The organism is Chryseobacterium camelliae (assembly GCF_002770595.1).
In the GTDB taxonomy this organism is placed as follows: Bacteria; Bacteroidota; Bacteroidia; order Flavobacteriales; family Weeksellaceae; genus Chryseobacterium; species Chryseobacterium camelliae.
The window spans coordinates 3114259-3575631 of the sequence record NZ_CP022986.1; the positions used below are offsets into that span (position 1 = coordinate 3114259).

The 461373-nt window shown below is 41.8% G+C and carries 411 protein-coding genes, 15 tRNA genes, 6 rRNA genes, 3 pseudogenes and 1 riboswitch (2 of these 436 cut by a window edge); of the genes and pseudogenes, 277 read left to right on the forward strand and 158 right to left on the reverse strand.

Annotation, left to right across the window (positions count from 1 at the left end; genetic code table 11):
- Both rfbB and CGB83_RS14415 read right to left on the reverse strand, forming a co-directional pair.
- On the reverse strand, positions 1-732 hold the 5' portion of the coding sequence (gene rfbB / locus CGB83_RS14410) for a dTDP-glucose 4,6-dehydratase (RefSeq protein ID WP_100076434.1). Its footprint begins 348 nt before the window's first position; the window shows 732 of its 1080 coding nt (coding positions 1-732); the start codon lies at positions 730-732; its stop codon lies beyond the left edge, outside the window.
- Positions 733-736: 4 nt separating this feature from the next.
- The gene (locus CGB83_RS14415; protein WP_100076435.1) at positions 737-2050 is read right to left on the reverse strand and encodes a UDP-glucose dehydrogenase family protein; all 1314 of its coding nucleotides are present in this window, start codon (positions 2048-2050) and stop codon (positions 737-739) included.
- Positions 2051-2268: 218 nt separating this feature from the next.
- Between CGB83_RS14415 and rimP the strand changes: the two genes are divergently transcribed.
- The 11 genes from rimP to pckA all read left to right on the forward strand — a co-directional run bounded on the left by rimP (position 2269) and on the right by pckA (position 21017).
- Entirely contained in the window at positions 2269-2736 is a 468-nt protein-coding gene (gene rimP / locus CGB83_RS14420; protein ID WP_100076436.1) for a ribosome assembly cofactor RimP, read from the forward strand.
- A 15-nt stretch (positions 2737-2751) separates the two neighbouring features.
- Positions 2752-3987, forward strand: coding sequence for a transcription termination factor NusA (nusA, locus tag CGB83_RS14425; RefSeq protein WP_100076437.1), 1236 nt, complete (start codon positions 2752-2754; stop codon positions 3985-3987).
- A gap of 76 nt (positions 3988-4063) precedes the next feature.
- The gene (infB, locus tag CGB83_RS14430) at positions 4064-7000 is read left to right on the forward strand and encodes a translation initiation factor IF-2 (RefSeq protein ID WP_100076438.1); all 2937 of its coding nucleotides are present in this window, start codon (positions 4064-4066) and stop codon (positions 6998-7000) included.
- 312 nt (positions 7001-7312) lie between these two features.
- Positions 7313-10168 carry a SusC/RagA family TonB-linked outer membrane protein gene (locus CGB83_RS14435; protein WP_100076439.1) on the forward strand — a complete coding sequence of 952 codons (2856 nt, stop codon included), beginning with the start codon at positions 7313-7315 and terminating at the stop codon, positions 10166-10168.
- A gap of 12 nt (positions 10169-10180) precedes the next feature.
- Entirely contained in the window at positions 10181-11830 is a 1650-nt protein-coding gene (locus CGB83_RS14440) for a RagB/SusD family nutrient uptake outer membrane protein (protein ID WP_100076440.1), read from the forward strand.
- Between the two features lie 88 nt (positions 11831-11918).
- A complete protein-coding gene (locus tag CGB83_RS14445; RefSeq protein ID WP_100077607.1) occupies positions 11919-13859 on the forward strand; it encodes a putative porin in 1941 nt (646 codons plus the stop codon).
- 12 nt (positions 13860-13871) lie between these two features.
- On the forward strand, positions 13872-15458 hold the full coding sequence (gene bshC / locus CGB83_RS14450; RefSeq protein WP_100076441.1) for a bacillithiol biosynthesis cysteine-adding enzyme BshC: 1587 nt from the start codon (positions 13872-13874) through the stop codon (positions 15456-15458).
- A gap of 38 nt (positions 15459-15496) precedes the next feature.
- On the forward strand, positions 15497-17404 hold the full coding sequence (locus CGB83_RS14455; RefSeq protein ID WP_100076442.1) for an amino acid ABC transporter substrate-binding protein: 1908 nt from the start codon (positions 15497-15499) through the stop codon (positions 17402-17404).
- A 69-nt stretch (positions 17405-17473) separates the two neighbouring features.
- Positions 17474-18349, forward strand: coding sequence for an ACP S-malonyltransferase (gene fabD / locus CGB83_RS14460; RefSeq protein WP_100076443.1), 876 nt, complete (start codon positions 17474-17476; stop codon positions 18347-18349).
- A 15-nt stretch (positions 18350-18364) separates the two neighbouring features.
- The gene (locus CGB83_RS14465; protein WP_100076444.1) at positions 18365-19267 is read left to right on the forward strand and encodes a GYDIA family GHMP kinase; all 903 of its coding nucleotides are present in this window, start codon (positions 18365-18367) and stop codon (positions 19265-19267) included.
- 130 nt (positions 19268-19397) lie between these two features.
- Positions 19398-21017 (forward strand): phosphoenolpyruvate carboxykinase (ATP), encoded by a 1620-nt coding sequence (gene pckA / locus CGB83_RS14470; RefSeq protein ID WP_100076445.1) that lies wholly within the window; start codon positions 19398-19400, stop codon positions 21015-21017.
- A 76-nt stretch (positions 21018-21093) separates the two neighbouring features.
- On the opposite strand, the gene CGB83_RS14475 is transcribed toward pckA, so the two are convergent.
- Positions 21094-21501: a type II 3-dehydroquinate dehydratase gene (locus tag CGB83_RS14475; protein ID WP_100077608.1), complete on the reverse strand. Its 408-nt coding sequence runs from the start codon at positions 21499-21501 to the stop codon at positions 21094-21096.
- A 149-nt stretch (positions 21502-21650) separates the two neighbouring features.
- On the opposite strand from CGB83_RS14475, the gene CGB83_RS14480 reads away from it, so the two are divergent.
- The 10 genes from CGB83_RS14480 to CGB83_RS14525 all read left to right on the forward strand — a co-directional run bounded on the left by CGB83_RS14480 (position 21651) and on the right by CGB83_RS14525 (position 29727).
- Positions 21651-22070, forward strand: a complete 420-nt coding sequence (locus CGB83_RS14480) for a Fur family transcriptional regulator (protein ID WP_100076446.1) — start codon at positions 21651-21653, stop codon at positions 22068-22070.
- 45 nt (positions 22071-22115) lie between these two features.
- The gene (locus tag CGB83_RS14485) at positions 22116-24086 is read left to right on the forward strand and encodes a heavy metal translocating P-type ATPase (protein ID WP_100076447.1); all 1971 of its coding nucleotides are present in this window, start codon (positions 22116-22118) and stop codon (positions 24084-24086) included.
- 189 nt (positions 24087-24275) lie between these two features.
- Positions 24276-24602, forward strand: a complete 327-nt coding sequence (locus CGB83_RS14490; RefSeq protein WP_228419950.1) for a hypothetical protein — start codon at positions 24276-24278, stop codon at positions 24600-24602.
- Positions 24603-24738: 136 nt separating this feature from the next.
- Positions 24739-25014 carry a YHS domain-containing protein gene (locus CGB83_RS14495; RefSeq protein WP_100076449.1) on the forward strand — a complete coding sequence of 92 codons (276 nt, stop codon included), beginning with the start codon at positions 24739-24741 and terminating at the stop codon, positions 25012-25014.
- Positions 25001-25684, forward strand: coding sequence for an SCO family protein (locus CGB83_RS14500; protein ID WP_100076450.1), 684 nt, complete (start codon positions 25001-25003; stop codon positions 25682-25684). Before CGB83_RS14495 ends, CGB83_RS14500 begins: the two co-directional genes overlap by 14 nt.
- A gap of 27 nt (positions 25685-25711) precedes the next feature.
- The gene (locus CGB83_RS14505) at positions 25712-26386 is read left to right on the forward strand and encodes a superoxide dismutase (RefSeq protein ID WP_100076451.1); all 675 of its coding nucleotides are present in this window, start codon (positions 25712-25714) and stop codon (positions 26384-26386) included.
- A 3-nt stretch (positions 26387-26389) separates the two neighbouring features.
- Positions 26390-26755, forward strand: coding sequence for a hypothetical protein (locus CGB83_RS14510; RefSeq protein ID WP_100076452.1), 366 nt, complete (start codon positions 26390-26392; stop codon positions 26753-26755).
- A 120-nt stretch (positions 26756-26875) separates the two neighbouring features.
- Positions 26876-27703: an MbnP family protein gene (locus tag CGB83_RS14515; protein ID WP_100076453.1), complete on the forward strand. Its 828-nt coding sequence runs from the start codon at positions 26876-26878 to the stop codon at positions 27701-27703.
- The gene (locus CGB83_RS14520) at positions 27687-28772 is read left to right on the forward strand and encodes a cytochrome-c peroxidase (protein WP_100076454.1); all 1086 of its coding nucleotides are present in this window, start codon (positions 27687-27689) and stop codon (positions 28770-28772) included. Before CGB83_RS14515 ends, CGB83_RS14520 begins: the two co-directional genes overlap by 17 nt.
- A 10-nt stretch (positions 28773-28782) precedes the next feature.
- Positions 28783-29727, forward strand: a complete 945-nt coding sequence (locus CGB83_RS14525; protein ID WP_100076455.1) for a transporter — start codon at positions 28783-28785, stop codon at positions 29725-29727.
- 188 nt (positions 29728-29915) lie between these two features.
- On the opposite strand, the gene CGB83_RS14530 is transcribed toward CGB83_RS14525, so the two are convergent.
- From CGB83_RS14530 to CGB83_RS14555, 6 genes are all read right to left on the reverse strand, one after another.
- The gene (locus CGB83_RS14530) at positions 29916-30629 is read right to left on the reverse strand and encodes an IS1 family transposase (RefSeq protein ID WP_100076456.1); all 714 of its coding nucleotides are present in this window, start codon (positions 30627-30629) and stop codon (positions 29916-29918) included.
- Between the two features lie 204 nt (positions 30630-30833).
- A tRNA-Glu gene (locus CGB83_RS14535) sits at positions 30834-30905 on the reverse strand.
- Between the two features lie 95 nt (positions 30906-31000).
- Positions 31001-31072, reverse strand: a tRNA-Glu gene (locus CGB83_RS14540).
- An 11-nt stretch (positions 31073-31083) separates the two neighbouring features.
- Complete coding sequence (gene rpsT, locus CGB83_RS14545; RefSeq protein ID WP_100076457.1) at positions 31084-31338, reverse strand: 30S ribosomal protein S20; 255 nt, start codon at positions 31336-31338, stop codon at positions 31084-31086.
- 346 nt (positions 31339-31684) lie between these two features.
- A tRNA-Glu gene (locus tag CGB83_RS14550) sits at positions 31685-31759 on the reverse strand.
- Between the two features lie 57 nt (positions 31760-31816).
- Positions 31817-33103: an N-acetylmuramoyl-L-alanine amidase family protein gene (locus CGB83_RS14555; protein WP_100076458.1), complete on the reverse strand. Its 1287-nt coding sequence runs from the start codon at positions 33101-33103 to the stop codon at positions 31817-31819.
- A 53-nt stretch (positions 33104-33156) separates the two neighbouring features.
- Between CGB83_RS14555 and CGB83_RS14560 the strand changes: the two genes are divergently transcribed.
- The 3 genes from CGB83_RS14560 to CGB83_RS14570 are packed head-to-tail and all read left to right on the forward strand — an operon-like array spanning position 33157 to position 36639.
- Positions 33157-35745: a putative LPS assembly protein LptD gene (locus tag CGB83_RS14560; RefSeq protein ID WP_100076459.1), complete on the forward strand. Its 2589-nt coding sequence runs from the start codon at positions 33157-33159 to the stop codon at positions 35743-35745.
- 54 nt (positions 35746-35799) lie between these two features.
- Positions 35800-36180 carry a RidA family protein gene (locus CGB83_RS14565; RefSeq protein ID WP_100076460.1) on the forward strand — a complete coding sequence of 127 codons (381 nt, stop codon included), beginning with the start codon at positions 35800-35802 and terminating at the stop codon, positions 36178-36180.
- Between the two features lie 3 nt (positions 36181-36183).
- Complete coding sequence (locus CGB83_RS14570) at positions 36184-36639, forward strand: hypothetical protein (protein WP_100076461.1); 456 nt, start codon at positions 36184-36186, stop codon at positions 36637-36639.
- Positions 36640-36700: 61 nt separating this feature from the next.
- Here the strand turns inward: CGB83_RS14570 and CGB83_RS14575 are convergent, their stop codons facing one another.
- Positions 36701-38236, reverse strand: coding sequence for a trypsin-like peptidase domain-containing protein (locus tag CGB83_RS14575; RefSeq protein WP_100076462.1), 1536 nt, complete (start codon positions 38234-38236; stop codon positions 36701-36703).
- A 378-nt stretch (positions 38237-38614) separates the two neighbouring features.
- On the opposite strand from CGB83_RS14575, the gene trhO reads away from it, so the two are divergent.
- Together trhO and CGB83_RS14585 are read left to right on the forward strand one after the other, a co-directional pair.
- Positions 38615-39991, forward strand: a complete 1377-nt coding sequence (trhO, locus tag CGB83_RS14580) for an oxygen-dependent tRNA uridine(34) hydroxylase TrhO (RefSeq protein ID WP_100076463.1) — start codon at positions 38615-38617, stop codon at positions 39989-39991.
- A gap of 5 nt (positions 39992-39996) precedes the next feature.
- Complete coding sequence (locus CGB83_RS14585) at positions 39997-40572, forward strand: 5-formyltetrahydrofolate cyclo-ligase (RefSeq protein WP_100076464.1); 576 nt, start codon at positions 39997-39999, stop codon at positions 40570-40572.
- Here the strand turns inward: CGB83_RS14585 and CGB83_RS14590 are convergent.
- Positions 40521-41105: a hypothetical protein gene (locus tag CGB83_RS14590; RefSeq protein ID WP_100076465.1), complete on the reverse strand. Its 585-nt coding sequence runs from the start codon at positions 41103-41105 to the stop codon at positions 40521-40523. The two genes, CGB83_RS14585 and CGB83_RS14590, sit on opposite strands and share 52 nt — an antisense overlap.
- Complete coding sequence (locus CGB83_RS14595) at positions 41089-42252, reverse strand: hypothetical protein (RefSeq protein ID WP_100076466.1); 1164 nt, start codon at positions 42250-42252, stop codon at positions 41089-41091. Before CGB83_RS14595 ends, CGB83_RS14590 begins: the two co-directional genes overlap by 17 nt.
- 183 nt (positions 42253-42435) lie before the next feature.
- Here CGB83_RS14595 and CGB83_RS14600 point away from each other — a divergent pair, with 183 nt between their 5' ends.
- The gene (locus CGB83_RS14600; protein WP_100076467.1) at positions 42436-42774 is read left to right on the forward strand and encodes a hypothetical protein; all 339 of its coding nucleotides are present in this window, start codon (positions 42436-42438) and stop codon (positions 42772-42774) included.
- A gap of 221 nt (positions 42775-42995) precedes the next feature.
- On the opposite strand, the gene CGB83_RS14605 is transcribed toward CGB83_RS14600, so the two are convergent.
- Both CGB83_RS14605 and CGB83_RS14610 read right to left on the reverse strand, forming a co-directional pair.
- Positions 42996-43766, reverse strand: coding sequence for a TrmH family RNA methyltransferase (locus CGB83_RS14605; RefSeq protein WP_100076468.1), 771 nt, complete (start codon positions 43764-43766; stop codon positions 42996-42998).
- A gap of 93 nt (positions 43767-43859) precedes the next feature.
- Positions 43860-45368 (reverse strand): DNA recombination protein RmuC, encoded by a 1509-nt coding sequence (locus CGB83_RS14610; RefSeq protein WP_418219564.1) that lies wholly within the window; start codon positions 45366-45368, stop codon positions 43860-43862.
- Positions 45369-45600: 232 nt separating this feature from the next.
- On the opposite strand from CGB83_RS14610, the gene CGB83_RS14615 reads away from it, so the two are divergent.
- Positions 45601-46254 carry an SGNH/GDSL hydrolase family protein gene (locus CGB83_RS14615; protein ID WP_100076470.1) on the forward strand — a complete coding sequence of 218 codons (654 nt, stop codon included), beginning with the start codon at positions 45601-45603 and terminating at the stop codon, positions 46252-46254.
- An 81-nt stretch (positions 46255-46335) separates the two neighbouring features.
- Here CGB83_RS14615 and CGB83_RS20195 read toward each other — a convergent pair whose 3' ends face one another.
- The 3 genes from CGB83_RS20195 to CGB83_RS14625 all read right to left on the reverse strand — a co-directional run bounded on the left by CGB83_RS20195 (position 46336) and on the right by CGB83_RS14625 (position 48466).
- A complete protein-coding gene (locus tag CGB83_RS20195) occupies positions 46336-46581 on the reverse strand; it encodes a hypothetical protein (protein ID WP_157761432.1) in 246 nt (81 codons plus the stop codon).
- 137 nt (positions 46582-46718) lie between these two features.
- On the reverse strand, positions 46719-47897 hold the full coding sequence (gene pncB / locus CGB83_RS14620) for a nicotinate phosphoribosyltransferase (protein ID WP_100076471.1): 1179 nt from the start codon (positions 47895-47897) through the stop codon (positions 46719-46721).
- A 92-nt stretch (positions 47898-47989) separates the two neighbouring features.
- Positions 47990-48466 carry a Dps family protein gene (locus CGB83_RS14625; protein ID WP_100076472.1) on the reverse strand — a complete coding sequence of 159 codons (477 nt, stop codon included), beginning with the start codon at positions 48464-48466 and terminating at the stop codon, positions 47990-47992.
- Positions 48467-48962: 496 nt separating this feature from the next.
- Between CGB83_RS14625 and rpsL the strand changes: the two genes are divergently transcribed.
- The 6 genes from rpsL (at position 48963) to CGB83_RS14655 (ending at position 53868) form a co-directional block, all read left to right on the forward strand.
- Positions 48963-49376: a 30S ribosomal protein S12 gene (rpsL, locus tag CGB83_RS14630; RefSeq protein ID WP_002983146.1), complete on the forward strand. Its 414-nt coding sequence runs from the start codon at positions 48963-48965 to the stop codon at positions 49374-49376.
- Positions 49377-49399: 23 nt separating this feature from the next.
- On the forward strand, positions 49400-49876 hold the full coding sequence (rpsG, locus tag CGB83_RS14635; protein ID WP_100076473.1) for a 30S ribosomal protein S7: 477 nt from the start codon (positions 49400-49402) through the stop codon (positions 49874-49876).
- 6 nt (positions 49877-49882) lie between these two features.
- On the forward strand, positions 49883-52000 hold the full coding sequence (fusA, locus tag CGB83_RS14640) for an elongation factor G (protein WP_100076474.1): 2118 nt from the start codon (positions 49883-49885) through the stop codon (positions 51998-52000).
- Between the two features lie 18 nt (positions 52001-52018).
- Entirely contained in the window at positions 52019-52324 is a 306-nt protein-coding gene (rpsJ, locus tag CGB83_RS14645) for a 30S ribosomal protein S10 (RefSeq protein ID WP_002661363.1), read from the forward strand.
- Positions 52325-52462: 138 nt separating this feature from the next.
- On the forward strand, positions 52463-53299 hold the full coding sequence (locus tag CGB83_RS14650; RefSeq protein WP_100076475.1) for a GLPGLI family protein: 837 nt from the start codon (positions 52463-52465) through the stop codon (positions 53297-53299).
- A gap of 62 nt (positions 53300-53361) precedes the next feature.
- Entirely contained in the window at positions 53362-53868 is a 507-nt protein-coding gene (locus CGB83_RS14655) for a low affinity iron permease family protein (protein WP_100076476.1), read from the forward strand.
- Between the two features lie 16 nt (positions 53869-53884).
- Here the strand turns inward: CGB83_RS14655 and CGB83_RS14660 are convergent, their stop codons facing one another.
- The 3 genes from CGB83_RS14660 to CGB83_RS14670 all read right to left on the reverse strand — a co-directional run bounded on the left by CGB83_RS14660 (position 53885) and on the right by CGB83_RS14670 (position 58036).
- Positions 53885-56575, reverse strand: coding sequence for a hypothetical protein (locus tag CGB83_RS14660; RefSeq protein ID WP_100076477.1), 2691 nt, complete (start codon positions 56573-56575; stop codon positions 53885-53887).
- Between the two features lie 66 nt (positions 56576-56641).
- Positions 56642-57622, reverse strand: coding sequence for a hypothetical protein (locus CGB83_RS14665; RefSeq protein ID WP_100076478.1), 981 nt, complete (start codon positions 57620-57622; stop codon positions 56642-56644).
- Positions 57623-58036, reverse strand: coding sequence for a hypothetical protein (locus CGB83_RS14670; protein WP_100076479.1), 414 nt, complete (start codon positions 58034-58036; stop codon positions 57623-57625). It lies immediately after the preceding gene.
- Between the two features lie 384 nt (positions 58037-58420).
- Here CGB83_RS14670 and rplC point away from each other — a divergent pair, with 384 nt between their 5' ends.
- The 28 genes from rplC (at position 58421) to rplQ (ending at position 72293) form a co-directional block, all read left to right on the forward strand.
- Entirely contained in the window at positions 58421-59047 is a 627-nt protein-coding gene (gene rplC, locus CGB83_RS14675) for a 50S ribosomal protein L3 (protein WP_100076480.1), read from the forward strand.
- Positions 59038-59667, forward strand: coding sequence for a 50S ribosomal protein L4 (gene rplD, locus CGB83_RS14680; RefSeq protein WP_100076481.1), 630 nt, complete (start codon positions 59038-59040; stop codon positions 59665-59667). The genes rplC and rplD overlap by 10 nt, the downstream gene beginning before the upstream one ends.
- A 3-nt stretch (positions 59668-59670) precedes the next feature.
- Complete coding sequence (gene rplW, locus CGB83_RS14685; protein WP_100076482.1) at positions 59671-59961, forward strand: 50S ribosomal protein L23; 291 nt, start codon at positions 59671-59673, stop codon at positions 59959-59961.
- 22 nt (positions 59962-59983) lie between these two features.
- Positions 59984-60805: a 50S ribosomal protein L2 gene (gene rplB, locus CGB83_RS14690; protein ID WP_034678013.1), complete on the forward strand. Its 822-nt coding sequence runs from the start codon at positions 59984-59986 to the stop codon at positions 60803-60805.
- A 2-nt stretch (positions 60806-60807) separates the two neighbouring features.
- On the forward strand, positions 60808-61086 hold the full coding sequence (gene rpsS, locus CGB83_RS14695; protein WP_002983209.1) for a 30S ribosomal protein S19: 279 nt from the start codon (positions 60808-60810) through the stop codon (positions 61084-61086).
- A gap of 2 nt (positions 61087-61088) precedes the next feature.
- Complete coding sequence (gene rplV, locus CGB83_RS14700) at positions 61089-61487, forward strand: 50S ribosomal protein L22 (RefSeq protein ID WP_100076483.1); 399 nt, start codon at positions 61089-61091, stop codon at positions 61485-61487.
- Between the two features lie 7 nt (positions 61488-61494).
- Positions 61495-62244 (forward strand): 30S ribosomal protein S3, encoded by a 750-nt coding sequence (rpsC, locus tag CGB83_RS14705; RefSeq protein WP_100076484.1) that lies wholly within the window; start codon positions 61495-61497, stop codon positions 62242-62244.
- Between the two features lie 98 nt (positions 62245-62342).
- A complete protein-coding gene (rplP, locus tag CGB83_RS14710) occupies positions 62343-62768 on the forward strand; it encodes a 50S ribosomal protein L16 (RefSeq protein ID WP_100076485.1) in 426 nt (141 codons plus the stop codon).
- Between the two features lie 12 nt (positions 62769-62780).
- The gene (rpmC, locus tag CGB83_RS14715) at positions 62781-62966 is read left to right on the forward strand and encodes a 50S ribosomal protein L29 (RefSeq protein ID WP_089793291.1); all 186 of its coding nucleotides are present in this window, start codon (positions 62781-62783) and stop codon (positions 62964-62966) included.
- 12 nt (positions 62967-62978) lie between these two features.
- Positions 62979-63233 carry a 30S ribosomal protein S17 gene (gene rpsQ / locus CGB83_RS14720; protein WP_027381310.1) on the forward strand — a complete coding sequence of 85 codons (255 nt, stop codon included), beginning with the start codon at positions 62979-62981 and terminating at the stop codon, positions 63231-63233.
- Positions 63233-63601 carry a 50S ribosomal protein L14 gene (gene rplN / locus CGB83_RS14725; RefSeq protein ID WP_002983226.1) on the forward strand — a complete coding sequence of 123 codons (369 nt, stop codon included), beginning with the start codon at positions 63233-63235 and terminating at the stop codon, positions 63599-63601. The genes rpsQ and rplN overlap by 1 nt, the downstream gene beginning before the upstream one ends.
- Before the next feature lie 20 nt (positions 63602-63621).
- Positions 63622-63948 (forward strand): 50S ribosomal protein L24, encoded by a 327-nt coding sequence (rplX, locus tag CGB83_RS14730; protein ID WP_100076486.1) that lies wholly within the window; start codon positions 63622-63624, stop codon positions 63946-63948.
- A 13-nt stretch (positions 63949-63961) separates the two neighbouring features.
- Complete coding sequence (gene rplE / locus CGB83_RS14735) at positions 63962-64513, forward strand: 50S ribosomal protein L5 (RefSeq protein ID WP_100076487.1); 552 nt, start codon at positions 63962-63964, stop codon at positions 64511-64513.
- A gap of 3 nt (positions 64514-64516) precedes the next feature.
- Positions 64517-64786: a 30S ribosomal protein S14 gene (gene rpsN / locus CGB83_RS14740; RefSeq protein WP_100076488.1), complete on the forward strand. Its 270-nt coding sequence runs from the start codon at positions 64517-64519 to the stop codon at positions 64784-64786.
- Between the two features lie 139 nt (positions 64787-64925).
- Positions 64926-65324, forward strand: coding sequence for a 30S ribosomal protein S8 (rpsH, locus tag CGB83_RS14745; RefSeq protein ID WP_100076489.1), 399 nt, complete (start codon positions 64926-64928; stop codon positions 65322-65324).
- A 17-nt stretch (positions 65325-65341) separates the two neighbouring features.
- Positions 65342-65887: a 50S ribosomal protein L6 gene (gene rplF / locus CGB83_RS14750; RefSeq protein WP_100076490.1), complete on the forward strand. Its 546-nt coding sequence runs from the start codon at positions 65342-65344 to the stop codon at positions 65885-65887.
- A 15-nt stretch (positions 65888-65902) separates the two neighbouring features.
- The gene (rplR, locus tag CGB83_RS14755) at positions 65903-66256 is read left to right on the forward strand and encodes a 50S ribosomal protein L18 (RefSeq protein ID WP_100076491.1); all 354 of its coding nucleotides are present in this window, start codon (positions 65903-65905) and stop codon (positions 66254-66256) included.
- A 19-nt stretch (positions 66257-66275) separates the two neighbouring features.
- Complete coding sequence (gene rpsE / locus CGB83_RS14760; RefSeq protein WP_027387203.1) at positions 66276-66797, forward strand: 30S ribosomal protein S5; 522 nt, start codon at positions 66276-66278, stop codon at positions 66795-66797.
- Positions 66798-66808: 11 nt separating this feature from the next.
- On the forward strand, positions 66809-66985 hold the full coding sequence (gene rpmD, locus CGB83_RS14765) for a 50S ribosomal protein L30 (RefSeq protein WP_100076492.1): 177 nt from the start codon (positions 66809-66811) through the stop codon (positions 66983-66985).
- Positions 66986-67082: 97 nt separating this feature from the next.
- Positions 67083-67532: a 50S ribosomal protein L15 gene (gene rplO, locus CGB83_RS14770; RefSeq protein WP_100076493.1), complete on the forward strand. Its 450-nt coding sequence runs from the start codon at positions 67083-67085 to the stop codon at positions 67530-67532.
- A gap of 9 nt (positions 67533-67541) precedes the next feature.
- Positions 67542-68921, forward strand: a complete 1380-nt coding sequence (gene secY, locus CGB83_RS14775) for a preprotein translocase subunit SecY (RefSeq protein ID WP_100076494.1) — start codon at positions 67542-67544, stop codon at positions 68919-68921.
- A 3-nt stretch (positions 68922-68924) separates the two neighbouring features.
- Positions 68925-69140 (forward strand): translation initiation factor IF-1, encoded by a 216-nt coding sequence (infA, locus tag CGB83_RS14780; protein WP_029297754.1) that lies wholly within the window; start codon positions 68925-68927, stop codon positions 69138-69140.
- A gap of 59 nt (positions 69141-69199) precedes the next feature.
- Positions 69200-69316, forward strand: coding sequence for a 50S ribosomal protein L36 (rpmJ, locus tag CGB83_RS14785; protein WP_007839480.1), 117 nt, complete (start codon positions 69200-69202; stop codon positions 69314-69316).
- A 9-nt stretch (positions 69317-69325) separates the two neighbouring features.
- The gene (rpsM, locus tag CGB83_RS14790) at positions 69326-69703 is read left to right on the forward strand and encodes a 30S ribosomal protein S13 (RefSeq protein WP_040993540.1); all 378 of its coding nucleotides are present in this window, start codon (positions 69326-69328) and stop codon (positions 69701-69703) included.
- 12 nt (positions 69704-69715) lie between these two features.
- The gene (rpsK, locus tag CGB83_RS14795; RefSeq protein ID WP_100076495.1) at positions 69716-70105 is read left to right on the forward strand and encodes a 30S ribosomal protein S11; all 390 of its coding nucleotides are present in this window, start codon (positions 69716-69718) and stop codon (positions 70103-70105) included.
- 19 nt (positions 70106-70124) lie between these two features.
- Positions 70125-70733: a 30S ribosomal protein S4 gene (rpsD, locus tag CGB83_RS14800; RefSeq protein ID WP_100076496.1), complete on the forward strand. Its 609-nt coding sequence runs from the start codon at positions 70125-70127 to the stop codon at positions 70731-70733.
- Positions 70734-70766: 33 nt separating this feature from the next.
- Positions 70767-71762: a DNA-directed RNA polymerase subunit alpha gene (locus tag CGB83_RS14805; RefSeq protein WP_100076497.1), complete on the forward strand. Its 996-nt coding sequence runs from the start codon at positions 70767-70769 to the stop codon at positions 71760-71762.
- A gap of 6 nt (positions 71763-71768) precedes the next feature.
- Positions 71769-72293 (forward strand): 50S ribosomal protein L17, encoded by a 525-nt coding sequence (rplQ, locus tag CGB83_RS14810; protein WP_100076498.1) that lies wholly within the window; start codon positions 71769-71771, stop codon positions 72291-72293.
- An 83-nt stretch (positions 72294-72376) separates the two neighbouring features.
- Here rplQ and CGB83_RS14815 read toward each other — a convergent pair whose 3' ends face one another.
- Positions 72377-72811 (reverse strand): hypothetical protein, encoded by a 435-nt coding sequence (locus tag CGB83_RS14815; protein WP_100076499.1) that lies wholly within the window; start codon positions 72809-72811, stop codon positions 72377-72379.
- A gap of 183 nt (positions 72812-72994) precedes the next feature.
- On the opposite strand from CGB83_RS14815, the gene CGB83_RS14820 reads away from it, so the two are divergent.
- From CGB83_RS14820 to CGB83_RS14835, 4 genes are read left to right on the forward strand one after another with little or no spacing between them, the layout of a single operon-like run.
- Positions 72995-73186 (forward strand): hypothetical protein, encoded by a 192-nt coding sequence (locus CGB83_RS14820; RefSeq protein ID WP_100076500.1) that lies wholly within the window; start codon positions 72995-72997, stop codon positions 73184-73186.
- 5 nt (positions 73187-73191) lie between these two features.
- The gene (locus tag CGB83_RS14825) at positions 73192-73767 is read left to right on the forward strand and encodes a CHAP domain-containing protein (protein ID WP_100076501.1); all 576 of its coding nucleotides are present in this window, start codon (positions 73192-73194) and stop codon (positions 73765-73767) included.
- A gap of 54 nt (positions 73768-73821) precedes the next feature.
- Positions 73822-74454 carry a response regulator transcription factor gene (locus CGB83_RS14830; RefSeq protein WP_100076502.1) on the forward strand — a complete coding sequence of 211 codons (633 nt, stop codon included), beginning with the start codon at positions 73822-73824 and terminating at the stop codon, positions 74452-74454.
- Positions 74455-74460: 6 nt separating this feature from the next.
- Complete coding sequence (locus CGB83_RS14835; protein ID WP_100076503.1) at positions 74461-75219, forward strand: hypothetical protein; 759 nt, start codon at positions 74461-74463, stop codon at positions 75217-75219.
- On the opposite strand, the gene CGB83_RS20200 is transcribed toward CGB83_RS14835, so the two are convergent.
- On the reverse strand, positions 75216-75431 hold the full coding sequence (locus CGB83_RS20200) for a hypothetical protein (protein ID WP_157761433.1): 216 nt from the start codon (positions 75429-75431) through the stop codon (positions 75216-75218). The two genes, CGB83_RS14835 and CGB83_RS20200, sit on opposite strands and share 4 nt — an antisense overlap.
- A 476-nt stretch (positions 75432-75907) precedes the next feature.
- Between CGB83_RS20200 and CGB83_RS14845 the strand changes: the two genes are divergently transcribed.
- The 8 genes from CGB83_RS14845 (at position 75908) to CGB83_RS14880 (ending at position 84766) form a co-directional block, all read left to right on the forward strand.
- On the forward strand, positions 75908-76600 hold the full coding sequence (locus CGB83_RS14845; protein ID WP_228419952.1) for a sensor histidine kinase: 693 nt from the start codon (positions 75908-75910) through the stop codon (positions 76598-76600).
- Positions 76601-76737: 137 nt separating this feature from the next.
- Positions 76738-77061, forward strand: coding sequence for a hypothetical protein (locus CGB83_RS14850; protein WP_100076506.1), 324 nt, complete (start codon positions 76738-76740; stop codon positions 77059-77061).
- Between the two features lie 98 nt (positions 77062-77159).
- Positions 77160-77678 carry a hypothetical protein gene (locus CGB83_RS14855; RefSeq protein WP_100076507.1) on the forward strand — a complete coding sequence of 173 codons (519 nt, stop codon included), beginning with the start codon at positions 77160-77162 and terminating at the stop codon, positions 77676-77678.
- Between the two features lie 135 nt (positions 77679-77813).
- Positions 77814-79106, forward strand: coding sequence for a phosphopyruvate hydratase (eno, locus tag CGB83_RS14860; RefSeq protein WP_100076508.1), 1293 nt, complete (start codon positions 77814-77816; stop codon positions 79104-79106).
- Between the two features lie 83 nt (positions 79107-79189).
- Positions 79190-80476, forward strand: coding sequence for a citrate synthase (locus CGB83_RS14865; protein WP_100076509.1), 1287 nt, complete (start codon positions 79190-79192; stop codon positions 80474-80476).
- 519 nt (positions 80477-80995) lie between these two features.
- On the forward strand, positions 80996-81910 hold the full coding sequence (locus CGB83_RS14870; RefSeq protein ID WP_100076510.1) for a dimethylarginine dimethylaminohydrolase family protein: 915 nt from the start codon (positions 80996-80998) through the stop codon (positions 81908-81910).
- Positions 81911-81967: 57 nt separating this feature from the next.
- Complete coding sequence (gene ctlX / locus CGB83_RS14875; protein WP_100076511.1) at positions 81968-82891, forward strand: citrulline utilization hydrolase CtlX; 924 nt, start codon at positions 81968-81970, stop codon at positions 82889-82891.
- 117 nt (positions 82892-83008) lie between these two features.
- The gene (locus CGB83_RS14880) at positions 83009-84766 is read left to right on the forward strand and encodes a discoidin domain-containing protein (protein ID WP_100076512.1); all 1758 of its coding nucleotides are present in this window, start codon (positions 83009-83011) and stop codon (positions 84764-84766) included.
- An 82-nt stretch (positions 84767-84848) separates the two neighbouring features.
- Here CGB83_RS14880 and CGB83_RS14885 read toward each other — a convergent pair whose 3' ends face one another.
- Both CGB83_RS14885 and CGB83_RS14890 read right to left on the reverse strand, forming a co-directional pair.
- Complete coding sequence (locus CGB83_RS14885; RefSeq protein ID WP_100076513.1) at positions 84849-85697, reverse strand: alpha/beta hydrolase; 849 nt, start codon at positions 85695-85697, stop codon at positions 84849-84851.
- A gap of 77 nt (positions 85698-85774) precedes the next feature.
- The gene (locus CGB83_RS14890) at positions 85775-88033 is read right to left on the reverse strand and encodes a TonB-dependent receptor domain-containing protein (RefSeq protein ID WP_100076514.1); all 2259 of its coding nucleotides are present in this window, start codon (positions 88031-88033) and stop codon (positions 85775-85777) included.
- A 287-nt stretch (positions 88034-88320) separates the two neighbouring features.
- Here CGB83_RS14890 and CGB83_RS14895 point away from each other — a divergent pair, with 287 nt between their 5' ends.
- Positions 88321-90102 carry a carboxypeptidase-like regulatory domain-containing protein gene (locus CGB83_RS14895; protein WP_100076515.1) on the forward strand — a complete coding sequence of 594 codons (1782 nt, stop codon included), beginning with the start codon at positions 88321-88323 and terminating at the stop codon, positions 90100-90102.
- Between the two features lie 39 nt (positions 90103-90141).
- Here CGB83_RS14895 and CGB83_RS14900 read toward each other — a convergent pair whose 3' ends face one another.
- From CGB83_RS14900 to CGB83_RS14920, 5 genes are all read right to left on the reverse strand, one after another.
- Positions 90142-90480, reverse strand: a complete 339-nt coding sequence (locus CGB83_RS14900; protein ID WP_100076516.1) for a DUF3817 domain-containing protein — start codon at positions 90478-90480, stop codon at positions 90142-90144.
- A gap of 65 nt (positions 90481-90545) precedes the next feature.
- Entirely contained in the window at positions 90546-91130 is a 585-nt protein-coding gene (gene nadD, locus CGB83_RS14905; protein ID WP_100077609.1) for a nicotinate (nicotinamide) nucleotide adenylyltransferase, read from the reverse strand.
- Between the two features lie 107 nt (positions 91131-91237).
- The gene (gene recJ, locus CGB83_RS14910) at positions 91238-92950 is read right to left on the reverse strand and encodes a single-stranded-DNA-specific exonuclease RecJ (protein ID WP_100076517.1); all 1713 of its coding nucleotides are present in this window, start codon (positions 92948-92950) and stop codon (positions 91238-91240) included.
- Positions 92951-93172: 222 nt separating this feature from the next.
- A complete protein-coding gene (locus tag CGB83_RS14915; RefSeq protein ID WP_228419954.1) occupies positions 93173-94549 on the reverse strand; it encodes an alpha-amylase family glycosyl hydrolase in 1377 nt (458 codons plus the stop codon).
- Positions 94550-94661: 112 nt separating this feature from the next.
- On the reverse strand, positions 94662-96284 hold the full coding sequence (locus CGB83_RS14920; RefSeq protein ID WP_100076518.1) for an ABC-F family ATP-binding cassette domain-containing protein: 1623 nt from the start codon (positions 96282-96284) through the stop codon (positions 94662-94664).
- A gap of 123 nt (positions 96285-96407) precedes the next feature.
- Here CGB83_RS14920 and smpB point away from each other — a divergent pair, with 123 nt between their 5' ends.
- The 5 genes from smpB (at position 96408) to CGB83_RS14945 (ending at position 101114) form a co-directional block, all read left to right on the forward strand.
- On the forward strand, positions 96408-96866 hold the full coding sequence (gene smpB / locus CGB83_RS14925; protein ID WP_100076519.1) for an SsrA-binding protein SmpB: 459 nt from the start codon (positions 96408-96410) through the stop codon (positions 96864-96866).
- A gap of 77 nt (positions 96867-96943) precedes the next feature.
- The gene (locus CGB83_RS14930) at positions 96944-98428 is read left to right on the forward strand and encodes an OmpA family protein (protein WP_100076520.1); all 1485 of its coding nucleotides are present in this window, start codon (positions 96944-96946) and stop codon (positions 98426-98428) included.
- A gap of 93 nt (positions 98429-98521) precedes the next feature.
- Complete coding sequence (locus CGB83_RS14935; protein ID WP_100076521.1) at positions 98522-99262, forward strand: YebC/PmpR family DNA-binding transcriptional regulator; 741 nt, start codon at positions 98522-98524, stop codon at positions 99260-99262.
- Between the two features lie 56 nt (positions 99263-99318).
- The gene (locus tag CGB83_RS14940) at positions 99319-100146 is read left to right on the forward strand and encodes a UDP-2,3-diacylglucosamine diphosphatase (RefSeq protein ID WP_100076522.1); all 828 of its coding nucleotides are present in this window, start codon (positions 99319-99321) and stop codon (positions 100144-100146) included.
- Positions 100143-101114, forward strand: a complete 972-nt coding sequence (locus CGB83_RS14945) for a glycosyltransferase family protein (protein WP_100076523.1) — start codon at positions 100143-100145, stop codon at positions 101112-101114. Before CGB83_RS14940 ends, CGB83_RS14945 begins: the two co-directional genes overlap by 4 nt.
- Here the strand turns inward: CGB83_RS14945 and CGB83_RS14950 are convergent.
- Positions 101103-101393: a GNAT family N-acetyltransferase gene (locus CGB83_RS14950; RefSeq protein ID WP_100076524.1), complete on the reverse strand. Its 291-nt coding sequence runs from the start codon at positions 101391-101393 to the stop codon at positions 101103-101105. The two genes, CGB83_RS14945 and CGB83_RS14950, sit on opposite strands and share 12 nt — an antisense overlap.
- A 344-nt stretch (positions 101394-101737) precedes the next feature.
- Positions 101738-102487 carry an RDD family protein gene (locus tag CGB83_RS14955; protein WP_100076525.1) on the reverse strand — a complete coding sequence of 250 codons (750 nt, stop codon included), beginning with the start codon at positions 102485-102487 and terminating at the stop codon, positions 101738-101740.
- A gap of 27 nt (positions 102488-102514) precedes the next feature.
- Here CGB83_RS14955 and CGB83_RS14960 point away from each other — a divergent pair, with 27 nt between their 5' ends.
- The 7 genes from CGB83_RS14960 to CGB83_RS14990 all read left to right on the forward strand — a co-directional run bounded on the left by CGB83_RS14960 (position 102515) and on the right by CGB83_RS14990 (position 109446).
- On the forward strand, positions 102515-103498 hold the full coding sequence (locus CGB83_RS14960) for a stage II sporulation protein M (RefSeq protein WP_100076526.1): 984 nt from the start codon (positions 102515-102517) through the stop codon (positions 103496-103498).
- Positions 103482-104444, forward strand: a complete 963-nt coding sequence (locus CGB83_RS14965; RefSeq protein ID WP_100076527.1) for a DUF4013 domain-containing protein — start codon at positions 103482-103484, stop codon at positions 104442-104444. The genes CGB83_RS14960 and CGB83_RS14965 overlap by 17 nt, the downstream gene beginning before the upstream one ends.
- On the forward strand, positions 104437-105234 hold the full coding sequence (locus CGB83_RS14970) for a DUF4129 domain-containing protein (protein WP_100076528.1): 798 nt from the start codon (positions 104437-104439) through the stop codon (positions 105232-105234). The genes CGB83_RS14965 and CGB83_RS14970 overlap by 8 nt, the downstream gene beginning before the upstream one ends.
- A gap of 16 nt (positions 105235-105250) precedes the next feature.
- On the forward strand, positions 105251-106411 hold the full coding sequence (locus CGB83_RS14975) for a DUF4350 domain-containing protein (RefSeq protein ID WP_100076529.1): 1161 nt from the start codon (positions 105251-105253) through the stop codon (positions 106409-106411).
- An 80-nt stretch (positions 106412-106491) separates the two neighbouring features.
- Positions 106492-107523 (forward strand): AAA family ATPase, encoded by a 1032-nt coding sequence (locus CGB83_RS14980; RefSeq protein WP_100076530.1) that lies wholly within the window; start codon positions 106492-106494, stop codon positions 107521-107523.
- Positions 107524-107644: 121 nt separating this feature from the next.
- Complete coding sequence (locus CGB83_RS14985; protein WP_100076531.1) at positions 107645-108967, forward strand: DUF58 domain-containing protein; 1323 nt, start codon at positions 107645-107647, stop codon at positions 108965-108967.
- Between the two features lie 59 nt (positions 108968-109026).
- Entirely contained in the window at positions 109027-109446 is a 420-nt protein-coding gene (locus CGB83_RS14990; RefSeq protein ID WP_100076532.1) for an OsmC family protein, read from the forward strand.
- A 74-nt stretch (positions 109447-109520) separates the two neighbouring features.
- Here CGB83_RS14990 and CGB83_RS14995 read toward each other — a convergent pair whose 3' ends face one another.
- Together CGB83_RS14995 and CGB83_RS15000 are read right to left on the reverse strand one after the other, a co-directional pair.
- On the reverse strand, positions 109521-111218 hold the full coding sequence (locus CGB83_RS14995) for a T9SS type A sorting domain-containing protein (protein ID WP_100076533.1): 1698 nt from the start codon (positions 111216-111218) through the stop codon (positions 109521-109523).
- A gap of 202 nt (positions 111219-111420) precedes the next feature.
- Positions 111421-114036 (reverse strand): MGH1-like glycoside hydrolase domain-containing protein, encoded by a 2616-nt coding sequence (locus CGB83_RS15000; protein WP_100076534.1) that lies wholly within the window; start codon positions 114034-114036, stop codon positions 111421-111423.
- Between the two features lie 184 nt (positions 114037-114220).
- A riboswitch (SAM riboswitch) is annotated at positions 114221-114328 on the forward strand.
- Between the two features lie 59 nt (positions 114329-114387).
- On the opposite strand from CGB83_RS15000, the gene CGB83_RS15005 reads away from it, so the two are divergent.
- From CGB83_RS15005 to metF, 7 genes are all read left to right on the forward strand, one after another.
- Entirely contained in the window at positions 114388-115332 is a 945-nt protein-coding gene (locus CGB83_RS15005; RefSeq protein ID WP_100076535.1) for an alpha/beta fold hydrolase, read from the forward strand.
- Positions 115329-116873, forward strand: coding sequence for an ACT domain-containing protein (locus CGB83_RS15010; RefSeq protein WP_100076536.1), 1545 nt, complete (start codon positions 115329-115331; stop codon positions 116871-116873). The genes CGB83_RS15005 and CGB83_RS15010 overlap by 4 nt, the downstream gene beginning before the upstream one ends.
- A gap of 125 nt (positions 116874-116998) precedes the next feature.
- Positions 116999-118183 carry an O-succinylhomoserine sulfhydrylase gene (locus CGB83_RS15015; protein ID WP_100076537.1) on the forward strand — a complete coding sequence of 395 codons (1185 nt, stop codon included), beginning with the start codon at positions 116999-117001 and terminating at the stop codon, positions 118181-118183.
- A gap of 47 nt (positions 118184-118230) precedes the next feature.
- Entirely contained in the window at positions 118231-119241 is a 1011-nt protein-coding gene (locus CGB83_RS15020) for a homocysteine S-methyltransferase family protein (protein ID WP_100076538.1), read from the forward strand.
- 62 nt (positions 119242-119303) lie between these two features.
- Positions 119304-120395 (forward strand): fatty acid desaturase family protein, encoded by a 1092-nt coding sequence (locus CGB83_RS15025; protein WP_100076539.1) that lies wholly within the window; start codon positions 119304-119306, stop codon positions 120393-120395.
- A 7-nt stretch (positions 120396-120402) separates the two neighbouring features.
- Entirely contained in the window at positions 120403-123063 is a 2661-nt protein-coding gene (metH, locus tag CGB83_RS15030; RefSeq protein ID WP_100076540.1) for a methionine synthase, read from the forward strand.
- A gap of 103 nt (positions 123064-123166) precedes the next feature.
- Positions 123167-124123 (forward strand): methylenetetrahydrofolate reductase [NAD(P)H], encoded by a 957-nt coding sequence (gene metF / locus CGB83_RS15035; RefSeq protein ID WP_100076541.1) that lies wholly within the window; start codon positions 123167-123169, stop codon positions 124121-124123.
- Positions 124124-124179: 56 nt separating this feature from the next.
- Here metF and CGB83_RS15040 read toward each other — a convergent pair whose 3' ends face one another.
- Positions 124180-124683, reverse strand: a complete 504-nt coding sequence (locus tag CGB83_RS15040; RefSeq protein ID WP_100076542.1) for a hypothetical protein — start codon at positions 124681-124683, stop codon at positions 124180-124182.
- A 10-nt stretch (positions 124684-124693) separates the two neighbouring features.
- The gene (locus tag CGB83_RS15045) at positions 124694-125851 is read right to left on the reverse strand and encodes a hypothetical protein (protein WP_100076543.1); all 1158 of its coding nucleotides are present in this window, start codon (positions 125849-125851) and stop codon (positions 124694-124696) included.
- A gap of 101 nt (positions 125852-125952) precedes the next feature.
- Here CGB83_RS15045 and folE point away from each other — a divergent pair, with 101 nt between their 5' ends.
- From folE to CGB83_RS15080, 7 genes are all read left to right on the forward strand, one after another.
- Positions 125953-126618 carry a GTP cyclohydrolase I FolE gene (gene folE, locus CGB83_RS15050; RefSeq protein WP_100076544.1) on the forward strand — a complete coding sequence of 222 codons (666 nt, stop codon included), beginning with the start codon at positions 125953-125955 and terminating at the stop codon, positions 126616-126618.
- 127 nt (positions 126619-126745) lie between these two features.
- Entirely contained in the window at positions 126746-128224 is a 1479-nt protein-coding gene (gene cysS / locus CGB83_RS15055; protein ID WP_100076545.1) for a cysteine--tRNA ligase, read from the forward strand.
- A gap of 206 nt (positions 128225-128430) precedes the next feature.
- Positions 128431-129600, forward strand: coding sequence for a T9SS type A sorting domain-containing protein (locus CGB83_RS15060; protein ID WP_100076546.1), 1170 nt, complete (start codon positions 128431-128433; stop codon positions 129598-129600).
- A gap of 162 nt (positions 129601-129762) precedes the next feature.
- Positions 129763-132414 (forward strand): 4-alpha-glucanotransferase, encoded by a 2652-nt coding sequence (locus CGB83_RS15065; RefSeq protein ID WP_100076547.1) that lies wholly within the window; start codon positions 129763-129765, stop codon positions 132412-132414.
- Positions 132415-132551: 137 nt separating this feature from the next.
- Positions 132552-133571 carry a hypothetical protein gene (locus tag CGB83_RS15070; protein WP_100076548.1) on the forward strand — a complete coding sequence of 340 codons (1020 nt, stop codon included), beginning with the start codon at positions 132552-132554 and terminating at the stop codon, positions 133569-133571.
- 178 nt (positions 133572-133749) lie between these two features.
- On the forward strand, positions 133750-134196 hold the full coding sequence (locus CGB83_RS15075; protein WP_100076549.1) for a hypothetical protein: 447 nt from the start codon (positions 133750-133752) through the stop codon (positions 134194-134196).
- 131 nt (positions 134197-134327) lie between these two features.
- A complete protein-coding gene (locus CGB83_RS15080; protein ID WP_100076550.1) occupies positions 134328-134837 on the forward strand; it encodes a ferritin in 510 nt (169 codons plus the stop codon).
- A 124-nt stretch (positions 134838-134961) separates the two neighbouring features.
- Here CGB83_RS15080 and CGB83_RS15085 read toward each other — a convergent pair whose 3' ends face one another.
- The gene (locus tag CGB83_RS15085; RefSeq protein WP_100076551.1) at positions 134962-138102 is read right to left on the reverse strand and encodes a UvrD-helicase domain-containing protein; all 3141 of its coding nucleotides are present in this window, start codon (positions 138100-138102) and stop codon (positions 134962-134964) included.
- Positions 138103-138287: 185 nt separating this feature from the next.
- Here CGB83_RS15085 and CGB83_RS15090 point away from each other — a divergent pair, with 185 nt between their 5' ends.
- From CGB83_RS15090 to rrf (CGB83_RS15125), 8 genes and pseudogenes are all read left to right on the forward strand, one after another.
- A complete protein-coding gene (locus CGB83_RS15090) occupies positions 138288-139037 on the forward strand; it encodes a carboxypeptidase-like regulatory domain-containing protein (protein ID WP_100076552.1) in 750 nt (249 codons plus the stop codon).
- Positions 139038-139040: 3 nt separating this feature from the next.
- Entirely contained in the window at positions 139041-139826 is a 786-nt protein-coding gene (locus CGB83_RS15095; protein ID WP_228419956.1) for a carboxypeptidase-like regulatory domain-containing protein, read from the forward strand.
- A 67-nt stretch (positions 139827-139893) separates the two neighbouring features.
- A pseudogene (locus CGB83_RS15100) lies at positions 139894-140627 on the forward strand (SIMPL domain-containing protein).
- Between the two features lie 1148 nt (positions 140628-141775).
- A 16S ribosomal RNA gene (locus tag CGB83_RS15105) occupies positions 141776-143292 on the forward strand.
- Positions 143293-143508: 216 nt separating this feature from the next.
- Positions 143509-143582: transfer RNA gene (locus tag CGB83_RS15110), tRNA-Ile, on the forward strand.
- 103 nt (positions 143583-143685) lie between these two features.
- Positions 143686-143759: transfer RNA gene (locus CGB83_RS15115), tRNA-Ala, on the forward strand.
- A 206-nt stretch (positions 143760-143965) separates the two neighbouring features.
- Positions 143966-146721: ribosomal RNA gene (locus CGB83_RS15120) — 23S ribosomal RNA — on the forward strand.
- A gap of 188 nt (positions 146722-146909) precedes the next feature.
- Positions 146910-147018 (forward strand): 5S ribosomal RNA (gene rrf / locus CGB83_RS15125).
- Together the 16S, 23S and 5S rRNA genes with 2 tRNA genes alongside form the textbook arrangement of a ribosomal RNA operon.
- Before the next feature lie 570 nt (positions 147019-147588).
- Here the strand turns inward: rrf (CGB83_RS15125) and CGB83_RS15130 are convergent.
- Genes CGB83_RS15130 through CGB83_RS15150 form a run of 5 tightly spaced genes read right to left on the reverse strand, consistent with a single transcriptional unit; the run spans position 147589 to position 152506 of the window.
- Positions 147589-148101, reverse strand: coding sequence for a GNAT family N-acetyltransferase (locus CGB83_RS15130; RefSeq protein WP_100076553.1), 513 nt, complete (start codon positions 148099-148101; stop codon positions 147589-147591).
- A 2-nt stretch (positions 148102-148103) separates the two neighbouring features.
- Positions 148104-148325 carry a PspC family transcriptional regulator gene (locus CGB83_RS15135; protein WP_100076554.1) on the reverse strand — a complete coding sequence of 74 codons (222 nt, stop codon included), beginning with the start codon at positions 148323-148325 and terminating at the stop codon, positions 148104-148106.
- A 2-nt stretch (positions 148326-148327) separates the two neighbouring features.
- Positions 148328-149590, reverse strand: coding sequence for a DUF2851 family protein (locus CGB83_RS15140; RefSeq protein WP_100076555.1), 1263 nt, complete (start codon positions 149588-149590; stop codon positions 148328-148330).
- A gap of 26 nt (positions 149591-149616) precedes the next feature.
- On the reverse strand, positions 149617-150765 hold the full coding sequence (gene bshA, locus CGB83_RS15145) for an N-acetyl-alpha-D-glucosaminyl L-malate synthase BshA (protein ID WP_100076556.1): 1149 nt from the start codon (positions 150763-150765) through the stop codon (positions 149617-149619).
- 4 nt (positions 150766-150769) lie between these two features.
- On the reverse strand, positions 150770-152506 hold the full coding sequence (locus CGB83_RS15150; protein ID WP_100076557.1) for a glycoside hydrolase family 3 protein: 1737 nt from the start codon (positions 152504-152506) through the stop codon (positions 150770-150772).
- Positions 152507-152619: 113 nt separating this feature from the next.
- Between CGB83_RS15150 and CGB83_RS15155 the strand changes: the two genes are divergently transcribed.
- Complete coding sequence (locus CGB83_RS15155) at positions 152620-153150, forward strand: hypothetical protein (protein ID WP_100076558.1); 531 nt, start codon at positions 152620-152622, stop codon at positions 153148-153150.
- 80 nt (positions 153151-153230) lie between these two features.
- On the opposite strand, the gene ribA is transcribed toward CGB83_RS15155, so the two are convergent.
- From ribA to CGB83_RS15195, 8 genes are all read right to left on the reverse strand, one after another.
- Positions 153231-153827, reverse strand: a complete 597-nt coding sequence (gene ribA / locus CGB83_RS15160) for a GTP cyclohydrolase II (protein WP_100077612.1) — start codon at positions 153825-153827, stop codon at positions 153231-153233.
- Positions 153828-153845: 18 nt separating this feature from the next.
- Positions 153846-154304, reverse strand: a complete 459-nt coding sequence (locus tag CGB83_RS15165) for a hypothetical protein (RefSeq protein ID WP_100076559.1) — start codon at positions 154302-154304, stop codon at positions 153846-153848.
- Positions 154301-154915, reverse strand: a complete 615-nt coding sequence (locus CGB83_RS15170; RefSeq protein ID WP_100076560.1) for a DUF4254 domain-containing protein — start codon at positions 154913-154915, stop codon at positions 154301-154303. Before CGB83_RS15170 ends, CGB83_RS15165 begins: the two co-directional genes overlap by 4 nt.
- A gap of 12 nt (positions 154916-154927) precedes the next feature.
- A complete protein-coding gene (locus CGB83_RS15175) occupies positions 154928-155146 on the reverse strand; it encodes a twin-arginine translocase TatA/TatE family subunit (RefSeq protein ID WP_100076561.1) in 219 nt (72 codons plus the stop codon).
- Between the two features lie 30 nt (positions 155147-155176).
- Positions 155177-156736: a peptidoglycan DD-metalloendopeptidase family protein gene (locus CGB83_RS15180; protein WP_100076562.1), complete on the reverse strand. Its 1560-nt coding sequence runs from the start codon at positions 156734-156736 to the stop codon at positions 155177-155179.
- Positions 156733-157575, reverse strand: a complete 843-nt coding sequence (lolB1, locus tag CGB83_RS15185; RefSeq protein WP_100076563.1) for a lipoprotein insertase outer membrane protein LolB1 — start codon at positions 157573-157575, stop codon at positions 156733-156735. The genes CGB83_RS15180 and lolB1 overlap by 4 nt, the downstream gene beginning before the upstream one ends.
- A 108-nt stretch (positions 157576-157683) precedes the next feature.
- The gene (locus CGB83_RS15190; RefSeq protein ID WP_100076564.1) at positions 157684-158700 is read right to left on the reverse strand and encodes a sugar phosphate nucleotidyltransferase; all 1017 of its coding nucleotides are present in this window, start codon (positions 158698-158700) and stop codon (positions 157684-157686) included.
- A gap of 124 nt (positions 158701-158824) precedes the next feature.
- Complete coding sequence (locus CGB83_RS15195; RefSeq protein ID WP_100076565.1) at positions 158825-160246, reverse strand: lipopolysaccharide biosynthesis protein; 1422 nt, start codon at positions 160244-160246, stop codon at positions 158825-158827.
- A 221-nt stretch (positions 160247-160467) separates the two neighbouring features.
- Here CGB83_RS15195 and CGB83_RS15200 point away from each other — a divergent pair, with 221 nt between their 5' ends.
- On the forward strand, positions 160468-161805 hold the full coding sequence (locus CGB83_RS15200) for a dihydroorotase (protein ID WP_100076566.1): 1338 nt from the start codon (positions 160468-160470) through the stop codon (positions 161803-161805).
- Positions 161806-161906: 101 nt separating this feature from the next.
- On the opposite strand, the gene CGB83_RS15205 is transcribed toward CGB83_RS15200, so the two are convergent.
- A complete protein-coding gene (locus CGB83_RS15205) occupies positions 161907-162509 on the reverse strand; it encodes an FMN-dependent NADH-azoreductase (RefSeq protein ID WP_100076567.1) in 603 nt (200 codons plus the stop codon).
- A gap of 110 nt (positions 162510-162619) precedes the next feature.
- On the opposite strand from CGB83_RS15205, the gene CGB83_RS15210 reads away from it, so the two are divergent.
- Positions 162620-162985 carry a winged helix-turn-helix transcriptional regulator gene (locus CGB83_RS15210; protein ID WP_100076568.1) on the forward strand — a complete coding sequence of 122 codons (366 nt, stop codon included), beginning with the start codon at positions 162620-162622 and terminating at the stop codon, positions 162983-162985.
- 82 nt (positions 162986-163067) lie between these two features.
- On the opposite strand, the gene CGB83_RS15215 is transcribed toward CGB83_RS15210, so the two are convergent.
- The 3 genes from CGB83_RS15215 to CGB83_RS15225 form a co-directional block, all read right to left on the reverse strand.
- On the reverse strand, positions 163068-165362 hold the full coding sequence (locus CGB83_RS15215) for a GH92 family glycosyl hydrolase (protein WP_100076569.1): 2295 nt from the start codon (positions 165360-165362) through the stop codon (positions 163068-163070).
- A gap of 110 nt (positions 165363-165472) precedes the next feature.
- A complete protein-coding gene (locus CGB83_RS15220; protein ID WP_100076570.1) occupies positions 165473-167089 on the reverse strand; it encodes a DUF1501 domain-containing protein in 1617 nt (538 codons plus the stop codon).
- A 4-nt stretch (positions 167090-167093) separates the two neighbouring features.
- On the reverse strand, positions 167094-168728 hold the full coding sequence (locus CGB83_RS15225) for a DUF1800 family protein (protein WP_100076571.1): 1635 nt from the start codon (positions 168726-168728) through the stop codon (positions 167094-167096).
- Between the two features lie 250 nt (positions 168729-168978).
- Here CGB83_RS15225 and CGB83_RS15230 point away from each other — a divergent pair, with 250 nt between their 5' ends.
- From CGB83_RS15230 to CGB83_RS15240, 3 genes are all read left to right on the forward strand, one after another.
- Positions 168979-169860 (forward strand): SDR family oxidoreductase, encoded by an 882-nt coding sequence (locus CGB83_RS15230; RefSeq protein ID WP_100076572.1) that lies wholly within the window; start codon positions 168979-168981, stop codon positions 169858-169860.
- A gap of 83 nt (positions 169861-169943) precedes the next feature.
- On the forward strand, positions 169944-172145 hold the full coding sequence (locus CGB83_RS15235; protein ID WP_100076573.1) for a M1 family metallopeptidase: 2202 nt from the start codon (positions 169944-169946) through the stop codon (positions 172143-172145).
- Between the two features lie 144 nt (positions 172146-172289).
- The gene (locus CGB83_RS15240; RefSeq protein WP_100076574.1) at positions 172290-173117 is read left to right on the forward strand and encodes an endonuclease/exonuclease/phosphatase family protein; all 828 of its coding nucleotides are present in this window, start codon (positions 172290-172292) and stop codon (positions 173115-173117) included.
- Positions 173118-173125: 8 nt separating this feature from the next.
- Here the strand turns inward: CGB83_RS15240 and CGB83_RS15245 are convergent, their stop codons facing one another.
- Both CGB83_RS15245 and CGB83_RS15250 read right to left on the reverse strand, forming a co-directional pair.
- Entirely contained in the window at positions 173126-173806 is a 681-nt protein-coding gene (locus tag CGB83_RS15245; protein ID WP_100076575.1) for a response regulator transcription factor, read from the reverse strand.
- Positions 173796-175106: a sensor histidine kinase gene (locus CGB83_RS15250; protein WP_100076576.1), complete on the reverse strand. Its 1311-nt coding sequence runs from the start codon at positions 175104-175106 to the stop codon at positions 173796-173798. Before CGB83_RS15250 ends, CGB83_RS15245 begins: the two co-directional genes overlap by 11 nt.
- A gap of 135 nt (positions 175107-175241) precedes the next feature.
- Here CGB83_RS15250 and CGB83_RS15255 point away from each other — a divergent pair, with 135 nt between their 5' ends.
- Both CGB83_RS15255 and CGB83_RS15260 read left to right on the forward strand, forming a co-directional pair.
- Entirely contained in the window at positions 175242-177614 is a 2373-nt protein-coding gene (locus CGB83_RS15255; RefSeq protein WP_100076577.1) for an outer membrane beta-barrel family protein, read from the forward strand.
- Between the two features lie 96 nt (positions 177615-177710).
- The gene (locus tag CGB83_RS15260) at positions 177711-179576 is read left to right on the forward strand and encodes a M1 family metallopeptidase (protein WP_100076578.1); all 1866 of its coding nucleotides are present in this window, start codon (positions 177711-177713) and stop codon (positions 179574-179576) included.
- Between the two features lie 54 nt (positions 179577-179630).
- On the opposite strand, the gene CGB83_RS15265 is transcribed toward CGB83_RS15260, so the two are convergent.
- The 6 genes from CGB83_RS15265 to clpB form a co-directional block, all read right to left on the reverse strand.
- Complete coding sequence (locus CGB83_RS15265; protein WP_100076579.1) at positions 179631-180626, reverse strand: zinc metalloprotease; 996 nt, start codon at positions 180624-180626, stop codon at positions 179631-179633.
- Positions 180627-180807: 181 nt separating this feature from the next.
- Positions 180808-181449, reverse strand: a complete 642-nt coding sequence (locus tag CGB83_RS15270) for a response regulator transcription factor (RefSeq protein ID WP_100076580.1) — start codon at positions 181447-181449, stop codon at positions 180808-180810.
- A 2-nt stretch (positions 181450-181451) separates the two neighbouring features.
- Positions 181452-182231 (reverse strand): sensor histidine kinase, encoded by a 780-nt coding sequence (locus CGB83_RS15275; protein ID WP_100076581.1) that lies wholly within the window; start codon positions 182229-182231, stop codon positions 181452-181454.
- Positions 182210-182857, reverse strand: coding sequence for a hypothetical protein (locus tag CGB83_RS15280; protein WP_100076582.1), 648 nt, complete (start codon positions 182855-182857; stop codon positions 182210-182212). The genes CGB83_RS15275 and CGB83_RS15280 overlap by 22 nt, the downstream gene beginning before the upstream one ends.
- Positions 182858-182891: 34 nt before the next feature.
- The gene (locus CGB83_RS15285; RefSeq protein WP_100076583.1) at positions 182892-183437 is read right to left on the reverse strand and encodes a hypothetical protein; all 546 of its coding nucleotides are present in this window, start codon (positions 183435-183437) and stop codon (positions 182892-182894) included.
- A 252-nt stretch (positions 183438-183689) separates the two neighbouring features.
- A complete protein-coding gene (gene clpB, locus CGB83_RS15290; protein WP_100076584.1) occupies positions 183690-186284 on the reverse strand; it encodes an ATP-dependent chaperone ClpB in 2595 nt (864 codons plus the stop codon).
- A 486-nt stretch (positions 186285-186770) separates the two neighbouring features.
- Between clpB and CGB83_RS15295 the strand changes: the two genes are divergently transcribed.
- From CGB83_RS15295 to CGB83_RS15450, 32 genes and pseudogenes are all read left to right on the forward strand, one after another.
- Positions 186771-187349, forward strand: coding sequence for a TetR/AcrR family transcriptional regulator (locus CGB83_RS15295; protein ID WP_100076585.1), 579 nt, complete (start codon positions 186771-186773; stop codon positions 187347-187349).
- Positions 187350-187863: 514 nt separating this feature from the next.
- Positions 187864-189180, forward strand: coding sequence for a phenylacetate--CoA ligase family protein (locus CGB83_RS15300; protein WP_100076586.1), 1317 nt, complete (start codon positions 187864-187866; stop codon positions 189178-189180).
- On the forward strand, positions 189180-190265 hold the full coding sequence (locus CGB83_RS15305) for a 2Fe-2S iron-sulfur cluster-binding protein (RefSeq protein WP_100076587.1): 1086 nt from the start codon (positions 189180-189182) through the stop codon (positions 190263-190265). The genes CGB83_RS15300 and CGB83_RS15305 overlap by 1 nt, the downstream gene beginning before the upstream one ends.
- Positions 190266-190353: 88 nt before the next feature.
- Positions 190354-191292: a 1,2-phenylacetyl-CoA epoxidase subunit PaaA gene (paaA, locus tag CGB83_RS15310; RefSeq protein WP_100076588.1), complete on the forward strand. Its 939-nt coding sequence runs from the start codon at positions 190354-190356 to the stop codon at positions 191290-191292.
- A gap of 123 nt (positions 191293-191415) precedes the next feature.
- The gene (paaB, locus tag CGB83_RS15315) at positions 191416-191697 is read left to right on the forward strand and encodes a 1,2-phenylacetyl-CoA epoxidase subunit PaaB (RefSeq protein WP_100076589.1); all 282 of its coding nucleotides are present in this window, start codon (positions 191416-191418) and stop codon (positions 191695-191697) included.
- A gap of 134 nt (positions 191698-191831) precedes the next feature.
- A complete protein-coding gene (gene paaC / locus CGB83_RS15320; RefSeq protein WP_100076590.1) occupies positions 191832-192581 on the forward strand; it encodes a 1,2-phenylacetyl-CoA epoxidase subunit PaaC in 750 nt (249 codons plus the stop codon).
- Positions 192582-192679: 98 nt separating this feature from the next.
- Positions 192680-193144 (forward strand): 1,2-phenylacetyl-CoA epoxidase subunit PaaD, encoded by a 465-nt coding sequence (paaD, locus tag CGB83_RS15325; RefSeq protein WP_100076591.1) that lies wholly within the window; start codon positions 192680-192682, stop codon positions 193142-193144.
- A gap of 173 nt (positions 193145-193317) precedes the next feature.
- The gene (locus tag CGB83_RS15330; RefSeq protein WP_100077613.1) at positions 193318-194118 is read left to right on the forward strand and encodes an enoyl-CoA hydratase/isomerase family protein; all 801 of its coding nucleotides are present in this window, start codon (positions 193318-193320) and stop codon (positions 194116-194118) included.
- Between the two features lie 28 nt (positions 194119-194146).
- Positions 194147-194501: pseudogene (locus CGB83_RS15335) on the forward strand (four helix bundle protein).
- Positions 194502-194541: 40 nt separating this feature from the next.
- Complete coding sequence (locus tag CGB83_RS15340; RefSeq protein ID WP_100076592.1) at positions 194542-195675, forward strand: 3-hydroxyacyl-CoA dehydrogenase NAD-binding domain-containing protein; 1134 nt, start codon at positions 194542-194544, stop codon at positions 195673-195675.
- Positions 195676-195753: 78 nt separating this feature from the next.
- Positions 195754-196068: a hypothetical protein gene (locus CGB83_RS15345; RefSeq protein ID WP_100076593.1), complete on the forward strand. Its 315-nt coding sequence runs from the start codon at positions 195754-195756 to the stop codon at positions 196066-196068.
- Positions 196069-196482: a PaaI family thioesterase gene (locus CGB83_RS15350; protein WP_100076594.1), complete on the forward strand. Its 414-nt coding sequence runs from the start codon at positions 196069-196071 to the stop codon at positions 196480-196482.
- 89 nt (positions 196483-196571) lie between these two features.
- Positions 196572-197780: a 3-oxoadipyl-CoA thiolase gene (gene pcaF / locus CGB83_RS15355; protein WP_100076595.1), complete on the forward strand. Its 1209-nt coding sequence runs from the start codon at positions 196572-196574 to the stop codon at positions 197778-197780.
- A 116-nt stretch (positions 197781-197896) separates the two neighbouring features.
- Positions 197897-198490, forward strand: coding sequence for an acyltransferase (locus CGB83_RS15360; protein WP_100076596.1), 594 nt, complete (start codon positions 197897-197899; stop codon positions 198488-198490).
- A gap of 76 nt (positions 198491-198566) precedes the next feature.
- Positions 198567-199394, forward strand: coding sequence for an alpha/beta hydrolase (locus CGB83_RS15365; RefSeq protein WP_100076597.1), 828 nt, complete (start codon positions 198567-198569; stop codon positions 199392-199394).
- Between the two features lie 64 nt (positions 199395-199458).
- On the forward strand, positions 199459-199710 hold the full coding sequence (locus tag CGB83_RS15370; RefSeq protein ID WP_100076598.1) for a hypothetical protein: 252 nt from the start codon (positions 199459-199461) through the stop codon (positions 199708-199710).
- Positions 199707-199988 carry a hypothetical protein gene (locus CGB83_RS15375; RefSeq protein ID WP_100076599.1) on the forward strand — a complete coding sequence of 94 codons (282 nt, stop codon included), beginning with the start codon at positions 199707-199709 and terminating at the stop codon, positions 199986-199988. The genes CGB83_RS15370 and CGB83_RS15375 overlap by 4 nt, the downstream gene beginning before the upstream one ends.
- Before the next feature lie 6 nt (positions 199989-199994).
- Complete coding sequence (paaZ, locus tag CGB83_RS15380) at positions 199995-202490, forward strand: phenylacetic acid degradation bifunctional protein PaaZ (RefSeq protein WP_100076600.1); 2496 nt, start codon at positions 199995-199997, stop codon at positions 202488-202490.
- A 181-nt stretch (positions 202491-202671) separates the two neighbouring features.
- Positions 202672-203409 carry a DUF4241 domain-containing protein gene (locus tag CGB83_RS15385; protein WP_100077614.1) on the forward strand — a complete coding sequence of 246 codons (738 nt, stop codon included), beginning with the start codon at positions 202672-202674 and terminating at the stop codon, positions 203407-203409.
- Between the two features lie 15 nt (positions 203410-203424).
- Positions 203425-204123, forward strand: a complete 699-nt coding sequence (locus CGB83_RS15390; RefSeq protein WP_100076601.1) for an SMUG2 DNA glycosylase family protein — start codon at positions 203425-203427, stop codon at positions 204121-204123.
- Positions 204124-204702: 579 nt separating this feature from the next.
- Positions 204703-205467 (forward strand): enoyl-CoA hydratase/isomerase family protein, encoded by a 765-nt coding sequence (locus CGB83_RS15395; protein WP_100076602.1) that lies wholly within the window; start codon positions 204703-204705, stop codon positions 205465-205467.
- A 280-nt stretch (positions 205468-205747) separates the two neighbouring features.
- A complete protein-coding gene (locus CGB83_RS15400) occupies positions 205748-208699 on the forward strand; it encodes a SusC/RagA family TonB-linked outer membrane protein (RefSeq protein WP_100076603.1) in 2952 nt (983 codons plus the stop codon).
- Positions 208700-208755: 56 nt separating this feature from the next.
- Entirely contained in the window at positions 208756-210219 is a 1464-nt protein-coding gene (locus CGB83_RS15405) for a RagB/SusD family nutrient uptake outer membrane protein (protein WP_100077615.1), read from the forward strand.
- Between the two features lie 120 nt (positions 210220-210339).
- A complete protein-coding gene (locus tag CGB83_RS15410; protein WP_100076604.1) occupies positions 210340-210957 on the forward strand; it encodes a hypothetical protein in 618 nt (205 codons plus the stop codon).
- Positions 210958-211308: 351 nt separating this feature from the next.
- Positions 211309-211602 carry a winged helix-turn-helix domain-containing protein gene (locus tag CGB83_RS15415; RefSeq protein ID WP_100076605.1) on the forward strand — a complete coding sequence of 98 codons (294 nt, stop codon included), beginning with the start codon at positions 211309-211311 and terminating at the stop codon, positions 211600-211602.
- Positions 211603-211653: 51 nt separating this feature from the next.
- Complete coding sequence (locus CGB83_RS15420; protein ID WP_100076606.1) at positions 211654-211941, forward strand: hypothetical protein; 288 nt, start codon at positions 211654-211656, stop codon at positions 211939-211941.
- A 12-nt stretch (positions 211942-211953) separates the two neighbouring features.
- Entirely contained in the window at positions 211954-212793 is an 840-nt protein-coding gene (locus CGB83_RS15425) for a metallophosphoesterase (protein WP_100076607.1), read from the forward strand.
- Between the two features lies 1 nt (position 212794).
- Positions 212795-213097 (forward strand): hypothetical protein, encoded by a 303-nt coding sequence (locus CGB83_RS15430; protein WP_100076608.1) that lies wholly within the window; start codon positions 212795-212797, stop codon positions 213095-213097.
- 2 nt (positions 213098-213099) lie between these two features.
- A complete protein-coding gene (locus CGB83_RS15435; RefSeq protein ID WP_100076609.1) occupies positions 213100-213585 on the forward strand; it encodes a Coq4 family protein in 486 nt (161 codons plus the stop codon).
- Positions 213586-213639: 54 nt separating this feature from the next.
- A complete protein-coding gene (locus CGB83_RS15440; protein ID WP_100076610.1) occupies positions 213640-215010 on the forward strand; it encodes a DUF4153 domain-containing protein in 1371 nt (456 codons plus the stop codon).
- 99 nt (positions 215011-215109) lie between these two features.
- Positions 215110-215649 carry a hypothetical protein gene (locus CGB83_RS15445; RefSeq protein WP_100076611.1) on the forward strand — a complete coding sequence of 180 codons (540 nt, stop codon included), beginning with the start codon at positions 215110-215112 and terminating at the stop codon, positions 215647-215649.
- 41 nt (positions 215650-215690) lie between these two features.
- Positions 215691-216203 (forward strand): hypothetical protein, encoded by a 513-nt coding sequence (locus CGB83_RS15450; RefSeq protein WP_100076612.1) that lies wholly within the window; start codon positions 215691-215693, stop codon positions 216201-216203.
- Between the two features lie 72 nt (positions 216204-216275).
- Here CGB83_RS15450 and dtd read toward each other — a convergent pair whose 3' ends face one another.
- Both dtd and CGB83_RS15460 read right to left on the reverse strand, forming a co-directional pair.
- Complete coding sequence (gene dtd / locus CGB83_RS15455; RefSeq protein WP_100076613.1) at positions 216276-216725, reverse strand: D-aminoacyl-tRNA deacylase; 450 nt, start codon at positions 216723-216725, stop codon at positions 216276-216278.
- The gene (locus CGB83_RS15460; RefSeq protein WP_100076614.1) at positions 216725-217177 is read right to left on the reverse strand and encodes a hypothetical protein; all 453 of its coding nucleotides are present in this window, start codon (positions 217175-217177) and stop codon (positions 216725-216727) included. Before CGB83_RS15460 ends, dtd begins: the two co-directional genes overlap by 1 nt.
- A gap of 107 nt (positions 217178-217284) precedes the next feature.
- Here CGB83_RS15460 and greA point away from each other — a divergent pair, with 107 nt between their 5' ends.
- The 7 genes from greA to CGB83_RS15495 all read left to right on the forward strand — a co-directional run bounded on the left by greA (position 217285) and on the right by CGB83_RS15495 (position 223230).
- On the forward strand, positions 217285-217755 hold the full coding sequence (greA, locus tag CGB83_RS15465) for a transcription elongation factor GreA (protein WP_100076615.1): 471 nt from the start codon (positions 217285-217287) through the stop codon (positions 217753-217755).
- A gap of 26 nt (positions 217756-217781) precedes the next feature.
- The gene (locus CGB83_RS15470; RefSeq protein WP_100076616.1) at positions 217782-218171 is read left to right on the forward strand and encodes an HIT family protein; all 390 of its coding nucleotides are present in this window, start codon (positions 217782-217784) and stop codon (positions 218169-218171) included.
- Between the two features lie 57 nt (positions 218172-218228).
- Complete coding sequence (clpX, locus tag CGB83_RS15475; RefSeq protein WP_100076617.1) at positions 218229-219416, forward strand: ATP-dependent Clp protease ATP-binding subunit ClpX; 1188 nt, start codon at positions 218229-218231, stop codon at positions 219414-219416.
- Positions 219417-219495: 79 nt separating this feature from the next.
- The gene (locus tag CGB83_RS15480) at positions 219496-221517 is read left to right on the forward strand and encodes a T9SS type A sorting domain-containing protein (RefSeq protein ID WP_100076618.1); all 2022 of its coding nucleotides are present in this window, start codon (positions 219496-219498) and stop codon (positions 221515-221517) included.
- On the forward strand, positions 221518-221763 hold the full coding sequence (locus tag CGB83_RS15485) for a signal peptidase (RefSeq protein ID WP_100076619.1): 246 nt from the start codon (positions 221518-221520) through the stop codon (positions 221761-221763).
- 62 nt (positions 221764-221825) lie between these two features.
- On the forward strand, positions 221826-223112 hold the full coding sequence (locus tag CGB83_RS15490; RefSeq protein WP_100076620.1) for a peroxiredoxin family protein: 1287 nt from the start codon (positions 221826-221828) through the stop codon (positions 223110-223112).
- A 44-nt stretch (positions 223113-223156) separates the two neighbouring features.
- Positions 223157-223230 (forward strand) — tRNA-Met (locus CGB83_RS15495).
- 39 nt (positions 223231-223269) lie between these two features.
- Here CGB83_RS15495 and CGB83_RS15500 read toward each other — a convergent pair.
- The 8 genes from CGB83_RS15500 to CGB83_RS15535 all read right to left on the reverse strand — a co-directional run bounded on the left by CGB83_RS15500 (position 223270) and on the right by CGB83_RS15535 (position 233192).
- Complete coding sequence (locus tag CGB83_RS15500; RefSeq protein WP_100076621.1) at positions 223270-224568, reverse strand: HlyD family secretion protein; 1299 nt, start codon at positions 224566-224568, stop codon at positions 223270-223272.
- 305 nt (positions 224569-224873) lie between these two features.
- Positions 224874-227066, reverse strand: a complete 2193-nt coding sequence (locus CGB83_RS15510) for a peptidase domain-containing ABC transporter (protein WP_100076623.1) — start codon at positions 227064-227066, stop codon at positions 224874-224876.
- Positions 227067-227171: 105 nt separating this feature from the next.
- The gene (locus tag CGB83_RS20205) at positions 227172-227348 is read right to left on the reverse strand and encodes a bacteriocin-like protein (RefSeq protein ID WP_157761434.1); all 177 of its coding nucleotides are present in this window, start codon (positions 227346-227348) and stop codon (positions 227172-227174) included.
- A gap of 93 nt (positions 227349-227441) precedes the next feature.
- On the reverse strand, positions 227442-228950 hold the full coding sequence (locus tag CGB83_RS15515; RefSeq protein WP_100077616.1) for a vitamin K epoxide reductase family protein: 1509 nt from the start codon (positions 228948-228950) through the stop codon (positions 227442-227444).
- 513 nt (positions 228951-229463) lie between these two features.
- The gene (locus tag CGB83_RS15520; protein ID WP_418219572.1) at positions 229464-230516 is read right to left on the reverse strand and encodes a DUF3810 domain-containing protein; all 1053 of its coding nucleotides are present in this window, start codon (positions 230514-230516) and stop codon (positions 229464-229466) included.
- The gene (locus CGB83_RS15525) at positions 230512-231957 is read right to left on the reverse strand and encodes a sugar MFS transporter (RefSeq protein WP_100076625.1); all 1446 of its coding nucleotides are present in this window, start codon (positions 231955-231957) and stop codon (positions 230512-230514) included. Before CGB83_RS15525 ends, CGB83_RS15520 begins: the two co-directional genes overlap by 5 nt.
- 34 nt (positions 231958-231991) lie before the next feature.
- Complete coding sequence (locus CGB83_RS15530) at positions 231992-232741, reverse strand: lysophospholipid acyltransferase family protein (protein WP_100076626.1); 750 nt, start codon at positions 232739-232741, stop codon at positions 231992-231994.
- A complete protein-coding gene (locus CGB83_RS15535) occupies positions 232734-233192 on the reverse strand; it encodes a GtrA family protein (protein WP_100076627.1) in 459 nt (152 codons plus the stop codon). The genes CGB83_RS15530 and CGB83_RS15535 overlap by 8 nt, the downstream gene beginning before the upstream one ends.
- Before the next feature lie 231 nt (positions 233193-233423).
- Between CGB83_RS15535 and CGB83_RS15540 the strand changes: the two genes are divergently transcribed.
- The 12 genes from CGB83_RS15540 (at position 233424) to rrf (CGB83_RS15595) (ending at position 252067) form a co-directional block, all read left to right on the forward strand.
- Positions 233424-233687 carry a hypothetical protein gene (locus CGB83_RS15540; protein ID WP_100076628.1) on the forward strand — a complete coding sequence of 88 codons (264 nt, stop codon included), beginning with the start codon at positions 233424-233426 and terminating at the stop codon, positions 233685-233687.
- Positions 233688-233771: 84 nt separating this feature from the next.
- On the forward strand, positions 233772-234623 hold the full coding sequence (locus CGB83_RS15545; protein WP_100076629.1) for a BadF/BadG/BcrA/BcrD ATPase family protein: 852 nt from the start codon (positions 233772-233774) through the stop codon (positions 234621-234623).
- A gap of 16 nt (positions 234624-234639) precedes the next feature.
- The gene (locus CGB83_RS15550; RefSeq protein WP_100076630.1) at positions 234640-236937 is read left to right on the forward strand and encodes an NADP-dependent malic enzyme; all 2298 of its coding nucleotides are present in this window, start codon (positions 234640-234642) and stop codon (positions 236935-236937) included.
- 167 nt (positions 236938-237104) lie between these two features.
- Entirely contained in the window at positions 237105-237689 is a 585-nt protein-coding gene (gene ruvA / locus CGB83_RS15555; RefSeq protein ID WP_100076631.1) for a Holliday junction branch migration protein RuvA, read from the forward strand.
- Between the two features lie 6 nt (positions 237690-237695).
- Positions 237696-244772: a T9SS outer membrane translocon Sov/SprA gene (sov, locus tag CGB83_RS15560; RefSeq protein ID WP_100076632.1), complete on the forward strand. Its 7077-nt coding sequence runs from the start codon at positions 237696-237698 to the stop codon at positions 244770-244772.
- Between the two features lie 105 nt (positions 244773-244877).
- On the forward strand, positions 244878-245255 hold the full coding sequence (gcvH, locus tag CGB83_RS15565; RefSeq protein ID WP_100076633.1) for a glycine cleavage system protein GcvH: 378 nt from the start codon (positions 244878-244880) through the stop codon (positions 245253-245255).
- A gap of 55 nt (positions 245256-245310) precedes the next feature.
- A complete protein-coding gene (locus tag CGB83_RS15570; RefSeq protein ID WP_335621863.1) occupies positions 245311-245607 on the forward strand; it encodes a VanZ family protein in 297 nt (98 codons plus the stop codon).
- A 1217-nt stretch (positions 245608-246824) separates the two neighbouring features.
- A 16S ribosomal RNA gene (locus CGB83_RS15575) occupies positions 246825-248341 on the forward strand.
- Positions 248342-248557: 216 nt separating this feature from the next.
- Positions 248558-248631 (forward strand) — tRNA-Ile (locus CGB83_RS15580).
- 103 nt (positions 248632-248734) lie between these two features.
- Positions 248735-248808, forward strand: a tRNA-Ala gene (locus tag CGB83_RS15585).
- 206 nt (positions 248809-249014) lie between these two features.
- Positions 249015-251770, forward strand: a 23S ribosomal RNA gene (locus CGB83_RS15590).
- A 188-nt stretch (positions 251771-251958) separates the two neighbouring features.
- Positions 251959-252067, forward strand: a 5S ribosomal RNA gene (gene rrf, locus CGB83_RS15595).
- Between the two features lie 565 nt (positions 252068-252632).
- Here rrf (CGB83_RS15595) and CGB83_RS15600 read toward each other — a convergent pair.
- Both CGB83_RS15600 and CGB83_RS15605 read right to left on the reverse strand, forming a co-directional pair.
- The gene (locus CGB83_RS15600; protein ID WP_100076635.1) at positions 252633-254261 is read right to left on the reverse strand and encodes an acyl-CoA carboxylase subunit beta; all 1629 of its coding nucleotides are present in this window, start codon (positions 254259-254261) and stop codon (positions 252633-252635) included.
- 256 nt (positions 254262-254517) lie between these two features.
- Positions 254518-255318 carry a TerC family protein gene (locus tag CGB83_RS15605; protein WP_100076636.1) on the reverse strand — a complete coding sequence of 267 codons (801 nt, stop codon included), beginning with the start codon at positions 255316-255318 and terminating at the stop codon, positions 254518-254520.
- A gap of 92 nt (positions 255319-255410) precedes the next feature.
- Between CGB83_RS15605 and CGB83_RS15610 the strand changes: the two genes are divergently transcribed.
- The 4 genes from CGB83_RS15610 (at position 255411) to CGB83_RS15625 (ending at position 261115) form a co-directional block, all read left to right on the forward strand.
- Positions 255411-256307, forward strand: coding sequence for a DMT family transporter (locus CGB83_RS15610; protein ID WP_100076637.1), 897 nt, complete (start codon positions 255411-255413; stop codon positions 256305-256307).
- Position 256308: 1 nt separating this feature from the next.
- Positions 256309-257388 (forward strand): putative type IX sorting system protein PorV2, encoded by a 1080-nt coding sequence (locus tag CGB83_RS15615; RefSeq protein WP_100076638.1) that lies wholly within the window; start codon positions 256309-256311, stop codon positions 257386-257388.
- Positions 257389-257402: 14 nt separating this feature from the next.
- Positions 257403-258155: a hypothetical protein gene (locus CGB83_RS15620; RefSeq protein WP_100076639.1), complete on the forward strand. Its 753-nt coding sequence runs from the start codon at positions 257403-257405 to the stop codon at positions 258153-258155.
- 80 nt (positions 258156-258235) lie between these two features.
- On the forward strand, positions 258236-261115 hold the full coding sequence (locus tag CGB83_RS15625; RefSeq protein WP_100076640.1) for a T9SS type A sorting domain-containing protein: 2880 nt from the start codon (positions 258236-258238) through the stop codon (positions 261113-261115).
- 136 nt (positions 261116-261251) lie between these two features.
- On the opposite strand, the gene uvrC is transcribed toward CGB83_RS15625, so the two are convergent.
- The 3 genes from uvrC to CGB83_RS20465 all read right to left on the reverse strand — a co-directional run bounded on the left by uvrC (position 261252) and on the right by CGB83_RS20465 (position 263884).
- On the reverse strand, positions 261252-263042 hold the full coding sequence (uvrC, locus tag CGB83_RS15630; RefSeq protein WP_100076641.1) for an excinuclease ABC subunit UvrC: 1791 nt from the start codon (positions 263040-263042) through the stop codon (positions 261252-261254).
- A 96-nt stretch (positions 263043-263138) separates the two neighbouring features.
- The gene (locus CGB83_RS20460) at positions 263139-263423 is read right to left on the reverse strand and encodes a hypothetical protein (RefSeq protein ID WP_228419960.1); all 285 of its coding nucleotides are present in this window, start codon (positions 263421-263423) and stop codon (positions 263139-263141) included.
- 29 nt (positions 263424-263452) lie between these two features.
- Entirely contained in the window at positions 263453-263884 is a 432-nt protein-coding gene (locus tag CGB83_RS20465; RefSeq protein WP_228419962.1) for a hypothetical protein, read from the reverse strand.
- Positions 263885-264018: 134 nt separating this feature from the next.
- On the opposite strand from CGB83_RS20465, the gene hutH reads away from it, so the two are divergent.
- Complete coding sequence (gene hutH / locus CGB83_RS15640) at positions 264019-265506, forward strand: histidine ammonia-lyase (RefSeq protein WP_100076642.1); 1488 nt, start codon at positions 264019-264021, stop codon at positions 265504-265506.
- 193 nt (positions 265507-265699) lie between these two features.
- On the opposite strand, the gene CGB83_RS20340 is transcribed toward hutH, so the two are convergent.
- Positions 265700-265933 carry a hypothetical protein gene (locus CGB83_RS20340; protein ID WP_100076643.1) on the reverse strand — a complete coding sequence of 78 codons (234 nt, stop codon included), beginning with the start codon at positions 265931-265933 and terminating at the stop codon, positions 265700-265702.
- Positions 265934-266171: 238 nt separating this feature from the next.
- Between CGB83_RS20340 and CGB83_RS15650 the strand changes: the two genes are divergently transcribed.
- Both CGB83_RS15650 and CGB83_RS15655 read left to right on the forward strand, forming a co-directional pair.
- Entirely contained in the window at positions 266172-267671 is a 1500-nt protein-coding gene (locus CGB83_RS15650; RefSeq protein ID WP_100076644.1) for a S8 family peptidase, read from the forward strand.
- A 381-nt stretch (positions 267672-268052) separates the two neighbouring features.
- Positions 268053-268322 (forward strand): hypothetical protein, encoded by a 270-nt coding sequence (locus CGB83_RS15655; RefSeq protein ID WP_100076645.1) that lies wholly within the window; start codon positions 268053-268055, stop codon positions 268320-268322.
- A gap of 60 nt (positions 268323-268382) precedes the next feature.
- Here the strand turns inward: CGB83_RS15655 and ygiD are convergent, their stop codons facing one another.
- The gene (gene ygiD / locus CGB83_RS15660) at positions 268383-269210 is read right to left on the reverse strand and encodes a 4,5-DOPA-extradiol-dioxygenase (protein WP_100076646.1); all 828 of its coding nucleotides are present in this window, start codon (positions 269208-269210) and stop codon (positions 268383-268385) included.
- 62 nt (positions 269211-269272) lie between these two features.
- Positions 269273-269785: a YceI family protein gene (locus CGB83_RS15665; RefSeq protein WP_100076647.1), complete on the reverse strand. Its 513-nt coding sequence runs from the start codon at positions 269783-269785 to the stop codon at positions 269273-269275.
- A gap of 288 nt (positions 269786-270073) precedes the next feature.
- Here CGB83_RS15665 and CGB83_RS15670 point away from each other — a divergent pair, with 288 nt between their 5' ends.
- From CGB83_RS15670 to CGB83_RS15685, 4 genes are all read left to right on the forward strand, one after another.
- On the forward strand, positions 270074-272212 hold the full coding sequence (locus CGB83_RS15670; RefSeq protein WP_228419964.1) for a S9 family peptidase: 2139 nt from the start codon (positions 270074-270076) through the stop codon (positions 272210-272212).
- Positions 272213-272387: 175 nt separating this feature from the next.
- Positions 272388-273413 (forward strand): LLM class flavin-dependent oxidoreductase, encoded by a 1026-nt coding sequence (locus tag CGB83_RS15675; protein WP_100076648.1) that lies wholly within the window; start codon positions 272388-272390, stop codon positions 273411-273413.
- Positions 273414-274119: 706 nt separating this feature from the next.
- On the forward strand, positions 274120-274371 hold the full coding sequence (locus CGB83_RS15680) for a VF530 family protein (RefSeq protein WP_100076649.1): 252 nt from the start codon (positions 274120-274122) through the stop codon (positions 274369-274371).
- Between the two features lie 107 nt (positions 274372-274478).
- Positions 274479-274979, forward strand: coding sequence for an FKBP-type peptidyl-prolyl cis-trans isomerase (locus tag CGB83_RS15685; protein ID WP_100077618.1), 501 nt, complete (start codon positions 274479-274481; stop codon positions 274977-274979).
- Between the two features lie 258 nt (positions 274980-275237).
- Here the strand turns inward: CGB83_RS15685 and CGB83_RS15690 are convergent, their stop codons facing one another.
- The 4 genes from CGB83_RS15690 to CGB83_RS15705 form a co-directional block, all read right to left on the reverse strand.
- Positions 275238-275615, reverse strand: coding sequence for a YchJ family protein (locus tag CGB83_RS15690; protein WP_100076650.1), 378 nt, complete (start codon positions 275613-275615; stop codon positions 275238-275240).
- A 71-nt stretch (positions 275616-275686) separates the two neighbouring features.
- On the reverse strand, positions 275687-276022 hold the full coding sequence (locus CGB83_RS15695; protein WP_100077619.1) for a superinfection immunity protein: 336 nt from the start codon (positions 276020-276022) through the stop codon (positions 275687-275689).
- A gap of 84 nt (positions 276023-276106) precedes the next feature.
- On the reverse strand, positions 276107-278245 hold the full coding sequence (locus tag CGB83_RS15700) for a M3 family metallopeptidase (RefSeq protein WP_100076651.1): 2139 nt from the start codon (positions 278243-278245) through the stop codon (positions 276107-276109).
- A 150-nt stretch (positions 278246-278395) separates the two neighbouring features.
- Complete coding sequence (locus tag CGB83_RS15705; RefSeq protein WP_100076652.1) at positions 278396-278755, reverse strand: SPW repeat protein; 360 nt, start codon at positions 278753-278755, stop codon at positions 278396-278398.
- Positions 278756-278982: 227 nt separating this feature from the next.
- On the opposite strand from CGB83_RS15705, the gene CGB83_RS15710 reads away from it, so the two are divergent.
- A complete protein-coding gene (locus CGB83_RS15710) occupies positions 278983-279792 on the forward strand; it encodes a GIN domain-containing protein (RefSeq protein ID WP_100076653.1) in 810 nt (269 codons plus the stop codon).
- Positions 279793-279803: 11 nt separating this feature from the next.
- On the opposite strand, the gene CGB83_RS15715 is transcribed toward CGB83_RS15710, so the two are convergent.
- The 5 genes from CGB83_RS15715 to CGB83_RS15735 all read right to left on the reverse strand — a co-directional run bounded on the left by CGB83_RS15715 (position 279804) and on the right by CGB83_RS15735 (position 284379).
- Positions 279804-281678 (reverse strand): monovalent cation:proton antiporter-2 (CPA2) family protein, encoded by a 1875-nt coding sequence (locus CGB83_RS15715; RefSeq protein ID WP_100076654.1) that lies wholly within the window; start codon positions 281676-281678, stop codon positions 279804-279806.
- 6 nt (positions 281679-281684) lie between these two features.
- On the reverse strand, positions 281685-282206 hold the full coding sequence (locus CGB83_RS15720) for an NAD(P)H-dependent oxidoreductase (protein WP_100076655.1): 522 nt from the start codon (positions 282204-282206) through the stop codon (positions 281685-281687).
- A 349-nt stretch (positions 282207-282555) separates the two neighbouring features.
- A complete protein-coding gene (locus tag CGB83_RS15725) occupies positions 282556-283362 on the reverse strand; it encodes a TPM domain-containing protein (RefSeq protein ID WP_100076656.1) in 807 nt (268 codons plus the stop codon).
- Positions 283343-283771, reverse strand: coding sequence for a TPM domain-containing protein (locus CGB83_RS15730; RefSeq protein ID WP_172954713.1), 429 nt, complete (start codon positions 283769-283771; stop codon positions 283343-283345). The genes CGB83_RS15725 and CGB83_RS15730 overlap by 20 nt, the downstream gene beginning before the upstream one ends.
- The gene (locus CGB83_RS15735; protein WP_100076658.1) at positions 283771-284379 is read right to left on the reverse strand and encodes a LemA family protein; all 609 of its coding nucleotides are present in this window, start codon (positions 284377-284379) and stop codon (positions 283771-283773) included. The genes CGB83_RS15730 and CGB83_RS15735 overlap by 1 nt, the downstream gene beginning before the upstream one ends.
- Positions 284380-284453: 74 nt before the next feature.
- Here CGB83_RS15735 and CGB83_RS15740 point away from each other — a divergent pair, with 74 nt between their 5' ends.
- Both CGB83_RS15740 and CGB83_RS15745 read left to right on the forward strand, forming a co-directional pair.
- Positions 284454-284954, forward strand: a complete 501-nt coding sequence (locus CGB83_RS15740) for a dihydrofolate reductase (protein WP_100076659.1) — start codon at positions 284454-284456, stop codon at positions 284952-284954.
- A 68-nt stretch (positions 284955-285022) separates the two neighbouring features.
- Positions 285023-285589 (forward strand): hypothetical protein, encoded by a 567-nt coding sequence (locus CGB83_RS15745; RefSeq protein WP_100076660.1) that lies wholly within the window; start codon positions 285023-285025, stop codon positions 285587-285589.
- 66 nt (positions 285590-285655) lie between these two features.
- Here CGB83_RS15745 and CGB83_RS15750 read toward each other — a convergent pair whose 3' ends face one another.
- From CGB83_RS15750 to CGB83_RS15760, 3 genes are all read right to left on the reverse strand, one after another.
- Complete coding sequence (locus CGB83_RS15750) at positions 285656-286288, reverse strand: trimeric intracellular cation channel family protein (protein WP_100076661.1); 633 nt, start codon at positions 286286-286288, stop codon at positions 285656-285658.
- 84 nt (positions 286289-286372) lie between these two features.
- Positions 286373-286840: a pantetheine-phosphate adenylyltransferase gene (gene coaD, locus CGB83_RS15755; RefSeq protein ID WP_100076662.1), complete on the reverse strand. Its 468-nt coding sequence runs from the start codon at positions 286838-286840 to the stop codon at positions 286373-286375.
- Between the two features lie 100 nt (positions 286841-286940).
- On the reverse strand, positions 286941-287933 hold the full coding sequence (locus CGB83_RS15760) for a D-alanine--D-alanine ligase (protein WP_100076663.1): 993 nt from the start codon (positions 287931-287933) through the stop codon (positions 286941-286943).
- Positions 287934-288086: 153 nt separating this feature from the next.
- Between CGB83_RS15760 and CGB83_RS15765 the strand changes: the two genes are divergently transcribed.
- From CGB83_RS15765 to murI, 5 genes are all read left to right on the forward strand, one after another.
- Positions 288087-289190: a PASTA domain-containing protein gene (locus tag CGB83_RS15765; RefSeq protein ID WP_100076664.1), complete on the forward strand. Its 1104-nt coding sequence runs from the start codon at positions 288087-288089 to the stop codon at positions 289188-289190.
- A gap of 73 nt (positions 289191-289263) precedes the next feature.
- Entirely contained in the window at positions 289264-290328 is a 1065-nt protein-coding gene (locus CGB83_RS15770) for an RluA family pseudouridine synthase (protein WP_100076665.1), read from the forward strand.
- A 51-nt stretch (positions 290329-290379) separates the two neighbouring features.
- Positions 290380-291330: a PorP/SprF family type IX secretion system membrane protein gene (locus CGB83_RS15775; RefSeq protein ID WP_100076666.1), complete on the forward strand. Its 951-nt coding sequence runs from the start codon at positions 290380-290382 to the stop codon at positions 291328-291330.
- A 49-nt stretch (positions 291331-291379) separates the two neighbouring features.
- Complete coding sequence (gene hemW / locus CGB83_RS15780; RefSeq protein ID WP_100076667.1) at positions 291380-292504, forward strand: radical SAM family heme chaperone HemW; 1125 nt, start codon at positions 291380-291382, stop codon at positions 292502-292504.
- 62 nt (positions 292505-292566) lie between these two features.
- Positions 292567-293397, forward strand: coding sequence for a glutamate racemase (gene murI, locus CGB83_RS15785; protein WP_100076668.1), 831 nt, complete (start codon positions 292567-292569; stop codon positions 293395-293397).
- Positions 293398-293455: 58 nt separating this feature from the next.
- Here murI and CGB83_RS15790 read toward each other — a convergent pair whose 3' ends face one another.
- Positions 293456-294055 carry a nitroreductase family protein gene (locus CGB83_RS15790; protein ID WP_100076669.1) on the reverse strand — a complete coding sequence of 200 codons (600 nt, stop codon included), beginning with the start codon at positions 294053-294055 and terminating at the stop codon, positions 293456-293458.
- An 82-nt stretch (positions 294056-294137) separates the two neighbouring features.
- Here CGB83_RS15790 and CGB83_RS15795 point away from each other — a divergent pair, with 82 nt between their 5' ends.
- Positions 294138-294491 carry a winged helix-turn-helix transcriptional regulator gene (locus CGB83_RS15795; protein ID WP_100076670.1) on the forward strand — a complete coding sequence of 118 codons (354 nt, stop codon included), beginning with the start codon at positions 294138-294140 and terminating at the stop codon, positions 294489-294491.
- On the opposite strand, the gene CGB83_RS15800 is transcribed toward CGB83_RS15795, so the two are convergent.
- The 4 genes from CGB83_RS15800 to CGB83_RS15815 are packed head-to-tail and all read right to left on the reverse strand — an operon-like array spanning position 294492 to position 296882.
- Positions 294492-295076, reverse strand: coding sequence for an RsmD family RNA methyltransferase (locus CGB83_RS15800; RefSeq protein ID WP_100076671.1), 585 nt, complete (start codon positions 295074-295076; stop codon positions 294492-294494).
- Between the two features lie 55 nt (positions 295077-295131).
- Positions 295132-295848, reverse strand: a complete 717-nt coding sequence (locus CGB83_RS15805) for a DUF3822 family protein (RefSeq protein ID WP_100076672.1) — start codon at positions 295846-295848, stop codon at positions 295132-295134.
- An 18-nt stretch (positions 295849-295866) separates the two neighbouring features.
- Positions 295867-296361 (reverse strand): Smr/MutS family protein, encoded by a 495-nt coding sequence (locus CGB83_RS15810; protein WP_100076673.1) that lies wholly within the window; start codon positions 296359-296361, stop codon positions 295867-295869.
- A 26-nt stretch (positions 296362-296387) separates the two neighbouring features.
- Positions 296388-296882, reverse strand: coding sequence for a metallophosphoesterase family protein (locus CGB83_RS15815; protein WP_100076674.1), 495 nt, complete (start codon positions 296880-296882; stop codon positions 296388-296390).
- Between the two features lie 79 nt (positions 296883-296961).
- Here CGB83_RS15815 and CGB83_RS15820 point away from each other — a divergent pair, with 79 nt between their 5' ends.
- Positions 296962-298503 (forward strand): serine hydrolase, encoded by a 1542-nt coding sequence (locus CGB83_RS15820; protein ID WP_100076675.1) that lies wholly within the window; start codon positions 296962-296964, stop codon positions 298501-298503.
- Positions 298504-298585: 82 nt separating this feature from the next.
- On the opposite strand, the gene CGB83_RS15825 is transcribed toward CGB83_RS15820, so the two are convergent.
- A complete protein-coding gene (locus CGB83_RS15825) occupies positions 298586-299062 on the reverse strand; it encodes a SixA phosphatase family protein (RefSeq protein WP_100077620.1) in 477 nt (158 codons plus the stop codon).
- A 112-nt stretch (positions 299063-299174) separates the two neighbouring features.
- On the opposite strand from CGB83_RS15825, the gene ruvX reads away from it, so the two are divergent.
- The 10 genes from ruvX to CGB83_RS15875 all read left to right on the forward strand — a co-directional run bounded on the left by ruvX (position 299175) and on the right by CGB83_RS15875 (position 312599).
- Complete coding sequence (gene ruvX / locus CGB83_RS15830) at positions 299175-299591, forward strand: Holliday junction resolvase RuvX (protein WP_100076676.1); 417 nt, start codon at positions 299175-299177, stop codon at positions 299589-299591.
- Positions 299588-300160, forward strand: coding sequence for a peptide deformylase (gene def / locus CGB83_RS15835; RefSeq protein ID WP_100076677.1), 573 nt, complete (start codon positions 299588-299590; stop codon positions 300158-300160). Before ruvX ends, def begins: the two co-directional genes overlap by 4 nt.
- A 75-nt stretch (positions 300161-300235) precedes the next feature.
- Positions 300236-300796 carry a DUF5606 family protein gene (locus CGB83_RS15840; protein WP_100076678.1) on the forward strand — a complete coding sequence of 187 codons (561 nt, stop codon included), beginning with the start codon at positions 300236-300238 and terminating at the stop codon, positions 300794-300796.
- A 191-nt stretch (positions 300797-300987) separates the two neighbouring features.
- Entirely contained in the window at positions 300988-301755 is a 768-nt protein-coding gene (gene mazG, locus CGB83_RS15845) for a nucleoside triphosphate pyrophosphohydrolase (RefSeq protein WP_100076679.1), read from the forward strand.
- Between the two features lies 1 nt (position 301756).
- A complete protein-coding gene (locus CGB83_RS15850; RefSeq protein WP_157761437.1) occupies positions 301757-302836 on the forward strand; it encodes an FUSC family protein in 1080 nt (359 codons plus the stop codon).
- A gap of 2 nt (positions 302837-302838) precedes the next feature.
- A complete protein-coding gene (locus CGB83_RS15855; RefSeq protein ID WP_100076681.1) occupies positions 302839-303711 on the forward strand; it encodes a hypothetical protein in 873 nt (290 codons plus the stop codon).
- 364 nt (positions 303712-304075) lie between these two features.
- Positions 304076-305758 carry a T9SS type A sorting domain-containing protein gene (locus CGB83_RS15860; protein ID WP_100077621.1) on the forward strand — a complete coding sequence of 561 codons (1683 nt, stop codon included), beginning with the start codon at positions 304076-304078 and terminating at the stop codon, positions 305756-305758.
- Positions 305759-305762: 4 nt separating this feature from the next.
- A complete protein-coding gene (locus tag CGB83_RS15865) occupies positions 305763-308771 on the forward strand; it encodes a hypothetical protein (protein WP_157761438.1) in 3009 nt (1002 codons plus the stop codon).
- Between the two features lie 10 nt (positions 308772-308781).
- Positions 308782-312138 (forward strand): DUF6443 domain-containing protein, encoded by a 3357-nt coding sequence (locus CGB83_RS15870; protein WP_100076683.1) that lies wholly within the window; start codon positions 308782-308784, stop codon positions 312136-312138.
- A 2-nt stretch (positions 312139-312140) separates the two neighbouring features.
- Positions 312141-312599, forward strand: a complete 459-nt coding sequence (locus tag CGB83_RS15875) for a hypothetical protein (RefSeq protein WP_100076684.1) — start codon at positions 312141-312143, stop codon at positions 312597-312599.
- A 621-nt stretch (positions 312600-313220) separates the two neighbouring features.
- Here the strand turns inward: CGB83_RS15875 and CGB83_RS15880 are convergent.
- Positions 313221-316937, reverse strand: a complete 3717-nt coding sequence (locus CGB83_RS15880; protein WP_100076685.1) for a metallophosphoesterase — start codon at positions 316935-316937, stop codon at positions 313221-313223.
- Positions 316938-316963: 26 nt separating this feature from the next.
- Here CGB83_RS15880 and CGB83_RS15885 point away from each other — a divergent pair, with 26 nt between their 5' ends.
- Positions 316964-318133, forward strand: a complete 1170-nt coding sequence (locus tag CGB83_RS15885) for a Pycsar system effector family protein (protein WP_100076686.1) — start codon at positions 316964-316966, stop codon at positions 318131-318133.
- Between the two features lie 18 nt (positions 318134-318151).
- Positions 318152-319075 carry a bestrophin family protein gene (locus CGB83_RS15890; RefSeq protein WP_100076687.1) on the forward strand — a complete coding sequence of 308 codons (924 nt, stop codon included), beginning with the start codon at positions 318152-318154 and terminating at the stop codon, positions 319073-319075.
- Between the two features lies 1 nt (position 319076).
- Here the strand turns inward: CGB83_RS15890 and CGB83_RS15895 are convergent, their stop codons facing one another.
- The 18 genes from CGB83_RS15895 to CGB83_RS15975 all read right to left on the reverse strand — a co-directional run bounded on the left by CGB83_RS15895 (position 319077) and on the right by CGB83_RS15975 (position 337350).
- Positions 319077-321377, reverse strand: a complete 2301-nt coding sequence (locus CGB83_RS15895; RefSeq protein ID WP_100076688.1) for a GAF domain-containing protein — start codon at positions 321375-321377, stop codon at positions 319077-319079.
- Positions 321378-321449: 72 nt separating this feature from the next.
- On the reverse strand, positions 321450-322829 hold the full coding sequence (locus tag CGB83_RS15900) for an NADH-quinone oxidoreductase subunit N (protein WP_100076689.1): 1380 nt from the start codon (positions 322827-322829) through the stop codon (positions 321450-321452).
- A 97-nt stretch (positions 322830-322926) separates the two neighbouring features.
- Positions 322927-324420 carry a complex I subunit 4 family protein gene (locus CGB83_RS15905; protein ID WP_100076690.1) on the reverse strand — a complete coding sequence of 498 codons (1494 nt, stop codon included), beginning with the start codon at positions 324418-324420 and terminating at the stop codon, positions 322927-322929.
- 2 nt (positions 324421-324422) lie between these two features.
- Entirely contained in the window at positions 324423-326336 is a 1914-nt protein-coding gene (gene nuoL, locus CGB83_RS15910; RefSeq protein WP_100076691.1) for an NADH-quinone oxidoreductase subunit L, read from the reverse strand.
- A gap of 3 nt (positions 326337-326339) precedes the next feature.
- Positions 326340-326669 (reverse strand): NADH-quinone oxidoreductase subunit NuoK, encoded by a 330-nt coding sequence (gene nuoK, locus CGB83_RS15915; protein WP_100076692.1) that lies wholly within the window; start codon positions 326667-326669, stop codon positions 326340-326342.
- A 3-nt stretch (positions 326670-326672) separates the two neighbouring features.
- Positions 326673-327170: an NADH-quinone oxidoreductase subunit J family protein gene (locus CGB83_RS15920; protein ID WP_100076693.1), complete on the reverse strand. Its 498-nt coding sequence runs from the start codon at positions 327168-327170 to the stop codon at positions 326673-326675.
- Positions 327170-327724 (reverse strand): NuoI/complex I 23 kDa subunit family protein, encoded by a 555-nt coding sequence (locus CGB83_RS15925; RefSeq protein WP_100076694.1) that lies wholly within the window; start codon positions 327722-327724, stop codon positions 327170-327172. Before CGB83_RS15925 ends, CGB83_RS15920 begins: the two co-directional genes overlap by 1 nt.
- A gap of 144 nt (positions 327725-327868) precedes the next feature.
- Entirely contained in the window at positions 327869-328930 is a 1062-nt protein-coding gene (gene nuoH, locus CGB83_RS15930) for an NADH-quinone oxidoreductase subunit NuoH (RefSeq protein WP_100076695.1), read from the reverse strand.
- 99 nt (positions 328931-329029) lie between these two features.
- Positions 329030-330028 (reverse strand): NADH-quinone oxidoreductase subunit G, encoded by a 999-nt coding sequence (locus CGB83_RS15935; protein WP_100076696.1) that lies wholly within the window; start codon positions 330026-330028, stop codon positions 329030-329032.
- Positions 330029-330073: 45 nt separating this feature from the next.
- On the reverse strand, positions 330074-330853 hold the full coding sequence (locus CGB83_RS15940) for a hypothetical protein (RefSeq protein WP_228419967.1): 780 nt from the start codon (positions 330851-330853) through the stop codon (positions 330074-330076).
- Positions 330854-330923: 70 nt separating this feature from the next.
- The gene (gene nuoF / locus CGB83_RS15945) at positions 330924-332276 is read right to left on the reverse strand and encodes an NADH-quinone oxidoreductase subunit NuoF (RefSeq protein ID WP_100076698.1); all 1353 of its coding nucleotides are present in this window, start codon (positions 332274-332276) and stop codon (positions 330924-330926) included.
- An 11-nt stretch (positions 332277-332287) separates the two neighbouring features.
- Positions 332288-332797 (reverse strand): NADH-quinone oxidoreductase subunit NuoE family protein, encoded by a 510-nt coding sequence (locus tag CGB83_RS15950; protein ID WP_100076699.1) that lies wholly within the window; start codon positions 332795-332797, stop codon positions 332288-332290.
- Positions 332798-332904: 107 nt separating this feature from the next.
- The gene (nuoD, locus tag CGB83_RS15955) at positions 332905-334128 is read right to left on the reverse strand and encodes an NADH dehydrogenase (quinone) subunit D (RefSeq protein WP_100076700.1); all 1224 of its coding nucleotides are present in this window, start codon (positions 334126-334128) and stop codon (positions 332905-332907) included.
- 75 nt (positions 334129-334203) lie between these two features.
- Positions 334204-334698, reverse strand: coding sequence for an NADH-quinone oxidoreductase subunit C (locus CGB83_RS15960; RefSeq protein ID WP_100076701.1), 495 nt, complete (start codon positions 334696-334698; stop codon positions 334204-334206).
- A gap of 5 nt (positions 334699-334703) precedes the next feature.
- Positions 334704-335264, reverse strand: coding sequence for an NADH-quinone oxidoreductase subunit B (locus CGB83_RS15965; RefSeq protein ID WP_100076702.1), 561 nt, complete (start codon positions 335262-335264; stop codon positions 334704-334706).
- Positions 335265-335365: 101 nt separating this feature from the next.
- Entirely contained in the window at positions 335366-335737 is a 372-nt protein-coding gene (locus CGB83_RS15970) for an NADH-quinone oxidoreductase subunit A (protein WP_100076703.1), read from the reverse strand.
- Between the two features lie 234 nt (positions 335738-335971).
- On the reverse strand, positions 335972-336148 hold the full coding sequence (locus CGB83_RS20345; protein WP_172954714.1) for a hypothetical protein: 177 nt from the start codon (positions 336146-336148) through the stop codon (positions 335972-335974).
- A gap of 74 nt (positions 336149-336222) precedes the next feature.
- A complete protein-coding gene (locus CGB83_RS15975) occupies positions 336223-337350 on the reverse strand; it encodes a GNAT family N-acetyltransferase (RefSeq protein ID WP_100076704.1) in 1128 nt (375 codons plus the stop codon).
- Between the two features lie 94 nt (positions 337351-337444).
- Here CGB83_RS15975 and CGB83_RS15980 point away from each other — a divergent pair, with 94 nt between their 5' ends.
- Positions 337445-338155, forward strand: coding sequence for a zinc metallopeptidase (locus CGB83_RS15980; protein ID WP_100076705.1), 711 nt, complete (start codon positions 337445-337447; stop codon positions 338153-338155).
- A gap of 160 nt (positions 338156-338315) precedes the next feature.
- On the opposite strand, the gene CGB83_RS15985 is transcribed toward CGB83_RS15980, so the two are convergent.
- The 7 genes from CGB83_RS15985 to rbfA all read right to left on the reverse strand — a co-directional run bounded on the left by CGB83_RS15985 (position 338316) and on the right by rbfA (position 346192).
- Complete coding sequence (locus tag CGB83_RS15985; protein WP_100076706.1) at positions 338316-338915, reverse strand: IMPACT family protein; 600 nt, start codon at positions 338913-338915, stop codon at positions 338316-338318.
- A 61-nt stretch (positions 338916-338976) separates the two neighbouring features.
- On the reverse strand, positions 338977-340002 hold the full coding sequence (ribD, locus tag CGB83_RS15990) for a bifunctional diaminohydroxyphosphoribosylaminopyrimidine deaminase/5-amino-6-(5-phosphoribosylamino)uracil reductase RibD (RefSeq protein ID WP_100076707.1): 1026 nt from the start codon (positions 340000-340002) through the stop codon (positions 338977-338979).
- A gap of 64 nt (positions 340003-340066) precedes the next feature.
- On the reverse strand, positions 340067-341920 hold the full coding sequence (locus tag CGB83_RS15995; RefSeq protein WP_172954715.1) for a DUF349 domain-containing protein: 1854 nt from the start codon (positions 341918-341920) through the stop codon (positions 340067-340069).
- A gap of 74 nt (positions 341921-341994) precedes the next feature.
- Positions 341995-342732: a shikimate dehydrogenase family protein gene (locus CGB83_RS16000; RefSeq protein WP_100076708.1), complete on the reverse strand. Its 738-nt coding sequence runs from the start codon at positions 342730-342732 to the stop codon at positions 341995-341997.
- Positions 342733-342792: 60 nt separating this feature from the next.
- Entirely contained in the window at positions 342793-344571 is a 1779-nt protein-coding gene (locus tag CGB83_RS16005) for an endonuclease (RefSeq protein WP_100076709.1), read from the reverse strand.
- A 51-nt stretch (positions 344572-344622) separates the two neighbouring features.
- Complete coding sequence (locus tag CGB83_RS16010; RefSeq protein WP_100076710.1) at positions 344623-345828, reverse strand: ABC transporter permease; 1206 nt, start codon at positions 345826-345828, stop codon at positions 344623-344625.
- Positions 345829-345832: 4 nt separating this feature from the next.
- A complete protein-coding gene (rbfA, locus tag CGB83_RS16015; protein ID WP_100076711.1) occupies positions 345833-346192 on the reverse strand; it encodes a 30S ribosome-binding factor RbfA in 360 nt (119 codons plus the stop codon).
- An 89-nt stretch (positions 346193-346281) separates the two neighbouring features.
- Between rbfA and mce the strand changes: the two genes are divergently transcribed.
- The gene (gene mce, locus CGB83_RS16020; protein ID WP_100076712.1) at positions 346282-346680 is read left to right on the forward strand and encodes a methylmalonyl-CoA epimerase; all 399 of its coding nucleotides are present in this window, start codon (positions 346282-346284) and stop codon (positions 346678-346680) included.
- 61 nt (positions 346681-346741) lie between these two features.
- Positions 346742-346815, forward strand: a tRNA-Ile gene (locus tag CGB83_RS16025).
- Positions 346816-346892: 77 nt separating this feature from the next.
- Here the strand turns inward: CGB83_RS16025 and CGB83_RS16030 are convergent.
- Together CGB83_RS16030 and CGB83_RS16035 are read right to left on the reverse strand one after the other, a co-directional pair.
- On the reverse strand, positions 346893-347180 hold the full coding sequence (locus CGB83_RS16030) for a hypothetical protein (protein WP_100076713.1): 288 nt from the start codon (positions 347178-347180) through the stop codon (positions 346893-346895).
- Positions 347181-347212: 32 nt separating this feature from the next.
- On the reverse strand, positions 347213-347986 hold the full coding sequence (locus CGB83_RS16035) for a GLPGLI family protein (RefSeq protein WP_100076714.1): 774 nt from the start codon (positions 347984-347986) through the stop codon (positions 347213-347215).
- A gap of 333 nt (positions 347987-348319) precedes the next feature.
- Between CGB83_RS16035 and CGB83_RS16040 the strand changes: the two genes are divergently transcribed.
- Positions 348320-349195 (forward strand): GLPGLI family protein, encoded by an 876-nt coding sequence (locus tag CGB83_RS16040; protein WP_100076715.1) that lies wholly within the window; start codon positions 348320-348322, stop codon positions 349193-349195.
- A 49-nt stretch (positions 349196-349244) separates the two neighbouring features.
- On the opposite strand, the gene CGB83_RS16045 is transcribed toward CGB83_RS16040, so the two are convergent.
- Positions 349245-349949 carry a CPBP family glutamic-type intramembrane protease gene (locus tag CGB83_RS16045; protein ID WP_100076716.1) on the reverse strand — a complete coding sequence of 235 codons (705 nt, stop codon included), beginning with the start codon at positions 349947-349949 and terminating at the stop codon, positions 349245-349247.
- A gap of 320 nt (positions 349950-350269) precedes the next feature.
- On the opposite strand from CGB83_RS16045, the gene CGB83_RS16050 reads away from it, so the two are divergent.
- The 3 genes from CGB83_RS16050 to CGB83_RS16060 all read left to right on the forward strand — a co-directional run bounded on the left by CGB83_RS16050 (position 350270) and on the right by CGB83_RS16060 (position 352710).
- The gene (locus CGB83_RS16050; RefSeq protein WP_100076717.1) at positions 350270-350755 is read left to right on the forward strand and encodes a hypothetical protein; all 486 of its coding nucleotides are present in this window, start codon (positions 350270-350272) and stop codon (positions 350753-350755) included.
- Between the two features lie 370 nt (positions 350756-351125).
- Complete coding sequence (gene map / locus CGB83_RS16055) at positions 351126-351890, forward strand: type I methionyl aminopeptidase (protein WP_100076718.1); 765 nt, start codon at positions 351126-351128, stop codon at positions 351888-351890.
- Positions 351891-352260: 370 nt separating this feature from the next.
- Positions 352261-352710, forward strand: a complete 450-nt coding sequence (locus CGB83_RS16060) for a PA2169 family four-helix-bundle protein (protein ID WP_100076719.1) — start codon at positions 352261-352263, stop codon at positions 352708-352710.
- A gap of 160 nt (positions 352711-352870) precedes the next feature.
- On the opposite strand, the gene CGB83_RS16065 is transcribed toward CGB83_RS16060, so the two are convergent.
- The 8 genes from CGB83_RS16065 to CGB83_RS16100 form a co-directional block, all read right to left on the reverse strand.
- Positions 352871-353236: a response regulator gene (locus CGB83_RS16065; RefSeq protein WP_100076720.1), complete on the reverse strand. Its 366-nt coding sequence runs from the start codon at positions 353234-353236 to the stop codon at positions 352871-352873.
- A 25-nt stretch (positions 353237-353261) separates the two neighbouring features.
- A complete protein-coding gene (locus CGB83_RS16070) occupies positions 353262-353846 on the reverse strand; it encodes a chemotaxis protein CheB (protein WP_100076721.1) in 585 nt (194 codons plus the stop codon).
- Between the two features lie 11 nt (positions 353847-353857).
- Entirely contained in the window at positions 353858-354688 is an 831-nt protein-coding gene (locus CGB83_RS16075) for a CheR family methyltransferase (protein WP_100076722.1), read from the reverse strand.
- Entirely contained in the window at positions 354688-355053 is a 366-nt protein-coding gene (locus CGB83_RS16080; RefSeq protein WP_100076723.1) for a response regulator, read from the reverse strand. Before CGB83_RS16080 ends, CGB83_RS16075 begins: the two co-directional genes overlap by 1 nt.
- Positions 355054-355068: 15 nt before the next feature.
- On the reverse strand, positions 355069-358680 hold the full coding sequence (locus CGB83_RS16085; RefSeq protein ID WP_100076724.1) for a response regulator: 3612 nt from the start codon (positions 358678-358680) through the stop codon (positions 355069-355071).
- Positions 358681-358686: 6 nt separating this feature from the next.
- Positions 358687-360156: a sensor histidine kinase gene (locus CGB83_RS16090; protein WP_100076725.1), complete on the reverse strand. Its 1470-nt coding sequence runs from the start codon at positions 360154-360156 to the stop codon at positions 358687-358689.
- A 316-nt stretch (positions 360157-360472) separates the two neighbouring features.
- Complete coding sequence (locus CGB83_RS16095; protein WP_100077623.1) at positions 360473-360919, reverse strand: recombinase family protein; 447 nt, start codon at positions 360917-360919, stop codon at positions 360473-360475.
- 336 nt (positions 360920-361255) lie between these two features.
- Entirely contained in the window at positions 361256-362218 is a 963-nt protein-coding gene (locus tag CGB83_RS16100; RefSeq protein WP_100076726.1) for a LacI family DNA-binding transcriptional regulator, read from the reverse strand.
- A gap of 244 nt (positions 362219-362462) precedes the next feature.
- On the opposite strand from CGB83_RS16100, the gene CGB83_RS16105 reads away from it, so the two are divergent.
- The 6 genes from CGB83_RS16105 to CGB83_RS16130 all read left to right on the forward strand — a co-directional run bounded on the left by CGB83_RS16105 (position 362463) and on the right by CGB83_RS16130 (position 369653).
- Complete coding sequence (locus tag CGB83_RS16105; protein ID WP_100076727.1) at positions 362463-364880, forward strand: TonB-dependent siderophore receptor; 2418 nt, start codon at positions 362463-362465, stop codon at positions 364878-364880.
- Between the two features lie 58 nt (positions 364881-364938).
- Positions 364939-366084 carry a glycoside hydrolase 100 family protein gene (locus CGB83_RS16110; protein ID WP_100076728.1) on the forward strand — a complete coding sequence of 382 codons (1146 nt, stop codon included), beginning with the start codon at positions 364939-364941 and terminating at the stop codon, positions 366082-366084.
- Positions 366085-366092: 8 nt separating this feature from the next.
- On the forward strand, positions 366093-366740 hold the full coding sequence (locus tag CGB83_RS16115; protein ID WP_100076729.1) for a uridine kinase family protein: 648 nt from the start codon (positions 366093-366095) through the stop codon (positions 366738-366740).
- A gap of 2 nt (positions 366741-366742) precedes the next feature.
- Entirely contained in the window at positions 366743-368149 is a 1407-nt protein-coding gene (locus CGB83_RS16120) for an MFS transporter (RefSeq protein WP_100076730.1), read from the forward strand.
- A gap of 138 nt (positions 368150-368287) precedes the next feature.
- Positions 368288-369016 (forward strand): DUF434 domain-containing protein, encoded by a 729-nt coding sequence (locus CGB83_RS16125; RefSeq protein ID WP_100076731.1) that lies wholly within the window; start codon positions 368288-368290, stop codon positions 369014-369016.
- Entirely contained in the window at positions 369000-369653 is a 654-nt protein-coding gene (locus CGB83_RS16130) for a hypothetical protein (protein WP_228419969.1), read from the forward strand. The genes CGB83_RS16125 and CGB83_RS16130 overlap by 17 nt, the downstream gene beginning before the upstream one ends.
- 147 nt (positions 369654-369800) lie before the next feature.
- On the opposite strand, the gene deoD is transcribed toward CGB83_RS16130, so the two are convergent.
- A complete protein-coding gene (deoD, locus tag CGB83_RS16135) occupies positions 369801-370511 on the reverse strand; it encodes a purine-nucleoside phosphorylase (protein WP_100076732.1) in 711 nt (236 codons plus the stop codon).
- A gap of 153 nt (positions 370512-370664) precedes the next feature.
- Between deoD and CGB83_RS16140 the strand changes: the two genes are divergently transcribed.
- The 13 genes from CGB83_RS16140 to CGB83_RS16200 all read left to right on the forward strand — a co-directional run bounded on the left by CGB83_RS16140 (position 370665) and on the right by CGB83_RS16200 (position 382853).
- Entirely contained in the window at positions 370665-371306 is a 642-nt protein-coding gene (locus CGB83_RS16140) for a hypothetical protein (RefSeq protein ID WP_100076733.1), read from the forward strand.
- Between the two features lie 94 nt (positions 371307-371400).
- Positions 371401-372534: an AAA family ATPase gene (locus tag CGB83_RS16145; protein ID WP_100076734.1), complete on the forward strand. Its 1134-nt coding sequence runs from the start codon at positions 371401-371403 to the stop codon at positions 372532-372534.
- Positions 372507-373250: a hypothetical protein gene (locus tag CGB83_RS16150; RefSeq protein ID WP_100076735.1), complete on the forward strand. Its 744-nt coding sequence runs from the start codon at positions 372507-372509 to the stop codon at positions 373248-373250. Before CGB83_RS16145 ends, CGB83_RS16150 begins: the two co-directional genes overlap by 28 nt.
- Positions 373241-375631, forward strand: coding sequence for a hypothetical protein (locus CGB83_RS16155; RefSeq protein ID WP_100076736.1), 2391 nt, complete (start codon positions 373241-373243; stop codon positions 375629-375631). Before CGB83_RS16150 ends, CGB83_RS16155 begins: the two co-directional genes overlap by 10 nt.
- The gene (locus CGB83_RS16160) at positions 375621-377324 is read left to right on the forward strand and encodes a hypothetical protein (protein WP_100076737.1); all 1704 of its coding nucleotides are present in this window, start codon (positions 375621-375623) and stop codon (positions 377322-377324) included. Before CGB83_RS16155 ends, CGB83_RS16160 begins: the two co-directional genes overlap by 11 nt.
- Entirely contained in the window at positions 377317-378342 is a 1026-nt protein-coding gene (locus CGB83_RS16165; protein ID WP_100076738.1) for a tetratricopeptide repeat protein, read from the forward strand. Before CGB83_RS16160 ends, CGB83_RS16165 begins: the two co-directional genes overlap by 8 nt.
- A 1105-nt stretch (positions 378343-379447) precedes the next feature.
- Positions 379448-379518: transfer RNA gene (locus tag CGB83_RS20215), tRNA-Asp, on the forward strand.
- A gap of 64 nt (positions 379519-379582) precedes the next feature.
- Positions 379583-379657: transfer RNA gene (locus CGB83_RS16175), tRNA-Pro, on the forward strand.
- A 580-nt stretch (positions 379658-380237) separates the two neighbouring features.
- Positions 380238-380321, forward strand: a tRNA-Tyr gene (locus CGB83_RS20220).
- Positions 380322-380548: 227 nt separating this feature from the next.
- A complete protein-coding gene (locus tag CGB83_RS16185) occupies positions 380549-381034 on the forward strand; it encodes a ribonuclease H-like YkuK family protein (protein ID WP_100076740.1) in 486 nt (161 codons plus the stop codon).
- Between the two features lie 91 nt (positions 381035-381125).
- Positions 381126-381497 (forward strand): cyclic-phosphate processing receiver domain-containing protein, encoded by a 372-nt coding sequence (locus CGB83_RS16190; RefSeq protein ID WP_100076741.1) that lies wholly within the window; start codon positions 381126-381128, stop codon positions 381495-381497.
- 247 nt (positions 381498-381744) lie between these two features.
- Positions 381745-382281, forward strand: coding sequence for a 3'-5' exonuclease (locus tag CGB83_RS16195; protein ID WP_100076742.1), 537 nt, complete (start codon positions 381745-381747; stop codon positions 382279-382281).
- A 2-nt stretch (positions 382282-382283) separates the two neighbouring features.
- Positions 382284-382853, forward strand: coding sequence for a 3'-5' exonuclease (locus CGB83_RS16200; protein WP_100076743.1), 570 nt, complete (start codon positions 382284-382286; stop codon positions 382851-382853).
- 98 nt (positions 382854-382951) lie between these two features.
- Here CGB83_RS16200 and CGB83_RS16205 read toward each other — a convergent pair whose 3' ends face one another.
- Positions 382952-383278 carry a hypothetical protein gene (locus CGB83_RS16205; RefSeq protein ID WP_100076744.1) on the reverse strand — a complete coding sequence of 109 codons (327 nt, stop codon included), beginning with the start codon at positions 383276-383278 and terminating at the stop codon, positions 382952-382954.
- A gap of 12 nt (positions 383279-383290) precedes the next feature.
- Positions 383291-383719: a transposase gene (locus tag CGB83_RS16210; protein ID WP_100076745.1), complete on the reverse strand. Its 429-nt coding sequence runs from the start codon at positions 383717-383719 to the stop codon at positions 383291-383293.
- 439 nt (positions 383720-384158) lie between these two features.
- On the opposite strand from CGB83_RS16210, the pseudogene CGB83_RS16215 reads away from it, so the two are divergent.
- Positions 384159-385696 (forward strand): annotated as a pseudogene (locus tag CGB83_RS16215) (SulP family inorganic anion transporter).
- A 118-nt stretch (positions 385697-385814) separates the two neighbouring features.
- Here the strand turns inward: CGB83_RS16215 and CGB83_RS16220 are convergent.
- Positions 385815-386744 carry a LamG-like jellyroll fold domain-containing protein gene (locus CGB83_RS16220; protein WP_100076747.1) on the reverse strand — a complete coding sequence of 310 codons (930 nt, stop codon included), beginning with the start codon at positions 386742-386744 and terminating at the stop codon, positions 385815-385817.
- 496 nt (positions 386745-387240) lie between these two features.
- On the opposite strand from CGB83_RS16220, the gene CGB83_RS16225 reads away from it, so the two are divergent.
- From CGB83_RS16225 to CGB83_RS16235, 3 genes are all read left to right on the forward strand, one after another.
- Positions 387241-388275: a TerC family protein gene (locus CGB83_RS16225; RefSeq protein WP_100077626.1), complete on the forward strand. Its 1035-nt coding sequence runs from the start codon at positions 387241-387243 to the stop codon at positions 388273-388275.
- A gap of 140 nt (positions 388276-388415) precedes the next feature.
- Positions 388416-388943: a TetR/AcrR family transcriptional regulator gene (locus CGB83_RS16230; protein WP_100076748.1), complete on the forward strand. Its 528-nt coding sequence runs from the start codon at positions 388416-388418 to the stop codon at positions 388941-388943.
- A gap of 3 nt (positions 388944-388946) precedes the next feature.
- Complete coding sequence (locus CGB83_RS16235) at positions 388947-389360, forward strand: nuclear transport factor 2 family protein (protein ID WP_100076749.1); 414 nt, start codon at positions 388947-388949, stop codon at positions 389358-389360.
- 77 nt (positions 389361-389437) lie between these two features.
- Here CGB83_RS16235 and CGB83_RS16240 read toward each other — a convergent pair whose 3' ends face one another.
- Positions 389438-390436, reverse strand: coding sequence for a catalase family protein (locus CGB83_RS16240; RefSeq protein ID WP_100076750.1), 999 nt, complete (start codon positions 390434-390436; stop codon positions 389438-389440).
- A gap of 213 nt (positions 390437-390649) precedes the next feature.
- On the opposite strand from CGB83_RS16240, the gene CGB83_RS16245 reads away from it, so the two are divergent.
- The 6 genes from CGB83_RS16245 (at position 390650) to CGB83_RS16270 (ending at position 395618) form a co-directional block, all read left to right on the forward strand.
- Positions 390650-391084: an FKBP-type peptidyl-prolyl cis-trans isomerase gene (locus CGB83_RS16245; protein WP_100076751.1), complete on the forward strand. Its 435-nt coding sequence runs from the start codon at positions 390650-390652 to the stop codon at positions 391082-391084.
- A gap of 170 nt (positions 391085-391254) precedes the next feature.
- Complete coding sequence (locus CGB83_RS16250) at positions 391255-392205, forward strand: hypothetical protein (RefSeq protein ID WP_100076752.1); 951 nt, start codon at positions 391255-391257, stop codon at positions 392203-392205.
- Positions 392206-392290: 85 nt separating this feature from the next.
- A complete protein-coding gene (locus tag CGB83_RS16255; protein WP_100076753.1) occupies positions 392291-392860 on the forward strand; it encodes a helix-turn-helix domain-containing protein in 570 nt (189 codons plus the stop codon).
- 86 nt (positions 392861-392946) lie between these two features.
- Complete coding sequence (locus tag CGB83_RS16260) at positions 392947-394413, forward strand: serine hydrolase (RefSeq protein ID WP_100076754.1); 1467 nt, start codon at positions 392947-392949, stop codon at positions 394411-394413.
- Between the two features lie 87 nt (positions 394414-394500).
- Positions 394501-394911 (forward strand): Rrf2 family transcriptional regulator, encoded by a 411-nt coding sequence (locus tag CGB83_RS16265; RefSeq protein WP_100076755.1) that lies wholly within the window; start codon positions 394501-394503, stop codon positions 394909-394911.
- 56 nt (positions 394912-394967) lie between these two features.
- Complete coding sequence (locus tag CGB83_RS16270) at positions 394968-395618, forward strand: NAD(P)-dependent oxidoreductase (RefSeq protein ID WP_100076756.1); 651 nt, start codon at positions 394968-394970, stop codon at positions 395616-395618.
- A gap of 60 nt (positions 395619-395678) precedes the next feature.
- Here CGB83_RS16270 and CGB83_RS16275 read toward each other — a convergent pair whose 3' ends face one another.
- On the reverse strand, positions 395679-396665 hold the full coding sequence (locus CGB83_RS16275) for a M23 family metallopeptidase (protein ID WP_100076757.1): 987 nt from the start codon (positions 396663-396665) through the stop codon (positions 395679-395681).
- Between the two features lie 222 nt (positions 396666-396887).
- On the opposite strand from CGB83_RS16275, the gene CGB83_RS16280 reads away from it, so the two are divergent.
- The 8 genes from CGB83_RS16280 to CGB83_RS16315 all read left to right on the forward strand — a co-directional run bounded on the left by CGB83_RS16280 (position 396888) and on the right by CGB83_RS16315 (position 405916).
- Positions 396888-397928 carry an NAD(P)H-dependent glycerol-3-phosphate dehydrogenase gene (locus CGB83_RS16280; protein WP_100076758.1) on the forward strand — a complete coding sequence of 347 codons (1041 nt, stop codon included), beginning with the start codon at positions 396888-396890 and terminating at the stop codon, positions 397926-397928.
- A 146-nt stretch (positions 397929-398074) separates the two neighbouring features.
- Positions 398075-399580, forward strand: coding sequence for a malate dehydrogenase (quinone) (mqo, locus tag CGB83_RS16285; RefSeq protein ID WP_100076759.1), 1506 nt, complete (start codon positions 398075-398077; stop codon positions 399578-399580).
- Between the two features lie 80 nt (positions 399581-399660).
- Positions 399661-400062, forward strand: a complete 402-nt coding sequence (locus CGB83_RS16290; protein ID WP_100076760.1) for a hypothetical protein — start codon at positions 399661-399663, stop codon at positions 400060-400062.
- 3 nt (positions 400063-400065) lie between these two features.
- Positions 400066-400941 carry an AadS family aminoglycoside 6-adenylyltransferase gene (locus tag CGB83_RS16295; RefSeq protein WP_100076761.1) on the forward strand — a complete coding sequence of 292 codons (876 nt, stop codon included), beginning with the start codon at positions 400066-400068 and terminating at the stop codon, positions 400939-400941.
- Between the two features lie 27 nt (positions 400942-400968).
- Positions 400969-401586, forward strand: a complete 618-nt coding sequence (locus tag CGB83_RS16300; RefSeq protein WP_100076762.1) for a DUF1684 domain-containing protein — start codon at positions 400969-400971, stop codon at positions 401584-401586.
- Between the two features lie 68 nt (positions 401587-401654).
- Positions 401655-402128, forward strand: a complete 474-nt coding sequence (locus CGB83_RS16305) for a GNAT family N-acetyltransferase (RefSeq protein ID WP_100076763.1) — start codon at positions 401655-401657, stop codon at positions 402126-402128.
- 72 nt (positions 402129-402200) lie between these two features.
- Positions 402201-403010 carry a glucose 1-dehydrogenase gene (locus CGB83_RS16310; protein ID WP_100076764.1) on the forward strand — a complete coding sequence of 270 codons (810 nt, stop codon included), beginning with the start codon at positions 402201-402203 and terminating at the stop codon, positions 403008-403010.
- Positions 403011-403258: 248 nt separating this feature from the next.
- Entirely contained in the window at positions 403259-405916 is a 2658-nt protein-coding gene (locus CGB83_RS16315) for an MGH1-like glycoside hydrolase domain-containing protein (RefSeq protein WP_100076765.1), read from the forward strand.
- A 21-nt stretch (positions 405917-405937) separates the two neighbouring features.
- Here the strand turns inward: CGB83_RS16315 and recO are convergent, their stop codons facing one another.
- The 4 genes from recO to CGB83_RS16335 are packed head-to-tail and all read right to left on the reverse strand — an operon-like array spanning position 405938 to position 410602.
- On the reverse strand, positions 405938-406624 hold the full coding sequence (recO, locus tag CGB83_RS16320) for a DNA repair protein RecO (protein ID WP_100076766.1): 687 nt from the start codon (positions 406622-406624) through the stop codon (positions 405938-405940).
- A 3-nt stretch (positions 406625-406627) separates the two neighbouring features.
- The gene (porZ, locus tag CGB83_RS16325) at positions 406628-408895 is read right to left on the reverse strand and encodes a type IX secretion system anionic LPS delivery protein PorZ (RefSeq protein WP_100076767.1); all 2268 of its coding nucleotides are present in this window, start codon (positions 408893-408895) and stop codon (positions 406628-406630) included.
- A 1-nt stretch (position 408896) separates the two neighbouring features.
- Positions 408897-409847: a bifunctional metallophosphatase/5'-nucleotidase gene (locus tag CGB83_RS16330; RefSeq protein WP_100076768.1), complete on the reverse strand. Its 951-nt coding sequence runs from the start codon at positions 409845-409847 to the stop codon at positions 408897-408899.
- The gene (locus CGB83_RS16335; protein ID WP_100076769.1) at positions 409847-410602 is read right to left on the reverse strand and encodes a 5'-nucleotidase C-terminal domain-containing protein; all 756 of its coding nucleotides are present in this window, start codon (positions 410600-410602) and stop codon (positions 409847-409849) included. Before CGB83_RS16335 ends, CGB83_RS16330 begins: the two co-directional genes overlap by 1 nt.
- Before the next feature lie 107 nt (positions 410603-410709).
- Between CGB83_RS16335 and dapA the strand changes: the two genes are divergently transcribed.
- The 4 genes from dapA (at position 410710) to CGB83_RS16355 (ending at position 413462) form a co-directional block, all read left to right on the forward strand.
- Positions 410710-411582 carry a 4-hydroxy-tetrahydrodipicolinate synthase gene (gene dapA, locus CGB83_RS16340; RefSeq protein ID WP_100076770.1) on the forward strand — a complete coding sequence of 291 codons (873 nt, stop codon included), beginning with the start codon at positions 410710-410712 and terminating at the stop codon, positions 411580-411582.
- Positions 411583-411649: 67 nt separating this feature from the next.
- A complete protein-coding gene (locus tag CGB83_RS16345; RefSeq protein ID WP_100077627.1) occupies positions 411650-412156 on the forward strand; it encodes a GNAT family N-acetyltransferase in 507 nt (168 codons plus the stop codon).
- 284 nt (positions 412157-412440) lie between these two features.
- Positions 412441-413016 (forward strand): helix-turn-helix domain-containing protein, encoded by a 576-nt coding sequence (locus CGB83_RS16350; RefSeq protein WP_100076771.1) that lies wholly within the window; start codon positions 412441-412443, stop codon positions 413014-413016.
- On the forward strand, positions 413013-413462 hold the full coding sequence (locus tag CGB83_RS16355) for a response regulator (RefSeq protein WP_100076772.1): 450 nt from the start codon (positions 413013-413015) through the stop codon (positions 413460-413462). The genes CGB83_RS16350 and CGB83_RS16355 overlap by 4 nt, the downstream gene beginning before the upstream one ends.
- A gap of 506 nt (positions 413463-413968) precedes the next feature.
- On the opposite strand, the gene recG is transcribed toward CGB83_RS16355, so the two are convergent.
- From recG to CGB83_RS16400, 9 genes are all read right to left on the reverse strand, one after another.
- Entirely contained in the window at positions 413969-416053 is a 2085-nt protein-coding gene (gene recG, locus CGB83_RS16360; RefSeq protein WP_100076773.1) for an ATP-dependent DNA helicase RecG, read from the reverse strand.
- Positions 416054-416125: 72 nt separating this feature from the next.
- Positions 416126-416659: a thioredoxin family protein gene (locus tag CGB83_RS16365; RefSeq protein WP_100076774.1), complete on the reverse strand. Its 534-nt coding sequence runs from the start codon at positions 416657-416659 to the stop codon at positions 416126-416128.
- A gap of 42 nt (positions 416660-416701) precedes the next feature.
- Entirely contained in the window at positions 416702-418213 is a 1512-nt protein-coding gene (locus tag CGB83_RS16370; RefSeq protein ID WP_100076775.1) for a peptide MFS transporter, read from the reverse strand.
- Between the two features lie 20 nt (positions 418214-418233).
- Positions 418234-419226, reverse strand: coding sequence for a PDDEXK nuclease domain-containing protein (locus CGB83_RS16375; RefSeq protein WP_100076776.1), 993 nt, complete (start codon positions 419224-419226; stop codon positions 418234-418236).
- A 57-nt stretch (positions 419227-419283) separates the two neighbouring features.
- Positions 419284-421038, reverse strand: a complete 1755-nt coding sequence (locus CGB83_RS16380; protein ID WP_100076777.1) for a peptide MFS transporter — start codon at positions 421036-421038, stop codon at positions 419284-419286.
- A 131-nt stretch (positions 421039-421169) separates the two neighbouring features.
- Positions 421170-422825: a peptide MFS transporter gene (locus CGB83_RS16385; RefSeq protein ID WP_100076778.1), complete on the reverse strand. Its 1656-nt coding sequence runs from the start codon at positions 422823-422825 to the stop codon at positions 421170-421172.
- 236 nt (positions 422826-423061) lie between these two features.
- On the reverse strand, positions 423062-425191 hold the full coding sequence (locus tag CGB83_RS16390; protein WP_100076779.1) for a S9 family peptidase: 2130 nt from the start codon (positions 425189-425191) through the stop codon (positions 423062-423064).
- 87 nt (positions 425192-425278) lie between these two features.
- Entirely contained in the window at positions 425279-426667 is a 1389-nt protein-coding gene (locus CGB83_RS16395) for a hypothetical protein (protein ID WP_100076780.1), read from the reverse strand.
- Between the two features lie 8 nt (positions 426668-426675).
- Positions 426676-427857: a hypothetical protein gene (locus CGB83_RS16400; RefSeq protein WP_100076781.1), complete on the reverse strand. Its 1182-nt coding sequence runs from the start codon at positions 427855-427857 to the stop codon at positions 426676-426678.
- A 194-nt stretch (positions 427858-428051) separates the two neighbouring features.
- Between CGB83_RS16400 and CGB83_RS16405 the strand changes: the two genes are divergently transcribed.
- The 8 genes from CGB83_RS16405 to CGB83_RS16435 all read left to right on the forward strand — a co-directional run bounded on the left by CGB83_RS16405 (position 428052) and on the right by CGB83_RS16435 (position 436135).
- A complete protein-coding gene (locus CGB83_RS16405) occupies positions 428052-428525 on the forward strand; it encodes a hypothetical protein (protein ID WP_100076782.1) in 474 nt (157 codons plus the stop codon).
- Positions 428526-428535: 10 nt separating this feature from the next.
- Complete coding sequence (locus CGB83_RS16410) at positions 428536-428733, forward strand: DUF6496 domain-containing protein (protein WP_100076783.1); 198 nt, start codon at positions 428536-428538, stop codon at positions 428731-428733.
- Between the two features lie 164 nt (positions 428734-428897).
- Entirely contained in the window at positions 428898-429386 is a 489-nt protein-coding gene (locus CGB83_RS16415; protein WP_157761439.1) for an RNA polymerase sigma factor, read from the forward strand.
- A gap of 94 nt (positions 429387-429480) precedes the next feature.
- Entirely contained in the window at positions 429481-430299 is an 819-nt protein-coding gene (locus CGB83_RS16420; protein WP_100076785.1) for a FecR family protein, read from the forward strand.
- A 72-nt stretch (positions 430300-430371) separates the two neighbouring features.
- Entirely contained in the window at positions 430372-433584 is a 3213-nt protein-coding gene (locus CGB83_RS16425) for a SusC/RagA family TonB-linked outer membrane protein (protein WP_100076786.1), read from the forward strand.
- 16 nt (positions 433585-433600) lie between these two features.
- Positions 433601-435004 (forward strand): RagB/SusD family nutrient uptake outer membrane protein, encoded by a 1404-nt coding sequence (locus tag CGB83_RS16430; RefSeq protein ID WP_100076787.1) that lies wholly within the window; start codon positions 433601-433603, stop codon positions 435002-435004.
- A gap of 20 nt (positions 435005-435024) precedes the next feature.
- Positions 435025-435276, forward strand: a complete 252-nt coding sequence (locus CGB83_RS20225) for a hypothetical protein (protein ID WP_157761440.1) — start codon at positions 435025-435027, stop codon at positions 435274-435276.
- Complete coding sequence (locus CGB83_RS16435) at positions 435266-436135, forward strand: glycerophosphodiester phosphodiesterase family protein (protein ID WP_100076788.1); 870 nt, start codon at positions 435266-435268, stop codon at positions 436133-436135. The genes CGB83_RS20225 and CGB83_RS16435 overlap by 11 nt, the downstream gene beginning before the upstream one ends.
- A gap of 83 nt (positions 436136-436218) precedes the next feature.
- Here CGB83_RS16435 and glgP read toward each other — a convergent pair whose 3' ends face one another.
- A complete protein-coding gene (gene glgP, locus CGB83_RS16440) occupies positions 436219-437883 on the reverse strand; it encodes an alpha-glucan family phosphorylase (protein ID WP_100076789.1) in 1665 nt (554 codons plus the stop codon).
- Between the two features lie 198 nt (positions 437884-438081).
- On the opposite strand from glgP, the gene CGB83_RS16445 reads away from it, so the two are divergent.
- The 4 genes from CGB83_RS16445 to CGB83_RS16460 all read left to right on the forward strand — a co-directional run bounded on the left by CGB83_RS16445 (position 438082) and on the right by CGB83_RS16460 (position 443054).
- Positions 438082-438879, forward strand: coding sequence for a hypothetical protein (locus CGB83_RS16445; protein ID WP_100077628.1), 798 nt, complete (start codon positions 438082-438084; stop codon positions 438877-438879).
- A 220-nt stretch (positions 438880-439099) separates the two neighbouring features.
- Positions 439100-439702, forward strand: coding sequence for a DUF1572 family protein (locus CGB83_RS16450; protein ID WP_100077629.1), 603 nt, complete (start codon positions 439100-439102; stop codon positions 439700-439702).
- A 127-nt stretch (positions 439703-439829) separates the two neighbouring features.
- Entirely contained in the window at positions 439830-441176 is a 1347-nt protein-coding gene (gene mtaB / locus CGB83_RS16455) for a tRNA (N(6)-L-threonylcarbamoyladenosine(37)-C(2))-methylthiotransferase MtaB (RefSeq protein ID WP_100076790.1), read from the forward strand.
- 360 nt (positions 441177-441536) lie between these two features.
- A complete protein-coding gene (locus CGB83_RS16460; RefSeq protein WP_100076791.1) occupies positions 441537-443054 on the forward strand; it encodes an FMN-binding glutamate synthase family protein in 1518 nt (505 codons plus the stop codon).
- A gap of 48 nt (positions 443055-443102) precedes the next feature.
- Here CGB83_RS16460 and CGB83_RS16465 read toward each other — a convergent pair whose 3' ends face one another.
- Positions 443103-443852 (reverse strand): hypothetical protein, encoded by a 750-nt coding sequence (locus CGB83_RS16465; protein WP_100076792.1) that lies wholly within the window; start codon positions 443850-443852, stop codon positions 443103-443105.
- Between the two features lie 54 nt (positions 443853-443906).
- On the opposite strand from CGB83_RS16465, the gene CGB83_RS16470 reads away from it, so the two are divergent.
- On the forward strand, positions 443907-444344 hold the full coding sequence (locus tag CGB83_RS16470; protein WP_100076793.1) for an RNA-binding S4 domain-containing protein: 438 nt from the start codon (positions 443907-443909) through the stop codon (positions 444342-444344).
- Positions 444345-444348: 4 nt separating this feature from the next.
- Here the strand turns inward: CGB83_RS16470 and CGB83_RS16475 are convergent, their stop codons facing one another.
- On the reverse strand, positions 444349-444864 hold the full coding sequence (locus CGB83_RS16475) for a shikimate kinase (RefSeq protein ID WP_100076794.1): 516 nt from the start codon (positions 444862-444864) through the stop codon (positions 444349-444351).
- A gap of 116 nt (positions 444865-444980) precedes the next feature.
- Here CGB83_RS16475 and CGB83_RS16480 point away from each other — a divergent pair.
- From CGB83_RS16480 to CGB83_RS16490, 3 genes are all read left to right on the forward strand, one after another.
- Positions 444981-445053 (forward strand) — tRNA-Lys (locus CGB83_RS16480).
- Between the two features lie 35 nt (positions 445054-445088).
- Positions 445089-445171, forward strand: a tRNA-Leu gene (locus CGB83_RS16485).
- Between the two features lie 72 nt (positions 445172-445243).
- A tRNA-Lys gene (locus tag CGB83_RS16490) sits at positions 445244-445316 on the forward strand.
- 90 nt (positions 445317-445406) lie between these two features.
- Here the strand turns inward: CGB83_RS16490 and panC are convergent.
- On the reverse strand, positions 445407-446255 hold the full coding sequence (gene panC, locus CGB83_RS16495; RefSeq protein ID WP_100077630.1) for a pantoate--beta-alanine ligase: 849 nt from the start codon (positions 446253-446255) through the stop codon (positions 445407-445409).
- 169 nt (positions 446256-446424) lie between these two features.
- On the opposite strand from panC, the gene CGB83_RS16500 reads away from it, so the two are divergent.
- The 9 genes from CGB83_RS16500 to CGB83_RS16540 all read left to right on the forward strand — a co-directional run bounded on the left by CGB83_RS16500 (position 446425) and on the right by CGB83_RS16540 (position 456947).
- Positions 446425-447195 (forward strand): glycogen/starch synthase, encoded by a 771-nt coding sequence (locus CGB83_RS16500; protein WP_100076795.1) that lies wholly within the window; start codon positions 446425-446427, stop codon positions 447193-447195.
- A gap of 12 nt (positions 447196-447207) precedes the next feature.
- On the forward strand, positions 447208-448755 hold the full coding sequence (locus CGB83_RS16505) for a DUF4270 family protein (RefSeq protein WP_100076796.1): 1548 nt from the start codon (positions 447208-447210) through the stop codon (positions 448753-448755).
- A gap of 33 nt (positions 448756-448788) precedes the next feature.
- Positions 448789-450642, forward strand: coding sequence for a glutamine--fructose-6-phosphate transaminase (isomerizing) (gene glmS / locus CGB83_RS16510; RefSeq protein ID WP_100076797.1), 1854 nt, complete (start codon positions 448789-448791; stop codon positions 450640-450642).
- Positions 450643-450750: 108 nt separating this feature from the next.
- Positions 450751-452166, forward strand: a complete 1416-nt coding sequence (porK, locus tag CGB83_RS16515; protein ID WP_100076798.1) for a T9SS ring complex lipoprotein PorK/GldK — start codon at positions 450751-450753, stop codon at positions 452164-452166.
- Between the two features lie 66 nt (positions 452167-452232).
- Positions 452233-452925 carry a type IX secretion system motor protein PorL/GldL gene (gene porL, locus CGB83_RS16520; RefSeq protein ID WP_100076799.1) on the forward strand — a complete coding sequence of 231 codons (693 nt, stop codon included), beginning with the start codon at positions 452233-452235 and terminating at the stop codon, positions 452923-452925.
- A gap of 51 nt (positions 452926-452976) precedes the next feature.
- Positions 452977-454566, forward strand: a complete 1590-nt coding sequence (gene porM / locus CGB83_RS16525) for a type IX secretion system motor protein PorM/GldM (protein WP_100076800.1) — start codon at positions 452977-452979, stop codon at positions 454564-454566.
- 18 nt (positions 454567-454584) lie between these two features.
- Entirely contained in the window at positions 454585-455523 is a 939-nt protein-coding gene (gene porN, locus CGB83_RS16530; RefSeq protein WP_100076801.1) for a type IX secretion system ring subunit PorN/GldN, read from the forward strand.
- A gap of 55 nt (positions 455524-455578) precedes the next feature.
- Entirely contained in the window at positions 455579-456616 is a 1038-nt protein-coding gene (locus CGB83_RS16535; protein ID WP_100076802.1) for an NAD(P)/FAD-dependent oxidoreductase, read from the forward strand.
- A 76-nt stretch (positions 456617-456692) separates the two neighbouring features.
- Positions 456693-456947, forward strand: a complete 255-nt coding sequence (locus CGB83_RS16540; RefSeq protein ID WP_100076803.1) for a SemiSWEET transporter — start codon at positions 456693-456695, stop codon at positions 456945-456947.
- Positions 456948-457003: 56 nt separating this feature from the next.
- On the opposite strand, the gene CGB83_RS16545 is transcribed toward CGB83_RS16540, so the two are convergent.
- Complete coding sequence (locus tag CGB83_RS16545; protein ID WP_100076804.1) at positions 457004-457408, reverse strand: hypothetical protein; 405 nt, start codon at positions 457406-457408, stop codon at positions 457004-457006.
- A gap of 474 nt (positions 457409-457882) precedes the next feature.
- Between CGB83_RS16545 and CGB83_RS16550 the strand changes: the two genes are divergently transcribed.
- The 3 genes from CGB83_RS16550 to CGB83_RS16560 form a co-directional block, all read left to right on the forward strand.
- Entirely contained in the window at positions 457883-458266 is a 384-nt protein-coding gene (locus CGB83_RS16550; RefSeq protein WP_100076805.1) for a hypothetical protein, read from the forward strand.
- A 129-nt stretch (positions 458267-458395) separates the two neighbouring features.
- Complete coding sequence (locus tag CGB83_RS16555; protein WP_172954716.1) at positions 458396-459478, forward strand: efflux RND transporter periplasmic adaptor subunit; 1083 nt, start codon at positions 458396-458398, stop codon at positions 459476-459478.
- A 24-nt stretch (positions 459479-459502) separates the two neighbouring features.
- On the forward strand, positions 459503-461373 hold the 5' portion of the coding sequence (locus CGB83_RS16560; protein ID WP_100076806.1) for an efflux RND transporter permease subunit. 1324 nt of this gene lie beyond the right edge of the window; only the first 1871 of its 3195 coding nucleotides appear in the window; its start codon is at positions 459503-459505; its stop codon lies beyond the right edge, outside the window.

Sequence of the window (461373 nt, forward strand, 5' to 3'; positions counted from 1 at the left end):
CTGGATCGCTCTGGCATGATCAATAACGAACAGCCAGTCTCTCGTATATTTGCCGTCACCATAAATAGGTAAGGGCCTTTCATTGATGATATTGGAGATGCAGAGCGGGATCAGCTTTTCAGGAAAGTGGTTGGGCCCGTAATTATTGGAACAGTTGGAAACGATAAAAGGCATTCCGTAGGTATTGCCATAGGCTCTTACCAAATGATCCGAGGCTGCTTTTGACGCAGAATAAGGGGATTGTGGGTCATATGCCGTCGTTTCCAAAAAGAAACCGGTTTCTCCCAGGCTTCCGTAAACTTCATCCGTGGAAATGTGATAAAAAAGATTGTCCCTTTTTTCATCAGGAAATCTTCCGTGGGTATGATCGGGGTTCAGCGTCCAGAACTCTTTGCAGAGATTCAGAAGGTTTGCTGTTCCGTTTACATTGGTATTGATAAATGCCATGGGATCCGTTATGCTCCGGTCGACATGGCTTTCTGCAGCCAGGTGAACCACTGCGTCAGGATTATATTTTTCAAATACAGCTCTTAATTCTTCAGGCTTTGTAATATCCGCCTTTTCAAAAACATAATTAGGTTCATTTTCGATATCCTTCAGGTTCTCCAGATTGCCCGCATAAGTAAGGGCATCAAGATTAATAATTTTGATATCAGGATTCCTCTTTACAAACTCTCTTACGACATGGGATCCAATAAATCCCGCACCTCCGGTTATAATAATATTTTTCATCTGATTAATTTACAATCGTTTTTCTGCCTATACTTTTATAATAAAATCCATTCTGCGCAGGAATATCCAGAGGGTACATATTCCTTCCGTCGAATATTGCTTTGTTGTTCATTCTTTTAGCCATCAGTTCAAAGTTAGGGTTTTTAAATTCAGGCCATTCCGTAGCGATCAAAAGGGCATCTGCACCGTCCAGTGCTTCATACATGTTTTTAGCATACTGAATTTTGTCACCCAGGATTTTACGGACATTATTTTCAGCGATGGCATCATAAGCTATAATGTTCGCGCCTTTTTCCAGTAATAATCTGATGTTGTCTAATGAAGATGCTTCACGGATGTCATCCGTATTCGCTTTGAAGGCCAGTCCCCATACAGCGATGGTTTTCCCTTCAATATTTCCTCCGAAATAGTTTTCAATTTCAGAAACAAGGATTACTTTCTGATGAGAATTGACCTGTTCGGTCGCTTTCAGGATCTGGAATTCGAAATGATCCTGTTTCCCTGAATTGATCAGTGCTTTGACATCTTTAGGGAAGCAGCTTCCTCCGTATCCGATTCCCGGGAACAGAAAACGGTGCCCGATCCGGTCATCACTTCCCATTCCCAACCTTACTTTATCTACATCAGCGCCAACTTTTTCACAGTAATTGGCAATTTCATTCATGAAAGTGATTTTCACGGCCAGAAATGAATTTGCTGCATATTTGGTGAGTTCGGAAGATTTTTCATCCATAAAGATAATCGGAATTCCGGTATTGGTAAAGGGCTGGTATATTGTTGCCATAATATTCTTGGCCTTCTCTGAACTGGCACCTACCACAACCCGTGATGGGTTCATGGAATCCTCTACAGCAAATCCTTCCCTTAAAAACTCAGGATTGGAAACCACATCGAAAGGAATGTCGGTTTTTGAGGCAATAACTTCTCTTACCCGGTCAGCTGTTCCTACCGGAACGGTGCTTTTATTCACAATGACTTTATAATCCGTCATCATTTCACCGATGTTATGGGCCACTTGAATGACATAGGAGAGATCTGCAGAACCGTCTTCCCCGGGAGGAGTCGGCAATGCCAGATATACTACTTCACTTTTATCAAGGGCTTCCTTTAAATCTGTTGTAAAGAATAACCTTTCGGCCTGAATATTTCTCAGGAACATTTCTTCGAGGTTCGGCTCATAAATAGGAACAATGCCGTTTTTCATATCCTCTACTTTCTTTTCATCAATATCAACACAGTATACTGAATTGCCAAGCTCGGCAAGGGTAGTCCCGGTGACTAACCCTACATAACCTGTTCCTACAATCGTTATATTCAAAATGTATTGGTTTTTAAAAATTCAGTGACAAAAGTAATAAAAATACTTTCATGCGCCTTGACATTGAATAAACAAAACCCAACTTATTGATCTGATAATAAGATATTTTGCTTTTTTATAAAAAATACGTATATTTGCATTGGATTTACGGAAAAACATGGGAAGGCCTTCGGAAGAAAGCCTTTTTTCGTACAGTAAATTTATGATTATAATACCATATGGAGTTTAGACAAAGAATTGAAGAATTATTAAACGAATTCCTGGAAAACAGAAAAGATCTATTTCTTATTGATCTTAAAATTTCTGCCGGGGACGATATTACCGTGATTCTGGATGGTGACAATGGCGTTTCCCTTCAGGATTGTCTTGATGCGAGCAGGGCTATAGAATTTAATATGGATCGTGAGGAGCATGATTTCAGCCTGCAGGTAATGTCGGCGGGGTTAAGCGAGCCTTTGGCAACGCCACGACAGTTTCAGAAGAACATAGGAAGGGAAATTGAGGTTATACTGAATGACTCTTCTAAAGTTGAAGGAGAATTGGCCAGGGTGGATGATGAAAAGATTACCCTTATCCTGCGGTACAGGAAACCTAAAGAGATCGGTAAGGGAAAAGTGGATGTGGAGGAAGAACAAGAAATTCCTTACACTGAAATAAAAAAGTCATTAGTAATAATTAAATTTTAAAAAGAAAAAAAATAAATGGATAATATAGCGTTGATTGAATCCTTTGGTGATTTCAAAGACGAAAAGGGGATCAGTAAGATTGATCTTATGGCGATTATTGAAGATTCACTGAAAACTCTTTTAAGAAAAAGATTTGACTCAGATGATCACTTTGATGTTATTGTAAATCCTGATAAAGGAGATTTCCAGATTTTCCTTAATAAAACTATTGTGGAAGATGAAATGTCTGAAGATGATGACCTTGAAATCGAAATCTCCGAAGCTAAGAAAATAGACCCTACATTTGAAGTTGGGGAAGATTTTACCATGGAGATTCCTGTTGCCCAGCTGGGGAGAAGGAATATCCTTACACTAAAGCAGATTCTGGCTACAAAACTCCAGGAGCATAATAATGCCATGCTTTATGAACAGTTTAAGGACAGGATTGGCGAGATTGTTGTTGGTGAAATCCATCATATCCGTCATAAGCATGTCATCCTGCTTGATGACGAAGGAAATGAGTTCATCCTGCCTAAAGAAAATCAGATTCCTTCCGATTTCTTTAAGAAAGGAGAGAACATCAGAGCTATTGTAGAAACTGTAGACTTCAAAGGCTCCAAGCCACAGATTATTATTTCAAGGACGGCACCTAAGTTCCTGGAAAAACTTCTGGAGCTTGAAATCCCGGAAATCCAGGACGGGACCATCATGCTTAAAAAAGTGGTAAGGATTCCGGGCGAAAAAGCAAAAATTGCCGTGGATGCTTATGATGACAGGATTGATCCTGTAGGAGCCTGTGTGGGAGTGAAGGGGTCAAGAATCCATGGTGTAGTAAGAGAGTTGAGAAATGAAAATATTGATGTCATCCAGTGGTCTAAAAATCCTGAAATCCTTGTAAAAAGAGCTTTAGGGAATGTGACCATCAATAAAATTGACATCAGCGATAACGGAAATTATGCCCTGGTTTATACGCCAGTGGAGGAAATTTCTAAAGTGATTGGAAAACAGGGACAGAATATCAGACTTGCTTCTTGGTTGACAGGTTATGAGATTGATGTGCACAGGGAGTCCAGTGAAGATGATGATGTTGAATTGAAAGAATTCAATGATGACATTGAAGAATGGGTATTGGAAGAGTTCAGAAAAGTAGGTCTTACTACTGCTAAGTCTGTATTGGATAAAGATACCGAAAGCCTGCTGAATATGGTAGATCTTGAAGAGGAAACGATTGAAGATGTGAAACGCATTCTTAGGGAAGAATTTGAAGATTAAGATTTTAAATAAATTTTAATAATTAGTAAAAAGGAAATACTTTAATTTTAAGGATTAAAAAACAGTAAAATAATAGATGCCAAAAATTAGATTAAATAAAGCGGTTAAGGAATTCAATATTTCGATGTCCAGATTAGTAGAATTTTTACAGTCCAGGGGCTTCGTGGTTGAAAGCAATCCTAACGCTCAATTAGAAGAAGCGGCATATTCTGCATTGGAGGCTGAGTTTGCCAAGGATGGCGAGCAACGTAAAGCATCCCATGAGGTGGTTATTACCAAAGTTCCGGAAGAGAAGCTGGAAATTGAGGAAAAGAAGACCCCTGAAGTAATAAGAGCTAAAGCTAATATAAAACCGGAAACAAAGGTTCTCGGAAAGATAGACCTTGATCCTAAAAAGCCTGAGGCTGAAGAGGCTCCGGCACCATCACCAGCTCCCGCTTCTGAAGCGGAAGAGAAAAAAGAAGCTGAACCTGTTTCTGAAAACAAACCGGCTCCTGAAAAGCAGGAGTTTAAAGTCTTGGATAAAATAGATCTTTCCCAGATCGAATCCAGAAACAGACCCGTTAAAAAAGATAAGCCGAAAGTGGAAGAAAAGAAAGCTGAGGAAAAACCGGCTGAACAACCTGTAAAGGAAACCCCGAAGCCGGAACCTGTTCAGGCTCCTGTAGAAATTAAACCGGAACAACCTGCTGCGACAGAGCCTGAATCTCAGGAGCCTCAGAAGATTGAGACGGTATATCAGAAGCTTGATGGTCCAAAGATCGTAGGAGAAAAAATCGATTTAAGTCAGTTTGCTGATAAGTCGAAAGGGGCAGGAGCTAAAAAGAAAAGAAAAAGAATTGAAAAGCCAGGCTCTAACCAGCCCAATACAGGCAATAACCAGGGTGGTAATAACAACCAGGGCAACCGTCCACAAGGTCAGGGAGGAAACAACAGGCCTCAGGGACAGAATAGCGGGCCTGGTAACCGTCCTCAGGGACAGGGAGGCCCAGGCGGAGGAAACCGTTTCGGGAACAACCAGGGTAACCGTCCGCCAGGTCAGGGGGGAGGCTTCAAGAAAGGAGGCCAGAACAACCGTCCGGGCCAAAGGGTAATGCCTGTTGAGCTTACAGATGAGCAGGTTAAAAACCAGATCAAAGAAACCCTTGAAAAACTGACTAATAAAGGAGGTAAATCCAAATCTTCCAAACACAGAAAAGACAAAAGGACTTTCCGTAGGGAGCAGGATGAGCGTCAGCAGGAGCTGGAGGCTCAGGACAGGACATTGAAGGTTACGGAATTCATTACCGTAGGCGAATTGGCCAGTCTGATGAATGTTTCCCCTACTGAGGTGATTTCTGCATGCTTCTCATTAGGAGTAATGGTTACCATGAACCAAAGGCTTGAAGCAGATACTTTACTGCTTGTCGCTGACGAATTCGGATATAAAATTGAATTCTCTGATGCGGACCTTGAAGATGCTGAAACAGAAGAAATCATAGACAGTGAAGAAGACCTTGTATCAAGAGCACCGATCGTAACGGTAATGGGACACGTTGACCACGGTAAAACCTCTTTATTGGATTACATCAGGAAAACCAATGTAATTGCGGGTGAGTCCGGAGGAATTACCCAGCACATCGGAGCGTACAACGTAAAGCTTGAAAACGGACAAAGAATTACATTCCTTGATACACCGGGTCACGAAGCGTTTACCGCGATGAGGGCAAGGGGAGCACAGATCACCGATATTGCGATTATCGTAATTGCAGCGGATGATGATGTGATGCCTCAGACTAAAGAGGCTATTTCGCACGCTCAGGCAGCGGGTGTACCGATGATCATTGCATTGAATAAGGTTGATAAGCCAGGTGCTAATCCGGATAATGTCCGTCAGCAGCTTTCTGGAATGAATATTTTAGTGGAAGAATGGGGAGGAAATGTACAGTCCCAGGAAATTTCTGCTAAATTCGGGAACAATATCGACATGCTGTTAGAAAAAGTTTTGCTTCAGGCGGAATTACTGGAGCTGAAAGCCAATCCGGACAGAAATGCTCAGGGTGTGGTGATTGAAGCTTCATTAGATAAAGGAAGAGGGTATGTTTCGACTATGTTGGTGCAATCAGGTACTTTAAGGGTAGGTGATTATGTATTGGCAGGGAAGAACCATGGTAAAGTTAAAGCGATGCTGGATGAAAGAGGCAAAAATCTTTCAGAGGCCGGCCCATCTATTCCGGTTACTATCTTAGGTCTTGACGGAGCTCCGACTGCCGGTGACAAGTTCAAGGTATATGAAGATGAAAGTGAAGCCAAATCGATTGCCAATAAAAGGGAACAGCTTCAGCGTGAACTTTCGATCAGGACTAAAAAGCATACCACCCTTGAGGAATTGGGTAGAAGGATTGCTCTCGGTGACTTCAAAGAACTTAATATCATCCTTAAAGGTGACGTTGACGGTTCCGTAGAAGCGTTATCTGACCAGTTGCAGAGACTTTCCACTGCTGAAATCAATGTTAATATCCTGCATAAAGGTGTTGGTCCTATCACGGAATCGGATGTCAATCTTGCGGCTGCTTCAGATGCTATTATCATCGGGTTCAACGTAAGAGCCGGAGGTAACGCCAGAGAACTTGCAGACAGGGAAGAAATTGAGATCAGAACGTATTCTGTCATCTATGCTGCTATTGAGGAAGTGAAAGAAGCCATGGAAGGAATGCTTTCCCCTGAAATTAAAGAACAGGTAATCGGTAATGTAGAGATCAGAGAAGTATTTAAAATCTCTAAGGTAGGAACCATTGCCGGATGTATGGTTCTTTCAGGAAAAGTAGCCAGAAACTCTAAGGTTAGGGTCCTACGTGACGGTATTGTGAAATTTGACGGAGAATTGGAAAGCCTGAAGCGTTTCAAAGATGATGTTAAAGAAGTAACAAAAGGTTATGAATGTGGTCTGAACCTGAAAGGTTATAATGACATTGAAGTAGGAGATATCCTGGAAGTGTATGAAGAGGTTGCTGTTAAGAAGAAATTAAAATAGTAATATCGTAATAAATACATAAAAAAACTGCCTAGAATAAGGCAGTTTTTTTTATTTCTTAAAGTCAAAATAATTTGTAATGGTTCTAAATAGTAATTTTTATAATTATTTTTTTTTCTTAAATAAAATTTAGCATGTGTTTTTTTGATAAAAAAAGAGATAATAATGAATTTTTTTTTGATTATTCTATTATTTCAGTCAGTGCTGATTTTGAGTAAAATAGATATTTTTTTAATTCTTAACATTCTAAAACTTGTTAGTGTTAAAATTTATTAACATATTTGCCCATTAAATATATTAAAATTTGTTAATATGAATGTTAAACTAAGTGTATTGAGTGCTGGAGTATTGTTCTTTGTAGGACAGGCGGCTTTTGCACAAACAACTAAGAGAAATAGAGATACTGCTACTACAGAAAAGCAGATCGAAGAGGTTGTAGTTCTCGGATATAGCAAAAAAAGTACTAAAGCTAAATCTACTGCAGCATCAGTTACTGTAGATTCTAAAGCTCTTGAAAATCGTCCTAACATTTCTTTTATAAATTCTTTACAAGGAAATGCTCCGGGGATAAGCATCAATTCAACTTCAGGATCTCCAGGATCTGGAAAGATTAATGTAATGGTTCGAGGTATGTCTTCCATTAACGCATCTACGGATCCTTTATATGTTATTGACGGATTAATTACTTCTGCTACACAGTTTAGAAACTTAAATACTGAAGATATTGAAAGTATAAGTGTCTTAAAAGATGCACAAGCTACATCAATCTATGGAAACAGAGGGGCTAATGGTGTTGTGGTAATCAATACAAAGAATGCTAGATTTAATAGTGGATTAAAGGTAACATATGATGTGCTTACCTCTTTCTCTGTATTGCCTAAGACAAAATATAATGTATTAGGTTCTACGGATCTCTTAAACTTACAAAATGAGTATGGAGTAGGTGAAGGAGCTGGATTAACACCTGAACAAATAGCAGCATATCCCAACACAGACTGGAATAAACAATTCTTCCGTACAGGAATGCTGCAGCAGCATACCTTAGGAATCACTTCAGGAGGTAAGAATATTAACAATTATACCTCTATTGGTTATTTAGATAGTGAAGGTACATTCAGATCGACAGATTTTAAACGATTTACACTTAGAAACAATTTAAGTGGCAAATCAGACGATGGTAAATTGACATTTGGAATGCAATTGGCTGTGGGCTATTCAAAACGTAATCAGTTAGATCAGGAGACTAATTCAAATATTCAAAATAACACTGTTCAAAATCCACTCTTTGGTTCTCTATTGACACCAAGTTATTTAGAACCGTATCCATTTGTGAACGGACAAGATATGTTCAACCAACTTGGAGGAAGTGGGGTGAATTATCCGGGATGGATATTGGCCGACATTATCAGAGGAGGTGTTAGAAACCAATTTACTGAAACTTCAATTCTTGCTAACGCCAATGTAAATTATAAAATTACAGATTGGTTATCAGTAGGTAACAGGACAGGTATGGATTACAGAGAATCTGATAGGGATATTGCGCGTGATCCTACCGGATACTTAGCTCTTGTGGCCAGAGCTTCTGGTGCACAGTATGGTGGTTTTGAGCAAATGACCAATACTAAGGATTTAACGGTTAACTCTGTAACGAATATTACATTAGATAAAAAATTTGGTGATCACTCACTTACTGTTGCAGGATATTTAGACTATGTTAAAGCACACTACTTATTCAAAAGTAATACCCAGAACGGACTAGATCCATTTAACTGGGCATTCGGAGCAGGAACAGGTTATATCCCATTTAACCCTTCAACACCTTCATTATATTTGCCAAGTGTTTCGGCTGGTAAGATCAACGCAGGTACTTTAGCTTATGTAGGTACAGTTGATTATGATTATGCCGGAAAATACGGGATCAGTGGAACGGTAAGAAGAGATGGATCATATAGATTCCCTAAAGAAAATCGTTGGGAAACGTTTTGGTCAGTTGGAGGTCGCTGGAATATTGATAAAGAAGATTTCCTTGCAGGATCAAGTGTAAAACTTCTGAAGCTTAGAGGTTCTTACGGTACTACAGGAAACCAGAACTTAATTCAGCCGGCCAATAATGGAAACCCATTATTTACCGGGACTAATGTATATACTGACTTAATATCAAGTGGTACAGGATATATGAACACGGTAGGTTATGCTGCAGTAATCGGTAATCCAAATGTTAAATGGGAAAAAGTTACACAAGCAAATATTGGACTTGACTTTGGTTTATTCAATAATTTTGTAGAAGGTACATTTGACGTTTACAAAAAAACTACTGATCGACTGTTCAACTCTATTACACTATCTGCTGCAACTGGACAGTATAGCATTAACGGTAATAATGGAGAGCTTGAAAATAAAGGTGTGGAAGGATCATTACGTTTTAATATTCTGAAGAATAAAGATTATAACGTTTCTATTTTTGCTAACGGTGCTTACAATAAAAACAAAATTTTATCCTTTGAAGGAGCTGATCTTTCAGGAGACAATGTAGAGGCTCCAGGTGGCCCAATTGGACAATGGAACCTGTATCATTATGTAGGAGTAAATGCCCAGACCGGTGAGCAGCAGTTCTTAGATGCTAACGGGAATATTACTGAAGCACCTACAGCAAATGATAAGGTATTAACCGGTAAATCATATGTTCCGAAATTCACTGGAGGATTTGGTGTAAATGCTGATTATAAAGGATGGTTTGCAGATGTATTATTCAGTTATCAGGCAGGAGGATATCAATATGATAACATCTATTCATATCTGATGGATCCTAGTGCTTTAGGTCAAGGGATGAATTTCGCAGGAGATATTCTTAACTCATGGACACCGAATAATACAAATACAAATATTCCTTCTATACAAGCTAATAATATTGGCTTAGAAGGATCATCTGACAGATTCCTTTTCAAAACAGATTATATCCGTTTAAAAAATGTAACTTTTGGATATAACTTTAACAAAGATTTATTAAGAGGTTTACCTATTACTTCGCTTAAAGTATTTGTTCAGGGTGAAAACTTAGCTACATGGACAGAATGGAAAGGCTACGATCCGGAGCCAATTATACCATATTCTCAAGGTGTATATCCAAACCCAAGAGTTGTTTCAGTAGGACTTAACGTACAATTTTAATAATCAATAGAAATGAAAAAAATAGTTTTAAATATATCATTAATCGGCTCGTTATTATTATCTCTGGGTACTTTGCAGAGTTGTAATGATGCACTTGATATTAATCCACAGCCAGGACAGGTTGAAGATGACGGTACTCCGTTTTCGACTACGGACGCATTATACAACTACTTAATGGGGAACGTTTATGGAAGCATGGAACCAGGAACAGCAATTTATCTTTCTGCTGTAATTACAGACGAGGTAAAACCGGGCTCTGGAAGTGGGGGACAGGAGTTTGACCTACACCGTTTCTTTCTGAACTCTCAAAATACACAGGCCACAGATATTTGGCAAAATAATTATGCGGTAATCAATCATGTTAACCGTCTTATCAGAGGTGCTGCAGGAGTTGTTCCAACCAGTGCTGCAGATGCAACAAGATTATCCAATATTATTGCCCAGGCTAGAGCATTAAGAGCTTTCTCATACATTCAGTTGGAGTCTTTATATTCTGAAGATATGGCAGATCCAAATGCTTTAGGTGTTATTTTGCTTAAGGATGTACCGGATCTTAATGCTAAGCTTCCAAGGGTCAAAAATTCAGATGTTTACAGTTTTATTGAAGAAGATTTAACTTTTGCTAGAAATACCTTAACTACGGAAGGTACAAACCAGTATTTTGTTGGTAAAAGTGCTGTTAATGCAATGGCCGCCAGATACTTCTTATATAAAAGAGATTATGCTCAGGCTAAAACGTATGCAGAAGCTGTTGTAAATGCTTCCGCAGCCGGAGGTTTTGGTTTAACTGCTGCAACTCCTATTACCAGCAGCCAAAGTGGTACTACAATTGGTGGTAGCACGTGGAACAGTTTCTTTTATGGGCAAACAACAGCAACAGTAGGTACTTCGTTTAATCCATACCGTCAAATGTGGGTAGATCAGAACAGAGGAGAATCTATTTTTTCTTTAGGCCGTATTGCAGCTACTGGAAATGGTGTCGCTGTAGGAACTTACTGGAATACGAATAGTTCCAGCCTTACAGGTTCACCAATGTGGTTCTGGGGACGTAATTTATATAACTTGTTTGTAGATAATTTCGGAAGTACTACACCAGGTGTAAATATGGGAGAAAAAGGTGACATCAGATACCTGACCAATAGGGACCCTACCACTGCTCCTAATGCAAATTATGCTAGTTTATATCCGAATAATTTACAACAGACCAGAACATCGGACAGGCTTGTTATTGATAAATATCCTGGAAAAGCAGGTACAAATACAAGAAATGATTTAAAGTTATTCAGGCTTTCTGAAATGTATTTCATATTAGCTGAATGTGCGATTAATAATAGCCAGCTCACTACTGCAGCAGGATATATTAAGAGTGTAAGAGATGCTAGAAACTTCAGAGCACCTGTGGCATTACCTGTATATACTAATGCACAAGCTGCTTGGGCTGATGTTTTAAAAGAAAGACGTATTGAATTAGCTTTAGAAGGGCACAGATACATTGATTTAAAGCGTTTAGCTAACAAGGCAGGTGTTACAATGGATAGAAATAATACTGATGATATTGTAATGACTTCCAATCTACCTAACGGGGATTACAGATATACATTACCTATTCCATTATCGGAAATTTCTGCTAACCCTAATGTTAAGCAAAATACAGGTTATTAATCAAAAAATAACACACAATAAAACCCTGCTCCTGGCAGGGTTTTTTATTCCCCATTATTTCTTACTTTTGCTCTACAAAAAGCAATCAATGAAGTATATACTTTTCATCATACTATTTTTCAGTTTTTCAGCTCAGGCACAGATTGTTAATAAGACAGACAGCAATACGCTGGAAAAGAAACTGGAAGATACTTTGGTGATTGATTCAGGGACAAAAGATTCCCTGAAGATCTTTAAACCTACCATCAATGACTACCTGTACCAGAAACAGTTCGCAGAAAAGAAAGTTTTTGATACGGTAATGACGTTTGATAAAACCTATATTTTTTCACAGTATAATAACAGGGACAATTTCGGCAGGGTGCAGGTTGCCAATATCGGTGCCGGCTTTAATCCCCTGTCTTATGAATTGAATCCGGAACAGAACCTGGCTTTGATGCCCACCAATAAATCATACGGTATTTTAGGAGTGGATGACATCAAGTATTACGATGTAAAAACGCCTACCGCTACCTTTGTGTATCACAATGCCATGAAGAACGGGGCTGCCCTTAAGTCCACATACACCCAGAATATAGGAAAGCGCTTTAATTTCGCCATCGAATACATGGGATTACGTTCGCAGGGAATGTACAGGAACAGCCTTGCAGCCAATAACAATACTTTATTTTCCGGACATTATACTTCAAAGAACGGTAAATATGAATTGTTTGCCCATTATCTCCATCAGAATGTAAACAATCAGGAAAGCGGAGGGATTGCAGTCGACAGCCTGTTCCAGAACGGGAACAGTGATTCCAGGAACAGACAGAATATGCAGGTTAACCTTGCTTCAACAAGCTCACAGTTTTCTTACCGCAGGTATTACCTTACCCATCAGTTTGCACCATTCAATTCAGACAAGATACCATTTAAAATCAGGCATACCATTTCTCATCAGGGAAATAAGTACCATTATACGGAAAATGCTCTCGAACCTTACTGGTTCAATAACGTTTCACAATTAGTAAACCCCGGAGGAGCGTTGCCGGTTAAAAAATATTCGGATAACCTGAGCAATACGGTTAGCCTGGTCTGGGATAATGAGAAATTTAAACTGGATGCAGGACTGCGTTACCAGATGCTGAAGTTCGGCGTTACGGAAATTGCTTTGCCCAACCTTGCCATTCCATCTGAACTTAAAGAAAGCCGTTTGGGAGCTGTTGGAAATCTGCAGATCCGGCTTTTGGATAAGATACAGCTCAATTCTTTCCTCGAAATTTCCAAAGGAAGCCAGTTCGGGAGTTATATCAGGACCACAAACAATTTGTCTTTTGAACCTATCAAAGACTATTTTGTCAATGCAAAGGTGAACTTCCAAAGCGCTTACCCATCCTTCAATTATATCATGAATACATCCAATTACAGGAAATTCAACTATTACCTTCAGGATGCAAAAAACCAGGCGGTTACAGAAATTGGGGGAAGCATAAACCTGAAATGGTTTAAAACCGAATTATTTGCCAATTATTTCAGGATAGATAATTACACCTACTTTGATCAGAATGCCCTTCCGCGTCAAAGTGATAATTCGCTCAACATTTCGCAGATTGGAGGCGATGCAACGGTAAGCTATGGGAAATTCCACCTGAACACAAGATTGCAGTTCCAGAATGTGCTTACCAATAAAAACCTGATGCCTTTACCAGGCTTCATAGGAAGAGCCAATATATTCTACCAGACTAAAGCGTTTAAAAACGCCGCAGAAATCCAGACTGGTATTAAGGTCTATTATTTTTCTAAATTTGCTTCCAGGGAATATTTTCCGATCCTTAACGAATATATTCTTCCTGCTGCAAACTCCTTCTCTATCGGTGGGCAGCCGATTACGGATATCTATTTTAACATGAAGGTCAAGAAAATGTTCTTCTTTATCGAAGGACAGCAGGTAGCCACATTCATTTCGCACAACAAAGCATACGCATTCCCGCATTATCCGGTATATGATTTCAGATTGAACCTCGGAATCGTATGGTATTTGTTCAACTAAAATTTGCAGACGTTGAAAACAATCGATAAAATATCATTTACTGATATAGAAAGCATCCCTCAGCTCGTTAAAGATTTTCTGAACCGGGATATTAAAGGTTTTGAAGACCATACCTTTACGCCGGATGCTGTTAAGAAGCAGATTCGTAAGAAACAGGAATCATTTACTCAGGAACAGAGAGAGGTGCTCTATCAGGCTTTGAAACAACAGCTTTCCGGTACTCATCTGTCTTCTCAACAGGAAGAAAATCTGGATCATTTAAGATCAGCTAATACCTTTACCATTACTACCGGACATCAGCTGAACCTCTTTTCAGGACCTGTATTTTTTGTTTATAAAATTCTTCAGACCATTAAAACCTGTTCTTATCTGAAGTCCTGTTTTCCGGAATTCAATTTTGTTCCGGTATACTGGATGGCTTCTGAAGACCATGATTTTGCTGAAATCAACCATTTCAGGACGGAGAACCATTATTACGAAATCAACGAAAAATCCGGAGGCCCGGTAGGCAGGATTCATGTTAATGATTCTTTTTTTATTTCTGAATTTGAAAAAGAGTTCAGGGATTCCGTTTTCGGCACCGAACTGATTTTGATGCTTAAAGAAGCCTATAAGAACGGGAATACTTTAACGGAGGCAATCAGGATGTTTGTTAACAGGATGTTTGCCGGTTACGGACTAATCAGTATTGACGGAGATTGCAGTATACTCAAGCAACAGGTAAAAGATGTTTTTCAGGACGAGCTCATCAACTTCAGCCTTCAGAAAGCTTCCCGGGATCAAGTTGATCTGCTTTCCGGCCGGTACGGTAAAGTGCAGGTCAATCCGCGTGAAATTAACCTGTTTTATCTTTCCGAAACCAGGGACAGGATAGATTTTGATGGCAATGCCTATTTCGTTGTTGATAAAAACATCAGGTTTACCAGAGAAGAACTGCTGCAGGAGCTTGAGGAGTTTCCGGAGAGATTCAGTCCTAATGCTCTGATGCGTCCCGTTTATCAGGAAAAGGTACTGCCTAACCTGGCGTACATTGGTGGTAATGCAGAAATCATGTACTGGCTGGAGCTCAAAGATTATTTTTCATTGGTAAACCTTCCTTTTCCCATACTCATTCCGAGGAACTCCATGCTTTTTATTAAAGAAAAGACCGTCAGTAAAATAGAAAGGCTCAGCCTGAAACCCGAAAGCTTCTTCCTGAACTTTGCCAAAGTCGTTGAGGATAAAATCCTGGAAAACCAGGACATCCTGAAGATGCTGGAAGATAATGAAACTACGCTAAGAAAACAGTTCTCTGAATTAAAGGCTGTTGCGGAAACTACCGAGAAATCCTTCGGGAATATGGTGCGTGCAGAAGAGGTCCGGCAGCTGAAATCTTTTAGGAGACTGAAAAAACGGCTCCTGCATGCAGAAAAGATAAAGCAGAACGAACTTGTGGAACGATTGGAGAACCTTTTCCTGGAAGTGCATCCTTCAGGTACCTGGCAGGAAAGAGTTTACAACTTCAGTGTGTTCTTTGCCGATTACGGCTATGACTGGCTGCAAAGCTGCCTGGAAGAAATGGTGGTGGAGGAATCAAAACTAATAATTGTTGCCATTTAATTTTAAAGGAGTATTTTTGTACATTATAATTGTCGACTATGATTAAAAGGTTTTTTATTCTGTCCGGTCTTTGTATGGCTTTGGGCCTGTCTGCCCAGAAATCCCATACGGTGGTGAAAGGAGATACTCCTTACAGCATTGCCAGGAGATACGGCATAAGTGTAGATGAATTATTGAAACTGAATCCTAAGCATAAAGATGGCAAACTGGCTATCGGAGATATTTTAACCGTTAAAACGGATACCCATGCAGCGGCGGATAAGAATAAACCGGCCCGCGGAGCGGAGCTGGGAAAGATTACCCTGCAACCTAAACAGACCATCTACGGCATTACAAAACAGTACAGGATTTCCGAGACAGATCTCAGAAAACTGAATCCTGATCTTGATTCCCATATGAAGATTGGAGACGAACTTACCCTGCCTATAGAAAGCATCAGGAAGTATGGTAATATCCAACAGCAGTCAACTCCGGTACAAAAAGCGGAACCAGCTATAGAACCGGCAGCAGCTTCTGCTGACGGAGAAAACTATACCATCCAGGCCAAAGATAATTACTACAGGATATCCAAGCAGTTCAATACTACGAAGCAGGAATTGTTTGCTCTGAATCCCGGACTGGAAGAAAAAGGTCTGAAGCCGGGTGAAACCATAAAAGTAAGGAAAAATACAGCTGCAGAATCCTCTGAGGTTGCCGCCAAGGTAAAAATAGATCAGGACGACAGCAAGTCTTCTGTGGTGGAATCATCATCAGAAACTGCTGCTGCAGACGATTACGTTACTTATACAGTTCAGCATGGAGATACGGTGTTTTCCATTGTGAATAAATTCGGGATTACAATTGATGAGCTGATTGCATTAAATCCGGAATTATCCGGCGGCCTTAAATCCGGCATGGTTTTGAAAATCCGGAAAATGGATCCCGCTTATGTCAAGAAAAATGGTGATGCCCTGAGTGTAGTCCTCATGCTTCCTTTCGGATACAGCACCAATGAAACCCAATACAGGGGGATGGCGACAGATTTCCTGACTGGTGCTAAGCTGGCGATTGAAAGAAATGCGGCCAGCGGCCAGAAACTGGATATCAAAATAGTGGATTCCGGAAACGAAGCATCATTTAAAAGTTCGATGACCCAGATCAACCCTAATAATACAGACCTTATTGTAGGGCCATTCTTCAAATCCAATGTCATTGATGTCCTGGACTTTATTAAAAATCAGAAAATTCCTGTAGTAGCTCCGTTTGCAAACTCTCCGGAACTGTACAATTACAGCAATCTGATCATTGTGGAAACCAATGACAAGACGTATGCCGATAAGATTGTTGATGAAGTAAAGACAGCATATGCCAACCAGAAAATCTATATAGTGGCTGATGCTAAGAAAGAGAATGCCAGTTATATTAAAGCAGGTATTGAAAAAGCAGTGAAAAGCGCTAATGTCATTATTGTGAATTCTCCGGCAGATATCCAGCTGGACCAGAATATGATGACAGGACAATCTGCGCCGGTAATTGCCATATTAGCCAATGATAGTGATGCTGCAGGAGAAGCATTTTCTAACAGGGTCATTGCCCTTTCAAAAGACGTTCAGGGCGTAAAAGCATTCAGCATGTATTACCATCCGAGCTTCGAAAGAAAAGTGGACGACCTCAGCCAGGCTCACCTGGTGTATCTGATGGACAGGAAAATCAATACGGAAGGAAGCTTTGAAAAAGAAATTCTCGCAGCCTATAAAGCCAAATACTGCAAGACACCTCCTAAATATGCCATCATCGGGTTTGATGTGATGAATGATATGCTGACCAGGGAAAACCGTAAAGGGGAGATTTTCCGTCAGATGAATAAAGTTCAGACCCAACTGGCCACAAAATTTGAATTTGTAAAATCCAAAGCGAATGGGGCTTATGTCAATACCGGTTACAGGGTAATCAGGCTTATGCCATAACCCTGATAATAGCATTGGAGAATATTGTTAACATTATAATTATATTTGCATAATATTTTAAATCAATACATGAAAGCACTTGTATTTCCTGGGCAGGGTTCTCAATTCGTGGGAATGGGAAAAGAATTATATGATTCTCGAAAAGACATAAAGGATTTGATGGAATCTGCCAATGAAATTTTAGGTTTCGACATCCTTTCCATTATGTTTAACGGGACGGATGAAGATCTTAAAAGAACAGAGGTTACACAGCCTTCTATTTTTATCCATTCAGTTGCTGCGCTTAAGGCAGTTAACGGCTTGGGAGCTGAAATGGTAGCAGGACACTCTTTAGGGGAGTTCTCCGCACTGGTAGCCAACGGTGTTTTATCTTTTGATGACGGATTGAGGCTGGTATCGGAAAGGGCAAAAGCAATGCAGGATGCCTGCAATGCCAATCCGAGTTCCATGGCCGCTATCCTCGGGCTGGAAGATGCCAAAGTAGAAGAAATTTGCAGCCAGATCGAAGGGATCGTGGTACCGGCAAACTATAACTGCCCCGGACAGCTGGTTATCTCCGGCGAAACATCAGCAGTAGAAGAGGCTTGTGAGAAACTTAAGGAAGCAGGAGCCAAAAGAGCTTTGCTGTTACCGGTAAACGGGGCATTCCATTCGCCGCTTATGCAGCCTGCACAGGAGAAACTGTCTGCAGCGATCGAGAAAACAAAATTCAGAAAGCCTACTATTCCTGTGTATCAGAATATCACTACTACAGCGGTAACCAATCCTGAAGAAATCAAACAAAACCTTATTGCACAGCTTACAGGACCTGTAAAATGGACCCAATCTGTTCAGAACATGATCAAAGACGGAGCCTCTCAGTTTGTGGAAGTAGGTCCTGGAAAAACCCTTCAGGGTCTTATAAAAAAAATTGACAGTTCTGTGAATATGGCTTCTGCAATTTAATCTTATACCCATACCATGAGCAGGATATTTTCACCGGGAAAGCTGATGCTGACTTCAGAATATTTTGCCCTTGATGGAGCTCTTGTCCTGGCCGTACCTACGAAGCTTGGACAAGAGTTTTTTTTTGAAGTAATAGGAGATTGTGAAAGCATGGTTTTCTGGGAAGCACTTCATCAGGGCAATACATGGCTGAAAGCAGTTATTGATTACAAAAACTGGGATATTGCGGAAACCAATATTCCTTCCGCTGCAGAATTCGTCCTGAACACATTAAAGAATGTACAGCAGCTTTCCTCTACCCGATTGAGCGGGGATTCTTCCTATCATATAAAGACCAACCTTCAGTTTCCTTCAGATTATGGCCTCGGCAGCAGTTCAACGTTAATGAATAACCTTGCCGAATGGGCTGCCATCGATCCTTTCCGGTTGAATACCCTAAGCCTGGGTGGAAGCGGTTATGATATTGCCGTGGCAAAAGAGAAATCTGCCGTTCTGTATCAAAGTGTGCCTGAGATAAAATATGATAAGGTGATATTTAATCCGGTATTCAAAGATGATCTCATTTTTATCCACCTGAACCAGAAGCAGGACAGCCGCGAAGCGATCCGCCTGTACCGTTCAAAAATAAAGTCTCCTGAACTTGTCAATGAATTTTCAGATTTGACAAAGAAAATTTTGTTATGCAGAGAATTGGAAAATTTTTCCAGCTTAATGTTGATTCATGAACAAAAAATATCAGATTTCCTTGAAATTCCCACAGTTAAAGAGCGCTTTTTCTCTGATTGTCCGGTATTTGTAAAAAGTCTGGGAGCCTGGGGAGGCGATTTTGTCATGAGCGCAAAATTTGACGGCTTTGAGGACTATTTTTGGGGAAAAGGTTTCACATCCGTTTTTAATTGGAGTGACTTAATTGGCTGAAATTCATAATTTTATAAACCTGTTTTTTTATTTGCCATTCTGACATATATCATTATATTTAAACCATCTTTAACAATTAGTTAATATTAATTTTGTCAGTACCCAAAAAGAAACAGAAAATATAAGTACAATGAAAAACGCTAAAATCATCCGCGATTTAGAAAAATTAGGGATCAGGGGAGACTATGAACTGGTATATAATCCTTCTTATGAAGAGTTGTATCAGGCTGAAGTTTCTTCCGACAATCAGGGCTTTGAGAAGGCTGAACTTACGGAATCTGGTGCAGTATCAGTAAAAACAGGAATTTTCACAGGTCGTTCACCTAAAGACAGATACATTGTTCAGGATGATGTTACAAGAGATACCATTTTCTGGGACGGTAAGGTCAACCTGCCGACAACACCGGAAATTTTCAGCTCCTGTAAAGAACTGGTGTTGAATCAGCTTTCTGATGCAAAGAAAATTTACGTGGTGGATGCATTTTGCGGAACCAATGCAGATACCAGGCTCAAAGTAAGGTTCATCGTAGAGGTTGCCTGGCAGGCCCACTTCGTAACGAATATGTTCATCAGGCCTTCCCATTATGAGCTGGAGCATTTCGGAGAACCGGATTTCACGGTGATCAACGGTTCAAAAGTAACCAATCCTCACTGGGAAGAGCAGGAACTGAATTCTGAAAACTTTATCATGTTCAACCTGACCGAAAAACTTCAGATCATCGGTGGAACGTGGTATGGCGGGGAAATGAAGAAAGGGATGTTTGCCATGATGAACTATTATCTGCCATTGAAAGGCATGGCTTCCATGCACTGTTCTGCCAATGTAGGTGAGGACGGGGATGTAGCGCTTTTCTTCGGCCTTTCGGGAACAGGGAAAACTACCTTGTCTGCAGATCCGAAAAGATACCTGATCGGTGATGACGAACATGGCTGGGACAACAACGGCGTTTTCAATTATGAAGGCGGGTGTTATGCTAAAGTCATTGACTTATCAGCGGAAAAAGAACCGGATATTTTCAGGGCTATTAAGAGGGATGCATTACTGGAAAATGTGGTTGTGAATGACGGTGTTTCAGATTATACCGATGGATCTATTACGGAAAACACCAGGGTTTCCTATCCTATTTACCATATCAATAAAATTGTTCTGCCATCCAAAGCAGGACACGCTAAAAAAATTGTTTACCTTTCTGCGGATGCTTTCGGGGTGTTGCCTCCGGTTTCCATTCTGGATGAAGACCAGGCACAGTATCACTTCCTTTGCGGGTATACGTCCAAACTGGCCGGAACAGAAAGGGGAATAACAGCACCGGAACCGTCTTTCTCACCGGCTTTCGGAGAAGCTTTTCTTACCCTGCACCCTACCATGTATTCCAAGACTTTAATTGGGAAGATGAAAGAGCACGGAGCAAAAGCTTATCTGGTGAATACAGGATGGAACGGTACCGGGAAAAGAATTTCACTGAAGGATACACGGGCGATTATTGATGCTATTATTGACGGTTCTATCGAAGATGCTCCTAAGACAAGAATTCCGATCATGAATCTGGAAATCCCTACTGAGCTCCCTAATGTATCTGAAGGTATTTTAGATCCAAGGCAAACCTATACTGAGGTTGCCGAATGGGAAGAAAAAGCAAAAGACCTTGCTGCGAAATACATTAAGAATTTCGATCAGTACTGCAATACGGAAGAAGGAAAAAGACTGGTGTCTTCAGGTCCTCAGTTACAGAAACAAGCGATCAATTAATATACTAAGCCTCATCACTGATGAGGCTTTTTTTATGGGATCTATTGATCTTTTTTTAAATGATGCTCAGGAATTATCATTTTAACCCCAGGACAGCCAGCCGGTATCCCTCCATTCCGAAACCGGACAAAACCGCATCAGACTGTGCTGCTGTCACAGATTTCTGACGGAACTCCTCTCTTGTATAGATATTGCTGATATGCACTTCGATCTTTTGCTGCCGGATGTTTTTTAAACAGTCCGCAATAGCATATGAATAATGCGTAAATGCCCCCGGATTGATGATAAGGGCATCAAAATCATCCTCCTGAAGCCGATTGATGATCTCCCCCTCAATATTGGACTGGTAATACAGGATATCATAAGAGGTAAATTCACCTCTCAGCCGCTCCAGGTAGTCTTCCATGGATACTGTCCCGTAGATTTCAGGTTCCCGGGTGCCTAAAAGATTGAGATTGGGTCCGTTGACGATAAGGATTTTCATTCCGATGCTTTTTTCAAATATAATCATTTAAATCATGTCAGAAAATGCCAATCCGTTTAATTATGGAATGATATTCTCTAGTTGAATTTTCAGGCTTTTGGTCAGGATTGTAAAACATAAGCCTTACCTTTATATGCATTTCTTCTGCTATGAAACAAGACATCGAAAATAAGCTGATCGGTAAAAATACCAGGCCTACCAGCATGAGGATCCTGATCTACGACTTTCTGAGTTCCCAGCAAGCTGCCTTATCATTGTCTGAAATTGAAAATCACTTTGACCACGCAGACAGGACAACCATTTACAGGACACTAAAGACTTTTGAAGAAAAAGGCATTGTACACGGCATTCAGGAAAATGCCACGACCAAATATAAGCTTTGCCACGACGGCTGCGATGAAAATACCCATAAAGACTGGCACCTTCATTTTTACTGTAAAATCTGCCAGCAGACTACCTGTAAAGAAGATATCTCCTTTCCTGAAAATATGCGCACCGATTTCCGGATTGACGAAATCAGGCTGTTTGCCAAAGGCATCTGTGAAAATTGCCTGGAAAGTTTGCAATAGTATTGCATCTTTTTTCCCTGTAGCTTTGTTTTAAAATTATGCAATATGGAACAATGCTGCAGCACAAAACCAAAAGAGACACACAACCATTCCGAACATACAGGCCATGATCATGATCATGACCATTCTCATGATACTGTCGGGAAATCACCACTTCAGATGTTTATGCCTGCCCTGATTTCCTTCGCGATTCTGCTGTCGGGAATAGCGTTAGATCATTTTTTACATCCTCAATGGTTCTCGGGATGGGTACGGCTGGTCTGGTATCTCATAGCCTATATTCCTGTAGGATTTCCGGTATTGAAAGAAGCTTGGCAAAGCATCAGACACGGTGATGTTTTTTCAGAGTTTTTCCTGATGGGTGTAGCTACCGTAGGCGCCTTTGCCATTGGGGAATACCCGGAAGGCGTTGCTGTAATGTTATTTTATTCTGTAGGGGAAGTCTTCCAGGCCATGGCTGTGACGCGTGCAACCACCAATATAAAATCCCTTTTGGACCAGCGTCCTGATGAAGTGGTGGTCATCAGGGATTCGCGTACACAAATTGTGAAAGCAGAAACGGTACAGGTAGGAGAGATTATCCAGCTGAAATCCGGAGAAAAACTGGGGCTGGATGGGGAGCTCCTTTCGGAAAAAGCATCCTTCAATACCTCTGCCCTGACCGGGGAAAGCAAGCCCGACACCAAAACAAAAGGAGAGGCAGTTCTGGCAGGAATGATTAATCTTAACACGGTCAGCCAGGTTAGGGTTACTGCTGCTTATCAAGACAGTAAATTAAGCAAGATCCTGGAACTCGTACAGAACGCTACCGCTCAGAAAGCACCTACAGAACTTTTTATCAGGAAGTTTGCTAAAATATACACGCCGATTGTCGTCTTCCTGGCTGTAGCCATTACTTTTCTGCCCTATTTCTTTGTGACGGAGTACATATTCAGGGACTGGCTGTACAGGGCATTGGTATTCCTTGTTATTTCATGTCCGTGTGCGCTGGTGATTTCGATTCCGTTAGGATATTTCGGTGGAATAGGAGCCGGGAGCCGGAACGGTATCCTGATCAAGGGAAGCAGCTTCCTGGACAGGCTTGCCACCATTCAGGATGTGGTCATGGATAAAACAGGAACGCTGACGGAAGGGGTTTTCAAAGTACAGTCTGCCAATTTTACGGAAGGAACCGATGCTGCCGAAATAGTGAAGATGGTGAATATCCTCGAGAGTAAGAGTACACATCCTGTGGCTACGGCAATCCATCAGTATGCGGGAGAAACAGACCACTCCATTGTTCCGGAGGAGGTGGAAGAAATAGCAGGATACGGTATGAAAGCTAAGATTAACGGAAAAGATCTGTTGGTAGGGAACTTCAGGCTGATGGATAAGTTCGGGATCCCTTATCATATCGATGGGCAGAATGAAGCCTATACGCTGATTGCAGTAGCTTATGATCATCATTTTGCCGGCTATTTTACGATTGCAGATACGGTTAAACCTGATGCCAAAACAGCCATTGATCAGCTGAAGGCTCTAAAGATCAGGCCCACAATGCTCAGCGGAGATAAATCTTCAGTCGTCAGGCATGTCGCCACCGAACTGGGTATCACCAATGCATTTGGAGACCTTCTACCGGAGGATAAAGTGAATAAAGTAAAAGAAATCAAATCTGGTAACAGAAGTGTTGCTTTCGTTGGAGATGGGGTAAATGATGCTCCGGTAGTCGCCTTGAGCGATGTGGGGATTGCTATGGGCGGATTAGGGAGTGATGCGACCATAGAAACGGCAGATATCGTTATCCAGGATGATAAACCCGGGAAAATTCCTATGGCCATTGCCATTGGGAAGCAGACAAAAAAAATTGTCTGGCAGAATATTACCCTGGCATTTGTTGTGAAAGCCGTTGTGCTGATCCTGGGAGCCGGGGGAATCGCCAATATGTGGGAAGCCGTATTTGCAGATGTAGGTGTGGCATTGCTGGCAATTGTGAATGCCGTACGCATCCAGAGGATGGATTTTAAAGCATCATAAGTACATACTTAACATACTACGGGAATAACAGGATAGCCCTTATATATTAAAGCCATCCTGTTATTGCTTTTTAGATGTAACCAGCTATACTGACTTTCATCATAACAGGACTTCAGAGTGTTTCAAATGTGTATCTTTGTCAGAGATAAGACCGGTTTGAAATATATCATTTCCATATTCATTATTTTTATGATCGCAGTACGTCCTGTACTGCCGCTGGTGAATTATGCCGTGAATTATGATTATATTGCCAAGAACCTTTGTGAAAACAGAGCGGTTCCGCAATCTACCTGCAAAGGGAAATGCTATCTGGAAAAAGAACTGTCCAAAACGGAAAAACAGTCCGGGAACATTCAGGTACTGAAAATCTCCGTTCCGGATCATTTCCTTGCCCATGATATCCTTTCTGTGGTCAATCTTGGATTTTGTGCAGACAGACACCATCAGAATTTTCCTTATTCTGATTCATATGCCCGCGAACACAGTTCCGGTATTTTCCGTCCTCCTTTAAGCTGAATCTTATATTCCGGACTTTGAATGATTAGCTTTTAACCTTGCTTTTACATCTTGAGCACTGTTAAATATTCTTTAAGATCCGGGTTAAATACAAGTATACCTGTTCGGAATCAGTATTATTTAATTACCTTTAACAATGAAAAAACATATTTTTCTGACGCTTCTGACGTCAGTATCATTATATGCCTGTGCTCAGGAGGCGCCCAAAGTAAAACATAAAAAAACCGTGACCCTGTCTGCGCAGGAGCTTAAGAATATAAAAGTTGTCAATGCCGAAGATCCGGTATGCCATATGAAAACGGCCGAATTCCTTAAAGATACAGCCGTTTATAAACATAAAACGTACGGTTTTTGCAGTGCTTCGTGCAAAGAAGAATTTAAAAAAAGCCCCGCTAAATATGTCAGCAAGTAAAAAGAAAGCCAGTAATGCCAAAAATAAGATCATCATTCCTCTGGTGGTTTTTGCACTGCTGTTTGTCGGAATCGGGGTTGGCATGAGTTATTTCAGGAACAGCTTATATACCGTGATGAAAGTGCCGGATTTTGAACTGACGGACCAGAACAGTAAAAAGGTCACTCCGAAAGATATGTTGGGGAAAGTATACCTTGTTGAGTTTTTTTACAGCCGCTGTCCTACCATCTGCCCGGTCATGAACAGCAATATGAAGTTCATTAACAATGAGATTAAAAATCCGGATTTCGGGATTCTTTCCATAAGCATAGATCCGGATCATGATACTCCGGAAACCCTGCGCCAGCACGCCGCGGGCCTGGGAGTTCATTCCCCGGACTGGCGTTTCCTTACCGGCGACAGGGCGTATATCGGAAAACTGGCAGATCAGTTCAATATTTATGTCGGTGACCAGGAAGATCAGGCGGAAAGCCTAAATCACAGCGGAATGATTGCGCTGGTCGACCGTGAAGGCAACATCCGCTGCCGGTATAATAAAGATCATATGCCGATCCTCTATTACTCTGGCCTGAATTATGCCGATGCCGATGGGAAAACACCCGATTTGCGTGGGAAATACCATCCTGACCGTGAAAAGCTGATCGAGGATATTAGAAAATTACTTCAGTAACAATATGAACCATTAAAAAAGAATAGTATGAAAATTTTAAAAGTAGCCGCTTTAAGTGCGGTTTTTGCAGCCCAGTTTGCGATGGCGCAATTCAAGCAGACTCCATTGCCGTATGCTTATGATGCTTTGGAAGGATCCGTAGATGCCAAGACGATGGAAATTCACTACACCAAGCATGCAGCAGGGTATGTTACCAACCTGAACAAAGCGATTGCAGGGACCCCTCAGGAAAAACAGACGTTGGTGCAGATCCTCTCAGGAGTATCTAAGCTGAGCCCTGCGGTACGGAATAATGCAGGCGGACACTATAACCACGAATTGTTCTGGACGATTCTTACCCCTGAGAAAAATACCCAGCCATCTGCTCAGCTGATGAAGGCCATTACGGCTACATTCGGAAGCATGGATGTATTAAAGGAGAAAATGAGCAAAGCGGGAGCAGACCGTTTCGGTTCAGGATGGGCATGGCTTTCGGTGGATAAAGGCGGTAAGCTGTTCGTGTCTTCCACACCTAATCAGGATAATCCTCTGATGGATGTCGTGGAAGAGAAGGGGACACCGATCTTAGGAATTGACGTTTGGGAGCATGCGTACTACCTGAAATATCAGAATAAAAGAGCGGATTACCTTACAGCCATCTGGAACATCATCAACTGGAAGGAAGTGAGCAAAAGGTATGAAGATGCCCTGATGAAAAAATAATTCATGAAAATATTTTGCAGCATATTCCTCATTTTCTACATGGTGTTCAGGCCTCTGATCCCCCTGGCGGAATATGCTGTAAATTATACCTATATTGCTGAGGTTCTCTGCATCAACAAAGCCAAACCGGAACTTCGCTGTAACGGAAAATGCTACCTGAGTAAGGAACTGGCGAAAAACAGTGATGCTCCTTCACCTCTTGATAAAGTCAAAAGTTCAGGACAGAAAATCCTGGATACCTATCTTCTTCCCAATATTGCTGTAGTCCAGCAGATATCAGCGTTTTCTTCTGAATTTATCATGTACCCCTACCGGAAAGCATACGCCTTCCTTTTTCTTTATTCTATCTTCAGACCTCCGGTTTTTTAGTTGTATTTTAAAATTATAAGATTGCCGGCAAAAGATTTCCGCGCAGTCAGATTTGTCATTTTACATCTAAAGTGACCCTACATTCTTGTACCTATTTAAAATCCAACTTAAAAATCAACAATGAAAATTTATAAATTTTTATCGCTATTCTTCATGGCTTTGAGCCTAATCACGATCAGTTCATGCAGCACCCATGATGAAGACGACCCTGCCGATGCAACGCCGGGAAAACTGCAGCTTAAATTTGAGAACGGTTTCAGCAACCTCGGAGGTATTGTGATCAATCAGACTACCCAGATATCTTCTTCCGGCCAGAAACATCAGTTTTCGACCCTCAAATATATCATCAGCAATATTGTATTGATCGATGAGAACGGAGCGGAATTTAAATACCATAACAACGATCCGGATCATGGAGCTTTTATTATTGACCAGGCAGAAGCCATCGCCGGTATCAACTATATCAACCTTAATGAAATTCCTAAAAATAATTATAAGAAGATCAGGTTCGGGCTTGGAATAAGCCAGTCGGCATACCTTTTAGGCCAGGGCGGGCAGGGAGAATTCTGGGCCAAAGCAAAAACGGCCGGGATGACCTGGTCATGGGCGGCAGGGTATATCTTCACGAAACTGGAAGGGAAGTACGGAAGTGCATCCGCTGATACGGCTTTTATGAACCATTGCGGAAATATGGGCAATGTGACGGCGAACAATACACCTGATCTGTACCGTGAAATTACTTTGGACCTTCCGGTAAAAGCGAGAGTGACGGCTTCCATTACCCCATCTATCCATATGCTGGCGGATTTCAATCAGTACCTAAGCGGAGCAACTCCTCTTACACTGAACAGCTCCAATGATATGGCGATGGGCTCCAGTCAGCACCTGGTGAATATCACCAATAACCTGACGGCCATGTTCAAAGTAGATCATGTACACAATGATTAAAGTGATCCAACCGTTCCGGAGCAGGAGACAACCCCTGCTCCGGATATTATTTGCCGTTCTGATGATGGTTATGAATTCCTGTTCCGATGAGTTTGAAGGAGAACCCGTCAACCGGAATGAAGCCTATCCCCTGGAAATACCGGGAAATTTTCCGGAGATGACATTTGACCTCACCGGTAATCCGGTAACCGTGAATGGAGTGGCATTGGGTAAAAAGCTGTTCTACGACGGAAGGCTGTCGGGGAACAATACCATTTCCTGCGGATTCTGCCATATTCAGGAATATGCGTTTACCCATCACGGACATACGGTCAGCCATGGCATCAACGACAGGCTGGGAATACGCAATGCTCCCCCGATACAGAATATGGCCTTCCTGAAGAACTATACCTGGGACGGTGTCAGCCACAATCTGGATGAGCGTTCGCTGGTTCCCATAACCACAGATTTCGAAATGGACAGCAATATGCCGGAAGTAGTTTCAAAACTGAATGCAGACTCGCAGTACAAAAGATTGTTCAAAGAAGCATTCGGAGAAGAACAGATTACAGGAAAAAAAATATTGCAGGCTTTATCACAGTTTATGGTGACCATGATTTCTGCGGACTCAAAATATGACCGCTACAAGAAAGGCCTGACTGATTTTACTGCTGATGAAAAGCAGGGAATGGCATTGTTTAACAATAAATGTGCTTCATGTCATTCGGGGGAACTGTTTACGGACCAGACCTTCAGGAACACGGGAATGTACTATAATCCCCAGCTGGATGACCGGGGAAGGTACAGGGTTACGCTGGACTGGAATGACAACATGAAATTCAGGGTGCCCAGCCTCAGGAATGTTGAATACACCGCGCCGTATATGCATGACGGCCGGCTGTATACACTGGATGCGGTCTTAAACTTTTATTCCGATCATGTGGAAAACCAGCCCAACCTCGATCCGCAGCTGAAACAGAACGGAACAGTCGGAATTCCGATGACCGGCCAGGAAAAGCAATTGATTATTGCATTCCTGAAAACCCTTTCAGACCAGAATTTTATTTCCAATCCTAAATTTTCAGAATAAAGCGATCATCATGAAAAAGTTCATCATCGCAATGAGCTGTTTGTGGGGAAGCTTCGCCTTTGCCGGAGAGATCCATGACAGCATTGCCATATACAAAAATAGTTTTAACGATATTGCCCTTGACGACTGTGATGCCTGCGGCTGTGCTGCGGGAAACGGATCATCGGGATTCGAATCACTGCTCAATCCGCAGTTTATCGGAGTCAAGTATTTCGCACAGCATTATAAAGCCAAAGAGAATCTTTTTGTAAAGGATCTTACCCAGGATCAGTATTTCAATACCCTTCAACTGTGGGGCAGGATACCCGTCACTGAAAAGCTGAGCCTATATGCCAGCGTGCCGTTTCACTTCCATGATAAGAAAACCTTGCAGGGAGACATCAGGATCAGTGGGATAGGCGATATGAACCTGATGGGGATTTACAGCATCCTGAAATCTGAAGCCCAAGTGCACCAGCTGAATGCCGGAGCTGGTATAAAAATACCTTTGGGCAGGTTTGATGAAAAGGGAATTTCAGGGGTGAATCCGAGTTTCCAACTGGGGACGGGCAGTTGGGATTATCAGGTGGTGCTGAATTACCAGTACCGCAAAGGGAATGCTGCTGTCATCCTCAATACGGATTATACGGTGAAAACCGAAAATAAAAAGCACTACCGGTTCGGAAACCAATGGAATTATGCCGCGACGGGATTTTATCAGCTCCTGAACAGGAAAGACATGATCTTTTCTTTGAAAACAGGCCTGCAGGGTGAAATCTATGACGGCAACCGTCAGTTTTCAGAATCATTGCCCAATACCGCCGGAAGTGCACTCTATGGAAAGCTGGGATTTGAAGCGGCTTATAAAAGATTCAGCCTGGGCAGTGAAGTCATGCTTCCGGCTTATTCCCATCTTGCGGGAGGTGATATTGAAGCCAAATCAAGGTTCAGTATTTTCCTGAACATCGGAATTTAATCCGGACTGCCGGTAAGTGTTCCCATTGCCGGGCCTATATAATTTTTGAACCTGACAGTGGTAAAGCTGTCAGGGTTTTTTTATGTTCATAGAAGCCGGAGTAATTATCTGAATCCGGGAATTAAAAGCGGGTCAGAGTAAGAGAAAGCAAAAAATCTCATGTAACTTATGAAGTTGTAGAATTATTTTTACCTGATATAGGTGGTATCCCAAAAATAAATTTTCAATACTGCATTTAGGATCTGTATACTTTTAGTAAAGCAGATGCTTCGCCTGTTAAACCTCTTAAGATGGGTCCGGGTTGTAAGATTGGATCTTTCAATAGAATTGGTACCAAATCTCCGGGTTGAATGAATGGCTTTAGGAATCAAAAACTGATAGTTCCTCAATTGATTGGTATATATTTTTTCCGGCCTGGAATGGATTAAAGTCTTAATGACATGGCTTAAAGTTTTGTTGGTCCTTTTTCCAACATGAAAACGGACGATTTGCTTTGTCGTTTTTTGAAAGGCATAGGCAAGCCACATCGGATTTCTTTTACTGCCTATGAAAAATCTTAGTTCATCCAATTCATAAGATTGTCCAAAAGAAATCTTAGGAGGCACCATATGATCTGCAATAGCAGTAATCCTCTTAAGCAGCGTAGTGGTTGATATGGATAATAATCTTGCAGTGCTCCTTATTCCTAAACCTTCTTTTGTAAATCGAATGATCAGGGCATTTATATTGTCCCTGTAAGCTTGGTAGGTGTAAAAGGCTATGAATCTTTTACGGCAGTTTTTACAGAAGTACTGCTGCTTTCCGGTTTTTGTAGTCCCGTTTTTTATGATGCTGCAGCAATAGCAGTACCTGCAAATCCGTGCATCACTAAATCTGATACACGAGGAATGATTCTCAGTCATTTGGCTATGTTTTTAAGGCTAAAATAAACAAGAGCAGGTGAATATCCTACTCTTATTTTGATTATTATTGCTTAATAGTATTTGAAAATCAAGCATTTAAATATAAATAATTTTATATCACTAATTTTGATACATGACCTATTTACACAATATGGCATTTTTGATTAAACCAAAAAAGAGACTCATACAATGAATCTCTTTAAGTAGCCCGTAGGGGAATCGAACCCCTCTTACCAGAATGAAAATCTGAGGTCCTAACCGATAGACGAACGGGCCAGCTATCTTCCACCTGTTACGGTGTGTTAGTTTTTTTGTTTTTATAAGTGTCAACTCTTACAACAATCACCCGGTTAGTGAAGTGATGTGTTTAGTAGCCCGTAGGGGAATCGAACCCCTCTTACCAGAATGAAAATCTGAGGTCCTAACCGATAGACGAACGGGCCAACTATGCTTATTAAGCCAGTTTATTAACGTGCTTAGTCAATTTGCTTTTTAAGTTAGCTGCTTTGTTTTTGTGGATGATATTTTTCTTCGCTAATCGATCCAACAAAGAGATTACTTTTGGCAATTGTTCTGCAGCAACAGCTTTATCTTCTTCATTTCTTAACGCCTTCAGGGCTGTTCTAGCAGTCTTGTGGTAGTATCTGTTACGAAGTCTTCTTACTTCGTTTTGTCTGATTCTTTTTAATGCTGATTTATGATTTGCCATATCGTTCAAATGTGAGTGCAAAAGTATAAACTATTTTTTTAACTACCAAATTTATCTTTAAAAAATTTTATTTTTTTTTCTGATAAATAGCGCCTGAGTTTATCTGTTGCGTGTTCTATTTTTAATTATCTTATTTCTTGTTACTCTTGATCGTGCTTTCCAGCCTGACCATTATTTCATTTCCTGTTGTAGTCGTGAAGGTAAACCATCCGTTTAACTTCATAAGCGACCGTTTCTGAGTCCTGTAAATCAGGAAACTTATTTTATCATTTCTGCCATTAAGCTATAATATCGGGTTAGGATATAATTCCAACTCTTAACTTCTCATCCGGCAGGATATAAAATTTGGTAGCCTATAGGGGAATCGAACCCCTGTTGCAAGAATGAAAATCTTGAGTCCTGACCACTAGACGAATAGGCCAAATTTTGAGGCGCAAAAATAAGTATTAACTTTTGAACTTCAAAATTTATCCGTCGCTTATTTATAAACTTTTTGGATTACCGTATTCCTGATGCCCTTGGCCTCAATTTCTTTCTGCAGTTTTACAGCATCTTCCAGGGTATAGACCTTTCCGTACGTATAATAGAATACCCCGTTTTCTTTATTTCGTTCGGCATTTTTATAGGCCAGCAGGATAGGGGAGTTACCGTTCAGTTTTTCGCCTGCATGCAGCTCAATGGTATAGTATCCGCTGCTCAGCTTTTGGTTCGGCATAAATCCTACGGCAAACGCATTCCTGAATCCTGCATCCTTTGCGGTTTTCAGATTGATATCCCTTACGGAAGCCATGTTGGTGACACCATAATAGTATTTGTACTGTCCGTTTTCCTTGATTTCAAGAATATAGTTCAGGCCTTTCAGAGCCGGATCGCCATCATTGAACTTTGTCGGGGAGCTCATCAGTAAGATCCTGAAATCATTCTTTAACGGAACTTCTGCAGGTTTCTCAGGTTCAGGCTTTCTTACAGCTATTGGTCCGCCGGATTTTCGGTCTACCGCTTTTTTATAACTGATGATCGCATCGTAGATACTGGATGCGATCTCTTCCTGACCTCTGTCTGAGGCCAGGTAATGGCTCTCTTCCGGGTGGTTGATGAATCCCGTTTCAATAAGCACGGAAGGCATGGCATTCATCCGGAGCACGTGTAAGTTTTTCTGGAATACTCCTCTCGAAAACCTTTTGTCTTTATTGACGAAATTATTTTCCACAAACCCTCCCAGCAGTAAGCTGGATTCAAGGTATTTGCTTTGCTGGAGCTTTAGCGCAATCAGGGATTCCGGAGATCCCGGATCGTAAGAGCCAAAAGTCTGCTTATCTTTTTCATCCAGATAGATCACGTCGTTCTCTCTTTTTGCCACTTCCAGATTGGTGTCGTTCTGGTCCGGCCCCTGTACATAGGTTTCTGTCCCATAAGGTCCGGATCTGCCGGAAGCATTACAATGGACCGATACAAATAAGTCTGCTTTGCTCCTGTTGGCAAGGTTAGTCCTGTCTGATAAAGAGGGGTATTCATCGATTTTCCGCGTATAGATTACTTTGAAATCCTTGTTTTTTTCAAGCATGCTTCCCAGCTTCAGGACAATGGCAAGGGTAATGTCTTTTTCAGCGACCCGTCCAATATCATTATACGATCTGTTCGCTCCGTGATCGCTTCCTCCGTGTCCTGCATCAAGAACAATAGTGAATTTTTTTTGGGAAAAAATAAAGTTGCTAAGGAGTATAAGGAGAAATGATAAAATTATTTTAAAATTTTGTTTGTACATCTTACAGTTTTAAAAATTATAGTAATTTTGGGCCTGAAATATAAAGAATACAATTGGCCAAAACCGTTTTCAAAAATATACTACAAATTTTAATTATCCTAATTTTTAACAATTTTTTAGCACAGGAAAACCCCGGAAAATTGTCTGAAAATGCGGCTAATGATACTATTCCGAAGAGAGATACGATCGCTGTGAAAAAGGAGGCTCTGGAAGATGTGCTCAGAACGAAGGCAGACGATCAGCGAAGGGATGTTCCCAAGAAAATGACCTTCCTGAATAAGAATGCGCAGGTTAAATATCAGGATATGCAGATTGATGCGGACTACATCTCCATTGATGATAATAAGAACCTGATTTATGCACGGGGTAAACAGGACTCTCTGGGCAAGATTATCGAGCCTGTGATTACCACCCAGGCAGGGAAAAAATACGAAACCGATCAGTTCAGCTATAACACCAAAACCAGGCAGGCCATTGCCTACAATGCCAGGACGGAGGAAAGCCAGGGGGTGATTATTGCTAATAAAACAAAGAAATACAACGATTCTGTATTTGCCATGCGGCATGCATTATATACTACAGACGAATATTTCCTGAAGAAAAAAGATACTGCTGCGGATTACCACCTTTTGGCATCCAATATTAAGCTCGTCAAGACCAAACAAAAATCACAGATCATCACCGGTCCTATACAGATGTATATAGAGCAGGTTCCTACGCCGCTTATCATGCCTTTCGCTATTCTTCCGTTTTCAGACAAAAGGTCTGCCGGGATCCTGATTCCGAGTTTCGGGGAACGGCAGGATGTAGGATTCTTTTTGAATGGATTGGGATATTACCAGCCTATCGGAGAACATTTTGACCTGAAAGTGCTTGCAGATATTTACACAAAAGGAAGCTGGAACCTGAGGCCCGAAATGAACTATGTTAAAAAGTACAGGTACTCAGGGAACTTCACTGCTGATATCGGAAATACGGTGCGGGGGATTAAAGGACTGGATAATTACAGCAAAAGCAGTACTTACCGGATCGCCTGGAGGCATACCCAGGATACCAAAGCGAACCCGTTTCTCACCTTCTCCGCATCGGTGGATATCGTGAGCAATAAGTTTTACAACAATACCGTCAATAACAACTATATATTCAACCAGAATGTACTGAATACCCAGCAGAACTCTACGGTAACCGTTACCAAAAGGTTTCTGACGCTTCCGGTAACTATCACCGGAACAGCTTCGTATTCTCAGAATTTCGCCACCGGTAATTCAGATCTCCGCCTTCCGCAGATGAACGTGGCCATCAATCAGTTTTACCTTTTCAAATCCAGGACCGGAGTAAGGAGGGGGCTTATTGAAAACATTACGGTAAATACGGGTTTCAACCTCACCAATTATGTACAGACCAATGAAGGGGAACTGTTCACCCAGGCTATGTGGGACAAGTTGCAGACCGGCCTTAAAAATAATATAGCATTAGGGACGAATACCAGCTTTGCCAAGTATTTTACATTCAGCCTCGCAGCTAATATCGATAACGCTTTAACGACAAAGACGACAAGAAAGTATTATGATCCATTAAAGAATGTCACGGTTAATGAAGTGGAAAAAGGCATTTCCGGATATTCTACATTCTCTACTACAGCCAGTGTGCAGACTACATTATACGGGATGCTTAAGTTCAAAAAGGGGTCTGCTATTGAAGCCATCAGGCATATGATGACACCGAGCATCGGGTTTACCTATTCACCGGATTTCGGAGGGTCCAATTTCGGTTATTACAGGAATTATTATGATGCCAACGGGGCACAGACACCATATTCTATTTTTGACGGAGGAATTGTAGGAAGCCCTACCAGCGGAATGGTAGGCGCTCTAGGATTCAATATCGGAAATAATATTGAAATGAAAGTCAGGTCCAAGAAGGATTCTACCGGGATTAAGAAAATGAAGCTTTTTGAATCCCTTAACCTCGCCGGAAACTACAACTTTGCTGCAAAGACGCATCCGTGGTCTGTGCTTACTGTCAACGGACAGTCGTCTTTCTTCAATAATAAACTGAGCGTAAATACGTCCTTATCCATAGATCCGTACCGCATTATTTATATCCCGGGCCAGGACGCCGGAATCAGGACTGAAAACTTCGGGCATTTCAGCATCCAGGGGTTCAATGTGCAGATGTCGTATCCGTTAAGTAATGAGATTTTCGGAGAGAAGACGGATTATTCCAAGAAGTACAAGACCAAAGGCGAGATCCGGAATGAAAACTATTATTTCGATGACGACAATTATGCGCACTTCGAGCAGGCATGGACGTTGAACATCAATGCCAATTACGCGTTCACCAGGACGCTGGCTTCCCGTACGCCTAACAGGATCGCATCCGTGGGTCTGGACGGAAGCATTAAGCTTACCCCATATTGGAATATCAACGGCAGCACGCATTACGATATGATTACCCAGCAGCTTGCCTATACGAGGATCGGTTTTGCCAGGGACCAGCGGAGTTTCACGATTAATTTCAACTGGGTGCCTTTCGGGCAGTACAAAGTGTATGATTTCTTTATCGGGATCAAAGCCAACATCCTGAGCGATGCACTGAAGTACAAAGACAGGAGCTTTACCCAGCCGAACGCTCCTTTCTAATTGGATTGATATTTGTAAATATAAATTTTATATTTGCACCCAAAATAAACTCTAATGAAACAAGTAATCAATACAGTGAATGCGCCTGCAGCGATCGGGCCTTATTCCCAGGCGAACATGGCCAACGGTGTTTTATATATTTCAGGGCAGATCCCTGTAGATCCGTCTACGGGTAAACTGGTGGAAGGAATCGAAAAAGAGACTCATCAGGTGATGAAAAACCTGGAAGCCATCCTTACAGAAGCCGGAATGACTTTTAAAAATGTGGTGAAAGCTACTATTTTCCTTAAAAGTATGGATGATTTCGCTGTAATGAATGATATCTACGCTTCTTACCTGGATGCAGACAGCTATCCGGCAAGGGAAACCGTACAGGTTTCATGCCTTCCTAAAAATGTGGATATTGAAATCTCTATGATTGCCCATCAGGATTAATCCATGAGCTTTATAAGAAATACATTTGCGATCCTGGTAGGCCTTGGCATAGCAGCGCTTACCATTACCCTTGGAATAAGGGTGTTTCCGCAATGGGTTACTTTTGATGCATTTGCACCCTTTGAGCACTGGCAGCATTTTCTTGAAAGCATGCAGGGCGAAGATGCCTTTTTCGGTTTTCTGCTGTTTATTTCAGGATTAGGCACTACCATCGGGGGAGTGGCAACGGCTATCATCGTTAAATATGCAAAAGTGGCTTACGCTATTCTTATCGGTTTCATCATGCTGTTCATCGCTATGCTGGATGTGATTGTTTTTCCTTATCATCCTACATTCTATAAGATTTCTATTTTCCTTACGTTCTTTCCGTTTTCATGGATCGGCGGAAAGATCGTGGAGGTCATTTATGAGAAGAAAAAACGGAGAATGCTTGCTGAAAAGATCATTAAAAGACAATAAAAGACGCTGCTCAATGAGCAGCGTCTTTTGCTATAAAAGTGAATCGTCTGAAATTCTTATGCTACGGCATCCTGAATCCTTTCGTATAGATCCTTCCGTATTCATCAACAAATTTCACCTGGACGTTCCCCTGGTACCTGTCGAGGATTTTTTCAACGTCTTTCTGTGAATTGACCGGTTTGCCGTTGATTTCTACAATAATGTAATTGTCTACAATCCCGATCTTGGCCATTTCTCCTCCTTCCATAACGTTTTTGGCAATCACACCGCTGTTCAGTCCGTAATCTGTTTTGAAACGGTCGCTAAGGATGTCAAATTCTGCCCCGATTTTTTCGGTTACGCTAAGGTCTGCCTTGGTTCTTGTAGAAGTACCGCCTTTCTGGTCTTTCAGTGTTACGGTAGTGGTATATTCTTTACCGTTTCTCATATAAGTGACCATCACTTTGTCTCCGGGACGTTTGCTTCCGATGGATACGGAAAGGTCAGAGAAATCCGTGATAGGGTAGTTATCCACCTTCGTAATGATATCCCCTGTTTTAAGTCCTGCATCTTCAGCCCCGCTGCTTTCTCCGAAACCGGTTACATATACTCCGGAACCTGCTTTAATGTTGGCTTTTTTCTGCTTGTTATAAGCCGCAACCTGCATCTCATCGGAAAGGTCTAAAGAAGTTACCCCAAGGAATCCTCTCTGTACGATACCGAATTTCTTGATGTCCTCAATAATTTTCCTTGCCAGGTTAGACGGAACGGCAAATCCGTACCCCTGGTAATATCCCGTTGTCGACTGGATGGCTGAGTTAATCCCGATCAGGTCTCCGTTGGTATTTACCAAAGCACCTCCTGAGTTACCCGGATTAATGGCAGCATCTGTCTGGATGAAACTTTCAATAGGGTTGGCTGCTTTGCCCTGTGAGCCCAAAATTCCAATTCCTCTTCCTTTGGCGGAAATGATTCCGGCAGTAACCGTTGAATTCAGTCCGAGCGGGTTTCCTACGGCAAGTACCCACTGGCCAACCTCAATATTGTCAGAATTGGCAAAGTTCAGGTAAGGAAGTCCCTTTTCTTCGATTTTAAGAAGGGAAATGTCCGTATTAGGGTCTGTGCCCACCAAAGTGGCGATATATGATTTTTTATTGCTTAATACAACTTCCAGTTTATTGGCTCCGGCTACAACGTGGTTATTGGAAATGATATATCCATCCGGAGAGATGATAACTCCCGATCCCATCCCCGATGGCATATTGTCCGGTACCTGTTGTTGCTGTCGCTGCCTCTGCTGCCCTCTTCCGTTTCCACCGAAAGGATCCCCGAAGAAGAAATCAAAAAGATCCTGTTCGGATGCCCTGCTTGTAGACCTGCTCTGGTAATTTTTAATCGTTACCACAGCCGGAACGGTTGTCTTGGCCGCTTTTACGAAATCATCGCCTACCGCTGCGGTATTCATGCCAGCAAATGATGTATTCGCAGACTTGGTAAAATAGGACTGGTCCTCCGTATTGGAATGGTGATCCAGAAATTGTAATGCTCCCACTGTAGTGGCTCCTGATAAAACTCCTACTACAGCAAATGGTAATAGTTTTTTCAAAGTACTCTTCATTTGTATATCTTTCTTGTTATTTTATGATACTGATTTTTCATTTAATCTAAAACAAATTTAATGCTAAATAAGTAAGCACTTGGCATGCAATGTTTCAATTTTAACTAAAATTTAACGGGAATAGGAAAGCTTTATGCATTTTGTCATAATTTAAGAAACAGGATTAACACATCTTAAAATATTATTAAGGACAAAATGTCATAGTACGACAGTTGGATGCTGAAAAGATGTTGAAAGTTAAATCCGGAAAGGTGATTTAAGTGAACAGCCCATATAAATGTGAATGGGTATCTCCGGGTATAGGATTTGTGAAATAGGAAAATCCATTAAAATCCTTATCTTTGCAAAAATTTTTTTCTCACTTAAACCGTTTATAGCATGCAACTGTATAACACCTTAAGCGCAGAAGAAAGAGCTCAGCTTATTGATGAAGCCGGTAAGGAACGCCTTACATTGTCTTTCTATGCGTATGCCAAAATTCAAGATCCCAAAAAATTTCGCGACGAATTATTTATAGCCTGGAATGCCCTGGATGCATTGGGCCGTATTTACGTTGCCCATGAAGGAATCAACGCTCAGATGAGCGTTCCTGCAGATCAGTTTGAAGCATTCCGCACTACGCTCGAAGCCTATGATTTCATGAAAGGCATCCGCCTGAATGTGGCAGTTGAGCAGGATAATCACTCGTTCCTGAAACTGACCATAAAAGTCAGGAATAAAATTGTTGCCGACGGGCTGAATGATGAAACCTTTGATGTAACCAACAAAGGGATTCACTTAAAGGCTAAAGAATTCAATGAATTGCTGGAAGACCCCAATACCATTGTGGTAGATTTCAGAAACCATTACGAAAGCGAAGTCGGCCATTTTGAAGGAGCAATTACACCGGATGTGGAAAACTTCAGGGAAAGTCTGCCGATCATCAATGATCAGTTGCAGGATTTTAAAGAAGATAAAAACCTGCTGATGTACTGTACCGGGGGAATCCGTTGCGAAAAAGCCAGCGCCTATTTTAAACATCAGGGTTTTAAAAACGTCTACCAGCTGGAAGGGGGTATCATTGAATACACACGCCAGATCAAAGAAGAAAATATACCCAGCAAATTCATCGGGAAGAACTTTGTATTTGATCACCGTCTGGGGGAAAGGATTACGGATGATATTATTGCACAGTGCCACCAGTGCGGCAAACCGTGTGACAACCATACCAACTGTGCGAATGATGCCTGCCACCTGTTGTTTATCCAGTGTGACGAGTGCAAAGCGGCAATGGAAAACTGCTGTTCCACAGAATGCCTGGAAACGATCCACCTGCCCTGGGAACAACAGGTTGCTTTGAGGAAGGGACTGCAGGTTGGCAATAAAGTCTTCAGGAAAGGGAAATCCGAAGCTTTGAAATTCAAGCATTCCGGAGATCTGAAGACCCAAACCCTGGCAAAAGCGACAAAAGCCGAGACAAAGGACATCCGCCAGAAGTTAAAAGTTAAAAAGACACTGATCGGAAAAGCCGAGCATTACTATTCCAGATCTAAGATTGCCCAGTTTTTAATTGAGAACAGCACACTGTCAGTAGGAGATAAAGTGTTGATTTCAGGTCCGACTACAGGGGATCAGGAGATCACCGTTACACAGATTTTTGTGAACGGAAACTTCAGCGATATGGCTGCAGCAGGGGATCAGATTACCTTTGAGCTTCCGTTCAGAGTCCGCTTATCGGATAAACTATATAAAATCACAGGTACTGAAAACGCATAACAGAGATGTTAAAAGCTGAACTCAGGAAAAAATACATGCAGAAAAGACAAGCCTTATCCATGGATGAGGCTTTCCTGTTATCCGAAGCTGTGTTCAGGAATTTCATCGATTATTTTAATCCAGTTCCCGGGCAGACCATGCATGTTTATATCCCGATCGGAAAATTCAGGGAAATGGATACCCGGCCATTGATTGATTATTGCCTGAGCCGGAATGTCCGTGTCTTTGTGCCGAAGGTTGAAGGCATCGGGATGATCTCTGTGGAAATAACAAAGGATACGGTATTTGCTGTTAACCACTGGGGTATTTCTGAACCTGTTTCTGATCAGGATGCCGGGCTTTCAGATTTTGATTACATTATTACCCCGTTGCTGTACTGTGATAACAAGGGAAACAGGGTAGGATATGGAAAGGGATTCTATGACGGCCTTTTCAGCAGCCTTTCCGGGAAATCAAAAAAAATCGGGATCAATTACTTTAATCCCGATGAGCCGATAGAGGATGTGTGGGAATATGACATCCCTCTGGATTATCTGGTGACGCCTACCGAAGTAGTGTCTTTCTTCAACGGTGGTGCATAAAAGTTCAGGAAATAGAATTTAAATTCCTTTTTAAACTGGATGGGTTTGGACACCAGAATATACTGGGCATTTTTTTCATAATTTCCCAACGACCTGTTTTTATCGTCGAAATACTCAACATCGAACCGGGCAAAATCCAGTGTATCCTCTTTATAATAATCTTTGTAGACTTCCAGGCTCTTCACCTTTGCCGTTTTTACCTTCAGGCTGTCCAGCTCGCGGAAAAGCCTGTTGAATGTGAGGCTGTCCGGTTTGTGGAAATAGCTTTCCATCTGGGAATAGATCACACTGTCAATCTCAGTCTTCCTGTTTCCTGATAAGTACAACGTAGAAAGGTCAAGCAGTTCCTGTACTTTCTGTCGGGTAATGAAGTTTATAGCCTGTGCGCTGTCCATCTGTACGGCAGGGTAGCTGGCTTTGTTGTTGCTGTTCCGGAGCTTATCAAGGTCGCTTACCTCGGTAGTTTTCTTAGTACATGCAAGCAGGGAGCATACTAATATTGCAAAAAGTAAAAAGTTATTGTTTATTTTCATTTGTACTTGCAATTTTAAATTTAATGGATACTATTTTTCCTTTGTCTTTTTTCATCTCGATCACGCTCAGGTTCTTCAGTGAAGTGGTTGGAGTCGTGACCAGGGTTATGTATTTTTGTTTGTCAAGGGTTTCGATGCCATAGGTGGCGTTATCATATACCTGATAAATAATGGCACGGTCACTGATGAGGTTTTCCAGCTGCTTCCGCTTCTGTTTCAGGAGTTCAGGGTTTCCGTTGGCATCTTTCACGGAAAAGTAATTGACGGCCATTTTATAATCATCAGGTTTCAGTTCAATCATTTCTTTGTCAGGAGCTGTCTCCAGGTTCCTATTGACATCAAGAGTCTCATAAAAAGGAGCGCTGATCTGCATTTTCAGGATTTTATCTTTAGTCGAGTATTCAAAACATTCCCCGGGTTTTATCTTATAAAGCAGGGGAGACTCATTTTCTTTGATGACTTTAATCTCCAACGTATTGATGACATTCACTCCCCGGTCTGCATCCGTAAAACAGAAGGTGTAATTTTTAGAAAAAAGTTCATCTTTAAAACCCAATACCCCGGAAATGGTAACCAAAACAGCCGTAAGCATGATCCAGGCATTCTTCCTGAAGAAATTTTTCGGTTCTGAAACCGCATTGGGTAGCTGAGTGGTCGATACATTAATTGGGGTGTTAACTGGTTGGTTTTCAGTATCCGATTTTTGTAAATTAGGAATTTCAGGCTGTTTCTGAACTGTTTTTTCAGGGTTTTGCTCCGTTTTGGGAAGGTCAGGAGCAATCTCGGTTAAATGTTCCAGTTCTTTTATTTCCTCTTCACTCAGTTCTTCATCCTGCTGCAACAGCTCACCGGCAAAAAGATGCTGTTTCTTAAACTCGTACCAGGAGTCGTAACCCGCATAAATACTCAATAAATTAAGCATATCAATCCTGGGCAGTTTGGTCACCGGCGAGTTTTTGAAATAGGTATAAAAAGACTTTTCGCTGATGTTCCCTTTGGCTTTTTTGCGCAAGTCTTCCTGAAAATATATAATATCAATCCCTTTCCACTTTGAAATATCATCATGAGAAGGGGTATATTCTTCCAGATATTGAGCCTGAACCTCTTTTTTCAGCTGCTCAAAATGTAGTAGGTCTAAATCAGTCAATCCTTTAAATATAATTAATTAATTGATTATCAGTTGTATTTATTTGTAAAACTGTTTTACAAAGGTATTACAATTATTTTTCCTAAACAAGTTTGATAACTGCTCTACCTTTGTCTTGTTCAAATAACCGAACAGAGAAATAGTTTTTAAAAACAATATTAACAAAATTAAATTTAATTTATTATGAAAAAGTCATTATTCGTAGCTGCTATCGCTGCAATCTCTTTAGTTGCTTGTAAAAAAACTGAATCTACTGAAACTGGAAACACTGCTGATTCTGCTGCTGTTGCTACTGCTGACTCTGCTGCTGTTGTAGCTGATTCTGCTGCTACTGTTGTTGATTCTGCTGCTTCTGCAACTGTAGACGCTACTAAAGATGCTGCTTCTGCTACTACTGCTGCTGGTGCTGACGCTGCTAAAGATGCTGCTAAGAACGCTGGTGAAGCTGCTAAAGGAGCTGCTGACGCTGCTAAAGATGCTGCAAAAGACGCTAAAAGCGCTGTAGATGCTGCTAAAAAATAATTAGTACCATACTAAAATAAGAACCGCTTCACCCTGTGAAGCGGTTTTTTTTATGTCTCCTAGATAAAAATTTATGTTAAATATTCTTTGAAGTCTTGTCATTGATACTTCAAATAGAGGCTTCTGGCTATGGAATCCCAAAAGAAGGTCAGGCATCTGTCGTCATGAATTTCATACCTGCGATGAGGTATATACTGAATGAGATTTGCCTTCTTATCTGGTTATTGCTTCTTTTGCCTTAATGCCTCATAACAAGTAATGGCAACTGCATTGCTGAGATTCAGCGAATCGATGCTCCCCGCCATCGGGATCAGTGTGTTTTTTCCTTTACCGATCCAGAAATCGCTTAACCCGGAATGTTCCGTACCGAAGAGGACCGCAGATCTCTTCCTGAAATCGCGGGTGCAGATATCTTCGGCCGTTTCATCCATTAGGGTGGTATATAGATTAAAGCCGTTATTCTGTAAAAATTCCAGGACTTCAGCATTTCCGGCCTGAAAAACCTTCATCCCGAACAAACATCCCACGCTGGAGCGGATGACATTAGGATTGTAAAAATCCGTTTTCCCATCGGTGATAATCAATGCATCAATCCCGAATGCTTCGCAGCTTCTCAGGATAGCGCCCAGGTTGCCCGGTTTTTCAATACCTTCAACAACGATTACGGTAGACTGCTCAGCAGGCATCAATGAAGAAATTGGCAACTCTTTGGTCTCATAGACGCCAATGATGCCTTCCGATGTTCCGCGGTATGCAATTTTCTCATAGACTTTGTCGCTTACATAGTGGATTTTTCCAGCCTGGGGAATATCCCCATTAAAAATGGATTCACAAATGAAATATTCTGTAGGTTCATAAGCGTATCGGATCGCACGTTCATTTTCCTGCTGGCCTTCCACTGTGAAAAGCCCGGATTTCTTGCGGAATCTGTTGTCCGTTAGCAATCGGGTAACATTCTTTATCTTGTCGTTCTGGAAACTTTCTATGAGCATGGTGCAAAATTATATAAAAAATATGAGTATCCGTAAAGGTATTCCTGAACAAAAATGTCCTGACCGGCCGGAGATTTTAGTATATAATTGTTGTTATTCTTCGGGCAGTATCCCTGAAATATAAGCACTGTCAATAAGGCTTTGCGGTAATTCCTTCTTATTTTTAATGCCCAGTGATTTTAGCTTCTGCGTCTGGATCACCAGGTTGTCGTTCCCGGTAGAAAGCTGTTTGTAAGCATCATTGTAAAAATTCTTGGCCAGATCCAGGTTTTTACCTACTTTTTCGAGGTTCTCAATAAACCCGACAAATTTGTCATACAGCTTGGCACCGCGTTCTGCGATCTCCATAGAATTCCGGTTCTGGTATTCGCGCTTCCAGAGGTCAGCGATCAGCTTCAGGGAAGTGATCAGGTTGCTTGGATTGAGCAGCAGGATCCTTCTGTCATAAGCATAGTTCCACAGGTTCTGGTCTGCCTGCATCGCAGCAATATAGGCCGGTTCACTCGGGATGAACATCATCACGAAGTCCAGCGATTTCCCATAGTCATCATAGGCTTTCTGGCTCAGCTGCTGAATATGGTTCTTGATGGATGACAGGTGCTGGTTCAGCTTGATGATATACACCTCCTGATCCGTCTCATCTACCAGTTCCGTAAATGCCGTCAGGGAAACTTTGGAATCGATGATGACATTTCTTTCATCCGGATATTTTACCACGGCGTCCGGCCTCATTTTTTTTCCGGAAAATTCCGAGAACAGGGCTTTGTTGTCCTCGTCCCGAAGTTCATGCTCAAGGAAATATTCCTGTCCTTTCGTCAGTCCCGATTTCTCAAGGATGCTCTCCAGGATCATTTCGCCCCAGTTTCCCTGAGTTTTGCTTTCACCCTTGAGCGCGCGGGTCAGCTTTTTAGCATCTTCGGAAATCTGCTGGTTTAGCTCCGCCAGTTCCTTTACTTTTTCTGCCAGTGAAAAACGCTCTTTATTTTCTTTCTCATACGCTTCATTGACGCGGTTCTTAAGGTCGTTGATCTTTTCCTGGAAAGGCTCAAGGATGGTTTTCAGGTTGTTTTGGTTAAGAAGCGTAAATTTTTCCGTTTTTTCTTCCAGGATCTTACTGGCCAGATTTTCAAACTGAAGTTTCGCTTCGTCCTGTATTTTTGCAATTTCTTTTTTCTGGGTTTCCAGGGATTGCTGCAGGCTTTCGTTGATGGCGGAAAGCTCAGCATTTCTGGCAAAGATCGCCTGCTTTTCTGTCAGCAGGTTGTCAATCTGGGAAACCTGCTTTATCATTGCCTGCTTTTGTTCCTGAAACTGGATGTGCAGCGAGGCATGTTCAGCAGAAATTTTGGCCAGTTCATTTTTAAGGTCACTCATCAGGTCAGACTGCTGCTGGATCAGTTCTTTTTCCCTGTTGGTATTCTGAATGAGTTCCTGTATTTTCAGCTGAGAGTTTTCCAGGTCAGACTGGCTTTTGATATATACGCTGTTCAGATCATCATATGAGTTTCGTGAAACCATAGACGATTTCAGCGCAAAATAGGCCACGATAGCGCCTGTAATTCCTCCTGCAATACATCCGATAATCAAATAGGTCATCTCCATGGCCCAAAAATACAAAAAGAATAGTGGATTCTTTTTACGGGAAACCGTAATTTTACATCATCAACCAGCCTATATCATAATAAGGATCTCAGCAATCAATGTAAGACTGACGAAATGAGACAAACTGAATTTCCCTGGAAATGACCGGTTGTTTCAGTTTCTTTTTACTTATTATTTGCATGATCGATTAATTTTTCGTTATTTCATTTCATCAAAATATAAATAAAGTCCAATGAAATTCTTAACCTTTACTGCTATTGTATTTTCGGCATTATTTTCCGCGCAGGACTTTGCCAATTATGCAAAATACGAAAAACAAAACCAGGAGATCATATCCAAAAATATAACGCCCAATTCTGTCCTGATGGGAGACTCCATTACAGAAGGATGGTTTTCCACTGATCCGGACTTTTTTAAAAAGAATAACTTTGTAGGAAGAGGGATTGGCGGACAGGTGACATCCCAGATGCTTTTACGATTCAGGGAAGATGTCATTAAATTAAAGCCGAAGCGCGTCATTATTCTTGCCGGAACCAATGATATTGCAGAAAACCAGGGCCCGATTTCTCTGGATAAGGTTTTCGGAAACATTGTCTCCATGGCAGAACTGGCAAAAGCCAATCATATCAAAGTTGTTCTGTGCTCCGTGCTTCCTGCGTATAATTTCGGATGGCGGAAAGATATGCATCCGGCAGAAAAGGTAATCACTCTTAATGCAATGATCAAAAGCTATGCAGGAAAAAACCAGATTCCTTATGTCGACTATCATTCCCAGATGAAAGATTCGCGTAACGGACTGGATAAAATGTACACCGAAGATGAAATCCACCCAACGGCAAAAGGGTATGAAAAGATGGAAGCGATCCTGATGCAGAAAATAAAGTAAAATCTGAATTTAACGGGAATATTATTATAATATAAAGTAAAAGTGAGCTGTTGGGCTCACTTTTACTATATAGGGCAATTTTTACGGTATCGGTACGGGAGAAGGAATCTCCGGAGCACAGGATCCGGTATTCAGCATGCAGTGTCCGCCCATACAGCTGTAATTGGTCATCGATGTTGTTCCGTCCGGACACATGATCAAAGCTTCACCATAGTGGCTACAATCCCTGCTCGAATAGCATTCCAATGCAGGATACAAATCTCCTCCGCCTCCAAAAACGTCTTTCAGCGCTAGTCTTGAAAGCTTTGTTAACTTAAGTTTTTTCATAAAATATTATTTTGATGGTTATTGGTCATTCGTATCACATTCTACATTAAGCTATGCTGACGAATTACAGCTAATGTATGAAAAAAGAAACAGCATTGCTTATAATTTCTGTTTTGTAGAAGCTTAAATTATGGGATCTAATCTTTTATTCTCAGAAATTCCTTGGCCAGTTCGATCATTTTAGGATCGCCGGTATATTTTCCGTGTTCATCGGAAAGCTTTACAGTTGGGATCCATTCCAGGTTCGGTGCCTGTACGCCGATCAGTTTCATCACGATATTCATGGGTTTTAATCCGACGTCATTCGTCAGGTTGGTTCCTATCCCGAACGAAATCCCGATTTTTCCTCTGCAGTAGTTGGTTATTTCTTCTACTTTCTCCAGGTTAAGGGCATCAGAAAAAATAATGTACTTGAATAAAGGGTTGATCCCATGCTTTTGATAGTGGGCAATGGTCTTATCGGCAAATTCCAGAGGATCCCCGCTGTCGTGGCGTACTCCATCGAACAGCTTAGCGAACTTTTTATCAAACTGCTGGAAGAACACATCCGTTGTATAGGTATCTGAGAGTGCTACTCCCAGATCTCCCCGGTATACATCTACCCAGTGTTCAAGGGCAAGATCGTTAGCTGTTTTGAATCCGTACTCAGCCGCATGGAACATGAACCATTCATGGGCATGGGTGCCGATAGGTTTTACCCCGTACTTCATGGCGAAATGAACATTGGAGCTTCCGATGAAGGTAGATTCCTTTTTCTGCGTTAAAGCCTCCATCACGAGGTTCTGCACTTTGTAGGAATGCCTTCTTCGCGTACCGAATTCTGCAAAAGTAACGCCCAGTCTCGCCAGGGAATCAGCTTTCTCAATCGTTTTATGCATTACTACCTCATTGGAATCGCGTTCCATATGGTTCATTTCATAATGCAGTTCGCTGATGAGTGCGAGAAGAGGAACCTCCCAAAGAATGGTCCTGTACCAGAGTCCTTCCACAACCACGGAAAGTTCACTTCCTTCCTGATGGATTTTTACTTCAGACGGGTCATAATGATAACCTTCAAGGAAATCCAGGTAAGGAAGGTCGATATAAGGGCAGGTTCTTGCCATGTATTTCTTTTCCTCTTTCGTCAGTTTGAGTTCGGCCATTTTATTAACCGCCTCCCTTAAAGCATGATCGAAACCTTCAGGAAACTGGTGTTTGCCACGGTTGATAAATTCATATTTTACGATGGAGCCGGGAAATAATTTTACCACGGCATTCTGCATGGTTATTTTATAGAAATCGTTATCCAGTATGGAATTCAATCGTACTTCATTCATGATTGTGTAATTTATACGCAAATATAGGGTTTAAAAATAAAACCACCTTAAATGTAAGGTGATTTTTTTAACTTTTGTTGATGCAACAGGGATTATTTACCAAGATAGGAATTATACATCCATACTTCTTTTTCCTGCTCTGTGATATAATCGCTCATCTGGGAATTGGTTCCTTCATCACCTGCTTTTTCAGTGATATCAAGGAGCTCTCTCTGCAGGTCAATGACTACTTTAAATGAATTCAGGATATTCTGTACACTTACAGTGGCATCGCTAACGTCGGTACTTTCCTGAATCGTGGATACTTTTAAGTAATCCGAATAATTATGTGCAGGTACAGCACCGAGGGTAAGGATCCTCTCTGCTATCTCATCTATCTTAAGAACGAGGCTGTTATATAATTCTTCGAATTTAGGATGAAGGGTAAAAAACTGATCCCCTTTAATGTTCCAGTGTGAACCTCTGGTATTCTGATAAAATACGGAATAGTTGGCCAGAAGTACATTTAATTTTTCTGCGATTTGCTGACAGTCGGCTTCATTCAGGCCGATAATGCTTGCGTTTTTCATAGTGTTATATTTAGCAGTTTATTATAGGATACAAATGTAAACAACAGATTTCAATATCTGTGCTCAGAGCAATTGATGATGCTTATCTTTACTATTACCATATTCATTCAAAAAATGTTCCTATCCTTTTCATAAAGGATAAAAAGTTTTCTGACCTCTTAAGTATCAGGCACTGTCATATATAAGGCTACCATATTATGATGCCTTCGGGAATAGACCTCCGAAAACCGCAAGAATGCAGCCACAATGAATTAATCATCATCATAGCCTTTACGATAGGTAAAGTTTAAGTTTATCGTACGAGTACGTATGTTTTCTTTCTTTTACAGGAGTACATCAGGCAGTTGCCATAGAACAAAAATACACGGGTGATCGTTATGGATGAGCGGGTTATACAGATTAAATAATTTTTAATTATTCAGGTAAATTTATATATAACTGCTTGTAGGTTAAAAAATTATTCATATTTTTGCACCCTAAAATAAAAAGCAATTAAATGCCTACTATTCAACAATTAGTAAGAAAAGGAAGAGCCACGCTTGCCAAGAAGAGCAAATCGGCTGCCCTAGATTCTTGTCCACAAAGACGTGGCGTATGTACGAGAGTATATACTACCACACCTAAGAAACCTAACTCTGCACTTAGAAAAGTAGCTAGGGTAAGACTTTCTAACGGTAAAGAAGTAAACGCCTACATCCCGGGCGAAGGACATAATCTTCAGGAGCACTCGATAGTATTGGTGAGAGGCGGAAGGGTGAAAGACCTACCGGGAGTACGTTACCACATCGTAAGAGGTGCATTAGACACTGCAGGTGTAAATGGAAGAACACAGAGAAGATCTAAGTACGGAGCTAAGAGACCAAAACCAGGTCAGGCAGCTGCAGCACCAGCTAAAGGAAAGAAAAAATAATCATTAAATAAGGTACAGAAACAATGAGAAAGACAAAAGCGAAAAAAAGACCGTTGTTACCAGATCCTCAGTTTAATGATCAATTGGTGACTAGATTCGTAAACAATTTGATGCTTGACGGTAAGAAGTCAATCGCATTCAAAATATTCTATGATGCATTGGAAATCGTAGAAAACAAAAAAGGAGAGAATGAGAAATCCTCTCTGGAAATCTGGAAAGATGCCCTTACCAATGTAATGCCTCACGTAGAAGTGCGTTCAAGAAGGGTAGGTGGTGCTAACTTCCAGATCCCTATGCCAATCAGAGCTGACAGAAAAATTTCTATGGCGATGAAATGGTTAATTAAGTATGCAAGAGCAAGAAACGATAAGTCTATGGCACTTAAACTTTCTAACGAAATCCTGGCTGCTTCAAGAGAAGAAGGTGCTGCATACAAAAAGAAATCTGATACTCACAAGATGGCGGAGGCTAACAAAGCTTTCTCACACTTCAAATTCTAATCTGAAATGGGAAGAGATCTTAAATATACTAGAAATATTGGTATTGCCGCTCACATTGATGCCGGTAAGACCACCACTACAGAAAGGATTTTATTCTATACAGGGGTAAACCACAAAATTGGAGAAGTTCACGATGGTGCTTCTACAATGGACTGGATGGAGCAGGAAGCAGAAAGAGGTATTACCATTACTTCCGCTGCTACCACTTGTTCTTGGAACTTTCCAACAGATCAAGGAAAACCTGTTGCCGAAACCAAGCCTTACCACTTCAACATCATCGATACACCGGGACACGTTGACTTCACCGTAGAAGTAAACAGATCTTTAAGGGTATTGGATGGTCTTGTATTCTTATTCTCTGCCGTAGACGGTGTAGAGCCTCAGTCTGAAACCAACTGGAGACTTGCTGACAACTACAAAGTAGCAAGAATGGGATTCGTAAACAAAATGGACCGTCAGGGTGCCGACTTCTTGAACGTTGTAAAGCAGGTAAAAGAAATGTTGGGATCCAATGCAGTTCCAATCGTTTTACCAATCGGTGCTGAAGAAGACTTCAAAGGTGTTGTAGACTTAATTAAAAACAGAGCGATCATCTGGGATGAAGCAGGACAAGGAGCTACTTTCGAGGTAGTGCCGATCCCTGAAGACATGAAAGCTGAAGTTCTGGAATACAGAGAGAAATTAGTAGAAGCTGTGGCTGACTACGATGAGACTTTGATGGAGAAATTCTTCGAAGATCCGGATTCAATCTCTGAAGAAGAAATCAACGAAGCGTTGAGAAAGGCTACCATCGATTTATCTATTATCCCAATGACTTGTGGTTCTTCATTCAAGAATAAAGGAGTACAGTTTATGCTGGATGCAGTATGTAAATACCTTCCTTCTCCATTGGATAAAGATGATATCAAAGGTACTGACCCTAGAACTGACGCTGAAATTACAAGAAAGCCATCGGTAGATGAACCTTTCTCTGCATTGGCATTTAAGATTGCTACTGACCCGTTCGTGGGAAGACTGGCATTCTTCAGAGCATATTCAGGAAGACTGGATGCAGGTTCTTATATCCTGAACACCCGTTCAGGTGATAAAGAAAGAATCTCCAGAATCTATCAGATGCACGCTAACAAGCAAAATCCTGTAGAATATATTGAAGCAGGAGATATTGGTGCAGCGGTAGGATTCAAGTCTATCAAAACCGGTGATACGATGTGTGACGAGAAAAACCCTATTGTTCTTGAATCAATGGTTTTCCCTGATCCGGTAATCGGTATCGCTGTTGAGCCTAAAACTAAAGCTGACCAGGATAAAATGGGTAACGCTTTAGCTAAACTGGCTGAAGAGGATCCAACGTTTACGGTGAGAACTGACGAAGCTTCCGGACAAACGATTATCTCTGGTATGGGTGAGCTTCACTTAGATATCATTGTTGACCGTATGAAGAGAGAGTTCAAAGTTGAAGTAAACCAAGGACAGCCTCAGGTAGAGTACAAAGAAAACTTAACAAAAGTTGCCCAGCACAGGGAGGTTTACAAAAAACAATCCGGTGGTAAAGGTAAATTTGCTGATATCGTATTTGAACTTGGACCTGCAGAAGAAGGTAAAGTTGGTCTTGAATTCATCAACGAGATCAAAGGGGGTAACGTTCCTAGGGAATTTGTTCCTGCTATTGAGAAAGGATTTAAAGCTGCAATGAAAAACGGTCCTTTGGCTGGTTTCGAAGTTGAAGGTATTAAAGTTGTTCTTAAAGACGGATCTTTCCACGCGGTGGATTCTGATGCCCTTTCCTTCGAAATGGCTGCTAAATTAGGATTCAAAGAAGCGGGACGTGCTGCTAAGCCGGTAATCATGGAGCCTATTATGAAACTGGAGGTTGTTACTCCGGAAGAATATATGGGTAACATTATCGGTGACCTTAACAAGAGAAGAGGTACCATCAGCGGTCAGGAAGAAAAGAACGGTGCTGTAGTAATCAAAGGTTCAGTTCCACTTTCTGAAATGTTTGGATATGTTACAACTCTAAGAACCCTTTCATCAGGAAGAGCTACTTCTTCTATGGAATTAGAGAAGTACCAGGCTACCCCTCAAAACGTTGCTGAAGATATCATTGCTAAAGCAAAAGGTTAATTTTTTAAAGTACAAGAAATGTCACAAAGAATCAGAATAAAACTTAAGTCTTACGATTACAATTTGGTAGATAAATCTGCTGAGAAAATCGTAAAAACGGTAAAGGCTACCGGTGCTGTGGTAAACGGCCCGATTCCATTGCCAACCAACAAGAGAATCTTCACTGTATTGAGGTCTCCGCACGTAAACAAAAAAGCAAGAGAACAGTTCCAGCTTTCTGCTCACAAGAGATTGATGGATATCTATTCTTCTTCTTCTAAAACGGTGGATGCTCTGATGAAATTAGAGTTGCCAAGCGGTGTAGATGTTGAAATTAAAGTGTGATAACGTGCACTTAAGCCGTGATTATATAAAATCCGTTCCTGAAAAGGAGCGGATTTTTATTTTGTAAAATTTATTTCTTTTAATACTATGTATTGCAAGGTTCTTTTTAATGTTTATCTTTGCGGAAATAATTACGTCATGAAAAATATTTTCCTTTTTGTCTTTGTGCTGCTGACTTTCTCCGTAAGAGCACAAACCCACCGTTTCGTCTATGAATACCATTTTAAAACCGACTCCACGGCAGCAGAAAAAAGAAAGGCCAGTATGGTACTGGACGTCAATCCTGAAGAGGTCAAATTTTACAATTATGACTTTGTCGTTACGGATTCAATCAATAAGACCAAAGGCGAAAACAATATCACCTGGGATGATACGCCTGCGGTGATCAGAAAGAAGAATTCCACCATCAACCAGAACTATCTTATGGTACAGAATATCTTTGTTACAGAGACCGATGACAAAATTACCTGGAAGCTGCTCAACGAAACAAAGCAAATGGGCGGGTACCATTTGCAGAAGGCCACTGCGACATTTGGAGGACGAAACTGGACGGCTTGGTTTACCAAAGATATCGGACTGAATGAAGGGCCGTACAAATTCACAGGATTACCGGGAATGGTATTCGAAGTTTATGATGATCAGGATAATTTCAGATTTACATTGGCCAAGAGTTACCGGCTGGCCAGGACTTACGACACACAAAGTATCCTTGAGAATTTTGCAGGGCAGAAACCGGTAAAGATACCGGAGGCCAAACTGAGGAAGTTGATGCTGGACAGTTACCGGGACCCGCTTCGGGAATTTAAGGAGCACCTTAAAAACAATACCAATCCCAATGCCCATTTTATGGTGATGGGGATAGAAGTAAAAAGCCCGGAACAACTGAAAGAACTGTCTGAAAAGATGCAGCAGCACATACGGAAGAACAATAACCCAATTGAGCTGGATAAAGCAATGCACTATCCATTAAAATAACCTTAAAGCGGGTTCTTCGGCGGAGTTTTTGATGCTGTGATTACTATATTAAATCAATAGAAATGAATGGTTCAGATAAAAATATTTTTGAAAGATTTTCAAATTGGGCAACAAAATTTACCGGCAGCTCCTCTGCATTTATCGCAGCTACTTTAATCGTTGTCATCTGGGCTGCTTCCGGGCCTGTTTTCAAGTATTCTGAAACCTGGCAGTTGGTCATCAATACTGGAACAACCATCATTACCTTTCTCATGGTGTTTTTAATTCAGAAAGCCCAGAACAAAGATTCCAAAGCGATCCAGATCAAACTGAACGAACTAATTGCCGCCAATGAAAAGGCCAGCAACAGGATTGTGGATATTGAAGACCTGACAGAAAAAGAACTTGATCAGCTGCACTGCTACTATGAGAAACTCGCTGATTTTGCTGAAGAAGATGAAGATATCCATGCCTCGCACTCTATTGATGCCGCACAGCGGAATCAGGACCATAAGGATGAACTGTTCAGGAAAAAACATGAAGAATGGCTGAAACAGCAGGAGCAACAAGAAAAAAAGGAATCGAAATGATTCCTTTTTTTTGTTTTTATTTCATAAAATAGTCAAAATAGGAACAGCTTCCCATCAGCTTCTGTGCCGTTTGCGTATCTGAGTACTGATTTTTCAGGACAGTAAAATAGGTTCTGTATTCCTGATTTTTGATTTCGTTCAGCTGCTTTTGGCGGGCGTCTTCCTTTTCAGACCATTTAGGATCTGAATAATCTGTATTGATCGTATTATTGGTTTCATACTGGTAATATTTACCCTGCTCTGCGCTGGCCATCTGGAAAAGGATTCTGGTTTTCTGCTCGCGGTCGGCTGACTGCTTCAGTGCTTTATTGTAATACCCGATGGCTAGATCGAAATGGTCAGGCTCAAGATAAGACAGGTCCGGGAAGTTTTTGTAGTAATACTGGTAGTTTATTTTCTTTTTTAGATTCTGAAAATCATATTTTCCTCCGTTGGTATTGTCAAGGTCCATCACAAATATCTGCCTGTAATATCCCAGGATGGACGTATTGTAAAGAAGGTTCCCGATGAGCTGGTTAGCCTTTGCTGCCTGGGTTCCTTTTCCGTTTCCGATCTCTTTAAGCCGGAGGAGGGCATCAGCAAGTTCAAGTTTATTCATGGAAGGTTTGATAAAAGGAAAAGCTGAATGGTCTTCTTCTTCCATGCTTTCCTGCGGACTGCTGGTATAGCTTACCCATACATTATGCCCGAACACCAGATCCGGAATATTGCTGAATCCATTATAAGCAGTAGCCGCATATTTCATCGGAACTACGGTATTGGCCTGTTCGCTCCATTCCATCCTCGGGATACCTGAAAAATTCTGTGCTTTGGCATAATAGGCTTTGGCACTTGCAAAATCTCCCGATTTCATCGCATGGTCACCATAAATTACAGAAAAGAAAGCATCGATGTTACCCACATCATCCAGGTTTTTAGCAATAATCTGTTTTTCAAATTCGGTTTTGTCAGGCTTACGGTAAAAGGCTTCCACTTTCTTTACCAGGTTCAGGTCCGGACCATACTGCAGATCAGAAAGCTTATTGCTCATCAGGAAAGATTTGCCGTCTTCACCCTGAAGGAAATACCGGTTCGCCAGTACATCTTTCAGAAAATCTTTTGTTGAAGGCGTAACGCCGTAATAGTCTGTATTGGCAGTACTGTCCTTTTTCTGGTCATGCTGTTCCTTAAAATAAGACGCATAATTGTTCATCAGGGTATCTTCGTAATCAGCATCGATCCTGGGTTGTGAAACAATATCATTCAGCAGTTTCATCCTCCGGATCTGTTCCTGGTATTCCGGGTTGGAGGTTTTGATAGATTGCAGGATTTCGGTACTTTCCTGATAATCTTTCTTAAGGAACTTCAGGTAGGCGTCAGCAATCTGCCAGTATTCATCACCGGATTTTCCTTTTGCCTTATCGGTGAATTTTTCCAGGTCATCCAGGAAATCCTTTTGTTGCTGGTCGTAATAATAATTGTTCTTTGTGAAAACCGGGATCCTGTCAGGATTATTCAGCAGCTCGTCATCATCCTTTCCTGATCCGGAAGCTGAACCCCTTTTTTCTTTGCTGCTGAAAAGATTTTTAAAAAACCTTACAACCTTCTGCCAGAACGAAAGCTCGTTCTTTTCAGGCGCTGCTACAGGGACAGTACGGTCTTTTACCGTTGCATCCGAAGGGCTTGTCTCGGTGATTGAATTATTGGTAGTGTAATAGTAAATCGGAAGGTAACTTCTCTCCAGTTCATTGATGCTTCTTACAGCCATCACTTTCAGGATCTCTGAATCAGGATTGATTTCATACATCTTTTCCATCACCGGGATCGGATTCGTGAAATCATCGTATCCCAGGAGGAAATACGCCATATTTTTATCCTCGCCGGTCTGTGCTCTTTTTAATATATTGTTGAAGGAAGCCGTATCCGACAGCTTCATAGAAACGAAAGCTGATTCCTTGCGGCTCCTGCTGTCTCTGAATACCTGGAAGAAATTCCAGTTGGCTTCGCTGTCCAGTCCCAATCCACGCTGTGCTCCCGCCAGCTGGTCCAGGGCCATGATATAGGGTGCTCCTTTCAGCCTGACAGGTTGTACATAGGTTTTGAAAGCATTCACAGCAGCATCATAATTCCGGGTATAATGATTGAAGCGGACCAGCTGATAGCCGTACCGCTGTTTGATTTCAGGATTATGCGCAGCATGGTACAGGGAAGTGAGCGCAGAAATGGTTTTCTGGTAATCCAGGTCAGTTGCATTCTGAGTATTTTGATTCTCATTGTAATAGAATGCATCCGGATTTGCCACATACTTAACCCGCATATAAGGTTCCAGATATTTGGCTTCAATCAAATAATCAATCGCTTCACTGTATTTTTGGTAAAAATCAGGTCCTGCTTTTACCAGCAGCGGATTTGCCGGATTTCCTTTTTTCAGCGCATTAAGATCATTGATGCTCACTTTGCTAACCAGGTAATCGGTTTCTGCATAAGAAAACTGATTGTTGAAAAGCCTTTTCCAGGCATCAATATTTTCATCCGGGATTTCGGAGGGTTTGAAATCCGTATAGAACCTGGTTGAATAGCTGTGCAGAAAGGGGAGGTAAGACTTATCCTTGATAATGCTTTGCGTAAATAAGTTGAAATACTCATAGTCCGGATCAGACCATGCACAGGCTTGAGAACCCGTGTAGAAGAGCATTGCAGCAGCGAGTGAAAGAACATATTTTTTCATTCTGTAATGGTGTTTGATGGAGGGAGGCCTTGTCAAGGTTCTGAACCTTGACAAGGCTTAAAAAGTTTATATATTAAAATTTTGTCCTTTGACAAATTTACGGTCTAGCTGATAATAAATGATATTGAAATCAGGAATTTTTTTATCTAGGAAACGGACAACATCCCGAAGCTGGTCATCCGAAATCTCTTCTATTCTAATCCTGAACCCTTTATTCAGGTAACTGCCGAAATAGAAGCCGTCCTGCTCAATTTCTGCTTCGTTTTCAGAAATCCTTTTAAAATGTATGTTGTTGAGATCCTTTCCGGAGAGTCCGTTAATCAGCCTGTGTTTTTTCAGGTGATTGGTGACGATTCCCCAGGAATAAATCGGAAGTGCAATGTCAATATTCCTGACCGGATATTGGTCGAGGTCCGCGAGGTAACTTTTCAGCGTACTGACATCAAGAATCGAATTTTTACCTGAGTTTTCCAGTGGCGAAGATGTGGAATAACACATCAGATAGACTTTCTGCACCGGCGGAATACCGGCCTGCTTTTTATCTTTAACCTGATGGAGCCGCAGGGTACAAGTAATGGCTTTGCCGGAAAGCTGCTTCAATTCTTTCAGGAAAGTAAAGTAGTCATCCCGTGTCCCGGCAGTCCAGTCACAGTCAACCTGAATTTCGGGAGCCGTATTCAGATGGTACTCGGAAATTTTACTTTGAACCAGATGGTTTATATTCTTCGCGAGCAAAGAAATGTCAGCATGGTTGATATGCATGAATGTCCTGTTGGTAATAAATACGACAGGGACTAATTTTTTATCAGTAGCAAAATTATCGTCTTTCGTCATGATCCCTACCGGCTGAATTCTGCCTCCCGTTTTATCCACATCAAAGAATCGTGCATACAGATAAGGCGTAGTTGCCCGGTTTAATGCCTGTTTTTCATCAGTATTGAGCGTGAGCCTGGTTTTCCAGTAATAGAAAGTATAGGGATGGCTCTTTTTGTCCGAACAGGAAACCATAATCAGAAGAGCAATACACAAAAGTTTTAATATTCTCATTTAGTGGTATAGCTTACCAGAGCAGGGACAATTCAGTTCTGCCATTTCGGAAACAGGACAGCAATCATCCGACTTCTTAACCGTTCCCTTTGCGTCGGTAAGGTAAATGTGGTCTTTATCGAATTTTACGTAAAAAGTCTCATGATATGTTTTGAAATGAACCTTCATAACCTTTGGATTGTATTTTCCAGCATTCATTTCCTCTCTGGTTTCTTTCCCGTCTGCCTGGTTAACCTGGATAAAACCGAAATGGACATCTCCATTGCTTTTTACATCTACATAATAAGCAGGAGTTCCGGAGCCGTTGGAGCCATCTTCAATAACGAAATCCCTTTTCCCGGTAAAAGGTGCTTTAGATTGTGCATACGACAGCATGCAGACCAGTAATAATACAATGCTCAGAAATTTTTTCATAGCTTTTTTTGGAAGCTACCACATCAAAAATTGCACCGTAATAAAAACATGGTCGGATGTGTTGTTTCATCCGGTAAATGTGGGGGTGCCTTTTAATTTATGACAATAACAGAGAGAACGGAATTTGAGAAAGGGTTTAAAATCATCAAAGATATTTTAATATCCGAAGAAATGTCTTGCCAATTTTTTTTTAATGACAGTTCCAAAGTTCTAAATCATTAAAAATCAAAATATTTTATAGCAAAAATTTGTCAGTCTGAAAATTATCCATAAATTTGCACACTCATTTTAGGGGCGTAGTATGCCTACATCAAACGTAGAAATTACTTCAGACTTCCTGAAAATGGTGATAATTAGAAGATAAATTTTATTATAATATAAACAATGTCAGGTATTATTGGTAAAAAAATCGGTATGACATCTTTGTTTAACGAAGACGGGAAAAATATTCCTTGTACAGTTATTCAAGCTGGTCCATGCTCGGTTTTACAGGTCAGAACCCTTGAAAAGGATGGTTACAAAGCTGTTCAGTTGGGTTTCGATGACAAGAGTGAGAAGAACGTTGGTAAAGCGTTAGCTGGCCATTTCAAAAAGGCTGGTTCTGCTCCTAAAGCTAAATTGGTAGAATTCTACAGAGAATTCGTTGATGAAGTAAAAGTAGGAGAAGAAGTAAAAGTTAATTTATTCGCTGAAGGTGAATTCGTTGACGTAACAGGAACTTCAAAAGGTAAAGGTTTCCAGGGTGTTGTTAAAAGACATGGCTTTGGAGGTGTAATGCAGGCAACTCATGGTCAGCACAACAGGCTTAGAGCTCCAGGTTCTATCGGTGCTGGTTCAGACCCTTCAAGAGTATTCAAAGGGATGAGAATGGCTGGAAGAATGGGAGGTAAGCAGGTAACTGTACAAAACCTTCAGGTATTAAAAGTGGATCAAGAACAAAATCTTTTAGTAGTAAAAGGTGCTGTTCCGGGAGCTAAAAATTCTTATGTAATTATCAGAAAATGGAACTAGTAGTATTAAATACATCAGGAAAAGAGACCGGAAGAAAAGTAACTCTAGACGAAACAGTATTCGGAATTGAGCCAAATCAGCACGCGGTTTACTTAGAAGTTAAACAGTACCTTGCCGCACAGAGACAGGGAACTCATAAAGCAAAAGAAAGAAGCGAAATTACAGCTTCTACCAAGAAACTTAAGAAGCAAAAAGGATCCGGTTCTGCAAGATACGGGGATATCAAATCTCCAACTTTCAGAGGTGGAGGTAGAGTATTCGGTCCAAAGCCGAGAGACTACAGATTCAAACTGAACAAGGCGCTTAAGAGATTGGCTAAAAAATCTGTTTTATCTCAGAAAATGAGAGATAACAGCATCAGAGTTTTAGAAGATATGAGCCTAGACGCTCCTAAGACTAAAGATTTCATTACTTTATTAGATGCATTGACATTGAACGGTAAAAAATCTTTGTTCATTCTTCCTGAAGCTAATAAGAATGTGTATTTGTCTTCAAGAAACTTGCCTAAGACAAAAGTAATGAACTTCAATGAAGTAAGTTCTTACGATTTAGTCAATGCAGGTGAGATTGTATTCTTCGAAGGTGCAGTTGAAAAATTCCAGGAAAATTTAAAGAAATAAATCATGTCAGTTATTATTAAACCAGTTATTTCAGAAAAGGCTAATTACCTTACAGATTTAAGAGGTTCTTATTCTTTCCTAGTAGATCCTAGAGCGAATAAAATCCAGATTAAAAAGGCTGTAGAAGCAGCTTATGGTGTAAAAGTAGCAGACGTTAACACAATGATTTATGCTCCGAAGGTTTCTTCAAAATACACTAAAAAAGGTCTTCAGGTTGGAAAGACGAACAAATTGAAAAAAGCGGTAATCAAACTTGCTGAAGGTGAGGTTATCGATATTTTTGCCGTAAATTAATTATTAATTATAAATAATAGTAATGTCTGTTAGAAAATTAAAACCTATCACCCCGGGACAGAGATTCAGAATTGTAAACAATTTTGAGGAAATTACTACCAACAAACCAGAGAAATCTCTAACCGTTGGTATTAAAAAGTCAGGTGGACGTAACCAAACTGGTAAAATGACCATGCGTTACACCGGCGGTGGACACAAAAAGAAATACAGAATTATTGACTTCAAAAGAAACAAAGCAAATGTTGAAGCAACAGTAAAATCTGTAGAATACGATCCAAACAGAACTGCATTTATCGCTTTATTAGAATACGCAGACGGAGAGAAGAGGTATATCATCGCTCCAAACGGTATCAAAGTAGATCAGAAAGTGGTTTCAGGAGAAAGCGTAGAACCTAACGTAGGTAACGCAATGAAATTGAAAAACATTCCATTGGGTACGGTAATTTCTTGTGTTGAGATGAAGCCTGGACAAGGTGCGATCTTAGCAAGAAGTGCTGGTTCTTCGGCTCAGTTAACTTCAAGAGACGGAAAATATGCGATCATCAAATTGCCTTCAGGAGAATCCAGAATGATCCTTACTGAATGTATGGCTATGATTGGTTCCGTTTCCAACTCAGATCACCAGTTAACGGTATCCGGTAAAGCTGGTAGAAGCAGATGGTTAGGTAGAAGACCAAGAACAAGAGCGGTAGTAATGAACCCTGTAGATCACCCGATGGGTGGTGGTGAAGGACGTTCTTCAGGAGGTCACCCAAGATCTAGAAACGGTATGCCGTCTAAAGGTTACAAAACGAGAAAGAAAAACAAAGTGTCTAACCGTTACATCGTATCTAAAAGAAAATAATTATGGCAAGATCACTTAAAAAAGGACCGTTCATTCATCATACTTTAGATAAGAAGGTTCAGGCAAATATAGAGTCTGGTAAGAAGACAGTTATCAAAACTTGGTCTAGAGCATCGATGATCTCTCCGGACTTCGTAGGACAAACCATCGCTGTACACAACGGGAAATCTTTTATCCCGGTATATGTTACAGAAAACATGGTAGGTCACAAGTTAGGCGAATTTTCTCCAACAAGATCTTTCAGAGGTCATGGTGGTAACAAAAACAAAGGTAGCAGATAATCATGGGATCAAGAAAAAGAGAAAGTGCATTAGCACGTAAATTAACAAATCAGGATGTAGCAAAAGCTTTACATAATGATTGCCCTTCTTCTCCGAGAAAAATGAGATTGGTAGCTGATATCATCAGAGGAGTTGAAGTAGACAGAGCTTTATACATACTAAAATATTCTAAGAAAGATGCCTCTAACAAATTAGAGAAAGTCTTACTTTCCGCAATGGCCAACTGGCAGGCGAAAAACGAAGGTGCCGATATCGAAGAGGCTAACCTTATCGTTAAAGAAATTTTTGTAGACAGTGCAAGACAATTGAAGAGACTGAGACCGGCTCCGCAGGGAAGAGGGTACAGAATCAGAAAGAGATCAAACCACATTACACTAATCTTAGGTACAAAAGAAAATTAATCAAGGTATGGGACAGAAGACAAATCCAATTGGTAACAGATTAGGAATCATCAGAGGATGGGATTCTAACTGGTTTGGCGGAAACGATTATGGAGACAGAATCGCGGAAGACTACAAAATCAGAAGATACCTTGAAGCAAGATTATCTAAAGGTGGTATCTCAAAAATTTATATTGAAAGAACATTAAAATTAGTAACCGTAACCATCACTACTGCCAGACCGGGATTAATCATCGGTAAAGGAGGTCAGGAAGTTGATAAGCTGAAAGAAGAGCTGAAAAAACTTACAGGTAAGGATATTCAGATCAACATTTTCGAAATCAAAAGACCTGAACTTGATGCAGTATTGGTAGCGGACAGCATTTCCAAGCAGATCGAAAACAGGATTTCTTACAGAAGAGCTGTGAAGATGGCTATGGCAAGTACCATGAGAATGGGTGCTGAAGGAATCAAAGTTCAGATCTCCGGAAGATTGAACGGAGCTGAGATGGCAAGAAGCGAATCTTTCAAAGAAGGAAGAATCCCATTGTCTACTTTCAGAGCTGATATCGATTATCACTGGGCTGAAGCACACACTACTTACGGTAGACTGGGTGTAAAAGTATGGATCATGAAAGGCGAAGTATATGGTAAGAGAGAGCTTTCTCCATTAGTGGGACAGCAGAAGAAAGGAGGCCCTTCAGGAGACAGAAACAGAGGCGGAGACAGAGATAACAGAAGGCCTAGAAAGAATAACAACAATAACAATAATAATTAAAATTTTAGATTAGAAATTTTGAATTTTAAATTACCGTTACTTTTTTAAAATTAAAAAAAATCTAAAATCTAAAATCTAAAATCTAAAATTTAGAAATTATGTTACAACCAAAAAGAACCAAGTTCCGTAGAGTTCATAAGATGAAGATGAAGGGGAATGCCCAGAGAGGTAGTCAACTTGCTTATGGAACTTTCGGGATCAAGGCTACGGAAGGTGCTTGGATTACCGCAAGACAAATTGAAGCTGCGCGTATTGCTGCGACAAGATATATGAAGAGAGAAGGACAGCTGTGGATTAAAATATTCCCGGATAAGCCGATCACCAAGAAACCAGCCGAAGTAAGGATGGGTAAAGGTAAAGGTGCCGTAGAATATTGGGTAGCTGTAGTAAAACCTGGTAAAATTATGTTCGAAGTTGGAGGTGTTCCTTACGAAGTAGCGAAAGAAGCCCTAAGACTTGCAGCACAGAAATTACCGGTAGTGACCAGATTCATAGTTGCTAACGATTTTGTTAAACCTCTTTAATCTTTGAATGCAATGAAAAAAGCTGATATTAAAAATTTAAGCGCGGGTGATATTCAAGCTCAACTAACTGAAGCAAAAGCTCAATATTCTAAACTGAAATTGGCTCACGCAATCAGCCCAGTTGAAAACCCGATTCAAATCAGAGATTTGAGAAAGACAATCGCAAGACTAAATACAGAGTTAACTAACAAACAATAATTTCATTTTACAATGGATAGAAATTTAAGAAAAGAAAGAATCGGAGTGGTTTCCAGCAATAAAATGGAAAAGACCATTGTTGTTAGTGAAACGATGAGAATGAAACACCCGATGTACGGTAAATTCGTTTTGAAAACGAAAAAATATACCGCACACGATGAGAACAACGAGTGCAACGAAGGAGATACGGTTCTGATCCAGGAAACAAGACCTTTGAGCAAGAACAAGAGATGGAGATTAGTACGAATCATTGAAAAAGCTAAGTAATGTTACAAACAGAATCAAGATTAAAAGTTGCTGATAACACAGGTGCTAAAGAAGTATTGGTGATCAGAGTTCTGGGAGGAACCAGAAGAAGATATGCTTCAGTTGGTGATAAAATCGTAGTTACGATCAAGGATTCTACACCATCCGGAAACGCTAAAAAAGGTCAGGTATCTAAAGCTGTCGTAGTAAGAACTAAAAAAGCAGTAAGAAGAAAAGATGGTTCATACATCAAATTCGACGATAATGCTTGTGTATTGCTAAACGCAGCAGGAGAAATGAGAGGAACCCGTGTTTTCGGACCGGTTGCCCGTGAGTTGAGAGACAAAGAATATATGAAAATCATTTCATTAGCTCCTGAAGTACTTTAATTTTAAAATTTTTAAAGAAAATGTCAAAGTTAAAAATAAAAAGAGGAGATAACGTAATCATTACTACCGGTAGAAAAGAAATCAAAGGTAAGACTGGTGAAGTTATTGAAGTGATCAAAAAAGAAGGAAAAGACCCAAGAGTTGTTGTGGCAGGACTTAACATCGTTAAAAAACACGTTAAGCCTTCAGCATCTAACCCTCAGGGAGGAATCGTTGAAAGAGAAGCTTCTATTCATATCTCAAACGTTGCTTTAGTTGGTAAAGACGGAAAAGCAATCAAAGTAGGTTACAAAATCGAAGGAGATAAGAAAGTAAGAGTCAATAAGAAAACGGGTGAAACTTTATAATTTTTAAGAACACATGGAATATATAGCAAGACCCAAGAAAATATACAAAGAAACCATTGTTCCTGCAATGATGGAAGAATTTGGGTACAAGTCAGTAATGCAAGTACCTAAGTTAGAGAAAATCGTTGTGTCACAAGGTTTAGGTGATGCTACTGCAGATAAGAAAATTATTGATTATGCTGTAGAAGAATTAACAAACATCACTGGTCAGAAGGCAGTTGGTACCATCTCTAAGAAAGATGAGGCTGCATTCAAATTAAGAAAAGGGATGCCTGTAGGTGCTAAAGTTACTTTAAGAGCCAACAGAATGTACGAATTCTTAGACAGACTTACTGCTTCCGCATTGCCACGAATCAGAGATTTCTCTGGTATCAAAGCTGACGGTTTCGATGGTAGAGGAAACTACAACTTAGGGATCACTGAGCAGATCATCTTCCCTGAGATCGTAATTGACAAAGTGAAAAAAATCCAGGGGATGGACATCACTTTCGTTACTACTGCGAAGACAGACAAAGAAGCTAAAGCATTATTAACTCACTTCGGTTTACCATTCAAAAAGAACTAAGAAATGGCTAAAGAATCAATGAAAGCGCGTGAGCGCAAAAGAGAAGCGTTAGTTGCTAGATACGCTGATAAAAGAAAGGCTTTAAAAGAGGCTGGTGATTATGAAGGACTTCAGAAGTTGCCGAAAAATGCTTCTCCTGTAAGACTACATAACAGATGTAAACTGACAGGTAGACCAAGAGGATACATGAGAACGTTTGGTATTTCCAGAGTAACATTCAGAGAAATGGCCAACAACGGATTGATCCCGGGAGTTAAAAAAGCCAGTTGGTAATCACACAATAATCCGGACAATTAAGTTGTTCAGATACTAAAGATAAAAATATCAGACCCAAGACATTCTGAAGTCTGATATTTTATTCTTCAAGTCTTTGCAAAACTGATTGTCTTCAACCAATAATTTAAAAAGAAAAATGGTAACAGATCCAATTTCAGATTTCCTAACTAGAGTAAGGAACGCACAAAGCGCAGGCCACAAAGTGGTGGAAATTCCTGCATCGAAAATCAAAAAGGAGATTACTAAGATCTTATTTGATCAGGGGTATATCTTAAACTACAAGTTTGAGGATAGCGCTGTTCAGGGAACGATCAAAATCGCTTTAAAGTACGACAAACAAACCAGCAAGCCTGCTATTAAGTCTATTCAGAGAGCTTCAAGACCAGGTTTGAGACAGTACAAAGGTTCTACGGAGCTTCCAAGAGTACTGAACGGTTTGGGTGTAGCTATCATCTCTACTTCTAAAGGAGTAATGACTGATAAGAAAGCCAGAGAAGAAAAAGTAGGCGGTGAAGTAATCTGCTATGTTTATTAATTTTTAATCACAGGAAAATGTCAAGAATTGGTAAAGCAATTATAACAATTCCAGCAGGGATTACTATTACTGAAAACAACGGTGTAGTAACGGCTAAAGGTCCTAAGGGAGAACTTTCCCAGGAGCTTACTGCAGGAATTACTTTAGAACAGAACGATGGTGAACTTACAGTGAACAGACCATCTGATTCTAAGCAACACAAAGCGCTTCACGGTTTATACAGAGCGTTGATCGCCAACATGATCGTTGGGGTATCAGAAGGTTTCGAAAAGAAACTTGAATTAGTAGGGGTAGGATACAGAGCTTCCCACTCAGGACAAAAACTTGAGCTGGCGCTAGGATTCTCTCACGGTATTGTACTGGAACTTCCAGGTGAAGTGAAAGTAGATACATTGACTGAAAAAGGTAAAAATCCAATTATTACTTTAACGTCTTACGATAAGCAACTTCTTGGAATGGTAGCTGCGAAAATCAGATCATTCAGAAAGCCTGAGCCGTACAAAGGAAAAGGTGTAAGATTCGTTGGTGAAAATGTTAGACGTAAAGCTGGTAAATCTGCTTAATAAATTATAAGTATTATGGCATTAAGTAAATTAGAAAAAAGAATAAGAATCAAAAGAAGAGTAAGGGGGAAAATCTCCGGTTCTTCTGAATTGCCAAGATTATCTGTATATAAAAGTAATAAGGAAATTTACGCTCAGTTAATCGACGATAAAAGTGGTAAAACTATAGTTTCAGCTTCTTCAAGAGAGAAAGGAGTAGAAGCTAACGGTACTAAAAGTGATATTTCCGCTGCTGTAGGTAAGGCCATCGCTGCCAAAGCCATCGCTGCAGGAATTGAAAATATTGTATTCGACAGAAACGGATTCGTATATCACGGAAGAGTTAAGGCTCTTGCTGACGGTGCGAGAGAAGGAGGACTTAAATTCTAATCATTAAATTTCGGAAAATATGTTAGGACTAGATAATATAGAAAGAGTAAAACCGGGAGGATTAGAACTTAAAGATCGTCTCGTAGCTGTAAACAGAGTAACAAAAGTAACCAAAGGAGGTAGAGCTTTCGGATTTTCTGCAATTGTTGTTGTAGGAGACGAAGCGGGAACTATCGGTTTTGGTTTAGGGAAATCTAAGGAAGTTGCTTCTGCTATTGCTAAGGCGGTAGAAGATGCCAAGAAAAACCTGGTAAAAGTTCCTGTAATGAACCATACGATTCCTCACCAGACTTCTGCCAGATACGGTGGTGCTGATATCTTCTTGAGACCTGCTTCTCACGGTACAGGACTTATCGCCGGTGGTGCGGTAAGAGCGGTACTGGAATCAGCTGGTGTACATGATATCCTTTCAAAGTCTAAAGGATCTTCTAACCCTCACAACGTGGTGAAAGCTACTTTCAAGGCGTTACTGGATATCAGAAGACCTGAAGAGATCGCAAGAATGAGAGGAGTTTCCCTAACTAAAGTGTTTAACGGTTAATATATAAAACAATGGCAACAATAAAAGTAAAGCAAGTAAGAAGCGCTATTGGAAGAACAAAAACCCAAAAGAGAACGCTTGAAGCATTAGGATTCAGGAAACTTCACCAAGTTGTAGAACATGAAGCTACTCCTTCTATCCTAGGAATGATAGCTGCAGTTAGTCATTTACTTGAAGTTCAGAAATAATTAAAAAATTGAAAGATTAAAAGATTGAAATATTCTTTCTATATTAGCCGGAATTTTTTTAATCTTTAAATTATTTAATCTTTAAATCAATAAAAAAATGAATTTAAATAACATAAAGCCAGCTGCAGGATCAACTTTCAATTCAAAAAGAATTGGTAGAGGACAAGGTAGTGGAAAAGGAGGTACTTCTACAAAAGGTCATAAAGGACAAAAAGCCAGAGCCGGTTATTCTCAGAAGATCGGTTTCGAAGGGGGTCAGATGCCTTTACAGAGAAGATTACCTAAATTTGGTTTCAAAAACGTAAACAGAAAAGAATTCAGAGCCATCAACCTGGACTCTATCCAGACTTTAATCGAGAACAAATCTATTACAGGTGACATCACGAAAGAAGTTTTGATCGAAAACGGATTGGCTTCTAAAAATGAATTAGTGAAAATTATGGGGAGAGGAGAATTGAAATCTGCGGTTTCAATTTCTGCTGACAAATTCACTAAATCTGCTGAAGAGCTTATTGCTAAAGCAGGTGGAAAAGCAATTACCTTATAATTATTACTAATGAAAGAATTTATACAAACACTTAAAAATATCTGGAGTCTCAAAGAACTGAGAGAAAAAATTCTCTTTACTCTTGGGATTATCCTTGTGTATAGATTCGCATCTTATATCTCCCTTCCTGCAATTAACCTTGCAGAGGTGGGAGATCTCTTAGAGCATTATAAAAGTCAGGGCGGTAACAAGCAGGGGGCAGGTCTCCTTGGCTTGCTTTCGTCGTTTACGGGGGGGGCTTTCAGTCACGCTTCCGTAATGGCGTTAGGAATCATGCCTTATATTTCTGCTTCTATTATTGTTCAGTTGATGGGAATGGCTATTCCTTATCTTCAGAAGCTTCAGAAAGATGGAGAGTCAGGTAGAAATACATTGAATCAGATTACAAGATGGTTAACAATCGGAGTTTGTCTCGTACAGGCCCCTTCTTACTTAACTTCTATTACTCAATTATTCTTACCGTATACTCAGTTCCAGTCTGCATATTATGTAGAGCCAACTTCCATTATGTTCTGGCTTCCAAGTATTGTTATCTTGGTGGGCGGTTCAGTATTTGCCATGTGGCTTGGTGAAAAGATTACCGACAAAGGAATCGGGAATGGTATTTCCATCCTGATTATGGTAGGGATCTTATCCAGGCTTCCGGAAGCATTCGTACAGGAGATGGCGGTTCAGAACGGAAAAGGAGGAATGGGATCTATCATGATCCTTATTGAAGTATTATTCTGGATGATTGTGGTTCTTTTGGCAGTGGTATTGTCCGTGGCCGTAAGGAAGATCCCGATCCAGTATGTAAGCAGAGCTCAAGCAAGAGGAGGTGTTAACAGAAATCTTATGCAGGGAGCAAGACAGTGGATCCCATTAAAAGTGAACGCGGCCGGAGTTATGCCGATCATCTTTGCCCAGGCACTGATGTTCGTACCGGGGTTATTAACTAAAGTGGACGAATCCAATACTTTTCTTGCAGGGTTCAAAAATGTTTTCAGCTGGCAGTACAACGTGCTGTTTGCGCTATTGATTATTATCTTTTCATTCTTCTATACTGCGATTACCATCCCGGTAAACCAGATGGCAGATGACCTGAAGAGAAACGGAGGCTTGGTACCGAAGGTAAGACCCGGTAAAGAGACCGCTGACTATTTAGATGATATTTTATCAAAAATTACCTTGCCGGGTGCAATATTTTTGTCTATCTTTGCAGTCCTTCCAGCAATTGTACATGGAAGCTTTGTTCAGACAGACGCCTTTGCCCTATTTTTCGGTGGTACTTCACTGTTAATTATGGTGGGCGTAATTTTAGATACCGTTCAACAGATTAATACTTATCTGCTGAACCATCACTATGATGGCTTAATGCAGTCTAAATTGTCAAGAACCACTGGATATTAATTTATGGCGAAACAAAAACATATTGAACAAGACGGCGTTATTACGGAAGCTCTTTCCAACGCCCAGTTCCGTGTAGAGCTGGAGAATGGGCATGTACTTATTGCGCATATTTCCGGTAAAATGAGAATGCATTATATTAAACTTTTACCTGGTGATAAGGTGAAACTAGAAATGTCCCCTTACGATTTGTCTAAAGGGAGAATCACATTCAGATACTAAATGATTGCCAAATGGAATTCTCTTCCATTTGGCTATTATTGAAAAATAAATACGATCAAATGAAAGTTAGAGCATCAATTAAAAAAAGAAGTGCTGATTGCAAAATCGTACGCAGAAAAGGTGTATTGTTTGTAATCAACAAGAAGAACCCAAAATTTAAACAAAGACAAGGCTAATATTAAATTATGGCGAGAATTGCAGGTATTGATTTACCAAAAAACAAAAGAGGTGTTATCGGTTTAACTTACATCTACGGAGTTGGAAGAAGTACTTCTTCCGAAATCCTTAAAGCTGCCGGTATCAGCGAAGACAAGAAAGTCAACGAATGGAATGACGATGAATTGGCTGCCATCAGAACTTATATCTCAGAAAACATCAAAGTGGAGGGAGAGCTTAGATCTGAAGTGCAATTGAACATCAAGCGATTGATGGACATAGGATGCCAACGAGGAATACGTCACAGACTTGGACTACCTTTAAGAGGCCAGAGAACGAAAAATAACTCTAGAACCCGAAAAGGAAAGAGAAAAACTGTTGCTAACAAGAAAAAAGCTAGTAAATAATCGTTAGGAATTATGGCAAAACAAACTAAAGTAGTTAAGAAAAGAAAAGTAAAAGTTGAAGCTATTGGTGAAGCGCATATTCAGGCTTCTTTCAATAACATCATCATTTCTTTAACAAATAAAAACGGAGAGGTTATCTCTTGGGCTTCTGCCGGTAAAATGGGTTTCAGAGGTTCTAAAAAGAATACTCCATTTGCTGCTCAGATGGCAGCTGAAAATTGCTCTAACGTAGCTCACGAAGCTGGTTTAAGAAGAGTAAAGGTGTTCGTGAAAGGTCCGGGTGCAGGTAGAGAATCTGCCATCAGATCAATCCACAATTCAGGAATTGAAGTTAGCGAAATCATTGATGTGACGCCTATGCCGCACAATGGATGTAGACCACCAAAAAGAAGAAGAGTTTAATTTTTAGAATTTATCCATTATGGCAAGATATATTGGTCCTAAGACTAAGATTGCGAGAAAGTTTGGTGCTGCAATCTACGGAGATGACAAAAACTTCGAAAAAAGAAAAAACCAACCACCGGGACAACACGGTCCTAACAAAAGAAGAGGTGCTAAAAAATCTGAATACGCAGTTCAGTTAGCTGAAAAGCAAAAAGCTAAATATACATACGGAATCCTGGAAAGACAATTTGCTAACCTGTTTGAGAAAGCACACAGAAGCAAAGGCGTTACCGGTGAAGTTCTTTTGCAGCTTTGCGAATCCAGATTAGACAATGTTGTGTACAGATTCGGTTTTGCTAAAACAAGATCTGCTGCAAGACAATTGGTTTCTCACAGACACATCACTGTGAACGGTGAGATCCTGAACATCCCTTCTTATTTGGTTAAAGCAGGTGACGTAATCGCAGTAAGAGAAAAATCCAAGTCTCTTGAAGTGGTTGTCAATTCATTAGCTTCCAAGTCAAATTATGAGTGGTTACAATTCAACGATGAGAAGAAGGAAGGTACCTTCGTTTCTGCTCCTGAGAGAATCCAGATTCCGGAGGACATCAAGGAACAGCTTATCGTCGAACTTTACTCTAAATAATTTTTTAATCAAATTTTTGCTCAACCCAATAATATGGCAATTTTACAATTCATAAAACCCGATAAAGTAATTTTACTTAACTCTGATGAATTTAAAGGTCAATTCGAATTCAGACCTTTAGAACCAGGTTTCGGGCTTACAATCGGTAATGCTTTGAGAAGAGTGTTGCTTTCTTCTCTGGAAGGATATGCTATTTCATCTATCAAAATAGAAGGTGTAGAGCACGAATTTTCAACTATTCCAGGAGTAATCGAAGACGTTACCGAAATTATTCTTAACCTTAAGCAGGTAAGATTAAAAGCTGCAGCAGAAGGCCAGGCCAGCGAGCAGGTAGTTGCTAAGGTTTCAGGTCAGACGGTTATTACTGCTGGAGATTTAGGGAAGTCAATCAACGGATTTGAGGTGCTGAACCCGGATTTAGTGATTTGTAACCTAAACAGTGATGTAACTTTCGAAATTACTTTCAACATAGAACAAGGAAGAGGGTATGTTCCTTCAGAACAGAATAAGTCAAACAACGCACCTGTAGGGACGATTGCCATTGACTCTATTTTCACGCCTATCAAGAAAGTGCAGTACAGCATTGAAAATTATCGTGTAGAGCAAAAAACAGACTACGAAAAACTTGTATTAGATATCGAAACTGATGGTTCCATCAGTCCTCAGAATGCTTTAACAGAAGCTTCCAAGATATTAATTTATCACTTCATGCTGTTCTCCGATGAGAGAATCACGCTTGAAACCGAAGCCGTAAAAGCATCCATCCAGTACGATGAAGAAACCCTTCATACAAGACAACTACTTAAGTCTAAATTAGCAGATATGGATCTTTCCGTAAGAGCCCTGAACTGTCTGAAAGCAGCTGAAGTAGAAACTCTAGGTGAGCTTGTTTCTTACAGTAAGTCTGATTTGATGAAATTCAGAAATTTTGGTAAAAAATCTTTGACAGAACTAGAAGAATTAGTGCATTCAAAAGGTCTTAACTTCGGTTTCGACGTTGCAAAATATAAGTTAGACGCTGATAAATAATTAATAATGAGACACGGTAAAAAATTCAATCACTTAGGAAGAACAGCTTCTCACAGAAGTGCTTTACTTTCTAATATGGCTTGTTCTCTAATTGAGCATAAAAGAATCAACACTACTGTAGCTAAAGCAAAAGCTTTAAGAGTATATGTTGAGCCCCTATTAACAAAAGCAAAAGAAGATACTACACACAACAGAAGAATTGTTTTTTCATATCTTCAGAGTAAAGAGGCCGTTACTGAACTGTTCAGATCAGTAGCTCCTAAAATCGCTGAAAGAAACGGTGGATATACAAGGATCATCAAAACTGGTTTCAGACCTGGTGATGCCGCTGACATGGCCCTTATTGAGCTGGTAGATTTCAACGAGCTTTACAATCCTAATGCTGAAGAGAAGAAGACTACAAGAAGAAGCAGAAGATCTGCAACAGCTAAAAAAGAAGCTGTAGCTGCTGAAGCTCCTGTAGTAGAAGAAAAAACTGCTGAACCAACGGCTGAAGCTGCTGATTCCACAGAAGAGAAAACTGAAGAATAATATATTCTGCTCAGATATAAAAAAACCATCCGTACTGCGGATGGTTTTTTGTTTTAAGGTATCCCGTTGAAAAAAGGCTAATCTTATATTTTTGTCTTTTTCAGCTCTATGATATTGTTGCCCTGCTCCAGATGGAGGCTGTCTCCTTTCACCCTCGCCGTCATATCGTCTTTCTTGTATACGGTTTCATCACCTTTGGCCTCCGTTTTCTTTAAGGTGAACGTCTTCTTATTGCTGGTAATTGCCACCGTACTTTCCTGTGGAGTCGTTGCGAAAACCACCTTTACCAATGTACCATCCGTCGCCTTATAAACATAATCTGTTTTTACCTGTTTCTTACCGTCAACATCCACACTGGAAGAGCTTACCGTTGCGGAATCTATTTTTCCGTTATCGTCTGTAATTACTGTTGAAGAACTGTCTTCCCTGATAATGCTTTTATTTCCGCTTTCATTCTTTTTGCAGCTTAAAAGAGACAACACCGCAAATGAAGCTACAATGAATACGTGTTTTTTCATATAAAATTGTTTTGTATAAATATACTCATTATATCAGACACCTACTCAAAATAATTGGCATGAACCTCTGTCAAAATAACACAAAAGGGTAATTGACTGTTAAAGCACAGAATCTGAAATTTACAGAAAGAAAACAGGGGAGCTGAAAACTGTCTAGAGTAAGCCATTAAAAAAACAATTAGCATGATAACGAAATCAAACATCAAGGATGTATCACTTACATCGAGTCCTGAAAGCATCAATTTCTGTGGCGTCTGGTCTTCTGCCAGAGAAGGGCTCAAGCTTTTGCAGTCCATTGTAAAAGATCCCTTTTTAAAAGGATCCATTACCATGATTATCAGTATCGGAGATCAGTTATGCAACGATAAAAAGTAAGTGCCATGAGAAATATTAAACCGGAACTTGTCGCATTTATCGATGATAAGATTAGGAATAACGGCTCTGCACAGTACGCACTTAGAGAGGGGGATGCCCGTTCGTTATTTATTTATGCAGCGGAAGCCTGCGTAGGTCAGATGGAAAAAGGAGTTAACAGCGGTTATTTTGTAGAGCTTTGCCAGAGAACCGTAGACAATTATGCAGGCGGGGAAGCATGGTGCATGGCATTTATAGAAAGCATGCTAGGCTACGTGGAGCACAAGCTTGGGGTGATTTCACCTGTATTTTCATCCGAACATTGCCTGACGGTCTGGCAAAACACACCGGATAAGCAGAGGGTCAAAAATCGGCCTTTACCGGGGGCCATTATTATCTGGCGCCACGGAAGTACCAGTAACGGACATACCGGGATCGTAACTGAATTTCTGGGTGACAAGATGCTGACTATAGAGGGAAATACCGGAAACGGCAGCTTCAGGGAAGGTGATGGGGTCTATCAGAAAAAGCGCTCTACCAGTATAGATGGGGATATGAGAGTTATGGGATTTCTTGTTCCGTTTACAAAACTCGCTGTGTAAGTGTATTGTATATTGCAGGAATATCTTAACTTTAAAAGAAACTAATACTAAGCCATGACCATACAAATTGCCATTGTAGAAGATGAAAAAAACTACAACAATGCCCTGAAAAAGATCATCAATTACCAGGATGATATGACAGTTGTTGCCCAGTTTTTTAATGGCAATGAGGCTTTGAAAAACCTTCCCGCCCATTCTCCGGATGTTGTTATGATGGATATCCAGTTACAGGATATTTCCGGCACTGAAATTATTCACCAGCTTAAACAGGACATGCCTGCAACCCAGTTCATCATGTGTACCAGTTTTGAGGACGATGAAAAAGTCTTCAGTTCCCTAAAAGCCGGAGCCATGGGCTATCTGGTCAAAGGGGAAAGTATGGACAAGATTATTTCTTCTATCCGCGACGTCTGTAACGGCGGTGCTCCCATGAGTTTTACCATTGCCAGGAAAGTGCTGAGCCACTTTGAAAGAAAGCTTCCGGACATCAAAGGCTTCGACGAACTTACGGACCGCGAAAAAGAAATCCTGCAACTGTTGTCACAGGGACTTTTATACAAAGAAATCGCAGATCAGAAATGCATCAGCATGGATACTGTGAAAAAGCATGTCGGGAATATCTACCGGAAACTCCACGTCAGCAACAAAGTGGAGGCCATTAATAAATTTAACCATTTTAAAAACTAAGAAATTATGAGTAATTCAATTGTAAAGAATCAGGCATTTTCTAAAGAATGTATTGATTGGACAGAGATGAGTATTTATGAGCAGTCAGAATCATTATTAGAACATACCCTTTATAACAAAGGGCTACTTCATCTGGATGATCTATTGAATCCATTGAAAGAAGTTGACAGACCTTTAACAGATGGTTATATATTGCCTCCGGGAGATGCTCCCGGTATGATCAATAAATTTAACGGGAACGTCAGTGAGAAATATGAGACTCCTCTGCTTATTACAGAAAAAGTGCTTCGTGCGATTTTTGATAATAGGGAAGAAGTACATATTTTCATAGGAGAAACTTTACATGAAGGACTGGTATTTATGTATCTGAATCCTGAAGACAAAGAATACTACATCATCAGTAACTGTGATAATGCCCAGCATATCACTCAGGAAATATTTTTAGCAAACAGGACTTTTTACGATGAAAATCTTAAAAGTATTCTGGATCGTTTTATTCCGGATGGAGATCCTGACCCGGGTAATACAAAAAGATTTATCGTTAAGAATTATATTTATACAGAATTTTTAAGGCAATACGGGCAGGATACAGGGGCAAGGTTTGTCGTTAGATTTTATCCTGCAATGCATACAATAGCTGATAAATATAATAACAGGTTGACTTTTATTATGGTAGTAGAAAAATATGTTAAAAATGAACTTGTGGCCTGTGAAAAGACAGGTTTATATGACAGAAACGGACTTTGTCCTCCAGGAACATGTTAGAAATAACATTTCTGGATGCACTCTATTACGTAATCATAGGGCTCAATTTTATAGTTTCCATAGCCATGAGACGACTGTGGAAACATTTTTATTTTATTTACTTTTTCGTAACCATAGGATGCGAAATACTCATTCTTAAAATGCCACATCGCCAGGACATTAATAATTTCCTGGATGTATTCTGCATCATATTTTTCTCTTTTTATTTTCATTTTTTCATTAAGAATAAGATATGGCTTGTGAGCATTTCCATACTGGCATTTATACTCTCACAATATTTCTTATTGATGAGCGATACCGTATATTCAATTAATACAGGAATTGTGTACTGCTGTTTTTTAATTTTAATCTCACTGACATGGTTCTATGAAAAGATCAGTTATCAGAGTGATGACATGCCTATTCTTCAGAGTCAGCTTTTTTGGATCAGCTCGTCTTTGCTGCTTTGGGCAGTATTTTATTTGTTTCGAATGGCGCCTATGTATTACTTACAGACAAGAGATGAAAATTTCCTGTATTTCTTAAAATATACATTTCAGGTAGCTACCAACGGGTCATATCTGTTGTTTTTAAAAGGATTATTAACTGAAAAAATATGAAAACTCTGCCGGATGAAATAAAATTAGCTTATATAATAGCGTTGTTACTCATGGTTCTTTTTACCTGTTTTGTCATCTTTATTGTTTACATGTATAACAGAAAGCAGCTTCTGTACCTTAAAGAAAACCAACTCAAAGAATCTGTCCACCAGAACCAGCTCCTTCAAAAAGAACTCGAAAAACAGAGGCTCGTTGAGGAAGAACGCGAACGGATTTCCCATGATATGCATGATGACCTGGGAGCCGGAATTTCTGCCCTAAAACTGCAGGCAGAGTTCCTGAAGCTCAAAATAAAGGATCCTGAATTGCAGGATGATCTTAATGAATTGCTGAAAACCTCCGGAGAGATGAGCATTTCCATGCGCGAAATGCTCTGGAGCCTGAATGCGCAGCATGATACGCTGGGAGGGTTCACTGAATATGCAAAACTCTATGCCCAGAATTTCCTGAAAAGGACACCTATTCTCCTTGATATCAAAACTAAAGATATCGTTAAGGAAACTGTTATCACAACCGAGCAAAGGCGGAATCTGTTTTTATGCCTCAAGGAAGCGCTGAATAATGCGTATAAGCACAGCCGGGCAGACCGCTTACACCTTTCTTTCAGCCAGGATGAACAGGAATTCACCATGGAAGTTTCAGATAATGGTATTGGCATTGCCAGCCTTAGCAGTGAAGGCAACGGGCTAAGCAATATGAAACGAAGAATGCAGGACCAGAACGGTCATTTTGAAATTACCGCCGGAAACGGTACCCGTCTGCTTTTCAGAATCGGATTATAAATTTCAATGGTTTATATAAGACAGCAACATTTGTTATGATGCTGTCTTTTTTATGGATAAAATCACCCTTTCGGGTACTTGACGGCTGTATATGGTAATCGGAACTTTGAAGGTGTAAACATTTTAAATCCATTACCATGAAAACAACCATTGACAACACCTTTGATGATTTTAAAACAGCTTTGAACAACAATCCGAAACTTCAGGAAGAGTTTAAAGAAGATCCTGTAAGAGCGGCGGAAAGAATGGTCACTACCAATCCTAAAGACACAGATTCCTGGATTTACAGGATTATTGTGCTGGCTCTGGGACTGTCTGTGATTTCTATCATTGCCGGCCTTATTGTTATCTCCGTTAATAAGATCCCGCTTGAAGAGCAGCTGGTGACAATTTTTACCGCGATTGCCTCCGGTTCCATCGGTGCTCTGGCAGGATTGCTTGCACCATCCCCTAGAAAATAATAATCCATTTAATAAAAAACAATATGAAAACACTATGATTATTAGTTGTTGCAGGACTCTTGACATCATCCTGCAATACAACACATAAGGCAACTTTAATGGAACTTAAAAATAAAAATTCCAATTACCAGATTTCTTATGATGCAATGAGAAGAGGCGCTGTCCTGAATATTGACAGTAACGGCAGCATCAATAAAATCCTTTCAGAAGTACAGCCGGATGCGGCCATAGCAACTACTACGGAACTTACCAGCAAACTGGCAGCACAGATACCCTCCGGGCAGAATGTTTCATTGGAGCAGATTACCAGAATTACTGAAACATTATCCAAACTGGGAGAAAGAACGGCACCCGTCAATATGCTTCGTGATGCCTTATACAGGCTTGAAGAACACTGCATAAACTTTAAAGAGCAGTGTCAGGGAGATTCCTACTGGACAAGCTTTAATGCTGTAGTGTCAGCAATTACCAATTTGCAGAAAGAGGTTTCGCAGACCGTAGAAGCAGAGGCTGAAAAGGCAAAAGCGGAAGCCGGCAAACTGGAACAGGAAACAAAAAAAATAAAGGAATACAAAACACTTACCCCGGAAGATAAAGCCCAATACAATCTCTACTGATTTCAAATAAGATACTAATATACAGATTTCTAAAATTAACTAAAATTTAACTTACACCTATTCTATAAATAAGCCCTGAAATAACACGAAAATTTAAAAATTCACTAAATTTGTCCGAACTATAAAAATAGAACAATGAGTTACATTTCTTACATAGAAGCGAGACAAATTTTGGATTCAAGAGGAAATCCTACAGTAGAAGTAGATGTATTCACGGAAAGCGGTGCGATGGGTCGTGCTGCAGTACCTTCCGGAGCGTCTACCGGAGAACATGAAGCGGTGGAATTGCGTGACGGCGGTTCTGAATGGATGGGAAAAGGAGTTTCCAAAGCTGTAGAAAATGTAAGAGAAGTCATTGCCCCTGAATTGGTAGGCCTTCCGGTTTTCGACCAGAATCTTTTGGATCAGATCATGATTGATCTGGACGGATCGGGCAACAAAGGAAATCTGGGTGCCAATGCCATTCTTGGAGTATCATTAGCTGCTGCCAAAGCTGCTGCCACAGAGCTTAGAATGCCATTATACAAATATGTGGGAGGAGTGAATGCCAATACACTTCCTGTTCCGATGATGAACGTAATCAACGGTGGATCGCACTCTGATGCACCTATCGCATTCCAGGAGTTCATGATCATGCCGGTAAAAGCAGATTCTTTCTCTCACGCATTGAGAAAAGGAACTGAGATCTTCCACAGCCTTAAATCCATTCTTCATTCAAGAGGCTTATCTACAGCCGTAGGTGATGAAGGTGGTTTTGCTCCTACATTCTCAGGAACAGAAGATGCCCTGGATACTTTGCTTCAGGCGATTGAGAAAGCAGGATACAAGCCTGGCGACGACATTATGTTAGCGCTTGACTGTGCCGCTTCTGAATTCTACAAAGACGGGATCTACGATTACAGAAAGTTCCAGACTGCGGATGCAGCACAATTCTCAAGCAGCGAGCAGGTATCTTACCTGGCTGAACTGGCTGCGAAATACCCGATCATTTCTATTGAAGACGGTATGCAGGAAAATGACTGGGAAGGATGGAAGATGCTTACCGATAAAATCGGAGACCGCGTACAGCTGGTAGGAGATGATCTATTTGTGACCAACGTAGAAAGGTTATCAAGAGGAGTAAATGAAGGCATTGCCAACTCTATTCTGGTTAAAGTAAACCAGATCGGTTCTTTATCCGAAACTATGGCTGCCGTACAAATGGCTCAGCACAATAAATTTACATCGGTAATGTCCCACAGATCCGGTGAAACAGAAGACTCTACAATTGCAGACCTTGCGGTTGCTATGAACTGCGGACAGATCAAAACAGGATCTGCTTCAAGATCAGACAGGATGGCAAAATACAATCAGTTGTTAAGAATTGAGGAAGCATTGGGCGAAACAGCTGTTTTCCCTGGATTGGATGCTTTTAAAATCAAAAGATAATTGATAATATAAATAACGGCAAGCGATGTTTTTTGTTTGCCGTATTTTATTTAAAGTAGTATATTTAGAAAAAAAATAAATAAATGTCAGACAACAAAGTAATATTGAATTACGGCGGTAATTCGTATGAATATCCCATCGTGGATAGTACTATCGGGGACAGAGGAATTGATATTTCAAAATTAAGAGACCAGACCGGTCTTATCACACTGGATTTAGGGTATAAAAATACCGGGGCCACCATCAGCGAAATCACTTATCTGGACGGAGACCAGGGAGAACTTTTCTACAGAGGGTATCCTATCGAACAGATTGCTGAAAAATCCAATTTTACCGAGGTAATGTATCTTTTACTGCAGGGAGAATTGCCTAATAAAGATCAGTACGCTGCTTTTGAGAATAATATTAAACAATATAACTTCATCGCAGAGGAGATGAAAAAAATCATCGATGCTTTCCCTCGCTCTGCGCATCCTATGGGAGTTCTTTCTTCCATGACTTCTGCACTGACGGCTTTTAATCCTAAAGCGGTAAATGTGAACTCCAAAGAAGAAATGGATCATGCGGCCGAGCTGCTGATTGCCAAATTCTCTCACCTTTGTGCATGGACGTACAGAAAAACCCAGGGATTGCCGCTTAATCACGGAGACAACAGCCTGAACTATGTGGAAAACTTCTACAAAATGGCTTTCAGACTTCCTAACCAGGAGTTTGAAATGAATCCGGTAGTGGTAGACGCATTGGATAAATTACTGATCCTTCATGCGGATCACGAACAGAACTGTTCTACTTCAACAGTAAGAATGGTAGGTTCTGCCCATACCGGTCTATTCGCTTCTATCGCTTCAGGGGTTTCTGCACTTTGGGGACCACTTCACGGTGGTGCAAACCAGGCGGTAATCGAAATGCTTGAGCTGATTGAGAAAGACGGTGGAGATGTTAACAAGTGGGTTGCTAAAGCAAAAGATAAAAATGACAGCTTCCGTTTGATGGGCTTTGGTCACAGAGTATACAAGAACTTCGATCCTAGAGCAAAAATCATCAAGAAAGCAGCAGACGACATCCTGAATGCACTGGGAATCCAGGACAAAGCTCTGGATATTGCCATGCAGTTAGAAAAAGTAGCGCTTGAAGATGAATACTTCGTTGAAAGAAAACTGTACCCGAACGTAGACTTCTATTCAGGAATCATTTACCGTGCATTAGGAATCCCTACTGAAATGTTCACCGTAATGTTTGCATTAGGAAGATTACCGGGATGGATTGCCCAATGGAAAGAAATGAGGCTGAAAGGAGATCCTATCGGAAGACCGAGACAGGTATACCAGGGGGCTCAGAAAAGAGATTATATTGATATTACCAACAGATAATATCCTTATCATATACAAGAAGGCTGCCCAACGGGCAGCCTTCTTCTTTTATTGAAAAATTTTATTTACGGACACTGGCATCTGGTACAAGTCCAGACTGTACATTGTCCTGTTGTGTCATCATACTCACAGCAGCGTCTTCCCGGTGCTGGTACTGCACCCCCTAAAATGGATTTTTGATGGGTTCTGTCTAATTTCTGTGCATTCTTCAGCACTTTTTTTTTTCTGTTCATAGTTTTTGGTTTTGATGTTGATAAAAAATAGTCCGCTCTGAACTATATCCCTAAAATATGAAAATAATCAATATGAAATTTTTTTTATTTTATGCGATGCGGAATATTATTAAAAATATCTGAAAACTTGAGATCTAAAAGGATAAAACAACCGTTATTGAAAAATTATCCGAAGTAAAAACTGCATAGCTTTATTTTACAGGATAATTAATTGAAATGCCGGGAAAACACAAAAGTTTTGTGGGTTCAGCCCTTTACTTATATTTGTATTTTCCATAAAATTCCTATGAAACTAAATATAAAAAATGAAACGGGAAGGCTGAAATCAGTGGTTTTAGGCCAGCCCAATTCAATGGGACCAGTCCCTGTCCTGGATGAAAGTTATGATGCCAAGTCATATCACTCCATTCAAAATAACATTTATCCGAAAGAGCAGGATATCATCAGTGAAATGAACGCCTTTGAGGCTGTCCTTAAAAAATATGATGTAGAGGTGCTCCGTCCGAGCATTATCGAAAACTATAATCAGGTATTTGCAAGGGATGTAGCCTTTGTGATCGATGACAAGATGATCATTTCCAATGTGATTGCAGACCGGGCAGATGAGCAGGACGCTTACCAGAAGGTGTTTGAAAAAGTGGCATGGAGAAAAATCATCAACCTCCCGGAAACTGCGCATATTGAAGGCGGAGATGTTATTGTTTGGGATGACTTCCTCTTTATCGGCACCTGCTTCAGTGAAGATTACCGGAGCTACAAAACGGCAAGGACGAACGAATATGCCATCGAAATCCTCAAAGAATATTTTCCCAAGAAAAGGATCATTGACCTTGAACTGAAAAAGAATGACAAGATTCCTTATGAGGGCATCTTACATTTAGACTGCACATTTAATCCGGTAGGAGAGGATAAATGCATCATTTACAAGAACGGATTCGTAGATGAAAGCGACTACCGCCTGATCATTGATATCTTCGGTGAAGAAAACTGTTTCCACATCAATGATGAAGAGATGTTTGAAATGTTCCCGAACATTTTTTCCATTGCTCCTGACGTGGTAGTCTCTGACCAGTCTTTCACCCGCATGAACAACTACCTCAGAAACGAATGGGGAATGACTGTAGAAGAAATTCCTTACCGTGAGATCTCAAAAATGGGAGGCCTGCTGAGGTGTTCTACGATGCCGTTAGTGAGAGAGTAAAAATGCAGAAGAGTTAATCTCTTAATCTTTTAATCTTTAAATTTTTAAATCAAAAAAATGCAGACAACAGATACAGTACTCATGATAGAACCGATTGCTTTCGGTTTTAATGCAGAAACGGCAGAAAACAACTATTTCCAGATCGAGCAGAAAGAACTGGATATCCAGGAAAAGGCATTGGCAGAATTCAAAACTTTTGCCGAAAAGCTCAGAAGCAAAGGAATCAATGTGATTGCCATAAAAGATACGGCAGAGCCCCATACGCCGGATTCTATTTTCCCGAATAACTGGGTGAGCTTCCACCGGGACGGAAAAGTGGTCCTGTATCCGATGTTCGCCACCAACAGGAGAGTGGAAAGACGGGAAGATATTATTGAAAGCATCAAAAACCAGGGATTTGAGGTGACTGAGATCGATGACTGGTCATTCCCGGAAATTCAGGGGCATTATCTGGAAGGAACAGGAAGTATGATTTTTGATCACGACCATAAAATTGCCTACGGTTCGGTTTCCCTGAGGCTGGATGAAAACCTGTTCCGGGAATTCTGTGAAAAATATGGCTTTACTCCGGTTGTATTCCATTCTTATCAGACGGTAGGTTCAGAGCGTTTTCCGATTTATCATACCAATGTGATGATGTGTGTAGCAGACCGTTTTGTAGTGATCTGCCTGGATTGTATCGATGATGAACTGGAAAGAGCTAAGGTAATAGAAACCATCAAGAATTCAGGGAAAGAAATCATTGAAATCTCGGAAGAACAGATGCACCGGTTTGCCGGAAATATGCTTCAGGTACAGAATAAGGATGGTGAAAAATTCCTGATTATGAGCGAAACGGCGTATCGGTCATTAAACAGCGACCAGGTTTCAGCGATCGAAAAATACTGTGAAATCATTTATTCGGATCTGAATACCATCGAAGTGAATGGCGGAGGCAGTGCACGATGTATGCTGGCTGAGGTTTTCCTGCCGAAAAAATAATACAATCAAAATAATTTAAATGTTCTGAATACCCTGTATTCAGAACATTTTTCATAATCACAGGCCAGGAACGGCTTAAAAAATTACACTAACTTTGTAAGAATGTAAAATGTTGTTATGATAAGAAAGCTATTGGTAAGCCTGGGTATCTGCATCTGTTTTTTCTCACAGGCCCAGCAAAAAACATTCTGTAACCCCATCAACATCGATTACGGATATACCCCGTTTGAAGTGTTCTCAAAACAGGGGAAACACAGGGCTACAGCCGATCCGGTCATCGTTAATTTTAAAAACAAACTCTTCCTGTTTTCTACCAATCAGGAGGGATACTGGTACAGTGACGATATGCTCGACTGGAAATTCGTAAAAAGGAAATTCCTGAGGGACAATAAATACATTCATGACCTGAATGCACCTGCCGTCTGGAAAATGAAGGATACTTTGTATGTCTTCGGATCCACCTGGGAACAGGATTTCCCGATCTGGAAGAGTACAAACCCTACCAAAGACGACTGGAAAATAGCGGTAGATACGCTTAAAGTTGGCGCCTGGGATCCTGCTTTTCATTATGATGAAGATAAGAATAAATTATACCTCTACTGGGGATCCAGCAACGAATGGCCATTGCTGGGAACGGAAGTGAAAGTAAAAACCCTTCAGTCTGAAGGGTTTGTAAAGCCGATTGTGCGATTAAAGCCTGAAGATCATGGCTGGGAACGTTTCGGGGAGTATAATGACAATGTTTTCCTGCAGCCTTTTGTGGAAGGAGCGTGGATGACCAAGCACAACGGCAAATACTATATGCAGTATGGTGCGCCGGCTACTGAGTTCAGCGGGTATTCGGATGGAGTCTATGTCAGCAAGAATCCTCTGGAAGGATTTGAATACCAGCAGCACAATCCGTTTTCCTATAAGCCCGGAGGTTTTGCACGCGGGGCAGGGCACGGAGCCACTTTTGAAGACAACTATAAAAACTGGTGGCATATCTCCACCATATTTATTTCCACCAAAAACAATTTCGAGAGAAGATTAGGCATCTGGCCGGCGGGATTCGATCAAGATGATGTGATGTACTGCAATACAGCGTATGGGGATTATCCTACTTTCCTGCCTCAATACGCCCAGAGAAAAGATTTTTCCAAAGGATTGTTTGCAGGATGGATGCTCCTGAACTACAATAAGCCGGTGCAGGTATCATCAACGTTGGGCGGATATCAGCCTAATTATGCTGTGGATGAAGATATAAAAACTTACTGGAGCGCCAAAAGCGGTAACCCAGGAGAATGGTTCCAGACCGATCTGGGTGAAGTATGCACCATCAATGCGATCCAGATCAATTATGCAGACCAGGACGCAGAATTTATGGGTAAGACACTCGGAAAAATGCATCAGTATAAAATCTACGGATCCAGCGATGGTAAGAAATGGCACGTTATCGTGGATAAAAGCAAAAATACCAAAGATGTCCCTCACGATTATGTAGAGCTTGAAAAGCCTGCACAGGCACGGTTCCTGAAAATGGAAAACCTGAAAATGCCTACCGGGAAATTTGCCTTAAGCGGATTCAGGGTCTTCGGAAAAGGCCCGGGCGCTGTTCCTGCCAAAGTACAGAATTTCGTCCCACTCAGGGCCGACCCTAAGAAATACGGGGAAAGAAGAAGCATCTGGATGAAATGGCAGCAAAATCCTGATGCAGACGGTTACGTTATCTACTGGGGCAAATCCCCGGATAAAATGTACGGCAGCATCATGGGATACGGAAAGAACGAATATTTCTTTACCGGAGCCGACCGTACCGATGCCTATTATTTCCAGATTGAAGCATTTAACGCTAATGGGATTTCGGAGCGGACAGAGATCGTGAAATCGGAGTAACATAATAATTAACTGAAAATAGGATCATATAAAAACCATCGTTCACAGCGATGGTTTTGTCTTTTAAAGTTTTGGACCTACATTAAAGTTTCTTCAAAAACGCCTCCACTTTTCCAATAAGAAATTCCCCGTTCTTCCCCTGGTACCAATCCGAATGTCCGCCGGTAAATTCATAGGATTCATGAAGAACCTTGTTTTTACTGAGGACGGAATCAAGGATGTTTTTTTGTGTAAAGGGAACCACCTGGTCATTGATTCCGTAATAAGAAAGCGTAGGAGCAGAATGGGAACTGATCCAGGCCACAGGACTGGCATATGCCATCGGTGATCCATAAGCTGCTTTGGGATCTACCAGATGGTTTTCAAGAAAAGAGTAATCATCATAGCGTTTAAAACCGGGATCCGACAGGTCGGCAGGGCCCACAATATTAATGACCGCTTTTACCTTCTTATCAGGATCGAACTTATAGGCATACAGCATAGACAGATGACCTCCTGCACTGTTTCCCAGAAGGATAAACCGTGGCTGAAAGCCTGCTGCTTTTTCTACATAATTCATAGCAGTCCGGATATCATCAATCTGATTCGGCAATGCATATCTTGACGTTGAGGCGAGCCTGTAATTGATGTTGGCAAAAACGGAATGCGGAAATTTTTTCATCATGGACAGCGTAAAAAGCGTCAGTTCAGATTTATTGCCGCCGCGCCAGCCGCCGCCATGGATGATGATGAATACATCTTTGTTTTCACGGGAATGCTTTTCCGGAGTATACAGGTCCATGGTCAGTTCCGGATTCCTGTCTTCAGCATACAGAATGTTTTCCTTTTTAATAAATGAGGCATCAGTCCCCATTGTTATTTTGTTTTCTTTACAGCTGATCTGAAAAGCTGCCAGAACCAATCCGATTATTAAAATGATATTTCTTTCCATACTCTTAAAGTTAACAAAACCTGCCGGAATTTACCGGCAGGTCATAACAAAATAATTGATATGAAGAATGATAATTCTTACCGTGTCCTGCTCTTGATGGCATCGGAAGCTCCTTCGATATCCCGTACTTTCTTCACCTTTTTATTTCCGAAATTATACGTGATGCTGAAAGTGGCTCCTCTGTTGTACTGGTCATTACGGATGTAATTGTAGTTCCCGTTTGCCTGTGTATCTTCTATTTCTACAATATTCGTACGCAGTACATCCTCAAGGTTTAAGGCAAAGGTCCAGTCGTTCCAGATTTTTTTCACGCTGATATCAAGGCTCATCAGGTTTTTAAGCAATCCAAGCTCGATCTGCTGTTTGTCTACAAAAAAATAGTTTACACCGAGGAACCAGGATTTGTTCTTGTCCAGCCGGAGCGTATTGTTCGTCTGGATCATTAAGCTTGTAGATTTGGTTTTATTGGTATAGGTATCGAATACCTGACCGGTAGTAGGATCCGTATTCAGTGTCCCGTTATTGATGTTATGCTGGAATCCTGCATTAAAGTTCGTAGTCAGGTAACCTTTAAAGAAGGTTTTCTGGATTCCGGCCATCGCAGACATTTCCTGCTTGGTCCCGAAGTTGGTCCTGATATAGGCCAGCTGAACTTTTTCAATATTATTCTCCGTGTAGGTCCTTTGTAAAGGAACCTGGGTAATAACATCTTTAAACAGCGAGTGGTTTAAGATCAGGAAATAAGAATTCTTATACATATAGGTCAGTTCCTGGTTATACGTAGAGGCTGCTTTTACAAAAGGATTGTTTTGGGTATAATTGTTTTCGGTGATGATGTTTTTTACCGGATTCAGTTCCCAGAAACTCGGCCTTCTCATCCGGCTTGAAAATGAATAGGAAAGATTGTTCTTATCATTGATAGCATAGTTGAAGCTCAGGTAAGGAAGCAGGTTCTGGTAATTGCGTTCAATTTTCTGGTATTCCGGCTGTTTTGCATTATCCGAGGTTCCAAGGCTGCTGGTGATCTCATAACGGGCACCTGCTTTTCCGGAAAACTTGTCGGAGAACTTCTTTTCAAAGGTTACATACAGGCCATAAATGTTTTCATCATATATAAAGTGATTCGGGTCTTCTTTGGTCTCGGTTTTCAGTAATGTACCATCATCATTATAGCTGTAATTGAAAGTGGTATTGCGGGTATCATTATCTGTTTTGGTCTTGTTGAAATTACCGCCCGCAGAGAATGTAAAATCATTTTTAAATTTCTGGATGTAGTCTACCGTTCCGGAAAAGTTATTGATGCGCTGCGGGATATTCTGGATGATCATTTTACTGATCTGTGAAAAGTCATTGGCAGAACCCGGCAGCATGGTCTTGTTATCTGAGTATTGAAATCTCTTATAGTTGAGGTAAGCAGCATTCACATTAAGCTTACTCCCCAGTGAGTCCAGCTTCAGCTCATAATTAAGATTGACCGAGTTATTGTAATTCCTCGCATCTTCCTTATTCTTGGTGCGGGTATAATTGGTGGAAATCAGGTTTCCGTTGCTGTATTGGGTGATGGTATTTAAAAGGTCGATCGTGGAATTATAGCTCTTATTGGCCCATGAATTCCATGAAAGCGCCAGGTTGCTTTTATCGTTCAACTGATAATCAACATTCAGGTACCCTCCTATGTTTTTATTAGGGTCATCAATATTTCCTACCGACTCATTCCTGATATTACCTGTCCCGTTTTTCAGGATATAGCCCTGGGGGTTAATATTTTCTCCTCCGCTGAGGCTGGAGCTGATGCCTAATTTATCCTTACGGTAGTTGACAGAAAAGCTCGCCTGGCTTGCATTGTATTTATTCTGGCTGTTGGACATTCTCATCGTGCCGCTGGTTCCGTCGCTCATCCTTTTCTTCAGGATGATATTGATGATGCCATCCGAAGATTCCACCTGATATTCACTTCCCGGAACCGTAATTACCTCGATTTTCTGAATGTTTTCAGCCGGGGTATTTTTAAGGAACTGTACCAGGGAATCCGCATCCATATTGGTCTTTCTTCCGTTAAGGTAAATTAAGGCATTGTTTTTTCCGGCAATTTTCAGTGTTTTATCATCTGTGGTAGACAGCAGAGGCATCTGTTTCAGAAGGTCAAAGGTGGTATTTCCTTTCGATACCGGTGAAGCGGCTACGTCATAAACAAAGCGGTCACTTTGTTTTTTAAATACCTGTTTCGTGATGGTCACTTCATCAATGGACTTCGTTTTAACGGAATCAGTCTTTTTCTCCTGGGCGAACGTAAGACCGGTGAAGAATATGGCAGCAATGAGAATGGTTGTTTTCATGAGTGTAAATCTATTTAATAGCTTGTATTTTTTATTATCTAACATTGCAAAGATATATATTAATTTTAGTAGCATGCAATACAAAGTACTTAAAATGTTTTTGAATAAATTTTAATTTATTGGTTTTCAGTATGTAAAATTTATATTAAAAAAATTGCTATCGATAATTATATACTGAAAAGACAATTTTGAGCGGAGAAGTATTACATGATTAGGTAAATAATTTAGAAATTAGTTTAGACTATAATAATTATTCTTACTTTAGGGAAAAATTAAATAAATTTTATATGAAGAAAAACTACTTATTATTATTGCTTTTATTGCTTGTATTCTCCTGTAAAGACGGATATCTCTCAGAATCTCCCGGAGAAGAATCAAATCCGGGATCAAGCTATAATTTCGGAAATGCGGTTCAGAGGAATTTTCAGGGTGTAGTTCTGGATACCGGCGGAATGCCTGTTTCCGGTGCTACGGTTACTATCGGATCAAATACAGTCACTACTGACAACAAAGGGTTATTTGTTTTCAAGAATGTATCGGTCAGTGAAAATTTTGCCCATGTAAAAGTGACGAAAGCAGGATATGTGAACGCATCAAGGGTAATGGTTCCTACAGATGGAATGAACCGGATCAACATCATGATGATCCCTGTTACTACAACGGCTGCAGTTTCTGCAGGTTCTGCTTCTACAGTTGCTCTGCCAGACGGCACCCAAGTAAAATTTGACGGAAGCTTTAAAGATGCTAACGGAAATGCCTATTCGGGAACCGTAAAGGTATCACTGTATCATCTTACACCATCCAATACCTATCTTAACGAACTGATGCCGGGATCCTTTTTGGCTACCAATGCAACAGGAAATGCAAGGGCAATGGAAACCTTCGGAATGCTGCATGTGCAATTGACGGGAAGCTCGGGACAGAACCTTCAGATTGCCAACGGACATACTGCTGAAATTACTGTTCCTATTGATGCCACACAAACATCAAATTCACCTGCCACTATTCCGCTTTGGTCATATAACGAAACGACAGGGATGTGGAATGAAGAAGGAACTGCATCGAAAGTCGGAAATGCATATGTGGGAGCTGTAAGCCATTTTTCATGGTGGAACTGTGATATACAGTTTCCTCAGGCCACCATTAAAGTTCATGTTAAAACCTCTTCCGGACAGGCTTTACCGAATCTTGTAGTAACATTAAAAAGAATGTCGCAGGCTTACGATGTGTATGGCAGCACAGATAATACCGGTATGGTATCCGGCATTGTACCGGCAGGGGAAATACTCACGTTAAAAGTATATGATGCCTGCCATGTTGTGATCTATACGGCTAATATAGGTCCCTTTACTGCCGGAAGTACTATTGTGTTACCGGACATCCTATTACCGATACCACCTTCACTGCTTTATACAATTAAGGGAAGTCTGAAAACCTGTGCGAATGCGAATGTAACAGATGGTTATGTAGTGTTTAAAACTGCCGGAGCCGGAAACTACTTCCAGTATATGTCGGTTCCTGTTGATAACGCTGGCAACTTCACTTTCAATACCTATTCCTGTACAGCAAATCCGCAGTTTACTTATGAAGGACTTGATATCAATAATTTGCAGACGACTAATGAAGTTGCATTTACGGCTACCGCTAACCTGATGAACTTAGGCAATATTACCGTATGCAATCCTACAAGTGAATTCATCATCTACAAAATAGATAATCAAACTATGGTTACCGTATTAGGATCCTTTGATGCAAAATGGTCAGGATTAACCTCCTCGTCACCCAACATTCCTGTAAAGCAGCTAAGAATAAGCTCAATGAATCCTGCCGGTTCGTATTTTTCCATTGTACAGAACAATATGCTGGGGGCTGCAGCAAGTTTTACTACCGATTATTTAATAGTAGTGGCAGGAACAGATATTCTTCCGGGTAACGGAAATATGATGATTAACATAAGTTCCTTCGGAACGGTAGGGGATTACATTGATTTTACCGTTAACGGTACCTATACGAATACATCCGGAAGCCATACCCTCACGGCAACGGGACACGTTAAAAGGGATCTGTAATCGCTTAAAACAAAAAGGACCGGAAGGTCCTTTTTTATTTTATTCTCTGTCAAATCTTGCCAGGCTTTTATCAATCCAGATCGTTGCAAAAGGAAAAAAGGCTGCAATCAATGAGAAAACACTGTCTTCATCATCCCAGAGATATATTTTTCTGATTGAAGGCAAAAACAGAAGATAAAGTGAAAAGAAGAAACCATGAATACTACCGATTGTACTGATGTAAATGATCGGTAACACTCCATCGGGATCTATACGTATCCAGGTCATTGCGGTAAATAGGAAAAACCAGGAAACGGCTTCTGCAAGACAAATCTGCTTAAACCATTTGATCACTTTTTCCTGTGGATATTTTGAGAAAAATTTTTCGATGAAATTCATAATGACAGGATTAAGGTTTTGAGGAACTGAAACGATATTTCCGCTTAAACCCTTTCAATGCAAAATTACTTATAAAAACTGCTTCCGTCCAAATATTCGAAGACTTCCGGCGGCAGCATCGGCCTCACGTTCTTCCCTTCCCGGATCATGGCCCGGATTTCCGTGGCGGATAATTCGATCACCGGGGCTTTAACCAGCGAAATATTACTGTGATTGCTGTATGGTGAATCTGCTTTAGGCCCTTCAGATAGTCTTGGATAAACGATGATGTGGTGGCTTTCCACCAGGCGATCCGCATTCTTCCATTTGTGCAGGCTGCTGAGGTTATCTTCACCCATAATCAGGCTGAAAGAGTGATCAGGATATTTTTCATGCAGGTAGGTCAGTGTATCTACAGTATAACTGGGCTTTGGTAAAGAAAACTCTATATTGGACGCCCGCATATTCGGGTAGTTCTTTACCGCAAGCTGAACCATGTCAAGCCTGTTGTGGTCGCTGAGCAGGGTCTTCTTATCTTTAAAAGGATTCTGTGGGCTTACCACAAACCACAGCTCATCCATGTCTGAATTTTCCAGGATGTAATTGGCCAGGATAAGATGGCCGATATGGATAGGATTGAAGGATCCGAAAAATAAACCAATTTTTTTCATGGGTCTGATAGCAGGCTGCATCCTGATAAAACGGTAACCGTCTTAACCAATACAGATTAATATGTTATGAGAATCCACAAAATGACTGTGGATCCGTTTGATTATATTTAATTCCTGAACCTCACATCCTTGATGTTGAGATAATGGGTCACATTGCCTTTCCAGTGGTTTTCTTCCAGGGTAAACACAAGGTCGAAACTTTTGGTCCTGAAATCGTCGGCAAACTGCCCCAGCTTGAAACCTACGCATTCAATATTCCTTCCGGTAGATTCCTGCCTGATATAAAACTTAAGGTGGTTGTTGTCTTTCCCCATGGTTTTGATATATCCCGAAACCCTTTGCCTGGTCAAAGCCAGGATCGGCTTCATATTGTGCGGTCCGAAAGGAGCCAGTTTCCTGTGGAAATTAATGAACTCCCGGTTGATCTCATCAATATGGATTTCCGAGTCGATGGTAATCGAAGGTTCTTTCTGATGGTCTTTGATCTTTTCTGATACGATCCGTTCAAACTTTTCCTTGAATGCCTCAAATTTCTCCTTTTCCATAGACAGTCCTGCAGCAGCATGGTGCCCTCCGAATTTCAGGAAGTATTCTGAACACAGGTCCAGTGCTTCGTGTACATCAAAGTCGGCGACAGATCTTGCCGAAGCCACCATTTCGCCATTGTTTCCGTCCGTAAAGACCAGGGTAGGGCGGTAATAGGTTTCAATAAGTCTTGAAGCGACGATGCCAATAACACCTTTGTTCCATTCGGGATGGTATACAATGGTCGTCAGCCGGCTTTCCTGCTGGGATTCAATGATCTGGTTCAGCGCAGACAGGGTAGAATTCATATCCAGCTCGCGCCTTTCATCATTCAGGTCCATAATGTCGCTAACGATCTGATGCGCGTGTTTCAGGTTATCAGAAACCATCAGTTCAACAGCAGCTTTACCATGGGAAATCCTTCCGGCAGCATTGATTTTAGGAGCGATTTCAAAAACGATATTGGAGATCTCAAAATGAGAAAGCTTATCATCCGGAATCAGCAGCCTCAGCCCGAGGTTGCGGGTTTTCCTGAGTGTTTTCAGGCCCATCTTAGCCAGTACACGGTTCTCACCGGTCATGGATACGATATCGGCGGCTATGGAAATAGCAAGAAGGTCCGTCAGCTCAAACAGTTCAGCTTCCGGTATCCTGTAAATGGTATTCAGTCCCTGGCAGAGCTTGAATCCGACTCCGCATCCGGAAAGCTCTTTGAAAGGATACCGGCAGTCTGTCCGCTTAGGATCCAGGACGGCAACGGCATCGGGAATTTCCTCTCCCGGAAGGTGATGGTCGCAAATAATGAAATCAATTCCGGATTCCTTGGCATAATTAATCATGTCAATGGCCTTGATCCCGCAGTCAAGCGCAATGATCAGAGAAAAACCGTTGTCGCGGGCAAAATCGATGCCTTCTGTTGAAATACCGTACCCTTCGGAATTCCGGTCAGGGATATAATAATCCAGGTACTTTTTCTGGACAATTTTGCTGAGGTAAAGATACACCAAGGCTACGGCAGTGGTGCCGTCCACATCATAATCTCCGTAAATCAGTATTTTTTCTCCGTTTTCAATGGCAGTAGCGATGCGCTCAACGGCTTTCTGCATATCTGCCATCAGGAAAGGATTATGGATATCGGTTAAGTTCGGTTTGAAAAATTCTCTGGCCTTTTGATAATTGTCAATTCCTCTGAGTACGAGAAGTTTAGATTCAAAAGTTCCAAAACCAAGTGACGAACTTAGTCCATCCACGATTTCCTCATCGGGTTCAGGCTTGTAAATCCATTTTTGACTCATTTCACAAAAATAGGGAAATTTTTTTTGCTTTCATTTGTTTCAGGAGGCTATGTTAGCCTGTCTGATGCTTTTTAACAATCGGGCTGAGAAAATACCGTTACTGCTGATCTTGGGCCCATGGTGTGAATGCTTGCTGGCTGAAATCATTAATTGTTTTAATGTAAATGGATTTGGTTGTCATAAGACGATTTCAGTCTATCATCAATTTACCAACCTTTTTAACTACTTAGTCTTAACCAGCACCCTGTATTCCCATGGCTTAAGGGTCATAGGAGTCTGATTGCCTGACATCACGTACGGCGTACCGGAAAACAGTTCTCTGTACTTATTTTTAAAATACTTTGTATCCAGATTCACCTTTGCATCCTGACCGGAAAAATTGATGACGGTCATTACTGCATCTCCGTTTTTTTCTCTGTAAAATGAGAGCACGTTATTCATGTTGTCATTATGAACCCGTTCCATTTCGCCGCCCCAATGGCCGTTCCATAGCGCCTGGTTGCTGTGTTTGAGTTTGAATAAAGTTTCATAAATGCCGGCGAACCTATGCTCTTTCCAGACCATCGGATCCTTTTCAAAAAAAGCAAGGCTTCTGTCCAGACCCGCTTCCTGGCCGCTGTACACCAAAGGCATTCCGTTGACAGTGCTGCAAAATACCATAGCGGCTTCAAGCCCGTCTCCGAAATTGGAAAACTGGTTTCCCTCCCATGAATTTTTATCATGATTATCGGTAAACGTCATCCGGTACGAATCGTAAGGGAAGCTGTTGACATCATGGGCCATGTATTCAAACAGGGCCGGAGCACCTTTCTTTTCAATAGTGGCCTGCTTCATTTTGTCCCAAAGCGTCCATGAATAGGTCATATCAAAAGACTTTTTATACAGATCCCGGGATTCCCATTCGGCAAGCATGAAGACAGGCTTTAACTGATCCAGTTCCGTTCTGGCGTTTTCCCAGAAATCAACAGGGATAAATCCTGCGACATCGCACCGGTAGCCATCTATATCCGTTTCAGAAACCCAGTATTTGAGAGCCTCGGTCATGTATCTCCTGAAAGCCGGTTTATTGTAATCAAAATCAATCACATCATCCCAGTCATACCATGGCGTGGGCTGGAAATTTCCTTCCCGGGTCTTCGTATACCAGTCCGGATGCTCTCTGGTCAGGGGATTGTCCCAGGCGGAATGATTCCCCACCCAATCGATGATCACGTGCATTCCCATACTGTGTATTTTGCGAACCAGGTTTTTAAAATCATTTAAGGTACCGAAATCAGGATTGATGCCTTTAAAATCCTTTACAGAATAGTAGCTGCCCAGGGTGCCTTTACGGTTAAGTTTGCCAATCGGATGAATGGGCATCAACCATATGATATCAATGCCCATTTTCTTCAGCCGCGGAAGATGCTTTTCAAAAGCTTTGAAAGTTCCTTCCTGGGTATATTGCCTGATGTTGACTTCATAAATCGTTGCGTTCTTAGACCATTCGGGATGCGTGATTTCAATATAGGGCTTTGGCTGGTAACGGACATCATTTTCCTGCGCATGCACACCCCCGGAAAATACAGTAAACATAATCAGCAGCAATATGTTTTTCATATTTTAATTTTATTCTAAGGTACACAAAAAGAAATACATAAGATCACTATATAAGACATAAAAAAACCTCAAAAATATTTTTGAGGTTTCTGTACATTTCAAGAATTCAGGATTAAGAATACATCTTTTCCTTCAGTTCCTTTACTTTTTTATCAGCAAGGTATTCATCGTAGGTCATTTCCCTGTCGATGATTCCTTTAGGCGTCAGTTCAATGATCCTGTTACAGACCGTGGATAACATTTCGTGGTCATGGGAGGCCAGTAAAAGGTTTCCTTTGAAGTTAGACAACGAGTTGTTCAAAGTCGTGATACTTTCAAGGTCCAGGTGGTTGGTAGGTTCATCCAGCAACAGCACATTCGCTTTCTGAAGCATCATCCTGCTGAACATACATCTCATTTTTTCACCTCCGGAAAGAACTTTACATGACTTTAAAGCTTCGTCCCCTGAGAAAAGCATTCTTCCCAGGAATCCTCTCATAAATTCCTCATGACGTTCTTCATCGTTTTTCGTGAACTGTCTCAGCCAGTCTACCAAGCTTAAATCTTCCTGGAAGAAATGGGTGTTGTCTAAAGGCATATGCGACTGAGTTGTAGTGACACCCCAGGCAACATTTCCTTTGTCTGCTGCAACATTTCCTGCCAGAATTTCGAAAAATTCCGTAATTGCCAGTGAATTCTTAGACAGCACAGCAACTTTATCACCTTTCTTAAGGTTTAAATCGATGTTCGAGAACAACAGTTCTCCGTCTTTTGTTTTCTCAAGACCTTTTACATCCAGAATCTGATCTCCTGCTTCTCTTTCCATTTCGAAAATAATGGCAGGGTACCTTCTGGAAGTAGGTTTGATGTCGTCAATATTCAGCTTGTCGATCATTTTCTTTCTTGCGGTAGCCTGCTTGGCTTTCGCTACGTTGGAACTGAATCGAGCAATGAAATCCTGAAGTTCTTTTTTCTTTTCTTCTGCTTTTTTATTGGCCTGTGCCCTCTGTTTGGTGGCCAGCTGGGAAGCCTGGTACCAGAAAGAGTAGTTACCGGTGTACAGGTTCAGTTTTGCATAATCAAGGTCACCGATGTGGGTACATACGGTATCCAGGAAGTGACGGTCGTGGGATACTACGATCACCGTATTCTCATAATCGGCAAGGAAATCTTCCAGCCATGAAATGGTTTCGATGTCAAGGTCGTTGGTAGGCTCATCCAGGATCAGTACATCCGGATTTCCGAAAAGTGCCTGGGCAAGAAGGACCTTTACCTTATCCTTGTTCTCCAGCTCATTCATCATCTGCCAGTGCATATCATCTTTAATTCCTACATTGGAAAGCATGGTCTGTGCGTCAGATTCGGCAGTCCATCCACCCATTTCATCATAAATAACGCCTAACTCGCCAGCCTTGATCCCGTCTTCATCAGAGAAATCTTCTTTGGCGTATAAAGCGTCCATTTCCTCTTTTATCTCAAATAACTTCTTATTTCCTCTCAGAACCGCTTCAAGAACGTTGTATTGGTCATAAGCAAAGTGATCCTGCTCCAGTACCGACATCCTTTTTCCCGGCTCCAGCGATACATGCCCTGTAGTCGGATCCTGCTTCCCTGTTAATATTTTAAGGAATGTAGATTTTCCTGCACCATTTGCTCCGATAATCCCGTAGCAGTTTCCTTTGGTAAACATAATGTTTACTTCATCAAAGAGAACTCTTTTCCCGAATTGTAAAGATAAGTTAGATACTGTTAACATATAGTTTTGTAAATTTGGCGCAAAAATACGAAAAGAATTTGGGTAAATCGTAATAATGTAATAGTCAAGTTTTTAAATGAGCCGTATTTTTCATATATTTCATTAAAGAAATTTTTTAGGATCATGAAGATTGAAAAGACAGTCAGTATAGTCAACAGAAGAGCCCGTTTCGAGTATGAAATTCTTGAGGAAATGGAAGCAGGGATGGTTTTAACCGGTACGGAAATAAAATCTTTACGGTCTTCCAAAGCATCGATTGCAGAGTCCTTCTGTCAGTTTATAGACGGGGAATTGTACATCATTAACATGATGATAGATGAATATAAATTAGGCACTTTTTACAACCACAAAACAAAAAGGGAACGGAAATTGCTGTTGCACAAAAAAGAATTACAGAAGCTTGAAAAGAAACTGAAGGATGCAGGGAACACCATAATACCCCTTAAGTTATACATTAATGACAGGGGAAAAGCTAAGGTGCTAATTGCACTCGGAAGGGGTAAAAAACTCTATGATAAAAGGGAAAGCATAAAAGATAGAGAAAATAAACGGAACCTCGACAGAGTATTAAAGAAAAGTTAAAATTCAGCTGAAAAACTTTGTGTATAAAGAAAAATTATATTTATTTTGCATTATCAATTATTTAATCATTTAATTCTATGAAAAATCTAAAATTAGGAATTTCAGCATTGGCGCTTACTGTGGCCTCTACTGTATTCGCACAGACTACCAACAATCCGTGGTTGATCGGGGTTGGTGCTCATGCGGAAAACCATATGGCGCAGAGAAACAACTTCAGTAATACGTTCTCTGCTAACAATCTTACGAAGACAATGTTCAACGTGAACAACTTCTCTATTACACCTCCGCTATCTAAACTTACCGTAGCAAGAAACGTTGCTAAAGGTTTCGTAGTAGACTGGCAGACTTCCGTAGGGAACGTTGAGAACAAAAGATTCAATATGGGGAAAGAATTCTTCCTTATGACAGGTCTTGGTTTACAGGCTAAAGCAGCAGGTATCCTTTGGAACGAAGAATCTTGGTTTGATCCTTACTTAAGAGTAGGTGCCAACTACCTGAGACACGATTACACGTCGCTTACATTCCCTAGAATGGATGCTAACGGTTATATGGTGCCTAACGGTGACAATGGTAACGAAAACGGTAAAGCAAACTTCTTTACAGTTTCTACCGGTGCAGGAGCTAACTTCTGGGTAACGAAAAACTTCGGTCTAGGTATCCAGGGAGATTATGTTTCCACTCCTGGAGACAAGTCTAACGTTGCTAACTTCTGGCAGGCTTCTGCTTCCCTATTATTCAGATTCGGAAACAGAGACAGAGATAAAGATGGTATTTTAGATAAAGATGACTTATGTCCTGATACTCCGGGATTACCAGAATTCCAGGGATGTCCTGATACAGACGGTGACGGAGTTCCAGATAAAGACGATCAATGTCCAGATGTAGCTGGTCCAGTTGAAAACAACGGTTGTCCTTGGCCAGATACAGACGGTGACGGTGTAATCGATAAAGATGACGCTTGTCCTACAGTTGCAGGTCCTGCAGAAAACAACGGTTGTCCTTGGCCAGATACAGACGGTGACGGTATCTTAGATAAAGATGATGCTTGTCCTACTGTTCCAGGTCTTCCAGAATACAACGGATGTCCTAAGCCTAAGAGTGTATCTGCTACTGAAATTGAAGAAAACTTCAGAAGCGTTTACTTCGACTTCAACAAAGCTACTATCAAGCCTGAATCTAAACCAGCATTGGATAAAGCTGCCGAAATCATCAAGAAAGATGGAGGTCACTATCTGTTAGAAGGTAGAACAGATGCTAAAGGTTCTGAGGTGTATAACCTTAAATTATCTAGACAAAGAGCTGCTTCTGTAGTTGCTGCTTTAGATGCTAGAGGTGTTGATCCTAACGCTCTTAAATCTGTAGGTGTTGGTAAAGCTAAAGCTACTGTTCCTGCAACAGCTTCAGATGCTGAAAGACAAGCAGACAGAAAAGTAGTGGTAACAGCTATTGAAGATGATGCTCAATGGAACACAATGCAGAAGAAAGATTATGAAGATGAGCCGGTTAAAAAAGCTCCAGCTAAAAAAACTACTAAGAAAAAAGTAGTTAAAAAAAGAAAATAATCAAGTTTTCTAAATAATAGATACCTCCAAGTTTTTGGAGGTATTTTTTTTTCATAGACTTTTAGTTATTTTTGTTAAAAATTATACATAGAAATGGGAAGAGCATTTGAATATAGAAAAGCTTCTAAAATGGCCCGCTGGGACAAGATGGCCAAAACATTCTCCAAAATAGGTAAAGACATTGCCTTAGCAGTAAAGGCAGGAGGTCCGGATCCTGAATCCAATCCTGCGCTGAGAAGATGCATCCAGAATGCGAAAGGGGCCAACATGCCGAAAGACAATGTAGAAAGAGCCATAAAAAAAGCAAGCGGTGCAGATGCTGAAAATTATGAAGAGGTAACTTATGAAGGATACGGACAGGGAGGTGTTGCATTTTTTGTTGAATGCACCACCAATAATACCACCAGGACAGTAGCCAACGTAAGAGCGGTTTTCAATAAATTCGACGGTAACCTCGGAAAGAATGGGGAACTTGCCTTTATCTTTGACCGAAAAGGGATTTTTACCATCGACCTGGCTCAGATCAAAATGGATTGGGATGAGTTCGAAATGGAGATGATCGACGGTGGAGCAGAAGATGTGGAAAAAGATGAAGAAGAAGTAATGATTACCACGGCATTTGAAGATTTCGGATCACTGTCGCACAAGCTGGATGAACTGGGCATCGAAGCCAAGAGTGCTGAGTTGCAGAGAATCCCTAATATTACGAAAGAAGTAACGGAGGAACAGTTCAGGGCCAATATGAAAATGCTTGAGCGCTTTGAGGAAGATGATGATGTACAGAACGTGTACCATAATATGGAGATCACTGAAGATATGATGAGCGCCTTGTAAAAATATAATATAGCATTCATATACAGTTAATTTTCAATTAGTTTCTTTGCATAAGTATGAAAAGAAACGTTGAATTAGTTGTGATATCGGATGTTCATTTGGGAACTTATGGATGTAAGGCTAAAGAGTTACTGAGGTATCTTAATTCCATTCAGCCCGGTACGCTGATACTGAACGGTGATATCATAGATATCTGGCAATTCAAAAAGTCTTACTTCCCTAAGCCACATCTGAAAGTCATTAAAAAAATACTTTCGCTTGCTACTAAAAGCACAGATGTATACTACATTACCGGAAACCATGACGAGATGTTCCGGAAATTCACCGATTTCGAATTAGGCAAACTTAAGGTATGCAATAAGCTTTGCCTCACCATCAACCATAAAAAGACCTGGATTTTCCACGGGGATGTTTTCGATGCCTCAGTACAGCATTCCAAATGGATTGCCAAGCTGGGAGGAAAAGGATATGACTTGCTGATTGTAATCAACAATGTAGTCAATTGGTTCCTGGAACGGATGGGACGGGAAAAATATTCATTCTCAAAGAAAATCAAAAACAATGTAAAGAAAGCGGTTAAATATATTGGGGATTTTGAGCTTACCGCTTCAGAACTGGCTATAGACAACCATTATGATTATGTGATCTGCGGGCATATCCACCAGCCTCAGATGCGTGAAGTCGTTAATAAGAAGGGATCATGTGTGTATCTTAATTCCGGGGACTGGATCGAAAACCTCTCTGCTCTTGAATATCATAACGGTGAATGGAATATCTTTCATTATGAAGAACATAAACACCTGCTAAAAGATGATGTTCATGATGAAATCCAGGATATCAATAGTGCAGAGTTAATGAAAATCGTAACCAGCTTTTCCTCATGAAAATCCTGTACGCATTTCAGGGCACCGGAAACGGACACATGGCAAGAGCTCAGGAAATAGTTCCTATCCTTAAAAAATATGCCTCCGTAGATACGCTGATCAGCGGACACCAGTCACAGTTGAAGGCTGATTTTGAAATTACCTTTCAGTACAGCGGAATTTCATTGCTGTATAATAAGTCCGGCGGCCTGTCATACTTTAAAACCCTAACCGGGAATAATTTTCTTGAAGCAGCCCGGGTGATCCGTTCTCTGGATCTTTCCGGATATGACCTCATCATCAATGATTTTGAACCGTTAACAAGCTGGATATGTAAGCTGAAGGGATTTCCTATGGTCGGGCTCAGCCATCAGGCTTCCATGAGCTTTAAAGAAACGCCCAAGCCGCGAAAAAAAGACTTTTTCGGGGAACTGGTCCTTCAATACTACGCTCCGTTCAGAAAGCGGATCGGCTTCCATTTTGAATCCTATCATGCCGACATTAAAAAACCAGTTATCAGAAAGAAAATAAGGAATCTCCAGCCTGACAAAAAAGGGTATTACCTGGTTTACCTTCCGAGCTATTCTGATGAAAATATCATCGGTATCCTGAAGGATATTCCTGCACAATGGAAAGTATTTTCACGGTATGCCCCGCAGGCATTTACAATAGGGAATATTGACGTATTCCCTATTGATGAACAGCAATACCTGAAATATTTTGAAAGCTGCAACGGTATTTTATGCAATGCAGGATTTGAAACACCCGCAGAAGCACTTTTCATGGATAAAAAATTATTTGTTATCCCAATCCATAACCAGTACGAACAGGAATGCAATGCCTGTGCACTGGATAAAATGGGAATCCCTAATTCCAAAGTATTAAAGGAACAGGAAATAAGAGACTGGGTAGCCTCTGATTTTCATTATCAAGTGGATTATCCGGACAATATAGAAGAAATACTGTTGCAGGAAGTATTAGGCAGATAAAAAGACATCCTCTACATCGTGCATTCTTTTCATGACTGCTCTGGCATAGGAACAGTGCGGGTACACCTTCCACTGGTTTTCACGTGCAAATTTAATGGCTTCTTCCACCAGGAATTTGCCCATTCCCCTTCCTTCAAATTCAGGATGAACCAAAACAAAGGAAATAACCAGTCTGTTCTGCTCAGGAAAAACGGTATAGGTGAGCCTTCCTACTTCTTTTATGTCATTATTAAGCGTGATAACCCCGCCATTGCCTGATTTGTTATTTTCGGTTCTCATATCTATTTTTCATTTAAAATACAAAAACTGCACCGGGAAAAGCCGCATGTGGTGAATTTTTAATGGTCAATGGTCAATCCGTTGCGCTGTCAATTTTATACTGGAAAGATTCACAATTGACTTGCGGAGCAAAATTCACGGTTGACTGAGGTTGTGAATGAGTCAATGATCAATCCGTTGCGCTGTCAATTTTATACTGGAAAGATTCACGATTGACTTGTGGAGGAAATTCACTGTTGACTGAGGTTATGAATGAGTCAATGGTCAATCCGTTGCGCTGTCAATTTATGCTGGAAAGATTCACGATTGACTTGCGGAGAAATATTCACGATTCACATTCTTCATCAGCTGTCTTTTCCGGTATAGTAATTATAGTCTTTGATGATGACATTGATAAACTGCCTTTCTGTCATTTTAGAATGGTCGATATCCAGTTTCAGGATGCTTTTTATTTTTTCGGAAAGCCTGTTGATCACCTGCCGGTCATCCGTGCGTACAGCCTTCAGGAAATTGTCTTTGATGATCCTCATATCGTTATCAGAGAGGGCAATCACCTGAGGAAAAGAAGGAAGGTAATCTTCTTTCAGGTTTTCCAGGATCGTATGGGAAATATTGATGTTATTCTTAAGGGATATAACAGCTGTTCCGGCAGCCATATCCCCAAGGCGCTTGTTATCTTTGGAAACGATCATTGAGATCAGGCCGATAACGCCTGCAAAAGAAGTGTCGATCAGCCTGAAAACCCATCGGATCATATAATCACCGAAACTGGCCTGGTATCCGTCGATTTTCACCACCCGGATCTTCATCAGTTTTTTTCCCGGAGTCTGGCCTTCCATCAGGCTTTCCAGAACGACAGGATAGATATAGACCGGAAAGGTGAGGGCGATGTACACCGCTATGACAGACCATCGGTCCATCCCGGACAGTAAGCGTCCCAAACCGAGAAAGCCAAAGAAGACATACAGGATCACGATGATGTAAGCTACTTTGATCAGCAGGTCAATAATGAAGGCCAGCATCCTTTCTCCGACGCTGGCAATACTGAAATTAATATTTACATTTTGTGAGGTATTAATCGCAATTTGAGACATAATTTTTATTATTTTAGCCTTACAATTATGAGAGAAGTTTATTTCATCAAACAAAATAAAGAAAAATGGTTGGGAATTGAACAGGTTATTCAGGGGAAAGTCAAAAAAAATCCTGATGACCTCTCATCACTGTACATCAACCTGATTAACGACCTGTCTTTTGCCCAGACGTATTATCCCAAAAGCAACACTACCGTATACCTGAATCACCTTTCATCACAGATCTTTCAGAAAATCTACAAGACCCGGAGAATAGAACAGAACAGGATCACGTACTTCTTTGGTACTGAGGTGCCGTTGCTGGTGTACGAGTACAGAAGGTATCTCCTGTATGCTTTTCTGTTTTTTATTCTGTTTACCCTGATCGGGGTAGTATCTTCCATCTACGATAAAGACTTTGTGAATATCATCCTTGGGGAGGGCTACGTCAATGAAACTATTGAAAACATTAAGAAAGGGAATGCCGTCGGGGTATATCAGAGCGGATCTACATGGGGGAGCACCATAGGAATTATCTTCAACAATATCGGCGTAGGGGCCAAGCTATATATCTACGGGATTTTTGCCGGGATAGGAACACTCTATCACCTGCTTTCGAACAGCGTAATGCTCGGGTCTTTTCAATACTTTTTTTATGATTACGGAGCTTTGAAGGACAGCGCAAGAGGTATCTGGCTTCATGGCGTCTTTGAAATATTTTCTATGGTAGTGGAAGCTATGTGCGGCCTCATCCTGGGAGCATCCATCCTTTTTCCGAAGACATTTTCCCGGTTCCAGTCTTTTAAGAACGGCTTCAGGGATTCATTCAAAATATTTTTGAGTACAGTGCCTTTCACAGTATGTGCAGGAATTATTGAGGGGTATGTTACCAGGCATGCCCTGAAAATGCCTCTCGTTCTGAATCTGATCATTATTTTCGGTTCACTGGCTGTCATAGGTTTTTACTACTTCGTTTACCCTTCTATTGTCAATAAAAAAATTAATCACTACATCCATGATGCAGTTGTATAAAAAAAGGGACTTCGGATCCTTCATCAGTGATACTTTCAGTTTCTTCAAACAATATGGGAGAAACTATTTCAGGAATTACATGCTTCTGAACGGCCTGCTTCTTATCCTGATGGTCGTGGTCATTGTTTTCGGGTTCCGGGAATTCTTCGGGGTCCTGTTCGGTTCAAACATCAGCGGTCAGAGTTATTATTTTGAGGAATATTTTCAGAATAACCTGGCGGTATTCATTGTCATCGGAATTTTCCTGGCGCTGCTTTCCACAGCTTTGATGACCATTAACTTCCTCTTTCCTGTGTTTTATATGAAACGGGTTTCGCAGGGGCAGGAAAAAATCGGGACGGATGATCTGATGACTGATTTTAAAACCAATATAAAAAAGGTTATGATCCTGTATGCAGGACTTAACTTTCTGGTCATGCCTGTAGCTTTAGTGATCTTCATGATATCCTATGCATTGATCCTGATTTTTATAGGATTGATTCTTTTGCTTTTCATTGTACCGACCCTGGTGAATGTCATTAATTTTCTATGTTTCGATTATTTTAACAGTAACAAGGGGTTCTTTGAGAGTCTGAGCTATGCTGTCCGGTCACAGTTTTCTTACCGCAACGGCAGGGAGAGCTCTCCATACTGGAAGTACTGGGGTGCCACGCTGATTATGGCAATCATTTGCCAGGTGATCATCAGTATTTTTACGGCCATACCTATGGTCATCTTTTTCATAAAATTAACCACCACAGCTTCCAATGCTGATTTTGAACAGAATCCTGCGGAAAACGGATTGGGCATCATATTTTTTGTCATTTATGGGATATCCATGCTGATGTCTTTGCTGCTGATGAATATGCAGTATGTAAATTCCGGACTGATGTATTATGACAGCAGGACAGATCTGCATCAGAAAACAGAGCTCGCAGAAATTGAAACTATCGGAACCCATGAATAAAGTCCTGATCTGCCTGCTGGTTTATTGCTTTTCCGGGTATATTTCTGCTCAGGAACGGGACAGCATGCCGCCGCCCGCAGAAGCCTATGTGGATTCAATGAGCACGGGGCATTACAAGAATATGAACCTGGCAGATTCTGTACTCGCAAAGAACCCTGTTACGGAAAATACGCTATACCCGAAAAAATTCCGGGCCAATCTTCAGCAACGATACAAAGGAGGTGAATTTGATTATTCCACAACGAAGCCCAGAGAATCATTCTGGCAGAAACTGATGAATAAGATTTACAGGATCCTGCAGGGGATCTTCGGGCAAAAGGTATTCTCCGGCTCTGCCAATATAGCGGGGATCCTGATACGCCTTTTTGCGATCATCCTGGTGGGGCTTCTGCTGTACTTTATTATCCGGTACATCCTGGTAAAGAACGGGGGCTTTTTCTTCAGCAGGAAAAACCGCAGGATTCAGATCAACCAGGAAGAGCTTCATGAGAACATTCATGAAATCAATTTTCCTAAGAGTATCGCCGACTTTGAAGCAGCAGGTGATTTCCGTTCTGCCATCCGGTACCAGTTCCTTTTTGCCCTGAAAAAGCTGAGTGATAAAAAACTGATTGTCTGGAATCCGGAGAAGACCAATAAAGATTATGTCTCGGAGCTCAAAGCACCTCATATTAAAAGCGATTTCTCTGCGCTTTCATATGTTTTTGACTATGTATGGTACGGTGAATTCAGTATTGATCAGGATAGCTATATGAAATTCCGGCAACAGTACCAGTCATTTAATCCGTAATCTAACCTGTCTCCACATGAACAAAACTTTCAAAATATATGCTTATATCTTCATCATTATCATGGTGATTCTGGCATTGTTTGAAGTCAATAAAAAAGAAACGACAGACTGGCGTAAAAACTTTGATGTCAATAAAAAATCACCGTTCGGGCTTTTTGTATTCGGTAAAGAAGCCAAAGGACTATTCGGAAATGATTTAAAAAAAATAGAAGAGACCCCGTATGATTATTATAATGAGCATACAAAAGGCGGTCATAATATCCTGGTCATAGAAAAAAGTATAGATGCCGAATCCTGGAAAGCAATCCTGGACCAGGTAAGTGCAGGAGCCGATGCTATGCTGATTGTAAGTGAAATGCCAAAGGAAATATCAGACAGTATCGGGTTTTATGATTCGCAATTGTCTTTCGAAGAACAGAACGTACTTAAACTTACAGATAAGGGCTATCAGAATGATTTCATAAAGCTGGATAAGTTTCCTTCCGGTAAAGGCTTTACCTATATAAAACCCGGTGTTGAAGTCCTTGGGAAAACGGTTGAGAAGAACAATTCTGATCAGGTTAATTTCATTAAGGCTAAATTTGGGAAAGGTACTGTATATGTTCACTGTGAACCACTGTTCCTGACCAACTATTACCTTTTGAAAAGAGGGAATACCAAATATGCTGAAGATGTGCTCTCTTATCTTAAAGACCGTGAAACGGTTTGGTTTATTGAAAGCAGTGCCGGCGGAAAATCGCAGTTTTTTATGCGGTTCATCCTCTCTAACCCTGCACTGAAATATGCATGGTGGGTATTCCTGGGCGGAATGCTGCTGTTCATCTTATTTAATGCAAAAAGGAAGCAGCGGATTGTCCCGGTAATAGAAACGCTGAAGAATACGTCCGTTGACTTTATCAGGAGCATCGGAAACCTGTATCTTCAGGAAGGTGATTTCCACGATATGATGGGCAAGAAAGCGCAGTATTTCCTGAACCGGGTGCGCATGGACCTGCTGATTGATACCCAGCACCTGGATGAGGAGTTCATAAAAAAGCTCCAGCTGAAAACCGGGAAGCCGATAGAAATGATTCAGGAAGCTGTTGCGCTGATTAAAAAGGCGCAGGACCCCTATGCTGCCGTGATGAATGAAGACCTTGGTAAAATGAATGCGCTTCTGGATAAGATTTTAAAATAATAAATAATATAACAATCGCAGCGCGAAAGTAAAGTAATGGATTACTGGACATCCTACCTCGCTGCAGAAAAAAATATCATATGGACAATATTGAAAACCTGAATCCGGAATCCGGGCAGCCTGCCTTACCGGATAATAATGAAAATCAGTTTGAGACAAGAATTGATATGATCGAACTTCGGGCAAGCCTGGAGAAAGTGAAACATGAAATTTCCAAAGTGATTGTCGGGCAGGAGAGTATGATTGAACACCTCCTTGCAGCATTGCTGTCTAACGGGCACGTACTTATTGAGGGCGTTCCTGGAGTAGCCAAAACCATCACGGCTAAATTGCTGGCCAAAACTATTGATGTGGGATTCAGCAGGATCCAGTTTACTCCGGACCTCATGCCTTCCGATATTCTGGGAACCTCGGTATTCAATGTTAAAACTTCTGAATTTGAATTCAAGCAGGGTCCTGTTTTTTCAAATTTTATCCTGATTGACGAGATCAACCGGTCTCCGGCAAAAACGCAGGCAGCACTGTTTGAGGTGATGGAAGAAAGACAGATTACAATGGACGGAACCCGTTATCCGATGGAAGAGCCTTTCCTGGTTGTAGCCACACAGAACCCTATTGAACATGAGGGAACCTACAGGCTTCCGGAAGCGCAGCTGGATCGTTTCCTGTTTAAAATTAATGTCAGTTACCCGGATCTTCAGCAGGAAATAGAGATCATCAGGAACCAGCACGAAAACAGGGCTGAAGACAAGACCGAAGCGGTAAACCGGGTTATTTCAGCCGGACAGCTGAAAAACTACCAGAAACTGGTGAAGGAAATCATTGTAGAGTCCCAGCTGATAGAATATATTGCTAAAATTACCGTCAACACGAGAGAAAATCAATTCCTGTATCTGGGAGCATCACCTAGAGCAAGTTTGGCATTGCTCACCGCGTCAAAAGCATTTGCTGCGCTAAGAGGAAGGGATTTTGTAACTCCGGAAGATATTAAAGAAGCCAGCTACGCTGTGCTGAGGCACAGAGTGATTGTATCGCCGGAAAGAGAAATGGAAGGGCTCACCGCTGATGAAATTATAAGGCAAATTCTAGAGGGAATTGAAATTCCAAGATAATACGAAAGCGAAGGGGGTATATAATTAAACTCCGGTTTATTCACCCTTCTTATCGTCTGTGTTTATAATCACTGTAGTATTTTTAACCTACTCTTGTAGCCTTCAACCTGACCTCTGAAAAATGAAAAACCTTTATATCAATACACGTTTTTTTTTCGCGCTCATCGGAGTGGGGATCCTGTATGTTTTTGCATTTTTCTTTCCGTTTTTAATGTGGGTGGCACATATACTTCTCTTGCTCTGCTTTTTTACGGCTATGGTAGAATACCTTCTGCTGTTTAATGCAAAAAATGGAATCTCAGCCCAAAGGATCCTTCCGGAAAAACTTTCCAATGGCGATGAGAATCCTGTGAAAGTGGACATCAGGAACAACTACGATTTTACACTTAATGTCAGGGTGATTGATGAAATCCCATTTCAGTTCCAGAAAAGGGATTTCCTGATTGAAAAGCAGATTGAGCCCGGCAGGAATACGTATTTCCAGTATATTCTTGAACCCAAGGAAAGAGGAGAATACAGCTTCGGAAACCTGAATATTTATGCTTCATCACCGGTAGGCTTTATTTCCAAACGGTTTACATTCCAGAAAGATGCTTTATTGCCTGCCTATCCTTCATTCATCCATCTCAGAAAATATGAACTGATGGCCCTGCAAAGCGAATTTTTGCTGGGCGGGATCAAAAGGATCAGGAAGCTGGGGCATACCATGGAATTCGAGCAGATTAAAGAGTATGTTCCCGGGGATGATATCAGGACCATCAACTGGAAAGCCACATCAAAAACCAATCGTTTAATGGTCAACCAGTTTCAGGATGAAAAATCGCAGCGTATCTTTATGCTGATTGATACCGGAAGAACCATGAAGATGCCGTTTAAAGGACTGAGCCTGCTGGATTATTCCATCAATGCAACTATGGCTCTTTCACACATCATCCTTAAAAAAGGAGACCGCGCGGGAATGATGACCTTTTCCAAGAAAACGGAAAACAAGATTGCAGCCGACAACAAATCCGGACAGCTGAGAAAAATTTCAGAAGCGCTGTACAATATTAAAACCGATTTCTTTGAAAGTGATTTCAGCCGTTTGTACCAGGATGTCAAATACACACTGAATCAGAGGAGCCTGATCCTGCTTTTCACCAATTTTGAAACACTTGATGGCCTGAACCGGCAGATGAAATACCTCAGGGGAATTGCCCGGAACCATCTATTGGTTGTGGTTTTTTTCAAGAACGCAGAACTGCAGACTTTGCTGAACGGCAATCCTGAAAACATGCAGGAAATATACGATGAAATCGTAGCTGAGAAATTTGAGTTTGAAAAAAAACTGATTATTCAGGAACTCCGTAAATACGGAATTTACACGGTGTATACCTTACCAGAAAACCTGAATGTTGATGTCATCAACAAATACCTTGAGATAAAAGCGAGAGGAATTCTCTAACTTTGCCTATATGATCAGGGCAAATCAATTTGCATCTGTATTACCTTAAAATCAAAACAATGAAAATAACGCTGAACAGAATTAATGATGAGTACTTATTCCAGTGTATCAATGCCCAGGGAAATTCCATCCTGCTGGATAATACTACGCAACCCGGAGCTAAGGGTGTATCTCCCATGGAAAGCATGCTGATGGCTGTGGCGGGCTGCAGCGGCATTGATGTGGTTTCTATTCTGAAGAAACAGAGACAGGAAATTACCGGCTTTTCTGCTGAAGTAGAAGGGGAAAGGGTTGTAGTAGACGATGCAAAACCTTTTAAGTCCATTATGGTTAAATTCATGCTGGAAGGTATCATTGATCCTAAAAAAGCGTTTAAAGCAGCGGAACTGTCATTTGAAAAGTACTGTTCAGTCTCCAAAACTCTGGAACCCAATGTAGAGATCAGTTATGAAGTATTCGTCAACGGAGAGAAAGTCTGATGGATTTTTCACCTGCACAACAGAACCCGGGCCATGCAATGGCCCGGGTTCTTTACTGTGTATTTTAACAGATATTATTTTTTGATCATTTTTGAGCTTTTTACAGAGCCGTCCTTCATGGTTAAAGTCAGGATGTAAACACCTGTTTTCAGATCTCCTAAATGTACTGTAGAAGCTGGTTTTTCTATGGTTCTCACTGTAATGCCGGAAAGATCAGTAATCGTTGCTGCTCTCACATCATTGGCTTTCTCAATGGTAACCGCATCCACAAATGGGTTAGGATAAGCAATAAGTTCTTTGGCAGAGGCCTTAACTTCACTGGTCGCTAATTGCAAAGGCTCAAGAGTTACGGTAATTTTAAAAGTATTGTTGTCTACTTTGTTGTGCGTAACAGTACAGCCTGAGCTTCCATAAGTTCTCCATGCTCTCAGTTCAAATGTTACATTACCGGTAAGGTTATTGGCCATTGTAAGTCCGGTCCTGTTATAAGAATAAGTTCCTGTAGAACCTCCTGATCCGGACGTAATAGACGCTTCCGTTGTATTGTTGGTTGTACATGCCAAAATACTTCTCTGTTCTTCCATGTATCCGTTAGATACGGTTGACATTTTATAAGAAACATCGGTAGATTTAATCTTATATCCTGAAGGAATGCTGATGGTCAGGGTTCCCGGACAGGTAGTAGTGGATGTAGTGGTAATCGATGCAGCGCTGGCAAATAACGTACTGATATCCCCTGCAGTATAAGTTGCGGATACTTGTCCGGGTGTAAACTGGGTCATTGTCCAGTAGCTCTGTGTAGACCCGCAGTTTGAGCGTACCCAGAAATAATACGTCTGTCCCGTAGTCAAACTGTTTAACGTAACTGAGGTAACTCCTGCTGCCGTACTTCCTGTAGGGGCGGTAGCAGCGGTAGGAGCGGTAGCTGAAGTACTCATATAATACTGATACCCTGAAGCAGGAGCGCTTGAAGGAGCAGTCCAGTTGATGGTAGCACCGCCGGTCGTCGTTGTGGAAGTTACGTTGGTAGGCGTTGGGCAGGAATTGTATACATCTGCCGAGAACGCAAAAATGTTAGGGATATTTCCTACAGTAGTACCAGAGGGCTGCGGGTTTACTTTCGTCACCTTAACACTCTGAATGGTCTTTGACTGGTTAGCCGCGCTTATCGCCAGAGGAATCTGATACAGCCTGGGATTGGATGTGTCAGCTTCTAAACCGTCTGTCGTCTTTTTAATCCTTCCGATACCCTGGATGGCAAAATTGCTGCCTCCGTACCAGTCTGAAATATCTATTCCTGAAAAAGTCTGTATCGTAGCGTCAGAAAAATTAACCACTACATCTACCTGACTATCACCGCTTCCGGATGTAGCCAGCATATAAAGGTTTACAGCTGCCTTAGGGGTTGTGAATGTTAAAGTACCGTTATCACCTATATTCAATAGTCTTAATGAGTTGTTTCCGCTGTAAGAAGCCAGTTGATAGTTCAATCCTGCCGGTGATGCGGCTGCGGAATTAATCAGCCCGTTAGTAGGAAGCCCGTAAGTAAGTGTTGCACTGGACGCTGTCAATTGAAAATCCTTGGAAACGAATGCATAATTTACACCATCTACATCACTGTTAGTAGAAGTAGCAGACGATCCTACGCCATTAGCAATTACATCAGCATTGAACCCGCTTAAGGGTACAGTCTGGTATTGTTGTGCCTGGGCAGAAGTGAAGGCAAGGCTTAAAAGAGCGATGCCCGCAATAGGGAATAGTTTTCCTTTCATAAAATATTTATTTTTTAAATTGTTATGCTAATGTAGGTATTTATTGAAAATAATTCAAAGTTATTTTATAATTAATATTAAAAATAAGCGGTAATGGCGTTGTGGTTATTGAGTGTAGATCGAAAGCTTCTTTTTATATAAATAAAAAACTGCCTTAAATTTTTAAGACAGTCTTGATATTGATAATAATTTTTTAAACAGATTAAATGGAAAGCTTCGGTTTCATAAGTTTGGCCACAGTAGCTGTCCAGCCTGTCTGATGGGAAGCACCTACACCGCGGCCGTTGTCACCATGGAAATATTCAAAGAACATAATATAGTCTTTGAAATGTTCATCATAATTGAACTTCGTATTGCCTCCGTTAAAAGGGCGCTGTCCGTTACCATCTTTCAGGAATATTGAACACAGCCTGTTGCTGATGTCCTGCGCTACTTCATCCAGGTCTTTCTGGTCGCCGCTTCCGGTAGGGAGTTCCACTTTCAGGCTGCTGCCGTAATAATAATGGAAACGCTGCAGGCTTTCTACAATAAGGAAATTAATCGGGAACCAGATCGGGCCCCTCCAGTTACTATTGCCACCGAACATGCGGCTGTCACTTTCAGCAGGGGTATAATGCACCACATTTTCCGTCCCGTGTACCGAAAATATAAAAGGTTTTTCTTCATAGATTTTAGACATGGCCCGGATTCCATAGGTGCTCAGGAATTCCTTTTCATCCAGCATGCGGTTCAGTACTTTCGTGAGCCTGTTCTTCCGTAAAATGCTCATCAGATGCTTTCTTCCCTGGCCTTCCTCATCCCAGTGAGAAACAAGCTTCGTCAGTTCAGGCTTGTTTTTAAGGACCCAATCCATCCTTTCGCGGAAGTTAGGCATGTTTTCGAGTAATTTATGTTCGATGATTTCTACTGCAAACAAAGGAATAAGCCCTACGATGCTTCGGAGTTTAAGGGAGACACCCTCTCCGTTTCCAAGCTGCAGCACATCATAGAAAAAGCCGTCTTCTTCATTCCAGAGCCCTTTAGTTCCGTCACCTAAGTTTTCCATAGCTTCAGCGATATAAAGATAATGCTCGAAAAACTTGATGGCCATATCTTCATACACCTTGTAATATTGGGCAAGCTCCATGGCAATACGCATCATATTCAGGGCATACATGGCCATCCAGCTTGTTCCGTCAGCCTGCTCTAAGTGTTGTCCGTCTTTAAGGATCATATTACGGTCGAAAGCCCCGATGTTATCCAGCCCCAGGAATCCGCCGCCGAAAATGTTTTTTCCGTTTTTATCTTTCCGGTTCACCCACCAGGTGAAATTGAGAAGAAGTTTCTGGAAGACTTTTTCAAGGAACAGCAGGTCAGGTTTTCCGTTTTGCTTTTCATCAATTTTAAAAACCCTGAAGCAGGACCATGCGTGAACGGGAGGATTTACATCACTCAGATTCCATTCATAGGCAGGAAGCTGCCCGTTGGGATGCATATACCATTCTTTGGTAAGGAGAAGGAGCTGACCTTTGGCAAATTCAGCATCAATCAGGGCATAGGGCACACAGTGAAAGGCAAGGTCCCAGGTCGCATACCAGGGATATTCCCATTTATCAGGCATGGAAATAATGTCCTTGTTGTGGAGGTGGTTCCATTCTGTATTTCTCACGTAATTGGTAAAATCCCTTGGCGCATCATAATTAGGATCTCCTTTAAGCCATTTACCGACATTATAATGATAAAACTGCTTGTTCCAGAGCAGCCCGGCAAAAGCCTGCCGCTGTACATTGCGTTCATCTTCATCGGCTGTATCATGCTGGATCTCCTGGTAGAATTCGTCTGCTTCAGCCATTCGGGCAGCAAACACTTCGTCAAAATCCCTGAATGGATCGTCCAGCTCTTCAGGAGACAGCCTGAAATCAAATGTTCTGGATCCTCCGGCACTGATGGTCTCATGCACCAGGAAAGAAGCTTTTGAACCTCTTTTTTCCGGATTTACCGTGGGAGTTTTATGAATGATATAATTATTGATACCGTCTTTATAATACGCTTTTTCAGAAGCCGGAACGTCCTGTAGTTTAGGGGTATTGGTTTCATTTTCACAGAAAACACTTTCTGCATTGATGTTTTTGGAATAGATTTTTTTAATGTCTATACTGTCATGGTGAACGTCAATGCATCCCTCATGAGAAGCGGTCAGCTGGCCTTTGTAATCATTGTATCCCCACTTCCAGTTATTCCTGAACCATGCGGTAGGAATGACTATAATGGGAGCATCACGGTCGCTTCTGTTGCATACCGTAACCCGTACCAGGATATCATGATGGTCTGCTTTACAGTATTCGATGAAGATGTCAAAATATTCGTCCTGGTCAAAAACTCCCGTGTCAAAAATTTCGTATTCCGGCTGCTTTTTATTTCTCCTGGCATTTTCTGTGAGGATATCGTCGTATGGGAATTCATTAATGGGGTATTTGTACACCATTTTCATATAACTGTGCGTAGGCGTATTATCCAGGTAATAGAATATTTCCTTGATATCCTCGCCATGATTTCCCTGAGGATTGCTCAAACCGAAAAACCGTTCTTTGACCATCTTATCTTTCTTGTTCCAGAAAGAAAGGGCAAAACTTAAAAGCTGCTTGGTATCCGAAATACCGGCAATGCCTTCTTCGCCCCAGCGGTACGCATAACTTTCGGCATTATTGTGGTTGGCAAAATGCCATGCATTTCCGTTAGGACTATAATCTTCCCTTACATTACCCCATTGTCGGTTGCTTACATAAGGTCCCCAGTTTTTCCATTTGCTATCTTCTAATCTTTGTTTTTCAGCAATCATATGATCATTTTACATTACGAAGTTAGTTTTTTTGAAAAATAATTCCAATTGTTTCTATCTGAATAAATAGTTAACATTCCGTTAAGATTGCTTATAATAAAGCTTTTTTTGTGAAGAAAAAATATTTTTTTGAAAGTATGGAATAAAAACCTATCTTTGCACTACGTTCATTTAAATATTGAAAATGTTATCAAGAAAGGCTGAGGGACTAGACCCTGTGATGCCTTAGCAACCCTTTGCGCAAGCAAAGAAGGTGCTACGTTCTACCAAAATGATTTTGGACAGATAACTTACTGAAGTTCTTTCAGCCATTTCCTGTGGCATTTTCAATGATATTAAACTTTAATAGAATTGAAATCGGAACTACCACATATTAACCTTACGTATCAGACCTGTTCCCAAAAGGAATATACTATTCCGTTAAGCTATCAGCTTTTCGGAAAAGGCTTGTTTTCAGCACCTGTCATTTTAGTCAACCATGCCCTTACCGGCAATTCAAACGTTTCAGGTAACAGCGGATGGTGGAAACAGCTGATCGGTGAAAATAAGATGATTGATACCAATACCTGTACTGTACTCTGTTTCAACATTCCCGGGAACGGATATGATGGTTTTGAAGTGGAAAATTATGAAGACTTTACTCCATCAGATATAGCACGGATCTTCCTGCACGGTCTTGATGCCCTGAACATTGACCGCCTGCATGCCATTATCGGAGGCTCGCTGGGAGGAGGGATCGGCTGGGAAATGCTGGTGCTCAAGCCTCAGCTTACAGATATCTTCATACCTATTGCCTGCGATTACAGGACGCACGACTGGCTCCACGCACAATGCCTGGTGCAGAAATTCTTATTAAGCCAGGATGACCAGCCTCTACAGAAGGCACGAATCCATGCTATGCTGTGTTACAGGACACCCGAATCGTTAAATGACAGATTCAGGAACCGTTTTAATGAGGAGAAAGAACGTTTAGAATCCGAAGATTGGCTGCTTTACCATGGGAGTGCCCTTAACGAAAGGTTTAGTTTACCAGCGTATAAACTCATGAACCATCTCCTGATGAATCTCAATGCTGATGACGCCGGAATCAGGGAAATTACAGCAGAAATCCATTTGATTGCTGTGGATACCGATTTGTTTTTTCCTGCATCAGAAATACGAATGTGCTTTGAAAAACTTAAGGACCATAATCAAAAAGTCTGTTACCATGAGATACGGTCCATTCACGGACATGATGCCTTCCTGATGGAATACCAACAATTACAAACGATCATTAAAAATATTTTGGAGCGATGAAGAATTATAATGCCAACGAAATAAAATTTCTTAAAAACAGGTCTATCATTAAATTTGAAGGAGAAGATTTTCTGGGGGAAATCGGGATAGACGGACGCATCTTTAAAGCGCTGACCCTGGCGCGCATCAGTGTAGGGGTCATTTCGCAGCAGGCTATTGAGAACGGCCTGTCCATTCTGGTTCACGAAAATGATTCTGAAAAAGCAGTCAATTGTCTGATTGATGAATTTGAACCCGAAAGGAAATCCGGAAAAGTTTCTCAGATTTACAGCATCAATAATGTGTCTGTACTCGGTTTTGTAACGGAGGATTTTAATAAAGTACTGTCCGAACTGGCCAGGAATAACGTATTTCCCCTACTGCTCAACCAGAATGCAGCGGAGAAGAGGGTGAATATTGTCGTGACTTCTTCACAGGATGAAAAGGCAAAGAATATTATTGAATCCGAAATTTCAAAAAAACCGAAAACAGTCCATCTGGCCATTATTGGCCATGGAAATGTGGGAAAGACCCTGATACAGCAGGTACTTGAATCATCAGAGGAGATCAGAAGGCGAAAAAAGATCGATCTGAAAGTGGTGGCCGTAGCCAATTCAAGAAAAATAGCCTTCAATAAAAAAGGATTCGGGCATGACTGGAATGATGAGGTGCTTACTGCCCGGCATCCCTCTGATATTAAAGAGCTGATCAGTTTCTCTAAAGAAAATCAGCTCGAAAACCTTATCGTTGTAGATAACACCGCCAGCAAAGAATTTGTAAAGCATTATCATGTACTGGCGGAAAATGGCTTCGACCTGGTTTCGTCCAATAAGATTTTCAATACTCTGCCGATCGAAGAGTACAGGAAGCTGAGGTACACCCTGAATAAAAATAACAGGCGCTACCTGTACGAAACCAATGTAGGTGCAGGTCTGCCGCTCATCGATACCATTAAGCTGCTTCACCTTTCAGGAGAGAACATCACCAGGATCAAAGGTGTTTTTTCGGGAACGCTGAGCTATGTCTTCAATAATTTTTCTTTGCGCAATGATCCGTTTTCTACCATCATCAGTGAAGCATTGGAGAAAGGATATACAGAACCGGATCCCAGAGAAGACCTTTCCGGGAATGATGTAGCCAGAAAACTGCTGATCCTGGCAAGAGAATTAGACCTCATCAACGAATTTAATGACATTAAGATCCAGAATCTCGTTCCTGATGCCCTACTTTCGGTTTCAAAAGAAGAATTCCTCTCCAGGCTGGCAGAGCTGGATGACCAATACCGGAAAATTAAAGAAAATCAGGAGGAAGGCTATGTACTGAGGTATGTAGGGGACCTTCACGGCGACCTTCAGAAAGACAAGGGAGAGCTGGATGTACAATTGATTTCAGTACCGGCTACTTCCGCCTTAGGACAGCTGAAAGGATCGGATTCCATTTTTGAAATCTATACAGAGAGCTACGGAGAAAATCCTATTGTCATCATGGGTGCCGGTGCCGGTGCACAGGTTACGGCAAGAGGGGTATTCGGAGATATCTTGAGAGTAAGTGAAACGAAATAAATAATAATAATGTAACAATATAGCAGTGTAGCAGTTTACCAATGATTTTGAATGTCATGCTCAGCTTCTTAGCATTTCATTGTTCCATTAATAAACTGTTCCATTGGTAAATTAAAAAATATATTATGGAAAATTTTGAAACCTTTGCCATAAGAACCCAAACGGAAAGGACCCAGTTTGATGAACATTCAACGCCGCTTTTTTTAACGTCAAGCTTTGTGTTTGAAGATGCGGAAGATATGCGGGCCAGTTTTGCAGAAGAAAAGCCTAAGAACCTCTACAGCCGGTTTTCAAACCCGAATGTTTCGGAATTTACCGGGAAGATCGCTAAAATGGAAGGCGCAGAAGCCGGCTATGCTTTTGCGACAGGAATGGCTGCTATTTATTCAACCTTTGCCGCTTTGCTGAATGCGGGCGACCATATCGTAAGCTGCCAGTCGGTATTTGGTTCCACCCACACCCTGTTCACCAAGTATTTTCCAAAGTGGAATATTGAAACTACGTATTTCAAAGCAGATGATGCACAGAACGTAGAACAGTATATTCAGCCCAATACCAAAGTGCTGTATCTTGAAACCCCTACCAATCCTGCTATTGAAGTGCTGGACCTGGAGTTTTTCGGGCAGATTGCCAAAAAGCATCATCTGATTTTTATCGTGGATAACTGTTTTGCTACCCCTTACCTCCAACAGCCGGTAAAATACGGAGCAGATATCGTAGTGCATTCCGCTACCAAGCTGATTGACGGCCAGGGCCGGGTGTTAGGCGGTGTAGCCGTTGGCAGGGAAGACCTGATCCGTGAAATTTATCTATTTGCAAGAAACACGGGTCCCGCAATGTCTCCTTTTAATGCATGGGTACTGTCCAAAAGCCTGGAAACTCTGGCCATCCGTGTTGAAAAACATTGCGAAAATGCTTTAAAAGTGGCCGAATTCCTGGAAGGCCATCCGAATGTTGAACTGGTAAAATATCCGTTCCTGCCATCCCATCCGGGCTATGAAACGGCAAAAAAGCAGATGAAGCTGGGAGGGAATATTGTTGCCTTTGAAATCAAAGGCGGCATCGAAGGCGGAAGGAACTTTTTAAATAAGATCAAAATGTGCTCGCTTTCCGCCAATCTAGGGGACACCAGAACCATTGTAACCCATCCGGCGTCTACAACGCATTCAAAATTAACGGAGGAAGAAAGAAATGAAGTCGGAATTACAGCGGGTTTAGTGCGGTGCTCTGTGGGGCTGGAACACGTGGATGACATTATTGATGATCTGAAACAGGCGTTGGATTTATTCATCAATAGGAACGGGCTTTAGCCCGTTTTAAAATCAACAAATCAAAATGGCTTTAGCCTAAACATATAATGAAAAACTCACAACAACTATACAAAGCGTTATCCGAAAGAATTTTAATTCTCGACGGTGCGATGGGAACGATGCTGCAGCGGTATAAATTTGAGGAAGAAGATTACCGGGGCGAGCGGTTCAGGGACTGGGAACATCCGGTAAAGGGCAATAATGACCTCCTTTCACTTACCCAGCCGCATGCTATAGAAGAGGTTCATAAAAAATACCTGGAAGCCGGTGCCGATATCATTGAGACCAATACATTTTCCGGGACCACGATTGCTATGGCGGATTACCATATGGAAGATCTGGTGTATGAGCTGAATTATGAATCAGCTAAAATAGCCAGGAAAGCCTGTGATGAATATACAGCCCGAAATCCTGAAAAGCCGAGATTCGTGGCAGGATCCATCGGTCCTACCAACAGGACGGCAAGCTTGAGCCCGGATGTCAATGATCCCGGATACCGGGCCATTACTTTTGAAGAACTCAGGGTTGCCTACAAACAACAATGTGAAGCGCTGCTGGACGGCGGGTCAGATATCCTGCTGGTTGAAACCATTTTCGATACTCTGAATGCCAAGGCTGCACTTTTTGCGATTGATGAAATTCAGGACGAAAGGAGCCTGCGTATTCCGATCATGGTTTCCGGAACGATTACCGATGCATCAGGAAGGACATTGAGCGGACAGACAGCAGAAGCATTCCTGATCTCTGTCTCCCACCTTAACCTCTTAAGTGTAGGCTTTAACTGCGCTTTGGGAGCCAACCAGCTTACCCCGTATCTCGAAACCCTGGCCCATAATTCAGAATTTTATGTTTCAGCATACCCGAATGCAGGTTTGCCGAATGCTTTCGGGCAGTACGATGAATCGCCCGAATTCATGGCAGAGCAGATCCGGGAATATGTGGAGAAAGGACTGATCAATATCATCGGCGGCTGTTGTGGTACCACACCCGACCACATTCATGCCATCGCTGAAATGGTAAAGGCATATGCCCCGAGAAAAATAGGCCGTTTTGTATGATTTTTGTTGGATGGAGTTAGCAATCAAACTATTAATAACCGCTAATTACATCAAACAATATTATGGAAAAGCCTATTTACTTAAAAGATTCAGAGGATGCAAAATTGTTTAGTGAATTAAGAACAAGAGTGAACAAAAGAGTAGAATCCATTCCCGGAAACAGGGACCTGTATATTCAGTTTAAAGCCATAATCCTGCCTTTGGTTTATTTTGGGCTGTATGCATTAGCGCTGTTGAATGCGGAAAGGCCATGGGTGTATATCCTGAGCTTTGTCCTGATGGGAATTTCTTTGGTATTGATTTACCTGAATCTTATTCATGAAGCGGCACATAATAATATTTTTAAAAGCAAAAAGCTGAATTCAGCAGTATTGCAGATCTTTGATTTTGTGGGAGCCAATTCGTACATCTGGAAAAAGCGGCATATTTCCAGCCATCATGCCTACCCGAACGTAGACGGTTGGGATACGGATATTGAGCAGAGCGGGTTGCTTTTAATTGTCCCATGGATTAAGGCAAAAGGAATTCAGAAATATCAGCATAGGTTCTTCTTCCTGGTATATCCGCTATACCTGTTCAACTGGATGTTCATCAGGGATTTCAGGGATTTTTTCGATAATGAAAGGGTTATACTGAAGACTCAGGGATCCATTCCGGTAAAGGAAAAAGTGAAAATGATTGCCTGTAAGCTGTTTTACTTTTTCTATCAGATCGCAGTTCCGGTCCTGTTCTTTAAGGTATCCATAGGCCTGGCTTTGGGAGCATGGTTTTTACAGGTAATTGCAGCAAGTATTTTTGCTTTGTTTGTATTACTGCCGCTTCATCCGCTGCCGGATAATGCCTTTCCGAAGCTGGATGAAAAGAACGGGCTGCCATTCAGCTGGCTGAGGCATCAGCTGGAAGTGACCAATGACCTGTCCAATAACAACTGGTTCATCAGGAATGTTCTGGGCAACTTCAACTTCCATGTGGCCCACCATCTGTTCCCGAATTACAGTTATATGTACTATAACGAAATCACGGAAGAAATAGAAGCTTTTTCAAAACAGCACGGTCTGGCTTACAAAAGATTTCCGATTACCACTGCACTGAGCAAGCATGTAGACTTGCTGAAGCAGAATGCGAATAACGCATATTATATTTTAGAAGAATAATATATTAATGAAATATTTAAGATTATCAGGGCTTGAGCCTTTGATTATTACACCGGAAAGTAATTTTATCAACGTTGGCGAAAGAACCAATGTTGCCGGTTCAAAAAAATTCTTACGATTAATAAAAGAAGAAAAATTTGCTGAAGCGCTGGATATTGCCAGACATCAGGTAGAAGGAGGGGCACAGATCCTGGATGTCAATTTTGATGACGGGCTCATCGATGGCAAAGCCTCCATGGTGAGATTTTTAAATTTAATAGCTTCCGAACCGGATATTGCCCGGATCCCGATTATGGTTGATTCGTCAAAATGGGAAATCCTGGAAGCGGGTCTGCAGGTGGCACAGGGAAAATGTGTGGTCAATTCCATCAGCCTGAAAGGAGGTGAGGAGGAATTTATCAAACAGGCAAAAGCCATCAAAAGATACGGAGCGGCAGTTATTGTTATGGCATTTGATGAAGCAGGCCAGGCCGACACCTATGAACGCAGGATAGAAATTTCAAAACGATCCTATGATCTCCTTGTCAACCAGTTGAATTTTCCGGCAGAGGATATTATTTTCGATCTGAATATCTTCCCGGTGGCTACCGGAATGGATGAGCACCGCAGAAATGCCATCGATTTTATTGAAGCCACAAGATGGGTACGCCAAAATCTTCCGTATGCATCGGTAAGCGGAGGTGTCAGCAATGTATCCTTTTCATTCCGCGGAAATGATACCGTGAGAGAAGCCATGCACTCCGTATTCCTGTACCATGCTATTCAGGCAGGAATGAATATGGGAATTGTAAATCCAGCGATGCTGGAAGTCTATGATGAGATCAATAAAGAACTTCTTGAGCTGGTAGAAGATGTGATTCTGGATAAACGTGAGGATGCTACTGAGCGCTTACTGGATTATTCGGAAAAACATAAATCAGTAAAGAAGGAAAAAGCCGAAGATTTAGAATGGCGGAATTATCCTCTGCAGGAAAGAATTACCCATGCACTGGTAAAAGGAATCGACCGCTTTATAGAAGAGGATGTAGAAGAAGCAAGGCAACAGGCGGCAAAGCCTTTACATGTGATCGAAATAAATCTGATGACAGGAATGGGCGTTGTGGGAGACCTTTTCGGAAGCGGGAAAATGTTTTTGCCCCAGGTAGTGAAATCCGCGCGGGTAATGAAAAAAGCGGTTGCCTATTTACAGCCTTATATTGAAGCGGAAAAAGACGGGACGAAGCCGGCTAACGGAAAAATCCTGATGGCAACAGTAAAGGGGGATGTTCACGACATCGGAAAAAATATTGTGAGCGTAGTATTAGGTTGCAACAATTATGAGATTGTAGATCTTGGGGTGATGGTTCCGGCAGAAAAAATTATCCAGGCCGCTATTGAACATCAGGTGGACGTGATCGGGTTAAGTGGCCTGATTACGCCAAGCCTTGATGAAATGGTTTATATTGCCTCTGAGCTGGAGCGCCAGAATCTTAATTTCCCATTACTGATCGGTGGGGCTACCACTTCAAAGGCACATACTGCCGTAAAAATAGACCTGAAATATAAAAATGCTGTCGTACACGTAAACGATGCTTCCCGGGCCGTGAATGTAGTAAGCTCATTACTGGGGGACAGGAACAAGGAATATGTAGCAGATTTAAAAAATGACTACTCGGATTTCCGGGAGAAATTCCTGAACCGTCAGGTAGATAAAGACTATGTTTCCATTGAAGAAGCCAGGGAAAATAAATTTAAGATCGATTGGGAGCATGAGGAGATTTTTACTCCGAATCAATTGGGAATTCAGGTTTTTGAAAATCAGGATTTACGTGAGTTGCTGCCTTTTATAGACTGGTCACCCTTCTTCAGAAGCTGGGACCTGCATGGAAAATACCCGGCGATTTTGGAAGATGAGGTAGTAGGAACTCAGGCTACAGAACTCTTTAAAGATGCACAGGTGATCCTGAAAAGGATTCTGGATGAAAAACTGCTCACCGCAAAAGCCATTTTCGGAATCTTTAAAGCCAATGCCAATGAAACGGATGATATCCTGATTTTTGATGAAAACCGGAAAGGACAGGCTAAATTCTTAACCTTGAGGCAGCAGGCCCAGCGTTCCAAAGGCAAGGATTACCTGGCACTGAGTGATTTTATCGCGCCGCAGAGCACCGGGAAAACTGATTATGTAGGAGCCTTTTGTGTGACTACAGGCTTCGGGACCGACGAATTGGCAGGAGAATATGAAAAAGCCAACGACGATTACAATGCCATTATGGTAAAAGCTCTGGCCGACCGTTTTGCAGAAGCGTACGCAGAATTTCTACATAAAAAAGTCAGGACCGAATACTGGGGCTACGCCAATCAGGAAACCCTAAGCAATGAAGAACTGATCGCCGAAAAATATAAAGGGATACGCCCCGCACCGGGGTACCCTGCCTGCCCTGACCATTTGGAAAAAAATACCATCTGGGACCTTTTAAAAGTGGAAGAGCAGATCGGAGTATACCTGACAGAAAGCCTGGCGATGTTCCCCACCGCTTCCGTTTCAGGATATTATTTCGGAAGCCCGCATGCTAAATATTTCGGTTTAGGGAAAATTACTGAAGACCAGCTCAGGGATTATGCGAAACGCAGAGGATGCAGCCTGCAGGAAGCCAGGAAATGGCTGTCACCTAATCTGGCAGATTAAGCCCGTAAAAATTAAACAAATGATATTATACAATTCTAAAACAGATTGTTACCTCACATTATAACTATAATTAAAAGTTGCAGCATGTTGCTCGCCATTTAAAATGAAGATCACAGACCACATAAAAAATGCAAACGGAAACACACTGTTCTCCCTTGAAGTTGTTCCGCCACAAAAGGGAATCGGGATTGAGGACCTGTACCGGAATATCGACCCGCTCATGGAATTCAAGCCTCCTTTTATTGATGTCACCACTTCCCGTGAAGAATACATTTACCTCGACAAAGGGAATGGCCTGATGGAGCGCAGGATCACCAGGATGCGTCCCGGAACCTTAGGGATCTGTGCAGCCATCCAGCATAAATATAATGTTGATACCGTTCCTCATCTGCTGTGTGGAGGATTTACCAAAGAAGAAACAGAATACCTCCTGGTAGACTGTATGTACCTGGGAATTGATAATGTTATGGCTTTACGCGGCGATGCCATGAAGGGACATCAGTATTTTGAACCTACCAAAGGAGGGCATTCCAGCGCGATGGATCTGGTACATCAGATCAATGATCTCGGAAGAGGAAAATTCCTGCATGACGATGAAGCCTGTGACGAGCATAATAAATTCTGCATCGGGGTAGCCGGGTATCCTGAAAAGCATATGGAAGCCCCTTCAATGAATTACGACCTTAAATGGCTGAAGCAGAAAGTGGATGCGGGAGCCGATTATATTGTTACCCAGATGTTTTTCGACAATAAAAAATTCATCGAATTCGTCAATAAAGCCAGGGAAATGGGGATTACTGTTCCGATTATTCCGGGAATAAAACCGATTGCTACCAAAAAACACCTGAAAGTTCTGCCACAGGTATTTAAAATAGACCTGCCGGAAGAACTGATTACCGAAGTGGAAAATGCAAAGAACAATGAAGCCGTAAAGCAAATCGGGATCGAATGGGCAATAAGCCAGTGCAGGGAACTGCTGAACTATGGTGTTCCCGTACTGCATTTCTATTCAATGGGGAAAAGCGACAACATTAAAAATGTGGCCGCAGAATTGTTTTAATAGTAAGTGGATCAAATAAAAAGGCTCCGGATCAGATGATCCGGAGCCTTGTATTTTTATAGCGGCAGTTCAGGGGATTTGTAATCATTCTGGTGCCTGATCAGCGTGTCAAAGACACTCTTGGTGGTCGGCTTGGAAGGATCTGTATTGAAAATAAACATTCCGCTTTCTATGTTGAAGAAATATTTTTGCTGGCCGTCCGAGATTGAAAACCACTTGAGAAGGCCATTCACCAGATTAACGTCCTCCCAGATAATTGACGATTGGTCCATGGGAAAAGTGTAGGGATTCTGATGCAGGGTATCTACGAATTTGATATCCCGCCCGTCCAGATACAGCACTCCGCTTCCCTGAAATGCCTTAATCTTGAAAAACTGGTTTTGGGTATTGCCCATATTATAGCGTACCAGGGCATAATGTTCCGGAGGACCTAATTCAGCCAGCAGGGCCTGCTGTTTTTTCTTCCTGCTTCTGGCTGCCAGAAAGGCAATAAGCAGGACCAAACCGGGAATACAAAGGATAAAAAACAGTAAAAAAATCAATAAGAGTATCAGTTCCATAATATATTTTTTAATTGAGTTCAGGATGACGTTCAAATTCTTTTTCCCTATCGAATAAATACCGGTAGGTAGCCAGTTTTCTTGTGACAGTGGTATCCAGGTTTTCAGCGATCCTGATCATTTTAGGGTTGAAATCACCGATCCACTGCAGCTCCGTAACCTTAAAGTCGGTATGCTTTCTCAGATGTTGTGTTCCTTCCCAGATCATATAGCCCTCAATTCCTTTTTTCTGCCACTCAGGCACTACACCAAAAACCAGGCCTACCATCTTTTCGTTTTTCCTGAATTTTTTCACCCACATGAATTTCAGCTTCTCCCATAGGCCGAATTTGCCGTTGAGGTATTTAAACCACTGGTTAAGGTCTGGGATATTCATCCACATGGCAATGGGCTTTTCGCCTTCATAGACAAACCACGAAATATGCTCGTTGATGATGGGCTTCATGGTCTTAAACATCTTCAGGACCTTAGCTTCTTCCAGCTGTTTCCCTTCACCGTGGGCTGCCCAGGCTTTATTGTAAACTTCCGTGAAATCCCTGGCAAATTTTTCGAGGTTGTTCTTTTTCATGGGCAGGGCAGAGATGGCAGGATTTCTCTTATGCTTGGCATGCATGAGGGTGAAAACCCTGGAAACTTCTCCGAAAACCGGCCTTGAAAAACAGAGCTGCTCAAAATAGATTTTGAATCCGTAATTCTCAAACAGCGTTTTGTAGTAGGGCTGGTTGTAGTTCATTCCGTATAAAGGTTCTATAAAACCTTCTGTAAGCAGGCCCCAGAACTTATCCCTTTCGCCAAAGTTAATCGGGCCGTCCATGGCTTCCATACCATGCTCTTGCAGCCAGTTCCTGCAATAATCGAAAATAAAATCGGCGGTCTGCTGGTCATTGATACAGTCGAAGAAGCCTATTCCTCCCGTAGGCTGCTTCTGCTGATACTGCTGGTTGATGAAAACGGCCGTCTTGCCTACCGTTTCGTGCTTTTTATTTTTGAAGAGGAAACGGGCACATAAACCGTCTTTGAAAAATTTATTCTTTTCCGGGTTAAAAATATCTTCAATGTCTCTGTCCAGAGGACGGATATAATTGCTGTCATTTTGATAAAGCCTGGCCGGAAATTCCAGGAATTCCCTCTTTTGGTTTTCATTTTGTACCTCTTCAACAATAATCATGATTTTTTTATACGAGTGAACTTCTAAGATAATATTTTTTTTAGTTTAAATCGAAATATGCGAACAGATATTATCCGTATTTTTGTCGGAAATATTTAAAAATGGTTGATTTTACGGATAACGATGATGATATTTTCACAGGAAAAGAACATACGCCCATAAGACAGGATGCTTTTGACAAATCACCAGACGAGAAGATTGAAAAAATTACCCATCTGTTCGGAGAGATCATGGAAACATTAGGGCTGGATATGACCGATGATTCCCTGAAAGATTCCCCGCGGCGCGTCGCTAAAATGTATGTGAATGAGATTTTCGGTGGCCTCCTTCCGGAAAACAAACCGGGAATTTCCACTTTTTCCAATAAATACAAATACCGCCAGATGCTGGTGGAAAAAGATATTACCGTATATTCATTCTGCGAACACCACTTTTTACCCATTATAGGAAGGGCCCATGTGGCTTATATTTCCAACGGGGAAGTAATCGGACTTTCAAAAATTAACAGGATTGTGGATTACTATGCCAAGAGGCCGCAGGTTCAGGAACGGCTTACCATGCAGATCGTAGATGCTTTAAAAGAAGCCCTGGGAACAAAAGATGTGGCCTGTATCATAGATGCTAAACATCTTTGCGTAAATTGCAGGGGAATTAAAGATACGGCAAGCTCTACCATAACGGCAGAACTGAGTGGGATTTTCAGAACCAACCCGATTACCCGCCAGGAATTCCTGCATTATGTAGGAAGCCATGCGAAATTAGATTAACAGATACAGATGATAAAATTTAAAAAAGTTTCAGACAAAATTTTTGTAGCTACCATTATTTGTTGTAGCTGAAATTATTTTGACTCATCTTTAAATTTTTAAATCATAAATCGTTCAATTTTACCACATGCAACTAAAAATATACAACTCGCTTTCAGGCGAAAAAGAAATATTCAAGCCCATCTTGGAAGGAAACGTAGGAATGTATGTCTGCGGACCCACCGTGTACAGCAATGTGCATTTAGGAAACGTAAGGACTTTCCTTTCCTTCGATTTTATTTACAGGAGCCTGCAACACCTTGGCTACAAAGTCAGGTATGTAAGGAATATCACTGATGCAGGCCACCTGACCGATGATGGCGATGTCAACAACGACAGGTTTGTAAAACAAACCCGCCTGGAAAAACTGGAGCCTATGGAAATCGTACAGAAATATACCGTAGATTTTCATAAGGTTTTAGAAATGTTCAACCTTCTGCCGCCCAATATCGAGCCGACAGCTACAGGCCACATCGTAGAACAGATCGAACTGACCCAAAAGCTGATTGAAAGAGGCTTTGCCTATGAAAGCAACGGTTCTGTCTACTTCGATGTATTGGAATATAACAGGAGAGGCCTGAACTATGGAGAACTGTCAAAAAGAAATATTGAAGAACTCTTCGCTAATACCCGCGACCTGGACGGCCAGGGAGAAAAGAAAAACCCGCAGGATTTTGCCCTCTGGAAAAAAGCGTCCCCGGCTCACATCATGCGATGGAATTCTCCCTGGGGAGAAGGTTTCCCCGGATGGCACCTGGAATGTACTGCGATGAGTACCAAATACCTTGGAGAGACTTTTGATATCCACGGAGGGGGCATGGACCTTAAATTTCCGCATCACGAATGTGAAATCGCGCAGGGAAAGGCGTGCAATGATGCTGCTCCGGTAAATTACTGGATGCATGCCAATATGTTGACCATGAACAGCCAGAGGATGAGCAAATCCACCGGGAATTATATCCTGCCGATGCAGCTGGTTACCGGAGAAAATGATTTCTTTGAAAAACCATTCCACCCGTCGATCGTAAGGTTCTGCTTCCTGCAGGCCCACTACAGAAGTGTGCTGGATATCTCCAATGATGCCATGACGGCCAGTGAAAAAGGATTCATCAGGCTGATGGAATCCCTTAAAATCATTAACGGGGAGCATATAAAAGAAAAAACAGGTAATCAGGGTACTTCAGGATTTAACTATTCAGAATGGAAAGGAAAGGCATATGATGCGCTGACAGATGATTTCAACTCACCGGTGCTTATTGCCCACCTTTTTGAAGCGGTAAAATTTATTTTTGCCCTCAACGATGGTAAAGAAACCATTTCAACTGAAGAACTGGAAGACCTGAAAGCTACATTGAATGCCTTTGTATTCGAGGTATTGGGACTTCAGAATATCGAAGAAAACAATAATGAAAAGCTGGATCAGACCTTAAAAGTACTGATAGAGCTCAGGAACCAGGCGAGGAAAGCAAAAAACTTCGAACTTTCCGATCAGATCAGGGATAAGCTCCTTGCCGAAGGCATTGAACTGAAAGACGGACGAGAAGGGACATCGTATGTCCTGAATTAAGAATATCACTACTCATTATATTGTCCCGCAGATTATGTCTGCGGGATTTTTATTTGGAATATCCGGAATGAAGCAAAGTCTTCTTATAGTCTAACCAAAGCCTACGAATGATGCATCATACCATTTTCATCTATTTTTTAATGATTCAATCTTAAAAATGAGTAACTTAGGCATGCTAAATAACTTACGAATCTAAATTCAATACTATGAAGAAACATTTATTCCCTGTTTTTCTGCTGTTCATGAGTACCAGTGCCTTTGCACAGCAGGATTTTTTTGCACTTGCCGGAAAAGAGACCCCTTCCATTACCTTTAGTGACTTCCGTGCCTTAGATGCTGCAAGCGGTACTTCCGGAGAAAGGATTTTTACTTCAGAGACAACATCAAAAGTATTTTCCCAATCGAGGAGCAGCACTGTTGCGGAAGATAAAAATGCATACGGCAACGCCCAGGCTACTACAATGGCTGCGCTGGCTTATGATGCAGGCAGTAACAGCCTTGTGTACATGCCTATGTTTTCGTCCAATATCTATATCCTCAATCCTAAAACCAAAGAAATTACCCTGGTGGAAAATGAAGTGGCAAGGGTAACTGCCTGCGACATCAATTCCCATATCACCAGAATGACTGCCGGTTACGATGGCCATATCTATGCAATGAACAATGCCGGAACCCAGTTTCTTAAAATCAGCAGACAGGGAAGCCGGTATGCCGTAACAGACCTGGGAATTGTTAAAGATGATTCCGGGAATGGCAAAAATTCGTTTACCACGATCGAGACAGGGTTCGGAGGGGATATGATTGCCGATGCAGACGGGAATTTCTATGTTTTTTCCACTTCCGGAAATGTATTCAGGATAATTACCGGTGAAATGAAAGCAAAGTTCATGGGGAAAATCAGCGGATTGCCTGAAAATTATTCCGTAAACGGAGCTGCGGTCAACTCAAAAGGAAAAGTAGTCATTGCCAGTGCAAAAGGTGCCGGATTGTATGAGGTAGACCTTGACAACCTTCAGGCGAAGCAGCTTCCGGGGGAGCAGAACCTTCATATTTATGATCTGGCCAGTAAGTATTTTGCTCATGACAGGGCTTCTTATGTTCAGTCGCCATCCTTTAATGCTGATATTTACCCTACCAGGGTAGATGAACATTTCATTAATGTCAGCATCAGTGATAAAGCGGTAAAAGGAAATATTACGGTCAGTATTTATGATCTTTCAGGTAAAAATCTGTTTAAGCAGAACCTCTCCGTTAAAGATGGCCTGCTGAATGAAAAAGTATCCCTGAAAAACCTGGTCAGCGGATCTTATTTGGTGAACATCACAGATTCAAGCGGGAAAGCAATCCTGAACAGGAAAATTCTGGTTACCGATTAAAGATTTGACATGCATTGCTATTCTCTGCTATAGCAGTATTTAAACAGTCAACACAATATGTTACAGCCTTTTCAGCATTCTGGAAAGGCTTTTTAATGATTATTTGATATTCAATAAATTTTATTTTTCAGGATTATACCGTATTTTTATAAAAAAATGTAAATGAAACTATATTTTAATGTAGGTTACAATACAAAAATAGGAGAAAACCTGCAGTTGGTTATTCATGAACAGGATGCAGCACCTCAGCACCATACCATGTATTACGGGGAAAACGGTTCCTGGAAATGCGAGGTGGACTACTTTTCAAAATCCATTACCTACCATTACCGCGTCATGCATGAAAACGGTAGCATGCTAAGAGAAGAGTTTGTTCCCCACACGCTTGCTTTTTCTCATAATTACAAAGAGTTCGTTATTTTCGATGAATGGAACAATAAGAATTTTCCCGAAAATTACCTCAATAATAAAATCCTTTACCATAAGCTTAACCAATTCCGTCCTGAAAAGGTTTCCGTATTAAAGAAGCATACCCATCTTTTCCGCATAGAAGCGCCGCTGTATCATCCGGATTGGGAAATTGTCCTCTTCGGCAGCACGCCGTCTTTGGGAAGCTGGAATCCTGAAAAGGCAATTCATTTGTTACAAACGGATTACGGAATTTGGGAAGCGGCTGTTGAGATTCCGGAAGACGAACCGATCCAGTTCAAATACGGTATCTACGACAGGAAAACCCAGCAAATGGTGGATATGGAATCCGGAGGCAACCGGTATACAGTTCAGAACAGGATGAAGGATACGCTGTATATTGTTGCGAACCACTACTACAAGTTTAAGCTTTCCCAGATGTACCACGATGCAGGCGTTGCCGTTCCTGTATTTGCCTTACGAACTGAAAACGGATTCGGGGTCGGAGAGTTTTCCGATATTAAGGAATTGGGGGACTGGGCACAGGAAACCAATCTGGGCATCATCCAGATCCTGCCGATCAATGATACGACGGCCAATTATTCCTGGACTGACTCTTATCCGTATGCTGCCGTTTCCGTATATGCTTTACATCCGCAGTACATTTCATTGAAAAACCTGGATTTTCCGTTACCGGAAGAACTGATGGCTGAATACGAATCTGAAAAGGAAGCCCTGAACGATTTGCCGCTGATCGATTATGAAAAAATGATTGCCGGGAAATGGAAATTCCTGAAAGCGGTTTTCAGTACTCATAAAGATAAAATCTATAAAGACCGCAACTTCAAAAAATTCCTGAAAGATAATGAAAGCTGGCTGAACCCTTATGCTGCTTTCTGTGTGCTCAGGGATAGATACCATACCCCGAACTTCAACGACTGGAAGACCCATAAAAAATATATTGCCGGAAAAATTGCCCAGTTTTTTACTGCGAAAAGCAAAGATTATGATGCCGTAATGCTCCATGCATGGGTGCAGTACCAATTGCACAATCAGCTTAAGGATGCCGTTGAATACATTCATAACCTCGGGATTTCCATAAAAGGCGACCTGCCGATCGGGATTTACCGGTATTCTGTGGAAGCATGGACCGAACCTGAGCTGTTCGGAATGGATTTCCAGGCCGGTGCACCGCCGGATCAGTTTACGGAACTGGGCCAGAACTGGGAGTTTCCTACCTACAACTGGGAAGCTATGAAAGCCGATGATTATACCTGGTGGAAAAACAGGTTCAAAGCACTGGAACAGTATTTTGATGCCATGAGGATCGATCATATCCTCGGTTTTTTCAGGATCTGGAGGATGCCGGTCTCTGCTACCCAGGGAATTTTAGGGTATTTTTATCCTGCTGTTCCCGTAACGGAAGAAGAATTCAGGTCAAGGCATATTCCGTTTTCTGATGACCGTTACTGTAAGCCATTCATTAATGATCAGATCCTCTGGAATTATTTTGGGGAAAACAGCGGCAAAGTATTGGATTTTGTGGACCGCAATGATGATGGTACTTACACTCTGAAAGAAGAATTCGATACCCAGCGGAAATTAACGGACTTCTTCAGGAGTAATCCGAACACTGCCATTGAAGAACCTATGATTTCGCTGTGTGCCAACGTCCTGTTTTTAACAGAAGACCGCGAAGGAGAAACGGTGTACCATCCAAGGTTTAATGTATACCTTACCGATTCATACCATTATTTATCCGACTGGGAGAAAAAAGCCATATATGACTTATATCAGGATTATTTCTTCAAAAGGCAGGATGGGCTTTGGGCTGAGAAAGCCATGGAAAAACTTCCGGTCATCCTTAACAGCACTAAAATGCTGATCTGTGGTGAAGATTTAGGCCTGGTTCCGGAATGTGTACCTGCCGTAATGGATGAACTGGCGATCGTAGCCCTGAAAGTTCAGCGCATGCCTTCGGACAATATACCATTCTATAATCCTAAAAATGCAGGATACCTGAATGTAGTGACTGCCTCTTCCCATGACAGCTCAACTTTAAGGCAGTGGTGGAAAGAAAACCCGGATCTTACACAGCAGTATTTCAATCAGCAGCTGATGCAGTCCGGAAAAGCTCCTGATGAACTGAGTCCGGAACTGGGCGAAATGATTATGAAGCAGCACCTGTATACGGATGCCATGTTGGCGGTATTCCCGATTCAGGAATTTTTGGCTACGGATCCGGAGCTGGTCAATCCGGATATGGACCAGGAAAGGATCAATAATCCTGCTGTATTTCCGCATTACTGGAGGTACAGGATGCACCTTAATATTGAGGAGCTGAAAAATAAACCCGCATTCAATCAAAAAATAGCCTCTTGGGTCAAAGACAGCGGAAGAATGTAAAATTAACATTTGATTATCAATCCGTTAATAAATAATTCAAAGAAGTTTTATCGTAAGATTTAACTTCTTTTTTGTATTCATATCCAAAAGATAGAATGAGAAATTCTGATTATTTATAACCAATACCAGCTATAAGAATGAAAAAAATACTTTTGGGATTTGCTTTGGGATGGGCCGCTTTGACGGCTGCCCAGCAATATCCGGATAACGGGTGGGGAAACGACGGTTACTACCAGAATGACGGCGGATATTACAGTGATGATGATGACAGAAATTATTTCCCTGATGACTATTATTATAACTATCCGAATGATTATTATCCGAACGATTATTATCAGGGATATTATAATGACTACCGGAACAGTGTGGTGAACATCAACTGGAATGTATTCTTCCGCCAGAACAGGCTCTCGCCATGGCAGGTAGACCAGATCATACAGCTGAATAACCTGTACGGAAGTTTTGCAGCCTGGAATAACTTTTACAGGTACAATCCGGACAGATGGTATTATGACCGCTTCTACGCGCTGGAAAGGATTATGGGACCAAGGGTTTTTGTGGTATTCCAGAATAATTATTACCGCGGATACAGTCCGGTAGCTTATTTCCAGAATTACAGAAGGACCTATTATGTTCCGAGATACAGGCCTATGCCGCGGTACAGGAATGTGAACATCAATATTTTCAGGGTAGACCGTAATAGGTTCCGTCAGGATAATCCTACCATCAATATTGTCAGGACCAGGAATAACGGATTCAGAGGAGACTCAGATTCAGGAATAAGAACCCATTCCGGCGGTTTCAGGAATTCTGATAATAATGGGGTACGAAACAACAGCGGCTTCCGTGGAAATAATGAGCCAAGAAGGGAAGAAGCACCGAGAAGAGATGACGGATTCAGGAATAATGGTGGTTTCAGAGGAAATAGCGAACCGAGAAGGGAAGAAGCCCCGAAAAGAGATGACGGATTCAGGAATAACGGCGGCTTCAGAGGAAACAGTGAGCCGAGAAGAGAGGAAGCTCCGAGAAGAAATGAAGGATTCCGGAATAACGGAGGATTCCGGCAGCCGGGAAATGACAACACTCCCAGACCTCAGAACAGAGGAAACGAAAGCAGGGGAGGATCAGGCTTCAGAAATGGGCTGGTGAAAAATTAAATAATTTCATATATTATATTTAAGTGGTGTGAAGGACAGATTCTATATGAGCTGTCCTTTTTTTTTTGTTATTGGTTTTTAAATAAAAAATTTTAACATTTTTTATGGATTCTGGTGTTTAACTTCTCTTTTTATTTACAATCAAAAAGATGTATAACAATTAATTGATAATTTAGAAATGAAAAAAATAGTTTTAGCAATAGCATTCATCGGTTGGGGAAGTGTTGCCATGGCACAACAGGTAACCCCTCAGGACAGAACTGGCAAGAGAGCCGAGATGAGAGAGAAGATGCAGCAGAGAGAGCAGGACCACCTGGCTCAGATGCAGAAAGACCTTAAGCTTAATGAAGGCCAGGTAGCCCAGATCAAAGCTCTTCATGATAAACAGAAGGCCGGCATGAAAGCAGACTTCGAAAAAAACAAAGAAATGCGCCAGGCCAGGATGGAAGATATGAAGGCAAGAAGGGCGCAGATGGACGCAGATATGAAAAGAATTTTAACGCCTCAGCAATATGACCAGTGGCAGGCGGAAAGAAAAGAAAAGATGGAGCAGAGAAGAATGGCTATGAAAGACAGAAGAATGATGAGGAAACCTGTTGCCTCTCCGGCTCCGGATATGAAGTGATTGTTCTATAATTTTTGATTTTTAGTGTGTGTTAAGAGGACGGATCTATTCCGTCCTTTTTGTATTATTTCAGCCTAAACTTTTGAATCCGGACATTAATCCTTAATTTTGAGGCATAAATTTTTATACTTATGGTTAGTGAAAAAATCGCGAATTTAATTAATGAGCAAATTGCTCACGAACAGTACGCTGCCCAGTATTACCTTTCTATGTCTGCCTGGTTCTCTGCCAGGGACCTTGACGGGATCGCAAACTATTTCAGGGTACAGAGCAAAGAAGAGCTTATGCATGCTGATAAAATGTTTGATTACCTTAATGATGTAAGCGGTGAAATCATAATCGGTGAGATTCCAAAACCGCCGCATGAATTTGAAAATGCCACTGATATTTTCGAAAAGGCATTGGAGCATGAGAAGAGAGTAACCAAAAGCATATTCAATATCGTTAAGAATGCAAATGACGAAGGGGACTTTGCCACTACTTCATTTCTGCAGTGGTTCATCAATGAGCAGGTAGAGGAAGAAGCAAGCGCTTCACAGCTGGTAACGAAGATCAGAATGGTATGCGATAACCCTTCGGCTTTATACCTTTTTGATCAGGAACTTGCCCAACGGGTATTTTCTCCTGATGCAGGAGCATAAGACAGATTATTCTGCTGTTAAACATAAAAAAGACGAATGTTCACAAACGATTCGTCTTTTTTTATGTTGTCTATAAAGTATCCTATCTTAAGATTATGATATGACCGCGAAACCTATCTGTGTATTATAGGTATACAAGTCTCGTATCAATCACTTTTCTTCCTAATCGTTCCAGCACCCGTTTATAATTTTCAATCTGGTGTTTGTCTTTCTCTGAAGGTTCACCGGTTTTGAAATCAACGATGATGTATCCGTCGGGCCCTTTCAGGATCCTGTCCGGGCGGTATATCCTGCTTTCGCCTCTTTCAGAAACCATAATTTCCTTTTCATTGATTACTTCCCACCGGTCATCAAAAAACTCTGTATGGGTACGGATGATGTCATGAAGCCTTTCCCGGATGGTATCCCGTTCATTTAATGTGATCTGTCCATCCAGGAGATAACGTTCCAATACCTGCTCGATATCATTTTCGGTATTGATCTTAGCCAGAAGCTCATGGGCGAAAAGTCCGATCTTTACTTTTTCATTCCTCGCCTGATAGGTTTTGGAAGGTGTGGCAATCCTGATGGATGTAGTTTTTTCGCTGATATTTTTTAAATTGGGGATATCCCTCGTTCTGAATTCTGAAGTTTTATCGGTAGAATACTTTTTCAGCATCTCAGGATTAACCTCATAAAGGTCAAATTCATCGGCGTTATCCTTATTTTTAGTTTGAAGGAACTCGAGCAACTCAAGATGGTTGGAGGTTTTGTTGGCCTTCTGGATGTAGAAAAATAATTGTTCTACAGGCCGTGTGGTAGCCACATACTGAAGGCAGAGCCGGTCTATGAAATTTTTATAAGAATTCTGGCGGTTAAAATGCTGGATCTCCTCGTCGTACACTTCAAGCGTTTTACTGAACTGGTTGATATTTACGGATTTTAATGATTCGTGGGTTCCCGTTTCAAACCAGTTGCTGAATTCGGCATCGCGATTTTTATTCATCATCGGGATAAAAACGACCGGGAATTCCAGCCCTTTGGCTTTGTGGATGGTCATGATCTGGATCGCATCGATATTCTCTGATGCCTGAATCGTGTATTGTGAAGCTTCCTCATCCCAGTATTTCAGGAATTCTTTGATGCTGGCGCCTGCATTCTGGGTGAAATTGAACAGCATTTCCAGGAAATTCAGCAGGAAATCTTTTTCCCTGTCCTCAAAAGAGAATTCATTGATGTAAAATTCTATATAATTATAGAGGTTGAACCTGGGAAGGAGATCCTGTTTCAGTTTGATACCGTAATGAGCTTCGAGAAAGGCCAGCACTTCCTCATGGGATTCTATGCCGAGGATTTCTTTCATCTCCAGGGTAAAGTCGGGCATCCGGATCCGTCCCAGGCTGTTGAGGTGGTACATCATCATGATCAGGTTAGGCCGGTTTTTAGGATTGGATTCCCATTTCAGGAACTCAATAACGGCTTTTAACGTATTGGATAGCTCCAGTGTCAGTCCTTTTTCAGAAATTGTTTTGACGTTGGTTTCCTGTCCCCGGTACCGTACCTTCAGTCCGCCCAGCTTCTGTGAGTAGCTGAAGATATCGAAATTGCCCCGGCAGAGTACTGTGATGTCTGAAAACCGGAAGCCGTTATCCAGGCATTCCTGAATGTCCTTTCTCATCCTTTCCGAAGTGTCATTGTAAAAATCCTCATTGGTAAGGTTCTCGATAAGATTGACTTTTACCCTTCCGTCAAAGGTCGATTTTGGATTCTGTTCAGCATCCGTACCGAAAATATTGCGGTGCTCTTCTTCTAAAATCTCAGAATGGAAACGGTACAGTTCATTATTGAACTTTACAATATTCTTTGCGCTCCGCCAGTTGTCTTTCAGCACCATCAGGTCTGCTTCCCGTGGTGAGTTTTCTTTTTTATTGATGATGTCCAGCATCAGTTTGCTTTCCCCGCCCCGGAAACGGTAAATACTTTGTTTCGGGTCTCCAACCAGTGTAAAAGAGGTATTCTCTGTCGATATGCTGTGATCCCGTAACGGAATGAAATTCTGCCATTGCAGTTCCGAGGTATCCTGGAACTCATCAAAGAAATAATGCTGGAACTGTGATCCTACCTTTTCATAAATAAAGGCTGACGGCTCATTGCGAAGGTTCTCATTGATCAGGATATTGAATTTTGAAAGCAGTACCAGGTCATTTTCCTCTTCTATCTTTTTCAATTCATCCTGAATATCTTTGTTAACCTTCAGAGGCAGCAGGGCAGAAAGAATTTTCTCTTTTTTCTGGGTCTCAATATACAGCAGGATCAGCTTCATGCGGTTTTCCAGCAACTGATCCAGGATGTCCAGGATATCGGCCTCCTTATTTTTCGATTTTGAAGAAGCACCTTTTCTGTAATTGTTTACAACAGAGTCTTCCTGTGTAGTGGGAAAAGGGAATCCGGGCCTTTTCTGCTGGTAAAAATCCAGCACCTTGACGAAAAAACCTCCAAGCCCGTTCTTTCCCTGGGCAAAATCTTCTACATCAATATCCCTGGACCGGAAAAGCTCTATCGACTGGGCAGCGAGATCTGTGGCTTGCTTCCTGTTCAGCACAATTTCTTTACGGATCCTGTTCTTGATATCTTCATAGCTGCTGTCATCAAAACTTTGATTACTTTTCAGGTATTCATAGTGAATATCCTTAACAAATTCCTTGGCAGAATCATAGAGGCTTTTGTTAAGGTTTATCCGTTCATTGTTTTCCAGGCTGTAATCTACATAATCCATGAAAGAGCTGGATATTGCTTCATTCTCACCGATCTGGTCCAGCATTTTATCTACGGCTTCAATCAGGAATGGCTCAGCCTCGATTTCAAGGTTGAAATTTTTAGCTAATCCCAGTTCATAAGAAAAACTTCTTACCAGCCTGGAATTAAAACGGTCAATGGTTCCGATATTCAGAGTGGAGTAGTTGTGCAGGACATAGTCCAGCAGTTTTTTAGAGCGTACGTGAAGTTCATCAATGGTGATTTTTAAGCCTTCCTCTTCAAAAGCTTTCTGAATATTCTTCAGGTCGGCATTGTCTGCAAATTTTTCAGAGGAGAAGTTCCCGAGCCATGTCAGGATCCTTTCCTTCATTTCATTGGCTGCCTTATTGGTAAACGTAAGGGCCAGAATGTTCCTGATTGACTGATGCTGATAGGGATACCGGAGGCAGATCATCAGAAGGCGCTGAACCAGTGCATAGGTCTTTCCAGACCCTGCGGAAGCATTAATAACCGTATATGAATTCTGCATGTGATGTATTAAAATTGAACAGGCAATTTAGCTATAATTTAAGGAAAATATTAACAATAAGCAAGTCCTATTTAACACTTTCGGGCATCAGAAATAATAATAATATCCTAAAACGCGTTAACGCTGGTTAAACTTATTTTTTAGTCTGAAAATAATTTTAGTTTTGTGCTATCAAACAATGATCCGTGAAAATTAAACTACTATTTATTTTATTTACCTTTTCTTTCATCAGTTTCCATGCACAGGATTATATTTTCGGTAAAATCATTACCGAAGACCGTGCTGAAATTCCTGATGTCACCGTTATCAACATCAGGACAGATGAAAGAGTCATAACTAACAGGGACGGCCATTTTATGATATCCGGAAGGCAGGGAGATGAATTACGCTTTATAAAGGCCGGCTATGAACGCACTGCAAGAAGAATAACCGCTGACAATATCCAGTCGCCGGTAAACATCACACTCATAAGGGCGGCCGAACTTATCCAGGAGGTGGAGATAAAGCAGGGACTGACCGGCAACCTGAAAATAGATTCCAAAAACCTTAACAAACCGAAGAAAGTTGAACAGCTGACGCGTGAAATCGATGCCTATATGGCTAAAAAGTCAGATCCGAGAATCCTTGCTCCGAGACCCGGGGAATTCGTACAGCCTGTAACCAAAGGTGTATTTACAATTGGTAAGATCAAAGATAAATGGGATGATATCGACCTGATGAATTATCTGATTACCGCTTTGGGAGAACAGTTTTTCACTGACCTTAAACTCGAACAATCCCAGATCCAGCATTTCGTGCTTTATGTCCTGAAAAGCGGTTTTGAAAGAAAGAATATTTTAAAATACGGATATTGCAGTGAAGCGGATATCAACCGGTTCAAAGGAGCTGTTTTAAATAAAATTGTATTGTACCGTACTCCTCAAACCACAAAATAGGCTATGAAAAGTTTGTTAACCGGGTTCATGCTAATGGTTACATTAATGGTATCCGTCAATATATACTCCCAGCAGGCAACCATTACCGGAACCATCAGGGATGATAATGATCGGGTGTTGGCCAATGTTATGGTGGTCAATATGGCTACAGATCAGAAGACGGCAACAAATTCAGAAGGCGTATTTTCGGTACAGGCTTCAGCTAATAATGAACTTAGGTTTGTGAAAAAAGGATATGAAAGAATTTCCAGAAGGGTGCTTGTGGAAGGAACCAATTCGCAACTGGTCATCGTTATGGAAAAACTTCCGGAAGAAATTGAAGAAGTAAAGGTACAGCCTCTGAGCGGAGACCTGTCTAAAGATTCTCGAGCCGTAGCCAGGATCAACAAAGGTGAAATTGTTCAGGACGCAGTAGGCCTGCCGCAGCCGGTAGGAAAGATGAGGGAGAAGCCTGCGGAAGTAAAACAGGTTTTATTACCGATGCTTTTTGGGCAGCTGAATGTACAGGGTGCCTATGATCTGATCAGCGGAAAAGCGAGAAGGCAGAAACGGCAGTACCGGTATGATGACCTTCAGGAGCATATTCTATGGGTACGCAACCGGGTAGATGACGACTATTTTACCAAGGCAGGAGTACCGCTGGAAAGAATTTCTGAATTTATCGAATTCTCATTCCTGGTCAGGCCGCAGGTACGTACGTATGTTAAAGCCAGAAATTTATCCGGGGTCCTCCTCAGGATAGAAGAAGCCCTTCCTTTATATATAGAGCGGCTGCAGAAGAAACAGTAAGTAGATTCCTTATCAATCAATTACGGAATAAAAATTGCTGCAATATGAATGTACAATCACAAATTACATGAATAAAAGTAATATCTCAATAGCCATTGCAGCATTAGGCTTTATTATAGGTTTAGCCATCTTAGGCAGTGCTATAAAAACCGTAACAAGTCTGAAAATACCATTGCCGTTACAGGATTGGGCACCAAAAAATTCACTTCTGACCTTATTACCTGGTCAGGAAGCTTTTCAAAAAACAATGTCGATTTAAAATCGGCTTATGATGAACTTGCCCTTGACCGGAAAGTCATCAACGATTATCTTATTTCAAAAGGAATCAGACAAAATGAGATCGTATTTTCATCGGTCGATATCCAGAAGCAGTTCAGGAGTTATAATGATGCTAACGGAAATTATGTCCAGGGAGAATTTTCCGGCTATAACCTGACCCAGAAAGTATCTATTGAAAGTAAGGAAGTGGCAAAAATTGAAAACCTGTCAAGGAATATTACGGAGATCATCAACCGCGGTATTGAGTTCACTTCTTCTTCACCTTCTTATTTCTATACAAAACTGGCTACCGTTAAGCAAGAAATGATCGCTGCAGCAACCAAGGATGCGCGTGAGCGCGCAGGGAAAATTGCAGAAAATTCCGGAAGCAGCCTTGGGCACCTTAAAAAGGCAACCACCGGTGTCATTCAGATCACAGCACCTAATTCCAATGAGGATTATTCCTACGGCGGAACGTTCAATACATCCTCCAAAGAAAAGGAAGCCAATATTACCATCAAGCTGGAATATGAGGTAGACTAGTTGATGAGTAATGAGCAATTAGTAATGAGTAATAAAAGATAATTGATCAATGATGATTGAAGGATAATAGGTTATGAATTATAATTATTTTCTTGGTTCTTCACCTTATATCTAATGTCTGGCGTCTTGCGTCTGAAATCTGATATCTTTTATTTAATGTCTGTCTTATCATCTATCCGTTATTTCTTTAATTAAGATAGTATGTATAAAGAGAGAGTAACTCTATGATCATACCTTTTAATTTTCAGATATTCCTAAATATGCATTATACGATTCTGCAACATATTCCTTTAATATAATGGCCTCAAATTATTACCATTCGTTAATATAATTATATATAGAGCTTCTATATTAATGAGATACGCATATTACTGTTGAATATTATCCAATGGTAAATATCAGCTTGTAACTCAACGTAAACGGGTCTCATGCCTGGAAGCTTATGAATGAGTGCCTATTATTTATCATTAATCAATCATCATTCATCAATGATCATTTATCTTCCATTACCCATTACCCATTACCCATTACCCATTACCCATTACCCATTACCCATTACCTATTACTTATGCCCTGATCCCTGTGGATAAGTACAGCTGTTCTCGTAAGTGCTGTTATTACAGGGCCCTACCGTACCATTTTCCCCACAAAGTAAAATTAATATGAACTTTATGTTAAATAAATTTGGAAGTTGTGGGTTGAAGGTTCTATCTTTGCCCCACTGAAAACGAGAGTATATCAGTAAGCGCAGAAGGGCTTTTAGATAAGCGGTATAATTTTAAGAGAGTTACTTTAGAGATACGATGAAATCGGATTGATTGCTGAAAAACTTTTTGAAAAAAAAGTTGTGGGAGTTAAAAAGTTTTGTATCTTTGCAATCCCAAACAACGGGAGCGCAGGAGTAGATGACCTAAGGGTTTAGAGAGGGTTAAGGTTAAGAAAAAAAAACTTTAAAATTTCTTTCAGAAACATTTGGTCAAATCAAAATAAAGTTTTACTTTTGCACTCGCAAATACGAAGCGAAACACTGACAGAGAGAAAGTAGTTTTGTAGGAAGCGAAAGAAAAAAGATCATTGACATACAATATAACAACCAAGTAAGGAAAAACTAAAGCGTTAAAAAACTTTGAGTGAGCCAAGACAAACATACAATGGAGAGTTTGATCCTGGCTCAGGATGAACGCTAGCGGGAGGCCTAACACATGCAAGCTGAGCGGTAGAGATCTTTCGGGATCTTGAGAGCGGCGTACGGGTGCGGAACACGTGTGCAACCTGCCTTTATCAGGGGGATAGCCTTTCGAAAGGAAGATTAATACTCCATAATATATTAAATGGCATCATTTGATATTGAAAACTCCGGTGGATAGAGATGGGCACGCGCAAGATTAGATAGTTGGTGAGGTAACGGCTCACCAAGTCGATGATCTTTAGGGGGCCTGAGAGGGTGATCCCCCACACTGGTACTGAGACACGGACCAGACTCCTACGGGAGGCAGCAGTGAGGAATATTGGACAATGGGTTAGCGCCTGATCCAGCCATCCCGCGTGAAGGACGACGGCCCTATGGGTTGTAAACTTCTTTTGTACAGGGATAAACCTATTTACGTGTAAATAGCTGAAGGTACTGTACGAATAAGCACCGGCTAACTCCGTGCCAGCAGCCGCGGTAATACGGAGGGTGCAAGCGTTATCCGGATTTATTGGGTTTAAAGGGTCCGTAGGCGGATGTGTAAGTCAGTGGTGAAATCTCACAGCTTAACTGTGAAACTGCCATTGATACTGCATGTCTTGAGTAAGGTAGAAGTGGCTGGAATAAGTAGTGTAGCGGTGAAATGCATAGATATTACTTAGAACACCAATTGCGAAGGCAGGTCACTATGTCTTAACTGACGCTGATGGACGAAAGCGTGGGGAGCGAACAGGATTAGATACCCTGGTAGTCCACGCCGTAAACGATGCTAACTCGTTTTTGGGTTTTCGGATTCAGAGACTAAGCGAAAGTGATAAGTTAGCCACCTGGGGAGTACGTTCGCAAGAATGAAACTCAAAGGAATTGACGGGGGCCCGCACAAGCGGTGGATTATGTGGTTTAATTCGATGATACGCGAGGAACCTTACCAAGGCTTAAATGGGAATTGATCGGTTTAGAAATAGACCTTCCTTCGGGCAATTTTCAAGGTGCTGCATGGTTGTCGTCAGCTCGTGCCGTGAGGTGTTAGGTTAAGTCCTGCAACGAGCGCAACCCCTGTTACTAGTTGCTACCATTAAGTTGAGGACTCTAGTAAGACTGCCTACGCAAGTAGAGAGGAAGGTGGGGATGACGTCAAATCATCACGGCCCTTACGCCTTGGGCCACACACGTAATACAATGGCAGGTACAGAGGGCAGCTACACAGCGATGTGATGCGAATCTCGAAAGCCTGTCTCAGTTCGGATTGGAGTCTGCAACTCGACTCTATGAAGCTGGAATCGCTAGTAATCGCGCATCAGCCATGGCGCGGTGAATACGTTCCCGGGCCTTGTACACACCGCCCGTCAAGCCATGGAAGTCTGGGGTACCTGAAGTCGGTGACCGTAAAAGGAGCTGCCTAGGGTAAAACAGGTAACTAGGGCTAAGTCGTAACAAGGTAGCCGTACCGGAAGGTGCGGCTGGAACATCTCATTTTAGAGCGTCTTATAGACGATAAACAAAATTAGTATCGCAAGATACGTTGGACTTACTTAAAGTAAAGCTTTAGTTTTTTTATTGGTTGATTTATATTAAAAATACAAACCCACTAGAAATTAGTAAAAGGGAGGAAGAGATTTTAGATTATAAATGATAGATTTTAGATTTGAAAATTAATTTAAAATTCAAAATTTAAAATTTAAAATTACATGAAGTCTCGTAGCTCAGCTGGTTAGAGCGCTACACTGATAATGTAGAGGTCGGCAGTTCGAGCCTGCCCGAGACTACTAATTGAAGGGATTAAGATATTGAGAAATTAAGGAATTAAGAAATTAGCGCGAGCAGATCTCTTAATCTCAAAATCTCTAAATTTTTTAATCTTAACTAGAGGGGGAATTAGCTCAGCTGGCTAGAGCGCCTGCCTTGCACGCAGGAGGTCAAGGGTTCGACTCCCTTATTCTCCACATATTGTACGGAGTACTACGGTACAGAAGTATGATGTATGAGGGTAATAAAAGGATATGTGTATTCTACATAATGACGGAGCCGTCATTAATACATATTACTTGGTTACTTAAGTACAAGCAAATAAGATCATTGACATTAACGGTAAAGACATCACAAAGAGAAAACCGAGCACTTATAAGTGCTTGAGTAACCTAAAAATAGGAAAGAAATCGTTAAGGGCGTATGGCGGATGCCTAGGCTTTCAGAGGCGAAGAAGGACGTGGTAAGCTGCGAAAAGCTCGGGGGATTGGCACACACGAATTGATCCCGAGATGTCCGAATGGGGCAACCCGGCATGTTGAAGACATGTCACTCTAATTTATTAGAGAGCAAACCCGGAGAACTGAAACATCTAAGTACCCGGAGGAAAAGAAATCGAAGAGATTCCGTAAGTAGTGGCGAGCGAAAGCGGATTAGCCCAAAAGTCTTTATATATTTAGAAGAACGTACTGGAAAGTGCGGCCATAGACGGTGATAGCCCGGTAATCGAAAGGTATATATAGATGATAAATGAGTATGGCGGGACACGTGAAATCCTGTCTGAATATGGGGGGACCATCCTCCAAGGCTAAATACTCCTGAAAGACCGATAGTGAACAAGTACTGTGAAGGAAAGGTGAAAAGCACTTCGAATAGAAGGGTGAAATAGAACCTGAAACCGTACGCCTACAAGCGGTCGGAGCACTGATATGGTGTGACGGCGTGCCTTTTGCATAATGAGCCTACGAGTTAATTTTACTAGCGAGGTTAAGGACTTAAGGTCCGGAGCCGGAGCGAAAGCGAGTCTGAATAGGGCGCATAGTTAGTAGGATTAGACGCGAAACCTTGTGATCTACCCATGGGCAGGTTGAAGCTCTGGTAACACAGAGTGGAGGACCGAACCGGTTGACGTTGAAAAGTCTTCGGATGACCTGTGGGTAGGGGTGAAAGGCCAATCAAACTGGGAGATAGCTCGTACTCTCCGAAATGCATTTAGGTGCAGCGTCGATATATAGTTTATTAGAGGTAGAGCTACTGATTGGATGCGGGGGTTTCATCGCCTACCAATTCCTGACAAACTCCGAATGCTAATAAATGATGGTCGGCAGTGAGGGCATGGGTGCTAAGGTCCATGTCCGAAAGGGAAAGAACCCAGACCAACAGCTAAGGTCCCTAAATATATGCTAAGTTGAAACAACGCGGTTGGACTGCATTGACAGCTAGGATGTTGGCTTGGAAGCAGCCATTCATTTAAAGAGTGCGTAACAGCTCACTAGTCGAGCGGTCCGGCATGGATAATAATCGGGCATAAGCATATTACCGAAGCTATGGGATTAATTAAATTAATCGGTAGGAGAGCATTCTATCGGCGTAGAAGCTGAGTCGTGAGGCTTGGTGGAGCTTATAGAAAAGAAAATGTAGGCATAAGTAACGATAAAGGGGGCGAGAAACCCCCTCACCGAAAGACTAAGGTTTCCTCAGCCATGCTAATCAGCTGAGGGTTAGTCGGGACCTAACGCGAACCCGAAAGGGGTAGTGGATGGACAATGGGTTAATATTCCCATACTTGCTCACACTAAAAAGGGGACGGTTCAATGTAGCTACTGGAGACTGACGGAATAGTCAAGGCCTAGCCTTCGGGCGAAGCTGCTGTAGTGAACTTGGATCCAAGAAAAGCCGAAGTGAAGCAACCCGTACCAAAACCGACACAGGTGGTCGAGGAGAGAATCCTAAGGTGCTCGAGTGAGTCGTGGCTAAGGAACTAGGCAAAATAGTCTCGTAACTTCGGAAGAAGAGACGCCAGCAGCAATGCTGGCCGCAGTGAAGAGGCCCAGGCGACTGTTTATCAAAAACACAGGACTCTGCTAAATCGAAAGATGCTGTATAGGGTCTGACACCTGCCCGGTGCTGGAAGGTTAAGGAAGGGCGTTAGCGTAAGCGAAGCGTTTGACTGAAGCCCCAGTAAACGGCGGCCGTAACTATAACGGTCCTAAGGTAGCGAAATTCCTTGTCGGGTAAGTTCCGACCTGCACGAATGGTGTAACGATCTGGGCACTGTCTCAGCCACGAGCTCGGTGAAATTGTAGTATCGGTGAAGATGCCGATTACCCGCAATGGGACGAAAAGACCCTGTGAACCTTTACTATAACTTCGTATTGACTTTGAGTAAGTAATGTGTAGGATAGGTGGGAGGCTTTGAAGCTGGCACGCTAGTGTCGGTGGAGCCAACGTTGAAATACCACCCTTTACTTACTTGGAGCCTAACTTCTTTTAGAAGGACATTGCGTGGTGGGTAGTTTGACTGGGGTGGTCGCCTCCAAAAGAGTAACGGAGGCTTTCAAAGGTACCCTCAGCACGCTTGGTAACCGTGCGTAGAGTGTAATGGCATAAGGGTGCTTGACTGTGAGACCTACAAGTCGATCAGGTGCGAAAGCAGGACATAGTGATCCGGTGGTTCCGTATGGAAGGGCCATCGCTCATAGGATAAAAGGTACTCCGGGGATAACAGGCTAGTCTCCCCCAAGAGCTCACATCGACGGGGAGGTTCGGCACCTCGATGTCGGCTCGTCACATCCTGGGGCTGGAGAAGGTCCCAAGGGTTGGGCTGTTCGCCCATTAAAGTGGCACGCGAGCTGGGTTCAGAACGTCGTGAGACAGTTCGGTCTCTATCTATTGCGGGCGTTAGATGTTTGAGAGGGCTTGATTCTAGTACGAGAGGACCGAATTGAACAAACCTCTGGTGTATCAGTTGTACCGCCAGGTGCACCGCTGAGTAGCTACGTTTGGAAGAGATAAACACTGAAAGCATATAAGTGTGAAACTCGCCTCAAGATGAGACATCTTTTAAGGGTCGTGGGAGATGACCACGTTGATAGGCTACAGGTGTAAAGTTGGTAACAGCATAGCCGAGTAGTACTAATTACCCGTAGATTTATAGCCTATAAGGTTGCAGTAAGCTTAAAGCAGTATGCTGTAAGCCAAGCCTTATAAGTGCGCTACTGGTTTTGCCTTTGTGATGAAATTTACCGATAAAATATGTAACATGTACCCTTGTAAAAAGTATTAATGAAAATCATGAATACGTTTTACATCAATACAACAGTACATTCTACATTATATACCTTATTTAGGGTGGTTTTAGCGGTGGGGCTCACCTGTTCCCATTCCGAACACAGAAGTTAAGCCCACCAGCGCCGATGGTACTGCGACAAGCGGGAGAGTAGGTCGCCGCCAGTTTTTATTGTAAACCTCATACAGCAATGTGTGAGGTTTTTTTGTGCCCTAAAGTCAGAGAAGAGACAAGAATCAAGAACCAAGAGTCAAGAATCAAGAACCAGGAATCAAGAGGCAAGATGTCAGACATCAGACACCAGATATCAGATATCAGATATTAGATATCGGATCAAACACAAAACAATAAAGTACCTGGAAACTAGCCTAACAGATAAGAGACAGATAGATAAATAGAGGATAGACGGATAGAAGATAGATAACAGAGCCAGGAATCAAGACAGAAATGCTATATCAGAGAGATTAGAGATTATATTTTAATGTTTTACATGAAATATCAGAATGCCAACAAGCAAACGCCAAAGCATCAGGCGTTACTCAGGTCAGACATTATGCTGCCAGCAATTGATATCATCACATCTTCCAGATAATACAAACAACACCGAACTCAATCATCACTCATCACTTATAACTCTAAAGCACTAGACTCTCAGAGTCCCTAACTCTAAAACAAAAAAGCTCTCTAACAAAAAATCCCAAAACTTACGTTCTGGGATCTGTCTGTATCATTCATTATTAATGGTATACGATATCATAGATTTCATCTTTGGCGTCCTGGAGATTGTCCGGAACATAATTGGCGAGCAGCCAAAGGTTAAGGGATTTTTTGCCTTCGCCGTAACTGGGTTGTACATACATTTCATCAATGAGGTTAAAGCCGTTTCGCTGATAGAAAGAATAGCGTCTTCTGGCATTTTCTCCCAAGCTTTCAGGTTCGATCTCCAGGATAATTCTGGGATGGTTTTTAAAGAGGTACTCGGTGATACCGGAACCTAATTTTTGATTTCTGAATTCAGAAAAAACTTCAAAGTGTTCCACAAAAACGAAATTACTCAGCTCCCACAAGATCAGGTAGCCGATATTTTCTGCTTCATGCAGCACAGAAATCACTTTAACCTTAGGATGCGGGAAAAGGCTGACAAATTTGTACCAGTCCCTGCGCTCATCTTCAGTAAAAGAGGTAGAATAAGAGTCGTAAATTTTTTTCGCCCGGTAATCATCGGGAGAGGTAACATGTAAAAATTCCATAGTTATAAATCAAAGACCCCCGGTCTTCTTGTGATGAAAATATCCTTAATCCATAAAGTGAATGCCAGTCCCACATAGATCAGAAAGAAAAAACCGGCAGTAGCAAAGGTGGAGTATATAAAAAATACCCTGAGTTTAGATACGGGAATCCCCAGTTTAGCACCGGTTCTGGTCAATACCCCAAACCATTCCCTTTCCATTTTATGACGAATATTATTAAGCATTTTTAAGATCCTTTTAATAGTTTAAATCCGATGCTGCAATTTAAGCAATTTTTTTCTTCACAATAATTTTTATAATGAAAAATCATGCTTTGACTTTCCAAAGCAGTATTCACCGGTACGCCTAGTTTTTTCCACTGTTCAGTAACAGAATTTTTTTCAGCAGATAATTGCCGGTACAAGGACAGTATCCTGTCTGCCGTTTCCTCATGATGGTACCTGTAGTAAGTGTATCTCAGCGGAAGGATAGTATTTAGCATAATCAGCCTGATAAACTCATCGCTCAGCGTTTTGGAATAGATGGTCTCGGTTGGCTTGGCAAAATTAAACCGGTTGTCCCAATATGCTGATGCCTTTACCTCAGAAAATGTTTCATAAATGTGGTCTATGCGATCTGTAAATATCAGTTTTGAAAATAGATTTTGCTGCTCATAAAGACTTGCCAGTTGAGCAAGGCGGATCGTTGGGAAATTGGCTGGACGCAAACGCAGGAACTTCGGACGGAATATAATATCAGGAATTTTAAATTTAATCTTTATAAAATCGAATTCCCTTTTCCAGACCTGCATCGTTTCATCCTGAGGCTTTTCCAGCCAGCCTGCAAGACCAAATAACAGGGCTTCCATCTGTATTCTGTTCTGCCGGATCTTCTGGATGACAGCAAAGTCTATGCTTTCTGCAATAGTCCTGAAAATAGCTGCATTTACTTTTAGCCCGAAAGAATAGGCCATACTCTGGAATAATACAGCTTCAAAGTTATTTTGATACCGTTCCAGACTTAGTTCAAGTTCCTCTGATTTCCTTTGGAGCTTTTTCAGCACATTTTCATCGTGGAAGTTTACCGGAATATCTTTCGGGCTGAAAATATTTTCACAGGGAATAAATTGCTTTCCGTTCAGCTGTTCCGAATATTTCCGCACGATTTCCTCATCAATATAATCTTTAAGCTCAAGGGTCGGAATATTTTTGCTTTGCAGTTCGGCAAGATCTGTATCATGATGAAGGACGGCATGGAGAATAACATTTTCGTAATTAGGATCCTGGGAATGCTGGTGAAAAATCCAGTCTGAAGATTTTATATGAAGTTCGATATGGCCTGCAAGGACCATATTCCCGAATTTAATTTTAGCATTGAGGAAATCCGGTCCGGAATCTGAATTCCATGTTCCGAAACTGATGATATCAACGGAGTTGCCTTCAATATCCTTGAAGTCAAAATGTCTGAAAACCTTATGGTTCCAAAGATATTGAAGCAATTTTTCCGTCATGAGTGTACCACAAATATAGCAAAATGCTATACTTTGGTCAACTCCTTTCTGAAATTTTCTATTGTTGTTCTATACATTGCTTCATAAATAGGAAGAATGTTTTTCAAATCGAACTTTATAGCCTGTGCTTTCGCATTTTGCTTCATTTTGGCTAAAAGTTCTTCATTGCTCAGCAGCTTAATCGTGTAATTGCTCATGGCCTCCACATTTCCGATTTCTGCCAGATATCCTGTTTCCCCCTGAATATTTACTTCAGGAATTCCCCCGGCGTTGGAACTGATTACGGGGGTGTGGGCAGCCATAGCTTCAAGGGCAGCCAATCCGAAGCTTTCCTGCTCCGAAGGCAGAAGGAATACATCTGAAAGCTGGAGGATTCTGTATAAGTCATTTACTTTCCCCAGCAGGCGGATTTTAGAGATCAGCTCAGGATTTTCTTCCAGGAACTGGTTCACCTTTTCCATATCGGGGCCCTCTCCGATAATAATCAACCTGGATTTTACCTTTTTCTGCACACTCTTAAAAATCTGGAGTACCTCACTGATCCGCTTTACGGGACGCAGGTTGGATACGTGGATAAGTATCTTTTCATCCGGATTGGCAAACTGGCTTCTCTGGCAGTCAGAATGTCCGTCAAATTCAGAATTATCAATAAAATTGGTAATGACCTGAATATCTTTTTTGATGTTGAAAAACTGCAATGTATCCTTTTTAAGGCTTTCGGAAACTGAAGTAATGGCATCTGACTGGTTAATGGAAAACTCTACAGCATGCTTATAACTCGGATGTTGCCCTACCAAGGTAATATCGGTTCCATGAAGGGTCGTTACCAATGGAATGTCATTGTTATCTTCTTTGAGCATCTGTTTGGCTGTAAATGCAGCATAAGCATACGGAATGGCATAATGGGCATGCAGGAGGTCCAGCTTATAAAGATTAACTACACGGTAGATCATGGAGCTTAATGCAATATCATAAGGCTGGTACTGAAAGAGCGGATAAGTCTGAACATTGACCCGGTGGAAAAAGATATTCGGATTGGTAATATCCAGCCGTGCCGGAAGGGCGGAACTTATAAAATGTACTTCATAGCCCTTGTTGGCAAGCGACATTCCCAGTTCTGTCGCTACAATTCCGCTTCCTCCGTAGGTGGGATAGCAAAGTATGCCTATTTTCATGAATTTATGGTTGTTTTGATGTTGTAAATGTTGTCTTACTGAATGACGATGTCGATTGAACGGGCTGTAGGTCTATTCCCATACCTGCTTTAAGGCGGTCATTCACAAGCACCGGCAACCTGCCCGATATTTTAGTCATTCCCTGAATAGCTTTTGCAGCAGCAGTCATAGAGTCATCATTGTTTTCATAAGAGACCAGTACGGTAGAGATTTTTGACAGGTCAATATCTTTCAGTGCGTACGGACTTCCGAAGATATTCAGTATTACCGAATGGTTTCTGCTGAGCTCTGCTAAAATCCTTTTGGATTCAGCTGATATTTTATAAGGTTTGTAAGCAGTGGAATTATCTTTATGGAAACCTACCAGAACCGTTGAATGCGACGGAATGGATTTAATTTCATCTGCTCTTTTAACAATGACGGAAGAACCCATTTCCTGTAGGAAAGTCTGGTAAGGAGCTTCTTCCAGCGGAATATAATAAACCTTCTTGTCTGAAAGTGGCAGCAGCTTCTTTTCGTCTTTCAGTAAAGTAATCGCATTAGAATATAGATTCTGTACCAGTACTTTGTGTGAATCATTATTCAGGTCATGGTTGATATCTTCAGGCTTCACCGAACTGTACCGGGAAAGGCCCAGGAAATATTTGGTCAGCAGAATTTTCTTGACACTTTCTTCTACTCTGGATTGCGGGATTTCCCCATTATCAATCGCTTTCTGAATAAGCTTCTTGCCTTCAGCTACGCCCTGGGAAAAAAGCATGATATCATTACCGGCTCCAAATGCAAGGGCATCCAGTTCGCCCGGTTTATATTTATTGGCAACAGCACCCATATTCAAAGCATCCGTAATAATAAGGCCTTTATAACCCAGCTGCTGTTTCAGTATCCCGGTGATAATGCTTTTAGAGACAGAGGCAGGAATTCCTTTTCCGGATTCAAGGCTGGGAACATATAAATGGGCCACCATCACACCGCCGATACCTTTGTTCATTAAAGTTTTGAAAGGCGCAAGCTCAACCGTATTCAGCCGCTCCACAGAATGGGAAACAACCGGAAGGTCAAGATGGGAATCTGTATTGGTGTCTCCATGCCCGGGGAAATGTTTAATGGCCGCTAAAACCTGGTGGTCCTGCAATCCGCTGGCATAAGGCAATGCTGAATTGATGACATTATTTACTTCTGAACCGAAACTTCTGTTACCGATAATCGGGTTGTCAGGATTGGTATTTACATCCACTACAGGAGCGAAATCCCAGTTGATACCCATCCTGCGGCAGTCTTCAGCGATTTTTGAAGCCATCGTATAAATCAGGGTCTTATCCTGGATCGCCCCTAATGTCATTGCCCATGGAAACTTATGGGCGGCAGCAATCCTCTGATAAATGCCCCATTCTGCATCCATGCCAATCATAAGTGGGACTCTGGATTTCTGCTGGAATTCGTTCAAGAGGCTAATTTCCCTTGCTGCATCATCCTGCATTAGGATCAATCCTCCGATTTTATCATTAACCACAATATTCCTGACCTGGTTAATGTGGTTTTCATCTTTATTGGTGTATAAAGCAACAATAAAAAGCTGTCCAAGCTTTTCATCCTGGGAAAGTGAACGATACGTGGCATCCACCCATTGACGGGCCTGTTCCGTTTCTGCCTTGGTGATATTTTTAGGCGTATACTGTGAAGATACTTGGATAGTAATCAATGAGAATAAAAAAAGTAAAGTACCTGCAGGATTCTTCATAATGATCGAATAAGAACAAAAATACAATTAAAAAATCAGGTTACCGATGTTTTTAAGTTTTTTGGTATATGTTTTGAATATGCCATATCAATAATAATTAAACTTTTTTTGCAATGAAAAAAATAATCCCTCTATTCTTACTGTCCTTCATCAGTTTTTTTGTGACAAGCTGTGATAATAATGACAATGATGCCATACCTGTTCAGAATAACACTGCTTTGGCTCAGATGAAAGACATTACCGGAACTTTTTCAAGCTCTGGCGGATATACGATTTCTCAGGGATTGAATATCCTTAATACGGATGTAGTTCTGGTGTACAGAAATATAAACTCTAATACCAGCTCTTCTGCAATCTGGCAATTATTACCGAAAACTTTTTTCCTTTCTAACGGAAGGGAGCTTGATTATAATTTTATCTTCAATTCTCAGAATGTAGATATTTCTACACAGGCTAATTTTGATCAGGCAACAATGACTTCTGCAGAAGCCAACAAATATCTGATCAACCAAAATTTCAGAATTGTTCTTATTCCGGCTGATCCTGCAGGAAAAGGGGCGAAGGTAGATTACAACGATTACAACAGTGTTATCAAGTTTTATAATATTGATGAGTCTAAAGTAGTTAAAACCAAAGTTAACTAACAACGATATATCTTTTCAGTTTTTTATAATTAAAAAGCTCCGGAATTTATTTCGGAGCTTTGCTTTTATATATGATTCGATTAGTTATCATTGTCATCAAGAAGATGGCCGAAATAATCTTTCTTCGTCTTCAGATACCCTTCACTGATCTCATTGGCAGGAATCCTTAACGGGACTCTGGAATGAAGAAGGATGTTACTGTCAGTTACATATTTTATCTTTTCTGGATTGTTCGTCAGAAGGTTTACTTCTTTTACGCCAAGGATATTCAGGATCTCTATGGCTACAGCAAAATTTCTGTCATCCGCAGGAAGTCCCAATTTAAGATTGGCTTCAACGGTATCAAATCCCTGCTCCTGAAGTGAATAAGCCTTCAGCTTGTTGATAATCCCTATATTTCGTCCTTCCTGACGAAGGTAAATGATTATTCCGCCATGCTCATGGATATACTTCATTGCAGCATCCAACTGCTGACCACATTCACATTTTTTGGAGTGAAAGACTTCACCGGTAATGCATTCTGAATGAAAGCGTACGTTGACCGGTTGTGTAAAGTCTGTATTTTCTGCAATAATAGCCATATGAGGCATCCAGTCGTTTTCATTTTCAGAGAAAGCAAGCATGCGGAAATTGCCATATTCGGTAGGAACATTGGCTTCTGCCTGTATTTTAATCATCATGAACGGTAATGTTTTTTAATTGGATTTTATAGAATCTTCAATCACGGAAATGTTGGTTTTTAGCCGTACCAGATAACGGTTGAGTACTTCATTATCATCTTCGTTCAGGGTATTCCTGAGTCTTTGTACTTTTTTATAAGATTTCTCGAAGTTTTTTACCGCTTTCTTCTTTCCTGAGATATTGTCAGCATCAATGGCAAAAAGATAGTTTTGAAGACTGTATTTAAGGGCAGTAATCTCATTATCCAGAGCCGTATTCTTAAAAGTAGGAAAAGTGGAGATCATATTAGAAATTTCGGAGGCATTGATGTTGTCCCGGATATTGATATCAATGCTTTTTTCAAGACCTCGGTCTGAGTCAGATCCTTTGGAGTCACTGTAAAAGCTGTTTGACAACGGTGAAAAATTAAGTTTTTCCGTTGCGCAGGAAGATGTCAGTGCCGTTAGTATGCCGAAAAAAAATAATTGTCTCATTTTTGCTGCCCCTTTTGATACAGGATTGGGTTAAGACTTTCATCGTTATACATTTTCATTTGTTTGTATACCTTGATCTTAACGTCACCGTTCTCAATATCAGCAAGCAACTGATCTATAGAAGTGCAGAGGTCTTCTTTCTGAGCCAGCAGAACATCCAGTTTAGCCTGGCATTGTGCTCTGTGCTCATCCGAAGCCGATACTCTGTTAGCTTCTAATGACATATGATAAACCTTTAATGCAAGTATCGATAAACGGTCTATAGCCCAGGCTAGGGTTTCCGTATTAAGTTTTGCAGTAGGCTTGGGAACTATATTTTCATACTTTTTCAGGAACCAGCTGTCTATAAACTCCACAAGGTCAGTTCTGTGCTGATTGGAGGAGTCTATCCTTCTTTTTAACTGAAGGGCTTCAGCCGGATCAATATTTTCATCTCTAATTATATCTTCCAAATGCCATTGAACGGTATCAATCCAGTTCTTTGCATACAAAATCCGTTCCAAACTTTCTTTTGGGAATTGATTATTAATTAGAGTGTTAACGTCGTCATATGCATGGTAATCCTCAATAGAAGTATTGAAGATATTCCAGGCAGTCTCTGTAAAATTCATGAATGAGGAAACTTAGTTGGTAGGAGGGGTAGAAGAATTATTGCTGGTAGACGAAGGCTTATCAGAAGTTGGTTTATCTTCCTCTTTCACTGCATCTTTAAACTCTTTGATACCGGAACCTACACCTCTCATCAACTCAGGAATTTTTTTACCTCCGAAAAGTAATACCAGAATTAATACTACGATAAGTATATGCTGCCAGGACAGGGATAGCATTGTTAATGTATTCATCTTAAATTTTTTTACAAAGTTAATCTTTTTTTAGTAAGAAACCCAACCTAAAGGATCAACCGGAGTACTTCCGCTCCATACCTGAAAATCAAGCGTATAAGATCCGTCAAAATCCTGTCCTACAGTCCCTACAGGTGTCCCTGCAGAAACCTGCTGGCCTTTGGAAACATTTACGCTTCCTAAGTTTGAATATATGGTAAAATAGGTTCCGTGTTTTACAATGACAGTCTTCGTTCCGTCATTATTGGCGAGTACAGAAGAAACCGATCCCGGGAACACGCACTTGGCCCGTGTACCGGCAGGAACGGAAATTTTAATTCCGTTGTTCTCTTCAACGATATTCTTGAATACCGGGTGAGGCTGTCTTCCGAAACGGTGGGTCACCTGCCCTTTATCAACAGGAAAACCTAACCTTCCCCTGTTCTCCGCAAAATTATTTCCGGCTGCAGTGGAAACCCCGAAGTTCGTCATGGCCTTTGATTCGGCTGCCTTCTTATCGTCCTCTTTCCTTTTCTCCAGTGCTGCTTCCGCTGCTCTGGCCGCAGTCAGTTTATCTGCTGCTACCTTTGCCTTTGCTGCTGCTTCATCAGAAGCCTTTTTAGCTGCTACCTTTCTGGCTTCATCTCTTGTACTGGCTTCAGCCCTCGCAGCCTCCTCAGTTCGTTTCCTTTCCTCTTCAGCTCTTCTTGCCGCAAGTTCCGAAGCCCTTTTAGCTTCTGCTTCTGCAGCGAGACGTTCCTTTTCAAGAGCTGCAGCCCTCGCTCTGGCCTCAGCCTCTATCCTTGCTTTTTCCCGTTCTGCGGCAATTTTTGCCAGACGGATTTTTTCAGCCTCGGCTTTTCTTCTTGCTTCTTCTTCAGCTTTGGCTTTCCGGATTTCTTCCGCAATGATCGATCTGATCTGTCCCTCCAATGCCTTAGACTGAGCCTGTTTTTGCTTAAGCTCGCCCGTCAGTTTGGATTCATTCTTTTTAAATTCCGCCACCAGTTGCTCTTTTTGAGCTCTTTCAGCATTAATTGTAGTTAAATCCTTTTGCTGGTTGATCAGAAGCATTTCTTTATCTTTTACAGATTTCTGCTTCTGGGCAATGGTATTTTTGATCTGATTGGCAGCACGCGTGATTTCTGCCGCTTTTTTGTCCTGATAATCGGAATACTGCTTCAGGTACTGAACTCTCCTGATCGCCTCCCCCATATTTTTAGCAGAGAGAATAAAGGTTACCTTATTCTGTACCCCTTTATTTTTGTAAGCATTGACAAGCACTTCAGCATAGTTATTCCTCAATACGGAAAGTTCTTTGTTTTGCCGGTTGATTTCCAGCTGACGCAGATAAATATCATCTTCTATAAACCTCTTTTCTTTCTGCGTATTGCTGTATACTTTTTCTCTCAGTACAAGTTTTTTATTGACGTTGGTAAGATAAGCGATTGAGAGTTTAGACTCATTTCTGGTCTTCGCCAGATCCGTATTTATTTGTGCAATTTGTTTTTTAAGTTCGGCATTCTGTTTTTGCAGCTGTTCTTTATCTTTTTGCCCATAATGCAATCCAAACAGCAGAATACCTATTAAAAAGCTAAATTTTTTGATCATTTAATATCGATTTTCTTATAATTAGCTGGAACTGAATAAGCTGTTTCCATCTTAGAAAAATCAAATTTCGTATTTTCCAGCATAATCTGACTGGTTTTTGATCCTTTTATAATTATTTTAACATTTTTTGGCAAACGTAATCCATTATACTCATCCCAATTGCTGTAAGAAATTTGCAGTTCATCCGGCGAAAGGACATCCTTGAGCTCTACGTTCAATAGGTCATAATTGTTATCGTACTGCATGCTGATCTTGTATTCGCGGTTTTTTTCATGGGTTACGATTTTCTGGTTGGCATTGGAAGCCATACGGTAGCCCTGGGCATTTTTGGTCAGGGTAAACTGGGAATCATTGATTTTAACAAAGGTCCTTCCCATCAGGATACGCTGGAGTGCCTGGTAATCTATGAAATTTACATTGAGTAAGTTATTCAGGTATTCGAAATCAGAATCAATATACGATTTATTTGTCCTGTCAAGCCCCTTGATACCTTCCGGCGTTGCAACCCCACGGGCGACATTAATAAATAATGCCGAAAGGTTCATCCACACCTTCTGATTGTTTTCGATATAAATGGTTGCATCTAGGGTAGGGATAAAGCTTCCGGTTTCAACATTCACCTTACTGTTGATTTTGACCTGGTCAAATTTAGGCGGAATAAGGACATGTTCAAAAAAAGTAAGTTTATCCCTTACAGGTTGATTGGCATCCTTAGGATTATCGTTCTGTGTAGATACAGCGATGCTGTCATTGATATTGGTATTTTTCCGGGCAGCATTCCTGGTCTTGCAGGATGATACAGCGAATAATACAAGTAACAGGGGGATCCATCTTTTCATGTACGGGTCTTTATGAATTAAAGTAAAACTTTGCAATATTAACGCCAAACCACACAAAATGTTTTGTGTGGTTTGGGATGATATATCTTTCAACAATAAATGCTGATGTTATTTTGATAAGAAATCCAGAACAGAGTAATCTCCCAATGAGATTTCCCTTGCAACACCGAAGTACTGTGCAGAATTTCCGATCATAGAGTTGGAGAGGTTACCATGGTTGATCTGTGTATTTTCCTGGATCAGGGAATTCTCGATATTGGAATTGATGATCACTGTATTGTTCCCTAAAGAAACGCCCGGGCCTACCTTTGAATTCGATATTTTTACATTTTCACCGATAAAACAAGGCGGGATGATCAGCGAGTTTTCAATCTGTGCGGAAGCAGGAGGGACTGCCATTGCCTCTTTTTCATAAGCAAGGATCTTGCTGTTGGTTTCTACGGTTGCGTTCTTATTTCCGCAGTCCATCCAGTCATTTACTTTTCCCAGGCTGAATTTGGCTCCTTTAGACCTGAGGTTTTCCAAAGCAGTGGTCAACTGGTATTCACCTCCGTTTTTAATATCATGCTCCATGATATAGTTGATTTCATTCATCAGCTTCTCGGCACTGTTAAAGTAATAGATCCCGATAATAGCCAGGTCAGAAACATACGTTTGGGGTTTTTCCACAAAGTCGGTAATGAATCCGTAGTTGTCCAGCTTCACGACTCCGAATGCAGAAGGGTCTTCCACACTTTTTACCCATATGACGCCATCCGAATTCTTATCCAGCTGGAAGTCTGCCCGGAAGAGCGTATCTGCAAAGGCAATAACAACATCGCCGGTCATGGATTTTTCGGCACATTTAATTGCATGTGCAGTTCCCAGTGGGTCATTCTGGTAATATATACTTCCTTTTGCTCCTAATTTTTCAGCAATCTGAATAAGCGATTTTTCAATCTCCGCCCCGAAATCACCGATAATAAAAGCCACCTCATCTATCTCCTCGCCTGCAACCTTCGCAATATCTTCTACCAGCCTCTGTACAATGGGCTTTCCTGCAATGGGGATTAATGGTTTCGGCACTGTTAATGTATGGGGACGCAATCTGGAACCACGTCCTGCCATAGGAACAATAATTTTCATAAATGATACAGTATGTTTTTTTTGTTTAGCTTAGTTTAATTTGATGTAAAGATAGGAATAATACCCTTCCCCGTGGTATAAGCCGGATATGATATGCAACGTTATGGTAAAACATACTATAATATCAGCTTTTCCTGATTCTGGAAAGCAGCATGTCCTTTTCACTATAGATCAGAATACCTGCATATATAAGGAACATCAGGTTGCCGATCCAGAAATTATAATGGAATATATACATGATGAGAAAGCTGAATACCATCAGCAGTCCTATGAACAAGGTCATTTTTTTGATCCTGTAAGGGATCGGATAATATTTCTGTCCCAGCATATAGGACGTCACCATCATGATAAAATAGGCTATGAATGTTACCCAGGCAGAGACCATAAACCCATATTTTTTCAGGAAAATAAGGTTTAGGGCGATAGTAATAATGGCACCCAGCCATGAAATCACCGTGCCCACACGCGTCCTGTCCGTTACTTTATACCAGGTGGAAAAATTATAATAGATCCCAAAGCACAGATTGGCCACTACAATGATGGGAATAATGTCAACCGCTGTCCAGTAGGTGCTGTTAGGAATCAGGATCTGTTTCAGCCATGAGATATTGGCTATGATTCCCATGGCTACTGTTGAAGCAAAGAAAGTAAAATATTCCGTTACTTTTGCATAGGTGTTTTTCGCATTCTCGTTATTCATCTGTTTGAAAAAGAATGGCTCTATCCCCATTCTGTAGGCGGTGACAAAAAGCGTCATCAGTACGGCGAGTTTGTAGCAACCCCCGTAAGCACCGGCATCTTCGCCCGGAATATACCAGATCTGTATGGCTTTGTCAAAATTTTCATTCACCATAAAAGCCAGCCCGGCAATCATGACCGGCCAGGAATACCGGACCATTTTCCTGAACAGGTCCGCAGAAAACTGCAGTCTTACCTTCATAATGACGGGCAGAAGCAGGAGGAAACCTAAAAAGCTTGCCACCAGATTACTGTAGAACGGAAAAGAAACCTTTTCTTTCAGCCCGAATCCTTGTGAAACGTTTAGGGGGATATACAGGAATAACGCAATGGTAATCACAGTCTGGAATAAAGACTGCAATACCCTGACCAGGGAATATTTGATAGGTTTGTTGTTATACCTCAGCCATGCAAAAGGGATGACGCAGAGGTTATCAAAAAAGGCAATCCACGCAAACCAGCGGATATATTCAGGGTTGGCCGAGTACTCCAGGGTATCGGCAATGGACTGGCTGAAAAGCAGGCAGGCCAGCAGGAAAACAGTGGAAAGCCCAAACAGGAACCAAAAAGACGTATTAAAGGTCGTTTTCTGCTGATCTTTTTCTGATGAAAACCGGAAAAATGCGGTTTCGAAGCCAAAAGACAGCATGATATTCACAAAAGAAATCAGTGCATACAGGTTTGAAAATATGGCAAAATCTCTGCTGTCGATCTGGTCGATATATAGAGGGTTAAGGATAAACAAGATGACTCTCGGCATGATGGCCCCGATTCCATAGATGATCGTCTCGTTAAGCAGTTTTTTCAAAATGTGAAATTTTATGCAAATGTAGATAATTACAAATTGATTTTTCCGGAGCCCTGTTAAAATTCATCCATAAACCTTACTTTTGCTTTTATCTGAATCGCAGAGATCAGAAGTTACAAACCGGTCAGGTGCAGAGATCATATTCTCTTGTTTGAACCTCAATCGGCAGCTGACTTCTGACTTCTGATGTTCAGTTGTAAACCTCTAATTCCTCAGTAAAAATGAAGACCTTAATTAAAAATGTTCAGATTGTCAATGAAGGAAAAATCTTCGGGAGCGATGTTCTGATAGATAACGATACCATCTCGAAAGTAGACAGCGAAATCTCTGATGAGGCGGATCTTGTTATTGACGGTTCGGGTAAATACCTTTTGCCCGGGGTCATTGATGACCAGGTTCATTTCCGTGAGCCGGGCCTTACGCACAAAGGCAATATTGAATCTGAGTCCAGATCTGCAATAGCAGGCGGAGTCACCAGCTTTATTGACCAGCCCAATACCGTGCCCAATGCTGTTACCCAGGAACTGCTGGCCGATAAATACAGTATAGCTTCGGAAAGTGCCTATGCAAATTATGGCTTTATGATGGGCGGGACCAATGATAATCTTGAAGAAGTGCTGAAAACAGACCCAAGCAATGTTCCCGGAATCAAATTGTTTTTAGGTTCTTCCACAGGCAATATGCTGGTAGACAACCCGGAAACCCTGGAACGTATTTTCAGCAATACCAAAATGCTGATTGCCGTTCATTGCGAGGACGAAGCCACCATCAGAGCGAATACGCAGCAATATATCGATAAATATGGCCAGGATATCCCGGTGAAGTTCCATCACCTGATCAGAAGTGAGGAGGCCTGCTACAAATCTTCTTCAAAAGCCATTGAACTGGCGGAGAAAACCGGGGCGAGGCTGCATGTCTTCCATTTGTCCACTGCGAAGGAAACTGCACTGTTCAGGAATGATATCCCTTTGAAAGATAAAAAGATCACGGCAGAAGTATGCGTGCATCACCTTACCTTTACCAACGAAGATTACGAAACCAAAGGAGCCCTGATCAAGTGGAACCCTGCGGTAAAAACACAGAAAGATAAAGACGGATTGTGGGAAGCCCTTCTGGATGACAGGATTGATGTAATTGCTACCGACCATGCACCCCATACCTGGGAAGAAAAGCAGAACGTATACACCAAATGTCCTTCCGGAGGACCCTTGGTGCAGCATGCTCTTCCTGTAATGCTTGAAAACTATAAAAACGGAAAGATTTCCCTTGAAAAGATTGTTGAAAAAATGTGCCATAATCCTGCCATCCTTTTCAGGATTTCCAAAAGAGGTTTCGTAAGGGAAGGCTACAAGGCCGATCTGGTGCTGGTTGATCTTAATGACCCGTGGACGGTTGCCAAGGAAAACCTCTTATACCATTGCGGATGGAGCCCTCTTGAAGGGATGGAGCTGCATTCAAAAATCACCCACACTTTTGTCAATGGACATCTGGCGTATGATGAGGGTAAAATCAATGAACAGAAATTCGGGGAGCGATTGCTTTTTGAGGTTCAGGAATAAAAAAAAGACTGCCACGGCAGTCTTTTTTGCTTTATTTTCAGCAGATTAGCATACAGCTCATAATCAGAAATTTTATAATAGGCTCTATTATAAGATATTTATCAACCAATTACAATGCTTTGGATTCCTTTTTCCAGAGCTGTATCCTGGAGTTGAGGAAGACTAAGGCCTTCTGCCCGGACAATAGTGATATCAGTGATGCCTATGAAGCCGAGCACGCTCTTTAAATAAGGAACAACAAAATCATATGACTGATAATCGCCTTCTGAAAAAATAGAGCCGCTGGTTACTGCGATATAAGCCTTTTTATTTTTAACCAGACCTTCAAAACCATTTTCAGAATAGCGGAATGTCATTCCACCCCTTGCAATATGATCAATATAAGCTTTTAAGACTGAAGGAATGCCGAAATTGTAGATAGGAACACTGATCACAATAATATCAGAGGCCTGAAGTTGTTCAATAGCATCATCTGAACGTTTGACCGCTTTATTTTGCTCATCTGTTCTGTTTTCTGCCGGAATAAACCAGGCTTCAACCTGTTCTTCACCCAGGTGCGGGAAAGGGTTTTTCAATAAATCCAGTGTGGTTACCGAATGTTCCGGATAGATATTCTGTAATTTTTCTTCTATAGCATTGCCTAATATTCTGCTTGAAGACCCCTGAATCCTTGAACTCGAACTGATGTGGAGTATGTTTTTCATTTTTTAATACATTAAAGTTTCTTCAGCAAAATTATGTACTTTAGCTTATCAAAAGTTAGTAGTATACCATAGGTTAGCAGTAACCTTTTTGTTAGTTTATCAATAGTGATATGGAAAATGAAGAAACAATCTGCAGAGGAAGCTGCAGTGAAAACCTTTCTGCCGTTGAAGATGCCATTTATGTTATCGGCGGGAAATGGAAACTGAAAATCATCATAGTATTGCAGGAATTCGGAAATGTCCGTTTTAATGAACTGCAGAGAACCATAAGCGGAATTTCTGCAAGAGTCCTGTCCAATGAACTGAAGGATCTGGAACTGAACGGATTTGTGAAACGGATCGTACACAGTGAACAGATGCCGGTTCTGGTGGAATATATTTCTACAGATTACAGCAGAACGCTGAAGCCTGTAATCAGGTCACTTTCAGAATGGGGAAAAACCCATAAACAGAATATTAAGGCAGACGCTTTTTAGGCACTGTAAAAGTGGTTTTCGATGATAAAAAAGACTGCCATACAGCAGTCTTTTTTTTGATCATATATCAGGAAATAGATGGTTACTTCGCTTTTGCGCTCATATAAAAGCTCAGCGTACCTCCTTTCATGATATCGGAATGCCTGAGCGTAAAATCTTTTATTTCCTTTCCGTTCAGGAGAATTTTTTTTACATATACATTTTCCTGACTTTGGCCCAGAGCTTCGATGCTGAATGTTTTCCCGTTTTCTAAATTCAGAACGGCAGAATCAACAGCAGGGCTTCCGAGAGCATAATCCTCGGATCCTGGAGTAACAGGATAGAAGCCTAATGAGCTCAGGATATACCAGGCACTCATCTGTCCGGTGTCATCATTGCCTCCCAATCCGTCTGGAGTAGCCTTATACTGCATATTTAAAATCCTTCTCACCTGAGCCTGGGTTTTCCAGGGCTGCCCGGCCCAATTATAAAGGTAGGCAACATGATGGGCCGGTTCATTCCCGTGGACATAACCACCGATGATCCCTTCACGGGTAATATCTTCCGTATCAGCGAAAAATTCGTCCGGAAGGTGCATGGTAAACAGCTCATCCAGTCTTGAAGCAAACTTTTTCTTTCCGCCCATAATTTTAATGAGTTCTTCCGGATTCTGAGGGACAAAAAAACTGTAATTCCAGGAGTTCCCTTCAATGAAACCCTGCCCGTGGGTACTTAGTGCATTGAAATCTGCCTTAAAGCTTCCATCCTGTAATCGGGGCCGCATAAAGCCTGTACTTTTGTCGAAATTGTTTTTCCAGTTCTCTGATCTTCTGATAAACCGATTATAGACTTCAGTTTCTCCTAAATGCTTGGCCAGATGTGCGATGGCCCAGTCATCATACGCATATTCCAGGGTATTGGACACTGAGGTTCCGTTTTTTTCGGCAGGAATATAGCCTTTGTCAATATAATATCCGATGCCTTCATAATCCCTTTTATCAGCAGTTTCTACACAGGCTTTCAGGGCCTCATGCGGATCACCGGAATAATTGCCTTTAATGATGGCATCAGCCACTACGCTGACACTATGATAGCCACTCATGCACCAGTTATCGTTGGCATAATGCGACCAGATCGGAAGCATCTTCATGGAAAACTGGCGGTAATGGGCCATCATAGACTGCACCATATCATTATTTCTTTTCGGCTGGATGATGTTAAAGAACGGATGGAGGGCCCGGTAGGTGTCCCAGATCGAAAATGTGGTGTAATTCGTGAATGTGCCGGCCTTGTGAATGTTCTGGTCCAGGCCTTTATATTCACCGTTAACATCCATATACGTGGTAGGATTGATGAATGTATGATACATGGCTGTGTAAAAACTAATCTTGGTATCCTCGGAACCCCGGATGGCAATTTTGCCAAGCTCCTTATCCCATTGTTCCTGAGCCTGTTCTTTTATCTGGTCGAAAGAAAGGTTTCCGGTTTCCTTTTCTAAATTTTCCAGGGCGTTGGCCTGGCTGACAGGCGAAATGGCTAGCCTGATTTCGATAGGTTCATTTTCAGAGGTCGTGAAATCAAAATACATCTTGATGTTTTTGCCGGCGATTTCCGGGAAATTTCTGGTCTGGTCGAATTTCCTCCAGAATCCATTGTATACCTGTTTTCCGTCGTAGTTTTTCTGTCCGTAGGATTTGAACGGCTTGGAAAATTTCATGGCAAAATAAACGGTTCTTGTTCTTGCCCAGCCATTAGTCTGGCGGTATCCTGTTACGGTTGTATTATTTTCCACACGGGCATAGGTCCAGATATTTTTTCCGTCATAATTGTATATTCCTGCCATCAGGTCAAAAATAATATGGGCCTGGTCAGACTTTGGGAAGGTGTAACGGTGAACGCCGGTTCTCGTTGTAGCTGTCAGTTCTGCCAGGATGTGGTCATCGTCCAGCTGTACCCGGTAATACCCTGCTTCCGCTTTTTCGTTCTGATGCGAAAACCTGCTCCGGTACCCTTTTTCGGGATCAGATGCCGTACCGGGATTCAGTTGCAGCGGTCCGGTGGTCGGCATGATCAGGAAATCCCCGAGATCAGAATGGCCGGTTCCGCTGAAATGCGTAGCACTGAAGCCTACAATCGTCTTATCTTCATACCGGTATCCAGCGCAGTATTTATAAACGTCGCCGTTGTATTTTCCGTTGACGGCATAAGACAAAGTATCCGTTTCCGGGCTTAGCTGAACAGCCCCGAACGGGACGGTTGCACCGGGATAGGTATGGCCCATTTTTTCGGTTCCGATCAGCGGATTGACATAATAAACGGGTCTTTCAGGTTGCTGGGATTTATAATATGAAATGAAATTTATAAAAATCAGTAAAAAATAAATTTTATGATGTTTCATTGGTGAATAAAATTTTAAAAGCTAAAAATAGCTAAAAATAAATCAACAATGATGATTCCTGCTCAGAAAGCAGTCCCGGTGAATGCGCATCACTCTTTTCAGACAAGAATTTAACGGTGAGAAATAATAATTTTCTTACCGATCTCGGTTTGCCCTGTCTTCAGTTTTAAAATATAATTTCCTTCTGTAACGGCGGAAACATTGATCTCGAGCCGGTTGGAAATCAGCTTCTCTGTTTGCTGAAGAATAATCCTTCCGCTCATATCTAAGATCTGGTATTGTATATTATTTTCCTTTCTTTGTTCAAAATCAACGTAAATATACTGGCTTGCCGGAACCGGATAAACCTTTATTCCCTGATCTGAAATGACCTCTGATGTTCCAAGGTTACTGCAAACCGTGCTTGCTTTCTGCGCTCCGGTAATCACATCCACCTTCTGGCTTCCTGTAACGTAATAATCAAGTTCGGAAGTAATCATCAGGCTGGTGGTCGCTCCAAGCCAGTCCTGCAGCAGCGAAGCGAAAATCTGCCGGTAATCATACCTTCTCTGGTTCTGGTTGTAATAAAAGCTGGTCTGATTGGTAAATACAGGATGATCTCCTAAAATTCCTGCCGCTGCAGCATTACCGATCACAAAAAACGGGGCCAGGTCCCCATGATCTGTTCCCGTACTTCCATTTTCCCGTACCTGCCTTCCGAATTCGCTGAATGTAACGGTCATTATCTTGTCTGCAATGCCGAGCTGCTGGATATCTGCCTGGAAGGCTGCAACAGAACCGGCAATATCCCCAAGGAGATTGGCATGCGTACCCAGATGAGGGCTTCCTGACTGTACCTGATTCACGTGGGTGTCGAATCCGCTTAGGTTAACCTGGAAAATTTTGGTTTTGCTTCCCCCTTTGATCATTCTGGCAACGGTTTTCAGCTGTTTTGCCAAAGAAGAGTTAGGATATGCTGCAGCAGAATTATTTCCGGCATTGAAGACCTGCATTACACGGTCATAATAAGCATCCATACTTGCTGCAATACTCTTTACATAGGCCAAAAGGTCATTATACTCTGAAGTAACCAGCTTTAAGGTGCTGAAAATGCTGGATTGGAAGCCGGTAAGGTTATACTCAATGTTTTTTTCCGTTGTATGCTCATAGAACAGGCATGGATTAAGATTTCCCATCTGTATGGCAAGCGGATCCGGGTTGAGAGTCGTCGGGTTTCCTGCAAGACCCGGATACAGCGAGCCCAGAAACCGGCCGAATATTCCATCCAGGAGATCAGAATTGACACTGCCGTCCTTACCTGCAAACATAAGGTTTTCTGATCTGAAGTGTGAGTAGTTGGGGTTTGGATATCCCACTCCGTTCATAAGCAGGAGTTTGCCGGAATCATAAAGGCTTTTAAAGCCGGTCATTGAAGGATTCAGGCCGACAAGTTTACCGGAAGCTACTGTACTGTCCAGCGGAATATAGCTTCCGGTCCCTGTACTGGCAATCTTAATGTTTGGCCTCAGCGCAGCATAGGTGCTGTACTGGCTTATAGGAATCACGGTATTGAGCCCGTCATTGGCACCGGCCAGCCTGAGAATAACCAAAACCCTGTCATTAACAGTATCGCAGCTGAGCTGCAGATCCAGAAACTGGTTCATAAACCTTGAAGGCATACCATTGAGATAAAACGGTGCACCAATACCTCCGAGAGAAACTAATCTTAAAAAATCTTTTCTGTTCATGGTCTTAGATGATTTGAAATTCAGGCGATTTAATAATCGCTTTTACCAGTCTGTCTATAGGGATTTTCACATTGTTGGCATTCCCCGTACTGATGTAGTTGTTCCATTCATTGAGCCAGTTGATCGTGCTGAGGTTATTCAGAAATACATTTTTGAAATAATTGTAACGGTCGCCGGTAGGCACTTCCACAAACATCATCTGCAGAAATTCGGTAACCAGTGTATCTGTATCGCCCGGATTAGAAAAATAGCCGCTGTCTTTTACAAACGGAGCGTTGTACAGTTTAAAGGTGAAACCGTTATAAGTCAGCCCGTTGATCAGGTAGTCAATCGTATTGTTGTACCGTATCCTGAGGGAAGAAGTGGTAATCCAGTTTTTGTCATAATTAGGGCTGCTTGAATATCCTGAGTAGCCGTTGACCGATTGCGGCCTGAAAACCGGCATTCCGGCATTGGAAGCATAATTGGTCACAACGCCCATCAGGCTGTGTATCGCGGAGGGGTTGGCAGTATATAACGGGATCTGAAGATTAAGCAGCGAAAACATATGAAGGTACAGCTCAACAGGATTTCTTATGATGTTTCCGATGGTCTGATCACCGGCCACACTGTCTTCTTCATCATAAAAATGTTTGCTTTTCAGAAGTGTGGTAATGGCAGGGATGATATTATAGTTGTCAGTTTTAAGCGCTGCTGCAAGTGGGACAATAATCCCTGTTTCTATAGCCGAAGTAATTTCCCTACCCACGAAATAGCGGTAGATCCTTCTGCAGTATGCTTTTGCCGTTTCATCTTTGTCAAAAATCATATTGATATAATTCTGAAGCTCTGTTTTAATGGTTGCTTCGGTAGTGCCTCCGGGAATAGATTGTGAACCGAATGCGGCAGAAAAAGTTTTGGTTCCCGTATCATGGTTATTTACTTTAACCTGTCCGGTAGGAATTTGGGTAACAGAATCTACAGAAGTAAGCCTGGCTGTCTTATCAAGATGTATGGATGAGGTCAGTGAAAAACCCGTCAACACCCTCGCTGCCTGCTGTACATCAGTTTCCGTATAATTGGTGTAGTTTCCGGTAGCAATCTGCGGACCTTTTAAAATGGTAAAAAGCTCTAGGAATTCCCGTGCATAATTCTGATTGGGGCTGGTGTTCTGATTTAGATTGTTATTGAGATACAGCAGCATTCTTGGGTTCTGAGTGACTCGTACGGCAAGATCTTTAAGGCTGCCGTTGACATGAAATCTTAAAAGCTCTTTATAATCAAAATTAATCCAGAAAGAAGCATCATCGTCAGCAATAAAAAGGATGTGCAGAAAGTAGGCGATTTTATGTTGTGCCGAGGGATCTTTAAGAGCGGAATATAGCCACCAGTAGAGATCATTTCTTACACTGTTGGCTGTATTCTGTGTATCAGTAATATTGGGACTGGCTGATGTAGGGACAATGGTCTCACCAGCATTATTAAGAGGCGAGGGAGGAACAGGATTGCTGAAATTAAATAATTCTGTCAGTGCCTGCTGTGGAGTCTTGACAGCTAAGTCCAGAATTCTGGCTTTCGTAATGTTGTAAGTGGTGCGTCTCAGGAGATGATAGGCATTTGCAAATCCCAGCGCATTGGTTTTAGGCGTTAGACTCGGCATGGCAATGAGTATTTTGAAACAAATGTACGTTTTTAATGAATATGTGGTATTTTTATATTGAAATTAATATAATTTTAATATAAATAATACATAAGTGTCTAATAATTGATTTTAGTCTTTGCCAATGGAATGTTGCTGTGATTGATATATAAGGCATAGTTTTTCACTCAGCAGAAACAAATATTTGTGCTACATTTACGGAATACATCATACTTATTAAAGTTCTCAAATATTATTAAACAATACATTTATGAATCTGTACACACAGCCAATGCTCCGCGAAGGAGCCCTTAAAGATAAAGTTGCTATTGTAACCGGCGGCGGAAGCGGCCTGGGAAAAGCCATGACCAGGTATTTCCTGGAACTGGGCGCAAAGGTCGTTATCACTTCCAGGAATCTTGAGAAACTCCAGGTAACTGCCGGAGAGCTGGAAGAACAGACCGGCGGCAAAGTGCTTTGTGTAGCCTGTGACGTTAGAAACTGGGATGAGGTGGAAGCGATGAAGGAAGCAACGCTCGCAGCATTCGGCAAAATTGATATCCTGCTGAACAATGCTGCAGGAAACTTTATATCTCCTACAGAGCGCCTTACGCATTCTGCTTTCGATTCCATTCTGGATATCGTTCTTAAAGGCACCAAAAACTGTACACTTTCCATTGGAAAGCACTGGATCGATTCAAAAACATCCGGGACGGTTCTTAATATCGTTACGACCTATTCCTGGACGGGATCTGCCTATGTTGTGCCTTCTGCCTGTGCCAAAGCCGGTGTCCTGGCAATGACCCGTTCTCTTGCTGTGGAATGGGCCAAATATGGCATCCGTTTTAATGCTATTGCACCGGGACCGTTCCCTACCAAAGGAGCATGGGACAGGCTGCTTCCCGGAGACCTTCAGGAAAAATTCGATATGAAGAAGAAAGTGCCTTTAAGAAGGGTAGGTGAACATCAGGAGCTGGCCAATCTTGCGGCTTATCTGGTGTCGGACTATTCTGCCTATATGAACGGAGAGGTAGTTACGATAGATGGAGGCGAGTGGCTTCAGGGAGCTGGAGAGTTCAATATGCTGGAAGACGTTCCTCAGGAAATGTGGGATGCCCTGGAAGCCATGATCAAAGCAAAGAAGTCAAACTGATTTTCTGAAATATAACAGCACGCATGCTGTAACAATCTGCCGTCTTCCGCAACCTATTGCATAAGCTATAAAAAATAATTTCAATGAACCTTAGATCCCGAATTCTGGTTCCTGCACTGGCCGCTCTGTTTTTTACATCTGCCTACGCCCAGGAAGCTCCCAAGTATGATTACACAGAAGCCTTCAAGCCTTTTTTCTATCCCCAGACCGGTACGGAAACCCGCTCGGCAAGCGGACAGCCCGGGCATGCCTATTGGCAGAATGCCGTGAACTACAACCTGGATATCTCCCTCAATGATGCGCAGGACGAACTTACGGGAACCGCAGAGATCACCTATACCAATAACAGTCCGGATACTATGGGGTTCCTTTGGCTGCAATTAGATCAGAACCTGTTTAAGAAGGATTCCAGAGGAAATGCGCTGGTACCGTTATCCGGAAGCAGGAACGGGGCGCATGGAGAGGATTTTGACGGAGGTTACCGTATAAAATCCGTTAAGCTGGATGGGAAAGATGTAAAATATACGGTTACTGATACCAGGATGCAGATCGATCTTCCGAAAGAGCTGAAATCCAGAGGCGGGGTAGCAAAAATAAAAATAGAATATTCATTCAAGTCTCCGCAATACGGATCAGACAGGATGGGAATCCAGGATACCAAAAACGGAAAGATCTTTACCATCGCTCAGTGGTATCCGAGAATGTGTGTGTATGATGATGTACTCGGCTGGAATACCATGCCTTACCTGGGTGCCTCTGAATTCTATCTGGAATACGGAGACATCACGGCCAACATCACAGTGCCGGCAAATCATTATGTCGTTGCTTCCGGAGAGCTTCTTAATGCGAAGGAAGTGTATACCAGAGAACAGAATAGCCGTTGGGATCAGGCCAGGAACAGTGACAAAACGGTGATGATCCGCCCTGAATCCGAAATCGGAAAAGCCCAGCCGGCCGGAACCAAAACCTGGAAGTTCAGGATAAACCAGGCCCGGGACTTTGCATGGGCATCTTCAGCCGCTTTTATCCTGGATGCAGCAAGGATCAATCTTCCCGGAGGAAAGAAATCATTGGCGATCTCAGCGTATCCTGCTGAAAGTGCCGGTGAAAAAGCATGGGGAAGATCCACGGAATATACCAAAGCAGCCATTGAGCATTATTCTGCCAAATGGTATGGATATACGTATCCTGCCGCTACCAACGTAGCAGGAAATGAGGGCGGAATGGAATATCCGGGAATTGTATTCTGCCATATGGATTCCAAGGGTGAGGACCTTTGGGGAGTTACCGACCATGAGTTCGGGCACAACTGGTTTCCGATGATTGTAGGTTCCAATGAGCGATTGTTTGCCTGGATGGACGAAGGGTTCAATACCTTTATTAATGAATTGTCCACAGAAGCCTTCAATAAAGGAGAATATTACCGGAAGAAGAATATAGCCCAGATGGGAGGCTATATTATGAGCGATAATTTTGAGCCGATCATGGTAGGTCCGGATAATATGAAGGAAAACAGCATCGGCGTTCTGGCATATTATAAGCCCGGAATGGGATTGCAGATCCTCAGGGAATCAATCTTAGGGCCGGAGAAATTCGATAAGGCATTCAGGACATATATTGACCGTTGGGCATTTAAGCACCCTACGCCATGGGATTTTTTCCATACCATGGAAAATGTTTCCGGGGAAGAACTGAACTGGTTCTGGAGAGGCTGGTTTATGAACAAATGGAAAATAGACCAGGCGGTTAAAAATGTAAAATATGTAAACGGAGATTTCAAGAGCGGAGCTGAGATCACGGTGGAAAACCTTGGCCAGCTGCCTATGCCTACTACCGTACAGGTGAAGTTTAAGGACGGGACTGCACAGGTCGTGAAATTACCTGTAGAAGTCTGGAAGCGTAATAAAGAGTGGACATTTAAAGTAAATTCTGTGAAAGAAATTGAGCAGGTGAAGCTGGATCCGGAATCTGCCATCCCGGATACCAACAGCAAGAATAATGTATGGACCTGGGATTCGACGCAGTCTAAGCCGGTAGAGAAAATTAATGTAAAAGATTTTACCGGAACATTCGGCAGCAAACAAGTTCCTATAAAAATTACATTTGTGGAGAAAAACAACCAGCTATATGCCCAGGCAACCGGACAACCGGAATTTCCACTGGAATATACCGGTGATCGCACCTTTACGTTTGAGCAGGCACAGATCTCCCTCAAATTCAGCCAGGACAGGAAGACCATTACATTCTCCCAGGGCGGCAGGGATTTCACCTTCACGAAAGAATAAAATGAGAAGACCATCACGATCAAACTCCGGAATTATAGTCCGGAGTTTTTGTTTGTGAACATCTTTTAAAATGATACCGGGGAATTCTTAACCTCTTTTTTAAACAGAAACTTTATTTTTGTTTAAATTTTAAAAAATCAAAAAATGAATTTCAGATTTTCAGTGGTCTGTCTGATGCTGGCAGTAATGTCATTTTCACAGGACCTTAGGGTAATGAGTTTTAATATCAGGCTGCAGGTGGATTCGGATAAGGAAAATGCATGGACGGAAAGAAAGCAGGACGCCCTGGATTTGATCAGGTATTACCATCCGGATTATTTCGGGGTGCAGGAAGCGCTCCCGGAACAGATGAAAGATATCAAAACAGGCCTTAAAAACTATGACTATGTAGGCGTGGGAAGGGATGATGGTAAGGAAAAAGGGGAGTTTTCAGCCATCTTTTATGATACGGCAAGATTACAGGTGCTGAAATCAGGGACCTTCTGGCTTTCCGAAACACCCGAGAAGCCTTCCAGGGGATGGGATGCAGCCCTTAACAGGATCTGTACCTATGCGGTTTTCAGGGATAAAAAGTCGAAAAAGGAATTCATGGCTCTGAACCTTCATTTTGATCATATCGGAAATGTGGCAAGGGTAAAGTCTTCGGAACTGATCTTAAAAAAGATTGCTGAGATCAACCCTAAAAATCTTCCGGTAACGGTAAGCGGGGACTTTAACCTGACTGAAGATTCAGAACCGATTAAAATCATGTCCAAAAACCTTCAGGACACCTACTATCATTCCGAAACAAAACATTACGGTCCTAAAGGGACCTTCACCGGTTTTAATGTGAATGAAATCCCGAAAGAAAGGATTGACTATATTTTTGTAAAAGGATTTAAAATCAGGTCTCACAGGCATATCAACGACAGGAGGGAAAACCTGCTGTATCCGTCGGATCATTTCCCTGTTCTTACGGAGCTTTCCTTTTAATATCGAAATTATACGGGAAAATCAACTTCAAATCCAATTCCTCTCAGGGATTGGATCTTGATTTCAGGATCATGCTGGAAATATTTTCTCAGCCGGCTGATAAAGACATCAAGGCTTCTGCCTGTGAAATAGTCATTGGTCTCCCATAAGCTGTCCAGGATATCGTCCCTTTTGATGGTCTTATGATTATGCTGCAGCAGGTATAACAGTAATTGCTGTTCCCGGATGGTGAGGCGGATGTTTTCAGCAGGGTGATAGAGCAGCAGTTTTTCCGTATCCAGGTTATAGCGGCCGATCCTGATTTTTGTTTCCACAGCAGGTAATGTCCGTTTCAGAACATTCCGGATCCGCAGGACCAGCTCTTCCGGGTCACAGGGTTTTGCAATATAATCATCGGCACCTATTTTCAGTCCGGTCAGGCGGTCAATTTTCTGGTTTTTGGCGGTTAAAAAAAGAACCGGAAAATTAGGATGGGCTTTAAGGATTATTTTTGCCAGAGAGAAACCGTCCATATTGGGCATCATGATGTCCAGGATTCCGAGCTGGTACGGAAACGGGCCTGAGATAACTTCTGTAAGATCTTCAGGGTTCTGAAACCAGGCCACTTCAAAATCTTCCAGTTCCAGGTATTGTTTGAGGATCATCCCGAAATCAGGATCGTCTTCTGCTAAAAGGATCTTAACTTTCATAATGCATCTGTATGGTAAATAATGTCCCTGCGCCGATAGTGCTTGCCACCTGAATGGTGCCGTTATACTGTTCTACGATATTCCGTACGAAATACAGGCCGAGTCCCAGTCCTTTCGTATTGTGGATGTTATCGGACTGCACACGGTAAAATTTTTCAAATATATTCTTAAGTTCTCTTTTCGCAATGCCTTGTCCGTTGTCCGAAACCTGTATATGTAAAATGCCTTCCGTAGTATTGATATGGACAGTGATTCTGTCTGAACCGTATTTAATGCTGTTTTCACAAAGGTTTTTAACAATGGTTTCCATCATGTTTTTATCGAATGGCAGCTCTCCTGTTACAGAAATTTGTGTGTCAAATAGGATTTCAGGATAGGTAAAAGTAAGGTCCTGGATGAAGAAGCTCCAGTCTTCCGGTTCTATACTGTATGTTTCCTCTTTTTCGCTTTCGTGAAGCTGTTTCATAAGATTCTCCAGCCGTACGATCTGGCGGTCGATAAGAAGAAGTGTCTCTGTGTTCCAGTCTTTCTTAAGGGCTTTTGAGGCAATTTTTAAAGTAGCAATAGGTGTTTTGAATTCATGAGAAATATTATCCACCACCGTATGCAGGACTTCTACCTGCTTCTGCTGCCTGATGAGGTTTTTTAAGGTAAAAAGATACAGCATCAGTACGCTGGCCAGAAGGATGACGCAGCATATGATCAGGAGGATCAGTTCCTTGAAAATAACGGTCCTGATATTCAGAATCTCAAAATCTGTCCTGCTGCGGACAAGAAAAGAATTTTTCTTCGATGCATCCGTTTTGGAAGTTGATGAGGTCTCCCATCTTCCGGTATTGAAAATCCCGGGTTTAATAACTTTGTTTTTGGTTTCATACAGGACTATGGGCTGGCTGATCAGCTGTGCACCATCAGTTAGTGAAGTCACGGAAGTATATTTGATCCGTGCAGCGATACGGTATCCTTTTTCTTCAAAAGAACGGTTGATATAATCTGATAATTGCTGTTCCGTATTTTTCCTGTTTCTTTCAAAAAAGGCCAGGAATTCCCTGCGGTTGATTAAGTGGTCATGGTATTGGACAAGGATATCGTGGACTTCATCATCATAGTCAGTGTCTTTTACTCTGCCTGCATCTTCAAGTTTATCCGTATAATTGGTGAGCCTGTCATGTACAGACCGGTATATTTCCCGTTCTTTTACCTGGTACGTCTTACACAGGAAATAGACCTGTATCCCCAGTAAGAGGAGAAAAAGTCCTGCGAATACCAGTATAAGAGTTTTGCTTTTACGAACCATCATGGCAAAGATAGAATATTAGTTTTTCCCTAATCAGCATTAACCCGCCATTAACCTTCCGTTAACCGAAATTTCCCTTGGCAATAATGAATTTTACAGCAGGAAAGGTCTTTTCACCTCATTCAAAAAAATAAAATCATGTACAAATATTTTTTACTGCTGTGTTTTCCGGTTCTCATGTGGGGGCAGAAACAAAAAATTCATGGTACTGTTATGTCTTCAGACCATACAGTACTTTCTGGAATTCCTGTGGAAGTTTATAATCCGGATCATCAGAGAATAGGAACCATTCTGACCGGAGCAGGGGGGATATTTATACTGGAAGGTTTTTCCGGACCGTCTGTAAAACTGGTCATTGCTACAGGGGATTATGGAAGACTCGAGAAAGTTGTGGACCTGGAAAAGCCTGAACCTGACCTTCTATTGACCCTGAAGAAAAATGAACAGGTGATAGAAGCGGTGACACTGTCTCAGAAGAAGCCGGTGGTAAAAAGGAAAGTCGACCGTCTCGAATTCAATGTGGAAAACAGCAATATTTCATCGCTGAATGCCTGGGAAATTTTAAAGAAAACCCCGAATGTAACTGCTAACAATGATGTTCTTGCCGTAAAAGGCAGTACCGGAATCCTTGTTACGATTAATGATAAAAAGATCATGATGAGTGGTGACGAGATGAAGGCCTTTCTGGAGAATACACAGGGCGATGACATCAGATCGGTAGAGGTCATCACCAATCCTCCGGCAAAATATGAGGCGCAGGGAAGTGCAGTACTGAACATCATTATGAAAAAAAATAAAGTGGAAGGATACAGAGGGATCCTGTCGTCCAAATACATTCAGACACAATATGCAAAGGGGAATACAGGACTTTCACAGTACTACAAAAAGAATAAGCTTTCCCTTATGGCTGCCTATTATTACGGGACCGGAACATATTACCGTGAAGGCACCGATTATGTTAGTTATCAGGAAGATCAGACCCGATGGATCAGCACGATGAACAGGAAAGACCGGAAAAGAGACCAGAATACCATCAACCTGAACGCTGAATATGAAGTTGACAGCCTTACCAGTGTCAGCCTGAATTATTCAGGGTACTTTAATCCCGAGTCTTCCGGGATCTATCATGTCCCAACCCTGATTTATAACAGCCAGGATATTGCAGTATCTGATTATCTGACGATTAATGACCATCATTCCCGGACTTCCAATCATTCTGTCAGCCTCCAGGCTGACCGTAAGCTCAGTGAAAAAAGCAGCCTTACCTGGATTAGTTATTTTACGGCCAACAATTCCCTTAAAGCACAGAATGTCCTTACTCATCTGAATTTTGCCGGTCAGCCGCCCGCAGAGATTAATTTCGTTAATGATAATAGGAATGATGTACAGCTATACTCCACACAGCTGGATTATCGCTGGAAAAGCAAAAGCTTCGACCTTGAAACAGGTGTTAAATACAGCTTTGTAAAAACATCCAGCCATCTTGATTTTTCAGATAATCAGAATGGTCAGCTTCAGTACAGGCCCGATGAAAGCAGTATTTTTAACTATAGGGAACATAATTTTGCCGCCTATTCATCACTTTCATATCAGTTGGGGAAGTGGAGCTTCAAAGGAGGGTTAAGGACCGAAATGACAGATCTGGAAGGCATTGTTTCAGAACCTTCACAGACCAATGAAAATTATTACTGGAGTCTGTTTCCTACGATGTATATTCAATATACCACAGAAGGGAAGCATGAATTCGGACTTTCGTATGGCAAAAGGATCAGCAGGCCTACCTATTCCTGGCTGAATCCTGCCAAATCCTATTATAACCTGTTTTCTTATTTCCAGGGTGACCCGAACCTGAAAGCCACTATAGTCCATAACTTTAATTTTACGTATGCCTGGAAAGAATGGAACCTGGAATTGTATTACCGCAAAGAACTGTATCCGTCCATGGAAATCTCTTTTCAGGAACCGGCAACCAAAAGCCTGATCTATCATTTTACCAATATCGAAAAAGGGCAGGCCTACGGACTGAGCCTGTATAAAAACCTTCAGGTATTGCCGTGGTGGAGCGTGGTGTTTTCTGAGAACCTGGAACACAATGAAAATTATTTCATCGGTACCGATCAGGCATTGTATAAAAACAAAGTCCTGAACTGGGTATCTGATGTTTCCACTTCATTCAAAATTGATAAAAGCAGTGACTGGAATCTGGAAGTCGGCCACAGATACAATTCCCCTTCAATACAAGGAACCTTCAGGATTTCATCTTCATGGTCTGCCTACCTGGTGATGAACAGGAAGTTTTTAAGCAAAAAGCTGGAAGCGGGTCTCATCTTTAATGATCTCTTCAGGAGTACGACCGAAAAAATAAGTACCCGGTATGCCAACCAGGATAATTACTTTCTGGATTACCGGGATACCCAGGGTATCACTGTGTCGTTAAAATACAACTTCGGAAACCAGTCGGTAAAAAATGTAAAGAGCATCAAGAAAACAGATGAGCAGGACCGGCTGTAGGGTTGGCATATTCCTTTTTTTTAAAGAATATTATCATCATTAATCCACGTTTTGATCTTACATTTTCTTATTTTTGAAGTTAAAATTAAAATCAATATGAAGCGATTTCTATCCGGTTTGCTGGTGGCTGTTTCATGGTATCATATCTCTGCCCAGGAGCTGTACATGCCACGAAATATCAAGAAGGCCTATGAAAACGGAACCCGCGATACATCCGGTGCTCCCGGAAAAAACTACTGGCAGAACAAAGGGGTATATAATGTTGAAGTCAAAGTGGATGCAGATTCAAAAACCGTTTCAGGAAAAGAAACGATTGTCTACAGCAATAACAGTCCGGATGACCTGAACGATCTCGCGATCCGGTTTGTCAATAACCTTCATAAGCCTCAGGCTCCGAGATCCGGCTTTGTTTCCAAAGACTTCTTATCTTCGGGACTTCACATCAGGTCACTTACAGTAAACGGTGAAAAATATACGGTAAACAGTGACGACTGGGGTACCGTTGAAAAAGTAAAACTTCATTCAGCAATTAAGGCGAAATCCAGGGCGGAGATAAAGATTGAATGGGAGTACCCGCTTTCCGTACAGAGCGGCAGGGAAGGACAGATAGATCCTGAAACCTTTTATGTAGCCTATTCCTATCCGAGAATTTCCGTATACGATGATTATAACGGCTGGGATATGATCCCGCATTCGGACCGTCAGGAATTTTATAATGACTTTAATGATTACACTTTTGCAATTGCCGTTCCCAGAAATTATGTGGTCTGGGCAACCGGTGAATTCCTGAATCCGGATGCAGTGCTGCAGCCTGAATTTCTGAAGAGGTATAAGGCTTCGTTGAAGAGCGATAAAATCATTCATATTGCCAGTGAAAAGGAAATGAAATCCGGTAAAGTGACCCGCGGGAATAAATGGAATGTCTGGAAATTCAGGGCCGGCCATATTCCGGATTTCTGTTTTGCAGTCAGCAACCATTATGTTTGGGACGGTTCCAGTGTTCAGCTTAAAACCAAGCGCGCCAGCGTGCAGGCTGCCTACAGGGCAGGTGCTAAAGATTTTGAGCATTATACCGAATGGATGCAGTACAACCTGGACTGGTTTTCCAAAAACTGGCCCGGAGTGGAATATCCTTATAACGTGATGACTGCCGTTCAGGGATATGCAGATATGGAATATCCGATGATGATTAATGATACCAGTATCCCTGATGATTTCCAGGATGCGAGACTGACAGCCGACCATGAAATTGCCCATACCTATTTCCCATTCTATATGGGAATCAATGAAACACGGTATGCCTACATGGATGAAGGATGGGCAACCACACTGGAATACCTGATCGGGATTGATGAGAACGGAGAAGCAAAAGCAAAAGAATTTTACAAGAATTTCAGGGTGAAAAGGTGGATCAATGATCCGTCTGCAGAACAGGATCAGCCGATCATTACCATGAGCACACAGGTAAGCGGAGCCGGCTATGGCAATAATTCTTATGTAAAGGCGTCCCTTTCTTATCTCGCTTTAAAAGATTATCTCGGCGATGCATTGTTCAAGAAGGCATTACATCATTATATGAACAACTGGAACGGGAAACACCCGGTTCCCTGGGATTATTTCAATTCTATGAGTACAGGTTCAGGGAAAAACCTGAACTGGTTCTTTGAAAACTGGTTTTACACCAATAATTATATCGATCTTAAAATCAGGGAGGTTTCCCAGAATAATGATCTGCTCAGGGTTAGCATTGAAAATGTAGGAGGTTTTGCCATTCCTTTTGATGCCATTCTTACCTATACTGACAACACCACAGAGAAACTGCATTTTTCTCCGGCACTGTGGGAGAAAGATGAGAAACAGACTTACCTCACGGTTCCTGTAAGCAAAAAAATAAAATCAGTAACCATCGACGGGGGGATCTTTATGGATTATACTCCGGCTGATAATACAAAAAGCCTTTAAAAAGAACAGGCTGCCCAACCGGGCAGCCTGTTCTTTTTATCTAAGAAAGATGGTCTAGTACAATCTCAATCCTGATCTTGGTCCCGAAGAAGCTACTACTGACTGCATTCTTGTTCTTTGTCCGGCTGAGAACATGAACATCGCGGCATCGTCCACATAATCCATATAGTTCATGAACATAACGGACCTCTGTACTCCGCTGCAGGTATTGTATAAAGGATAGTTTGGCTTACCGGAATTGGCTCCTGTCTGTGTAGGGGTGTCAGCTACCAGGTCATTTCCGCAGTTGGCATCGCCCCAGATATGGCGCAGGTTCAGGTAATGACCTACCTCATGAGTGGCTGTTCTTCCCAGGTTGAATGGTGAAGAAGCACCGGTTTTTCCGAAATACGGTGCAGCAATCACTACGCCGTCATTCCACATTCCTGCAGATTCAGGGAAAGTGGCATAGCCCAGGATTTGCCCCATATTTCCTACCACCCAGATATTAAGATAATTGGAAGGGCTTGTCGCATCAATCCCTCCGCTGGAAGATCTTTTCATGGCATCATTGGTGCTCCAGCTGGTTTTGGTAGTTGATTTTCTTACCGTATTAGCAAGCCTGAACTTTACTTTCACGTCTCCGGATTTTACACTTTGAAATTCTGAAGGGATCTTAGAAACATCACTGTTGGTTCCTGCATAATCTGCATTCAGAACTGCAATCTGTTCAGCAATCCTTGAGTCGGAAAGATTTTCTGAAGAAGTCCTGTACAGGACATTCACCACTACCGGAATTTCTACACTTCCGTCTGACAAAACTTTTCCCAGCTTAAGGTCGTTTTCAAATTTTTCGGTCTGTGCTTCCAAAGCAGAAAAACGCTGCCTCAACTCAGGACTGTTCTGAAGGGCAATTTTTCTCACTTCTTCAGAAGCACAGCCTCTCTGAAGGGCTGAACCTCCGGTTGGGGAAACTAAATTGTCTGATTGTTCGTGTTGGTTTGCAATGTTGTCGCTGTTACAGGCAGACATGAAGCCCAGCATAAGAGCTCCTAATAGTAGTTTTTTCATAAATATATATTTTGTATTGTGTTGATGAAATTAGCATATTACAATTTAATACACAAGCAAATCATAAGTTTGATGAATTATTTTTACTATTCAGTCAATAACAGTTTGAAATTGGAATTTAAAGATGAGGCAGGCAAGTTCGGTTTCCAGCCGCAATTTTTTCTTTGAAATGTAATGAAGGTTATTCCGCAAAACCATTCTTGAGGGCAAATACGGCTAGCCCTACACGGGTTTTGACTCCCAGTTTTTCACAAAGCTGATCACGGTAAGTTTCTACCGTTCGCGGGCTGCATTTCATCCGGTCTGCAATTTCCTTGTAACTGAGTTCGGTTACGGTATATCTCAGCAGCTCTTTTTCCCGGTCGGAAATCCTTACAGGACTTTCTGGGGTATTGGTGTCGGTCAGGCTGGACATGATAATTTTCGAGGCCCATTCCGGATAGAAAAATCCGTCTCGGCTCAGGTTGATCAATGCGGTTTCCAGTTCTTTGGGATGGGTATTTTTCAGCAGGTAGCCTTTAGCACCGTTACGGATCATCCTGATCACGCTCGCATCATCTCCCTGCATGCTGAGTGCCATGACTTTTATTCCCGGATGGTGTTCCCGCAGCCATAGTACGGTTTCAAAGCCATCCATGATCGGCATGCTGATGTCCAGGAGGATGATATCAGGGATCTGGCTGTTCTGTTCAAATTTCTGGATCAGGTCTTTACCGTTTTCCGCGCTGTAAATCACTTCAAAATCCGCAAAGTTCCCGATAATGCCTTCCAGGGCTTTGGAAATAAGGATATGGTCGTCAACAAGTACAATAGTCTTCTTCATGGTTATCTCTTTAAGGTCATAGTTAGGGTTGTGCCTGCATCAGCTGTGCTTTCCAGGTTGAAATCAGCACCGATGATCCCGGCCCTGTTTTTCATATTGGTCAGTCCGATTCCGTTGGAAAGCGTCTGGGAAGTGTCAAAACCAGTACCGTCATCCTTAAGTGTAAGTGACCAGAGATTCTCATCGGAGGTCGTGAGGCGGATGAAAATATTTTCACAGTGCGCATGTTTAAGGCTATTCTGGATGAATTCCTGAGTAATCCTCAGCAGCATGTTTTTATGAACAAAGCCTAAATCCAGATGCTCCACATTATGATCAAAGTGAATCTGGCATCTTTTAAAGGCATTGGTATTGTCTACTTCCTCTTGAATCAGGGTTAAGATTTCTTTCTGGTTGATATTGTCATCCGTAAGCGTCTTCGAAAGGCTCCTCAGATCCTGTAATGACTGATTGATGATCTGCGAAACCTGGTCAATCCTTTCGCTTACTTCGGGGACACGGTCCTCATAAAGCAGCTGTTGCGTATAGAGGCTTACCAGGGTAAGTTTTTGTCCGATATTGTCATGGAGTTCACGCCCGATCTGCTGCATGGTGGCCTGCTGTATTTCCACCTGTGTGGCCAGCAGCTCGCGTTTATGGACTTCGTTTTTAATTTCAATTTCTTTGAGGTGCTCTTTTTTCCGCTGCTGGTATTGTTTGATGTAGACAATAGCGCCCACTACGAAAAGAACAAAAAATGTATTAAACAGAATAAGAATGATTAAGAACTCTGTTTTCCCCATATAAAAGAAATTGAAAATAATACATACATAATGACGCCTGTAATTAAAAAATACGAAAAGTAAATATTATAAAGCCTTCTGTATTCCCCTATAAAATCCAGGAAAGTCCAGAAAGGTAAGGTGCCTATATAAAACAAAGTTACTCCTAAATTTATATAAAACATTTTATTTTTATTAAAATTAAGAATATCTGCTGAATTAATCTGTTTGTAATATTCCATGATCACCAAAATCATGAGTATAAGGCATCCTAAAGTATAGTTGAGTGAAAACATAATCTTATCCCTGAAGAAAACAAGCTCACTGGGTATAAAAGATAAAAGGTATAATGCCGATAATCCAAAAAACAGCTTTTCTTTATTGAATGATTTTGCTGCATACAGCCAGTAAAAGAATATAAACTGTAGCGGAATTACAAAATAATTGTAGAATGCAATTTTGTTGTACGGGATCAATTCTCCTCCCCATTTTCCTATTGATTCACAGATGAAAATAAGAATAAGGTAAAAGGCAAAATATTTCCAATACTGATTTTTGATCCGGTTATAGAAAAGAATTGCCACGGCAGCGGATAATCCTTCTGTCCAATACATCAAATCAAAAGCTATTTTCTGGAAATCGGTCATTAGTGTAATTTAAAAGTCTTTTAAAAAATTAAGCTTAGAATTTTTCAACTTTAGTTGGTCCGGGAGGAATCAATCCACCGTGATTCTGTGCTACAATGTCCGTTGAAACATTTCCGGATCCTGATCCTGTAGAGCTGGCCGTGATATCTGCATTTGCATTATAGGTAACAGGATTAATCGGGTTAAAATCATAATTAAGAATCTGTCCCTGTTCATCAGCCATCTTTAACGTAGGAATCATAACCAGCGTATGTTTTGCGGCATAATTGTCAGGGATAGACTGTCCGTCTGTCATAGACCAATGATTGGTATCAGGATATGCTGCATAATACATTCTTACTCCAAGTTGCTGAGTAGTTACGGTAGGCAATACTTTTTTGGTTTCAATTTCAATATCAGAAATGAATTTTTTCAATACTGCCAGATCAAAATGAATAGAGTGTGAATCACTGATGTTCTGATCGTTGTTTATTGAAACCAATTGATTGTTCTTGTAATTGTCAATAAGGCTTTTAATAAAATTGTGTGGTAATGTGTTCGGTCCTGAATTCGTATTCAGGCCATTTGAATTTGTGTCCATAATGTCAGTTTAAAAAGTTAATATTTAGTGTTTATTATTTAGTTTTGGTTTTTGGCAAATGTCGTAATTTTTTTATCTTAAAGTCTAGGTATTTTCCCCTATACCGCATCCGGGTTTTTACGGATGAAGACCTGTGTGATTCACGGAGGGAGCAGAAGGCCTGTTATGATCCCCTACAAGCGTAAAATAAGTGCCGCAGACTACAATCTGCAGCACTTACTTACAAAAATAATATATATGAAAAAAAACTACTTATAATTCTGCGGGTCTGAATACCAGCCCGGTTTCTTCGAAATAATCCAGTGTGATGCGGTCTCCGTCATTCACTTTGCCGGCAAGGATCTCTCTGGACAGCCTATTCAGGACTTCCTGCTGGATGACTCTTTTCAGCGGCCTTGCTCCGAACGCCGGGTCGTATCCTTTATTCATCAGGTAATCTACGGCATCCTGGGTCGCAGTCATGATGATGTTGCGTTTGGAAAGCATTTCATTGAACCCTCTTAATTGATAGGTTACGATTTTTCCGATCTCTTTTTTCCTTAAAGGCTGGAACAGTACCACTTCATCAATCCTGTTCAGGAATTCCGGACGCAACGTCTGTTTCAGCAAGTCAAAGACCTGGTCTTTCGTTGTATCAACAATTTCATCCTGGTTTTCATCGGTAATCTTTTCAAAATTTTCCTGGATCAGGTGCGAACCTAAATTCGACGTCATAATGATGATCGAGTTTTTGAAATTTACCATTCTTCCTTTATTGTCAGTCAGGCGTCCGTCATCCAGAACCTGAAGTAAGGTGTTGAAAACATCCGGATGCGCTTTTTCAATTTCATCCAGAAGGACTACGGAATACGGTCTTCTTCTTACAGCTTCTGTTAATTGTCCGCCTTCATCATAACCTACATATCCCGGAGGAGCGCCCACCAATCTGGAAACACTATGGCGTTCCTGATATTCGCTCATATCGATCCGAGTCATGTTGTTTTCATCATCAAACAGGAACTCCGCTAAGGCTTTGGCCAGCTCGGTCTTTCCGACCCCGGTAGTTCCCAGGAACAGGAATGATCCGATCGGTTTTTTATCGTCACTCAGTCCGGCCCTGTTTCTTCTGATGGCATCAGCAACTGCTGTAATGGCTTCGTCCTGTCCTACAACCCTGTGGTGAAGTTCCGTTTCCAGGTTCAGCAGTTTTTCCCTTTCGGACTGCAACAGTTTGGTCACCGGAATTCCGGTCCATTTAGCAATCACCTCGGAAATATTCTCAGAAGTAACTTCTTCCTTGATCAGTTCATTCTGATGATTCTGCATTTCAAGCTCAAGCTTGGAAAGCTCATCCTCTTTCTCACGCAGTTTTCCATACTGGATTTCCGCTACTTTAGCGTAGTCTCCGGCTCTTGAAGCCCTTTCTGCTTCCAGTTTCAGGGATTCGATATCTTTTTTAATCTGGGTTAAATCCTCAGATTTCTGTTTTTCCTTCAGCCATTTGGCGTTGATCTCATTTCTCTGCTCGGAAATCCGGGCAATATCCTCTTTTAAATGGTCGATTTTAGTCTGGTTGCCTTCTCTTGAGATCGCGGCCAGCTCAATTTCCAGCTGCATCAGCCTGCGGTCAAGGACATCCAGCTCTTCCGGCTTGGAATTAATTTCCATTCTCAGTTTGGCGGAAGCTTCATCGATCAGGTCAATCGCCTTATCCGGCAGGAAACGGTCGGAGATATATCGTTGGGACATTTCTACCGCAGCAATGATCGCCTCGTCTTTAATTCTTACCTTGTGGTGTGCCTCGTACTTATCCTTGATTCCACGAAGAATGGAAATCGCAGATTCGGTATCCGGTTCTTCCACCATCACTTTTTGGAAACGTCTTTCTAAGGCTTTATCTTTTTCGAAATATTTCTGGTATTCATTTAAAGTGGTGGCACCAATGGCTCGTAGTTCACCTCTTGCTAAAGCAGGTTTCAGAATGTTGGCAGCATCCATGGCGCCTTCACCGCCTCCGGCTCCGACCAACGTGTGGATCTCATCGATGAAGAGGATGATCTGCCCGTCTGATTTGATCACCTCGTTAACCACCGACTTTAACCTTTCTTCAAATTCACCTTTGTATTTAGCCCCGGCGATCAAAGCTCCCATATCCAGGGAATACAGGGTTTTATCCATCAGGTTTTCAGGAACGTCGCCACTGATGATCCTGTGGGCAATCCCTTCAGCAATAGCGGTTTTACCCACACCTGGTTCACCGATCAGGATCGGGTTATTTTTGGTTCTTCTCGAAAGGATCTGCAGAACTCTCCGGATCTCTTCATCTCGGCCGATTACCGGATCAAGCTTTCCTTCTGCAGCCAATTCATTGAAGTTCTTGGCATATTTATTCAGGGACTGATAGGTTTCTTCCGAACTTGCAGAAGTAGCCTTGCTCCCTTTTCTTAATTCTTTGATTCCGCCTTCCAGAAGGCTTCTGGTAACGCCCATATCCTTGAGCATTTTTGAAACCTCTGAGCTGGTCTCTATAAGGGAGAGCCATAAATGCTCTATGGTTACATATTCATCACCCATTTTCTTGGCAATGTTAGGGGCGTCCAGCAACACTTTATTTGCTGACTGGGAAAGATAAATATTTCCTCCCTGCACCTTTGCCAATTTCTCCAGATTTTCACGGTTGCGTTCCCTGACCAAAGCAGCATCTGCTTCAGATTTCTTTAACAGGAACGGCGAAATATTTTCATCCACCTGAAAAATACCTTCAAGAAGATGTTGAGGCTCAATGCTCTGGTTGCCGAATTCCATGGCTACCTGTTGCGCAGCCTGGATGGCTTCCTGTGATTTTACAGTATATTGGTTCAAATTCATATCCGTTTGTTTTTGCGTTAAAATGATAGATGTGAGACATCAGATTTCAGACCATAAGCCTGTGAATTAATGTTAATTTTAAAACTGATACCTAAATTCTGATGTCCTTCCATCGTATTCAATCATTTAATTCGGGAGCTATATCGCAAAAAGTATTCTATTGTTGATTTTTTAAAAAATATGGACAAAATTTCCGGAATTTGTATTTTTACACTTAAAATGGCTTGACAAAATTTCCGATTACCTGATTTTGAATAAAAAATTCCGGAACAATCGTCATCGGATATTTGCAGTATTGGAATGAGGATTTGATGAGAATGATAGTTAGTAAGATATATCTGCCTTACATTCCAAAGAAGAATGCCGGAAACCCAACGTATCTGAGAAAGGTGTTGATTTGGATTCTATGAGGATAGGAAGACCATTAAAAATCATATTTTCAAAATCCTGTTTTACAATCAAAATAAGTACTTTTGTGTTTTACTGATGGAACTTAAAGAGAAACAAAAGAAAATATTAGACGTTGCCGTAGAACTTTTCAAGGAGAAAGGGTATATGGGAAGCTCTGTGCGTGATCTTGCGACACGCCTGAATATCAAGGCTGCTTCCCTGTATGCGCACATCCGTTCCAAGGAAGAAATCCTGGAGTGGATCTGTTTCGGGATTGCACAGAAATTTTTCGATGAGCTTCAGCAGGTAAAAAACAGGGAGATCCCTCCACAGGAAAAACTGAACCTGTTTATTGAAAAGCATTTATCCGTTGTCCTTCAGAACAGGGATGTAACGCATATTTATTCCAATGAATGGAAGCACCTTGAAGAACGGCTTCCTGAGTTTGTGGAGCTGAGGAAGAACTACCAGCAGGAAGTTGAGCAGATGATCTCTGATATTTATGCCGCTGAGCAGTGGGAACTCCGGTCACCGTCTTTTACCACAAGGTTTATCCTTCACACCCTCAACAATTCCTATTTCTGGTTCAAAAGGAACACAGAATCCACCACGGAGATCACTGATGAAATACGGGATAAGATTTTATTTGGGCTTTTGGGAAAACGTAATGTTTAAAAGCTGACTTCGACCCCGCTCAGCCACCGGCTGTTTTTTATTTTCCCATAGATGATATGGATTTTCCCAGATGGTGTTTACTTTAACACATAAGTCACAGAGAGAATTTAGAATAGGCTGAAGATATTTTTAGAGCACATCAGAAAAAAATCAAAGATTTTTTAAAGCTTTTGTGAGCTTCTGTACATTTTGTAATCGACTTCATTATACAGCATGCATATCTTTTGTCACTTTTGCGGTTAAAATTCTTCAATAGGCTTCTTTAAGTTTCATAGATAATAACATGGCTTCGCGACCGTACGGTTTAATGCAATACCGATAAAATCAAAGATTTTATTTCTCATATGCGCTAAAATATGCGCAAAGCTTACCCTAAAAATCTCATGTTTCTTATGTGTTAAATCTCATCTTCCAGAGTCGTAAAAGTCCCACATGACGAAAATCATAAAAATTTGGCAGAAACAAAAAATCTTTTTACATTTACACCTAACAAATGTTAGTTAGTTTAGTTGATATGGATTTTTCAGTGGAATATTTACAATTGGATCAGTTGCGGGCTTTACAGTCTGAACGACTGATTCGTTTGGTAGGGTATCTAGGTGAGAAATCGGAGTTTTATGCAGGGAAATTGATGGAGGCCGGACTTTCACCAGAAGATATTCTATCCATTGATGATATTGCTAAACTGCCGATTACCTACAAGCAGGATTTAAGAGACAACTATCCGTTCGGATTGTGCACCGTTCCTAAGAGTGAACTGCAGCGAATCCACTGTTCCAGCGGGACAACCGGTAAGCCAACGGTAGTAGGATATACCAAAGAAGATGTGGATCTGTTTAGCGAAGTCGTAGCCCGATCGCTGAATGCAGCAGGCGCCCGATCGGGAATGCAGCTGCACAACGCTTATGGCTATGGTATTTTTACCGGTGGACTAGGGCTTCATTACGGAGCGGAAAAGCTGGGCATGAGCGTCCTTCCGATTTCCGGGGGAATGACTTCGAGACAGGTGGATCTGATTATGGATTTCAAACCGGAGGTCCTCTGTTGTTCGCCTTCCTATGCTTTAACGATCGCAGATGAACTGACGAAAAGAGGAATTGCTCCTGAAGACATCAGCCTGAAATATGCAGTATTAGGTTCAGAGCCGTGGACGGAAATCATCAGAAATCATATCGAAGAAAGATTAGGCGTTCATGCCACTAATATTTATGGGCTTAGCGAAATCATCGGTCCAGGTGTTTCAGTGGAAGATTTTGAAGAAAAAGGAGGCTCTTATATCTGGGAAGACCATTTTTATCCCGAAATTTTAGACCCTATCACCAAGCAGCCGGTTCCTTTTGGCGAAGAAGGCGTCCTAGTGATTACGACCTTAACGAAGAAAGCCATGCCGCTGCTGCGGTACTGGACCAACGATATCACCAGCCTCTATTACGATGAAAAAGGAAAAAGGACGATGGTGAAAATGAAACCGATCCTCGGAAGGGCAGACGATATGCTGATCGTAAGAGGTGTAAACGTCTATCCAAGCCAGATCGAAGAAGCGTTTTCGCACATTCCGGGAGTCGTTCCGAATTATTACCTGACACCAGTGGAAAAAGAACAGATGTGTGTAGCATTGGATATCGATGTGGAAGTGGATGATGAATTGGTAAGGGCACAAAATTTAAGTTTAAATACCGATGATTATGCTATTTTTGTCGGAAATTTCGGGAAAAATATAGAAAACGAAATAAAAAAACGGGTAGGCATTACCACTGCCGTGAAAATTCACGCCCAGGACAGCCTGCCGAAATGCGAAGGTGGAAAAATCAACAGAATACTCAAGAGATAATGAATTCATTTTATAAACTAAAAACCGTAAAGGTTCAGAAAGATACAGCGGATGCCGTGAATGTAGCCGTAGAAATCCCTGAGGAGCTGAAAGATAAATTCAGGTTCAAGCAGGGGCAGTATCTTAATTTCCGCATGATGATCGACGGAAATGAAGAGCGGCGTTCTTACTCCATCTGCAATGCGCCCAGCGAAAAAAGCAATACGCTGGAAGTATTGGTGAAGCTGCTGGAAGGCGGAAAAGTTTCCGGCTATTTCAATGAGCACCTGCACATGGATGAGGTACTGGAAGTGATGCCTCCGATGGGTGGTTTCAATACTTCCTATCACCCGACCAATGTGAAAACATACATCGGACTGGCTGCGGGAAGCGGGATCAGCCCTGTGCTCTCCAACATCAAAGAAAGTTTATACCAGGAGCCGGATTCCAATGCGTATCTGTTTTACAGCAACCGGGGTATGAACCATGTGATGAAGAAAGCGGAGATCGAGGCACTGGTGCAGAAATTTAACGGTAGACTGAAGGTTATTTACCTGGTCAGCCGCGAGAAACATGAAGATGAACTGTTTGAAGGAAGAATCTGCCCGGATAAACTGGAACAGCTGTTTGAAAGACATCCTGAGATCGATGTAAAGGAAGCCACCTACTTCATCTGCGGTCCTTCGGAAATGATCAAAAGTGTGGCGGATTACCTGAAAAAGGATAAGAAAGTACCGGCCATCCAGGTATTGTTTGAGTATTTCACCGCTCCGGATGAAGAAAATTCGGAAGAGATGAGCGATGAATTCAAGGCCATCGCCAATATCGAAAGCATGGTAACGGTCATCATTGATGATGATGAATACTCATTCCACCTCAACTCAAAAAAAGAAAGTATCTTAGATAAAGCATTAAAGGACAATCTTCCCGTGCCGTTCGCATGTAAGGGAGGAGTATGCTGTACGTGTAAAGCCGAAGTTCTGGAAGGGGAAGTCTTCATGGAAAAGAACTACGCGCTTACCGAAGAAGAAGTAGCCAGAGGCTATGTACTGACCTGCCAGTGCCACCCGACCACCAATGTGGTGATGCTGAATTATGATGTATAATTTCTGTATAATGTAAAAATGTACAACGTAAAAAGTATGAAAATACATTGTACAGCCGACATTTTACTTTAATACTAAAAGAAAAGAAATGGACTTAGAAAAATTCGTACAATACGTACACGACGAAAATAAAGTGGAACCGAAAGATGTGATGCCTGATGATTACAGGAAACTTTTGGTTCGCCAGATCTCCCAGCATGCCCATTCTGAAATCGTAGGAATGCTGCCGGAAGCCAACTGGATTTCCAGAGCGCCTTCATTGAGAAGAAAAATGGCTTTGCTGGCTAAAGTTCAGGATGAGGCCGGACACGGGTTATACCTGTATTCCGCTACCGAAACTTTAGGGGATGGAAGCATCAGGGCCGACCGTGACGCTACCTATGAAGACATGCTTTCCGGAAAAGCCAAATATTCTAGTATCTTCAACTATCCGACATTGAGCTGGGCTGATATCGGCGCCATCGGGTGGCTGGTAGACGGTGCTGCGATCATGAACCAGGTGATGCTGATGGGAAATTCCTATGGGCCCTATTCCAGAGCGATGGTGAAGATCTGTAAGGAAGAATCCTTCCACCAAAGACAGGGATATGAAATCCTGATGGCGCTTTGCCGCGGAACCAAACAGCAGAAAGAAATGGCCCAGGCTTCCCTGAACCGTTTCTGGTGGCCGGCTTTAATGATGTTCGGCCCGAATGACGACAGTTCGCCAAACTCCAAAATCTCGATGAATTATCGTGTGAAAAGAGAGAGTAACGACAGCCTTCGTCAGCGTTTTGTGGATGTTACCGTCTCTCAGGCTGAATTCTTAGGCCTGACCATTCCGGATAAAGACCTGAAATGGAATGAAGAAAGACAGCATTACGATTTCGGGGAACTTCCGTGGGATGAATTCATGGAAATCCTGAAAGGAAACGGACCGTGCAATAAAAAGCGTATCGAAACCAAAAGAAAGGCGCAGAGAGAAAACGCCTGGGTAAAAGAAGCGGCCGCTGCGTTTGCAGAGAAACAACAAAAAGAAGTAATATAATTTGAAAATGAGCTAATTTGAAAATTTGAAAATGACCTTAACCAGGTTATTTATACTCAAATTTTCAATGACGACGATTCATCAATTTTCAAATTAACCAATTTTCAAATTTTCAAATTAATTATGGCAAATTTAGATATGTGGGAAGTGTTTATCCAGACTAAACCGGGATTATCTCACAAACACGTTGGAGTGGTACAGGCACCAACAGCAGAAATGGCTTTGCAGAATGCCAGGGACGTTTATACCAGAAGAAAAGAAGGAACTTCCGTTTGGGTGGTACTGAGCAAGTATATCGTGACTTCGGAAGGAGTGGATAAGGAAGCATTCTTCGATCCGGCAGACGACAAACTATACCGTCACCCGACCTTCTACGACATCCCGAACGATGTAAAGAATATGTAAATTAATAAATTTGAAGATGAGCTAATTTGAAAATTTGGAAATAACCTTAATCACGTTATTTTCTCAAGCTTTCAATCAGGGCGGCTAATCAATTTTCAAATTAACTAATTCTCAAATTTTCAAATTAAAAAATAATGAATCCATTATATAATTATTTATTAAAACTGGCAGACGACAGCTTCATCATGGGGCAGCGTTTGTCGGCATGGTGCGGGGAAGGCCCTTATCTGGAAGAGGATATCGCATTGACGAATATCGCGCTGGATGAACTGGGGCAAGCCAATAACTTTTACGGGTATGCTTCAAGGGTTGTCGATAACGGTAAAACCGAAGATGATCTTGCCTTTCTAAGATATGAGCATGAGTATGTGAACGCCCACTGGACCGAGCTTCCCAACGAAGATTATGCACATACGATCCTGAAAGTCTATGTTTTTGCGGTATACCAGAAGCTGATGTATGAAGCGTTATCCCAATCCGTAGACGAAGAGCTTTCAGCCATTGCTCAGAAATCTTTAAAAGAAGTACGGTACCACTATACCCATGCGGCTTCCTGGATGAAAATTTTCGCTCAGGGAACGGAAGAAAGCAGATCCCGCCTTGAAAAAGCCATTGAGAATATCTGGGAATATACCAAAGGCTTGTTTGCCAAAACCGAAGGCGAGGATGATCTGATGGCTTTAAATATCGTTCCGGATACAGATGCACTTTACGAAGAGTTTTTAGCAATCACTAAAAAAGACTTTGCCGAATACGGAATGGAATATCCTTCTAATCCTTTCATGCAACCGAAATCCCGAACCGGATATCATACTGAATATTTCGGGTTTATGCTTTGCGAACTGCAATATATGCAGAGAGCATATCCGGGATGTACCTGGTAAAAAAAATCAATTCATTAATTTGAACATGGGCTAATTTGAAAATGACGAACAGATTTAAATTTTCAAATTTCCCCAATTTTCAAATTTCAAATTAATCAATGAAAGATCCTTTAGACATATTAGAAATGGTTCCCGATCCGGAAATTCCGGTGATCAATATCGTGGAGCTGGGCATTGTACGGGAAGCGAGAATAACCGGGGAAAATGCCTGTGAAATTACCATTACGCCAACCTATTCTGCCTGTCCCGCCATGTTTACCATTGAGGAAGACATCATCAAGATCATGAAGGAAAACGGCTGGGATGCAAAAGTGACCACCAAAATGTTTCCGATCTGGACGACCGACTGGCTCACGGATGAAGCCCGGGAAAAACTTCGGGTTTACGGAATCACGCCACCGGAAAAAGGTGCGGATGAGCACCACATCGGGAAACCAAAAAAATGTCCTCGCTGTGGCTCGATGAACTCCAAACAGATCAGCCGGTTCGGGTCTACGCTTTGTAAGGCCTCCTACCAATGTTTAGACTGTCTGGAGCCCTTTGATTATTTTAAATGCCATTAATCAATTTGAAAATGTGGTAATTTGAAAATGTGTCAATTTTGAAAAGTTGATCAAATGCCTTCAAATTGTTTGTTTTCAGGTTAAAACATTGAATTAAAACATAAATCATTCATTATTTGGAAATGCGTACATTTAAACAGTTATTCATCATTTTCAAATTAAAAAATAAAGCTATGTACACACAACTCGATATTGAAACGCATTTTGAAGGAAAGCTGAAAATCGCGTACCTCAACCAACCGGAAACGATGAATGCGCTGACCAAGCCATCCTTATCCGATCTGAAAGACTTTATCCATGAATGCAGCAATGATCCTGCGGTTCGTTGTGTAGCCATTTCCGGAAGAGGAAGGGCATTCTGCTCCGGTCAGAATCTGGACGATGCGTTTGTTACCGGTAACGAACATCAGGATCACGATATTATCCGCAAAATTGTAACTGATTATTACAATCCGCTGGTGATGGAGCTTACCCGCTGCAAAAAGCCGGTGGTTGCCTTGGTGAATGGTCCTGCCGTAGGTGCCGGAGCCATGTTGGCCCTGATCTGTGATTTTGTACTGGCTAACAATAAAGCGTATTTTTCCCAGGCATTTTCCAATATCGGACTAATTCCTGATACCGGAGGGACGTATTTCTTACCGAAATTACTGGGAAGGCAATTGGCTAATTATTTAGCATTTACCGGGAAAAAATTATCGGCTGAAGAATCCAAAACCTATGGATTGGTAGCTGAGGTTTTTGCGGAAGAAGAATTCAATTCCAAATCCATGGAAATTCTCGAAAAAATGGCCAACATGCCGACCGCTGCGATTAAATTAACGAAGAAAGCATTCGCCAACTCTTACAACAACACGTTGAAAGAACAGTTGGAACTGGAAGCCGACCTGCAACAGGAAGCTGCCGGAACAGAAGACTTCATCGAAGGCGTTAACGCATTTTTACAGAAAAGAAAACCTGATTATAAAGGAAAATAGATCAATTTGAAAATGCATTAATTTGAAAATGAGAAACGATAAAGAAAATATTATAGTTAATAAGACTTTTAATTTCGCATTAAGTATTATTGAATTTACCGAAGACTTATATGAAGCAAAAAGATTTCCTCTGGCCAATCAGATTTTTAAAGCAGGAACATCTATTGGTGCCAATGTAAGAGAAGCCCAGAATGCAGAAAGCAAAGCTGATTTTGTACATAAGTTGAAAAATTGCAGCTAAAGAAGCGGATGAGACGGAATACTGGCTCTTATTATGTATGATGTCGCCTTAATTAAAATCTCCGGATGAAAAATTATTGTCGGATTTAAAAGAAATTGTTCTGATTCTTTCAAAAATTATCTCAACTTCAAAAATAAAATAATTATCAAATTGATACATTTTCAAATTTTCAAATTCAAAATATGAATATAGGAATCATCGGTGCCGGGACCATGGGGATAGGCATTGCACAGGTAGCCGCTACAAACGGATGTAAAGTCTGGGTGTATGACGCTAACGCAAAACAGGTAGAAACAGCTACCCTCGGCCTGGAAAAAACACTGACCAAACTGGTAGACAAACAGAAGATTTCAGGCGAGAAAATGACTGAAATCTTAGCCAACATCTCTATCGCAACCGAACTGAAGGACTTCAAAGACTGTGAGCTCATCATTGAAGCTATCATCGAAAATAAAGAAATCAAAACCAAAGTTTTTACGGAACTGGAAAACCATGTTTCTGAAAGCTGTATCATCGGTTCCAATACTTCATCCATTTCCATTACCTCTCTCGGTGCGGAACTGAAATACCCTGAACGGTTTATCGGGATTCACTTTTTCAACCCGGCACCGCTGATGCCATTAGTGGAAGTGATCCCATCATTACTGACTGAAAAATCGTTACCGGGAAAAATCTACAATCTCATGAAAGACTGGGGAAAAACGCCGGTGATCGCCAAAGATATGCCCGGATTTATCGTGAATAGGATTGCCCGACCGTATTATGGTGAAGGTCTTCGGATGGTGGAAGAGAACATTGCGACCGTAGAACAGGTGGATGATGCCATGAAAACCATCGGGAACTTTAAAATGGGCCCGTTTGAATTAATGGACCTCATTGGTGTGGATGTCAATTTCTCGGTAACTAAAACGGTGTATAACGAATATTTTTACGATCCGAAATACAAGCCGTCCCTGTTGCAGCAGAGAATGTCCGAAGCCAAGCTTCACGGCCGGAAAACCGGAAAAGGCTTTTATGATTATGCGGAAGGAGCGGTGAAACCTGAACCTCAGAAGGATGAGGCGCTTTACCAGCAGATTTTCCTGAGAATCATCTCCATGCTGATCAACGAGGCGGTAGAAGCCAAGAGGTTAGGCATTGCCAATGATCAGGACCTTGAACTGGCCATGCAGAAAGGCGTCAATTATCCGAAAGGATTACTGGCCTGGGGAGAAGAAATCGGATATGCTAAAATCTCCGAAACCTTGCAGGACCTTTATGAAGAATATCAGGAAGAGCGGTACCGGCAAAGCCCATTGCTCCGTAAATTAAGTTAGACAATTTGAAAATGGGTTGAAAATAATCTGATTACACATTTTCAAATTGTCTAATTGACTAATTTTCAAATTAATAGTATGGATATAGAAGGATTCAGAGCCGAACTGGAAACCAGGCTCCGCATTGAAAAAGAATATCTGGTTCAGGAGCTTTCTTCAATGCAGAAATATGAGGAGCGGCTTGAACTACTATCGAAATTCAATGAAAAGTATAAAGCACTGATCAAAAGATTGGCCGATGAAGACGGCATTGATCTGAATGCTTTTTATCACAATGAACATGATTCAGGTTCACAAAGACTTTCCAACAGGCAGGTTATTCTGGGTAAAACCATGAGCATTTACGACCACCTGTCTGATGAACTTTATGAAGAAATAACAACGACAGAATAAATGACACCAAAACAGGTTGCAGAATATATGCTCAGTCAGGATCATTTCTCCCAGTGGATGAATATCCGGCTGATTGAAGTCAGAGAACATTATTGTTTAATTGAAATGCCCATTAAAAAGGAAATGATCAATGGGCTGAAAACGGTACACGGAGGCGTTACTTTTGCCTTCGCTGATTCGGCGCTGGCCTTTTCTTCAAATAATTCGGGAGACGCGGCAGTAGCCTTGAACTGCGTCATCAATTTTACCAAAGCCGGAAAAGAGGGCGATGTTTTCCGGGCAGAAAGCATCCTGGTGAATGAAACCAGAAAAACTGCGGTCTACGATATTAAAATCACCAATCAGAACGATGAGCTGGTGGCCAAGTTTGTGGGGACTGTGTATAAAATAGGGAAGAAAGTAACAGAATTATAAATAAGCAGTAAGCTTTAAGCAATAGGCCGTAAGCTTTTTGTAAGCTGGTTAAGCCTACTGCCTATAGCTTTTAGCATAAAGCAAAAAATATGAACAACGTATACATCATAGACTATATCAGGACTCCGATTTCAAAATTAAGCGGAGGCCTTTCAGAAGTAAGAGCCGATGATCTGGCTGCTATTGTCATCAAAGAAATCATCGCCAGAAACCCGGAAGTTCCGGTAGAAGAAATTGAGGACGTGATCTTCGGATGCGCCAACCAGGCGGGTGAAGACAACCGAAATGTGGCGAGAATGGCCCTGCTGTTGGCCGGGCTTCCGTATAAAATCGGAGGGGAAACCGTAAACAGGCTGTGTGCTTCGGGAATGTCTGCCGTAGCCAATGCTTTCCGTGCGATTACTGCCGGAGAAGGAGAGATCTATATCGCAGGAGGCGTAGAGAACATGACCCGCTCGCCGTATGTGATGTCAAAACCAAGTACGGCTTTCGGAAGAGACAGCCAGATGTTTGATACCACGTTTGGATGGAGGTTCGTTAACCCGAAAATGAAAGAAATGTATGGCGTTGATGGCATGGGAGAGACCGCGGAAAACTTAGCCGATATGCATCAGATCAGCCGTGAGGACCAGGATCAGTTTGCTTTATGGTCTCAGCAAAAAGCTTCCCGAGCTCAGGAAAGCGGAAGACTGGCAGAAGAAATCGTACAAGTGGAAATCCCGCAGAAAAAGGGAGAACCTAAAGTTTTCGATACAGATGAATTCATCAAACCGACTTCTACGATGGAAGGTCTGGCAAAGCTTCGTCCCGCATTCCGTAAAGAAGGAGGGACGGTAACGGCAGGAAACGCTTCGGGAATGAACGACGGTGCAGCCGCTTTGATTTTAGCCAGCGAAGAAGCCGTACAGAAATACGGATTGCAGCCGATCGCTAAAATTTTAGGTTCCGCAGTAGCGGGGGTTGAACCTAGAATCATGGGAATCGGCCCTGTAGAAGCTTCTCAGAAAGTTTTAAAAAGATTAAACCTGTCACTGGACGATATGGATGTCATCGAACTGAACGAAGCTTTTGCCGCACAGGCTTTAGCTGTCACAAGATCTTTAGGCTTAAAAGACGATGATTCAAGAGTAAATCCAAACGGAGGTGCTATTGCGATCGGTCACCCACTGGGAGTTTCCGGAGCCAGGATCATCGGTTCTGCCGCCATGGAATTGCAGAAACAGAATAAAAAATACGCCTTGTGTACCCTTTGTATCGGTGTAGGACAGGGTTATGCAATGGTGATTGAACGGGTTTAATTTGAAAATGTGCTAACTTGAGAATTTGAAAATGATTATAACAATTTTAAGTTCTCAGATTGCAGTACTCAAGAATTTTCAAATTAACTCATTCTCAAATTTTCAAAATTAAGCTTATGAATATCTACTCATACCACGGCATCCGGCCCATCATTAAACCTTCTGCCTATATTCATCCGCAGGCGGTGATTATTGGCAATGTGGAAATTGGTGAAGAAGTGTACGTCGGTCCCAATGCGGTCATCCGCGGCGACTGGGGAAAAATTATCGTGAAGGACGGCGCGAATGTTCAGGAAAATTGTACGCTGCATGTTTTTCCGGGTATCGAAACCATCCTGGAAGAATCGGCACACATTGGCCATGGTGCGATCATCCATTCCGGACATATCGGAAAAAATTGTTTGGTCGGAATGAATGCGGTAGTGATGGACAAAGCCGTGATCGGTGATGGATGCATCATCGGCGCTTTGGCTTTTGTTCCCGCCAACTTCAGATGCGAAGCCCGAAAGCTGATCGTCGGAAGCCCTGCGAAAATCATCCGCGACGTTTCCGATGAAATGATCAAATGGAAAACCAAAGGGACCAAACTCTACCAGGAACTGGCCAGGGAAGGAAAAGATGCTATTCTACCCTGTGAACCGTTCACGGAATATGTGGAACAAACACCAACTAAAATTATAGATTACAGCATTTGGGATGATGTGAAGTAAACATACCAAACCTCATAGGTTTTCAAAACCTATGAGGTTTAAACATAAACCCGTCAGGTTGAGAAAAATAAAGAAAATGATAAAAAAAATCCTGCTGATCTGCAGCATGCTATTGGGACTTTCAGGTCTGGTTTCAGCGCAAGAAGGCAATGTAAAACCATTGACGATCGGAGAGATTAGAACATTAAAGTCTAAAATCCTGAATGAAGACAGAACACTGAATATCTATATTCCTCAGAATTTTAGTAAAGCCAAATCCTATCCGGTTATCTATCTGCTGGATGGAAGCATGAATGAAGATTTTATCCACGTCACCGGACTCGTGCAGTTCTTTAATCAGATGTATGCTATGCCGGAAACCATTGTGGTCGGAATTGCGAATATTGATCGAAAGAGAGATTTTACATTTCATACGGATTTAAAAGATTTACAACAGGATTATCCGACGACCGGGCATTCTGATCAGTTTATCAGCTTTCTTGAGAAAGAACTGAAACCCTATATTGAAAAGCAATTTAAAACATCCGATACTTATCTGTTTGGACAATCGTTGGGTGGGTTGCTGGCAACAGAAATTTTGCTGAAAAAACCTGACATGTTCAACAATTATTTTATCATCAGCCCAAGCTTATGGTGGGATGATGAAAGCTTACTGAAAAGCGCAAACCAGTGGTTAACCAAAATTCCGGATACCAGGAAATTTATTTATATTTCCGTCGGGAAAGGTGAGCATCCGGTGATGGTAAAAGACGCTGAGGATCTGTATGAGGTGCTGAAGAAATCCGGTAAAAAGAACTGGAGGGTAGAATATAAAATGATGGAAACGGACAATCACGCCACGATTTTGCACAGGAGCCTGTATGAAGGATTGGTAAAATTGTTTCCCTATAAAGAAGAAAAATAACCTAACAAAGAAAATTAATCAGATCTGGCAGCTTTAAAAGGCAATTGGAACTTCCTGAACACTGATGATTGAAAATTTTGAAAAATATTGGTTCATCGTATTGGTTTTAGCATTTAAAATCAATGTTTTAGGATTTTTTTTCTATACGGAATCTCTGGAGACGGCCTATCTGATGGAATTTGCGGCAAAAGATAAAATAGCAAAACTCGAATCCAAACAGCATCTGTATGAAGGTGTGCTGAATGGCGTACTTATTTTGGATGGTGCAGCAGTATTGCTTTTAATCTATTATGGAATCAGAAAAAGTATGAAATGAAAGCTATCCTGAAGAAATATTGGCTTTTCTTGTTGATCATCATAACCTTTATGAATGCATCAGGGTATTATTGCATTAAAAATGCGCCTGATTTTTTAGATATATATGAACATGCTGAATCTGAAGCCGTATTACAGACCGCTTGGGCAAAAGAATACATATATGATATATTCTTAGGGTGGCTTGTTATTTTGAATGGCTGTTTGGCGTTTGTCTTCCTTATGCTGTTATCAGGGACCTTATTAAATGTAAAAGTACTCACGTTAAGTAAAAAGTAAAAAAATATGCAAAAACTAAAAAACTATATCTACGGCGAATGGATCGAGGGGACGGGGAATGGTATTCCTTTGTATAATGCCGTGACTGGAGAGCAGGTAGCCGTTTCTGATACGGAAGGGCTAAATTTTGAACAGGCACTGGATTATGGAAGAACCGTTGGCTACAAAAACCTGTCTTCCATGACATTCTACGACCGTGGGGAAATGCTGAAAAAAGTAGCGCTATATCTTCTTGAACGCAAGAAAAAATATTACGATTTATCCTACAAAACAGGAGCAACCCATGTGGATTCATGGGTGGATATTGAAGGAGGTTTCGGGACGTTCTTTACCTATTCCGGACTTGCCAAGAGGATGCTTCCGAATACACCGTTCTGGGTGGATGGGGAAACCCAGAAGATTTCGGCTAACGGAACTTTCCTGGGAACCCATATTTTGACGCCGAGTGAAGGGGTCTCCGTTCAGATCAATGCGTACAATTTCCCGGTTTGGGGGATGCTGGAAAAACTGTCGACTTCATTGCTGGCGGGTGTTCCTTCCATCGTGAAGCCTTCACCGTTCGGCTCATATCTTACCAATGCGGTATTTCAGGATATGATCGAAAGCGGCCTGTTGCCTGAAGGAGCGGTGCAGCTGGTTTGCGGGGAGCCGGGAAATATCCTGGATTATGTTCAGGATGGGGATTCCGTGCTCTTTACCGGTTCGGCGACCACGGGAAGGAAATTAAAATCATTACCTTCAGTGGCAGGCAATGCCGTTCGTTTCAATATGGAAGCCGATTCCCTGAACTGTTCGATCTTAGGATTAGAAGCCAAGCCGGGTACTCCGGAATTTGATTTATTCATTAAGGAAGTACGTAATGAGATGACCACCAAGGCCGGGCAGAAATGTACGGCCATCAGAAGGATCATCGTTCCTGAGGATTTGGTGGGCGATGTTCAGCAGGCCTTATCTAAAGCTTTGGACCAGACCAAGATCGGAAATCCTTTAAGCAGGGAAACGAAGATGGGGTCTCTGGTTGGCAGACAACAGTATGATGAGGTGTTGAGAAAAGTAAATTTACTGAAAGCGGAAACGGAGCTGATTTACGACGGACAGCACGAACTGGTAGATGCCGATTATGAAAACGGGGCCTTCATGAGCCCTAAACTGTTCTTCAATGATAAACCTTTTGAAAAGAATATTTCTCATGACGTCGAAGCTTTCGGACCGGTTTCTACGCTGATGCCTTATAAAGATACGGAAGAAGCGGCGGCTCTGGCCAAAAGAGGAAAAGGAAGTCTGGTAGGATCTATTATTTCTCACGATGAAAAATTCGTAGCCGAAACGTCATGGAAAATGGCTTCCCAGCACGGAAGGATCTTCGTCCTCAACAGGGATAATGCCAAAGAAAGCACCGGTCACGGCTCACCGCTCCCGACGTTGATGCATGGCGGCCCCGGCAGAGCCGGAGGAGGTGAGGAGATGGGCGGACTGAATGGTCTTCATTTCTTCCTTCAGAAAACCGCCATTCAGGGGTCTCCGGATATTCTGACGGCGATTACCAAAGTATACCAGCAGGGCGCGGAAAAGAAATATTCTGACAAGCATCCGTTCCGCAAGTACTTTGAAGAAGTGGAAATCGGTGATTCCCTGGAAACCGCAGGAAGAACCGTTACCGATGCCGATATCGTGAATTTCTCCAATGTTTCATGGGATCATTTTTATGCCCACACCGATGCGACGAGCTTAACGGGAACTATTTTCGACAAAACGGTTGCCCACGGATATTTCATTCTTTCCGCAGCGGCAGGACTGTTCGTTTCCGGGAAGAAAGGACCGGTCATCGCCAATTACGGACTGGAAAACTGTTCATTCTTCAAACCGGTATATGCGGGAGATACGATTACCGTTTATTTAACGGCTAAAGAAAAGATCAATCGCGGGGTAAAAGGAAGAAATATTCCTTCCGGCGTTGTAAAGTGGTTAGTGGAAGTGGTGAACCAGAGAGAAGAAGTGGTTTGTGTAGCCACTATTCTGACTTTGGTGGCTAAACATTCTCCTTTCATTGACCTGAATGTAAAGAATATTCAGAAAATCCTGAATGGTTTGACGGAAAAAACGCTACCCCAATGGGGAAAAATGTCTCCCCAGCAGATGATCGAACATTTGGAACATGGGTTGTTGGTAAGTTTAGGGGAACCGGAAGCCGATCAGTGCTTCACTCCTGAAGAACAGCTGGAAAAATGGCAGGATTCCCTATACACGCACAGGAAAATGCCAAAAGATTTCCAGGCTCCGTTTCTGAATGTCGATGGCTCACTGCCGGAATTAAAGCATAAAAACCTGGATGTTGCCAGACAGTCGTTCCTGGAAAACCTGAAAAGATTTTCCATCTATTACAAAGAAAATCCGCAGGCCGAGCACATGAATTTCGTATTCGGAAAGCTGAATAAGGAAATGTGGGAATTGTTGCACCGGAAACATTTCACCCATCATTTCGAGCAGTTCGGGTTGATTTAATATAATAGAGGGTACACATCACTACAATAATGCAGCAGCTTAGTCATAGGTTGCTGCTTTTTTCATTAAAGGTTTTCAGTTGGCTGTAAGTTTATAATCTTTTGTTAAAAACCAGCAGTTGCTTGACCAACCTGTTTTTATTCCTTATTTTCAGGGTATAATCAATAAATACAATAAGAACATGAACGCAGAATGGATGCAGCAATGGGAAAATGCGAAACATATTCTGGTTTGCCCTACTGATCTGGAATCGTATTTTACCTCAACAGAAATTTTGGGACAGCCTATTGAAATTCTTGAAATGGGAAATGTATCTCTGCCTTCGGGTAAAGTAGTCGTGAGAGATCCGCTTGTCTTTTTGGATGCGAATCAGAAACCTTACTTCAAAGATGCTCCCAAAGGAAATTTTCCGGTTACCATTGCCGTGGTAAAGTCTGAGGAATGGGGCAACCGGTACGCTGCGGTTAAGGTAAAGTTTTCTGATGAAAGGCCGGTATTGTATCAGGAAGCTTTAATAGGGAATGAAAATCTTGAAGGCGTACAGCAGGATGATTATTTCGGATTTCACGTGGATGCCGGCCTGGCCTGCATTACCGATGCTGAAGTTCTGCCTGCTTTTGATCGTTTTGTAAAAGAACTCAATGCAGATAATCTGTATGATGATTATTTTGCGGAACTGTTCAGGAAAAGTTATGAATCGTATCCCGATAATCAGCGGAAGGGCGGTGACTGGATCAACTGGACCATTCCCGGGACGGCCTATCAGATCCCGATGTTTGCCAGCGGTTTCGGCGACGGCGGCTATCCGGTCTATTTTGCCTATGATGAAAACAACCGTATCTGTGGATTGTATATTCAGTTCATCGATATTGAATTGGCATTAAGTGATGATGAAGAGGAAGATGACGGTGTTGTTTAAATTTTATATCCCGATATGAAAGGAACTTTTGCAGAGCAGGTCATCGAATTTAATAAAACCCTTCATTACAGTGGAAGCCTTCCTGATGATTTCATGGTCATGAATCCGTATCTGGATAATCCTGAAACCCTCGAGGTAATGCAACGGTTTTACCGTAAATATTATAATGACTCCAACCGGCGGAAATTTATTTTAGGCATTAACCCCAGCCGTCACGGTTCCGGAGTTACCGGAGTTCCGTTTACGGATACCAAAAGGCTGGAAAGCATATGCGGAATTAAGATGGCGTCAGCCTATACGCATGAAGTTTCGTCGGTGTTTGTTTACGATATGATTGCTGAATATGGAGGTGCCGAGGAATTTTACCGTGACATCTACATTAATTCCCCTTTTCCGCTGGCCATTGTGAGGAAATCGAAGAGCGGTTGGGTAAATGCCAATTATTATGATGACAAAGCGCTGTTCGCTGCCGTAAAGGATTTTATGATCGATTCCTTGAAAAAGCACCTCAGCCTGAACCTCGATTCCTCCGAAATTTTTATCATGGGTAAAAAGAATGCGGATTTTATTGCAAAGATCAACCAGGACGCCGATCTGTTTGATACAATTACGGTCCTGGAACATCCGAGATACATACAGCAGTATAAATCGAAAGAAAAAGCTTTCTATATTGATAAATATATACTGGCACTAAAAAGTGAAGCCCCGAATTAATTGTCCGGGGCTTCACGTCTCATTTATGTATTAGAATCTTATCGTCCGATCTCTGCTTATAAAGTTTTCATGGTTATTAGTTCGTTTTATAAGCTGTGTACTGTTGTTTGAGGAACATTTTATTCTGATCACAAAGTAAAGGTTTCAGAATGGACTTGGTTAGCGTATAAATACCGGATTCAGCATTGCGTATTTATACGGACTGAACATTTGCCCCGACATTGAAGGTCTGTATCTGACCATCACCGGAATCAGCAATGATCAATAAAAAAAGCCGCCGGAAATATCCGGAGACTTCAGTTGTTTAGTGATAGACACTTTACATATGGGTAATAAAAGTGCTCGTGTTTAGATCCATTATCGTCAATGACAGACCAGATCCTGATAGTCATTCAGTATAAATGAACAGTTCAAAAATATGCCGTTCGGAAATGAAAAGGTTCAGTATAAATAACTCAATGTGGTATTGCGTATTTATACGGAATAAAGTTTAAAAAAAATGGGCAATTATTATGGTCAATGATGATCTCTTGTGCTGGCCTAATTAGTATTTTTGTAAAAATCCAATAGACATAAGAAATGAATGAATTTGTAGTATCAGAACTGAAAAACCATATCGCGGAAATTACTTTCGGAACACCAAAGAGCAATTCGCTTCCTGGGATTATACTTGAAAAGCTTGCGCAAACTATTTTAGAAGAAGGGGCAAGAGAAGAAGTTAAGGCTATCCTGATTAAAAGTGAAGGTGAAAAGGCATTCTGTGCAGGCGCCAGTTTTGACGAGCTGCTGGAAATCGGGGAGCTGGAAAAGTCCCGGCAGTTTTTCGGGGGCTTTGCCAAAGTACTCAATGCAATGAGGAACTGCGGAAAGATTGTTGTAGTAAGGGTTCAGGGAAAAACGACCGGTGGAGGCGTAGGTATTGCATGCGGTGCCGATTATTGTTTTGCCACTAAAGACTCCGCTTTAGCATTAACGGAAATCAATCTGGGAATCGGACCGTTTGTCATCGGACCTTATGTGGAACGGAAAATCGGTAAATCCCAGTTTTCTGCGATGGCCATTGATGCTGATTTCAGGTCTGCGGAATGGGCAGAACAGCATAATATCTACCATTCCGTATCAGACAATATTGCCGAAATGGACTCCAGGCTGGAAAAATTCCTTCAAACCCTGTCTTCCAGAAGCCAGGATGCTTTGGCACTGATAAAAAAAGTTTCCTGGGAGGGTACGGATCACTTCAATGAACTGATGCCGGCAAGGATCCATATGAGCGCAAGCCTGATCCTTGAAGATTCTGCCAAAAAAAGTATTGAGGCCATTAAGGAACGACTGAGGGTGAAATAACTCTTTTTCAGATCAATTTAGCTTTATAAAAATAGCTGAGGGGTATTTACTAAGTAGATATCAGTCAGCTATTTTTTTGGATAGATCGGAATAATATGCAGTCAAATCAAACGAACGGTTGTTAGTTTTGTAATTGCTGAACTGTTATAATTACGGTGGATTACTTGATTAATTGATATTTATAGGTTATTTAATTTATTTATAATATATATATTTAACATTAATTTGCATTTGTTAATAATTATTAACATATTTGCTGTTGTTAAACATATTATAAATTATGAAAATTAAATTGTCACTAGTTACTACTGCTGTACTATTTTTTTCGGGCATGCATTTCGCAGATGCCCAGAGAACAAAAAGTGATACAGCAGCTAAGGAAAAACAGATTGATGAAGTAGTTATTGTAGCCTATGGATCTCAAAGAAAAGAGACGTTGGTTGGCTCAAATACTGAAGTTAAGGCGAAGCAGTTCGCAGACCGTCCTATTTCTAATATAGGTCAGGCATTGGATGGTGCCAGTGCAGGAGTAAAAATTGCTGCGAGTACAGGTCAGCCTGGAAGTGCTCCGAATATTCAGATCAGAGGTATCGGATCTTATGGGATATCTACGTCGCCTTTATATGTTGTTGACGGTGTTATTTATACAGGTTCCCTTTCTGCGCTTAATCCTAACGATATCGCATCTTTTAATATTCTAAAAGATGCGGCCTCAACCTCTTTATATGGGTCGGCTGCTGCTAATGGTGTGGTTTTAATAACAACAAAATCCGGTAGGAAAGGTACCGATGCTCTTAATTTCAGCATGAGTACAGGGTATGTAGGAAGGTCAATTCCAGAATATGACAGAGTAGATGTTTATCAGTACTATCCACTCGTTTGGGAGGCTATGAGAAATGGAAGATTTGCAACAAATCCGACTTTAGGTCTTGCCGCTGCCAATACATTTGCAACCAATAATTTGATCTCAGGTGTTCTTAAAACCAACGTATTTAATGTTGCAGATAATGCCCTGGTAATAGATGGGATCCTTAATCCTAATGCACAATTGAAATATACAGATCTGGATTGGCAGAAACCATTGATTAAAACCGGTTTCAGACAGAATTATGAATTAAACTATAGTGGAGGAAGCAATAAAACAACTTATTTTTCTTCTGTAAGTTATACGAATGAGACCGGCTATCTTGTAAAGTCTGATTTTGAAAGATTTACAGCAAGGCTGAAAGTGGATTCTCAACTTAAAAGCTGGTTAAAATTAGGAACGAGTATCAGCGGGGTATCCTCCAATGGTAATAATTCATTAGATGGAGCAGACAATAATTCATCATATATCAATCCTTACAGCTGGACGAGGACAATGGGACCAATTTATAGTCCGTATGCCCATGATCCCAATACTTTTGCAACATTATATGATGCAGCTGGTAATATAATGTATGATGCCGGCAGCGCAAGGGGCGCAGATGCGGCGGCAGGAAGGAATGTTATTCAGGAAACTCTTCTGAACAGAGATATTTCAAAAAACTATTATATTATCTCCAGAGCTTATGCTGAGGTTAAGGTAGATCCGTACCTGACGTTATCCACCAATGTAGGGTATGATATCAGAAACAACAGAAGAGGCAGATACATCAATAAAATTATTGGAGACGCGGCGCCTGCAGGAGCTGCTGAAAAATCTACATATACTGAACAGACGCTTACCTTTAATCAGTTATTGAATTACAAAAGAAAATTCGGTTCCCACAATTTTGAATATTTATTAGGACATGAAAATTACAAATACATGTACGAATATATGTATGGCTACAAGCAGGGGCAGACCGTGGATAACAATGATGATCTTATCAATTTCGTAACGCCGACGTCTTTGACATCTCAAACCGATAATTACAGAAAGGAAAGTGTATTTTCCAGGTTAAACTATGATTATGATTCTAAGTATCTTCTATCCGGGTCCATCCGGTGGGATGCATCATCAAGGTTTAAAGAAGATGTGAGATGGCATTCATTCTGGTCTGTTGGTGCCGGGTGGAGAATCAAAGGCGAAGACTTTTTATCCGATTCGAGATTTGTAAGCGAACTGAAATTAAGGGGTTCCTATGGTGAGGTAGGAAATGACGGAACAAACAGCTACTATATGTATAAAAGTACCTACAGCCTAGGCTATAACAATGCTTCCGAACCAGGTATTTTATTCGGTTTCCTGGCTGATCCTACCATTACTTGGGAAACGAATAAACAGACAGATCTGGGAGTTGATTTTGGTCTTTTTGGCGGAAGGATTACCGGTACTGCGGAATATTACAACAGAATTACGGATGACTTAATTTTTCCTGTACCATTGCCGGTTTCCGGAGGTGTTCCGGGAAATAGCATCAGTAAGAATGTCGGGACTATGTATAATCGCGGTTTCGAATTTACGATCAATGCAGATATCATAAAGACTGAAAGTTTTACCTGGAACGTCAACGCCAATGCATCAACGCTTAAAAATCAGATTACAGAACTTTCTAGTGGCATCACTGAAATCATCAATGGAAGTAAAAAAATATCTGTAGGTCATTCTATCTATGACTATTGGTTGAGACAATGGTATGGAGTAGATCCTGCGGATGGTTCCCCTCTCTTTTTGGTTGCGGATACCTATGCAGGAACAACTGCTTCTGATATCAGAACCGTAAACGGGACATTGGTGACGACCAACTTTAACAAAGCGAAATATGATTATTCAGGAACGGCAATACCAGATTTGTTTGGTAGTTTTGGTACAGCGTTCACCTTTAAGCAATGGTCGCTATCCGCCATGTTTACCTACCAGCTGGGTGGAATGACTTATGATACAAACTATCAGTCGCTGATGTCAAGTTATCCGCAGGGAAGTGCTTTGAGTACTGATATTTTAAACAGGTGGACAACTCCGGGACAAATTACCGATGTCCCTGCATTGAATTCTTCAACATATGTAAGTTCTAATGCTGCTTCATCACGATGGTTGGTGAAATCTGATTTTATTTCTTTGCGACAGGCCGGATTGTCTTATAGTTTTAACCCGACAGATATTTCTCAATACGGCTTAACTGCTTTCAGGATCCTGGTGTCCGGAGAGAACCTCTGGAGTAAAACGGCTAGAAAAGGCCTGGAACCGACTCAGTCATTTAACGGGACCACTACCAACAGGTACACTCCTGCAAGAATTATTACAATAGGGTTTAATTTATCATTCTAATTGAAAATATTATGAAAAATATTAAGAAATATAAAAAAATTGCATTATTAGCGTGCATGATCTCTTTAAACGGTTTTACAGTTTCCTGTAGCAGCGATTATCTTGAAACAGACCCTACTACAGCAGTTTCTGAAGATGCAGCCTATTCAAGCGCTTCAAATCTGGCGGCCATCATTAGTGGAATGCACCGGAATATGTATTACAGGCAAAATTCCAATCAGGGCCAGAACGGACAGGGAGGTATCATGATCATGATGGATGCTTTGGGAGAAGACCTTGTATTTCCATCAACGGGTAATAACTGGTATGTTTCTACTGTGCGTTGGCAGGATCAGGTTAATGAGAATGCCTCAAATGATTTATATCCGTATCAGTTTTACTATGCTTTAATAAGGAATGCAAACTTAGTTATAAAAAACGGTCCCAATGTTCCAACAGTAAACTCCTCAGAGGAGGCAGTTGTTAAACAGGCTATAGGCGAAGCGTATGCATTCAGGGCATTTTGCCACTACATGCTTGTCCAGATGTATGGTAAGCGATATGTTCCTGCAACAAACAATACTCAACTGGGGGTTCCTATTCGTTTAACGCCTGATGAAGTTCCCATGAAAAGGAATACTGTTGAAGAAGTTTATACGCAGATCAATAATGATCTTGCTGAGGCTTTGAGCAGATTATCCAGTACTAGGACATCGAAGTCTCATTTTAATGACAAAGTCGTTTTGGGACTTAGAGCCAGAGTTGCCCTTACACAAGGAAATTATGCTCTTGCAGCCTCTTCTGCGAAGCTGGCCAGAAACGGATTTTCTCTTATGAGCAACGCTACCTATATGTCCGGCTTTAATAATCTTGAAGGTAATGGAGAGTGGATGTGGGGAGCTACGATCATCGCGGATCAGACAGATTACTTTGGGAATTTTGGTGCATATATGTCGAGGAACTACAATTCCACAAATATAAGACAGGCTCCAAAAGCTATGAACAGTAAACTCTTTGCCATGTTCCCGTCTACAGATGTGCGCACTAAGGTTGTTGATCCTACAGGAGCCCACACATCTTTATCGCTTCCTTCCACATTTTCAAAATTCCCTTATACAAGTCAGAAATTTTTATCTGCAAGTGTATCAGACAGTCGTCTGGATGTGCCGTATATGAGAGCTGCAGAAATGTACCTGATAGAAGCGGAAGCATTGGCAAGGTCCAATGATGAAATTAACTCTAAAATAGTTTTTAACCAGTTTATGCAGAACAGAAATCCTTCATATACCGGGGCTGTTACAACCGGGGCTGCTTATATTACAGAGATTCTCAATAACCGGAGAATAGAATTCTGGGGAGAAGGGTTCAGGTTCTTAGATCTTAAAAGACTGAATCAGGGACTTGACAGGACCGGGGCAAATCATTCAGCTGTGGTAGTCAATAATGTCCTGACTGTAAGCAACACTGATAACAGATGGCAATACTTAATTCCAAGAACTGAAATCAATGCTAATCCGCTGATAGAACAAAATCCACTTTAGGATTTTTATATTAACAAACAGATTTAATATTGCTACTCCGCTTTTTAAGCGGAGTTTTTTATTGAAAAATATTTTGTTATTTAAAATAAAATTATAACTTTGTATTTCAAAGTTCTTTTTATGGATGCTAAAAATTATCATGAAGACCTTTCCCATATCCGTTCTATGATGGAACGTTCCTCAAGGTTCATATCATTAAGTGGGCTTTCCGGTGTTTTTGCCGGTGTTTCAGCAATTGCAGGAGCTGTATATGTATATTTCAGGTTGAAGAAGGAGGGTATTGACTATCTTGAAGGTGACCGTAATATTTTTCATGCTGAATTAATCCGGGAACTGATTTGGGTAGCTGTCCTTATTCTTGTAGCGGCACTCCTCAGCGGATATTTTTTTACAGCCACTAAAAGCAGGAAGAAAGGATTGAAAATATGGGATGCTACTACCAGGAGGCTTCTGATAAGTTTTTCAATACCGTTATTAACGGGAGGAATATTTTCCCTGGCGCTTCTGTTTCATCATCTTTTTGTTTTTGTTGCGCCCGCAACACTGATCTTTTATGGTTTAGCCCTGGTAAGCGCAGAACGATATACATTAACAGATATAAAATATTTAGGATATTGCCAGATTGCCTTAGGTTTGATTTCCCTTTTCTTTTTAGGTTGGGGATTGATTTTCTGGACGATTGGGTTTGGATTTTTACATATAATATATGGTCTGATTATGCATAAAAAATATAAATAAGGCGCTGTGGAAAAATACATCCTATTTTTTATTGTTATTTTTGCAGCTGTATGATTCAGGCCTTTTTTATGACCGTGTTTTTCAGCTGTAAAAATTAAAAGAATACAGGAAATTATAAAGTTTAGCAACCGAAGATTCATCTGAGAAGAAAATATGAATACCAAACCTCTGTCAATAGTATCATTAAGGATGTTTTGTATACAACAGCATCAGATAGGAACAGTATATTAGCCAGAATATCAATACTTAAAATCAGGATTTTGTAACAATTGAATATCTGGAAACCAAGTAAAATGATTGTTGTTGAGGGGCAGTGGATGATTACTTTAGAATGAACAGGATACAAGTACAATGATTAATATCAGTCAACTCAATAAAGAATTTGAAAGTCGTGTAAGGCTGGGCATTATGTCTGTGCTGATGGTGAACGACTGGGTTGATTTTTCCGAAATGAAAAGCCTGCTGGAAATTACCGACGGCAATCTTGCGAGCCACAGCAATGCGCTTGAAAAATCGGAGTATATTGAAGTAAAGAAGGAATTTGTCGGGAAAAAGCCCAAGACTTCTTACAGGGTGACCCAGAAAGGAAGAGAAGCTTTTACGGAACATCTGAATGCACTTGAAAAACTGTTAGCAAACAAATAAATTTTTTTACCAATTAACTTTGTAATTCAAAGTACTTTTAAATAAAATAATATGTCAAAAAAAAGAAATTTAGTAGGCTTATACATGGCACCAGCCTTACTGCTTTGTATCCCGCTGGTTGGGAATCTGATGTCCTCAGAAGTTAACTGGTCAGGATATGATTTTCTTATAGCGGCCGTAATGCTTTGGGGTACTGTTGGTCTCATTCACCTTATTGTAAGCAGGGTCACTAAACCCATATTGAGAATAATGATTTGCTGTTTAGCGCTGGTCGCTTTAGCGCTAATATGGGCAGAGCTTGCTGTTGGGATTTTCGGGACTCCGCTGGCCGGTAGCTAAATCCATTGAGCCATGACAAGGAAAACATTTATCAAAAAAGCTTCTCTGCTGGCCATGGCGGGCGTGTTACCGGCTCTGTATTCCTGGCAGGTAGAGCCCTTCTGGCTTGAATTTGTAGAAAGGAAACTCCCGGTAAAAAATCTTCCCGGCCACTTGGAAGGTAAGATACTAATGCAGATTTCGGATCTGCATGTAGGGAGCAGGTTCGACTGGCATTTTATTATTGATGCCTTTACGAAAGCCAGAGATTATGATCCGGATTTTGTGGTGTACACCGGTGATTATGTGAACCTCGGCACACCGGAAGAAATTTCATCGCTGGAGCAGGTAATGGAACATGCAGTCAAGGGTAAGATCGCTACTTTAGGCATCTTAGGCAATCATGATTACGGGAAAAACTGGAGTGACCTCAGCATAACAGAGCGTATCTGTACGGTGCTTGAAAATAAAGCAATTACCATTCTGAAAAATACCCAACAGGAATATGAAGGACTCCGCTTTATCGGCTTTGAAGATCTTTGGTCGCCCAATTTCAGACCCATGGACGTCATGAAAGATTATGATCCATCGAAAGCCGGTATTGTCTTGTGCCATAATCCGAATGCGTGTGACCTGGATGTATGGAACGGATATCAGGGGTGGATTCTGAGCGGCCACACGCATGGCGGACAGTGCCGGATTCCCGGTGTGATCACTCCTGTTCTTCCCGTGAAGAACAAAAGATATGTATCCGGTGCCATCGATCTCCATGACGGAAGGATGCTGTACATCAACCGGGCCTTGGGGCATTCTTTTCAGGTCCGCTTCATGGTCCGTCCTGAAATTACACTTTTTACTTTAACCCAATCATAAAATGATGAACGATCAATCTGTAATAACATTAGGAAAGTCAGTATTCTGGCTGTTCTTTATCCTCGGGAATATCAGCATGATAGGCTATATCATAAGCAAAAATGATGAATTCGCAGTCGGCGGATTTATGTTGCTGATTTTCGGATCAATGATCAACCTGCTGATTGTTGCAGCTATTTTAGTCTATGCCTGGATTGATATACACCGGCGCAGTGACTGCATGAAGGCGGTGATGATCATCCTCATCAATATCCCGATTGCCATTCTATACTTCTTTATCGGAATTTCAATTCTAACATTTTAAGTATGAAAAAAATACGTATAAGGTTTCTGTTGCTGATTTATAACAGAACCCAGAAACTGTACAGGACCTGTTTTAAAAGGAAAAAAAGGCAATGGCAGTTCAATGAAAAACAGCTGCTGGAGTTTCATAAAGGTTCCTTAGGAAGGCAACTGGGAGAATTCTATGAAAAGCACGGATTCAGCATGATCCCCAAAATGGAAGACCATGATGTCCATCATCTCATCACCGGCTGCAGTACCCGTTTTGAAGATGAAATTGCCATGCAGTACCTACTCCTGGGAAACGGGAAGCTGAATGCACATCTTTTAGCTGCTATTGTCCTTGGAACCCTGATCCTGCCTGAATATGTACCACGCTATCGCCAATCTTACCAAAAAGGAAAAATGATGCGGAAATTTTACGATTGGGACTTCGAAACATTGCTCTGGCAGAATTTTGAACACCTGAAAGATTTTATCTTCCGGAAGAATACAGCGGTTTTACACTGATGGACACTATAGGTAAATCCGAAAACCCGTAATCATCAATTCAATTCTAAAATTATGAAAACACATCACTATATATTTCTTACTACTGCCTTATTTGTCGCTTTGTTCTACAACGAAAATGTAGGGCTTAATTTAGGGATGCTCTGCATCATTTATGCTATACTTACTGTAATCAGGACACCGGTAAAAAACAGGACAAAAACATTTTTTGTTTCGATGATAGCTTCTCTCACATCGGGCCTTGCATTTGCGTGGTACGGTGATTTCGCTTCATTTCTTGCAGTGGTAAGCTCCCTGCTGTTACTGTCGTACAGGTCAAAAAACAGGCGGATGAAAATCCTGTTGCTTATCCCTGTGTTTATAGTCAATACTTTTACTTCAATATGCCGTTTTTTCAGTTTTGAAGAATGGCTTCCCAAAAAGAATATTCCCGGGTTCTGGCAGAAGATGTTTGCATGGGTGATGATTCCCTTGGTGCTGGTCAGCATTTTCTTCGGGATTTATACAGCGGGAAGCCATCATTTTGCTGAACTTTTCAGCGGATACGAGTGGGATCTGGATATATGGCAGCTTCTGTGCATTGCCGTACTGGGATTTTTTATCGCATTCAATTACTGGAATTATGCTGTCGAAAAACTGATATATAAGCAGAACATGCGGCTGAGCAATGATTTTGAAAACAAGGAGAAAGTGCTGAAGCCCACCTATTCATTCTTTGATCTTGAAGCGGAGCGGGCAAGCGGAGTTATGTCATTCCTGCTCCTGAATATCCTTCTGGTCTTTTTTATTGTTACGTACAATTATGAACAGTTCTATGAAAGCAGTAAAGCAGCGGCAAAGCTTTCGGAAGAGACCCATGAAAGGGTAAATGCCGTCATCCTGTCTATTATCATGGCTGTCTTGGTTATGATGTTTTATTTTAAATCTGCTTTTAACTTTGACCCGAAGGCAGGCATGCTGAAATCTCTGGCAAAGATATGGATCCTGCTGAATGCCATACTTATTATTTCCGCCATGGCTAAAAATACTGAATACATCATGCAATACGGGTATACTTATAAAAGGCTTGGTGTAAGCGCTTTCCTTGTTCTTTCTCTAATAGGGCTGATGTTGATGTTCATTAAAATTCAGCGTCAGAAGAAAAATATATTCTTGTTCAACAGCATGGCATGGTTTGCGTATGCTGTGATCCTGGCTTGCAGCTTCTTCAATTGGGGTGGATTTATTACCCGGCAGAATGTCCGGCGTGAAAATTTCAATCCGGATTTTCACAAGACTTCCGTGAATTTCAATGAAAAAATACTTCTGGAATATGCCGAAAGAAACCACAAAGATCCATTGAAAAATGAAATTCTGGAAGAGATACAAAAACATGAGAAAGAAAGCTTCCTTTCACAGGTGTTATATTACCGTTCTGTCCGGTAAGAAAAGAACGACAGGTCTTTCAGTTAGTCCTTGTCGCTTCAGAGGTTGGAACAGTTTTCGCATGCCTAAATCTTATTGTATCATTTAAAAACAACACTTATGAAAAAATACTTCGTATTGATTCCTTTGCTGCTGCTGTCATGCAAAAAAGAGAAAGAAAAAACAGAAACAGCAAATCAGGATTCATCTGTGGTAACAGAGCAGACCCAGACTCAGCCGATGGCAGATTCCATAGCTTTAAGAAAAAAAGATTCTATCATCAATAATGCTCCGGCGACCAAGGAAGTGCTCAGAACAGGGGTAATGAGAGAGGTTAAGAATGGGGAAATTATCAGGACAATGGATGCCTCCCAACTGCCTTTCACTGTCGGGGAGCAGTTTACGGATCAGAACCAGAAGCTTATCCTGAAAATAAGTAATGTTGACCAGTCAAAAATTAATGCTAAAATCAGTACCCGGCAAAAAGATTTTAACATACGGTTTAACCAGATCAGGCTTCCTAATGGCGACTATGACGGGCCTTTTGGCAGGGATCTGACGTATGATATCAAAAGTAAAGGTGAAGTATGGCTGATCATCGGAAAAGATCAGATGGCGGAAGGGGATGTGAAAGGTGACTTTACAGTTAGTGTGGAATAAGTTGGTATAATTTCTGCAAAGACATTTTAAAATTCAATATTATGAAAAATATACTGTTAACAGCCGCCGCTGCCTCTGTTGTACTGGTAAGCTGTGGGACCGTACAATCTCTGGTCCAGAATACTTTCCCCTATACGGCCAATGTTCTGATTTCAACAGGGGTTCCTGCTGATAAGGAAGTTTCATCTACAGCGACTGCTTCCAATGTACAGACCTGGTTTGGGGGTAATAACGATGCGAAAATTAAAGATGTGAGGATTTCAGACGCTAAAATATCTGTTGTATCGCCGGCTGGTGGTACACTGAATGCGCTTAAGTCCGTTAAAGTATATATCTCTTCAAACGGGACCGGCGAAAAGTTGGTGGCATCCAGATCCAATATTTCTACTGATGCTGCAAGCCTTAATCTGGACCTTAGCACTTCCGGCTTTTTGGATGAGGTCGTTAAGAGCTCAGGCCTCACCGTAAGGACGGTTTATGAACTGAAAAATCAGACCAGCTCAGATATGAACCTGAGAATTGCCCTCAATTTCAGCAGTGTACCTGCCAATTAACAGGTAAAAAGCTTATTTCATAAAAAAGTCTTTCATTTTTTGAAAGACTTTTTTATGGTAATCGGTAATGAATCAGTTTTTGGTAGCAGAGTCCATTACAATGGTTACAGGACCGTCATTGACTAGCGATACTTTCATATCGGCACCGAATATGCCGCTTTCAGTTTTAAACCCGGATTTCGCTAATTCCTTCTTGAAATATTCAAATATCGGAACTGCCTGATCAGGTCTTGCCGCTCTGATGAATGAAGGGCGGTTTCCTTTTCTGTACTCTGCCATGAGGGTAAATTGACTGATGCACAGCAATTCCCCGGCTATATCCGTTACAGATAAATTCATTTTTCCTTCATCGTCGCCAAAAATCCTGAGGTTCAGTATTTTTTGAACCAGCCAGTCGGCATCATCCAAAGAATCGTTTTCATCTATGCCCACCAAAAGCATCAGCCCGCGGCCGATAGCTCCCACGATTTCTCCATTTACCTTTACACTGGATTCTGAGACTCTTTGTATAACGACTTTCATTAAAAATAAATATTTAGAATTTTCCCTGAAGGATCATAATTATACAGATATGTTTTAGGAGGAATATTAGCTACAGCGGTAGGCTGGCCGGTAAGCAGGATCCATGTAGCGTTATCTTTCGGGCAGACAACCTTGATGTTGTCTTTTACTTCCAGCGTGGTAGTATTGTCAGGGCAGATATGAGGAGCATTCCGGTCATAGATTTTAAAAGTAGTATCCGAAGCCCTTACCACAATCAATCCTTTGGTTCCGGACTGCTGTTCGTTGATGTACATCCAGTTTCCCACCTGGTTCAAAGCATAGTAAGCAGGAAGGTTGAGGTTCAGCGTTACATTGATAGGGTTATTCGGAAAGCAGCTTACCGTATCTTCACGGTTGCCGCAGGATTGGATCATTAAGCCGTTGAATATCAGTAAGGTGGTAATTGAAAGGATTGCGAAAGTTTTTTTCATTTCAATTTAAATTTTTATATATTTGTAACTTAAACGATTATATCAACAAAACATTGTCCGGCAAATGTCGGATTATTTTTTTATACTAAAACTAAATTTTGAAAATTATGGCAAGCTATGTAACAAAGGAGGGACTCGAGAAAATGAAGGCTGAGCTGGAACAACTGGAAACTGTTGAAAGACCTAAGATTACCCAGCAGATTGCAGAAGCGAGAGATAAAGGGGACCTGTCTGAAAATGCAGAATACGATGCAGCCAAAGAAGCGCAGGGAATGCTCGAAATGAGGATTTCCAAACTGAAGGATGCTATTGCAAGTTCCAAAATTATCGATGAAAGCCAGCTTGATACTTCAAAAGTTTCCATCCTCACTACGGTGAAGTTGAAAAATAATGCAACCCAGCAGCAGCAGGTATTTACTCTGGTACCGGATAACGAAAGTGACCTGAAAAGCGGTAAGATCTCGGTGAATACGCCTATAGCAAAAGGATTACTGGGCAAAGTGGTAGGAGAGACTGCAGAAATTGTGTTGCCGAACGGAAACAAACTGTCTTTTGAAGTGCTGGATATCAGCCTTTAATCATCTTTAATTTTCATCACTATACAATGAGTACCATATTTACTAAAATCATCAACAGGGAAATTCCTTCCTATATTATTGCGGAAGATGAGAATTTCGTGGCATTCCTGGATGCAATGCCTTTGGTAAAGGGGCATACCCTGGTGGTTCCTAAAAAAGAAACGGACCTGATCTTTGATCTGGAAAGTGATGAATATAAAAACCTTTGGGGCTTTACTCAGGAAATTGCTAAAAAAATCAAAAATGCAGTTCCGTGTGTAAGAGTTGGAGTGGCCGTAGTGGGGCTGGAAGTTCCCCATGCCCACATCCATCTGATTCCGCTGAATACAGTGGAAGATATGAATTTCAAAAATACCAGGCTTAAGCTGACAGATGAAGAGTATAAAGAAATTCAGAAATCAATTATTAATTCTTAAAATATAAAATCGTAAAAGTTGCTTTTGCGATTTTTATCATATAATCCAAAATTTAAAATGAATTCAAACCAGTGTTCTTTTTGCGGCAGAAAGAGAAATGAAGTGCAGATGCTGATCTCCGGTCAGAACGGTTATATTTGTGAAAACTGTATCGAGCAGGCTCATGCTATTGTAAAAGACAGTGCAGCGGGCCCGGGATTTTCTCCTGCGGAAAATATCAGCGAACTTAAAAAGCCTAAGGAGATCAAAGAATTTCTGGACGAGTATGTCATCGGACAGGATCAGGCAAAAAAACAGCTTTCCATCGCTGTTTACAACCATTATAAAAGACTGCTTCACGCAAAAGACGAAAACAGGTCTGTGGAGCTGGAAAAATCCAATATCATCATGATCGGGGAAACCGGTACCGGAAAAACGCTGCTGGCTAAAACCATTGCACGGGAGCTTAACGTTCCGTTCTGTATTGTGGATGCCACAATCCTTACGGAAGCAGGGTATGTGGGAGAAGATGTGGAAAGCATTCTTTCCAGGCTGCTGATGGTTGCAGATTATGATGTTGAAAAGGCAGAAAGAGGAATCGTATTCATCGATGAGATTGATAAAATTGCCAGGAAATCTGATAATCCCAGCATTACCAGGGATGTATCCGGGGAAGGAGTGCAGCAAGGTCTGCTTAAACTTTTGGAAGGAAGCATCGTTAATGTACCGCCGCAGGGTGGACGTAAGCATCCGGATCAGAAATACATCCAGGTCAATACCCAGAATATCCTGTTCATTGCCGGAGGGGCTTTTGACGGGATCAAGGAAATTATTGAGAGAAGGCTGAACAAGCAGGCGATAGGGTTCAGCTCAGAGAAGATCAATAAAACCGGTGAAGATGAATATATCCTGACCAACATCAATGCTATCGATCTCCGTTCCTTCGGGTTGATTCCTGAACTGTTAGGACGTTTCCCTATCATTACATATCTGGATAAACTGACAAAGGAAACCATGGTGCGCATTATGAAAGAGCCCAGGAATTCGATCGTGAACCAGTTTGTGGAACTTTTCAAAATGGATGATACAAAACTGGTGTTTACTGATGGTGCCATTGAGAAAATCGTAGATGAAACTATGGAGAAAGGATTAGGCGCCAGAGGGCTTAGGGGGACTACGGAAAAAGTACTTGAAGATTACATGTTTTCTATAGGCGAAGAAAAGGATATTACGCTAACTGAAGATAATATTTTCATCAATAAATAAAATAATTTTTTCAGTTTATCAAAAAAAAACATAACTTTGCCCTTGAGATATTGTATTAACACACAAATATTTATATACAATGAGAAAAAGTTTATTTGCTATTGGCCTTTTAGCAGCCAGTTATTCTGTTCAGGCGCAGAATATTTTGTGTCATGTAGACACAAACGCTAATATGTATGTAAGCAAGGGAACGCTGGTCTACAGCGGGGGAGGCATGCAGATGAAAGGAAACGGTAAGATCGAAAACCATGGTAACGTTATGGTTGCAGGATCTTCTTCCGATTCTTTCAAAACAATCGATGCTTCAAATGTTGACAAAGTTGAGAGTAACGGTGGAGACAACTTCGTTAATGTGATTAACGAACCGAATTCTTACGCAACTGTCAACACCAATTCTTCATCGGCAACACCTTCGTACACCTATGGTCAGCTTTTTATTACAGGTATTCCGCAGTCCAATATTACAGGGATTGTAGATCAGCAGTATAAAGCAGTGAGCCATGGTGCCTATCAGCAGGTGGGTATGCCTTTCTATGCAAAAACGTTATCTACATTAAATTCTGAATTGGGTAAAACCTTTTCAGGAGTACGAGGTTCCGGGAACGATATCCTCCAGTGGAACAATGATAATGTTGTATTTAATCATTTTACAAACCTTACTTACAGAATAGGTATTGATTCTCCTTTGTATGCATATTACATTCTTGGAGGAACCAATCTTGATGTAAGCGGTTCAACCAGGACATTAAAAGGACGTCCTTTTTCTGATACCAGCGGTACTTCTGTGACGTTAACCGGCGCAGGTGCCAATGTTACTTTCGGTGCAGGAGGAGGCAACGTTAACCAGTACAATGAAAAATACTGGTCATATGTTCAGGATGGATTCCATATTGCATCCGGTGGAACAGCATGGCAGGGTAATTACGGTAAAAATATCTACCAGTTTTCAAACCCTTTCCTGACAAACCTTGATCTTAGATGGATTGCTACCAATGAAAGCGCAACAACCGGAGATGGGATCAATCTGAGCAACATTCAGGCGGTTAGGTTTGAAGTAAGCGGTGTTCAATATTCCAATACCAACAATGGTGGCGGTGGTTCTGCATCGTACAAGTTTGTTTCTTTTGCAAGTAATCTGCCGGCAGGATCGCCTTCTACAGGAGGGTCTACAACTGTACCGACAGGAGACCTGGATTATCTTGTAGTACGTCCTATGAGTACTTTCGTAATCAAACTGAAGGATAATACAGCGGCTAACCAGGTATTGAATTTTAATAACCTGAGAAGATTCAATTATTTCAGCAGGGCGGCAAGTACCGATTATGGTGTGTCTGCAAGCAAGTCGAGCACTTCAACTTCAGGAACGGTAAAACAATTGGGTATTATTGGTCTTGATGCCAATGGAAATGAAGTGGCAAGAACCTATTATGTGGTTTTTCCTAACGGAACTACGGGGCACTCCAGTAATGCTCTGACTCAGATTTCTACTCCTTCAGGAAACGTTTTAGGAACCTTTGAAGAGGATCCGGCAGGAGGGTATGACAATAACTATACCAGCCAGTACTGGTTATACATCAATGAAGCCAACGAAAATAATTTTAAGGGCAAGAATATTAAGATGGTCAATTATGACCTTTCTAAAATCAAATCATATAAATTTGAGATCAGAGAGAATGCAGAATTGGTTTCCAACGGTACGCATCAGCTGTCGACAGGAATCGGGTTCTATTATAAAACTCCGAACGGAACCGCTCAGGCAGCAGTGCAGGGTGGTGTAGTGCCGGTTTCTGATGCCGTATTTGATTTATACTACGGTGAGCCTAACAGCGTTCTTGCGGTGGATAACACTTCAGTAAAACCTTCCAGAACGATGGTGGTTTATAATCCTGATGTTACCAATTATATAGTAAGATTTGATCCAAACTGGAAAAAAGCAGATATTGAAGTTTATGATATGAGTGGCAAGCTTGTTATCTCTAAAAAAGCAGTAAGTACTTCTAAGGATTTCGTTATCGAACTGGATAATGCACTTAAAAATTCTTATGTAGTTAAGATTGTGTCGGATAAGGGAGAAACTGTTAACACCAAAATCTTAAAATAAATGAAAACAATAATCAATAAACTAATATCCGCTCTTTTTCTTGTCACTGCATTGTGGATGAATGCGCAGGGAGGAGGTACTCCAAGCATGCCTAATCCGGGAGCTTCTAACCCTAATAACGGTGTTGGAGGAGTAACTCCGGGGGCACAGGCTTCACCAATCGATATGTACGTGTTGGCATTGGGAATCGTGGCAATAATGCTCATTGTATTTTTTACGAAGAGATACAAGAGCCATAAAATATAAAAATTTTATTAAAATAATATCAAACTCCCCGATTAATCGGGGAGTTTTTTTATTTTTACCGCATGAAAAAGATTTATGTATTATCAGCAATACTCCTCAGCCTCTGCTTTCAGGCACAGTTTACAGTAACGATCCAGGCTCCCGCCGACTTTCAGGATCAGGATGCTGTCCTCTATACGCTAAATGGATCTAAAGATATTATTGCAACTAAAGAACCGTCTAAAAACCATATCTGGACTTTTAAATATCCCAAACATTATATGGGAATGATGAAGGTATATCTTCCATCCAGTAACAATAGCTTTAATTTCATTTCAGAGAATAAGAATGTCAATATTACATTCACTACTGAAAAGAATAAAATTAAGGATGTCATGTACCAGGATGAATCCAATGAGTTGATGAGCCGGTTTCAGGAGAATTCACAGAAACGTCAGCTGATCCTGCCTGCACTCACCCAGATTAAGGAATATTATAAAGAAACTACGGAATTCGGGAAGGCTTTAAAAAGTGAGATCTCCAGGCTTTCTATTCAGACCGGGGATATAGATCAGTCAAAGCATCCGTTTATCTATTACTACAATACTAATTACGATAAGTTTATAGCCGAAGGGAATGCTAAGAAGGCAACCCAGGAAGAAATCATTAATTTCATTGATAAGTCCAATGATATGCTGGAAAGCTCGTCATTGCTCAGGCCTTTATTGGTTGCTTATTTAAATACAGGCGGTAACACCAATGTTGCAGGATCTGTAGATAAACTTCTTGACCGTCTTAAAGTTGAAACACCGCGCGGACAGACCGTGTTATCCGAGCTTATTGATATTTTTGATGTTTACGATATGTCTGAGCTTAAGAGCAAATACCTCAACCTTGCTAGAAACCTTAAGTGTACTATAACCGACAGGCTGGCTTCTACATTGAAATCCAATGCGAATGTAGAAATGGGGGCTGTTTTCCCGAACTATAAGTTTCAGTCGCCGGTCAATACGACTGCCAGGTCTTTATACGATGTAAAAGCAGATAAAAAGGTTATTGTTTTCTGGTCTTCTACCTGCTCACACTGTGAAAATGAGCTTCCGAAGCTGCTTGAGAAATACAATGAGCTTAAGGCTAGAAATATCCAGGTGATAGGATTCTCATTGGATGTAGACCGAGATTCGTATATGAATAAGATCAAGGCATTCCCATGGATCAATGACTCCGAACTGAAGGGATGGAACAGCAGTTTTGCAGATACCTATAATATTCATGCAACACCAACCTATTTTATTTTAGATGCTAACAATAAGATAATCAGCAAGCCAGAACATGTAGGGGATGTTTTGGAATATTTTAAGCTAAAATAATTTTGGAGGTAAGCAATTATTTTCTATATTTGCACCACCAAAACGGCGAGGTAGCTCAGTTGGTTAGAGCGCAGGATTCATAACCCTGAGGTCACGGGTTCAATTCCCGTCTTCGCTACAAAAAAACCGGAACTTATACAGTTCCGGTTTTTATTTTTTAACTCTGGTATCCCAGAAGTTTTCTCATCTGATAGAAGAATCTTTCGATAAGCCTCAGATCCTGGGTAACAATTTCTGCATTTCCGCGAAGCTCTTTATCAAACGGAAGTGTTTTGTTGTAAGAGGTGCGCAAACCTTTCGGAAGGGTTACGTCTACATAATAATTGCCTTTATCATCAGGAGACATGGATATATTCTGGACACGTCCTTCAATGATGCCATATTCCTGAAAGCGATAGTTATCCAGCTTGATGAGCACTTTTTCTCCGGTCTTTACCTTACCTGAGTTGACAGAAGGCACCGACATCCTGCCTACCAGCTGCTCTTTGTTTTCAGGAAGGATTGTCAGGATTGCATCTCCTGTTTTCACGAATTGGTTTTCCCCGAAAAACTGCTGAAAACTTGCCACACCGTCGGTTGAAGAAACAATAAGGTAATTCTGTTCCCATTGCTTTAAGGCTTTTCTGAGCTGCTCGAACAGTTGAAGCGTCTGGGAAGAATAGGTGATCTTATCTTTTTCAGTACTGATGGCTGTGCCGCTTTTGGTCTTGTTAAGATTGGAGATGCCTTCTTCCATCTGTGACAGAGAAATATTGATGTTTTCCAGATTCTGTTGTTCCTGGATGAACTTTATCTTTTCATTTTCCAGCTCTACCGCTGAAATAACGCCCTGGTTAAACAGATCCTGTGAACGCTGATAGCTTTTCCTGGTGAGTTCATATTTAGCCTGTTCCAGCTTTTTCTGTTGCTGAAGGGTAGCGATCCTGGCGCGGTATTCCGAAATGCTCTGATTGGCAGCCAGGTTTTCCGGGGCGTATGGCTGTAGCCTTGTAAATAAGGCTTCATCCTGAAATGCCTTTGCAAAACTGTTGTAATCACCCTGAAGTTCCCCCAGCTTAAAGTGTGAGGTTTCATGTAACGGGAATGACTGCAGCTGGCTGGGTGTTAACGAGTCAACGATCTTTTTAAGAGCCAGCACATCCTGGTAATTGGCAGTTGACTGCATAACCATTAAGATATCATTTTTACGGACTTCCTGATGGTTTTTAATGAAGATCTTCTCAATCTTGGAATTGGTCCTTGCCTCCAGCTTTTCCGGCGGATTTTGAGAGGTTACCACAACAGGGGCGGGAACAAACTCAGGATACTTGATCAGGTAGCTCATAATAAGTACCATTACCAGAATAATGAGTATAATCGTATTGCCCCACCGGATCATCCAGTGAGGGGGTTGTGTAAGAATGTCCTGTACGCTTTCAGAACGGAGTTCAATAGTATCTAAAGTATCTTTTTCCATATATAAAATGTTAAACAGAAATCCTCACTCCGAGGATTTCTGGTCAGATGCAATTACAGAGGTAATTTGTAATTACATTTTGGATCATTGTCCGGCTCAGCACCCGGAATGACTTCTCCACCCGGACAATACTGATTGCAGGGATTCCACTGCTTCGTATTATTGATGTAGCAGAAACAATTGCACGGACCGCCCGGCAGTGGCCCTGCACCATAAATGGTACTCAGATCCGGTCTTCGGATTTTTTTTAGATTTTTCATAAATATAATGTTGAATGGGTTCCAAGTAAAGTTACAAATTGAAGATTAATTTCCGAGTTCCAGCTGGTTTTTTACCAGCCTGTAGTATTCACCCCTTAAAGCCACCAATTCTGTATGGCTGCCTTCCTCTACCACCTTTCCTCTGTCCAGTACGATAATCTTGTCCGCATGTTTTACCGTTGAAAGCCTGTGGGCAATAACAATAGCCGTCTTGCCTTTGAAGAATTGCTCAAGGTTTTCCATGATGATCTTCTCGTTATTCGCATCCAGTGCGGAAGTCGCTTCATCGAAGAAGATGTACTCCGGTGACTTATAAACCGCTCTTGCAATAAACAGCCGCTGTTTTTGTCCGCCGCTCACCCCGACACCTTCATTCCCGATCTTCGTATTGTAGCTTAGCGGAAGGCCTTCAATGAACTCTTTGATGTGGGCAATGTCCACAGCTTTTCTGAGTTTCTGTTTATCCACATAATCTTCGCCAACCGCAATATTATTGGCAATCGTATCATTGAATACATATCCTTCCTGCATTACGACACCACAATGATCCCTCCAGAAACGCGGTGAAATATTTTTAAGATTGGTATTGCCGAGCCTGATGTCTCCCTGGCTGGGCTCGTAAAATTTCATCAGCAGTTTCAGCAAAGTGCTTTTTCCGCTTCCGCTGGCCCCTACAATAGCTGTGGTTTTCTGGTGAGGAATGGTCAGGTTAAGGTTTTCGAATACAAACAGGTCCGAACCTACATAACGGAAAGACATATTTTCAATTTCAATATCCTGCTGGGGAAGATCAGTGACGTACTGCTCATCCTTGCTTTCTTCATCTTCCTTATCATGGATTTCCCCGAGCCTTTCCAGAGATATTTTGGCATCCTGGAACTGTCTGATAAAGTCAATCAGCTGAAGGAGGGGACTGTTCAGTTGCCCGATAATATACTGTACAGAAAGCATCATCCCTAAGGTGAGGTTACCGCTCAGAACCAGTTTGGCGGATAGGAAACTCACCAGGATATCCTTCATCTGATTGATGAAATTTCCGCCTACCGACTGCCATTGCTCCAAGGAGAGGGATTTGATCCTGATCTTAAACAGTTTCACCTGAAGGAATTCCCAGTCCCACCGTTTTTGCTTTTCAGCATTATGCATTTTAATTTCCTGCATCCCATTGATCAGCTCTATAACTTTGCTCTGTTCCTGGGAAACCTGCGAGAATCTTTTGTAATCCAGCTCTTTTCTTCGGTTAAGGAAAAAGGTAATCCATCCTACATACGCAACAGCACCTATCAGGTATACTGCAAAAAGCCGGTAATCATACAATAACAGGACGATGCTGAAAATGATCAGGTTGACCAGAGAAAATAAAGTATTCAGTGAAGAGCTGGTCAGGAGCTGTTCGATTCTGTGGTGGTCATTGATCCTCTGCATGATATCTCCCGTCATCCGTGTATCAAAGAAACTGATCGGCAGCTTCATCAGTTTGATGAAGAAATCTGAAATGATGGAAATATTGATCCGGGCAGACAGATGAAGAAGAATCCAGCTCCGGATGACTTCAATGCCCATTCTTCCGATGAAAAGCATGATCTGGGCCAGAAGCACAAGGTAAATAAAGTTCAGGTCCTGATTCTGGATTCCGACATCCACAATACTCTGCGTAAGGAAAGGAAAGATCAGGGACAGTAAACTTCCCGCAAGCAGTCCGATGGCAAGCTGACTGACGAGCGACTTGTACTTAAGGAGGTATTTGGACAGGAAGGAAAAGCTGGCTTTGCTTTCCTTATCATCAAATTCGGTCTGGAAAAATGCAGGCGTAGTTTCCAGGATCAGGACAATTCCTTCCTCGGTCTCTTCTGTAGCATTTTCTCCGATCCATAGTTTAATGAACTCCTCACGGGTATAGGTAATAAGCCCGTAACTCGGATCTGAAATATATACTTTGTTATTTTTGTCTATTTTATAAACGACTACAAAATGATTTTTGTTCCAGTGTACGATACACGGGAACGGAACTTCCTCAGTAAGGGTTTTAAAATCAATCTGTACACCCAGCGACCTGAATCCCAGGTCTTCAGCGGCGTCACTTAGCCCCAGCAGGCTGCTGCCTTCACGGGTCGTTTCGGAAAGGTTACGGATCTGCTGCAAGGAAATACTCTTTCCATAATATTTGCTTACAATACGGAGGCAGGTCGGGCCGCAGTCTTTAGAGTCCGGCTGGCGGTAAAAAGGAAAAGATTTCAACTTCAATAATCTATCTGATTTTTTATATAAGTTGCCGTCAGGATATGGCGGCAACTTCTTTGCTTGGGCATTTTGCTTTTATGGACTGGAGTCCATATCATGCTGTTAGTCTATTGGATAATAGGTGCAAAGATAAGTACTTGCACTCGCTCCGGAAATCAGCCTGCATGCTCCGTTGGCACAACACCAGTCCGGTCCGCAGTCTCCGTCATCCGGACACATCCTGTAGCCACCTTTAATGGTTTTCAGGTCTTCTCTTGTCATTTTCTTTAGATTTTTCATAATAATTTGGTTTAGTTTTCCTACTCTGTCAGCTTTTCGGATACCGCTTTAAGTGTTCCTAAGTTAATGAATTTTAGGATAGAATGAGCTTTTTTATAAGTCTTCGTCTTCGATTAATTCACTGATAAAATAGTAGATGTCCTCGCGGTCATATTTCTCCGGGAACTGGTAACCGTTAATCAGGAAAATAGGCGTGAAATTAAGCCCCGCTTCCTTGTTTTCTATAGACATGTGAATCAGTGGAGTGAGATCTTCATGCTGCGTATCGGTACCTGCAAGAGTTTTGATTTTGCTTTCGTCCTTGGTTTTGAACCATAGGTCCACTGCCTTGATAAACTCCGTTTCAGGCTTCTGTCTGTAAATGGACATAAAATCTGATATCAGGCCGGTAAATTTATCGTTTTTCTGATCTGCCGAGTAATTAAAACGTATCTGGACGGATAGGTCATCAGGATATTGTTCTAACAGTTTTTCCAGTATGGTATGCGCATCTTTACAGAATCCGCAGTAAGGATTGGACACTACTGAAATACGAACTCTGCCATCTTTTTTCCCTACAGAGAATGTTTCCTGATCACTGAACTGTATTTTTTCACTCTCTGTGAGTTCCCTTTTGAAGAGCTCGTAATTTCTTTTGAACCTCAGGTTTTTGGAATTGGATTTCTGCAGGGTTTCCTTTTCACCCAACACATTGTTAAGATAGAGAACCAGCGAGAGTACAGCGATCCATAAAGCAATGCTCAGTAAAATTATTCTGTAATCCATATAAGTATTCCCGAAGAACAGGAAACTGAGGAGTAACTGGGCTACAAGAAGAGAAATGATGATCAGGCAGACACGGCAATAGGTCTTTTCCACAAAAGCCTGGATGTATACCGAATATCCCACGGCCATCATAGATAGCAATGTAATCCCCTTGATCAGCATGGCTGTAGCCGGTAAAAAAAGGCCCATCACCAAAAGCCCTGTAAAATAAATCAGGGAGAAATCTGAAAACTTCAGGCCAAGAATGCTGGTCTTATCCTGATTAATGATTTTGTTGCATGAATTAACGTTCTGGTTAGCAGAAGTGTCTCCACAGATGCTGCTGATAACGGTTGATGTACTTCCGAATTTCTGGTTGAAAATCTCCAGTGAAATATATACGCCGGCTAAAGATATCAGGTTGAAAAGTACTTCATACCATGACTGGCTTACCACTGAATACAGGACGATAACCGCAGAAGCAATGTACAGCAGAGGTTTAATGCTGTTAACAGTCTTACTTTCCGTATTTTCATTTTTCTCGAATAAGAGTATGAAGTCTGTTGACCGTGAGTGCAACTCTGCTTTGCTCAGTGTTTTTACTTTTTCTGCATAAACAGTATACTGGTTTCCTGATTTCCTGACTAATGAAAATGAATCATCCACTATAGCAATGAATTCATCCGGAAGCTCATCCCAGTATTGTTTGTCCAGTTCATAAGCATCGTTTTTTACTCCCATGAAGTTCAGCGTGTCACTGAATGCCAGGGCAGAAGGATAATTGGGATGCGAATTGAACTGAAAAATGAATTCCTGCTTATCAAGTTTAAGGTGTTGGATGAGTTTATCGAATTGCATAGTCATATTTTCATCTAAAATACACAGATGTTTTGAAATATCAAATTTTTTCTTAATTACGTGATTTATGAAATGGGAAATTTGATCGTAAAAGGGTGAAAATTAGGAAAAAATAATATCTGATTTGATTGTAATGAGGTCTTAGCAGTTATAAATGCAATTCTATATATACGTGTAGCAAATTAATATTATTGTATCATTTAGAGATAATATAAGTTGATTTGGGCATGAAAGATAGATTGTTGGGTAGAATAGCACCTTTAATTTTTAAAAGTGATATACAATTCTATATCATTTAAAGCTTTATAATGAGAGAGTTAAGGTTTTGGAAATCTTAAAAAGTTTAAAAAATCATAAAGTTTTTATAAAAAGACAAAAAAGGTTGTAAATGTTTTTGTATTTATAAAATATGTTGTACTTTTACAACGCCTTGAATGAGGGAACAAGTCAAGGTAATAAATTTTTTTTCATCATTTGTGTTTTTAGAATCGTATCGCCTGATACGATTCTTTTTTATTTTTCATAGTTTAGGAGAAGGTCGATGAAATAAGAATAAGTGACGGAACCGTCCTGCTGATTGCTTTTAAGGAAGAGGTTATTGGTAAAGCCGAAGAAGTCATCCAGCAGGCCCTGATGTTTTCTGACAAACATTTTCTCATACATCCTGTCCCGTTTCATGGCCGGAGAATAATTCCGGATCACATATTTGACAAACTCCGGATCTTCCTGTACCACAAAATTGAGAAGGCTTTTAAGCGTAAAGTATTCCGTACTGTAGCGAAGCTCTTTATTATCGGTACGGGTTCCTATCAGGTACCCGATGAAATTGGCTTCCTGTTCCCTGGCAAAGCCAAGCTGATGGGAGCTTTCATGAGCAGAAGTAAAAGGAATAAATGTGGAAGGCAGCTGAGAATTGTATTGTGCTTCGGCAGTAAACGGATTGTAGTATCCGAGAATGCCTGTAAAGCTCATGACATTTTTAAACAGGCTGGGTTTAAAAGAATTGATCTGCGGCGCATATTTTCCTGAAATATAAACAGGAAGATTTTCCTGTTGCTTGAGAATTTCCTTTTGAACTGCTTTAAGGTCCGTGACGATAAAAATACCATTCTTATCTTCATGAACTTCCTGTCTGGTCCGTTTGCATTGATCCAGATAATGTAAGGCCAGCCTTTTGGCTTTGCCGTAATCAGGTTCCCGCTGGCTGGCCAGTTTTTTAATAATCGGAGTCTGGAAATACAGCATTCCCCAGAAGACCTGATATACAAAATACAGCAGGTTGATCAGGATCAGAAGGCTAAACAAGGATTTCCGGCGTTTCTTTTTTACCAGGCAGCCCGTAAAAAGGTAAACGAGGGCAATCCCCAGTATAATATAGAAGATATCTCCAGCGGAAAATGGGATCCATGAAAAAATTAACTGATGGATCCTCTTTTGCAGCTCAAAAAACCGGCTGAAGAAAGTGATCATTGCTTCAGACCTGGAGAACATGAAAAACAAAAGAAATTGGGCAAGTAATATACCTGCCCAAAACCTTTTTTTCTTATATATTGTTTTTATTCTAATGGCCACTGCCTTTTGAAATTTTATCTAGGTCAATACCCTGTGATTTTAAGATTCCGCTTACACGGATGGCATAGAACGCAAGATACGCAAAACATAAAACTCCTACAATATAACTTGAATGGATATCTGTTAAGTCGGCTACATACCCCTGGACAAGGCTCACGATTCCGCCGCCCATAATCATCATGATCAGCAATCCTGATCCCTGGTTCGTATGTTTGCCCAGTCCGTTGATCGCTAAGGCAAAAATACATGGCCACAGGGTAGAACAGAAAAGACCTACACTGGTAAAAGCGTATACGGAAACCATTCCGGTGGTAAACATACCGATAAGGAGTGCGACAATACCGGCAGAGGAGAAAATAAGCAGCATCCTGGCCGGGTTTCCTTTGCTCAATACATCACATACGATCATCACTACAATGATGGCTGCATACACATAGAACGGAGAAAGCTCGTGATTGGCTAAGGCGTTAACCAGTAAAAATACCCCGAAAGCCAGGTAAGGTGCCAGAAATCTCAGAATCTTTTTAAAACCTGCGCTGATATCAAATGCATCCACAGCTCCGGTCCAACGGCCGATCATCAGTGAAGCCCAGTATAATGAAATGTAAGGCGCTACATCTTTCGTATCAAAGCCTAAGTCTTTTTCCATATAGGCAGGAAGGTTACTTGCGGTAGACACTTCAACCCCTACATATAAGAAAATGGCGATCATCCCCATAATCAGCTGCGGATACTGTAATGCAGATTTCCTGTGTTCCCCCGGTACAGCATCATCCGTATTTTCCTCGATAGTGGGCGTAACGGATGGAAGGGAAGAAAATTTCAGCATAATGGCTACCAGTACAAAAGCAGCTCCCAGGATAAGGTAAGGAATCTTCACACTTTCCACACTGGCCTCCGTATTTCCTGCTGTTGCAGATCCGAAGATAGCAAAAGACACAATAAGAGGACCGATGGTTGTTCCCAGGTTATTGATTCCCCCTGCCATGGTAAGCCTTTGCGAGCCTGTTTCGGAAGGTCCTACTTCAATGGCCAGCGGATTGGCTACAATCTGCTGCAATGAAAAGCCCAGCCCTACAATGAAAAGCCCGGAAATCATCAACGGGAAAGAAGCGAGATTGGCGGCAGGATAAAAAAGCAGAGTTCCCAGGGCAGATATAAGGAGCCCGACGATCAGTCCGTTCTTATATCCGATCTTATTCACAAGGTCCTGTTTAAGCCCTTTGGAAATCGCCATATAGATTAAAGAACCTACTGTGTATGCCACATAGAAACAAATCTGGACATACATACTTTCGGTCTGTGACAGGTTAAATGCTTTTTTGAATACCGGGATCAGAATATCATTACTTGCAGCAATAAATCCCCAGAAAAAGAATACAGTAACCAGAGGGACAAACTGGCCCCAGTTGGTTTGCTTTGAATAACTCGACATATTTGTTAAAAATTTCTTAATAACAAATATAATTTTATTTATTGTTAATACAACGTTCCAGAAGAGTTTTTTTTATTGTCTCAAAAGAAGACATTTTTAGCTCTTTTGATGATAAGGTAGGCTCAATGATTCCGTTAAAATAGACTTTTACCTTACCGGGATAGCCTTCTGAGGCTTTAAACGGAAACATTTCCTTTAATCCTATAAAGGTAAAGACTACGATAGGCGAGTTGTGTTTCGAAGAAAGGATAAAAGCTCCGTCTTTGAATTCATCGAGCATAATGGACGTGTCATCCGGAACACCTCCTTCAGGAAAAATCACAATGCTGTTGCCTTCTTCCATTTTTTCAGCACACCTCCTGTAGACATCCGCACGGCTCCGGGCACTTTGACGGTCAACCATCACGCAGATCCTTTTATATATGGTTCCGAAAATAGGAATTTTCACCAGCTCCTGTTTTCCAACGAAGCATATCGGATGATCCGGGCAGAGGATGCACATCAGCATGATATCCATAATGGAAGTATGGTTGGAGATAAAGACATACTGCTGGTTTTTATCCAGCTTCTGCGGGGACAGCTTCGTCAGTTCATACCGCAGCCCCATCCCGAAGAACATGCAGTAGCTCCAGTATCGTACAAAACGGTAGGCGTAACGGTAATGCTTTTTATTAAAGGATAATATATAAACCGGTATCCCGAACAGGATCGTAAAAACAAATGCAATCAGGCAAAGCCATCCTCTCCAAAGGTAATTCAGAATCTTGCTCACAGGTTTAGCCATTAAAAATTACTTTCTTTTTAACCGAATAATTAAGGACGGAAACCAGGATGATCGCAGAAACCTTACTGATCATCTCAGGGCTTAACGTGTAAAAACCAAGATTGATGTTATCCTTGAATACAAAGCTGTAAAAAACCTGGAAAAACCCTAAGCTTATCAGAGTAGACATCAGTGATACGGCCATGAAGTAGGCAAACTCCTTTTTTTTGGAGTGCTTTCCACGTTCAAATACAAACCAGATGCTGAGGAAATAATTCGTAATAATCCCGCAGCTGGTAGAAAAAATATTGCTTAAGGGATAGTGGATTCCGTGAAAGTTGGTTTCCCTGAGAAAAAAATGCGGAAGAGAAGTACTGAAAATTTTAAAACTTCCGATCTCTACAACGGCACTGAGGCCTCCTGCGATGATAAAGAACAATATCTGTTTCTGCCGTAATAGTATTTCTCTCATTCTCTTGATATGATATGCAAATTTATATAACTATATGTTAAAGCCTGAAAAAAGTTGTTAAAATTTTTTTTAGATTCAAAAATATGTCTAAATTTAATTTTCAGAACGACAGTATGTAACCTGATAATAAATTTATTTTCAGCCTTTTAGGTTGATGTTTTTTTTCTATCTTGTAATTCATTAGAATGCCTACCCTGCCGCATATTACCTTTTGTTCCAAATATTATTTACATGAAACGTCAAAATAAATACAGGAAATTTCAGCTTCAGGAGAAAAATATTGAAGCCCTTGAAAAAGAGAACTCCCGCTTCAAACGGGTTTATTCTGAATATGAAAATATGTCCAATGAACTGTGGAATCTCGAGAATTCTGCAGGTGAACCTGTTCCTGATGATTTCATCAATGCCATGATCCTTCAGACCTCCTATCTGGAAGACGAAATAGAAGACTGGCTGATCCGTTTCAACAATCAAAAAGCTGATATAAAACATTAATAATTATCCCTTGCCACCCGGCTGACTATAAAGCTATGTGAAGATAAATTCATAATTTAGCATCCTTAAAATAAAATGCTAAATATGGTTGCTATTGTAGATGGCGGATCTACCAAATGCGATTGGGTGATTCTGGATGATTTCAAAAAAGTGTTTCTGAAAACAGAAACCATTGGCTTCAACCCCAATAATATTGCAGCCGAGCTTATCGTACCGGAGATTGAGAACAATATCAACCTTGTTACCGTACGAAACTCCATAACCAGGATTTTCTTCTATGGCTCAGGCTGTGGAATAGCCGAAAACTGTTCCATTATAGAACGGGAGCTTGGGAAGTTCTTTACCAAAGCGGAGATCATGGCCACTGAAGACCTTAAAGCTGCAGCATATGCTGCTTACAACGGAAAGCCTGCCATTGCCTGTATCCTGGGTACCGGATCCAATTCATGTTACTTCGACGGGAAGGATATTAAAGTGAAACTTCCGTCACTGGGATTTCTTATGGGTGATGAGGGCAGCGGAAGCTCAATCGGGAAACAGCTGGTGAGAAGATTTTTCATGCAGAAGCTTCCTCAGGATCTCCATGCTGAATTTGAGGAAACCTACCATCTTACCATAGACGAAGCCCTGAAAAATATGTACCATACCTCCAGGCCTAATGCCTATTTAGCCAATTTCAACAAGTTTGTGGCGGAGCGGAAAGATCACCCGTACTTTCAGAAAATGATTTTTGATGAAATGATGAACTTTTTCGATTACCAGGTCCTTCCTTACGAAGAGTCAAAATTTGCGGAAATCAATTTCATCGGGTCCATTGCCTATTATTACGAAAATATTTTACGTTCTGCTGCGGCAGAACTTCACCTGAATGTGGGACATGTTGTACAGAAGCCGATTGAGAGCTTAGTCAACTACCATATCAAATATATACTTTAATCAAATAAAGAATCTTATGTCAGACAAAACCAACCGCGACGAGAAAAAATTCAGTCAGGCCGCGTTAGATTACCATAAAGCAGAACCCAAAGGAAAAATAGAGGTGATTCCTTCAAAGCCCCATTCTTCCCAGAGGGACCTGTCATTAGCCTATTCTCCGGGTGTAGCCGTGCCGTGTATGGAAATTCACCACAAGCCTGAAACCGTATATGATTATACCGGAAAAGGAAACCTGGTAGCCGTTATTTCCAATGGTACTGCAGTTCTTGGCCTTGGCGATATCGGGGCAGAAGCTTCAAAGCCGGTCATGGAAGGAAAAGGGCTTTTATTTAAAATTTTTGCTGATATCAATGTCTTCGATATTGAAATCGATGAAAAAGATCCGGATAAGTTTATTGAAATTGTAAAGGGAATTGCGCCTACCTTCGGGGGAATCAACTTGGAAGATATCAAAGCTCCGGAAGCTTTTTACATCGAGCAGAGGCTTAAAGAAGAGCTGGATATTCCGTTGATGCACGATGACCAGCATGGAACCGCCATTATTTCAGCAGCAGCATTGATCAATGCATTGCAGATTGCCAATAAGAATATTGATGAGGTAAAGATGGTGGTAAACGGTGCGGGAGCGGCTGCAGTTGCGTGTACCAAATTGTATATTGCACTTGGGCTTAAGAAAGAAAATGTGCTGATGTGCGACAGTAAAGGAGTAATCAACCATAAAAGGGAAAACCTTACCCCTGAAAAGCTGGATTTCGTTGCACAGACCGATATAGAAACATTAGAGGATGCTGTAAAGGGTGCCGATGTTTTCGTAGGATTATCCAAAGGGAACGTCATGACGCCGGAAATGCTCATGAGCATGGGTGAGAACCCTATTGTGTTTGCCCTGGCCAATCCGGATCCGGAAATTGCTTATGATGTCGCGCTGGAAACCCGTAAGGATGTGATCATGGCTACCGGAAGAAGTGATTTTCCTAACCAGGTGAACAATGTTCTCGGTTTCCCGTATATTTTCCGTGGAGCCCTTGATGTTCAGGCAAGAGGAATCAACGAAGCCATGAAACTGGCAGCTGTACATGCCATAGCCAACCTGGCAAAAGAGCCGGTGCCTGAAGCGGTGATTCTTGCTTACAACCTTCAGAATTTACAGTTCGGCAGGGAATATTTCATTCCTAAGCCGTTTGATAACCGGCTTATTACCAAAGTATCCAGTGCTGTAGCCAAAGCAGCAGTGGAGAGCGGAATTGCCGGGAAGACCATAGAAGATTTCGAAGAATATGAAAACCAGTTGCTCGACCGTATGGGAAGGGATGAAAAACTGGTAAGGATGATGCAGAACCGTGCGAAATCCAATCCGAAAAGAATTACTTTGGGAAATGCCGAAGAATATAATGTGCTGAAAGCGGCTCAGATCCTGTATGAAGAAGGCATTGCCTATCCCAGCCTTTTAGGAAATAAGAAATACATCAAAGAACAGATGGAGCGTTTCGGGATTGAACTGGATGTCCCGATTATTGATCCGAGCGATGACGACCAGAAGGAAAACAGGAAGAAGTACAGGGAGACCCTCTGGAAACTGCGTCAGCGTAAAGGCATGAACGAATACAAAGCCAAAAGGTTTGTGCGCCAGAGAGACTACTTCGGTCCATTGATGCTGAGGCATGGAGATACGGATGGATTGATCGTAGGATTCTCCAAAAATTATACTTCTGTCCTGCGTCCTGTCCTGGAGGTTATTGAGAAAGATAAAGGTGTAGATAAAATTGCTGCCATGATGATGATCCTGTCTGAGAAGAAACCTATCTTCTTTGCAGATACCTCCATTAATGACAATCCTACGGCTGAAGACCTTGTCAATATTGCTAAAATGGCGGAAATTACCGTAAAGACATTTGCTATTGAGCCGAGAATTGCCATGTTAGGATTTGAAAACTTTGCGGCTATTTCAGAAACTTCTAAAAAGGTAGCTAAAGCCGTAAGCATCCTGCATGAAAAATTCCCTAAAATGATTGTGGACGGGGAAATCCAGCCGGATTTTGCCATGAATGCAGACCATTTAAGCGATTACCCGTTCTCTAAACTGGGAACAACGCCTGCCAATACATTCATTTTCCCTAACCTGGAAAGTGCAAACCTTTCCTATAAAATTATCAGGGGAATGAAAGTGGCACAGGTAATCGGCCCGATCCTGATGGGATTAAAGCAGCCGGTGCACGTCCTGCAGATGCGTTCCAGTGTAGATGAAATCGTAAATCTGGCTACCGTTGCCGTACTGGACGCCCAGCGCAGGGAAAAGAAAGAGAATGGGAAATAACCGATTCTGATTATTTTATAAATACACACAAAACTCCAATTTTTTGGAGTTTTTTCTTTTTTACAGATGAATTTTTAGAGAGATTAAGCCATATGATTTCATTCGTTTGTGAAATGAAAATTTAAATTAGTTTAAATTACTATATTTGGGAGTTTTAAAAATTAATAATGATATTTTCTTTACAAGGCGTAGTTCAGGAACTTACGCCAACCTACGCCGTCATCAATGTGCAGGGAGTCGGCTATTATATCGGCATCAGCCTGATGACTTCACAGACTCTGACGCTTCGTCAGGAAGCTTTTCTATATACCCAGCAGATCATCCGGGAAGATGCGCACCTGCTTTTCGGTTTTAACACCCGTTCAGAAAAAGAGATGTTCAATCTGTTAATAAGCGTTAACGGAGTAGGGGCGGTCTCTGCTCTTATTTTATTGTCTACGCTCAGCCTGGAAGAAATTGCTTCGGCCATTCTTTCCTCCAACAGTGCACTGATCCAGAAAGCAAAGGGCATCGGGGCTAAAACTGCCGAGAGGATCATCGTGGATTTAAAGGATAAAGTCCAAAAATTCAGCAATCCCGAGGAAAATATTTCTACCCTCGCAAATAATAAAGTGAAGGAAGAATCGTTATCTGCATTAGAAGTTTTGGGAATCCCGAAACGGATGAGCGAGAAAATTGCAGACCGTATTATCAAACAAAATCCAGATGTTTCCGTAGAAGAACTGGTAAAACAAATTTTAAAAAATATTTAACACTTGGTGGCAAAGAATAAGTATCTTAAAATATTCCTGTTCCTGTCTTTTTTATGTATTTCCATAGGTGCCTCTGCACAGCAGGTACGGGATACGGCAATCATTAAAAAAGATTATCAGCTGGCAGATCCAACCCAGTACGAGGCGTACTATGATATAAAGACCGGGATGTACTATGTCTATCCCAAGGTAGGCAACACCTTCACAGGGCCTCCTGTAGCCATGTCTCCGGAAGATTATAAACTCTTTATGCTGGCTAACCAGTCCAGGGCTTATTACAAAGAAAAATCAGACCGGTACAGCCTGATGTTCAGGAAAGACAAGGCAGCTGCTGCAAGAAAAGGGCTTATTCCTTCATTAACCATCAACAACCGGCTTTTTGAAACCATTTTCGGAAGCAATAAAATTGAAATCATTCCTTCGGGATATGCATCTTTCGACTTTGCCGGATTATACCAGAAAATTGACAACCCGCTGATCCTGCCTCAGAACAGGACCAGCTTTACTTTTGATATTGATCAGAGGATCCAGCTTGGATTGTTGGGAAAAGTAGGTGAAAACCTTCAGCTCAAAGCCAATTATGATACTCAGAGCGGATTTGCCTTTGAAAACAGGATGAATCTTGTCTGGCAGTCCAAAGGAAGCTGGAAAGACCTTCAGTCCAAAGGTCTGGACGATGTTAATAAACCCAGTGCGGGAGGAGAAGATAAAATTATCAAAAGAGTTGAGTTCGGTAATGTAAATATGCCGCTTTCAACCAGTCTGATCCGGGGATCGCAGTCCTTGTTCGGGGTGAAAACCGAATTTCAGCTCGGGAAAACCTACGGAACCGTAGTGCTTTCTCAGCAGCAGGGTGAAGCGAGGAATATCGTCGTACAGGGTGGTGGCGTTATGAATACATTCAAATTGAATGCCATAGATTATGAAGATAACCAGCACTACTTTTTAGGTCACTATTTCGTTAACGGCTATGACAATGCTTTGCTGAATTATCCTCAGATCAATTCCAAAATTAATATTACCCGTCTGGAAGTATGGGTGCTGGATCAGGGGAACAGTAACCTGGCTTATCAGAAAAGTATTGTCGGGATCAGGGATTTGGGTGAAGGTGCTTCCGGATTACCGGATAACAGCCAGAACGGATTGTACCAGTCAGTGTCCACAACTATGGGAACAAGGGATGCCGGAACGAACTACGGTGATATTCTGCAGGGACAGACCTTCCCGGGCTCTACCGAAACGTATCAGAACGGCGAACAGTTCATTTTCAATAAAAAAGCTAGACGTCTTAATACCAATGAATATATCCTTCAGCCACAGTTAGGGTATATTTCCCTGAACCAGAGGCTGAATGACGGGCAGCTCCTTGCCGTCTCGTATTCTTATACCGTCAACGGATCCAATCAGGTGTATAAAGTAGGGGAGTTCTCAGAAGAGAGCCAGGTACTGGTAACCAAAGTGCTGAGGTCCAACAGCAGCGTGAAAACCACATCGCCGATGTGGGACCTGATGATGAAGAATATCTATTCCCTGGATGCAAGCCAGGTAAATCCGGACGGATTCATCCTGAACGTATTGTACAGGGATGCGCAGACCGGAGGTAAAGTCAATTACCTTCCGAATACTTCCGTTCAGGATACCAACCTCCTGAAATTGCTTAACTGGGACCGCCTGAACCTTAACGGTGACTTGCAGACCAACGGAGGAAAAACAGGAGACGGGATTTTCGATTTTGTCAACGGAATTACCATCAGGCCGGAAACCGGTAAGCTGATCTTTACAAAAGTACAGCCGTTCGGTAGCTATATGGCGCAGGTACTGGGAAGCAACAATCCGCAGTATGTTTACTCCGATCTTTATACCCAGCAGAAACAGCAGGCTATTTCAAGCAATCTGTCCCAGCGGTATACCCTTGAAGGCCGGTACAAAGGAACGCAAGGGCAGGGGATTTCCTTAGGCGCAGTGAATGTTCCTCAGGGATCCGTAAAAGTGAGCGCCAATGGGGTGCAGCTGACCGAAGGAGTAGATTATACGGTCGATTATATGCTGGGAACCGTGACCATTATCAACGAACAGGTAAAACAGTCCGGACAGGCAATCAATATTTCATTGGAGAACCAACTGACCTTCAACACCCAGCGGAAAAGATTTTTGGGAGTTAACCTCGAAAGAAGGTTCAGTGAAAACTTTATCCTGGGAGGAACCGTAGTCAATTATTCCGAATCTCCGCTGACCCAGAAAGTCAACTACGGACAGGAAGCCGTAAATAATACCATGGCGGGCATCAATCTGATGTATAACAATCAGCTACCATTCCTGACGAGGCTTACCGATAAATTACCATTGGTAAAAACCGAAGCGCCATCCAACCTGAACTTTAAGATGGAAGCAGCCTATTTGCTTCCGGGAATCAATAAGGGAACCAATGACCAGTCGTATATTGACGACTTTGAGCAGACAACCTCCAAGATCTCCCTAAAGGAACCAACTGCCTGGAGCCTGGCTTCAAAACCGGAAAAAAACCAGTCGGATCCTTTATTCCAGGGAGCAGGAGCAGGGAACAGCCTTACGAATGGTTTCGGAAGAGGATTGCTATCCTGGTATAATATTGACCCAAGGTTCTGGGGGGTAGGCGGAAGGGCTCCGGCCGGTATTACACCGCAGTCGGTTTCCAACCATGCTTCCAGAAGGGTGCAGTTCTCTGAGATTTACAACAACAGGGATTTTGTGGCCGGTGAGCAGACCTTTACTAATACTTTTGATATTTCTTACTATCCTCAGGAAAGAGGTCCTTATAACGTCAATCCGAACACAGAAACCACCCAGCAGCGTTGGGCAGGGATCATGAGGCCGATCAGCGTATCCAACTTTGTAAACTCCAATATCGAATATGTGGAATTCTGGATGATGGATCCTTATGCGGATGGAAATACCCTGGGAGCAGCGCCAAAACTTTTACTGCAGTTAGGAAACGTATCGGAAGATATCCTCAAAGATGGTTATATGCAGTACGAAAACGGATTGCCGACGCCATCAGTTCCGTCTACCACAACCAATTCCAATTTAGGGGTGCAGCCGAAACAGCCTCCGATTCTTTATGCATTCTCAAGTGAAGGTGCGGACAGGACTGCGCAGGATGCAGGATATGATGGTCTGACGTCTGATCAGGAAGCGGCTAAATTCGGGAATACCTTCATCAATCCGGTAACCAATGTTTCCGACCCTGCTGTGGATGATTTCGTATTTTATTTATCGGAAAAATTTACCGGTGGACAGGCTTCATCCCTCGTACAGAGGTACAAATATTTCAGGGGTCCTGAAGGCAACTCGCAGAGCAACTCCCTGGAGGTGTCTACGCAGACTCCGGATGCAGAAGATATCAACAAGGATTATAACCTTGACCAGACAGAAGATTATAATGAATATGTAGTCAACCTTGACCAGGCAAGCCTTGGCTTGGGAACGAACAACAATATCGTAGATGTAAAAACTGTTCAGGCTCAGTTCCAGAACGGGCAGACTTCACAGGTGAAATGGTACCTGTTCAGGATTCCGGTCTCTAATATTAATATGGCGGGATCAGGCGGTAATCATGATATTTCAATCCTGAACAATGTACGTTTTGCAAGATTGATGCTGAAAGGTTTTGACCAGACCTCTACGTTAAGGTTTGCCACCATGGATCTGGTCCGTTCAGACTGGAGAAGGTATCCTAAGAATATTGCCGTTTCCGGAACTGATCCTGCAACCAATGAAGGAACAGCTAATGTCACTGATCCGGGTAACTTTGAAATCGGAAGTGTAAATATTGAAGAGAATGCCCTGAACCAGCCACCGTATGTATTGCCTCCGGGAATAGACAGGCAGGTTTTAAGCGGAAATGCCGGAGCGCAGAGGCAGAATGAAGCTTCCTTGTATCTTAAATCACGTGCCCTTCCGGCAGGAGAAGCGAGAGGGGTATTTAAGAATACGACTCTGGACATGAGAAGGTATAAGAAGCTGAAATTATTTGTCCATGCGGAAGATATAGATAACCAGGTAACCGGTATGGATCAGCGGACTAAATTCTTTATCCGTTTTGGTAGTGATGCTACAGATAATTATTATGAATACGAAGCATCCCTTCAGATCACTCCTAAAACCGCTACAACACCAATGGAAATCTGGCCGATGGATAACGAAGTGGATTTAGACATCCAGGATTTCGTGGATGCCAAAATTAGGAGAGACAAGAGCTTCCCTACAGGAATCGTAGCCAGACGTGCAGACCCTGTATTTGGTGGTGGTGTCAACTTTAAGAAGATTTATATCAAAGGTCGACCGAGTCTGGGTAATGTTACCACTATTATGATCGGTATCAGGCATGAACCCACTAGAGTTTCCGGCTCACCTATCAACAGAATCCTGTGGGTCAATGAAATCCGCCTTTCTGAAATTGAAAATGATGGTGGATATGCCGGAAATGCCAGCCTAAACTTCAACCTGGGAGATTTTGCCGTCGTGAATACCAGTGCTTCCTATACTTCTGTAGGTTTCGGGAACATTGATTCCAAGCCGGCGGAAAGAAACCAGTCTACGCAATCGGCATTCAGCATCAATACCGCGGTGAATGTAGACAAGCTCCTTCCGGAAAAGACAGGGGTGAAAATCCCTCTGAACTATTCCTATTCGCAAACCATTGAAGATCCGAAGTACAACCCTCTGGATACCGATGTGGAATTCAGCAAAGCCGCCAATAAGGAGCAACTGAAAAAGGTAGCGAGAACCTATACCCAGCAAAGAAGTATCGGGGTAGTCAATATGCGGAAAGAAAGAGTGAACCAGCAAAGCAAACCGAAATTCTATGATATAGAAAACGTCTCGGTAACGGCCGTCTACAATGATGATTTCTACCGGGATATTTATACCAAGAGAAATTACAGGCAGTACCTGAGAGGATATGTTGATTACAACTATACATTTAAGCCTTGGGTGATAAAGCCGTTCAATAAAATGATCAGTGATACGGCCAAGTCAACCAAATACCTGAGATGGGTCAAAGAATTCAATTTCAATCCGGTTCCGACCAGGCTGTCCTTCCGTACAGAGATCGACAGGAACTACAATGAACTTGAGTTCAGGAATATTGATGCCATCCTCAACGGGAATTACGCTGATGAATTTGCAGCCATCAAAAACAGGAACTTCTATTTTGGCTGGCAGTACGGTCTAGGATTTAATTTCACGAAATCTTTAAAGCTTGAAATTAATTCTGCCATGAGAACCCTGAATGATAACATGGATGTGAATATGATGGATAATACCTCGATATTCGGAAATGTTTTCAGGGCAGGTAGGCCGGTATTGTACAACCACAGGGTACAGCTGAATTACAAGCTGCCGTTCCAGTACTTCCCTTTCCTGGATTTCATCGATGCAGAACTGGGGTACGGATTTACCTACAACTGGAATGCGAGAAGTACCGTAATGACATCATTTGTCAACCCGGATAGTGGAAGGCCTGAAAGCTTAGGATCGATAGGGCAGAATACCAATGTTATCCAGGCTACTGCTACAGCAGACTTTAACAGGTTCTTCGGGCAGTTCAAATATTTCAAGAATATTTCGACAAAGCTTCAGAAAAGAAGACAGGAAATCGATTCCCTGAATAATGCCTATACCCAGCAATGGGAAAAGAAGAAGTTCAGCTTTAAAAGATATAAGTTCAAAAACAGGCTGACTCCTTTCCAGAGTGCCGCTTATCTGCTGACCTCATTCAGGCAGTTGGACATTAACTATTCTGAGAACAACGGAACCGTACTTCCCGGAATATTGTCTGCACCGAACTGGTACGGTTACGGGCAGACATTAGGTGGACCTACCGTAGGCTTCCTTTTAGGGTCACAGGCTGATGTAAGGCGCATCGTGATGGAAAATGGATGGGTTAGCAATTCCCCGTATATGACAGACCCGTATGTGCGGATGTCTACACGGGAGCTGAGGGCTAATCTTCAGGTAGTGCCGATCAGCGATTTCAGGATAGACCTGAACGGGATCCACACGTATAACCGCAATTTCTCCCATACGGGCTTCAATTATGTCGATGCATCAGGCTTTGCCAATCCTGACTATACTTTTGCCAATGACCTGGTAACGTATTCCAATTCGGTCATCCTGTTGAAAACTTCATTTACAGATGGCCAGGCGGTGTACCAGTCGATCAGGCAGAATGCGAAGATTATCTCCCAGCAGTTGGGCGGTGCGCTCGGTGCCGATGGATTTACCCAGGGACACAGTATTGCCAATGCATATGTTCTGATTCCAGCCTTCCGTTCTGCAGTTGAAGGAAGTGCTCCGAAGCAGATCGGTGATGCTAAAAAAGCAGGATTGCCGCTGCCGAACTGGAAGATTACCTATTCAGGTCTGAGGAACATCCCGATCATCAATGGGCAATTCTCGAAATTCGACCTGTTGCACGGATACACGGCTACCTATACAGCGGGCGGTGTACAATCAAGCATTGATTACTTCAACAGCCTGAGCAAGCCTTTGGAAGACCGACTTGATGTCAACGGGGATTATATCAATCCATTCACTTTTGCGCAGGTGGGTTATGTGGAAAACTTCTCTCCGTTGATTGGTGTAGATGTAACCATGAGAAACAATATGCAGTTCGGATTACAGTACAACAGGATGAGGACTTTGCTCCTCGGATTGGTGAACCATACCTTAACCGAAGATGCCAACTCGGAATATGTTGTCCGGGTAGGATATATCATCCGTAATTTCACATTGGGAATGACCAACGTCCGGGGACGAGGGAAAGCCAAAGGTGCCGACCTTAACATCAGAGGGGATTTCTCACTGAGAGACAGCCGGACCAGCATCACCAACATCCTTCTTGATGACTCTCAGATCACCGGAGGACAAAGGCTGCTGAACATTAAGCTGTCCGCAGACTATAATGTTTCCCAAAACCTTAATTTAAGGGTATTCTACGAACAGATGACCTCAAGATACAAGATCTCAACAGCATTCCCATTGTCTACGATCAGAGCCGGACTATCCGCGACGTTCACTTTTGGGGATTCGGGAGGATTCTAAAAATGCAGTAAATAAAAAATGTCTTTCAATTCGGAAGACATTTTTTATATCTGATATTTGAAGCTTCTGGAATTTTAAATACATTTGTACAAAATAAAATTAAAAATGAACACACCATCAGAATTAAAGTACACCAAAGATCACGAATGGATCAAAATTGAAGGTAACGTAGCGACCATCGGTATTACAGACTTCGCTCAGGGAGAGCTGGGAGATATCGTATATGTGGACGTGGATACTGTAGATGACGATCTTGAAGGAGGTGCGGTTTTCGGAAGTGTAGAAGCGGTAAAAACAGTTTCAGACCTATTCTTGCCGGTAGCGGGGAAAGTGATTGAATTCAATGCAGAGCTGGAAGATCAGCCGGAGCTTCTGAATTCAGATCCGTATGGAAAAGGATGGATCATCAAAGTGGAATTAGCTGATGGTGCAGATCAGTCCGAATTGCTTTCTGCTGAAGAATACCAGGAAGTCATTGGATAAGATTTCAAACATATTTACTAAGATATTGCCCATTTATTGGGCATTTCTTACTTATATGCTCCTCAAGCCGGGAGAAGAAAACCATGAATACTGGTTTATGTTCAACGGCATCGACAAGGTACTGCACCTGAGTATCTTTGCTGCATTGGGCTTTTGTTTGATAGCAGCCTTTCCCAAAATCAGATTCTCATACTTCATTCAGATCATTCTTATCTATGCTTTCCTCACCGAAATCCTCCAGGAAGAGATGGGGCTCGGCAGATCCATGGAAACATTGGATGTAGTGGCAGACGCCATCGGTTGCCTGATCGGATATACGGCTTATAAAGTCCTGATCAGACGTTTCTTCTAATTATCAGTATTTTTCCTTTTATTTCTATTCTCCTTTTTTGGAGCCTTTTCCCGCTTTCCGCTCATACTCCTCGCGCCTTTGCTTTTACCGGGGCGTGCTGCGGGGTACCCGCTGCAATCGGGGCTAGGGCAGAGGACAGGGTTGGAGAGGTAGAGGGCTAAAGCGTTAGAGGGTGGGAGGGATGTAGCGTTGAAAGGTGATGAGCAATGAGCAATGGAAGATAATTGATGATTGATGATTAAGAGTGATGAGTCATGAATTATAATTATTTTCTTAATGCTTTACCTTTAATATCTAATATCTAATGTCTGGTGTCTTGCATCTGAAATCTAAAATCTTGTGTCTGATATACCGTTTAATTTTCAGATATTCCTAGACATCCTTTATATATATCTTGACATCATATTACTTTAAAGTTGTGATAGTACAACGATCGTCTTCCATCATTATTATTATAAAGCCTCTGCATTGATAAGTACTGATATTATCATGAACATGTCCGCATGCTCATTAATCCCTGTAAGCTAAACTTATAACTCATAACTCATAATTTATAACTCATAACATATCATTCATCATTGATCAATCATCATTCATCAGTTATCATTTATCTTTCATTACCCATTACCCATTACTTATGCGATGATCCCTGTGGATAAGTACAGCTGTTCTCGTAAGTGCTGTTATTACAGGGCCCTACCGTACCATTTTCCCCACAAAGTAAAATTAATATGAACTTTATGTTAAATAAATTTGGAAGTTGTGGGTTGAAGGTTCTATCTTTGCCCCACTGAAAACGAGAGTATATCAGTAAGCGCAGAAGGGCTTTTAGATAAGCGGTATAATTTTAAGAGAGTTACTTTAGAGATACGATGAAATCGGATTGATTGCTGAAAAACTTTTTGAAAAAAAAGTTGTGGGAGTTAAAAAGTTTTGTATCTTTGCAATCCCAAACAACGGGAGCGCAGGAGTAGATGACCTAAGGGTTTAGAGAGGGTTAAGGTTAAGAAAAAAAAACTTTAAAATTTCTTTCAGAAACATTTGGTCAAATCAAAATAAAGTTTTACTTTTGCACTCGCAAATACGAAGCGAAACACTGACAGAGAGAAAGTAGTTTTGTAGGAAGCGAAAGAAAAAAGATCATTGACATACAATATAACAACCAAGTAAGGAAAAACTAAAGCGTTAAAAAACTTTGAGTGAGCCAAGACAAACATACAATGGAGAGTTTGATCCTGGCTCAGGATGAACGCTAGCGGGAGGCCTAACACATGCAAGCTGAGCGGTAGAGATCTTTCGGGATCTTGAGAGCGGCGTACGGGTGCGGAACACGTGTGCAACCTGCCTTTATCAGGGGGATAGCCTTTCGAAAGGAAGATTAATACTCCATAATATATTAAATGGCATCATTTGATATTGAAAACTCCGGTGGATAGAGATGGGCACGCGCAAGATTAGATAGTTGGTGAGGTAACGGCTCACCAAGTCGATGATCTTTAGGGGGCCTGAGAGGGTGATCCCCCACACTGGTACTGAGACACGGACCAGACTCCTACGGGAGGCAGCAGTGAGGAATATTGGACAATGGGTTAGCGCCTGATCCAGCCATCCCGCGTGAAGGACGACGGCCCTATGGGTTGTAAACTTCTTTTGTACAGGGATAAACCTATTTACGTGTAAATAGCTGAAGGTACTGTACGAATAAGCACCGGCTAACTCCGTGCCAGCAGCCGCGGTAATACGGAGGGTGCAAGCGTTATCCGGATTTATTGGGTTTAAAGGGTCCGTAGGCGGATGTGTAAGTCAGTGGTGAAATCTCACAGCTTAACTGTGAAACTGCCATTGATACTGCATGTCTTGAGTAAGGTAGAAGTGGCTGGAATAAGTAGTGTAGCGGTGAAATGCATAGATATTACTTAGAACACCAATTGCGAAGGCAGGTCACTATGTCTTAACTGACGCTGATGGACGAAAGCGTGGGGAGCGAACAGGATTAGATACCCTGGTAGTCCACGCCGTAAACGATGCTAACTCGTTTTTGGGTTTTCGGATTCAGAGACTAAGCGAAAGTGATAAGTTAGCCACCTGGGGAGTACGTTCGCAAGAATGAAACTCAAAGGAATTGACGGGGGCCCGCACAAGCGGTGGATTATGTGGTTTAATTCGATGATACGCGAGGAACCTTACCAAGGCTTAAATGGGAATTGATCGGTTTAGAAATAGACCTTCCTTCGGGCAATTTTCAAGGTGCTGCATGGTTGTCGTCAGCTCGTGCCGTGAGGTGTTAGGTTAAGTCCTGCAACGAGCGCAACCCCTGTTACTAGTTGCTACCATTAAGTTGAGGACTCTAGTAAGACTGCCTACGCAAGTAGAGAGGAAGGTGGGGATGACGTCAAATCATCACGGCCCTTACGCCTTGGGCCACACACGTAATACAATGGCAGGTACAGAGGGCAGCTACACAGCGATGTGATGCGAATCTCGAAAGCCTGTCTCAGTTCGGATTGGAGTCTGCAACTCGACTCTATGAAGCTGGAATCGCTAGTAATCGCGCATCAGCCATGGCGCGGTGAATACGTTCCCGGGCCTTGTACACACCGCCCGTCAAGCCATGGAAGTCTGGGGTACCTGAAGTCGGTGACCGTAAAAGGAGCTGCCTAGGGTAAAACAGGTAACTAGGGCTAAGTCGTAACAAGGTAGCCGTACCGGAAGGTGCGGCTGGAACATCTCATTTTAGAGCGTCTTATAGACGATAAACAAAATTAGTATCGCAAGATACGTTGGACTTACTTAAAGTAAAGCTTTAGTTTTTTTATTGGTTGATTTATATTAAAAATACAAACCCACTAGAAATTAGTAAAAGGGAGGAAGAGATTTTAGATTATAAATGATAGATTTTAGATTTGAAAATTAATTTAAAATTCAAAATTTAAAATTTAAAATTACATGAAGTCTCGTAGCTCAGCTGGTTAGAGCGCTACACTGATAATGTAGAGGTCGGCAGTTCGAGCCTGCCCGAGACTACTAATTGAAGGGATTAAGATATTGAGAAATTAAGGAATTAAGAAATTAGCGCGAGCAGATCTCTTAATCTCAAAATCTCTAAATTTTTTAATCTTAACTAGAGGGGGAATTAGCTCAGCTGGCTAGAGCGCCTGCCTTGCACGCAGGAGGTCAAGGGTTCGACTCCCTTATTCTCCACATATTGTACGGAGTACTACGGTACAGAAGTATGATGTATGAGGGTAATAAAAGGATATGTGTATTCTACATAATGACGGAGCCGTCATTAATACATATTACTTGGTTACTTAAGTACAAGCAAATAAGATCATTGACATTAACGGTAAAGACATCACAAAGAGAAAACCGAGCACTTATAAGTGCTTGAGTAACCTAAAAATAGGAAAGAAATCGTTAAGGGCGTATGGCGGATGCCTAGGCTTTCAGAGGCGAAGAAGGACGTGGTAAGCTGCGAAAAGCTCGGGGGATTGGCACACACGAATTGATCCCGAGATGTCCGAATGGGGCAACCCGGCATGTTGAAGACATGTCACTCTAATTTATTAGAGAGCAAACCCGGAGAACTGAAACATCTAAGTACCCGGAGGAAAAGAAATCGAAGAGATTCCGTAAGTAGTGGCGAGCGAAAGCGGATTAGCCCAAAAGTCTTTATATATTTAGAAGAACGTACTGGAAAGTGCGGCCATAGACGGTGATAGCCCGGTAATCGAAAGGTATATATAGATGATAAATGAGTATGGCGGGACACGTGAAATCCTGTCTGAATATGGGGGGACCATCCTCCAAGGCTAAATACTCCTGAAAGACCGATAGTGAACAAGTACTGTGAAGGAAAGGTGAAAAGCACTTCGAATAGAAGGGTGAAATAGAACCTGAAACCGTACGCCTACAAGCGGTCGGAGCACTGATATGGTGTGACGGCGTGCCTTTTGCATAATGAGCCTACGAGTTAATTTTACTAGCGAGGTTAAGGACTTAAGGTCCGGAGCCGGAGCGAAAGCGAGTCTGAATAGGGCGCATAGTTAGTAGGATTAGACGCGAAACCTTGTGATCTACCCATGGGCAGGTTGAAGCTCTGGTAACACAGAGTGGAGGACCGAACCGGTTGACGTTGAAAAGTCTTCGGATGACCTGTGGGTAGGGGTGAAAGGCCAATCAAACTGGGAGATAGCTCGTACTCTCCGAAATGCATTTAGGTGCAGCGTCGATATATAGTTTATTAGAGGTAGAGCTACTGATTGGATGCGGGGGTTTCATCGCCTACCAATTCCTGACAAACTCCGAATGCTAATAAATGATGGTCGGCAGTGAGGGCATGGGTGCTAAGGTCCATGTCCGAAAGGGAAAGAACCCAGACCAACAGCTAAGGTCCCTAAATATATGCTAAGTTGAAACAACGCGGTTGGACTGCATTGACAGCTAGGATGTTGGCTTGGAAGCAGCCATTCATTTAAAGAGTGCGTAACAGCTCACTAGTCGAGCGGTCCGGCATGGATAATAATCGGGCATAAGCATATTACCGAAGCTATGGGATTAATTAAATTAATCGGTAGGAGAGCATTCTATCGGCGTAGAAGCTGAGTCGTGAGGCTTGGTGGAGCTTATAGAAAAGAAAATGTAGGCATAAGTAACGATAAAGGGGGCGAGAAACCCCCTCACCGAAAGACTAAGGTTTCCTCAGCCATGCTAATCAGCTGAGGGTTAGTCGGGACCTAACGCGAACCCGAAAGGGGTAGTGGATGGACAATGGGTTAATATTCCCATACTTGCTCACACTAAAAAGGGGACGGTTCAATGTAGCTACTGGAGACTGACGGAATAGTCAAGGCCTAGCCTTCGGGCGAAGCTGCTGTAGTGAACTTGGATCCAAGAAAAGCCGAAGTGAAGCAACCCGTACCAAAACCGACACAGGTGGTCGAGGAGAGAATCCTAAGGTGCTCGAGTGAGTCGTGGCTAAGGAACTAGGCAAAATAGTCTCGTAACTTCGGAAGAAGAGACGCCAGCAGCAATGCTGGCCGCAGTGAAGAGGCCCAGGCGACTGTTTATCAAAAACACAGGACTCTGCTAAATCGAAAGATGCTGTATAGGGTCTGACACCTGCCCGGTGCTGGAAGGTTAAGGAAGGGCGTTAGCGTAAGCGAAGCGTTTGACTGAAGCCCCAGTAAACGGCGGCCGTAACTATAACGGTCCTAAGGTAGCGAAATTCCTTGTCGGGTAAGTTCCGACCTGCACGAATGGTGTAACGATCTGGGCACTGTCTCAGCCACGAGCTCGGTGAAATTGTAGTATCGGTGAAGATGCCGATTACCCGCAATGGGACGAAAAGACCCTGTGAACCTTTACTATAACTTCGTATTGACTTTGAGTAAGTAATGTGTAGGATAGGTGGGAGGCTTTGAAGCTGGCACGCTAGTGTCGGTGGAGCCAACGTTGAAATACCACCCTTTACTTACTTGGAGCCTAACTTCTTTTAGAAGGACATTGCGTGGTGGGTAGTTTGACTGGGGTGGTCGCCTCCAAAAGAGTAACGGAGGCTTTCAAAGGTACCCTCAGCACGCTTGGTAACCGTGCGTAGAGTGTAATGGCATAAGGGTGCTTGACTGTGAGACCTACAAGTCGATCAGGTGCGAAAGCAGGACATAGTGATCCGGTGGTTCCGTATGGAAGGGCCATCGCTCATAGGATAAAAGGTACTCCGGGGATAACAGGCTAGTCTCCCCCAAGAGCTCACATCGACGGGGAGGTTCGGCACCTCGATGTCGGCTCGTCACATCCTGGGGCTGGAGAAGGTCCCAAGGGTTGGGCTGTTCGCCCATTAAAGTGGCACGCGAGCTGGGTTCAGAACGTCGTGAGACAGTTCGGTCTCTATCTATTGCGGGCGTTAGATGTTTGAGAGGGCTTGATTCTAGTACGAGAGGACCGAATTGAACAAACCTCTGGTGTATCAGTTGTACCGCCAGGTGCACCGCTGAGTAGCTACGTTTGGAAGAGATAAACACTGAAAGCATATAAGTGTGAAACTCGCCTCAAGATGAGACATCTTTTAAGGGTCGTGGGAGATGACCACGTTGATAGGCTACAGGTGTAAAGTTGGTAACAGCATAGCCGAGTAGTACTAATTACCCGTAGATTTATAGCCTATAAGGTTGCAGTAAGCTTAAAGCAGTATGCTGTAAGCCAAGCCTTATAAGTGCGCTACTGGTTTTGCCTTTGTGATGAAATTTACCGATAAAATATGTAACATGTACCCTTGTAAAAAGTATTAATGAAAATCATGAATACGTTTTACATCAATACAACAGTACATTCTACATTATATACCTTATTTAGGGTGGTTTTAGCGGTGGGGCTCACCTGTTCCCATTCCGAACACAGAAGTTAAGCCCACCAGCGCCGATGGTACTGCGACAAGCGGGAGAGTAGGTCGCCGCCAGTTTTTTTATAAACCTCATACAGCAATGTGTGAGGTTTTTTTATGCCCTGAAGTCAGAGAAGAGACAAGAATCAAGAATCAAGAATCAAGAGCCAGGAACCAAGAGGCAAGATGTAAGACACCAGATATCAGATCAAACACAAAGCAATAAAGTACCTGGAGACCGAGCCAACAGAACAGCAGATGAATAGAGAATAGAACAATAGAGGATAGACGGATAGAAGATAGATAACAGAGCCAGGAATCAAGACAGAAATGCTATATCAGAGAGATTAGAGATTACATTTTAATGTTTTACATGAAATATCAGAATGCCAACAAGCAAAGGCCAAAGCATCAGGCATTACTCAGGTCAGATATTATGCTGCCAGCAATTGATATCATCACATCTTCCAGATAATACAGATACCACCAAGCTCATCGCTCGTAACTTATACTCTCAAACTCTAAAGCCCTCAGACTCTAAAGCCCTCAGATTCTCAGACTCTCCAACTCTAGAACAAAAAAGCTCTACAACAAAAAAAGCCCTGCATCAAGCAAGGCCATATTATATCAAAGTTTGTTTCTGTTAAACCTGAATTACACCCAGATTGAACTTTTCTGTAATAGGGGAATGATCTGCCGCTTCAATGCCCATGGAAATCCATTTACGGGTATCTATAGGATTGATGATGGCATCGGTCCATAAACGGGCCGCGGCGTAGGTAGCTTCAGTCTGCTTCTGGTATTTCTTTGAAATGGTATCAACAAGTTCCTTGTGATCTTCTTCGGAGATAACCTTGCCTTGCTTTTTAAGGGTAGATTCCTGGATCTGAGCCAGAACTTTAGCAGCCTGGGCACCGCCCATAACGGCCAGATCTGCCCACGGCCACGCAACAATCAGCCTTGGGTCATAAGCCTTTCCGCACATAGCGTAATTTCCGGCTCCATAAGAGTTCCCGGTAATGACCGTAAACTTAGGAACTACGGAATTAGCTACCGCATTCACCATCTTTGCACCGTCTTTAATGATGCCCCCGTGTTCGGATTTTGATCCTACCATAAATCCTGTTACATCCTGCAGGAATACCAAAGGAATCTTCCGCTGGTTACAGTTGGCGATAAACCGGGTTGCTTTATCTGCAGAATCGGAATAGATAACGCCTCCGAACTGCATTTCACCTTTACCGTTCTTCACCATCTTCCTCTGGTTAGCAATAATCCCTACGGACCATCCGTCTATTCTTGCAGTAGCACAGACAATGCTTTTCCCGTAATCCGGTTTGTATTCGTCATATTCTGACTGGTCTACAAGACATTTGATGATTTCATAAGTATCGTATTGTTCGGCGCGTGAAGCAGGCATGATACCGAAAATATTTTCTGAGTTTTCTTTAGGAGGGAAACCTTCCGTACGGTCGAAACCGGCTTTTTCATAGCTTCCGATGGACTTCATAATTTTTTTGATCCTGTTTAGCGCGTCCTGGTCATCTTTGGCTTTGTAATCCGTAACGCCGGATATAGAACAGTGAGTTGTCGCACCGCCCAAAGTCTCATTGTCAATACTTTCTCCGATTGCCGCTTTTACCAGGTAACTTCCCGCCAGGAAAATAGATCCTGTTTTATCAACAATCATTGCTTCATCGCTCATGATAGGAAGGTAGGCCCCTCCGGCAACACAGCTGCCCATTACGGCAGAGATCTGGATGATCCCCATAGAACTCATCTTGGCATTATTCCTGAAGATCCTACCGAAATGTTCCTTATCCGGAAAGATCTCATCCTGCATCGGCAGGTAAACGCCGGCTGAATCAACCAGGTAGATGATCGGCAGTTTATTTTCCATGGCGATTTCCTGTGCACGCAGGTTTTTCTTACCAGTAATCGGGAACCAGGCACCCGCTTTAACGGAGGCATCATTGGCCACAATAATGCACTGCTTTCCGGAAACATATCCCATCACCACGACAACGCCACCGCTAGGACAGCCACCGTGCTCTTCATACATTTCATACCCGGCAAAAGCACCGATCTCTATAGAATCTGAATTTTTATCAAGGAGATATTCAACCCGTTCACGCGCAGTCATTTTTCCTTCCTCACGCAGCTTCTGAAGTCTTTTTTCTCCGCCGCCTTTCTTTATTTCGGAAAGCAGACGGTTGATTTCAGAAAGCTTTAACCTGTTCTGATCTTCCCTCTTGTTAAATTCAATGTCCATAAATTTCTATTTTGTTGCCTAAAGATACTATTTTTCAAAGAAAATAAGAGGGAAATAAAACAGTTGTTTAATTTGTTGGTTATCAGAATTTTGTGAAATTTTTAACAAAATATTGTTTTTATGTGAATGTTTTTTTTTCTAACTTTACATCAGAGGAAATAAGAGGTGATTCTCTTAGTACTCTAAGTTCCTAGTTTATTTTTTTAATAGTTTATTATTTGAAGGCCCTGAAAGTTGAACAAATTTTCAGGGTTTTTTATTGTTTTTTGGAAAGACTGGTATTTTTTTTCATTTTTGTGTTAAAGAACTCTACCATCAGAGAAAAGAAAATCGCAAAATAAAGATACCCTTTAGGAATAGTTCCCACTTCCTGTCCGAAAAGGCTGAAATGCCCCATGTGGGAAGCCTCTGCTAAGAGCATCACTCCAATGAGAATCAGAAATGAAAGACCGAGGATCTGTATCGTCGGATGGCCATTGACAAACCTGCTGACCGGTCCTGAAAAAAGCATCATAATGGCAATGGAAATAATAACTGCTAAAATCATAATAACCAGCGCTCCGGTATTTCCGAACTCTTTGAAGCTGACAAGCCCGACTGCTGTAAGGATGCTGTCAAAAGAAAAAACAATATTGAGCAGTGCGATCTGTAAGACCGATCCCCAAAGTGAAGTTTTCTTTGCGGAAAGGTGTACTTCTTCATCACCTTCTATTTTATGATGGATTTCAGACACGGATTTATACAGGAGGAACAAGCCTCCCAGAAAAATAATAATGGACTGGCCGGTAATGTACCCGTGAAACCACGACCATTCTAAATTGATCAGAGGCCGGTTGAGCCCTACCACCCATTGGATGCCGAATAACAATGCAATTCTGAAAATCATAGCGAGGAAAAGACCGGTGTTGCGTACTTTACGCTGGTCTTTTGGATCAATCCTGTTGGAGACGATCGAGATAAATACAATGTTGTCTATCCCCAATACAATTTCCAGAAAAGTAAGTGTAAGCAGCGCAAACCATGCATTGGCGGATGAAAACACCTCTAAAAAATCCATAAAAACATTTATTTATAGTAAAGTTATGCTTTTTTTAAAGATTTATAAAATCGATTCGTAAATTTGCATGTTAAAATTTAAAGAGGGGATTTATGCATAAATTAGCACTTTTCAGGCTGCATTTAATTGTATTTTTATGGGGATTTACTGCCATTCTGGGAAAGCTTATTCATGCCAACGCCCAAAATCTGGTATTCTACCGCATGCTCTTTGCTGCTGTATTCCTGTTCGCTTTCATCAGGATCTATAAGAAAGAAAGTATTAAGGTGAGCAAAAAGCTGTTCTTTCAGCTGGCAACCATTGGCTTATCAATGGCCATACACTGGTTCTGCTTTTTTCATTCTATCAAGGTATCTAATGTCTCGATTGCTTTAAGCTGCCTCTCTTTATCAACGTTGTTTGCTTCCATTCTGGAGCCCGTTATATTCAAGAGGAAGATCGATATTTCGGAGGTGATCATGGGAATTGTGATTGTAGCCTGCATCCTCCTGATTTTTAAAACTGAATTCCAATATAAAGAAGGGATCTTTTACGGCGTCCTCTGTGCCATTTTCGGGACGATATTTTCAGTATTCAACGGTAAAATGTTTGGAAAGACCAGCTCAGGAAACATTATTTTTTACGAAATTTTCTGTGGTTGGGCTATATTATTGGTATTTTATTTATTTTCCGGGCAAATTTTTCAGATCAATGAAATAAACTACCGTGATCTTGCGTTAATAGCCTTGTTGGCCAGTGTTTTCACTGCTTTTCCAATGCTTGAATCGGTAAACCTGATGAAATATATTTCGCCATTCACACTAATTTTAACAGTTAATTTAGAACCGGTTTACGGAATTATACTAGCTTTTTTTATCTTTGGCGAATCGGAGCATATGAGCTCCATATTTTATATTGCATCCGGAGTCATGATCCTTGCGATTGTCGTTAACGGATTTATTAAAGCTAAGAAACAGAGAACATTAATCAAGCATAAGCATCAATCTTAAGATGAAAAAATATTTACTACTTGTATTCTCCCTCTTATTTGGGATCTTTCAATCCCAGATTATCAGGAAATATTCCAATGAATTCCTCAATATCGGTGCCGGAGCCAGGGGGTTAGCCATGGGTGGGGCAGTTATTTCCAATCAGGACGACGTCTACTCGCCGATGTGGAACCCGGCAGGAATGATGGCCATCGAAAGGGACTGGCAGGGGGCAGCCATGCACGCCGAATACTTTGAGTCGATTGCTAAATATGACTACCTGGCTTATGCTAAAGTTCTTGAAACAGGCGTTTTCGGAGTTTCGGTCGTACGGCTTGGCGTAGATAATATCCTGAATACGACTCAGCTTATTGATACCGAAGGCAATATAGATTACGATAAAATCACTAAATTTTCCCAGTCAGACTATGCAGCAATTCTTTCTTACGCCTTTAATCCGGCCGGGAATCCAAAGCTCGATGTGGGGATCAATGCAAAAATCGTTTACCGTAATGTAGGTAAATTCGCGAGCGGTTATGGATTCGGGTTTGATGTAGGTGCCATTTATAAAGCAGACAACGGCTGGAGGTATGGAGGGATGCTCCGTGATGCCACTACGACCGTCAATTTCTGGAGTATCAACCAGAAAGAATTATCTACCGTGGTGAATGGGGAAGAATTCAACCCGGCTCCTAAAGATAAGATGGAACTTACCATGCCTAAGCTCAATGTGGGAGCAAGTAAGAAATTCGATTTCAGCAGCAATATCTATGTGCTTCCTGAAGCAGGTTTAAATATCGACTTTGCCAGGACAGCCGCTCTGGTATCGACAGATTTTGCCAGTATCACACCTTATGCAGGAGCTGAACTGGGCTATCAGAAAATGATTTTTGTGAGGCTGGGAGTCAACAGGTTTCAGTCGATCACGGATATAGAAGACCTGAAAAGGAAAGTCTCATTCCAGCCGAGTGCAGGGATCGGGATCAAATACAGAGGGCTTACCCTGGATTATGCCATTACCAACTCCGGGATTGGCGGCTCCAATTTTTACTCCAATTTCTTTTCCCTGAAGCTGGATATGGGTGAGTTCAGAAACGATTAATCAATCCAGACATCATGAAAAAGATTATACTCACCACAGTAACACTATGTTCTGTCCTGGTATTCGGGCAGAAAGTATCCGAGTTCAGGTATGTTTCAGTGCCTCAGAAATTCCAGACCTTCAAGAACAGTTTCGGACTGGAAGACCTGCTGACCAAGATACTGAAAGGAAAGAAATATGTAGTTCTTTCCGGTGATCAGAATTCCTGGCCGGCAGAGGTGAAAGCCAATCCATGCCAGGTGATCAATGCTGATGTCATCAATGATAAAAGCTTTCTGAGGAATAGGGTAATCCTTGATTTTAAGGACTGCAATGGGAAAACCGTCTTGCAATCAAAAGGGACTTCTATGATCAAAGAATTTGAGGAAGGATTTTCTGATGCTTTACAGCAGGCGGTAAAAGAGGTTGCCGTATCAAATCCGGTTGAACATATCAATGGAGTCAGCAGTGTCCAGCCAGAGAAGCCTGTTGCAGCAAGCAGTGTTTCTGAGCCTGTGAAAGCACAGTCCAATTCCGGAACAGGGAAATATACTAATGGTAAAGCAACCGTACAGAAAATACAGATCGATGAAAACCAGTTCATCCTTGCTGATCAGGACAGTTCTGTTCCTTATGCTACCTTCAGAACGACTACAAAAAATGATGTTTTCAGGGTAAAGCTGCAGAATGGTGAATACACCTTAGGATATTATGAAAATGGGAACCTCGTTATAGAAATTCCTCAAGGTAGCGGCAATTATACGAAGGAGATATTTTCGAAAAAATAAATTAAAAATACATAACAGAATACTTAATCCTTAACTCAAACGAAAGAATGAGTTAAGGATTAATTTTAAAAAAAACAACTATGAAAAAGATTTATACTACCTTATTGATCGTATTTTCAATATATTCGTATTCCCAGACACTGAACACTCAGCTGAATGAGATTCATTATGGGGCAGGGAGTTCTCCGTATAATTTAATAAAACTCAATGAGCGTATTGTTTTTGCAGCATCCAGAAATGCGGATGAAGGATTAGAACCTTGGGTTTATAATTCAATAACACAGAAATCGACATTACTGAAAGATATTTTTGCAGGACAAAATAGTGGAATACCTTCCAACTCTATATTTGTAAAGCTGAATAACAAAGTATATTTTTTAGCACAACAAAATTATTCAGGTTATCAGATTTGGGAAACGGACGGAACCCCTGCCGGAACCGTAAAAAGACAGGATATAAATTCTAATTATTCCATTGATGAGTTCGTAGTCGTAGGAAATAAAATTTTCTATTATCAAAATAATGAGCTTTGGACATTTGATACAATCTCGAATAATCTTTCTTTATTAAAAACATTTGAATATTCCGGGAATGTAAAATTATACTCTTACAATAATCAGCTGATCTTTGCTGCAAATGACGGGATTTCGGGTAAAGAAATATGGAAATCCGATGGCACGGTTGCCGGGACTTCTCTGGTGAAAGATATTGTCCCCAACAGCGGAAGCAGTATTTCAAACGATTTTAAAATGCTGACGCTGAACAACGGGAAATTTTATTTCATGGCGAATACGTCAACCGGGTATGCTCTTTATGAAAGTGACGGAACGATGGCAGGTACAAATCCTCTGCTGCCTATGCAGAATTCTCCTCAGTTGGCAGGTGCTTCGGGAGGAGACTATTTTGTCTTTACAGGATTCAGTGCCACAAACGGAGGTTTTGAGCCATGGATCTCAGACGGAACGGTTGCGGGAACAAAAATTTTAAAAGATATCTATCCAGGAACGACCAACTCCATGAGTACCAATCAGAAATTTCTTAAAGTTGGCAATAAAATTTACTTCGACTGCAGTGCAAAAGGAATAAATCCGGGCTATGGCAATTATATCTGGGAAACGGATGGAACGGAAACCGGGACTGTTTTATTCAATACGCCTACCAATAATGTGCTGCATGGGAAAAGCTCGGAAGGGCAGTACTTAATTCTTACAAAGCCCAACGAATGGAATCGTTTCTGGATTACCAATGGAAATCCTTCCCAGACATTTGAAATGTCGGCTTTAGGGATGACGGCTTCCAATGGAGTAGTGGATTTTAATTCAAAACTGTATCTTGCAGGAAGCAGCCCCAAGAACGGAATGGAGTTATATTCTTTGGATCCGTTTGCACAATCAGCTACCCTGGTATCAGACATAAGTAAGTTTGAAAGCAGTTCTCCCCATTCCTACAAATTGCTAAATGATAATCTCGTTTTTATTGCTGCAGATAGAGAGTTCAACAATCAGTTTTATAAGCGAGACAAAAATACCCAGCAGATAACCAGGATTACCAACTTTACAAACGGATCTTTTGGAGGAGGGATGTATACCAATTTTAATGATATGCTTTTTAAAGTCGGAAATTTTCTTTATACTAAAAATAATACGCCCAATCCGGTCAGTGGAATGTACAGAACAGACGGAACTTCTGCAAATTCGGTGGTTATATCCACAGGAAATACCGTAATTTATGATAATTCTTTCTTCGTTAATCTTAATGACAATACATTATTATTTTCCGGATACAACAACGTGCTAGGGACGGAGCTTTGGAAGATTGACAACAATTCCAGTACGGTGGTTTTAGTAAAGGATATTTCAACGGAAAGCATGGGCAGTATGTACAATACCGACCCAAAAACAACGGTATTGAACGGATATGCTTATTTTGTAGCCAAACAGAACGGAAAACTGGGCGTCTGGAAATCTGACGGAACCGAAGCGAATACTACGAAAACCATTCAGGTTAATTTCCAGGACGGATCCGACGGAAACATCAAGGTTGTTGGAAGCTTAAATAATAAATTACTGTATTCCACAAGAAAAGAAGGGTCTACAAATACTTCCAATACAGAGCTTTTTGCTTCCAACGGTGATTTGGCTTCCGCTGTTCTGCTGAAATCTCACAATGAGCTATACAGTTCGTCCAGCATCAATAGCGATACGGAAATGCTTAATAATAAATTGTTTTATGCCGTGAAAGGATATCCTTCCGGGCTATATTCTACCGATGGAACGGTTGCCGGAACAACTCAAGTTTCACCGGTTAATTTTTTCGGTGATATTAGATTTAAAAAATGCGGAAATCAATTGTTTTTCACCAATAACAATTCTACGGAATTGCTGAAAACTGACGGTACAACCGCAGGAACAGTAAGTCTGGGAGCCAACTTTTCTGCGATAAAAGACATGACTTGTGCGAATAATTACCTGTATTTCCTTAATGGAGATTTCCAAAAGGTTTGGAGAAGCAACGGGATTTTGGCAGGCACGATTCCATTGGATATTTTTGTAACAAATGATGACAACCAGTTGTTGGTCAATGAAAATATTTTGAAAATGACTACCGATAATGAAAAATTATTTTTAACCATCTATACAAAGGAGCACGGAAATGAATTATATACAGTCACGGATCCGCTTCCAGTTTATTTAGCAGTGAATGAAGGAATGATAAATGTGAAGACCAATAATCCAAATATTCAGGTATATCCGAATCCTGTTGCCGATGAGTTTTCATTAAAAATTCAGAGCGACGTTAATGTTGAAAGCCTTAAACTATTTGATACCTCAGGTAAGCTGATTAAAGATATTCCGGATTTCAAAGGGAAAGTAAATATTTCAGGGTTGAGTTCAGGAATATATTTCTTAAAGATAAAAACAAACAAAGGCGAATTCTTGAGTAAAATCCTTAAAAAATAAACAATAAAAAGAGACTGTTCGAATAGACAGTCTCTTGATTTTTGTAATTTAAATGTTTAGAAGTTGTTAAACGGTGTTTAATTGTGCCTAATTTTTAAAAACAACTTAATATTTGCTAATTATTTTCATTTGATCGTTATTGATTAAAGAAATCATAAACTACTTTAGCCTTACTTTTTCCTAAAATTTCCTCCAGGGTTTCCAGGTTGGATTCCTTGATCCTCTTGACCGATTTCAGTTTGGACAGGAGCAGCTCTATGGTCTTACTGCCTACACCCGGAATTTCTTCCAGTTCAGATTTTATGGTTGAATTCTTTCTCCTGGTCCTATGGTGCCTTACCCCAAAACGGTGGGCTTCATCCCGGACCTGCTGAAGAATCTTCAGCGTCTCCGATTTTTTATCTAAATACAAAGGAATAGGATCCTCAGGGAAGAAAATCTCTTCCAGCCTTTTGGCGATCCCTACAATGGTGATTTTTCCGTATAATCCTAACAGGCGCAAACTTTTAACGGCTGAAGAAAGCTGGCCTTTTCCACCGTCAATCAGGATCAGCTGTGGCAGGGTTTCACCCTCATCCAGCATCCTTCGGTAACGCCGGTAAATCACTTCTTCCATAGTGGCAAAGTCATTGGCCCCCTCAACGTTCCTGGGATGGAAGATCCTGTAGTCTGCCTTGCTGGGCTTGCCGTTCTTAAAAACCACACAGGCTGAAACCGGATTGGTCCCCTGGATGTTGGAGTTATCGAATCCCTCAATATGCCTGGGTTCTACAGGCATTCTCAGCAGCTTCTGCATTTCTGCCATAATCCTGTTGGTATGCCTTTCCGGATCGATGATCTGTACCTGTTTCAGTTTTTCTACACGGTATTCTTTCGCGTTTTTTTCCGAAAGCTCCACAATGCGTTTTTTGTCCCCGACTTTCGGTACGATCAGCTTTACATTCGGAATTTCGATCGGTAAATGGAACGGAAGTAACACTTCTTTGGAATTTGAATCAAACTTCTGACGGATCTCAATCAGGGCTTCTTCCATAATCTCTTCGTCAGTCTCTTCCAGGATCTTCTTGATTTCTGTGGTAAAACTCTGGATGATATTCCCGTTCCTGATCTTGAAGAAATTCACATAGGCTGCCGTTTCATCACTCGTCATCCCGAAAACGTCCACATCATCGATATTCGGATTCACCACCGTATTCTTAGCCTGGTAATCCTCCAGGACATCCAGCCTTTCCTTGATGATCTGTGCATCTTCAAACTGCAGGTTGGAGGCGTATCGGATCATTCTGTCCGTCAGGTATTCCTTTGCTTTCCGGAAATCCCCTTTGATCATTCCGCGTATCGCATCGATTTTTTCATCGTATTCTTCCTTACTTTCGAGAGCTTCGCAGGGCCCGCTGCAATTTTTGATATGGTATTCCAGGCATACTTTGTATTTGCCTTCTTCTATTTTAGACGGCGCCAGGTTCAGGTTGCAGGTCCTGAGTTTATAGATGTGCTTAATCGTATCCAGTAGAATCCTTGCGGGGCGCACTTTAGCATACGGCCCGTAATATTCGGAACCGTCGCGGATCTTGGTTCTGGTCAGGAAAATTCTGGGAAAATTCTCATTTTTAATGCAGATCCAGGGATAGGTTTTGTCATCCTTCAGCATGACATTATAGAAAGGCTGATGTTCTTTAATAAGATTGTTTTCCAGCAAAAGCGCATCATACTCGCTGTTCACGATCGTGGTTTCCAGCCGCTGGATTTTGCTGACCATAATTCTGGTCCTGTATCCGGGAAGGTTTTTATTGAAATAAGACAGAACCCTTTTTTTAAGATTCTTCGCTTTCCCCACATATAAAAGCTGGTCGTTCTTATCGTAGTAACGATAGACGCCGGGTTCGGAAGGTAAAGTTTTCAGCTGTAATTCTAAGAAAGGATTCATATAACAAAATTACGTAATTTAAAAGCAAGAAAAAAGCCATAGAAATTCTATGGCCGCACAATATTATGTTAAAATTATACTTTATCCGTGGCTCATTTACGTATATTCATGAACCAGGAAACTGAAATAATCCCATTCTACAGAATTCTTAGGATACTTTTTCATGAACTCAGCATTGTCTCCGAACAGGAAATTATACTCATCTTCAAAATCATCCTTATGCAACCACATCACCTTATTGCCTTTCTTCACATAATAGGATTTGATGACGCCTCCGCCAAGCTGAGGGCCGCCACCGAAGGACACACCACCGGTCTCCTTTGCTCTTGGATCATGATATACTGAGATGATATCATCAAATTCAGGATTAATCACCTGCATCAGGAATTCCTGGTCATCCTTTTTGTTTTTCAGGGTACCGTCTGGTTGACAAAATAGATCCTGTCATTATTGGTTCTTTTGGATAACTTTTTGGTGCCGTAGTTTCTGATATTGCCCATGTAACGGGCCACTTTCGCAATTTTCTTAGCATTGCCGGGATATACATACATTTCAGCGATCTGGTCGGCGCTGTAGAGTTCAGGCTTTTTCGTAATGCTGTCCTTGAGGGAGACCTCAAAAATCTGTCCCTTCCTGGTATCGATCTTATTGCAGAATCCTTTATGGATACTTCCATCCTTCAGAATTACCGTTGATGTTTTCTTAGGGGAGGGGATATTGAAGCCTTCGTTGAAAAGGTATTGCTCCATTTTCTTGATTTCTTCCTTTTGGTATTTTACTTTTTGTGCAAAAGCATACATTGCAGCCAGCAACAGGGCAAGGGTAAATGTTTTAAGTTTCATAGTGTATTAATCTGATCTGAAAATCTGCGGTAAAAATAACAAATTATTCTTCTTATGATCAAAAAATGTATGGTATCTGAAATTCGTTTTCCCAGTTAGCCCTAAATGTGTAATTTTAAGACAAAATTTTGAGAATGATATACGGTGTAGATGTTTTAAGTTTCCACGATGTGCTGGAGATCTGCAAAATGCCCAATAAAGCAAAGCTGAATAAGACAGCGAAAGAACAGATTTTAAAATCCCAGAAAAATGTCCGGCAGATCGTTGAGTCAGACCGTTGTGTATATGGGATCAATACAGGGTTCGGACCGCTTTGCGATACTAAAATTTCCGCTGATGAGACTGCACTGTTACAGTATAACCTGATCATTTCCCATGCCGTGGGCGTAGGAAAGCCGATTGACAAAGAATTTTCAAAGATCATGATGATTGCCAAAGTTCATGCCCTGTCGAAAGGATTTTCAGGCGTTTCCCTGGAAGTGATTGAAAGGCTGATCCTGATGCTGGAAAAAGATATTATTCCGGTAGTTCCGGAACAGGGGTCTGTAGGGGCTTCCGGTGACCTGGCTCCGCTGGCTCATCTGGTTTTGCCGCTTCTTGGCCTCGGGAAAGTCTGGGTGGGCCAGGAAATATTTGAAACGGCTGAGATTCTTGAACAGCATGATCTTGCGCCTTTGACTTTAGGTCCTAAAGAAGGATTAGGATTGATCAACGGGACACAGTTTATCCTGGCCCATGCCATCAAAGGGCTGGAAAAGTTTGAATACCTGCTGGACCTTGCCGATATGACGGCTGCTATGAGCCTTGAGGCGTACCGCGGTTCTGCCAGTCCGTTTAAAAAAGAGCTTCATGAAATCCGCCCTTTTGACGGCAGCAGGAAAGTGGCTGCAAGAATGCTGAAATTCCTGAAAAATTCCGATAATCTGAAGTCCCATGAATACTGCGACAGGGTGCAGGATCCGTATTCCATGAGATGCGTACCGCAGGTACACGGCGCAAGCCGCAATGCTTTTGAGCACCTGAAAATGATGGCAGAAACCGAACTGAATTCAGTAACGGATAATCCGATTGTTTTAAGTGCCGAAGAATCTATTTCCGGAGGCAATTTCCACGGGCAGCTGATGGCCCTGCCGCTTGACTATGCTACTCTGGCTGCGGCAGAATTGGGAAATATTTCAGACCGGAGAAGTTATCTCCTACTGGAAGGCAAATACGGTTTACCAAGATTATTAACCGAAAGCTCAGGACTGAATTCAGGATTTATGATTCCTCAGTATACATCTGCAGCTTTGGTAACGGAAAACAAGACGTTATGCTTCCCTGCTTCGGCAGACTCGATCCCGACAAGTTTAGGACAGGAAGACCACGTTTCCATGGGCAGCATTTCCGGAAGGAAATTCAACCAGGTTCTAGGTAACCTCGTCAATATTTTAGCGGTTGAGCTGATGTTTGCCGCTCAGGGCCTTGAATTCAGGAGACCCGCCAAATGTTCAAAAATTATTGAAGAAAACTTTGACATCCTGCGTTCAAAAGTGGCCAAACTGGAAGATGACCGGCTGATTGGTGAAGACATGCTTGCAATTGCGGAATTGATCAATGAACGGAAATTCGTAGTGAATTAATCGTATATTTAATTGATTTTTAGAACTATCTTGAGCGTTAGATAAGAAAACAAACTAAAATAATTAGTACTTTAGTTTGTCATCAATATGGTAAAATTAAATAAGCTGTTCTTTTTGAACAGCTTATTTAATTTATATTTTACATTCAGGAAGTGATAATAAATTATTGTTGTAGTATTATCAGCCTCAGTCTTTAGATATTTAGTACCATTAGAGGTTTCCGCAGTAATAACTTTTGCTTTATTTCCACTTCCGTCTGTAACATAGGCATATCCATTTTCATTTTTATCCAAGAATAAATTTCTAGTCTCGTGTTTTTTCCAGTTTGTTGATCTATTTCATTTATCCAACCTAAGTGGGTAATCGCTAAATTAGGATTTGCGTGATAACCATTGTCTTTGTTAATACATGTAATTTTAATTGACATAATGTTTTATTTAATATATAAGCGAAATTAGCTTTAATTAAATACTGTTCCTTGGGTTTCCGTAAAGATAATTTATGTTCAAAAATTGGAATGACAAAATTAATCAGTTTTGATTAATTATATTTTTGCTAAATATTTATCAACTTTTAATTATTTGTTTTCATTATTATTTCAATAATATTCTAATTTCTATATTCATAGTAAAATGATATATTAGACCACTAATCCAAATTTTATTATGAAGAAAAACCTTTTTTATTTATTCATGCTGTGTTCGGCAGTTGCAGCCTGTAACAGAGACGATCTGCAAAACTCAGCAGCCAATATCGAGGTGGTACAGAAAGATCCGTTAACCTCAAGGCAGATCAATGAAAAAATTAACGAGACCATCCGTACCAAAGGAAGATTTTCCTGGAAAGAATCCTCGGACCATTTGGTCTGGAGTGCTGTTTTCCAGGGCAACAAAATTGCATCCATCGGTTTCGGGTCTTCTTTCGACAGAAGCCTCACGGCTGACAGTAAAGCTGTGGAAGAGGAAATCCTGAAGGTTATTCAGCAGTACGAAGGAAAAACCGACAGGGTTGTATTATCTTCTGATCCTTACCTGAACCAGATGGATGTGGTCATAGAAAAACAGGAAACGGTAATGGCCCTTCGCAGGATGGCAGGCATCCGTTACCTGGAACCGGCAGATTACCGGTATTTTGAGAACGAGCAGAAATTCGGCGGTGGTGCCGCTAAGTCAGGCAGTTCATCATCCGGTTGCGGACTGGAATCAATGGCTTTGAATGCTTCAGATTATACTACGGTTTCCCCTAATGCAAAAGCGCCCTGGTCATTTGCCCGGCATAATATTACCGGCGCATGGAATTACAGTACCGGCGCCGGTGTCACCATCGGGATTATAGACAGTGGCGTGTCTTCCGAACAGGCGCTTTTGGGAAGCAGCTTCAATAATGGTCTTTCATCCGGAAGAACGATTACTAAGAACGGCGTCTATGTAGATTCTGCATGGCCATGGAGCAGCGGCTATGACGGATCTGCCGATAAATGCGGCCATGGGACCAGCATGGCTTCAGCCGCCGCTGCGCCGAGGAACAACCAGGGACAGCCGGTAGGTGTGGCGTATAATGCAAGCCTGGTTACCTACAGGGCTGCCTCCAACGTAGTACTGGACGGTTACCACGAACAGAACGGGGTTAAAACTGCTTTTACTGAGCTCGGCAATAATACCAAGGTGAAAATCATCTCCATGTCTATGGGCCATATTTTTTCTGTCGGTAAGATTGAAGACGGTGTAAAATATGCCTATTCCAAAGGAAAGCTGATCTTCTGTGCCGGCGGGACTTCAACCAGCTTCACCAATTTTGCCGGTGTGATCTTTCCGGCGTGGATGCCTGAAACGCAGGCGATAACAGGCGTGAAAGAGAATACTTCCAATCAGAAATGTGATATCTGCCATTCCGGATCAGAGATCGACTTTACCTATCAGATGGAACGGGCTTCAGGAAGCAACATCCCGGTACTGAGTTATTATAACGGGCAGACTGATTATGTGGGCGGATCTTCTGTTGCCACAGCCTCCACAGCAGGGATTGCCGCTTTGGTATGGGCGAAAAACCCTTCCTGGACAAGGGATCAGGTCCTGACGAAAATGAGGCAGTCTTCAACCTATTACCCAAATCCCAATTCCGATTATGGATACGGGAACATCAATGTGCTGAAGGCTGTTCAGTAATCACGTAGTGAAGAGAAAATTCCACCACTGAATTTGAACCACGATTCAGAGGATATGATAAAGCGGAACATTGTGTTTCGCTTTTTTAGCTGTACCTAAAATAGGTACAGCTGGTTTTACATTGAATCATATAGGAATATACCCTTTATCTGCCGAACGGTAATTATACCTATGATCTAAATTAAGTATATCTACGCTATGGAAAACCTGCTATATGCACTAGCTTTGCTATGTGATCACAACAATACATTTGGGCACAGCCATAAAGCAGCAGCTAAGCTGGCCTAAAAGTATTCAGCTAATAACCGTGGAGACCAGAAACCATTTAAAACGGGGCGTATTCCGAAAAGCCATAAGAGTAGGAGGAAAAACATAACAACCATGTCAGAAACAGAACAATTAGTAGGAGGATGGACTAAATTCCACCCCCTTACAGCAGAAGATCAAAAAGTATTTGACGAAGCCATGCAAGGATTCGTAGGAGTAAAATACACTCCGCAGGAAGTATCCACACAATTGGTTAACGGAACCAATTACCGTTTCAAATGTGAGGCATCCATGCCTCCTGCAATGGTAATCTGGCAAGCTGTGGTCGAGATCTATCAGCCGATCAATGGCCAACCTCATGTAGTGGGTATTACCAGAATCTAATAACAATACATTGATGTATAATAACCGGGAGATCACTTCCGGTTATTTTTTTATACTGATTTATCCGATCTTTACACTCGTCATGCTCAGCGAGCCGCCAATCAGTTCATCATTAAATAAAGACAGGTTTTCTGAAGACTGTTTCAGGCCCAGGCTGTAGAGCAGCGGAAGATAATGATCCGGACTCGGAACCGCGTATTGCAAAGAAGTTCCCTGCTGATGATAGTTGATAATCGCATTGAAATTTCCTTCCAGCAACCATTGATTGGTTTTCTCCCGGGCTTCTATAGCCCAATCCCAGCCGGCGCCAACCGTATTAATGTTGCGCCAGTCGATCAGCCTCAGATTGTGGATGATATTTCCGCTTCCGATAATAAGGATTCCCTTTTCACGAAGCTTTTCCAGCCTTTTAGCCAGGTCAAAATGATACTGTGGCGGTTTTGTATAATCGATACTCATCTGGATAACCGGGATATCCGCATCCGGATACATATGCCGGATTACGGACCATGCTCCATGATCCAGTCCCCACTGATGGTCTTCTTCCACCACGACGGGAACTAAAAGATCTGCAGTCTCTTTGGCCAGCCCGGGATTTCCCGGAGCCGGATACTGTACATCGAACAATGCCTGTGGAAATCCCCCGAAATCATGGATAGTTTGCGGCAGATCCATAGCCGTTACCTTGGTTCCCGCAGTATACCAGTGGGCTGAAATACATAAAATGGCATTAGGCTTTGGTATTTCAGAAGCTGCTTTACGAAAGCCCTGTACAAATTGATTTTCTTCAATGGCATTCATGGGAGATCCGTGCCCCAGGAAAAGGACGGGCATTCTCTGTGTTGTATGGAAACCGCTGCTGAGGTTTTGAAGATCATTAAGGTTCATATCAGATGGAAAAGGTCCGGGAATTGGCTAATTCCCGGACCTTATTATTATGGTTGGAAAAATTATGCCTGTTTTACAAACTGCAGTTCACCTGCGATTTTCACATCATCACTTACCAAAACACCTCCTGCTTCCAGGGTGGCATTCCAGTTCAGACCGAAATCTTTTCTGCTGATTTTACCTTCAAAAGAAAATCCTGCCTTGGTATTTCCCCATGGGTCAACATTCACTCCTCCGAAATCTACATCTAAGGTCACCGGTTTTGTAATCCCGTTGATGGTAAGGTTTCCGGTAACCTCATCGCTCAAAGCCTGGGATTCAAAAGTAATCGTAGGATATTGTTCAGCATTGAAGAATTCCGCAGACTTAAGGTGGTTGTCACGGTCGGTATTATTGGTGAAAACAGAATCTGTCTTGATGGTTGCTGTTGTTTTAGCATTTTTAAAAGTATCGTCTTCCGCTTCAATCTGTGCGCTGAAATCGGTGAAGCTTCCTTTAACATTAGAAATCATCATGTGCTTTACTTTGAAAGTAATTTCACTATGCGTTGGGTCTAAATTCCATTGTGTTGCCATGTTTTTATATTTTTATGTTGTTAATAATGATACAAAGGTATCGTATCCGGTCACTACCATCCATTGATTTAAGATAAGAAATACTCAGTCAGGACTCTCAATTATTTATTGCCTATTACCTGTTAATCATTACCCATTATTCATTACTCATCAAGGCTTAGCCTCCTTTATTGGATATACTGTAATGGTAATCACTACAAGACATGTACCACACGCAGCATCTTTTATTTTAACATTTCTTAACGGATGGGTTTTATTTCTTATTTTTGAAGGATTCAATTTTATGCAATGAAGTTATATACGTTTTCTTTACTGATGCTGGCTTTGGGCGGTCCTGCAATGGCTCAGACCCAGAAATTTACGATGGCAGAAGCCGTAAACGGTTTAAGAACCAACCTTGCCGTGAAAAATATCTCACAGTTTTCATGGTCAGAAGATGGAAAATCCTATATTCAGACGGTTAAAGGCGGCTACCTGGTCACTGACCTGAAAACAAACCGGAGAGATACCCTGGTATCCCTTACCCAGCTCAATAAAAACCTTACAGATAAATTAAAGGCTGTTCCGCCAATCAGATTTACTGGCACTACCAAGGGATATTTCAGTTCCGGGGATCAGATGATGTGGGTAGAAAAATCCGGCAATGACTGGAAGGTAAAGAAAATGGTTGCCATGGATAAAGAAGCTTCAAACCAGAAGATGTTCGGGGATCAGCAGACAATTGCTTTTACGGTAAAGAACAATTTATTTGTTCATAAAAACGGAAAAACCATTGCGGTAACCCATGATACCGACGAAAATATCCTCAACGGTGCGGCCAATGTCCACAGGAATGAATTCGGGATCGATACCGGGATTTTTCCGGCACCTAATTCTGAGCAGGTCGCATTCTACCGCATGGATCAGACCATGGTAGCCGATTACCCGATTATCGACTGGTCTGTAACGCCTGCCGTCAATCACAATATCAAATACCCGATGGCAGGACAGACCTCCCATCAGGTCACTCTTGGCGTTTTCAATATCAAAACCCAGTCAACGGTATTTCTGAAAACAGAAGGTGAAAAAGACCAGTACCTTACAGCCGTAACCTGGAGCCCGGATTCAAAGTATATCTTTGTAGGCGTGCTGAACAGAGGACAGAACCACCTCAAAATGAATCAGTACGATGCGGCAACAGGAAACTTTGTAAAAACACTGTTTGAGGAAACCAGTGATAAATATGTGGAACCTCAGCATCCGCTTACTTTCTTCCCGAACTCCAATACAGACTTTATCTGGCAGAGCCAGAGGACAGGATACAATCATCTGTTCCACTACAGCCTGGAAAAAGGCCTGGTTGCCCAGATTACAAAAGGTGACTGGCTGGTAACCGATATTCTGGGTTTCAATGAGAAGAAAAAAGAAATTTATTTCGCTTCCACTAAAGAAACGCCGCTGGAAAAGCACCTGTATAAAATCAACTGGACAAATTTCAAGATGCAGCGTCTTGACAATGCCCCGGGTGTGCACACAGGAATTTTGAGCAGTGACGGCAATTACCTGTACGATACCTACAGCAACGCTACTACGCCAAGAACAGTCAATATCATCAATACCGGAACACTGAAAACCGATAATATCCTGACCGCTGAAAATCCGTTGAAAAACTACCAGCGCCCGGAAATTAAAAATGTAGAATTAAAAGCTGATGACGGGACGCCTCTATATGGTAAGATCATCCTTCCGACCCATTTCGACCCGAATAAAAAATACCCGGTAATCGTATACCTGTATAATGGTCCGCACCTGCAACTGGTGACCAATACCTTCCCGGCTTCCGGAAACCTTTGGTATGAATACATGGCACAGAATGGATACATTATTTTTACCATGGACGGAAGAGGTTCTTCTAACCGCGGACTGAAATTTGAGCAGGCCGTTTTCAGGAATCTGGGAACCACTGAAATGAACGACCAGATGAAAGGAGTCAACTACCTGAAATCGCTTCCTTATGTGGATGGAGAACGGATGGGGATTCACGGCTGGAGTTTCGGAGGGTTTATGACGACCAGCTTCATGCTCCGCCATCCTGAAGTCTTTAAAGTAGGGGTTGCCGGTGGACCAGTGATCGACTGGAGCATGTATGAAATCATGTACGGAGAGAGGTATATGGACACGCCACAGGAAAACCCGCAGGGATATGCAACAGCCAACCTGCTGGATAAGGTGCAGAACCTGAAAGGAAAGTTATTGATGATCCACGGTGCGCAGGATGATGTAGTGGTTTGGCAGCATTCCGTCAAATTCATCAAATCGGCAGTGGATAATGGTGTTCAGCTGGACTATTTTGTATATCCGGGACATCCGCATAATGTCATTGGTAAAGACCGCGTACATCTGATGCAGAAAGTAACGGATTATTTTGATCTGTATCTTAAAAAATAAATAGTATCATCCGGGCCGCAGGTCCGGATTTTTTATGCTGTAGGGAATAAGGATGTAGTATTGGATAGCTCACCTGTAGATGGCCCGTTCTTATCAAAGATCAATGGATTTGATGGCAGGGAGTTGTAATTTTGGCTAATCTAAAATCTAAAATCTAAAATCTAAAATCTAAAATATGGAATTAGGAATAGGAATGTTCGGGGATCTGGCATGGGACCAGTCTACCGGGAAATACCGGGATCCGGGAGTGAAGATCCGTGAAATCCTGGAACAGGTGAAATACATGGATGAGGTGGGAATTGATGTTTTTGCCATGGGAGAGCACCACCGTCCGGATTACGCCGTTTCTTCCCCGGAAATAGTTCTGGCTGCTGCGGCCAGCATCACCAAAAATATAAAGCTGGCCAGTGGTGTAACTGTTTTAAGTTCTTCCGAGCCGGTAAAAGTATATGAAGATTTCGCAACGCTGGACCTGATTTCCGATGGCCGTGCCGAAATTTATGTGGGAAGAGGAAGTTTCATCGAGTCTTTCCCGTTATATGGATATTCCCTGAATGATTATGAGGAACTCTTCGAGGAAAAGTTAGGCTTATTGCTGAAAATAAACTCTGAAGAAAATGTTACCTGGTCAGGAAGGCTCCGTGCACCGATGAAAAGCCAGACCGTCTACCCGAGAGCTAAAAATGGCGGGAAACTTCCGATCTGGAGGGCTGTAGGCGGTACGCCGCAATCTGTTCAAAGTGCTGCTGAGCTTGGAATGCCGTTAGTGGTAGCCATTATCGGAGGCATGCCTGTACAGTTCAGGAACCTGATTGAGTTTTACAAGCAGGAATACAAGAGGGCCGGGCATGATGTGGCCGAAATGCAGATTGCCGTTCATTCGCATACTTTCGTCAGCGATGATCCGGCAGTGATTGATGGCTATTTCCATAATTACAAGTCCCAGATGGACAGGATCGGCTCTTCCCGGGGCTGGGCACCGTATACGAAAATGCAGTACGAAGGCGGAAGAAGCAAAGAGGGGGCTCTGTTCATCGGCAGTGCCAAAGAAGTAGCAGATAAAATCACCTATCTGAAAGATATTTTCGGGATTACGAGATTTATCGGACATATGGATGTCGGTGATCCGTCGCATGAGATCATGATGAAATCAATCGAATTGTTCGGTAAAGAAGTGAAACCACTGGTGAAAGACCTGTAAGATCAGAAATGATGGAGCAATCTGTCGATATGAACACATCCCTTTGCAGAGCAAGTCTCCAAAGGGATTTTTTAGCTACTTCTCTGTGAAAAAGATCGAACTGACGATGCCGCAATGTTTGTCATATATTGATTTCTGCTTTCGTCAGTTCGAGTACGAAACGAGGTGAAGTGTATCGAGAACTTTTTGAAAAGGATGACACTTTTGTCTGCTATTCACCGGTTCTCGATACATTTTTCTCCGCCTTGCTGCGAAAAAAACTCGAACTGACGATGCCGCAATGTTTGTCGATCGATTTCTGCCTCCGTCTGTTCGAATACGCAACGAAGTGGGGTGTATCGGGAACTTTTTGAAAAGGATGACACTTTTGTCTGCTATTCACCGGTTCTCGATACATTTTTCTCCGCCTTGCTGCGAAAAAAACTCGAACTGACGATGCCGCAATGTTTGTCAGGATCGATTTCTGCCTCCGTCTGTTCGAATACGCAACGAAGTGGAGTGTATCGGGAACTTGTTGAAAAGGATGACACTTTTGTCTGCTACTCACCGGTTCTCGATACATTTTTCTCCGCGTTGCTGCGAAACACTAGGACGGCCAACACCATAATATCTGTCAGAAACTGCTTCCGATCTCCATCAGTCAGTCAGCATAACAGAGAGAAAAACCTGCTAACCCACAAATAATCCTTATTTTTACCGAAAAGTCATGGAACAGTCATCCAAAGATCCGCTGCACGGAAAACGCCTGGATACCATTCTTGAAGAACTTGTGGAATACTACAACGGGTTTGAAAAGCTGGGCGAACAGATTAATATCAGATGTTTTACCGATAACCCAAGCATCAGCTCATCCCTGAAATTTTTGAGGAAAACCGATTGGGCACGGGCAAAAGTAGAAAGCCTGTACCTCTTTGTACTGCGTGAAAAAAAGCGCAATGAAAACCAGGACAGGGCATAAAGGATTGTACAGCAAAGCGTTTCTTTCTCGGTATAATTTCGGTCAATGATTTCAAAAACAGTACCTTTGTAAGGTTAATCGTGAAAGATCACGAAAAAAGAAAAATTATGACAATCGAAAACAATCACGTTGTAGCGGTACGTTACATCCTTCACACCATCGAGGAAGATGGAAGCAAAACCCTTGTAGAAGAGACCACAGCAGAAAATCCGCTTACATTTTTATATGGTGTAGGAATGATGATCCCTAAATTTGAACAAAATATCCTTGGACTTCAGGCGGGTGATACCGCTGCCTTTACCATTCAGCCGGAAGAAGCGTACGGTGAAAGACAGGCTGATGCTATTGCTCAGCTTCCATTGGATATGTTCCAGGAATCAGGGATTCCTCCTGTAGGAGCTATCCTGCCATTGTCTGACAACCAGGGGAATAATTTCCAGGCTTTTGTGGTAGAAGTTACGCCGGAAGCTGTTGTTGCAGACCTTAACCATCCTATGGCCGGAAAAGTACTTGATTTCCAGGTGGAAATTTTAAATACACGTCCTGCTACAGAAGAGGAGTTGTCTCATGGCCATGCGCACGGAATCGACGGAAACGAAGCTCACTAATCTATATAATGTCCGGTTTTACCGGACATTTTTTTATGCTGAAAGTCTTGATCAAATATATTTCTCAGTGGAAATTCAGTCAGATTGTTTAGCATACCGGACATTATTTTATTCTGAAAATGTAGGTATTACCGGCCCGGACCTAGCCCGGATAGGAACGGTTACCCCGCAGCATGGAAGGGATCAGCGGCTGCGCGAGGAGTAAGAGTGGATAGCCGGAAACAGCTCCGTAAAATCAGAGATTCCTTGTGCTTTATATTATTGAATAAATATACCGCTCACATAAAACCAACGGTTCTGAACCATTCTGAAGGTTGATAATTCATGATGGATTTCCGGATGACCGTTTTCATCCGTATAAAAAGCTTTGAATTCCACTGTATCGGCAGCAGGCTTGTCCACAATTTCCAGTTTTGTCCAGGTATTGCGGTCTCCCCAATCCTGTAAATCTTTTTTGTTATGGTATTTTCTTTTGCTTGGAAGCGTGGTTTCCCAGAGGTAGTCTGCATTCGGGATGGCAAAAGCGGAAAACCTTGAACGCATCAGCGCTTCGGCAGTCGGAGCATCCTTTTCTCCGGTATGGTACGGCTTGCAGCAATCTTCATATGATTTTCCGGAACAGCAGGGACAGTTCATTTTTTTTTATTTAAACTACAAAAGTCCTAAATTTTCCTGGGAATTTAAAATTCAAATCAAAAATATGCTTTCTATTGAAGCAGCTTGTTCTTCTGGGTTTCAAATTCCTGGTCTGTAATGACTCCCTGATCATGAAGCTTTTTTAATTGAGTCAGCTGATCAATATTGGAATTGTTATTTTCAATGGTTCGCTGCTGGTCTGTTTTGTCTTTCGATAAGGCCCATATTAACGCTCCTATCCAGCCGATTAATGCCCAGCCTAAGAATAGATTTAAAGCAAAAATGACACCTGCATTTGATTTTTTTCTATTAAGGGCAATAAATGTAGGGATAAAGTAAATAGGGATGAACAGTAAAAGAATGAGTACATGTTGCCATGAGAGGCTTAAGATGGTTAGAGTGTTCATACTTACATAGGTTGGTTAGAATGATACAATGGGATATGTTATGTTCTAAATTTAAAAAGCATCCAGTTTTCTGGATGCTTTGTTTTATTTGATAAATCCTCTGTTTCTCAATAAAGGTTTGATATCCGGATCGTGTCCTGTAAAATCCCTGAAGGCCTGGTTGAGGTCTACGGAATTTCCTACTGACAGGATGTATTTCCTGAAGCGGTCGCCGTTTTCCCTGGTCAGCCCGCCATGGCTCATAATCCATTCCCACGCGTCGTTATCCAGGGTTTCAGACCATAGATAAGCATAATATCCTGCGGAATACCCGCCACCCCATATGTGGGCGAAATAAGGCGTATGGTATCTCGGCGGTACAGTGGCAAGTGTAAATCCGTGTTTTGCCAGTGACTGCTTTTCAAAATCCAGTACAGGGATCAGCTGGCTGTCGTTGGTTACGGTATGCCAATCCATATCCATTTCTGCTGCCGAAACCAGTTCTGTTGTCATATATCCCTGGTTGAATGTCGCCGCTTTTTTGATCTTATCCACCAAAGCCTGCGGAATCGGCTGCTTGGTTTCGTAGTGAATGGCGTAATTCTTTAATACTACAGGGTCCAGTGCCCAGTGTTCGTTGATCTGGGAAGGGAATTCCACAAAGTCCCTCGGCACATTGGTTCCTGAAAGTGAAGAATATTTCTGGCTGGCAAACATGCCGTGGATCGAATGTCCGAATTCATGGAAAATTGTTGATACATCATCAAAGCTGATCAGTGAAGGTTTTCCCGGAGCCGGTTTCTGATAGTTGTAGCAGTTGACAATGACAGGCTTGGTTCCAAGCAGGTAAGACTGTTCCACAAAATTGCTCATCCATGCACCTCCGTTTTTGGAATCCCGGGTATAGAAATCCAGGTAATAAATGGCAATGGATTTTCCGTCGTGATCGAAAACTTCATAGGTCACTACATCAGGATGGTATACCGGAAGGTCTGTCCTTTTCTTAAAGGTAAGCCCATAAAATTTTTCTGCCGCGAAGAAAACGCCTTTTTCCAGAACGGTCGTGATCTCAAAGTAAGGTTTGATCTGATTTTCATCCAGGTCGAATTTGGCTTTTCTCACCTGCTCAGCATAGAAATTCCAATCCCAGGGTTCTACTTTGAAGCCTCCTTTCTGCTGATCGATAAGGTCCTGGATGTCTTTGGCTTCACGTCTTGCCGTTTCCACTGCAGGCGTGGCTATCTGGTTCATCAGTTTTGTAGCTGCTTCCGGGGTTTTTGCCATCTGGTCCTGGAGCTTCCATTCTGCAAAGCTTTTCTTGCCCAGCACCTGAGCTTTTTTCAGCCTCAGTGCAGCCAGCTTTTCAATGGTTTCCCGGGTATCATTGGCATCTCCTTTTTCAGCCCTGGTCCAGGAAGCTTTAAACAATTTTTCCCTGGTAGCCCTGTTTTTCAGGTTCTGTAAAAGAGGCTGCTGAGTGGTATTCTGCAAAGCCAGCAGGTATTGTCCTTCCTTGCCGGCATTTTTAGCATCTGCGGCGGCAGCGGCAATTTCGTCTGCTGAAAGTCCGTCCAGTTCCTTCGCATCGCTGAAAAATACACCGCCCTGTTTTCTGGCTTCCAGCAATTTGTTGGAATACTGGGTAGATAATGAGGCGAGCTCCTGGTTGATCTGTTTCAGTTTTTCTTTATCCGCAGAAGAAAGGTTGGCTCCTGCAATTTCAAAATTCTGTTTGTAAAACCGAAGCAGCCTCTTGCTTTCGGCATCAAGGCCTGTATCCGTGATAGCCTGTATCCTTTTATACAGGTTTTCATTAAGGTACATTTTATCCGAATGGGCAGCAAAAACCGGTGCATATTCCTCATCCAGCGCCTGAAGGGTAGGGTTGGTGTTCGCACTCGTGAGATTGGAAAAAACAATCATCGCACGTTTCAGTACTTCACCACTTCTTTCAAGCGCTACAATCGTATTCTCAAAAGTAGGCGCAGCCGGGTTATCAGCGATCTTTATAATCTCAGCATCATGCTGCTTAAGCCCGAAATCGAAGGCCGGCTTAAAATGTTCATCTTTGATTTTATCAAATTCCGGGGCTTCATACTGCAGCGTACTTTTCTTCATAAAAGGATTGGATGCAAGGGAAGCCGGTACAGGAACTTCATGTTGGGTTTCAGTTGTCTTCATTGTTGTACAGGAATAATTAAATGCCAGAGCGGAAATTAATAATACCGATGAAATATTCTTCATAAACGCATTGTTAGTAAAGCATAAAGATATTAAAACTATTACATTAAACAAGAAGTGAAAGGCAAAGATTCTGCTGATGGGGCATTAAAAAGCTTCTCCGGAAAACCGGAAAAGCTTCTATTTTAAATTGTGGTATGTTCAGATGGGCTCCTATACTTTTTCTGCCTCGGTAACGGGTTTGGGCTTTGTCATCAACACAGCTCCGATCTCTATTGCTCCCAGGATAACATGCGGCAGGTACATTCTGTCACTGAATCCGAATAACCATGGAGAAACCAAAAGCAGTACTCCGGAGGCAAAGTCGAGGGTCAGGTGCGCTTTGAACGGGATCATCCGGACCATGGAGTACTCATAATCTGTAAACAGGCTGTATACCAATGTTGATGCTCCCAAAATTACAGGCAGGATAGTGGCTGCGGTATTATCGGCAAACCCTAACAGCCAGGGGGCGGCAATCAGGATCATACCCATCAGGTAATCTAATACGGCGTGGACTTTTGATGGAATCATAATCTTAATATTTGGTGGTGTGGTTTATTTTGTCCAATTATTATACCATTGGTTAGTATAATTTTAATTTAATTTTTAGTTTATATTTATGAATTATCATTAAAAAATAAAATTTATGAATTAGGCTGTGATCATCCATAAATAAATATCAGCAAAGGCAGTAATATTTTTAATATATTAGTTGTTATAATTATTGCCTGATTAATCATTAAAACAAACAGATCCATATGAATTCAAAAACTATTTTTATTTTTTCAGCTCTGGTCATGCTGGGTGCCTGTAATAAGGACGACAGAAGGGGAGCAAAAAAGGACAGCTGGGTGGAAACTACAGTTCCCAAAGAAAACGGATCCCTTCAGGAAAGGGAATTCAGGGGAGAGTTTGATGAGATAGAAGTCTCACAGGCCATAGAAGCGGATATCATTAAAGCTGATGTAGAAAGAGTCGTGGTTTCGGCTCCTCAGGACCTTATTGACGAAGTGCTGGTAGAAAACAAAAACGGTAAACTGCACATCCATTATAAGTCCGGGGTAAGGGTAACGAATAACCGGGTAACAGCTAAGGTTTATACCAAAGATTTTGAAAAACTGACGGCCAACTCAGCCGCTGAAATCAGGATAAAAGATTCATTCACGCAGGAAAAGACAAAAATCGACCTGTCGAGCTCAGGATCTGTTTCCGGTAACCTGGAAGCAAATAAATTTGATATTTCCGCAGGCAGCAGTAGTAGCTTCAGCGGTAAGATCTGGGCGGTTGACCTTGATATTGATGCTTCTTCGGGTTCCAGCATCGATATTTCAGGAAAATCCAAAAGGGCAGAGCTGAGTTCCTCTTCCGGCAGCAGCATTTCAGCACGTGATGTGGTTGCAGACCGCGTAAAAGCAGAGGCTTCAGGCGGCGGAAGCATTGACATCAGTGCCGTTTCAGAACTTGATGCGGAAGCTTCTTCCGGCGGTAGTGTCAATGTGTATAAAAAAGGTAACCTGAAAACCATCAACCAGTCTCAGAGCAGCGGCGGAAGCGTCAATATCCAGTAATACAATGGTGATTAATCTTCTTCATCTTCTGAGGAAGAATCCTGCCAGTCTTTTCTGTCAAAATTCAGATTATCATATGCCAGTAAATCCTCCTCACGCTGGAGGATTTCTTTGGTGGTGAACAATGCAAGGTCGTCATCGTCTTCCTCTTTTATTCTGGCCAGTTTACGCACGGAGTCTTTATCAATCGCCATGAAACGCTGTCCAAGCCGTCTGGCTGCATATTTTCTCATTCCGGTTTCATGCAGGATGTCTACAGCCATATCTACTGCAGTACCCAGGGTTTCCCGGTAAATCTTATCAATACCATTGTTAATATAATCGTAGGCATCAATCCTGTTTTTAGCCCTCACAAATATTTTGATATCCGGATAATGTTCCCGCACCAGGTCTGCTACAAATTTATTGTCAGCCGGATCATCCAGGCAGAGCACCAGAATTTCGGCATCTTCTATACCGGCGGCCCTGAGGATGGGAATCCTGGTTGCATCACCGTAATATACTTTAAAACCATAGCTTCTTAGTAGTTTGACCCGATCGGAATCCCGGTCCAGTACGGTAGCTGAAATTTTATTCGCCCTGAGCAGCCTTCCTACGGTACTTCCGAAATGCCCGAAACCTACAATAATGATCTTTTTCTGGCTGACCTGCCCGTCCAGGATATTAAAATCCTGTCCGGTTTCCGGTTCCTCCTTAATGAATTTAGGGGTGATGAATTTATCGTTGATAATGATCAGGAAAGGGGTAATACACATGGTGATAGCTGTCACGGCCATCATCTGTGCATTCAGTTCAGGCGTGACGATGTACAATCCTGAAGCATAATTGATCAGTACAAATGCAAATTCTCCAACCTGAGAGAGAGCAAATGCATAGAACAGACTCTGCGGGGTATCGATCCTGAAAAATTTCCCGATTGCATACAGGACGATAAATTTTATAAACAGTACAGCAAATACAGTAGTGAAAATAAATAAAGGGTCTTCTGCAATAATATTGAAATTGATTGTTGAACCTACACTTACAAAAAATACAGCCAGAAGCAATCCTTTGAACGGATCTATCTGTGCTTCCAGCTCATGCCTGAACTCGCTGTTCGCCAGCATTACTCCCGCGAGGAACGCCCCCAGTGCAGGAGAAAGGCCGATGACGGTCATCAGCTCCGAAACCCCTATGACCAGGAAAAGGGAAGATGCCGTAAGAAGTTCCGTCATGCCGGCTTTGGAAACATAGCGAAGGAAAGGAACAAAGACATACCGGCCCAGCAGGATCAGAAGCACAACGCCTAAAATAACGGTTCCTGCCTGCATCCATTCAGGAAGGTTCTGGATCATCACCTGGATTTCATTGTCATGGTGCCTCGCTTTATGATGGGCAATAACAGGCAGGATCGCCAGGATAGGAATCACTGCAATGTCCTGGAAAAGCAGGGTGGAAAACGAAGCTTCGCCGGCTGTGCTGTTCAGGTTGTTTTTTTCCTGTAAGGTCTGCAGGACAATCGCTGTTGAAGATAATGCGAAGCACATGGCAACGGTAACGGCCTTATCCATGCTCCATCCTACACAGATGAATACGAGAAACAACAGGGAAATGGTAAGCAGGGTCTGGGTAAGCCCGAGTCCCATGATCTTTTTCCGCATTTCCCAGAATTTTCTGGGTTCCAGTTCCAGGCCGACCAGAAAGAGCAGCATGATTACGCCAAATTCGCTGGCATGCATGATGTCGTTTACATCTTTCCCGGTAAGCTTAAGGATATAAGGCCCGATGATGATTCCTCCTGCAATATATCCTATTACGGAGCTGAGCCCGAACTTCCTGGCCAGCGGAACCATGATAATGGCTACGCCCAGAAAGAGTAGGGTGTTCATAGCTAATGTCTGTTCCATAGGTTTCTATTGGTTTAGAAGTTCTTCAAATTCTCTTTTATGGAGGATGATTTCTTTTTTACTGAGCTTATTGGCCTCATATACCACTTTGATATTTTTGATGTCAGCTTTAAAAACATTCAGGCAGATGATCAGTCCGCTGATGACTTCTTCCACACTGTATTTATAGGTGCCGTTCCTGCTGAATGACCTTTCTTTTCCTCCGGTAGTCACCAGGATATGTACTTCCTTACCTTCCAGCGGATTCTCAGCCCCCTCTTTCAGCCAGTCCCGGTCGAAGACTTCATCAATCCACAGTTTTAAAAGGGGAGGAACACCAAACCATATGATGGGAAACTGAAAGATAAACCGGTCATAATTCTTCAGGCGTTTGCGTTCCCTGAAAGCCGCAATATGGAAATTGGGGTATTCTTCGTACAGGTCACGAAGCGTAAAATGCTGATGACGGACATAAAAATTGATGAGCTCTACATTCGAATTCGAATGTTCAAGATAAGGATGCGCAAAAACTACCAATGTCTTCTTCATAACCTGTTTTGAGTAAAAATAACGAAAAAAAAATGAATTAAATAGAATTTTAGGTCTGATTTATTGATTTTTTAATCTGAAAATGACCATTTTATGCTTGTGCTGATCAAAAAAAATGCCGTTTTCCTAGCCAAAATTGAATGGATTATAAAAAGAGGTTTCATTTATATGAATATCTTGCCTTTTTGATTAATCATAAAGGAGCACATTCCGATATATTACTGAAACAGGTGTTTAACAGGTATTGAAAGTATCCCGTATCAGTTACAGAATAATCAATCAGGTTGATAATGATCTGCTAAGGTCAAATAAAAAATCGGCCTGTAAAGACCGATTATATGCTGTTTTATTACCATCCTCCCGAAGCACCTCCGCCTCCAAAGCTTCCGCCTCCGCCAAAGCCTCCGAATCCGCCGCCTCCGGAACTGCCTCCGCCAAAACCACCACCTCCGAAGCTTCCCGGGAAAGGGAAGAATCCGCTAGGATAATTTCTGCGGCCTCTCCTGGAGATGATCACATCATCGTCGTCGCCATTTCCTCCTCCTCCGCCTCCACGGTTCCTGAAGATGATCGAAATGATGATAAAAATGATGATGGCAATGATGATGAGACTCACCGAATCTCTTTTTCCGCCTGAAGGTGTCTTGGCAATCGGTTTAAATTTTCCCTGGACAGCTTCCATAATGGATGTTGTCCCGCGGTCGATTCCTTCATACCATTTCCCCTGCTTGAAATTAGGGGTTACAATATAGTCCAGGATCTGGCCGGCTACTGATGCGGTCAGGTACTGCTCAACAGCCCTTCCCTGCTGGATAGCCATCGTATGGTCTTCCGTAGCGATCAGGAAAACAACCCCGTTATCCACATTTTTCTGCCCGATTCCCCATTTTTCCCCGAACATCGTAGCGAGGAAATTCACATCTTCGCCTTTGGTTGAAGGAATAATAATTACTTCAATCTCAGTAGAGGTGGAATCAGCAAATTTGATCAGCTTATTGTTCAGGGCATCTTTTTCCTGCTGGCTGAGCAGATTGGCTTCATCAAATACCGGGTAAAGCACCGCCGGTTTCTTTGGAACGGTATATTGTGCCGGTACCCAGAGGTACAGGAAAAAAAGGATGAATGAAAATATTATTTTAAGAGAACGTAATCTCATTAGATAATTGGTTGGGGTTTTCTCCGGTAACCGGAAAATGTTTCTTCAGTTCAAGTCCGGTTTTTAGGATGGCACTTTCCAGTGCTTTGTAATAATTCCCTTTGGCAAACTCTCCAGTAATGTAGTCGTGCAGCTGGTCCCAATAGGATTGTTTTACCTTCTCATGGATGCCGATATCACCGATAATGGTCAGGTATTTCTTTTCAAAATTGACATGGAAAAGAACCGCATTTCTGTCGGCAGTATTATTCATGCACAGCCTCCTGAATACTTCGAATGCTGTCTCCGCATCACGGGTTGAGGTATTGGAATCAATATGCACCCGGATTTCGCCCGTGGAATGTTCTTCCGCCGACTGAATAGCTTCCACAAGGGAAGCTATCTGATGATGGGTTAAAAAACTTTTCATTATTCTGAGAAGACTTCAGGAGCCTTTTCAGCACCTGCATCTGCTTTGAAGTATGGTTTCTCTTTGAAATTGGTGAAGTTGGCCAGGATATTATTCGGGAATTTTTTAATCGTCGTATTGTATTCCTGTGCTGCTGCGTTATAATATACTGTTTCGGTCCTGATGCTGTTTTCAATAGCGGTATACTCCCTTTGGAAGTTGATGTACTGCTGGTCTGCTTTCAGGTTAGGATAGGATTCCACCACAGCCATCAGCCTGCTGAGTGCTCCTGACAATTCTCCCTGCGCTGCCTGGAATTTCGCAAGGTCCTGCTGCGTCATATTCGTAGGGTCAATGTTGATAGAAGTTGCTTTAGAACGGGCTTCCACAACTTTCGTCAGGGTTTCCTGCTCAAATTTCGAGTATGATTTTACTGTTCTTTCAAGATTCGGGATGAGGTTGGCTCTTTTCTGGTATACCGTTTCCACGTTAGACCATTTGGTATTCACGTTCTGTTCCTGGGTTACAAAATTATTGTAGCCGCTTTTACCCCAGAAGAAAAGAATCACAACAATTACAACCAGTGCAATTCCGATAGTTCCTGCACTCAGGCAGCCTTTATTTTTCATAGTTTATATTTTTTAAAAACCTTGTGTCAACCAAATATACAAATTATGTGCTAATTTTGCAGAAAATTATTTTAATGGTAACAATGGTGGTCGCAATGGGAGACAGCAATGAGATTGGATTCAAAAACCAGCTGCTGTGGCATCTTCCCAAAGATTTGAAACATTTTAAAGAAATAACTTCCGGCCATCCGGTCATTATGGGCAGGAAAACCTATGAAAGCATCGGTAAACCGCTCCCGAACCGCACCAATATTATTGTTTCCGGAAAAAAGGACTGGTTTGAAGAAGGCGTACTGATTGTAGGCAGCATTAAAGAAGCGGTAAAGTTTGCCAAAAAGATCGATGAAGACGTATTCATCATCGGGGGCGGTAAAATCTATGAGCAGACGATGCAGGTTGCCGACAGGATTGAAGTAACCAAAGTGAACGGCAGCTTCGAGGCAGATACATTTTTTCCTGAGATTGACGGGAAGATGTGGCTGAAAACTGATGAGTCCTGCTTTGAGGCAGATGAGAAGCATGCCTACAGCTTCTGCTTTCAGACTTTTGAAAAAATCAAAACCGAAGAACTCTAGAATTCCGGCTGGCAAGCACTAGCTTCTAAGGACTAAATTATTTATCTTTGCAATTCTAAATTTTAACAATGAACAAATACATAAAAATCGCCATTGCCGCAGTTCTGATCCTGACGGGACTTTCTATGATGATCTTTACCAGAAACCTGGGCTGGGGAATCGTGATTTTCCTGCTGGCTGCAGTGCCGATCCTCCTTTTCTTCAAAAACGAATACATCCTGCTTGCCTTCTGGCAGCTCAGAAAGCAGAATATGGAAAAAGCAGGGGAATGGCTGAAAGGAATCACCAACTATAAGGCTCAGCTCCATCAATCCCAGTACGGATATTTTCATTACCTGCAGGGCCTGACTTTGGCACAGGAACACCCTACAAAAGTAGAACCCCTGATGAGAAAAGCCCTTGAATATGGACTGAATATGAAGCACGACAGGGCTATGGCTACCTTAAACCTTGCGGCTGCGGCCATTTCCAAAGGGAGAAGGCAGGAAGGGCAGAAGCTGCTTGATGAAGCTAAAAGGCTCGACAGCGCAGGCATGATGACTGATCAGATCAAAATGATGAAAGACCAGATGAAGATGCCGACCATGCAGAAGCATATGCACAATCCTAATATGAGGAACAGAGGGAAATTCTAATTCAGGAATTGACTATACAATACAAAAGCATCTGAACAGATCAGATGCTTTTTTTATGATATTAACCTACATTTCAGCATTATGGTCGTATCCGTAGAATTTGGGGATCTGCCAGTGGTATTTTACAGCCAGCGTACGTATGGCTACAATCAGGAGGATGGTGAAAATCTGAATAAATGTATAGGTAAAGGAACTGAATTTCGTCATCAGCAAAAAAGCAGATCCGCCGACAATGCAGGCAGTAGCGTAAATTTCTTTCCTGAAGATCAATGGAATCCTATTGAGCAGGATGTCCCGTATAATTCCCCCGAAACAGCCCGTAATGGTTCCCAGTCCTATACAGATCAGAGGATGGATGTCTGCATGCAGTCCCTTCTGGACACCAATGATGGTGAATAATCCCAACCCGAAACTGTCAAAGATAAACAGCGTAACCTGGAAGTTTTTTTCCAGGGATTTAAAAATCATGGTGAAAATGCTTGTCGCCAGGATAATGACGCAGGTAAACAGGTCATGCATCCAGAATACAGGAATGTCCAGCAGCAGGTCCCGTACGGTTCCGCCTCCCACAGAGGTCACGAAGGCAATAATCAGCACCCCGAAAGGATCCAGCCGTTTCTGCATGGCGGCAAAACTCCCCGACATGGAAAAGGAAATGGTTCCAAGGACTTCTATGGCAAAATTGAACTGTTCGTGCATTTTTTATGAATGATGAATGATAATTGATGAATGATTTTTTTACTGTATATATCAATCATCATTTATCAATCATCAATTATTTATTTAGTGTTTCTCAATTCTCACCGAATCCGGGACCAGCAGCTCATATTCTCCGCCGTGATTGAGGATTTCCCGGACGATGCTGCTGCTGATGAATGATTTTCCGGAGGAGGTCAGCAGGAAAACCGTTTCCAGTTTTTTATGGGCGAGCGTCCTGTTGGTATGGGCAATGGCTTTTTCAAATTCGAAATCCGCCGGATTCCTCAGGCCTCGGATAATATATTGTGCATCCTTTTCAAAACAGTAATCGACGGTAAGTCCTTCGAAATAATCCACTTCCACATTAGGAAATTCGGCAACGGAATTCTGGATGAATTCCATTCTTTTTTCCAGCGGGAACATGTATTTTTTCTGGGAATTCTGCCCGATCGCTATAATCAGCTTATCGAAAAGCGGGGCTGCCCGTTCTATGATATCGTAATGTCCTAAAGTAATAGGATCAAACGATCCCGGAAAAACAGCAATTTTCATGCGCAGTATTTATAGATTACAAGTTATGAATAATGAAGGAAAAATCCGGCCATCCGTTAGCATAGGCAACGGATTTAATTTCCGAACTTTTTTAAATACTTTATTTTTGATTCTTATGTAAAGCTTTTTCAACTTCATTTCCGCACAGGTCAGCAATGGAAATCCCATAATGCCGTGCCTGCTGCGGCAGGATGCTTGCAGGGGAAAATCCCGGATTGGTATTCATCTCCAGCATGTAGGGAATACCATCCATTAAAATGAACTCACTTCGGGAAAAACCGCTCATGCCAAGCGAGTCGTAGGCTTTTTTGGAAATATCTTCCACCCGTTGACGGGTTTCCTCGTCAATCCTGGCCGGAGTGATTTCTTCGGAAGCGCCTTCATATTTTGCTGCATAATCGAAGAACTCATTTTTAGGGACGATTTCTGTGATGCCGAGCACAACGGTTTCATCTTTGAAGTCTACTACACCTACAGAGACTTCCATTCCGTCCAGAAAACTTTCAATCAGGATTTCATGGTCTTCTTTAAAGGCTACTTCAGTCGCCGGCAGCAGTTCAGCAAGTTCTTTTACTTTTGAAATACCCAGTGAAGAACCGGATTGGTTCGGCTTAACGAATACCGGAAGCCCAAGCTCACGGATGATCTCTTCTGCATTGATGGTTTCCCCTTTTCTGAGGTAGATGCTTTTTGCAGAAGGAATGCCATATTTCGACAGTACGGCAAGGGTGTCTTTTTTATTGAAGGTCAGCGCACTCTGGTAAAAATCGCAACCGGTATATACCTGGCCGATAGCATCCCAGTAGGCCTGCAAAACGCCGTTTTCGCCGGGTGCCCCATGGATGATATTGAAGCAGACATCAAACTTCATATGCTGTCCCGAACTGAGTGTAACTGAAAAGTCCCCTTTATGGATCGGGAGCTTCTGACCTTGTTCATCCAGGAAATACCATTCATCTTTAAGAATAACCACTTTGTAGACATCGTAAAGACCTCTGTCTAAAGAATCGTAGATCAACTGTCCGCTTTTAAGAGAAACCACATATTCGTCAGAGTGGCCTCCCATTACTACGGCAACGCTTTTTTTGCTCATAATACTGTCATATCAATGAGCAAATTTAATGATTTTACCTAATGCAATAGAGCACGCCGGTAAATTTTGGGACGAAAAATGAAATGTGGCAAAGAAAAACTGCAATATAAAATTATTGGTTATCTTTGCTGCTATAATTAAAGTATTTTAAGTATGCTTAAATCACTTTTCAACTGGAGAGTTTTACTGAACTTATTATTGGCGATCGGAGTTTTTGTGGGGCTGATATGGCTTACATTCCGCTGGCTGGAATACCATACCAATCACGGAGAAGAAATGCCGGTTCCCAATGTCGTTAATAAATCCGTTTATGAAGCTGTTCAGATCCTGGAAGATGCAGGGCTGGAGTATGAAGTGGACAGTGCCAAATATGACCCTAAATACAAGCCGCTTCAGGTTCTTAAAATGTCACCTTCCGCAGGTTCGCGGGTTAAATATGAACGTGCGATCCAGTTAATGGTAAACCCTAAATTCTGGGCTCCGGTAGCGATTCCGGATGTGGTAAACAAATATTCAGGACTTGCCTTCCAGAGGCTGGACCAGGTAGGACTAAAAATCGGGGATACCATCTTTGAGCCGAGCATCCAGAAAGATGCGGTTCTCAGGATCCTTTACAAAGGAAATCCAATTAAGCCGGGATCTCTTGTGCCCAGGTTCTCTATGGTGGATGTTGTCGTAGGTTCCGGACCGATGAGGAATATTTCTATTCCGAATATAGTAGGGCTTACCGTGAAAGAAGCAAGATCCGTCATCGCCAGAAGCCTTTTTGAGGTGGGTCTGGTAGATCACGAAGACGGAGGCAGGGATGAATCAGATATTATTTATTACCAGGATCCGGCGTCAGGAGATATGAGGGACCAGGGAATGCAGATCGATCTTTGGGCCAGTAAGAAAACCCCGGCTGAGCTGAGGGACAAAATAGAACAGCTCAACGCTACATACCGAATGAAGGTGGATACCGGGCTGCCGCCAATCCAGTACCAGGAAATTCCTGCCCATCAGGAACCCACCTATGAACCTGTAACACCGGCTCCGGCTCCGAGAAGAGAAGTCCCTAAAGTAACTGAGCCAGCTGCAAAGACGGAAACGCCCAAAACAGGAACTTCCAGGCCGGCCGGAACATCAGAGAACAATAAACCGAAGACCACGGCAAATACCGGAGGAAATTCCGGAAACAATACATCAGCAGCGAAAACGGCTTCTTCATCACAGCAGCCTTCACAAAAGCAAAAGCCTAAAAAAGTAGTTGTAGAATAAACGCTGCCGGCTAAATTTAATCAAAGGCTTCAACTGCATTCTGTTGAAGCCTTTTGTGTAAAATACCAGTAAAATGACTGAAGATAACGAAGATTTTTTAGAAGAGGAATTATCAGACCCAGGATATATAGATATTGATGAGGAAAATAAAGGCCTGTATGAACATCTTAATATTAGCGTAGATAAAAACCAGGAGCCACTCCGGATTGATAAGTTCCTGCTGATTTACCGCCAGAACTCATCCAGGAATAAAATCTCACAGACCTGCCGTGCGGGCAACGTGGTGGTGAACGGCAACGCCGTAAAGCAGAATTACCGCGTAAAACCCGGAGACCAGATCTCTGTGCTGCTGGCACATCCTCCGCGGGAAAATGTGATCATCCCTCAGGATATTCCTATCAATATCATTTATGAGGATGACGACCTTGTGGTGGTGGATAAAGAAGCCGGAATGGTCGTGCATCCGGGATTCGGGAACTGGGACGGAACATTGGTGAATGCATTGGCGTACCATTTTGAAAAGAACAATGAGAAATCTGACCTGGACAGGGTAGGACTTGTCCACAGGATTGACAAGGATACTTCCGGCCTGCTGGTCATCGCCAAAACTGAGTATGCGCTGAGCTTTCTGGCCAAGCAATTCTTTAACCGTACGACCAAGAGGCTGTACTGGGCTTTCGTGTGGGGAAATATGCAGGAGGATGAAGGAACGATCCGGGGACACATCGGGCGGCACCCTAAAAACAGGATGCAGATGTCCGTTTATGAAGACGGTAGCCAGGGAAAACATGCCGTTACCCATTACAAAGTACTGGAGCGTTTCCGTTACATGACCTGGGTAGAATGTAAGCTGGAAACAGGGCGTACACACCAGATCAGGGCGCACTTCAGGCACATTGGCCATACACTGTTCAATGATGAACGGTATGAAGGCCATACGCCGTTGCGGGGCGTTAATCTCCCAAAGTACAGGCAGTTCATTAAAAATGTATTTGAAATCCTGCCCAGGCATGCGCTTCATGCCCACACTTTAGGGTTTATTCATCCTACCACAAAAAAGGAATTATATTTCGAGAGTCCAATGCCGCAAGATATGGCGGATGCTGTAAAAAAATGGAGAAATTATTTGGAAAACTAAAAATATATTGAGAATTTTTTTATATTTGTTGAATTGAAATCAAGATTTGTTATGAGAAAACTATATGCTATCGTATGTTTAGCTCTTTTGTCAAATGCATACAAAGCACAAGAAACATTACCATACTATCAACAATATCTTTTGGATGGTGAGTTTCTGTTCAACCCGGCACAATACGGAAAAACAGATTACGTTCAGCTCAACCTCAACTATCAGCAGCAATTTACCAAGTTCAGCGAATCTCCTAATGTACAGTCTGTAGGGATCAATGCGAATATTTTTGATAGGGTTGGAGCGGGTATTTCTGTGTTCAGGGACAGCAACGGACCTATTTCTGCGGGAGGTATTACAGCGGGTGCTTCATATTTTATTCCTCTTAGCAGCGAAGGAGACAGAAAAGACCAGTTCTCTTTCGGTACGAGCGTTAGCTTTTACAACATGAATTTTGATTATTCCAAAATCAATACTGAAGATGCTTCCGATCCTTTATTACAGGGAAGCGAAAGCAATATCTTCATGGCCTATGCCAACTTCGGGGTGGCGGCAACCTACAGGAATATCTTTGCCGGGGTTTCCGTGAACGATATCGCCCTTACCAATGACGAATCGATCATCAACGGACGTGAGCCTTCGCCAATCAAGTTTTTCTTAAATTTAGGATATGACTGGCACTTCGCAGACAATATGTACGTTACTCCGTCTGCATTGATCAACCTGAATACGAATTCTACGAGAACGATTGACTATAATCTAATGGCTACGTTCTTTAATGATATCAACTCATTCTCTTTCGGGGTGAACTACAGATCTGTTCAGAACAGGTTCGACAGCCAGCAATTGCAGGTAGCACCGGTAGTAAAGGTGAGATTCAACAAATTTATGGTGGGAGCAACCTACAACATCGGGTTATCTGATATCCAGCAGTATGGCGGTAACAGCTTTATGATCGGATTAGGATATAACTTTGATAACTTCATTAACCACAGAGGTTATAGATATTAATTGATTTAATTTAAATACATTTGAGCTCTGAATTTTCAGGGCTTTTTTTATGATTTATATTCACATACCGTTCTGTAAGCAGAAATGCAGCTACTGCAATTTCCATTTTTCAACATCTTTACATGGTAAGGATGAGATGCTGGCTGCCATGAAGAAGGAAATCTTTCTGCGGAAAGGTGAGCTGCAGGACAGAAACTTAAAATCACTTTATTTCGGCGGTGGGACGCCGTCTATTCTTTCTTCGGACGAAATAAAATCCCTGATTGATGAGGTACTGAAGTATTACAGCTTTGAACAGGATATTGAAGTCACTTTAGAAGCGAATCCGGATGATCTGGATAAAACTTTCCTGAAAGGCCTATCCGGTTCTCCGGTGAACAGGCTTTCCATCGGAACCCAGAGCTTTTTTGAAGCCGATCTCAAGCTTATGAACCGTGCGCATACTGCCCACGAAGCGGAAGATTCCATTAAAAGAGCACAGGATTTCGGTTTTGAGAACCTGAGTATCGATTTAATTTACGGTTCACCTACTTCCGGTCTGGAAATCTGGAAGGAAAACTTGCATAAAACCATCGCCCTTGAAGTGCCGCATATTTCTTCTTATGCCTTAACGGTAGAACCAAAAACAGCCCTTGAAAACTGGATTAAAAAAGGAAAGGTGAGCAATCCCAGGGAAGAAGAACAGAACAGCGAGTTTTACTACCTGTCATCGTTCCTGAAAGACCATGGTTTTGACCATTACGAAATTTCCAATTTTGCAAAACCCGGCTTTTACTCCCGGCATAATTCTGCATACTGGAAGTATAATGAATACCTGGGAATAGGTCCTTCCGCCCATTCTTACAACGGTCGTGATAAAAGGAGCTGGAATATAGCCCATAACCAGCAGTACATTCAAAAGCTCAGCTCGGGAATCCTGGCCAAGGAAGAGGAAATCCTTTCTGAAAAGGATCAGTTCAATGAAATGATCATGATCGGGCTCAGGACAGTCTGGGGAGTAGACCTTGATCAGCTGAAAACAAAATTTTCTGGTGCCATCCTGGAGAATTTCAATGCGGGCATCCGTCAGAAGATGCGGGATGGTATCCTCATTATGGAAAACAACCACCTCAAGATTCCTGAAAAACACTGGTTTATAGCAGATGGGATTGCTGCGGACCTGTTTATGGTATAAAATTTAAAATCTAAAATTCAGAATCTAAAATCTTTAGTATTTTTGCATAAAATTCAGTCCATTTGAAAACAAAGAAACAGGATTATTCACATCTTTCACCGAAGCAGCCTATCGGCATTTTCGATAGTGGTGTTGGTGGTTTAACCGTCGCTAAGGAAATTAAAAGGCTCCTTCCTCATGAGGACCTGATTTATTTCGGGGATACCAAGCATCTTCCGTACGGAGAGAAATCAAGGGAGGCGATTATTGAGTATTCTACGAAAATCACCAATTTCCTGCTGCAGCAGAACTGCAAGGCCATTGTGATCGCCTGTAATACCGCCACCGCCAATGCGTTGAAGGAAGTTATGGAATCGGTGGCAGGAAAGGTTCCGGTCATTGATGTGATCAACCCGGTAGCGGAGAAAGTGGCGTATGAAATTCATAACAATGTGGGGGTTATTGCGACGAAAGCTACCGTCAATTCAGGACTGTATAAGAAAAGCATCCGGAAGCACAACAAATTCATCCGTGTGGATGAGCTGGCCACTCCTTTATTGGTTCCCGCTATTGAAGAAGGATTTAAAAACCATCCGATCACCCATGCCATCATCTACAATTACCTGAGCAACAGCCGCCTCAAAAATATTGAAACCCTTATTTTAGGATGTACGCATTATCCGTTGCTGATCGATGAAATCAAGCAGTACTACGGCAATCGCGTCCGGGTTATTGATTCACCGAACATTGTGGCGAACCATCTGAACATTATTCTGGATAAGTATAATCTCCTGAATACCCAAAACCCTAATCCGACCTATCATTTTTATCTTTCGGACCTGACTAAAAATTTCGAAAAGATCTCCAGGAAATTCTTCGGTAAGACCATAGACCTTGAACTGAAAGTATTGTAAAAGATAAAAGCTGCTTATGAAAAAGCAGCTTTTGTGTTTAAGGTGCAAGTGCAATTGATCAGCGTTCGATAATGACTTTCTCCACGTCCAGCCTTCTTTTAGGCGTAAGGCTCGGATGGTTGATGTCATTTTCATCCCGTTTTCCCAGGGTAACGGCAAACAGGGTTTCATACCCTGTATTATTGAGTATTGCATCATACTGATCAGCCTCGATGCCCTCCATGGGAGTAGAATCGATTTCCATGGCGGCGCAGGCAGATAAAAGAACGCCTAATGAAAGGTATACCTGGTGCTCCATCCACGCTCTGATGCCTGCGGCACCTTTGGGCTGCACAAAATTCCTGTAGTAATTTACAGAACCTTCCGGAAGGGTTTCTTCGATTTGCTTCTCAAAGTCTTCAGGGGTTTTGATCACCTGGAACACAATCAGCTGACTGCTGTTCAGGATTTTTTCCTTGTTAAAATAGGACGCTTCAGCGAGTTTTTTCTTGGTCTCTTCATCGTTTACAAATACAAAATTCCAGGGCTGGCTGTTGATGGATGACGGGCTCAGGTGCAGGATGTCTTTCAGCTGCCGGATAGTTTCTCCGCTGAGTTTACCTTTCGGGTCATACTTTTTTACGGTATACCTCGATTTCATTTGTTCTAAAAAGTTCATAATTAAAACTATATTTTTGATAGTTGCAAAACTATTGTAAGTTTTATACATTTGCAATAACGGTAAAAAATGATAGTATAAAATGTATACCATAGACAACAAAACGTATCCCTGCAGTACCAGTGTGACCATGAAATTCATCGGAGGGAAATGGAAAGCGGTGATTCTGGTCCATCTAAAAGACGGAGCCAAGCGGTATAATGAGCTCAGGAAACTGATTCCCACCATTACCGAACGTACCCTGAGCCTCCAGCTGAAGCAGCTTGAGGATGATGATGTAATCAACAGGACGGTATATACAGAAAAACCACCGCTAATGGTGGAATATACGCTGACGGACTTCGGGGAGACCCTGCTTCCGGTGCTGCATGAGATCAACCGTTGGGGTGTTGAAGCGGCTAAAACATCAAAAAAAATAATCAGGAAAACTTCCTGATTATTCTGTTATGTCCATTGCTGCATGGTCTTCTGTATTCGGCCTGAAAAAACTGAAGCTTACATTGCCGTATTTCCTGGTGTCTGTGAGGTTCGGGTGGCTGAATTTCATCCGGCTTTGATGTTCAATGATCAGCACGCCGTTTTCTTTTAAGAACTTATTGTTCAGGACCAGGGAAATAATATCCTGGTATTTTTTCTCTTCCATTTCAAACGGAGCATCGGAAAACACAATCTCAAAAGATTTTTTATTCCTGAATTTCTTCAGCCAGTCGAAGACATCACCACGCTGAACATTCACCTGCAGCGACATGTCAAGCTCCGCAGCCGTGGAGTTGATGAAAGCGGTATGTTTCGGGTTCATCTCTACTGAAGTTACATCCTGAGTACCTCTGGAGGCAAACTCCAGGGTAATGGAACCGATTCCTGCAAAAAGGTCGAGTACGGATACCGACTGCATATCATAGGTGTTTTCCAGAATGCTGAATAAAGCTTCTTTGGCAAAGTCCGTAGTGGGCCTTACATCAAAGTTTTTCGGGGCTGCTATTTTTTTGGCCTTCCATCGGCCTGATATAATTCTGTACATAATGTATGGGGTAACAGCAGATGCAGTAGCACTTTTTTTTAATGCCTGTTGCCGTTTAGTTTAAGATGAAATTTTTATTCGGAAGATTGTCAAAAACAATTTTAAGGTTCTTCACGAACTTCTGAAGTTCTGAAATAAAGGTCTCATTTTCGGTCGTTTCGCCGTAGGCATAGAAGCTGGTCTCATTGATGCCGAAACCTAGTTTGCTCAGCGTAAACATAATGAAATATAGGAAGTCAACCTCCGAACTCACATCCAGGTTATTATAGAGGATCACCTGCTTGCGGTCGACCGCAAAAAATTCGCACTGGTTGTGATACAGGTTGATGTGGATTTCCTTGCCGTTTTTATTATTCACGGAATTCAGAAATTTTTCCCCGGAAAAATTGAAGTGTACGGGAATGCCGACATCCTTGATCTTTTTATAGAAATTCTTCGGGAATGTATAATAGAACTGTACCTTAAATTTCCTGTTGATGGAGAGCATCAGCTCTTCCTGGCCGCTGTCTGCCGGAGCGTTGTACGCAATCAGGTCAAAGCCGCTTTCGTGATCAGAAAATCCTTCCGGCATGAGCGTAAAATGATTCAGGGCAGAAACCACGTGGATTTCGTCAAACCTCTGTTTGATCAGCACCTCATCCAGCTTTCCGGCAATAAAGTCTTCCGGGGAATCTTCATCAACGAAATACGATTTCTCCTCCAGAATGCTTTTGTTCCTGGCAATCTGGGAGATCAGTCCGTCTTTGGTAAAAAGTAAATTGAGTACGTTCATATTCTAATAGATGCAAATTTAGTGAAATTCTACCATTACCGCACCGGATTGATGGTGAAGTATTTCCTTATTGTAATATTCGATACCTGCCTGGCTTTCCAATACATCCCAAACCATTCTCTGCAGCGTGCCGTCACCGATGCCATGAACGATCTCCAGCCTTTTCAGATGGTTCTTGCGGCAGAACTGTAAGGTATCCATCAGTTTTTCCTTCTGCATGAATAACCTTTCAAAACTGTCATAATCGCCGGGATTCCTGACCAGGTTATGAAAATGGAGATCCAGTACCATAGGGTTTTTCTGATGTTTTTTGGAAACAACCTTCTTCGGCTCGGCTTTCCTGATGATCCTGATGTTTTCATATATCCCGTCATCTTTCGGGACCAGCTTATTCCAGGGATATTGATGGGTAAATCCATATTCATCCCTGAATACCACCATATTTCCCCGGGTTGAGGTTACCACACCGCTCAGGTCTTCATCTACTACGGAAACTTTGTCACCGATCTTCATCTGATTGTTCTTTTTAACTGATTTTTTTATTTCGGTCCTAATTCAATTACCTCAAGGTCTTTAATTTCTGCGCCGTCTATGACGAAACGCATCATGGTCCTCGTTCTGTGCCATCCCTGTTTCCCGCATGCGCCCGGATTCAGGTGCAGCAGGCTGTTCTTTTCATCAAACATCACCTTAAGGATGTGCGAATGACCTGAAATAAATAGCTTCGGTGCTCTTTCAGCGATGGATGCTTTGGCCACCGGGGTGTATTTTCCGGGATATCCTCCGATATGCACCATCAGAACTTCTACATCTTCACAGGTGAACCTGTTTACCTCAGGGAATTCAGACCGGATCTTAGCATCATCAATATTGCCGTAAACGCCTTTTAAAGGGTTAATTTTTTCCAGTTGCTCAATCACGTCCATGCTCCCGAAATCACCGCCGTGCCAGACCTCATCTGCCTGTTGTGCATATGATAAGATTCTTTCATCCATATAGGAATGGGTGTCTGATAGCAGGAGGATTTTCGTCATGAATGAACTTGATTTTCTTTGAAAGCCCAAATTTACTTAATAATACTGAATTGTTTACCTTTGAAAAAATTTTAAAACAATGAAGCAGAAGCTCTCTTTATTTTTTCTTCTCTGCTGCCTTACGGCTTTCGGGCAGGTGGACGAAAAAAAACTGGATGAATTGGTCCGGAATACGCTGAAGACCTTTGATGTTCCCGGAATCTCCGTTGGAATTGTAAAAGATGGTAAGGTTATCTATTCGAAGGGATTCGGAGTACGTTCTTTGACATCAAAGCAGCCGATGGATGACCAGACCCTGGTGGGAATTGCTTCAAATTCCAAGGGTTTTACCTGTACGGCGCTTGCGATACTGGCAGATGAAGGAAAGATCGACTGGGATGAAAAAGTATCCAAGTATATCCCGGAATTCCAGATGTACGACCCGTATGTGTCCCAGAATGTAACCGTGAGGGACCTGGTGACCCACAGAGCCGGTCTGGGCCTTGGTCAGGGAGATTTGATGTTCTTTCCGGAAGGCGGAAACCTTACCGTTAATGATATTGTGCACAATGTACGCTATCTGAAGCCTGAAAATCCTTTCAGGACCACACTGGATTACAACAACATCATGTTTATCGTGGCCGGGGAGGTAATCCACCGGGTTTCAGGGATGAGCTGGGCAGAATTCATCGAACAGAGGATCATGAAGCCGGTCGGTATGAACGCCAGTTTCGGAAGCTACAGCAGAGCCAGAGCGGCGACCAATAAAATTGATGCCCATGCTCCCGTAGACGGTAAAGCTGTTGCAGTGCCGCATGACTGGAGTGAAACCGCAAATGCTGCAGGCGGTATCCTGAGCAATGGTAAAGATATGATGGTATGGGCAGATTTCCTGCTGAATAATTTTACAACGAGAGATGGGAAGAAACTGGTTTCCGACAAACAGATCCAGCAGCTTTGGAGCCTGCAGATTCCAAGCAGTGTGGCTCCTAAAAACCCTTATGATACCAGCTTTTACGGATATGGAATGGGCTGGTTCCTCAGTGATGTCAAAGGGCACAAACAGGTACAGCATACCGGCGGCCTGATCGGAACGGTAACCCAGTTTACCCTTATTCCCGATCTGAAGCTCGGTATTGTAGTACTCACCAACCAGCAGTCGGGAGCCGCTTTCAATACCATCACCAATACCGTAAAGGATGCTTACCTTGGAATAGCCGACCGCAACTGGCTGCAGACTTATAGTGCAAGGATGCAGAAAATAGAGGCGGAGTACAGCAAACAGAAAAAAGAAGCTTACTCAGTGTCAGAAGCATTCAGGAAAAATAAAGACCTTCAGCCTAAAGCAGAACAGTTTACCGGCAAATACCAGGATGTATGGTTCGGTGATGTGGATATTACCCGGCAGGGCAATACCTACAGGATCGACTGTGCCCGTTCTCCGAGGCTGAAAGGGGAGTTGCTCCCGTATTCCAATAATTCTTTTATTATTAAGTGGGATGGCCGGAGCTACGATGCGGATGCCTATATTATTTTCAGTTACGATGAACAGGGGAAAGCACTGTCGGCAAGATTGAAGCCGATTTCAGACGTGACGGATTTCAGCTTTGATTTTGAAGATCTTGATCTGAAGAGAAAATAAATACTTCTGTATCACAAACAATATATAACGGGCTTGTCCCGTTTTTTTTATGGTCGTCTGTCAGGAAACCTATTATGAATAACTAAATTTTCCCGGGCTCATAGAAAAACAGGAGTTTCTTGGCGGCGCCGTCAAATTCAGACCACGAATTGCAGTCGATCTCGAAGCCGGCTACGCCACAGGTAGGAAAATGAAAAATATTTTCCGAGATGGAATTGGCGAAATTGGAAATTCCGTTGTTATGGGAAAAGAAGGCTACCGAATCATGGCTGTCATCCAGTCCGTAAATAACCGAATGGAAATTATTTTCGGAAGGGTTGTACAATTTTTCATCCGTCCTGATGGAAAGCTGGTATGCCTGATTGAAAATTTTACAGGTAGTGAGGGCACGGACCGCCGGGCTGGATACAAAGCTGTCGATGGCAATTTCTCTGTTTTTCATAAACCTGGAAATGCTGGATGCTTCTTCCAAACCTTTGTCTGCCAGAGGTCTGTCGAAGTCTTCGGTTTCTTCAGGCCAGTCGCTTTTCGCATGTCGTACAAGGATGAGTTTCTTCATAATTCGTTTTTGGAAAAATAAATTTATAAAAAAAATCACGGAATAAAACATGATTGATAAAAAAAACTGTGTTAGGAATAAAATGATTAAAATTTATTAAATTTGCAGACCTATGGGACAGATCCTTGCTATAGACTATGGAAAGGCACGTTGCGGCATTGCAGCAACAGACGACATGCAGATTATTGCCAGCGGGCTGGAGACGGTGGAAACCAGGTTTTTAACTGAATTCCTCAGGAAGTACTTCAGTTCCCATTCTGTAGAAGGGATTGTAGTAGGTTTGCCCGTAGATTTGAGAGGAAATATTTCAGAAGTGGAAACAGATATCCTGAAATTCATAGAAGAATTCAGAACCCTGTTCCCGGCTATTCCGGTTCACCGCTTCGATGAAAGGTTTACATCCAAAATGGCTTCGTTTTTTATTTCCCAGAGTGGGAAAAACAAAAAACAGAGACAGGAAAAAGGATTGATTGATAAAGTAAGTGCAACGATAATATTGCAGAATTTTTTAGAACAAAGAACAAGATGATTTTACCGATAAGAGCCTTTGGGGACCCTGTATTGCGGAAAGTAGCCAAGGATATAGACCAGGATTACCCGGATTTACAGGTACTGATAGATAATATGTTTGAAACGATGTACAGTGCCAACGGCATCGGGCTGGCTGCCCCGCAGGTAGGACTGGACATCCGTCTGTTCGTTATCGATGTATCTCCGCTGGCGGATGATGAAGATTATGAGGATATCAAGGATGAGCTGGCAGAATTTAAGAAGGTATTCATCAATGCCAGGATTCTGGAAGAGTCAGGAGAAGAATGGAAGTTTAACGAAGGCTGCCTTTCCATCCCGGATGTACGGGAAGATGTAAAAAGGAAAGAAACCATCGTTATTGAATATTATGATGAGAATTTCGTCCTCCATACGGAAACTTTATCGGATATCAGGGCACGCGTGATCCAGCATGAATACGACCACATTGAGGGGATCCTGTTTACCGATCACCTGAGTGCACTTAAGAAAAAGCTGGTCAAAGGCAAGCTGTCCAAAATTTCCCAGGGTGATGTGAGCATCAGCTATAAAATGAGATTCCCTAAATAATAGACTTATTAAAAAAGAAATAAATTAACGCAAAAAGCCTGAAGGCCTTTGCAGGATGTAATAAAAAATAAAATTATGCTGTTAGAAAAAATAATTTCAATTTCCGGAAAGCCAGGACTGTACAAATTAGTTTCCCAATTAAGAAACGGATTCATCATTGAAGATGTAACGACCAAAAAGAAAGTGAGCATCGGGAACTCCAGCCAGGTAAGCCTTCTGGACAATATTGCGATGTTTACCTTCGATAAGGAGGTTCCTTTGTTTGAAGTCTTTGAAAATATCGCTAAAAACCATGAGTATAAGGAGACTATTTCCCATAAATCTGGAGATGCGGAATTGAAAGAATTCATGACAGCTTCGCTTCCTAATTATGATACGGAAAGAGTATATGCTTCAGACATCAAAAAACTGGCTCAATGGTACAATATCCTTCACAAGGCAGGATACATCACCCCTGAAAGCTTTGTAAAAGCGGAGCCTGAAACGCTTGATCCTGAAAAAGAGACCGCAGGAACAGACAACGAAGCCCCTAAAAAGTCAGCTGCCCCTAAAGCGGAAAAGCCGGCAACCCCAAAAGTAAAGGCGACTTCAGCAGCGAAATCCGCTCCGAAAAGTACCCATACCAAAAAAGGATAATTCAGTTTTCTGAATCCAGATATAAGCCTTGTCAGGAAGTCCTGGCAAGGCTTTTTTATTTGAACCAGTACAGGCAGCTGTGTAACCTGTATTCTTCAGGTTCGTTTCATATCCTGCAGCCTATTCGTTACAGGTACCTACAAACAGAATTATATATTCCGTAAATTTGCAGCACTTTGAATTCTCAGATTATGAATACCAAACAGGAAAAACTGGACGCTTTCGGAAGATTGCTGAATATTATGGATGACCTGCGTGAAAAATGCCCGTGGGACCAGAAACAGACGCTGGAGTCATTACGCCACCTGACGCTGGAAGAAACCTATGAATTGTCTGATGCCATCCTGCAGAACGACCTCAATGAAATCAAAAAAGAGCTGGGCGATGTCCTGCTTCACCTTGTTTTTTATGCCAAGATAGGCTCTGAAAAGAAGAGTTTCGATATAGCGGATGTGATCAATTCCCTTAATGAGAAGCTCATTTTCCGCCATCCCCATATCTACGGTGACACTGAAGTGAAGGATGAGGAAGAGGTAAAGCAGAACTGGGAAAAACTTAAGCTTAAAGAAGGAAACAAATCCATTCTGGGAGGAGTTCCGAAAAGCCTTCCGAGCATGGTCAAGGCGTACAGGATCCAGGATAAGGTAAAAGGCATCGGTTTTGAATTTCATGACGCGGAAGATGCGTGGAAAAAAGTGGATGAAGAAATTAAGGAGTTCCATGATGAAAAAGATCCCGTTAAAAAGGAGGAAGAGCTGGGCGATGTATTTTTCTCGCTCATCAATTATGCCAGGATTTCCGGCCTCAATCCCGATTCTGCGCTGGAAAGGACCAATATCAAATTTATTTCAAGATTCCAGAAGATGGAACAGCTTGCCCGGGAAGACGGTCTGAAGCTGGCTGATCTTTCTCTTGAAGAAATGGATGTACTCTGGGAAAAAGCCAAACGCCAGCTGTAGTATGAAAGTCCGGAATCCTGTGCCGCAACGTTTTCACTATCTGTTGGAATTTAAGCAGACCGAAAGGAAATGGCATTTTCCTTTCCTGGCAGCCCTGTGTGTCGGGAGCTGCCTCTTCATCGGATACCTTTCAGGAAAACCCAATTACGGAAGCCTTTCCAGCCTGGGTGCCCTGACCATCCTGTATTTTACTTCCGCACCCATTACCCAGCGCATGGTGCATCTTGCGGTTTGTGCCCTGGGGATTGTCTTTTCATTTTCGGTAAGCCTTTTTTTCAGCTTTAATGCGTATGTGGCCGGTTGTTCATTGGGAATCATTGCTTTCCTGGCCCATTTTATAACGTCTTATTTCAGGATCTCACCGCCGGGAAACTTCTTTTTCATTATGGTGGCTGCTATGGCAAGTACCTATCCTTTTGATCCGGAACTGATTCCTGTCAGGGTAGGCCTGGTTGCCATGGGAGCGATGCTGTCGTGTTCCTTGGCTTTCTTCTATTCCGTTTTTATTGAAAAAAGCAAAGTTACAACGGTGCCGAGAAGGGTATTCAATAAAAAGCGGTATACGAAATTTGTGGAGAGTGCCGTCATCGGTTTTTTTATGATGCTTACCTTGATTACGGGACATCTGCTGCAGTTCAGGAATACCTACTGGATCTCCATTGCAGCGGTTGCCATCATCCAGGGCCGGAATTTTGAGCATGTCCGCCAGCGGAATATGCACAGGATCCTGGGTACATTTATCGGAATAGGTTTTGCATGGCTTATTCTTTTACTGCATCCCAATAAGCTGATGATGATTGTGATGATTACCGTACTGCAGTTTGTTATTGAACTGCTTATCATGCGGAATTACGGACTGGCTGTAGCATTTATTACGCCCCTCACGATCCTGCTTGTTGAAACGGGCAGCAATGTCCCGCATCCGGTAGGAGACCTGATCGAAGCCCGGCTCCTGGATACGGTAATCGGAAGCCTTATCGGACTGGCTGCCGGTTATTTTCTGCACCATCAGCAGATCATCAACCGGCTGGAAAAGCAGGTCCGGTATTCTTATTTTCAGTTTAAAAAATTAAAAAAATAACGATGATGCGTCTATTGTTCTTATCTGTTTTCCTTCTTGCCGCCTGCAACCAGAAAGCCCAGGATTCCAAAGTAAATGAGGAACTGGAAGTACAGTTTTCCCTGCCCAAAAAGCTGAAGGAGGTTTCCGGTATCGCTTTATCCCAAGATAAAAAGACCATCTGGGCCATTGAAGACCAAGGCAATAAGAATGTTGTGTACGGACTCGATGCCGAAGGAAAGCTTACAGCGGATGTATTGGTTGAAAACGCTGAGAACAACGACTGGGAAGATATCACAGCCGATGAGCACGGAGACCTGTACATTGGTGATTTCGGGAACAACGAAAACGACAGGCAGAATCTTTCCATTTTAAAGATCGATCTTAAAAATACCGGGCAGAAGTCAACGAAGGTGATTCAGACCACTCAATTCCATTATGAGGGCCAGAAGGAATTTCCGCCCAAAAAATCCGGGCTGCTTTATGATTGCGAAGCTTTTGTGGCCATGAAAGGCTATTTCTATCTCTTTTCCAAAAACAGGAGCAAAGGATTTGACGGAACATTCCTAATTTTCCGTATCCCCAATAAAGCAGGGAATTTTGAAGCCAAGCTCATCGGAAGATTACAGCTGCAGGGAAAATACGATGATGCCGCCATTACTTCTGCTGCAGTCTCGACTACACATGATAAGGTCGTATTGTTGACCCATAAAAACATCCATATCCTTTCCGGATTTTCCCCGGATGACTTTTCACAGGCACAGATCCGTAAACTCCCCCTGCACCATAATTCCCAGAAGGAAGCTGTTGTATTTCTCAATGACCATACGCTGCTTATTGTGGATGAGAAAGATAAAAAAACAGGAGGGAATGTGTACCGGTTTTCTTTGCCATAGCAGTACACGAAAATTATTTCTTGCTTAAGAATTCATTAACTGAATTCGTATAAATTGCATAATCCTATATGTCCGGATCCATTAGGATCAGTGATATGTAAGACTATTTTCTGTGTTCCCATCTATTGAGTTGAACAATGAGCTCAAAATCATGATAACAATTGATTTTATAATTATTCTGATCTTTATTTTAATACGACAAGTTTTGTCGCTTTGCCCATGTACCTTTGTTACAGGATGATTAAATAATGCTCATTATCCTGTTAAATTATCATTTTGCCTCTTTTACCGGTGGAATAAAAAGAGTATTTTAGCCGCGAAATTTTTATTAAAACAATACCAACAAACTTCAAAAAACATGAGTATGAAGAAATTTTATACTGGCGCTTATTTCTTATGCGCAGTTCTGAGTATGTCTGCCCAGAATGTTCTCTGGCAGAAAGACATTGAGTCTTCCTCACAGGATTTCCTGTCCCAGGTAACCACAACCATTGATCAGCAGTACTTAATTACCGGAAGTTCCATTCAGTCCAGAAAGCTTTCTGGGGAAAGCAGTCAAAACCTGGGCTACGACTATCACCTGATAAAATTTAACCAGTCAGGAGAACAGGTTTGGGAAAAATATTTTTCAGGGCAAAACCATGATTTTTTATCCGCTACGGTGAACACCCAGGAAGGAGGATTCCTTCTGGCAGGGACAAGTTTTTCTGGCAAAGGCTTAGATAAGAAGGAGGATTCTAAAGGTGGATCAGACATTTGGTTGGTTCGGATCAATGAGTTTGGAGACGAAGTCTGGCAGAAGACTTTAGGCACTTCTTCGGATGAAGAAGCGAGGTCGGTGATCCAGACCACGGACTTAGGATTTTTTGTGGCCGGGAATATCCAGAACTCAGAAAAAGGCTACGGATCCAAAGATGCCTGGATCATCAGGTTGGATAAAAACGGTAAGGAGATCTCCCAATTGATCTTAGGCGGCAGAGGCCTGGATGAAGTGGAAAAGATGATCCCGACGAAAGACGGCGGTGCCTTATTAGGGATGTATTCCAGGAGCGGAAAGGCTAATATAAATGATGATCGATCATTGATGAATGATACTAATACGAACGCAGGATCTGCACCTTCTAAAATCAATCATCAATCATCACTCATCAATCATGCTAAGTCGGTTGAAAACTATGGCGAAGGTGACTATTGGATCGTTAAACTAAGCAAGGACGGCAAGGTAGACTGGGAAAAGAATTTCGGTGGCAAAGGTGATGATCACTTAAGGACTTTAGCCCTGACTTCCACCGGCTATCTGATTGGCGGTGAATCCAGATCGGAAAGATCAGGCAATAAAACCGTGGGCATAGAAGAAGGGACTGATATCTGGCTTATCGCGTTAAATGAGAAAGGAGAAGAGAGCTGGCAGAAATCCTACAGCTTTAAGAACCGGGATGTTTTGATGGGGATGAGCGTGGTGAGTAAGGTTAAGAGCCAAGAGTCAGGAGCCAAGAGCCAGGATGGGCAGGATACTACTAAAGGGATTTTATTAGGTGGTTATACGCAGGCAGAAGGAAGGATCGAATCCGGTGATGAGAAGTTCTGGATGCTGTACTTAGATCAAAATGGCAATGAGCAGTGGCGCAAGCATGTGAAAGGAGAATCCAGCAAAAAAGAAGAACGGTTATCGGATATTAAGCTGAACCGTGACGGCTCCATTATCCTGGCCGGAACCAGCGCAGAGGAATTAGGAAAGGAAAACTGGAAAATCGTGAAGCTTGGCGACAGCCAGATCGATCAGCTGATCGAGAAGCAGGATATCAGGATCTACCCAAACCCGGTCTCAGATTACGCGTATGTAGAAATAGGGTTTGAGGGTCAGAGAGCGGACGTGTTTGAGGCGGAGATTAGTGTGTATGATATGGGCGGAAGGCAGCTTCAGAGTATGAAGACAAAGACTACGGTGACTAAGATCAATACCCAGGCCTTGGTACAGGGGGCTTACCTGGTGAGCGTAAAGACCAGTGACAACAAAACAGCAAGTGCTAAACTGATTAAAAAATAAACTTATGAAGAAAAATATTATATTAATTTCTGCATTAACAGTTTCTCTATTTAATGCACAAGGAATACAAAACTATAGGACTTTTGGAAATAACTTCTTCCCACAAAGCCCCAATGCAACTCCATTCGCAGTAACAGGTAAATATCCTGTAAATATGTATAAAGGGGTACCTATTACCAGTATACCACTCTTTAGTACTAACAGTGGCGACAGCAATTTTGGAATGTCACTCGATTATAATGTAAAATCTGTAAAACCATCAACAGTTCCTACATGGGTGGGTTTAGGCTGGAATTTAAATGTTGGCGGCTCAATTACAAGAATTGTTAACGGAGGTGTAGATGAAGTATACCAAAGCGCTATGCAGCCGTATGATCGTTTTTCATACCTGGATCACTATTCTACTCTTGATAGTCCGACCTGGGATAGTCAACAGACTATGGGAAACTACCACAATACGAACTTACAATATAATTTAAATGAACAACAGGGTGTTGTGCCTGACCCGGACGAATTCATCCTTAATGTCGGAGGTATTACCGGAAGCTTTTACCTTAATGAGAAGGGTAAATGGATAGGCCGTACCCGTGATGGAAAAACTTTTAAGGTTGAATTTACCTATAAATATGATTATGAATTAACTGAACGTGTGATTGTAGGCACGCAATATGCCGGAACACTGGATAATTACCTGAAAAGAATATTATATGGGTTTACCATAACTATGGATGATGGCTCAAAATATATTTTTGGACTTAATGATAAAGCCATTGAATTTTCATCGACAGCGGAAAATAACGATAGTTTCAGACCTGAGGTAATAGTATCTTCATGGCAAGTTACAGATATTCAATATCCTGATGGAAAGTCTCTTAAATTTACTTATGAAAGAGATGAGAGGAGTGTGTTCCTTGTTAACCGAAGCAGTAATGCATCATGGTATACCCAAGGCAGTACTAATGGAAACACAAGTAATTCTGCTTCTGACGGCAACTATAATGATTACAAGTCAAATAAGCTTAATAATGTTTATCTTAAAAAAATAGAAGGAGAAAATTTTATTGTCAATTTTAATAAATCACTTGCAAACCAAAAAGAATATGACCAGTTAGATATACCATACGGAGCCTGGATCCCTCCGTATACACATCATTTTAAAAGCTACTGGCAACACAAACACTGGTTTAAGCTGGACAATGTTACGGTAACCGATAAAGCAAGCAGGTTGATAAAGAATATTGCTTTCAACTATAATAACGATCCTACAGACCGTCTTTTGTTAAATAATGTTACGATAAACAGTCTTGAAAAATACAGCTTTAACTATAACAGCCAGAAATTACCGGTTTACGTGAGTGATAAGACTGATGGATGGGGATATTATAATGGGAACAATTTTGACCAGGATTACGCCTCCATGTATAATTTGCCGCAAGATCAGCAGAAAAATATCTATGTCTATGTATACCCTAATTATAAAGTGCCGAACCTTGCTCTCAGTAAAGCAGAAACCTTGGAACAGATAACCTATCCAACGGGAGGAATCACGACATTTGAATATGAGCTGAATGATTATTCAAAATATGGAGACAAAGATGTAAATCAGCAGCTTCTTAAAATTGTTCCTACAGCAAACCAGGTTGCAGGTGGATTGAGAATCAAAAAGATTAAATCATGTAATGAGAACAACAATTGTATCAACAAAACATATTCCTATCTAAATGATGATGGGACTACCTCCAGCGGGGTGCTCCCTTATAAACCACTTTATGTTATAGAAGGCAGTGATCCAAGTGTTAACTTAAATTTTTGGGAATTTAACTCTAATTCATACCAGAGCTTAAAAGATGAGGATAATTCGGTAGGTTACAGTAAGGTTACAGAGATCGATGATAATGGAGGGAAATCCGAAACCTATTTTACCAATCTGGATCAGATTGATTATACCGATAAAAGCGGTACCTATTATGGTTGGTTCAATTCAGCTCTTTTCAAACAGCTTCCCTATTTATCTTTTTCTTTAATGCGTGGAAAACCATTAAAGGAAATTATTTACTCCGATACCAATAAAATCAGTGAAACAACTTACCTCTATACGCAGCAGACTGATTATTTAAAATCGTATTCTTTCATTGCAAAGCAGTTCGGACAGGCTCAGGCTAATGGTTCTTTTACCAATGTTGGGGGCGTGTCATACGGAGCCCTTTTAGACGCACATTACGTTAACTTCAACACAAGTTATCTTTCGGAGAAAAAGACTATTACTGAAAATGTTGAATCCAAGGAACAGAATTTCTTTAATTACACCTATAATATTCCGACTTCAACATGGAAAACAGGAAGTGACGGAAATATTTATGTAACCAATTATAAGTATGCTGCGGATATTAATAACCAGGCTATGCTAGCCACCTATATGATTGGTGTTCCACTAAGCCAGGAAGTAGTAAAGAACAATATACTCCTTTCTAAAAATGAGACGGTTTATCCTACATCCTTGCCAAGCTCTCAGACAGGAAGTTTATTGCTGCCAGTTTCAGCATTATATTCTGGTCCGCAAAATAATACCGTAAGTACAGAGATTACCTACGACAAGTACGATTCCAAAGGCAATCTACAGCAGTACACGACTAGAGACGGCATCTCCACAGTCATCATCTGGGGTTACAACCATACCCAGCCGATCGCTAAAATAGAGGGTGCGCAGCTTTCTGGTATTTCCCAGTCGCTGATGGATACCATTGTGAACGCCTCCAATACCGATGCCCAGAATGGAACCGAAACCTCTGAACAAAACCTTATCTCAGCTTTGGATACTTTCAGGAGTGATGCTTCCCTTTCCGGTTACCAGATCTCCACCTATACCTATGACCCGCTGATCGGCGTCAGGAGCATTACCCCGCCTTCCGGGATCCGGGAATACTACAGGTACGACGCTGCCAACAGGCTTGAGAAAGTTATTGATTCCGATAAGAAGGTGCTGAAAGAATTTAAGTACAACTACAAAAACTAAAAAGCAAATCATGAAAAAAATACTTATCCCGGCCAGCTGCTTACTGATATCAGGTATGTCCTATGGACAGGCCTCCCCGAGCACAACCGAAAACTATGTATACAGCAAAACCTATTTATCAGACCCTTCGGCTTTATTGCCTAAGACCTCAGAGACCGTCCAGTACTTTGACGGGCTTGGAAGGCCAAAACAGGTCGTGAACGTCAAAGCCTCCCCTTCAGGGAAAGACTTAGTTACCCCCATTCCTTATGACGGGTTTGGAAGGCAGGCAGACTCCTTTCTTCCTGTTCCCATGGCTACCCAGAACGGAGGCATCCAGTCAGGAGTGGAAGCCTCGGCCCAAAGCTACCATAACGATAGCTTTCCCTTCACCCATAAAAACCTGGAGAACTCCCCTTTGGACCGGGTACTTTCCCAGGTCCAGCCCGGATCGGACTGGCAGAATCATCCGGTCAGCTTCCGGTATGATGCCAATGCAGCAGGAGAAGTAAAAAAATATGCAACCACCACCACTACGGTAAATAATGCCACTTCTTCTTCCTTGAGTTCTTCCGGTACTTATGGAGCCAGCCAGCTGTATAAAAATACCGTAACCGATGAAGACGGTAATGCAACCATAGAGTTTAAAAACGGACAAGGCCAGACCATACTGGTCAGGAAAGTACTGAGTGCCACAGAAAATGCTGATACAAATTATGTGTACAATGAATATAATCAGCTGGCATTTGTGATCCCTCCCCTGGCTGCTGTAAGCTCAGCATTAGATCAAAGCACTCTGGATAACTTATGTTACCAATACCGTTATGATGGCAGGAACCGTTTAGTGGAAAAGAAAGTTCCCGGAAAAGGCTGGGAATATCTGGTCTACGATAAAGCGGACCGGCTTATATTCACTCAGGATGCTGTGATGCGTCCTACGGCCAAATGGCTGTTCACCAAATATGATACTTTTGGGAGACCCATTATCACCGGGATTGTTCAGGGAGGAAGCAGGCTGGAGATGCAGGATATGATCGTGGGTGTGGTTACGGAAAACCGTGATAATACAGGTTTTGCCAAAAGTGACGGGATGCAGATCTATTACACCAACGGACACTTTCCTTACTTTGATAAGGCTTTTTCCGTTAATTATTACGACACCTATCCACCGGGTTCTCCTATAACGACTTCCCAGGTGCTTGGCCAGCCACTTCTTCCCCAGGCAGGACCGGGCGTAGCAGTAAGCACCAAAAGCCTTCCTTTAGCATCTTACCTTAAGAATATAGAAGATGACAAGTGGACGAAGAATTATACAGGCTATGATATGAAAGGAAGACAGGTCATCACGTATTCCATCAACCATTTAGGCGGTTATACCCATACGGAATCCCTGCTTGATTTTGCAGGGATTCCTCAACAAACCATTACCAAACATAGAAGATTATCTACGGATACGGAGCGGGTCATTACCGAGACCTTCCAGTATGACAGCCAGAACAGGCTTCTGGTCCATAAGCATAAAGTGGATAATAATCCTGAGGAAATCCTGGCGCAGAATACCTACAATGAGCTTTCACAGCTAACCAATAAGAAAGTAGGCGGCATATCTGCTTTAAATCCGTTACAGAGCATAGACTATGCGTATAACATCCGCGGATGGATGACTAAGATCAATGACCCTTCTGCTACTCTTACAGGCGGAAAGCTCTTTGGATATGAAATAAAGTATCAGAATCCCACCAATGTTTCTAGCTCACTTGTCAGATATAACGGGAATATATCACAGATTGACTGGAAAACAACAAATGATCATGTTTTAAGAAGGTATACTTATCAATATGATAGTTTAAACAGGATGTTTTATGCCATGTACTCTAAGCCCAATAATACAGTAGTGAGTACTATGGCATACGATGAATGGCTTTCGTATGATTTAAATGGAAATATTACCCATATAGACAGGTACGGATTAATGGATACTAATCAGGCTCAAATGATTGATGAATTAGACTATGGCTATACTGGAAATAAGTTAGATAGGGTAGTTGATAACTCTGGTAATAATTTGGGATACCCTATAGGTGGAAATACGATAAGTTATAATCTGAATGGCAATATGACAAGCCACCCGGATAAAAATATAAAAACCATTACCTATAATTATCTGAATCTTCCTTCAAATATCAATATGGTACAAGGAGGTGGATTCGGAATGCCGGGCGAAGGAAACAAAATTGATTATAAATATCGGGCAGATGGCGTGAAGGTTGAAAAAACTATAAATTATGTCAATCCATACACTACGGATTATACCTATATTAATTACCTGGATGGTTTTCAGTATAAAAGGAAATATAACAAATCCAGTACAGCACAGAATCCATACGATTCAGGCTATCTGTTACAATTCGTACCGACAACAGAAGGATATTATAATTTTGAAAATAATAAGTATATTTACAATTATGTTGACCATTTAGGAAATGTACGGTTAAGTTATTTCAATAATGGAAATGGCGCAGAGGTTCTTGAAGAAAACAATTATTATCCGTTTGGATTAAAGCATGAAGGATACAATGGGCTGACGGGAAATCCATCTTACCAATATAAGTATCAAGGACAAGAACTGCAAGAGACGGGGTGGTATAGTTTTAAGTGGAGAAATTACATGCCAGATATAGGAAGATTCTTTAATATAGATCCACTTTCTGAAAAATATGCTTATCAATCGCATTATAACTTTTCTGAAAATAGGGTTATTGATGGTAGAGAGCTAGAAGGATTAGAAGTAGTATTAGTTAAAGATATTAAGAAAAATGATGCTATAATTAAAACAGCAAATAATGGTTTGTATAAAGATAATCCTGATACAAAAACAATACACGTTTTTGCACATGGAAATCCAAGTGCTCTTTATAACGAAACTATGAAAGGAGAAGGTACAATAGATTCAGGTTCAGATCTTAACAATGTACTGAATCAAGGAAGTTCTTTATGGAAAAACTCTAAAAATAAAGAAGGATTTACAGTTGTATTACATTCTTGCAGAACAGGAAGGTGTACAGTAGATAAAGCAGGAAATGTAATTGATCCTGTTGCTTCTGAAATATCAAAGTCTAAAGAAATGAAAGGGGTTACAATCATTGCACCAGATGAAAGAGATGGTTTCTCTGCCAATGGGACAGAAATAGGTCCACAAGTAACAAAGAATACTGATAATAATGGAGAATATTTGCCTGGAACTCCAAGAAGTGAACATGGAAAACAAACAAAACAATTTGGAAACTGGAATTCTTTTCAAAATGGAAAGAGAACAGAACAGCAACCAGGAAATACAAAACCTGAAGGAAAAGATCAAAGAAGTTTGTGGGACAGAATTTTTAATTAATTATGAGATATACAATTATAACAATAGTTTTTATTTCAGCTCTATTTTCTTGTCAAAAGAAAGACGCTTTGTCTAAATCCGAAAAACATGATAAGGTTATTACAATGAATTCTATCTCAGATTACGATAGTATTGTTAATCTTGTAAAAATCAAAGGAGACACGTTAGCATATGATGAGCTTTTCTTTTATTTAATGGATTCTAACGAAAAAGATAGAACAGATACAGTAATGTATTATTCTAAAATGATGGCTGAAAAGTATGATTACAAAGAAGCTTATAAACGTTATTTTAATGCCTTTTCGGAAAAGTACAAAATTAACATGGATGTTGATAATTACTCAACTCTTAATATGTCATCTTTAAAAAAGGCTCAGAAAAAGCAAGCTGAAGATTGGCTGGGAAAAATGCTAGAAAAAAAGATAATTACACAAGAACAGTATAACTCAATAAATAAATAAATAAATAAACAAAGCCACTCGTTTGAGTGGCTTTGTTGTTTTACATAATGCTTTGGAGTTGCTAACTTTGTTAGGACACAATTCTTATACTCTTTAACTTTAAGAGTATGAAAAAGATCAGAAAAAATTACAGTTTAGAGTTTAAGATTCAAGCAGTATCTTTAAGTGAACAGCGAGGCAATGTATCCCTAGTGGCTCTCCCGCTGGTGCGATCGTCTCGCTCTTTCCTTAATGTGAAAAACGGCTAAAATTTAAAAAAGGATAAAGCAATATACCAATCAATAAATGGGTATATTGTTAAATTAAAATATGGAAGTTTAACACCGAGCAATTATGGAATTAAAATCTATAAATTACCAACAAAATAATGAGCAGTAACATATCAAAAATAAGCTTTCAAGAACTGCAGTATTTAAAAAATAAAGAAGAATACATTTTATGCAGCTTCTTTTATAGTCTATCTGCTCCTAACGTAGCTTTAATTCATTTGCGTAACGATATGTTAGGATCAAACAATACTCAGAATCAAAAAAAGCCGGCTTTTGAAAACTTCAAAAGCCAGCCTTTTTAACTATAGGTATCGTATCTCTATTATACAACAGGGCTTCAGGATTAATCATCTTAAAAAGTCATGCCCACTCCTGCAGAAACCCTGCCGCCATCCGAACCGTGGAAATAGTTCAGGCGTGCGGAGAACATTTCTACGATGCTAAGCCAGAAGCCGGCTCCTACGGATTGATGCCACTTTTTGGAATCTTCATGGTCATTCCATACTCGGCCGATATCGTAGCCGATCAGGATTCCCATATTAGCCGGGGCAATATTATTCCTGATCCGTCCGAAATCCCAGCGGATTTCAGAATTGTTGGTGAAGGAAGATTTTCCGGAGAACCGGTCATTCCTGAAAGCCCTCATCCCGTTATTGCCGCCAATACTGGCTGCCTGGTAAAACTCAAAATCGTTATTGCTGATCCACATCCCGTTGCTGGAATTAGCCAGTACAAAACGGCCTCTTTTATCAAGCTTATGATCGAAAGACAGCCTTCCGGATAGAATGGCGAAGTTCCTGTTGTAATCGGCAAGATTGGCTTTCCAGGCTACATTTCCAACCAGTTCAAATCCGAATGTAGGGAAAGCGGAATTGTCCAGGTTTTTATAGCTGAAGGTATAATTGGCCCCTCCGAACTGCTGGTCATTGAACACTTCCTGCCTTACATCCTGCGAAACATCTACGAAACGGTCGCCGTTTCTCTGTACCTTATTATTTTCAAACGTCAGCTGGAACTGATTCTGGATATTGCTCCAGCTCTTTTTGGAAATGGAAGGGGCAAAATAGAACCTGGAGATTCTTGCCCGGTTGTACCAGCGTTTGGTTTCTTTGCGGTCATATTCACTTTCGTTGGACAGCCCGAAGAAATTTTCCGTGAAGCGGGGCGTTGTGTAAGAAGCATCGAGGTTAAAATCCCATCCTGCAATCGCTTTTTTGAAAATCCCTTTGTAAACAAGGTTAAATCCACCTGTAGCGGTATAAAGATTCGCTTTGAGGCTATGCTTTTGTGTGTAAGGGTCCTGGATAAAGTTATTAACGGTATAATTCGCCAGGAAGCCGAAAATCACGCCATCATCCGGATTGAAGTCTGCATTCGGCAGGCCTGCCGCAAAATTGTATTTAGGGTGCTGGTAATCATAAGTATTCACATTATAATCATTGGTAATGCGTTTGGATGCAGAACCGTCGTTATACGTATTCTTCTGGGATTTGAAATCATAAATTTTCACCCGGCTTCCATTAGATACATTATACGTATCATGATTATATCCTCCGATGAGCCTGATATTTATTTTAGGCCGGCCTTCTCCAGAAACTTCATACATATCATCGTCTTCCAGTCCATAGATCCAGAGCTCTTTAGTTTTGTCATCGGAATAGGTTTTCTCAAATACCAGTTCCGGCTGCTCATTATTTTTGCCCAGTCTGTATTGCTGTACCTGTACGGAATTACCATTTTTAGTGATTACAAACTTATCAGGATGCACAGTTCCGGCCAACGGCACTTTTTTCTGCAGTACATCATAGTATTGACCAGCATAGTCCTGGAGCTTTTCTTTTCTCGATTTCAGTTTCTGCTGAATATCCGTGATGGTTTGATCCTGGACTTCTTTAGGAAGGTTGGTAAAGGCCTCGTCAATATCACGGTCGGTCAGATGTTGCTGGATGTACTGTGCCTGTGCAGTCCAGTCCTTTTCCGAAGAGCCTTTCAGGAATACCAGATCCAAAGGATAGGGTTCTCTGTTCAGCCATTTTATATTCCTGATGTCGCTTTTAAAAGTTTTCATGTGGCGGATTACCGGAACATTCATAATGATCTTGAATGCCGCTCCGTCGTATTTGCTGAATGCCTGGTCGTGATCCCTCGGGATCGGTTTGTACACAATCTTATCTCCATCTTTGTACTCTGCCCATTTCCACTGGTCTGCATGCCTGTCCCAGTCGCCGATCAGCATGTCAAAAAGCCTGGCTCTGATGTACGATTCCTCATCAACGGAATATTTCGCACTCTTCGTCAGGTTTTTAAGCACATCATCTGTAGAGACAATATCCCGGGCATTATCAAGGGATTTCAGGGTTTTCGGATCAGCTGAAAAACGTTCTTCAACCATATAAAGCTCATCGCCGTGATGGTCATTGTATTTTCCTAAAGCCTGTTGCTTCGGGATATAATACAGGCGTGGATTGCTGTGGAAAAGATCCAGCTTGTCTGCCATATTGCCTACCGAAAATGCGGTAAACGGATGGTTGGTAGTATAGAAATCAAGCAGGAAGCGTTCCGGGAACGTGTTTTGCAGTTCATTGCCGAATGTACTTTGCCGGAATGCCATATTGTTGAGGAATCTCACCGCACTTTTTTTGACACTCCGCATTACGAATTCCTGTCCGTCCTTAGCTTTCAGGCGCAGACTGTTGGACTGGTTGCCGCCGCCTTCCCGGAAAGGCGTATAGCCTCCGTCCAGTTCAGCAATATTGGCGGTAGGAGCTTCGATAGGCATCCCGTAATATTTCCTGTAATGATCTCCCCACAGCCAGCGGTAGAATTTCCTTTTCTGCGTCATCTTTTCTGTATAGATCGTAGAGGTCACCGTCGCAGGTAAGACAGAAGGGTAGGTATTGGCAAGAGGCTGTGGCTTATCTATAACGCTGATTTGCGCCAGCTTTTCGAATTTACGGTCTTTTGTGGAAAAGAATTCTACATCCGTACTTTCATCTTTCCTGATGTTCAGCACTGCGAAACCGCTTCCTCCGTAGGAAAAATCTGTCGGCCGGGCAATGGTGGCCGGGTTCGTTTTGGATCCGGCGCCGCTGATGATCTGGCGTATATTGCCCGCCTCATGATACTGAAGGTTATGGTCATGACCGGAAACGAAGATGATATTGTCTTTGTCCTGCACGATACTTTTCAGCCGGTTGGCCAGTTCAGCATAATGCCTGTTAAGGATATCTTCCGGACTCGCCCCTGATGCGCTTCTCAGCACATTGACCACTGTGGCAATCCCGGGAGCCGGGATTTTGCTTTCCAGCAGGAACAGGTTGGACCTTGCCGAACTGTACCCGGCATGGGTTCCGCTGCTGATGATCGGGTGGTGCAGGGCTACGATGATCCTTTTATCCTGATTTTTATTGATGAGGTGTTTGAATTCCGTAAACAGGCCTTCCCGGGTTTTGATATCACAGTCTTTATTTATTCCGGGGTGCTTGTCCCAGTTGGCAAGGGCCCATTCCGTGTCAATCACGATGAGCTTCACATCATCGGTAAGGTTGATGTCATCAATAGGACAGGAGTTTTTGGGAAGGAATGCCTTTTTATCTTTCATGTAGGCCCTGACCATGTTTTCCTGCGCTTTCAGGCCGTCCAGTCCGTGGTACCAGTCGTGGTTTCCGGGAATTACCAGTGTCCTTCCTTTGAAATTCTTGGTCACCATAAGCTGGTCTTCCAGTTTCTGTTTGGCAAGCGCATAGCCAGGATCATCTTCCTTAGGCATTCCTGAAGGATAGATATTATCTCCCAGAAAGATCAGCATGGAATTCTGGCTGGCGGAATCAAGCTTATTTTTAAGCGCATTCAGCGTATATTGGGCCTGGGTTTCATCTGCATTACCGGCATCACCGATGAGGAAGACCTTGAAATCAGTTTCAGGCATAGATCTTGAGGCATCTGTTTCCGAAAGGTGTTCACCTTTTTTTACCGTATAGGTCGCACAGGAATACAGCAGGCTCGGGACCAGCAGAAATCTCAGCGGAACTGAGAATCTTTTTAGATGAGTTTTCAGGGATAAATTCATAAATTTACATTAATCAAATTTCAGGAATGAATATTTTACACAAAGCTAAAGATTATGTGGAAACCTTGTTTAAAAACAGGTTATCTTCTATATATTTTTATCATAATTTCGTCCATACTACATATACGGTCAATAAGGCGGAAGAAATCATGAAACATACTCCGGTTTCCGAAGAAGACCAGGAAAAAGTACTGCTGGCCCTCTGGTTCCATGATACGGGATACGTGGAGAGCCCTGAGAATCATGAGGAGAAAGGAGTTGACATCATGAAAAATTTCCTGCAGCAGGAACAATATCCTCAACATAAGATTGATGATATCGCCCGGCTGATCTTAGCCACCCAAATCACCCATGAACCCGGAACCCTTCTGGAAAAGATTGTGAAAGATGCAGACTGCAGCCATTTCGCAAGCCATGATTACAATGATATTTCCGATGCTTTGCGAAAAGAATGGGAGCTGACCAATGTAAGATGTTTTTCCAATGAGCAATGGAATGAAGGTAATCTCAATATGCTCAGGAACAAACACAAATTCTATACCGATTATGCCAAAGAGAACTGGGAGCCGCTAAAAAAGAAAAATATAAAAAAGATTGAGAAAAAACTGATCAGGGAAGAGGATAAAAAAGAAGACCGGAAGGAGTCTGCGGACTCCAGAAAAGAAAAATCGGACCGCAGCGTGGATACCCTGTTCAGGATAACCCTGAGCAACCATACCAGGCTCAGTGATATCGCGGACAGTAAGGCCAACATCCTGCTATCCGTTAATGCGATCATCATTTCCGTGTGCCTTTCCGTCCTGGTCCCTAAACTGGATGCACCAAGGAATTCACACCTGATCATCCCAAGCTTTATATTGCTTCTTTCCAGTGTGCTGACCATCATTTTTGCCATCCTGTCTACCAAACCGAATGTGACAAAAGCCAGATTCACCCTTCAGGATGTTAAAGACCGTAAAGTGAATTTGTTATTCTTCGGGAATTTCAACAGAATGCTTTTTGAGGATTACCAGGAGGCCATGAATGTCCTGATCAAAGACCGGGACTATATTTATGACTCCATGGTGAAAGACCTGTATTTCCTGGGAAAAGTCCTGGACCGAAAGTATAAGCTTCTGTCTACCACCTACAAGATCTTTATGGCCGGGATCGTTATTTCCGTACTGTCTTTCGGGTATGCCTTCCTGACACTTTAACGCAAAATACACCGGGAAATGATCGTAAGACAGCGGGTTCACTGGCTCAAGATGCTCTTCATTTGGAAAGGTTCTGTCCTGAAGAAAATTATGGTGCAGCTTACTGTAATCACGCTTTTCTCGCTGGCCATTTATTATTTCAAAGGAAAAGTTTTCGATTATAAAGTCCATCTTAATCCTGCAATTTTTACCCTTATCGGCCTCGCACTGGCTATTTTTATGGGCTTTTGCAATTCAGCGAGCTATGACCGGTATTGGGAAGGGCGCAAACTTTGGGGCGTGTTGGTCAATGAGACCCGTTCACTCACCCGGCAGATCTTTTCCCTCGTTAATGATCCGGGTACTGATGCTCATCAGGAAAAACAGAAAATAGTCAGGGTCATTGCGGCTTTCTGCTGGTCCCTGAATGATTACCTGAGGGATAAACCCGGAGCCCACAACCTTGAGCATCTGCTTTCACCGGAACAGATCCGACAATTGCAGGGCAAAAAATTCATTCCTAACATGATTTTAGGTTTCATAGCCGACTGGCTGAATGATCAGTACAGCAAAGGAAATATAGACAGCATTATCATGGCTTCCATGGATGAACGCCTGAACCAGTTCTCCACGATCCTTGGGGGCTGTGAACGGATCCACAATACGCCGCTGCCTTTCGCTTACAGCATCCTGCTGCACAGGACCGTATACCTGTACTGTTTCTGGCTGCCGTTCGGGCTGGTGGATATCGTAGGCTGGATGATGCCTCTGGTTGTGCTTCTGATCAGCTACACCTTTATTGCACTGGATGCCATCATTCAGGAAATCGGGGAACCTTTCGGCGAAGAAGAAAACGATTTGGCCCTGAACAGCATCTGCAGGACCATCGAATTTTCGATTTTCGAGCAGGCCGGGATTCCGCAGGCACAGCATGCTGTTCCGGATTCTTATGTGCTGGACTGATTTAAGCTATGGAAACCCTTAACGCAAGCAGTCCCGTAATGCCCTGCAGGTCTTCCACCCTCAGGAATTCCACGTCATTCCGCAGCCTGCCTTTTTTCTGGAGCCTGCTGATGTACTGAAGGTATTCCTTCTGGTTTTCCATACCGAAGTAGACGACCGTGATTTTTCCGGGACAGGTAAGCCGTTCCGAAGAACCTTTGATATAGGCTTTGTCAAGCCTTTTCTTAATGATCTCATAATAGGAATTGTATGCTCCGTCCACATCAAACCGTTTTTCGTCCATCCGGAACCGGATATCCACTTTTTCATTGTAGACAAAGATCAGGGAGGCAATATCCAGAGGAACGGGAAGGCTGCCTTTAAATGTGCTGAATTCACGCTCCATCCGGCACATGGTTTTCAGCTGCCAGTATCTCAGCTCTTTCATCAGCTTGGCACTGTAGTGGAGATCGGGAGCTATATTGGCTCCGATGTACAGGTTATGTTCAACCCCGTCTGATTTGAACCGCTCATAATAATGCGGGAAAATCTCTTGTGCATCAACCTGGTTTTCGTCCAGCACGTCCGCCAGTTTCCTGTTCACAAGGGTGATTGATTCATCGAGGTCTTTCCGGTGGGTATAAAAAAGATCATTCTGAGCAAATACACGGGAGAAATAATCCTTGATATTTTTCCTGAGAATTTCCGGAGATTCCACTTCCAGCTTTGCCTGCAGGTAAGGGTGGATGTCTTCCCTGAGCAGCCTTTGGAAACGCTGTTCCGTATCTGCTTTAATGTCATGGTGCAGCTCATGGTAAAATACTTCCAGTGCCAAGACAAAAGGCTCGGTATCGGCTCCTATGCCTGAAAAAAGGTTCTGAAGGCAATCCATCTGTTCATTGAGGTCTTCCATCATCAGCTGGAAACGTTTCTCTGATGAAGAACGGATGTCTGAAAATCCGAAAAGAGGGGTCAGGTTCCTGAAGGAGATCTGTTTCAGCGTATAGATCTTCTTGGCCAGTGAAGCGTTGAAATACTTTTCTGCCTCATTCCTGAACTTCCAGACCACACTGTTGTGGATCGAGGTATACTCCCGCTGGATGATGGCTTCAATCTGGAAGTCCTTTTCAAAATTGAAACGGTTGATGGAAAACAGGATCATATCCGTGAAAAACTCCATTTTTTTAAGCTTTAGCCCATTAAAGCTGTTCCGTACCGGGGAGGTAAATTCAATAATCGCCAGGAGTTCATTATCTTTCATGACCGGAATGACCATAAAGCTGTTGATTTCATTTTCCTTCAGTACCGCAAAAGACGGCAGCGATTGGATCTCATTGTCCATATGGTCCGTATTGGAAACCACAATAGGCTTTGAATTATAGCTTAAATTATTGAATGTACTTTTCCTGGTCTGCTCATCAAAGGCATTGATCCAGAAATCAAGGATATGATGGGTAAACAGGTTTTCGTAAATGGGAAGTTTTTCCAGGCGCTGATCTTTTTTATTGAAGAGCATCAGTCCGAAATTCAGTTTCGGGACATCGAAATACGACTTAAAGATTTCAATGAGGTTCTCATCCGGCGCGAGGTCTTCAGGATCGATGCTGATCATGCTGGATTTAAGGTCAGATAAAGCCACTTCTGAAGTGCAGTCCACCAGCGAGATAATGGTAAATCCTTCCAGTACCCAGGATTCGGATGGGAAGTATTTTCTCCAGAGCTTATGGTCGTCCAGGTTTTCCAGAAGAAGGTCAATAACGTCATCGGACAGTATTTTGGCATCATCGGTAGGGTATACCTCTGTAAAGTCAGAGTTCACCGTAATCTTGTAATGCTTCATGATGCCCTGCTTATCCGGGATGTCATAATAAAAAGGGAGCGTAGTCTTAATGTCCCTTTTGAAATAGCTCTGCAGGATCAGGCAGCAGCAGAACACGTAAAATTCATCCTCCTCAATATTCCTGAGCTCTATTTCAAAATCTTTCCCTGCATCTTTAAGGATGTTTTTAAACCTTTCCGTATAATTGAAGGTGACCCCGGATAACGGAACGCTGGCCGCTTTTATTTCATTGTTTGTAAGTCCCGTAGGGAAAAGGTCTGAAAGCAGGATGCGGATGAGGTCTTCATGTTTCTCCAGCAGCGAAGTATCCTGAAAGCCATCCCTCAGTTCCTGGAAGTTTTTGATTTTGTCGATAAGCGATTCCGCATAATTCACCCGGTATTCCAGCCGGTCATTATACCGGATATGCTCCAGCACATCCAAATATTTTTTGAATGAAATGTAAACCTTGAAAGGAGCGTCTTTTTTATAAAGATGGGCCAAAACCTGAATTTAAAGTAAAGGTAAAAAAAAACCACAACATTAAAGTTGTGGCTGTATATGTTAAGCGGATTTCTACAATCCGAACTCTTTTCCGAATACATCCGGGAAGATTCCCAGAACCATGATGGAGATAATAATGACTACCGCTACAATATTGTAGGTCAGCGTTACCTTCTCTGATGATTTGAACGAAGACTCTTTAAAGAAGAACATCGCAATGATCAGTCTCAGATAGTAGGCAATGGATACCGCCGATCCCAGTACAGCTACCAGGACAAGGAATGCCGCCCCGTTGATCGCCTGGGAAAATAAAGCAAATTTACCCATAAATCCTGCTGTAAGCGGAACACCCGCCATAGAAAGCATGGAAATGGCCGCTACCGTTGCCAGCAAAGGCTCAGATTTCGCCAGTCCTTTGAATGCACCGAAAGAAGTTTCACGCTTCAGTTTCTCTACCCAGATCAGGCACATAAACACACCCACTGTGGATAATGAATACGCAAACAGGTAGAACGCCAGGTTATAGGCTGAAAGGCTGGTTACCCCGAAAAATACCAGACCGATATACCCTGCGTGCGAAACAGAGGAGTACGCCAGCATTCTTTTGGCATTGGTCTGGGCAAGTCCCATAACGTTAGCCAGCAGAAGGGTAATGATCAGGAATACGCCCAGTACATTGATCCATTCGTGTGTGACACCGGCAAAAGCAATAGTCATCAGCCTGAATAAAGCGAAAAATCCTGAGATTTTTACCACGCTTGCCATGAAGGCTGTAATCAAGGATGGGGCACCGTAGTATACATCCGGGCTCCACATATGGAAAGGTGCTAAAGCCACCTTGAATGCCAGGGCACAAAGGATCAGAAGCACGCCCAGGATAAACATAACGCTGGAAGGGTTGGCCACCCCGAAATCATGGATTTTATACAGATCGAAGCTTCCTGTGCTTCCGTAAATAAATGCGATACCGAATAATAAAAAGCCTGTGGCAAAGGCACCCATCAGGAAATATTTGATGGAGGCTTCATTGGACCTCAGATCAGTCTTGTTGGCTCCTGCCATCACATATAACGGAATAGACAGGATTTCGATTCCAAGGAAAAGCGTCACCATATTCTGGTACCCGAAAAGAATGATTCCCCCGCAAAGGGCAAACATCATCAGGGCATACAGCTCAGACTGGTGGCTCCTGTGGTTGCTGAATGCAAAACCTCCCAGGAAGAACAGCAGCAATGTGGTTACCAAGGCTATTTTAGTGAACAGTGCGGCATTGGCGCTGTAATCATACATGTTCCTGTACTGCTCGAAAAACGAATTTTCCGGCATGAAGCTGACGAACAATGCAATGATTAATCCTAAAATTCCGATGTACCTCGCAAACTTTCCCTGTTCAAGAACTCCGGAAAACAATGCAATAACTGCCGTAAGGAAAACAATAATTAAAACACTCATAATGTATATTTGAGAAGGGAGATTAAAGAGACAAGACAAAATTCTGATTGCTCATATCCTAACCTCTCAGTTTTTTAATTTTTTTAATTTTAAATCTTTAAGCGGCCATTGCCGTATAAATGAATTTCAGCGAGCTGTTCACCATATCGATCACCGGCTGTGGAAAAATCCCCAGCAGGATCACAAAAACCGATAAGCTGGCCAGTACGGAAAACTCTACTCCGGAAAGGTCTCTGGCGGTGCTCAGTACTGCAGCATCCCCTTTTCCGAACATGGCTTTCCCGTAAAACCTTAAAAGATACACGGCACAAAGGATCACTGTAAGACCTGCAATGACTGCTGCGGTAGCATTAAAGTCAAAAACAGATTTGATCAGGATAAACTCTCCGATGAAACCATTGGTCAATGGAACCCCCATGGAACCTAATATGATGATCAGGAACAGCACGGCAAATTTCGGGGCTACTTTAGCCAGCCCGCCCATCTGTCTGATGTCTCTTGATTTGAATCTTTTATACAGGATGTCACAGCAGTAAAACAATCCTGCTACGTTGATCCCGTGAGCGAATGTCTGTACCAGCGCACCTTCAGAACCTTCGATATTGAAATTTCCTCTCAGGGTTACTATAGCGGATGCAAAGATCCCGGCTACCATCAGTCCTACGTGGGAGAAAGAAGAATACGCAATGATTCTTTTCATATCGAACTGGATGATCGCGATCAAAGCACCATGAACGATACCTATGATTGCCAGGATAATAACGATCTGTCCTGAAATTCCGGCAATCGGAATCGGAGTGATCGGCAGCAGGTATCTCATGACACCGTAAACTGCCATTTTCAGCATGATCCCGGATAGCAGCATTGATCCCTGTGTAGGGGAATAGGTATAGGTGTCCGGCTGCCAAGTATGGAACGGGAATACCGGTAACTTTACCGCAAAGGCAAAGAAGATAAACCAGAACACTACGGTCTGCTGGGTTTCATTCAGTTGTGCGTTATACAGGTCCGTAAGCGCAAATGAGGCAGAATGGCTGTACACATAGATGAGCCCTGCCAGCATAAATAAAGATCCTACGAAAGTATAAACGAAGAATTTTGTTGTGAATTCGAACCTTTTATTTTCCTGTCCCCAAAGCCCGGCAATAAACCAGATCGGGATCAGGGTTACTTCCCAGAAAATGTAGAATAACAAGCCGTCCAATGACGTAAACACGCCTACAAGACCGAACTGCATCAGCAGGATCAGGCCGTAGAACGTATTCCTGTAATTGACATTTTCGTTGAACGAAGATAAAATAATAATCGGCGTCAGAATGTTGGTCAGCAGCAGCAGCAGCATGCTCATTCCGTCAATACCGAAATGGAGGGTACTTTTGATGTACTGAGACCAAGGATACGTAATTTCATACTGAAGCTTACTGTCTACCGTAAAAGCAGAATCGAAATCTGAAAGCGCATAAAAGGTAAGCATCATTTGAATCAATGCAATCGCCAGCGCCACATATTTGCTGGAAGCATTCTTCCAGGCAAAAACCAATCCCGAACCTGCAAGAGGTAAAAGTAATAATGTTAATAGTAAATAAGACATTATTATTGTAATAAAAAGTTAACAATTAAAATGATTCCCACTGCCAGTGACATGATGAGGATGTAGTTTTCCACGTTTCCGTTCTGGATACGCTTCATCGCCTTTCCGCTGTCTTCCGCACCTTCACCTACGAAGTCTACGATACGGTCCAGCACGCCCTTATCAAACATTTTTCCGCCACGTCCAAGTCCTTCCACTGTTTTTACAAAGAGTGCATTATACAGCTCATCCACATACAGTTTTCTGGCAGAAAGCTTTTCCCATCCGGTATAGTCCTTTTCAGCCAGCGGCAGTTTTTTCTTATTCACATAGGTATTTCTTACCATGAACCAAACAGAGAAGAACATCACCACAGTAGCTCCCAGAAGCATCATTTCAGTATTGAAATCCACTCCGGAAAGCGTAGCTTCCATCTGGTTGTAGCTTTCCTGGGTCAGTACCGGCTTCAGCCATTCCATCAGTTTGGCATAATGGCCATGGCCGATGAAGTGAGGAAGGTTGATGAATCCACCAATGACAGAAAGAATAGCCAGGACCACCAATGGTAAAGTCATATTAGTCGGGCTTTCATGCAGATGGTGTTTCTGTTCTTCAGTTCCCCTGAAGTTCCCGTGGAACGTCAGGTAATAGAGTCTGAACATATAGGTTGCCGTAATCGCCGCCAGTGTAAACAGCATCACCCAGTAAAACGGGCTTTTTGCATAGGCTGCGACTAAGATCTCATCTTTGGAAATCATCCCTGAAAGTAAAGGGAATCCTGAAATAGCCAGTGTTCCGATCAGGAATGTGGCATGGGTAATTGGAATTACCTTTTTAAGGCCACCCATAAAGCGCATATCCTGCTCCCCGCTCATGGCATGGATCACAGAACCTGCTCCTAAGAACAATAATGCCTTAAAGAATGCATGCGTCATTACGTGGAACATTGCCGTAGTATAAGCACCCAGTCCCAAAGCAATGAACATGAATCCAAGCTGTGAAACCGTAGAGTAGGCCAGTACTTTTTTAATGTCATTCTGACGGAGTGCATAGAAGCCTGCCAGAGCAGCAGTCAAGAATCCGATCATCAGGATTCCTCCCTGAACGGTAGGAGCCAGAGTGAATAAGAAATTGGATCTTATCACCAGGTAAATACCTGCCGTTACCATCGTTGCCGCGTGGATTAACGCAGAAACAGGAGTTGGTCCCGCCATGGCGTCCGGAAGCCAGGTATATAAAGGAACCTGGGCAGATTTACCGGTAGCCCCGATGAATAAACTCGCCGTAATGAAAATAATGATATTTCCGTCCAGCTCAAATTTTGAAGCATTCTGAGCTACGGAAAGGTAATCCACTGCATTGGTCTGTGAGGCGATCATAAAGATGCCGATCAGCAAAGCAAGGTCACCGATCCTGTTCATGATGAATGCCTTTCTCGCTGCTTTGCCATATTCTTCATTCGTATACCAGAATCCGATCAGCAGGTAAGAGCAAAGTCCTACACCTTCCCATCCGATGAACAGGATCAGGTAGTTGCTTCCCATGACCAGAAGCAGCATGGAGAATATAAATAAATTCAGATAAGTAAAAAATTTATAGAATCCTTCGTCATGGCTCATGTAGCCGATGGAGTAAAGGTGGATCAGCGACCCGATCCCCGTGATGATCATAATCATCATCAGAGAAAGCTGGTCAATCTGGAATCCGAAATTGATCTGTACCCCATTTACCCTGAACCATTCGAAAGCTTTTACGATTACCGGCTGGCTTTCAGAATCAAAATTCATAAAAAGGCTTACTGCGATGCAGAAGGATCCGAACACCACCGCCGTGGCCAGTCCGCCCACCAGCATTTTGGGAAGTTTTTTTCCGAATAAGCCGTTTATAAGAAACCCTAAAAGTGGTAAAAGTATGATTGCATACACTAGATTTTCCATTCCTTATCCTCTTAATTTATTAAATATACTTACGTCTACAGAACGGGTGTTTCTATACAGCATCGCAATAATTGCAAGGCCTACCGCTACTTCCGCAGCAGCCACCACCATGATAAAGAATACCAGAAGCTGTCCGTCTCCGTTTCCTTTGTATGCTGAAAAAGCAGCCAGTAAAAGGTTTACAGAATTAAGCATAAGCTCCACACAGCCCAGAATCACAATCGCGTTCTTTCTCAGCAATACTCCCAATACTCCCAGACAGAATAATACTGACGAAAGAATGATGAAGTATTCCAGAGGGACGCTTTGTATAAATGTATTTACTTCTCCCATAATTTATAAATCTTTTTTACCGATTAATACCGCGCCTACAATACCGGCCAGAATAAGGATGGAGGCAAGCTCAAACGGCAAAACGTATTCATTGAACAAAAGTCTTCCCAGGTTTTTGGTAAGGCCCACACCGCGGTCTACATTCTCAACAACGATATGGTTTTCTTGCACTCCTCTGAAAACTCCCAGTACACCTACCAGAAGAAGCCCTGCCGTAAAAACTCCGACGAATTTTAAAGTATTGTTCTTCTTACTTTCGTCTTCCTTATTAAGGTTAAGCATCATCAGGATGTACAGGAACAATACCATGATGGCTCCCGCATACACGATGATCTGGATAATCGCCAGGAACTGGGCATTCAACAGAATGTACATCCCGGCAATGGAGAACATGGTTACAATTAAGGAAAGGATAGCATAGAGGGGATTTCTAGCAAATACAAAGTAAACAGCACTTGCCACCGCCAAAAATGCCACCAGGAAAAATAGAATCTGATCCATTATTTTACCGCATTTTTTTGTTTCTCGGATTGTCTGGCTGTAATGTCAATCCTTTCGTTTATTTTCTCAACCAGTTTATCTTTGCCGTAGATGAAAGAACCTCTGTTGGTTTCCACATCTACGAGTCTGTCTGTTAAATAGATGGCAGATTTAGGACAGGCTTCCTCGCACATTCCGCAGAAAATACATCTGAGCATGTTGATCTCATAGATCTCAGCGTATTTTTCCTCTCTGTACAGGCTTTTTTCCTCTTTCGTTCTTTCACCGGCAGTCATGGTAATGGCTTCTGCCGGGCATGCTACGGCACACAGTCCGCAGGCCGTGCATCTTTCGCGGCCTTCTTCATCTCTTTTCAGGACGTGCAGTCCTCTCCATACTTTGGCTCTCGGTTTCTGAACTTCCGGATAGGAGTAGGTTGGCGGTCCTTTCACGATATTTCTTACAGCGTGCTTAAAGGTGATCCCCATTCCCTTGAATATCGCAGGAAGGTAGATTTTTTCAGCAAGGGTCATTTCTTTGTTGGAAACGACTTTTGATCTGTTGGTTAGTTTCATTGTATAAGATATTAGATGTTAGACATCAGATGGGTAAACCCGTTCTGTCTGTTATCTTAATTTTAATATTTAGGTTTGAATCTGAGCAGTTGTGAATATTTTATTCTCCGTGGATCAGATCTGTTAATATCCATATTTACCGGCTTAACTTCCGAATGCTAATATAACCGCTCCCGTAACCAGCAGGTTCACCAATGCCATCGGAATCAACGTTTTCCATCCCAGGTGCATCAGCTGGTCATACCTGAATCTTGGTAGCGTCCATCTGATCCACATAAAGATCAGGATACCGATAATAGTTTTGGTCAGGAATGCTACGATACTTAAAATCCCAGCCGTATTTTCACCCCAGTGCTGTGTTACCCACTCAATACCCGGATAGTTATAGCCTCCGAAGAATAATACCACCATAAAGGCATTAGAGATAAACATATTCACGTATTCCCCAAACATGTACAACCCGAGTTTCATGGAAGAATATTCCGTTGAGTATCCGGTTACCAGCTCAGATTCGCATTCAGGCAAATCGAAAGGGTGCCTGTTGGTTTCTGCCAGAGCTGCTACGATGAAAACCAGGAAAGCAATCGGCTGGTAGAAAATATTCCAGTTCATCCCGTCAATCGCAAACAGTCCCCAGAGTTTTCCGGTGGCCTGAGTTTCAGAAATTACTTTCAGGTCCAGGCTGCCTGTCATCATGATGATGGAAAGCAGGGCAAGTCCCATCGCCAGTTCATAGGAAATCATCTGGGAAGAAGCCCTGATGGCACCGATTAATGAATATTTATTATTGGAAGCCCAGCCTCCGATCATAATTCCGTATACTCCGATGGATGCCATTCCGATGATGTATAAAACACCTACGTCAATGTTGGCTACCTGAAGATCGAAAGAAGTCCCTCCGATATTTAAACTTTTCCCCCATGGGATCACCGCTCCTGTAATCAGTGAGATGAACATGACCAGCGATGGTCCGAGCACGAAGAGGAAACGTTCTGCATTGGCCGGCGTAAAGTCTTCCTTAAAGAAAAACTTCCCTCCGTCTGCAAGAGGCTGAAGCAAGGCAAACGGGCCTGCTCTGTTCGGTCCGATCCTGTCCTGCATTACAGCAGCCACTTTTCGCTCTGCCCAAGTAGAGTAGGCTGCGATAGTCAGTGACAGCAGGAAAAGGGCTAAAACAAGTATCAGTTTAAATGTTATTAAATCCATTTTTTTTGTTGTAAAGATTTTTAGATGTGAGATGTCAGAGACTAGATATGAGATTAAGTCTGATGTCTTGTGTCTGAAATCTAATTGTCTTTATTAAAATTATTTTTCGTCTTTTTCACTGATTTCCTTCGCCATCGGGTTGTCTAATACCCTCAGCTCGTCTTTCGGCTTCTCGTAATGGTTGAGTGAAATAACGGAATGCCTGTCGATATGTCTTGGACCTTCAATATTCCAGAACTTCAGTTCTTTTCTGTGGAAACGGCAGGTATCGCAGATGAATTCCTCAACTTCTCCCCATTGGTCTTTTCTGGCGGTTACCCGCACAATTTCATCACCTTTCATCCACAGGGTTGCTTTTCCTGAGCATTTATCACAGCTGCAGGCAGCGTTCATCGGTTTGGTAAACCAAACCCTGCTGGCGAAACGGGCTGTTCTGTCGGTGAGTGCACCTACCGGGCATACATCAATAACGTTTCCGATGAAATCATTGTCAAGAGCCTTGTTCAGGTAAGTGGAGATCTCAGCATGGTCTCCTCTGAACAGAATACCGTGTTCACGGGTATCCGTAAGCTGGTTGGCTGTGAGGACGCATCTTGCACACAGGATGCAACGGTCCATATTCAGTTTGATGTTCGGACCTAAATCGTCTGCATCATACGTATTTCTTTCAAATTCAGTTCTGGTTTCAGGGTTTCCGTATTCATACCCTAAGTCCTGAAGGTGGCATTCCCCGGCCTGGTCACATACCGGGCAGTCCAGCGGGTGGTTCAGCAACAGGAATTCCGTTACGGCTTTTCTCCCTTCCTGGGCCTTTTCGGAAGTCAGGTTTTTCACCTCCATTCCGTCCATCACATTGGTTCTGCAGCTGGCTACCAGTTTCGGCATAGGTCGCGGATCCGCTTCAGATCCTTTTGAAACCTCTACAAGGCAGGTTCTGCATCGTCCTCCGCTGGCTTCCAGTTTGCTGTAATAGCACATTGCCGGAGGTACGGATTTGCCGCCGATCTGTCTTGCCGCTTCCAGGATGGAAGTGCCGGGAAGAACTTCGGTGGTCTGTCCGTCTATAGTGATTTTAAATTTTTTAACCTCTTCGCTCATATTCTATGCTTTTTGCTTATGCTGTTCAAAGCAGATAAGCCGTATTTATTTTTGCTTTTTCGTATTAAATGTATATCCAACCCCAAAAACAAGTTCCCCAAAGGTAAAGTCCTGTACGGCTTTATCGATGTTCACATTTTCTTCTGTGGTTCTTACGCTTGGCAGATTGATATATCCGTATTTAAATTCGGCTTTGGCTACAATATGATTCCAGATCACCATGTTTACACTGGTCCTGGCGTCCAATCCGAATCCTGCCAGGTGAAAGTGGTCGCTTTCTGCTTTGCCCATTAAGGTAGCATCTGTTTTCGGGACCAAAACCCCTGTACCCAAACCGTATCCTAAGAATATATCAAAATTCTTTTTGTTAAGGATTTGTTTGTACTGCTGAATCCCGAGGTTAAGATAATTCAGTCCGTTGGTATGCTCATACTTCAGGAATTTTCCGTCAGAAAGGTCAATTTTTCCGTTATTGACCATAGCAGCATAGTTAGGATTATTAATATAACCGTTGAATTCAACCGTCTGATTCTGATCCATCACATATTTCATGTGATCTACTCCAAAGGTAATTCCCAGATTATCCTTAATGAAATACGTGATATTGTAGTTCACCTGAGGAATGGAAATCTTTGTCGGATCAATGTAATGGCTGAAATTACTCAGTGGGGTAGGCCTGTCATGTGCAGACACATTATTCAGGGTAAAGTTATAATCCTGACCATAAAAATGGATGTCAGAATCTGAAAACCAGCCTCTGTTCCATCCCCAAAATACCATTACCGAACCTTTTTTGAACGCTTCTCTCTGAGCCTTAACACTCATAGTCACTGTTACAAATAACAGCAATAAGAATTTAATTTTCAATTTGTTTTTTTGTTTTTTAAATGTGGGATTATACTGAAGGCGCCGGAATAGGATCGGCATAATTAGCCAGTCCGTAGTTTTGTGTTAAACACAATTCCGGATTTTTCACATGCCATTCAAATTCATCCCTGAAATGACGTATCGCCGCAGCAACAGGCCAGGCTGCAGCATCCCCTAATGGACAAATGGTATTTCCTTCAATCTTTCTCTGGATGTCCCAAAGAAGGTCGATGTCTTCCATTTTCCCCTGCCCGTTTTCAATTTTCTTTAAAATTTTGTACATCCATCCTGTACCTTCACGGCATGGCGTACATTGTCCGCAACTTTCGTGATTGTAAAATCTCGCTAAAGTCATGGTATGTTCCACAACGCACTGGTCTTCATCCAGCACGATGAATCCTCCTGAGCCCATCATGGTTCCGGTAGCAAAGCCTCCGTCTGCCAATGACTCATAGTTCATATATCTCGGTTCTCCGTTTACGGTTTTCAGCAAGAGGTTTGCCGGCACGATCGGTACGGAGCTTCCTCCCGGAATACAGGCTTTCAGCCTTTTCCCGTTCGGGATCCCGCCGCAGTATTCATCAGAATAAATGAATTCTTCTACGGTGATCGTCATATCGATCTCATACACTCCAGGCTTGTTGATATTCCCGCATGCGGAAATAAGCTTGGTTCCGGTGGATCTTCCTACCCCAATTTTGGCATATTCCGCACCTCCCATATCAATGATCGGAACGATAGCGGCGATAGATTCTACGTTATTCACAACCGTAGGCCTTTCCCAAAGTCCTTTTACAGCCGGGAATGGCGGTTTCAGTCTCGGGTTTCCTCTTTTTCCTTCCAGGGATTCCAGCAATGCCGTTTCTTCCCCGCAGATATAGGCTCCGCCTCCTCTCTGAACATAAATTTCACAGTCGAAGCCGGTCCCTAAGATATTTTTACCTAAAAACCCTGCTGCCTTAGCTTCTTCAATAGCTTCTTCAAGGATATCCGGGATCCATGAATATTCCCCGCGTATGTAAATGTAAGAAACGTTGGAACCCAGGCAGAATGAGGAGATCAGCATCCCTTCAATCAGTACATGAGGAAGGAATTCCATCAGGTAACGGTCTTTGAATGTTCCCGGTTCAGATTCGTCGGCATTCACCACCAGGTGTCTTGGAACACCTTCCGGTTTGGCCAGGAAGCTCCATTTCATCCCGGTCGGGAATCCGGCTCCTCCACGTCCTCTGAGTCCTGAAGCTTTCACTTCTTTCAGGATTTCATCAGGTGTCATTTTCAGGGCTTTTTCTGCGGCTGTGTAACCTCCCTGCTTACGGTAGGTTTCCAGGTAGCGGATGCCCTCTATATGTGCGTCTTTAAGTAAAAGTTTTTTACTCATTCTTATTGTAATTAGTCTAAAGCAACCTGTCCTTCTCTGCAAAGATCAAGGATTTCGTCTACTTTTTCTATCGTTAGGTTTTCGTGATAAAATTTTCCCAGCTGCATCATCGGTGCATAACCGCACGCGCCCAGGCACTCCGCCGGTTTCAGGGTGAACATTCCGTCTGCGGTAGTCTCTCCGTCCTTGATGTTCAGCTTTGTCCTGATATGGTTTAAGATCTTTTCGCTTCCGCATACCATGCATGGCCCCGTTCTGCAAACTTCCAGGACATATTTTCCTACCGGTTTCATGTTGAACATGGTATAGAAAGTAGCTACCTCATATACTTCAATCGGCTGGATATCCAGCAATCCTGCAACATAATCCATTACCGGAACATCTAACCATCCTCCGAATTCTTTCTGGGCCAGATGAAGAACAGGAAGAAGGGCAGACTTCTGTCTTCCTTCCGGGTATCGTGCGATAATTTTGTGTACCTGTGCTAAACTTTCCGGTTTAAAAGCTATTGTTTCGCTCACTTTTTTAAATTTTAAATTTTGAATTTTAGATTTTAAATTCTAAAAAATTTCAATTTTATGCAGTTTGGATTAATCTAAAATTTATAATCCAGAATCTATAATTTCTTTTATGCGTCTAATTCTCCCGCGATGATGTTCATACTACACATGGTTACGATGGCATCGGAAATCACAGAACCTGTGATCATTTCAGGATACGCCTGGTAATAAATGAAGCACGGTCTTCTGAAGTGAAGCCGGTAAGGGCTTCTGCCTCCGTCACTCACCAGGTAGAATCCTAATTCTCCGTTTCCACCTTCCACGGCATGGTATACTTCTCCTTTAGGAACATCAGTTTCTCCCATTACAATTTTGAAGTGGTAGATCAGGGATTCCATTTTCTGGTATACATCCGCCTTTTCAGGAAGGTAAAAATCAGGAACATCAGCATGGAACGGACCTTCAGGAAGGTTCTCATAAGCCTGCTTGATGATTTTGATGGATTCCCAGATTTCCTGCTGGCGCACCATGAAGCGGTCATAAGTATCTCCTGCAGTTCCTACCGGGATGATAAAATCGAAATCCTGGTAAGATGAATACGGTTGTGCTACTCTCACATCATAATCCACCCCTGCGGCACGAAGGTTAGGGCCTGTAAATCCATAGCTTAATGCTCTTTCAGCAGATATAGATCCGGCTCCGATGGTCCTGTCCATAAAAATCCTGTTTCTTTCCAGAAGATTGCAGAATTCCTGGAATCTCGGAGGGAATGTCTTAAGGAAATCTTTGATCAGCTCATGGAATTTCGGGGTGAAATCCCTTTCAAAACCTCCGATTCTTCCCATATTGGTCGTCATCCTTGCTCCGCAGATCTGCTCATACATATCATAGATACGCTCTCTTTCCACGAACATGTAGGTAAGTCCGGTAATCGCTCCGGAGTCCATTCCGGTTACCCCGTTACAGATCAGGTGATCACCGATCCTGGCCAGCTCCATCAGGATGACACGCATGTAATCCACCCGTTTAGGAACTTCAACGCCAATCAGCTTTTCTACCGTCATATGCCAACCAAGGTTGTTAATAGGGGCAGAGCAGTAGTTCATACGGTCTGTAAGTGTAGTAATCTGGGCATAATTCCTTCTTTCGGAAATCTTTTCGAATGCCCGGTGGATATATCCTACCGTCTGCTCAGCATGAAGTATTCTTTCTCCGTCCATGGTAAGGACGTTCTGGAAGATCCCGTGAGTAGCAGGATGGGTAGGTCCCAGGTTAAGGGTATACAGCTGCCCGTCAATCTGTTCTTTACTTTCGTATTGGTTAAGTATATTAGATAATGAGTTATCTTTCATAATTTAAATGCTTGAGGCTATAGGCTATAGGCTTTAAGCGTATGGCTTATTGCTTACGGCTTATTGCATTATTTTTTATCTTCCGAACATACTGTCATTCTTGTCTGTCCTGGTACCATCTTCCAGCCTGTATTCCTTCAGCATCGGGTGGTATCCCAGGTCTTCCATATTCAGGATCGGTCTCAGGTCCGGATGGCCTTTAAATTTGATGCCGAAGAAATCATAGGTTTCCCGCTCCATCCAGTTGGCTCCGGCATACAGTTCCGTAAGAGAATCCACTTCAACATTGTCCCTGGTCATGAAAATTTTCAGCCTGATCCTGAAATTCGTCATCATATTGTGCAGGTGGTATACTACACCCATTTCCCTTTCCGGGAATTCAGGATAATGGATCCCGCAGATGTCCGTAAGGAAATTAATTTCCAGTGAAGAATCTTTCAGGTAATGGATGATTTTTTTAAGATCCTCTTTCTTTACTTCAATAGTCAGCATCCCGTAGGGTTCTGAACTTGAAATTACAGACTCCGGAAATTCTCTGGTAATCGCTTCTAATACAAATTCGTTGGTCATTCCGTTTAGTTGCTTATGTTATAAGAATCCAATAGCTTCTGGTATTCAGGCATGTCTCTTCTTCTGATGCTTTCGCTTTCGGCCAGGGCCTGAACCTGCATCACGCCTTCTATGATCTGTTCCGGTCTCGGAGGACATCCTGGAACATATACGTCAACAGGAATAATCTTGTCAATTCCCTGTAATACGGAATAGGTATCGAAAATACCGCCGCTGCATGCACAGGCACCTACGGCCACTACCCATTTCGGCTCAGCCATCTGGGTATATACTTCTTTAAGAACGGGACCCAGCTTTTTGGCTATCGTTCCGCACACCATCAGCATATCTGCCTGTCTCGGGGAGAAAGAGTTTCTCTCCATCCCAAACCTTGACGCATCATAAGTCGGGTTAAGGGTCGCCATAAATTCAATTCCGCAACATGAAGTAGCAAACGGAAGCGGCCAAAGGGAAAATTTCCTTGCCATCCCGATAACGCTGCTCAGTTTCGTTGCAAAAAAGCCTTCTCCTTCATATCCTTCCGGAGCAGGAGCATCTGTTATTATTACTGGTTTTTTATCTGACATTGGTTTAATTTAAAAGATTTAAACTTTAGATTCAGAATTTGTGTTAATGTTAACTTAAATTCCAATTTTGACTAAAATTTTTAACTACAGTTTTGGTTTCTTTACTTATCCCAATCTAATGCGCCGCGTTTCCATACGTAGAAAAAAGCTACGAAGAAAATAGCCACGAAAGTAAGCACCGCTAAAAACCCCTGCATACCGAATTCTCTGAAGTTAACGGCATAAGGATAAAAGAATACGATTTCAATATCGAAAAGTACAAACAGTACTGCGGTTAGGAAATACTTAATTGAGAATGGAGTACGGGCGTTCCCCTCTACGGCAACCCCACATTCCCAGCTCTGGTTTTTTACGGAATTTCCCTTTTTTTGTTTAGGGCCCAGAAAATGTGCGCCAAGCAGTGAAATGGCTACGAAACCAATAGCAACACCCGCTTGTATAAGGATCGGAATATAACTTTCAGGTAAATTCATTTTTGCATTATTATCTCAATTTGCAAATTTACAGAATAAACAAGAAAGCATGAAATTAATCCGGTTAAAAGTGGAATCAAAACAGGAAAAACAGGTAATTTAGAATGAATAAAAATTAGTTTTAAACCTTTGGTTTTTCAAACTTATTTTTCCCGTTTTTTAGCGTGAACGAAGTATTTTACTGATCAAGATGAAAGTGAACAATCCAGATGTATAAAGCAGATCAGTATACAGCTATTTCTTCATTTTCCTGAGTAAAGTATACGCCAGAAAAGATATGTATCCAAACAGCACGCTGGCATAAATAATGTTGATAGCGGTGTTGGTACGGTCGCTTCCGGTTTGCAGAAACAGGTTGAATGCAATAAATCCGGCGATCAGGATACCGAAAATGATCAGGTGTGGCTTCATAAGGCAAAGATACGAAAACAGTATGGATTCAGGTACGTATAATGGGTGTTCAGAATGAACCCTTCGGTTTGGAATTACCCGATCTTCATAGAATACGTTCTTCTTCTTTTGTGGTTGACCGGATTGTAATCCTGCCACAGCACCTGGATGCTTTTATTTTCCTCCAGTTCCGGATTGGTTTCCAGGAATCTGACTCCCTTTTTCTTGAAGGTATCGAAGATTTCCTTAAAAATCATGGAAGTTACCCCTCTCCGCTGGTAATCCGGATGAATGCCGATCAGGTAAAAATTGGCCCGGTCATTCTTTTTTCCGGCCCTTAAAAAGTGCCACCATCCGAACGGTAACAGTCTGCCTTTTGATTTCTGTAAGGCTTTGGAATAGGAAGGCATGGTGATCGCAAACGAAACCAGGTTATCCTGGGCATCCGCAATGCAGACGATGAAGTCCTTATCGATGAGTTTAAAATACTTTTCCTTGTATGTTTTCCTTTGCTCATCTGAAATCGGCGTATAGGTCGAAAGGTGTTTGTAGGTTTCGTCCAGAAGGTCAAACATCGGGTCTACATACCGGATGATTTCTTCTTTATTTTTAAATCTTAACACCTTTAGCTTATATTTCTGGGCGATCAGCTCATTGAACTTAACTATTTTTTCAGGAAGTACTTCCGGGAATATCAGTTCAAACTCCACCCATTCCTTTTCTTTGGTCAAGCCCAGTTTTTCCAGGTGCTTAGGGTAATAGTCATGATTATAAATCCCGATCATCGTTGCCAGCCTGTCAAATCCCATCGTAAGCATGCCCGCTTTGTCAAGATTGGTGAATCCCATAGGTCCCTCAATGGTATCAATGCCTTTTTCACGGGCGTAATCTGTTGCAGTATGGATGAGTGCTGCAGAAACCTCTTCATCATCAATAAAATCAATCCAGCCGAACCGTACTTTTCTGATGCCCAGTTCTTTTTCCTCTTTATGGTTGATGATAACGGCAATTCTTCCCACGATGCTGTTGTCCCTGTATGCGAGGAATTGCCGGGCTTCAGAATAAGCCAGTGCCGGGTTTTCCGCTGCATTCCAGATATTGATCTCATCATTGATGAAAGAAGGTACATAATAAGGATTGTCTTTGTACAGATCCATAGGGAAATGCACGAATTTCTTCAGCTGATCCGCTGTTTTTACTTCAACCACTGAGACTTTAGACATAACAGATAAGGGTAATTATTAGGCAAATATAGATAATAATATGCTATACTTTGGCACAGTTTTTACATGATTTAAGGTTAAAATTTGAGTAGAAATGACAGGTTATTATATCATTATCATTATTTCGATGCTCGTCAGTTGGTATGTTTCGTGGAAGCTTAAGTCGAAATTTGAACATTATTCTAACGTGCATCTTAGAAACGGGCTTTCCGGTAAGGAAGTCGCGGAGAAAATGCTGAAGGACAACGGGATCAATGACGTTCAGGTTATTTCGGTTCCGGGACAATTGACAGATCATTACAATCCGGCAGATAAGACCGTTAATCTTTCGGAAGGCGTATATATGCAGAGAAATGCTGCGGCTGCGGCTGTAGCTGCCCATGAATGCGGCCATGCCGTTCAACATGCCGTAGGATATTCTATGCTTCAGCTTCGTTCAAAGCTGGTACCGGTGGTGCAGATCAGTTCCAACCTGATGCAGTATGTGATCCTGGCCGGTCTGGTGATCATGGCTTCTACCAGGAGTTTTGAAAACCCGAACGGAAATACGACCGTATTGGCTATCGGAGTCATTATGTTTGCATTCACCACACTTTTTGCCTTCATTACGCTGCCGGTAGAATATGATGCCAGCAACAGAGCGATGAAGTGGCTGAAAGATACGGGAACAGTGACACAGGAAGAATTTATCGGAGTAAAAGACAGCCTTAAATGGGCCGCCCGTACTTATGTGGTTGCGGCCATCGGTTCCCTTGCACAGCTCCTGTATTGGGGTTCGTTGCTTCTCGGCGGAAGGAGAGATTAATTGCCTAAGGCAAAAAGAAATATGTCCCGGACTTGAGTCCGGGATTTTTTTATTTGATTCCTATTGAAAATGATCAGTTTAAGTAGCCTGTCATTAAATTCAGATATGCAGATCGACCGAATGAAATAGTCCTATGATCCGGCCGTTGACCCTAGCTGAATTAGAGGGTATATTCTACCGCCTGGAGATTCGAAAGAGCTTCCAGCACGCTTTCTTTATGCTTTTCCTTGATCTTTGCTGCAATGGCAGCCCTTTCCTCCGCATCAAAACGGATGATTTTCGCATCGAATTTAGACAGTAAGGTGAAAATGACATTCTGCTGGCTAAAATTGAAATAAATCTCTATTTCAGTTTCCAGTTCGCGGATCATTGTTCCTGCCTCTTCCAGTGTAGCTTTGGCAGATTCTTTATAGGCTTTTACAAGGCCTGAAACCCCGAGTTTGGTCCCACCATAATACCGTACGATCACTACCAGGACATTGGTTAATTCATGGGCGAGGAGCTGGTTATAAATGGGTAGCCCGGCGCTTCCGGAAGGTTCACCGTCGTCATTGGCGCGGTAATTTTCGCCATTCAGGCCGATCCTGAACGCATAGCAGTGATGGGTAGCCTTGGGGTGTTCTGTCCTGATGGCTTCCAGTGCCTGCTTCAGTTCCTGTTCATTGCTTACCGGACAGGCAAAGCCTAAGAACTTGCTTCCTTTTTCTTTCAGTAAAATGTTATCTACAGGCTTTTCTATGGTACTAAGCTCAAACGCCATTCTTGTCTCCGGTTTATTCCTGCAAAATTACACATTTAAACATCAGATGGAAAAATCTCCGCTAGTTAGATGCCTTTTTATACCATGAAATACGGTTATGCCTGAAAGATTCGGTGCGTTCCGCTGTAAAAGGGAAGTCGGGAGCTTTTGTACCGTTTGCCAATCTCAGATGCTCATTTTTAATGATGACCGCTTCATCCCATAGTCCGGCATCAATAAACTGCTGCAGGGTAAATCTTCCTCCTTCTATAATGACGGACTGTATGTGTTCGCGGTACAAAGCATCTGTCAGTGCGGACAGGAAATTTTCCCTTCCGGTTTTTATAAACCGGATATTGCCTTCTGTAGCATCTTTCTCAGTATTGAAAATAAGGGTAGGCGCCTCATTATTGTACAAATTGAAATCACGCGGCACTTTCAGGTCAAAATCAACCAGGATTCTCACAGGATTATTGCCTTCTGCATTTCTTACGGTAAGTGAAGGGTCGTCATTCAGTGCCGTTTGTGTTCCTACTAATATCGCATGTTCGTCAGCTCTCAGCTGATGCACGAATTGATTGACCAATGCATTTGAGATGGCAGTCGGTTTAAAATCCTGGTCTAAAAAACCGTCACCGGATTCAGCCCATTTGAGAATGATATAAGGCCTTTTCTTTTCATGATAGGTAAAAAACCGTTTATTCAGTTCAATACATTCCTGTTCCAGGATTTCCGATACCACCTCGATTCCCGCATCCTGAATGATTTTTTTTCCTTTGCCGTTTACCTTATCATGTGAATCCATTGCACCGATGACCACTTTTCTGAACCCCAGCTCCTTGATTTTGAGCGCGCACGGTGGCGTTTTTCCATAATGCGCACAGGGTTCCAGGGAAACGTAAATGGTAGATTCCGGAATGAGGGTTTTGTCTGCCACGGAATTGATGGCATTGATCTCTGCGTGGTTTTCCCCGGCCTTATGATGATAGCCTTCACCAATGATCCGGCCGTTGTGCACAATGACGCTTCCTACCAGTGGATTGGGATAGGTATTACCCAGGGCTTTCCGGGCCAGTTCAATGCATCGCTGTATGTATTGTTCGTCCATAGATTGAAAGAAAAAAGGCGAAGACAAATTTCTTTGCTCCGCCTTTTTAACAATTATAAATTATTTATTCTCCAGAGCCGGAAATGATGCTGTGAAGATTCTGTTTTAAAGTTTCCAGATGCGCTTTTTTGTCATCAATCGTATTGTAAGTATCCTTCAGCAGAGGATTCTCCCTGGATGGATTGGTAAAGAAAGATAAGTTGTTTTCCAGCTTTACAATTTCCCCTTCCAGGTCGGAAATCTGGCTCTTGATCTTTCTGGCTTTATCCGTCAGCTGGTTTTCAGACAATCCTTCCTCCTTCAGTTCGAGCTCATTGATCTTATTCAGCCTCAGCTTTTCACGTAAGGTCTTGTTGAATTCGGAATTGATGGAAATCTTATCGCGCGGCACTTTACCGATGTTGTTCCAGGCTGTTTTGATGGCTTCGATCCTTTCGATGCTGCCTTCTTCATCGCCTACGGTTTTCAGTTCATCCAGAAGGTGCTTCTTCTGTTTGTAGTTGTCTTTCCAGTTATCGGTAGAGGTATTGCTCTTTTCACGGAAATTATTGAAAAATGCATTACAGGCATCACGGAACTCATCCCAGATTTTGTTCGTCATGCTCTTAGGAACGTGCCCGATTTTTTTCCAGTCCTCCTGCAGTTTCTTGAACAACGGTACCGAGATATCCCAGTCCTCATTGCTTACATTGTCCTGAGCAGTCTGGATCAGTTTCATTTTCTCCTCCAGATTCGTCTGTTGTGAACCTTTCAGGGATTTATAATAGCTGTTTTTTGTTGTATTGAACGCTCTGAGCGTGGTCTTGAAGTCATTCCAGTTCTGGTTGGAAAGTTTCCGGGGCACGCTGCCGGTTTTAAGGAATTCAGAACGGAGGTCTTCCACTCTTCTGATGGCATTCTGCCAGTAATTGTGGTTGGGATTCTCAGCGGGTTCTGAAAGTTTTTTGATTTCGGCAATGATCTGGTTTTTCTTTTCCAGATTGGCATTCTGCTCAGCTTCTATGGCTACTGAAAGTTCAGATTTCCTTTCGTGGATCTTATTGGAAATTTCCTTAAATTCTTCCCAGGTCTTTTCACGGAATTCTTCTGCCACTGGCTCAGCCTCTTCTTTCCATAGCTTATGCAGGTATTGCAGCTCGTTCAGGGCTTTCTGGATCACCGGTTCGTTTTCCAGCTGTCGGGCGCGCTCAATGATATGCTGCCTTTTTTCAAGGTTGTGGCTGTATTCCTGCTCCAGGAATTCTTTATTCAGATCCAGCATCTGGTAAAACTGGTTCAGATGATGGAAATAATTATTGTTAAGGATCCTGAATTCCGATTTAGCTACCTGGCCGGCTTTAGACCAGTCTTCTTTGATCTCACGGATGGATCTGAAAAGATTGACTCCGGGTTCGGAATTGGTATAGAGGTTTTTAAGCCTTTCGATAATACTTTGCCTGTGTTCAAGGTTCTGCTTTTGCTCTTCTTCCTGGCCTTTCTGGTAGGCGTCATGTTTTTCCCTGAAGATATTGACTAAAGCAGAAAACCTGGACTGCATCGGATGCTCATAGCTGAAGTTCTCAGCAGCATTTCCGGCTTCCACATATTCATGCTTCTTGTCTTCTACTTCATCATGGAGGTGGTGGGATGCTTTTTCTTTGAGCTGGTTGAATCTTTTGGAGTTTTCGCCGGCATCCGGAGTGTTGATGATCTTCTCCATTTCCTTCAGAATATCTGCCAGGCTCATATCAGGTTCTTCGTGATCCTCTTCATGGGTGGCCGGCATCTCTTCTTCCTGGGCAGGATCCTTTTCTTCTTCATGATTATTTTCATCATGAGAAGCCGTATGCTCCTGGATCGGTTCCTGATGCTCTTCCTGCGGCATTTCTGCGGCATTTTTCTTTTCTTCGTTTTCAGAAAGATTGTTTTCTGTAGTCATGGCAAATCTTTTATGTGAGTGGTGTTAATATCCTTTAAATATAGCAAAAAAGGCAATTCAAGCACTAATTTAGGTTATTTTTTTTGAAAATTCCAAATTTCCCAGGCTTTTTCAGCCTGCTGCTCAAGCATATAATATCCGTTGACGGTTTTCGCTCCTTTCTCAGATGCGTTGATGATAAACCGGGTGTATTCAGGGTTGTAGATAAGGTCAATGACCAGGTGTTGTTGCGATATGCCTTCAAACGGAAAGTTAAGGCAGTCATCTGTATTCGGATAAGTACCTACGGGAGTGCATTGGACAATGATGGTGTTCCTGCGTACCGTATCACAATTGAGCGTGTCAAAAGTAACTTCTGATTTCCGTGATACCGTGGTGAAAGGAATGCCGTTTTTTTTCATGACATACTGTACTGCCTTGGCAGCCCCTCCGTCGCCGAGGATGAGGGCAGAAATGTGATGTGGCTTACGATGCAGGAGCAGTGTTTTTTCAAATCCGAATGCATCGGTATTATAGCCTTTTTTCAGTCCGTTTTCGATACAGACACAGTTGACGGCACCTATATTCTTCGCTTCCTCGCTAAGCTCATCCAGGTAGCCGATGATTTTTTCCTTGTACGGAATGGTGACATTGAAGCCCCGCAGTCCGGGTTCTGCAAACAGCTGTTCCGCTTCACTGATGTCCTGCAGGTCAAAGATATCATAGGAGAAATCATGGACCATCAGTTTCTGGAATTTATTTTCAAAGAATTTCTTTGAAAAGGAGTAGGAGATATTTCTGCCGATCAGGCCTAATTTTGTCTTGGAAACCATCCCTCAAAAATAAAAAAAAGACCGGACAAGCCGGTCTTGGAATGCAATAAATTTGGTATTTTATTCTACGATGAATTTCGTAGAGAAATAATCCGTTTTAAGGATATAATTTCCTTTGGTTATCCCTTTTAACTGGATTTTATTTGAATTTTTAAAAGGACTGATCAGGGTTTCGATCAGTTTTCCGGATAGATCATAGATCTCTGCCTTTGAAATTTTGGACAGATTTTCTCCTTTTACGTACAATTCATGGTTATGTACAGGATTCGGGTATACAGCAAATGCCTTGTCTTTAGTGATCTCTGCGGTGCCCAGCGTGCTGAAGCACGTCCAGCTCAGGTTATCCATCGCTACTCTGTTTCCTGAAACAGGGTTGATGATTTTGATCACGATATTTCCGCTGACATTGATGTTGTTGATTGTCGTCGTCGTTACCGTTGAGCTGTAAGGAATGGTTCCTACAGTGACACCGTTGATCTGAACGTTCAGGTTGTTGCTGCTTCCTGTGAATTTCAGCTGGGTAGTCAGTGTAAGGCTCTGGATTCCTCCGGAAATGGATGTGCTGGTCAGGTTTCCGTTACGGATCGTGATTGCTTTGTTATTGATGGTCTGGTCGCTTCTGGAATCTGTGGCAGTCCAGGTGATTCCGTTATTGGTCCAGTTATAAGTGTTATAGGCATCTGCTACAACGGTGATGGTTTCAAAGTTTTCCGTTCCGCAGCTGGTTCCGCCTCCGGTTTGTCCCGCCAGTGTAGTTCCTGTTGCAGTATTGCTCTGTGCGGAAGAATTTCCTGCCGCATCTCTGGCAATGATGTAGAACGTATAGGTAGTGGAAGGAGCCAGTCCGGATACGGTAGCTGAAGTTCCTGTAACCGTAGCGTATAATGTTCCGTTTACATAGATGTCATATCCGGCTACGCCGATATTGTCTGTTGCGGCAGTCCAGTTCAGTGCAATAGAGTTTGCCGTAGGATTGCCGGCGGTAAGGTTGGTTGCAGCTGTTGGAGCCTGCGTATCCACTACCGGAGTTCCCCATACCTGGTTAACGTATTCCGGATGGTCGATATACGGGTTCCTGTTACCCTGAAAAGTGTACGAAGCATTGTTCCTCGCAATTTCTGCCGGGGAAACCGGATCCATGGCGCTCCACGCAAGCAGCTGGTTGAGCTCCCACGCCTGAAGTCCCGGGTATGCCGATCCTCCGAGCATATTTCCGGTACTAAAGCCGGATAGCTGGCTTTCATATCTTGTGACAAAGTAAAAGATCATCCTGGCTACATCGCCTTTGAAAGCATCAATTGGTTCAAACACGGTTCCTGAGTATCCTGCCGATGCCGAATTTCCAAGCTTGGATCCGTTCAGGGAGGTAAACGAGGCAGTACCTACTTTTCCATAAGGATAGTTAGAGCGTTTTCCGTTCACATACCCGTCGGTAGGCCTGATGAAATGAATGTCTGAAACCATAGGAGCATTACTGTTGAAAAGGCTTTGTGGCACTACATGTTCCCTGTTGTAGCAGTCGCTTTCACTGTTATAATTTCCGCATTGGTTGTTTCCGGGGGTAAAGTTATACGGATCCGGGCCGTTCGGGTTCTCGGAATACATGTCCAGCACTGTTCCGTCGTTTTCATAGAAATAATCGCGGTCGGTAGTCTGGTATCCGGTATAGAGCCCACCGTAACCATGGTCAACATGGCCGTTCGTAATGATCTCTTTCAGCTTGGTCTTCAGGGCTGCACCGGTAAGGCCTGTTGTTCCGTCATAGTATCCGTTAGGAATCTGAGCCCATACATTGAGAAATGTAAAGCTCATTAAAAAAGCACATAAAATACGTTTCATTTTTTTTAATTTGGGGGCAGCAAAGATATTAAAAATTAGATACTTCCGATATTAATTTTTAGTAATATAGTCTTTGCGTATCCTGGAGAAGAACCAGGAAATGGCGATCCCAAACAGGGCTGCTGTAAGAGCAACGGTAATATAATTCCGGGCGACAATTTTTACCGGGAAAGGCAGTGTTTCATTGGCCCTGAAAAACTCAGTATATTCCTGGAAGTAGCAGAGTGCTGTCCCGAAGATCAGCCCGGAGGCAACGCCGCAGATGACAATCAGGATTCCGGTATAGAAATAGATTTTTCTGAGCCCGTTAAGCGGGAAGCCCAGCGAAACCAATGACCGGGCCTGCTGTTTTTTATCCAGCTGAAGGATGATGATGGCACCGGCAAGGTTAAAGGTCGTAATAAAGATAACGAGTGCAAAGATCAGGTAAATGAACAGTTTTTCAGTATTGATCATTTTCCAGAATGCTGCATTTTCCTCTTCTTTGGTACGGATTTTTACCTTTTTACCCAGAGAGGAGAGCAGTTGCTGTTTTACAGCATCTGTATTGTCCGGGTTTTTCAGTTTGATGACGATCCGGTAGGCAGAGTTCTTCGGCAGGTCCAGAAGCTCTTCCGTCAGCTCGATCGGAGCGATGATGTAATTGTCCAGCTGGTCTTTTCCAGGAAATACACCGGTCACCAGAATATCTTTTTTACGGTAAATATCTTCCTCTTTATTGATGATTCCTGTTCCTGCTTTGGGCATGAAGATCGTAGCAAAGCCTTTATCGGAAGCTACCGGCACCGATAAGCGGTTGTCCAGTGAATTTTCCATCAGGACTTCATTGGAATACTCAAAACTTGGATATGTTCCGTAGAATACTTCTTTGTTGATCGGGTTTACCTTGGTATAGGCGGAATCTACACCGCGAAGATAGGCAATGTCGCCTTTCCCGTTGAAGTTGATGTAGACTTTTTCTTCAATAACTTTCGAAAAGCTGCTGATTTCTTTATTGGCTTTCAGGACATCAACCGTTTTATTAAGGTCTTTCAGGGTTTTTCCTGAAGCGCTTTCCACGGTAAGGTCGGCGTGGAGATTGGAAATGAGGTCCTGGTTAAGGTCTTCCAGCCCGGAGAAAACAGAGATGATGACAAACATTGCGGTTACGGCTACGGTCATAGCCCCGATGGCCAGCCACGTAATAAACGTAACGGCCGTACTTCCTTTTTTGGATAAAAGGTAGCGGGACGCAATATAGAAGGCAATGTTTTTCACGCTTTTACAGGGTAGGATTGTCGCCTTCGCCTCTCAGTTCCTTTTCAATCCTTTCCACATCGTCCAGAGTCGTATCCAGGTAGAAATTCAGCTGCGGGATCACACGCACTTGCTTGGCCATCTTCTGGCCGATAAAGTTGCGGTACTGCGTTTTATTGGCCTCAATCTCCTTCATAACGGCAGAACGGAACTCCTGCGGGAAAATGCTGAGGTAAATCTTGGCAATCCCCAGATCGGCAGAAATCTTTACATCCGAAACACTGATCAGGATGCTTTGCTTGCTCTCTGATGCCTGTTTACGGAAAAGTTCCGCGAAATCTTCCTGTATAATCTGTGCTACTTTTCTTTGTCTGTTACTTTCCATAAGTGATGCAAATTTAGTACTTTTGTTTGAATTGCCGGGCGAAATCTGCCTTCAGCAATAAATTTACGCTTAATTATATCCATCAACCTATGAAGTTAGAACATATCGGCATTGCTGTGGCCTCCCTGGGTGTTTCCGATGACCTTTTTGCCCGCCTGCTGGGAAAACCTTCCTATAAAAAAGAAAGTGTTGAACGCGAAGAAGTGGTTACCTCTTTCTATCAGACCGGCGACAGCAAAATCGAGCTGCTGGAAGCCAGCAACGAGGACAGTCCCATTTCCAAATTCATCAGTAAAAAAGGGGAGGGCATCCACCATCTTGCGTTTGCTGTCGATAATATCCTGGATGAGATTGACCGCCTGAAAAAGGAGGGTTTTGAATTTATTTCCGAAGAGCCGAAAGAAGGGGCTGATAATAAGCTGGTTGCTTTCCTGCACCCGAAAAGCACCAATGGGGTCTTGGTAGAATTATGTCAAGAAAAACCGTAAAAAATTTTGTAGTGACGGAAATTTTGCTATTTTTGCAGTCACAAAATTCAACCAATTTTGAGGTCCTATAGCTCAGTTGGTTAGAGCACCTGACTCATAATCAGGTGGTCCTTGGTTCGAGCCCAAGTGGGACCACAAATAAAAGCCTAAGCGAATCATCAGATTGCTTAGGCTTTTTAATTTAAATAATATCCCTCTTTAAATATCAGTTTTTAACAATCTTCATAGGTAGAATTAACAGCATAAGCTAATTCATCAATGAATCCTGGGCTACCATCTGTGTTGTCAGATTGGAAAAATACTGTATTGGTAGTTCCACAAGCATTGGTATAAGAAACAGACCACCATCTGAAATATAGAGCTAATGCTTGTTGTTGTTCTTGGGTTAATTCTTTAACTTCATTTTTCTTCTGTTTAACTTCTTGCTTTACCTCTCCTCTTGTATTAGCAAATGTTAAAACTGACAGAGCTAATGCTCCGACTAAAAATAATTTTTTCATAGTTAAAATGATATTTGAATTTTAGTTCTTTTCTAGTCTAAAAATGTATTGATGCGTTTTATTCTGTCAGTCATAGTTTTAGTTTTATCATTACCATTTGCATCTACTACTTTTAAATTCCCGTTATACATTGAAGGATTTTCATGAAAGTTTTTTCTTGCTTCTAAAAATTGTTGTTTATTTTTTGCCTTGACTTCATTATAATATTTTAAAGGTTCTATAAAGTCTTCTGATTTCTTAATGTCAGTGGCATAGATTTCAATTGTTTTATTTTTATTATAAATTTCCAGTATCATTCCAGAAAGACCTTTAAATCTAAATGGACCATCTTGTATTGGAATGTCTTTGGTAAACCAAGCAAAAAAAACATCACCAGTATCAGTCGTTGTTTTGGCCAATTGGCATTTGAAACCTTTTATATCTTTTGTCTCACCCAATATTTCCCATTTTAACTTAGGTTCTTCAAAAGTAAAAATGTATTTCCCTACCGGTAATGATGCAGTTACCACATCATTGTTCTTATAAATACTCTCAACAGCTTTGGGATATTTTGGGATATTCCCATAATTTGTACTTATAGTTTGTGTAGAATTTCCTTTATAATATGCTTTAGCTTCTGCACTGCAATACATTGATTCGGTATTATTACATAATAAAGCTGATGAATAAACTTTTACTTTTTTCCTGTTTAAACTATCAGAAATCATTTTTGTTTCGTAATTGATTTCCATTACAGCTTTGCTCTGAGCAGCACATAAGACAAAATTTAAGGTTAAGAATACAGCATATATCAATTTGTATTTCATGTTGTTAATTAATTTTATATCTCAATTATACGAATAAAAATTTAATCACAATTGCAGGAATCCGTATTTACTAAAACTTTTTTATTATGTATAATACAGGTAAAGTAAAACAAGTTCTTGCTTTATAAAATTCTCTGATTTGCTTTGATTCCTTTTCAACCGAACTTAGACTATTCGGATTAATGTCATCCTTTTTAAACCTTTTTTGCCATTTCTTGTTGTCTTATTCCTCCTTATAAGACTCTATGGTATATATCACCATCAAGATATTTTAAATACATTTGAAGAGCGATCTCATTTTATATTTTTTTATTCATAATATCAATTTCACAAATGACTCATTTAATTTCACAAATAAATGCATACAAGATTTTTCTGATCACCTTAATGATGCTACCGGCTGCCATATATTCTCAAAGCCGCAGATTTATTTATTCCTATTCTTTTGCTCCGGATTCTGCAAAAACCGACAGTATGATAACAGAGTATACCAGACTTGACGTATTTCAGGATCATTCGGAATTTTTAAGCGATGTTGGTGCTAAGAAGGATTCTGCGATTTCTTCGGCGGTTAGGAATAGACAGAGTCAGGCAGATATTAAGCTTCCTGACGGTAAATATGCTAACAAGACATTTAAAAGCAAAGAGCTTATCTATACGCTTGAATATATAGGCATACAGCCATTTAAGGTTATACGCAATCAAAAACTTAACTGGAAACTTTTAGGTGAAAGAAAGAAAATTCAGGGATATGACTGTCAGAAAGCTTTGTTACATTACGGAGGCAGAAAGTGGGAAGCCTGGTTTACTGCTGATATCCCTCTTCAGGACGGACCTTACGTATTTAATGGACTTCCCGGATTGATCGTTCAGATGAGAGACACTGAAAATCAGCATTCATTTTTATTAGTAGAAAACTTCAAAGTACCGGATATAAAAACTAATTTGATTAATAAACCCTATTTTGTGCCTGTTGAAGTCAGTGAAGCGCAATTCAATAAAAAGTGGAATGAGTACAGGAAAAATCCTGTAGGGGCAACCGAACAGTTTATGATGATGAATCCGGGCCTTTTGAGTGGGGAAAGTTTTGATACGAATGGGAACAAAATTGATATGAGCCAGAAAAAGCGTGAGGAGAAGGAGTATGCAACACGCCAGCTTTATCACAATAATAATTTCATTGATTTAATTTTATACCAGAATAAGTGATATTCATAGCCTTACTTATGTATCATTTACTGTTATTGTTTAGACGTTCTCAAAACCACAGTACTATCGGCCACGCATTATTCGCAACGTGCAGCAGGATGCTCCAGGAAAGCCCGTTTTTAACGGCTACATAAGACAAGAGCAGACCATTGACTGCAAAAGGCATGAGGCTGACCGCCACCGTTATCATGCCTGCCCGGCTGAAGTCGAAATTATAATAATGCCAAAACCCGAAAGCGATGGCACTAAGCCAGATCAGGATAAGCCGGAAGGGGGTCCTATTTTTTGCATCGATTATTTTGGCTGTATATTTCTTCCGGATGAACAATAAAAGGCTTGCTGCGCACAGGATACCGATCGTTGCCCAGGAGAGCTCGTAAAAGTTCAGGCCAAAAATACGGCAGATGATCAGGTAAGCGAGGGAGACCAGAGCAATCCTGAACCATCGCTCATTGTTTTGCAGGATACCCCTGAAGGCAGTTTCTTCCAGTAGAGGAGCAAGCAGTACAATTTCAAGGACAATTCTGTAGCGTGGCATGTCTTTCATATATTCAGGAATAACCCCGGATGAGCGGATAGGTTCTGTAATCCCCCAACGAAACAGCATCATTTGCAGTCCCGCCACCAGGGTATTGACCACAAGCATGGCGATCAGCATCAGGACGGTTAGTCTGATCTTCGATATCAGCGTTGACTGACCGGCAGGTACAGGATAACCTTTTAAAAAAGAGAAGAAGCCCGGATTATTATTCATGGTTGTTTATGGGATAGATTGTTGCGCAGACTTACAAACAGTTAAGTCTTTTTTGAATACCTAATGCTATTAAGACTGCATAGTTTAGTTTTATGGTAAAAATAGAAATTATAGTTTAATTCGCATCCTTTTATTGTCGTCATTAAGAGTACGTTTTGCCATGTATTCCTGTCAGATCATTATTCCTGAGTAATAAACAAGAGTGTGCTGCATTATCCATATCATCAAGATATGCCACCATGCCTTTATCATGGGATTTTAAATAAAATTCATTGTTGTTTGAATTAAATTAGTATTTTAGCAGTCTGTAAATCTACAGTATGAGAAATAAGCGCAGGATTGCTTTTTACTTTTTGATTGTATTATTGATAACGGTTTCATGTACCATTGTCAACTGTATCGGTAGGGAAGATGAACCTTCAGAAAATGAATCAGGTACTTACAGGGTAGAGCTGAAATATTCCGGAGAACATCAGAAATGGACAGAAAAATTAACGGTGTCTGCCATCGTAAAAAAGAATACTGTTCCAACGGTCTCAGGCATTGATGTGTTGTCGACTAAAAAGGTTTCGGATACAGAATATGTATTTGAAGCGCAGGAAAGCCTTCCGATGCAAAAAAGCTTCACAACCAGCGCCAATGTGAAAATACTTTCGGTAAGCGGGGAAATGCATCTGAACGGTACAGATCCCGGTGAAATGACCGTAGATGTTAAAGTATATAAAAATGAACGGTTAAAATTTGAATTGCCGTTTATTTTTAAAGATGCCGGTTCCTATCCTTATTACAATGTTAATGTCAAATAGAAAAAACAGGTAAGGATGATCCGGATATAAAAGCATTAACGGATCGCTGTGCGATGGGGCGTACAGGATTTCCGGTTTTCATATTCCTGTTTCTGAATGCCAGGCAAACAGATATACATCCTTAGCTGTTTTTACCATAACCTTTTAAATACAAATTTTGTTCGCATTATTCCTGTTTATATTCTCAAAATTGCTGCTGATCCTAAGCCGGTGCTTTGACCACTTCGGATAAAGTCTTTTTAATTAATCCAGCAGTAGATAAGATAAATATTCTACATTACACATTGTATTGAGTATAATTTTAACTTCCTCCTGATTTTATTTCCTAACTTTGGCGTTTCGAACCCCTTATTAACCATAATAGTACACTATGTCCATAACGAACGAAGCCGAATTGGCCGGAATGCAGAAGATCAGTGAAGCAGTAGCCTACACGCTCAAGGAAATGACCCAATATGCTCAGCCCGGAATGACCACAAAAGAGCTTGATGAATATGGAGCCGCAATCCTTTCGGATTTCGGAGCTAAATCTGCACCTTATCTTACCTATGGCTTCCCGGGATGGACCTGCATCAGTGTTGACAATGAATTCTGTCATGGCATTCCTTCTGACAAAAGGATTTTAAAAGAAGGTGACCTGATCAATATTGATGTTTCTGCAGAATTGAACGGCTATTGGGCAGATAACGGAGGGTCTTTTGTCATCGGTAAAGATATTAATCGTCATCAAAGCCTCGTCGATGCCTCGAAAGCCATTTTACAGAAGGCCATCAGCAATATCAGGGGCGGGGTAAAAATTGCAGATATCGGACTGATGATGGAAACCGAAGCTAAAAAGAGAGGATTCAGGGTCATTAAGAACCTGGCCGGACATGGAGTAGGGAGGAGCCTCCATGAGCAGCCGGATGAGCTGTTCAATTATAAAAACAGGTTTGATACCCGCAGGTTCAGGAAAAATTCTGTAGTGGCTATTGAAACCTTTATCTCAACGGATTCAGCAATTGCCGTGGAACAGAACGACGGCTGGACCATGGTAGGCAATAAGGGCGGATACATGGCACAGCATGAACATACGCTTATTGTGACGGATGGTAAGCCTGTTATTTTGACGGAGATGAACGGTATCCTGAACTGATGCTCTGAAAGCATATAAATTATTAAGCATAAAGTGGTTGATAATTTTAATAATATCATTTTATTTATCAGAATAAGTATGAATTAAAATATATTTCATAGAAAATTTACTATAAATGTTTTGATTTTGGTTTAAAAAATTATTTAAGGCATAGTATTTGTTATTAAGATTGCAACACCAAATCACTTCATTTATAAATACTTTCTTACTCCCCGGCTGCGGCAGGGGATTTTTTTATGTTTAACGGTCATGGATTTCACTTTTCAGTCCTGAAGCAAATGATTCCTCGTTAAAAAAGTAATATTAAAATTTTAAACCATTAAGGCACGGTTATTGTAAAATATTGAGTACATCAATTAAAAATATTATTATGAACAACGAGAAAACCGTATCGGTACTTAACGATTTACTTAACATTACCAACGACAGAATTGAAGGATTTTCTAAAGTAGAAGACAAAGTATGGGAAAACCATTCAGGATTAAAAGCTGATTATGACCAGATGGTATCTGAATCCCAGAACATGAAAAATGACCTGATCAGACTGATCAGCGAAAAAGGAGGAGAGGCTGATAATACGACCAGTACGGCAGGCGCAATCCACAGAGCATGGATCGATGTAAAAAATACTTTTTCAGGAAACAAAGATGAAGCTACTCTTGAGAATGTAGTATTCGGGGAAAAAGCAGCGATCAAGGCTTATGAAGATGCTTTGGAAAGCGGAGACCTTTGTCCGGAAAGCACACAAGTAGTATCAGATCACCTTCATCACCTGAGATCATCATACAGCAAATTTGAGAATCTTGAAGAATCAAGATAATCTGAAAGACTGAAATCAACGTTTAAGGAGGCATTTTGTAAAAAATGTCTCTTTTTTATTGTTACAGTTCACCAGTTTATAAAATGGTGCTGTCCTCACACAGGACAACCATGTCAGGACAGCATCTTTTATTGAAGTAACCGGAACGGGATAAAGAATATTAATCCTGTACCAGGCGGGCTACCTTTTCTTCCAGATCTTCCAGGTTGAATGGTTTGGCAACATAATCGTCGGCCCTGGCACTGGCAGCCAGCGCGGCAATATCATTGTTAGCCGTAACATAGATGACCGGAATTTTGCTGAATTCCTCATGGCTTTTCAGAAGACGGGTAGCCTCCACACCTCCGATATTAGGGATCCAGTTGTCCATCAGGATGATATCCGGACGGAATGCTGATACTTTATCTATGATATCATGGGATGTTTCGGAAATTTCAACTTCATAGCCGCCTTCTTCAAAAATAATGGTGATCACCTCCAGGATAACGGTGTCATCATCAAAAATCAAAATCTTTTTTTTATTCATATCATTTATTTTGAACCTAAAATTTTTATTGTGCTGAATATAGCTTATTAATATGGTCCGCCAGGTTTCCCGGCGTAATCAGCCGGTCATACGTGACCCTTTCCACGGCATACTGCGGCATATAGCTAACCTCTGCCGTATCAGGATCCTGGATCCATACTTCACCCTTATTCCTTTTAATATATTTAAGGCCTTCCACTCCATCTGCGTTGGCGCCTGATAAAAGGACGCCGGTAAGGCCCTCACCAAACATTTCGGCAGCAGACTTAAATGTAATATCTATGGACGGCCTGGAATAATTCAGTTTTTCCGAACTGTCCAGTGATACTGCCTTCCTGCTTTCAAAGAGCAGGTGGTAATCTGCGGGCACAATATAAATGCCATTGACATCCATTTCCGTTTTGTCTTCAATCTCAATGACATCAACAGGGGAAAACTGCTGGAGCAGGGCAGGTAAAATACTTACCGAATGGGCTTTGCGGTGAACAACAACCAGAATCGGAAAAGCAAGAGGACTGTCAAGCTTTTTGACCATTTCCAGAATGACCTGTAAACTTCCGGCTGACCCTCCGATCACGACTAATTCCGTTGTTTTTTTCTGCGTTCCCATAGCATGGCGATTTAATGGTGGTCTACTTTTTTCCAGATGCGCTGATCATCAATCTGATGATAGTATTTCCCCAAATTGGAGAACCTGAGGGTCTCTTTCGAACCCAGTGCCAGGAAGCCTAAATTTTCCAGGCTGGCGTCAAAAAGCCTGAAAACACGTTCCTGCAATGACTTATCAAAATAAATCAGCACATTGCGGCAGATCACCAGCTGGAAACTGTTGAACGAACTGTCTGAAACCAGGTTATGGGTAGACAGGATCAGTTTTTCCTGCAGGCTCTTGTCGAAACGTACACTGTCATAATTGGCGGTATAGTAATCTGAAAAATCCTTCTTCCCACCGGAAAGGATATAATTTTCAGAGTATAATTTCATCTGCTGCAAAGGAAAAACTCCCGATCGGGCCTTTTCCAGGACAGAAGGGTTGATATCGGTACCGTAAATCAGCGATTTATGATAAAGGCCGGCTTCTTTTAAAAGAATAGCAATAGAATAGGCCTCTTCGCCGGTGGAGCATCCGGCCACCCAGATCCGGATCAGGGGATAGGTTCCGAGCTGCGGGAGGATTTTCTCTCTTAATGCTTTAAAAAAGTGGGGATCACGGAACATTTCCGTGACGTTCACTGTAATTTCTTCGATAAAATGTTTCAGGTAGTCCGGATCATTAAGCACGGTATAGCGCAGCTCTGCAAAACTGGTGAATTTATCAATCACACAGATGCGGTTGATCCTGCGCCTGAACGAGGCCCTGCTGTACTGGGAAAAATCGTACCCATACAGTTCGTAGACATCCTTGATCAGGTGTTCTACCTCTTCGTCCTTGATGATGCTTGGTTCCAACATTAAAAATATTTTTCTATGATACTGATGAGGTGATCCACATCAATAGGTTTTGAAATGTAATCCTGTGCTCCCGCATCCAGGCATTTCTGGCGGTCTTCAGGCATTGCCTGGGCCGTTACCGCTATTACGGGCACCTGGCTGACGGAAGGCGTACCGCGGATGATCCTGATCGCTTCATAGCCATCCATTTCCGGCATCATCATATCCATCAGCACCAGGCCGATCTCTGCATCTCCTTTCAGCAGCTCAATGGCATCACGTGCCATCAGGGAGCTTTCCATCTGATAGCCGCGGGCTTTAAGCGTCAGCTTAAGGGCAAATATATTACGCGGATCATCATCCACAATCAAGATTTTCTTATTCATCAGACTTTTTGCTGTTTAACTTTCATACAACCAGACACGTAACAGGGACAGGAGCTGATCAATATCCACCGGCTTGGAAATATAATCCGAAGCACCGGCCGTAATGCATTTTTCCCGTTCTCCGATCATGGACTTTGCCGTAACGGCAATTACAGGAAGCCTTGTAAACATCGGCATTTTCCTGATCTGCCGGATGGTTTCATAGCCGTCCATTTCCGGCATCATCATATCCATCAGGATAACATCGATATCCGGATGCAGCTTGATCTGTTCCAGTGCCTGCTTGCCATCCATCGCGAGAACTACTTCCACTTTATATTTTTCCAGTGCTTTGGTCAGGGAGAAAATATTCCTTACGTCATCATCCGTAATCAGGATCTTTTTTCCGCTCAGGACTTCGGTAAGCGATCCCAGGGTTTTGCTCCGGGTGATTTCGGGAGAGCTGTTCTTTTCCTCTACCAGGTGCAGGAATAAGCCTACTTCATCCAGGATCCTCTGGTAGGAGTGAGCTGTTTTTACGACAATGGAGTCTGCATACTGCTTGATCTTCAGTTCTTCGGATTTGGATAAATTCCGTTCCGTAAATATGATGATCGGTAAATTTTCCAGCCCTTCATAGCTTTTAATGGACTCGATAATTTTATATTCATTGCCCCTGGACGGTCCTACATCGAGGATGACGCAGTCCACCTCTTCAGAAGTCAGCGCTTTTACACTGTCTTCAACATTATCCTCTACGGAAAGTGAGATGTTAAAATTGCTCAGGAAATAATGCAGCGCGCTGGCATGCTTGGCATTTTCTTCCACGATCAGTACCTTCTGTGGGGATTTGCGCAGTGCTTCCTCAATTTTTTTGAATACATCCGTCATCTGTTCCAATGCAACCGGTTTGTTGATGAAATCTATAGCGCCCCGCATCAGGCTTTCTTTTTTCACCTGCAAGGAGGACATCATGTGTACCGGAATATGTTTGGTCTGGGAATTATTCTTCAGTTCATCCATCACCTGCCATCCGTCCCTTACCGGGAGCTGTACATCCAGTAAGACAGCTGACGGCCGATACTGTAAGGCTGCAGAAAGCGCATGGTCCCCACGCACCACTACCACACCTTTGTACTGCTGCATCCGGGCATATTTCAGGAGCGCTTTGGCAAAATGCGTGTCGTCTTCAATAATCAGGATTACCCTGTCGCCTTCACCGATATCGTCACGGTCATCAGCTACATCTTCCGGAATTTCCAGTACCATGGAAGTCTTTGCCGGCTGCGGTTCTTCCAGGTCCAGGATCTGTTTGATTTCCTGTACGTCTTCCTGGATAATTTCTACCAGATCCTGATCGGTCTGCATATGCACTTCTTTCGACAGTGCATTCATCGGGATAGAAAGCGTGAACTCACTTCCTTCATTGACCTTGCTTTTCAGCGTCAGTTCACCTCCTAAAAGCCTTGCGATCTCACGGCTGATGGAAAGTCCGAGGCCGGTACCGCCAAATTTTCTGCGCGTAGACCCGTCTGCCTGCTGGAAGGCTTCGAAAATGATATGCTGCTTGTCTTCCGGGATTCCGATGCCGGTATCTTTCACCGTGAAGTTGATAAAGTTTTTCTGTTTCGGATCTTTCGTGATCTGCAATCCTATGCTGCCCTCCGTGGTGAATTTAAGCGCATTGGACAGAAGGTTACGAAGTACCTGGTCCAGCCTGAGCCGGTCTGTTTCTATAGAACTGCCTAACTGTTGATCGATATCGATGTCAAAACGGATTCCTTTGTCCTGTACCAACGGATTGAACAGGTTCTGCAGGTCTTTCACCACTTCATGGATCATGACATCCTGGTATTCCAGCGTCATTTTTCCAGATTCTATCTTAGCCAGGTCAAGAATCTCGTCAATAAGGGTAAGAAGACTGCTTCCGGAGCTCTGGATCACTTTGGCAGATTCTACCTGGTCTTCATTCAGGTTTTCATCAGGATTTTCAGCCATAAGACGGGACAGCAGGAGGATTGAGTTCAGCGGTGTGCGCAGTTCATGCGACATATTCGCCAGGAACTCAGATTTATATTTTGTGCTTAATGCCAATTCCTCTGCCTTTTTCTGGATTTCAATATTCCGTTCGGCAATCAGGTGGTTTTTCTCTTCCAGCAGTTTAGAACGTTCCTCCAGTTCACTGTTGGTCTGCATGAGTTCTTCCTGCTGCACCCTCAGTTCTTCTTCAGAAGCCTGGAGCTTTTGGGTCTGTGCTTCAAGTTCCGTATTGAGGTTTTCGAGTTCAGAATGCTGCATCTGCAGTTCTTCTGCCTGGGCCTGGGTCTCTTCCAGCAGGCGTTGTTCCTTTTCACGGGCTTTGGCAGCAGAAAGTGCAATGGCAATGTTCCTTGTGCCTTCAACACAGTATTCTATCCTGTCCTGGTCGAAATTCGTTGTGGAATTCAGTTCCATAACCCCATAACATTCCCTTCCCACCATAATAGGAGCCAGGAGAATACCGTCAATTTTCATTTTGCTGCCGGCAAAGGTAACGGCAAAATCATTATCATCAAGGTCATTAAAGATCCTTGTTTTCCTGTTTTTGAAAACCTGCCCTACCATGCCTTCACCGGGTTCAAACACCTTTTTCATGGCATCTTCCAGTCCGACGGCCTTGCTGAGTTTCAGCATTCCGTCATCCAGAAGGTAAATGGCTCCATTGATGCATTTTCCGTAATCAATCATCTGATTCATGGCATTTTCGGTCACTTCTTTTACGGATTTATTTCCTACCAGCGATTCATTCAGCATTGCAAGGCCCTTCTGGCGCCAGTCGCTTTTGTTGATCTGCTCAAAAGACTTTTTCAGGGAATCCGTCATGTGGTTCAGGGACCCGACCAGGTCTCCGAGATCATCTTCGGAGGTGTCCACAACTTTCTGGCTGTAGTCGCCATTGGCTACCTGGTTGGCAATTTTTCGGATGGCATTTACCCGTCTTGTGATCTCAAGGTCCTTTGCTTTAAGCTCATTTTCGAGTTTCTCACGTCTGATCAGGTCATTGCGCAGTTTAATATAAAAAAATACCGTAACCACCAAGGCGGCAATGGCAGAAAGAACGATAAATATAACCGTTGTGGTAGAGGCTTTTGTAAGGCTTTTATTTTTAATTTCCAGTTGCCGCTCTTCATACTGGACGAAGTCCTGAACCAGTTTCCGGCATTTATCCATGTAGAATTTGCTGGTCATCATCTGATCCTGGGTCAGGAGAACGCCTCTTTGCTTATTCTGGACAATCTGCCTGAGATGCTCCATGTTCTCGTTGACGTTTTTTTCCAGATCAGCTAACCGCTTAAGCTGATTGGAATCATCAATCTGGAGGGCTTTCGCGCGTTCTATAGCTTTCGGGAACTCAATAAGGCTGCGGTTATAAGGCTCAAGGTAATTTTCTTTTCCGGTCAGCTGATATCCGCGGTCTCCCGTTTCTGCATCCAGCAGGGCAATCAGTACGTCTTTTACCGCAGTGATAGACCGTCGGCTCTTAGACAGGCTTTCCCTGTTCTCCATCTGGTTCTGAATGCTCACATAAGATGCTATGGAACTGGCAATGAGGATAAGCAATGATAATCCGACTCCGAACTGTAAATTCCGTATGATTTTTTTCGGCATAAAAAATTAATGTAAAGGTAGGGTAAAATAAAATGTGGAACCTTCGTTGACTTTGCTTGACAGTCCGATAGTTCCATGATGCTGTTTGATGATTTCAGAACAGATGTATAGGCCGATGCCCATACCCTGAAACTGGAGTGAAGATTCTTCAACACGGTAGAACTTACTGAAAACGGCTTCCTGCTTGAATTCCGGGATACCGATCCCAAAATCTGTAATGCTCACTTTTACGCCTTCATCATCCACAAACGTCGTTACGATGATCTGCTGGTTTCTCGGTGAGTATTTGATGGCATTGGACAGAAAGTTAATGAGGACCTGTTCGATACGTATTTCATCAAAAGACATGATCATATCCGGCCTGGTGCCATGGCGCTCTATACGGATGTTATTCTCTTCATGCGTCTGCAGGATGGTTTCAATGGAATTGTGGATTACGGTCTCCAGATTACCCGGCTTCTTATTGATTTTCAGTTTGCCGTTTTCTATTTTGGAGACATCCAGGAGATCATTGATCAGGGTATTCAGTTTTTCAATCTGCGTAAGCGCCTTCGTGACGAATCCGGCTTCCGAGCAGGAGTCGTCCAGTTTCAGCTTGCGTTCCAGCAACTGGATGTATGCTTTTATACTGGTTAATGGTGTTTTCAGCTCATGGCTGGCGATACTCAGGAATTCGTCTTTCTCCTTTTCCACTTTTTTCTGGTCCTCGATATCCGTAAAGGTACCGACCCAGTTTTTGACGGCATTACTTTCGTGTACCGGAGACATCCGGAGCAGATGGTAACGGTAGTCGCCGGATTCCCTGTTCCTGAGCCGTACTTCAAGATCCAGCGGCTTTCCTCTCTTTCGGCAGAGGTCAAATTCTTCCTGTATATTAAGGTCATCCGGATGGGTTTCCGGGAATTCTTTATCTGAGGCAGCATATTCATACCAGCGGGCATTCACGAAATCAACTTTCCCATCTTCATTCAAGATGAAAGCAATCTGAGGAAGGGCTTCCAGCATAAGGTGAAAGTAATCTATCCTCGACTTCATGTTTACCTGCGATTCCCTTCTCCCTTTTACTTCCAGCTCCAGACTTTGCTGTGTTTTCTTCATGGCCAGGTTCTGCTCCTGAAGGTTATAATAGGTTTTTACTTTTAAGAGCAGGATTTCCGGATCGATAGGCTTCGTTACGTAATCAATACCTCCGGAAGCATATCCGCGGGTTATAAATCTCTTTTCGGTATTTACTGCGGATAAAAATATAATGGGGATCTCTTTGGTTTTACTGTATCCGGCAAATGTTTCTGCCACTTCAAAACCATCCATGTCCGGCATCTGTACATCTAAAATAATCAGTGCATAATTATTTTTAAGTGCTTTTCCTAACGCCTCTTCCCCGGAAGTGGCTGTATCTACCTGGAAATCCCTGGATTCCAACAGCTTTTTTAGGGAATAGATGTTGTTTTGATTATCATCAACAATTAAGATCATAAAGGGTAAAAAATAGTCTATGATTAGTAGTGGTTACTTAAGTTTCCAAAAGTAGTCACAGTAACAGCAAAAATTGGGCTATTTTTAACAAAATCTTATAAATTCAGTAAAATATTGTTAAATAAAAGTCTCAATAAGGGACATTATTTGTAAGCCCATGTGCTGATGCTTAATCTTATCCGGGATTTTCTTACAGGATTTTTTTACTTCTGAATCTGTGGAATTTCTCCTGAATTTAAAAGCAGCAGGCCATCCCGCTTGTTTTTTTAGTCAGAATAAATGTAGTATGGACTAATCAAAGGATAATCGGTAAAGGTTAATCCTGGGATTTGTTTTTTGCTTTATTCTTACTGATCCATTTATACAAAGTGGTTTTTGGAATGCGGTATTCCTCTACGATTTCCAGCTTCGTCTTCTGTCCGGATTGTAACAGCTCCAGAATGTAATCGATCACCTCCTGGGTATAGATATTCTTGCGGAATTCCGGGAGTTTGCTTTTATGGGTCTTTGTCTTATTAGGGTTAGTCTCCTGTGGTGGTACGGGATATAAAATCAAATGTTGACTGTAAAGCCTGAAAAAATCGTGTTTAAGAAGTTTACTCCACCTCAGCAGCACTTCAGTTTTAATGCTTGGAGATTCGTACATCAACTTGATGTCTTTTTCTTCCAGCTGTAGAAAACCACAGATGCGTGACATTTCCAGTCCGCTTTCCTCCACTTTTTTCTTGATCAGCTTTCCGATATGCAGTGTTTTAAAATCCATAGGATACATATATTAAATTCATTAATCATTGCAGTAGAATTGCCGGCGCCTACTGCAGAAGAGATTTCTTCATCATTGCCGGAAAGTTTTGGTGAGAGTTCAAATATAATGTGTAAGATGGTATTACTGACTTATAGCAATGCTGGTGTTGTTAAGACTATCATTTGATTCAGGATCTATCATTTTTTAATCCTAAATAGTTTAACCGGTATTGTAAAATCAGTGCACAAATTTAATTATTTTACAATAATACACAATTAAAATTCTGATAGGGATCCATTAATTGATAGATGGTAAGAACTGCCTACGTATTATATTGTATTGCTGAAAAGCCTTTCAGATATAAAAAGTCTGCGCTGCCTGGGCCATATTCTGGGACCGGATCAGATGCAGCAGCCTTATGGCGGCAGTCATTCCCATTTTGAAACCGTCATTGATCAGGCATTCATAAGATAGATCCAGGTATTTGGGCAGGGTCCCTTCGCTGATGGCTACGACTTTTACACTGTTGCCGCGGATATTTTTCTTGATCAGCATGCTGTGCAGGCCTGCCAGTGTTTCATCACTCATGGCAAAAAAGCCGTCGAAATCCTCATAATCCAGAAGGATGTCCAGTTTATCTTTTACGGTGTCCGCTGAATTGCAGTATACCAGCTTGTATTTGATATCAGGAAACCTGCTGATTTCTTTCAGGAAAAAATCTTTCCTTACCTGTGTCATCTCCAGGTTTTCATCCCCGAATACTGCAAGGACCTTTCTGCAATCTGCTGCTGCCAGCTGGTCTGCTGCCATGACCATATTCTTAGCATTATCAAAAATAACCTCGTCATATTCCTTTTGCGGTAATGTCTTATCAAAGATAACGGCAGGAATTCCCATGGCTTTGATCTTATCAAGGTGGTTCAGGTCATGGGTATTCCGGGTCAGTGAAATAATGATGCCGTCTACTCTGGAGTTGATGCAGGTAAGAAGATTTTCTTCTTCGATCTGATAAGACTCTTCAGAAGACAGCATAAAGAAATGATATCCTTCCTTATGGAGTACCGATGAAATGCCTTTGATGATGGAAGGAATGAAGAACATGGAGATTTCAGGAATAATCAGACCAATAACTTTGGAAGATTTTTTCCGGAAGTTAATGGCAAAGTCATTGGGAACATAATTAAACGTCTCTGCTGCCTCTTTTACTTTCTGTTTTACAGCACTGCTGATATCCGGATGGTCTTTTAGGGCACGCGATACGGTAGAAGTGCTGATATTAAGCATTTCAGCCAGGTCTTTTATGGTAATTCTTTTCATTTTGGGTTAATAGAGACAAGTTTTGGGTGAATTTAGCAATGATTTATCAGGTAATCTGTGTTAAAAAATGTTAATTAATAAGAGTGTTAATGTTAATAAAAAGTTAAATTAAAAATTTGTTATCAACCGCAAACGATTGCGCAAACGGTTGAATTTAATACAGGGTTTAGATACCGTTAAAACTGCATTTTGGACAAGGTAAAAAAAATACTTTTAGACCATAACAAAAAAACTTCAGCAAGATATGGAATCAAAAACATTTACCAGATTGCTTATTTTCGGCGCAATGAATACCGCAGCATTCATGTTTGCCCAAAATACTGCCAATGATACCATTACCAGAGATAAAGCCATTGACGAAGTGGTGATTACGGGGAATGCCAATCCAAAGGCTTCTATTAAAACCAGTACTTCCATTTCCACATTGAAAATGAAAGACATTGAAAATGCAGCGCCCAGGACGACCGCAGAAATTTTCAGGACGATCCCGGGAATCCGTTCGGAATCATCCGGCGGGGAAGGGAATTCCAATATTACCGTGAGAGGGGTGCCGGTGTCTGCAGGAGGATCTAGGTATCTGTTGATTCAGGAAGACGGTTTGCCGGTGATGCAGTTCGGGGACATCGCTTTCGGGACTCAGGACCAGTTCACACGTTTTGATTCGTTTGTTTCCCGTGTGGAAGCCTTACGAGGAGGTTCAGCATCGGTATTTGCCAGCAATTCTCCGGCCGGGATCATTAACTTTATCACTAAGACAGGCGAGAAACAGGGCGGAAGCATCATTCAGCAGGTAGGCCTGAACTACAGGAATTACAGAACTGATTTTGATTACGGAGCGCCGATAGGAAACAATACCTTCATCAGTGCCGGCGGATTTTACAGGGTAGGCGACGGGCCGAGAAAGACGGGATTCAATTCCAATAACGGAGGACAGTTCAGGATTTCATTGCTTAAAAAATTTGAGAACGGAAGCTTCAGGATCTATGCGAAAGTCCTGGATGACCGTACAGCAGCCTATATGCCCATGCCTGTTTCTGTAACCGGAACAGACAGCCATCCGAAATGGTCTTCAGTATCAGGTTACAATGCACTTACCGGTGCTTTGCAGACCATCAACCTTCAACACGACAGGACCGTTGGAGGCAATGGCAATATCCTGGACAGTGATATTTCAGACGGGATGCATTCCGTATCCAAGGCAATCGGCGCAGAATTCAACTATGACCTGGGAGACGGGTGGAAATTTGAAGAAAAAATGCGGTATGCAGCTAATGGCGGACAGTTTATAGCCCCGTTCCCAGCGAGTGTAGGAACAGGAACAGAAATCCTTTCTACTATTCCGGGATATGCCAGAGCGGTATACAGCGGAACCAATACAGCGGTGGATATGAATGCTTATTACATGAAAATGCACCTGTTCAATGTAACCCTGAATAATTTCAATAACTTTTTCAACGATTTCAATTTCAGCAAGAAATGGGATGGGGTAAAACTCAATGCGGGACTGTACAAAGGGCTTCAGAATATCAATATGTCATGGGTATGGAATACCTATCTTCAGGAAGTCAGCGATAACAATGCAAGGCTGATCGATGTATACAATGCCGCAGGAACAGCCATAACAGACCATGGATTGCTGGCGTACGGTGTTCCGGCATGGGGCAACCTAAACAGGAACTACAATACCAAATATGATGTAACGGCACCGCATGCCCAGATTGAAATCAATGCAACGGATAAGCTGACGATTGATGCAGGCGCAAGGTATGACTTCGGAAGGGTGTCGGGAAGTTTCTCCGGAGTAACGAATACCAAAACGGTGCGTGATATGAACGGCAACGGCGTTATCGATATTCCTGAACAGAATGTAGCCACCAATGACAATATCAATGTTCCGGTAAACTACAGATACGGAATCTTCGGATATTCCGTAGGAGCCAACTATGCACTGAATAGCCGTAACGCGGTATTTGCAAGGGTGAGCCAGGGCGGAAGTGCTTCTGCAGACAGAATCCTGTTTTCGGGCTATAACTATACGAATAATGATGATCCGGCACTGGACGCTGTAAAAGTGAATAAAGTCAACCAGCTGGAAGCAGGGTATAAATTGAGAGGTGCTCAGTATTTCCTGAATACAACCCTGTTCCTTGCCAATACTACAGAGGCTAATTTTGAGGCTACTACACAAAGAAAGACTGAGAATAAATATCAATCTTATGGTGTGGAACTGGACGGATACTACAAAATCAGCAGGATGTTCGATATTAAAGCAGGACTTACCTACACCCACGCAGAAATCAGAAATGCACTGGACCCTGCCATCATCGGAAATATGCCAAGAAGAACACCAAAGCTGATGTATACGGTAAACCCTAATTTTAATGTTGAAAAATTAAGTGTTGGGTTCTATCTCATCGGTGTAACCAAATCCTATACTCAGGATTCCAATAAGCTGATGATGCCGGCTTATGCCATTGTAAACCCTTATATCTCTTACCAGGTGCTGAAAAACCTTTCCGTAGCCGTTAATGGAAATAATGTATTCAATACCATTGCCGTAACCGAAGCCGAAGAAGGTTCTCTAGTTGGCGGTAACGGAATCATAAGAGCCCGTACTTTACCGGGAAACAGTTATAGTGTAAGTGTTAAATTTGATTTTTAATCACGGACAGAACCAGGCGGAATAACAGGCTTATTCCGCTTTTCTAAAAAATATACATATGTTCAAGGAAGAAGCTTTACATGTGATCAGGAAATCGGTCACGGAAGAAGGTTTGCTAGCGTCGGCGCAGCAGAAAGACAATTACGCCAGGGTGTGGGCAAGGGATTCTATGATGACAGGGTATGCCGGAATCCTGGTGAATGACGGTGAAATTCTTTCCGGATTGGAAAAATCTATCCTGACACTGGCCAAACATCAGGCCGGAAACGGGCAGATTCCTTCGAATGTGGTTCAGGGAAAAGCCAGTTTCGGAACGCATGTCGGCCGGACTGATGCTACGACATGGTGGGTAGCCATCACCTGTGAATATCTGAAGGGATCAGGGAACTCTTCGTTAGAGGATCAACTGAAAGAACCGCTTTACAGGGCACTTTCATGCCTCAAAACCTGGGAATACAATCAGCGCGGATTGGTGTACAGTCCGCTCGGAGGCAACTGGGCAGATGAATATGTAACCTCTGGCTATACACTTTATGATAATGTCCTCAGGTACTGGGCTTTAAAAAATGTTGCTGGGCTTTATGAAGATGATGATTTAAAAGACTTAGCGGAAACAACCAGACAGCTGATCCAGGACAATTTCATAAAAAATGAATCCGGCATAGCCAGATACCACGAGACGGCCTATGCCAGAGCTTCAGCAAAACCCTATTTCTGGGCAGCGTTGAACGCGAACGGATATGACGAACGTTTTGACCTTGCCGGGAATGCACTGGCGCTGTACCTTGATTTTGATCTTGATATCAATGCTTTTTCAGATTTTCTTACTGAAATAAGCCAGGAGTTCAGCCACTGGATGCTTCCTGCTTTCTATCCGGTGATTTTTCCCGGTGATGATGACTGGAGACTGCTCGAAAACAATTACAGCTACAGCTTTAAAAATGAGCCATACCATTTCCATAACGGAGGCTCGTGGCCCATTTTCTTGGGTTGGCTCTCCCTTGGTCTGAAAAGAAAAGGCATACAACATATCCCGGAACAGATTCTGGTACAGTATGAATCCCTGATGAACGAAAAGGGGCATCATTTCAGAGAGTATTATTCGACGGACAAATTATTGCCGCTCGGAACCGAGCAGCTTTGTTTTTCTGCCTCAGGATACCTGATGATGATCCGGGAACCTGCTGCCTTAAACCCTTTATAACTGATAAGATGATTGGTGATATTATAGAATTGAATGAAACCCATCTGGCCACTGCCGGAGAAATATTGGAGATCCTGAAGAGGCAGTTCCCGTTAGCTCAAAAACACAAAATTGCTGTTGGGATTGCAGGTGAAAGCGGAAGCGGCAAATCTGTGACCGCTTTTGCCCTTCAGAAAGTGCTTCAGGAAATAAACATCAAGAGCCTCGTGTTGCAAATGGATGATTATTTTACGCTTCCGCCCAAAACCAACCATGAGAACCGCCTGCTTTCCCTGGAAAATATAGGTCCTCATGAAGTGAACCTGAAAAAGCTTTCCGGAAATATAAAGGATTTTAAGAAAGGAATGCCAATAATAGAAAAACCTCTGGTCCACTACCGCGAAAACAGCATCCGGACAGAAGCTTTGGAGGTTGAGGAATGTAAGGTGATCATTGTGGAAGGGACGTATATCCTAGAACTTGAAGATTTTGATTATAAAATATTCATAGACCGCAATTATAAGGACACCTATAAGAACCGTATGCAACGGAACCGTGATGAACAGAGCGACTTCGTAGAAAAGGTACTAGATATAGAGCATCGTATCATCCGGAATTTTAAAAATAATGCCGATCTTATCCTCGACAAAAACTATCAACCGGTAATTCCCCAATAGCCATGACAAAAAGAATCATTCCCCGCCTGAGCTTCTGGCAGATCTGGAACATGAATGTGGGCTTTTTCGGTATCCAGTACAGTTTCGGCTTGCAGCAGACTGCTGTAAATCCTATTTATTCATTCCTGGGTGCCCACGCCGAGCAGCTGCCCATCCTCAACCTCGCCGGACCGATCACCGGACTGCTGATACAGCCTCTGATCGGGGCTATCAGTGATAAAACCTGGAGCAACCGCTGGGGAAGGAGGAAGCCTTTCTTCCTGTTGGGGGCGGTATTGTGCAGCCTGGCCCTTTTTGCCTTTCCGTTCAGTTCCACCATCTGGATGGCTGCCGGACTGCTCTGGATTCTTGATGCCGCCAACAATACCGCGATGGAGCCGTACCGTGCTTTTATTGCCGATAAGCTTCCCCAGGAGCAGCAGACCTTCGGGTTCCAGATGCAGAGCCTCTTTGTGGGAGCCGGGATCACTTTAGCGAATTTATCACTCTTCATATTCCAGAAATACCTGGGTGGGAACTCCGCTAATGGAGGGATTCCGGCATGGGTATATTATTCATTCTTCCTGGGATCTTTCTGCTCCATAGCTTCCGTTGCCTGGTCGGTGTATAAAACGCCTGAAATACCTCCAACCGAGGAAGAATTGGAAGAACTTAAAAAAGCCAGGGAACAGAGCAATTTCTTTACGCCGTTTGTGGAAATCATTACGGCGATCCGGGAAATGCCCAAGCTGCTCTGGCAATTGGCGCTGGTCTATCTCTTCCAGTGGTATGCCCTGTTTTGTTACTGGCAGTTTATCACGCCTATGCTGAAATGGTCATTGTACGGGATTACTGAATCCGACGAGCAGAAAGCAAACCATATCGCAGAATTAACCAAAAAAGGAATTTCAGTAGCAGCATCAGACCTGTCATGGACCAAAAATATTCTTCACACCGTAGAAGTTGCGGTAGGGCAGACCGGGCTCATGAATGGTTCTTATAATATCATAACGATCCTGTCAGCATTGCTGCTCGTACCCTTTGCCAAAAAATTCTCTACTAAAAATACCTATATCTTCTGCCTTTTCCTTACCGGTTTGGGGGTTGCGGTACTCCCGCTGATTAAAAATGAATACCTGATCCTGCTGCCGATGGTCGCCCTCGGAATCGGCTGGGCTGCTATGATGGGACTGCCGTATTCTATGGTTTCGCCGGCCATACCGGCTGATAAAAGAGGGATCTATATGGGGGTGATCAATATGATGATTGTGATTCCGATGCTGATCCAGACGCTGTCATTCGGGTTTATTTATCATACAATGCTTGGCAATAATCCTTCGTTGGCAATCGCTCTGGCAGGGATCCTGTTTCTGGTTGCGAGCGGATGTGTATTTTTCATGCAGGTTAAAGAAAACAAAACTCAGGGATAACCTGATTAATATATGGGAATGTGTGTAAAATCTCTGAGGAGGTTATTAAATCCGTCTTGCTAAAGACGGGTTTGTTTTTCCCATAGCTTCCCAATACTGACGGATTGCCGGTGTTCTGTAAAATCGATACATTTGGGCATGGATAACAGGAACCGCGGTAAGAATACCGGTGATGACGGATTGTTCGGGACTGGGAAGCAGCTTGAAAAACTGAGGGCGGCTGTTCGTGACATGCATTATCTGCTCAGCCGGGGGTATCCTGAGAAAGCATCTTCGGAACTGGCTGGCAATCGCTACAGGTTGAAGACACGCCAGATCCAGGCACTCCGCGGAGCGTCTGCATCTGAAAGCCAGCTTGAAACCAGGAGGTCAAAACAGCTGGAGATCCAGGGCCTGAAAAATAAAATGGTGTTTCTTGACGGATTCAATGTCCTGATTTTGCTGGAAAGTCTGCTTTCGGGAGCCTATATTTTTGAGGGGCTTGATGGTTGTTTCAGAGACCTTTCCGGTGTGCACGGAACATACAAAAGGGTCAATCAGACGCTGAGGTCAGTGGAGCTTGTTGCTTCATTCTTTAAAAAATCGGGAGCCTCAAAACTGATCTGGATTTTTGACCAGCCGGTTTCCAACAGCGGAAGAATCAGACAGATAGTGACGGATTTTGCCAGCGAACATGATCTCAACTGGGAGGCAGAACTGCAATTCAATCCTGATCAGTTTTTAGCGGAACAGGCGGAAATCGCAGTTTCTTCCGACGCCTGGATCCTGGATTACTGCAAAAGCTGGTTCAACCTGATCGGATACCTGATCCACGAAGAAAAACTTCCTGTAAACTCCGTAACACTTTTCCATGATGAACCTGTTTGAACTCTGCATCCGGCATGTGTCAGAAGAATGGAAGCTGAAATACGGAGCCATTTTAGCAGAAGAGCATATCCAGGCTATGGAATTGAACATCCGGAAATTCAAATCGGGTAAAGGCAATTGGAACCTGCCTTTTTTCGACGAGGAAATTAACATCGACCGTGACAAAAGTTTTATTGTCATGACAGAGGTTCTCGAAGGTCCGGATGAAGCGGAAGTCAAATGCCGCCAATTAGAAGAAATTTCCTTTGAGCACTGGCTGAATGTACTGGGGCAGAGGATAACCTCAGCCAGCCTCCGTGATGAAAAGGCAATCCCTCCGCTCAGGTCTGTGCTTATTGAAGCCTGCCAGACTCCGTACAACAGTGAAATTACCCTTGCACAAAGGGCATGGGAAAAACATACCGGAAGGCTTAATGATCCGTTCTGGGGAGAAGTGAAAGGCAATAACCATCAGAAACAGCAGCTCGTAATGGATAAAATCAACCATATCCTTGGCCATACAACCTGGTGGAATGTGTTTTATCACTATAAGCATGAATTGGTTTTTGAAGTCAGGGAACAGGAAGGACACGGCATCCGCTGGAGCAATGGTGGCTGCTTCCTGATCGGTTTTCTGGAAGGGTTTATCACTGAATGAAAGGAAACAGATGGATGCGGGTCTGGGTATTAATTATAATATATAATAATGTTTTAATGTGTGATCATGCTTTTCATAAAAAAAGAGTTTTACAATGCTGTAAAACTCTGATGTTTAATATTTGCAGGCAATTGCCTTTTCTCATTCTTACAAGCTCCTGATTCCCGCTTCCAGGGCCAATTCGATCATAGGCTTAAGTGCTGTTTCGCGCTGGTCCGCAGAAATATTCTCATGCGTCGGGATAATATCGGAAACCGTGAGGATGGTCGCTGCATTTTTCCCCAGGTGCTGCGCATTGGCAAACAATCCGAAAGCTTCCATTTCTACGGCAGGGCAGTGATGCTTCGTGGCAATGGCCGGAATGGCCGGATCCTTCCTGTAAAAAATGTCGCTGCTGTGGATATTCGTCGCTTTTGCCGTTAAAGACATTTCCAGTGCCGTTTCATTAATAGTATGGAAGATATTCCCCTGATGGGAAAGGATCTCATCATCAATGTCCCAGGCATATTTCGCATAGGTGCTTTCACTGGCAGCATATTCAACATTCAGGAGGTCAAAAACTTTTAAATCTGTGGTATATGCACCGCAGGTTCCGATCCTGATGATGGTATCCACTTCATATTCCGTAAACAGCTCGAAAGAATAGATCCCGATACTCGGAAAGCCCATTCCGCTGGCTCCTACAGTAATTTTTTTCCCTTTGTATAAACCTGTGTAATAGAAAATACCTCTGGTCTGGCTGACCAGTTTAGCGTCTTGCAGGAAATTTTCAGCAATATATTTTGCGCGTAGCGGATCACCCGGCTGTAAAACAACTTTGGCAATTTCCCCTTTTTTTGCACTGATGTGGATACTCATAATTTTTTATTTCAAAGGGCAAAGATAGTAAATATGAGAATAGTGGATGCTCGATACCGCTTCCGGGAGCATTTTAACGGAAGGTTTGTTAATTATCTTCTGGGTACCTTTTAAAACTGACGATTCAAAAGTAATTATGTCTATTTTTGTTAGATGACGGAAAACAGATCCCCATTTCTAGATACTTTATTTCTGCTGCGGAAAGATGAATACATGACGGTTTTTACCGGCCTTCAGGAAATTCCTGAAAATGAAATCCAGGAAGCAGCGGATTATTTCGGATCCGAATTTGAGAAAGAAAGACTGGAATTTTTATCGGCTGAAATCCTCTATGATCGGGATGCTGCGGTCTGGGCAGCTAAAATACTCTATCACAGTGCTCAGTTATATCTTGTTCGTAAAGATACTTCCATGGATCTGATGAAATTCATTCCGGAGTATACCGGTAAAACAGATGTCTCAGCCATCCTTTCTGCCGATCTGTCGTTAAGATTTCTGCCGCAGGTACTGTATGCTCTTCAGACGGCTGATCCGGAAGATCCGCTGATTGCATTGCTGGAAAAGATTTTGACCCGGTTTCATTATTCAGGCATCGGAGCAGACCTGGATCTTCAGAATGCCAATTGGGAAGAAGAGCTGGAAGATCCGACCTACCGGAAGCTGTACCTGGAAAGGATCGTGGGAAAAAAAGCGTACCAGCTGGCTGAGGTTCCGTATATCAATCAGTTGCTGATGGCGGAATTCGGGATGTATAAAGATATATTCTGGAAAGAACTGAAAGATAGGAATCATTAAATCTTCCTGCTTTGCTGTCATGAAGTCGTCTTCAGCAAAAACAATGATCAAAAGGAAACTGTGCTTTTTGCGTTTAATCATAAAATAAAGGTCAATGACTCAAACTATAGAAAAACTAAACCGTGTCCTCAGCTATATTAAAGATACCTTTGTAGGAAAAGACGATGTGGTAGACCTGCTGGGAATCTCTTTGCTGGCAAGGGAAAATGCATTTCTCTACGGACCTCCCGGAACGGCAAAATCCGCCATTGTAAGGACCCTGGCCAAAACGGTAAAAGACGGGAAAAACTTTGAGTATCTCCTGACACGATTTACGGAGCCTAATGAGATTTTCGGGCCCTTTGACATCAGGAAACTGAAAGAAGGAGAACTGCTGACGAATACGGAAGGCATGATGCCCGAAGCATCCATGGTTTTCCTGGATGAGATCTTCAATGCCAATTCCGCTATTCTGAACTCGCTTCTGATGGCACTGAATGAGAAAATATTCAAAAGAGGGAAGGAAACCAGGCATCTTCCTGCGCTCATGTTTGTGGGAGCGAGCAATGTCCTGCCTGAAGATGAGGCCCTGAATGCATTATTCGACCGTTTCCTGATCCGGATCAATGTGGATTATGTACATCCTGAACTGCTCCAGCAGGTGCTTTTAGCCGGAAGAAAGCTGGAGAACAATACTGAAACGGATGTTCCTGAAATCCTTTCCGGCGAGATCCGCGCATTGCAGGAACAGTGTAAAACCGTTGACCTCAAACCGGTATACGAAGTGTACCTAAATACAGTTATCAGCCTTAGAAATACAGGAATTGCCATCTCTGACCGGAGGGCGGTAAAAATGCAGAACCTTATCGCAGCCAGCGCCCTGATCTGCGGAAGGACTGAGGCCGTACTTTCCGATCTGTGGGTACTGAAGCATATCTGGGATACCGAGGAACAGATAGAAATCCTTGAGGGGATCATCAACCGGACCATTGAGAAAGACGCCCATCCGAAATCCCATCCGCAGGCCCTTCAGAATAAAACGCCGAATCCTGAAGAAGTGATGAAAGATGTGAAAATACTCGTTGAAAAATGGGAGGGCGGACCGCTGAGCTTTGAAGAACAGAACGTAATTAAAGATAAATTGAGATACCTCCAGACCCGCTGCGACTGGATCCGCAATCCTGAGCAGAAGCAGTACATCCAACAGGAAATCGAAAGTCTATGGCAAAAGATCCTTCAGAGCATATAAAAGAATTCCGGGCAGAAATTCCCCGGGTGAATGAAGATTATCTGGGAACCATTCGCGACTGGCAAAATGTGCAGGTCGCAGTTGAAGATGAAGTGATCTGGCTCAAAGGTTTTACCGATGAACAGGCTGCTTCACCGGAGCTCCGGCAGCTTCCTGGTTTTTTGCTGTACGAATTGCGTGACGGCCTTTTATTCCGGAAAGATGCACTGGTCCCCAGTAAAAAGATGAGGACAGTATTGCTGTGGAACCCGATTGATAAAGCTTTGCGCCTGACGTTCCCTGTTTCCAACAATAATTTTTTCGGCATCGACGGAAGAATTGAGGTAAAATTGGTACCGGGTGGAGATGAGCACGCTGCAATAGCCCTGATGAGCCCGATGGCGGAAATCAGAAACAGCCTTATAGCTTTGCCTAAATTCAAGCTGGAAAGGCTGGACTGGATCGTTATTGATGACCAGGCATTGTTTATCGGCACTCCGTTGCTGGGTTTTCCGGGAAAAGCATACTGGTCAAAAGACAGCCATCTTCTGCCTGCCGGTTTCGATTTTGAATATACAAACCTGAGCCTGATGTTGCAGAAAAAATACAATGCAGATTCGGAATCCTGGCTTCTATGGAAGGAAGACGGAAGCGTCCTGTCGCTCAGGAAAAATGACTTCCGTAAGCTGTCCGTAAGCTCTTTCCGTCTCACCGAAAAATCACAGGAATGGATATAATTGCTTATTTCCAGTCGTACAGAGGCTATTTCTGGGAGTGGACCACTGATGAAGACGTTCCCGATGATACCGGCTATCATGAACATAACCTGATTTCCATTCCGAATGCAGGAGCCATTGCCTACCGGCCGTATATCATCGAAGTCCTGAACATCCTGAAAGAACAGGGGCTCCCGCCTTTCGGTGCCCTGTTGCTTGTTCTGTATGCAGTCCAGGAAGGACACGTAAATCAGGATGGCATCTTCTATTATTTGAAAAGGACCAATCATGAAGGATACGGACAGGAGACTGGTAAAGATATTGAATCGGCGATTCATTTTTTAGAGCATTTAAGTCAGATGGAAAGTGCTTTGAAGAAAGGGCAGAATAAGATCAATCTGTTGCAGACCCTGTTTAAGGACAGCCACAATCAGCTGTCTCCGGTAAGCTCTGAATTGATTATGAAAAGGTTTGAGAAAAGCCCAGTGATCATTTCCAAGGCCGCAGAAAAAAGGGAACTGACTCAGGCTGTTATCAACAGGGATCTCAAAACGCTGGCGCTGCTCCACCATCAGTTCCCGACCACAGAATCTATTGTTAATGCTGTGAAAGGCATCGCTGTTATTCCGGAACTTGAAGATAAAGTCGTTGAGGAAGAACCGGTCATTGAAACCGGTAAAGAATTCGTACAGGAATTGATCGAAGAGCCGAAAACATTCCAGGTCGGAAGCCTGGTCAAAAGAATCTGGAGCGGTTTTAAAATCCCCATGCGCCACCTTTCTCCCGGGGAACAGCCGATTGGCGGGATTTCAGACATGACGAACAAAGGGGACTTCAACAGGATGCTTCTGTCTGAATTTGCCCATGAAGAAGAGGTTTTTATGAACCGTGTTGCCAATAACGAAGCCCTGTATATCCAGCGGGAAATCCCGCCTGAAGAAAATATTTTTGAGCGGGTTATCCTGATTGATATTTCCCTGAAGAACTGGGGTATCCCAAAAGTTTTGGCATTTGCATCGGCAATTGCCGTTATCAAACATCCGAAAGCCCATTCCGAATGCAGGGTTTTCGTCCTGGGGGAACACAGCATACCCGTTTCTCTGGACACTGTTGAAGAAGTGATCCGGAACCAGAATGCAGTAAGCCCTGTGCTGGACGTTTCAAATGCCCTGGAAAAGTTTTTTGAAGAAGAACATGCCGGAAGGGACCTGGAAGTTTTTTTCATTACCAGCGAGGAAAATGTACAGGACCACCATATGCAGAAGGCCATCCATGAAAACCGGGATCGGCTGAAATTCCTGGTGACGACTTCCGCAGACGGGGAGCTTAACTTTTATAAACACCATAAAGGGACAAGAAAGCATATTCAGAAAATCAAACTTCCACTTCGGGAGCTTTGGGCGCATCCTCCGAAAAGGAACAGGATTTCCGGAGGAGACGGAAGCGGTGCTAAAACAGCAGTTCCGGAAAATTATCCGTTGCTGTTTCCTACGCCTAAAGACCGTATTGAAACCTTTTTGTATGAAGGGGAATTTTATATTTTAAGCAATAAAAAGCAACTGCTGAAAACATACCTGTCAGACAACTACTACAATAAGAATATCTATCAGGATACCAGCATCCAGAAGGGTTGTGAGGTGATCAAAGAGAATATTTCGGTAAAGCCCAGGGGACAGTTTGCGCTGGCCAGGAACAAAGCCGGAAATTATATCCTGGCCCAGTACCAGCCGGATAAAAAAAGCATCTCCAGGCTGGACCTGACGACAGGCGAGTACTCGGAACTGAATCTGGCCGGCCTTGATATTCCTTTGAATTTTTCACTGATCTATTTCAGTAAAAGCTTTTTCTTGTACGGACTTCAATATGACAAGATATTCAGGATTAACCTTGAAGGAAACCTGTCTGCCGAAGGAACCGACAATAACAGCGAAATCCGTAAAAGTGTATTCAAAACCGAAATGGAACTTAACAAACTCAAAAATAAGGGGACTAAAATTTTAAATAATTTTACCGGTATCGGAATCAACAATGCCGAAGAGCTGGTGATCTCAAAATTTGCTTTGCAGTTCCATTCGGAAAACGAATACCGGCTGGAAAAGAATTCAGTAAAGATAGAGACTGAGGCCCATCAGGATAAGAATAAATTCACTTTCAGCGACGGAAGTGAGGTGATCACAGACCATCGCGGAATGCTCACATTGATCAGCAGCAATAAAAGCATTCCCACTTTTTATATGCCGTCCACCCGCGATGGTTACATAGCACTGGCTACGGAAAAAAAATTCGGAGGATCGGAATATTACCTTCCGAAAAAATCGAAACTGATGATCAGGGAAATGGAAGAAATGTATTTCGTATATATGCAACCCTTTATCAAACATATTCTGGAATATGGAGCTTAGAATACACCCTTTTCCGAAAAATACGTACCCCAGAAAAGGGCTCCTGATCAAAGGGGCTTCACCCATGGTCTGGCTGCATGAGATGGAAATACTGGGGATAGACCTCACCATGGTCCGCTCATTTCCCGTGCCCGCCAATGAACCGAATAGGCTGCATGGATGCTTCCTGGTTTTTCAGCATGAAGCTCCTGCCGGGATCGGGAAGAATGCCTATTTCCAATGTGTGGATGATCAGCTTTTCATTCCCGAATATACCCTTTTTTACCCTAAAGTGTCCCCGGAAGAATGGAGCGCTGCCGGTGCGGAATTCCTGCTGATGCATCCGGAATTCGGGATGGTGAAGCTGAATGAAGAGATTGACTGGCTCTCACTGATCAGCGATCCTCTGCCATCAGAAGCAACAATCAGGAAACCCTCAGCCGGTGTGAAGATTCCTCAGGAAATTAAAAGCTATGCCGTAGAAACAGACGATGAGAAAACACTGGAAGCCCTCCAGAAATCCGGGACCGAGCAGGAATGGATGAACAATCTTCCTTTTGATCTGCAGAAAGTGATGAACGGCAATAAAAAGGAAATTGAAAAATACCTGAAATATATTGAGAAATACCCTGAAAGGGCTGTTGATCTTGGCGTGCCGCTGGACGTTACCGGGACTTCCCGGGGTGACGGCTTCGCAAAATTTATATTTAGCCATTCCTGGATTGAAAAGTTGTTCGGAGGAAACCGTGAAAAAGAGGATGTATCATATTCCGGCAGATACCGATGGATATTCTGGGTATTCCTGATCGTTGTTGGGCTCGCAGGACTTATTACTTACTTAAACAAAGAAAAATCCTCTCCTGAAGAGACCGGATCTTCGGGTAAGATTTCCGGAAAACCTGATGAAAATATGATGACTCCTATGGTTGCTTATCAGTCCGGTGTAACCGATATCGATATGAAAATCGATTCCATCTACGGAAGAAAACGGAAAGAACTCATGAGGGAACACCTGAAAGCCAGCTTCAGCAGGAAAAATGAACAGAGCTATGAGGCATACCTGAAGGCCGGCGGCAGGCCGATCGATAAGATTCAGAACGATATAGCAAAGCTGAATGAACGGACCGATGCCGCTACCGATTCACTAAGAAGAGTCTACCGTAAAAAAATTGTTACCTACTTAGTGAAGAATGAACAGGCATTCAGGAAAAAGATTGCAGATTCCCTCCAGAAAACCGGTTCCGGAAAGCCTGCTGCTGAAGGGGTCATAAAGAAAATACTCAAAAAGAAACAGATGCTCGTAGAAGACTCACTGGGACGGCTCTATGGAACCAAAGATTACCTGGAACCTCCGGCTGTTAATCCTGAAAAGGCCTTACATTCTCAAAACAAAGGAACATCAACTGATCAGGAGCACAGTATTTCTTTCACAGAGATCTTCTGGCTGATCATTTCCATGATCGGAATGGTAGGGCTGTATTCATTTGTAGTAAAAAAGAGAAGCCTGAATATCGGTGGAGATCATGTTCCGGCCGGGATCAAAATTTTCCTGATGCTGGTACTCGTAGCTATGGTAGCCTATATTTTCTACCCGCTGATTGCAATGTTCGGATACAACTGGTTTGTATGGTTCCTGATCATCTGTGTGGTCCTGCTCCTGTACCGTTTGTTCAGCGAAGACAAAACCATTTTAAAATCAGATAAGGATGAATAAGCAGAGGTTTATCAATAAATTCATCGCAGCATTTTTCCTTCTGGTCATCATTAAGGTCATCGGGATCCTGGCACAGCTGTTCCACAAGAGCTTCTGGAGTGTTGTAGGTACATTGATGCTGTTCATTGTGATTGCCCTGATCTTTTTCGTTGTCCTGCTCCGGCTGGAAGATAAAGAAAAAGAAAAAAGTGCATCCGGACGTACCAGGAAATCCGGCAGTGGGAATGCCTATGTGGAATCTTCCCTTTTCGACAGGATAAGGAATACTTATGAAGAGCTTGCCCAGAAATACATCACAGAAAACGACTATAGGAAAGCGGCCAGGGTCTACATCAACCTGCTCCGGGACCATTACCGCGGCGCCAAAGCACTGGAAGAAGGGGGATGGTACAGTGAAGCGGCTGTTATTTACCTTAAAAAACTCAAAAATAAACCTGAGGCCGCCCATTGCTACGAAAAGGCCAGACAGTACCGGAAAGCCATTGATCTTTATAAAGAACTCGGCCAGAAAGAAAAAGTAGGGGACCTGTATCTGGAAATGAATGACCGTAACCATGCCAATGCCTATTATCAGATGGTTGTAGATGATTATGTCAGCAACAACCAGATGGTAAAAGGTTCGCTGATCTACCGGAAAAAAATGAACCTGCCGGATCAGGCTCAGGAAATCCTGCTCAAAGGCTGGGAAGAAAACCGCGATGCCTTTAACTGCCTGAATAACTATTTTGCCCAAATTACTGATGTTGAAAAGCTTCAGGAGCAGATTCAGGAACTCTACTACAAGACTCCTTCAGATCGTAAAATCATTTACCTGGAAGCCATGAAGCATGAATTCAAAAAAGCTCCAGAACTTCATGCAGCTACCAGAACTATCGCCTATGAGATTATCGCTGAAAAAATAGCGACTCATTCAGAAATCGTGAATGAACTGAAACATTTCAATCCTAAAGATGAGATCATCCTGAAGGATATTTCGAGGTATAAGACGGGTAGGAACAGGATATTGAAGGGTGGGTGATGATTGACAGGCTTGATAAATTTAAAGATTTAAAGATTGAATAATTTAAAGATTTAAAATTGAGAAATTGGTTTTTGAAAGGAGTTTTTAGGTAATAAAAGAATCGTGTTGTTTAAATCCAAATGGCTTTGAGAACCTCAGCTACCAGGTTTGTTAAAAATTAAAATACCCCACCATAACAGGAAAAAGATTTATCTTTGCACCAGTATAATGATGACAATACAAAGCACACATATCTGTTTAAATCTCTGCGATCGCCCTGTAGGAAAGGGATCGTTTGCATATGACTGCATGATATCAGATGAGGTGAACTGTGCTTGCTTTGAAAATTATTGACAATAATCCCGTAAAATTCAAATCAAAATAAAACAGAAACGCCTCAGACAACGGGGCGTTTTTTGTGTTTTTAAGGCAGAAATTATTTAGAATGATAAAAAATAACCATACAAGTGAAAATTTTTTAACAACCAATGAACAACTAATACGAAAATAGAGCGTGATCAGTAAACCCGATGAGAGACAGTCATTTAGGTAAAAAAGGATCTGCGGTGAGCCGCGGACAGGAAATTTTTATGCTAAATTTTGAGTTTAAATTACTGATTATCAAATGTTTATATTAAAAATATATTTGCGGATGTGGAAATTTCGTCTTTACTTTGCAACCGAAAATTGAAAACAACAGATTTCAGTCTTTCACAAACTTTAAACAAGAACAAAACAATGAAACATTTACATACCCTATCTGAAATGAACTCAACACAGCCCGGCGGGCAGCCGAGAGGTCAGCAGTATACCTGTAAGGTTCTTCTTGATAATGATTTTATACATAAAAGGTGCTTATATACATGGGTCAGCTAATGAACTGACACGTCCGAACATATAAGCGCCTCCTGAAAAGAGGCGCTTTTTTTATGGTGAATGGTAGAGATAAACGGTCCCGTAGCTCGAATGATCAGAGCACCGGCCTTCGAAACCGGAAATATAAGGTGAAGCCTTTCCGGTATTACAGGTAAATATGTTGTCATGGCAGATTCGCTTTTACCGGTACATATTTTAAAAAAATTGACAAGCGAAGTGAATTGACTTTTCACCATTCACTGCAACAGGTCTATTGAGGTAATGGTAACCTTCCCGACTGTCTCTCGGGTACCGCGGGTTCGATTCCCGCATAGACCGCAAAGGTTCATCAATGTCTGCTCCGGCTGTCTCCCGGAAATGATTGTATGGTGAACCTGCACAACTGGAAAGATAACGGTGGTTGTTTACCCGCCTTGGACGCGGGAGGTCATAGGTTCGAATCCTATTTTCCAGACCAATAGTTTCAGAAGAGAGCAAAGGAAAAGTCCGTCAGCGCAGACGATCTTTAGCCAAAAAACACAATACCTATAGACGGGCTTTTTCTCAACTCAAAAATGGACAGCAGTAATAATGGACAAAGTGACCGTAAGATCAGTTTTTAGAGATGATAAAGCCTGTCGAAGCGCAGAAGTTCTTATATCAAACACAATAAGACAGGCTTTGTTTTTAATAAAACACGATCATCATAATGACGGAAAGTCACTAATGAGTTATAATCTATTACTCATTGCTCATTACCTATTACTCATACAAATGATGGTTCGCCGAAGCGAGAGAGTCGGGGCGGTCTGCAAAACCGTTGCGTAAGCTGAGTGGGTTCAAAATGTGGAACATTCGTGAATTCAATAAAAAAATGCGATAATCATGAACAATCCCATAACCATCTCAAACAGCTAAAATGAGATTGTTCCGGAAAAAAAAGGCCTGTCGGGCGCAGGAGTTCTTATATCAAACAAAAATTAAGACAGGCTTTATTTTTCCATAGGTTATGGGAAAATCAGAGGGTTATTACCCATTACTGATTACCCATAAAAAAAGGAAGCACGCCGGAGCCGGAGGGCCGGGGCGGTCTGTAAAACCGTTGCGTCTTTGCTGAGCAGGTTCAAATCCTGTTGTTTCCACAAACCGCTGATAATGTAATGGCAGCATGCAGGAACTATACTCTTGTTGTTCAGGTTCGATTCCTGGTCAGATGGTCATAAAAGTAATAAGCAATGAGTAAGAAGTAATGCTGCTTGCCCGTAAATAGTAGATTTTAATATTACCTATTACTCATTACTCATTACTCATTAAATATATAATACAAGCTTACAGTATAACACTAACAGTTAAATAAATAGGTAGAAAAATGGAAACGCAACAAGAAACCTGGCAGAACATGACCGGAAAGATTTTCCGCAGTCCTATCACACAGCTGGTAGAAGAAGCCATCATCCGTGAACAGGCTCAGGGGTACCGTCTGAAAGTATGTGTGGGATCAGATTCCCATGTTTACGGAGATGCTATTAATTATGCAACGGCCGTAGTCCTGATTCGTGAGGGAAAAGGAGCGTTTACCTTTATCAGGAAAGAAAGAGAGATCCAGCGGATCAGCATCAAAGAACGGATGCTGAATGAAGTTAACAAATCTGTCGCAATTGCCTATGCAATCTGTGCCGTTCTGGATGCTTACGGAGTAGAAATGGAGGTACACGCGGACATCAATACCGACCCGGATTTTAAATCCAATGCAGCCTTAAAAGATGCTATGGGATATATTCTGGGGATGGGGTACGTATTCAAAGCAAAACCTTTTGCCTTCGCGAGTTCCAATTGCGCTGATTTGATGGTGTAATTTAAAACATCAGATTAAGATACTGAATATTGATCTAATTGATATCCAACATTACAACTGATTAAAATATTAAATAAAATAAGGGTAATCCATGAAAATAACAAAAAGATTCATATTTCTGGATGATATACGAGATCCTGTTGACGTATACCCATATACTAAAGAGGGTATTTTCCTGAGGAATGACTGGTGTATTGTACGGAACTATGAGCAGTTTACCGGCAGTATCCTTGAGAAAGGACTTCCCGCAATGATTTCATTCGACCATGACCTGGCTGATGAGCATTATATAAAGCCTGATAGTCAGGAGTATATTGAAAAGACAGGATATGATTGCGCCAAATGGCTGGTAGAATATTGCATGGATCATATTTTAGATCTTCCCGAATTTTACTGCCATTCCATGAATCCTGTTGGAAAGGACAATATAGAACGTCTCTTGAATAATTTTAAAAACAGGTGATCAATAAGGTTCCGGTAATACATTTGCCGGAACTTCTTGTGAAGCGCTAACCAAATAACAATTTTTCGATAGTAGTCCGCTAATCTCAGTCAAAGCTTGGTGATAAGCAAATAGAATGCATGCCGATGGTTTTATCTTTGCAGGGCTTTAGCAGCAGAATCAACTAACCATGCACTTTCTGCCTCATTCATTTGTCAGGCAGATCCAGGCCGGTGCGTAGGTGCTGTAAAAATAAAAACAAAAGAAGATGAACCATATAATCGTTATCGATCTGGAAGCTACCTGCTGGGAATATGACAGGATTCCTGCGGGGCAGAAGACTGATATCATAGAAATAGGAATCTGCGAACTGAATAAATCAACAAAAGCAATTTCTAGGAAACAAAGCATCTATGTCATTCCCGAAAGATCCAAAATCAGTACTTTCTGTACCGGGCTCACCGGAATTACCCCGAAGCTGATTAAAGAGAAAGGAATCCGTTTTGAAGAAGCCTGTGAAAAAATAAGGGATGAGTACCATCCTGAAATGCTTACCTGGGCAGGCTTTGGCGCTTTCGACCGGGAACAGATGATGCAGCAGTGCGATTATCTGGGCATTGAAAACCCTTTTTCAGGAAACTACCTCAATATCATGCACCTGTTCAGAAATTATAACGGGCTGTATAAGATGATGGGACTGAAAAGAGCCCTGAAAGCTCTGAACATGAGTTTTGAAGGCCATCACCACAGCGGAGCGGATGATGCCTATAATGCGGCCAGGATTTTACGTGAGATCCTGCAGTAACAATGAAACATATAAAAAAAGTGAACACAACAGACCATATATTGATCATAGACCTTGAAGCGACGTGCTGGAATGACCGCACTCCGAAAGGTCAGCAAAGTGAAATTATAGAAATCGGAGTTTGCCTGATGGATGCCAGAACCGGTAAAGTCTTACAGAGCGAAGGCATCCTGGTGAAACCCCGGTTTTCAACAGTAAGCCCGTTCTGTACCGAACTGACTTCCATCACGCAGCAGATGCTGGATGATGAAGGAATAATGCTGGGAGATGCTTTTGATATCCTTCGTGCAGAATACAATTCCGAGCACCTTACCTGGGCAAGTTATGGAAATTACGATCTGAATATGCTTAAGGACCAGTCAGCTAAGTTCCGGGTGGATTATCCCCTGAGTGACGACCACATGAATGTAAAAACTTTATTCGCCCAATTGCATCCTACGGTTCGCAAAAGTGTAGGAATGGCCAGAGCGCTGGGAGAATTGAATTTCAGATTGGAAGGCATACATCACAGAGGTATGGATGATGCCAGGAATATTGCAAAGATTCTGTACTGGTGTCTGCAGCAGAAATAAAATGTACATTATGATTGTTTTAAGAAATGAGGATACAAACTCACAGAAAAGGCTGTTGCAATAACAGCCTTTTAATTGTATTAAACGGTATCTGCCGTTTATTTGATATCATCTTCAAAATTTTTCCTCCATTTCGAGAGGGTGGTCCTGCTGATCTTATATTTCCTGGACATATAACTGGTAGAAAAGCCGTGTTTCTGTTGGTATTTCAGAAGTTTGATCATGGTTTTCCTGTCGTAGGTTTTCAGTTTCTGGTTGCTCTTCTGCATCTCCTTAGACTGCTGGAAAACTTTCTCGTTAAAGTTCAGAACGTCTTCAGAAGTGTTCAGATTCCGCAGCTGCCGCTGTATTTTGGGATCGTTGAGCTTTTCAGGATCATACTCTTTCAGCATATCCGTGAAAATTTTTACATAATTGGGACGCATTACATTGTGTTTTTAAACGTTAGTATCGGTATTTTTTTGCAGCCAGCGGTGCAGCGTGCTTTTTGGAATAGAATACTCCCTGATGATCTCTGTCTGATTCATCTCTCCCGACTGGATGCGTTTGAGGATGAAATTTTTGATCTCCTGGGTGTAAATATTTTTTCTGAAGTATGGGATCTTGTCAGACTTCTTGGCATCTTTCTTTACGGCAGAAGGCGGGGCGTACAGGATGAGGTGGGAGCTGTATAACCTGAAGAAATCGTATTCCAGCAGCTTGCTCCATCTAAGGAGCAGGTCTGTATCTATTGATTTGCTTTCATATACGTTTTCAATAAACTCTTCGTCTTTCTTGAGGAAATTACATACTCTTTCCATTGTTATTTCCTGCTCTGCAACTCTTTCTTTAATGAATTGCCCTATATGTATTTCTTTATATAACATTATATGATGATAATTGTTTGTTAATTGTATCAATATTCTGGACGGTTAAAACCAATCGTTCTATGCAAGATTTATGTGCTGACCCTCTGGTTTATCACGTAAATCTATTTTATTTATGCTGATGTTTTTTATAGGCTGATTTTGTCATGAAAATGTATTGAGTTATGTAATGGTTACATTTTCTCATCTGTGAATCAGGAATAATATGCGTGCTTCTCAGTATAATATTGCATTCCGGTTTCATGATTTATTAGTTTCATTGTCCAGCTTATGTAAGTCTCAAAATTAAAAAAATAAAAATTAAACCCAAATAGTGTATGATAAAATATTGTAAAAAAGATTTTTTAATTAAAAATTGAAACATTGGATCGTTCTCTACCCGGTCAGTAAATGCAGAGACGGGATGAAAATCATTCTGTATACCTTACCTTTGCATCCAATGAAAACCGATTTTGCATTATTCGATTTTTCCAGGAAAATCAACTACAAAATGAAATTTTATCAGGTCTTACAGTGGCAATGACGATGATCCCTGAATCTTTGTCCTTTGCCATCCTTGCAGGGCTATCCCCTCTAACCGGACTCTATGCTGCGTTTATTATGGGGTTGGTGACCGCTGTTTTGGGTGGGCGACCCGGAATGGTTTCAGGTGGCGCGGGAGCAACGATTGTAGTCCTCATTGCCCTGATACAGTCCCATGGAATACAGTATCTGCTGGCTACTGTAATCCTTGCAGGGCTGCTTCAGATGATGGTGGGTGTTTTCAGGCTCGGCAAATTTGTAAGACTGATCCCGCAACCGGTTATGTATGGTTTTCTGAATGGTCTGGCGGTTATTATTTTCATGGCTCAGGTAGAACAGTTCAAAATTACCGGCAGTAACGGTTCTGTGCACTGGCTGCATGGGATGTCATTCTACATTATGGCGGGATTAACCGTGCTTACCATTGCCATTGTCTATTTTTTCCCGAAGATGACAAAAGCCGTTCCGGCATCTCTGGTTGCCATCCTGATTGTTTTTGGTGTGGTTACCGTTACAGGCATCAACACCAAAACCGTAGCTGATATAGCTTCGGTAAGCGGAAGTCTTCCTTCCTTTCATATTCCTCAGATCCCGGTTTCATGGGATACGCTTACCATTATTTTTCCTTATGCAATGATTATGGCCGGAGTAGGACTTATAGAGTCTCTGCTTACGCTTTCTATGGTAGACGAAATTACCGGTACCAAAGGGAATGCAGACCGGGAATCTGTTGCTCAGGGAGTGGCCAATATCACCAATGGCTTTTTCGGCGGAATGGGAGGCTGTGCCATGGTAGCCCAGACGCTTGTCAACCTTAATGCAGGATCAAGAAGCAGGCTATCAGGGATTATTGCGGCCCTCACCATTCTTATTATTATCCTTGTGGGTGCCCCTTTTATAGAAATGATTCCTATGGCTGCTTTAGTAGGGGTTATGATGATGGTTGCCGTAAGCACTTTTCAGTGGGTATCTGTGCGCATCGTAAATAAAATGCCTAAATCTGATATTTTCGTTGGCGTAACCGTTGCCCTGATCACGGTTCTGCTGCATAACCTTGCCCTGGCGGTCCTGATAGGTGTCATTATTTCCGCGCTGGTTTTTGCGTGGGATAATGCTAAAAGGATCCGTGCGAGAAAATATACAGATGACCATGGCGTCAGACATTACGAAATATATGGTCCGCTCTTTTTCGGATCTGTTACTGCATTTACAGAAAAATTCGATCCGGAGAATGATCCTGAAGAAGTCGTTATTGATTTTAAAGACAGCAGGGTTGCGGATATGAGCGCGATTGATGCTCTGGATAAAATTTCAAAGCGTTACCGGGAGCATCATAAAACGGTACGCCTAAAGCACCTGAGCGAGGACTGTATCAGGATGCTGAAAAATGCTGAAGCGGTAATAGAAGTGAATATTCAGGAAGATCCGACTTACAAGGTCATGCCGGAACGTTAGCCGACTAATAAGGTTTATTATTACATGTAAAAGCTATTACTCACACTAAGTATCTGTCTATAAAGAAACGGCTGGCCTGATGGCCAGCTGTTCTGATTAATTATAGTAGCAAAGAAAGTTATTTTTTGATGAATTTAATCGGCTGAGCGCCATCTATTTCCATAATGTAGTTCCCTTTTTGAAGTTCTGAAACCTGGATATTCTTTTTTTCGGAAAGAGTTCCTGATAATACTTTCCTTCCGTTCATGTCAGTAATGGTATAGCTTTTTGAGCCTTTGGAAGGTATAGTAACACTGATAAAGTCACCGGCCGGATTCGGTGCGATACTTCCAGTTGAAGTTTTCACTTCTTTAGTGGATAAAACTCCAGTGTAGAGCTGGCTGATTTCTGAAGCACTTAACGCCCTGTTCCATATCCCCACATCATCAATGCTGGCGGCAATGTACCCTCCGCTGATCGCCCTGCCGATATAGAATGGCATTGCAGCCTGGGTAGCATTGGTGTAGGTGTTGGTTGTAGTCCCTACCGAAACACCGTTTTTATAAAGCTGCATATTCTGGTTGTTGTATACTGCTACATAATGTTCCCATTGTGTAGTGGAATAAGCAGGTCCATTCACCCATGTCCAGGATTGTCCCTGTTTGTTGGTTCCGTAAATTGATTTTGTAGTGTCACACTGAAAAAGCCAGATAAAATTCCCGCTTGTGTTGGACCCGCTCATAAGGGCGACCCCTTCAGTATTTCCGGACTTTTTCATCCAGAAAGAAATAGAATGGGCTCCGGATAACGAAAAGGTATAGGAGAGTGCATTGGTATTCAGGTAACTCGTGGTACCGTTAAATGCATAGGCTGAATTGGCATTTCCGTTACGGTCGGCAGTAAGGGTTGCGCTATTTACCGTAAGGGTATTGCCGTTAGAGCTGGAATCGTTAGCATTGCCATTAAATCCCCACCATGCAACCAGACCTGAAGCCGGAACATAATTAGGAGTTTGTGCCGTAGCACATAACGAAATAGCTAAGCAAGCAAGAAAAGAGATTTTTTTCATAGAAGTTTATTTATACGTTTATAATTATTGCAATTTTACAATAAATTGTTAAATTAAGCTAATATTTGATATTAAAATTAATTTAATGGTATTTTTATTGAATAATGTTTAGTTTAAATTATTTTGTTTTGAATATTTAATAATGTTTATTTCTTTGGTTGAATCATTAATCCTTTTAAAAAAATTCACATATTTGCTCGTATTGCATGAAAATGATCATAGTCCATACAATCATTCTTATATAAGACCATTGTCAATGATTACTCTTAAAATGTTATAAAAATCCGGCGCTTAATTCTAAAAATTTTATCTTTGAAGAGAATTGAGAAATCTTTAAAGAATGCCTTACAGAAAGACATAGGCTTTCAGCACGGGTTATCTTTAGGCAAGAAGCTAAGGTTACTTAACTCTTTTTAAATTAGTGAGAAAAAATTAAATGGCAATATTTGTACTTCTGTATAAATATTGCTTTTATCATATCATATGCACATATAAAGTGGACAAACATCAAAGTATTTTAGAGCTGCATCCTGGCTTGGTCTGGGGATTTGCAGTGACTGTGATTATTATGCTGCTCCTGGACCTGGGAGTGTTCAATAAAAAAAGCCATGAAGTTTCTTCAAAGGAAGCTACCATATGGTCTGTGGTGTGGATCTCACTGTCAATGGTGTTTTCAGGTGTTGTGTATTGGGTGTATAATTCAGATTTAGGTCCAGGCAGCCATGCCCTGGCTGTTGAGAAATTTACCCAGTATCAGGCTGCTTATTGGATTGAAAAGGCGCTTTCCGTTGATAATCTCTTTGTATTTATTCTCGTATTCGGATTTTTTAAGGTCCCGCGATACCTGCATCATAAAGTACTGTTCTGGGGCATCATCGGGGCACTGATTTTCAGAGCCATCTTCATTTTTGCCGGAGTCGGGCTGATCAAGATAACGTATTTGCCGGAAATGAATATTTTTGGTCATCCCGTTAAAATTAATGCAGTAATGACGTTATTCGGGATATTTCTCGTGTACGCAGGTATAAAGTCCTGGGGCGGGGGAAAAGATAACGAGGATGAAGATTACAGCAATACGCCGGGAGCCAGGTTAATTAAAAGATTCTGGAAAGTATCTGATAGGTATGTAGGTGATAAATTCTTTACGGTTCAGAATGGTGTGAAAATGGCCACTCCGTTACTGGTCGTGGTAGCAGTCATTGAATTTACGGATGTATTGTTCGCCGTGGATTCCATTCCGGCTATTTTTGCAATTTCCAATGATCCGTTTATCCTGTATACGTCAAACATATTTGCCATTCTGGGACTGAGGTCCTTATATTTCCTGCTGGCTAACTTTATCCATATGTTCAGCAAGTTGCCTTATGGGTTGGCTGTTATTCTTACCTTCATCGGAATCAAGATGCTCATGGCACCATGGGTTCATATTCCGTCTCCCGTTTCATTGGGAATTGTAGGTGGTGTCCTGGTGATATCAGTGCTCCTGTCCATTATATTTCCTGATAAAGAAAATACCGAAAAGTCACATTAAAAAATAATTCTGTATCATATAGCAGCCTCTAAAAAAAATTCAGAGGCTTTTTATTATTAAATAGAATAATGGTAAAAAAAATAGACAGACAGGTTTGTCTGTTCTGTTATTTTAGTTATCTTTGTAGATAAGAAATGATAATGAAATCTCCAAGGGAAAGAATTCTCGATACCACATTCGTTTTGTTTGCCGGACAAGGCTATAACTCTACAGGAATCAACCAGATCATTGCTGAGGCAGGCGTAGCTAAAGCCAGTTTTTACCAGCACTTTAAGTCTAAGGAAAACTTATGCATCGAATTCCTGAAGGTAAGGCATCAGTATTGGTTCAGTGAAATGCAGAATTTTTCAAGTCAGTCCCATGATGCCGTTTCGAAGGTGCTCAATGCTTTTGATTTCTTAGTCTATGTGAATGAAAAGGAAAATTTCAGGGGCTGCAGTTTTCTTAATATCCTTTCGGAGATCCCTACAGATCATACCAGGATCCTGAGTGTGATCCAATCCCATAAATCTGACCTCAGAAAATATTTTTCAAACCTTTTGAAGGATGGTATCCTTTCAGATCACGTCTATCTGCTTTTTGAGAGCAGCATTACCGAAAGCCAGGTATTCAGATCGAATGAGCTCATTGAAAAATCAAAAAATATAGTTACTCATTTAATATCTTAATTCATGGAACAGAAACATCCGCTTCCGCCGTTTACCACAGAAACGGCAAAAGAAAAAATCCAGATGGCAGAAGATGCCTGGAACAGCTGCGATCCTGTGAAGGTTTCAAAAGCATATACTGAAAGCAGTGAATGGAGAAACAGGGATACGTTTATTACCGGAAGAGAAGAAATCATACTTTTCCTGAAGAAAAAATGGGAGAAGGAACATCATTATAAACTCAGGAAAGAATATTGGGCACATACGGAAAACCGGATTGCCGTCCGTTTCGAATACGAGTATCAGGCCGCAGACGGAAATTGGTTCAGAGCCTACGGAAACGAAAACTGGGAATTTGATGAAAACGGACTGATGGCCAAACGATATGCAAGCATCAATGATGTAGCGATCACAGAAGAGGAACGGAAATTCAAATAGACAAAGATCTTGCTCAACAGATTTCAATGCTTTTTCGCCATTGGAATGTTTAAATATTCTCCTGCCTGAGTCGGAATTTATACCCCATGCAGGAGTTTGTTGATTTTCCTTCTGGTCTGTACAGAAACCTGGTAGGCCTCTTCACGAAGCCTCTGTATTCTTCCTACGGGCTGGAAGACATTTTTGCTTTCAAACGGGTTGAATGAAAGCAGTTCATTACTGCACTCCCGAGGGTCAAGCAGTGAACCCTGATCTATCGTAACTACCCCTATTTTTATAAAGGGTGAATTTTTCCATTCTACGTTCAGCCTGTTGACCGGCTGGTTTTTAAGATCATAGCAAAGCTGGATATAGACATCAGCAGAAAAAGTATGGTCTGTTAAATAAGCCTCAACCGAAAGCCTCTGCTTCATTGATTTCCCGAAATGTTTTTCTACAGACTTCGGAACCAGTTTTATTTTGGCCATATGGTCACCCAACCGGTATGCTCCTACGGAATGATAACTGAAAGAAAGCATAAAATGATTTTTCTTCATCATCAGCTGGACTGCATTTTTGAGAAACGGTATGGTAAAAAAACACGGCATCACCTTTAAAAACTGGGCCGCTGCTGCAAACAGGTTCAGTTTTTTTATGAAAGACCGGTTGACGTAGGTGAACAGTTTCAGAAAAGTGCTGACAGAATTAATGGGGAATAACGGGAAGTTAACCAATGGATAATTGGCGATGGTGCTTCCGTGGTCATTCATAATTTTCACGGCAAAGCCATACGCAGGAATATCTTTCCCCTTTTTCATTATTTTAGGATGGGCATTGGAAAGCCTTACTCGGATATCATATGCCTTCTTATCAAAAAAGGGCTGCAGGAATTCCGGGACAGAGTCTGAGATCTGGAAACGTCCCTTAGCTACAGCATAGGTTTTAGCATGGGCGTTCCGGGTAGCATAATTAACATCGCTTACAGATGAAGACTGCTCTACAAAATCTGCAATACTTTTTTTGTTGATTTCAAGAAGTACCTTTTCCCTCTCTGTCAGTTCATCAAATTTCCTGTTATATCTTAACGGCTCTGGCATCAGTTTTTAAGTCCAATAATAACGCCAAGTTCCGAATAGGATGTTAAGCCAGTATTAAGTATTTTTGAAATTATTTCGCGCCCCTGTGAAAATGGGATAATAATCAAAAGGATTGTCTGTCAACGCAGATATCAATCTGAAGTTATAGTGATTTAAAACAAAACAGGTCATCATCTTACGGCAATAAAAAGTATCTTTGCAAAAACAACAGCAATGGGAGTATCCGATATATTACAGAAGCGCAAAAAAGAACAGGCTGAAAAAAACCTCAAAGACGGAAATGAATACAGGGAAGAATATGGTAAAAGGGAATCTGTGGTTACTTTGCCGAGCGGGCTGCAGTATGAAATCATTACGGAAGGAGACGGCGCCAAGCCGGGTCCGAAATCTACTGTAAAATGCCATTACCATGGGACAACTATTTCCGGGAAAATCTTCGATAGCTCTGTAAAAAGAGGCCAGCCGGCATCGTTTCCTCTGAACAGGGTGATCGCCGGATGGACGGAAGCCCTTCAGCTGATGGCTGTAGGAAGCAAATGGAGACTTATTATTCCGCCGCACCTTGCCTACGGAGATCAGCAGATCAGCAAGGAAATAGGGCCGAACAGCACCCTGGTTTTCGAAGTGGAACTCCTCGATATTAAATAAGGCTTACTTAAATATACCTTAAAAATTTACCCTGCTAAGGGTAAATTTTTTTATTTGTATTATATTCGTTATGCATAATGCAGAGATTGAAGAAGGACCGGCAGTAAGAAGATGAAGCCTTTATTCTGCTATGGCTGAGGAATCAGTGGCATAATTATAAAAATACATCTATGAAAAAACTGTTGTACATTTTATTTGTTTTCAGCGTATTGACCTCCTGTGTGTCTAAAAAAAACCAGGCCATTAAACAGAATATCCTTACGTTGAAAGACAGCTACTGCAAAGCTCCTTTCCAATATAACTATTCCGAAAGACTGCCTTCCTATAACTCAGATTCCATCCTGCTGGCTAACAAAGAACTCAAAGGGATGTTTTCAGATCAGAGTATATTGATCCTTAATGCTTTGGATAATCTTGATGAAGTCTATAAGATCATTAAACTTAAAAAAGATTCTTCGTTGGCTTCACAGGTACAGATCCTTCAGCTTAAAAGCAGGATCAACAGTAAGATAACGATTTCCCTGACAGAGCTTGATGCCGTAGCCGCAGAATTTGATTGTGAGGGAGAACGGGTAGCACAGATCGGGAATTATGTGGATAACCTGAACCAGTCCAGAAACAATAAGATGATCTTATATTCCATAGTTGCCGGAGCTGCGACTTCTATTGCCGGAGGAATTGTGAAAGACGGAGGATGGAGCAATGCCATTGATATCGGTGGTGGGGTACTGGGAGCCGGGTTCGGGCTTGCCACCCTGAACCCTAAAGGAAAAAAGGTAGAATTCATCCATCAGAGGAACCTGCTGAGGGATATATGGAAGGAAAAGCTGGAGTCACCCAATTTTCCTCCTTTTATCTGGTACATGTATACAGAGAAAAAATTCTCCAATAAAGAAAAACATTCCATCATCAGCAGCATGAAAGAAAGATGGCTTCATTACCAGTTTGATGATGATCAGGAAAAAGCAGACCAGTCCGTTATATTTAAGGATGGAGGCTATTACCGGTCGGATGATCTCCATAACCGTGCAGCCATGCTTAATCAGATGCAATCCGCTACCAGAACCATCAACCAGAATATAAACTACCTTTTATTGGACCTGGACAAACTGATTTTATAACTGTATTAAAGAAATTCACAATCAGATCTTTACCGGCCGAAAAATACAACTTTTGAATTTGTACATTTGCTTTTTATCTCTATTCATGTCGGAATTAAAGAAAATCAGGGAAGCGCAGCATTTGACACAGGAAGAACTGGCGGTAAAGTCCGGCCTTTCAGTCAGGACCATCCAGCGGATCGAATCAGGGACTATTCCCAGAGGGTATACCCTGAAAACATTGGCTTCCAGCCTCAGTATTCCCGAAGAAGATTTACTGATCCCGGCTGCTCCTGCGGAAATAAAAAATGATGAACCGGCTCCGGTACTGGAGAAAGCAGAAGCTGCAAATGATACCGCCGTTAAAACAATCAATCTTTCTTCACTCCCTGTGGCCTGGTTTCCGGTTGCCAATTTTCTTTTGCCGTTATTGCTGCTGTATTGTTTAAAAGAGAAATCCTCATTGGCAAAACAGATCATTTCGCTGCAGATATTTTTATCCGTCATTTTGCCGGTTATCTTTATGCTGGTGGTTTTTCTGAAGCTCGGCCATGCCTCCGTTACATTCACTATGATCCTGCTGACCCTTGTTAATATCTATATTATCCTTAGGAATGCCTATGAGATTGACCGGAAACAGAAACTTTTTTATAAGCTGAATTTCAGTCTTCTATAATGCTGTCAGGTAATTGTCGGGTTTTTGTCAGGTCTGTTTTTAAGTTGGCATCGGATTATTTCTGAACCTTTGTCGAAAATAATTGAATGCAAAAATTTGCCCTGCTCATCCCTGTGATGATCTTCCTTATTATTGGCAGCATGAAAGCCCAGATCGATAAAAATTCACCGTTGTTTACAGAACTTAAAAAACAGGACAGCCTCTTTTTTGAACGGGGTTTTAATCATTGTGACATGGCTTACCTGAAAAAATCTGTTGATGATGATCTTAGGTTTTACCATGATAACGGAGGCTTTCAGGACAAAAAGCTGTTTCTGGAAAGAATGAAGCAGAATATCTGCTCCAATCCTGGTCAGAAGCCCATCCGTAAACGAATAGAAAAGAGCATTGAAGTTTTTCCTTTATACAGCAACGGAAACCTGTATGGAGCCATACAATCCGGGGAGCATCAGTTCTATATCCGGGAAAAAAACAAAGAAGATGTATTGGGCGGCCAGGCAAAATTTACTACCGTCTGGATCAAAAAGGAAGACAGGTGGACCATTAGCGACATTCTCAGCTATAACCATCACGAACCCGGTAAGTCGGAGGTTATGGATAATCTGGAACAATTGCTGAAAGACAACCGTATCCCAACACTAGGATTAGGCATCATTGAAAACGGAAAACTGACCCAGATACGGGTTATGGGAACTCTTGATGGCAAGGCAACAGCATCAGTTAACAGTCTTTTTAATGTAGCCTCTTTAACCAAACCGGTAACAGCCATGATTGCGTTGCGATTGGTAAGCCTTGGGAAATGGAACCTTGATGAGCCGCTTGATCACTACTGGACAGATCCGGATATCGCCCATGATCCGCGGCATAAGCTGCTGACCACACGTTTGATTTTGAGCCACCAAACCGGTTTCCCGAACTGGAGATGGCAAACTAAAGATCAAAAACTCAGTTTCGGATTCGATCCCGGAACCCGATACCAGTATTCCGGGGAAGGTTTTGAGTATCTGCGGAAAGCTTTGGAAAACAAATTCCATAAGAACCTGGAACAGTTAGCTGAAGAATTCATTTTCCAGCCGCTTGATATGCATGATACCAGTTATGTATGGAATAAAAAGAAAAACTCAGGAAAAACGGTGACAGGCTATGATAAAAACCTGAAGCCTTACGCAACGGTAATAAACACAACACCTAATGCGGCCGATGACCTGATGACTTCCGTAGAAGAGTACGGTCATTTCCTAACGGCCGTTATGAATAATGAATTGCTTTCACCCGAGGTTTTCAAGGAAATGATGACCCGGCAGGTGCAAACAAAACAGGATAAATACTTCGGGCTTGGTTTTGAAATATACGATTTGGGGAATAATGAAATTGCCCTTTCACACGGTGGTTCCGATCAGGGGGTGAATACCCTTGTTTTTCTTTTGCCGAAAACACAACAGGGCCTCATTATTTTCACCAATACTGATCAAGGGCATACCATCTATGAAACCCTGATTAACCGGTACCTCGGAGCATCAGGAAAGAAGATCATACAGATCGAAACCCGATAGTACAACAATCAATCAAAGCATAATCAAATTTAAATGTAAATAAATTTGTTACATTTAAAAAAGTTTATATCTTTGCAGAGCATTGATATGAACAATACCAGATTTGCAACCGCAATACATATTATGACTCTACTGGCAGACAGTCCTCACGACTGGCTGACTTCTGAATGGATGGCGGGAAGCATTAACATCAATCCCGTTATCGTGCGTAAGGAATTAAGCGTTCTCAGGGAGGCCGGCCTGATCATCAGCCGCCAGGGAAAAGAAGGAGGGAGTCGTTTGGCCAGGAATGCGGGAGACATCACGATATCTGAGATTTATGCAGCAGTAAAGAATACTGAGGTACTGGGAAAGAAAAACCTGAATCCCAATCCTGTATGTCCTGTAGGAAAGGACATTAACAGCCATCTCAATAACCTGTTCAGCGAGACGAATAAACTCGTTGCAGAGTTTTTGGGTAATAAAACACTGCAGGCATTTACAGATCAGTTTAAATAAAAAATTTTATCAGTAAATGTAACAAAATATATTACAATTAATTAAAATAAATCATTATGAAAAAAGTAGCAGTAATCGGGGCCACAGGATTTGTAGGAACCCATGTCGTAAAGGAATTGTCTGAAAGAGGATACCAGGTGGAAGCTCTGGCAAGGGATACCTCAAAAGTTCAGCAACATGAAAATGTGACCGCCAAAAGCATTGATGTAAATAATGTGGAAGCACTGGCTGAAGTCCTGAAAGGAAATGATGCCGTAATCAATACATTCAATGCCGGATGGACGAACCCGAATCTGTATGATGACTTCCTGAACGGCTCCGTCAACATTGAAAAAGCTGTGGAAAAATCAGGGGTTAAAAGATTCATCACGGTAGGGGGCGCAGGAAGCCTGTATATCAATGGAAAACAATTGGTAGACGGCCCTGATTTCCCGCAGGATATCAAGCCCGGAGCACAGGCAGCCAGGGATTACCTGAACAAAATCAAAGAAAATACAACACTGGACTGGACGTTCTTCAGCCCGGCTATTGAAATGCATCCGGGAACAGCAGGCGTAAGAATTGGAAAATACAGGACAGCCTTGGAAAACCCGGTTTTTGACGAAAACGGAAGGAGCGTGCTTTCTGTGGAAGATGTGGCGGTGGTTCTCGCAGATGAACTGGAGCAGAACAACCATATCCGTGAGCGGTTTACGGCAGCGTATTAAATTAATATTGAAAATAAAAGGAAAAATTTCGGCGGCTGTCAAAGACAGCCGCCGAAATTTTTATAAGCTCATAAACAGCCGCGGGTTCACGGGAGTATTGTTTTTATGGACTTCGTAATGCAGGTGCGGCCCTGTAGACCGGCCTGAATTGCCTGACTTAGCAATCACATCACCCACTTTCACTTTATCATTGGTTTTCGCGATCAGTTCCGACAGGTGGCCGTACAGAGTGGCCAGTCCGTTACCGTGGGAAACAATCACACAATTTCCGTAGCCTCCTTTCTGCCCCGAGAAAATAACGGTGCCGGCAGCAGCGGCTTTTACAGCGGATCCGTAAGCAACTGCAATGTCAAGACCCTTATGGAACTGCATCTGGTCTTCTTCTGCTGGCGCATGGTCTCTCTCAGCAGGAGCTTTAGAAGCTGGTGCATTCGCAACCGGTGCCGCAACGTTCGATGCTTTAGGCGTGACCATTACCTTTACTTCTCTTTTGTTTCCGTAACTGTCCGTCAGCTCTACAATTTTTTCCACCGGTTCAGCTTTTACCTCTGCTATGGCAGGTTTGGCTGCCGCAGCAGCATTAGGCTTTACCGAAGCATATACGGTTTTAAACGGGATCGGATTTTTCCTGATGCCGAAATTGGATGATATATATCCGTCCGCAGGCATTCCGAGCGGTACCTGCATCAGTTTTTGCTGAAGATCCATCAGGTACTGGCTGTACCGGTTGGATTGCCTGGCAAGGTATACGGAATTTGAAATGCTGTCATGATTAAGGACCATCAGGTTTTCATTGGGGATATTCTTGGATTTCAGGAATGAATTCAGCTGAGCTACCGTGCGGTCTACCAGGCTGAGGTCGGTTTTCATTTTCAGGTAATCCACGCTGTCTTTCTCTGTGTTAATCCTTACCAGGTTTACCTGGTAATTTTTGTCATCCTTCTCGGAAAATAATCTGGCAATAAGAATGCCCTGTACAAAAACAATACATAAAAGCACACCGATAAGAACATTGACGTTCTTTCTGTTGTTGAGAAATCTCTTCATTTTCTTCTCTTAAGTAGGTAAGCAGTTTCGAAGCTGCAAATTTAATTAAAATAACAGAATTGCATATTATTTTATTAAATTTTAATATTTATATCTGTTTAACGGATAAGTTGACATTTGATTGCCCCACAATATTATTTTTGGCGAAAAATAACTTTTATCATCATCTTCGGGCGGCGGTTACGTCTTTGTTTTAATATATTTGCAGTTCACATTTCAATTATGGCTAAAAAGAAAACCGATTCAGAATCTTCAAATCCGAAAAAAAACAAAAAGGATATTGCTGTAGGAGTGATAGGAAGCGGAAGTTTTGCAACTGCGATCGTCAAAATGCTGGTTGAAAACTGCAGGGTGGTGCACTGGTGCGTAAGAAATGAATTTGTAAAAGGAGCCATTGAGCTCCGCGGGCATAATCCTACCTACCTTACAGCCGTTAATTTCAACCTGAAACATTTGAAACTGACCACCGATGTCAATGAGCTGGTGTCTTCCTGTGAAGTGGTAGTGCTCGCTACACCATCTATCTATCTGTCGGATACGCTTGATAAAATGAGTGTGGAGTGTACGGAAAAAGTTTTCGTTTCGGCCATCAAGGGGATTATTCCCAAGGTTAATGATGTCGTAGCCCATTATCTGAAAGATGAATTTAAGATCGGATTCAGGAACCAGGCCGTTATTGCCGGTCCGTGTCATGCCGAAGAAGTAGCGATGGAAAGGTTATCGTACCTGACCATAGCAACTGTGGAAGATGAAGTTTCAGAAAAGCTGGAGAGCATCTTCAGTTCAGATTTTATCAAGGTACATTCCAGCAAAGATATCCTCGGCAATGAATACAGTGCCATCCTTAAAAATATTTTTGCCATAGGCGCGGGTATTGCCAGCGGTCTGGGATATGGGGATAACTTTACAGCAGTTTTCGTCTCCAATGCCATCCGCGAAATGGAAACCTTCCTTGAATCCATTTATGAAGCACCGCGGGATGTGAATGAAAGTGCGTACCTGGGAGATTTACTGGTAACAGCTTATTCCCTGTTTTCCAGGAACCGTAACCTTGGAAACCTGATCGGTAAAGGGTATACGGTAAAATCGGCAATCCAGTCCATGAACATGGTGGCAGAAGGGTATTACGCCGCAGATTCCATCTACAAGACGGCCAAACAGAAAGGATTGAAGCTTCCGATTATCGATACTATTTACGGCATTCTGTATGAAGGCAAGAATGCAGAAAAACAATTCAGGAAACTGACGGCTAAACTTAACTGATTCATCAATACATACAGCAACTTGTATTAAGGCCGTTGAATAAAATTCTCCGGCAATACACTGATGTCCGTAAAAGTCATGTTAAAAATCTTAAAGGAGTTTCTGTTTTAATAACTTTTCCCGAAATTTGATATAAAATTTAGGATATGTCACAACCGCTTACGGGCAGAACACCCAAACCAAAATATGATGTTGTATTGGTAGGGGGCGGCATCATGAGTGCCACATTAGCCACCTTACTGCATGAATTTGATCCCAATCTGGAAATTGCGATTTTTGAAAGGCTCGGAAGATTTGCCAAAGAGAGTACCGCTGCCTGGAATAACGCAGGAACAGGGCATTCGGCATTTTGTGAGCTTAATTATACTCCGGAAAAACCGGACGGAACCATTGATATTTCCAAAGCTGAAAGCATTGCGGAACAGTTTGAAATTTCCAAGCAGTTCTGGTCTTATCTGATCAGCAAAGGATACATTCAAAACCCAAAGGACTTTATCAATTCCTGCCCTCATATGAGCTTGGTCTTCGGTGAAAAAGATGCCGAATACCTGAAAAAAAGATACGACAAAATGACCCTGTCAACGCTTTTTCAGGGGATGCAGTTTTCCAATGATCACGACAAGCTGAAGGAATGGATCCCGCTGGTGATAAGAAAGAGAAATGCCACCGAAATTATGGCGGCTACGAAAATGGACCTGGGTACCGATGTAAATTTCGGATCGCTGACCCGGAAAATGGGAAGGCACCTGCTGGAAGATTCCAACGTAGAGGTATTCCTGTACCATGAAGTAAAGGATATTGACCCGAGAGCAGACGGAAAATGGCAGATGAAAATTAAAGACAGGATCCACAGCCATAAACAGGAAGTGGTGGCAGACTTCGTATTCATCGGCGCCGGAGGGTATGCTTTACCCTTGCTAGAAAGCTCAGATATCAAAGAAAGCGAAGGGTATGGCGGCTTTCCTGTATCAGGGCAATGGCTGGTTACCCATAATCAGGACCTGGTGGAGCAACATCAGGCGAAAGTATATACGCAGGCTACTGTGGATGCGCCGCCCATGTCTGTCCCGCATCTGGACCTGAGGATTATTGACGGTAAAAAAGCCTTGCTTTTCGGGCCGTTTGCAGGCTTTTCAACCAAATTCCTGAAGGAAGGAAGCTACCTTGATCTTCCGGAAAGTGTGAATACCAAAAACATAAGATCCCTGTTTGGTGCCTGGTGGCATAACCTTCCGCTCACCAAGTACCTGGTACAGCAGGTGGCGATGAATAAAGCCCAGCGTATACAACACCTGAGGGAGTTTATCAAAGATGCCAAAGAGGAGGACTGGGAACTGAAAGTAGCCGGCCAAAGGGTTCAGATCATCAAAAAAGATGAAAAAGACGGTGGTAAACTGGAATTCGGGACTGAAGTCGTGGTAAACAAAGCGGGAACAATCGCTTCCCTGCTGGGAGCATCACCCGGAGCCTCCACAGCAGTATACGCCATGCTGAATGTCCTTGAAAAATGTTTTCCTGAAAAACTTGAAGGAGAATGGAAAGATAAACTGATGGAAATGATTCCTTCTTATGGACAGAAACTTTCCGGCAATCCTGAACTTACCCTTAAAATGAGGGACTACACCAAAGAAAAACTGGAACTGGAATATTAATTTATAAGCAATGAGTAATGGGAATACATAATACAGCATTAAACAATTACCCATTACTCATTATTCATTATTCATCATCAATGTCTGATACCCTTGTAAAACCCGTCATTGCCAAAGAGCTGCTGGAATCCCTTCAGGCTAAAACCGAAGAAGAAAAGCAGGTGATCGTGCACTGTTGTTTTCCTGCCTCTCCGTCTTTAGGAAACCTGATCAGGATCTGGCCGTCCACTTATCTTTTTGATCTCCAGTCTGACCATCAGAGCAAGCTCATCCATACGGAGAATATAACGTTATTTCCTTACTGGACGCCGATTCCTTTCATGAAGGATTTCTGGTTTACCCTTATTTTTTCAGGCCTGCCGAAAGATTGTAAAAGCTTCGATCTTAGAGAAGTCATTCCTGAAGAAGGTGGGTTCTATGTGGAATCGGTAAAAAGAAACTCTTCAGATGTTTACCGCGTGAAAATATCAGAATCCTATTGATGTATGAAGACAAGAGAAAAGAAGCTGAATGATATCATCAGATGGGCAGAAACCAATCCGGATATCAGGGCTGTGCTGCTCACCAGTTCCCTAGCCAATCCTTACGCTCCTGTAGATGACCTGAGTGATCTTGATATCGAACTTATACTGACAGACCGAAACAGGTATGAAACGGAGGATGGCTGGATCAGAGTTTTTGGTGAACCGGTATGTATCATTGAAGAAAGTGCTGAGGCTTTTGATGGGATCCATGCCATGAAGATGGTGCTCTATTCAGATCATGTAAAAGTAGATTTTAAACTGTACGGAACTCGGGAATTTAATCAGGAAGTACAGTCAGAAGCCTTTCCGGAAGACTGGGATGTCGGATATAATGTGCTGGTGGACAAAGATGGGATTACCGGATCTATGAAAGCTCCGTCTTATCAGTCAATCATGATCGCAAAACCATCCGAAGAGGAATTTTACCGGCTGATCAAAGACTTTTGGTGGGATACGGCCTATGTCGCCAAATGCCTGAATCGCGGGGATATTTTTTATGTAAAATACATGGCTGAAAATATTATCCGCACAGAATACCTGATCCCTTTAATAGAATGGCATATTGCATCCGGGCATCACTGGAAGAATATAACCACCAATAAACACGGAAGGCTGTTTAAAAAATACCTATCCAATGGCTTATGGCAGAAAGTGGAAGCCACATTTTCAGGCCATGACACAGAAGAAAACTGGAACGCATTATGGGCCATGACAGACCTGGTGCATACTCTTGGAATCAGCCTGTCTGAACATCTTGGTTATACTTATCCTTTGGAAATAGAGAAGGGAATGATGAAGCATCTGCATTACGTTCAAAACCTGAAAAGTAGTTTTTAGTCCTGTTTAATCCTTATCTTTAAGAATATGAAAAATATATTTGTATTTCTCTTGCTCCTCCCTTTAGGGCTGTTTTCCCAGAAAATGGTGTCTAAGGAAGTAATGGATGTCAAAAAGTTTCAGGAAGACCTGAATGCAGAATACCTTAATCCTAAAGAAACTCCTTTACGGGGAGATCATTTTTCCAGCTTTAAAGGGCACCCGTTCTTTCCTTTCGATATGAAATACAGGGTAACCGCAGATTTTAAGAAAACGAAAAATCCGAAACCTTTTGAAATTCCCACTTCTTCCGGTAAAACAAAAACGTACAGGGAATATGGTAAAGCAACTTTTAAGCTTAACGGGGAAAACTATACCTTAACTCTGTATCAGAGCCTTGATCTGATCAAACAGAAAAAATACCGGAACTATTTGTTTCTGCCGTTCCGTGATGCTACCAACGGAAAGGAAACATACGGCGGTGGAAAATATATGGACCTTACCACTCCAAAAGGAAATACGGTAATTCTGGATTTCAATCAGTCCTACCAGCCTTACTGTGCCTATAACGCTTATGATTATAACTGTCCGATTGTCCCCGAAGAAAATAAACTTCCTGTAGAAATCAGGGCAGGCGTAATGTATGATGATGTGTATCATCAGTAACACTAAACCTTAGTCAGCGCGTACCAAACCAGATGTATTGTCTGACAACTTTTTTAAACACGAATGCTATGGTATCCCTCCGATTTTTTCAACCTGAAGATCTTGCCGAACTCAGCTATAGCCTGGATGAGGTTCAGGCTGGAAACACTTCACTGGCAGCCAAGGCGCTGGAAAGGTTCAGGCAAAGGAATACCGGCAAAGAATTTCCGGTAACAATTCTGTTCAATGGAAAGCCGGCCGGTTTTTTTTCACTGGACTTCGGAGAAGATAAACATGATTTGACTAATAATCCTGAAGCCGTTTTGTTCAGGTCTTTTTCCATAAACCCTTTATTACAGGGAAAAGGTATCGGAACATCTGTCATGACGGAGTTAGAAGGCTTCATAAAAACCAATTTTAAAGATTGTAATGAAGTTGTTCTGGCTGTCAATCAGAGCAATACTTCTGCTTACCAGCTGTACCTCAAAGCCGGATATTGCTATGGAGGAAAATCCAGAATAGGCAGGAGCGGTCCGCAGGATATCCTTTATAAAAAAGTTTAAGAAAATTTTAAGTCGTAAATTCTAGTTTGGCGTGATACTTTCCTGTACATTTAGGTATCAAATCAAAAAACTATGGAAATATCTCTTAAAAACCAGGTAGCAGTAGTTACCGGGGCTTCAAGCGGAATAGGAACCGGAATCGCCAAATCACTGGCCGCCGCCGGAGCAACGGTTATTGTTAACCATTCATCAGAGCGTTCTCAGCCGGATGCTGAAAAGGTATTGAAAGAAATTACGGATGCCGGCGGAAAAGGCGTGACGTACCGTTGTGATGTCTCTAAAGAAGAGGAAGTCATCAAAATGTTTGAAGATACCGTTGCGCAGTTCGGCACTGTGGATATTCTGGTCAACAATGCAGGCATTCAGAAAGATGCCAAATTTATTGATATGACCATTGATCAGTGGAACGCGGTAATCGGCGTCAACCTTACCGGACAGTTCCTGTGTGCAAGGGAGGCGATAAAAGAGTTTCTTCGTCGCGGAATTGATCCTGCCCGTTCCGTAGCCTGCGGAAAAATCATTCATATCAGTTCTGTACATGAAGTAATTCCCTGGGCAGGACATGCCAATTATGCCTCCAGTAAAGGCGCGATCAGGATGCTTATGCAGACGCTGGCCCAGGAGTACGGAAGCAAGAAGATCCGGGTGAATTCCATCTGTCCGGGTGCCATCCAAACCCCAATCAATACCGATGCCTGGGATACACCGGAAGCTCTGAAATCATTGCTTACCTTAATTCCGTACGACCGAATCGGACAGCCTGAAGATATCGGTAATCTCGCTGCATTCCTCGCCAGTGACCTGTCAGATTATATTACAGGGACCAGCATCTTTGTAGACGGAGGGATGAAAACCTACGAAAGTTTTGCAACAGGAGGGTAGGGTTGAGTTAAAGTGTGGGAGAGTTAGAGTGTTTTAGAGTGCCGAATGTAGAAATATCATGAAATATATCAGCGATGTCAGTCCACCCCGGATCATATCTGAAGATTGTAATTTCATGCTCAAAATATATGAATACATGATGCTTTTACAGCAGTACAACTATCCTGGCTAATCAACAGATTTTTATATAATGCAATTAGAAAGTACAAAAATATATTGTACTTTTTACATCAATACATAATACATCTATGACGGAAAAAGAACGACTGCCCGACCTTTCCTGGAAAAAATGGGGCCCTTATGTCAGTAACCGGCAATGGGGAACCGTGCGGGAAGACTACAGTGCAGATGGTGATGCATGGAATTACACCAACCACGATATTGCAGAGGCTAAGGCTTACCGCTGGGGAGAAGAAGGCATATGCGGGATCTGTGATGATATGCAGAAACTTGTTTTTTCTATCGGATTCTGGAATAAAAAAGATAGAATGGTCAAGGAACGTCTTTTCGGGCTTTCCAACCGGCAGGGAAACCATGGGGAAGATGTAAAGGAATATTTCTATTATCTGGATTCTACGCCTACGCATTCTTACATGAAAATGCTGTACAAATATCCGCAGAATCCATTTCCCTACGAGGATCTGGTGTCAACCAATGCAGAAAGAGGTAAAAAAGATCCGGAATATGAACTGCTGGACACAGGGGTTTTCGATGGTAATGAATACTTTGACCTGTTCATCGAATATGCTAAGGCGGATGCGGATGACCTGCTGGTCAGGCTGACTGTTGTAAACAAATCGGGAAAAGAGGCACCTCTGGTCATTCTGCCCTCCCTATGGTTCAGGAATACCTGGAGGTGGGGATATGATGATTATAAACCTGCTCTAAGTGCGCAGCAGGAAGATCATATCAGGATTGAGCACAGAGATCTGTCCATTAAAAACATATATGCCCGACAGTCTGATAAGACATTGTTTTGCGATAACGAAACCAATAATCAGAGGCTGTACGGTTCTTCCAATGCAACGGCTTACTGTAAGGACGGGATTAATGATTATATCATTAACGGCAATGAAGCTGCTGTCAACCCTGAGCATACCGGTACAAAAGCCTCTTTCCTCATTGAAGAAACTTTTCAGGCCGGCGGAAGCAAAACTTTTGAATTCAGGCTTTCAGGCAAGGACCTGGAGCAACCTTTTGCCCAATTTAATGCATTGTTTGACTCGCGGAAGGCTGAAGCAGACGAATTCTATGCGGATCTCCAGAAGGAAATCACATCAGAGGATGAACGCATGGTTCAGCGGCAGGCGTTCGCCGGCATACTATGGAATAAGATGTTTTATCATTACAATGTTGAAAAATGGCTCAAAGGAGACCCTGCCGACATCAAACCGCCGAAATCCCGTGAAAAAATCAGGAACTTCCAATGGAAGCACCTCAACAATGAGCATATTATTTCCATGCCTGATAAATGGGAATATCCCTGGTATGCAACCTGGGACCTCGCTTTTCATGCAATGAGTTTTTCACTCATAGATCCCGGTTTTGCCAAGCACCAGCTGAAGCTGTTTCTTTTTGAATGGTATATGCATCCTAACGGGCAGCTCCCCGCCTACGAATGGGATTTCAGTGATGTCAATCCGCCGGTGCATGCATGGGCTGTATTTAGGGTATTTAAAATTGACGAGCACCTCAGCGGCAAGCCGGACCTTCAGTTCCTGGAAAGTGCTTTCCAGAAGCTCCTGATGAATTTTACGTGGTGGGTCAATAAGAAAGACCATAACGGCAACAATATCTTTGAAGGCGGTTTTCTTGGGCTGGATAATATTGGCGTTTTCGACCGTAATGCCGTCCTCCCGAATGGTGAACAGCTTGAACAGTCAGACGGGACCAGCTGGATGGCGATGTTTGCCTTAAATATGATGCGGATTGCCCTCGAACTGGCTCTATACAACAATATTTATGAGGAAATGGCCATGAAATTCTTTGAACATTTCCTGGCGATTGCCAATTCGCTGGATAAGATGGGAGATGAATGCTTCAGCCTTTGGGATGATGAGGATGAGTTTTTCTATGACGCCATTGCTGCAAGCGACGGAAGCCATATGTACCTTAAACTGAGGTCTATCGTGGGATTGATTCCTATGTTTGCCGTCGAGGTGATTGATGACGAAATGATCGAGAAACTTCCTAATTTCAAGAAAAGGATGAATTGGGTGCTCGAAAATAAGCCCGAACTGGCCGCATTGGTTTCGCACTGGCAGGTAAAAGGGCAGGACTCCAAGCATTTGCTCTCATTGTTAAGAGGGCACCGGCTGAAAAGGCTTTTATACCGGATGCTGAACCCTGATGAATTCCTGAGTGAATACGGGATCCGCGCTTTATCAAAAGAATATGAGGATCATCCTTATACCATACAGATCAACGGGGTCAATTATTCTGTAAAATATACGCCGGCAGAAAGCGACAGCTCCCTGTTCGGTGGCAACAGCAACTGGCGCGGACCGATATGGTTTCCGATCAATTTCCTGATTATAGAAAGCCTGCAGCGTTTTTTCTTTTATTACAGCCCTGATTTCCTCGTTGAATACCCTACTGGAAGCGGGAAATTCTCCAATCTGGATGAAATTGCTGAATCGTTGAGCAAACGCCTGTCTGCCCTGTTTTTAAAGGATGAAGACGGGAAACGGCCTTTCAACGGACAATATCCGAGATTTCAGAGCGATCCCGATTTTAAAGATTATATCCTCTTCTATGAATATTTCCACGGAGACAGCGGACGTGGAGTAGGAGCATCACATCAAACCGGCTGGACCGGACTGATTGCCAAAATCCTCCATCCAAGGCTTTCGAGAAAGGTCGCCGAGTCCGAAACCCAGATGCCGGAAGGAATGGATGCCCAATAATAGTTTTTGATTGGTGTCTAACTACTCAAAGATCTGCTGGATAATTTCCAGAGAAGCAGGAATGCTGAAATCGGTAATATGGTAATGGTAATAGACCAGTATACTGTCTAAAAAGTCTTTCCTTAATGAAACGGGAATCTTTATGCCATACGGCTGCTGTGAAGACATAATATGTTTCCACAATTCTGAAATCTCAGCAGTGAACAGCTGATGATTCAGGCCGGAGGAATATGTTCCGGTTTCCGGATCCAGATATTTCCCATCTGCCGAAAGGGGTGCTACTCCCTGTATTTTAAGGATTTTAATAAGAAAAATAAGATGGGACTGGTAATTGTGGTGGCTGAGTACCTCTAAAAATTCAGCAACGCTGGAAAAAATACCCGGATTTTTATGTTCCTCCCTTAAAATCTGGTTCAGGAAATCCGATATGAAAAATACAATGGTATTGATTTTAACATCAGTATACATATCGTAATTATTGACCAGTTCCAGCCTGGAAGCGGTACATATTCCGTTGCCTTTTACGGGATTAACGGTAAAGCTTAGCCGGTTCAGCGGTTGGAGCAATGCCTTTTTTTTATTTTTTTTGGCATAAATTCCCTTCAGAAAATAGGTTTGGAATCCTTCTTCTTCAGTAAAGCAGTACAGCACCGCATCATGGTCGCCGTATTTGAGGTAAGAAAGTAAAAAACCGTTCTGTAAATTCATGGATCAGTTGACTACAGCAATTTTAGCCGTTGCTTTATCAGACCCGTCCTCATTGGTCATCAGGACGAAATAGATTCCTGAAGCCACTCTTTTGCCTTTAAGGTTATTCAGATCCCATTCATAATAGCCGCCCCTGGCCACAGCCGAATGAACCACATTACCTGCGGCATCCGCGATCCGGATATTGGTCTTTTCTGCTAATCCTTTGATCGTGACTTTTCCCTTAAAATTGGAATACACGACAGGGTTAGGATAAACGAGTACATTTCCGAAGTTGGAAGTAACATCAGCCACATCGCCCTGGTAGGTTACAATTCCGTCATAGGAAACAAAATAAACCTTTCCGGTTTTGCGGTCTACTTTGATATCCGTAACACTGTTAGTCGGAAGGGGAGAGTTTTCTTTAGTAAAATGCTTAATAGTCCGCTGGCCATCGGAAGATAAATAATACACGCCACCGCCGTCTACCGATACCCATTTATGGTCACCGGCATCCACTTCTACCTGCAGGATCTGGGAATCCCTGAACAATTCTTCGCCAAGGCCGTTCTGTTCAATAACAATCGGCTCCACTACGGCACTTGTCGGTGTTTTAATAGCTGATGATGCATTAGGCAGGATTCTTAGTCCATTGTCGGTACCGATCCATGCATCTCCGGATTTATCGATGGCTACAGAAACTGTCCCGTTGGAGTTCGCAGAGAATCCGTTGCTTTGACTGAGAACATAGCTTACATCATCAGAAATGTTGGTTGGGGTATTTTTATAGTCATAGGCCATGAAATTATTTGTTCTCGGAAGAGGAATCCACAATAAGCCTTCATAGAACAGAGGTTTTTGTGTCGCGGTACTGATTCCTGTTTCCTTGATCAGGAATTTGTCTCCTGCTCTGTCATACGGTGCCACCACAGCATTGGTATTATCACCGAAAGATACTGTGGCAAACAGGTTATTCTGATCATCAAAGGTAAAGCCTACAGGACGGTAAAAATAAATATCCGGAGATCCGAGGTCATAATATTTAACGAAATCGAAATCCTTTTTGGAGGCATTGTATTTCATCCTGTAAATGCCGTGGCCGTCTGCAATAACATAATTGGTAAAGAAGACCTCGGTATTGTCTGCCGGGTTGGCAATGGCATCCAGCACATTAAAGACTGAACTTCCACCTGTAAAATAAGACGGATAAATCCATTCCATTCCGTTAAAATAATAAAATCCCGGGTTTTTAGGATTGTCTAAAGGAGTATTAAACCTGTTAGACCTTCCCCCGGACGATACAAGCATCTGGTTTTCGCTGAAGAGATTGATCTTATAGGCGTAGTTAAAATGAGGACCGTCCGGCTTAAAAATGCTGTTGCTTTCATCCTTAATACCCGAAACAATGGTCCCTCCATATGTTTTGCCTCCTGCAATCATAGCAGTATTGCATTCTTCACCAAAACTTACCGTACCGGTATAGTTGCCGTTGGTGTTGAAGGTATAAATCCTGTTTTTGTCTGTTACTACAATACTGTTGTTATGTACCACAATGTCTTTTACACCGGTAAATGTCTGTGATAATGGTGTGGAAACGCCGTTATTATATATATAGGCCGTTGTAGGGGATGAAAAACTCATTACCGGATCGGAATCGATCTGTGTAAATGCTCCTGCCATTTCCGTTGTCCAGGTGGAGTATACCGGGAAAGTAACATTCATTTCATGGCTTTTCAATCCTGAATTGGTAACGGCGAAAACCTTATTTCCAACTATGGTTGCTTCGTTGCTGGCCTCATATACTCCGCTCAGGAAAAATGCAGAATCCCCGAATTCTTTTTTCTTCAGGTCAAAGATGGAAACACCATATCCAACTGAAACGACGGCTTTGTCGCCGGTGATAGAAATATGATTGATTCTCTTACTGCCGTTGTAGCCTGTAGCGATAGGAATATCCACGACATAGGTAATGCCGTCCGGGGTGATCACATCCATAGAGCCATTCTGATAGCCGATAAGTCCGGTTTTCGTCTGCGGATTGTAATCGAATGCCGAAATTTTCACTTCGTGCAATCCGCTGGCTTTGGACAGCTTTGTAATTTCTCCTGTGGAAACGGTGTAGTAGAAAATTCCGTTTTCCGTAGCCGCAATGATCTTGCCGTTGTCTTCTTTCATCACCAGGACGTTATTGTAAGAAAACAGGTCTGCCCATTTTTTTGATGAGATCGTCTGTGCGTTCATCAGGCCGAGAGAGGCTAAAATACCCAGAGAAATTAAAGAGAGTTTTTTCATATTATGCGATTATGCTGCTGTCGATAGCCTGGTTATTCCAGGAGATGTGCTGTATATTTTTATTGGGGTCGAAAAAGAAATCTATTCTTCCTAACAGGAGTCCTGCCCAGCCTACCTGGTTGACCAGTACATTTTTCCCCTGCCTGTTTTTGAAGACCTGCGGTTCCGGAAGAAACGTATGGGTATGTCCGCCTAAAATCAGGTCGATATTTTCTGTACGGGCGGCCAGGATCTTGTCGCTTACTTTATCCGGTTCATCTTGATAGTCGTATCCTATGTGGGAAAGACAGATGACAAGGTCACATTTCTGGTCATTTTTCAGGAAACTGGCGTAGTGCTGTGCTACATCAACAGGATCTGAATAGACCGTTTCACCATATTGCTTCTTTCCTACAAGACCTTTGAGTTCTATTCCTACCCCGAAAAGCCCGACTTTGATCCCGTCTTTGCTGAAAATCTTGTAAGGAGTGGTCTTTCCGTCAAGAACAGTATTTTTGAAGTCATAGTTGGAACAGATGAACGGGAACTGTGCATTGGGCAGCACCTTCAGGAAACCGTCCAGTCCGTTGTCGAAATCATGGTTACCCATTGTGGAAGCATCATACTTCATCATAGACATCAGCTTGAACTCCAGTTCACCCCCAAAAAAATTAAAGTACGGTGTTCCCTGGAAAATATCACCTGAATCCAGCAGCAATACATTGCTTTCCTGATTCCGGATCTGCTGGATCAGGGTAGCCCGTCTGGCAAAGCCGCCCTGGTTAGGGTTTCTTGTATAACTGGAATCGAAAGGTTCAATTCTGCTATGCTGGTCATTGGTATGGAGAATAGTCAGTTTTTTGGCTATTTTCAATGAGCTGATATTCAGTTCTTCCGCCATCAGGATATTCGGAGCCAAGGCCATGGCCAGGGTTCCGCCGCTTACGGTTTTTAAAAAACTTTTTCTGTTCATTATTTCTTGCCGGTAAATTTTAAACGGATATCTGTTGGAGGAATGATTTCCGGATTGTTTTTGAAATATTCTATAAAAAGGTCCCTTTGTTTGATTCCTGTAGGAATCATTTCCCCTTTGGAAAAAAAAGTCATATTATCCCCGCCTAAAGCCAGGTAATCTGAAGTGGCGATATAATATTCCTGGTCGGGATTAACAGGTTTTCCGTTAATCAAAGTTTTTACCAGGTGCTTATCCGCCGTTTCTATATATAAATGGGATACAGGATTGTTGATCTGCGTCCTGGCATAGTAGTCAAAAAGGCCCTGAACATCTGAACCTTTCATCTTGACAATAATTAATTCATTTTCAAACGGCATCACTTCATAAATACTTTTCAGCATTATGTCTCCCTTTCCGATCACCGTTCTGATTCCCTCGATATTGAGCAGTGAGGCATCCACACCTCTATTCAGGTGTGCTTTCGCCCATTGGTTAGCGCTGTCAAAGAGATAATCTGCTAAAAGATTGCCCAGGTTGCTGTTATCTCCCTGCTTCGTAAGGTCTACGCTGGTATGAGAAATCTTCTGGTTCATCTCCTTCTCCAGTTTTTGTTTATAGGGTGCAATAACACGTACAAATTCCTGGTCGTCCTTCAGCTCTTTATTAATAGAAATATTCTTCTCAGTCTTCACCTGGGCTACCTGAAGCGCGGCTGTACCGCACGAGGTAAGGGAAGCAAGAGCAATTCCTAGTAATAAGAATTTATTTTTCATAAGATCTTTTAGTATATGCAAATATAATTATATGTATAATAAAACATGATTATTTATGATAAATTCTTGGTCTAAATTATTAAATTTGGAAAAAATAATTCTAACAGATGAGCATTTTAAAAGGAGTAGGTGTTGCCCTGGTAACGCCCTTTAATGAAGATTTGTCCGTAGATTTCGACAGCCTTACCAAGCTGGTGGAATATAACATAGAAAACGGAACTAAGTATTTGGTGGTATTGGGAACGACAGCAGAGGCGGCAACACTTTCTGCTGAAGAAAAGAAGCAGGTGATCGATCATATCATTAAGGTAAATAACCAGCGCCTTCCTTTGGTACTGGGCATTGGCGGCAACAATACCCTTGAAGTGAAAAAACAGATTGAAGAAACTGATCTTTCCGCATTCGAAGCTGTGTTATCAGTTTCTCCGTATTATAATAAACCTAACCAAGAAGGACTTTATCAGCATTACAAGGTATTGGCTTCCACAGGTAAAAAGATCATTATTTACAACGTTCCGTCAAGGACAGGACAGAATATTGAAGCAGATACCACTTTGCGTCTTGCTCAGGAATTCCCGAATTTATTTCTGATTAAAGAGGCAGCTCCGAATATCCTTCAGTATTTTGACATCCTCAGGAAAAAGCCTGAAGGATTCTCCCTGGTTTCCGGAGACGACGAGTATACGCTTCCGGTGACCTTAGCCGGCGGCGATGGCGTTATTTCCGTAATCGGTCAGGCTTATCCGAAAGAATTTTCCACCATGGTCCAGCTGGCATTTGAAGGGAAAGTACAGGAGGCTTATGCTATCCACAATAAACTGGTTGATATTACAAGATTGATTTTTGCTGAAGGCAACCCATGCGGAGTCAAAGCTGTTTTAACAGAAAAAGGGATTATTAAAAACTACCTGCGCCTTCCTCTTGTAAAGGCTTCAGAAGGTCTTTACAATAAGATTAAATCTGAAATGGCCAATATTTAATACTGAATGTAAAATATAAAGTGAGAGGCCTTTGCCTTTCACTTTTTTAATGAAAAAAACAAGGCATATGAAATTTATAAAAGCAGAACGAAAACATATACAGCTTATTCGTGACTTAGCCGCCATGTCCTGGAAGAGTGCTTATTCAGAAATCCTTTCTGAAGATCAGATCAGGTATATGCTTGAGAATATGTATTCGGAAAAAGAAATTTCCGGGCATCTGGATCAGCAGCACTACCATTATTATCTGCTGATGGACGAACACCAAGACTTATTTCTCGGATTCCTGGGTTTTGAATACCATTATGAGCCTGAAACTACCAAGCTGCACCGCATCTATCTGGTAGAGGAAAGCAAAGGGAAAGGCTATGGTAAGAAAGCCCTTGAATTCCTGAAAAAACAGGCTGCCGAAGCAGGGGATAAGAGAATTATCCTGAATGTCAATAAGTATAATCCTGCCCGTATATTTTACGAATCTCAGGGATATGCGGTGTATGATGAAGGCGTATTTGATATTGGTAATGGTCATGTGATGGATGATTATCTGATGGAGCTTTCACTCAGGGCCGACTAAAAATTATGTAAATATTAAAGGTAATTCTGTAACAGCTTAGGTCTCTGTTTCATGCATCTTTGCAGTACAGTATAATGAGCTTTGCAATACAATCAGATACCTGATCCGGTTTCGGTTTATTCAGGTATACATATTTTTTCATCCTTAGTGTTTGATTCCTGTGTTATACAATACAGGAGTTTTTATTTTTAAAAATATCGATAAAAAGCACTCTAAATCACAATTTTATGACATAAATTGCTATATTTACGATGTTTTTAATACACCATATACACTATATTACGATGAAACTTTATGTGAAATTTGATATCAATACGCTTTGCAGAAAGGTATTGGATCAACAGCTCAGGGAACATGGTCTCCGGTACCGTTTTCTCAGCTTCGGAGAAGTAGAGCTGTACGAATCATTGAACCATGACCAGCATGTGATTTTCCGGAACAAACTGGCAGACTATGGCATTGAAGTCATAGAAAACCAGAAAACGGCACTGGTGCAGAAGATTAAAGATGCCATTGTTCAGCTTGTTTTTTCAGATGAGATTATTCCTGTTAAGGCATCGGTTTATCTTGCGGAAAAACTGAATCACAGCTACGGCTATCTATCCAATCTTTTTTCCGAAATTGCCTGTACTTCCATTGAAAATTTTATCATCCTGCAGAAAATTGAGTATGCTAAAGAATTGATTGTGGGAGGCAGGCAGAATCTTACTGAGATTGCCCGTAAGCTTAATTATTCCAGTGTGGCGCATTTAAGTTCACAGTTTAAGAATACAACCGGCCTTACACCTTCGCAGTTCCAGAAAATTATGGCCAAGAGAAAAAGACTGTACAATCCCCTGAATCATAAAATGCAATCATGAATACTGAAAATCTGAGGATTGTAGTCGCTGATCACGACGAAGTAAACAGGATATTTTTCAGGAACATATTTAAAGAGGCTAAAGTACCGGTCAGTTCTTTAGAATTTGACTCAGGCCGTTCCATGATGGAATATTTCAATACTATTAGCAAGGCTATACCTGGGATCCTTTTTATGAATCACAATCTCCCGGGTAAAGAATCTGCTGCCTATCTTAATAAAATAAAATCGGATCCCGAATTTTCCAGGCTCATTGTCGTCATATACTCTTCCGGTCTTACAGAAGAGCAGATTGAGGATATGTTTATACGGGGCGGCAATATTTTTATGAGATTGCCGGACAATTACCAGGAACTGAAAAAACTGCTTCTGGAAGTAGTAAACTCAAGCTGGCAATACCATGCATCAGCACTAAGCATTGAGACGTTTATAATGAGAGTTGAATAAATAATTGCTGATATTAATGTTATTTATTGCATAATAATTATATATGCGAATTTTGTAATGAATTAGGGGAATGATGTAAAAACATTCCTTGATTTATCATCATCTTTGTAATAACAGTAATGTGAAACTTTAAAGGTAAAGGCAGCAACAGGCTTTACCGGTTACCATATTAATCACAAAATGAATTATCTGTATTTCTGGCATTAAGCGCAGAAGATCTTTACATAAACGGTACAATCATGAAAACTCTATCTTATTAAGGGAATCCTATTCGTTTCATTTTATTATTCTTTCTTTAGTAGACTGTAGTTTAATTTTTATAATAAGCATACCGGAAACATAATTCATTTTGTTTTAAAAGGCACATGAATCAGACAAACAGTAAAAACATTCATCCTCGTCGAAAGGACCAGCTGGATAATTTCAGCTGATTTTCAATGAGATTATTTCTTCTGAATAACAGTTTTATAAGGGGGCCGTACGAAGCTATGCTTTGTGCGGTTTTTTTATGAAATTTTACTCCATTTATTTTTGCCTCTGTAGTATCTCAGATAGTAATTTTTAATAATCTGATGCTCGGCCAGGGACAAAAGAGGATCCTTATCCAGTATTTTTTCAACAGCTTTTTTAGTGGTTTTGATGATGGCGGAATCGTTAACCAGATCCAGTTTTTTGAAATCTACCACACCGCTCTGCTGGGTACCCAGGATGTCACCGGGTCCGCGCAGCTGCATATCCACTTCGGAAATTTTGAAGCCGTCATTGGTCTCGGTCATGGTTCTTATGCGCGTCCTGCTTTCCGTCGTCAGTTTGTCTGAAGTCATCAGGATGCAGTAGCTCTGTTCGGCACCCCTTCCTACACGGCCGCGCAATTGGTGGAGCTGGGACAGCCCGAACCTTTCGGCACTTTCGATCACCATGACAGAAGCATTAGGTACATTTACGCCTACTTCAATTACGGTAGTGGCAACCATAATTTCTGCTTTGCCGGAGGCAAAATAATTCATGGCTGCATCTTTTTCATCCGGTTTCATCTTTCCGTGCAGCATGCTTACATTATAGTCTGAAAAAGCATCCATCACATGCTCCAGGCCTTCCATGAGGTTTTTATAGTCCAGCGTTTCAGATTCTTCAATCAGCGGGTATACAAAATATACCTGCCTGCCTTTCAGGATTTCATCCCGACAGAAATTATAGACATAAGCTCTGTCTTTTTCCCGTCTGTGGGCCGTAATAATAGGTTTCCTGCCGACCGGCATCTCATCAATGACCGATACGTCAAGATCGGAATAAAAGCTCATGGCCAGCGTCCTGGGGATTGGTGTAGCTGTCATGACCAGAATATGGGGCGGAATGCTGTTCTTTGCCCACAGTTTGGCGCGCTGGGCTACTCCGAAACGGTGCTGCTCATCAATGACTGCCAAACCGAGATTCCGGAATTTCACCTTATCTTCCAGGATCGCATGGGTGCCGACCAGAATAGAAAGCTCACCACTTTCAAGCTCTCTATGAATGATTTTCCGTTCCGCAGCTTTTGTGGATCCGGTTAACAGACGTACATTAACCGGAGTGTCCTGTAGAAGGTCTTTAATTCCGGTGTAATGCTGCTGGGCCAGAATTTCCGTAGGTGCCATCATACAGCTCTGAAAACCGTTATCTAAGGCAATCAGCATGGTGAGTAGGGCGACCATCGTTTTCCCGGAACCCACATCACCCTGTAACAGCCTGTTCATCTGCACAGGTCTTTTCATATCTATCCGGATTTCCTTAAGTACCCGTTTCTGGGCACCGGTAAGGTCAAAGGGAAGATGATGGTCATAGAAGTCATTGAAATGATTTCCGATTACCGGAAAAGGATTGCCGCGGGAATGTGTTTTATGATGGCGTTTTTTCAGGCCATAGCCCAGCTGGAAGAAAAAAGACTCTTCAAACTTCAGCCTGTAATCTGCTTTTTCAGCATGCTCTGTATCTTTCGGGAAATGAATGTTAAGATAAGTGTGTTGTCTGGAAAGAAAACCAAATGCATTGGTAATATAGTCGGGAAGGTTCTCCTGAATAAGTTCCGGTATTTCTTTGCAGATATTCTTCAGGACTACCTGGAAAAACCTTTGATTTAGTCCTCTTTTAACAAGTTTCTCAGAACTTGGGTAAATGGGCTTCAGCCGGTTGTCATTTTCCTTCTTCTCTTCAGCTTCAATCTCCGGATGCGGCATAGAAAACTGTCCGTTGAAAAAATTCACTTTTCCGAAAATATACACTTCACGGCCTACAGGCAGTTGCTCCTTAAGCCATTTGGAATATTGGAACCAGACCAGGTCCATGGTTTCCGTATCATCACTGAACTTAGCTGAAAGCCTTTTGGTTTTGCCGGTCTGGATTTCCTGTACCTGGGTAATCCTGCCTCTCAGCTGAATTTCCTGATTGGCCTCATGCAGCCGCGATACCTTATAGATTTTGCTTTTATCCAGGTAACGGATAGGATAGAAGTTCAGGAGATCCTCTACCGTGGTGATCCCCAAGATGCTCTTGATCAATTTAGCTCTCTCCGGACCAATTCCTTTTACGTATTCTATGGAAGTTTCTAAAGTCATGAAAAACGAGCCTCTAATTTCGGGAAAATAGAGTAAACTTTAAAATCTAATGGTTAAAACTTCTCCGGAACTTTAACTTTTTAATCTGGATTTAAATTTGTTCTGGTATTCTTCCCACTGCTGGCGGGTGCGTATCTTTTTATACAGGTCCTTGGAGATCAGTTCAAGGTAAGGTTCCAGTTCCTTAGCAGACAGTTCTCCCTGCAGCAAGGTAATAGGGCTCCCGGTCTCATCCAGGAATACAGTGCTGGGTACGGCTGCTACATTCATATACTGCGTGAACTCATGAAGTGTATTCCTGCCTTTCTTATGGGTGCGGTCAGGATTTGAGAATTTTCTTTCAAATATACTCACCGTCCTTTTTTCCTCTGCGTTAAATTTTACCGGATAAAAATTTTCATTCAGCATTTCAGTTATGATTGTGTTACCGTATGTGGTTTTGTCCATAATTTTGCAGGGACCGCACCAGTCTGCATAGAAATCAATCAGTATTTTTTTAGGGTGCTGTTTCTGGGCAGACAATGCTTCTTCAATGGTCATCCATTTAACCTGGGCAAAGCTGAAGCTTAACCAGAACAGGCAAATAATGCTTACTACTTTCTTCATGATTTGGATATTTAAGTAAAAGTAAGCATAATTTGCGTATTGCTATTTTACTTCCTGCATTAATTTTCTAACGTATGGGGAAATAATAAAGAGAAGCACACCGGCAATTATGGAATACAGTCCCAGTTGCTTATAGCCTTCGGTATAGGTGATGAGGGCATCATAATTTGATGAACCTTCTTTTGCTGTTGCCATGCTGGCACCAATAATTCCGGCAACATACTGCCCGTAAGCAGAGGCCAGAAACCACATGCCCATCATAACGCCCTGGAGCTTATTAGTTGAAAGTTTGGTCATAATGGAAAGGCCGATAGGAGAGAGGCACATTTCCCCCAATGTAATGGCAAATAAGGCGATAGTAAATATGCCTAAAGAAGTAATGCCGAGGCTGTTGGCAAAATAGCGCGTAGTGAATATGACATAATATCCCAGACCCAGAAAGAGAAAACCAAGCCCGAACTTAATGATGGTGTTGGGTTCAATCTTTCTTTTGCCCAGCCAGATCCATAACAGCCCTAATGGAACAGCCAGCAGAAGGATGAAAAATGCTCCCCCTGAATTATTAACCCCGTTAGGATTAAGATTGAAAAGATCCCTGTTCAGGTTCTTGGCTGCGAAAATACTCAGTGAGCCTCCGCTCTGTTCAAAAATGCCCCAGAAAATAATGGAAAAGATAATGAATATCAATGCGGCAATGAGCTTGTTCCTCTCTGCCGGTGTTACTTTGGTCATTTCATACAAAAGGTACAGCAGGGTAAGAGGTCCTACGGTATACATGAAGTAATTGGTATATTGAGGAACCGAAACCATAGTCATAATGAGCGGAATAACAGCGAGTGTTCCTATGTATACTGCGATTTCATGCCATTTTTTTATTTTTTTCGCAGGTTCATCTGATAACGGATGCCCGGGCTGTAAACCGATAGGCCCCAGCTTTTTTTGTGTGAATACAAAATTGATAAGGCTGATCACCATGACCACGGCAGCCAGGCTGAATGCTATATTCCAGGTTTTATCATGAGGGATGTAATCAGAAAAAACATCTCCCTGTCCAATGGCAACGCAGAAGTATCCTCCGAGAAGGGCACCCAGGTTGATTCCTGCATAGAATAAGGTAAAACCGGCATCTGTTCTTGTATCACCGGACCTGTACAGTTTTCCGACCATAGTGGAAATATTGGGTTTAAAGAATCCGGTGCCGATAATGGTAAATGAAATTCCGAAGAAAAAATAGTCATGCGGATTCAGGGAAAGGATAATGCTTCCCGCGATCATCAGGAGTCCGCCCCAGAACAGCGATTTCCTGAATCCTAAGATCTTATCTGCAAACAATCCTCCTACAAAAGTGAATGCATAGACAAAAGCCTGGGTTGCTCCGTACTGGAGATTGGCTTTCTCTTCACCGAACCCTAATTGGGAGATCATAAATACCACAAGCATTCCCCGCATCCCGTAAAAGCAGAAGCGTTCCCACATTTCGGAAAAGAAAAGGTTCCAGATCTGCGTCGGGTATTTTCCTTTGAAATCCCTTATTTCGTCTAAAGTTAAATTCATGTCTGATTAAAAATATGTAATTAAGGTTTTGACTGATCCCGGTCCAGCTCGAACCGGATCCTGTCCTGATCTATAAGTTCTTTTAATTCTTCCTCTTTGGGAAGGTATAATAAATATTGGCTGGCGAAAAGGTTGTTTTTGTCATTCAGTACCGAGTATTTGACGATGGTTTCGTCTTTTTCGGAACACAAGAGGATTCCGATAGTAGGGTTATCGCCTTCAATACGTTTCAGGTCATCGTACATCCTTACGTACATGTCGATCTGCCCGATGTCCTGATGGGAAAGTTCCCCCGTTTTCAGATCGATAATGACGAAACATTTCAGTAGGTAATTGTAAAAAACAAGATCAATATAAAAGTCTGAAGTATCGGTAGCAATGTGCTGCTGCCGGGCTACAAATGCAAATCCCTTCCCGAATTCCAGCAGGAACTTCTGGATATGGTCTATAATAGACGTTTCAAGGTCTTTTTCTGAAATTTTTTCGTCCGGTTTCAATCCCAGAAATTCAAAGATGTATGGATCTTTCAGTATATTCTGAATGGTTTCTTCAGATGTTTTACGATGTTCCAGCACTCTTTCATAAGCCAGCGAATTGATCTGCCTTTTCAGGTCTCTGGAATTCCAGTTATTCTGAATAGATTCGTTAATATAGTAATTTATCTTATCAGTATTGTTTAATCTGATCAACAGTCTGTAGTGAGTCCAGCTCAATTCGTGACGCAATGCGTCACATATTGGAAAGGATTGATAAAATATTCTCATATTTCTGAGATTGCTTTCATCAAATCCTTTTCCGAATTCAGTGGTCAGTTGCCGGGAGAGATTTTTCAGGATATAGCTTCCGTATTCTGCCCTTGCTTTTCCTTTCTGTTCATCTTCCACAATTAATTTCCCGATCTGCCAGTAGGTAAGCAAAAGGGTAGAGTTCACTATCCGAAATACTTTTTCGCGCGACTGCTGTATAATATCCTTTATGGAATGGAATAAAGAACTTTCGGAAACTTCCATCATACGAAAATAAAAAAAACCTCTGACTTGGCAGAGGTTTTAAAAAATATTTATTTATGCTTAGTTGACACCGTGCATCATTTTCTTAAGGATCGGTGAGATAAGCGCCAGAATTACGGCAGCTATACCACACAATACCACGAATACCATGAAGAATTCAAAAAGATTATGGATTTCAAACCCTGCAAATACAGGATTCTGCAATGGCAGCTGGGCTTTTTCAAAAGCCGCAGCCTGTTCTGTGGTAAGAGTTACTTTCTTATCAAGTACATCCTGAAGGTTAACGCCTATTTCCTGGGCCTTTGTGAATTTATCTCCCGTAGCCGGAATCAGTGCTCCCAATGAACCTGCAAGAGCATATCCTGCGGCATTGGAAATAAAGAATACCCCATATAAAAGCGATGCAAATCGTTTAGGAGCCAATTTACCTACCAGGGATAATCCTATTGGAGACAAGCACAGCTCACCCATGGTCTGGATGAAGTACAACAGCATTAACCATTTAATAGCCAACAGTCCGGAATTTCCTAAATCTTTTACATTATGTGCAATAATAAAATAACTTAAAGCGATTAAAGCAAGACCCATTGCCTGTTTCATAGGAGAAACCGGCTCTTTTCCTTTAGCTCTCAGTTTATCCCAGATCAGACTGAAAGGCACTGCCAGGATCACGACGAAAATCCCGTTGAAGATCTGCACCATGGAAGGCGGCATATTCCAACCGAAGATGTTTCTGTCCGTCTGGTTATCAGCAATGAATGTCAATGAAGATCCAGCCTGTTCAAATGCTGCCCAGAAGAAGATGATAAAGAATGATACGATGTAGATGACCCATATCCTCTGTCTTTCCACTTTATTTTCTGCAGAAGACATGATCAGGAATGCAAGAGAAATACCTGCTGAATAAATGAACGGATAAATGATTCCTTTAATCAGCTGGCCCATTTCTACGGAATTGAACCCAAATTCTCCTACAAGGAGGTATCTGAACACAAAGAATAGCACGATAAAGATTACTGCGGTAAATGCAAGAAACTTGTTGGAGAATTTAGCAGTCTGGGTTTCACCCTCTTCAAAATCCGCACTCGTATTGTTTTTTGGTAATCCTCCGATAGGCCTTCCTTCAGGGGTTACTACATATTTATTTTTAAGAATAAAGAAAGTTACGGTTCCTACCACCATCGCGATAGAAGCGGCCAGGAATCCCCATTTGAAAGCAAAAATATCCCTTACTCCTGTAGTGGCGTCCTTTACGTCACCTACGTATGGACAGATAAACTGGCCTAAGAATGCCCCGATATTGATTCCCATGTAAAAAATGGTGAATGCAGAGTCCAATTTTGATTTTTCCTGCTTAGGATAAAGGCTTCCCACCATAGAGGAAATATTAGGCTTGAAAAACCCGTTACCAAAGATAATAACGAACAGGGCAAGCCACATGATCATCTTAGCACTCCCAAGGTCAGCCGAAAAGCTGGATGCACTGATAAACAGCAAAAACTGCCCGATAGCCATTAAAGACCCACCGATCAGGATCGCATTCCTGTTTCCGATATATTTATCGGCAATAAAACCACCTAAAAGAGGCGTTAAATAACATAAAGCTAAAAATCCACCGTAAATGATTGCTGCATCTGCTTCTTTAATTAATAGGGAATTTACCATGAAGAGCGTCAACAGAGCTCTCATTCCATAAAAATTGAAACGCTCCCACATTTCTGTTCCAAAAAGCACCCATAAACCTTTCGGGTGTCTGGAACCTTTTTTCTCTACCCATTCATCCGGTTTCGGACTTAATGCTTCAGTATTATCCATTTTATTGTTAATTTTTGTTAAGACTGACAAATATAGTTTTTTTTGGGTTTTCAGCAAGGTTTAATTTTACAATTGCCAAAAAAAGCTGCAGAAGAGTCCTGCAGCCTGATTGATCATTGTATTGCTGAAGCTTAATGCCCTTTTTCCTTCATAATCCTGTTTAGTCTTTTCAGCATGGAAAGCCCTAATAATGTGGCAAATATCAGCAGCCCGAAATTTACCAGGAAGTAATTCATCTTATTGTCATAACTGTACCACGTACTTGCCAAGATCCCGGAAAGCTTATTACCCACCGAATTGGCCAGGAAAAAGCCGCCCATCATCAGCGCAGTAATCCTCGCCGGTGAAAGCTTGGATACAAATGACAACCCCATCGGGGAAAGGCAAAGTTCTCCTACAGTAATAGCCCCATAACCGGCTACCAGCCACCAGGGAGATACTTTAACGGCACCGTTATCACCGGCTGCTACAGCAGCTACCATGACCAGGCATGATAAGGCTGAAATAAACAGCCCTAAAACGATCTTCGTAGGGGTAAGCGGTTCTTTCCCTCTTTTTCTCAGGAAAGCCCAGACACCAACCACTACCGGTGTGAGGGCAATGACCCAGAACGGATTGATGGATTGGAACAGTTCCGTATTATAGAGGTATACTTTCTTGTCAGGATTTTTCTCCAGTTCTGCACGCTGTTCGGGCGATATGTTTTTAAAATACACATCCTTTCCGGATTCCTTTATCGTCTTTCCGTCTTTGTCCTTTTGCGACTGGAACTGGTCATCGTAAACAGGGACTTCGCTGTTGGCATAGCTCTTCCCATCTACCATATAAATGTTTTCGAGAGGTTTCTCCATTATGGCAGGAACGCTTCTGTCTGTATAATAATTAGCCCACCTCGTCAGAGCCGTTCCGTTCTGTTTGAAGACCGCCCAGAAAAACATACTGATCATGAATACTGAAAGTAAAGCACCGATGGAAGATTTTTCTTCAGGCTTTGCTTTGAAATACAGTGAGGCATAAAAGTAAATAACGGGAATACAGGCAAAAATAAAGGCATCCGTACTGTCACTCCCGAAAATATTTCCTGGGATGAACCATCCTCCCGCTCCGAAAAGAATAGCCGGTAAAAATACCTTCAAAAGGATTTCAGACAGCTTCGTATCGCCATCCTGCACAGGCTTCATCTGCGCTGCGTGAATATAATGTTTCCTGCCGACCGTAAATATAACGAGCCCGACTAACATTCCGACACCTGCGGTAATAAAAGCTTCGCCCCAGCCGAATTTATTCCGCATAAATGCCGCAATAATATTACAGATGAAAGCCCCGATATTGATTCCCATATAAAAAATGTTATATCCGGAATCCTTATTGGCCTTGTATGGCTCTTCAGAATACAGGTTCCCCAGAAGAGTGGAAATGGTAGGCTTGAAAAAGCCGTTCCCGATAATAATTAATGCGAGGGAACTGTAGAATAAGGTAAGATCTTTGAAAACACCCATTCCGATATATCCGGCAGCCATCAGGATACCGCCTAAGTATATTGATTTGATATATCCTAAGACCCGGTCAGCCAGAAATCCTCCGATGAAAGGAGTGAGATAGGTCAGGGCAATATAGGTTCCGAAAATGTCGTCAGCCGTTTTATCCGGAAGCCCGAGGCCACCTTTCAGGCCGGTAGGTTCAATAACGTACAGAACGAAGATTCCAAGGATCAGGTAATACCCGAAACGCTCCCACATTTCCGTAAAAAAGAGGAATGGCAGCCCTTTAGGATGTTTGATTTTCATAGATGTAAATTTCAAATTTCACAAATATAGAATTTTAAAAATAATAATTGAATTTGGGTAACTTTGAATACCATAAAGATGAGAAAATGGAAATTACGTTAAAATATTTAGAAGTTTAAAGTCATTTTTGTTAAAATATATTTGAGGGAAACCATAAATGTAGGATGTAAAGTTAAAAACTGAAAATCCGAATCTTACATGTAAGATTCGGATTTTTTATAGTTCAATTTATCAGGTTATAAATTTTCCAGGATAAAATTGGTCATTTTCTGGTACAACTGAGGTCTTGTATATCCTCCGTAGATCCCGTGGTTTTTATCCGGGTATGCCATGAAATCAAACTGTTTCCTGTTTTGGATCAATGCTTCAGAGAATTCCATGGAATTCTGGAAATGTACATTGTCATCTGCCGTTCCGTGGATCAGAAGGAATTTACCTTTCATTAAACTGGCATATTCAGTAGGGGAGTTCTTATCATATCCGTCAGCATTTTCCTGCGGAGTCCTTAAGAATCTTTCGGTATATACGGAATCATAATACCTCCAGTTGGTCACCGGAGCCACTGCGATTCCCATTTTAAAGACATCGGCGCCTTTCGTCATGGCAAGGCTGGTCATGTACCCGCCGAAGCTCCATCCAAACATTCCAATCCTGGTTTTATCGATATAAGACTGGTTCCCGAACCATTTGGCAGCGGTGATCTGGTCTTCAATTTCGTACTTTCCTAAATTCATATAGGTGACCTTTTTGAACTTAGCACCTTTATATCCGGTTCCGCGTCCGTCCACACAGGCCACGATATACCCTTTCTGTACCAGGTGATTGAACCACAATGTATTACCGATATCCCATGAATTGGATACCTGCTGGGATCCCGGTCCTGAATACTGATACATGAAAAGTGGGTATTTCTTTTTCGGATCGAAGTTTTTAGGCTTCATGATCCATGCATTCATCTGATCGCCGACCGCATTAGGTATGGTAATAAATTCTTTATCCACAAAGTTGTCCGCTTTTAGTTTCTGAAGCTGCTCATTATTATTCTGAAGCTCCTTCACCACTTTTCCGCTGCCGTCTTTCAGAACGAATGTATACGGGCTTGCAGCGGTAGAAGAAGTTTCGATAAAATAATTGTAATTCTTGCTGAAGCTTGCAGAATTGTTACCGTCAGGTCTGGAAATCAGCTGGGACTTTCCGTTTTCGATATTGATTTTGGAAACCACCTTGTTGATGCTTCCTTTTTCCGTTGTCTGAACGTAAATTTCCTTTGATTTCGGATTGTAACCATAGTAATCTGTAATTTCCCAATTGCCCTTGGTAACCTGTTTTTTAAGCTTACCCTCTTTGTCATACCAATACAGGTGACGGTTACCGTCTCTTTCAGATGCCCAAAGGAAAGAATCATCTTCCAGGAACTCAAGGGTCGGATTATCGGTATCGATCCATTTTTCATCCGTCTCGGTAAAGAGCTTCTGAACCGCTCCGGTTTTGGTATTCACTTTCAGGATATCAGAAGCATTCTGTATCCTTTGGGAAGTAATGAGAACAATTTCATCGGCTTTAGCCGTCTGGAATACATTGGCAATATAATAGTTTTTGAAGGCCCCAAGATTTACCGGGATGGTTTTTCCGGTATCTAAACGGTACAGCTGTGCAGATACGACAGAGTTATTTTCTCCCGCCTTAGGGTATTTATAACGCATTTCCGTAGGGTAAAGCGTTTTCCCGTAAATAGGAATGTATATTTCCGGAACCTGGCTTTCATCCGATTTAACGAAAACGATGGCATCAGAATTTTTGGTCCATTCATACTGTCTCGCATGCCCGAATTCTTCTTCATATACCCAGTCGGCTAAACCGTTGATGATAGCATTTTTCTTACCGTCTGTAGTGATCTGGGTAATTTTACCGGTATTCAGGTCCTGGCAAAATAAATTATTATCTGAAATAAAGGCGACTTTTGAAGCATCCGGGGAAAACCTTGGCTCCTGAACGGTATTCCCGTTATTCAGGCTCGTTACCTTACCAGATTTCAGGTCTTTTACCTCGAATTTTCCCAGAAAAGAATGGCGGTAGATCGGCTGGCTCTCTTTCAGCAAAAGGATTTTGGATTCGTCATCGGAGAACTCGTAACTCTCAAACTGGCCGTCAATGATATTTCCTTCCTTCTGGGAATTCTTATATGAATATTTGGCAATTCCGGTTGGTTCGATTACCAGGTAGTTTTCACCGTTCTTCATGGAAGTGATCCCGGCAATGCCTTTCCCGCGGTAGTATCCTGAATAAATTTTATCTAAAGTGATTTCCTGTGCCGACAGGCTGTGAAAAGCAGCAGCAAGACTAAGGGTCAAGAATATTTTTTTCATTCTAAATTCTAATATCATAAAGCACCAAATATAGTGATTTTTACAAGAAAAAAGCCGGCAATGATGCCGGCCTGATCCTGATGGAAATTATTGATTCCAGTTGTAGGCACTTTTTACGTTAAGCCTGCCTTCTCCGGATTTTCTCAGGTAGATTACCCGGTCAGACTCCGGAATATATTTGATGGAGGTCAGTACAGGAGAGCCGGAACGTTCCCCGTTTTCAGAATTATTGTAGAGACTGATGGCCTTCTTTTTATCGGTTACTACATTTCCTATCGCGTAGGGCTGAAGGGTATCTTCATTGGCGAAGAAATAGCCTTTATTATCTTTCATGAAATACCCGATCTTCCCTGACGGTGTTGCGGTAGTGCTGACGGCAGTTCCGTCTGAGTTAAGAGTAAACCACTGGCCCGGACCGTATGAAATAATGGGGTCCGGAAAACGGTTGGAAGGTGTGGATGGCGGCATTGTTTTGTTAACGTCATATCCGAACAGGTATGTTTTACCGTTATTGGCCTGTACAGCACTGATTTCTACTCCGGACATCGTAGTATTGCCTCTGTATTCGGAGAATTCGCTCATAACGATATTGCCGTTCTGCAGGTTGATGAAAGCCATATCCCCGAAGTTGCTCTGGTTGATCCTTACGCCGGTAAAATATCCGAATGATACCAGGTAATCCTGGTCGTTGATGGAAACCGGAGTCAGGGTTTTTAAAATCAGTTTTTCCTTTAAGGGAATATCCTGTTCACCCTGAGCAGAAACATAGACCAGCTTTGAGGATTCTTTCCAGCCGGTGGATTTTCTTAAGATCAAAACCCTCCCGGAATTGGTTACAGCCGCATCAGCTTCCATATAATCCGTATCAAGCGTGATTTCTTTATCCCATTTTCTGGACAGGGTAGAGAGGTCAATCACGATATTATCAATGGTATTGGCTGTCTTTTTAGAAACAGACCGGTCGTTGATGATGGCAGCATATTTCCCGTTCTGTGAAAACCTCATATAGGTGGTTCCCTGTTTCATGCCTCCTTCCGTAAAAAGCTTGGCAATGCTGGTCGTGGTAAAATTATTGTCCTTTTTGTTGAAAACATGCTGGAAGATTTCTTTCCTGTTATTCCGGGTTTCCAGTTCTTCCGTAAACACAACGAACTGGTCTTTGCCAATCTCAGCTGATCCCAGATAATTGTGCAGGACACCATTGGTTTTATTGGCATAATCCTTAATATAGGTATCAATCAGGTTTCCGTTCTGATCGAGTTTCCTCATGATGATTTTCTTATGCGGATAACTGCTGTAGCCGTCTTCATTGATATCGCTGAAAACATATTGGTTATAGTCATCACACAGGACAAGCTTGATGTCCTTTTCGTATTTGGAGTTGTATTCGAAATTGTCGCCGTACACAAATTTCTTATCCTGACCGAAAGCGATAGCGCTCATTAGGGCCAGTGAAAGGATCAATGTTTTTTTCATAGTATCGATTAGTTATAAATTTTCTGTTCAAGTCCTTTCAGTTCATAGTTTTGGTCAAAAGAAAGCTTCATGTCTACCAGGTGCTCCTGCATTTCATTCAGGTATTTTTCAGCTTCCGCCTTTTTACCCATGGCTAGGTTCAGGCGGATGAGGTTCATATAGAGATATGCTGCAATCTTAGCATTATAGGCTGCTTTTTTATCTTCATAATTGATTTTTTTAAGCGCATCTTTCCATAAAGCAACCCCTTTGTCCATATTTTCAAGGGCAGCTTTATTAGGAGTGTAATCCGGTCTTGCCTGCAACTTCTTCAGGTTTGTGGTTACATAAATGGACGCTTTCTCCAGGTCATCGTATTCTCCTTTGTTCTTTACCGTTTCCAGCTTTACCGTAGAATTGATCTTGGAATAGCCGAAGTTATCTGCCAGGATTTCGTTGATCTTGTTCATCACCTTCTGAAGGTATGCTCTCTCATGGTCACTCAGGTTGATTTCATTGGTAGGCGAAGAGGCAACTTCTTCAAAGTCTGAGAAAAGGGTTTTATCGATCTTCACAACGCCGTTCTGCTTTACTACCAGCTTGGTAGGCTGGCTGGCAAAAGTTTTACCCGCATTATCCTGAAAGTTGGTCCGTTCCATATTGATGGAAATGTCAACGGCATTTCCGCCTCTTGAAAAACCGTCGATATTAACCTGTGAAGCCAGGACTTTATTGTCTACAATGAGGGCAGTTCTGAGATCGGGATCGCGGTATACCGGCTTTTGGGGAACGTTGAGCTGCGGGCGTGAAGGAAGTCTGAGCACCGGGGGCATGGCATTCATGGCAATTTTTTCCACAGCTTTCATTTTATTGTACTGCTCAGATTCTGTTTTGTACTTTTCGGTAAGTTTTTTTACTTCCGCTTCATAATCCTTGAGCCTTTCCTCATGCTGCAATTTGGCATCCTGTACGCTCTGATCGTAGTTGTCTACCTGCTTCTGGAACTTTTCCTTCGCTTCTTTGATTACATCTTCTTTCGTCATGTTATACGGTGAATTCACCACTACAGAAAAATTTCTGCTTTGTGAATCTACCGGATTAGCAGGCTCTTTTAAAAGCTGGAAGGTTACCTGTTCCGAATCGATCCTCTGGGCATACCCCAAGGTAGCAACCGATAAAAATAAAACGGATAAGATAGAGTTGTATTTCATGCTTAAAATTTAGTCTGCAAATTTAATTTTTTTTCAATACTAACCTAATTATAATTATTATTTTATTTTAAATGTGTATTTCTATTGAATTATGTGCAAATCCCTTCATGTTGAAAAGTGTTACTGTGAAACAAAATCCAATGTTTGGCAAAAAAATTGAATATTCATTTACATAACATATTCAAATAATAATTATGGAAACGAATGACTACGACCAGAAGCTGAACAAATACGAACTGGAAGACCAGGCCATCTATACAGGATTCTCAAGTTTTGAAGATGCAGAAAGGTATTCCCGGGAGAAAAACGGAAAACTGGTGGAAGTAAGCTTTAAAGACGGAAATGATAATCCTCAGATTACAGATGAAGCTCAGCTGATCGATAAAAAACTTCATTATTTTGTAGTTGCAGGGGACGAATATAAATTTATTCATTCTTCAGACCCTGGATTCAGGGATTATGCCGATGAATTGCAGAAAATAAAAGCTAAAATGCGCGAGGATGCACCTGACGAGCGGTACCTGGCCAATTTTGAGATAGAAAATTCAGAAGACCCGATTATCGTGATCAAAAATGATCATTTTGAATCGGTAACTTCAAGAGAGCGTTCAAAATACCTGAAGCAAGCTAAGGTATATGAAATAGGAGTTGCCATATCCAAATCTTAAAATCAACATCATGAGCACTAAGAAATATTCAGACAAAGCTCAGGAAAAAGTGGAAAAAGTAATGCACGAGTTCAAGGAGGGAAAATTAAAGTCCTCTTCCGGAGACCAGGTGAAAAGCAGGAAACAAGCCATAGCAATCGGCATTTCCGAAGCAAGAGAAGAAGGACTCAAAGCTCCTTCTAAAAATAAGAAAAGCAAAGACAAGTAGTATAAAGCCGCTCATAATTTGAGCGGTTTTTTAATGTATAGTGTTCAGTGATAAGATGTGTATAACTATACATTAGAATTAATATACCTTTAACAGCACCATAAAGGTTTTTGGATATATTTGCGAAAAATAACAATACTGAGTATTACTTATTTCAGGATTGGATGGGACATTTTAAAAAGATATATTCAGACTATAAGCACCAGGTGTATTTCTTTGTCAGAAAATATATTTCCGGACAGGAAGATATTGAAGATGTGGTGCAGGAAATATTTGTCCACTTATGGAAGCACCATACACAGCTTCAGAAATCTGAACATCCGGAGGCTGTCATCTTCCGTACGGCCAAGCAGGAGATTGCCAATTTTTACAGGAAAAATAAAATGATTTTCAATTCGGATCCGGACATCATTGCCGGCCTGGAAGAAACCGAAGAAGAATCGGACACGCTCTGGAAAGAAGAAAATCTCAGTAAAATAGAACATTTGCTCAGCGAACTGCCCGTTCAGAATAAAGAATTTTTACTCAGGAACAAACTGGAAAACGTTAGTTATATTAAAATAGCCGAAGAAAATAATATGTCTAAAACGGCCGTTGAAAAACGCATCAATAAAGCCCTTTCGTACATCCGTAGCAACCTCAGCCTCTTTTAAGCCTCTGTTAACGAATATGAACAAATCATTAAATCCACTTTTCAAAGGTGGATATTTTTTGATCCCTGCGTAATTACTATCAGAGAGACCACTTATGAATCAATTCGAAAAAGACTGGGACACGGTGAAAAAAGAAAACCGGCGGATCGATGAGGCAACTGACGACAGGATCTGGCAGAATATAGAGCGCATGACTTATGGACGTAAGGCGAAGCAGCAGAAGGTTTACTGGGCTGCCGCCGTCCTTATTCCTTTATTTGGGCTGCTTTGCCTGTACCCATTATTTTCAGGACACCATAACGATGCTGGAAATATACTGGTGCTAAAAACCGGAAATGAGATGAAGACCTACAGGCTTTCTGACGGAAGTATCATCACCATGCAGCCGTACAGTAAGCTTACAATGGACAGGAATCATTTCGGTAAAAAGGAGAGACCTGTGGAATTCGAAGGGAAAGCTTTTTTTAACATTGCCAAAGATAAGACCAAGCCATTCCGTATTGATGCCCATGGTTTTAAGGTCCAGGTTTTGGGAACCCGGTTTTTCCTGGATCAGAAATCGGCGGATAAAAGCGTAGCCCTAAAGGAAGGAAAAGTAAAGATAGAACGCCGTGGAAAAATCACGTATCTGCTTCCTGAGGAAACTTGGGTGAGTGATGCCGTTAACAGGGAGCATCATTACTACAGCCCTTCTAAAGTAAGGACATTTGCGTTTAACGGACAGGACTATGGAGAAGTCATCCGTCTGCTGGAAGACACCTATGATGTAGAGATACAATATCCCGTACAGTACAGCAAAGAAAAAATACAGGGCTCTTTTACCGGAAACCTGCAAGATGTTATTACCATTGTAAGCTATCCTTTCAGTCTTACAGCTGTTAAAATCACCGACAAACAAATTATTTTAAAATAAAATGCACCGATAATGGGGGTTATCGATGCGGCGAACTAGTAAGAATATAACAAACTAATTTTTTACAAATCTATGAAAAAAACGGCAATCAGCATTGCGGTACTGGGAGTCTTATGCCTGTCTGAAATGACGCATGCATACGTTCCGGCCACCTGTCAGCAATCTGTTAACTCCGCACGAATCCCTGTAAAGCAGGTATTTGAAAAACTGGGAAAGAAAACCCGGACGCAATTCTTTTATTCGGCTTCCGATATGCAAGGGATCCTTGTGGATGATACCAAGATCAATTACAGCTCTTTGAAAGAAGCACTCAGCTACCTTAAAAAAAGCTATTCCATTGATTTTATTATTCAGAACAATACCGTTACGGTAAGAAGGATTGCAAAATCTTCGGATAATCGTCCGCTTTCCATTCATATGGATGCAATGAAACGGGATACCATCTCTCCCCGGGAGAAGAATATTGATGAAGTCGTAATGGTAGGCTATGGAAAGCAGAACAGGAAGGATATTTCAGGTTCTATTTCATCCATCGATGAGAAGCAGATGAAAGGTGTTGCATCCGGTAATTTTGGTGATATCATAGCAGGAAAAGCTACGGGAATCCAGGTTTCGCAGGCCAATGCAAGTCCGGGATCATCACCCACCATCCGGGTGAGGGGAATCGGGACGCTTACTGCAGGTTCCAATCCTTTGATTGTTGTCGATGGTTTCCCGCTTACAGAAGGAACCAACCTGAATTCCATCGATCCCAATTCCATTGCCAAGATCGATATCCTTAAAGATGCTGCTTCATCTGCTATTTACGGATCCAGGGGCGCCAACGGAGTTATCCTGATCGAAACCAAGCAGGGCAAAAAAGGAAAAATGGAAGTAACCCTGGATTCCTATTACGGAATCCAGACCCGCAGTGACAAGGCCAAACTTGTCGACGCATATGATATGGCCGTTTTCATGAAAGAATCCAGGGATAATAATTACCTGTCCAAAGGAGCTAACAGAAGTATCAGTGACGATACTGCAACCAGAAAAAATAAAGGAGCATCCCTGAGAGAACTGATTCCGGATTACCTGAAACCTTATCTCGAAAGGCAACCAGGACTCATCAATACAGACTGGTACAATACTGTGCTGAGACCGGCTCCGATCAGTCAGACCACATTTACAGTCACTGGAGGTGGGGACAAAAGCAAATATGCCTTCACGGGAAGTTACCTCAATCAGAAAGGGATTGTTATCGGTTCAGATTATGAAAAATATTCAACCAACGTCAATTTATCGACGGATCTGAGTGATCAACTGAAAATAGGGGTTTCCATTACACCGTCTTTCTCACAGGGAAGCATCCTGGATATGGTATCGGGAGGAAGAAGCTATAACCCGATTGCCATGGCTACAACCATGTATCCCTTTTTTGCGCCCTATGATGCTAACGGTAACCTGAATATCTCTGAACAGATAAAAGCCAATACTCCCACAGATGCAGCTCTGGTTGAAAATCCTGTAGCGATGGTGGACATGACCAGCAGGAAATATACGCTGTTTAAAACATTCGGAAATGTATTCACCCAGCTGACATTCCTCAAGGACTTCAACTATAGGTTTTCGGTGGGCGGAGACTACAGCAATTACGAATACAATTTTTTCGATCCGTCTACAGTAGGGTCTTACCGGTCCGCTGCTCCCGACGTCACTATGGCAAGCAGGACGGAATACATCAGGAAAAACTATCTGGTGGAAAACCTGCTGACTTTTGATAAGAAAATCGGGAGCCATACTTTCAATGCAATTGCAGGACAATCCTACCAGGAAGAAAACAACAATCAGCTGCTGGTGGAGGCCACAGGATTCCCGGATAACAGCATCACCAATATTGCCGGCGGATCTTCGTTTAAAAATACGCTTTCACAATATAAGTGGACTCTGATCTCTTATTTCAGCAGGCTTTCTTACAGTTTTGACAATAAATACAACTTCATGGCGTCGTACAGGAGAGACGGATCTTCAAGATTCGGGGTCAATTCCAAATGGGGCGATTTTTACGCGCTGTCGCTGGGCTGGACACTCAGCAATGAAAACTTCTTTCCCAAAAATGATTTTATTGATCCTGTAAAGCTAAGGTACAGTAAAGGAAGCAACGGGAACAACCAGATTCCTAATTTCGGGGCACTTTCACTGATGGCGGAAGAAAATTATCTCTTTTCAGGGGCACTCGCTTCAGGATACAGGGCATCAACGGCACCTAACCCAAATATCTCATGGGAAAAATCAAAATCAGACAACTTCGGGATCGATTTTTCACTGTTCAGGAACTTCCTGAATGTATCTGCCGACTACTACATCCTTATGCGTGACGGGCTGTTGCTGGATGTACCGGTTCCGCAACAGTCGGGGTACAGCACTTCTCTACAGAATATCGGGAAAGTCAGGAACAGAGGGCTTGAGATCCAGCTTTCGACCAGGCCGCTTCATATCGGGCAGCATTTGGAATATTCCAATAACCTGAGCTTTTCTGTCAATACCAATAAAGTTTTGGCTTTAGCCAATGGACAGAACCAGATTATTGCGGGGGCCAATAATTTTGCTGTTACCAAAGTGGGCGGATCCATTGCAGAAATGTATGGATATAACATCACCGGAGTATATACTTCACAGCAGCAGATCGACAGTAGTCCGCATATTACAGGGACGCTGGTAGGGGATTACATTATGGAAGACCTCAACGGAGATGGAAAAATTGATAATAATGATAAAAAAAGCTTCGGTTCAGGGATTCCGAAATACATCCTTGGCTTTTCCAATACATTAAAATATAAAAACCTTGAGCTTAATTTCATGCTGTACAGTGAACTCGGGAAAAAAGTATATAACGGGGACCTGGTAAGCAGCACAGAGTCCGGTGAAGGTTTTGGGGTGGCAAGTCAGTATTATTTCGACCACCGTTACAATGCCGAGACCAATCCCGGAGGTTCTTTTGCAATGCCTAACATGAATTTCTCCAACAACAGAAAAGAAGCGCGGACTTCCAATATCTTTTTTATGAACGGGGATTATGTCAGGTTGCGTTCCCTGAAACTGGCGTATAACCTGCCTAAAAGCATCACGGAAAATTTAAAAATTAAGTCTGCCCAGATATATTTCATGGGAAATAATTTACTGACCATTACTTCCTACCGAGGGCAAAACATCGATGCTACAACAGACAATGTGCTTACCCAGGGTTATGACAGTGCCTATTATCCGGTAACGAGGGTGTATTCCTTCGGGATGAATTTTAAATTCTAATCAAATCAAACGTACAATGAAAAAAATACTTATTCCAATCGTTATTTTACTGCTTTTACAGTCGTGCTCATCCGACCTTCTGAATACTTCTCCGGAAGCTACTAAGGTAACCTCACAGTTTTATGCGGACGCCTCACAAATTGAACAGGGCATTAATGCAGTATATGGCACACTGCAGTATACCGGGCAATATCAGCAGGCAATGCTGGTTATCGGGGAAATTCCTTCTGACAACACTTATGATGAGGTTCCGGCCAATGATTCATTTACCTATGGTGAATTTGATTTCTTTACCATTCAGCCTAACAATTCGCTTATTGCAAGTACCTGGAAAGATAATTATATCGGGATCCAGCAGGCTAATATTATCCTCAACAGAATTGATGCCATCCAGGACATGGCGCAGGCTACGAAGAGCAACAGGATCGGTGAAATGAAGTTTCTGCGGGCGCTGATGTACTTTAATCTTGTAAGGGTATTCGGTGATGTCCCACTGGTAACCAAAGAAACCACTAATGTGAATGACTACTTCGGGCAGGGCAGGACGCCTGTTTCGGACGTGTATGCTTTCATAGAAAAGGAACTGAAAGATGCCATTCCGCTTTTACCGGCTGCAACCACACAGAAAGGAAGGGTGACCAAAGCAGCTGCGCTGGGCATACTGGGAAAGGTGCTCATTACAGAAAATAAATACAGCGATGCCCTACCTTATCTTTCGCAGATAGACGGATTGGGATACAGCCTGCTCTCTGACGTGTCTAAAATTTTTGATGTCACCAATAAAAATAATACTGAAATTATTTTTGATGTCCAGTTTGCTTCAGGAATTAACGGGAATTCGGAAGGAAGCCCGGCATTTCAGCTCTTCAGCCCATCGGGAACCGTGGCCGGCGCTAAAGGCCACAACCTGCCTACAAAAGAAATATACAACCTGTATGCTGGTAATGATCAAAGGAAATCGGCTTACATCGGGCTGACTTCCAACGGGATTCCATATACCAAAAAAATCGTAAAGACATCGAACGTAATTGCGGATGGCGGAAGCAATATCGTGGTGCTTCGCCTGGCTGATGTCTACCTGATGATGGCAGAATGTTATGCTAAGGCTAATGATTTGAGCAATGCTAATGGTTATCTGAATATAATTAAAGCTAGGGCTGGCATTGCCAATGTAAACCTTGCTTCCCAGCAGGCTCTTCTTGCTGAGATCGATAAGGAAAGAAGACTGGAACTGGTTGGAGAAGGCCATCGCTGGTTTGATCTGGTAAGGACCGGGAAAGCCGTTCAGGTAATGACACAGCACTTTGCATCAACTCCCGGCTACAGTACAGCTACGATTGATCAGCATAACCTCCTGATGCCGGTTCCGCAGGGACAGATCAATACCGACCCTGCCATCAAACAAAATCCGGGATATTAAAAAAGTGTTATGGAGAAGATATGAGTATACCAAAAGATCGCAGCTCTCCTGCTGCTATTGGTTTTTTTGAGAAGTGCTTATCTTCATACAAGGCAAAAACGATGATGCTGAATCTTGACAAAGCATGGGACTACACCCCTGAAATAAAAGAACTGGCGGATCTAACCGGAACTTCCCAGCAAATCATTATGAAACGAAGTAAAAATGCCCCGGGCCTGAAAAAGGAAGTGATCAGATATATTAAACTAAAAAAGAAAAAATATGAAGACTAAATTGTTATGCCTGCTGATCTTTGTTTCCGGAATTGTTTTCGGACAGAAGAAAATATCCTTGTCTCATTTTCCGGAAGATAAGGTGATGGTTATTGCCCACCGGGCCGACTGGCGGGAAGCCCCGGAAAACTCTGCCTGGGCAGTGAGAAAAGCCATTGAAAAAGGGATTGATATGGTAGAAGTAGACCTGGCCCTGACAAAAGACAGCGTTCTGGTCCTGATGCACGATAAAACCATCGACCGTACCACTACAGGAACCGGAAAACCCGCTGACTATACCCTGGCAGAACTCCGGAAATTCTCATTAAAAGACGGACTGGGAAGTACAACACAAATGAAAGTGCCTACCCTGGAAGAGATCCTGGACATTACCCAGGATAAAATCCTGATCAATCTTGACAAAGGATTCGATTATATCAATATGGTCTATCCTTTATTAAAAAAAAGGAAGATGCTCGACCAGGTTTTATTTAAAGGAAGTGAAACCTATAAAGAATTCAACCGTAAATACGGAGCGATTAAAAATGATATCCATTTCATGCCTATTGTCAGGCTGAATCTAAAAGAAGGATGGCAGAAAATCACCGAATATACCGATCATTATCAGGTCTACGGCTTTGAGTTTACGGTAGGAGAGACGGAACAGAATATGATTGACTTTAATAAAGTCAGGGAAAAAGGTTGCAGGGTGTGGGTCAATGCGCTCTGGCCACACCACAATGCAGGACATAATGATGATCTGGCTCTTGAAAATCCTGAAGTATACGAATGGTTTTTAAAAAATAAGGTCAATATGATCCAGACCGATCGTCCCAAGGAACTGATCGGATTCCTGAAAAAGAAGGATCTTTACTATTAATATACGGTACTTTCAAAAATTGGAATCGGCGGAGCCAAAGGCTCCGCCGATTCTTTTATCATTATTGACTGTAACAGCAATGCCTATTTCTGATGGTTATACATCAGCTGATAGTATTCATCTGCCATCCGGTCACTGTTGAACTGGTACTCTACATCTTCCATGGAATTGTACTGGATCTTCCTCCATTGTGACGGTTGATCATAATAGGTAGGAAGAATTTCATTTTCAAGGATTTCATACAGCGTATTGAGGTCGTGGTTGTCCTGCTCATAAATGCTGGTGTTCATATAATCCGCTTTAGGGACTACGAATGAATTTTCTCCGTGTTTTGCAAATTCAGGGATCCAGCCGTCATCTGTTGAAAGGTTTACCGAACCGTTCATAGCCGCCGTCATTCCTGAAGTACCGGAAGCTTCCCTCGGTACCCGTGGATTGTTGAGCCATAAGTCAGAGCCCTGTTTCAGCGATTTGCTTAGGGAAAGTTCATATCCCGTAAGTACAGCCATATTTTTATTATTTTTACTTTCTTCCACCAGCGAATTAAAGGTGGAAATCGCAGCATAATCCATCGGATAAGGTTTTCCAGCCCAGATGATCTGAACCGGGTATTTCGGGTTGTTCAGGAGCCTGTAAAACCTGTCCTTATCATGGAGGAGGAGATCAGCACGCTTGTAGCCCGCGAAACGCCTTGCCCAGACAATGGTGAACACATCAGGATCAAACAGGTTCCCGGTTTGGTCTGCCACGATTTTGAACAGCCTTTTCTTCAGGTGTTTTTTCCGGAAATCAAATGCCGTTTCATCGTTTTCATCCTTTGCATTGTACAGAGGTTTGTCTGCCCAGTATTTAAAATCCTGGGCATTGGTAATGGAAGTGATTTCGCAGATCCCCGGATATTTGTGCCACAACGTATTAGAAACCTCTCCGTGAAGTTTTGAAACCCCATTGGCAATTCCGGACATTTTAAGCGCACATAAAGAATGGTTGAAGCGGTCATCGTCAGTTCCTTCAATCTGCTTTACCTCTTCCATACTAAGCCCGGAAAAATATGACATATCATAGCAAAGCTTAAGATTATGCTTCTCATTACCGGCCTCTTCAGGAGTATGGGTGGTGAAAACCAGCTTTTCTTTCACACGTTTCATATCGCCATCGTACTTTTTAAGCAGATGGAAGGCTGCGGGGAGACCATGCGCTTCATTCAGATGGTATACTTCCCGTTCTATATTCATTTCATCCAGCAGTCTTGCGCCTCCTTTTCCTAGAAGAATATACTGCGCCAGCTTGGTGGATTCATTGGCATCATACAGTTTATGGCAGATCGTTTTAGACACGTGATCGTTTTCAGGAACGTCGGTGGAAAGGAAAAACATCGGAGCCGTATTGAAGATTTCAGGATCCAGGTACCATACCTTCACCCAAACCGGGGCACTATGAATTTCAATCTGGAATTTAATTCCCGTATCCTCAAGAAAGCTGTACATTTTTTTGGTCCAGACCGGTTGCAGGGTCTGGTCATGGTTTCTTGCCTGGTCATAATATCCGAATTTCCACAGGATACCGATTCCCACCAGATCCTGCTTCAGGTTATACGCACTTCTCATATGCGATCCCGCAAGGAATCCCAATCCGCCTGAATATATTTTTAATACCTGTTCAATAGCAAATTCCATAGAGAAATAAGCTACCTTTTTTGAGTATTTAGGGTTGACGTTGTAGGGTATTTCAAAGTTTTTAAAATCCATAAACACAGTTTTGTTTTGAATTGGCAAAGGTAATTAATTATGAAAACAAACTTTATATTAATTATTTGATAATTAAGGCTTCAAGCGTGTATCAGATGTTTTTTTTAACTACCTTTAGAATGTAATTTTTTGGTAATCAAAGATCAGGCACTAAAACCATACCATTGTGCCTGTATGGGCAACACAAAAAATAAACACATGAAAAAAGCATTTTCTGATGAAGATTTAATTAAAAATCTCAGTTTATACTATCTGAACCGGCATCTCAAGAAGAAGCCGATAGAGAAATACCACCGTGCCATAGATGAGTCATCCCTGCATGACAGGGAGAAGTACAGGAAAAAATCTGAAATTTTACTGCTGAATGCTTTTATGCATCATTTTCCCAGCGTAAAGTTTGAGGACCTTACCTGCGAAAGTCCGGATTTCATTGCTACGCTGGACGACAAAAAGATTGGAATTGAATTGACGGAAGTGATCAACCATTTGGAAATGAAAAAAATGGAGAGCAGCCTTAATAAAATATTCCGTCAGGCAGAAATACTATTGGAACAGGAAAACACTACGAAATATCGTGGTGTTTATTTTTTGGAGTTTCAGCCCAACCTTAAATTCCATCATCCCGAAGATCAGCAGGAAATCATTCTGTCCATTTATAAAAGCATCCGCAAAAACAGGCCTTCGGGACATGTCCGGAACCTCAGGAAATCCTTTCACCGAAGGAATGTATTCATCACCCATGAATACAATATGAGTCTTTTTGACGAACTCTGTTCCGAGAAAATCATGGAGCTGATCGAGAAGAAGAATGAGAAATTTCCTTATTATGATTCTTCGGTGGATGAATGCTGGCTTGTTATCGTATCGGATATGAATTCCCTGGCGTCCCGGTATACATTTATCCAGGATAAAGAGCAGCTCAGGGAAGTCAGAAGCCCGTTCCACAAAATATTCCATCTGGAGAACCTTTGCGGGAACCTCACGAATATCAAGTAATATAGAGGATCCGGGATCAATAAAGCATTGTTCAGGAGCTTTTTCCCGCTTTCCGCACTCGCTATTTTTGTGTTTCGGGCGGCGGCAAAGCCGCTGCCCGAAACACAAAAATGAGCTCAGGCAAATGCTCCAATCGGGGCTAGGATTAAGGGCATGAGGAATTATCTGCATCAATTCAAAACCAGTCGGTTAAATGCTTAACTTTGATCAAAACAATTTTATGAAAGACCTGTTGATCAAAAGATTTCAGTATTATAAATCTCTGGGAGACCAAACTTTCACACAACTTTCAGAAGAGCAGATGTTCTGGAAGTATAATGAGGAAAGCAACTCTATAGCAGTGATCGTAAAGCATATCACCGGAAACATGCTTTCCAGGTGGACCAATTTTATGACGGAAGACGGCGAAAAGGAATGGCGTAACCGGGATGAAGAATTTATCAATGTTCTTATGACCAAAAGTGAAATTCTGGAGTCCTGGGAAAAAGGCTGGGACTGCCTTTTTGGTGCGCTGGACCAGATCAATGAGGAAAATATTCATGCAACCGTTTATATACGGGGTGAGGCGCATTCCGTTCTTGATGCCATTCTGCGTCAGCTTGCCCATTACCCGTACCATATCGGTCAGATTATTTATATTGCCAAAATGGTGAAGAATGAAGATTGGAATACCCTGTCTATTGCCCGTAATAAATCTAAGGCATTCAATGCGAAAATGAAAAGCAAATTTTCTGAAGATTCTCTAGCTGAAAACTCCTCTCCGGTCTGCTATCATAATAGCCCTGAGGTCAGGGATGACTTTCAGGATGAAACGCGTCACTAATCGGAAAAACCTCTGTCTGGTTAAAATACTGACAGATAAATGCCTTATATAATGGACCATAGAAGGTATCAATAGAGTATTACCGTTAAAAGTATTATCTTTGCACCCTAAAAATCAGGAGTTATCCATGTCTACTTTTCACAGAACTGCCGCATACCATACCTTAGGCTGCAAATTGAATTTTGCGGAAACATCTACCATTGCCCGTCAGCTGACGGATGCCGGATACGATAAGGTGAGTTTTGATGATAAGGCAGATGTATATGTGATCAACACCTGTTCGGTAACTGAAAATGCAGACCGGGAATGTAAGCTTCATGTAAAAAGAGCCATGAAAGCCAATCCTGAAGGGCTGGTTGTAATTGTAGGCTGCTATGCACAGCTGAAACCTGAGGAAATTTCACAGATTACCGGTGTAGACCTCGTTTTAGGAGCCAAGGAGAAATTCAACATCCTCAGTTATCTGGATGATCTGGAAAAATCTGAAAGCAATGGAACCGTACACTCCTGTGAGATTGAAGAGACAGATTTTTTCATCGGGAGCTATTCTATCGGTGACCGGACCAGGGCTTTCCTGAAAGTGCAGGACGGCTGTGATTACAAATGTACCTATTGTACCATTCCGCTGGCCAGAGGGATCTCACGTTCAGACACCATCAATAATGTACTGAATAATGCCCGCGAAATTGCTGCAAGGGATATTAAGGAAATCGTTCTTACCGGCGTGAATATCGGGGATTATGGTAAAGGGGAATTCGGGAATAAAAGACATGAGCATACTTTCCTCGACCTTATTTCCGAGCTCGACCAGGTGACCGGAATAGAAAGAATACGGATTTCTTCTATAGAACCCAATCTGCTGAAGGATGAAAGCATTGAACTGGTGTCCAGAAGCAAAAGCTTCGTACCCCATTTTCATATCCCATTACAATCGGGAAGCGATGATCTGCTTAAAAAGATGAAGCGCCGCTACCTTACCGGTTTGTACCGCAACAGGGTAAACAAAATCCGTGAAGTAATGCCTCATGCTGCTATTGGAGTTGACGTGATTGTAGGCTTCCCGGGAGAAACCGAAGAACGTTTTATGGAAACCTATAATTTCCTAAATGAACTTCCTATTACATACCTCCATGTATTTACCTATTCCGAAAGGGAAAATACAGAGGCTGCCGGAATGGAGGGCGTAATACCTGTTTCTGAAAGAAAAAAAAGAAACAAAATGCTCAGGATCCTGTCTGAAAAGAAAAAAATGGTTTTCTATCAGGAGCAGCTTGGTAAAACCTTGCCTGTATTATGGGAGCATGAAAACAAAGATGGTAAGATGTTCGGTTTTACTGAGAATTATGTTAGGGTTCAGAAAGACTTTGATCCTTCCTCTGTCAATCAGATCGAGTTTCTCAAACTGGAAAAAATTGAAGCTGACGGCACAGTATCCGTCATGAGTTCTTTTGAAACGTTTCTTGAAAAAATATAAGAGGAATACTATAGGTGCTTCAATTCTTAGGCCCGGACTAACATTCAGTTACCTTCGACGGTGATCTTCTGGATATTTTAAATAGTATTACTCGCCATCAGTAATATATTGCGATAGACAAACTACCCAGGAATTTGCTTTGGCGCTCAGGATTTACGGAATTTATGATACTCCCATAAAGTTTTTTTTCTTTATTAAAATTAAAACTCGTCACTGGATTTTCAACGAAAAAACTCAAAAGTCTTTACCATGTACATTAATAGATCCGGAGAATATATCTTTCGTGTATCATTATTCTGATTTTCTTGGGATGTGGTAGGCATTTTGCAGCAATCTTTAGAAAATAAAAATCCAAGTGATATGAGAGACAAGTTTTTGTTGTGGGGCGCAATTATTGTAGCCATTGCCTGGGCCGTTGCATTCTTAATCAGAGCAGACTGGTGGATTCCTTTTTTTCTCACCATTATCTATGCGATTGGGGTATATAATGTAACTCAAACCAAGCATGCTATTTTAAGGAATTTTCCGGTACTGGGATACTTCAGGTATTTTTTTGAAAGTATTTCCCCGGAAATGCAGCAGTATTTTATTGAAAGGGAGACAGACGGGAAACCTTTCCCCCGCAATCAGCGTTCTGCAGTTTACCGCCGGGCAAAAAATCTTGGTGATACTGTTCCTTTTGGAACCCAGCTGGAAGTAAACCATAGGAAATATGAAGGCATCAAGCATTCCATCTATGCTAAAATGCCGTCCGAAGAGCTCCCCAGAGTATGGGTAGGAGGCGAACAATGTACACAGCCTTACCATGCCTCTTTACTGAATATTTCAGCAATGAGTTTTGGGGCTTTGAGCGACCGGGCACAGATTGCACTGAACCGGGGAGCAAAAAAAGGAAATTTTTATCATAATACCGGTGAAGGAGGAATTTCGCCTTATCATATGGAAGGTGGGGATCTCTGCTGGCAGATCGGAACAGGATACTTCGGATGCAGGGATGATGAAGGGGAATTCAATCCTGACCTCTTTAAAAAATATTCCACACTACCGAATGTAAAAATGATTGAGATTAAGTTATCTCAGGGTGCCAAACCGGGTCATGGGGGTGTTTTACCCGGAGTGAAAAATACTCCGGAAATTGCTAAAATCCGTCATGTAACCCCGGGAATTACCGTTCTTTCTCCTCCTGCGCATTCAGCTTTTTCCGATGCTGCAGGTTTACTGAGGTTTGTTCACCAGCTGCGTGACCTTTCAGGAGGTAAGCCGGTAGGTTTTAAACTCTGTATAGGAGACACCAAAGAATTTGAAGATATCTGTGTTCAGATGAATGTTTTAAAGATTTATCCGGATTTTATTACTGTCGATGGTGCTGAAGGAGGAACAGGTGCAGCGCCTCCTGAATTTTCAGATGGTGTCGGAATGCCTTTGGAACCGGCATTAATTTATGTAAATAAAATTCTCAGCCGCTATAATGTAAGGAAAAAACTTAGGGTAATAGCCAGCGGAAAAGTACTAACCAGCCTGGATATTTTAAGAGCTGTTGCCATGGGGGCCGATATGTGTAACAATGCAAGAGGGTTCATGTTTTCACTGGGCTGCATTCAGGCATTGCGCTGTAATAATAATAAATGTCCTACCGGAGTGGCGACGCAGGACAAAATGTTGATTAAAGGACTTGATGTTACCGATAAAAGTGAGCGGGTATACCATTTTCACAAAAATACGCTTCATACATGCAATGAACTTATTGCAGCGGCAGGAAGAAGCTCATATGAGGAGGTAGATGCCAATATGTTTATGCGAGGCGATGAATTTGACCATCTTTCTGACCTGTTTTTTCCTGATGTATTGGGAAATGTAAGGCAGCATGCGAAATACTAAATAAAAAAAACGCTTCAGAAATCCCTGAAGCGTTTTATGTTGTTTCTATTACTGGTTACTTGCTGGCCGAGGAGTGACAGCATTATACAGCTGGAAATTAAATACAAAACATCTGTTCTGTAACGATGTCCCGACATAATTATAATGGACGTCCCTGCCAAAAGCAGCTTTGGAAGGAACTATGATTACTCCCTGAAGATTATATCCTTCACCATCCGGTTTGTTATCAAAGGATTTGAAATATTTGATTCCTTCCTGAAATCCTTCTATTTCATAATAGCTTCTTTGCTTTGCTGCATCAGAAGTGGCATTGGTTAGAATAATATTTTTCACATAATAAAATAGGGGATCTGTTACGGGAGAACCCTGCCCGTCAATGGTATTGATCAGCGTTCCGGAATAAGAATTATTAAAAGCTACTTTTCCGTCCGTATCCGTAGCAAGATAGTAATTTCCTCTGATCATCGTACGGATCATGGTATCGGTTCCGATAGTTTTTCCTGCAGCAGGCTGTGCCCCATCCCTGATGATATAGATAACTCCTGATGGAAGTTTTACAGGATTGAGTTCAGAAAGCTTTTTGTAATTGTCATCAGTAGCATCTGTACTGCTGAAGGCTTTTATATTCCCTTGGGTATCCAGATAATTCTCATCCATAAACTTCTGGATGGCCTGCTCATCATATGAGTTTCTGACTGAGATGTCTTCCGGCTCCACAAAAGTTTCGGTTTCATCATCCTTTTTACAGGCAGAGAAACACAAAGATCCTGCAAGGATATATAAAAATATTTTTTTCATTTCAAAAACTTTAATTACTTTACAAATAATATAACGGCAAAAGTATAAAAAAATATGAGAATAGATAAATTTTTATGGAGTATTCGCTTCTATAAAACGAGAACGGTTTCTGCGGATGAAATTAAAAAGAACAGGGTTGCTATTGGTGATTCTGTAGTGAAATCATCCAAAGAGGTAAAAGAAGGAGATGTAATTAAAGTTCGAAAAAACCAGATCGACTATAAAATCAAAGTATTGCAGATTCCTAAAAGCAGGCTAGGAGCTAAACTCGTACCGCTTCATATCAAAGATGTAACGGATAAAGAACAGTATGAACTCCTGAAATTGCGTAAAGCTTCCCAGGACTATTACAGAATAAAGGGAGAAGGCAGGCCTACCAAAAAAGACAGGAGGGAAATGGATGATTATGTAGGCAATGATATTGCTTCTGACTTTACCGACTGGGATGATTTCTTCGGCGAAAAAGGAGATAGCGAAGAGGAAGAATCATAAAGCTCTACTCATAGAGCTTTTCTATGATTTCATCAACAATAGCTTCAGGCTCTCTGGCATCAGTGCTTACACTAAACTGGGATTTGCCATAGAATTCATTTCTCTCAAACAGATGTTTGGCAATGAATTCTGGCAGGTCTTCATCGGTAATGCGGGCAATCAGCGGCCTTTTGTCTTTTTGCTTAAGCAGCCTTTCAGATAAAGTAGCGACAGATGCTTTAAGGAAGATGCTTTTTGAATTATGGTTGATAATTTCCATATTATTATAGTACACAGGCGTACCTCCACCAAGGCTCAGGATAATATTTTTTTCATTAGCCAGAATTTCTTCCAGAACTTCTCTTTCCAGTTTTCTGAAGTAAATTTCTCCCTTCTTTTCAAAGATTTCAGGAATGGTTAATTTACTCCTTTTTGAAATCTCTTTATCGAGGTCAATCAGCCTAAAACCGAGTTTGTCGCTTAATATTTTGGAAATGTGAGATTTGCCGCTTCCCATGTATCCTACAAGTGAAATTATCATGAATTTTTTTTAAACAAATTTGCAAAAAAGTTTTGAGAAATAAAAAAAAGCTATATCTTTGCACCACTTAAAACAAGGGACATTACTTTAATGAAAACTTGATTAATAAAGTGACCGACTCGGTAGCTCAGCTGGTAGAGCAATACACTTTTAATGTATGGGTCCTGGGTTCGAATCCCAGCCGGGTCACAAGCAAAAAATTACTGGATTTTGTAATTTTATTTGCCTGCGTGGTGAAATTGGTAGACACGCCATCTTGAGGGGGTGGTTTCCTAAGGATGTGCTGGTTCGAGTCCAGTCGCAGGCACTGCAAAAATTTGAAATAATTAATATTGACGAATTAAAATTTATTTTATATTTATCATTATTAATTGTGGCCGACTCGGTAGCTCAGCTGGTAGAGCAATACACTTTTAATGTATGGGTCCTGGGTTCGAATCCCAGCCGGGTCACAGTTTACTGAAAAGTAAATTTTTTTCATATTAATATTTTGTGATTTGGTGTTTCAAAGGCTTCCTCAAGAAGCCTTTGATTTTTTTATGTCAATCCAGGTGCATGTTATCAATAAGCCTTATTCCGTCTACTATCACGACAATAAAAGCCCGGTAATTTTTATTTTTGTAAAAAAAATCAGTTTCTTTCAAAGTCTTTTCATCGGCAATCAGGAAATATTCCAATTCCATACCACGCTGGCTTTCAAAAATATCTTTCACCCTGTTTTTGATTTCGGCTACGGTTAATACCCTGAACCAGCCGTTAACTTCTTTTAAAGTTTCATAAATGATCCGTGACGCTTTTCTGCGTTCCGGATCAAGCCTTTGATTCCGGGAGCTTAAGGCTAGTCCGTTTTCCGCCCGGAGGATTGGTACCCCGTGAATACTTACGGGAAGTTTTTTATTTTCTACCATTTTTTTTATAATAGCCAGCTGCTGAAAATCCTTTTCTCCAAAATAGGCATTATCAGGCTTCACCTGCCTGAACAGCTCTTCAACAACCGTTCCTACACCATCGAAATGTCCCGGCCTGGATTTTCCTTCCATTTCATCTTCCAATCCGCCGAAATCATAGGATTTGCTTTCCGTTTTTTCAGGATAAATATCAGTAACCTCAGGAATGTAAACGGCATCAACCAATCCGGAATCTTCCAGCATCTTAATATCTTTCTTAATATCTCTGGGGTACTTTGCAAGATCTTCTGCATTGTTAAACTGAGTAGGATTGACGAAAACAGAAGATATGATAAGGTCATTTTTTTTCCTTGCTTCTGCATACAGGGACAGATGGCCGTCGTGTAAAGCTCCCATAGTAGGAGCAAACCCTATCCGTTTACCCATTTCTTTCTGCCGCTCAATAAAATCCTGAAGGGTTTTTTTATTTTTTAAAACTTCCATAGCATAATTATAATAGTATTTCAAAAATACTAAAAATATCATACAGTAAAGTGGGTTTTTCGTAATCCGGGCTGAGGAATTGTCGTAAAAAAGTGTTAATTAAAATTATGTTGGATGTTTTTTTGTAATTTTGCACATTAAAGCGTTTTACAAAAATTAGATAGAGTTTATGCCGAATCAAAAGATACTGTATATTACTACAGAGATGTATCCGTACCAAGAAGATACCAACATGGCTGCAGTGGTGAATAAAATGGCACTTAAAATGCACAATGAAGGCAATGATGTAAGAGTTTTTATGCCAAGATTTGGACAGATAAGTGAACGAAAATTCCAGCTTCATGAAGTCATCCGCCTTTCAGGAATGAATATTATTATCAATGATCTTGATCAGCCCTTAATTATTAAGGTAGCTTCGCTGCCGGGAGAAAGGCTTCAGGTTTATTTTATCGATAATGAAGAATATTTCAAAAGGAAACAATATTATTTCGATGACGAAGGAGCTCCTTTTCCTGATAATGATGAAAGGGCAATTTTCTTTGCAAGAGGGGTCATAGAAACGATTAAAAAGCTCAACTGGGTACCGGATGTAATTCATCTTAACGGATGGATGGCTTCTTTTGTCCCGGTTTACCTTAAAACCTATTACGAATCAGATACCTATTTTAAAGATGCCAGAATTGTACTTTCTTTATACAACGAAAAGGATGCCGAACTGGATCAGAATATCGGTGAAAAACTGGAATTCGATAATATCTCCGGGCTTAAGGCATTAGATAAGCCTACCATCCAGAGTTTTGTGATTGAAAGCATGAATTATGTGGATATGGTAGTGAAAGGAGATGAATTCCTGGAAGGAAACCTGGATACTGCTTTCAATGAAACCCCGACTCAGAAATCAGAATACCTGGATGTCGATTCAATCAATCAACTTTATTAAAAACACAGTTTAATGACTCATACGATTAAAAAAGTTTTCGCTGTAATTTTCATGGCGATTTTCGGAAGTGTATTGCTTTATAACTGCGAACCGGATCCGGATACCCTTGGAGAGCAGCTGTTTTTAGGAGATGCTGCACAGGGGAAGGTAGATTCTATGGACGTTACTGCATTCACGATCAAAAATTATGACAGTATCAGAAGTGATGCAGCGAAGCTCGATTCAGCAGTGCTCGGTGCCTTTAAGGAAGACCAGTTCGGTATGCAGAGAGCTTCTTATCTTACTCAGCTCAGGTTATCAACTTATAATCCTGATTTCGGAGCCAATGCTGTGGTAGATTCTGTTGTTCTGGTTTTAAAGCCGGAGTATGCAGCAGATTCTGTGAAAACAACGACCAATGAAGACTATATTTATCCGGACGGCAATGTAGCGGCTAAGAAAGTAGTCAATACTTATCCTGTAAGGAAATTCGGAAAAGCGAAAAAAACACTGAATATTAAAGTATATGAAGTATCGGACTTCCTGAAAGGAGCTTCAGATACTGTGAAATCTAATCAGGTCTTTGAATATAATGCTGCTAATATAGGTTCTAAAACTTTTGACGGTAATATCAATTCAGTTACCATTACAAAAGATTCCGATAATTCCTCCATATTCACATCGTCTGCACCGGGCATCAGGATTAATCTGGACAAAACTTTGTTCCAGAACAAGATTATTGCAAAAAAAGGCCAGCCGGAACTTCAGGATGCATCAAATTTCATCAGACATTTCAGAGGGCTTAGAATTGCTGTTGATGAGAATGATGGTTATTTGTTCAAATTCTCCCCAAATTCTATGGAGCTTATCATGTATTATAAATATGACAAGACAGATAACGGAACAACGACAAGGACATCTGCAAACTATGCTTTTGTTTTAGGTGCAGGAAATGTACATATCGGTCAATATGAGTATGACCGTTCGGGATCTGCCTACTCAACTGCTGCATTGGGGGATTTCAATACAGGAGCTGCCAAACTTTTTGCACAGGGAATGGGGGGGCCTTCTATAGGAATTAAAATTCCACTTGAAACAGTAAATAAATTAAAGAAATTATATCAAACTAATAAGGCAGCCATCATAAGTGCTAAAATTAGACTTTACACTGATGCTGTTTCCTGGAATAACAATTATAAAAAACCTACAGAACTAACTTTTATTCAAAAGGATAAAGACAGCAATGGTAAAGTGACTAGTGCTTTTACGGCAGATGCACTTAATTTGGCGGCAGCACCTAATTTTAGAATTTATAAATTATATAACCTTGATAAAAATCCTGCTTATTACGAATTTACTGTAACTAAATCAGTAAAAGATATTGTAGAGGGTGGAGTTGACAATACTTATAAGTATTTTAGAATAGATATCGGAAGATTTTTACCCAATGCAGCCAATACTGGACTTCAAGGTCAATCATCTACATCAAGAGCATATTCTATCAATAGAGCAGTATTTGTAGGATCAAACACTACTGATTCCAACAAAGCTCAGCTGAGAATTATTTACGGGACAAAATAAAAATAAACACAATCTAATACATTAATATAAATTATGTGCGGAATAGTAGGATATACAGGATTTCAGGATGCCTATAGTATAGTGATCAATGGTCTAAGGAGGTTGGAGTACCGCGGTTATGACAGTGCAGGAATCGTTCTTGAAAAGTCAGATAATACATTTGAGGTTCAGAAAACAAAAGGAAAGGTAGATGATCTTGTTGGTATTTCAAGCCAATTGGAAGGTACTGCCCATATAGGAATGGGCCATACCCGTTGGGCTACCCATGGTGTGCCTAGCGACAGGAATTCTCACCCGCATGTATCCAATAATGGTAAAATAGCTATTATCCATAATGGAATCATTGAAAATTATGATACCATTAAAATCATGTTGAGCGATAAAGGGTTTACTTTTCAGTCAGAGACAGATACTGAAGTATTGGTAAATCTTATCCAGTATTTTATGGATCTTAATGTGGAAATGGATTTCCCTACAGCAGTACGTTATGCCTTGAATGAGGTGTATGGAGCGTATGCTATAACCGTAATGCACGAAGACTATCCAGGGGTACTTGTCGTTGGAAGACTGGGGTCACCTTTAGCAATTGGTATCGGAGATAATGAATATTTTATTGCGTCTGATGCTTCTCCTTTCGTGGAATTTACAAAAGAAGCCATTTATCTTGAAGAAGGTCATATGGCTACCATCTCATTGGAAAATGGAGTAGATATCAGAACCATCAATGATAATTCCAAAATTGAACCTGAAATTCAGGAGCTTAAATTAAGTCTTGAACAGATTGAAAAAGGAGGTTTTGAACATTTTATGCTTAAAGAAATCTTCGAGCAGCCAAAATCCATCCATGACACCATGCGAGGCAGGCTTCTGGTAGAGGAAGGCATTATAAAAATGGCGGGTATCTGGGACCATCTTGAGCGTTTTAAGAATGCCAACAGAATTATCATTATCGCCTGTGGAACTTCCTGGCATGCCGGTCTTATCGGAGAATATCTTATTGAAGAATATGCAAGAATACCGGTTGAGGTAGAATATGCATCAGAGTTCAGATATAGAAATCCAATTATTACGGATAAAGATGTAGTCATTGCTATTTCTCAGTCCGGAGAAACTGCCGATACGATGGCCGCTTTGAAACTGGCTAAAGAAAGAGGTGCTTTCATTTATGGTATCTGTAATGTGGTGGATTCTTCAATTGCCAGGATTACCGATGCCGGTTCTTATACTCATGCAGGTCCTGAAATCGGTGTAGCTTCCACAAAAGCATTTACGGCACAGCTGACGATTCTCAGCCTAATTGCATTAAAGCTCGGTAAGCATAACGGGAACTTAGGTAATGCAGATTTTATGAGCCTGATCGCGGAACTGGACGCACTTCCTAAAAAAATTGAAGAAGTATTGGAGTCTACTCACGAGCTGACACAAGCCATTGCAAAAGATTTTATTAGTGCCACCAATTTCCTTTACTTAGGAAGAGGATACAATTATCCGGCAGCATTGGAAGGAGCATTGAAGCTTAAAGAAATTTCTTATATCCATGCTGAAGGCTATCCGGCCGCAGAAATGAAACATGGACCTATTGCACTGATTGATGAAAACATGCCAATTGTTATTATTGCTCCAAAGAAAGGGCACTATGATAAAATTGTAAGCAATGTTCAGGAAATTAAAGCAAGAAAAGGAAAGGTAATCGCAGTAGTTAATAAAGGAGATCAGCAGGTAAGTGCAATGGCAGACTATGTTATCGAGATCCCTGAAACTTCAGAATGTTTCTCACCTATCGTGGCTTCCGTACCTCTGCAGCTATTGGCTTATTACATTGCAGTATACCGCGGAGCAAATGTTGATCAGCCGAGAAACCTTGCAAAATCCGTCACTGTAGAATAAAAACAATGCACAAATAAAATAAATTTAGATTTCCTCCGTTATTTCAAAAAAAATCTTAAAAGTTTCTTAAAAAAATTATATATTTACGGCTTAATTATAAAAATTAACATGAAAAGGATATTTCTTTTATTAGTGTCTGCGTCGGTAGCATCGGTATCTTGTTCAGGTGGAGGATCTTCTTCCGTTGGTAAACCGGGAACAAAAGGAGAATTGATACCTAGAGAAAAAACGAAATCATTTGTTGCAGAAAGACCTTACGGTATGGTTGCAATTCCTGCAGGATCATTCGTTGCAGGTCTCGCTGATCAGGATCCTACAAATACTCCTGAAAAAGCGGCTCTGAAAACGGTTACTGTTTCTTCTTTCTTTATGGATGAAGCGGAAACTACCAATGCAGAATACAGAGTATTTATCAATTATGTAAGAGATTCTATCGCGAGAACTATGCTTGCTGAAGCTGCCGGAGAAGGAGGAGAAGGTAAAGGAAGAGGAACAAGCATCGGTGATTATGCATATCTTGCACAAAAAGAAGAAAACTTAACACCATATCAGGAATATCTTGAAGGACAGGGAGGAAGAGAAGATGGCTATGACCCAAGCAAAAAACTGGACTGGAAAGTTCCATTGCACTGGAATACCAATAAATATCCTGATGTAGAATATGCAGAAGTATTGGAATCTATGTATTTACCGGCATCATCAAGAGTAGGTAATGAAAGGATTCTGGATGTTAGCAAACTGAAGTATAACTACAAATGGGGCGATATGGATGTGGCTATTGCAGATAACCAAAGAGGAGTAAACTACCTTAAAAGTGAAAGCATTGCTATTTATCCTGATACCACAGTTTGGGTAAAAGATTTTCATTTTGCATATAATGAGCCCTTATTTGAACAGTATTTCTGGCATAAGGCTTACAAAGACTATCCTGTAGTAGGGGTAACCTGGGATCAGGCTAGAGCCTACTGTAATTTCAGAACTAAGCTGAAAACAGATTATAATGAAAGTTTAAAAAGAAGAAAACAAAGACCAATGATATTCCGTCTTCCTACTGAAGTTGAGTGGGAATATGCAGCAAGAGGCGGAATGCAGAATGCTACCTATCCTTGGGGAGGTCCTTATTTAATGGACGACAGAGGTTGCTATTTAGCTAACTTCAAACCTAAGAGAGGTAACTATATGGAAGATGAGAAAAAAGGTACTTACACATATACAGCTCCGGTAAAGAAATTTAAGAAAAATGGATTCGGATTGTATGATATGGCTGGAAACGTTGCAGAATGGACGGAATCTGCCTATAATAATTCTTCACCCGCATTCTCTTCAACACTTAACCCTTCTACAAAAGATAGAACTGATGACAAAAGGTCTGTAAGAGGAGGTTCTTGGAAAGATGTTGGTTATGCACTGATGACAGGAGCAAGAGACTGGGAAAGAAAAGATTCTGCAAGAAGCTATATCGGATTCAGAACAGTACAGGACATTCCTGAAGCAGCTGTTAAACCAAGAAGAGTTAGCAGATAATTCAATCAGACCATTATTATTACTTTTCAATAACAATTTTATTTAACTTTAAAAAAACTGACTTATATGTTTAAGACTAAAGATGCTTGGATGAATTTCTTTTATTCATTCGGTGCTGCAATTGTAATTCTTGGGGCTTGGCTTAAAATTACCCACATTACTTTGGGACCTATTAATGGTAACATGGCTCTTACAGTGGGACTTATCACAGAAGCTATCATTTTCATCATCTTTGCTTTCGACCCGCCGAAATCAGAAGAGTCTTATGCTTGGGAAAATGTATATCCTGAACTTTTGGATAAGCATGCTAATCCTAACCCTCTACATTCAAATGTATCCAAAAGTAATGCTGCTGCTCAGTTTGCTGAATTGGAAAATTCACTTTCAACTAAACTGGACAAAATGCTTCAGGATGCGAAACTTGATGTTCAGTTATTCGAAAGATTAAGAACAGGGATCGATAAATTTTCAAACTCAGTAGATCAGATCAACCAGACGGTGGATGTTTCTGCCTCTACTCATAAATACAATGACCAGTTGAATAAAGCTGCCCAACATATGGAAAGCATGAACGCACTGTATGCTATGCAGCTGGAAAGCGGACAAAGACAGGCAGAATTCGCCAAAAAATATGTGAGCGATATGCAAAAGTCTGTTGAGCATTCTGAAAAATTCAACCAGGAATTGCAAGGTTTAACGTCTAACTTGAATAATTTAAACAGGGTTTATGGTGGTATGCTAACCGCAATGAAGTCTTAATTCCAAAACCATTTCTAATATAAAACTTAATTAAAAACAAAAGAAAAGAGAATGGCACAAGGAAAACAGACCCCTCGTCAGAAGATGATCAACCTGATGTATTTGGTGTTCATCGCGATGATGGCCCTAAATATTGATGCAGAAATCATCAGGTCATATTATGACTCTACAAAAGCTCTTAATGAAACCAGGACCTTAACGGAAAGAAAAAACGAAAGGATTTTCGAAAGGACTCTTGAAGCAAAAGCCCTGCAGGTACCGGATACTTACGCTCAGCCTTGGCAGCAGTATCAGGTTTTAAGAGATAAAATCAATGGATTGGTAAAATCCGCTCAGGATATCAAAGATCTTCTTAAGAAGAAATCTGAATTCCATGAGAAAGACCAAGCCGGAAAAGATGTGGATGTAAGCGAAAACTTCGCTGCACTAAATAACAATGAAGCTACTACGGAATACTTCTTTAAAGAAGGAGATGAGAATACACCTTCTAAAGGAGCTTTAGAGCTTAAAGCTAAAATTGACGATGTAAGGAACTATATCAATGCAACTTTTGGAAATAACCCTCAGCTGAAAGACTTGGTGGAAAGAGCCAATAAATCTCTGATTGCAGAATATCCAAAAGGGAAATCACCTAACGAAAAAACGTGGTTCCAAAATAAATTCTACCACCAGCCTCTGATTGCTGCGATCTCCAATCTTGAGATTATCCAGAATGATGCAAGAAACGTGCAATCTGATGCATTAGCATTAATGCTGCAAGAAAAAGTTGATGCAAGCATCAAATTTTCAAACTATGAGCCGATTGTTTCCGGTCCAACGGATATTCAATCAGGAAAGCAGGCAGATGTTACTGTGATGTTGGGTACCTATTCAAACAGCAATAAGATCAACATTTCAGGAGTGAGCAGACAGGAAAACGGAAAAGGTATTATTCCAATTTCAGGAGCAGGCCTTGGAGAGCATAAAGTTGGTGGAACCATTACATTAACCGACGCTTCAGGGAAACCACAAAGCTTCCAGTGGTCACACACCTATAATGTTATTGCAGGTCCTCAGGAAGTGAAACTTCAGAAAGGATTACTCCTATCTGCTGATAAAATGAATGTAATGTACAGAGGATTGGAAAATCCGGTATCAGGGTCTATTCTTGGTGCTGATAATGCTAAATTATCACTTTCTGCCCCGGGAGCTTCAGTGAGAAGTGCAGGTCCAGGAAAATGGATTGTTACTCCTACTACAGGAAATACCGTTAAATTAACATTGTCAGGATCTGATCCTAGCGGTAAGAGTATCTCTCAGGTATTTGAGTACAGAATTAAAAATGTACCGCCTCCGCAAGGACAGATGAGAGGGCAGAACGTACTGGGTATGCCGGCTACATCCATCCCTAATCAGACTGTACAGGCAGCTATTCCGGACTTCGATTTCCCTGTATCATTTACTGTGAATCAATTTATGGTGAAGGTGCCAGGTAGGGCAGCATTGTTAATCCGTGGAAATTCATTAAGTGATGCTGCGGGATTAATGAAAAACTTAAGATCAGGAGATGTAGTATATGTTTTCGAGATTAAGGCTACCGCTACAGGATTAGGAAATCAACAGATTAAAAATATCTCTCCTGTTGTAATCAATGTTCAGTAAGTTTAATAAAATAACATTATGAAAAAATATATAAGCAGTCTTTTAGTTTTGGTTTCAGGATTTGCTTTTTCCCAAACCATTCTGAATGCATCTTCTCCGGAAGAGTTCAGACAGTTGAGAGCTGAAAATAAACAAAAGATAGGTGATACACTTGTTGATAAAACAGTGAAGCCACTTGAATATGGTTTTGTAGATGATAAAGATATCATGAAATCCATGTTCGTTTGGGAGGTAATTGATATGAATGATAAGATCAACCAGCCTTTTTATTATGATAATCCAAACGGACTTCTTGCTTCGTCCACGAGATCTTTGTATCAGCTTTTATTAGAAGGTGCACTGAGCGGTAAGATTAAGGAAGTATATGATGATGATGATTTCGTTACAAGATTGAGTCCTGAAGCTATTCAGAAAAGATTGGAAAGTGTAAGGATTTCCGATGCTGCCATTGATATTCTGAATTCCGGAAGACAATTAACCGACGATGAAAAGAAGCAATATACCGATATTTATAAGACTACTACCGATAAAGTAAAGGTTCTTAAAATTATGGGTATGTGGTTTATCGATAAGAGAGACGGGCAGATGAAATACAGACCCCTTGGGATTGCTGCAATGGGACCTGACCCTGCTGTACAGGGAAGAACAGGACCTAACGGAGAGCCATTGGCAGGTGCAGATGAATTGATAGACCTATTCTGGATCTACTATCCAAACGCAAGAGAAGTGCTGGCTAATAACTATGTGTATAACAGAAAAAACTCATCTGCTGATCTATCTTTTGATGATATCATCAATGCAAGAAGGTTTTCTTCTATTATTTACAAATCATCTACTGGTTTAGGTGATGGTGTTATTAAAGATTACATCCCAAGAAATGCTGACGAACAGCTTGAAGAAAGCGACAGAATCAAGGCTCAGATCCTTGATATGGAAAACAGCATGTGGAATTATTAAAATTCATTTGATATTTATATAAAACCTGAGTACTTTTACTCAGGTTTTTTTTGTTATGGAATATGTAGATTATATTATTGTGGGAGATGGGTATGCAGCCCTTTTTTTTGCTCATCAGCTTATTAAAAATCAGAAATCATTCAGAATATTTTCAGAAGGAAATAAGAGTGCTTCCCAGGTTTCTGCCGGGATGATCAATCCTGTTGTCCTGAAAAAGTTCACGACCTTCTGGAAAGCCCAGGAACAAATTGATTTCCTTAAAAGTTCCCTAAGTGAAATAGAAGCCTATACAGGCAAAAATTACATGATTGATGCGCCGATTCACAGGATTTTCCATGATGAAAATGAGCAGCAGCTATGGCTTAGGAAAGCTGAAACCGAAGAACTGTCTTATTTTTTAGATCGAGATTTTAGATATCTGGATGTTCTTAATAATCCGTATGGTACCGGAAAGGTAAACCGGTCAGCACGACTTGATGTAAAAGGATTTTTCAATGATTTATTTACTTTTTTTGAAGAGAGGTCTTATCTGATTAAGGAGAAGTTTATTTATGAGCAATTAGATGCTTTGGATTCTTCCTATAAAGGCATTAATTTCAAACACATCATTTTCTGTGAAGGGATGGGTGTTAAAAATAATCCATATTTTTCTGAGATTCCGGTCAGCCCCAATAAAGGACATCATATCAAAGTGAAATTATCCAAGCCTCTGCCCGATGATATAACAGTTAAAAAGAAACACTTCCTTTTTCCTGTTGATGAAGACCGCTATTTTTATGGCGGAACCTATGACCGGGAACAGCTGCATCATCATATTGACGAAACTGCGGTCCAACAGCTTAAGAATGGTCTTTCTGAATTTTACCCGTTTGATTTTGAAATCGATGAAACTCATTTTGGGTTCAGGCCTACGGTAAAAGACAGACGGCCGATCATTGGAAGGCATGAAGATCATAAAAATTTATATGTATTCAACGGATTAGGCGCACGTGGAATTTTAAATGGCTGTTACTTCTCGGCTTCTTTATATGATCTGATTGAAAAAGGAATCCCTTTACCTGAAGAAATAGATTTGTTGAGATTTAAAAAATAATGTATTTTATCTACATATATTTAAAATGTAATGAGAATGATTTAAAATTTCTTATCTTAATAAGAGAATTTAAATTATGGATGAAAATATTTTAGGAATTATAGCAGGTGTTTTTACTTCAGCTTCAATGATCCCGCAGTTGGTCAAGGTATTAAAGGAAAAAAATGTTGAAGATCTGTCCTGGATTACGCTTCTGGTACTGATTACCGGTGTATCATTATGGGTATGGTACGGAATTCTCAAGGATGAACTTCCTATTATATTATCTAATGCTTTTGCCGTTCTTGTTAATATAAGCCTTTTGACCTGTTATTTAATATATAGGAAATAAGTTATACCTGTTGGGTAATGATGTTGATCATTACATATGAATAAGGCATATCAAAATTAGTAAGAAGCCATACTGGTGCTCTTCTGTTTATTTTCAGAAGAAGCTTGCTTTTTGTGGTGGAAAAGTACCATCTGGATATCTCTCTTAAGAAAAATTACTTCTCCTTTAATATCTGTATACTGATATTCGGTGCTGGCTGCGGAATATTCAGGCATATCCTTTTTTTTCTTAAGCTCATAAGTCTTTCCGCCCAAATGGATAGTGACCGTTTTTGCCGTATGGTTGATAATAACTTCCATATGCTCTCCAAGGTCATCTGTAAAAATATCCTTGGTAATTTCATCATGATCTGGGGCTGCTTCTGTCTGAATATTGGTCACAGATTCTTTCCCGGGATGTTGACATGCTGTTGTAAAAATTCCGATGGTAAGCAGAAGAATGAGTCGAATATAATTTTTCATAATAAGAAGTGATTGGTAGTGAGGTCTGATGGTGTTAATATTTCATAAATTTACGAATATTTCTGCTAACAAAGGTTAAAACATCTGGTCTAATTTTAAATTTTTGTTAAGATTTGGAATCAGAAAAAAATCCTATATATTGTATATCCATTTAATTATTTTAACTATTTAAAAATAATTGATTTCAAATCATAACTTTTACTTATGAATTCAGATTATTTTTTTAATAGTTTAAAATCTTAAAGGAATTTATCTGATTATGATATCTGTTGAATATATTATTATACCAGTAAAACTATCTTTTTTGTATTTAAATTATTGTTTTCTAGAGTGATGTATTTGTTGGCAGAGTTTTAAATGGTTGAATATTCTCTTCAGATTATTTCAAGTAATGTTAAATATTGTTAATGATTTTAACATTTAGGCGGAATTGAAAAATAGTTTTTATGTTTAGATGTACCTTTGCCGCATCAGATGAGAAACTACATCACATACTTTTTAACCTGCCTGTTTCTGCTCTTTGTGGTAGAAAGCAAAATCAATGTCAGGACTTTGGACACCTCCAAGGTTGGGTCTGTGTCTCATCATATCCTCAAGAAAGCCAATAAGCTTAATCAGACTTATGAAAAGCTTTCTATACAGCAGAAGGTTGACAGTGAAAACTATTCTCTTGAACTTCTGGAAAGCAGTTTTCAGTTATCGGATGTACAGGCTGTAGCTGTTTTAGCAGCAGTTTTCACATTCGCATATTTTTTAGGATTACTCCGCTTCAAAGAATTAAGGCCTTCACTGCATGGTTTTAACCTTTGTTCCTATACCGTAAAAAGGTTTATTCTGATCCGTTCTATAAGAATCTAAACTTTTCCGAAAAGTATTTTGTCCTTTAAAAGGATGGGATACGCCGTTCTTTACAGCCTGTACTCTATGCAGGTTGATGTATTCTATTTCATTTTCAAAACATTAACGATTTATATAAACTCTAGAATTATGATCAAAAGAGTTGTCGCAGGCATTGCGCTAAGCAGTCTTTTATTGTTCAGCTGTAACAAGAAAAAAGAAGAAAAAGAAGAAGCTACCGTATATCCCGTAACCTCACCGGTGGTGATGGATACCGTGATTGACAAAGAGTATGTAGCTCAGATCCAATCTGTAAAAAACATTGAAATCCGCGCCCAGGAAAAGGGTTTTCTCGAGAAGATCTTCGTGGATGAAGGACAGTTCGTGCAGCAGGGACAGACCCTGTTCAGGATTATGCCGAAACTGTATCAGGCCGAACTCCTGAAAGCACAGGCAGAAGTGGCCCAGGCTACCATTGAACTGAAAAATGCAAGTACATTGGCTAACAACAACATCGTGTCTAAAAATGAACGGGCGATGGCGAAAGCCAAACTGGATGCAGCGAATGCGGAAGCTAAACTGGCCCAGATCCATCTCTCATTCACAGACATCAAAGCTCCGTACTCAGGAATTATCAACCGGATCCCCCTTAAACTGGGAAGCCTTATTGATGAAGGTGACTTACTCACATCACTTTCAGACAATACCAATATGTATGGGTATTTTAACGTTTCAGAACCTGAATACCTGAGCTATCAGATGCATGCTGCAGACCGTGGAAGTAATGAAGTCGGCCTTGTAATGGCCAATGGTGAATTGCTTCCTGAAAAGGGCCAGATCCAGACTATCGAAGGAGAATTCGATAATGAAACAGGTAATATTGCCTTCAGAGCAAAGTTTCCTAATCCGAATAAACTATTAAGGAATGGGGAAACAGGAAAAGTACGGATGACTTTACCGGTGAAAAATGCTTTACTGATCCCTCAGAAAGCAACCTATGAGATCCAGGATCAGAAATATGTTTTTGTAGTTGGCAACAATGGAGTGATCAAGTCTAAAAACATTAAGGTTGCTTATGAGCTTCCGGATGTATACGTGGTGAGTTCCGGGCTGGCAAAAGGAGACAAAATCCTGCTGGAAGGCGTTCAGAAAGTAAAAGATGACCAGAAAGTTCAGACTAAGTACCAGGATCCGAAAAAAGTGCTTCAGTCATTGAAATTAAAAGCAGAGTAGGACTCTTTAATGAAGTAAGTAATTATGTTTAAGAAATTCATTCGCAGACCTGTTCTGTCTATCGTAATCTCTCTGATTATCGTATTTATGGGAGTTTTATCGTTGTTAAAACTTCCTGTAACACAATTCCCGTCCATCTCACCGCCGAAAGTAAACATTACGGCAGAATACCCGGGTGCCAATAACGAATTGCTGATTAAATCCGTCGTTATTCCTCTGGAAAGAGGGCTGAACGGAGTTCCCGGAATGAAATACATGACTTCCGATGCCGGAAATGACGGTGAAGCATCCATTCAGGTTGTTTTTGATTTGGGTACCGATCCTAACGTAGCTGCGGTTAACGTACAGAACCGTGTATCTTCGGTAGTCAATAAGCTTCCGCCTCTGGTAGTCCGTGAAGGGGTTAAAATTACCCGTGAGGAGCCAAACATGCTAATGTATATCAACTTATACAGTGATGATCCTAAGGCTGACCAGAAATTCCTGTTCAACTATGCAGATATCAATGTGATGTCTGAACTGAAAAGGGTAAGCGGGGTAGGTTTTGCCGATATCCTCGGAACAAGGGAATATGCCATGAGGATCTGGCTGAAGCCTGACCGTTTAACGGCTTACAGCATTTCAGCAGATGAAGTAATGGAAGCACTGAACGAGCAGAGTCTGGAAGCATCTCCCGGAAAAACAGGGGAAAGTTCAGGAAAACGTTCGCAGTCATTTGAATATATCCTTAAATATCCCGGACGTTTCAATAACGAAAAAGATTACGGGAATATCATCCTGAAAGCAAAATCCAACGGAGAATTCATCCGCCTGAAAGATGTTGCCGACATTGAATTCGGTTCATCCATGTATGATATCTATTCTACATTGAACGGAAAACCTTCTGCAGCGATTACCGTAAAGCAATCTTATGGTTCCAACGCGAGCGATGTTATCAAGAATGTAAAATCCCTGATGGCGGAACTGCAGAAGACCACGTTCCCTAAAGGAATGCACTATGATATCAGTTATGATGTATCCAAGTTTCTGGATGCTTCCATTGAAAAAGTAGTCCACACATTATTTGAGGCATTCATTCTGGTGGCGATCGTGGTATTCCTGTTCCTGGGAGACTGGCGTTCAACATTAATTCCGGCGATTGCAGTTCCGGTTTCGCTGATCGGTACTTTTGCCGTGATGTCCGCTTTCGGGATTACGCTGAATATGATATCATTGTTTGCACTGGTTATGGCGATCGGGGTTGTGGTAGATGATGCCATTGTTGTGATTGAGGCAGTTCACGCCAAGATGGAGGAAAAACATTTATCTCCTTTAAAGGCAACGGAAGAAGCGATGCACGAAATCAGCGGGGCGATTATCGCAATTACCCTGGTAATGGCATCCGTATTCATCCCGATTGCATTCATGTCCGGTCCGGTAGGGGTATTTTACCGTCAGTTTTCCATTACGATGGCTTCAGCGATTATCCTTTCAGGAGTTGTGGCATTAACGTTGACACCGGCTTTATGTGCTTTAATCCTGAAGAATAACCATGGAAAAGCTAAAAAGAGAACCCCGGTAACCATTTTCCTGGATAAATTCAACAATCTCTTTACCAGAGGAGCCGGAAAGTATGAGAAAATGCTTACCAAGACAGTTAAGAAGAAAACATTTACACTCCCGCTTTTGTTAGCGTTCTGCGCCTGTACCTTCTTCTTAAGCAACTCGCTGCCTTCCGGGTTTATCCCGTCAGAAGACCAGGGAATGATCTATGCCATCATCCAGACACCTCCGGGCTCCACACTGGAAAGAACCAATCAGATTGCCAAAGAACTGTTAAAGGAGTCTGAAGGGATCGATGGCGTACAGTCTGTTTCTTCACTGGCAGGATATGAAATTTTAACGGAAGGTACCGG

What these genes read in the sequence shown, in the direction of transcription:
- CGB83_RS14655 (WP_100076476.1), top strand. Translation starts at nt 53,362, where the DNA reads ATGAATGGTTCAGATAAAAATATTTTTGAAAGATTTTCAAATTGGGCA.
- CGB83_RS16105 (WP_100076727.1), top strand. Translation starts at nt 362,463, where the DNA reads ATGGAATCAAAAACATTTACCAGATTGCTTATTTTCGGCGCAATGAAT.
- CGB83_RS14900 (WP_100076516.1), bottom strand. Translation starts at nt 90,480, where the DNA reads ATGAATTTCATCGAAAAATTTTTCTCAAAATATCCACAGGAAAAAGTG.
- CGB83_RS16095 (WP_100077623.1), bottom strand. Translation starts at nt 360,919, where the DNA reads ATGGATTTTAAAACACTGCATATCGGAAAGCTGATCAAGAAAAAAGTG.
- rpsE (WP_027387203.1), top strand. Translation starts at nt 66,276, where the DNA reads ATGTTAGGACTAGATAATATAGAAAGAGTAAAACCGGGAGGATTAGAA.
- CGB83_RS14480 (WP_100076446.1), top strand. Translation starts at nt 21,651, where the DNA reads ATGAAACAAGACATCGAAAATAAGCTGATCGGTAAAAATACCAGGCCT.
- pncB (WP_100076471.1), bottom strand. Translation starts at nt 47,897, where the DNA reads ATGAATGAAGTACGATTGAATTCCATACTGGATAACGATTTCTATAAA.
- paaA (WP_100076588.1), top strand. Translation starts at nt 190,354, where the DNA reads ATGGACTTAGAAAAATTCGTACAATACGTACACGACGAAAATAAAGTG.
- CGB83_RS16460 (WP_100076791.1), top strand. Translation starts at nt 441,537, where the DNA reads ATGAGAGACAAGTTTTTGTTGTGGGGCGCAATTATTGTAGCCATTGCC.
- CGB83_RS16445 (WP_100077628.1), top strand. Translation starts at nt 438,082, where the DNA reads ATGAAAAAAGCATTTTCTGATGAAGATTTAATTAAAAATCTCAGTTTA.
- rplE (WP_100076487.1), top strand. Translation starts at nt 63,962, where the DNA reads ATGGAATATATAGCAAGACCCAAGAAAATATACAAAGAAACCATTGTT.
- CGB83_RS15900 (WP_100076689.1), bottom strand. Translation starts at nt 322,829, where the DNA reads ATGAGTGTTTTAATTATTGTTTTCCTTACGGCAGTTATTGCATTGTTT.
- CGB83_RS14845 (WP_228419952.1), top strand. Translation starts at nt 75,908, where the DNA reads ATGTATAACAGAAAGCAGCTTCTGTACCTTAAAGAAAACCAACTCAAA.
- CGB83_RS20460 (WP_228419960.1), bottom strand. Translation starts at nt 263,423, where the DNA reads ATGCAGGTGATTAATCCTGAATTTGATGATATCATCTCAGTATATCAT.
- mazG (WP_100076679.1), top strand. Translation starts at nt 300,988, where the DNA reads ATGAATACCAAACAGGAAAAACTGGACGCTTTCGGAAGATTGCTGAAT.
- CGB83_RS14915 (WP_228419954.1), bottom strand. Translation starts at nt 94,549, where the DNA reads ATGAAAAACATATTGCTGCTGATTATGTTTACTGTATTTTCCGGGGGT.
- mqo (WP_100076759.1), top strand. Translation starts at nt 398,075, where the DNA reads ATGTCACAACCGCTTACGGGCAGAACACCCAAACCAAAATATGATGTT.
- CGB83_RS14885 (WP_100076513.1), bottom strand. Translation starts at nt 85,697, where the DNA reads ATGGAAAGAAATATCATTTTAATAATCGGATTGGTTCTGGCAGCTTTT.
- CGB83_RS14825 (WP_100076501.1), top strand. Translation starts at nt 73,192, where the DNA reads ATGAGAAATATTAAACCGGAACTTGTCGCATTTATCGATGATAAGATT.
- CGB83_RS14865 (WP_100076509.1), top strand. Translation starts at nt 79,190, where the DNA reads ATGTCAGACAACAAAGTAATATTGAATTACGGCGGTAATTCGTATGAA.
- CGB83_RS16400 (WP_100076781.1), bottom strand. Translation starts at nt 427,857, where the DNA reads ATGAAATACAACTCTATCTTATCCGTTTTATTTTTATCGGTTGCTACC.
- CGB83_RS15800 (WP_100076671.1), bottom strand. Translation starts at nt 295,076, where the DNA reads ATGTACAGAATTATATCAGGCCGATGGAAGGCCAAAAAAATAGCAGCC.
- CGB83_RS14625 (WP_100076472.1), bottom strand. Translation starts at nt 48,466, where the DNA reads ATGAAAAACGCAAGCATTATCGGCCTGAATGAAGCCGACTGTCAGCAA.
- CGB83_RS15920 (WP_100076693.1), bottom strand. Translation starts at nt 327,170, where the DNA reads ATGGATCAGATTCTATTTTTCCTGGTGGCATTTTTGGCGGTGGCAAGT.
- CGB83_RS15490 (WP_100076620.1), top strand. Translation starts at nt 221,826, where the DNA reads ATGAAAAAGATTTATGTATTATCAGCAATACTCCTCAGCCTCTGCTTT.
- CGB83_RS15045 (WP_100076543.1), bottom strand. Translation starts at nt 125,851, where the DNA reads ATGATTATTGTTGAAGAGGTACAAAATGAAAACCAAAAGAGGGAATTC.
- CGB83_RS15430 (WP_100076608.1), top strand. Translation starts at nt 212,795, where the DNA reads ATGATGAACGATCAATCTGTAATAACATTAGGAAAGTCAGTATTCTGG.
- CGB83_RS14455 (WP_100076442.1), top strand. Translation starts at nt 15,497, where the DNA reads ATGATTAAAAGGTTTTTTATTCTGTCCGGTCTTTGTATGGCTTTGGGC.
- CGB83_RS20465 (WP_228419962.1), bottom strand. Translation starts at nt 263,884, where the DNA reads ATGAAACTTAAAACATTTACCCTTGCCCTGTTGCTGGCTGCAATGTAT.
- CGB83_RS16250 (WP_100076752.1), top strand. Translation starts at nt 391,255, where the DNA reads ATGAAAAAACTGTTGTACATTTTATTTGTTTTCAGCGTATTGACCTCC.
- CGB83_RS15445 (WP_100076611.1), top strand. Translation starts at nt 215,110, where the DNA reads ATGAAAAAATACTTCGTATTGATTCCTTTGCTGCTGCTGTCATGCAAA.
- CGB83_RS15620 (WP_100076639.1), top strand. Translation starts at nt 257,403, where the DNA reads ATGAAAAAGATTATACTCACCACAGTAACACTATGTTCTGTCCTGGTA.
- CGB83_RS15600 (WP_100076635.1), bottom strand. Translation starts at nt 254,261, where the DNA reads ATGGACATTGAATTTAACAAGAGGGAAGATCAGAACAGGTTAAAGCTT.
- nuoH (WP_100076695.1), bottom strand. Translation starts at nt 328,930, where the DNA reads ATGGATTTAATAACATTTAAACTGATACTTGTTTTAGCCCTTTTCCTG.
- uvrC (WP_100076641.1), bottom strand. Translation starts at nt 263,042, where the DNA reads ATGAATCCTTTCTTAGAATTACAGCTGAAAACTTTACCTTCCGAACCC.
- CGB83_RS15015 (WP_100076537.1), top strand. Translation starts at nt 116,999, where the DNA reads ATGGAAAATTTTGAAACCTTTGCCATAAGAACCCAAACGGAAAGGACC.
- glmS (WP_100076797.1), top strand. Translation starts at nt 448,789, where the DNA reads ATGTGCGGAATAGTAGGATATACAGGATTTCAGGATGCCTATAGTATA.
- CGB83_RS14850 (WP_100076506.1), top strand. Translation starts at nt 76,738, where the DNA reads ATGAAAACAACCATTGACAACACCTTTGATGATTTTAAAACAGCTTTG.
- CGB83_RS15280 (WP_100076582.1), bottom strand. Translation starts at nt 182,857, where the DNA reads ATGACCGATTTCCAGAAAATAGCTTTTGATTTGATGTATTGGACAGAA.
- CGB83_RS15010 (WP_100076536.1), top strand. Translation starts at nt 115,329, where the DNA reads ATGAAGAATTATAATGCCAACGAAATAAAATTTCTTAAAAACAGGTCT.
- CGB83_RS15210 (WP_100076568.1), top strand. Translation starts at nt 162,620, where the DNA reads ATGGAAAATGAAGAAACAATCTGCAGAGGAAGCTGCAGTGAAAACCTT.
- CGB83_RS15205 (WP_100076567.1), bottom strand. Translation starts at nt 162,509, where the DNA reads ATGAAAAACATACTCCACATCAGTTCGAGTTCAAGGATTCAGGGGTCT.
- CGB83_RS15905 (WP_100076690.1), bottom strand. Translation starts at nt 324,420, where the DNA reads ATGTCTTATTTACTATTAACATTATTACTTTTACCTCTTGCAGGTTCG.
- CGB83_RS15985 (WP_100076706.1), bottom strand. Translation starts at nt 338,915, where the DNA reads ATGGCGTTTGAGCTTAGTACCATAGAAAAGCCTGTAGATAACATTTTA.
- CGB83_RS14615 (WP_100076470.1), top strand. Translation starts at nt 45,601, where the DNA reads ATGAAATTCTTAACCTTTACTGCTATTGTATTTTCGGCATTATTTTCC.
- CGB83_RS14575 (WP_100076462.1), bottom strand. Translation starts at nt 38,236, where the DNA reads ATGAAGAGTACTTTGAAAAAACTATTACCATTTGCTGTAGTAGGAGTT.
- CGB83_RS14530 (WP_100076456.1), bottom strand. Translation starts at nt 30,629, where the DNA reads ATGACTGAGAATCATTCCTCGTGTATCAGATTTAGTGATGCACGGATT.
- CGB83_RS15240 (WP_100076574.1), top strand. Translation starts at nt 172,290, where the DNA reads ATGAATTTCAGATTTTCAGTGGTCTGTCTGATGCTGGCAGTAATGTCA.
- CGB83_RS14935 (WP_100076521.1), top strand. Translation starts at nt 98,522, where the DNA reads ATGGGAAGAGCATTTGAATATAGAAAAGCTTCTAAAATGGCCCGCTGG.
- CGB83_RS16085 (WP_100076724.1), bottom strand. Translation starts at nt 358,680, where the DNA reads ATGCCGAAAAAAATCATACGGAATTTACAGTTCGGAGTCGGATTATCA.
- CGB83_RS14600 (WP_100076467.1), top strand. Translation starts at nt 42,436, where the DNA reads ATGAAAAAGTCATTATTCGTAGCTGCTATCGCTGCAATCTCTTTAGTT.
- CGB83_RS15440 (WP_100076610.1), top strand. Translation starts at nt 213,640, where the DNA reads ATGAAAACACATCACTATATATTTCTTACTACTGCCTTATTTGTCGCT.
- ygiD (WP_100076646.1), bottom strand. Translation starts at nt 269,210, where the DNA reads ATGAACCTTAATGATCTTCAAAACCTCAGCAGCGGTTTCCATACAACA.
- CGB83_RS14495 (WP_100076449.1), top strand. Translation starts at nt 24,739, where the DNA reads ATGAAAAAACATATTTTTCTGACGCTTCTGACGTCAGTATCATTATAT.
- CGB83_RS15730 (WP_172954713.1), bottom strand. Translation starts at nt 283,771, where the DNA reads ATGAAAAGTTTTTTAACCCATCATCAGATAGCTTCCCTTGTGGAAGCT.
- CGB83_RS15460 (WP_100076614.1), bottom strand. Translation starts at nt 217,177, where the DNA reads ATGAAAAAAACTTTCGCAATCCTTTCAATTACCACCTTACTGATATTC.
- CGB83_RS15545 (WP_100076629.1), top strand. Translation starts at nt 233,772, where the DNA reads ATGGTTGCTATTGTAGATGGCGGATCTACCAAATGCGATTGGGTGATT.
- paaD (WP_100076591.1), top strand. Translation starts at nt 192,680, where the DNA reads ATGAAAGATCCTTTAGACATATTAGAAATGGTTCCCGATCCGGAAATT.
- CGB83_RS15175 (WP_100076561.1), bottom strand. Translation starts at nt 155,146, where the DNA reads ATGAATACATTAACAATGCTATCCCTGTCCTGGCAGCATATACTTATC.
- CGB83_RS14485 (WP_100076447.1), top strand. Translation starts at nt 22,116, where the DNA reads ATGGAACAATGCTGCAGCACAAAACCAAAAGAGACACACAACCATTCC.
- CGB83_RS14895 (WP_100076515.1), top strand. Translation starts at nt 88,321, where the DNA reads ATGAAGAAAAACTACTTATTATTATTGCTTTTATTGCTTGTATTCTCC.
- CGB83_RS14815 (WP_100076499.1), bottom strand. Translation starts at nt 72,811, where the DNA reads ATGAAAAAACACGTATTCATTGTAGCTTCATTTGCGGTGTTGTCTCTT.
- CGB83_RS16425 (WP_100076786.1), top strand. Translation starts at nt 430,372, where the DNA reads ATGAAAAAAACGGCAATCAGCATTGCGGTACTGGGAGTCTTATGCCTG.
- CGB83_RS15770 (WP_100076665.1), top strand. Translation starts at nt 289,264, where the DNA reads ATGACTGAAGATAACGAAGATTTTTTAGAAGAGGAATTATCAGACCCA.
- CGB83_RS14650 (WP_100076475.1), top strand. Translation starts at nt 52,463, where the DNA reads ATGAAAAATATTTTCCTTTTTGTCTTTGTGCTGCTGACTTTCTCCGTA.
- CGB83_RS15765 (WP_100076664.1), top strand. Translation starts at nt 288,087, where the DNA reads ATGCTTAAATCACTTTTCAACTGGAGAGTTTTACTGAACTTATTATTG.
- CGB83_RS15540 (WP_100076628.1), top strand. Translation starts at nt 233,424, where the DNA reads ATGAAACGTCAAAATAAATACAGGAAATTTCAGCTTCAGGAGAAAAAT.
- CGB83_RS16300 (WP_100076762.1), top strand. Translation starts at nt 400,969, where the DNA reads ATGAAAAATATATTTGTATTTCTCTTGCTCCTCCCTTTAGGGCTGTTT.
- CGB83_RS15855 (WP_100076681.1), top strand. Translation starts at nt 302,839, where the DNA reads ATGATGCGTCTATTGTTCTTATCTGTTTTCCTTCTTGCCGCCTGCAAC.
- nuoF (WP_100076698.1), bottom strand. Translation starts at nt 332,276, where the DNA reads ATGAGTAAAAAACTTTTACTTAAAGACGCACATATAGAGGGCATCCGC.
- CGB83_RS15135 (WP_100076554.1), bottom strand. Translation starts at nt 148,325, where the DNA reads ATGCTTAATAATATTCGTCATAAAATGGAAAGGGAATGGTTTGGGGTA.
- CGB83_RS15300 (WP_100076586.1), top strand. Translation starts at nt 187,864, where the DNA reads ATGGATTTTTCAGTGGAATATTTACAATTGGATCAGTTGCGGGCTTTA.
- CGB83_RS15230 (WP_100076572.1), top strand. Translation starts at nt 168,979, where the DNA reads ATGAATCTGTACACACAGCCAATGCTCCGCGAAGGAGCCCTTAAAGAT.
- CGB83_RS16335 (WP_100076769.1), bottom strand. Translation starts at nt 410,602, where the DNA reads ATGAAAAATAAATTCTTATTACTAGGAATTGCTCTTGCTTCCCTTACC.
- CGB83_RS15330 (WP_100077613.1), top strand. Translation starts at nt 193,318, where the DNA reads ATGTACACACAACTCGATATTGAAACGCATTTTGAAGGAAAGCTGAAA.
- CGB83_RS15790 (WP_100076669.1), bottom strand. Translation starts at nt 294,055, where the DNA reads ATGAACTTTTTAGAACAAATGAAATCGAGGTATACCGTAAAAAAGTAT.
- ribD (WP_100076707.1), bottom strand. Translation starts at nt 340,002, where the DNA reads ATGGACGAACAATACATACAGCGATGCATTGAACTGGCCCGGAAAGCC.
- CGB83_RS15385 (WP_100077614.1), top strand. Translation starts at nt 202,672, where the DNA reads ATGAACGCAGAATGGATGCAGCAATGGGAAAATGCGAAACATATTCTG.
- CGB83_RS15865 (WP_157761438.1), top strand. Translation starts at nt 305,763, where the DNA reads ATGAAGAAAAATATTATATTAATTTCTGCATTAACAGTTTCTCTATTT.
- CGB83_RS15720 (WP_100076655.1), bottom strand. Translation starts at nt 282,206, where the DNA reads ATGAAGAAGACATTGGTAGTTTTTGCGCATCCTTATCTTGAACATTCG.
- CGB83_RS15130 (WP_100076553.1), bottom strand. Translation starts at nt 148,101, where the DNA reads ATGGAATTTTTACATGTTACCTCTCCCGATGATTACCGGGCGAAAAAA.
- CGB83_RS15095 (WP_228419956.1), top strand. Translation starts at nt 139,041, where the DNA reads ATGAAAAGTTTGTTAACCGGGTTCATGCTAATGGTTACATTAATGGTA.
- CGB83_RS16190 (WP_100076741.1), top strand. Translation starts at nt 381,126, where the DNA reads ATGAAAATAACAAAAAGATTCATATTTCTGGATGATATACGAGATCCT.
- eno (WP_100076508.1), top strand. Translation starts at nt 77,814, where the DNA reads ATGAGTTACATTTCTTACATAGAAGCGAGACAAATTTTGGATTCAAGA.
- rplQ (WP_100076498.1), top strand. Translation starts at nt 71,769, where the DNA reads ATGAGACACGGTAAAAAATTCAATCACTTAGGAAGAACAGCTTCTCAC.
- CGB83_RS14995 (WP_100076533.1), bottom strand. Translation starts at nt 111,218, where the DNA reads ATGAAAGGAAAACTATTCCCTATTGCGGGCATCGCTCTTTTAAGCCTT.
- panC (WP_100077630.1), bottom strand. Translation starts at nt 446,255, where the DNA reads ATGGAAGTTTTAAAAAATAAAAAAACCCTTCAGGATTTTATTGAGCGG.
- CGB83_RS14960 (WP_100076526.1), top strand. Translation starts at nt 102,515, where the DNA reads ATGAGAGAAGTTTATTTCATCAAACAAAATAAAGAAAAATGGTTGGGA.
- CGB83_RS14980 (WP_100076530.1), top strand. Translation starts at nt 106,492, where the DNA reads ATGGACAATATTGAAAACCTGAATCCGGAATCCGGGCAGCCTGCCTTA.
- CGB83_RS16475 (WP_100076794.1), bottom strand. Translation starts at nt 444,864, where the DNA reads ATGATAATTTCACTTGTAGGATACATGGGAAGCGGCAAATCTCACATT.
- dapA (WP_100076770.1), top strand. Translation starts at nt 410,710, where the DNA reads ATGAGCATTTTAAAAGGAGTAGGTGTTGCCCTGGTAACGCCCTTTAAT.
- CGB83_RS14975 (WP_100076529.1), top strand. Translation starts at nt 105,251, where the DNA reads ATGAACAAAACTTTCAAAATATATGCTTATATCTTCATCATTATCATG.
- CGB83_RS15140 (WP_100076555.1), bottom strand. Translation starts at nt 149,590, where the DNA reads ATGACGGAAAAATTGCTTCAATATCTTTGGAACCATAAGGTTTTCAGA.
- CGB83_RS15180 (WP_100076562.1), bottom strand. Translation starts at nt 156,736, where the DNA reads ATGATCAAAAAATTTAGCTTTTTAATAGGTATTCTGCTGTTTGGATTG.
- CGB83_RS14920 (WP_100076518.1), bottom strand. Translation starts at nt 96,284, where the DNA reads ATGTTAACAGTATCTAACTTATCTTTACAATTCGGGAAAAGAGTTCTC.
- CGB83_RS16120 (WP_100076730.1), top strand. Translation starts at nt 366,743, where the DNA reads ATGACAAAAAGAATCATTCCCCGCCTGAGCTTCTGGCAGATCTGGAAC.
- CGB83_RS15700 (WP_100076651.1), bottom strand. Translation starts at nt 278,245, where the DNA reads ATGAAGAATATTTCATCGGTATTATTAATTTCCGCTCTGGCATTTAAT.
- CGB83_RS14835 (WP_100076503.1), top strand. Translation starts at nt 74,461, where the DNA reads ATGAGTAATTCAATTGTAAAGAATCAGGCATTTTCTAAAGAATGTATT.
- CGB83_RS16310 (WP_100076764.1), top strand. Translation starts at nt 402,201, where the DNA reads ATGGAAATATCTCTTAAAAACCAGGTAGCAGTAGTTACCGGGGCTTCA.
- CGB83_RS16535 (WP_100076802.1), top strand. Translation starts at nt 455,579, where the DNA reads ATGGAATATGTAGATTATATTATTGTGGGAGATGGGTATGCAGCCCTT.
- CGB83_RS16420 (WP_100076785.1), top strand. Translation starts at nt 429,481, where the DNA reads ATGAATCAATTCGAAAAAGACTGGGACACGGTGAAAAAAGAAAACCGG.
- CGB83_RS16130 (WP_228419969.1), top strand. Translation starts at nt 369,000, where the DNA reads ATGATGAACCTGTTTGAACTCTGCATCCGGCATGTGTCAGAAGAATGG.
- CGB83_RS16230 (WP_100076748.1), top strand. Translation starts at nt 388,416, where the DNA reads ATGAAATCTCCAAGGGAAAGAATTCTCGATACCACATTCGTTTTGTTT.
- CGB83_RS15875 (WP_100076684.1), top strand. Translation starts at nt 312,141, where the DNA reads ATGAGATATACAATTATAACAATAGTTTTTATTTCAGCTCTATTTTCT.
- CGB83_RS15570 (WP_335621863.1), top strand. Translation starts at nt 245,311, where the DNA reads ATGCTCCTCAAGCCGGGAGAAGAAAACCATGAATACTGGTTTATGTTC.
- CGB83_RS15860 (WP_100077621.1), top strand. Translation starts at nt 304,076, where the DNA reads ATGAAGAAATTTTATACTGGCGCTTATTTCTTATGCGCAGTTCTGAGT.
- CGB83_RS15365 (WP_100076597.1), top strand. Translation starts at nt 198,567, where the DNA reads ATGATAAAAAAAATCCTGCTGATCTGCAGCATGCTATTGGGACTTTCA.
- CGB83_RS16115 (WP_100076729.1), top strand. Translation starts at nt 366,093, where the DNA reads ATGATTGGTGATATTATAGAATTGAATGAAACCCATCTGGCCACTGCC.
- CGB83_RS20200 (WP_157761433.1), bottom strand. Translation starts at nt 75,431, where the DNA reads ATGAAAATAAAAAGAGAAAAATATGATGCAGAATACATCCAGGAAATT.
- CGB83_RS16465 (WP_100076792.1), bottom strand. Translation starts at nt 443,852, where the DNA reads ATGAAAAAAATATTTTTATATATCCTTGCAGGATCTTTGTGTTTCTCT.
- CGB83_RS14605 (WP_100076468.1), bottom strand. Translation starts at nt 43,766, where the DNA reads ATGCTCATAGAAAGTTTCCAGAACGACAAGATAAAGAATGTTACCCGA.
- bshA (WP_100076556.1), bottom strand. Translation starts at nt 150,765, where the DNA reads ATGAAAATAGGCATACTTTGCTATCCCACCTACGGAGGAAGCGGAATT.
- CGB83_RS15675 (WP_100076648.1), top strand. Translation starts at nt 272,388, where the DNA reads ATGGAATTAGGAATAGGAATGTTCGGGGATCTGGCATGGGACCAGTCT.
- rplC (WP_100076480.1), top strand. Translation starts at nt 58,421, where the DNA reads ATGTCAGGTATTATTGGTAAAAAAATCGGTATGACATCTTTGTTTAAC.
- rplD (WP_100076481.1), top strand. Translation starts at nt 59,038, where the DNA reads ATGGAACTAGTAGTATTAAATACATCAGGAAAAGAGACCGGAAGAAAA.
- CGB83_RS15480 (WP_100076618.1), top strand. Translation starts at nt 219,496, where the DNA reads ATGAGAAAAAGTTTATTTGCTATTGGCCTTTTAGCAGCCAGTTATTCT.
- CGB83_RS15815 (WP_100076674.1), bottom strand. Translation starts at nt 296,882, where the DNA reads ATGACGAAAATCCTCCTGCTATCAGACACCCATTCCTATATGGATGAA.
- CGB83_RS15375 (WP_100076599.1), top strand. Translation starts at nt 199,707, where the DNA reads ATGAAAGCTATCCTGAAGAAATATTGGCTTTTCTTGTTGATCATCATA.
- CGB83_RS14445 (WP_100077607.1), top strand. Translation starts at nt 11,919, where the DNA reads ATGAAGTATATACTTTTCATCATACTATTTTTCAGTTTTTCAGCTCAG.
- ruvA (WP_100076631.1), top strand. Translation starts at nt 237,105, where the DNA reads ATGATATTTTCTTTACAAGGCGTAGTTCAGGAACTTACGCCAACCTAC.
- nuoD (WP_100076700.1), bottom strand. Translation starts at nt 334,128, where the DNA reads ATGAAAGATAACTCATTATCTAATATACTTAACCAATACGAAAGTAAA.
- CGB83_RS16430 (WP_100076787.1), top strand. Translation starts at nt 433,601, where the DNA reads ATGAAAAAAATACTTATTCCAATCGTTATTTTACTGCTTTTACAGTCG.
- CGB83_RS16100 (WP_100076726.1), bottom strand. Translation starts at nt 362,218, where the DNA reads ATGAAAAGAATTACCATAAAAGACCTGGCTGAAATGCTTAATATCAGC.
- CGB83_RS15415 (WP_100076605.1), top strand. Translation starts at nt 211,309, where the DNA reads ATGATTAATATCAGTCAACTCAATAAAGAATTTGAAAGTCGTGTAAGG.
- CGB83_RS16145 (WP_100076734.1), top strand. Translation starts at nt 371,401, where the DNA reads ATGACTCAAACTATAGAAAAACTAAACCGTGTCCTCAGCTATATTAAA.
- CGB83_RS15155 (WP_100076558.1), top strand. Translation starts at nt 152,620, where the DNA reads ATGAAAAAAATAATCCCTCTATTCTTACTGTCCTTCATCAGTTTTTTT.
- CGB83_RS15820 (WP_100076675.1), top strand. Translation starts at nt 296,962, where the DNA reads ATGAAGCAGAAGCTCTCTTTATTTTTTCTTCTCTGCTGCCTTACGGCT.
- CGB83_RS14940 (WP_100076522.1), top strand. Translation starts at nt 99,319, where the DNA reads ATGAAAAGAAACGTTGAATTAGTTGTGATATCGGATGTTCATTTGGGA.
- porM (WP_100076800.1), top strand. Translation starts at nt 452,977, where the DNA reads ATGGCACAAGGAAAACAGACCCCTCGTCAGAAGATGATCAACCTGATG.
- CGB83_RS16435 (WP_100076788.1), top strand. Translation starts at nt 435,266, where the DNA reads ATGAAGACTAAATTGTTATGCCTGCTGATCTTTGTTTCCGGAATTGTT.
- CGB83_RS15235 (WP_100076573.1), top strand. Translation starts at nt 169,944, where the DNA reads ATGAACCTTAGATCCCGAATTCTGGTTCCTGCACTGGCCGCTCTGTTT.
- CGB83_RS15725 (WP_100076656.1), bottom strand. Translation starts at nt 283,362, where the DNA reads ATGAGATTACGTTCTCTTAAAATAATATTTTCATTCATCCTTTTTTTC.
- CGB83_RS16380 (WP_100076777.1), bottom strand. Translation starts at nt 421,038, where the DNA reads ATGGATAATACTGAAGCATTAAGTCCGAAACCGGATGAATGGGTAGAG.
- CGB83_RS14660 (WP_100076477.1), bottom strand. Translation starts at nt 56,575, where the DNA reads ATGAAAAAATATGTTCTTTCACTCGCTGCTGCAATGCTCTTCTACACG.
- CGB83_RS15850 (WP_157761437.1), top strand. Translation starts at nt 301,757, where the DNA reads ATGAAAGTCCGGAATCCTGTGCCGCAACGTTTTCACTATCTGTTGGAA.
- CGB83_RS15275 (WP_100076581.1), bottom strand. Translation starts at nt 182,231, where the DNA reads ATGGGGAAAACAGAGTTCTTAATCATTCTTATTCTGTTTAATACATTT.
- CGB83_RS14440 (WP_100076440.1), top strand. Translation starts at nt 10,181, where the DNA reads ATGAAAAAAATAGTTTTAAATATATCATTAATCGGCTCGTTATTATTA.
- CGB83_RS15260 (WP_100076578.1), top strand. Translation starts at nt 177,711, where the DNA reads ATGAAGCGATTTCTATCCGGTTTGCTGGTGGCTGTTTCATGGTATCAT.
- CGB83_RS15625 (WP_100076640.1), top strand. Translation starts at nt 258,236, where the DNA reads ATGAAAAAGATTTATACTACCTTATTGATCGTATTTTCAATATATTCG.
- CGB83_RS15890 (WP_100076687.1), top strand. Translation starts at nt 318,152, where the DNA reads ATGATCGTAAGACAGCGGGTTCACTGGCTCAAGATGCTCTTCATTTGG.
- CGB83_RS15880 (WP_100076685.1), bottom strand. Translation starts at nt 316,937, where the DNA reads ATGAATTTATCCCTGAAAACTCATCTAAAAAGATTCTCAGTTCCGCTG.
- CGB83_RS15225 (WP_100076571.1), bottom strand. Translation starts at nt 168,728, where the DNA reads ATGCCGAGTCTAACGCCTAAAACCAATGCGCTGGGATTTGCAAATGCC.
- CGB83_RS14990 (WP_100076532.1), top strand. Translation starts at nt 109,027, where the DNA reads ATGAAAATAACGCTGAACAGAATTAATGATGAGTACTTATTCCAGTGT.
- CGB83_RS15080 (WP_100076550.1), top strand. Translation starts at nt 134,328, where the DNA reads ATGGTTAGTGAAAAAATCGCGAATTTAATTAATGAGCAAATTGCTCAC.
- CGB83_RS16065 (WP_100076720.1), bottom strand. Translation starts at nt 353,236, where the DNA reads ATGAATAAAAAAAAGATTTTGATTTTTGATGATGACACCGTTATCCTG.
- CGB83_RS15825 (WP_100077620.1), bottom strand. Translation starts at nt 299,062, where the DNA reads ATGAAGAAACTCATCCTTGTACGACATGCGAAAAGCGACTGGCCTGAA.
- CGB83_RS16195 (WP_100076742.1), top strand. Translation starts at nt 381,745, where the DNA reads ATGAACCATATAATCGTTATCGATCTGGAAGCTACCTGCTGGGAATAT.
- porL (WP_100076799.1), top strand. Translation starts at nt 452,233, where the DNA reads ATGTTTAAGACTAAAGATGCTTGGATGAATTTCTTTTATTCATTCGGT.
- CGB83_RS14880 (WP_100076512.1), top strand. Translation starts at nt 83,009, where the DNA reads ATGATAAGAAAGCTATTGGTAAGCCTGGGTATCTGCATCTGTTTTTTC.
- CGB83_RS16280 (WP_100076758.1), top strand. Translation starts at nt 396,888, where the DNA reads ATGGCTAAAAAGAAAACCGATTCAGAATCTTCAAATCCGAAAAAAAAC.
- CGB83_RS15150 (WP_100076557.1), bottom strand. Translation starts at nt 152,506, where the DNA reads ATGAAGAATCCTGCAGGTACTTTACTTTTTTTATTCTCATTGATTACT.
- CGB83_RS16315 (WP_100076765.1), top strand. Translation starts at nt 403,259, where the DNA reads ATGACGGAAAAAGAACGACTGCCCGACCTTTCCTGGAAAAAATGGGGC.
- rpsN (WP_100076488.1), top strand. Translation starts at nt 64,517, where the DNA reads ATGGCTAAAGAATCAATGAAAGCGCGTGAGCGCAAAAGAGAAGCGTTA.
- CGB83_RS14965 (WP_100076527.1), top strand. Translation starts at nt 103,482, where the DNA reads ATGATGCAGTTGTATAAAAAAAGGGACTTCGGATCCTTCATCAGTGAT.
- CGB83_RS15370 (WP_100076598.1), top strand. Translation starts at nt 199,459, where the DNA reads ATGATTGAAAATTTTGAAAAATATTGGTTCATCGTATTGGTTTTAGCA.
- CGB83_RS16375 (WP_100076776.1), bottom strand. Translation starts at nt 419,226, where the DNA reads ATGATGGAAGTTTCCGAAAGTTCTTTATTCCATTCCATAAAGGATATT.
- rpsK (WP_100076495.1), top strand. Translation starts at nt 69,716, where the DNA reads ATGGCAAAACAAACTAAAGTAGTTAAGAAAAGAAAAGTAAAAGTTGAA.
- CGB83_RS16070 (WP_100076721.1), bottom strand. Translation starts at nt 353,846, where the DNA reads ATGGGAACGCAGAAAAAAACAACGGAATTAGTCGTGATCGGAGGGTCA.
- recG (WP_100076773.1), bottom strand. Translation starts at nt 416,053, where the DNA reads ATGACTTTAGAAACTTCCATAGAATACGTAAAAGGAATTGGTCCGGAG.
- CGB83_RS15020 (WP_100076538.1), top strand. Translation starts at nt 118,231, where the DNA reads ATGAAAAACTCACAACAACTATACAAAGCGTTATCCGAAAGAATTTTA.
- CGB83_RS14435 (WP_100076439.1), top strand. Translation starts at nt 7,313, where the DNA reads ATGAATGTTAAACTAAGTGTATTGAGTGCTGGAGTATTGTTCTTTGTA.
- cysS (WP_100076545.1), top strand. Translation starts at nt 126,746, where the DNA reads ATGCAACTAAAAATATACAACTCGCTTTCAGGCGAAAAAGAAATATTC.
- CGB83_RS14565 (WP_100076460.1), top strand. Translation starts at nt 35,800, where the DNA reads ATGAAACAAGTAATCAATACAGTGAATGCGCCTGCAGCGATCGGGCCT.
- CGB83_RS15200 (WP_100076566.1), top strand. Translation starts at nt 160,468, where the DNA reads ATGAAGACCTTAATTAAAAATGTTCAGATTGTCAATGAAGGAAAAATC.
- CGB83_RS20340 (WP_100076643.1), bottom strand. Translation starts at nt 265,933, where the DNA reads ATGTCAATTAAAATTACATGTATTAACAAAGACAATGGTTATCACGCA.
- metF (WP_100076541.1), top strand. Translation starts at nt 123,167, where the DNA reads ATGAAGATCACAGACCACATAAAAAATGCAAACGGAAACACACTGTTC.
- rpsC (WP_100076484.1), top strand. Translation starts at nt 61,495, where the DNA reads ATGGGACAGAAGACAAATCCAATTGGTAACAGATTAGGAATCATCAGA.
- CGB83_RS15795 (WP_100076670.1), top strand. Translation starts at nt 294,138, where the DNA reads ATGTATACCATAGACAACAAAACGTATCCCTGCAGTACCAGTGTGACC.
- CGB83_RS15340 (WP_100076592.1), top strand. Translation starts at nt 194,542, where the DNA reads ATGAATATAGGAATCATCGGTGCCGGGACCATGGGGATAGGCATTGCA.
- CGB83_RS16140 (WP_100076733.1), top strand. Translation starts at nt 370,665, where the DNA reads ATGACGGAAAACAGATCCCCATTTCTAGATACTTTATTTCTGCTGCGG.
- CGB83_RS16415 (WP_157761439.1), top strand. Translation starts at nt 428,898, where the DNA reads ATGGGACATTTTAAAAAGATATATTCAGACTATAAGCACCAGGTGTAT.
- CGB83_RS15925 (WP_100076694.1), bottom strand. Translation starts at nt 327,724, where the DNA reads ATGAAACTAACCAACAGATCAAAAGTCGTTTCCAACAAAGAAATGACC.
- CGB83_RS15085 (WP_100076551.1), bottom strand. Translation starts at nt 138,102, where the DNA reads ATGCAGAATTCATATACGGTTATTAATGCTTCCGCAGGGTCTGGAAAG.
- fabD (WP_100076443.1), top strand. Translation starts at nt 17,474, where the DNA reads ATGAAAGCACTTGTATTTCCTGGGCAGGGTTCTCAATTCGTGGGAATG.
- CGB83_RS14515 (WP_100076453.1), top strand. Translation starts at nt 26,876, where the DNA reads ATGAAAATTTATAAATTTTTATCGCTATTCTTCATGGCTTTGAGCCTA.
- CGB83_RS16540 (WP_100076803.1), top strand. Translation starts at nt 456,693, where the DNA reads ATGGATGAAAATATTTTAGGAATTATAGCAGGTGTTTTTACTTCAGCT.
- CGB83_RS15685 (WP_100077618.1), top strand. Translation starts at nt 274,479, where the DNA reads ATGACAATCGAAAACAATCACGTTGTAGCGGTACGTTACATCCTTCAC.
- gcvH (WP_100076633.1), top strand. Translation starts at nt 244,878, where the DNA reads ATGAACACACCATCAGAATTAAAGTACACCAAAGATCACGAATGGATC.
- CGB83_RS16270 (WP_100076756.1), top strand. Translation starts at nt 394,968, where the DNA reads ATGAAAAAAGTAGCAGTAATCGGGGCCACAGGATTTGTAGGAACCCAT.
- rpsG (WP_100076473.1), top strand. Translation starts at nt 49,400, where the DNA reads ATGAGAAAGACAAAAGCGAAAAAAAGACCGTTGTTACCAGATCCTCAG.
- pckA (WP_100076445.1), top strand. Translation starts at nt 19,398, where the DNA reads ATGAAAAACGCTAAAATCATCCGCGATTTAGAAAAATTAGGGATCAGG.
- CGB83_RS15670 (WP_228419964.1), top strand. Translation starts at nt 270,074, where the DNA reads ATGAAGTTATATACGTTTTCTTTACTGATGCTGGCTTTGGGCGGTCCT.
- CGB83_RS15705 (WP_100076652.1), bottom strand. Translation starts at nt 278,755, where the DNA reads ATGATTCCATCAAAAGTCCACGCCGTATTAGATTACCTGATGGGTATG.
- CGB83_RS15395 (WP_100076602.1), top strand. Translation starts at nt 204,703, where the DNA reads ATGAATGAATTTGTAGTATCAGAACTGAAAAACCATATCGCGGAAATT.
- lolB1 (WP_100076563.1), bottom strand. Translation starts at nt 157,575, where the DNA reads ATGAAAAGATGGATCCCCCTGTTACTTGTATTATTCGCTGTATCATCC.
- mtaB (WP_100076790.1), top strand. Translation starts at nt 439,830, where the DNA reads ATGTCTACTTTTCACAGAACTGCCGCATACCATACCTTAGGCTGCAAA.
- CGB83_RS15710 (WP_100076653.1), top strand. Translation starts at nt 278,983, where the DNA reads ATGAATTCAAAAACTATTTTTATTTTTTCAGCTCTGGTCATGCTGGGT.
- CGB83_RS16545 (WP_100076804.1), bottom strand. Translation starts at nt 457,408, where the DNA reads ATGAAAAATTATATTCGACTCATTCTTCTGCTTACCATCGGAATTTTT.
- infA (WP_029297754.1), top strand. Translation starts at nt 68,925, where the DNA reads ATGGCGAAACAAAAACATATTGAACAAGACGGCGTTATTACGGAAGCT.
- CGB83_RS16005 (WP_100076709.1), bottom strand. Translation starts at nt 344,571, where the DNA reads ATGAAACGTATTTTATGTGCTTTTTTAATGAGCTTTACATTTCTCAAT.
- CGB83_RS15025 (WP_100076539.1), top strand. Translation starts at nt 119,304, where the DNA reads ATGGAAAAGCCTATTTACTTAAAAGATTCAGAGGATGCAAAATTGTTT.
- CGB83_RS15610 (WP_100076637.1), top strand. Translation starts at nt 255,411, where the DNA reads ATGCATAAATTAGCACTTTTCAGGCTGCATTTAATTGTATTTTTATGG.
- CGB83_RS15690 (WP_100076650.1), bottom strand. Translation starts at nt 275,615, where the DNA reads ATGAACTGTCCCTGCTGTTCCGGAAAATCATATGAAGATTGCTGCAAG.
- smpB (WP_100076519.1), top strand. Translation starts at nt 96,408, where the DNA reads ATGAAGATTGAAAAGACAGTCAGTATAGTCAACAGAAGAGCCCGTTTC.
- CGB83_RS14945 (WP_100076523.1), top strand. Translation starts at nt 100,143, where the DNA reads ATGAAAATCCTGTACGCATTTCAGGGCACCGGAAACGGACACATGGCA.
- CGB83_RS16370 (WP_100076775.1), bottom strand. Translation starts at nt 418,213, where the DNA reads ATGAATTTAACTTTAGACGAAATAAGGGATTTCAAAGGAAAATACCCG.
- CGB83_RS14855 (WP_100076507.1), top strand. Translation starts at nt 77,160, where the DNA reads ATGGAACTTAAAAATAAAAATTCCAATTACCAGATTTCTTATGATGCA.
- CGB83_RS15190 (WP_100076564.1), bottom strand. Translation starts at nt 158,700, where the DNA reads ATGAAAATTATTGTTCCTATGGCAGGACGTGGTTCCAGATTGCGTCCC.
- CGB83_RS15350 (WP_100076594.1), top strand. Translation starts at nt 196,069, where the DNA reads ATGACACCAAAACAGGTTGCAGAATATATGCTCAGTCAGGATCATTTC.
- CGB83_RS14490 (WP_228419950.1), top strand. Translation starts at nt 24,276, where the DNA reads ATGATCGCAGTACGTCCTGTACTGCCGCTGGTGAATTATGCCGTGAAT.
- map (WP_100076718.1), top strand. Translation starts at nt 351,126, where the DNA reads ATGTCCATAACGAACGAAGCCGAATTGGCCGGAATGCAGAAGATCAGT.
- rplB (WP_034678013.1), top strand. Translation starts at nt 59,984, where the DNA reads ATGTCTGTTAGAAAATTAAAACCTATCACCCCGGGACAGAGATTCAGA.
- hemW (WP_100076667.1), top strand. Translation starts at nt 291,380, where the DNA reads ATGATTTATATTCACATACCGTTCTGTAAGCAGAAATGCAGCTACTGC.
- CGB83_RS14670 (WP_100076479.1), bottom strand. Translation starts at nt 58,036, where the DNA reads ATGAAAAAATTTCTGAGCATTGTATTATTACTGGTCTGCATGCTGTCG.
- CGB83_RS15270 (WP_100076580.1), bottom strand. Translation starts at nt 181,449, where the DNA reads ATGAAGAAGACTATTGTACTTGTTGACGACCATATCCTTATTTCCAAA.
- CGB83_RS16040 (WP_100076715.1), top strand. Translation starts at nt 348,320, where the DNA reads ATGACTCATTTAATTTCACAAATAAATGCATACAAGATTTTTCTGATC.
- CGB83_RS14930 (WP_100076520.1), top strand. Translation starts at nt 96,944, where the DNA reads ATGAAAAATCTAAAATTAGGAATTTCAGCATTGGCGCTTACTGTGGCC.
- CGB83_RS16125 (WP_100076731.1), top strand. Translation starts at nt 368,288, where the DNA reads ATGGATAACAGGAACCGCGGTAAGAATACCGGTGATGACGGATTGTTC.
- CGB83_RS15470 (WP_100076616.1), top strand. Translation starts at nt 217,782, where the DNA reads ATGAGTACCATATTTACTAAAATCATCAACAGGGAAATTCCTTCCTAT.
- clpX (WP_100076617.1), top strand. Translation starts at nt 218,229, where the DNA reads ATGAATTCAAACCAGTGTTCTTTTTGCGGCAGAAAGAGAAATGAAGTG.
- CGB83_RS15940 (WP_228419967.1), bottom strand. Translation starts at nt 330,853, where the DNA reads ATGAGTGTTAAGGCTCAGAGAGAAGCGTTCAAAAAAGGTTCGGTAATG.
- CGB83_RS15530 (WP_100076626.1), bottom strand. Translation starts at nt 232,741, where the DNA reads ATGGCTAAACCTGTGAGCAAGATTCTGAATTACCTTTGGAGAGGATGG.
- CGB83_RS15255 (WP_100076577.1), top strand. Translation starts at nt 175,242, where the DNA reads ATGTACAAATATTTTTTACTGCTGTGTTTTCCGGTTCTCATGTGGGGG.
- CGB83_RS15775 (WP_100076666.1), top strand. Translation starts at nt 290,380, where the DNA reads ATGAGAAAACTATATGCTATCGTATGTTTAGCTCTTTTGTCAAATGCA.
- nuoL (WP_100076691.1), bottom strand. Translation starts at nt 326,336, where the DNA reads ATGGAAAATCTAGTGTATGCAATCATACTTTTACCACTTTTAGGGTTT.
- CGB83_RS14555 (WP_100076458.1), bottom strand. Translation starts at nt 33,103, where the DNA reads ATGTACAAACAAAATTTTAAAATAATTTTATCATTTCTCCTTATACTC.
- porZ (WP_100076767.1), bottom strand. Translation starts at nt 408,895, where the DNA reads ATGAAAAAACTCTCTTTAATTTCTCTGGGTATTTTAGCCTCTCTCGGC.
- rplX (WP_100076486.1), top strand. Translation starts at nt 63,622, where the DNA reads ATGTCAAAGTTAAAAATAAAAAGAGGAGATAACGTAATCATTACTACC.
- CGB83_RS16155 (WP_100076736.1), top strand. Translation starts at nt 373,241, where the DNA reads ATGGATATAATTGCTTATTTCCAGTCGTACAGAGGCTATTTCTGGGAG.
- hutH (WP_100076642.1), top strand. Translation starts at nt 264,019, where the DNA reads ATGATATACGGTGTAGATGTTTTAAGTTTCCACGATGTGCTGGAGATC.
- CGB83_RS16260 (WP_100076754.1), top strand. Translation starts at nt 392,947, where the DNA reads ATGCAAAAATTTGCCCTGCTCATCCCTGTGATGATCTTCCTTATTATT.
- recJ (WP_100076517.1), bottom strand. Translation starts at nt 92,950, where the DNA reads ATGAGTCAAAAATGGATTTACAAGCCTGAACCCGATGAGGAAATCGTG.
- CGB83_RS15975 (WP_100076704.1), bottom strand. Translation starts at nt 337,350, where the DNA reads ATGTCTAAAGTCTCAGTGGTTGAAGTAAAAACAGCGGATCAGCTGAAG.
- CGB83_RS16555 (WP_172954716.1), top strand. Translation starts at nt 458,396, where the DNA reads ATGATCAAAAGAGTTGTCGCAGGCATTGCGCTAAGCAGTCTTTTATTG.
- CGB83_RS15170 (WP_100076560.1), bottom strand. Translation starts at nt 154,915, where the DNA reads ATGAATTTTACAGAGACTGCCTGGAATATCTTCAATACTTCTATTGAG.
- porK (WP_100076798.1), top strand. Translation starts at nt 450,751, where the DNA reads ATGAAAAGGATATTTCTTTTATTAGTGTCTGCGTCGGTAGCATCGGTA.
- CGB83_RS15550 (WP_100076630.1), top strand. Translation starts at nt 234,640, where the DNA reads ATGTCAGACAAAACCAACCGCGACGAGAAAAAATTCAGTCAGGCCGCG.
- CGB83_RS14820 (WP_100076500.1), top strand. Translation starts at nt 72,995, where the DNA reads ATGATAACGAAATCAAACATCAAGGATGTATCACTTACATCGAGTCCT.
- CGB83_RS14955 (WP_100076525.1), bottom strand. Translation starts at nt 102,487, where the DNA reads ATGTCTCAAATTGCGATTAATACCTCACAAAATGTAAATATTAATTTC.
- CGB83_RS16355 (WP_100076772.1), top strand. Translation starts at nt 413,013, where the DNA reads ATGAATACTGAAAATCTGAGGATTGTAGTCGCTGATCACGACGAAGTA.
- CGB83_RS15840 (WP_100076678.1), top strand. Translation starts at nt 300,236, where the DNA reads ATGCTGTTAGAAAAAATAATTTCAATTTCCGGAAAGCCAGGACTGTAC.
- rpsH (WP_100076489.1), top strand. Translation starts at nt 64,926, where the DNA reads ATGGTAACAGATCCAATTTCAGATTTCCTAACTAGAGTAAGGAACGCA.
- CGB83_RS16165 (WP_100076738.1), top strand. Translation starts at nt 377,317, where the DNA reads ATGAATAAGCAGAGGTTTATCAATAAATTCATCGCAGCATTTTTCCTT.
- CGB83_RS16305 (WP_100076763.1), top strand. Translation starts at nt 401,655, where the DNA reads ATGGTATCCCTCCGATTTTTTCAACCTGAAGATCTTGCCGAACTCAGC.
- CGB83_RS16185 (WP_100076740.1), top strand. Translation starts at nt 380,549, where the DNA reads ATGGAAACGCAACAAGAAACCTGGCAGAACATGACCGGAAAGATTTTC.
- deoD (WP_100076732.1), bottom strand. Translation starts at nt 370,511, where the DNA reads ATGAGTATCCACATCAGTGCAAAAAAAGGGGAAATTGCCAAAGTTGTT.
- coaD (WP_100076662.1), bottom strand. Translation starts at nt 286,840, where the DNA reads ATGAAAATTGCTGTTTTTCCGGGATCGTTTGATCCTATTACTTTAGGA.
- rpsJ (WP_002661363.1), top strand. Translation starts at nt 52,019, where the DNA reads ATGTCACAAAGAATCAGAATAAAACTTAAGTCTTACGATTACAATTTG.
- CGB83_RS15405 (WP_100077615.1), top strand. Translation starts at nt 208,756, where the DNA reads ATGATCTCTTTAAACGGTTTTACAGTTTCCTGTAGCAGCGATTATCTT.
- CGB83_RS15615 (WP_100076638.1), top strand. Translation starts at nt 256,309, where the DNA reads ATGAAAAAATATTTACTACTTGTATTCTCCCTCTTATTTGGGATCTTT.
- CGB83_RS16030 (WP_100076713.1), bottom strand. Translation starts at nt 347,180, where the DNA reads ATGAAAAAATTATTTTTAGTCGGAGCATTAGCTCTGTCAGTTTTAACA.
- infB (WP_100076438.1), top strand. Translation starts at nt 4,064, where the DNA reads ATGCCAAAAATTAGATTAAATAAAGCGGTTAAGGAATTCAATATTTCG.
- CGB83_RS14830 (WP_100076502.1), top strand. Translation starts at nt 73,822, where the DNA reads ATGACCATACAAATTGCCATTGTAGAAGATGAAAAAAACTACAACAAT.
- CGB83_RS15000 (WP_100076534.1), bottom strand. Translation starts at nt 114,036, where the DNA reads ATGATTGCTGAAAAACAAAGATTAGAAGATAGCAAATGGAAAAACTGG.
- rplW (WP_100076482.1), top strand. Translation starts at nt 59,671, where the DNA reads ATGTCAGTTATTATTAAACCAGTTATTTCAGAAAAGGCTAATTACCTT.
- CGB83_RS16205 (WP_100076744.1), bottom strand. Translation starts at nt 383,278, where the DNA reads ATGCGTCCCAATTATGTAAAAATTTTCACGGATATGCTGAAAGAGTAT.
- def (WP_100076677.1), top strand. Translation starts at nt 299,588, where the DNA reads ATGATTTTACCGATAAGAGCCTTTGGGGACCCTGTATTGCGGAAAGTA.
- CGB83_RS15750 (WP_100076661.1), bottom strand. Translation starts at nt 286,288, where the DNA reads ATGCACGAACAGTTCAATTTTGCCATAGAAGTCCTTGGAACCATTTCC.
- mce (WP_100076712.1), top strand. Translation starts at nt 346,282, where the DNA reads ATGAAGTTAGAACATATCGGCATTGCTGTGGCCTCCCTGGGTGTTTCC.
- CGB83_RS15745 (WP_100076660.1), top strand. Translation starts at nt 285,023, where the DNA reads ATGAACAAATACATAAAAATCGCCATTGCCGCAGTTCTGATCCTGACG.
- CGB83_RS15450 (WP_100076612.1), top strand. Translation starts at nt 215,691, where the DNA reads ATGAAAAATATACTGTTAACAGCCGCCGCTGCCTCTGTTGTACTGGTA.
- CGB83_RS15870 (WP_100076683.1), top strand. Translation starts at nt 308,782, where the DNA reads ATGAAAAAAATACTTATCCCGGCCAGCTGCTTACTGATATCAGGTATG.
- CGB83_RS15265 (WP_100076579.1), bottom strand. Translation starts at nt 180,626, where the DNA reads ATGAAAAAACTACTATTAGGAGCTCTTATGCTGGGCTTCATGTCTGCC.
- rplR (WP_100076491.1), top strand. Translation starts at nt 65,903, where the DNA reads ATGGCATTAAGTAAATTAGAAAAAAGAATAAGAATCAAAAGAAGAGTA.
- rpsM (WP_040993540.1), top strand. Translation starts at nt 69,326, where the DNA reads ATGGCGAGAATTGCAGGTATTGATTTACCAAAAAACAAAAGAGGTGTT.
- CGB83_RS15665 (WP_100076647.1), bottom strand. Translation starts at nt 269,785, where the DNA reads ATGGCAACACAATGGAATTTAGACCCAACGCATAGTGAAATTACTTTC.
- secY (WP_100076494.1), top strand. Translation starts at nt 67,542, where the DNA reads ATGAAAGAATTTATACAAACACTTAAAAATATCTGGAGTCTCAAAGAA.
- CGB83_RS15410 (WP_100076604.1), top strand. Translation starts at nt 210,340, where the DNA reads ATGGATGCTAAAAATTATCATGAAGACCTTTCCCATATCCGTTCTATG.
- CGB83_RS14665 (WP_100076478.1), bottom strand. Translation starts at nt 57,622, where the DNA reads ATGAGAATATTAAAACTTTTGTGTATTGCTCTTCTGATTATGGTTTCC.
- rplO (WP_100076493.1), top strand. Translation starts at nt 67,083, where the DNA reads ATGAATTTAAATAACATAAAGCCAGCTGCAGGATCAACTTTCAATTCA.
- CGB83_RS15980 (WP_100076705.1), top strand. Translation starts at nt 337,445, where the DNA reads ATGACAGGTTATTATATCATTATCATTATTTCGATGCTCGTCAGTTGG.
- CGB83_RS14585 (WP_100076464.1), top strand. Translation starts at nt 39,997, where the DNA reads ATGTTAAAAGCTGAACTCAGGAAAAAATACATGCAGAAAAGACAAGCC.
- CGB83_RS15425 (WP_100076607.1), top strand. Translation starts at nt 211,954, where the DNA reads ATGACAAGGAAAACATTTATCAAAAAAGCTTCTCTGCTGGCCATGGCG.
- CGB83_RS14520 (WP_100076454.1), top strand. Translation starts at nt 27,687, where the DNA reads ATGTACACAATGATTAAAGTGATCCAACCGTTCCGGAGCAGGAGACAA.
- CGB83_RS14950 (WP_100076524.1), bottom strand. Translation starts at nt 101,393, where the DNA reads ATGAGAACCGAAAATAACAAATCAGGCAATGGCGGGGTTATCACGCTT.
- CGB83_RS15740 (WP_100076659.1), top strand. Translation starts at nt 284,454, where the DNA reads ATGGTAACAATGGTGGTCGCAATGGGAGACAGCAATGAGATTGGATTC.
- rpsS (WP_002983209.1), top strand. Translation starts at nt 60,808, where the DNA reads ATGGCAAGATCACTTAAAAAAGGACCGTTCATTCATCATACTTTAGAT.
- pcaF (WP_100076595.1), top strand. Translation starts at nt 196,572, where the DNA reads ATGAACAACGTATACATCATAGACTATATCAGGACTCCGATTTCAAAA.
- clpB (WP_100076584.1), bottom strand. Translation starts at nt 186,284, where the DNA reads ATGAATTTGAACCAATATACTGTAAAATCACAGGAAGCCATCCAGGCT.
- CGB83_RS16050 (WP_100076717.1), top strand. Translation starts at nt 350,270, where the DNA reads ATGAGAAATAAGCGCAGGATTGCTTTTTACTTTTTGATTGTATTATTG.
- CGB83_RS15970 (WP_100076703.1), bottom strand. Translation starts at nt 335,737, where the DNA reads ATGAATTTACCTGAAAGTTATATTCCGATCCTTATACAAGCGGGTGTT.
- CGB83_RS20345 (WP_172954714.1), bottom strand. Translation starts at nt 336,148, where the DNA reads ATGAAGCCACACCTGATCATTTTCGGTATCCTGATCGCCGGATTTATT.
- CGB83_RS16390 (WP_100076779.1), bottom strand. Translation starts at nt 425,191, where the DNA reads ATGAAAAAAATATTCTTGACCCTTAGTCTTGCTGCTGCTTTTCACAGC.
- CGB83_RS15245 (WP_100076575.1), bottom strand. Translation starts at nt 173,806, where the DNA reads ATGAAAGTTAAGATCCTTTTAGCAGAAGACGATCCTGATTTCGGGATG.
- CGB83_RS15360 (WP_100076596.1), top strand. Translation starts at nt 197,897, where the DNA reads ATGAATATCTACTCATACCACGGCATCCGGCCCATCATTAAACCTTCT.
- CGB83_RS14500 (WP_100076450.1), top strand. Translation starts at nt 25,001, where the DNA reads ATGTCAGCAAGTAAAAAGAAAGCCAGTAATGCCAAAAATAAGATCATC.
- CGB83_RS14505 (WP_100076451.1), top strand. Translation starts at nt 25,712, where the DNA reads ATGAAAATTTTAAAAGTAGCCGCTTTAAGTGCGGTTTTTGCAGCCCAG.
- CGB83_RS16350 (WP_100076771.1), top strand. Translation starts at nt 412,441, where the DNA reads ATGAAACTTTATGTGAAATTTGATATCAATACGCTTTGCAGAAAGGTA.
- rimP (WP_100076436.1), top strand. Translation starts at nt 2,269, where the DNA reads ATGGAGTTTAGACAAAGAATTGAAGAATTATTAAACGAATTCCTGGAA.
- greA (WP_100076615.1), top strand. Translation starts at nt 217,285, where the DNA reads ATGGCAAGCTATGTAACAAAGGAGGGACTCGAGAAAATGAAGGCTGAG.
- CGB83_RS15995 (WP_172954715.1), bottom strand. Translation starts at nt 341,920, where the DNA reads ATGACTACAGAAAACAATCTTTCTGAAAACGAAGAAAAGAAAAATGCC.
- CGB83_RS15065 (WP_100076547.1), top strand. Translation starts at nt 129,763, where the DNA reads ATGAAACTATATTTTAATGTAGGTTACAATACAAAAATAGGAGAAAAC.
- CGB83_RS15435 (WP_100076609.1), top strand. Translation starts at nt 213,100, where the DNA reads ATGAAAAAAATACGTATAAGGTTTCTGTTGCTGATTTATAACAGAACC.
- nadD (WP_100077609.1), bottom strand. Translation starts at nt 91,130, where the DNA reads ATGAAAAAAATTGGTTTATTTTTCGGATCCTTCAATCCTATCCATATC.
- CGB83_RS14570 (WP_100076461.1), top strand. Translation starts at nt 36,184, where the DNA reads ATGAGCTTTATAAGAAATACATTTGCGATCCTGGTAGGCCTTGGCATA.
- ctlX (WP_100076511.1), top strand. Translation starts at nt 81,968, where the DNA reads ATGCAGACAACAGATACAGTACTCATGATAGAACCGATTGCTTTCGGT.
- paaC (WP_100076590.1), top strand. Translation starts at nt 191,832, where the DNA reads ATGAATCCATTATATAATTATTTATTAAAACTGGCAGACGACAGCTTC.
- CGB83_RS15655 (WP_100076645.1), top strand. Translation starts at nt 268,053, where the DNA reads ATGTCAGAAACAGAACAATTAGTAGGAGGATGGACTAAATTCCACCCC.
- CGB83_RS15285 (WP_100076583.1), bottom strand. Translation starts at nt 183,437, where the DNA reads ATGGACACAAATTCAAATGGCCTGAATACGAATTCAGGACCGAACACA.
- CGB83_RS15250 (WP_100076576.1), bottom strand. Translation starts at nt 175,106, where the DNA reads ATGATGGTTCGTAAAAGCAAAACTCTTATACTGGTATTCGCAGGACTT.
- rplF (WP_100076490.1), top strand. Translation starts at nt 65,342, where the DNA reads ATGTCAAGAATTGGTAAAGCAATTATAACAATTCCAGCAGGGATTACT.
- CGB83_RS16000 (WP_100076708.1), bottom strand. Translation starts at nt 342,732, where the DNA reads ATGGTTTCCAAGACAAAATTAGGCCTGATCGGCAGAAATATCTCCTAC.
- CGB83_RS16410 (WP_100076783.1), top strand. Translation starts at nt 428,536, where the DNA reads ATGAGCACTAAGAAATATTCAGACAAAGCTCAGGAAAAAGTGGAAAAA.
- CGB83_RS20205 (WP_157761434.1), bottom strand. Translation starts at nt 227,348, where the DNA reads ATGAAAAATCTAAAGAAAATGACAAGAGAAGACCTGAAAACCATTAAA.
- rplV (WP_100076483.1), top strand. Translation starts at nt 61,089, where the DNA reads ATGGGATCAAGAAAAAGAGAAAGTGCATTAGCACGTAAATTAACAAAT.
- CGB83_RS15400 (WP_100076603.1), top strand. Translation starts at nt 205,748, where the DNA reads ATGAAAATTAAATTGTCACTAGTTACTACTGCTGTACTATTTTTTTCG.
- CGB83_RS15885 (WP_100076686.1), top strand. Translation starts at nt 316,964, where the DNA reads ATGAATATTTTACACAAAGCTAAAGATTATGTGGAAACCTTGTTTAAA.
- CGB83_RS16255 (WP_100076753.1), top strand. Translation starts at nt 392,291, where the DNA reads ATGTCGGAATTAAAGAAAATCAGGGAAGCGCAGCATTTGACACAGGAA.
- rpsL (WP_002983146.1), top strand. Translation starts at nt 48,963, where the DNA reads ATGCCTACTATTCAACAATTAGTAAGAAAAGGAAGAGCCACGCTTGCC.
- CGB83_RS16450 (WP_100077629.1), top strand. Translation starts at nt 439,100, where the DNA reads ATGAAAGACCTGTTGATCAAAAGATTTCAGTATTATAAATCTCTGGGA.
- CGB83_RS14970 (WP_100076528.1), top strand. Translation starts at nt 104,437, where the DNA reads ATGAATAAAGTCCTGATCTGCCTGCTGGTTTATTGCTTTTCCGGGTAT.
- CGB83_RS16210 (WP_100076745.1), bottom strand. Translation starts at nt 383,719, where the DNA reads ATGTTATATAAAGAAATACATATAGGGCAATTCATTAAAGAAAGAGTT.
- trhO (WP_100076463.1), top strand. Translation starts at nt 38,615, where the DNA reads ATGCAACTGTATAACACCTTAAGCGCAGAAGAAAGAGCTCAGCTTATT.
- rpmD (WP_100076492.1), top strand. Translation starts at nt 66,809, where the DNA reads ATGGCAACAATAAAAGTAAAGCAAGTAAGAAGCGCTATTGGAAGAACA.
- ruvX (WP_100076676.1), top strand. Translation starts at nt 299,175, where the DNA reads ATGGGACAGATCCTTGCTATAGACTATGGAAAGGCACGTTGCGGCATT.
- CGB83_RS20225 (WP_157761440.1), top strand. Translation starts at nt 435,025, where the DNA reads ATGAGTATACCAAAAGATCGCAGCTCTCCTGCTGCTATTGGTTTTTTT.
- CGB83_RS16290 (WP_100076760.1), top strand. Translation starts at nt 399,661, where the DNA reads ATGTCTGATACCCTTGTAAAACCCGTCATTGCCAAAGAGCTGCTGGAA.
- rpmJ (WP_007839480.1), top strand. Translation starts at nt 69,200, where the DNA reads ATGAAAGTTAGAGCATCAATTAAAAAAAGAAGTGCTGATTGCAAAATC.
- CGB83_RS16505 (WP_100076796.1), top strand. Translation starts at nt 447,208, where the DNA reads ATGACTCATACGATTAAAAAAGTTTTCGCTGTAATTTTCATGGCGATT.
- rbfA (WP_100076711.1), bottom strand. Translation starts at nt 346,192, where the DNA reads ATGGAAAGTAACAGACAAAGAAAAGTAGCACAGATTATACAGGAAGAT.
- CGB83_RS15485 (WP_100076619.1), top strand. Translation starts at nt 221,518, where the DNA reads ATGAAAACAATAATCAATAAACTAATATCCGCTCTTTTTCTTGTCACT.
- CGB83_RS16265 (WP_100076755.1), top strand. Translation starts at nt 394,501, where the DNA reads ATGAACAATACCAGATTTGCAACCGCAATACATATTATGACTCTACTG.
- CGB83_RS16235 (WP_100076749.1), top strand. Translation starts at nt 388,947, where the DNA reads ATGGAACAGAAACATCCGCTTCCGCCGTTTACCACAGAAACGGCAAAA.
- CGB83_RS16295 (WP_100076761.1), top strand. Translation starts at nt 400,066, where the DNA reads ATGAAGACAAGAGAAAAGAAGCTGAATGATATCATCAGATGGGCAGAA.
- CGB83_RS15215 (WP_100076569.1), bottom strand. Translation starts at nt 165,362, where the DNA reads ATGAAACATCATAAAATTTATTTTTTACTGATTTTTATAAATTTCATT.
- CGB83_RS16395 (WP_100076780.1), bottom strand. Translation starts at nt 426,667, where the DNA reads ATGAAAAAAACATTGATCCTTTCACTGGCCCTAATGAGCGCTATCGCT.
- rpmC (WP_089793291.1), top strand. Translation starts at nt 62,781, where the DNA reads ATGAAAAAAGCTGATATTAAAAATTTAAGCGCGGGTGATATTCAAGCT.
- CGB83_RS15605 (WP_100076636.1), bottom strand. Translation starts at nt 255,318, where the DNA reads ATGGATTTTTTAGAGGTGTTTTCATCCGCCAATGCATGGTTTGCGCTG.
- CGB83_RS16275 (WP_100076757.1), bottom strand. Translation starts at nt 396,665, where the DNA reads ATGAAGAGATTTCTCAACAACAGAAAGAACGTCAATGTTCTTATCGGT.
- ribA (WP_100077612.1), bottom strand. Translation starts at nt 153,827, where the DNA reads ATGATTAAAATACAGGCAGAAGCCAATGTTCCTACCGAATATGGCAAT.
- CGB83_RS16160 (WP_100076737.1), top strand. Translation starts at nt 375,621, where the DNA reads ATGGAGCTTAGAATACACCCTTTTCCGAAAAATACGTACCCCAGAAAA.
- CGB83_RS15060 (WP_100076546.1), top strand. Translation starts at nt 128,431, where the DNA reads ATGAAGAAACATTTATTCCCTGTTTTTCTGCTGTTCATGAGTACCAGT.
- CGB83_RS15680 (WP_100076649.1), top strand. Translation starts at nt 274,120, where the DNA reads ATGGAACAGTCATCCAAAGATCCGCTGCACGGAAAACGCCTGGATACC.
- CGB83_RS16240 (WP_100076750.1), bottom strand. Translation starts at nt 390,436, where the DNA reads ATGCCAGAGCCGTTAAGATATAACAGGAAATTTGATGAACTGACAGAG.
- dtd (WP_100076613.1), bottom strand. Translation starts at nt 216,725, where the DNA reads ATGAAAGTCGTTATACAAAGAGTCTCAGAATCCAGTGTAAAGGTAAAT.
- CGB83_RS16470 (WP_100076793.1), top strand. Translation starts at nt 443,907, where the DNA reads ATGAGAATAGATAAATTTTTATGGAGTATTCGCTTCTATAAAACGAGA.
- CGB83_RS15535 (WP_100076627.1), bottom strand. Translation starts at nt 233,192, where the DNA reads ATGAGAGAAATACTATTACGGCAGAAACAGATATTGTTCTTTATCATC.
- CGB83_RS16245 (WP_100076751.1), top strand. Translation starts at nt 390,650, where the DNA reads ATGGGAGTATCCGATATATTACAGAAGCGCAAAAAAGAACAGGCTGAA.
- CGB83_RS16365 (WP_100076774.1), bottom strand. Translation starts at nt 416,659, where the DNA reads ATGAAGAAAGTAGTAAGCATTATTTGCCTGTTCTGGTTAAGCTTCAGC.
- CGB83_RS14590 (WP_100076465.1), bottom strand. Translation starts at nt 41,105, where the DNA reads ATGAAAATAAACAATAACTTTTTACTTTTTGCAATATTAGTATGCTCC.
- CGB83_RS16035 (WP_100076714.1), bottom strand. Translation starts at nt 347,986, where the DNA reads ATGAAATACAAATTGATATATGCTGTATTCTTAACCTTAAATTTTGTC.
- rplN (WP_002983226.1), top strand. Translation starts at nt 63,233, where the DNA reads ATGTTACAAACAGAATCAAGATTAAAAGTTGCTGATAACACAGGTGCT.
- CGB83_RS16200 (WP_100076743.1), top strand. Translation starts at nt 382,284, where the DNA reads ATGAAACATATAAAAAAAGTGAACACAACAGACCATATATTGATCATA.
- CGB83_RS15040 (WP_100076542.1), bottom strand. Translation starts at nt 124,683, where the DNA reads ATGGAACTGATACTCTTATTGATTTTTTTACTGTTTTTTATCCTTTGT.
- rplP (WP_100076485.1), top strand. Translation starts at nt 62,343, where the DNA reads ATGTTACAACCAAAAAGAACCAAGTTCCGTAGAGTTCATAAGATGAAG.
- paaZ (WP_100076600.1), top strand. Translation starts at nt 199,995, where the DNA reads ATGCAAAAACTAAAAAACTATATCTACGGCGAATGGATCGAGGGGACG.
- rpsT (WP_100076457.1), bottom strand. Translation starts at nt 31,338, where the DNA reads ATGGCAAATCATAAATCAGCATTAAAAAGAATCAGACAAAACGAAGTA.
- CGB83_RS15735 (WP_100076658.1), bottom strand. Translation starts at nt 284,379, where the DNA reads ATGAAAAATAAAGGCTGCCTGAGTGCAGGAACTATCGGAATTGCACTG.
- CGB83_RS16110 (WP_100076728.1), top strand. Translation starts at nt 364,939, where the DNA reads ATGTTCAAGGAAGAAGCTTTACATGTGATCAGGAAATCGGTCACGGAA.
- CGB83_RS16330 (WP_100076768.1), bottom strand. Translation starts at nt 409,847, where the DNA reads ATGAACAGAAAAAGTTTTTTAAAAACCGTAAGCGGCGGAACCCTGGCC.
- CGB83_RS15515 (WP_100077616.1), bottom strand. Translation starts at nt 228,950, where the DNA reads ATGCAATTCGATAAACTCATCCAACACCTTAAACTTGATAAGCAGGAA.
- CGB83_RS16090 (WP_100076725.1), bottom strand. Translation starts at nt 360,156, where the DNA reads ATGATCTTAATTGTTGATGATAATCAAAACAACATCTATTCCCTAAAA.
- CGB83_RS14465 (WP_100076444.1), top strand. Translation starts at nt 18,365, where the DNA reads ATGAGCAGGATATTTTCACCGGGAAAGCTGATGCTGACTTCAGAATAT.
- CGB83_RS15715 (WP_100076654.1), bottom strand. Translation starts at nt 281,678, where the DNA reads ATGGAACAGACATTAGCTATGAACACCCTACTCTTTCTGGGCGTAGCC.
- fusA (WP_100076474.1), top strand. Translation starts at nt 49,883, where the DNA reads ATGGGAAGAGATCTTAAATATACTAGAAATATTGGTATTGCCGCTCAC.
- nuoK (WP_100076692.1), bottom strand. Translation starts at nt 326,669, where the DNA reads ATGGGAGAAGTAAATACATTTATACAAAGCGTCCCTCTGGAATACTTC.
- CGB83_RS15305 (WP_100076587.1), top strand. Translation starts at nt 189,180, where the DNA reads ATGAATTCATTTTATAAACTAAAAACCGTAAAGGTTCAGAAAGATACA.
- CGB83_RS15075 (WP_100076549.1), top strand. Translation starts at nt 133,750, where the DNA reads ATGAAAAAAATAGTTTTAGCAATAGCATTCATCGGTTGGGGAAGTGTT.
- glgP (WP_100076789.1), bottom strand. Translation starts at nt 437,883, where the DNA reads ATGGATTTTAAAAACTTTGAAATACCCTACAACGTCAACCCTAAATAC.
- CGB83_RS16550 (WP_100076805.1), top strand. Translation starts at nt 457,883, where the DNA reads ATGAGAAACTACATCACATACTTTTTAACCTGCCTGTTTCTGCTCTTT.
- CGB83_RS14525 (WP_100076455.1), top strand. Translation starts at nt 28,783, where the DNA reads ATGAAAAAGTTCATCATCGCAATGAGCTGTTTGTGGGGAAGCTTCGCC.
- CGB83_RS15070 (WP_100076548.1), top strand. Translation starts at nt 132,552, where the DNA reads ATGAAAAAAATACTTTTGGGATTTGCTTTGGGATGGGCCGCTTTGACG.
- paaB (WP_100076589.1), top strand. Translation starts at nt 191,416, where the DNA reads ATGGCAAATTTAGATATGTGGGAAGTGTTTATCCAGACTAAACCGGGA.
- folE (WP_100076544.1), top strand. Translation starts at nt 125,953, where the DNA reads ATGGTTGATTTTACGGATAACGATGATGATATTTTCACAGGAAAAGAA.
- CGB83_RS14870 (WP_100076510.1), top strand. Translation starts at nt 80,996, where the DNA reads ATGAAACTAAATATAAAAAATGAAACGGGAAGGCTGAAATCAGTGGTT.
- CGB83_RS15960 (WP_100076701.1), bottom strand. Translation starts at nt 334,698, where the DNA reads ATGACCAACGAATTTGTATTAGAAGCGATTACCAGAGAATTTCCGGAG.
- recO (WP_100076766.1), bottom strand. Translation starts at nt 406,624, where the DNA reads ATGAATTTACAGAACGGTTTTTTACTTTCTTACCTCAAATACGGCGAC.
- CGB83_RS15500 (WP_100076621.1), bottom strand. Translation starts at nt 224,568, where the DNA reads ATGGAAAAAGATACTTTAGATACTATTGAACTCCGTTCTGAAAGCGTA.
- CGB83_RS15420 (WP_100076606.1), top strand. Translation starts at nt 211,654, where the DNA reads ATGTCAAAAAAAAGAAATTTAGTAGGCTTATACATGGCACCAGCCTTA.
- rpsD (WP_100076496.1), top strand. Translation starts at nt 70,125, where the DNA reads ATGGCAAGATATATTGGTCCTAAGACTAAGATTGCGAGAAAGTTTGGT.
- CGB83_RS14475 (WP_100077608.1), bottom strand. Translation starts at nt 21,501, where the DNA reads ATGAAAATCCTTATCGTCAACGGACCCAATCTCAATCTTTTAGGCACC.
- CGB83_RS15935 (WP_100076696.1), bottom strand. Translation starts at nt 330,028, where the DNA reads ATGAGCGAAGAGGTTAAAAAATTTAAAATCACTATAGACGGACAGACC.
- CGB83_RS15390 (WP_100076601.1), top strand. Translation starts at nt 203,425, where the DNA reads ATGAAAGGAACTTTTGCAGAGCAGGTCATCGAATTTAATAAAACCCTT.
- CGB83_RS16220 (WP_100076747.1), bottom strand. Translation starts at nt 386,744, where the DNA reads ATGAAAAAAATCTCTTTTCTTGCTTGCTTAGCTATTTCGTTATGTGCT.
- CGB83_RS16405 (WP_100076782.1), top strand. Translation starts at nt 428,052, where the DNA reads ATGGAAACGAATGACTACGACCAGAAGCTGAACAAATACGAACTGGAA.
- rpsQ (WP_027381310.1), top strand. Translation starts at nt 62,979, where the DNA reads ATGGATAGAAATTTAAGAAAAGAAAGAATCGGAGTGGTTTCCAGCAAT.
- CGB83_RS14805 (WP_100076497.1), top strand. Translation starts at nt 70,767, where the DNA reads ATGGCAATTTTACAATTCATAAAACCCGATAAAGTAATTTTACTTAAC.
- CGB83_RS15295 (WP_100076585.1), top strand. Translation starts at nt 186,771, where the DNA reads ATGGAACTTAAAGAGAAACAAAAGAAAATATTAGACGTTGCCGTAGAA.
- CGB83_RS14985 (WP_100076531.1), top strand. Translation starts at nt 107,645, where the DNA reads ATGAAAAACCTTTATATCAATACACGTTTTTTTTTCGCGCTCATCGGA.
- CGB83_RS16045 (WP_100076716.1), bottom strand. Translation starts at nt 349,949, where the DNA reads ATGAATAATAATCCGGGCTTCTTCTCTTTTTTAAAAGGTTATCCTGTA.
- CGB83_RS16150 (WP_100076735.1), top strand. Translation starts at nt 372,507, where the DNA reads ATGGCAAAAGATCCTTCAGAGCATATAAAAGAATTCCGGGCAGAAATT.
- CGB83_RS15345 (WP_100076593.1), top strand. Translation starts at nt 195,754, where the DNA reads ATGGATATAGAAGGATTCAGAGCCGAACTGGAAACCAGGCTCCGCATT.
- CGB83_RS14890 (WP_100076514.1), bottom strand. Translation starts at nt 88,033, where the DNA reads ATGAAAACAACCATTCTCATTGCTGCCATATTCTTCACCGGTCTTACG.
- CGB83_RS15810 (WP_100076673.1), bottom strand. Translation starts at nt 296,361, where the DNA reads ATGAAGATCGGTGACAAAGTTTCCGTAGTAGATGAAGACCTGAGCGGT.
- CGB83_RS14610 (WP_418219564.1), bottom strand. Translation starts at nt 45,368, where the DNA reads ATGGAGATGACCTATTTGATTATCGGATGTATTGCAGGAGGAATTACA.
- CGB83_RS16080 (WP_100076723.1), bottom strand. Translation starts at nt 355,053, where the DNA reads ATGAATAAGAAAATCTTGATTGTGGATGATGATCCGCGTAATATATTT.
- CGB83_RS16345 (WP_100077627.1), top strand. Translation starts at nt 411,650, where the DNA reads ATGAAATTTATAAAAGCAGAACGAAAACATATACAGCTTATTCGTGAC.
- CGB83_RS15760 (WP_100076663.1), bottom strand. Translation starts at nt 287,933, where the DNA reads ATGAGCAAAAAAAGCGTTGCCGTAGTAATGGGAGGCCACTCTGACGAA.
- nusA (WP_100076437.1), top strand. Translation starts at nt 2,752, where the DNA reads ATGGATAATATAGCGTTGATTGAATCCTTTGGTGATTTCAAAGACGAA.
- CGB83_RS16060 (WP_100076719.1), top strand. Translation starts at nt 352,261, where the DNA reads ATGAACAACGAGAAAACCGTATCGGTACTTAACGATTTACTTAACATT.
- CGB83_RS14510 (WP_100076452.1), top strand. Translation starts at nt 26,390, where the DNA reads ATGAAAATATTTTGCAGCATATTCCTCATTTTCTACATGGTGTTCAGG.
- CGB83_RS16500 (WP_100076795.1), top strand. Translation starts at nt 446,425, where the DNA reads ATGCCGAATCAAAAGATACTGTATATTACTACAGAGATGTATCCGTAC.
- metH (WP_100076540.1), top strand. Translation starts at nt 120,403, where the DNA reads ATGAAATATTTAAGATTATCAGGGCTTGAGCCTTTGATTATTACACCG.
- CGB83_RS15220 (WP_100076570.1), bottom strand. Translation starts at nt 167,089, where the DNA reads ATGAACAGAAAAGATTTTTTAAGATTAGTTTCTCTCGGAGGTATTGGT.
- CGB83_RS15650 (WP_100076644.1), top strand. Translation starts at nt 266,172, where the DNA reads ATGAAGAAAAACCTTTTTTATTTATTCATGCTGTGTTCGGCAGTTGCA.
- CGB83_RS15695 (WP_100077619.1), bottom strand. Translation starts at nt 276,022, where the DNA reads ATGAACACTCTAACCATCTTAAGCCTCTCATGGCAACATGTACTCATT.
- CGB83_RS16075 (WP_100076722.1), bottom strand. Translation starts at nt 354,688, where the DNA reads ATGTTGGAACCAAGCATCATCAAGGACGAAGAGGTAGAACACCTGATC.
- CGB83_RS16385 (WP_100076778.1), bottom strand. Translation starts at nt 422,825, where the DNA reads ATGAAAATCAAACATCCTAAAGGGCTGCCATTCCTCTTTTTTACGGAA.
- CGB83_RS20195 (WP_157761432.1), bottom strand. Translation starts at nt 46,581, where the DNA reads ATGAAAAAACTTAAGTTAACAAAGCTTTCAAGACTAGCGCTGAAAGAC.
- CGB83_RS15805 (WP_100076672.1), bottom strand. Translation starts at nt 295,848, where the DNA reads ATGAACGTACTCAATTTACTTTTTACCAAAGACGGACTGATCTCCCAG.
- porN (WP_100076801.1), top strand. Translation starts at nt 454,585, where the DNA reads ATGAAAAAATATATAAGCAGTCTTTTAGTTTTGGTTTCAGGATTTGCT.
- CGB83_RS15965 (WP_100076702.1), bottom strand. Translation starts at nt 335,264, where the DNA reads ATGTCAGATAAAAAACCAGTAATAATAACAGATGCTCCTGCTCCGGAA.
- CGB83_RS15525 (WP_100076625.1), bottom strand. Translation starts at nt 231,957, where the DNA reads ATGTCGAGTTATTCAAAGCAAACCAACTGGGGCCAGTTTGTCCCTCTG.
- CGB83_RS15165 (WP_100076559.1), bottom strand. Translation starts at nt 154,304, where the DNA reads ATGAGACAATTATTTTTTTTCGGCATACTAACGGCACTGACATCTTCC.